The sequence below is a fragment of the Limnospira fusiformis SAG 85.79 genome (genome assembly GCF_012516315.1).
GTDB lineage: Bacteria > Cyanobacteriota > Cyanobacteriia > Cyanobacteriales > Microcoleaceae > Limnospira > Limnospira fusiformis.
On the sequence record NZ_CP051185.1, the window covers coordinates 3,686,830 to 4,148,202 of the forward strand.

Annotated in this window: 380 protein-coding genes, 2 tRNA genes, 38 pseudogenes, 2 CRISPR repeat arrays and 1 riboswitch (2 of these 423 cut by a window edge); of the genes and pseudogenes, 213 read left to right on the plus strand and 207 right to left on the minus strand. The window is 45.0% G+C overall.

Annotated elements, in window-relative coordinates:
• From HFV01_RS17370 to HFV01_RS17380, 3 genes and pseudogenes are all read right to left on the minus strand, one after another.
• The gene (locus tag HFV01_RS17370; protein WP_235720235.1) for an IS630 family transposase occupies positions 1–413 on the minus strand; it reaches 464 nt to the left of the window's first position. Within the gene, positions 1–413 belong to an annotated coding region that runs on past the window's edge; the region does not span the whole gene.
• A gap of 62 nt (positions 414–475) precedes the next feature.
• A pseudogene (locus HFV01_RS17375) lies at positions 476–1,216 on the minus strand (IS630 family transposase); the annotation flags it as partial.
• A 37-nt stretch (positions 1,217–1,253) separates the two neighbouring features.
• Positions 1,254–1,373 (minus strand): reverse transcriptase N-terminal domain-containing protein, encoded by a 120-nt coding sequence (locus tag HFV01_RS17380; protein WP_228116515.1) that lies wholly within the window; start codon positions 1,371–1,373, stop codon positions 1,254–1,256.
• Between the two features lie 312 nt (positions 1,374–1,685).
• Between HFV01_RS17380 and HFV01_RS17385 the strand changes: the two genes are divergently transcribed.
• The gene (locus HFV01_RS17385) at positions 1,686–1,943 is read left to right on the plus strand and encodes a hypothetical protein (RefSeq protein ID WP_196797691.1); all 258 of its coding nucleotides are present in this window, start codon (positions 1,686–1,688) and stop codon (positions 1,941–1,943) included.
• A gap of 413 nt (positions 1,944–2,356) precedes the next feature.
• Here HFV01_RS17385 and HFV01_RS17390 read toward each other — a convergent pair.
• The 9 genes and pseudogenes from HFV01_RS17390 to HFV01_RS32345 all read right to left on the minus strand — a co-directional run.
• Positions 2,357–2,545, minus strand: a pseudogene (locus tag HFV01_RS17390) (phenylpyruvate tautomerase MIF-related protein); the annotation flags it as partial.
• 98 nt (positions 2,546–2,643) lie between these two features.
• A complete protein-coding gene (locus HFV01_RS17395) occupies positions 2,644–2,997 on the minus strand; it encodes a phenylpyruvate tautomerase MIF-related protein (RefSeq protein ID WP_006620442.1) in 354 nt (117 codons plus the stop codon).
• Between the two features lie 10 nt (positions 2,998–3,007).
• Complete coding sequence (locus HFV01_RS17400) at positions 3,008–3,487, minus strand: flavin reductase family protein (RefSeq protein WP_006620443.1); 480 nt, start codon at positions 3,485–3,487, stop codon at positions 3,008–3,010.
• A gap of 160 nt (positions 3,488–3,647) precedes the next feature.
• A complete protein-coding gene (locus tag HFV01_RS17405; RefSeq protein ID WP_193520243.1) occupies positions 3,648–9,929 on the minus strand; it encodes a glycosyltransferase in 6,282 nt (2,093 codons plus the stop codon).
• A 51-nt stretch (positions 9,930–9,980) separates the two neighbouring features.
• Positions 9,981–11,417, minus strand: a complete 1,437-nt coding sequence (locus HFV01_RS17410; RefSeq protein WP_193520244.1) for a class I SAM-dependent methyltransferase — start codon at positions 11,415–11,417, stop codon at positions 9,981–9,983.
• A gap of 12 nt (positions 11,418–11,429) precedes the next feature.
• On the minus strand, positions 11,430–12,848 hold the full coding sequence (locus tag HFV01_RS17415; protein WP_006620446.1) for an ABC transporter ATP-binding protein: 1,419 nt from the start codon (positions 12,846–12,848) through the stop codon (positions 11,430–11,432).
• Between the two features lie 77 nt (positions 12,849–12,925).
• Positions 12,926–13,771, minus strand: a complete 846-nt coding sequence (locus tag HFV01_RS17420) for an ABC transporter permease (protein ID WP_006620447.1) — start codon at positions 13,769–13,771, stop codon at positions 12,926–12,928.
• A gap of 202 nt (positions 13,772–13,973) precedes the next feature.
• Positions 13,974–14,330: a DUF4278 domain-containing protein gene (locus HFV01_RS17425; RefSeq protein WP_006669644.1), complete on the minus strand. Its 357-nt coding sequence runs from the start codon at positions 14,328–14,330 to the stop codon at positions 13,974–13,976.
• A 40-nt stretch (positions 14,331–14,370) separates the two neighbouring features.
• Positions 14,371–14,462, minus strand: a riboswitch (Glutamine riboswitch).
• 157 nt (positions 14,463–14,619) lie between these two features.
• The gene (locus HFV01_RS32345; protein WP_035759729.1) at positions 14,620–14,742 is read right to left on the minus strand and encodes a DUF8629 family protein; all 123 of its coding nucleotides are present in this window, start codon (positions 14,740–14,742) and stop codon (positions 14,620–14,622) included.
• Between the two features lie 86 nt (positions 14,743–14,828).
• Here HFV01_RS32345 and HFV01_RS17430 point away from each other — a divergent pair, with 86 nt between their 5' ends.
• The 10 genes from HFV01_RS17430 (at position 14,829) to cheB (ending at position 35,361) form a co-directional block, all read left to right on the plus strand.
• Positions 14,829–17,957 carry a UPF0182 family protein gene (locus HFV01_RS17430; protein ID WP_006620450.1) on the plus strand — a complete coding sequence of 1,043 codons (3,129 nt, stop codon included), beginning with the start codon at positions 14,829–14,831 and terminating at the stop codon, positions 17,955–17,957.
• A gap of 4,095 nt (positions 17,958–22,052) precedes the next feature.
• Entirely contained in the window at positions 22,053–22,529 is a 477-nt protein-coding gene (locus tag HFV01_RS17435; RefSeq protein WP_006669642.1) for an NAD(P)H-quinone oxidoreductase subunit N, read from the plus strand.
• A gap of 39 nt (positions 22,530–22,568) precedes the next feature.
• Positions 22,569–23,678: a circadian clock protein LdpA gene (gene ldpA, locus HFV01_RS17440; protein ID WP_006620452.1), complete on the plus strand. Its 1,110-nt coding sequence runs from the start codon at positions 22,569–22,571 to the stop codon at positions 23,676–23,678.
• A gap of 67 nt (positions 23,679–23,745) precedes the next feature.
• Complete coding sequence (locus HFV01_RS17445; RefSeq protein WP_006620453.1) at positions 23,746–25,524, plus strand: R3H domain-containing nucleic acid-binding protein; 1,779 nt, start codon at positions 23,746–23,748, stop codon at positions 25,522–25,524.
• Positions 25,525–25,704: 180 nt separating this feature from the next.
• A complete protein-coding gene (locus tag HFV01_RS17450; protein ID WP_006620454.1) occupies positions 25,705–27,261 on the plus strand; it encodes a CheR family methyltransferase in 1,557 nt (518 codons plus the stop codon).
• Positions 27,262–27,281: 20 nt separating this feature from the next.
• Positions 27,282–28,421: a chemotaxis protein CheW gene (locus HFV01_RS17455; protein ID WP_006669641.1), complete on the plus strand. Its 1,140-nt coding sequence runs from the start codon at positions 27,282–27,284 to the stop codon at positions 28,419–28,421.
• A gap of 167 nt (positions 28,422–28,588) precedes the next feature.
• Entirely contained in the window at positions 28,589–30,043 is a 1,455-nt protein-coding gene (locus tag HFV01_RS17460; protein WP_193520245.1) for a HAMP domain-containing methyl-accepting chemotaxis protein, read from the plus strand.
• Positions 30,044–30,132: 89 nt separating this feature from the next.
• Positions 30,133–31,539 (plus strand): methyl-accepting chemotaxis protein, encoded by a 1,407-nt coding sequence (locus HFV01_RS17465; protein ID WP_008049645.1) that lies wholly within the window; start codon positions 30,133–30,135, stop codon positions 31,537–31,539.
• A 28-nt stretch (positions 31,540–31,567) separates the two neighbouring features.
• Entirely contained in the window at positions 31,568–34,129 is a 2,562-nt protein-coding gene (locus HFV01_RS17470) for a hybrid sensor histidine kinase/response regulator (protein ID WP_006669638.1), read from the plus strand.
• 95 nt (positions 34,130–34,224) lie between these two features.
• Positions 34,225–35,361, plus strand: a complete 1,137-nt coding sequence (gene cheB / locus HFV01_RS17475) for a chemotaxis-specific protein-glutamate methyltransferase CheB (RefSeq protein WP_006620459.1) — start codon at positions 34,225–34,227, stop codon at positions 35,359–35,361.
• Here cheB and HFV01_RS17480 read toward each other — a convergent pair.
• From HFV01_RS17480 to HFV01_RS17500, 5 genes are all read right to left on the minus strand, one after another.
• Positions 35,351–35,743: a response regulator gene (locus HFV01_RS17480; RefSeq protein ID WP_006620460.1), complete on the minus strand. Its 393-nt coding sequence runs from the start codon at positions 35,741–35,743 to the stop codon at positions 35,351–35,353. The two genes, cheB and HFV01_RS17480, sit on opposite strands and share 11 nt — an antisense overlap.
• A gap of 316 nt (positions 35,744–36,059) precedes the next feature.
• Complete coding sequence (locus tag HFV01_RS17485) at positions 36,060–36,713, minus strand: HAD family hydrolase (protein ID WP_193520246.1); 654 nt, start codon at positions 36,711–36,713, stop codon at positions 36,060–36,062.
• A gap of 24 nt (positions 36,714–36,737) precedes the next feature.
• Positions 36,738–38,192: a dihydrolipoyl dehydrogenase family protein gene (locus HFV01_RS17490; protein ID WP_062945786.1), complete on the minus strand. Its 1,455-nt coding sequence runs from the start codon at positions 38,190–38,192 to the stop codon at positions 36,738–36,740.
• 66 nt (positions 38,193–38,258) lie between these two features.
• Positions 38,259–38,924 carry a Uma2 family endonuclease gene (locus HFV01_RS17495; RefSeq protein ID WP_006620464.1) on the minus strand — a complete coding sequence of 222 codons (666 nt, stop codon included), beginning with the start codon at positions 38,922–38,924 and terminating at the stop codon, positions 38,259–38,261.
• A 122-nt stretch (positions 38,925–39,046) separates the two neighbouring features.
• Complete coding sequence (locus tag HFV01_RS17500; protein ID WP_193520247.1) at positions 39,047–40,603, minus strand: ferredoxin--nitrite reductase; 1,557 nt, start codon at positions 40,601–40,603, stop codon at positions 39,047–39,049.
• A gap of 268 nt (positions 40,604–40,871) precedes the next feature.
• Here HFV01_RS17500 and cobA point away from each other — a divergent pair, with 268 nt between their 5' ends.
• Both cobA and HFV01_RS17510 read left to right on the plus strand, forming a co-directional pair.
• The gene (gene cobA / locus HFV01_RS17505; protein WP_006620466.1) at positions 40,872–41,657 is read left to right on the plus strand and encodes a uroporphyrinogen-III C-methyltransferase; all 786 of its coding nucleotides are present in this window, start codon (positions 40,872–40,874) and stop codon (positions 41,655–41,657) included.
• 14 nt (positions 41,658–41,671) lie between these two features.
• Positions 41,672–42,901 (plus strand): HEAT repeat domain-containing protein, encoded by a 1,230-nt coding sequence (locus HFV01_RS17510; protein ID WP_235720248.1) that lies wholly within the window; start codon positions 41,672–41,674, stop codon positions 42,899–42,901.
• On the opposite strand, the gene HFV01_RS17515 is transcribed toward HFV01_RS17510, so the two are convergent.
• The 4 genes from HFV01_RS17515 to HFV01_RS17530 form a co-directional block, all read right to left on the minus strand.
• Entirely contained in the window at positions 42,843–43,595 is a 753-nt protein-coding gene (locus HFV01_RS17515; protein WP_006669903.1) for a DUF4079 domain-containing protein, read from the minus strand. The two genes, HFV01_RS17510 and HFV01_RS17515, sit on opposite strands and share 59 nt — an antisense overlap.
• Positions 43,596–43,632: 37 nt before the next feature.
• The gene (locus HFV01_RS17520; RefSeq protein WP_006669904.1) at positions 43,633–44,436 is read right to left on the minus strand and encodes a TIGR03943 family putative permease subunit; all 804 of its coding nucleotides are present in this window, start codon (positions 44,434–44,436) and stop codon (positions 43,633–43,635) included.
• Positions 44,437–44,447: 11 nt separating this feature from the next.
• Positions 44,448–45,536: a permease gene (locus tag HFV01_RS17525; RefSeq protein WP_006620470.1), complete on the minus strand. Its 1,089-nt coding sequence runs from the start codon at positions 45,534–45,536 to the stop codon at positions 44,448–44,450.
• Between the two features lie 206 nt (positions 45,537–45,742).
• A complete protein-coding gene (locus HFV01_RS17530) occupies positions 45,743–47,566 on the minus strand; it encodes an aspartate kinase (RefSeq protein ID WP_006620471.1) in 1,824 nt (607 codons plus the stop codon).
• A gap of 201 nt (positions 47,567–47,767) precedes the next feature.
• On the opposite strand from HFV01_RS17530, the gene HFV01_RS17535 reads away from it, so the two are divergent.
• The 4 genes from HFV01_RS17535 (at position 47,768) to HFV01_RS17545 (ending at position 51,708) form a co-directional block, all read left to right on the plus strand.
• Entirely contained in the window at positions 47,768–49,534 is a 1,767-nt protein-coding gene (locus tag HFV01_RS17535; RefSeq protein ID WP_006620472.1) for a purple acid phosphatase family protein, read from the plus strand.
• A gap of 104 nt (positions 49,535–49,638) precedes the next feature.
• A tRNA-Phe gene (locus HFV01_RS17540) sits at positions 49,639–49,711 on the plus strand.
• A gap of 315 nt (positions 49,712–50,026) precedes the next feature.
• The gene (locus tag HFV01_RS30885; RefSeq protein WP_006620473.1) at positions 50,027–50,152 is read left to right on the plus strand and encodes a hypothetical protein; all 126 of its coding nucleotides are present in this window, start codon (positions 50,027–50,029) and stop codon (positions 50,150–50,152) included.
• Between the two features lie 488 nt (positions 50,153–50,640).
• The gene (locus tag HFV01_RS17545) at positions 50,641–51,708 is read left to right on the plus strand and encodes an IS630-like element ISAtsp4 family transposase (protein ID WP_006668373.1); all 1,068 of its coding nucleotides are present in this window, start codon (positions 50,641–50,643) and stop codon (positions 51,706–51,708) included.
• Between the two features lie 34 nt (positions 51,709–51,742).
• Here the strand turns inward: HFV01_RS17545 and HFV01_RS17550 are convergent, their stop codons facing one another.
• From HFV01_RS17550 to HFV01_RS17580, 7 genes and pseudogenes are all read right to left on the minus strand, one after another.
• Positions 51,743–52,072, minus strand: a complete 330-nt coding sequence (locus tag HFV01_RS17550; RefSeq protein ID WP_006669906.1) for a hypothetical protein — start codon at positions 52,070–52,072, stop codon at positions 51,743–51,745.
• Entirely contained in the window at positions 52,065–52,337 is a 273-nt protein-coding gene (locus tag HFV01_RS17555) for a hypothetical protein (RefSeq protein WP_006669907.1), read from the minus strand. The genes HFV01_RS17550 and HFV01_RS17555 overlap by 8 nt, the downstream gene beginning before the upstream one ends.
• Before the next feature lie 184 nt (positions 52,338–52,521).
• Positions 52,522–53,464: pseudogene (locus HFV01_RS17560) on the minus strand (IS630-like element ISAtsp7 family transposase).
• A gap of 578 nt (positions 53,465–54,042) precedes the next feature.
• Positions 54,043–54,919 (minus strand): IS630-like element ISAtsp1 family transposase gene (locus HFV01_RS17565; RefSeq protein WP_150105351.1). Its coding sequence is split into 2 segments (ribosomal slippage): positions 54,043–54,588 and positions 54,590–54,919, totalling 876 coding nucleotides; the frame shifts between segments, so codons are not numbered across the junction.
• A gap of 162 nt (positions 54,920–55,081) precedes the next feature.
• A protein-coding gene (locus HFV01_RS17570; protein ID WP_193520248.1) for an IS630 family transposase occupies positions 55,082–55,959 on the minus strand; the annotation gives its coding sequence in 2 pieces (ribosomal slippage) (positions 55,082–55,174 and positions 55,177–55,959; 876 coding nt in all).
• Positions 55,960–56,164: 205 nt separating this feature from the next.
• A pseudogene (locus HFV01_RS17575) lies at positions 56,165–57,040 on the minus strand (IS630 family transposase).
• A complete protein-coding gene (locus HFV01_RS17580; protein WP_318285785.1) occupies positions 57,024–57,449 on the minus strand; it encodes a relaxase/mobilization nuclease domain-containing protein in 426 nt (141 codons plus the stop codon). Before HFV01_RS17580 ends, HFV01_RS17575 begins: the two are co-directional and overlap by 17 nt.
• 1 nt (position 57,450) lies before the next feature.
• Here HFV01_RS17580 and HFV01_RS17585 point away from each other — a divergent pair.
• A protein-coding gene (locus HFV01_RS17585) for an IS1-like element ISAtsp6 family transposase (RefSeq protein ID WP_108614977.1) occupies positions 57,451–58,132 on the plus strand; the annotation gives its coding sequence in 2 pieces (ribosomal slippage) (positions 57,451–57,768 and positions 57,770–58,132; 681 coding nt in all).
• Positions 58,107–58,376, plus strand: a complete 270-nt coding sequence (locus HFV01_RS17590; RefSeq protein ID WP_193520249.1) for a hypothetical protein — start codon at positions 58,107–58,109, stop codon at positions 58,374–58,376. The genes HFV01_RS17585 and HFV01_RS17590 overlap by 26 nt, the downstream gene beginning before the upstream one ends.
• 143 nt (positions 58,377–58,519) lie before the next feature.
• Here the strand turns inward: HFV01_RS17590 and HFV01_RS17595 are convergent, their stop codons facing one another.
• A complete protein-coding gene (locus HFV01_RS17595) occupies positions 58,520–58,699 on the minus strand; it encodes a hypothetical protein (RefSeq protein ID WP_193521333.1) in 180 nt (59 codons plus the stop codon).
• Positions 58,700–59,054: 355 nt separating this feature from the next.
• On the opposite strand from HFV01_RS17595, the gene ltrA reads away from it, so the two are divergent.
• From ltrA to HFV01_RS17640, 10 genes are all read left to right on the plus strand, one after another.
• On the plus strand, positions 59,055–60,812 hold the full coding sequence (gene ltrA / locus HFV01_RS17600; protein WP_108614978.1) for a group II intron reverse transcriptase/maturase: 1,758 nt from the start codon (positions 59,055–59,057) through the stop codon (positions 60,810–60,812).
• 201 nt (positions 60,813–61,013) lie between these two features.
• Complete coding sequence (locus HFV01_RS17605) at positions 61,014–63,971, plus strand: type III-B CRISPR-associated protein Cas10/Cmr2 (protein WP_235677588.1); 2,958 nt, start codon at positions 61,014–61,016, stop codon at positions 63,969–63,971.
• Entirely contained in the window at positions 63,972–65,135 is a 1,164-nt protein-coding gene (locus HFV01_RS17610) for a type III-B CRISPR module-associated Cmr3 family protein (protein WP_008049613.1), read from the plus strand.
• On the plus strand, positions 65,132–65,356 hold the full coding sequence (locus HFV01_RS17615) for an RAMP superfamily CRISPR-associated protein (protein WP_006669913.1): 225 nt from the start codon (positions 65,132–65,134) through the stop codon (positions 65,354–65,356). Before HFV01_RS17610 ends, HFV01_RS17615 begins: the two co-directional genes overlap by 4 nt.
• Positions 65,357–65,465: 109 nt before the next feature.
• Entirely contained in the window at positions 65,466–66,254 is a 789-nt protein-coding gene (cmr4, locus tag HFV01_RS17620; RefSeq protein ID WP_046320553.1) for a type III-B CRISPR module RAMP protein Cmr4, read from the plus strand.
• Positions 66,255–66,269: 15 nt separating this feature from the next.
• On the plus strand, positions 66,270–66,665 hold the full coding sequence (locus HFV01_RS17625; RefSeq protein ID WP_193520250.1) for a hypothetical protein: 396 nt from the start codon (positions 66,270–66,272) through the stop codon (positions 66,663–66,665).
• Positions 66,666–66,669: 4 nt separating this feature from the next.
• The gene (locus HFV01_RS17630) at positions 66,670–68,634 is read left to right on the plus strand and encodes an RAMP superfamily CRISPR-associated protein (RefSeq protein WP_046320550.1); all 1,965 of its coding nucleotides are present in this window, start codon (positions 66,670–66,672) and stop codon (positions 68,632–68,634) included.
• Positions 68,635–68,695: 61 nt separating this feature from the next.
• On the plus strand, positions 68,696–69,340 hold the full coding sequence (locus tag HFV01_RS17635; protein WP_006620492.1) for a hypothetical protein: 645 nt from the start codon (positions 68,696–68,698) through the stop codon (positions 69,338–69,340).
• A gap of 35 nt (positions 69,341–69,375) precedes the next feature.
• Positions 69,376–69,510 (plus strand): hypothetical protein, encoded by a 135-nt coding sequence (locus tag HFV01_RS30890; protein WP_006620493.1) that lies wholly within the window; start codon positions 69,376–69,378, stop codon positions 69,508–69,510.
• A gap of 79 nt (positions 69,511–69,589) precedes the next feature.
• On the plus strand, positions 69,590–71,419 hold the full coding sequence (locus tag HFV01_RS17640; protein ID WP_318285788.1) for a hypothetical protein: 1,830 nt from the start codon (positions 69,590–69,592) through the stop codon (positions 71,417–71,419).
• Positions 71,420–71,612: 193 nt separating this feature from the next.
• A CRISPR array of direct repeats spans positions 71,613–72,612; the repeat unit is 35 nt; unit sequence CTTTAAACTTCTCTGAAAGTTAAACGTATGGAAAC.
• 141 nt (positions 72,613–72,753) lie between these two features.
• On the opposite strand, the gene HFV01_RS17645 is transcribed toward HFV01_RS17640, so the two are convergent.
• From HFV01_RS17645 to cas1 (HFV01_RS17655), 3 genes are all read right to left on the minus strand, one after another.
• Positions 72,754–72,981, minus strand: a complete 228-nt coding sequence (locus tag HFV01_RS17645) for a hypothetical protein (protein WP_006669917.1) — start codon at positions 72,979–72,981, stop codon at positions 72,754–72,756.
• A gap of 656 nt (positions 72,982–73,637) precedes the next feature.
• Positions 73,638–73,952, minus strand: a complete 315-nt coding sequence (cas2, locus tag HFV01_RS17650) for a CRISPR-associated endonuclease Cas2 (RefSeq protein WP_008049587.1) — start codon at positions 73,950–73,952, stop codon at positions 73,638–73,640.
• Positions 73,949–74,845 carry a CRISPR-associated endonuclease Cas1 gene (gene cas1 / locus HFV01_RS17655; RefSeq protein ID WP_193520252.1) on the minus strand — a complete coding sequence of 299 codons (897 nt, stop codon included), beginning with the start codon at positions 74,843–74,845 and terminating at the stop codon, positions 73,949–73,951. Before cas1 (HFV01_RS17655) ends, cas2 begins: the two co-directional genes overlap by 4 nt.
• A gap of 197 nt (positions 74,846–75,042) precedes the next feature.
• Here cas1 (HFV01_RS17655) and cas1 (HFV01_RS17660) point away from each other — a divergent pair, with 197 nt between their 5' ends.
• Positions 75,043–77,034 (plus strand): CRISPR-associated endonuclease Cas1, encoded by a 1,992-nt coding sequence (gene cas1, locus HFV01_RS17660; protein WP_273249047.1) that lies wholly within the window; start codon positions 75,043–75,045, stop codon positions 77,032–77,034.
• A gap of 202 nt (positions 77,035–77,236) precedes the next feature.
• Positions 77,237–78,079: a CRISPR direct-repeat array (repeat unit 35 nt; unit sequence CTTTAAACTTCTTTGAAAGTTAAACGTATGGAAAC).
• Between the two features lie 267 nt (positions 78,080–78,346).
• On the opposite strand, the gene HFV01_RS17665 is transcribed toward cas1 (HFV01_RS17660), so the two are convergent.
• The 3 genes from HFV01_RS17665 to HFV01_RS17675 all read right to left on the minus strand — a co-directional run bounded on the left by HFV01_RS17665 (position 78,347) and on the right by HFV01_RS17675 (position 81,141).
• Entirely contained in the window at positions 78,347–78,973 is a 627-nt protein-coding gene (locus HFV01_RS17665) for a pentapeptide repeat-containing protein (RefSeq protein ID WP_006620499.1), read from the minus strand.
• A gap of 60 nt (positions 78,974–79,033) precedes the next feature.
• The gene (locus tag HFV01_RS17670; RefSeq protein ID WP_193520253.1) at positions 79,034–79,810 is read right to left on the minus strand and encodes a hypothetical protein; all 777 of its coding nucleotides are present in this window, start codon (positions 79,808–79,810) and stop codon (positions 79,034–79,036) included.
• An 80-nt stretch (positions 79,811–79,890) separates the two neighbouring features.
• Positions 79,891–81,141: a hypothetical protein gene (locus HFV01_RS17675; RefSeq protein WP_193520254.1), complete on the minus strand. Its 1,251-nt coding sequence runs from the start codon at positions 81,139–81,141 to the stop codon at positions 79,891–79,893.
• 610 nt (positions 81,142–81,751) lie between these two features.
• On the opposite strand from HFV01_RS17675, the pseudogene HFV01_RS17680 reads away from it, so the two are divergent.
• The 5 genes and pseudogenes from HFV01_RS17680 to HFV01_RS17700 all read left to right on the plus strand — a co-directional run.
• A pseudogene (locus HFV01_RS17680) lies at positions 81,752–82,300 on the plus strand (HNH endonuclease); the annotation flags it as partial.
• A gap of 255 nt (positions 82,301–82,555) precedes the next feature.
• Positions 82,556–82,975: a DUF4359 domain-containing protein gene (locus tag HFV01_RS17685; protein WP_006620503.1), complete on the plus strand. Its 420-nt coding sequence runs from the start codon at positions 82,556–82,558 to the stop codon at positions 82,973–82,975.
• A gap of 273 nt (positions 82,976–83,248) precedes the next feature.
• The gene (gltX, locus tag HFV01_RS17690) at positions 83,249–84,691 is read left to right on the plus strand and encodes a glutamate--tRNA ligase (protein WP_006669925.1); all 1,443 of its coding nucleotides are present in this window, start codon (positions 83,249–83,251) and stop codon (positions 84,689–84,691) included.
• 21 nt (positions 84,692–84,712) lie between these two features.
• Complete coding sequence (locus HFV01_RS17695; protein WP_193520255.1) at positions 84,713–85,570, plus strand: CAAD domain-containing protein; 858 nt, start codon at positions 84,713–84,715, stop codon at positions 85,568–85,570.
• A 396-nt stretch (positions 85,571–85,966) separates the two neighbouring features.
• Positions 85,967–86,477: pseudogene (locus HFV01_RS17700) on the plus strand (hypothetical protein).
• Between the two features lie 50 nt (positions 86,478–86,527).
• On the opposite strand, the gene msrA reads toward HFV01_RS17700, so the two are convergent.
• Positions 86,528–86,959, minus strand: coding sequence for a peptide-methionine (S)-S-oxide reductase MsrA (msrA, locus tag HFV01_RS17705; RefSeq protein ID WP_006620508.1), 432 nt, complete (start codon positions 86,957–86,959; stop codon positions 86,528–86,530).
• 169 nt (positions 86,960–87,128) lie between these two features.
• On the opposite strand from msrA, the gene HFV01_RS17710 reads away from it, so the two are divergent.
• A complete protein-coding gene (locus HFV01_RS17710; RefSeq protein ID WP_006620510.1) occupies positions 87,129–87,788 on the plus strand; it encodes an SDR family oxidoreductase in 660 nt (219 codons plus the stop codon).
• Between the two features lie 34 nt (positions 87,789–87,822).
• Here HFV01_RS17710 and HFV01_RS17715 read toward each other — a convergent pair whose 3' ends face one another.
• A complete protein-coding gene (locus tag HFV01_RS17715; RefSeq protein ID WP_006669928.1) occupies positions 87,823–88,863 on the minus strand; it encodes a sensor histidine kinase in 1,041 nt (346 codons plus the stop codon).
• 209 nt (positions 88,864–89,072) lie between these two features.
• Here HFV01_RS17715 and HFV01_RS17720 point away from each other — a divergent pair, with 209 nt between their 5' ends.
• Positions 89,073–90,032: an MDR/zinc-dependent alcohol dehydrogenase-like family protein gene (locus HFV01_RS17720; protein WP_006620512.1), complete on the plus strand. Its 960-nt coding sequence runs from the start codon at positions 89,073–89,075 to the stop codon at positions 90,030–90,032.
• 9 nt (positions 90,033–90,041) lie between these two features.
• Here the strand turns inward: HFV01_RS17720 and HFV01_RS17725 are convergent, their stop codons facing one another.
• The 4 genes from HFV01_RS17725 to thyD form a co-directional block, all read right to left on the minus strand.
• Positions 90,042–90,311, minus strand: a complete 270-nt coding sequence (locus HFV01_RS17725; protein ID WP_006620513.1) for a hypothetical protein — start codon at positions 90,309–90,311, stop codon at positions 90,042–90,044.
• Between the two features lie 219 nt (positions 90,312–90,530).
• Positions 90,531–90,851: a hypothetical protein gene (locus HFV01_RS17730; RefSeq protein ID WP_006669929.1), complete on the minus strand. Its 321-nt coding sequence runs from the start codon at positions 90,849–90,851 to the stop codon at positions 90,531–90,533.
• Entirely contained in the window at positions 90,835–92,190 is a 1,356-nt protein-coding gene (locus HFV01_RS17735) for a GTP-binding protein (RefSeq protein ID WP_006620515.1), read from the minus strand. The genes HFV01_RS17730 and HFV01_RS17735 overlap by 17 nt, the downstream gene beginning before the upstream one ends.
• Positions 92,190–93,110 carry a thylakoid membrane protein ThyD gene (gene thyD, locus HFV01_RS17740; protein WP_008049569.1) on the minus strand — a complete coding sequence of 307 codons (921 nt, stop codon included), beginning with the start codon at positions 93,108–93,110 and terminating at the stop codon, positions 92,190–92,192. The genes HFV01_RS17735 and thyD overlap by 1 nt, the downstream gene beginning before the upstream one ends.
• A 79-nt stretch (positions 93,111–93,189) precedes the next feature.
• Here thyD and HFV01_RS17745 point away from each other — a divergent pair, with 79 nt between their 5' ends.
• From HFV01_RS17745 to HFV01_RS17775, 8 genes and pseudogenes are all read left to right on the plus strand, one after another.
• Entirely contained in the window at positions 93,190–94,881 is a 1,692-nt protein-coding gene (locus HFV01_RS17745; RefSeq protein WP_193520256.1) for a DUF3352 domain-containing protein, read from the plus strand.
• A 44-nt stretch (positions 94,882–94,925) separates the two neighbouring features.
• Positions 94,926–96,164, plus strand: coding sequence for a glycosyltransferase family 4 protein (locus tag HFV01_RS17750; RefSeq protein WP_006669932.1), 1,239 nt, complete (start codon positions 94,926–94,928; stop codon positions 96,162–96,164).
• Between the two features lie 77 nt (positions 96,165–96,241).
• On the plus strand, positions 96,242–96,682 hold the full coding sequence (gene rsfS / locus HFV01_RS17755) for a ribosome silencing factor (protein ID WP_006620519.1): 441 nt from the start codon (positions 96,242–96,244) through the stop codon (positions 96,680–96,682).
• 22 nt (positions 96,683–96,704) lie between these two features.
• Positions 96,705–97,205, plus strand: a complete 501-nt coding sequence (locus HFV01_RS17760) for a CGLD27 family protein (protein WP_006620520.1) — start codon at positions 96,705–96,707, stop codon at positions 97,203–97,205.
• Between the two features lie 22 nt (positions 97,206–97,227).
• Positions 97,228–98,181 (plus strand): asparaginase, encoded by a 954-nt coding sequence (locus HFV01_RS17765; protein WP_006669933.1) that lies wholly within the window; start codon positions 97,228–97,230, stop codon positions 98,179–98,181.
• Between the two features lie 44 nt (positions 98,182–98,225).
• Positions 98,226–98,299: transfer RNA gene (locus HFV01_RS17770), tRNA-Met, on the plus strand.
• A gap of 1,110 nt (positions 98,300–99,409) precedes the next feature.
• Positions 99,410–99,616 (plus strand): annotated as a pseudogene (locus HFV01_RS30895) (IS1 family transposase); the annotation flags it as partial.
• 213 nt (positions 99,617–99,829) lie between these two features.
• Positions 99,830–100,892, plus strand: a pseudogene (locus HFV01_RS17775) (ISKra4 family transposase).
• Between the two features lie 78 nt (positions 100,893–100,970).
• On the opposite strand, the gene cynS reads toward HFV01_RS17775, so the two are convergent.
• From cynS to HFV01_RS17800, 5 genes are all read right to left on the minus strand, one after another.
• Entirely contained in the window at positions 100,971–101,411 is a 441-nt protein-coding gene (cynS, locus tag HFV01_RS17780) for a cyanase (RefSeq protein WP_006620526.1), read from the minus strand.
• 331 nt (positions 101,412–101,742) lie between these two features.
• The gene (locus tag HFV01_RS17785) at positions 101,743–102,174 is read right to left on the minus strand and encodes a nuclear transport factor 2 family protein (RefSeq protein WP_006620528.1); all 432 of its coding nucleotides are present in this window, start codon (positions 102,172–102,174) and stop codon (positions 101,743–101,745) included.
• A gap of 10 nt (positions 102,175–102,184) precedes the next feature.
• Positions 102,185–103,054, minus strand: coding sequence for an ABC transporter ATP-binding protein (locus tag HFV01_RS17790; protein ID WP_006616530.1), 870 nt, complete (start codon positions 103,052–103,054; stop codon positions 102,185–102,187).
• On the minus strand, positions 103,054–103,869 hold the full coding sequence (gene ntrB, locus HFV01_RS17795) for a nitrate ABC transporter permease (protein ID WP_006620530.1): 816 nt from the start codon (positions 103,867–103,869) through the stop codon (positions 103,054–103,056). Before ntrB ends, HFV01_RS17790 begins: the two co-directional genes overlap by 1 nt.
• Positions 103,870–104,013: 144 nt before the next feature.
• Positions 104,014–105,618, minus strand: a complete 1,605-nt coding sequence (locus HFV01_RS17800) for a CmpA/NrtA family ABC transporter substrate-binding protein (protein WP_006620531.1) — start codon at positions 105,616–105,618, stop codon at positions 104,014–104,016.
• A gap of 997 nt (positions 105,619–106,615) precedes the next feature.
• Between HFV01_RS17800 and HFV01_RS17805 the strand changes: the two are divergent.
• Positions 106,616–108,263, plus strand: a pseudogene (locus tag HFV01_RS17805) (IS1634-like element ISAtsp2 family transposase).
• Between the two features lie 828 nt (positions 108,264–109,091).
• Here HFV01_RS17805 and HFV01_RS17810 read toward each other — a convergent pair.
• Positions 109,092–109,271, minus strand: coding sequence for a hypothetical protein (locus HFV01_RS17810; RefSeq protein WP_008050473.1), 180 nt, complete (start codon positions 109,269–109,271; stop codon positions 109,092–109,094).
• Between the two features lie 1,047 nt (positions 109,272–110,318).
• Between HFV01_RS17810 and HFV01_RS17815 the strand changes: the two genes are divergently transcribed.
• The gene (locus HFV01_RS17815; RefSeq protein ID WP_008053270.1) at positions 110,319–110,702 is read left to right on the plus strand and encodes a hypothetical protein; all 384 of its coding nucleotides are present in this window, start codon (positions 110,319–110,321) and stop codon (positions 110,700–110,702) included.
• A 962-nt stretch (positions 110,703–111,664) separates the two neighbouring features.
• Here HFV01_RS17815 and HFV01_RS17820 read toward each other — a convergent pair.
• The gene (locus HFV01_RS17820; protein ID WP_006625930.1) at positions 111,665–111,844 is read right to left on the minus strand and encodes a hypothetical protein; all 180 of its coding nucleotides are present in this window, start codon (positions 111,842–111,844) and stop codon (positions 111,665–111,667) included.
• A gap of 206 nt (positions 111,845–112,050) precedes the next feature.
• Between HFV01_RS17820 and HFV01_RS17825 the strand changes: the two are divergent.
• Positions 112,051–112,584 (plus strand): annotated as a pseudogene (locus HFV01_RS17825) (IS630 transposase-related protein); the annotation flags it as partial.
• Between the two features lie 65 nt (positions 112,585–112,649).
• Positions 112,650–113,524, plus strand: a protein-coding gene (locus HFV01_RS17830) for an IS630-like element ISAtsp1 family transposase (protein ID WP_108614981.1) whose coding sequence is annotated in 2 segments (ribosomal slippage) — positions 112,650–112,977 and positions 112,977–113,524 — 876 coding nt in all. Because the reading frame shifts where the segments join, the coding sequence is not laid out codon by codon here.
• 698 nt (positions 113,525–114,222) lie between these two features.
• On the opposite strand, the pseudogene HFV01_RS17835 reads toward HFV01_RS17830, so the two are convergent.
• A pseudogene (locus HFV01_RS17835) lies at positions 114,223–114,893 on the minus strand (IS1 family transposase); the annotation flags it as partial.
• A gap of 1,133 nt (positions 114,894–116,026) precedes the next feature.
• On the opposite strand from HFV01_RS17835, the gene HFV01_RS17840 reads away from it, so the two are divergent.
• A complete protein-coding gene (locus HFV01_RS17840; RefSeq protein ID WP_006625930.1) occupies positions 116,027–116,206 on the plus strand; it encodes a hypothetical protein in 180 nt (59 codons plus the stop codon).
• A gap of 393 nt (positions 116,207–116,599) precedes the next feature.
• Positions 116,600–116,722, plus strand: a complete 123-nt coding sequence (locus tag HFV01_RS30900; protein ID WP_006620893.1) for a hypothetical protein — start codon at positions 116,600–116,602, stop codon at positions 116,720–116,722.
• 318 nt (positions 116,723–117,040) lie between these two features.
• Here the strand turns inward: HFV01_RS30900 and HFV01_RS17855 are convergent.
• Positions 117,041–117,569, minus strand: a pseudogene (locus tag HFV01_RS17855) (SWIM zinc finger family protein); the annotation flags it as partial.
• 357 nt (positions 117,570–117,926) lie between these two features.
• Here HFV01_RS17855 and HFV01_RS17860 point away from each other — a divergent pair.
• On the plus strand, positions 117,927–119,639 hold the full coding sequence (locus HFV01_RS17860; protein WP_193520257.1) for a type II toxin-antitoxin system HicA family toxin: 1,713 nt from the start codon (positions 117,927–117,929) through the stop codon (positions 119,637–119,639).
• 73 nt (positions 119,640–119,712) lie between these two features.
• Here HFV01_RS17860 and lipA read toward each other — a convergent pair whose 3' ends face one another.
• Positions 119,713–120,627, minus strand: coding sequence for a lipoyl synthase (gene lipA, locus HFV01_RS17865; RefSeq protein ID WP_035758563.1), 915 nt, complete (start codon positions 120,625–120,627; stop codon positions 119,713–119,715).
• Positions 120,628–120,681: 54 nt separating this feature from the next.
• On the opposite strand from lipA, the gene HFV01_RS17870 reads away from it, so the two are divergent.
• From HFV01_RS17870 to pabB, 4 genes are read left to right on the plus strand one after another with little or no spacing between them, the layout of a single operon-like run.
• Positions 120,682–120,861, plus strand: a complete 180-nt coding sequence (locus HFV01_RS17870; protein ID WP_006669441.1) for a hypothetical protein — start codon at positions 120,682–120,684, stop codon at positions 120,859–120,861.
• Positions 120,862–120,919: 58 nt separating this feature from the next.
• Positions 120,920–121,501, plus strand: a complete 582-nt coding sequence (locus tag HFV01_RS17875) for a response regulator (RefSeq protein WP_006620539.1) — start codon at positions 120,920–120,922, stop codon at positions 121,499–121,501.
• A gap of 19 nt (positions 121,502–121,520) precedes the next feature.
• On the plus strand, positions 121,521–122,567 hold the full coding sequence (locus HFV01_RS17880) for a bifunctional heptose 7-phosphate kinase/heptose 1-phosphate adenyltransferase (protein ID WP_008049546.1): 1,047 nt from the start codon (positions 121,521–121,523) through the stop codon (positions 122,565–122,567).
• 7 nt (positions 122,568–122,574) lie between these two features.
• A complete protein-coding gene (gene pabB / locus HFV01_RS17885) occupies positions 122,575–124,335 on the plus strand; it encodes an aminodeoxychorismate synthase component I (protein WP_006620541.1) in 1,761 nt (586 codons plus the stop codon).
• Between the two features lie 1,190 nt (positions 124,336–125,525).
• Here the strand turns inward: pabB and HFV01_RS17890 are convergent.
• The gene (locus HFV01_RS17890) at positions 125,526–126,218 is read right to left on the minus strand and encodes a Mo-dependent nitrogenase C-terminal domain-containing protein (protein WP_006620542.1); all 693 of its coding nucleotides are present in this window, start codon (positions 126,216–126,218) and stop codon (positions 125,526–125,528) included.
• A gap of 145 nt (positions 126,219–126,363) precedes the next feature.
• A complete protein-coding gene (locus HFV01_RS17895; protein WP_006619075.1) occupies positions 126,364–126,663 on the minus strand; it encodes a 30S ribosomal protein PSRP-3 in 300 nt (99 codons plus the stop codon).
• Between the two features lie 96 nt (positions 126,664–126,759).
• Between HFV01_RS17895 and HFV01_RS17900 the strand changes: the two genes are divergently transcribed.
• The 7 genes and pseudogenes from HFV01_RS17900 to HFV01_RS31730 all read left to right on the plus strand — a co-directional run bounded on the left by HFV01_RS17900 (position 126,760) and on the right by HFV01_RS31730 (position 137,003).
• Positions 126,760–127,533: a TIGR01548 family HAD-type hydrolase gene (locus HFV01_RS17900; protein WP_006620543.1), complete on the plus strand. Its 774-nt coding sequence runs from the start codon at positions 126,760–126,762 to the stop codon at positions 127,531–127,533.
• 166 nt (positions 127,534–127,699) lie between these two features.
• On the plus strand, positions 127,700–132,163 hold the full coding sequence (locus tag HFV01_RS17905; protein ID WP_193520258.1) for a PAS domain S-box protein: 4,464 nt from the start codon (positions 127,700–127,702) through the stop codon (positions 132,161–132,163).
• Positions 132,163–133,668: an endonuclease/exonuclease/phosphatase family protein gene (locus HFV01_RS17910; RefSeq protein ID WP_006669447.1), complete on the plus strand. Its 1,506-nt coding sequence runs from the start codon at positions 132,163–132,165 to the stop codon at positions 133,666–133,668. The genes HFV01_RS17905 and HFV01_RS17910 overlap by 1 nt, the downstream gene beginning before the upstream one ends.
• A 164-nt stretch (positions 133,669–133,832) precedes the next feature.
• Complete coding sequence (locus tag HFV01_RS17915) at positions 133,833–135,629, plus strand: two-component system response regulator (protein ID WP_187758350.1); 1,797 nt, start codon at positions 133,833–133,835, stop codon at positions 135,627–135,629.
• A 62-nt stretch (positions 135,630–135,691) separates the two neighbouring features.
• Positions 135,692–136,159 (plus strand): response regulator, encoded by a 468-nt coding sequence (locus HFV01_RS17920; protein WP_318285790.1) that lies wholly within the window; start codon positions 135,692–135,694, stop codon positions 136,157–136,159.
• A gap of 136 nt (positions 136,160–136,295) precedes the next feature.
• Positions 136,296–136,508, plus strand: a complete 213-nt coding sequence (locus HFV01_RS17925; protein ID WP_006669451.1) for a hypothetical protein — start codon at positions 136,296–136,298, stop codon at positions 136,506–136,508.
• A gap of 138 nt (positions 136,509–136,646) precedes the next feature.
• Positions 136,647–137,003, plus strand: a pseudogene (locus HFV01_RS31730) (sensor histidine kinase).
• Here HFV01_RS31730 and HFV01_RS17940 read toward each other — a convergent pair.
• The gene (locus HFV01_RS17940; RefSeq protein ID WP_006620551.1) at positions 137,000–137,467 is read right to left on the minus strand and encodes an acyl-CoA thioesterase; all 468 of its coding nucleotides are present in this window, start codon (positions 137,465–137,467) and stop codon (positions 137,000–137,002) included. The pseudogene HFV01_RS31730 and the gene HFV01_RS17940 overlap by 4 nt on opposite strands.
• A 120-nt stretch (positions 137,468–137,587) precedes the next feature.
• Between HFV01_RS17940 and HFV01_RS17945 the strand changes: the two genes are divergently transcribed.
• Positions 137,588–138,439: a universal stress protein gene (locus tag HFV01_RS17945; RefSeq protein WP_006620552.1), complete on the plus strand. Its 852-nt coding sequence runs from the start codon at positions 137,588–137,590 to the stop codon at positions 138,437–138,439.
• Between the two features lie 47 nt (positions 138,440–138,486).
• Here HFV01_RS17945 and argC read toward each other — a convergent pair whose 3' ends face one another.
• The 6 genes and pseudogenes from argC to HFV01_RS31735 form a co-directional block, all read right to left on the minus strand.
• On the minus strand, positions 138,487–139,518 hold the full coding sequence (gene argC / locus HFV01_RS17950) for an N-acetyl-gamma-glutamyl-phosphate reductase (protein ID WP_006620553.1): 1,032 nt from the start codon (positions 139,516–139,518) through the stop codon (positions 138,487–138,489).
• Between the two features lie 124 nt (positions 139,519–139,642).
• Positions 139,643–140,815, minus strand: a complete 1,173-nt coding sequence (locus HFV01_RS17955) for a group II intron maturase-specific domain-containing protein (RefSeq protein ID WP_318285791.1) — start codon at positions 140,813–140,815, stop codon at positions 139,643–139,645.
• Positions 140,816–141,624: 809 nt separating this feature from the next.
• Complete coding sequence (locus tag HFV01_RS17960) at positions 141,625–142,818, minus strand: glycosyltransferase (protein WP_006669453.1); 1,194 nt, start codon at positions 142,816–142,818, stop codon at positions 141,625–141,627.
• A 266-nt stretch (positions 142,819–143,084) separates the two neighbouring features.
• A protein-coding gene (locus tag HFV01_RS17965; protein WP_235720227.1) for an IS630 family transposase occupies positions 143,085–143,947 on the minus strand; the annotation gives its coding sequence in 2 pieces (ribosomal slippage) (positions 143,085–143,620 and positions 143,620–143,947; 864 coding nt in all).
• A 127-nt stretch (positions 143,948–144,074) separates the two neighbouring features.
• Positions 144,075–145,478: pseudogene (locus tag HFV01_RS30910) on the minus strand (site-specific integrase).
• 73 nt (positions 145,479–145,551) lie between these two features.
• On the minus strand, positions 145,552–145,698 hold the full coding sequence (locus tag HFV01_RS31735) for an AI-2E family transporter (protein ID WP_126277581.1): 147 nt from the start codon (positions 145,696–145,698) through the stop codon (positions 145,552–145,554).
• 416 nt (positions 145,699–146,114) lie between these two features.
• Between HFV01_RS31735 and HFV01_RS30915 the strand changes: the two are divergent.
• The 3 genes and pseudogenes from HFV01_RS30915 to HFV01_RS17990 all read left to right on the plus strand — a co-directional run.
• Positions 146,115–146,279 (plus strand): annotated as a pseudogene (locus HFV01_RS30915) (IS630 transposase-related protein); the annotation flags it as partial.
• A gap of 64 nt (positions 146,280–146,343) precedes the next feature.
• A protein-coding gene (locus tag HFV01_RS17985; RefSeq protein ID WP_228116516.1) for an IS630 family transposase occupies positions 146,344–147,220 on the plus strand; the annotation gives its coding sequence in 2 pieces (ribosomal slippage) (positions 146,344–147,156 and positions 147,158–147,220; 876 coding nt in all).
• 19 nt (positions 147,221–147,239) lie between these two features.
• Positions 147,240–147,950 (plus strand): annotated as a pseudogene (locus tag HFV01_RS17990) (IS630 family transposase); the annotation flags it as partial.
• Between the two features lie 15 nt (positions 147,951–147,965).
• Here the strand turns inward: HFV01_RS17990 and HFV01_RS17995 are convergent.
• On the minus strand, positions 147,966–148,202 hold the full coding sequence (locus HFV01_RS17995) for an AI-2E family transporter (RefSeq protein ID WP_071533510.1): 237 nt from the start codon (positions 148,200–148,202) through the stop codon (positions 147,966–147,968).
• Positions 148,203–148,447: 245 nt separating this feature from the next.
• Positions 148,448–149,299: an Npun_R2479 family HD domain-containing metalloprotein gene (locus tag HFV01_RS18000; RefSeq protein ID WP_006620565.1), complete on the minus strand. Its 852-nt coding sequence runs from the start codon at positions 149,297–149,299 to the stop codon at positions 148,448–148,450.
• A 367-nt stretch (positions 149,300–149,666) separates the two neighbouring features.
• Between HFV01_RS18000 and HFV01_RS18005 the strand changes: the two genes are divergently transcribed.
• Positions 149,667–151,211: an efflux RND transporter periplasmic adaptor subunit gene (locus HFV01_RS18005; protein ID WP_006620566.1), complete on the plus strand. Its 1,545-nt coding sequence runs from the start codon at positions 149,667–149,669 to the stop codon at positions 151,209–151,211.
• A 172-nt stretch (positions 151,212–151,383) separates the two neighbouring features.
• Here the strand turns inward: HFV01_RS18005 and HFV01_RS30920 are convergent.
• From HFV01_RS30920 to HFV01_RS18035, 7 genes and pseudogenes are all read right to left on the minus strand, one after another.
• Positions 151,384–152,400 (minus strand): annotated as a pseudogene (locus HFV01_RS30920) (adenylate/guanylate cyclase domain-containing protein).
• A gap of 56 nt (positions 152,401–152,456) precedes the next feature.
• Positions 152,457–152,780 (minus strand): CHASE2 domain-containing protein, encoded by a 324-nt coding sequence (locus HFV01_RS18020; protein ID WP_315641071.1) that lies wholly within the window; start codon positions 152,778–152,780, stop codon positions 152,457–152,459.
• A complete protein-coding gene (locus HFV01_RS18025; RefSeq protein WP_006620570.1) occupies positions 152,701–152,928 on the minus strand; it encodes a CHASE2 domain-containing protein in 228 nt (75 codons plus the stop codon). The genes HFV01_RS18020 and HFV01_RS18025 overlap by 80 nt, the downstream gene beginning before the upstream one ends.
• Before the next feature lie 6 nt (positions 152,929–152,934).
• Positions 152,935–153,294 (minus strand): zinc ribbon domain-containing protein, encoded by a 360-nt coding sequence (locus HFV01_RS30925; RefSeq protein WP_006669478.1) that lies wholly within the window; start codon positions 153,292–153,294, stop codon positions 152,935–152,937.
• Between the two features lie 84 nt (positions 153,295–153,378).
• A complete protein-coding gene (locus tag HFV01_RS30930; RefSeq protein WP_006669477.1) occupies positions 153,379–153,912 on the minus strand; it encodes a DUF4005 domain-containing protein in 534 nt (177 codons plus the stop codon).
• 93 nt (positions 153,913–154,005) lie between these two features.
• Positions 154,006–154,053, minus strand: a pseudogene (locus tag HFV01_RS31740) (hypothetical protein); the annotation flags it as partial.
• On the minus strand, positions 154,031–154,618 hold the full coding sequence (locus tag HFV01_RS18035; RefSeq protein WP_006669476.1) for an IS607 family transposase: 588 nt from the start codon (positions 154,616–154,618) through the stop codon (positions 154,031–154,033). The pseudogene HFV01_RS31740 and the gene HFV01_RS18035, both read right to left, overlap by 23 nt.
• Before the next feature lie 82 nt (positions 154,619–154,700).
• On the opposite strand from HFV01_RS18035, the pseudogene HFV01_RS18040 reads away from it, so the two are divergent.
• Positions 154,701–155,234, plus strand: a pseudogene (locus tag HFV01_RS18040) (IS630 transposase-related protein); the annotation flags it as partial.
• A gap of 65 nt (positions 155,235–155,299) precedes the next feature.
• Positions 155,300–155,834 (plus strand): annotated as a pseudogene (locus tag HFV01_RS18045) (IS630 transposase-related protein); the annotation flags it as partial.
• Positions 155,835–155,854: 20 nt separating this feature from the next.
• Here HFV01_RS18045 and HFV01_RS18050 read toward each other — a convergent pair.
• A protein-coding gene (locus HFV01_RS18050) for an IS630 family transposase (protein ID WP_260378316.1) occupies positions 155,855–156,731 on the minus strand; the annotation gives its coding sequence in 2 pieces (ribosomal slippage) (positions 155,855–155,917 and positions 155,919–156,731; 876 coding nt in all).
• 325 nt (positions 156,732–157,056) lie between these two features.
• Positions 157,057–158,538 carry a BCD family MFS transporter gene (locus HFV01_RS18055; RefSeq protein ID WP_006620576.1) on the minus strand — a complete coding sequence of 494 codons (1,482 nt, stop codon included), beginning with the start codon at positions 158,536–158,538 and terminating at the stop codon, positions 157,057–157,059.
• 197 nt (positions 158,539–158,735) lie between these two features.
• Here HFV01_RS18055 and HFV01_RS18060 point away from each other — a divergent pair, with 197 nt between their 5' ends.
• Both HFV01_RS18060 and HFV01_RS18065 read left to right on the plus strand, forming a co-directional pair.
• A complete protein-coding gene (locus HFV01_RS18060; protein WP_006620577.1) occupies positions 158,736–159,335 on the plus strand; it encodes an alpha/beta fold hydrolase in 600 nt (199 codons plus the stop codon).
• A gap of 110 nt (positions 159,336–159,445) precedes the next feature.
• Positions 159,446–160,006 (plus strand): cyclic nucleotide-binding domain-containing protein, encoded by a 561-nt coding sequence (locus tag HFV01_RS18065; protein ID WP_006617983.1) that lies wholly within the window; start codon positions 159,446–159,448, stop codon positions 160,004–160,006.
• A gap of 117 nt (positions 160,007–160,123) precedes the next feature.
• Here HFV01_RS18065 and gloB read toward each other — a convergent pair whose 3' ends face one another.
• Together gloB and mutS are read right to left on the minus strand one after the other, a co-directional pair.
• The gene (gene gloB, locus HFV01_RS18070) at positions 160,124–160,894 is read right to left on the minus strand and encodes a hydroxyacylglutathione hydrolase (RefSeq protein WP_006620578.1); all 771 of its coding nucleotides are present in this window, start codon (positions 160,892–160,894) and stop codon (positions 160,124–160,126) included.
• A 398-nt stretch (positions 160,895–161,292) separates the two neighbouring features.
• Entirely contained in the window at positions 161,293–163,944 is a 2,652-nt protein-coding gene (mutS, locus tag HFV01_RS18075) for a DNA mismatch repair protein MutS (RefSeq protein ID WP_006620579.1), read from the minus strand.
• A 450-nt stretch (positions 163,945–164,394) separates the two neighbouring features.
• Here mutS and HFV01_RS18080 point away from each other — a divergent pair.
• From HFV01_RS18080 to HFV01_RS18085, 3 genes and pseudogenes are all read left to right on the plus strand, one after another.
• Positions 164,395–165,003 (plus strand): annotated as a pseudogene (locus HFV01_RS18080) (IS607 family transposase).
• Positions 164,966–165,109: a helix-turn-helix domain-containing protein gene (locus HFV01_RS30935; protein WP_230428137.1), complete on the plus strand. Its 144-nt coding sequence runs from the start codon at positions 164,966–164,968 to the stop codon at positions 165,107–165,109. The pseudogene HFV01_RS18080 and the gene HFV01_RS30935 overlap by 38 nt, the downstream one beginning before the upstream one ends.
• Positions 165,099–166,076 (plus strand): RNA-guided endonuclease InsQ/TnpB family protein, encoded by a 978-nt coding sequence (locus tag HFV01_RS18085; RefSeq protein ID WP_006669472.1) that lies wholly within the window; start codon positions 165,099–165,101, stop codon positions 166,074–166,076. The genes HFV01_RS30935 and HFV01_RS18085 overlap by 11 nt, the downstream gene beginning before the upstream one ends.
• 23 nt (positions 166,077–166,099) lie before the next feature.
• On the opposite strand, the pseudogene HFV01_RS18090 reads toward HFV01_RS18085, so the two are convergent.
• Both HFV01_RS18090 and HFV01_RS18095 read right to left on the minus strand, forming a co-directional pair.
• A pseudogene (locus HFV01_RS18090) lies at positions 166,100–166,475 on the minus strand (IS630 family transposase); the annotation flags it as partial.
• A gap of 104 nt (positions 166,476–166,579) precedes the next feature.
• Positions 166,580–167,455 (minus strand): annotated as a pseudogene (locus HFV01_RS18095) (IS630-like element ISAtsp1 family transposase).
• 62 nt (positions 167,456–167,517) lie between these two features.
• On the opposite strand from HFV01_RS18095, the pseudogene HFV01_RS18100 reads away from it, so the two are divergent.
• Positions 167,518–167,754: pseudogene (locus HFV01_RS18100) on the plus strand (zinc ribbon domain-containing protein); the annotation flags it as partial.
• 48 nt (positions 167,755–167,802) lie between these two features.
• A complete protein-coding gene (locus HFV01_RS18105) occupies positions 167,803–168,195 on the plus strand; it encodes a zinc ribbon domain-containing protein (protein ID WP_318286293.1) in 393 nt (130 codons plus the stop codon).
• Here HFV01_RS18105 and HFV01_RS18110 read toward each other — a convergent pair.
• From HFV01_RS18110 to HFV01_RS18135, 6 genes and pseudogenes are all read right to left on the minus strand, one after another.
• The gene (locus tag HFV01_RS18110) at positions 168,147–169,088 is read right to left on the minus strand and encodes an alpha/beta fold hydrolase (RefSeq protein ID WP_006620584.1); all 942 of its coding nucleotides are present in this window, start codon (positions 169,086–169,088) and stop codon (positions 168,147–168,149) included. The genes HFV01_RS18105 and HFV01_RS18110 overlap by 49 nt on opposite strands.
• A 59-nt stretch (positions 169,089–169,147) precedes the next feature.
• Positions 169,148–169,771, minus strand: a complete 624-nt coding sequence (locus tag HFV01_RS18115; protein WP_006620585.1) for a hypothetical protein — start codon at positions 169,769–169,771, stop codon at positions 169,148–169,150.
• Positions 169,772–169,845: 74 nt separating this feature from the next.
• Positions 169,846–170,979 carry a type II secretion system F family protein gene (locus HFV01_RS18120; protein WP_006669468.1) on the minus strand — a complete coding sequence of 378 codons (1,134 nt, stop codon included), beginning with the start codon at positions 170,977–170,979 and terminating at the stop codon, positions 169,846–169,848.
• A 176-nt stretch (positions 170,980–171,155) separates the two neighbouring features.
• On the minus strand, positions 171,156–172,259 hold the full coding sequence (locus tag HFV01_RS18125; RefSeq protein ID WP_006620587.1) for a type IV pilus twitching motility protein PilT: 1,104 nt from the start codon (positions 172,257–172,259) through the stop codon (positions 171,156–171,158).
• Between the two features lie 117 nt (positions 172,260–172,376).
• A pseudogene (locus tag HFV01_RS18130) lies at positions 172,377–172,757 on the minus strand (zinc ribbon domain-containing protein); the annotation flags it as partial.
• A gap of 261 nt (positions 172,758–173,018) precedes the next feature.
• On the minus strand, positions 173,019–175,031 hold the full coding sequence (locus HFV01_RS18135; RefSeq protein WP_187758012.1) for a GspE/PulE family protein: 2,013 nt from the start codon (positions 175,029–175,031) through the stop codon (positions 173,019–173,021).
• 588 nt (positions 175,032–175,619) lie between these two features.
• Here HFV01_RS18135 and grpE (HFV01_RS18140) point away from each other — a divergent pair.
• From grpE (HFV01_RS18140) to HFV01_RS18165, 6 genes are all read left to right on the plus strand, one after another.
• Positions 175,620–176,381, plus strand: coding sequence for a nucleotide exchange factor GrpE (gene grpE, locus HFV01_RS18140; protein WP_006620592.1), 762 nt, complete (start codon positions 175,620–175,622; stop codon positions 176,379–176,381).
• A 163-nt stretch (positions 176,382–176,544) separates the two neighbouring features.
• Positions 176,545–178,521 (plus strand): molecular chaperone DnaK, encoded by a 1,977-nt coding sequence (gene dnaK / locus HFV01_RS18145; protein WP_006620593.1) that lies wholly within the window; start codon positions 176,545–176,547, stop codon positions 178,519–178,521.
• Positions 178,522–178,705: 184 nt separating this feature from the next.
• On the plus strand, positions 178,706–179,836 hold the full coding sequence (dnaJ, locus tag HFV01_RS18150) for a molecular chaperone DnaJ (RefSeq protein WP_006620594.1): 1,131 nt from the start codon (positions 178,706–178,708) through the stop codon (positions 179,834–179,836).
• Between the two features lie 50 nt (positions 179,837–179,886).
• Positions 179,887–180,147 (plus strand): sulfurtransferase TusA family protein, encoded by a 261-nt coding sequence (locus HFV01_RS18155; protein WP_006620077.1) that lies wholly within the window; start codon positions 179,887–179,889, stop codon positions 180,145–180,147.
• Complete coding sequence (gene rsgA, locus HFV01_RS18160; protein WP_006669466.1) at positions 180,144–181,364, plus strand: ribosome small subunit-dependent GTPase A; 1,221 nt, start codon at positions 180,144–180,146, stop codon at positions 181,362–181,364. Before HFV01_RS18155 ends, rsgA begins: the two co-directional genes overlap by 4 nt.
• A gap of 33 nt (positions 181,365–181,397) precedes the next feature.
• On the plus strand, positions 181,398–181,763 hold the full coding sequence (locus tag HFV01_RS18165; RefSeq protein ID WP_006620596.1) for a hypothetical protein: 366 nt from the start codon (positions 181,398–181,400) through the stop codon (positions 181,761–181,763).
• Between the two features lie 87 nt (positions 181,764–181,850).
• Here HFV01_RS18165 and HFV01_RS18170 read toward each other — a convergent pair whose 3' ends face one another.
• The 3 genes from HFV01_RS18170 to HFV01_RS18180 all read right to left on the minus strand — a co-directional run bounded on the left by HFV01_RS18170 (position 181,851) and on the right by HFV01_RS18180 (position 186,439).
• Complete coding sequence (locus HFV01_RS18170) at positions 181,851–184,061, minus strand: molybdopterin oxidoreductase family protein (RefSeq protein WP_006620597.1); 2,211 nt, start codon at positions 184,059–184,061, stop codon at positions 181,851–181,853.
• Between the two features lie 253 nt (positions 184,062–184,314).
• Entirely contained in the window at positions 184,315–185,817 is a 1,503-nt protein-coding gene (locus tag HFV01_RS18175; protein ID WP_006620598.1) for an MFS transporter, read from the minus strand.
• A gap of 100 nt (positions 185,818–185,917) precedes the next feature.
• Positions 185,918–186,439, minus strand: coding sequence for a hypothetical protein (locus tag HFV01_RS18180; RefSeq protein WP_006620600.1), 522 nt, complete (start codon positions 186,437–186,439; stop codon positions 185,918–185,920).
• Positions 186,440–186,812: 373 nt separating this feature from the next.
• Here HFV01_RS18180 and HFV01_RS18185 point away from each other — a divergent pair, with 373 nt between their 5' ends.
• The 11 genes from HFV01_RS18185 (at position 186,813) to HFV01_RS18235 (ending at position 201,328) form a co-directional block, all read left to right on the plus strand.
• Positions 186,813–188,159 carry a cytosine deaminase gene (locus tag HFV01_RS18185; protein ID WP_006620601.1) on the plus strand — a complete coding sequence of 449 codons (1,347 nt, stop codon included), beginning with the start codon at positions 186,813–186,815 and terminating at the stop codon, positions 188,157–188,159.
• Positions 188,160–188,248: 89 nt separating this feature from the next.
• Positions 188,249–189,736 carry a polysaccharide biosynthesis/export family protein gene (locus HFV01_RS18190; RefSeq protein WP_193520259.1) on the plus strand — a complete coding sequence of 496 codons (1,488 nt, stop codon included), beginning with the start codon at positions 188,249–188,251 and terminating at the stop codon, positions 189,734–189,736.
• A 40-nt stretch (positions 189,737–189,776) separates the two neighbouring features.
• Positions 189,777–191,996 (plus strand): GumC family protein, encoded by a 2,220-nt coding sequence (locus HFV01_RS18195; protein WP_006669464.1) that lies wholly within the window; start codon positions 189,777–189,779, stop codon positions 191,994–191,996.
• Between the two features lie 183 nt (positions 191,997–192,179).
• Positions 192,180–193,454 carry an O-antigen ligase family protein gene (locus HFV01_RS18200; protein WP_006620605.1) on the plus strand — a complete coding sequence of 425 codons (1,275 nt, stop codon included), beginning with the start codon at positions 192,180–192,182 and terminating at the stop codon, positions 193,452–193,454.
• Between the two features lie 47 nt (positions 193,455–193,501).
• Positions 193,502–194,392, plus strand: a complete 891-nt coding sequence (locus tag HFV01_RS18205) for a DUF6492 family protein (RefSeq protein WP_006620606.1) — start codon at positions 193,502–193,504, stop codon at positions 194,390–194,392.
• 69 nt (positions 194,393–194,461) lie between these two features.
• Positions 194,462–195,550, plus strand: coding sequence for a Gfo/Idh/MocA family protein (locus tag HFV01_RS18210; protein ID WP_006620607.1), 1,089 nt, complete (start codon positions 194,462–194,464; stop codon positions 195,548–195,550).
• Positions 195,547–196,572, plus strand: coding sequence for an NAD-dependent epimerase/dehydratase family protein (locus tag HFV01_RS18215; RefSeq protein WP_006620608.1), 1,026 nt, complete (start codon positions 195,547–195,549; stop codon positions 196,570–196,572). The genes HFV01_RS18210 and HFV01_RS18215 overlap by 4 nt, the downstream gene beginning before the upstream one ends.
• Before the next feature lie 55 nt (positions 196,573–196,627).
• The gene (locus HFV01_RS18220) at positions 196,628–197,914 is read left to right on the plus strand and encodes a flippase (RefSeq protein WP_008049492.1); all 1,287 of its coding nucleotides are present in this window, start codon (positions 196,628–196,630) and stop codon (positions 197,912–197,914) included.
• 175 nt (positions 197,915–198,089) lie between these two features.
• On the plus strand, positions 198,090–198,923 hold the full coding sequence (locus HFV01_RS18225; protein WP_228116509.1) for a glycosyltransferase family 25 protein: 834 nt from the start codon (positions 198,090–198,092) through the stop codon (positions 198,921–198,923).
• 112 nt (positions 198,924–199,035) lie between these two features.
• Positions 199,036–200,241, plus strand: coding sequence for a glycosyltransferase family 4 protein (locus HFV01_RS18230; protein WP_006620611.1), 1,206 nt, complete (start codon positions 199,036–199,038; stop codon positions 200,239–200,241).
• A 160-nt stretch (positions 200,242–200,401) separates the two neighbouring features.
• Positions 200,402–201,328, plus strand: coding sequence for a glycosyltransferase family 2 protein (locus HFV01_RS18235; RefSeq protein ID WP_006620612.1), 927 nt, complete (start codon positions 200,402–200,404; stop codon positions 201,326–201,328).
• Between the two features lie 34 nt (positions 201,329–201,362).
• Here the strand turns inward: HFV01_RS18235 and HFV01_RS18240 are convergent, their stop codons facing one another.
• Positions 201,363–202,940, minus strand: coding sequence for an SDR family NAD(P)-dependent oxidoreductase (locus HFV01_RS18240; RefSeq protein WP_006669460.1), 1,578 nt, complete (start codon positions 202,938–202,940; stop codon positions 201,363–201,365).
• An 88-nt stretch (positions 202,941–203,028) separates the two neighbouring features.
• Positions 203,029–204,570 carry a carotenoid isomerase gene (gene crtH / locus HFV01_RS18245; RefSeq protein WP_006620615.1) on the minus strand — a complete coding sequence of 514 codons (1,542 nt, stop codon included), beginning with the start codon at positions 204,568–204,570 and terminating at the stop codon, positions 203,029–203,031.
• A gap of 336 nt (positions 204,571–204,906) precedes the next feature.
• Here crtH and upp point away from each other — a divergent pair, with 336 nt between their 5' ends.
• The 3 genes from upp (at position 204,907) to HFV01_RS18260 (ending at position 206,380) form a co-directional block, all read left to right on the plus strand.
• Positions 204,907–205,557, plus strand: a complete 651-nt coding sequence (upp, locus tag HFV01_RS18250; protein ID WP_035759746.1) for a uracil phosphoribosyltransferase — start codon at positions 204,907–204,909, stop codon at positions 205,555–205,557.
• Positions 205,558–205,586: 29 nt separating this feature from the next.
• Positions 205,587–205,910 carry a ssl2009 family thylakoid membrane protein gene (locus tag HFV01_RS18255; protein WP_006620618.1) on the plus strand — a complete coding sequence of 108 codons (324 nt, stop codon included), beginning with the start codon at positions 205,587–205,589 and terminating at the stop codon, positions 205,908–205,910.
• Between the two features lie 191 nt (positions 205,911–206,101).
• Positions 206,102–206,380, plus strand: a complete 279-nt coding sequence (locus HFV01_RS18260; protein WP_006669458.1) for a YggT family protein — start codon at positions 206,102–206,104, stop codon at positions 206,378–206,380.
• A 114-nt stretch (positions 206,381–206,494) separates the two neighbouring features.
• On the opposite strand, the gene HFV01_RS18265 is transcribed toward HFV01_RS18260, so the two are convergent.
• Entirely contained in the window at positions 206,495–206,899 is a 405-nt protein-coding gene (locus tag HFV01_RS18265; RefSeq protein WP_193520260.1) for a YidH family protein, read from the minus strand.
• A gap of 455 nt (positions 206,900–207,354) precedes the next feature.
• On the opposite strand from HFV01_RS18265, the gene HFV01_RS18270 reads away from it, so the two are divergent.
• Entirely contained in the window at positions 207,355–210,273 is a 2,919-nt protein-coding gene (locus HFV01_RS18270) for a calcium-translocating P-type ATPase, PMCA-type (protein ID WP_006620622.1), read from the plus strand.
• A 49-nt stretch (positions 210,274–210,322) separates the two neighbouring features.
• Here HFV01_RS18270 and HFV01_RS18275 read toward each other — a convergent pair whose 3' ends face one another.
• The 3 genes from HFV01_RS18275 to HFV01_RS18285 are packed head-to-tail and all read right to left on the minus strand — an operon-like array spanning position 210,323 to position 211,609.
• On the minus strand, positions 210,323–210,919 hold the full coding sequence (locus HFV01_RS18275) for a hypothetical protein (protein WP_193520261.1): 597 nt from the start codon (positions 210,917–210,919) through the stop codon (positions 210,323–210,325).
• Entirely contained in the window at positions 210,906–211,349 is a 444-nt protein-coding gene (locus tag HFV01_RS18280; RefSeq protein WP_006620624.1) for a type II toxin-antitoxin system VapC family toxin, read from the minus strand. The genes HFV01_RS18275 and HFV01_RS18280 overlap by 14 nt, the downstream gene beginning before the upstream one ends.
• Positions 211,349–211,609 (minus strand): hypothetical protein, encoded by a 261-nt coding sequence (locus HFV01_RS18285; protein WP_006620625.1) that lies wholly within the window; start codon positions 211,607–211,609, stop codon positions 211,349–211,351. The genes HFV01_RS18280 and HFV01_RS18285 overlap by 1 nt, the downstream gene beginning before the upstream one ends.
• Positions 211,610–215,214: 3,605 nt before the next feature.
• Here HFV01_RS18285 and HFV01_RS18290 point away from each other — a divergent pair.
• Entirely contained in the window at positions 215,215–215,988 is a 774-nt protein-coding gene (locus HFV01_RS18290) for an RNA polymerase sigma factor (protein WP_006670500.1), read from the plus strand.
• 87 nt (positions 215,989–216,075) lie between these two features.
• On the opposite strand, the gene HFV01_RS18295 is transcribed toward HFV01_RS18290, so the two are convergent.
• Positions 216,076–216,249, minus strand: coding sequence for a hypothetical protein (locus HFV01_RS18295; protein WP_193520262.1), 174 nt, complete (start codon positions 216,247–216,249; stop codon positions 216,076–216,078).
• Between the two features lie 20 nt (positions 216,250–216,269).
• Between HFV01_RS18295 and HFV01_RS18300 the strand changes: the two genes are divergently transcribed.
• The 10 genes from HFV01_RS18300 (at position 216,270) to HFV01_RS18345 (ending at position 227,930) form a co-directional block, all read left to right on the plus strand.
• Entirely contained in the window at positions 216,270–217,385 is a 1,116-nt protein-coding gene (locus tag HFV01_RS18300; protein ID WP_193521334.1) for a hypothetical protein, read from the plus strand.
• 39 nt (positions 217,386–217,424) lie between these two features.
• Positions 217,425–219,539: a TonB-dependent receptor gene (locus tag HFV01_RS18305; protein ID WP_006620636.1), complete on the plus strand. Its 2,115-nt coding sequence runs from the start codon at positions 217,425–217,427 to the stop codon at positions 219,537–219,539.
• A 267-nt stretch (positions 219,540–219,806) separates the two neighbouring features.
• Complete coding sequence (locus HFV01_RS18310) at positions 219,807–220,655, plus strand: RNA polymerase sigma factor (RefSeq protein WP_111894755.1); 849 nt, start codon at positions 219,807–219,809, stop codon at positions 220,653–220,655.
• Positions 220,656–220,796: 141 nt separating this feature from the next.
• Positions 220,797–221,843, plus strand: a complete 1,047-nt coding sequence (locus HFV01_RS18315; RefSeq protein ID WP_318285797.1) for a tetratricopeptide repeat protein — start codon at positions 220,797–220,799, stop codon at positions 221,841–221,843.
• A 272-nt stretch (positions 221,844–222,115) separates the two neighbouring features.
• Positions 222,116–222,526: a hypothetical protein gene (locus tag HFV01_RS18320; protein WP_006670504.1), complete on the plus strand. Its 411-nt coding sequence runs from the start codon at positions 222,116–222,118 to the stop codon at positions 222,524–222,526.
• Positions 222,527–222,793: 267 nt separating this feature from the next.
• Positions 222,794–224,221, plus strand: a complete 1,428-nt coding sequence (locus HFV01_RS18325; RefSeq protein WP_008049465.1) for a DUF6765 family protein — start codon at positions 222,794–222,796, stop codon at positions 224,219–224,221.
• Between the two features lie 574 nt (positions 224,222–224,795).
• Entirely contained in the window at positions 224,796–225,422 is a 627-nt protein-coding gene (locus tag HFV01_RS18330; protein ID WP_006620643.1) for a hypothetical protein, read from the plus strand.
• Between the two features lie 106 nt (positions 225,423–225,528).
• A complete protein-coding gene (locus HFV01_RS18335) occupies positions 225,529–225,813 on the plus strand; it encodes a hypothetical protein (protein ID WP_006670505.1) in 285 nt (94 codons plus the stop codon).
• Positions 225,814–226,567: 754 nt separating this feature from the next.
• Entirely contained in the window at positions 226,568–226,873 is a 306-nt protein-coding gene (locus HFV01_RS18340) for a hypothetical protein (RefSeq protein ID WP_006620647.1), read from the plus strand.
• Positions 226,818–227,930 (plus strand): C39 family peptidase, encoded by a 1,113-nt coding sequence (locus HFV01_RS18345; protein ID WP_235720281.1) that lies wholly within the window; start codon positions 226,818–226,820, stop codon positions 227,928–227,930. The genes HFV01_RS18340 and HFV01_RS18345 overlap by 56 nt, the downstream gene beginning before the upstream one ends.
• 96 nt (positions 227,931–228,026) lie before the next feature.
• Here the strand turns inward: HFV01_RS18345 and HFV01_RS18350 are convergent, their stop codons facing one another.
• From HFV01_RS18350 to sufB, 4 genes are all read right to left on the minus strand, one after another.
• Positions 228,027–229,286, minus strand: a complete 1,260-nt coding sequence (locus tag HFV01_RS18350; RefSeq protein WP_006620649.1) for a SufS family cysteine desulfurase — start codon at positions 229,284–229,286, stop codon at positions 228,027–228,029.
• 245 nt (positions 229,287–229,531) lie between these two features.
• Positions 229,532–230,908: a Fe-S cluster assembly protein SufD gene (gene sufD, locus HFV01_RS18355; RefSeq protein ID WP_006620650.1), complete on the minus strand. Its 1,377-nt coding sequence runs from the start codon at positions 230,906–230,908 to the stop codon at positions 229,532–229,534.
• Between the two features lie 3 nt (positions 230,909–230,911).
• On the minus strand, positions 230,912–231,694 hold the full coding sequence (gene sufC, locus HFV01_RS18360; protein ID WP_006620651.1) for a Fe-S cluster assembly ATPase SufC: 783 nt from the start codon (positions 231,692–231,694) through the stop codon (positions 230,912–230,914).
• A 105-nt stretch (positions 231,695–231,799) separates the two neighbouring features.
• Positions 231,800–233,236: a Fe-S cluster assembly protein SufB gene (gene sufB / locus HFV01_RS18365; RefSeq protein WP_006620652.1), complete on the minus strand. Its 1,437-nt coding sequence runs from the start codon at positions 233,234–233,236 to the stop codon at positions 231,800–231,802.
• Positions 233,237–233,434: 198 nt separating this feature from the next.
• Here sufB and sufR point away from each other — a divergent pair, with 198 nt between their 5' ends.
• Together sufR and HFV01_RS18375 are read left to right on the plus strand one after the other, a co-directional pair.
• On the plus strand, positions 233,435–234,094 hold the full coding sequence (sufR, locus tag HFV01_RS18370; protein ID WP_006620653.1) for an iron-sulfur cluster biosynthesis transcriptional regulator SufR: 660 nt from the start codon (positions 233,435–233,437) through the stop codon (positions 234,092–234,094).
• Positions 234,095–234,139: 45 nt separating this feature from the next.
• Positions 234,140–234,520 carry an NDH complex assembly factor CRR9 gene (locus tag HFV01_RS18375; RefSeq protein ID WP_006620654.1) on the plus strand — a complete coding sequence of 127 codons (381 nt, stop codon included), beginning with the start codon at positions 234,140–234,142 and terminating at the stop codon, positions 234,518–234,520.
• A gap of 27 nt (positions 234,521–234,547) precedes the next feature.
• Here the strand turns inward: HFV01_RS18375 and ruvB are convergent, their stop codons facing one another.
• Positions 234,548–235,657, minus strand: a complete 1,110-nt coding sequence (gene ruvB, locus HFV01_RS18380) for a Holliday junction branch migration DNA helicase RuvB (RefSeq protein WP_006620655.1) — start codon at positions 235,655–235,657, stop codon at positions 234,548–234,550.
• Between the two features lie 40 nt (positions 235,658–235,697).
• Between ruvB and HFV01_RS18385 the strand changes: the two genes are divergently transcribed.
• Complete coding sequence (locus HFV01_RS18385) at positions 235,698–236,231, plus strand: sll1618 family protein (RefSeq protein ID WP_006620656.1); 534 nt, start codon at positions 235,698–235,700, stop codon at positions 236,229–236,231.
• A gap of 92 nt (positions 236,232–236,323) precedes the next feature.
• Here HFV01_RS18385 and HFV01_RS18390 read toward each other — a convergent pair whose 3' ends face one another.
• The 3 genes from HFV01_RS18390 to HFV01_RS18400 form a co-directional block, all read right to left on the minus strand.
• Positions 236,324–237,328 (minus strand): ROK family protein, encoded by a 1,005-nt coding sequence (locus HFV01_RS18390; protein ID WP_008049451.1) that lies wholly within the window; start codon positions 237,326–237,328, stop codon positions 236,324–236,326.
• Between the two features lie 138 nt (positions 237,329–237,466).
• Positions 237,467–238,816 carry a hypothetical protein gene (locus HFV01_RS18395; RefSeq protein WP_193520263.1) on the minus strand — a complete coding sequence of 450 codons (1,350 nt, stop codon included), beginning with the start codon at positions 238,814–238,816 and terminating at the stop codon, positions 237,467–237,469.
• Positions 238,797–242,777 carry a CHAT domain-containing protein gene (locus HFV01_RS18400; RefSeq protein WP_193520264.1) on the minus strand — a complete coding sequence of 1,327 codons (3,981 nt, stop codon included), beginning with the start codon at positions 242,775–242,777 and terminating at the stop codon, positions 238,797–238,799. The genes HFV01_RS18395 and HFV01_RS18400 overlap by 20 nt, the downstream gene beginning before the upstream one ends.
• 116 nt (positions 242,778–242,893) lie before the next feature.
• Here HFV01_RS18400 and HFV01_RS18405 point away from each other — a divergent pair, with 116 nt between their 5' ends.
• The gene (locus HFV01_RS18405) at positions 242,894–243,085 is read left to right on the plus strand and encodes a hypothetical protein (RefSeq protein ID WP_187758384.1); all 192 of its coding nucleotides are present in this window, start codon (positions 242,894–242,896) and stop codon (positions 243,083–243,085) included.
• Positions 243,086–243,442: 357 nt separating this feature from the next.
• On the opposite strand, the gene HFV01_RS18410 is transcribed toward HFV01_RS18405, so the two are convergent.
• Both HFV01_RS18410 and HFV01_RS18415 read right to left on the minus strand, forming a co-directional pair.
• Entirely contained in the window at positions 243,443–243,946 is a 504-nt protein-coding gene (locus tag HFV01_RS18410) for a hypothetical protein (protein WP_193520265.1), read from the minus strand.
• A 42-nt stretch (positions 243,947–243,988) separates the two neighbouring features.
• Positions 243,989–244,192, minus strand: a complete 204-nt coding sequence (locus tag HFV01_RS18415) for a hypothetical protein (RefSeq protein WP_193520266.1) — start codon at positions 244,190–244,192, stop codon at positions 243,989–243,991.
• A gap of 124 nt (positions 244,193–244,316) precedes the next feature.
• Between HFV01_RS18415 and HFV01_RS18420 the strand changes: the two genes are divergently transcribed.
• The 3 genes from HFV01_RS18420 to HFV01_RS18425 are packed head-to-tail and all read left to right on the plus strand — an operon-like array spanning position 244,317 to position 244,905.
• A complete protein-coding gene (locus HFV01_RS18420) occupies positions 244,317–244,586 on the plus strand; it encodes a hypothetical protein (protein WP_233498007.1) in 270 nt (89 codons plus the stop codon).
• Positions 244,579–244,704: a hypothetical protein gene (locus HFV01_RS30940; RefSeq protein ID WP_315642572.1), complete on the plus strand. Its 126-nt coding sequence runs from the start codon at positions 244,579–244,581 to the stop codon at positions 244,702–244,704. The genes HFV01_RS18420 and HFV01_RS30940 overlap by 8 nt, the downstream gene beginning before the upstream one ends.
• Before the next feature lie 9 nt (positions 244,705–244,713).
• On the plus strand, positions 244,714–244,905 hold the full coding sequence (locus tag HFV01_RS18425; protein WP_187758383.1) for a hypothetical protein: 192 nt from the start codon (positions 244,714–244,716) through the stop codon (positions 244,903–244,905).
• 50 nt (positions 244,906–244,955) lie between these two features.
• Here the strand turns inward: HFV01_RS18425 and HFV01_RS18430 are convergent, their stop codons facing one another.
• The 3 genes from HFV01_RS18430 to HFV01_RS18440 are packed head-to-tail and all read right to left on the minus strand — an operon-like array spanning position 244,956 to position 245,810.
• Entirely contained in the window at positions 244,956–245,234 is a 279-nt protein-coding gene (locus tag HFV01_RS18430) for a hypothetical protein (RefSeq protein WP_193520267.1), read from the minus strand.
• Positions 245,224–245,448 carry a hypothetical protein gene (locus tag HFV01_RS18435; protein ID WP_108614985.1) on the minus strand — a complete coding sequence of 75 codons (225 nt, stop codon included), beginning with the start codon at positions 245,446–245,448 and terminating at the stop codon, positions 245,224–245,226. The genes HFV01_RS18430 and HFV01_RS18435 overlap by 11 nt, the downstream gene beginning before the upstream one ends.
• A 59-nt stretch (positions 245,449–245,507) precedes the next feature.
• Positions 245,508–245,810, minus strand: a complete 303-nt coding sequence (locus tag HFV01_RS18440) for a hypothetical protein (protein ID WP_193520268.1) — start codon at positions 245,808–245,810, stop codon at positions 245,508–245,510.
• A 115-nt stretch (positions 245,811–245,925) separates the two neighbouring features.
• Here HFV01_RS18440 and HFV01_RS18445 point away from each other — a divergent pair, with 115 nt between their 5' ends.
• Both HFV01_RS18445 and HFV01_RS30945 read left to right on the plus strand, forming a co-directional pair.
• Complete coding sequence (locus HFV01_RS18445; RefSeq protein WP_187758383.1) at positions 245,926–246,117, plus strand: hypothetical protein; 192 nt, start codon at positions 245,926–245,928, stop codon at positions 246,115–246,117.
• Between the two features lie 85 nt (positions 246,118–246,202).
• Complete coding sequence (locus HFV01_RS30945) at positions 246,203–246,346, plus strand: hypothetical protein (RefSeq protein ID WP_187758056.1); 144 nt, start codon at positions 246,203–246,205, stop codon at positions 246,344–246,346.
• 253 nt (positions 246,347–246,599) lie between these two features.
• Here HFV01_RS30945 and HFV01_RS18455 read toward each other — a convergent pair whose 3' ends face one another.
• Positions 246,600–246,737 carry a hypothetical protein gene (locus HFV01_RS18455; protein WP_193520269.1) on the minus strand — a complete coding sequence of 46 codons (138 nt, stop codon included), beginning with the start codon at positions 246,735–246,737 and terminating at the stop codon, positions 246,600–246,602.
• Between HFV01_RS18455 and HFV01_RS18460 the strand changes: the two genes are divergently transcribed.
• Complete coding sequence (locus tag HFV01_RS18460; protein ID WP_193520270.1) at positions 246,727–248,037, plus strand: homoserine dehydrogenase; 1,311 nt, start codon at positions 246,727–246,729, stop codon at positions 248,035–248,037. The two genes, HFV01_RS18455 and HFV01_RS18460, sit on opposite strands and share 11 nt — an antisense overlap.
• 25 nt (positions 248,038–248,062) lie before the next feature.
• Here HFV01_RS18460 and HFV01_RS18465 read toward each other — a convergent pair whose 3' ends face one another.
• From HFV01_RS18465 to HFV01_RS18480, 4 genes are all read right to left on the minus strand, one after another.
• Positions 248,063–249,805: a trypsin-like peptidase domain-containing protein gene (locus HFV01_RS18465; RefSeq protein WP_008049426.1), complete on the minus strand. Its 1,743-nt coding sequence runs from the start codon at positions 249,803–249,805 to the stop codon at positions 248,063–248,065.
• 61 nt (positions 249,806–249,866) lie between these two features.
• Positions 249,867–250,178 (minus strand): DUF3181 family protein, encoded by a 312-nt coding sequence (locus HFV01_RS18470; protein ID WP_006620674.1) that lies wholly within the window; start codon positions 250,176–250,178, stop codon positions 249,867–249,869.
• 242 nt (positions 250,179–250,420) lie between these two features.
• Positions 250,421–250,675 carry a 2TM domain-containing protein gene (locus HFV01_RS18475; RefSeq protein WP_006620676.1) on the minus strand — a complete coding sequence of 85 codons (255 nt, stop codon included), beginning with the start codon at positions 250,673–250,675 and terminating at the stop codon, positions 250,421–250,423.
• Between the two features lie 148 nt (positions 250,676–250,823).
• A complete protein-coding gene (locus HFV01_RS18480; RefSeq protein ID WP_006620677.1) occupies positions 250,824–251,711 on the minus strand; it encodes a YihY/virulence factor BrkB family protein in 888 nt (295 codons plus the stop codon).
• Positions 251,712–251,819: 108 nt separating this feature from the next.
• Here HFV01_RS18480 and HFV01_RS18485 point away from each other — a divergent pair, with 108 nt between their 5' ends.
• Positions 251,820–252,968, plus strand: coding sequence for a HetZ-related protein 2 (locus tag HFV01_RS18485; protein ID WP_006620678.1), 1,149 nt, complete (start codon positions 251,820–251,822; stop codon positions 252,966–252,968).
• Positions 252,969–252,970: 2 nt separating this feature from the next.
• On the opposite strand, the gene HFV01_RS18490 is transcribed toward HFV01_RS18485, so the two are convergent.
• Together HFV01_RS18490 and HFV01_RS18495 are read right to left on the minus strand one after the other, a co-directional pair.
• Positions 252,971–253,996 carry a DUF2891 domain-containing protein gene (locus HFV01_RS18490; RefSeq protein WP_193520271.1) on the minus strand — a complete coding sequence of 342 codons (1,026 nt, stop codon included), beginning with the start codon at positions 253,994–253,996 and terminating at the stop codon, positions 252,971–252,973.
• Between the two features lie 39 nt (positions 253,997–254,035).
• Positions 254,036–254,629 carry a T9SS type A sorting domain-containing protein gene (locus HFV01_RS18495; protein ID WP_193520272.1) on the minus strand — a complete coding sequence of 198 codons (594 nt, stop codon included), beginning with the start codon at positions 254,627–254,629 and terminating at the stop codon, positions 254,036–254,038.
• 663 nt (positions 254,630–255,292) lie between these two features.
• On the opposite strand from HFV01_RS18495, the gene HFV01_RS18500 reads away from it, so the two are divergent.
• The 3 genes from HFV01_RS18500 (at position 255,293) to HFV01_RS18510 (ending at position 258,209) form a co-directional block, all read left to right on the plus strand.
• Positions 255,293–256,456, plus strand: coding sequence for a metal ABC transporter solute-binding protein, Zn/Mn family (locus HFV01_RS18500; protein ID WP_193520273.1), 1,164 nt, complete (start codon positions 255,293–255,295; stop codon positions 256,454–256,456).
• Positions 256,457–256,527: 71 nt separating this feature from the next.
• A complete protein-coding gene (locus HFV01_RS18505; RefSeq protein ID WP_193520274.1) occupies positions 256,528–257,319 on the plus strand; it encodes a metal ABC transporter ATP-binding protein in 792 nt (263 codons plus the stop codon).
• A 50-nt stretch (positions 257,320–257,369) separates the two neighbouring features.
• Positions 257,370–258,209: a metal ABC transporter permease gene (locus tag HFV01_RS18510; RefSeq protein WP_193520275.1), complete on the plus strand. Its 840-nt coding sequence runs from the start codon at positions 257,370–257,372 to the stop codon at positions 258,207–258,209.
• Between the two features lie 29 nt (positions 258,210–258,238).
• On the opposite strand, the gene HFV01_RS18515 is transcribed toward HFV01_RS18510, so the two are convergent.
• The 4 genes from HFV01_RS18515 to HFV01_RS18530 form a co-directional block, all read right to left on the minus strand.
• Positions 258,239–259,663: a dihydrolipoyl dehydrogenase family protein gene (locus tag HFV01_RS18515; protein ID WP_046320450.1), complete on the minus strand. Its 1,425-nt coding sequence runs from the start codon at positions 259,661–259,663 to the stop codon at positions 258,239–258,241.
• Between the two features lie 118 nt (positions 259,664–259,781).
• Positions 259,782–260,252, minus strand: coding sequence for an ABA4-like family protein (locus tag HFV01_RS18520; RefSeq protein WP_006670130.1), 471 nt, complete (start codon positions 260,250–260,252; stop codon positions 259,782–259,784).
• Positions 260,253–260,354: 102 nt separating this feature from the next.
• Positions 260,355–261,647: a bifunctional cobalt-precorrin-7 (C(5))-methyltransferase/cobalt-precorrin-6B (C(15))-methyltransferase gene (locus HFV01_RS18525; protein ID WP_006670131.1), complete on the minus strand. Its 1,293-nt coding sequence runs from the start codon at positions 261,645–261,647 to the stop codon at positions 260,355–260,357.
• Positions 261,648–261,856: 209 nt separating this feature from the next.
• The gene (locus HFV01_RS18530) at positions 261,857–262,639 is read right to left on the minus strand and encodes a DUF1868 domain-containing protein (RefSeq protein ID WP_006620689.1); all 783 of its coding nucleotides are present in this window, start codon (positions 262,637–262,639) and stop codon (positions 261,857–261,859) included.
• 34 nt (positions 262,640–262,673) lie between these two features.
• On the opposite strand from HFV01_RS18530, the gene holA reads away from it, so the two are divergent.
• From holA to HFV01_RS18550, 4 genes are all read left to right on the plus strand, one after another.
• A complete protein-coding gene (holA, locus tag HFV01_RS18535; protein WP_008049405.1) occupies positions 262,674–263,657 on the plus strand; it encodes a DNA polymerase III subunit delta in 984 nt (327 codons plus the stop codon).
• A 187-nt stretch (positions 263,658–263,844) separates the two neighbouring features.
• A complete protein-coding gene (locus HFV01_RS18540) occupies positions 263,845–264,897 on the plus strand; it encodes a hypothetical protein (protein ID WP_006670134.1) in 1,053 nt (350 codons plus the stop codon).
• A gap of 25 nt (positions 264,898–264,922) precedes the next feature.
• The gene (locus HFV01_RS18545; RefSeq protein ID WP_006620692.1) at positions 264,923–265,399 is read left to right on the plus strand and encodes a J domain-containing protein; all 477 of its coding nucleotides are present in this window, start codon (positions 264,923–264,925) and stop codon (positions 265,397–265,399) included.
• A 29-nt stretch (positions 265,400–265,428) separates the two neighbouring features.
• The gene (locus HFV01_RS18550) at positions 265,429–265,701 is read left to right on the plus strand and encodes a DUF3143 domain-containing protein (RefSeq protein WP_006670136.1); all 273 of its coding nucleotides are present in this window, start codon (positions 265,429–265,431) and stop codon (positions 265,699–265,701) included.
• Position 265,702: 1 nt separating this feature from the next.
• Here the strand turns inward: HFV01_RS18550 and uppS are convergent, their stop codons facing one another.
• From uppS to lysA, 3 genes are all read right to left on the minus strand, one after another.
• Entirely contained in the window at positions 265,703–266,464 is a 762-nt protein-coding gene (gene uppS / locus HFV01_RS18555) for an undecaprenyl pyrophosphate synthase (protein ID WP_008049404.1), read from the minus strand.
• A complete protein-coding gene (gene cdaA / locus HFV01_RS18560) occupies positions 266,461–267,378 on the minus strand; it encodes a diadenylate cyclase CdaA (RefSeq protein WP_008049403.1) in 918 nt (305 codons plus the stop codon). The genes uppS and cdaA overlap by 4 nt, the downstream gene beginning before the upstream one ends.
• 166 nt (positions 267,379–267,544) lie before the next feature.
• Positions 267,545–268,936 carry a diaminopimelate decarboxylase gene (gene lysA / locus HFV01_RS18565; RefSeq protein WP_006620696.1) on the minus strand — a complete coding sequence of 464 codons (1,392 nt, stop codon included), beginning with the start codon at positions 268,934–268,936 and terminating at the stop codon, positions 267,545–267,547.
• 112 nt (positions 268,937–269,048) lie between these two features.
• Between lysA and rimI the strand changes: the two genes are divergently transcribed.
• The 3 genes from rimI (at position 269,049) to HFV01_RS18580 (ending at position 272,741) form a co-directional block, all read left to right on the plus strand.
• Positions 269,049–269,570 carry a ribosomal protein S18-alanine N-acetyltransferase gene (gene rimI, locus HFV01_RS18570; protein WP_006620697.1) on the plus strand — a complete coding sequence of 174 codons (522 nt, stop codon included), beginning with the start codon at positions 269,049–269,051 and terminating at the stop codon, positions 269,568–269,570.
• A gap of 289 nt (positions 269,571–269,859) precedes the next feature.
• A complete protein-coding gene (locus HFV01_RS18575; RefSeq protein WP_006620698.1) occupies positions 269,860–272,331 on the plus strand; it encodes an ATP-dependent Clp protease ATP-binding subunit in 2,472 nt (823 codons plus the stop codon).
• Positions 272,332–272,447: 116 nt separating this feature from the next.
• Positions 272,448–272,741, plus strand: a complete 294-nt coding sequence (locus HFV01_RS18580) for a DUF2103 domain-containing protein (RefSeq protein WP_006618429.1) — start codon at positions 272,448–272,450, stop codon at positions 272,739–272,741.
• A gap of 107 nt (positions 272,742–272,848) precedes the next feature.
• Here the strand turns inward: HFV01_RS18580 and HFV01_RS18585 are convergent, their stop codons facing one another.
• Together HFV01_RS18585 and thrC are read right to left on the minus strand one after the other, a co-directional pair.
• Positions 272,849–273,124, minus strand: coding sequence for a MoaD/ThiS family protein (locus tag HFV01_RS18585; RefSeq protein WP_006618430.1), 276 nt, complete (start codon positions 273,122–273,124; stop codon positions 272,849–272,851).
• A 90-nt stretch (positions 273,125–273,214) separates the two neighbouring features.
• Positions 273,215–274,525, minus strand: a complete 1,311-nt coding sequence (thrC, locus tag HFV01_RS18590; RefSeq protein ID WP_006618431.1) for a threonine synthase — start codon at positions 274,523–274,525, stop codon at positions 273,215–273,217.
• 246 nt (positions 274,526–274,771) lie between these two features.
• Between thrC and HFV01_RS18595 the strand changes: the two genes are divergently transcribed.
• Positions 274,772–276,244 carry a leucyl aminopeptidase gene (locus tag HFV01_RS18595; protein ID WP_193520276.1) on the plus strand — a complete coding sequence of 491 codons (1,473 nt, stop codon included), beginning with the start codon at positions 274,772–274,774 and terminating at the stop codon, positions 276,242–276,244.
• On the opposite strand, the gene HFV01_RS18600 is transcribed toward HFV01_RS18595, so the two are convergent.
• A complete protein-coding gene (locus HFV01_RS18600) occupies positions 276,234–276,425 on the minus strand; it encodes a hypothetical protein (RefSeq protein ID WP_193520277.1) in 192 nt (63 codons plus the stop codon). The genes HFV01_RS18595 and HFV01_RS18600 overlap by 11 nt on opposite strands.
• A 235-nt stretch (positions 276,426–276,660) precedes the next feature.
• On the opposite strand from HFV01_RS18600, the gene HFV01_RS18605 reads away from it, so the two are divergent.
• Positions 276,661–279,306, plus strand: coding sequence for a PAS domain-containing protein (locus HFV01_RS18605; protein ID WP_318285799.1), 2,646 nt, complete (start codon positions 276,661–276,663; stop codon positions 279,304–279,306).
• Here the strand turns inward: HFV01_RS18605 and HFV01_RS18610 are convergent.
• Both HFV01_RS18610 and HFV01_RS18615 read right to left on the minus strand, forming a co-directional pair.
• Positions 279,269–280,240: a succinylglutamate desuccinylase/aspartoacylase family protein gene (locus tag HFV01_RS18610; RefSeq protein WP_006670142.1), complete on the minus strand. Its 972-nt coding sequence runs from the start codon at positions 280,238–280,240 to the stop codon at positions 279,269–279,271. The genes HFV01_RS18605 and HFV01_RS18610 overlap by 38 nt on opposite strands.
• A 79-nt stretch (positions 280,241–280,319) precedes the next feature.
• Positions 280,320–280,874, minus strand: a complete 555-nt coding sequence (locus HFV01_RS18615) for an NUDIX hydrolase (RefSeq protein WP_006670143.1) — start codon at positions 280,872–280,874, stop codon at positions 280,320–280,322.
• A 113-nt stretch (positions 280,875–280,987) separates the two neighbouring features.
• Here HFV01_RS18615 and HFV01_RS18620 point away from each other — a divergent pair, with 113 nt between their 5' ends.
• Entirely contained in the window at positions 280,988–282,364 is a 1,377-nt protein-coding gene (locus tag HFV01_RS18620) for an AMIN domain-containing protein (RefSeq protein WP_318285801.1), read from the plus strand.
• Between the two features lie 6 nt (positions 282,365–282,370).
• Here the strand turns inward: HFV01_RS18620 and HFV01_RS18625 are convergent, their stop codons facing one another.
• From HFV01_RS18625 to HFV01_RS18640, 4 genes and pseudogenes are all read right to left on the minus strand, one after another.
• Positions 282,371–282,889: a DUF3172 domain-containing protein gene (locus HFV01_RS18625; protein ID WP_006620705.1), complete on the minus strand. Its 519-nt coding sequence runs from the start codon at positions 282,887–282,889 to the stop codon at positions 282,371–282,373.
• 96 nt (positions 282,890–282,985) lie between these two features.
• Positions 282,986–284,101: an RNA-guided endonuclease InsQ/TnpB family protein gene (locus HFV01_RS18630; protein WP_231296496.1), complete on the minus strand. Its 1,116-nt coding sequence runs from the start codon at positions 284,099–284,101 to the stop codon at positions 282,986–282,988.
• A pseudogene (locus HFV01_RS18635) lies at positions 284,058–284,663 on the minus strand (IS607 family transposase). The gene HFV01_RS18630 and the pseudogene HFV01_RS18635 overlap by 44 nt, the downstream one beginning before the upstream one ends.
• A gap of 94 nt (positions 284,664–284,757) precedes the next feature.
• Positions 284,758–285,978 (minus strand): M20 metallopeptidase family protein, encoded by a 1,221-nt coding sequence (locus HFV01_RS18640; RefSeq protein WP_008049391.1) that lies wholly within the window; start codon positions 285,976–285,978, stop codon positions 284,758–284,760.
• Positions 285,979–286,173: 195 nt separating this feature from the next.
• Between HFV01_RS18640 and HFV01_RS18645 the strand changes: the two genes are divergently transcribed.
• Positions 286,174–286,686: an FxLYD domain-containing protein gene (locus tag HFV01_RS18645; RefSeq protein ID WP_006620708.1), complete on the plus strand. Its 513-nt coding sequence runs from the start codon at positions 286,174–286,176 to the stop codon at positions 286,684–286,686.
• A 25-nt stretch (positions 286,687–286,711) separates the two neighbouring features.
• On the plus strand, positions 286,712–287,659 hold the full coding sequence (pip, locus tag HFV01_RS18650; RefSeq protein WP_193520279.1) for a prolyl aminopeptidase: 948 nt from the start codon (positions 286,712–286,714) through the stop codon (positions 287,657–287,659).
• 79 nt (positions 287,660–287,738) lie between these two features.
• Here the strand turns inward: pip and HFV01_RS18655 are convergent, their stop codons facing one another.
• Positions 287,739–288,737: an ABC transporter permease gene (locus tag HFV01_RS18655; RefSeq protein ID WP_006620710.1), complete on the minus strand. Its 999-nt coding sequence runs from the start codon at positions 288,735–288,737 to the stop codon at positions 287,739–287,741.
• Between the two features lie 9 nt (positions 288,738–288,746).
• Positions 288,747–289,262 carry an adenine phosphoribosyltransferase gene (locus HFV01_RS18660; RefSeq protein WP_193520280.1) on the minus strand — a complete coding sequence of 172 codons (516 nt, stop codon included), beginning with the start codon at positions 289,260–289,262 and terminating at the stop codon, positions 288,747–288,749.
• 189 nt (positions 289,263–289,451) lie between these two features.
• Between HFV01_RS18660 and HFV01_RS30950 the strand changes: the two are divergent.
• The 8 genes and pseudogenes from HFV01_RS30950 to clpS form a co-directional block, all read left to right on the plus strand.
• A pseudogene (locus HFV01_RS30950) lies at positions 289,452–289,844 on the plus strand (zinc ribbon domain-containing protein); the annotation flags it as partial.
• A 67-nt stretch (positions 289,845–289,911) separates the two neighbouring features.
• A complete protein-coding gene (locus HFV01_RS18675; protein ID WP_006620713.1) occupies positions 289,912–290,517 on the plus strand; it encodes a DUF3038 domain-containing protein in 606 nt (201 codons plus the stop codon).
• Positions 290,514–291,605 (plus strand): DUF4335 domain-containing protein, encoded by a 1,092-nt coding sequence (locus HFV01_RS18680; RefSeq protein WP_008049380.1) that lies wholly within the window; start codon positions 290,514–290,516, stop codon positions 291,603–291,605. Before HFV01_RS18675 ends, HFV01_RS18680 begins: the two co-directional genes overlap by 4 nt.
• Positions 291,606–291,633: 28 nt before the next feature.
• On the plus strand, positions 291,634–292,491 hold the full coding sequence (locus HFV01_RS18685) for an OmpA family protein (protein WP_006670150.1): 858 nt from the start codon (positions 291,634–291,636) through the stop codon (positions 292,489–292,491).
• A gap of 36 nt (positions 292,492–292,527) precedes the next feature.
• A complete protein-coding gene (gene fmt, locus HFV01_RS18690) occupies positions 292,528–293,511 on the plus strand; it encodes a methionyl-tRNA formyltransferase (protein ID WP_006670151.1) in 984 nt (327 codons plus the stop codon).
• Positions 293,512–293,579: 68 nt separating this feature from the next.
• The gene (locus HFV01_RS18695; RefSeq protein ID WP_006670152.1) at positions 293,580–294,563 is read left to right on the plus strand and encodes a sugar transferase; all 984 of its coding nucleotides are present in this window, start codon (positions 293,580–293,582) and stop codon (positions 294,561–294,563) included.
• A gap of 5 nt (positions 294,564–294,568) precedes the next feature.
• On the plus strand, positions 294,569–295,006 hold the full coding sequence (locus tag HFV01_RS18700; protein WP_006670153.1) for an ATP-binding protein: 438 nt from the start codon (positions 294,569–294,571) through the stop codon (positions 295,004–295,006).
• A 146-nt stretch (positions 295,007–295,152) separates the two neighbouring features.
• The gene (gene clpS / locus HFV01_RS18705) at positions 295,153–295,446 is read left to right on the plus strand and encodes an ATP-dependent Clp protease adapter ClpS (RefSeq protein ID WP_006620719.1); all 294 of its coding nucleotides are present in this window, start codon (positions 295,153–295,155) and stop codon (positions 295,444–295,446) included.
• Here the strand turns inward: clpS and HFV01_RS18710 are convergent.
• The 5 genes from HFV01_RS18710 to HFV01_RS18730 all read right to left on the minus strand — a co-directional run bounded on the left by HFV01_RS18710 (position 295,443) and on the right by HFV01_RS18730 (position 299,733).
• Positions 295,443–295,682 carry a DUF6737 family protein gene (locus HFV01_RS18710; protein ID WP_006620720.1) on the minus strand — a complete coding sequence of 80 codons (240 nt, stop codon included), beginning with the start codon at positions 295,680–295,682 and terminating at the stop codon, positions 295,443–295,445. The two genes, clpS and HFV01_RS18710, sit on opposite strands and share 4 nt — an antisense overlap.
• Entirely contained in the window at positions 295,682–296,194 is a 513-nt protein-coding gene (locus tag HFV01_RS18715; RefSeq protein WP_006620721.1) for a MogA/MoaB family molybdenum cofactor biosynthesis protein, read from the minus strand. Before HFV01_RS18715 ends, HFV01_RS18710 begins: the two co-directional genes overlap by 1 nt.
• Before the next feature lie 26 nt (positions 296,195–296,220).
• On the minus strand, positions 296,221–297,858 hold the full coding sequence (locus HFV01_RS18720) for an HD domain-containing phosphohydrolase (RefSeq protein ID WP_193520281.1): 1,638 nt from the start codon (positions 297,856–297,858) through the stop codon (positions 296,221–296,223).
• Between the two features lie 82 nt (positions 297,859–297,940).
• Positions 297,941–298,222 (minus strand): 4a-hydroxytetrahydrobiopterin dehydratase, encoded by a 282-nt coding sequence (locus tag HFV01_RS18725; RefSeq protein ID WP_193520282.1) that lies wholly within the window; start codon positions 298,220–298,222, stop codon positions 297,941–297,943.
• Between the two features lie 419 nt (positions 298,223–298,641).
• The gene (locus HFV01_RS18730; protein WP_318285802.1) at positions 298,642–299,733 is read right to left on the minus strand and encodes a CAP domain-containing protein; all 1,092 of its coding nucleotides are present in this window, start codon (positions 299,731–299,733) and stop codon (positions 298,642–298,644) included.
• Positions 299,734–300,194: 461 nt separating this feature from the next.
• Here HFV01_RS18730 and HFV01_RS18735 point away from each other — a divergent pair, with 461 nt between their 5' ends.
• From HFV01_RS18735 to HFV01_RS18770, 8 genes are all read left to right on the plus strand, one after another.
• The gene (locus HFV01_RS18735) at positions 300,195–301,025 is read left to right on the plus strand and encodes a Tic22 family protein (protein WP_006620726.1); all 831 of its coding nucleotides are present in this window, start codon (positions 300,195–300,197) and stop codon (positions 301,023–301,025) included.
• Between the two features lie 189 nt (positions 301,026–301,214).
• Entirely contained in the window at positions 301,215–302,114 is a 900-nt protein-coding gene (prmC, locus tag HFV01_RS18740; RefSeq protein ID WP_006620727.1) for a peptide chain release factor N(5)-glutamine methyltransferase, read from the plus strand.
• Between the two features lie 31 nt (positions 302,115–302,145).
• Positions 302,146–302,502: a metal-sensing transcriptional repressor gene (locus tag HFV01_RS18745; protein WP_006620728.1), complete on the plus strand. Its 357-nt coding sequence runs from the start codon at positions 302,146–302,148 to the stop codon at positions 302,500–302,502.
• Positions 302,499–303,170 (plus strand): hypothetical protein, encoded by a 672-nt coding sequence (locus HFV01_RS18750; protein ID WP_006620729.1) that lies wholly within the window; start codon positions 302,499–302,501, stop codon positions 303,168–303,170. The genes HFV01_RS18745 and HFV01_RS18750 overlap by 4 nt, the downstream gene beginning before the upstream one ends.
• A gap of 185 nt (positions 303,171–303,355) precedes the next feature.
• Entirely contained in the window at positions 303,356–304,903 is a 1,548-nt protein-coding gene (locus tag HFV01_RS18755) for an efflux RND transporter periplasmic adaptor subunit (protein ID WP_006668019.1), read from the plus strand.
• 166 nt (positions 304,904–305,069) lie between these two features.
• Entirely contained in the window at positions 305,070–308,393 is a 3,324-nt protein-coding gene (locus tag HFV01_RS18760; RefSeq protein ID WP_046320431.1) for an efflux RND transporter permease subunit, read from the plus strand.
• Positions 308,394–308,419: 26 nt separating this feature from the next.
• Positions 308,420–309,058, plus strand: coding sequence for a GUN4 domain-containing protein (locus tag HFV01_RS18765; protein ID WP_193520284.1), 639 nt, complete (start codon positions 308,420–308,422; stop codon positions 309,056–309,058).
• Positions 309,059–309,477: 419 nt separating this feature from the next.
• Positions 309,478–309,729 carry a hypothetical protein gene (locus HFV01_RS18770; RefSeq protein WP_006668022.1) on the plus strand — a complete coding sequence of 84 codons (252 nt, stop codon included), beginning with the start codon at positions 309,478–309,480 and terminating at the stop codon, positions 309,727–309,729.
• 60 nt (positions 309,730–309,789) lie between these two features.
• Here HFV01_RS18770 and HFV01_RS18775 read toward each other — a convergent pair whose 3' ends face one another.
• The 3 genes from HFV01_RS18775 to HFV01_RS18785 all read right to left on the minus strand — a co-directional run bounded on the left by HFV01_RS18775 (position 309,790) and on the right by HFV01_RS18785 (position 312,309).
• Positions 309,790–310,887: an inositol-3-phosphate synthase gene (locus tag HFV01_RS18775; protein ID WP_006620736.1), complete on the minus strand. Its 1,098-nt coding sequence runs from the start codon at positions 310,885–310,887 to the stop codon at positions 309,790–309,792.
• A gap of 302 nt (positions 310,888–311,189) precedes the next feature.
• Positions 311,190–311,771: an FKBP-type peptidyl-prolyl cis-trans isomerase gene (locus HFV01_RS18780; protein WP_006620737.1), complete on the minus strand. Its 582-nt coding sequence runs from the start codon at positions 311,769–311,771 to the stop codon at positions 311,190–311,192.
• Between the two features lie 214 nt (positions 311,772–311,985).
• Positions 311,986–312,309, minus strand: a complete 324-nt coding sequence (locus HFV01_RS18785; RefSeq protein WP_006620739.1) for a phasin family protein — start codon at positions 312,307–312,309, stop codon at positions 311,986–311,988.
• A gap of 112 nt (positions 312,310–312,421) precedes the next feature.
• Here HFV01_RS18785 and HFV01_RS18790 point away from each other — a divergent pair, with 112 nt between their 5' ends.
• Complete coding sequence (locus HFV01_RS18790; protein WP_006620740.1) at positions 312,422–312,778, plus strand: zinc ribbon domain-containing protein; 357 nt, start codon at positions 312,422–312,424, stop codon at positions 312,776–312,778.
• Between the two features lie 12 nt (positions 312,779–312,790).
• Here the strand turns inward: HFV01_RS18790 and HFV01_RS18795 are convergent, their stop codons facing one another.
• Positions 312,791–313,906, minus strand: a complete 1,116-nt coding sequence (locus HFV01_RS18795) for an extracellular solute-binding protein (RefSeq protein ID WP_193520285.1) — start codon at positions 313,904–313,906, stop codon at positions 312,791–312,793.
• A 436-nt stretch (positions 313,907–314,342) separates the two neighbouring features.
• Between HFV01_RS18795 and HFV01_RS18800 the strand changes: the two are divergent.
• From HFV01_RS18800 to HFV01_RS18810, 3 genes and pseudogenes are all read left to right on the plus strand, one after another.
• Positions 314,343–314,999: pseudogene (locus HFV01_RS18800) on the plus strand (IS607 family transposase).
• Positions 314,911–316,020, plus strand: a complete 1,110-nt coding sequence (locus HFV01_RS18805; RefSeq protein ID WP_235720134.1) for an RNA-guided endonuclease InsQ/TnpB family protein — start codon at positions 314,911–314,913, stop codon at positions 316,018–316,020. The pseudogene HFV01_RS18800 and the gene HFV01_RS18805 overlap by 89 nt, the downstream one beginning before the upstream one ends.
• A 148-nt stretch (positions 316,021–316,168) precedes the next feature.
• Positions 316,169–316,603, plus strand: a complete 435-nt coding sequence (locus tag HFV01_RS18810; RefSeq protein WP_235677559.1) for a hypothetical protein — start codon at positions 316,169–316,171, stop codon at positions 316,601–316,603.
• 11 nt (positions 316,604–316,614) lie between these two features.
• Here HFV01_RS18810 and cobT read toward each other — a convergent pair whose 3' ends face one another.
• The 3 genes from cobT to HFV01_RS18825 form a co-directional block, all read right to left on the minus strand.
• Complete coding sequence (cobT, locus tag HFV01_RS18815; RefSeq protein WP_006620744.1) at positions 316,615–317,706, minus strand: nicotinate mononucleotide-dependent phosphoribosyltransferase CobT; 1,092 nt, start codon at positions 317,704–317,706, stop codon at positions 316,615–316,617.
• Positions 317,706–318,386, minus strand: coding sequence for a DUF2232 domain-containing protein (locus HFV01_RS18820; protein WP_006668027.1), 681 nt, complete (start codon positions 318,384–318,386; stop codon positions 317,706–317,708). The genes cobT and HFV01_RS18820 overlap by 1 nt, the downstream gene beginning before the upstream one ends.
• Positions 318,387–318,449: 63 nt before the next feature.
• Entirely contained in the window at positions 318,450–319,157 is a 708-nt protein-coding gene (locus HFV01_RS18825; RefSeq protein WP_006620746.1) for a Crp/Fnr family transcriptional regulator, read from the minus strand.
• A gap of 501 nt (positions 319,158–319,658) precedes the next feature.
• Between HFV01_RS18825 and HFV01_RS18830 the strand changes: the two genes are divergently transcribed.
• Positions 319,659–321,959 carry a hypothetical protein gene (locus HFV01_RS18830; RefSeq protein ID WP_193520286.1) on the plus strand — a complete coding sequence of 767 codons (2,301 nt, stop codon included), beginning with the start codon at positions 319,659–319,661 and terminating at the stop codon, positions 321,957–321,959.
• 145 nt (positions 321,960–322,104) lie between these two features.
• Here HFV01_RS18830 and HFV01_RS18835 read toward each other — a convergent pair whose 3' ends face one another.
• A complete protein-coding gene (locus HFV01_RS18835; protein WP_193520287.1) occupies positions 322,105–322,248 on the minus strand; it encodes a hypothetical protein in 144 nt (47 codons plus the stop codon).
• A gap of 227 nt (positions 322,249–322,475) precedes the next feature.
• Between HFV01_RS18835 and HFV01_RS18840 the strand changes: the two genes are divergently transcribed.
• The 13 genes from HFV01_RS18840 (at position 322,476) to HFV01_RS18900 (ending at position 338,177) form a co-directional block, all read left to right on the plus strand.
• Positions 322,476–322,979 carry a hypothetical protein gene (locus HFV01_RS18840; protein WP_006620750.1) on the plus strand — a complete coding sequence of 168 codons (504 nt, stop codon included), beginning with the start codon at positions 322,476–322,478 and terminating at the stop codon, positions 322,977–322,979.
• Positions 322,980–323,335: 356 nt separating this feature from the next.
• The gene (locus HFV01_RS18845) at positions 323,336–325,996 is read left to right on the plus strand and encodes a site-specific DNA-methyltransferase (protein ID WP_193520288.1); all 2,661 of its coding nucleotides are present in this window, start codon (positions 323,336–323,338) and stop codon (positions 325,994–325,996) included.
• An 87-nt stretch (positions 325,997–326,083) separates the two neighbouring features.
• Positions 326,084–327,178, plus strand: coding sequence for an AAA family ATPase (locus HFV01_RS18850; RefSeq protein WP_046320417.1), 1,095 nt, complete (start codon positions 326,084–326,086; stop codon positions 327,176–327,178).
• A 135-nt stretch (positions 327,179–327,313) separates the two neighbouring features.
• Positions 327,314–330,442, plus strand: coding sequence for a BPTD_3080 family restriction endonuclease (locus HFV01_RS18855; protein ID WP_108614991.1), 3,129 nt, complete (start codon positions 327,314–327,316; stop codon positions 330,440–330,442).
• 274 nt (positions 330,443–330,716) lie between these two features.
• Entirely contained in the window at positions 330,717–331,865 is a 1,149-nt protein-coding gene (locus HFV01_RS18860) for a glycosyltransferase (RefSeq protein WP_006620757.1), read from the plus strand.
• 191 nt (positions 331,866–332,056) lie between these two features.
• Complete coding sequence (locus tag HFV01_RS18865) at positions 332,057–332,794, plus strand: undecaprenyl-phosphate galactose phosphotransferase family protein (RefSeq protein ID WP_006668032.1); 738 nt, start codon at positions 332,057–332,059, stop codon at positions 332,792–332,794.
• Between the two features lie 204 nt (positions 332,795–332,998).
• Positions 332,999–334,027: a GDP-mannose 4,6-dehydratase gene (gene gmd, locus HFV01_RS18870; protein ID WP_006668033.1), complete on the plus strand. Its 1,029-nt coding sequence runs from the start codon at positions 332,999–333,001 to the stop codon at positions 334,025–334,027.
• Between the two features lie 28 nt (positions 334,028–334,055).
• Positions 334,056–335,003, plus strand: coding sequence for a GDP-L-fucose synthase family protein (locus HFV01_RS18875; RefSeq protein ID WP_193520289.1), 948 nt, complete (start codon positions 334,056–334,058; stop codon positions 335,001–335,003).
• A complete protein-coding gene (locus tag HFV01_RS18880) occupies positions 335,000–335,560 on the plus strand; it encodes a 5-formyltetrahydrofolate cyclo-ligase (RefSeq protein WP_006620761.1) in 561 nt (186 codons plus the stop codon). Before HFV01_RS18875 ends, HFV01_RS18880 begins: the two co-directional genes overlap by 4 nt.
• Complete coding sequence (locus tag HFV01_RS18885) at positions 335,542–336,393, plus strand: carbohydrate ABC transporter permease (protein WP_006668034.1); 852 nt, start codon at positions 335,542–335,544, stop codon at positions 336,391–336,393. Before HFV01_RS18880 ends, HFV01_RS18885 begins: the two co-directional genes overlap by 19 nt.
• A 2-nt stretch (positions 336,394–336,395) precedes the next feature.
• A complete protein-coding gene (locus HFV01_RS18890; protein WP_006620763.1) occupies positions 336,396–336,971 on the plus strand; it encodes a GNAT family N-acetyltransferase in 576 nt (191 codons plus the stop codon).
• A 6-nt stretch (positions 336,972–336,977) separates the two neighbouring features.
• Positions 336,978–337,418, plus strand: a complete 441-nt coding sequence (locus HFV01_RS18895; protein ID WP_006620764.1) for a DUF4332 domain-containing protein — start codon at positions 336,978–336,980, stop codon at positions 337,416–337,418.
• 114 nt (positions 337,419–337,532) lie between these two features.
• On the plus strand, positions 337,533–338,177 hold the full coding sequence (locus HFV01_RS18900; protein ID WP_006620765.1) for a DUF938 domain-containing protein: 645 nt from the start codon (positions 337,533–337,535) through the stop codon (positions 338,175–338,177).
• A 61-nt stretch (positions 338,178–338,238) separates the two neighbouring features.
• On the opposite strand, the gene HFV01_RS18905 is transcribed toward HFV01_RS18900, so the two are convergent.
• The 3 genes from HFV01_RS18905 to HFV01_RS18915 form a co-directional block, all read right to left on the minus strand.
• Positions 338,239–339,975, minus strand: coding sequence for a glycosyl hydrolase family 28-related protein (locus tag HFV01_RS18905; RefSeq protein ID WP_006620767.1), 1,737 nt, complete (start codon positions 339,973–339,975; stop codon positions 338,239–338,241).
• 316 nt (positions 339,976–340,291) lie between these two features.
• A complete protein-coding gene (locus HFV01_RS18910) occupies positions 340,292–340,486 on the minus strand; it encodes an NAD(P)H dehydrogenase subunit NdhS (protein ID WP_006620769.1) in 195 nt (64 codons plus the stop codon).
• 122 nt (positions 340,487–340,608) lie between these two features.
• Positions 340,609–341,679, minus strand: coding sequence for an Mrp/NBP35 family ATP-binding protein (locus HFV01_RS18915; RefSeq protein WP_006620770.1), 1,071 nt, complete (start codon positions 341,677–341,679; stop codon positions 340,609–340,611).
• 251 nt (positions 341,680–341,930) lie between these two features.
• Between HFV01_RS18915 and hemF the strand changes: the two genes are divergently transcribed.
• Entirely contained in the window at positions 341,931–342,974 is a 1,044-nt protein-coding gene (gene hemF, locus HFV01_RS18920; RefSeq protein WP_008049333.1) for an oxygen-dependent coproporphyrinogen oxidase, read from the plus strand.
• Positions 342,975–343,261: 287 nt separating this feature from the next.
• On the opposite strand, the gene HFV01_RS18925 is transcribed toward hemF, so the two are convergent.
• Positions 343,262–343,408 carry a hypothetical protein gene (locus HFV01_RS18925; protein ID WP_006620772.1) on the minus strand — a complete coding sequence of 49 codons (147 nt, stop codon included), beginning with the start codon at positions 343,406–343,408 and terminating at the stop codon, positions 343,262–343,264.
• 32 nt (positions 343,409–343,440) lie between these two features.
• Between HFV01_RS18925 and HFV01_RS18930 the strand changes: the two genes are divergently transcribed.
• The 3 genes from HFV01_RS18930 to psb29 all read left to right on the plus strand — a co-directional run bounded on the left by HFV01_RS18930 (position 343,441) and on the right by psb29 (position 346,250).
• Complete coding sequence (locus HFV01_RS18930) at positions 343,441–343,803, plus strand: STAS domain-containing protein (RefSeq protein ID WP_006618416.1); 363 nt, start codon at positions 343,441–343,443, stop codon at positions 343,801–343,803.
• A 107-nt stretch (positions 343,804–343,910) separates the two neighbouring features.
• Entirely contained in the window at positions 343,911–345,122 is a 1,212-nt protein-coding gene (locus tag HFV01_RS18935) for an IS200/IS605 family accessory protein TnpB-related protein (RefSeq protein ID WP_318286294.1), read from the plus strand.
• 396 nt (positions 345,123–345,518) lie between these two features.
• A complete protein-coding gene (gene psb29 / locus HFV01_RS18940; protein ID WP_008049328.1) occupies positions 345,519–346,250 on the plus strand; it encodes a photosystem II biogenesis protein Psp29 in 732 nt (243 codons plus the stop codon).
• A gap of 67 nt (positions 346,251–346,317) precedes the next feature.
• On the opposite strand, the gene HFV01_RS18945 is transcribed toward psb29, so the two are convergent.
• Positions 346,318–346,869 carry a late competence development ComFB family protein gene (locus HFV01_RS18945; protein WP_006620775.1) on the minus strand — a complete coding sequence of 184 codons (552 nt, stop codon included), beginning with the start codon at positions 346,867–346,869 and terminating at the stop codon, positions 346,318–346,320.
• A 403-nt stretch (positions 346,870–347,272) separates the two neighbouring features.
• A complete protein-coding gene (locus tag HFV01_RS18950; protein ID WP_006620776.1) occupies positions 347,273–348,187 on the minus strand; it encodes a M23 family metallopeptidase in 915 nt (304 codons plus the stop codon).
• Between the two features lie 97 nt (positions 348,188–348,284).
• On the opposite strand from HFV01_RS18950, the gene hypF reads away from it, so the two are divergent.
• The gene (gene hypF / locus HFV01_RS18955; protein ID WP_006620777.1) at positions 348,285–350,675 is read left to right on the plus strand and encodes a carbamoyltransferase HypF; all 2,391 of its coding nucleotides are present in this window, start codon (positions 348,285–348,287) and stop codon (positions 350,673–350,675) included.
• A gap of 63 nt (positions 350,676–350,738) precedes the next feature.
• Here hypF and HFV01_RS18960 read toward each other — a convergent pair whose 3' ends face one another.
• The 12 genes from HFV01_RS18960 to HFV01_RS19015 all read right to left on the minus strand — a co-directional run bounded on the left by HFV01_RS18960 (position 350,739) and on the right by HFV01_RS19015 (position 359,105).
• Positions 350,739–350,846 carry a hypothetical protein gene (locus HFV01_RS18960; RefSeq protein ID WP_008049317.1) on the minus strand — a complete coding sequence of 36 codons (108 nt, stop codon included), beginning with the start codon at positions 350,844–350,846 and terminating at the stop codon, positions 350,739–350,741.
• Positions 350,847–350,919: 73 nt separating this feature from the next.
• On the minus strand, positions 350,920–351,027 hold the full coding sequence (locus HFV01_RS18965) for a hypothetical protein (RefSeq protein ID WP_008049317.1): 108 nt from the start codon (positions 351,025–351,027) through the stop codon (positions 350,920–350,922).
• A gap of 88 nt (positions 351,028–351,115) precedes the next feature.
• Positions 351,116–351,223, minus strand: a complete 108-nt coding sequence (locus HFV01_RS18970) for a hypothetical protein (RefSeq protein WP_006620779.1) — start codon at positions 351,221–351,223, stop codon at positions 351,116–351,118.
• An 81-nt stretch (positions 351,224–351,304) separates the two neighbouring features.
• The gene (locus tag HFV01_RS18975) at positions 351,305–351,412 is read right to left on the minus strand and encodes a hypothetical protein (RefSeq protein ID WP_006620779.1); all 108 of its coding nucleotides are present in this window, start codon (positions 351,410–351,412) and stop codon (positions 351,305–351,307) included.
• A gap of 87 nt (positions 351,413–351,499) precedes the next feature.
• Positions 351,500–351,607 carry a hypothetical protein gene (locus HFV01_RS18980; RefSeq protein ID WP_006620779.1) on the minus strand — a complete coding sequence of 36 codons (108 nt, stop codon included), beginning with the start codon at positions 351,605–351,607 and terminating at the stop codon, positions 351,500–351,502.
• Between the two features lie 80 nt (positions 351,608–351,687).
• Positions 351,688–351,795: a hypothetical protein gene (locus HFV01_RS18985; protein ID WP_006620779.1), complete on the minus strand. Its 108-nt coding sequence runs from the start codon at positions 351,793–351,795 to the stop codon at positions 351,688–351,690.
• Between the two features lie 123 nt (positions 351,796–351,918).
• Entirely contained in the window at positions 351,919–355,578 is a 3,660-nt protein-coding gene (locus HFV01_RS18990) for a DNA polymerase III subunit alpha (protein WP_187758271.1), read from the minus strand.
• A gap of 51 nt (positions 355,579–355,629) precedes the next feature.
• Positions 355,630–355,944: a glutaredoxin 3 gene (gene grxC / locus HFV01_RS18995; protein WP_006620781.1), complete on the minus strand. Its 315-nt coding sequence runs from the start codon at positions 355,942–355,944 to the stop codon at positions 355,630–355,632.
• Between the two features lie 34 nt (positions 355,945–355,978).
• Complete coding sequence (locus tag HFV01_RS19000; protein ID WP_006620782.1) at positions 355,979–356,236, minus strand: hypothetical protein; 258 nt, start codon at positions 356,234–356,236, stop codon at positions 355,979–355,981.
• Positions 356,237–356,501: 265 nt separating this feature from the next.
• Complete coding sequence (locus tag HFV01_RS19005) at positions 356,502–357,269, minus strand: PspA/IM30 family protein (RefSeq protein ID WP_193520290.1); 768 nt, start codon at positions 357,267–357,269, stop codon at positions 356,502–356,504.
• Between the two features lie 443 nt (positions 357,270–357,712).
• Positions 357,713–358,480 carry a PspA/IM30 family protein gene (locus HFV01_RS19010; RefSeq protein ID WP_193520291.1) on the minus strand — a complete coding sequence of 256 codons (768 nt, stop codon included), beginning with the start codon at positions 358,478–358,480 and terminating at the stop codon, positions 357,713–357,715.
• 139 nt (positions 358,481–358,619) lie between these two features.
• Positions 358,620–359,105 (minus strand): CRR6 family NdhI maturation factor, encoded by a 486-nt coding sequence (locus tag HFV01_RS19015; protein WP_046320393.1) that lies wholly within the window; start codon positions 359,103–359,105, stop codon positions 358,620–358,622.
• A 302-nt stretch (positions 359,106–359,407) separates the two neighbouring features.
• Here HFV01_RS19015 and HFV01_RS19020 point away from each other — a divergent pair, with 302 nt between their 5' ends.
• The 4 genes from HFV01_RS19020 (at position 359,408) to HFV01_RS19035 (ending at position 365,256) form a co-directional block, all read left to right on the plus strand.
• Positions 359,408–361,594, plus strand: coding sequence for a hypothetical protein (locus tag HFV01_RS19020; RefSeq protein ID WP_193520292.1), 2,187 nt, complete (start codon positions 359,408–359,410; stop codon positions 361,592–361,594).
• Between the two features lie 168 nt (positions 361,595–361,762).
• Positions 361,763–363,592 carry a DUF3685 domain-containing protein gene (locus HFV01_RS19025; RefSeq protein ID WP_006668046.1) on the plus strand — a complete coding sequence of 610 codons (1,830 nt, stop codon included), beginning with the start codon at positions 361,763–361,765 and terminating at the stop codon, positions 363,590–363,592.
• 107 nt (positions 363,593–363,699) lie between these two features.
• Positions 363,700–364,449 (plus strand): DUF1995 family protein, encoded by a 750-nt coding sequence (locus HFV01_RS19030; RefSeq protein ID WP_006668047.1) that lies wholly within the window; start codon positions 363,700–363,702, stop codon positions 364,447–364,449.
• A gap of 45 nt (positions 364,450–364,494) precedes the next feature.
• A complete protein-coding gene (locus tag HFV01_RS19035; RefSeq protein WP_006668048.1) occupies positions 364,495–365,256 on the plus strand; it encodes a metallophosphoesterase family protein in 762 nt (253 codons plus the stop codon).
• 1 nt (position 365,257) lies between these two features.
• Here HFV01_RS19035 and HFV01_RS19040 read toward each other — a convergent pair whose 3' ends face one another.
• Both HFV01_RS19040 and HFV01_RS19045 read right to left on the minus strand, forming a co-directional pair.
• The gene (locus HFV01_RS19040) at positions 365,258–365,842 is read right to left on the minus strand and encodes a hypothetical protein (protein ID WP_006620791.1); all 585 of its coding nucleotides are present in this window, start codon (positions 365,840–365,842) and stop codon (positions 365,258–365,260) included.
• Between the two features lie 1,119 nt (positions 365,843–366,961).
• Positions 366,962–368,224, minus strand: coding sequence for an aspartate aminotransferase family protein (locus tag HFV01_RS19045; protein ID WP_046320389.1), 1,263 nt, complete (start codon positions 368,222–368,224; stop codon positions 366,962–366,964).
• Positions 368,225–368,413: 189 nt separating this feature from the next.
• On the opposite strand from HFV01_RS19045, the gene HFV01_RS19050 reads away from it, so the two are divergent.
• Together HFV01_RS19050 and HFV01_RS19055 are read left to right on the plus strand one after the other, a co-directional pair.
• Entirely contained in the window at positions 368,414–368,845 is a 432-nt protein-coding gene (locus HFV01_RS19050; RefSeq protein ID WP_006668050.1) for a hypothetical protein, read from the plus strand.
• A gap of 64 nt (positions 368,846–368,909) precedes the next feature.
• Positions 368,910–370,238, plus strand: coding sequence for an adenylate/guanylate cyclase domain-containing protein (locus HFV01_RS19055; RefSeq protein ID WP_006668051.1), 1,329 nt, complete (start codon positions 368,910–368,912; stop codon positions 370,236–370,238).
• Positions 370,239–370,296: 58 nt separating this feature from the next.
• Here HFV01_RS19055 and HFV01_RS19060 read toward each other — a convergent pair whose 3' ends face one another.
• From HFV01_RS19060 to HFV01_RS19085, 6 genes and pseudogenes are all read right to left on the minus strand, one after another.
• Complete coding sequence (locus HFV01_RS19060; RefSeq protein ID WP_046320387.1) at positions 370,297–370,593, minus strand: SH3 domain-containing protein; 297 nt, start codon at positions 370,591–370,593, stop codon at positions 370,297–370,299.
• A 122-nt stretch (positions 370,594–370,715) separates the two neighbouring features.
• Positions 370,716–370,949: a hypothetical protein gene (locus tag HFV01_RS19065; protein WP_152344043.1), complete on the minus strand. Its 234-nt coding sequence runs from the start codon at positions 370,947–370,949 to the stop codon at positions 370,716–370,718.
• A 79-nt stretch (positions 370,950–371,028) separates the two neighbouring features.
• Positions 371,029–373,788 (minus strand): FHA domain-containing protein, encoded by a 2,760-nt coding sequence (locus HFV01_RS19070; protein WP_193520293.1) that lies wholly within the window; start codon positions 373,786–373,788, stop codon positions 371,029–371,031.
• Between the two features lie 141 nt (positions 373,789–373,929).
• Entirely contained in the window at positions 373,930–375,045 is a 1,116-nt protein-coding gene (locus tag HFV01_RS19075; protein ID WP_318286295.1) for an RNA-guided endonuclease InsQ/TnpB family protein, read from the minus strand.
• Positions 375,002–375,607, minus strand: a pseudogene (locus tag HFV01_RS19080) (IS607 family transposase). Before HFV01_RS19080 ends, HFV01_RS19075 begins: the two are co-directional and overlap by 44 nt.
• 150 nt (positions 375,608–375,757) lie before the next feature.
• The gene (locus HFV01_RS19085) at positions 375,758–376,828 is read right to left on the minus strand and encodes an RNA-guided endonuclease InsQ/TnpB family protein (protein ID WP_318286296.1); all 1,071 of its coding nucleotides are present in this window, start codon (positions 376,826–376,828) and stop codon (positions 375,758–375,760) included.
• 539 nt (positions 376,829–377,367) lie between these two features.
• Between HFV01_RS19085 and HFV01_RS19090 the strand changes: the two genes are divergently transcribed.
• From HFV01_RS19090 to hpsU, 4 genes are all read left to right on the plus strand, one after another.
• Positions 377,368–377,589: a hypothetical protein gene (locus HFV01_RS19090; protein ID WP_193520191.1), complete on the plus strand. Its 222-nt coding sequence runs from the start codon at positions 377,368–377,370 to the stop codon at positions 377,587–377,589.
• A gap of 830 nt (positions 377,590–378,419) precedes the next feature.
• Positions 378,420–379,364, plus strand: a complete 945-nt coding sequence (locus HFV01_RS19095; RefSeq protein WP_174447157.1) for a glycosyltransferase family 2 protein — start codon at positions 378,420–378,422, stop codon at positions 379,362–379,364.
• 41 nt (positions 379,365–379,405) lie between these two features.
• The gene (locus tag HFV01_RS19100; protein ID WP_006620802.1) at positions 379,406–380,356 is read left to right on the plus strand and encodes a glycosyltransferase family 2 protein; all 951 of its coding nucleotides are present in this window, start codon (positions 379,406–379,408) and stop codon (positions 380,354–380,356) included.
• Positions 380,353–380,937, plus strand: coding sequence for a hormogonium polysaccharide biosynthesis acetyltransferase HpsU (gene hpsU, locus HFV01_RS19105; RefSeq protein WP_006620803.1), 585 nt, complete (start codon positions 380,353–380,355; stop codon positions 380,935–380,937). The genes HFV01_RS19100 and hpsU overlap by 4 nt, the downstream gene beginning before the upstream one ends.
• Positions 380,938–381,039: 102 nt before the next feature.
• On the opposite strand, the pseudogene HFV01_RS19110 reads toward hpsU, so the two are convergent.
• From HFV01_RS19110 to HFV01_RS19155, 10 genes and pseudogenes are all read right to left on the minus strand, one after another.
• Positions 381,040–381,222, minus strand: a pseudogene (locus HFV01_RS19110) (proton extrusion protein PcxA); the annotation flags it as partial.
• Between the two features lie 98 nt (positions 381,223–381,320).
• A pseudogene (locus tag HFV01_RS19115) lies at positions 381,321–381,503 on the minus strand (proton extrusion protein PcxA); the annotation flags it as partial.
• Between the two features lie 98 nt (positions 381,504–381,601).
• Positions 381,602–381,784: pseudogene (locus HFV01_RS19120) on the minus strand (proton extrusion protein PcxA); the annotation flags it as partial.
• 98 nt (positions 381,785–381,882) lie between these two features.
• Positions 381,883–382,065: pseudogene (locus tag HFV01_RS19125) on the minus strand (proton extrusion protein PcxA); the annotation flags it as partial.
• A gap of 98 nt (positions 382,066–382,163) precedes the next feature.
• Positions 382,164–382,346: pseudogene (locus HFV01_RS19130) on the minus strand (proton extrusion protein PcxA); the annotation flags it as partial.
• A gap of 98 nt (positions 382,347–382,444) precedes the next feature.
• Positions 382,445–382,627, minus strand: a pseudogene (locus HFV01_RS19135) (proton extrusion protein PcxA); the annotation flags it as partial.
• Positions 382,628–382,725: 98 nt separating this feature from the next.
• Positions 382,726–382,908: pseudogene (locus tag HFV01_RS19140) on the minus strand (proton extrusion protein PcxA); the annotation flags it as partial.
• 98 nt (positions 382,909–383,006) lie between these two features.
• Positions 383,007–383,189 (minus strand): annotated as a pseudogene (locus HFV01_RS19145) (proton extrusion protein PcxA); the annotation flags it as partial.
• A gap of 98 nt (positions 383,190–383,287) precedes the next feature.
• Positions 383,288–383,470, minus strand: a pseudogene (locus tag HFV01_RS19150) (proton extrusion protein PcxA); the annotation flags it as partial.
• 98 nt (positions 383,471–383,568) lie between these two features.
• Complete coding sequence (locus HFV01_RS19155) at positions 383,569–384,990, minus strand: proton extrusion protein PcxA (protein WP_006620804.1); 1,422 nt, start codon at positions 384,988–384,990, stop codon at positions 383,569–383,571.
• 80 nt (positions 384,991–385,070) lie between these two features.
• On the opposite strand from HFV01_RS19155, the gene HFV01_RS19160 reads away from it, so the two are divergent.
• From HFV01_RS19160 to HFV01_RS19170, 3 genes are all read left to right on the plus strand, one after another.
• A complete protein-coding gene (locus tag HFV01_RS19160) occupies positions 385,071–387,296 on the plus strand; it encodes a hypothetical protein (protein WP_006668059.1) in 2,226 nt (741 codons plus the stop codon).
• Positions 387,297–387,852: 556 nt separating this feature from the next.
• Positions 387,853–391,611 carry an Ig-like domain-containing protein gene (locus HFV01_RS19165; protein WP_193520295.1) on the plus strand — a complete coding sequence of 1,253 codons (3,759 nt, stop codon included), beginning with the start codon at positions 387,853–387,855 and terminating at the stop codon, positions 391,609–391,611.
• A 103-nt stretch (positions 391,612–391,714) separates the two neighbouring features.
• Positions 391,715–398,551 carry a cadherin-like domain-containing protein gene (locus HFV01_RS19170; RefSeq protein WP_193520296.1) on the plus strand — a complete coding sequence of 2,279 codons (6,837 nt, stop codon included), beginning with the start codon at positions 391,715–391,717 and terminating at the stop codon, positions 398,549–398,551.
• A gap of 98 nt (positions 398,552–398,649) precedes the next feature.
• On the opposite strand, the gene HFV01_RS19175 is transcribed toward HFV01_RS19170, so the two are convergent.
• Positions 398,650–399,207, minus strand: a complete 558-nt coding sequence (locus tag HFV01_RS19175; protein ID WP_231296414.1) for a CDP-archaeol synthase — start codon at positions 399,205–399,207, stop codon at positions 398,650–398,652.
• 690 nt (positions 399,208–399,897) lie between these two features.
• Here HFV01_RS19175 and HFV01_RS19180 point away from each other — a divergent pair.
• Together HFV01_RS19180 and HFV01_RS19185 are read left to right on the plus strand one after the other, a co-directional pair.
• On the plus strand, positions 399,898–400,074 hold the full coding sequence (locus HFV01_RS19180) for a hypothetical protein (RefSeq protein ID WP_193520297.1): 177 nt from the start codon (positions 399,898–399,900) through the stop codon (positions 400,072–400,074).
• Between the two features lie 203 nt (positions 400,075–400,277).
• Positions 400,278–401,141, plus strand: a complete 864-nt coding sequence (locus HFV01_RS19185; protein ID WP_193520298.1) for a sulfotransferase family protein — start codon at positions 400,278–400,280, stop codon at positions 401,139–401,141.
• A 388-nt stretch (positions 401,142–401,529) separates the two neighbouring features.
• Here the strand turns inward: HFV01_RS19185 and HFV01_RS30955 are convergent, their stop codons facing one another.
• A complete protein-coding gene (locus HFV01_RS30955; RefSeq protein WP_318285807.1) occupies positions 401,530–402,285 on the minus strand; it encodes a hypothetical protein in 756 nt (251 codons plus the stop codon).
• On the opposite strand from HFV01_RS30955, the gene HFV01_RS19195 reads away from it, so the two are divergent.
• The 3 genes from HFV01_RS19195 to HFV01_RS19205 all read left to right on the plus strand — a co-directional run bounded on the left by HFV01_RS19195 (position 402,250) and on the right by HFV01_RS19205 (position 407,395).
• The gene (locus tag HFV01_RS19195; protein WP_193520299.1) at positions 402,250–404,817 is read left to right on the plus strand and encodes an FG-GAP-like repeat-containing protein; all 2,568 of its coding nucleotides are present in this window, start codon (positions 402,250–402,252) and stop codon (positions 404,815–404,817) included. The genes HFV01_RS30955 and HFV01_RS19195 overlap by 36 nt on opposite strands.
• Positions 404,818–405,022: 205 nt before the next feature.
• Positions 405,023–405,850 carry a calcium-binding protein gene (locus tag HFV01_RS19200; RefSeq protein WP_318285808.1) on the plus strand — a complete coding sequence of 276 codons (828 nt, stop codon included), beginning with the start codon at positions 405,023–405,025 and terminating at the stop codon, positions 405,848–405,850.
• A 33-nt stretch (positions 405,851–405,883) separates the two neighbouring features.
• Positions 405,884–407,395, plus strand: a complete 1,512-nt coding sequence (locus HFV01_RS19205; protein ID WP_193520300.1) for a sensor histidine kinase — start codon at positions 405,884–405,886, stop codon at positions 407,393–407,395.
• A 78-nt stretch (positions 407,396–407,473) separates the two neighbouring features.
• On the opposite strand, the gene HFV01_RS19210 is transcribed toward HFV01_RS19205, so the two are convergent.
• A complete protein-coding gene (locus tag HFV01_RS19210) occupies positions 407,474–408,970 on the minus strand; it encodes a hypothetical protein (RefSeq protein ID WP_193520301.1) in 1,497 nt (498 codons plus the stop codon).
• A gap of 154 nt (positions 408,971–409,124) precedes the next feature.
• Entirely contained in the window at positions 409,125–410,108 is a 984-nt protein-coding gene (locus HFV01_RS19215; protein ID WP_193520302.1) for a GntR family transcriptional regulator, read from the minus strand.
• Between the two features lie 177 nt (positions 410,109–410,285).
• Between HFV01_RS19215 and HFV01_RS19220 the strand changes: the two genes are divergently transcribed.
• The 5 genes from HFV01_RS19220 (at position 410,286) to HFV01_RS19240 (ending at position 415,397) form a co-directional block, all read left to right on the plus strand.
• Positions 410,286–411,032 carry a dienelactone hydrolase family protein gene (locus tag HFV01_RS19220; protein ID WP_006620820.1) on the plus strand — a complete coding sequence of 249 codons (747 nt, stop codon included), beginning with the start codon at positions 410,286–410,288 and terminating at the stop codon, positions 411,030–411,032.
• A gap of 186 nt (positions 411,033–411,218) precedes the next feature.
• Complete coding sequence (locus tag HFV01_RS19225) at positions 411,219–412,103, plus strand: S1 RNA-binding domain-containing protein (protein WP_006620821.1); 885 nt, start codon at positions 411,219–411,221, stop codon at positions 412,101–412,103.
• 75 nt (positions 412,104–412,178) lie between these two features.
• Positions 412,179–413,126, plus strand: a complete 948-nt coding sequence (locus HFV01_RS19230; RefSeq protein ID WP_008049260.1) for an N-acetylglucosamine kinase — start codon at positions 412,179–412,181, stop codon at positions 413,124–413,126.
• A gap of 287 nt (positions 413,127–413,413) precedes the next feature.
• Positions 413,414–414,772 carry an MFS transporter gene (locus tag HFV01_RS19235; protein ID WP_193520303.1) on the plus strand — a complete coding sequence of 453 codons (1,359 nt, stop codon included), beginning with the start codon at positions 413,414–413,416 and terminating at the stop codon, positions 414,770–414,772.
• 136 nt (positions 414,773–414,908) lie between these two features.
• On the plus strand, positions 414,909–415,397 hold the full coding sequence (locus HFV01_RS19240; RefSeq protein WP_006668065.1) for a rhodanese-like domain-containing protein: 489 nt from the start codon (positions 414,909–414,911) through the stop codon (positions 415,395–415,397).
• Positions 415,398–415,458: 61 nt separating this feature from the next.
• On the opposite strand, the gene HFV01_RS19245 is transcribed toward HFV01_RS19240, so the two are convergent.
• Both HFV01_RS19245 and patD read right to left on the minus strand, forming a co-directional pair.
• Positions 415,459–417,093 carry an energy transducer TonB gene (locus HFV01_RS19245; RefSeq protein WP_193520304.1) on the minus strand — a complete coding sequence of 545 codons (1,635 nt, stop codon included), beginning with the start codon at positions 417,091–417,093 and terminating at the stop codon, positions 415,459–415,461.
• Positions 417,094–417,141: 48 nt separating this feature from the next.
• Entirely contained in the window at positions 417,142–417,501 is a 360-nt protein-coding gene (gene patD / locus HFV01_RS19250; protein WP_008049254.1) for a heterocyst frequency control protein PatD, read from the minus strand.
• 487 nt (positions 417,502–417,988) lie between these two features.
• Between patD and HFV01_RS19255 the strand changes: the two genes are divergently transcribed.
• Together HFV01_RS19255 and HFV01_RS19260 are read left to right on the plus strand one after the other, a co-directional pair.
• Positions 417,989–420,283, plus strand: coding sequence for a RelA/SpoT family protein (locus tag HFV01_RS19255; protein WP_006668067.1), 2,295 nt, complete (start codon positions 417,989–417,991; stop codon positions 420,281–420,283).
• Between the two features lie 113 nt (positions 420,284–420,396).
• Positions 420,397–420,918 (plus strand): hypothetical protein, encoded by a 522-nt coding sequence (locus HFV01_RS19260; protein WP_193520305.1) that lies wholly within the window; start codon positions 420,397–420,399, stop codon positions 420,916–420,918.
• 478 nt (positions 420,919–421,396) lie between these two features.
• Here HFV01_RS19260 and HFV01_RS19265 read toward each other — a convergent pair whose 3' ends face one another.
• Complete coding sequence (locus HFV01_RS19265) at positions 421,397–422,047, minus strand: DUF3386 domain-containing protein (RefSeq protein ID WP_006668069.1); 651 nt, start codon at positions 422,045–422,047, stop codon at positions 421,397–421,399.
• A gap of 218 nt (positions 422,048–422,265) precedes the next feature.
• A complete protein-coding gene (locus tag HFV01_RS19270) occupies positions 422,266–424,743 on the minus strand; it encodes a CHAT domain-containing protein (RefSeq protein WP_193520306.1) in 2,478 nt (825 codons plus the stop codon).
• A 9-nt stretch (positions 424,744–424,752) separates the two neighbouring features.
• On the opposite strand from HFV01_RS19270, the gene HFV01_RS19275 reads away from it, so the two are divergent.
• From HFV01_RS19275 to HFV01_RS19290, 4 genes are read left to right on the plus strand one after another with little or no spacing between them, the layout of a single operon-like run.
• Complete coding sequence (locus tag HFV01_RS19275; protein WP_006620844.1) at positions 424,753–425,394, plus strand: hypothetical protein; 642 nt, start codon at positions 424,753–424,755, stop codon at positions 425,392–425,394.
• Between the two features lie 25 nt (positions 425,395–425,419).
• Positions 425,420–426,352, plus strand: coding sequence for a DUF1822 family protein (locus HFV01_RS19280; RefSeq protein ID WP_006668071.1), 933 nt, complete (start codon positions 425,420–425,422; stop codon positions 426,350–426,352).
• Positions 426,352–428,658 (plus strand): CHASE2 domain-containing protein, encoded by a 2,307-nt coding sequence (locus HFV01_RS19285; RefSeq protein ID WP_006668072.1) that lies wholly within the window; start codon positions 426,352–426,354, stop codon positions 428,656–428,658. Before HFV01_RS19280 ends, HFV01_RS19285 begins: the two co-directional genes overlap by 1 nt.
• 43 nt (positions 428,659–428,701) lie before the next feature.
• The gene (locus HFV01_RS19290; RefSeq protein WP_006620847.1) at positions 428,702–429,487 is read left to right on the plus strand and encodes a DUF928 domain-containing protein; all 786 of its coding nucleotides are present in this window, start codon (positions 428,702–428,704) and stop codon (positions 429,485–429,487) included.
• A 39-nt stretch (positions 429,488–429,526) separates the two neighbouring features.
• Here HFV01_RS19290 and HFV01_RS30960 read toward each other — a convergent pair whose 3' ends face one another.
• Positions 429,527–429,661, minus strand: a complete 135-nt coding sequence (locus tag HFV01_RS30960; RefSeq protein WP_006620848.1) for a hypothetical protein — start codon at positions 429,659–429,661, stop codon at positions 429,527–429,529.
• Between the two features lie 149 nt (positions 429,662–429,810).
• On the opposite strand from HFV01_RS30960, the gene HFV01_RS19295 reads away from it, so the two are divergent.
• From HFV01_RS19295 to HFV01_RS19310, 4 genes are read left to right on the plus strand one after another with little or no spacing between them, the layout of a single operon-like run.
• Positions 429,811–429,954, plus strand: coding sequence for a hypothetical protein (locus tag HFV01_RS19295; RefSeq protein WP_193521335.1), 144 nt, complete (start codon positions 429,811–429,813; stop codon positions 429,952–429,954).
• 46 nt (positions 429,955–430,000) lie between these two features.
• Positions 430,001–433,231 carry an Hsp70 family protein gene (locus HFV01_RS19300; protein WP_193520307.1) on the plus strand — a complete coding sequence of 1,077 codons (3,231 nt, stop codon included), beginning with the start codon at positions 430,001–430,003 and terminating at the stop codon, positions 433,229–433,231.
• A 24-nt stretch (positions 433,232–433,255) separates the two neighbouring features.
• Positions 433,256–435,025 (plus strand): nucleotide exchange factor GrpE, encoded by a 1,770-nt coding sequence (gene grpE, locus HFV01_RS19305; RefSeq protein ID WP_193520308.1) that lies wholly within the window; start codon positions 433,256–433,258, stop codon positions 435,023–435,025.
• A gap of 15 nt (positions 435,026–435,040) precedes the next feature.
• Positions 435,041–436,942: an Hsp70 family protein gene (locus HFV01_RS19310; RefSeq protein ID WP_193520309.1), complete on the plus strand. Its 1,902-nt coding sequence runs from the start codon at positions 435,041–435,043 to the stop codon at positions 436,940–436,942.
• Positions 436,943–437,046: 104 nt separating this feature from the next.
• Here the strand turns inward: HFV01_RS19310 and HFV01_RS19315 are convergent, their stop codons facing one another.
• Positions 437,047–437,199, minus strand: coding sequence for a hypothetical protein (locus tag HFV01_RS19315; protein WP_193520310.1), 153 nt, complete (start codon positions 437,197–437,199; stop codon positions 437,047–437,049).
• 130 nt (positions 437,200–437,329) lie between these two features.
• On the opposite strand from HFV01_RS19315, the gene HFV01_RS30965 reads away from it, so the two are divergent.
• Both HFV01_RS30965 and HFV01_RS30970 read left to right on the plus strand, forming a co-directional pair.
• Positions 437,330–437,464: a hypothetical protein gene (locus tag HFV01_RS30965; RefSeq protein WP_008049246.1), complete on the plus strand. Its 135-nt coding sequence runs from the start codon at positions 437,330–437,332 to the stop codon at positions 437,462–437,464.
• Complete coding sequence (locus HFV01_RS30970) at positions 437,451–437,660, plus strand: hypothetical protein (protein WP_315664114.1); 210 nt, start codon at positions 437,451–437,453, stop codon at positions 437,658–437,660. The genes HFV01_RS30965 and HFV01_RS30970 overlap by 14 nt, the downstream gene beginning before the upstream one ends.
• A gap of 39 nt (positions 437,661–437,699) precedes the next feature.
• On the opposite strand, the gene HFV01_RS30975 is transcribed toward HFV01_RS30970, so the two are convergent.
• Positions 437,700–437,834: a hypothetical protein gene (locus HFV01_RS30975; protein ID WP_315646672.1), complete on the minus strand. Its 135-nt coding sequence runs from the start codon at positions 437,832–437,834 to the stop codon at positions 437,700–437,702.
• Between the two features lie 149 nt (positions 437,835–437,983).
• On the opposite strand from HFV01_RS30975, the gene HFV01_RS19325 reads away from it, so the two are divergent.
• The gene (locus HFV01_RS19325; protein ID WP_193520311.1) at positions 437,984–440,068 is read left to right on the plus strand and encodes a protein kinase domain-containing protein; all 2,085 of its coding nucleotides are present in this window, start codon (positions 437,984–437,986) and stop codon (positions 440,066–440,068) included.
• A 232-nt stretch (positions 440,069–440,300) separates the two neighbouring features.
• On the opposite strand, the gene HFV01_RS19330 is transcribed toward HFV01_RS19325, so the two are convergent.
• From HFV01_RS19330 to HFV01_RS19405, 16 genes are all read right to left on the minus strand, one after another.
• Positions 440,301–441,017, minus strand: coding sequence for a Uma2 family endonuclease (locus tag HFV01_RS19330; RefSeq protein ID WP_006620851.1), 717 nt, complete (start codon positions 441,015–441,017; stop codon positions 440,301–440,303).
• A gap of 47 nt (positions 441,018–441,064) precedes the next feature.
• On the minus strand, positions 441,065–441,865 hold the full coding sequence (locus HFV01_RS19335; protein WP_108614996.1) for a Uma2 family endonuclease: 801 nt from the start codon (positions 441,863–441,865) through the stop codon (positions 441,065–441,067).
• A 47-nt stretch (positions 441,866–441,912) separates the two neighbouring features.
• Positions 441,913–442,734: a Uma2 family endonuclease gene (locus HFV01_RS32145; protein ID WP_193520312.1), complete on the minus strand. Its 822-nt coding sequence runs from the start codon at positions 442,732–442,734 to the stop codon at positions 441,913–441,915.
• A gap of 47 nt (positions 442,735–442,781) precedes the next feature.
• Complete coding sequence (locus HFV01_RS32150; protein ID WP_193520313.1) at positions 442,782–443,645, minus strand: Uma2 family endonuclease; 864 nt, start codon at positions 443,643–443,645, stop codon at positions 442,782–442,784.
• A gap of 50 nt (positions 443,646–443,695) precedes the next feature.
• On the minus strand, positions 443,696–444,580 hold the full coding sequence (locus HFV01_RS32155; RefSeq protein WP_193520314.1) for a Uma2 family endonuclease: 885 nt from the start codon (positions 444,578–444,580) through the stop codon (positions 443,696–443,698).
• A gap of 50 nt (positions 444,581–444,630) precedes the next feature.
• Positions 444,631–445,473, minus strand: a complete 843-nt coding sequence (locus HFV01_RS19355; protein ID WP_193520315.1) for a Uma2 family endonuclease — start codon at positions 445,471–445,473, stop codon at positions 444,631–444,633.
• A gap of 47 nt (positions 445,474–445,520) precedes the next feature.
• Entirely contained in the window at positions 445,521–446,195 is a 675-nt protein-coding gene (locus HFV01_RS19360; RefSeq protein ID WP_048894980.1) for a Uma2 family endonuclease, read from the minus strand.
• Positions 446,196–446,242: 47 nt separating this feature from the next.
• A complete protein-coding gene (locus tag HFV01_RS19365) occupies positions 446,243–447,022 on the minus strand; it encodes a Uma2 family endonuclease (protein ID WP_193520316.1) in 780 nt (259 codons plus the stop codon).
• Positions 447,023–447,072: 50 nt separating this feature from the next.
• Positions 447,073–447,810, minus strand: coding sequence for a Uma2 family endonuclease (locus HFV01_RS19370; protein ID WP_108615006.1), 738 nt, complete (start codon positions 447,808–447,810; stop codon positions 447,073–447,075).
• A 50-nt stretch (positions 447,811–447,860) separates the two neighbouring features.
• A complete protein-coding gene (locus HFV01_RS19375) occupies positions 447,861–448,619 on the minus strand; it encodes a Uma2 family endonuclease (RefSeq protein ID WP_108615007.1) in 759 nt (252 codons plus the stop codon).
• Positions 448,620–448,669: 50 nt separating this feature from the next.
• Entirely contained in the window at positions 448,670–449,365 is a 696-nt protein-coding gene (locus HFV01_RS19380; RefSeq protein ID WP_048894976.1) for a Uma2 family endonuclease, read from the minus strand.
• A gap of 47 nt (positions 449,366–449,412) precedes the next feature.
• A complete protein-coding gene (locus tag HFV01_RS19385; protein WP_048895381.1) occupies positions 449,413–450,066 on the minus strand; it encodes a Uma2 family endonuclease in 654 nt (217 codons plus the stop codon).
• 115 nt (positions 450,067–450,181) lie between these two features.
• The gene (locus tag HFV01_RS19390; protein WP_146743423.1) at positions 450,182–450,370 is read right to left on the minus strand and encodes a hypothetical protein; all 189 of its coding nucleotides are present in this window, start codon (positions 450,368–450,370) and stop codon (positions 450,182–450,184) included.
• A 72-nt stretch (positions 450,371–450,442) separates the two neighbouring features.
• On the minus strand, positions 450,443–452,917 hold the full coding sequence (locus tag HFV01_RS19395; RefSeq protein ID WP_006620854.1) for an ATP-dependent Clp protease ATP-binding subunit: 2,475 nt from the start codon (positions 452,915–452,917) through the stop codon (positions 450,443–450,445).
• 334 nt (positions 452,918–453,251) lie between these two features.
• Positions 453,252–454,106 (minus strand): META domain-containing protein, encoded by an 855-nt coding sequence (locus HFV01_RS19400; RefSeq protein WP_006620855.1) that lies wholly within the window; start codon positions 454,104–454,106, stop codon positions 453,252–453,254.
• Between the two features lie 301 nt (positions 454,107–454,407).
• Complete coding sequence (locus tag HFV01_RS19405; protein WP_006620856.1) at positions 454,408–455,931, minus strand: site-2 protease family protein; 1,524 nt, start codon at positions 455,929–455,931, stop codon at positions 454,408–454,410.
• An 80-nt stretch (positions 455,932–456,011) separates the two neighbouring features.
• Here HFV01_RS19405 and HFV01_RS19410 point away from each other — a divergent pair, with 80 nt between their 5' ends.
• Together HFV01_RS19410 and HFV01_RS19415 are read left to right on the plus strand one after the other, a co-directional pair.
• On the plus strand, positions 456,012–456,659 hold the full coding sequence (locus HFV01_RS19410) for an MBL fold metallo-hydrolase (RefSeq protein ID WP_006620857.1): 648 nt from the start codon (positions 456,012–456,014) through the stop codon (positions 456,657–456,659).
• A gap of 75 nt (positions 456,660–456,734) precedes the next feature.
• Entirely contained in the window at positions 456,735–457,199 is a 465-nt protein-coding gene (locus HFV01_RS19415; protein WP_006620858.1) for a hypothetical protein, read from the plus strand.
• On the opposite strand, the gene HFV01_RS19420 is transcribed toward HFV01_RS19415, so the two are convergent.
• Complete coding sequence (locus tag HFV01_RS19420) at positions 457,196–459,391, minus strand: PAS domain S-box protein (RefSeq protein WP_006668085.1); 2,196 nt, start codon at positions 459,389–459,391, stop codon at positions 457,196–457,198. The two genes, HFV01_RS19415 and HFV01_RS19420, sit on opposite strands and share 4 nt — an antisense overlap.
• Positions 459,392–459,740: 349 nt before the next feature.
• Positions 459,741–460,235, minus strand: a complete 495-nt coding sequence (locus HFV01_RS19425) for a response regulator (protein WP_273248853.1) — start codon at positions 460,233–460,235, stop codon at positions 459,741–459,743.
• Between the two features lie 278 nt (positions 460,236–460,513).
• Here HFV01_RS19425 and HFV01_RS19430 point away from each other — a divergent pair, with 278 nt between their 5' ends.
• On the plus strand, positions 460,514–461,373 hold the 5' end (the start) of the coding sequence (locus HFV01_RS19430) for an FAD-dependent oxidoreductase (protein ID WP_006620862.1). Its footprint extends 1,174 nt past the window's final position; 860 of the gene's 2,034 nt are visible here — the first part of the coding sequence; its start codon is at positions 460,514–460,516; its stop codon lies beyond the right edge, outside the window.

Sequence of the window (461,373 nt, forward strand, 5' to 3'; positions counted from 1 at the left end):
CCTTCCGGCTCCATCTGTTCAATCTGAGCCATAAACTCCTCTCGCTGTTGCTCATCACGTTCTTGGTAGCCGTAAGTTTTTTTTCTGGTGAAGCCAATTTTCTTCAAGGCTCTGGATATGGTGCGAGGAGAGATGTCGTCATCCCAAAGTTCAGCCATTTGAGCGGAGGTTTGATCGCCATGCTCTTGGGCAAAAGCTTTGAATTTATGCCAGTCGGTAATTTTGTGGTTATTGCCAGGTGGGTGATTAGGTTTAGGGAGGAAGTCTCCGGTCTGTGCTTTTCTTTGCAGCCAGAGATTAATGGTGTTCCGGCTGACATGGAAAACTTGACTGGCTTCTGTTTTGGGCATACCGTCTAGTTCAATTGCATCAATAACTTTTTGTCTGAGGTCGTAACTATAGGGGGCTGGCATTTTGGGTCTTCTTAGTCATCTCGTCCTCTCCATTATACGTCCTAACTTTCCTGTCTGGTGCTATAGAGTAAACGGCATTGAGCTGCCTCCACCAGTTCAGCAATCCGTCCCCCTTTATGAAACGTTGCATTGTCCAATACTAGAGTCTGACCTGGCTTCAATGTTGGAATTAAGATGAACTCCAACCACAACTCAAACACTGTCCGATTACAACAACCCTCAAAGCTAAAGGGAGCTAAGAGTTGTTGATGACACCATGCGGCTATCATACTTACCCTGCCCTGCCTCTTCCCGGATTTGAGGACATGGAAGCGTTGTCCTTGCTCACAGTAACCATAAGGATAATCCGAGTCTTGACTATTGATGCCAGCTTCATCGAGGTAAACCAACCCTTCCGGCTCCATCTGTTCAATCTGAGCCATAAACTCCTCTCGCTGTTGCTCATCACGTTCTTGGTAGCCGTAAGTTTTTTTTCTGGTGAAGCCAATTTTCTTCAAGGCTCTGGATATGGTGCGAGGAGAGATGTCGTCATCCCAAAGTTCAGCCATTTGAGCGGAGGTTTGATCGCCATGCTCTTGGGCAAAAGCTTTGAATTTATGCCAGTCGGTAATTTTGTGGTTATTGCCAGGTGGGTGATTAGGTTTAGGGAGGAAGTCTCCGGTCTGTGCTTTTCTTGGCAGCCAGAGATTAATGGTGTTCCGGCTGAGATGGAAAAATTGACTGGCTTTGGTTTTGGACATACCGTATAGTTCAATTGCATTGATAACTTTTTGTCTAAGGTCGTAACTGTAGGGGGCTGGCATTTTGGGTCTTCTGTAGATATCCTTGCCATTATACGTCCTAACTTTTCTGTCTTGTGCTATATATCCTCTTTTGGAGCTTAAAGACGTATCGTTGGACTTTCGCCCAATTGATACTTCTCCATACAAACGCACGTCTTGGTAGGTCTTTGTCTTCCAAAGTCTTGTCCTACTCTCGATTTCGTCATATTGACCCCTACTAAACTCTTTACCTTACAATCAAACCGTGACCTGTTAGCATATCCCTTCCATTACAGAAGGGCATTAGCTTCTGGTCACATCTCACCCCCTCAAAGGCTTGCGCTTACACTTCTCACTACTGATTACTTCGACCAAATAATCAGAGCCTAAGAGGGATTAAAACATTCCGTTTATATGGGCATTCCATCCTTAGATTTGTCCTATCCACCGGGGTACTTTTAAAGGTCTGTGTAGATGGTATAATCAATCCTCCACTTTTCCCCTTGCTCTTTTGAGCGCAGCGTATCAATCTATTTCGCTGCTAGATTGTGACGGTGGTTCAAGCCGGACATTCGGTTTCCCTAATCATAGACGGTTAGCAGTGGTCTCGATTCCGGTGTTAGATTACACCTCGGAGCCTTCCGTTCCCCGCTTCAACCCCAGGTTTGTGATTCCTGGAACCGGGGGCGGCTATCGCCGTTACCCTCACCTTTGCCGTAACTATTCCGTTATGTTAAGAATTATTACGTTTTTTTGCAAAGTGTGTTGACCTTGGGTTCCCTACCTGGTTTTGGTATCGTCTGATACTAAACGTCGGGACATATAAACAGTTATGGGGATGGTCAGAAGCGAGCTTCTTATATTCTACCAAGGGGCTGAAGTCCCCACCAGGTAATTATTTCAGGCATCTCAGCCTTATTTCATACCTGAACGTCTCGCACGATTTACACAATCCTAAATCAATATAGGCATTACCCAACAGGATTAAGCGATCGCGCTAGCCGGATTAACCATCCCAGAGGAAAAGCCAAGGAGTAATTAATCATACTGGCCAAATCGAGGACAACCTACTGGGAAAATGGACAAGATAAGTACAAATTCCCAGCTAGGACAAAAAAGCGATCGCGTTAAGTCCCTTGACACCAATCTGGACTTCTACAATTCCAAGACAACGGTAAACGCTTCCATATAGCAGACCGGGTCCGTGGTACCGCCAAAGGTCATAGGAACATCAGGTTCAAAAGCAGTCATCACATAGGATTCGGGTTTACTTAGATGTTTAGCCAGGGATGCTGACAAATCCTTGAGTAAACTTTCAACTTGGGATTTTTCCGGTTGAGAAATCGATGTTTTGACTTTAATCAGTGGCATAATTAAAACTGATTCCCCCTCCCGGTGGGAGAGGGTTGCCAATTGCCGTTAATTTCACAGCAGGTCTGATGTCAACTGTTAAGGATCTGTTAAGTCACCTAGTCGAATGTGCCACCATTCCAGCCCCACATAGTCCGGGGTGCATCAGCAAACTCAATATATATGCGATCGCTGGGGACACCTAAAGCCTGATTAATTTTTTGGCAGAAATCCTGACTCATAGCTTTAGTAGTGGTTGGGGTGATGTTACCAATACTTTTGATTTCCATATAGCAAACCGGGTCTGTGGTACCGCCAAAGGTCATAGGAACATCAGGTTCAAAAGCAGTCATCACATAGGATTCGGGTTTACTTAGATGTTTAGCCAGGGATGCTGACAAATCCTTGAGTAAACTTTCGACTTGGGATTTTTCCGGTTGAGAAACCGATGTTTTGACTTTAATCAGTGGCATAAATCCTGTTTTAACCTCCGTAATTCCATCCTGTACTCGCTAAGGAGAGAATTTCCCCCTCTCGGTGAACTCCAGCCGCGATTACTTCCCCGACGAAAACGGAGTGGTCACCTTTTTCGACGCTACCAACTACATTACACTCGATGTAGCCTAGAGAATCTGAGAGAATGGGGCAGCCTGTTTCTCCTAGGTAAAATTCCAGGTCCTCGAATTTGCTACCGACTAAACGCTGCGGCTTAAAGAATTTTTGGGCAATGTCTTTTTGTCCCAATTCTAAAAAGGTAAGGGCGAACACACCGCTGGCTTTAATCATGGCGTGGGACCGGGAGTCATTGCGAACGCAGTTTACCACTAGGGGTGGTTTAAAGGATGACTGCATCACCCAACTGGCGGTAAAACCATTGATTTCGTCTCCTTCTTTGACTCCACAAATATATAGGGCGTGGGGCATTTTTCGGAGAATGGTTGTTTTTGCTTGTTCGTCTAGCATGGGTTTTTCAGTCTAGGTCTTGTAGTTTTTAGTTTACCGTTATTTTGGTTATGAGAAACGGAATGAGGGCGAAAAATTTAGCGGGGATGTTGAACAAGGAGCAGATATCTGGTTTTGGGGTTTCCGGGAGAGGGAAGTTCCCACACGGAGTCGGATGATTTTAGAACTGTTTGGGGCGTAAAACACATAAACAGAAATCTGACGCTAAACCTCCGGGTATTTCCATCAGGATTTCTTCAAATTCTAATAATAGCCTAACTAATGCTTCTGATTTGGGGTCGCCGGGTAACAGTTGCGTATGTTCTAACAGGGGATACAGAGGATGCAGAATAGCACCGCCAAAGGGATTGTATACCTCGATATTAAAGTAGTATTCGATGAATGGTAAAATTAGCTTAGAACGCACGGCTTCGGATGGGTCGGTGGCGAAGACTTGATGAATGGTGGGATTGATAAAGTTTTCTTGAATTCCAGAACGCAAGATTTCCCCAAAGCATTTATACAGGCGGTTAATTATTTTCACCTGATGGGGGCTATAAATGCAGTAATTATCCCCTACATATTCATTGATGATAAAGTAGCCATCGGGGTGAAGGCAGCCGTGAACTATGCCTAAAAATCTCTCGATTTCTTTGACGTGATGTAAGGATCCCGAACAGAAGGCAATATCGTATTTTTTGCCTTTATCAAGAGTAAAGGTATTGAAATCGTCCTGATAAAAGTTGATATTAACTCCCACATTAGCCGCAGTTTGGCGGGCAATATTTAGGGATGCTTCGGAGAAATCAAAGGCATCAATATGGTTGGCAAACCGTTGTTGTGCCATGACGATTTCATGGTTGCCGATACCACAACCGAGGGAGATTAATTGGTCGAAATTTCGCTGGCAAAAATAGTCTTCAATTAGCCATCGTAGCCAATATTTTTCACTCTGACCACCAGACATTCGCTTATAAATGGTATCAGCTACAATGGGGTTAGATACCCACTGACTGGCTATGGCTGCAGTGGGGTTGGTTTCCCAGTAGTTTTTATCCTGGGGTGCTTCTATGGTAAGGGTTTCTGGTAGCACTGGAGTTTCTGGGGCTGTTTCTGTTGCTACAAGTTCTAATTCTGCGGCTTCTAATTCGGGCGCTTCCTGGGATAACTGATGAGGATTCATTAAATAGGCTTCTTGGAAAATCTCACCATAGGCTGCTGTCATCTCCTCAAAGCGATTGAGGGAGTCTAGGACATATTTGGCATTTTGGGCGAATTGCTGCCTTTTAGGCTCATTTTCGAGCAGTTCGGTGAGACATTTGGCTAACTCATCGGGTTGATTGGGTGTATAAAATAGGGCATTAATTTCACGGCGCACTTGTTCAGGAATGCCAAATACAGGGGTGGTGATAATTGGTAAATCAAAACCCATGGCTTCTAAAATTACGCGGGGATAACTTTCGATGCGGGAGGTGCAAATGAAGATATCCGCCGCGCGATAATAAAGGGCTGTTTCGGGGGTTTCTGGGACTACGGAAACGCGACTGCGTAAGGACTCTGGTAGTTGATTAACTAGGTTGGCTAATTGACTACTGTAAAGGCTGGGTCGATCGCCTATAATTAAACAACGGATGCGAGAATGCCATTGGGGGGGTAGTAAGGGGAGGGCTTTAACTAGGTCCTGTTGACCTTTGCGATCGCAAACTGTTCCTAATAGTAAAATCGCGATTTCTCCGGGGTCTATATCCAGGGTTTCGCGGGCGGATTTACGATTCCATTTTTCGGCTTGGGTTAAGAGGCGATCGACATCCAAACCATTATGAATCGTGATAAAATTATGGTGGCTATTCAATGGCAAATATTGGTTACGGGTAGCATCAGCCACAAAAATCACCCGATAGGGGAAGCGGAAACATTCCAAAGCCTGGGCGGCAATTTCACCCCCAAAGCGATTAAAATAGGTCTGCCATGGTTCACTCTCATGGACATTCCACACACAGGGGACCCCCACATTTTCGGCGGCGGCTACCATAAAGAAATTCTCTAAGGTATTAGCATAAACCAGGTCATAGCTATCAAGGCTTAACTCTTCAGCTAAAGCCGAAATAGCCTGATGATAACCCTGTCTATCGTAAACACCAGTTAAGGGATGTTCTCGGACTATCACTTTAATTCCCTGCTGTTCATATACTTGTCGCAGGGGTCCATCTGTGACACTAAAGATGACAGGTTCTATATCCCCATCTCCCGCTAATTTTAGGGCGATTTCCAACTGATGTAAAGGGGCTCCTGTGTATTCCAAAGCATTACTACACATCAAAACTTTGGGCTGAATTTTTACAGTTAAGTTATGCCAAAAATAGCGTCTGGGTTGTATCTGGAACCACTCATTAGCTAGGGATAAATGGGGGCTATAAAAGGGGTCAATTTTATCAGCATAGCGACGGCGGAAGGTAGCCACTTCTTTGGGGTTATCCCCAAAACCGCGACTGGTTCCTTCTCGGTGAATTAATTCAGCATCAGGACAATAAACACAACGATATCCCGCCTCAGATAGTCGATAGCCATAGTCTGCGTCGTTATAGGCTACAGCAAAATCCGTTTGATTAAAACCCCCCATTTCTAAAAATAGTGCTTTAGGAGTTAGTAAACAAGCGGCGGTGACGGCTGAGTAATTTTTGACTACTTTAGAATAGGCTAAATAACCAAAATCATCTCGATGAGTCAGTTTAAAAGCATGACCGGCTAACCCATGATGTAACCCATGAATAATTCCGGCGTGTTGAATAGTATCATTGGGGAAAATCAACCGCGCACCCACAGCACCCACGCCCTCAAATTGACCATAACCAATCATTTGAGATAACCAGTCTGGGTTAAGTATTTCTGTGTCATTATTGAGGAATAGCAAATAATCAGCTTCTACCTGTTCGGCGGCGCGATTATTAATGTAGGCAAAACTAAACCCAGTTGCCGGATTAGGAATTTTCATAACCCTACATTTATCTAACTCTGACAAACTGGCTAAATATGCCAAAGTTTGGGGGTCATCACTTTGGTTGTCAATGACTACAATTTGATAGTTTTGATATGTGGTTTTTGCCAGGGAATTAATACAGGCTTGCAGTAGCTTTAATTGATTTTTGGTGGGAATTATAATAGCTACGGAAGGTCCGGTATGGGGGAAAGTATGGCTAAATATACCTAGATTTAATTTAACCGCCCATTGGGGTTGATGAACAGTAGCGGCGCTTTGACGGCGGGTGATAGCATCAGTTATGGCATTCTGACCCGCCTGGAAACTAGCAGGTTTGGCGGCACCGGAAACAGCAGTAGAACCGGGCGCAGTACGCCAATGATATAATACTAAGGGAATGTGACCAATTTGGCGAGCTTTTTCGGTGGCTCTGAGGGCAAAATCATAGTCTTGGGAACCTTCATAACCAATGCGAAACCCTCCTAATTCTTGGAAGAGGGAATGACGCACTACTAGGGCGTGACCCATATACATATAAGATAGTAGTAATTCGGGCGACCAGTCGGGTTTAAATTGGGGCGCAAACCGTTTACCTTGGGTATCTATTTTGTCATCATCACTATAAAGAATATCAGTTTCTGGGTGTTGGACTAGATAAAGGGCAATTTCGGCTAAAGCGTCGGGAGTGAGTTCGTCATCATTATCGAGAAATAGGATAAAGTCTCCGGTAGCGAGTGAGGCGGCGCTATTGGTGGCGGCGCTAATATTGCCATTTTCTGACCGGAAATGTAGCCTGATACGGGGTTCGGTTTCGGCTAGTTGATTGAGGGTTTTAGCAACTTCGGGGTCGCTGCTACAATCATCAGCTATACAGAGTTCCCAATGGCTGTATATTTGACTACAAACACTGGCGATCGCTTGTTGTAAAAACCCTATAGGAGGGTTATAAACTGGCATCACCACCGAAATTTTGGGCAGGGCTGTCGCCGGAACCGCCGCCAAACGCTTACCCAAAATATCAGCCGCTTTTTCTGTCCAGGTGTTAGCTTTTAACCAAGCATCATAAGGGTCAATAGTCGCCGGAACTTCAAAGCCTGCTGGTAACAAAACTTCCCCAGGAATTTGACTGGTTTGGTCGTACATTTCCGACATTCGCCGTATAATGGTAGGAATTTCCCAAGGCATGGGAATTAAACGACCAAGGCGCTGTTTACGTTCCGCCGCGCGTTGTCGAATAGCCGCGCTAAGTTTAATTAACTGTTTAGTCTTACCAGAAACTTTATTGATAGGGCTAATTCGCTTAACAGTGAGGGGCTGTTTTTTGTCTACGGCTACTGTTTCCCCATTTTCTAGTTGCGCCTCAAGGGAAATATTCCAAGTTCCCGGAGGTAAATTAATTAAGACTTCCCAACCACTATTGGAACTACCTACCCAGTCGGAGAAAATTTCCCCCACGTCACCCCGGGGAAGTCCATAAGCACATTCTACAGTTTCCTGTCCATAACGCAGGAATAGTTTAGTAATTTGGTATTGAGGGTGACAACACCAACCCGCAAATAGAGTTTCTCCTACGGGGACGATATTTGTATTAGGTACATCAAATGCAGCTTGTAGGGGTGAAACTCGCAGGGGATATTCTCCAAACTGATGCCATTTTCCCCTAGTGTCTTTAACTTCTAATTGCACTCTATGATTACCTGGAATTAGAGGAATTTGCACCCGAAACCCACAGTGATAACTACCGGGGATGTAATCATATATATTCCCCACGTCCAGACGTTCTATATTATAGGTTCCCTCGAATATTTGCTCATTAATACGGGCGCGAACTTCCTCTAAATTAAGTTTCCCGGTATGTAAACACCAGCCCTGAATTTGCATATAAGTATCGAGACATCCCAGCAATTCCCAATTAGTCGGGTTATCAATAGAAGACACAAACCGAGGTTTGAGGGTGCGTCTGGCTTGCCTTTTCGCCGTAGCATATTTAGTGCGAATTTTCCACAATTTAGAGGATTTAATAGCGGCTAATTCCCCTTCCGCCAAGTTCCGCGCCATTTGGGTCTGTCCGAGTTCCTCTTCTAGTTCTCGGAGTTTAGCAAAGGCTTGTTTAAATTGGACTTGGCTAGTTTGTAGTCTAAATTGAGTCTGTCCTAATTCGGTTTCTAAACTGCTAATTTTCAAATGGGCGTTATGTAGTTTAAAGTCGGTAATTCCCAGTTCGGTTTCGGTATTAATTAATTTACTCAAGACATCTTGATATTTGATATCAAAATCCTGATATTTTTCTGGGATATTTTGCAGTTCACCCTGGGTTCTTCCGAGTTCTTTTTCTGTGGCTACCAGTTTAGTTGTGGCTTCTTGCAAACCCACTTCTAGGTTGTGCGCGTGGGCTGTCATTCCCCGCAATTCTAGGGTCGTGGCTTCCAGTTCCCCCTGGGTTTTTCCTAATTGTTCTTCGGTAGTGACTAATTTGGCGATCGCATCTTGTTGTTTAATCTCTAAACCATTCAGTTTTAGTTGAGTTCTACCTAGTTCAGTTTCCTTACTAACCAACCTATCTACAGCATCATGGAAATGGTCTTGCCACAATTTAACATCAGCTTCTAAAATACCGCATTCTTTTTCCAGTTTGCGAATAGTTGACCAATCTTTAAACGCCCAACTAGGACTAGGCTGTTGTTGCACAGCTTCTCGTTCAAAATGATTTAAACCACTGCCTAAGTTTTTCGCTGCTTCTTCTAGTTCTTGATATAGGGTCAGTGCTTCCGGAAAATAAGCTCCAATTAGTCCCGGCTTTTTACTTTTAATAATATTATTGGTTAAAAGTTTATCATCGAAGTTATGGCTTTTATCGTCAATTCTTAACCATAAATCAAACTTGTGATTAAGTGCCTTAACGAAATCCATCGAATATTTCCCTACTTTATAAACATTAGCAATTAAGCACCTTTGGGGATTGTTTTGATAAAACTTCAGGATTTTTTGATTATAAAAAATCCACATTTTAACCGCCATTTCTGGGGAGGTAATCAAGGCTTCATCTGTAGACCTACGATAAAGAGAGTCTACCACTTCCCAGGGAGTTCTATAAACAAAAATAAACTTGGCTTCTGGTATCAGTTCCGCCCAAAAATCCAACAGCAGAGTCGTCCTAGGATCTTTCCATCCCCAGGGAGATAATGGGTCCTGATTTTGGGCGATTAGTTGTTGTGCCTGTTGTCTTTGAGTCGGTGTTACTGATATCTTATCTTCCGCGACGCAGCCCAATTCATCAATACCATTATCACGCAAAATCTCTTTATGAAATTCCACAAAATCAACATTTTCAAAATGTCCCTTGATATTTCCATAATTGGAACCCACCAAATTTTGACCAATATTGACACCATACTGCTGGAGTAAAGAAGCCGTTAAAGAAGTGCCAGAACGGTGCATTCCTGTGATAATTAAAGTTGGTGATTGACCCTCTGATGCTGTATCCATAGATTTTACTTCACTAATTCAGTATGTATAATTTTTTGACATCCATGCAGCCTATTCATTTACAGGCAAGCCGAGAACACGCTTTAGTTTAAACCATTTTGTCCGCAGTTTCCAAAACTTGCTACTCTCCATTGCCTGAATACGATTTTCCAGGGTATCAAGCTGATGACCCATTATCTGCATTTGGGATTTTAGATGTTCCCATTCGCTTTTCTGGGATTCATATTGGTCTATTTGGGATTGATATTGGGCTATTTGCTGGTTATATTGGTCTACGGTGGCTGTCAACTGTGCCTGAGTTTGGCTAAGTTGCTGGCGTGCCGCAGATAGTTTAATTTCCCAATTTCTGCGACTGGAGATGGCCACTAAGCGATCGCCTTCTATAATCGCCTGTAAGCCCTTACTAGAGACAATTTTGATGATTAATATATCCTGGGGGGAAATCTGGTCACTAGAGAGGACACAGGACCAACCTGAGAGTAAAAAATCTGGCTGTTGGTAGTGGGCAACAATATCGGGGCGTTCCTCAGAACAGGGATAGACACCAATAAGGCGAGAGTCTGACCATAATTGAACTTCTACAGTTACCCCAGGGTTCAAATCAATGGCCCATCCACTCAGGCGGACTTCTCCGTTAGGTTGAATATAGCAATAGTCAATTTTGCCTTCTGGATGATGATAGAATGTCAGGGGATGAGGGGATGCTACAGAGCGATCGCTTACCGCATAAAGGTCTTGATAGTGGTTTAAGCCTTTAGGAATGCGGGTAATTTCAGCATTACCATCACTAATGCTATCAAGTATTCGCCGCACATATTCTTCTGTCACCCAAGTAGTGCCATACTCTTGTTTATCGAGAGATTGACTTTCACTGTCTGGACTAAATAGTAACCCCGTTTCTGGCCTAGGAATATGGGGGGGCAATAATTCCATATCCAAGACACTAAATAATAGTAAACCCCGTTTTGATTTTAAATCATAAAGTTTTTGCATCCAGCGTTCAAAAGTAGTGGCTGGCATATGGCTAAAAAAGGAAGTCGCCATAATCAAATCAAAGTCGCGATCAACTTGGTAATCTTCAGGGACCGACGCAGACACAATTCCCTGTACTCCCAAGTATTCGCTTTGAAATTGAACCGCCTTTTTATAGATATCAGAAACCCAGATTCTTTCCGGTGGTATTTCTTCGATTAAAAAGCGAGTGAACCTACCATATCCACAGGCAAAATCTAAGAAGGACTCCACCGCATCAAAACCGCCAAAATGCCAATCTACAAACTGTTTTACAGTGTCCAAAATCGCGCGACCCATAGTATAGTAATAGGTTAAAGCACGATGGGAGTTTTTATCATCGAGTTGATTAAATACATAAGAGTACATTTCATCGATCGCCATAATTTCCCGTCGAAAAGTTTGAGGCGATCGGGCTAAGGTCTGAATCAAAGCATCCACCAGGGGATTATCATTAACAAAAATATTAGTTTTCATGGCAGATGTTATTTATCCCACGGATACACCATCTAAATTTTCCCAATGAACCTTACCAGAGGTAATAGTTAGTTGTGGTTCAACCAACAGGTCAACAACACCCGTACCACAGGACTCTTCGCAGGGCTGAACCCTAAACATAGCCACATCAACGCACCTATCTAAATAAGTAAATTCTCCCTCGACGATACCGGATACACCAGCATTCAAGAAATACACATCAGGAGCCAGGAGGCACTTAAACTGAAATTCTAACATGATTTTAGTTCCGGCATCAACATATTTAATTAACTGAGAGGTTGCCAAAAAAGAAGCCCCCGCCAATTCATAGCCACTAACAGTTTTAACCAACATCCCAAAGCGGACATGGGAGGCGGACTTCATAAACTCAACTTCGTAGTTATAAGTATAGGTTTGACGGGCGACCAAATGATTAACTCGCTTACCTTTTAAAGTTCTAATATGGGGGTCTTGGATAGTTGCACCCCGGCTAGGATAACGAATCAATTGGTCAGGGACTAAATTTGGATCGTAATAGTCTCGATAATCAGGATTATGTTTAATCATTCCCTGACTCTGACCCTGACTATGATTACCATTTTGTTGAGAGATACTAACTACTTTATGGACTTGATGTTGAGGAGGCAATGAGGCTTTAATCTGCTGAATTTCGGCGCGCACTTGGGCGGCTGCATCAGCATCAGCATAGATCATTTTTTGATATTTAGAAACAATCATCTTCGGGGTATGTTCTAATAACATTTCCCCCTTATCCATAAGTACCGCCGAATCGCATAACTGGATAATAGAGGGGGCAGAATGGGATACAAAGAGAATAGTACCGCCCCGGTCTTGGATTTCGTGAATGCGGCTAAAACACTTACGTTGAAAAGCCTCATCTCCCACAGATAGGGCTTCATCAACAATCAAGATATCAGGGTCAACGCTAGTAGCCACAGCAAAACCTAGGCGAATATACATCCCACTAGAATAGGTTTTGACAGGCTGATCGATAAAATCCCCGATATCAGCGAAGGCGGCAATATCATCAAACTTGGTCGCAATTTCTTCGGGTTTTAATCCCAACAACTGACCATTAAAGAACACATTTTGTCGTCCAGTAAATTCAGGATTAAATCCACTACCTAACTCTAGCAAAGCGGACACACGGCCATTAACTTTAACTTCGCCATGAGTAGGGGTTAAGGTTCCGGCAATAATTTGTAGGAGGGTGCTTTTACCTGATCCATTTCGTCCGACAATTCCCAGAGTTTGACCCCGAAAAACTTGTAGGTTGATATCTTGTAGGGCCCAAAAATTTTCAGCCAGACTGGTTTTTGGCCAAAATATTTCTTTGAGACGGTCTACGGGATGTTTATATCGCTTAAAACATTTGGAAACTTGATTGACGGAAATTGCAATATCAGTCATGGATTCTGATTGAGGATTAGGCTATCAATGGTAAGGTGGCGAACAGCGATAATTGTCAATTGTCTATATGTTGTGGTCTAAAGTACATCAGCAAAGGCAGGACGTAAGCGCCGATAGACTCCTAAGCCTATAGAGAAAATCACAATGGATACGGCTGTAGCCACGGCTAATTCTCCCCCATGTTGGATAGTTCCAACTAGGACTAGATCTCGATAACTTTCAGCGATCGCCGTAACCGGGTTCAGCCAAAACACCCAAACTCGCCACCCTTCAGGAATTTTGCTGGCTGGGTAGACAATTGGTGTGACATAAAACCACAAATTGAGAATTACCCCCAAAGTTTGGGGGATGTCTCGCAGAAAGACTGTCAGCGCCGCCGTCAAATATCCTAAGCCAGCAGTTAACAACAGTTGTGGAACCCAAATCATCGGTAGTAGCCAGAGGGTTTGGTGAAGACCTTGATAGGAGAAGCCCACAAAGATAATCAACACCGCTAAACCAAAGGTACTCTCAATAAAAGCCGACAAAATTGGCACCATTGGTAACAGCCCCAGGGGAAAGACTACTTTTTTGACCAGATTAGTTTGTCCAATCACAGAAGTAGCCGCCTGGGTCAAGCCATTGATAAATGCAAACCAAGGAATTAGACCAGCAAACAGCCAAAGTCCAAAAGTCAGTTTACTGTCTTCTGGCATTCCTGTAATGCTTAGTTTAACCTGCAAAACAATAGAGAAAACATAGGTATAGATCAGCAGTTGCGCCAACTGATTGAGTAAAGGCCAGAGGTTTCCCAGAATAGACCCTTTGTATCGCGCCTCTAGGTCCCGTTGTACAAGGGTAGCGAGTAAGTTGAGTTTTGTGCGCCATTGACTATAGACAACTGGAGATCTCCCCCCCCAAACTCTGTGTACAACACCTTTCATTGACCTAAGCAATTTTTTGTCCCTCGTCCACTACACACACCACAGCCAAATATCTTATTAGAGACAATGGTTTGAGGACAAGTGTGCCACATTCGGTGTCTTGATTGCTAGTCCCAGGGCGTTAATAGGGTAGTCGATCGCCAAAAAAAACACCCCAACAGGGGTGCATTAAGGTATTTATTGACAGCTAATCAGATGTTATCTACCAAGCTGGGTTATAGATTTCGGCACTGTTGGCATCTAACCCAACCTGATCAGCCAGACGATTAAACATTGATTTTTCCCGTTTCCAGGCTGACCGTTGCTGCTTCAGGATTAATTCCCGAGAGCGATCGGCTACCGACAGCGGAGTTTGAGAAGGTGTAGCCACTGCTTCGGGGTTATTGCAATATTTCACCCCACGATAAGTCAGGTTATGGCTAGGTTGCAGAACAGGTGCTTTTTTCAAGTTACGGAAGCGCCAGTCTTGACCACGATACTTGCCACCTACTTGACCAACGGTGGTTTCAACGGATTCGGTATTTTGGCTGTAGCTAACGCCGCGATATGTAAGTCCCATGATTTTCGCCTCTCTTGTTCAAATTGGTTAACTTTAGTGAGGCGCGTTCCTTCGGGATTACTCCCTACTTCCGTCTCCCCTCCTCTGAACATTAGGGCTAGAAAACCCTTAGAGCGAAAAGAGATGAACGATTTGTTTTTGTTTCTGTATCTATTGTTACCGTTTACCAAATAAATGTCAAGGGTCTATGGGATTTCTTTAGAAAATTTTAACAATTTTGCTAAATACCCCAAAAGGGGTAGAGACAAGGCTGGCCTTGTCTCGGAGGGGTTTGAGAGGTGGTGGGTTCCTAATGAGCGGAACCGTTACCATGATAGTCGTCGCTGTCGTAGAAGCCGTTTTGTGTCCCGAAGAATATGCAGGCGATGCTAAATACCACGGTTAACCCGACTAAAATTAACTTGATATCCATATTTGGGGTATCCCTCCCGATAAATTGACTAACCATTGGGATTGTAAACGCTTCTGAGTGAGAGCGTCCATACATTAGGGCCAATTATGGCTGGGGCCGAAACTTCTACCCATGGTCAATACCATCAAAAGCGATCGCCTGACACGCGATCGACTCCAGACGCTAAAATGGTCAAAGGGCGTAAATCTAACCTACTCAATGCCATGATATCCAAAAACTGGGTCCTAAAAGCGCTTCTGTTTCTGTTCGGCGCATGGTTGATATTTGATATGATCACCTGGGTGATCGCCGAATACCTATGGTTTGATGAAGTTGGCTATTTATCCGTATTCAGGCGACGACTGCTAACCCAAGTAGGATTATGGGTCCTAGGGGTGGGTTTGAGTGCAGCCTTTCTGTTCTTCAATTTGGCTATTGCTGACAAATTTCGCTATCAATCCGCCATTAAATCTTACCACCGATTTGAGGATGCCCTATTTTCACCGCCTCCCCCTAGCCGACCCCCAGCCTTAAATTTGCCATGGCTATCTTTTCTGGTAATTGGGCCAACTATGTTCATGGTGGTGATGACACTCCACTATGGCTATGAGTTTATTACAGATTTCAACATCAGCCTAGAGCAGGATTTGGTTGTTCCCTTGCTACCCCGTCGGTTTGATTTTGCCGTCATTTGGGAAATGATGACTCAGCAACCTATCCAATGGTGGCAAATTGCCATTAGTGTGGTTATGACTATGGTAGTTATCATTAAACCACAGCTTTCTCTAAGTGCGATCGCTGTATTTTTTAGCCTCGGTTTTGGTTGGGTTCTCTCTAGTCACTGGATTAATGTACTGGGATTTTTCTACCCCACCGATTTTCAGATTACAGAAGGTCTCTTTAACAAAGATATTAGTTTTTATATTTTTATCATCTCCGCCATTGACTTGGTAGAATTTTGGCTATTCGGTTTATTTCTCTTGGCTTTAATTTCCTGCTCCCTGATTTATCTACTTTCCGGTGATAGCTTTAATCAAGGCAAATTTCCCGGATTTTCTCGTTTTCAGCAGCGCCACTTACATGGGTTGGCTGGTGTGTTCATGCTATGTATGGCTCTGCGATATTGGTTAAATCGATATGAGTTATTATATTCCGAGCGAGGGGTCGTATTTGGGGCTGGCTATACTGATGCCAATGTGGCTGAACCCGCCTATTACTTGATGTTTTTCATTAGTATATTATTCGCGCTGTTCTTGTTCTGGCAGGCTTTCTTTTCCGTAGAAGTAATTAAACCTTATGTCGAGTTTTGCTTAAAAAAAATGGGTTTGCGTCGTCCGCGATCGCAACCAAAACGCTATGCCAAATTATTCGCGGATAGCTATTCTTTGAGGGCGATTTTATCTGTATATATTTTGATGGGATTTTCGGCTAATGTGGCGTTGCCAGAAATGGTGCAAAGGGTCATAGTCCAGCCTAACGAATTAGAGCGAGAATTGCCATATATTGAACGCAATATTCAATTTACCCAACAGGGTTTTCATCTTGATAATATTGATATTCAAACCTTTGACCCAGACGCTCAACTAACCCTCGCTGACCTAGAAAGCAATTCTCTCACCATTGATAATATTCGGCTGTGGGACCAGCGACCCCTATTACAAACTAATCGTCAACTCCAGCAAATTCGACCTTATTATGAATTTCTTGATGCTGCTATTGACCGCTATACTTTGCTGAAACCAGAAGAGGAACAAACACCAGATAATCGTACTCAAAAACAACAGGTGATTATTGCAGGACGGGAATTAGACTATCAGTTAGTTCCCGAAAAAGCGCAAACTTGGATTAATGAACACCTTGTCTATACCCACGGTTATGGATTTACCCTATCTCCAGTTAACAAAGTAGCGGAAGGAGGACTACCTAAATATTTTATCAAAAATATCGGCCCTGCGCCTCGGTTTAACCCAGATACTACCCTAGAAGTCGATCCTCGCGTTGAAGATAGTATCCCTATCGGAAAGCCTCGCATTTATTACGGTCAACTCACTAATACCAATGTGATGACTGGTACTAGAGTTTTGGAATTTGACTTTCCCTCCGGTGATGAAAATGTCTATAATACCTATAGCGGTGATGGGGGTATTCCGATTAATTCCCTATGGCGGCGGTTACTTTTTGCTAAGTATTTAAAAAACTGGCAAATGATTTTTACCCGGAATTTTTTGCCGGAAACTAAAGTGCTATTTCGTCGTCAAATTCAACAGCGAGTTAAAGCGATCGCTCCCTTTTTACGGTATGATAAAAATCCCTATTTGGTAGCCGCAGATAGCAGTTTAGGGCAAGATGTGGTTCCCGAAAATGCACAGGAGGGTAAATATCTCTATTGGATTTTAGATGCTTACACCACCAGCAGTCGCTACCCCTATTCTGACCCGGAAGATGGCGAATTTAACTATATTCGCAACTCAGTTAAAGTCGTAATTGATGCCTATAATGGCTCCATTAAATTCTACTATCTCAGTGAACCCAGAGACCCGCTTTTAATCACTTTACGCAATATTTTCCCCGATTTATTTGAACCTATCGAAAATATGCCCAAATCTTTGTATGAGCATATTCGATACCCCCAAGATTTATTTACAGTCCAATCAGAACGCCTATTAACTTACCACATGCAGGATGCTAGGGTGTTCTATAACCGGGAAGATGTCTGGCGCATTCCCACCGAAATTTATGGCGGTCAAACTCAACGGGTCGCGCCTTATTATTTGATTATGAAACTACCCACCGAAGCCATGGCGGAGTTTATTCTATTGCAGCCATTTACTCCCGCCAGTCGCCTCAATTTAATTGCTTGGTTAGCGGCGCGATCGGACTCCCCCCAATATGGTAAACTATTATTATATCAGTTTCCTAAGCAGCGATTAGTATTTGGACCCGAACAGGTGGAGGCACTAATCAACCAAGAACCCCGAATATCTGAGCAAATCTCACTGTGGAATCGTCAAGGTTCACGGGTACTTCAGGGTAATTTATTAGTAATTCCCATTGAACAGTCTTTGTTGTATGTAGAACCAATTTATCTCGAGGCGACTGATAACAGTTTACCTACTCTAGTCAGGGTTATTGTGGCTTATGAAAACCGCATTGTCATGCGTCCTACTTTAGATGAATCTCTGCAAGCTGTCTTTGATGCTGACCCCATCGAACCCGCCATTATAGTTCCCAATTAACAATGAATAATTAACAATGAATAATTAACAATGAATACAGCTTCAGAAATCGTGCTATTACCCTCACCCTAAATCCCTCTCCCAGGGGGGAGAGGGACTTTGACAGCCTATGGCATGATTACTCAAAAGGCTGTAATGAATAATCAATTTCTAGGTGGGGAGGCGAGGTTGATAATTAGCAGTTATTAATTATTAATTAATAATTAACAATTAATAATTAACAATGAATACAGCTTCAGAAATCGTGCTATTACCCTCACCCTAAATCCCTCTCCCAGGGGGGAGAGGGACTTTGACAGCCTATGGCATGATTACTCAAAAGGCTGTAATGAATCATCAATTTGTAGGTGGGGAGACGAGGTTGATAATTAGCAGTTAATAATTAATAATTAATAATTAATAATTAATAGTTAACAATGAATACAGCTTCAGAAATCGTGCTATTACCCTCACCCTAAATCCCTCTCCCAGGGGGGAGAGGGACTTTGACAGCCTATGGCATGATTACTCAAAAGGCTGTAATGAATCATCAATTTGTAGGTGGGGAGACGAGGTTGATAATTAGCAGTTAATAATTAATAATTAACAATTAACAATTAATAATTAACAATGAATACAGCTTCAGAAATCGTGCTATTACCCTCACCCTAAATCCCTCTCCCAGGGGGGAGAGGGACTTTGACAGCCTATGGCATGATTACTCAAAAGGCTGTAATGAATAATCAATTTCTAGGTGGGGATGCGAGGTTGATAATTAGCAGTTATTAATTAATAATTAACAATTAACAATTAATAATTAACAATGAATACAGCTTCAGAAATCGTGCTATTACCCTCACCCTAAATCCCTCTCCCAGGGGGGAGAGGGACTTTGACAGCCTATGGCATGATTACTCAAAAGGCTGTAATGAATAATCAATTTCTAGGTGGGGAGACGAGGTTGATAATTAGCAGTTATTAATTAATAATTAACAATTAACAATGAATAATTAACAATGAATACAGCTTCAGAAATCGTGCTATTACCCTCACCCTAAATCCCTCTCCCAGGGGGGAGAGGGACTTTGACAGCCTATGGCATGATTACTCAAAAGGCTGTAATGAATCATCAATTTCTAGGTGGGGAGACGAGGTTGATAATTAGCAGTTAATAATTAATAATTAGCAATGAATAATTAACAATGAATAATTAACAATGAATACAGCTTCAGAAATCGTGCTATTACCCTCACCCTAAATCCCTCTCCCAGGGGGGAGAGGGACTTTGACAGCCTATGGCATGATTACTCAAAAGGCTGTAATGAATCATCAATTTCTAGGTGGGGATGCGAGGTAGATAATTAGCAGTTATTAATTAATAATTAACAATTAACAATGAATAATTAACAATGAATACAGCTTCAGAAATCGTGCTATTACCCTCACCCTAAATCCCTCTCCCAGGGGGGAGAGGGACTTTGACAGCCTATGGCATGATTACTCAAAAGGCTGTAATGAATAATCAATTTCTAGGTGGGGATGCGAGGTAGATAATTAGCAGTTAATAATTAATAATTAACAATTAACAATTAATAATTAACAATGAATACAGCTTCAGAAATCGTGCTATTACCCTCACCCTAAATCCCTCTCCCAGGGGGGAGAGGGACTTTGACAGCCTATGGCATGATTACTCAAAAGGCTGTAATGAATAATCAATTTCTAGGTGGGGATGCGAGGTAGATAATTAGCAGTTATTAATTAATAATTAGCAATGAATAATTAACAATGAATAATTAACAATGAATACAGCTTCAGAAATCGTGCTATTACCCTCACCCTAAATCCCTCTCCCAGGGGGGAGAGGGACTTTGACAGCCTATGGCATGATTACTCAAAAGGCTGTAATGAATAATCAATTTCTAGGTGGGGAGACGAGGTTGATAATTAGCAGTTATTAATTAATAATTAACAATTAACAATTAATAATTAACAATGAATACAGCTTCAGAAATCGTGCTATTACCCTCACCCTAAATCCCTCTCCCAGGGGGGAGAGGGACTTTGACAGCCTATGGCATGATTACTCAAAAGGCTGTAATGAATCATCAATTTCTAGGTGGGGATGCGAGGTTGATAATTAGCAGTTAATAATTAATAATTAACAATTAACAATGAATAATTAACAATGAATACAGCTTCAGAAATCGTGCTATTACCCTCACCCTAAATCCCTCTCCCAGGGGGGAGAGGGACTTTGACAGCCTATGGCATGATTACTCAAAAGGCTGTAATGAATCATCAATTTCTAGGTGGGGATGCGAGGTTGATCATTAGCAGTTATTAATTAATAATTAACAATTAACAATTAATAATTAACAATGAATACAGCTTCAGAAATCGTGCTATTACCCTCACCCTAAATCCCTCTCCCAGGGGGGAGAGGGACTTTGACAGCCTATGGCATGATTACTCAAAAGGCTGTAATGAATAATCAATTTCTAGGTGGGGATGCGAGGTTGATAATTAGCAGTTATTAATTAATAATTAACAATTAACAATTAATAATTAACAATGAATACAGCTTCAGAAATCGTGCTATTACCCTCACCCTAAATCCCTCTCCCAGGGGGGAGAGGGACTTTGACAGCCTATGGCATGATTACTCAAAAGGCTGTAATGAATAATCAATTTCTAGGTGGGGAGACGAGGTTGATAATTAGCAGTTATTAATTAATAATTAACAATTAACAATTAATAATTAACAATGAATACAGCTTCAGAAATCGTGCTATTACCCTCACCCTAAATCCCTCTCCCAGGGGGGAGAGGGACTTTGACAGCCTATGGCATGATTACTCAAAAGGCTGTAATGAATAATCAATTTCTAGGTGGGGAGACGAGGTTGATAATTAGCAGTTATTAATTAATAATTAACAATTAACAATTAATAATTAACAATGAATACAGCTTCAGAAATCGTGCTATTACCCTCACCCTAAATCCCTCTCCCAGGGGGGAGAGGGACTTTGACAGCCTATGGCATGATTACTCAAAAGGCTGTAATGAATAATCAATTTCTAGGTGGGGAGACGAGGTTGATAATTAGCAGTTATTAATTAATAATTAACAATTAACAATTAATAATTAACAATGAATACAGCTTCAGAAATCGTGCTATTACCCTCACCCTAAATCCCTCTCCCAGGGGGGAGAGGGACTTTGACAGCCTATGGCATGATTACTCAAAAGGCTGTAATGAATAATCAATTTCTAGGTGGGGATGCGAGGTAGATAATTAGCAGTTATTAATTAATAATTAACAATTAACAATTAATAATTAACAATGAATACAGCTTCAGAAATCGTGCTATTACCCTCACCCTAAATCCCTCTCCCAGGGGGGAGAGGGACTTTGACAGCCTATGGCATGATTACTCAAAAGGCTGTAATGAATAATCAATTTCTAGGTGGGGATGCGAGGTAGATAATTAGCAGTTATTAATTAATAATTAACAATTAACAATTAATAATTAACAATGAATACAGCTTCAGAAATCGTGCTATTACCCTCACCCTAAATCCCTCTCCCAGGGGGGAGAGGGACTTTGACAGCCTATGGCATGATTACTCAAAAGGCTGTAATGAATAATCAATTTCTAGGTGGGGATGCGAGGTAGATAATTAGCAGTTATTAATTAATAATTAACAATTAACAATTAATAATTAACAATGAATACAGCTTCAGAAATCGTGCTATTACCCTCACCCTAAATCCCTCTCCCAGGGGGGAGAGGGACTTTGACAGCCTATGGCATGATTACTCAAAAGGCTGTAATGAATAATCAATTTCTAGGTGGGGATGCGAGGTAGATAATTAGCAGTTATTAATTATTAATTATTAATTTCCGGGGCGAGGTTGATAATTAGCAGTTATTAATTATTAATTATTAATTATTAATTATTAATTATTAATTATTAATTATTAATTTCCGGGGCGAGGTTATAGAAGAACCCGCCCCTAGAATTATCAATTGTCCTGCCGGAAGGTTGCCCGATCGCCTAAATCTGGTAAATTTAAGGTAACAGTTGAGCAAACAGACGGTAATTGAACCTATGGCACTGATTACAACCGGTGGGAAACTAATTCGAGATTTGGAGTCGGAAGGAGCTTTAGCGCTCTATGTTCCGTTGGAGGGAGGATTTGAGGGACGTTACCGCCGCCGTCTCAGGATAGCTGGTTATACTACCTATAGCCTATCAGCCAGGGGATTGGGTGACTTGGCGGCGTACTTGTTGGGGGTTCATGGTGTCCGACCGCCTCACCTAGGTAAAAAAAGCAGTGGTAATGATGCGGCGGTGGGAGATATTTATTATCTTCCTCCGGTGGTCAACTATCAGTTAGAGAATCTGCCCCCTAACTCCAAGGGATTAGTATTATGGATCATAGAAGGGCATATTTTGTCAAGCCAAGAGGTCGATTTTCTCAGTCGCCTACCGAGTATTGAACCTCGGGTTAAAATTGCCATAGAGATGGGAGGCGATCGCCAATTTAGCTGGAAACCTTTAAAAAATGCGATCGCCGTTGCCTAAGCGCCAACCATTTCCCGCATCCATGTAAACATAGAAAATGTGATCACTACTGATTCCCCTCTAACATCACTGAAAACAGGTCGCTGGTTCAAACTCATTTGTGGAGCCAGTTACCAGCACCTGCCATCAGTGCGCCATTTGGCCCTAGCTTATACCCTAGCGGGGGCGGACTGCATTGATGTGGCGGCGGACCCAGCCGTGATCAAGGCTACCCTGGAAGCGATCGCATTATGTGCTGATTTAGGAAATCAGGCTCGCCGCCGAGGTTTTGGCTATCGAGGGAGACCGTGGTTAATGGTCAGCCTCAACGACGGAGAAGATCCCCATTTTCGGAAAGCTGAATTTGAAGCCACAGCCTGTCCCAGCCATTGTCCCCGTCCCTGTGAAAGCATTTGTCCGGCGGGGGCGATCGCTTTTAGCGACCTACAAGCTGGGGTTATAGATGAACTATGCTATGGCTGTGGTCGGTGTATTCCCGTTTGTCCATCAAATTTGATCCGCGCTCGGTCCTATGTATTTACCCCAGAAGCCGTCGCGCCGCTGATATTTCAAACCGGAGTTGATGCCATCGAAATCCACACCCAAAGCGATCGCGAAGCCGACTTCCGTCGCCTGTGGAATCATATTCAGCCTTGGATACACCAACTCAAAGCGATCGCCATTAGCTGTCCCAACAGCCCCGACCTAATCGATTATTTGTGGAGTCTGCACCAGCTAATCACTCCCCTACCGTCAACAACCGCCTTAATTTGGCAAACCGACGGTAGACCCATGAGTGGCGACATAGGTAGTGGCACCACCAGAGCCAGCATTCAACTGAGCCAAAAGGTGTTATCCGCCCAACTACCAGGATATGTGCAACTAGCAGGAGGCACAAATGATTATACTGTAGCCAAGCTGCGATCGCTAAAACTTCTCCCCGATGAGGGAACCGAGAAAAACTCCACTTCCCCAAAAGTCGCCGGAGTCGCCTATGGTAGCTATGCTCGCACCTTACTTTCCCCCATTTGGGAATCCCTAGAATCTCCTAATCAGGAATCTGACCCCCTAGAAATGTCAAAAATCACTCAATTAGAAACCCAAGCAGACCTACTATGGAAAGCCGTTAACCTAGCAAGTTCCCTAGTTGCCCAAATCAAAGGATTTTGAGGTTTCCTGCCTCCAAATCCCTCAACCAGTTCTCACCCTATTGATTGAACACTTCAACCTGAGAAGTATGCAGATCACAGACGACCTTAACAGATTGCTTGATATTGTTCCCCCAACAGTCCGAAAAAACCTGATCAACCACCCAGAACGCGAATGTTTGATTGAAATAGTTATGGATTTGGGTCGTCTCCCAGAGGCTCGTTTTCCCAGCAATGCCGAATACCTATCCCAACAGCCTGTTACCTGGGATGACTTGGGCCATTGCATATCCCGCATTGGTGAGTTTAGCGGTGACAACCGAGCCGGTATTGAAAAAACCCTACACCGGATTAGTGCCATTCGCAACCGCACCGGGAAAATTATCGGCTTAACCTGTCGAGTTGGTCGCGCCGTATTTGGCAAAATCGGCATGATCCGAGACTTGGTAGAAACCGGAGGCTCAATTTTGATGCTAGGTCGTCCTGGTGTCGGCAAAACTACTGCCCTGCGAGAAATTGCCCGCGTCCTAGCTGATGAACTCCATAAACGGGTCGTAATTATCGATACATCTAACGAAATTGCCGGGGATGGAGATATTCCGCACCCCGCCATTGGACGAGCCAGACGTATGCAGGTAGCCAGTCCAGAACTGCAACATCAGGTCATGATCGAGGCGGTGGAAAACCATATGCCCGAAGTGATTGTCATTGACGAAATAGGCACAGAATTGGAAGCCCTCGCCGCCCGCACAATTTCCGAGCGGGGTGTGCAATTAATCGGAACCGCCCACGGTAACCGCATTGAAAACCTGATGAAGAACCCCACTTTAGCAGATCTGATTGGCGGAATTCAAGCCGTCACTCTGGGAGATGATGAAGCACGGCGGCGGGGTTCTCAAAAAACCGTTTTGGAACGTAAGGCTCCCCCAACTTTTGATATTGCCATAGAAATGTTGGAACGGGAACGTTGGGTTGTCCATGAGTCGGTATCAACTACTGTTGATGGTTTGCTGCGGGGAATGCAGCCGACTTTACAGGTCAGACAAATGAACGATCGCGGTGAAGTCACTGTTACCCAAGAACGTTATAGCACCCCCGCCGCTCGGAATGCGGTGCCAGCAGGAGCATCTACTGGTTCATCCCGACCCTTACCCCCTTTGTCTGCACCGGGTTTGGGGGGTCTGCGGGCTTCCGGGAAAATGATGCCACTTCCCACTAGCACTACTGTTCGCGAAGGGTCTGCGCCGGAAAATAAACCCGCCACCCAGGAATTTGAACAGTTGCTGAATGCCTCCTTTGATAGTCAAGGATTGGGGGATGACAATGGTTTGGATCTGGGGGATAATGGATTTAATGAGGATGATTTGCCTCTGCATATCTATCCCTATGCGATCGCTCGCTATCAGATAGATCAGGTGATTCGCACTCTGATGTTGCCTGTGGTGGTGACTAAGGATATTGACAGTGCTGATGTCGTCTTGGCTTTGCGATCGCATATTCGCAATCAGTCCAAGCTGCGACAAATGGCAAAAAATCGCCATATACCCATTCACACCGTTAAATCTGGCAGTCCCCCTCAGATTGCTAAGGCTCTGCATCGGTTACTACACAGGTCAGATCCTAGCACTCCAGAAGTTCCTGATCTGACTCTGTTTGCTTCCGGGAATTCCTCTGATGAACTCGAAGCCTTAGAGGAAGCCAGACTAGCAGTAGAGGAAATTGTCATTCCCAAGGGTCAACCTGTGGAACTTTTACCTCGTTCCCCAAAAGTGCGAAAAATGCAGCATGAACTGGTCGAACACTATCGCCTGAAATCTAACAGTTTCGGCGAGGAACCCAACCGCCGGATCAGGATTTATCCAGCATAGCAAACACATCACAACTATAGAGGCAGCCTGTTCGGGTTGCCTCCGTTTACAATAGATAATTAAAATATAACTATTTTCCCTTTCAACTTTAGCAAGTTTAAGGAAAAATTAATTCACTCTCTACTGTTCCCTCTTGCCTTTGATAGTGTTGTTTGGGCAAATAACTTAACTTAATGGTCAATGATTCAACAGCTTATTCAACTAATTGCTACCATGACTGGGCTACATATTCGACCCCAGGATTATGGGACTTTCTCCCAAAAAATTTGGCGACGGGTTCAGCAACTACATCTTTCTAGTTTGAATGAATACTATAATTTGCTCACCGCCGCCAATACCGAGAGTCAAACCGAATGGTCGGAATTGATGCCTTTGTTGACCACCACGGAAACCTACTTTTTTCGCGATCGCGGTCAGTTTAAGTTATTGCGTGAGGTCATACTACCCGAGTTGATCGCCGCCCGAAAATCCTCTAAAACTCTGCGTTTGTGGAGTGCTGGATGTTCTACCGGGGAAGAAGCCTACTCTTTAGCTATTTTAGTGCAACAGTTGCTCCCAGACTGGTCAAATTGGTTAATTGAGATTACCGGAACTGATGTTAATGAAGTCGCCCTACAACGCGCTAGAGATGGCGTATATAGCCATTGGTCTTTTCGCATGGTTGACCCCGAGGTGCAACGTCAATATTTCTATCCCCAAGGACAGAATTGGTTAGTTAATCCCGCCGCTAAAAGTTTGGTTAGGTTCCTGAAACTTAACTTGGTGAGTGATAATTGTACCAATGCGATCGCCAGTCTTGGTAAAATCGATTTAATTTTATGTAGAAATGTTTTTGTTTATTTCGAGAAACCCTATATTGTACAGGTTCTGAGAAAATTCTATCAGGTACTTAGGCCCGGTGGGTATCTGATGACAGCCCATGCAGAAATTCAGGGATTATTACTTGATGAGTTTAAAGCCTGCATTTTTCCAGAGTCCGTGATTTATCAACGGGAAAAACCTCCCCAAAATCTCTCTGTATCCTCCCCCAATGTCTCCCTAAACCATCGCCAGCCTTTATCCCCGTTGCTAAATCGAGCCTATTATCACCCCAATGGTAGCCGTTTACCATCCCCTTCTCAACCTCCCGCCAATCACGGTCAACAGAAACAAGGTAATCTCTCGACTTTATCGATTGTACCGCCACCCATTTCCGCGATACCCACTGCATCAGAACAGGCGATCGCCATTAGTCAAAGCCTCGAAGAAGCCAAAAAGCTCATCAACCAAAAAGCCTATAATGAAGCCCTCAAAAAAGTTCAAGAATTTGTCGCTAACCATCCCCAAAATTTTGATGCTCATTATTTAATGGCGAAAATTTATGCCAATAGCGGACAGCATGATCAGGCAATTTTACATTGTCAAAAAGCCTTGGAAATTCAGTCATTGTCCATTGAACCTTATTATATTTTGTTGCACATTGCCCAGGAGCAAGGGGACTTACAAAACGCTAAAATTTTCTCCAAAAGAATCATCTATTTATCCGATGTTTCTGCTTCGTCAATTTGCGCTCATCTCGAATTAGCAACTGTCCACGAAAGGGAAGGAAATTTACCCCAAGCCAAAAAACTGTACTTAACTGCATTATCCCTGTTAAATACAGTTCCTGCTCATCTTCCTGTACCCTATTTAGGGGAAATTTTAGGAGGAGACTTAAAGGCTTATCTCCAACAAAAATTAAATCTGATTTTGTATTAATAAATAAGGCACTGAAAATTATGGAAACTAAACCTTATCTGATGTTTAAGTTGGGAGGATTGAATTATGGCGTAGATGGCTTCTTAGTTCAAGAGATTTTCTCCTTACCTGAACTCACCCCCATTGTCGAAGCAGCCCCCGAATTAGTAGGTATTCTGAATTTACGCAGTGAACTATTATCAATCATTGACTTAAATATTCATTTTGGACTTGCATATAGTCAAAATCCTTATGCAATTGATGATATTATTATTGTCCTACAGTTAGGTGATGAAAAGTTGGGAATTTTGGTGAATGAAGTGTGCGAAGTGCAGATGATTTCCTCCGAGGATATAACCAGTAAGATTCCCTATAGTATGATGGTAGAAATACCAAGTTACCATAGTTCCGGCTCTCATCATCATGCGATCGCTGGATATGCCGAAATTGAAGACCAGATTATTATGATCATAAATCCCGAATCTTTACGGGATCATATTATATCTGATAGTCCCGAAATTATCTCCGATCGCAGTAATTCTCATCGAGATAGTTTAGGGAGTGAAACTCATCGAGATGACCATGATTATCCAGTCCCCAAAAACCGTAAAATTCCCGCTTTCTGTCCTGACGCAACACCAGAAGAAAGGCAGATTTTTCGGGAACGTGCCGAGAATTTGAGGCGCAAGACCGAGAAAGATGAATTGTCCGGGTTAATGTCCTTGGCTGTCATTGGTTTAAACGGTGAATACTTTGGCGTAAATCTCTCGATTATTCGGGAATTTACCGATATTCATAATGTTACCCCTATTCCTTGCACGCCCCCTCATATCGTCGGTAATATGAACCTGCGGGGTGAAATTGTCACCTTGGTTGATATTAGGGGAATTTTGGGTCTACCAATGGATATTAACGGTAATTCTCAAAAAGCCGCGATCGTCCAAGTTGGTGAAGTAGTCGCCGGAATTATTGTTAATGATATTTTTGATGTCACCTATCTAAACCCCTCCGCTATTAAGCTAGTTCCCGCCGCTGTTCATTCTACCCAAGATGAATATTTACGAGGGACAGCAATTTATCGCGATCGCCAAAATCCCCAAGCACAAAACCGGATGATGAGTTTATTAGACCTCGAAAAAATCCTAGTCCAAGAAACCCTGGTAGTTAATGAAGAAATATAAACCAATTGTTAACTAATTATAAAAACTCTATCGTTTGGCATATTCCCGCGTAAAATAGTAGTGATAATCAGAGTTTAGCTATTTTTTCAGATTAGCCACAGTTGCCGACCCTCCGACCCTCGACCATTTATAGACAGCAATGCCAATGATAGCCTATTTTTACTAACATGATGCAAAGATTAACCACCAAACTTTACTGCGGTTTCTTCCTGATACCCGCCACAGTCATCCTAGCTATAAGTAGCTATTCGGTTTTTTCATTCTGGCGCATCGATTCGCGCATTGGCACTATCTATGATGATCGGGTTATACCCCTTCAGCAAATCAAAAATATCTCCGATGCCTATGCTATTGAGATAATTGATGCCGTCAATAAAGCCAATAGTGGCTTAATCAGCACCGATGCCGCCTTCAACATTGTTAATCAAGCCATAGAAACAATTAGCCTCAACTGGGAAAGTTATAAAAACACCGAATTAACACCCGAAGAAAAAGCGATCGCTAACGACATAGAGCGATTATTTCTTCCTGCCCAGAATCGCATTAGCGAACTGCAACAAGTTCTAGAAAGAGGCAATATAGAGGAATTAGCCGCCTTTGATGGACAATTGTATGATCTCATAGACCCCCTCACCGCCAAACTTAAGGGGTTAATTAATTTACAACTGCAGGTAGCCTCAATCGAAAGGGAGAAGGCTCGCGCCGTATTAAATGAAACCCTGTTATTATTTGGATTATTAATCTTAGTTGCCATAGTAATCGCCTCTCCCCTAGGCTACTTTTTAAGCCAGTCTATTGCTAATACCTTTAAACAAACCATTAAAGCTATTTCCGAGAGTTCCACAGAAATTGCTGTCGCCACAGAACAACATGAACGCATTGCTACAGAACAAGCAGCAGCCGTTAGCGAAACCACCTCCACCATGGATGAATTAGGAGCCTCCTCCGAAGCCGCTACCCAACAAGCAGAAGCCGCCGTCACCGGAGCGAAAAAGGCTTTATCCCTGTCCGAAAGTGGTCAAACTGCAGTTAATAGCACCTTAGAAGGGATGGCAACCCTCCAAGATAAAGTCGAGGGAATAGCCCAACAAATTCTCCGCCTCAGTGAACAGACCAATCAAATTGGTAACATCTCCCAATTAGTGGCTGATTTGGCTAATCAAACTAATATGTTAGCCCTAAATGCCGCTGTTGAAGCAGTACGAGCCGGAGAACATGGTCGCGGTTTTGGGGTAGTTGCCACCGAAATCCGCAAACTGGCTGATGAGAGTCAGAAATCCGCCCAAAAAATCGGTACTTTAGTTTCCGATATTCAGACCGCGATTAATTCCACCGTGATGGTCACAGAAGAGGGAACTAAAACAGTTCGCTCCAATGTTGATGTCGCCCAAAAAACTGCCGAAGCCTTTTTAGGTGTCAAAGAAGCAGTAAATGATGTAGTTGTGAATAATCAACAAATATCTCTGAATATTAAGCAACAAACCCTCGCCATTAATCAGGTTTTGGAAGCCATGAATTCCCTAAAGCAGGGAGCCAACGAAACCGCCAATGGTATCGGACAAACCAAAAAAGGCATGGAACAGCTAAAACATATAGCTGATGAGCTGGAGTCCATTATTTAGGGATAATTTGAATATTCATAAACCGGGGATATTCAGACAGTAAATTTAGCGGATTGACGATTATTTAACATTTTTAGGAGTTACGAAAAATGCTGATGTTTAAAAAGTTAAGATACTGGATTGTGGGAGGATATACTATTCCCATATTCCTGATGATTGCTAGTGCCACGGTGGTTTCTGTTAACGTCGGTCGGGTGCAAAGCGAAGCCCAGCAACTAAATGTATCTCGTCAAATAGCTGAAGATATTGCTGAGATATCCTGGAATCTTCAGGCTATGTCCAGAACCCTGAGAGGCTATTTGATTGCCAACAATCCTACATCTATAAATAGCTGGAATCAAGCCAAAAATGATGCTAATCAAATCATAGGTTCGTTAACAGAAACTATGACTGATGAAAATCAACTTAAAACCATGGAGGAAATTCGGAAACAGTATGATGATTTAGTCGAATTTCACGAGGGTCTAATCCAAATAGTAGGGGCTGGTGACATAGAAGCAGCTCGTCAAACCTGGATAGCAAATGGCATAGGGATCAGAGTTGCTGAGGATACTGCTAAGTTAATTGATCAGATGAAGAGTCGGGAAGCGGAACTGGTAAATATGCGAGTAGCCAGCCAAAGCCAAGCTCTGAATAATCTGTTATCATCTGTGTGGGTTAGTATTGGTCTAGCGGTGATAGTTTCGATTATTTTAGGAAGTTGGATTATCACTACTATTGTTCAGAAAATTACCCAAGAAGCCAATAACATCGCCCTAGCAGCTACGGAGATTGCTACTACTATTGAAGAACAGGAAAGGGTGGCTGTTCAACAGGCTGCTTCTGTGAATGAAACTAGCACGAGTATGGATGAGTTGGGGGCTTCCTCCCGTCAGTGTTCTGAACAGGCTTCTGCTGCGTCTTCGGGAGCGCGTCAGGTGCTGGCTTTGGCGGGAAGTAATCGCCAAGAAGATACATTAGATGGTAGTCCGAGTTTGCGGGAAAAAATGTCACAGGTTCAGGCTCAAATCCTGCGTTTGAGTGAAAACCTCAGCCAGATATATAATATTACTAATTTGGTTAGTGATTTAGCTAATCAAACTAATATGCTGGCTTTGAATGCTTCGGTGGAAGCGGTCAGAGCAGGGGAACATGGTAAAGGTTTCGGGGTGGTGGCTAGTGAAATCCGCAAATTAGCTGATCAAAGTCGCAAGTCGGCGGAAAAAATTGGCTCTCTAATTGCTGATATTCAAAATTCGGCTAATTCTACTGTGATAGTAACGGAAGAGGGGACGAAGGCTGTGGAAAAAATTATCGTTTCTATCAATGATGTGGCGGTGAATATTCAACAAATTTCTCTGAATACTAAACAACAGGCGATGGCGGTAGAGCAGGTGATTGATGCGATGAATAGCCTAAATACTGCGGCGCAAGAAACAGCGAACGGTTTGGCTCAAAGTCGAGCAGGTACTGAGCAACTTAATAATACCGCCCAGGGCTTAAAAAATCTGGTTTAGCAAGAGTTTATGGCTAGGAGAAATTACCATGATTGAAGATGACGAATTGCGGGAAGTCTTTAAAATTGCCAGTGAGGAACATTTACAAAAACTTGATGATGGTTTTCTGTACCTAGAACAAAACCCTCACGATAAGGGGAAAATAGATGAACTGCTGCGGGAAGCTCACAGTTTGAAGGGAGATGCGGGAATGTTGGGGGTTAAGGATGTTTCTACCCTGGCTCACCAACTAGAACACCTGTTAGGGGCTATAAATAGGGGAGAGGATACGTTTTCCCATGAAATGAGCGATCGCATGGGTCAAGGACTTGATGCAATTCGGAAACTGGTGACAGAAGCTGTTACTGGGGAACCTTGCGGGGTTAACGCCTTTTATGTGTTAGCGAATTTAATGGGGGCGAAGCCAGAAGGGGAAACTACGCCACCCACAGAGACTCAGACGGCTGCTGTAGCTGATTCTGATGAGTCTGGGGATGAGAACCTGACAGCGCCAACAACCACGGAAGACGAGGAGGAAGAGGCGGAAACTATCCCAGAGACCGAAGAAACACCAGCCCCGCTAGATGGTTTCAGGAAGGATGAGCAAACCCCAGAGAACCCGGAACAAGGGGCTAGTCCAATTATTGAAGTAGAAAATCCAGCCCCTGCTAGTCGAGCAGTTGTCCCTAGTTCGACCTATAAAATTGAGACAATTCGGGTAGCGACACGAAACCTGGATGCTCTGATGACTCAAACGGGAGAGTTGACGGTAACTAAAATTCGCATTGCCCATAGGTTAGCAGAAATTGAGGAAATTACCAACCTATTGGAAGAATGGAGTCGGGATGCTTTTATCAATAGATTTGCTCTCCATGACCTGGAAGCTAAGGAGGGTTTATCTAATGGTAAGGGTACGATGGGACAATTACAAAGTTACCACCAAAGAACAGGCGATCGCTTAGAGGTTCTTAGCACATTAGTCAATCAGCTAAGAACTTCCATCTATGAAGATATGGCTCGTCTGGATTTAATTTCTGACGAACTAGAAGAGGGAGTGCGTACCCTGCGACTGTTACCCCTATCGACGATATTTAACCTATTTCCGCGCATGGTGCGGGATTTAGCTAGGGAACAGAATAAACAGATAGAATTGGTAATTGAGGGCGGCGAAACTAGGGCGGATAAACGCATCCTAGAGGAGATGAAAGACCCCCTAATGCACATTTTGCGTAATGCTGTTGATCATGGCATAGAAACTCCCACGGAACGTCAAAAAAGGGCAAAACCACCCAAGGCGACTATCCGCCTACGGGGATATCAAACGGCTACCAGTGTGGTGATTGAGGTGAGCGATGATGGCCGAGGTTTAGATATTGAGCAAATTAAACAAACCGCCATTAAACGGGGAATTTGTCAGCCAGAAGAATTGGTGGGAATGACTATCCCACAAATTCAAGCGTTGATTTTTACTCCCGGTTTTTCTACCCGTAAATCGGTGACAGAGGTTTCGGGGCGGGGTGTGGGTATGGATGTGGTTAGGACTAATGTTGAACACCTCAAAGGGACGATTAACGTTGATTCGACCTCTGGAAGGGGATCTACTTTCCGCATTCAATTGGGAACTACCCTGGCTACAGCCCATGTGTTGATTGTGGCGGTTGATAGCATTTCCTATGCGATTCCTGTAGAGTATGTGCAAACTACCCTATTGGTGGATGATGCGGATATTTTTGCCATTGAGGGTCGAGATACGATTCTTTTTGATGACCAACCTGTGTCGGTGATGTGTTTAGTGGACTTGCTAGAATTGCAATCTAACCGTAATGCTATCAGGGGTTGGAATCACCAACGGAAGTCTCAGCGAGATGAGTCGGAACGAGAAACAACAGGGGATATGCTATCGGTAAGGCTGAGGGAAAATGTCAGACCCTGGGAAGCTAATCTGAGCCATGACCGAAATCAATCTCAACCATCGAAGGCTAGATCTTGTATAATTCTAAGGATGGGGGAAAATCGACTAGGCCTATTCGTTGACACGCTTATTGATGAACAAGATGTTGTCCTCAAGCCCCAAAGCCAACTACTGCGACGAGTAAGGAACGTTGCTGGGGCGACTATTTTGGGCACGGGGGAAGTGTGTATGGTGCTTAATCCCCAAGATATGATTCGCTCGGTGCGGAAAAATTGGAAATCCTCGGCTTCTATTAGTCTTTCTGATTCAGATGAGTTGGATTTAGAAAGCGATCGCCCATCTGTTATTCTATTAGTGGAGGACTCCATTGCTACTCGCACTCAAGAAAAGCGTATTTTGGAAGCAGCAGGTTATGAGGTGGTTACAGCAGTCGATGGACTAGACGGATTAAATAAACTCAAAACTCGCTCCTTTGATGCGGTAATCTCCGACATCCAAATGCCTAATTTAGATGGTTTGGGATTCACTGCCAAAATCCGCGAACATCAAGAATATAGCGAGTTACCAATTATCTTGGTGACATCTCTTGCTTCTGATGACGATAAACGCCGGGGTGCTGAAGCGGGAGCTAATGCCTACATCACTAAAGGCTCATTTAACCAGGATATCCTCCTGCAAACTCTCAGCCGATTAGTTTGACTGCATCCAACGGGGGATGAGCTCATTGGTCTGGCTGGCGGTCATATACTGTAACCGCTAGACCCACCCGGTATTTTAACACACGCAAAATCAACATGGCGATTCGAGTTTTGCTGGTGGAAGATTCCCCAGTTGCTCTGATTATTCTCAAACGCATTTTGGCTGAATGCAACGATATTCTGGTTGTGGGTACTGCTCGCAGCGGTTTGGAGGCTTTGTCTTTAATTCCTCAATTGCAGCCAGATGTGATTTGCACAGATTTACATATGCCTCACATGGATGGCCTGGAATTTACTGGAGAGGTGATGGCTAATTTCCCTAAGCCGATTCTGGTAATTAGTGCATCTGTCCAGGCTGAGGATACTTACAATGTGTTTCAACTTCTCAATGCGGGGGCGGTTGATGTTTTTCCTAAGCCGAAAACTGGGCTGGCTTCTGACTATCAGCAAGCGGGTAGGGAACTGATCCATAAAATTAGAGTTCTGGCTGGGGTTAAGGTGTTTACTAAGCATCGACGGGGGGCTACTGTTAAGGCGACTTCCCCGGCGGCGAGTCCATCCTATTCGGGGAGCAGAGTTAATAGTCCGGTGGCGGTTCCTACTCCTCAGAAAACTTCTTTTTCCCCTCAGAAAAAGACTTCACCCCATCGCTCTCAATCTGTTCGGGTGGTGGTGATTGGTGCCTCTACGGGAGGACCCCAGGCTCTCCATACCCTTCTGACTCAGTTTTCCCCTCAGCTCCCGGTTCCGATTATCTGTGTTCAACATATTAGTGAGGGGTTTTTGCAGGGATTGGTCAATTGGTTGAATTGTCAGTGTTCTATATCGGTTAAAATTGCTCAGGCAGGAGATTTGCCTCAACGGGGAAATGTCTATTTCGCCCCGGAGGGGAAACACCTGGAAATCGATCGCAATGGTCGGTTTTTGTATTCTTCTAGTCCGGCTTTGGGGGGACATCGACCTTCGGTGACCGCAACTATGAAGTCTGTGGCTAATTTCTACGGTAGTCACACTCTGGGAGTATTATTAACGGGTATGGGCCGCGATGGGGCTGAGGGAATGATGGAAATTACACAATGGGGCGGTATCACTATCGCTCAAAATGAGGAAAGCTGTGTGGTTTTTGGAATGCCCCGAGAAGCGATCGCTCTGGGGGCGGCGAGCCACATTCTCCCGGTAGAGGCGATCGCTCCCTTGATTTTAAATATGATTAATTTGGGCATCAAGTCTTAACGTTCAATACCGAATCAATTACCTCGCACAATTTCTGGGCATCAAAAGGCTTGGTTAGGTATTCTGTGGCCCCGGCTAGTCGCCCCTGCACTTTATCAAAGGCCCCGTCTCGGGCTGTTAGCATAATAATTGGCAATGCCTGAAATTGCGGGATACTCCGAATTGTCCGACATAGTTCTAATCCATCTATTCCTGGCATCGATACATCTAGCAGTAGCACGGAAACTTTGTTATGATATATAACTGATAAGGCATCGACGGCATTATCAGCCAGCAAAACGTTATAAGTATTAGATAGGGCTTGTTTGACTAGGCCCTGCATAACTGTACTGTCATCTACTGCTAGGACGGTTGCTTGTTGACTACTTTGATTAACAGACATTGATTATCTTTCCCTCCGTGACGCGGCTGGCCCCGACTCACGATTGAGCTATACTATTAGTTTATATCGTTGTGCTGTGTTTAAACTACCCCCCCCAGGCGATCGCTTACCTGGCAACTGTTAACTGTAATATTAAAAAAAAGTTAAATCTGAAAATTCCCCCCCCAAAAAAGGTTGACTATTGCTCACGATTTTGGTAACATCAAACTATAATATATTAAAAAATTAGATGTGTGCCTGATTTGGAATTTCGCCAATATCCCATTATGATAAAAGCATAAGTAAAGTCAAGCACAAAGTCAAGCATTATTTACAACTATTTACAATTGCCCAAATCCTGCCATAACTGGGGATTATTAAAATCCTCAATGACATAAGTTGCGCCGAAATTTTTTAAGATCTGGGGGTCATGGGTAGAGGCGACACCAATAGTAGCTATTCCAGCAGCAACGGCTGATCTAATTCCGGAGGTAGAATCCTCAAAAACGATAGCATCTTGAGGGGATATATTCAACTGTTGTAAACAGACCTGGTAAGGTTTCGGGTCAGGCTTACCCACCCCGACATCTTCAGAGACAATAACGGTCTGGAAATAATCAACCAAGTTTAAAACCTTCAGCATAAAGGCGGCATTTTCCCTAGGCGCATTAGTAACAATAGCAGTTTGCAGTTGCTGTTTTTGTATCCAAGCCAACAACTTGGTTAAACCGGGTAAAGGTTTTAAATTCCCGGCAATTTCACGAAATATAGCTTCTTTTTGGTCAGCCAAAATCTGCCCTTTTGCGGGGGAAAGTTGCGGGAGAATATCCCGGACAATATCAGGGTTTAAACGTCCGCTAATGTTAGCTCGATAAAAATCCGGGTTAATTTCCAGATCATAATTTTTGAGGACATCAACCCAAGTCTGATAATGAATAGGGTCGGTATTAGCCAGAGTCCCATCTAAGTCAAAAATAATCGCTTTCAGCATGATGTAAATCCACTATCTGAGTAATTAATTATTAGACCTGCGCCAGTGAAAGATATTTTCTAGGGTATTATACCAAAATTTTTGGTTTCGATGTCGTTGATGAACCCAAGCGGCGGCGGTTGGGGAAATTATCCCGGTAAGAGTTGGCCAGGGAGGGGTAAAATTAGCGATCGCATTGATGGTAATACGTTTTTGAATAGCGATCGCCAAAAAATTAATGATCTCATCAGCGCCAACCCCGAAAATAGTAGCCCCCAAAAGCCGACCATCAGAATGTCCGACCAACTCACACAAACCCATAATTTCCCCCAAAATTTGAGTTTTAGGAACCTGTTTAAACATCTGGCGGCTAACTTGTACCCGGTCTCCATAGCGCCGTCGTGCCTGAGTTTCAGTCAAACCAACCCTAGCTAAAGGTGGGTCAGTAAAAATCACCCAAGGAACATGATCATAACTGACCGAAAATATGGGCAAATATAGGGCATTTTTGATGGCGATTTGGGCTTCATATTCAGCTAGATGAGGCATAGCATAACCTCCCGCCAATTCTCCACAAGCATAAACTCGATGATTAGTGGTTTGCATTCGGGAGTTTAGCTGCAAATAACCCCCAATAAATTGAACTCCGATATCATCCAAATTTAAGCCACACAAATTAGGCTGACGACCGATACCTAGGATAATTTCATCAACTTCGATCGCCTTATTTCCGGCTTGTATCCATTTGGTATCATCAATTTGTTTAGCCTGAATCACAGGGGTTTTAGTCAGCACCCGCACCCCTTCAGCTTCTAACAAAGATTGCAGCAAAAAAGCGGTGTGGGGTTCTGCTCTCGGTAGTATGTGGTTACTGCGAACTATGATGGTAACATCACTTCCCAAACGCCTAAATATTTGGGCTAATTCCACAGCGCTAGGGTCGCCGCCAATGAGGGCAACATGATTAGGAATTTTGGTAATTTTATGAAGAGTATCGGCGGTGAAATATCCGGTAAGAGTCAATCCTTCTATGTCGGGAATTTGGGGTTGGGAACCCATAGCCAGTAAAAAAGTACGCGATCGCAAAATTCGATTATTGACTTTCAAAGCCAGCCGAGGTTCTCTAATAAATTCCCCTACCCCAAAAATCATATCTACCCCCAAAGAAGCGATCGCCGCCGGAGAATAAATACTTTCTAGGTTAGTGGTGATATATTCACTCCATTGACAACTAGAGTCCCACTGTATCAAAATATTTTCTGGTAGGGTGCGATCGGCGGTTTCCCAACCGATGCCGAATTGTGACACCTGGCGCATTTGTTTAGCTACCTTAGCTATCTGTAAAAGGGGGTGGTGTCTGTTAGCCCCAAGAATTTGACCAGGAACAGGGGGTGGGTCAGGTTCCAATAGTGCTACCCGACCCTGCATTTTAGAGGCGTTTATAGCGGCTTTACGTCCGGCTAAAGTGCCACCAATGATAACTACATCATAATCGAGCATTTTGGGTAAGACGGAATTATTATCATATCTTCAGATTTTACCCAATTTTACCCCAAAAAATATAGATTAATTATGGCGATCGCCTTCTAGCTGTCGCAAACGTTCTTCTAATTCACGCACCCTGTCCTCGGCGGCTTCAGCCCTTTGGCGTTCAGTTTGCACCTGTTTAGCCAATTCGGTGGGTGTAAGGAATCGTTCACCGTCTGGGCGATAAATCGTAAAGTTTCCGTCTTTCAATTCAAACCGGATACCTAAGCGGGGACTCGTCCAATTTTCCGGTTCGTCGATCACTTCGAGAGTCCCATCACTACTACGCAGCCAACCGTTGAAATCTAGGCGATCGGGGTCTAAAATATAGTATTCTTCAACCCCATATTGTTCATAAAACTTAAATTTTCTCGCCATTTCTTTCAAGCGATTTCCCGGTGAAAGAATTTCCAAAACCACTTGTGGTGGTATGTTACCTTCTTCCCATTGTTGATAGGAACCGCGATCGCCTTTAGGTCGCCCAAATACTACCATCGTATCAGGGGCTTGACGTATTTTATTATCACCCTGCTGAGGATACCAGAGTAAGTCTCCAGCCACAAACACATTAGGATCATCATCAAACAAGATTTCTAGGTTTTCTTTAATAACAACAATCCAGCGAAATTGTTTAGTATTATCTGACATAGGATTGCCATCGGATTCGGGATAAATGACCGTGATTTTGTCTTGAGTGCTTGTCATAGACTTGTCATCATGGCTATGATGATATTTCTTTGATTCATTATATCATAGCTGTGGCTGTTGGCTATAGGGTGAGATAGACAGCACCATGGGCTATAGGGCTAGACATGGTGCTGAGATCATTAGGGATTTTGCTTAGGACGTGCGCCAAACTTTTGAATTAACAAATCCCGGATAATTGGCTTGAGGTCATCGCAAGCTACACCCTTTTCTAAACGACTTCCCAACTCAGCCTCATGACCTACTTTTCCGCCGGTATAGATATCAACACCTTCCACTGTTTTACCATCTTTACGGGCTTTAGTACCGATGAAACCGATATCAGCCACTTGCGGCTGTCCGCAAGAGTTAGGGCAACCAGTCCAGTGAATACGAACGCGATCGCTTATTTCCAACTCCTCATCAAGTTCTCGAGCTAATTTTAAAGCCCGTTGTTTAGTTTCAATCAAAGCAAAATTGCAATAATTATTTCCCGTACAAGAGACAAGCGATCGAGTCAAAGGGGCAGGATTAATCGAGAAAATCTCTAACAAAGGTTCTGCCAAAAACGCCTCTAATTTATCCTCCGAAATATAAGGAATAATCAAATTTTGCTCAACCGTCAGGCGAATTTCTCCCTGGCCATAAACCTCCGCCAAACGGGCTACTTCAAACATTCGGTCTGCGGATAAACGCCCTACCGGAACGTGCAACCCAACAAACTTATATCCCTGTTGTTTCTGGGGGTGAACACCCAAATAATCTTTCTTATCCTGGGTTATTTCATCCTTTAAGGCGGCTGGTGCGAGAGTTTGACCAAATTCTTCCTCCACCTTAGCCCGGAAGCCTTCTACGCCCCATTTATCCACCAACCACATCAAACGTGCGCGTTGGCGATTTTCCCGCAATCCTTCAGAGAGACCATTTTGGGTGTAAACTGTTAGGATAGCGATGGAAAGTTTAATCACATCATCGTTAGCAGGAACCCAAACATTAATCGGCACAGCTTCCACCTGACGTTGTGCGGATAAATACCCACCTACGAGGACATTAAATCCTAATATGCGATCGCGATAAGCAGGCACAAAAGCCAAATCATTAATTTCAGCATGAATGGAATTATCTCGTCCCCCTTCAATAGCAATATTGAATTTACGGGGAAGGTTAGAAAAAGCATAATTACCCTCACCTTGATTGGTGATTACACTCTCCAATTTTTGCAACAATTCTCGGGTGTCGAACAATTCATCCGGGTCAATACCAGCAATGGGAGAACCCGTCAGGTTGCGAACATTATCCATACCCGATTGAATGCTGGTCATTCCTATAGCTTTCATTTGGGCAAAAATATCCGGGAGGTCTTCCAAACGAATACCGCGTAATTGGATATTTTGGCGGGTAGTAATATCGGCGCTACCATCATCTCCATAGCGTTGGACAATTTCGGCTAATACCCTCATTTGTGCGCTGTTGAGAGTACCATTAGCAATCCGTAATCTCAACATAAATTTACCGGGAGTAACAGGTCGGAAGAACACCCCCAGCCATTTAAGACGCATTTCTAAGTCGGTTTTATCCATGGCTTCCCAACCGATTTTGGCAAAATATTCTAACTCGTCTTTAACAGCTAATCCATCTTTATCAGCTTTAGCTTTTTCGATTTTATTGAGTTTGACTTTGGGTTCAGAGGCGACAACCATGAGTTTATCTATAACTGAGGTTAACAATGATTTGTAGATTAAATTCAGAATCAGTGATAATTTGTAGTTTAAGATACATAAAATCCAAGAGTTTGCAGTTATTGCATATATAATATGTAAAAAACGCATATTAATCAGATTTTAGTATTTTTGAATACCAAATTACGGGGAAATTCACCATAATTTGGGTTCATCAACCTGATGACCGAAAGTTTAAACTTATCTAATGTCTGGGTATTATTTAGTAATTAATTAACGAGGTGCAATTATGGAAAAAAATCAAGCTATTGGCAAGGTGTATTTAGTGGGTGCAGGGCCTGGTGATCCGGGTTTGCTGACATTAAAAGGCAAGGTTTTGATTGAATCAGCGGATGTGGTTATTTATGATGCTTTGGTGAGTGAAGAAATTTTAGCAATGATTAACCCCAAGGCTGAAAAAATCCATGCCGGAAAGCGTCGGGGTCGCCATTCTTTACCTCAAGAGGAAACGACACAATTAATGATTGAGCAAGCCCAAACTCATGGGGTAGTTGTACGTTTAAAAGGCGGCGATCCATTTGTTTTTGGTCGTGGTGGGGAGGAAATGGAGGCTTTAATCGCGGCGGGAGTTCCGGTAGAGGTGGTTCCGGGTGTGACTTCTGGTATTGCCGCGCCAGCTTATGCGGGGATTCCTTTAACTCACCGTGATTATAGTTCTTCTGTGACTTTTGTAACAGGTCATGAAGCGGCGGGAAAGTATCGCCCAGAGGTTAATTGGGGGGCTATTGCTAAGGGTTCTGAAACTATTGTTATTTATATGGGGGTTCAGAATTTGGGTAATATTATTGAGGCTTTGGTGGCTGGTGGTTTAAGCCTCCAAACTCCCATAGCTTTAATTCGTTGGGGAACTTGTCCGCACCAGGAGGAATTACAAGGTACTTTAGCCACTATTATTGAACAGGTTGAAAATACGGGTTTTGAAGCGCCAGCTATTGCTGTTATTGGTGAGGTGGTTGGCTTAAATAATGTTCTGTCTGGATGTCGTCCTGTACCTCTGAAAATCATCACTAAATAATGGAATTTGATGATATGAATGAATTGGTTAATTTGGCTAAGGTTGCTAGTGATAATCAAGATTGGTCTCAGGTTGTTTATTGCCTACAACAGTTTGGTGTGAGTGGGGAAAATGATGGCTGGGAAGAGGCGATCGCTTTAGCTTTAACCACTTTACAATATGGAGATTTTCACACCCGTTGGGATGTAGCTAAACTATTGCCGAAATTGGGTAAATCAGCCTGTGTCCCGTTGATAGAAATTTTCGAGGATGAAGCAGCAGATCTAGAATATAGATGGTTTGCAGGGCGAATTTTAGGCGATTTTCATACCCCAGAAGCGATCGCCTGTTTGGTGAATTTCCTCAGTAGCGATGCTGATGATGAATTGATAGCGATCGCTGCTAGTGCTTTAGCGAATTTAGGACCGGAGACGGTAGCAAGTTTAACTACTCTTTTAGAAGACCCCAAAACCCGTCTTATGGGTGTGCGCGCCTTATCTCAAATTCGGATTTCCGAGGTGATTTCTCCCCTGTTAACTGTTGTTGAAGACCCCGACCCCCAGGTGAGGGCGATCGCCATTGAAACCTTGGGAAGTTTTCGGGATGATCGGGTAATTCCGGCTTTAATTAATGCCCTAGAAGACCATGCAGCCATAGTGCGATCGGAAGCGGTGATTAGTTTAGGATTTCGGTCAGATATAGCCACACAATGGCACTTGGTAGAGTCTATAGACCCATTACTGTATGATATTAACCTCACTGTTTGTCAGCAAGCCGCAATGGCTCTGGGGCGCTTAAAAACGGATGCAGCTATTGAAAGTCTATCAACAATTTTACAATCTTCGCTGACCCCAATTCCTTTACAAATTGCCTGTATTAAAGCGTTAATTTGGATGGAAAGTTCAGCAGGTTTAGACTGCATTGCTCAATGTATATCAGGTTTTCACGAAACAGTTATCCTGGAAACTATCCAGTTGTTAGGTCGCTTAAAAACTGCTAATCTCAAAAATCAGGCGGGTCAAATGTTGCTAGATTTATTCAGAACCGAACATCCTAGCCTCAGCGAAACACGGATTAAACAGGCTTTAGCTTACGCTTTAGGTCAGTTAAGAGATGCGAAAACTATGGAGGTTCTGCAAGTCCTCCAAACGGATGTTAATGATAGTGTCAAATTTCATGCGATCGCTGCTATCCGACAATTAGAGACTATTTCGACACAGCCTGAATTATCAACTCTTCCGGTGTGCGAGACTGGGAATTATTAGGGCAAGTTTGCGCGCCCCAATCGCACTTTCTCAGATGGTCTAGTTGCCAACTCAGGGGTATTTCCAACAAATCGCGAGACCCGGTAAATCCCTGTCCTATAAATAACAATAAGGCTATACAATTAAGTATGGTATGAGCCATGCGCCATTTGTAGGATTTGTAAATATCGGGAACAATTGCCAAGGCAAAAATCATCAATAAAGCGGAAGTAATGCCATAATAGTAATGGGAGAAGTGCCATTCATAACCTCGGCGAAATACCCCATCTTGCGCCCCCAAAATTACTAATCCCGCCCCGGTTAAGGTGGCAAAAACACCCCGCCACAGGGGTTGATTAGCATTAGCGCGGTACAGAAAAACTAAGGAGGCGATCGTTCCGATAAAGATTAAAACTATAAAAATAGCCTCAAACATATTCTCATCAGAAAGTTCCTTAAATACCCCCTTAAATCCAATGGAATACGCTAAAGCAATCAGGGTCACTCCTACGACGGTTCCGGTCAGCCAACGCCCCATTTTTAAGTGTTCCCGACCTACCATTGGGGGAATGCGACTTGTGCTTCCTTTTTCTAGGGTTTGTAGGCGACGCTGACGAGTTTGCCAAGCCATGTGGGTAGAAATTCCAATTATGGGAAATACGACAACTATGGCTAGAAATGGATGAATCAAACTCATGAAATCGATTAGCTGCATTTCCAAGTCTCCGAAAACAATTTGCAATTATCAAACATCAATACTCATAGGGATTTCGAGGTTCTGGAATAGGGGTTAATCTGTCGGCTTTGATAGTTAACCTCCGTTGATTATTGAGAACTTCGGTAGTCATTTCACCCTCAACCTGTAGCCAACTGTCTTGGGGATATGCCCCCCGGTTATTGTCAGGAAGCATGACAGGAAGCGCAATGGGGTAAGCATCAGCGGCACAGCAGGTGATTACAAACCGGGTAATAAAGATAAAATTTTGGGGAAGGTTAGGGGGATAAACGACAAACCCGGTGACATTGACTCTTTGACCTCTATATGTCTCCGGTTCGGGATTGACATTAAGTAGCCTAATCCATTCTATCAGCGATCGCTCTTCTGGTCGAGAAGCGGTACGAAATTCTTGGGGCTGAATTTGTGTAGCGGGTAAAGACTCCATGATACCCCGTTGTAAGGCGACATAACTACCAAGATTTCGGGGGGTAATGAAAAGACCTAACAGGACAGAAATTAAGAGTAGGGCGGTACTCCAACCTTTGGGAAATAAACTAATATGTTGTAGGGATTGTTGGTCTATCTGAGCTTCAGTTTTTTGGTAATTATGGGACAGTTCCCAAATCCGAAATCCTCCAAAAATTAATAACAGAAAACCGCCACCGATAGCGAGGGGGAAATAGTTAGGATGAATGAGGATATAAAGTCGTCCAGCCAGCCAATATCTGAGGAGGAGGAATCCCCAAGCTAATATAGCTATAGCGTCCACCCAAGGAGACTGCAACCACAGTTGTAAACGAGATGGTAATCCATTTAATGGAGGTCTAACACGGTTCATAGGCGCTGAGATTAATAGTTCAGATTGAGATTGACAGCCAAGGTTAGCAAAAAGGTAAGCTGGGCAGCGAGAATCATCAGATAAATGATGGCGCGAGTTTGGAAAATCGACATCATCAAGCCGACGGTTTTAATATCAATCATGGGTCCGAATACTAAAAATGCTAGTAAAGAACCAGTGGTAAAAGTGGCGGCAAAAGAGAGGGCAAAAAATGCGTCAACTGTGGAACAAATAGAAACTACTCCGGCTAGTAATAACATAGCCAGAATGGAGGAAATGGGACCGTAACCTAGGCTGAGGATAATTTCGCGGGGTATTACTGTTTGAATAATAGCAGCGATCGCACTTCCGACTACCAACATTCCCCCCAATTCTCGAAACTCCTGCACCCCACTTTCAATCATTAAACCAACCCGGTCGCGGGTGGGGCGGATAAAAATAGAGGAGAAACTGACACTTGTTTGAGGCATAGTAGCCACGGCTTGAACGCCTTTTCCCTCAGCTTTCCACATAGGCATGGACTGCAAACGCACGGGTGTGGCTGACTGACCCATAATATAAGTTCCCGATGTTAGTAGGGAAGATTTGGGCATCTCATCGACGGCTTTTTCGGTGAAGTCAGGTTGAGGAACTAAACGGGCGAGGGCTTTTTGTAGAAACGGCCGCAGGTCTTTTTGGGCGCTAAAAACCAAGCCTAATGTTATGGCAATTATCAGGGAAAATAAAATCCGTAAAACGACGACTTCTGGTTGTCCCCGGAAGGCTACCCAAGTTGACCAAATCACAATAGGATTAATGGTGGGGGCAGCAAATAAAAAGCCGATCGCTGCTGAGGCAGGTACTCCTTGACTCAAGAGGCGACGGGCAACGGGAACATTTCCACACTCACACACGGGAAACATAAACCCGAACAGACTGCCAAAAATCGCCCCCAGGAAAGGGTTAGTTGGAACGTAGTATAGAAGTTTGCGTTCATCCACTAACCACAGCAGTAGACTGGACAACATGACACCCAGTAACAGGAAGGGCATAGCCTCCACTAACAGGCTGAGAAACAGGGTGAAAACAGCGTTCAGTTTGCTAACTATTATTGATGGCATCCTGTCTCAATTTGAATGGTTGACACTACTTTCGCACTACACACTCTCTGGTTAACGGCTACATTGTACACCTTCCGATGGTAGTTATTATTGATCAGTTGGCGATTGTCCACGAGTAATGGTCTGGAGGGGGCGGGTTCCCTGATTAATCATCACCTGGTATAGATGAGCAGATTAATCAACCCGCCCTAGGGGGTTTATTGACTCTACAAGGCAGCGGCGGGGGTGGGAATAGTCACGACCTCATCGCCGGACAAACCAAAGGCATCATGAATCGCCTGGACGGCTTTGATGCCATCTTTTTCATCGACTACACAACTGATTTTAATTTCGGAAGTGGCAATCATGGAGATGTTGATATTTTCGGCGGCGAGGGCTTCAAACATACGGGCGGCGACTCCGGGGTGATCGACCATTCCAGCCCCTACGGCGCTAACTTTAGCGATCGCTGAATTCAGGGTAACTTCTCCATAACCCCATTTAGCGATCGCCTTTTTAATCACGAGTTTAGCCTCTTCTGCATCACCTTGAGCGACAGTAAAAGCAATATCACGGGTGAGAATATCATTAACCTGGTGACAGCGCTGCGATTGGATAATCATATCAACGCTAATATTGTGATGTGCCAGCAGAGTAAACAACTCGGCAGCCATTCCGGGGCGATCGGGAACATGGCGGATCGCCAAACGGGCTTGGTTACGGTCTAGGGCGACCCCTCGCACTGGCGGAAGATGAGGTCGATCAACAGTTGGAATATTTTTGGTGTTACGGGTTAGCACATCAAAGGTTTGACAGAGGGCAGCCACCGCCCGATCGCACTCATTGGCATCAATCACACAACTAACCTTAACCTCGGAGGTGGAAATCATCTGAATATTAATTCCGGCTTCCGCCAAAGTGCGGAACATTTGGGAAGCGACTTTGGGGCGACCAATCATCCCGGCCCCAACAATGCTAACTTTAGCAATAGGGCTATCATAGCCTCGCACTTCCGGTTCTCCAATTTCGGGGTCATTGTTGCGTCCCAAAGTTGGTAAAATTGCGTCAGCTACAGCGATCGCCCGTTTATAGCAGTTATGAGTGACGGTAAAGGTAATATCATTAATATTCGCCTCATGGATCGACTGAATAATCAAATCCACATTCAGCTTCTGGAGGGCAATTCCCCCGAATAAACGGGCTGCAATTCCGGGGCGATCGGGAATACGCAATAAGGAAACCGCCGCCTGATCGCGATCGAATTCTACCCCATCCACAGGTCGCACCAGTTCCAACCCTTCCACAGGTCGCACCTCTGGTGGTGGGGAAGTCACCCGTGTACCAGGATCATCAGTCCAACTCGATCGCACTACTAAAGGAATCCCATAATTTCGGGCAATTTCCACGGCCCGGGGATGGAGAACTTTTGCCCCCAAACTAGCAAGTTCCAGCATTTCATCACAGGTTATTTCATCCATCAACTGTGCTTTAGGAACAATGCGGGGGTCTGTAGTTAAAATTCCAGGTACATCGGTATAAATTTCGCATCGATCGGCTTGTAATGCTGCGGCTAAAGCGACTGCAGAAGTATCCGACCCTCCTCGTCCTAGGGTGGTAATTTCCAATTCTTCGCGATCGCTAATTCCCTGGAAACCGGCCACTACTACCACCTTGCCTTCTTTTAGGTGACGAGTTAGACGTTCAGTTTGGATATTTAAAATCCGGGCGCGGCTATGTTCAGCCTCTGTGACAATTCCCACCTGCGCCCCGGTCATGGAAATGGCTGGTTGTCCCATTTCCTGTAGTGCCATACTCATTAAAGCGATCGTCACCTGTTCGCCAGTAGATAACAACATATCCATTTCCCGGCGAGAGGGATGGCTAGAAATTTCCTGGGCTAGTTTCACCAAACCATCAGTAGTTTTTCCCATAGCCGAAACCACCACCACCACTGAATGGTCTTGGGCTGTTTGCGCCACCCGACGGGCTACCGTTTGAATGCGATCTACTGACCCAACAGAAGTACCACCATATTTTTGAACAATCAGCATAGTAATTCCACCATAAGGAAACTCAACAATAGGTTACACCCAGGATTGTACGCGGTTGCCCATGTTCACCAGACCGAGGGCGCGACATCCCCCATATTGTATCGGAAAGATTCGGGAAAAATTGCCGGCTTTTCTGATACCGTTTAACTTAATAGGTTTCTTATGATCGGTTTGTAGTCGGGTGCGATCGCCCCTCCACCCATGATTCCTGCTACCCGCTATTTTGGGATTTTTGGTCTGTTACTGTCTAGTGTGATCTCGATTTTGATTATGGTTTCAATAGCCTTACAACCTCATCTCCTTAGCGATCCTTTTTTACAGCTACCCACAGAAAACTCAGTCCGGGTCGTGTGGTTTACCGAGTTTTCTGGTTCTGATCATCAGGTGAGTTATGGGGTAGACCTCCAACAAAATGCGATCGCCACCACCTCCCAACTAACTCGCACTCGGGAAGACCAAAATTCCTGGGTAGGGGTCCAAACCCCAAACAACCGCATCTACACCCAACCTATTTCCAGACCCATTTGGCGACACGAAGCCACTATTACAGACCTAACCCCAGGCCAACGGGTTCCCTATCAAGTTCACAGTACCACAGACAACGGCATCCCCATCAGTAGCCAAGTGTTCAGCCTAGCTGGCTTACCCCAACCCGGGACACCTTTAAAAATCCTCCTCACCTCCGACCACCAACTTAAACCCATGACCGCCGCCAATCTCAATATAGGTGCAAGAACAGTCGATATTGATGCTGTTTTTATGGCTGGTGATTTAGTCAATATTCCCGATCGCGCTTCCGAATGGTTCGACGATAATCGCGGCGGGGCCTTTTTCCCCTGTCTGCAAGGTCGCGCCCATTATCAACTCGAAAAAAATGGTGTTACCACTACTTATAAAGGCGGCGCTTTAATTCAAAATGTACCCTTATTCCCCGCTATTGGAAATCATGAAATCATGGGGGCTTTTTCCGAAACCGACAGCTTAAACAACCAGTTTAATAATAGTTACCCTCAATTTGCCGCCCAACAGCTTTATCAACAAAATTCTGCCACCATCAACCCCAATAATGACCCCGACATAGCACAACAATGGATCCAAGACCATAGCTTCAACTTAGATACCTATAAACAAATATTTACTCTCCCCAATTCTCCTCAAAATTATTATGCTACTACCTTTGGAGATGTCCGGTTAGTAGTTTTATTGGCGACTAATGTTTGGCGAGTTGATAGGTTAGACTCCCACGCTAGAGGACGTTATCGAGAAAGAGACGCAGACTTTGACCGTCCGGAAAATTGGGGCTATGGACAACATTTGTTTGAACCTATTTCCGCCGGAAGCGAACAATATATATGGTTACAACAGGAACTCAATAGCCCGGAATTTCAACAGGCTAAATATAAAATCGTTATGTTCCATCACCCTCCCCACACTTTAGGGGATAATATAGTTCCCGCCTATACAGACCCTGTGCAAATTAAGACTGTTGATAATAACGGCAAGATTATTATGATTCGCTATGAATATCCCAAACCATCTGATTATTTAATTAGGGATGTTATGCCATTATTAGAAGCCGCCGGAGTGCAACTGGTGTATTACGGACATTCCCACCTGTGGAACCGATTTATAGGACCCACCGGAATTAACTTTTTAGAATCTTCCAATGTCGGAAATAGTTATGGTGCGGCTTGGGGAAATAATCGCCGATTTGTTCCCCCAGCATTTACCGAAGAATATACCCCCCTAGGAGACCCCAACGGACTCCAACCTATCATTCCTAACCTTAGTCCCGTTTCTGATAGAGATGGCGCACCTCAACCCTATATCGCTAGTAATGATATTACAGTTTTTAGTATTTTGGACACGGGGACGGCTACTGTTAGCAGCTATCTCTTTAACACAGAACAGCCTAATAGTCAAGTGATCAAATTTGATGAGTTTTCCCTATTGACCCCCAATAGCTGATCAACCCATATACATCGGCTTTTGAGTTCACTATCAAAAAAATTCCGCCTAGGGGGTTGACAAAATCGATTTACTGCTGATACGATAGTTAATCGTGGGAATAAGCCGGGATAGCTCAGTCGGTAGAGCAGAGGACTGAAAATCCTCGTGTCGGCGGTTCAAGTCCGCCTCCTGGCATTTTTGGAAAAACCTGATCCTGACTGCGATAGCCGGGGAACACTTAACCCGGTAGTCGTACCTAATTACTCAGATATTACTCACAATCTAGTCCTAGCACAGGAAAATAATTCTGTCAATAGGATGATTACTCAGTCAACAAGCACAACTTAGTCAATCTGTCAAATATCCATATCACCCCCCAACCAAACACGCGATAGGTTAACTCCCTTGTGATACCCGTCAAGGGTATCCCTATCGGTTCGTGCCTCACCCTTGACTGCTATCACGTCGGTCGTTTCCCCAAAGAGTGTTTGTTCCGGTTGGGGGGAGGATATGTTTCAAAATCAACCACGACAACAGCAGAAGATAATTCCCCAAGCTATCAATGTACAAAGATATCAGACCGCCTTTCCGTGGACTATACCTATAGGTAAACCTATGTGCGATCGCCTAATCTAAACTATCTCCTACCGGAACCAACCCGATACCCCTAAACAACTTTTCAACTGGTGACAATTACCGAGATGGGAATCGATACCCACATAATCCTCAGCAAGTCTCCAATCTTTGATGGTAATCATCCCGTGTGGAAACCGATACCAACATAATCAGTTCACCCCCAAAATCTTAGCCGTAAGTTGTAGGTAAAGCTATCTGTTAGGGGTAAAGTAGTTCTGGGTATTATGTGGACATTATAGGGTGAGCATTCATATAAACCGTTCTCAGGCCTGTGTTCTCAGGCCTGTGTTGGGAAAATATGCAGACACCCCCATTCATATAAACCGTTCTCAGGCCTGTGTTCTCAGGCCTGTGTTGGGAAAATATGCAGACACCCCCTACAGTCAGAAACCATAGGGGGCAATTTAAGTTATTGGGGTAGCTGTTAGGTGTTATATCAAGTTCGCTTAATCGGTTATAATATCAGTGACCAATGCCAAACTTGCGTTATGCCCAGACGAATTAGTATAGCTCCCCACTTAAGTACCGAAGAACTTGGCCGGGCTGATCACCAAGCCCAAGAGGGCTTGGAAAGTCGCCAATATCAAATTATTTGGTTGTTGGCTAAGGGGAAGACCACGGAGGAAGTCCAAGAAATTACGGGCTACAGTCGCATCTGGATTTATGAATTGGTAAAGAGATACAACCAATTGGGATTAAAAGGGCTGGGTGCGCGCCGAAAAGGAAATCCCGGACATCCACCGTTAATTGATGATGTGACTCAAGCTCAGTTATGGCAAGCCCTGCAAGGAACAGCGCCGGATGGGGGACTGTGGAACGGTCGCCAGGTGGCAGACTGGTTGACAGGAGTAACTGGACGAAAAATTAGCCGACAAAGGGGATGGGAGATTCTGCGACAAATGACATTTCGGCTTCGTGTACCGAGACCGGCTCACATCGAAAGTGACGAAGACGAGCAGCAAGCCTGGAAAAAAAAACTGGTAACGGAGTTAGAGGGACTTCGCCGGAGATACCCTGATGCACAGGTGCAATTGTGGAGCGAAGATGAACACCGTCTGGGACTCAAACCGGTGATGCGACGTATTTATGTAGCGGAAGATTGTCAACCACTCGCCCATATTAATTGGAAATTCGAGTGGTTATGGCTATATGGTTTTGTGAGACCGGAAACGGGAGAGACTTATTGGTGGATTATACCTTACGTCAATACAACTCTATTTAGTCGAGTGTTACAGGAGTTTGCTGCCGAATTTAAATTAGGTCCAAATCAACACATTATGTTAGTGGTTGATCAAGCCGGATGGCATATCAGTAAGAATCTGAAAGTACCCGAAGGACTGCATTTAATGTTTCTACCGTCCCATTCCCCGGAACTACAACCAGCAGAAAGACTGTGGCCTCTGGTAGATGAACCCATTGCCAATCGTTCATTTGAGAATCTTGATCAGCTAGAGGAACTCTTGTGTGCTCGCTGCCGAAGTTTGTGGAAACAGCGCGAATTAATTCGAGGCTTGACCAGTTTTCATTGGTGGCCTCAAACCGAGACTTTACTATAATTGATTATCCGGACTTGATATTAGGTGTTAGGGTTTACGCCAGTTTGGGGTTGCACCGATAAAACATAGCTATAGCAGCCTGTTGAATCTTTTCATTGGTAGTCTGGTCAGATTTTCCGATATAGATATGGTGGTTGATTTTACCGTCCCAGCCCTTTAGGTTCCAGTACGCGAAACCGTTGATAGATGTTTTTTTGCAAGCTGTAAACCTTTTGCCGTTTAACTCAACCGAAAATGACTTGTTTTTTCTCAGGTAGTCAAACCACTCGGGCGTATCTAGTTCTACACAAGTTCCACCGGGGCCCTGTAGGAAATTGCTGAAATTTCCAGTATGTAGGCTGATTACTGGCAATAACTTAGGCATTGAAGTCACCCCCCATAAAGATATCGCTACTGTAACCATTGCCACTAAAGTCGGGCATAAATGATGCTGGCTGAATAACTGTCTCTTGAGACGATACCCACTTTTCTTGTACCGCCATAAAATCAACAGCGGCGTTATGGGCGATTTCGGCTAATTTCACCCTGATATCTTGGTTAGAGTAGGGGATATCTCGTGACATCATTTGGGTGTAAATATCACGTGCTAATTCCGCGATAACCATCAACCTTGCTTGTTCTTCGTTCATGATATGGTTTTATCCTCTTAGTGTGTTGTTTGCCGTAGTTTACCGTCATGGCGGACGGATATTTATTGGACTTTATCCATTAAGTGTTTTGTGTAATTCAGTTCTTTAATCAGCAATTGTCTTTTGAGTTCAGTAATGGTTAATTCTTTTTCGCAATCATCTAGTACAGCCTTTATTTCAATCATTAAGCACAGTAACAACACTTGGTAAACCAGTTATTAAAACACTGTAAATCCACAAGGCTTACCGCCACTTCTACCAATCTCACTAATAATTCCATGGTCTCCGTCCTGAACTTGCACACTAAACTTTTGAGCTGTGACCACATCATCTCTATCGGGTTAAACTCAGGGGAATACACCGGCAGATATTCTACCCTGGCTCCTACTGACTCTATCATTTCTTTGACTTCTTCTCGATGATGAGAATTTCAGTTATCCATTACCACTACATCTCCTTTTTTTAATTTTGGCAATAAATCTAACTTGATGAATTGGAGAAAATCCTCTTTTTTCATTGACCCTTCTAATGTTTGAGTCGCTACCACTCCGGAGAGCTTAATTGCACCAATTATTGTCATTTTTTGACCTCGATAGGATTTCCGCAGTTCATAGACTTTTTTCCCTTTCGTCGCTCTGGCTAACGGTCTGCTCATCCCTACCCATAACCCACTTTCATCAATAAACACAAGCTTTTCAGGAGCCACATCTCTAATTCTTTACCAATAATCTACTCGCGCTTTCTGTACTTCTTCTGTTACTACTTTTTCGCTCCTGTATGTTTTTTTTGAGACTTATATCGTGCTGCTTTAAAAATCTATCTATCATGGTCGTACTGACATTTATGCCCAGCTTGTCTCTGAGCTTATCACTATATTGCCATAAGGTCAGGTCGGGGTGGGCTTCTACAATATCTATCACGGCTTCCTCATGCTTAGATCAAATGCTTTTCTTTTTAGTGCCACACTTACGAGGAGATAAGTCTCCCGTTAATCGATACTGTTTGACCAGTCGCCTTACCGTGTCTGGACTCACCAAAAAGCGTTTCGCTACTTTTCGGATAGAAGTGTCTCCTTTTTCATAGGCTTCTACTATCTTTTTCCGAAAATCTAAAGAGTAACGGCTCATGGTAGTTGGTTGTGATAACTTATACAATAGCCATACATTATACTGTACTTTGTGTTTTGTGTTTTGTGTAAAGGCTGTAACTTAAATTGCCCCCTATGGTTTCTGACTGTAGGGGGTGTCTGCATATTTTTTTACTCTCATTATGAGAACTCATTATGAGAATTAGATTATATGAATGCTCACCCTATAATGTCCACATAATACCCAGAACTACTTTACCCCTAACAGATAGCTTTACCTACAACTTACGGCTAAGGTTTTGGGGGTGAACTGATTATGTTGGTATCGGTTTCCGCACGGGATGATTACCATCAAAGATTGGAGACTTGCTGAGGATTATGTGGGTATCGATTCCCATCTCGGTAATTGTCACCAGTTGAAAAGTTGTTTAGGGGTATCGGGTTGGAGTCGGTAGATGATAGCCCATAGTTTCCCCTCACCGAGGATTATGAATCAGACCCATAGATAACCGGATAGGCGATCGCACATAGGCTTACCTATAGGTCTAGTCCACGGAAAGGCGGTCTGATATCTTTGTACATTGATAGCTTGGGGAATTATAGCATTAGTCAAGGTGGTTAGGACGCAGCTTTGAGAACGGAATCCATGGCATCATGGAGAGAATCAAACTGCTCAATGCAGTGGCGAATGCGGGCTTTCAGCCACGACCAACATTTCTCTATCTTGTTGAGGTCTGGCGAATAAGGTGGTAGATAGAGTAAACGGCATTGAGCTGCCTCCACCAGTTCAGCAATCCGCCCCCCTTTATGAAACGTTGCATTGTCCAATACTAGAGTCTGACCTGGCTTCAATGTTGGAATTAAGATGAACTCCAACCACAACTCAAACACTGTCCGATTACAACAACCCTCAAAGCTAAAGGGAGCTAAGAGTTGTTGATGACACCATGCGGCTATCATACTTACCCTGCCCTGCCTCTTCCCTGATTTGAGTGCATGGAAGCGTTTTCCTTCCTCGCAGTAACCATAAGGGTAATCCGAGTCCTGACTATTCATGCCGGCTTCATCGAGGTAGACCACTTCTTCCGGCTCCATCTGTTCAATCTGAGCCATAAACTCCTCTCGCTGTTGCTTCCAACGTTCTTGGTAGCCGTAAGTTTTTTTTTCTGGTGAAGCCAATTTTCTTCAAGGCTCTGGATATGGTGCGAGGAGAGATGTCGTCATCCCAAAGTTCAGCCATTTGAGCGGAGGTTTTGTCGCCATGCTCTTGGGCAAAAGCCTTGAATTTTTGCCAGTCGGTAATTTTGTGGTTATTGCCAGGTCGGTGATGAGGTTTAGGGAGGAAGTCTCCGGTCTGTGCTTTTCTTTGCAGCCAGAGATTAATGGTGTTCCTGCTGACATGGAAAACTTGACTGGCTTCTGTTTTGGGCATACCGTCTAGTTCAATGGCATCAATAACTTTTTGTCTGAGGTCGTAACTATAGGAGGCTGGCATTTTTGGTCTTCTTAGTCATCTCGTCCTCTCCATTATACGTCCTAAGTTTTCTGTCTTGTGCTATAACTGGAGAGTCACTCCTTTGGGACATTCCCCTTTAAAGTCTTGATAGGCTTTCAAGAATCTAGCGTAACTCTCATCGTATAGCATTAGTCAAGGTGGTTAGGACGCAGCTTTGAGAACGGAATCCATGGCATCATGGAGAGAATCAAACTGCTCAATACAATGGCGAATGCGGGCTTTCAACCACGACCAACATTTTTCTCTATCTTGTTGAGGTCTGGCGAATAAGGTGGTAGATAGAGTAAACGGCATTGAGCCGCCTCCACTAGCTCAGGAATCCGTCCCCCTTTATGAAACGTTGCATTGTCTAGCACTAGAGTCTGACCTGGCTTCAGTGTTGGAATTAAGATGAACTCCAACCACAACTCAAACACTGTCCGATTACAACAACCCTCAAAGCTAAAGGGGGCTAAGAGTTGTTGATGACACCATGCCGCAATCATGCTCACCCTGCCCTGCCTCTTCCCGGATTTGAGGACATGGAAGCGTTGTCCTTGCTCACAGTAACCATAAGGATAATCCGAGTCTTGACTATTGATGCCAGCTTCATCGAGGTAAACCAACCCTTCCGGCTCCATCTGTTCAATCTGAGCAATAAACTCCTCTCGCTGTTGCTCATCACGTTCTTGGTAGCCGTAAGTTTTTTTTCTGGTGAAGCCAATTTTCTTCAAGGCTCTGGATATGGTGCGAGGAGAGATGTCGTCATCCCAAAGTTCAGCCATTTGAGCTGCTGTTTTGTCGCTATGCTCTTGGGCAAAAGCTTTGAATTTATGCCAGTCGGTAATTTTGTGGTTATTGCCAGGTGGGTGATTAGGTTTAGGGAGGAAGTCTCCGGTCTGTGCTTTTTTTGGCAGCCAGAGATTAATGGTGTTCCGGCTGACATGGAAAACTTGACTGGCTTCTGTTTTGGGCATACCGTCTAGTTCAATTGCATCAATAACTTTTTGTCTGAGGTCGTAACTATAGGGGGCTGGCATTTTTGGTCTTCTTAGTCATCTCGTCCTCTCCATTATACGTCCTAACTTTCCTGTCTGGTGCTATAGTTGCCCTTCCCCCCTACAGTAGGGGTATTAGTAGCGTTACTCATTTTTTACTCACTTGTTACTCTGCTACGGTTTTGAGTAACACCTAAGTAACGGTAGAATAGGGGTTATAAGCTATGTATAGCATTAGTCAAGGTGGTTAGGACGCAGCTTTGAGAACGGAATCCATGGCATCATGGAGAGAATCAAACTGCTCAATGCAGTGGCGAATACGGGCTTTCAGCCACGACCAACATTTCTCTATCTTGTTGAGGTCTGGCGAATAAGGTGGTAGATAGAGTAAACGGCATTGAGCTGCCTCCACCAGTTCAGCAATCCGCCCCCCTTTATGAAACGTTGCATTGTCCAATACTAGAGTCTGACCTGGCTTCAATGTTGGAATTAAGATGAACTCCAACCACAACTCAAACACTGTCCGATTACAACAACCCTCAAAGCTAAAGGGAGCTAAGAGTTATTGATGACACCATGCGGCTATCATACTTACCCTGCCCTGCCTCTTCCCTGATTTGAGTGCATGGAAGCGTTTTCCTTCCTCGCAGTAACCATAAGGGTAATCCGAGTCCTGACTATTCATGCCGGCTTCATCGAGGTAGACCACTTCTTCCGGCTCCATCTGTTCAATCTGAGCCATAAACTCCTCTCGCTGTTGCTTCCAACGTTCTTGGTAGCCGTAAGTTTTTTTTCTGGTGAAGCCAATTTTCTTCAAGGCTCTGGATATGGTGCGAGGAGAGATGTCGTCATCCCAAAGTTCAGCCATTTGAGCGGAGGTTTTGTGGCCATGCTCTTGGGCAAAAGCCTTGAATTTTTGCCAGTCGGTAATTTTGTGGTTATTGCCAGGTCGGTGATGAGGTTTAGGGAGGAAGTCTCCGGTCTGTGCTTTTCTTTGCAGCCAGAGATTAATGGTGTTCCTGCTGACATGGAAAACTTGACTGGCTTCTGTTTTGGGCATACCGTCTAGTTCAATGGCATCAATAACTTTTTGTCTGAGGTCGTAACTATAGGGGGCTGGCATTTTGGGTCTTCTTAGTCATCTCGTCCTCTCCATTATACGTCCTAAGTGTTCTGTCTTGTGCTATATCAGGTTCAAGTCCCACCGCCCCCACTATCATCAAACCCTTATCCGCACTGCGATCGCAATGCAACACAGGATAAGGGGTTTCCATATATGGACACAACTTGATAATATGGAGACAACTGGACTCGAAGCACTTCCCCGCATCGTTAACCAAGTTAATCAGCAGATGGGCGTGGGTGCGAGTTTTGTCTGAACCGGGATATTTGACATCGTGGTGCAGCCCCACCAACGCCTGATGGTCGCCCAAACCCAACTCGTCAAGAACCCGATTGCACAGGAGCGACCATTGACTTCGACTCAAGTTATGGTGTTGCATAATAGAAAATGATATTCTCAAATAAATCAAGATGGATTGTCCTTATTGCCAAAGCCATAAAGTAGTCAAAAATGGTCATCGTCAGGGAAAACAGAGTTACCTGTGCCGTGAATGTGGTCGCCAATTTCGAGAAAATCCCTGTCCTGGAGGTTACAGTTCTGATGTCAAAGAGCTTTGTGTGAAAATGTCCCTCAATGGCATGGGATTTCGAGCCATTGAGAGAGTCACTGGTATTTCTCACAACACAATACTTAACTGGGTTAGAGTTGCAGAAACCCACATTGATGAGGAAAACTATGAAATTCCTGAAATAGCTCAAATTGATGAGCCTCAGACTTTTGTGGGTTCAAAAAAAAACCATCTGGGTCTGGACAGTTGTGAATACCAAACTGCCTGGAATTCTGAAGTTTGTCATAGGCGACCGCTCATTGCTGACTTTTACCACATTATGGCAAATGATTCAGGGCTGGGCTGGTTTTCCATATATTACGGACGGATACAAAGTTTATCCTTGCTTAATTGAGGATTGCAATCATCTAGTCAGCAAAACGGCTATGACAAGAGTAGAAGGAGAAAACTGCCGTCTGAGGCACTATTTAGCCAGGCTACATCGCAAAACTTTGTGTGATTCCAAGTCCACTGAGATGTTGTACAAATCAATTCGCTTACTTATCTATTATTTGAAGCATGGACAACTTTCTCGGTTCTCTTAATCATTCCTCACTGTGCAATATCGTCTTCCTTCGCAAACTTTGTGCTTTAGTTGGTGATCGCCATCTCTGTAACAGCCTGGATTGTTTGAAAACCTCGGAGGGACAAGCGGCGCTGTTTTGGTGGGAACAAAATCAACATCAGCTTGAAGCGATCGCCAGTTCCTCAGATCGGGTCAATTTGGAACCAGGAAGCTCAACAGAACGACAAACTAAAGAACGGATGTGCGAGACGTTTAGGAGTTAAATAAGGTTGCAATGCCCGAAATAGCCTCCTAGTGGGACTTCCACCCCTTGGTGGAATATAAGGGATTCACATCCCTGACCATCCCATAACTGTTTATATGTCCCGACGCTTGGAGAAATCTGAGCAAGGCAGGGGACTCAAGGTCATAAACAAACTGAGAAATCAGGGAGTAGAGAGTAAAGGCGATAGCCACCCCCAGTTTCAGGAATCACAACCCTGGGATTGAAGCGGGGAACGGAAGGCGTGAAGTAGAACCTACTACCAAATGCGACCACTGCCAACCATCCATGATTAGGGAAAACCGAATGTCCGGCTTGAACCATCGTAATTAGTTAGTAGCAAAATAGGTTGATATGCTGCACTCAAAAGAGTAAGGGGAAAAGTAGGAGGTTATCTTTACTACCTACACAGACCTTTAAAAGTACCCCGGTGGAGAGGACAAATCTAAAGATGGAATGCCCATATAAACGGAACGTTGTAACCCCTTTTAGGCTCTGATTATCTGGTCGAGATAGTTAGTAGTGATAAGTGTAAGCGTAAGCCTATTAGGGGGTGAGATGTGACCAGAAGCCAACGCCCAACTGTAATGGTAGGGATATGCTAACGGGTCACGGTTTGATTGTAAAGAATAGAGTCTAGTAGGAGTTACTATGGCGAATGCGAGTTTAAAGAAAGGTTTTGAGAAATCAAAGCCAATCAAGACGTGCGTTTGTATGGAAACAAATTCCTTGGGCGAAAGTTCAGAGAAAAGTTTTCAAGCTCCAAAAGAGAATATATCAAGCAGCTAAATCGGGACACGACGCAAAGGCACGAAGGTTGCAACGTCTATTGGTGAAATCATATTATGCCCGACTCTTAGCAGTGCGGCGAGTGACTCAAGATAATCGAGGCAGGAAAACAGCCGGTGTCGATGGAATGAGAGCAAGCTCACCAAGGCAAAGGTTTGAAATTGTTGAGAACATCAAAGGAAATCTCAAAGCAAAACCACTGCGACGGGTGTGGATTCCAAAACCTGGAAGGGATGAAAAACGCCCTCTGGGAATACCCACCATCCAAGATAGAGCAAGGCAAGCCTTGGTTAAATCGGCTCTCGAACCTGAATGGGAATCGAGATTTGAAGACACTAGCTATGGATTCAGACCTGGAAGGTCTGCCCATGATGCAATATCCAGAATCTTTCAAAGTATAAACAAAGGAGGTTATTATATACTGGATGCAGATATAGCGAAATGTTTTGACCGAATAAACCATGAATACATACTGTCCAAAATTCATTGTCCAAACAGCCTGAAGAGAGACCTGAAATCATGGCTCAAAGCGGGTGTCTTGGATAACGGTATATTTGAGGATACAGAAGCAGGGACACCCCAAGGAGGGGTTATAAGTCCACTCCTAGCCAACATCGCACTGGATGGGATGGCTAGGTTAATTGAAACAATGTATCCAAAAGTAAAAGGGGTTAAAATTAAAGCCACCGGAATAAGATATGCCGATGATTTTGTAGTGATATCACCATCACTAGAGATTATTGAACAGTGCAAGACTGCTATTTCTGAATGGTTAAAACCTATTGGGTTAGAGATTAAACCGGAAAAAACTCGAATTTGTCATACACTCAATCCCATTGAATATGATGGAAAACTTGAAGAACCCGGATTTGATTTTCTAGGATTCAATATTAGGCAATATCCTGCTGGAAAATATAAGACTGGAAAAACTGGTGGAGCAGCAAGCCGACCAATCGGTCACAAAACTCACATCAAACCCAGCAACAAAGCAGTAAAAGCCCACACAGAAGTGATTAAGGATGCAATAAAACATCTTAAAACTGCACCCCAATCAGCCCTGATTAGCGAACTAAATCCAATCATAAGGGGATGGTCAAACTACTACTCAGGGGTCGTCTCAACAAAGACCTTCAAAAAGCAAGACTATATAGTCTGGCAAATGTTACGGGCATGGACAGTTTCAAGATGCGGAAAGGCAAACTACGAAAAGCTAAATAACTACTTCCGCAAAGGAACGGTTAAACTTAGCAACGGGAAAGAAAGACATGAATCTTGGTTATTCAAGACTAAGGATGGATTACATCTATGGAAACATAATTGGACTCCAATTGTCAGACATACCATAATACGCCCTGACGCAACACCATACGACGGAAATTGGACTTACTGGGCAACCAGGAAAGGACAAGCAATTGATACGCCGACAAGAGTAGCTAAACTACTTAAAAAGCAAAAAGGCAAATGCGCCTGGTGTAGGCAATACTTTACCCCATCAGACTTAGTTGAAGTAGACCACATTATACCTAGAAACCACGGTGGAAAGGATGAATATAAGAATCTTCAACTACTGCACCGCCACTGTCACGATGATAAGACGGCACTAGACAACGCCAACGCTGTATCCTTAACAATGGAACAATCAGACTAGGAGCCGTGTGAGGTGAAAGTCTCAAGCACGGTTTTGCATGGGAGGGGGTAGAGGCGACTCTACTCTCGACCCCTACTCATTAAACATCCCATCAGCGCTCAACAGCAAACCATTCAAACTCCAGACAACAGAGAAATCGCCTTTCCCCAATGGGTTCAACAGGAACAAAACCCCCAAAACGTATTTAATTGGTTGTGGCGTATGATGCCGGAACTAAGACGACAACAGGATTCGGACGCTCTACTCGACCCTCAACACTACATTTTACCCGACTGTCCGATTCATAGCTATCGTGCCACAGTCTCAGCGATCGCCGGAGCGGTAGACTTTGATGAACGGGGGATTGTCACTCAATACCCTTACTTGCTGCTGTTTACCTTTTCCCCGATTCAGGACTTTATCAAAGCTTCCCGCAAATTTCTAGACTTTTGGGCAGGGTCATACTTGCTACACTATCTAAGCGCTCAACTCTGTTGGTTCGTGGCTGAAACCTACGGTGTAGATGCGGTGATTACCCCCTCGCTTTGGGGACAAGAAATCATCGACGCACTCTTACTCAAAACCTATCCAATTTTTAGAGAAAGCTTTCAAGAACTCAGCCCCGATGGAACAGACCCCCTGACTCGTTTTAATGAGCGTTTGAGTACCACCCTAGCAACCGCAGGCTTTCCCAATACGATAACCATCTTAGTTGGAAGCTCCGAAACCGCACAACAACTCGGAGAAACTTTGTGTGAAAAATTGCGGTCTGAATGGAGTGCGATCGCCCAAAATATTAGAGAAGGAATCCCCGATCATCCCATACCCGAACTTAGACAAGGAATTCGCGATCGCACCATCGCATTTCTGCAAAACCCCCAAAATCATAAGCGGATTGAGAAGATCTTAGAAGAATTTTCCCAGTCGGGAGGTCACGACGAACAAAACCGACATGATCTCGAAAACTGGAAGCGGAAAAGCTGCTGGGAATGGCGGGGATTATGGAATGCTCAAATTGACCAAACTTGGCAACCCTACTGGACGGCTGTTCCGTTGGGTGATCCGAATACTTCTCTAATGATTGAGAAAAATGATGACGATCAATTGAGCGAAGACTGGATCAAAAAACAAGAAAAAGTGGCTCAAACTCGCGTGATCAATCCCCCTCCCACAACGGCGGAAAAAATGCTCTACACAACCCTCAATAATGGGACTTGGTGGGGGTCAATTCAATCTCGATGCGGTCAAGCCATTCAAGCCATTAAAAATACTAGAACTTGGGCAATTCCCATTTCTCCGGGTGTTCGTTCTACATTATCGGGACAACTGAGCGCCCTACATCCTCAATTTCGATATTCTGGAAACTTCCGGGAAGGATACGGTTTACCTATTGAATCAATGCGATTATTTTGGCGATTAATAGCAGAAGTTTATCCAGGATTATTTGACGGCTCGGAAATGCTGAACGCTCTAGAATTAACGAAGCGCATGGCTTGGGTTTATGGTGGTGTGGGTGAGTCTTTAGGAATTGATTTTAGCAATTTAGAAAATGAAAAAATAGACTATAGCCAATTAATTCGCTTTCCCAATCTCAGTTCTATTGCTTCAGCCCGATTTGCTTACCAAGATTTGCAACAAGATCAAAATCACGGTAAACTCAGTCAATATTGGCAGAAATTACAAATTAATATCAAACAACAATTTGGGAAAACCAGTCAAGAATATCAGGATTTTCTGGCTCAAACTCGGGGTCGTCCTTTCCACATCCCTAAAACCGATATTTGTATTAATCGCCAAAATTTACCGGGGCGATACTATAACGGCGTGATGTTTTCTAGCAAATGGCTTGCCGAAGATATGGGATTAGAAAAAGAACAGAGACCCGAGTTGCGAAAGATTGTAGACCTAACTCACTCCGAATGTGGCTTTGGCGACAGTAGCCCGGCGGATTGGTGGGTAATCGTCTTGGGGGATGGGGACGGTATGGGACAATATGTTTCCGGTAAAAAACTCCATTCTTACCAACAATATTTAACAGAAACTCACCCCGAAATCTTCATCGATCGCGATCGCTATCCCGACCTAGATGAAAACCAGTATGAGCAGAAAAAACGGCAGTTCATTAAAGCCTTTAGAGATGATAAACATTCCCTGCTGAAAACCCGTAAGCGCATGGGACCCGCCACTCATGTTGGTCTAAACCGCGCCCTGCTAGACTTCTCTAACCGTTTAGTTCCCTTTATTACCGAAAAGCGGTTTTGTGGTCGCGTGGTCTACAGTGGCGGAGATGATGTGATGACGGTACTCCCTTTAGAAGATTTACCCGATTATCTGCTCTCTCTGAGAGCCGCTTGGTGTGGGGGCGACGACCCCTATCAACCCCAAGCGGGCGATCCAGACTTGAAATTTCAATCCCAAGGCGGCTACTGGCGACCCACTTCGGATACAAATGATTTTCAAGGCTTACCAGACCGATCGCTGTTTACGATGGGATTCGGGGCAACGATGAGTCTGGGTATCGTGATCGTCGATAAAAGTGTTCCCCTCCCAGTCGCCCTGGAAGCCCTTTGGGAAGCAGAATCCGACCGGGCTAAAGAATTATCCGGTGGTCTACTGATGTCCATCGATCTGTTGCGGGGACTGACGGAATGGCGATCGCTATCTTTGATGCGATTTGTCCTGTCTGAAATTTTCCGTTTATCGAGTGTTCCCAACAAAAACGGCCTATGTTTTCGAGTTCTCTACAGTTCAGGAAACACCCTAGAAGCTCTGATCAAAGGAGAATTATACGCCGGTTGGCGAGATTGGATCACCACTGAACATCATCAAGCCTTGAGTTCTCTACTCTATCGCCTCGCCGAAGAACTCCCCCGCCATGCGGATTTGACCCCATCTTCTTACTTAATTGCTCAAGCCGCCAGAGCGATCGCCTTACGCCGAGACGACAAAGACTTGGTTCAAGAAAATATCGACAAACTGTTGCTCTGGCTCAGATATTGGGAAGATTGGGCGCGATCAGTCCATGTTCAATGGTTAATCGACCGGGAGAAAAACCCCGATACTCCCAAACCAATTGGAATTGACCTTAAGGACTTAAGTAATATTCTGCGTTTTTCGGCGTTTTGGCTCGATAAAATGCAGCAACGCCAACAATGGCACAGACAGGATCAGGAGGCTTAGATGGATTGGTATAAGATTGACCCCCTAGATGTTCTACTATTTCGGGAAGCCAAGCCCTTCAGTCCAGGGGAAGGCGCACGGGCTAAAGGACAGTTTCCGCCTATGCCCAGTGTAGTCTTTCAGGCTTTGCGAACGGCAACCCCTACCGCCCAACCCCATCCCGAATTTTTGGGGGTATTTTTATTAGATGGAGACAATACCCTTTGGTTGCCAACTCCCAAAGATTTGATCGGGGTGAAGCGGCGAACAAAAGATGATTTGCCCAACGAAAGAACAGAAAGTTGGCGGCGACTCACGCGGTTGGTGCCTTGTGAAACTCTGGAGTCGTGGGAGTCAGTCTGTTATTCCCAAGAGAGTTTACCGCCAATGGTTCCGCCTGAACTCAACGGTGAGGAATATGTTTCGGGTTCACCCAAACCCTGGATGAAAGCTTCTGCTTTATCTGCCTACTTGTGTGGAAATTCGCATTTTGCTGCTGATAATTTTACCGATAACCCCTGGGATATTCAGGTTCTCCCCCATACTCACATCGAAGACGGCACCCGACAGGTTCAGGATGAGGAGGGCTTTTTTACTGAAGTCGCAACACGCCTCAAACCGGGGTGGAGTTTGGTTGCGAGGGTGCAGTTGCTAGGGTTGCCGGATGAACCTTTTGTGGTACGCTTGGGTGGGGAAGGACATCGCGCTATTGTTTCCAAGCTGAAAGCTACTAAAAATGATACTGACGGGTTAGACTGCCTGAATTTACTGTGGAAGCAAGCATTACCGGATGTTCTCGAACCGGGACTGTTTGCCTACCTCCTCACCCCTGGACTTGCAGAAACGGCAGAACAGGTCTATGGTCTTTATCCCCAGGCTTGGCGGGACTGCTTATTGGGGTGTGTGGGCGATCGCCAATTGTGGTGGGGCGGAGTTGCCAAAAAAAATCGCCGCAAGGTTCGCACAAAAAACGGGTTAGAAGAATTAGAAGAAAAATCCTTTGCCTTGCAACCCCAATATGCTTTTGCTCCGCCTGGAACAGTGTATTTATTCAATTCTAAATCTATTCAATTGACCCGTTTACAATCAACTTTCCGTCATTTGCTCCCAATCACTCAAGATAAACCTTGGTGGGAAACCTTTCGCAAACTCAATTATGGAAAATTACTTTGGGGACGACGATGAATAACAGCTATCTTGTTTATTTGTACCTTTTATCACCTTTGCATACTGGAGGAACTTCCCAGGAAGGAAATGTTGTCGGTATTGCTCGGGAAACTCATACAGATTTGCCCTATTTGCCTTCTAGTACCATACGCGGAGGGTGGCGAGCCAGTGTCGGGCTGAAAGATTATATTGGTTGGCAGACGTTAAACGAGGAAAAACCGGAAGTTTGTATTACTTGAACCAACCGCAAACCCTGTTTAAAGACCAAGAAACTAGCGGCAAAGTTCATCATTGGCGACAATTTGGCTATTCAGAATTATTGTGGATTTCTTATCAAGATAAAAACTAATGACTTACAATTACGCTTACCTTTATTTACTGTCTCCCTTGCATACGGGCGGCACTACTCAAGAGGGAAACTTACTCGGAATTGCTCGTGAGTCTCATACCAATTTACCCTATCTTCCATCCAGTAGCATTCGGGGTCGGATACGCGCTAGTGAGGGAGACACAACCAAAAGAAATCGACTTTTTGGGACAACTTTGGAAGAATCTTCTACACTCGAACAGGGGGATATTTGGATCGGCGATGGTTCGCTTCTTTGGCTACCCGTCCCATCTCTGAGTCACGGTATTGTTTGGATTAGTTCTCCGATGTTATTGCGGCGTTGGGGACGTTTTCAGGAAAGTTTACCAGAGATTCCCGAAGCTTACAGCACCAATTTAGACACTGATAAACCTGCTTACTTAAAAGATGCCATTATCAAACCGAATCATTTGCGGGCTTGGAGTGATTGGGAGCATTTTATGCCCGAACATACACAAACTCAAATGATTGAAAGGGTTTTGATTTTGCCCGACCAACACTGTTCAACTTTGATTCAAATGAGTCTGTGGCGACAGGTTAAAATTAAACTCGATCAACATAAATCTGTTGATGGTGGTTTCCGCTATGAAGAAGCTATTCCTCCCGATACACTGATGTATTTCCCTTGGGGTTTGACGGCAAAAGCCAACGGAACAGCAGAACAGTCTGAATCCGATTTTAAACAGTTAATTGAGAGTCACGAACTCTTGCAAATTGGAGGTCAGGAAAGTTTAGGTCGTGGTTTTGTTCAACAGTGGTTAGATTCATAATCAGGAGTAATAATTATGATAGTTTTCGACCCCCGCACAATTGCAACACCCGTTTATGATGCTTTGTCTGGATTGCGATCGCAATATAATGGAAATGATACTCGTCTCAAAGAACAAAAAAGTCAAGCTGTAGAACTTTATACCTATCTTTCCACTTGGGGTATGATGCGGTTAAAAGCTGAAGAAAAAGCTTTGAGTCAAGATGGAAAAAAGGATGTTGTTCGTCAGTATTTCCAATGCTTGCAAACTATGTCTGATGTTCAAAATTTAATCGGTGATCAGGGTTTAGAAACCCTAAAAAATCTCGGAACAGAAGAATATCTGGGCTTGACTGGTTTAGGTTTGGCATTATCTCAAGAATTTGCATTCTGGGCTAACGCAATTTATCACGATATTAAAGGAGAGGAATAATCTAATGGTATTTGAACGTCCTAAACCTCCCAATAAAGCAAATTCAAGACCGAATCCGACCCCAAGACCGAATCCTCAACAAAACCGACCCAATAGAGGCGGAAACGCCCCTCGCAGACCTGGAAATGGTGGCGGAAACCGGGGGAGAAATGGTGGCGGTAATGGGGATAATCGCCCTCCGCAGCCCTCTCCCTGGCTAGACTCAGAGAATGAACCCGAACCTGATGATAATGCTAGTTTTGTTGAATATCTGCGGTGGATGCGATCGCCGGATCATCCTCAAAAAGATGGAACCAAAACTCAAATTTTGCATAAGGCTGAAGACTCAGCTAACTACAATAAACGTCTCGGTCTACTTACAGAAAGAACTAAATTAATAGCAGGAAAAGATAATTGTTTTCAGGTTAGGTGTTCCTGGCGAATTCGGGTTGGTGGACATCGAGGGCCAGAAAGTATTTTGTTACCCGCTTTTGATGCTTTGGGAATGCCCTATATTCCATCTTCAACCCTGCGAGGTGTTGCGAGAACTCAAGCCATTCGAGAAATAATGAAGCGGGATAAGATTGAGTGGCAAGAAGCCGAGAAGAAAATAGCACCTTACTTTGGTTCTTTGGAAGCTGAGAAACCCCATCGCAGTGGAAAAGTTATCTTTCTAGATGCTTATCCATTACCCAATCAAATGGGTTTACAGATGGATATGGCAAACAATATTTGGAAATGGGACAACAATAACGAACTCGAATATAATCCCAATCCCAACCCGTTTTTATCTCTGAGAGAACCCACCTTTTTAATCGGGTTAAAGTTGGCAAGCCACTGTGACGACCGGACGATTTTGCAGAAAGTAAAAGGGTGGTTAACAGCAGGGCTACAAGCGGGAATAGGTTCTCAGGTTAATTCGGGTTATGGGGAATTAATTCGGGCGGGTTCTAGTCGTTCCTCCAATGAATTTTTGCGAGTCGAGTTTTCTTTGGAAGGTCAACTCATTCACGGACGACAAAAATTTACTCAGTGGAATTGGAATGAACGCCGAAACGATTGGCAAATGAGAGGGCAAGCCGATGCAGAAGTGCGCCCAATTGCGTTTAAATCAATGTTGCGTTATTGGTTTCGAGCTTTTTCATTAGGTGTTTTGGATGTTGATACCGTTCAAATATGGGAAGCCCAATTATTCGGAGGGATTAATCCTAAAACATTTGGTTGGGTTAGAGTTGATATTCAAGATGGCAAGGTTACTCAACGGGAACCCCGACCAAACTTTAACGGAAAAGATGATGATTGCGGCGAACAAGTCGGAACGTTAATATTATCTTATTCTCCCGAAGCGCCCACAAACCAAAATATACCAATTCACAAACTCTTTGAATCTCTCACTTGGATGATGTTTCATTTAGGAGGAATTGGTCAGGGTGCCAGACGTCCGTGTTATTCCAGGCACAATCGCGATCGCGCTCCCTGGTATCGAGGTTCAACATTTTATATTGATAGTGATGAACAACTTTGGGAACTTCCTGATAATATTCGGGATTTTCAACGAAAATTTCAGCAAAAGCTAGAGCAATTTTATCAGACTTTATCTCAGCTTACCAGAAATCAAATGAATTACCGTCAACCTCGAAATATTGGTCAAGTACGCCGGGAACAGTGGACGGAAGCAGTTGATAGCAATTGTAGAATTATCGTCTGTTCAGGGAAAGAAGATTTTGAAAAACCTTATGTTTTGGCTGTTTTGCATAGCCAAGATTTAAAAGTAGAAGATAGACGCGGAAATATTAACTATGACGGGAATCTCTGCGGTCAAGTTTCGGGTCATGTTAAGCCCTCTCCCGTTTGGATTGCCGATTTAGGAGATTATCAAGTTGTAACGGTTTTTGGAGCAACAGAAAACCCCCGCCGTGAATATTTAAACCGCCTCCGAAGCAATACAAACAGAAATAGCTATTGGCAAATATGGCCTCTCCAAGAATAGTTTAATCTTCTGCAGTATCTACCAAAGATAGAATTAGTATAAATAATTGGGAGAACATCTTATGGTTCAAGTTTTAGCGCCGAAGGATATTACTTTAGAACAGTTGGAAACTCATTTTCAGCTTGAATGTATTGAGGATGATAACTTCTTTTGGGAGTGGAGAATTGATTTACCTGAACTCAATGACTGGGAAGTTCAACTCCTAGAAGAAATTAAAGCAGGTTATTCAAATTTAATCAAACAACCGCCATTACTAGAAAAACCGATTAACTTAACTGTGGTTTCTCCCTTACTATTTATTGGTCGTTTCTATCAATCTCCATTTAACATTAGAGCCGAAAAAAGTGTTGAAATATCCGCAATATCAGAGGATTCTGAATTAATTGTCAAGGGAAATATAGATACTTTAGTCTTAAAAAATCAAGTTTGGGTGATGGTTATTGAATCTAAACAAGCTAAACTCTCAGTCGAAGCCGGACTTGCTCAAATCTTAGCATATATGCTGGCTAATCCCAATTCTCATCAACCCAGTTTTGGATTAATCACAAATGGGGGAAGTTTTCTATTTCTGAAATTAATTCAAACTGAACACCCGCAATACGCAACGTCTGATTTGTTTGGCATCAACAATCGTCAGAATAATTTGTCAGATGTTCTCAAAGTCTTAAAGAAATTGATTCAAATTTCTCTAGTTTCTGACACTTAACTTTTTTATCTTGATATTCTCAATTTTTGTCATTTATGAAAACAACTTTAGTTGAATTTAATCGCCTCGATACCCTTATTATTACCCTGGGAACCCGTCAGGTTGGGTGGAAGTGTGAGGATGGAATGGTTCCCTGTTTGGGTGCTGATGGCGATCGCGGACTGGTTTAATTTTTCGTCAATCCCATGAAATGCTTGTGCAAATTGGTATCGGTGGTTAAACTGTTAATAATAACGGAGGATGGAAAGGATGACGATTCTGATTGCTAATATTGGTACTTCTGACCTGGCTTTGAAGTTCTATCAACCCCTGAAAAAGATTCAACGAGAAACCTCTGTAAGTGATGAAGATTTAGAACAAAATTATTTCCTTCCCGTCGGTTTTGATCGCAATGAACCTAATCTGAAGGAAGCTGAAAGCCAATTGAGTACAGGAGAATTATTGATTTGGCAAAACCGCTATCAATTGCTTAAAGAACAGTATTACCAGACGTGGAAAGTTAACACTTTTCGAGAGTTGACACAGTGCTTACTGGGAAAATATATAGAGACTCCCCAGGAGTTGCACGACTGCATTCGTCCGGGTCGTCTTTGGGGCGTGGTTAAAGAGGCTGTTGAAGCTTCTGTTCGAGATATTTATATTTTTGTGACCGACCAATTTTTAGAGGAGAACGGTGAGAAAAATAAAGGGGCTGATTCCGATACGGTTTATCTTTTTGAGATTTTACAGCTTTGGTTTGACCGTGAATTGAACAATCAAATTAATCTGCATAAAGTGGTAATTCCTAAAATGATTTCTCCGATTGACCAAGATGGTTTATTAGGAGAATATTACAACTTTTTTAAAGGTTTAGATCCGAGTGAGGGGATCTTGATTAGTGTTAAGGGGGGTACGCCCCAAATGCAAACAGCCCTGCGGGTTCAAGCGATTTCTTCTGATATTGCCAATCAAATTTACCTCGAACCTCAACTTTCGATTCAAAAGCTTTTGCAGGGAGAAGCATCGAGTTGTCGTCGGGTATCTTACTGGCGCTATCAACGGGTTCAAAAATATCAAACAGTTAAGAAACTATTGGCGCGTTGGGATTTTGACGGGGCGCGAGAAATTTTAACTAAATGGTTAGAAACGTTAGAAACTTTGGAGCGGTCTGGGATTACAGAAATCTCTGAGAGTCGTCATCGTTTGACGGTGGCGGTAAAAGCTTTAAAAATGTCTATTGCTTATCTGAATTTAGATAGTTACGAGGCTGATAATCAAGCTGATAGCGGATTAGAACTATTGGAGGTTTTGTGTAAAAATGAGCAAGGGTTCATTTTGAATGGTGAACAAAATCCCTTTCGATTGTGTAAAAATTATGAACCTGTTCTGAATCTTTATACTCAATGTTGTCTCTTTTGGAAACTGGAGCGCATTGCTGATTTTTTAGGAAGTATGAGTGCTTTTTATGAGGAGATTTTACATCAAACTTTTGAAAAATTAGAGGCTATCTCTTATTTTGATAAGACTAGAAATGAAAATGATTGGGTTTTAAAGTTGGATGAAATTCGAGGAACTCAACTAGGGGAAACTTTTCTGAAGATTGAGAAGAAAACGAACACTTCCTTTCCCAAAATTTATCAAAATCAAAAGCAAAGCAATTATAAACTACAAGGACGCTTGAGCAAACGCAATTTTGTTAAGGCATTAATTCTAATTAAAAAGGGGAGTTCGGAGACTTTGGAGGGGCTGATCGCATCTCTAAAAAGTCTTGACTATTGGGCAGAACAGCGCAATTTCTTGATTCATGGAGCAAAGGGAATCTCTAAACAACGGATGGAAGATGTGCGCTCAGAAGATTTAAAAAATCCCAAGAATCAGAAGATTAAAAATACGGTTCGTGTTTCCTGTTTACCCACAGAGATTATAGCACAAATGAGTCAAATTTATTGCTGTTTCGTTGAGTTGGTTTCACTTTCTGGCTTTCCAAATGTACAAGATTATCTAGAGGTGAATCAGGAAACGCGCGATCCGATTGAACCCTATTATCTTTACTCGGAAATTAAGGAATGGGTTGGGCAAATTTTGGATCACGATCAATAATCTTGTGGGGGTTGAAGAATCGCTGAAACCCTGATTCTTTCGTTGACCCCCCCGGAAAGCTTTCTCTGTCGGAGTTTGAGCGATTATTTATACCCTATTATTGCAAATATGTCTCAATAATTTGGGTGCTTGCTTGACCCCCACAAATTTGAGCGCTAGAGTACAGTCAGGGCAAGGGTTTAAACTCGGTAGCCTTTAAACTTCTCTGAAAGTTAAACGTATGGAAACATCTGTGATAATCAGGAGGGTAATGGCTATCTACTTACGACTTTAAACTTCTCTGAAAGTTAAACGTATGGAAACTTCACGCTCTATCTGGTTGATAATTAAACGACCTTGTGGAGTCTTTAAACTTCTCTGAAAGTTAAACGTATGGAAACTGTTACATTTCCTCCGGAAACCTGAAAGTCATTTCGCTTTAAACTTCTCTGAAAGTTAAACGTATGGAAACCGTACCAGTTGCAAGAAGTAACCCACATGCAATTCCAAGCTTTAAACTTCTCTGAAAGTTAAACGTATGGAAACTGGAGGGGTTTGTGTCAAAGGAGTGTGGTAGAACAATTGTCAACTTTAAACTTCTCTGAAAGTTAAACGTATGGAAACCTTCTACGAAGCCGCTAGCCTCGAACTCTACTGAGACTTTAAACTTCTCTGAAAGTTAAACGTATGGAAACCTGCACTGTCATTTGGACAGGTGTTGACTTCGTCTATCTTTAAACTTCTCTGAAAGTTAAACGTATGGAAACCTCCTGTAACAAGTGCTACTAGAATGTTTATCTTTAAAAACTTTAAACTTCTCTGAAAGTTAAACGTATGGAAACCCGAGACTCTTTTCCCCCGTTGCCGATTCGATTCTCTCTTTAAACTTCTCTGAAAGTTAAACGTATGGAAACCTAGAGAGGGTTGTCTAGGTTACAACCTATTCTTCTGGCTTTAAACTTCTCTGAAAGTTAAACGTATGGAAACACTTATTTCATTTGGACCTAACTGTGACTCACTACCACCCTTTAAACTTCTCTGAAAGTTAAACGTATGGAAACAGTAGAGTCCCATCTAACATAGTAAAGGGGCGATCTTTAAACTTCTCTGAAAGTTAAACGTATGGAAACATTAACCTTCTGCCGTCTCCTGGTTGGGGGTAATTTGGGGGGTTACTTTCTTTAAACTTCTTTGAAAGTTCAACCTATGGAACCCCCACCAACCTCCCCCTAAAAGGAGGAAGCCTAATTTTTTTGCTAATTTGAAAGTTCAACCTATAGAGCAAATAACTTTAAAAAAATACCCCCAAATTTGAGGGTATATTGTTAGAACTAAATTCAGTTTCTTTCCATACGTTAGACTTGCTTAGAAGTCAAAGCGTTGCTGTTCTCAAATGGGTGGTAAACCACTTGATATTCAGCTTGAGGAACAAGCTTTTGTAAAATGCGCTGATGATTAACTGCATCATTTTGTGAACGAAAACGACCCACAACCAAACACTGATTATTAGTAACAGATTCTCGTTCTGAGGCGTTTGGCGATCGCACCAAACACCAGGGATGCAATCTCTCAAAAGCTGTCATTGCTCGTTCTCCTTACGCTTTGACCCCACGATAAGCCCAAGAATTTGCACAAAACAGGGCAGGCTACCCTTGACAAAGTTAACTGTTTGTGCAGTTGAACCGCTCCTTGAATTCGGTCGGTAGCTCGTCCCATCGTTCCCAAAGCAAATCCATCAGCGCCAAATGTCGCAGGTCAGTGGGAGTTGGACGACGGTAACGTTTACCCCGTGCAAACCATCGCTTAACATTGACACTCTCACCACTAAAGGCTTTGCGTTGTAGTGGGAGATTCTTGCTTCATCGGGTTTGTCTAGTTCTAGGTCATATAAGTCCTAAAACCCCGTCCAGATTCCCCTCCACAAGCATCTGTTTTACACCCACTGACTGCCCGGCAGCAGGCTACAAAATACTCATTTATATTTATCGTCATCTCATTCACCCTTACGGGTTCGCCAGTCGCTTCAAGTCGGGAAACCCTCCCAACGCGCTGGCTCACAACATTCGACCCCCCTGCTATCAGGTATTTTTTTTTGGTGATACGAGTTATCTGGCGAGAAGAACCAATCCTGGCTCACTAGGCGCATCTGGGCGCATTGCCACCATGATTTTACCACCTTGAGGCTCTCTTTAATGTCTCCTTTTGGTCGGTTTTGTCTTGGTCGTGATTCATCTCTCCGTCAAATCTTTGATTGTGACGGGAGTCGGATCACGACATTAAAGATAGCTGCATCGTCAACAGCAAAGTTAGGTTGAATACCCAGAATAATCACCTGAGTCCGACACTTGGCCGAAAGAGGATAAAAGCGCAATTGATCGCAGTCAGAGTTGATGAGTTTTTTTAACCGTTGCTCCAACTTTTTGAATTGTGGAGGGGTAAGAACAGCCTCAAAAACTGATTTTTGAACCCTGATGCCGTAAGCCTCCAACAGAGACGAGACTTTAGTCCGGCGGCGATCCTCAACGATGTCGTAGCAAATGAGGTAAAAAGTCACGATTTTAACAAGAAAGGACGGTATTCAAGAGTTTCAGTAATAGCGCGAACATATTCCTCGACTTGCCACGCTAACGCACTCCGCAAACTCACTTGACCTGCATAAGCATGAAAAATCTGGGTTGCCATCAAAGATTCCCAGTTTTGAACAAAGGTGGCACGATGGGACTGACTCAACCCTCCGCGATCGCTAAACTTGGGCGCTTTTTTAAAAACCCACGCTTCCACAACCGGGCGAAACGGTTCCATCAAGTCACAGGGTAAAGGCAAATGGTTCTGACAGTGAAGGTGCAGTGTTCCAACTTCCGCACAACAGCCCGACGATAGCAGTAAAACATACAGTTCACGGGACAGCAAAGCATAAGCCAGTTCTAAAGTTGGCTCAAAATCTTTGACAGAAACTAGAACAGAGCGAAGGGCTTTTTGATAACGCTGGAACACTTGAACTTGCCAGGTTTGTAAGGCAAGCCAACTATTCAAACCCGGCAGAACCTCAAGTTGCTGTTCGAGACATTCTCGAATGCCAGAGTATCCTAAGCTTTGTAGAACTTTAGTGGCGTTGTACCACCGTCCCCGTAAAAGTGAATGAATGAAAGCGATGCGGAAGTTGCGATCGCTATTGCGCTCTTGTTGTAGGACTGTATAGAACGGTGTTTCCTGGGGGGTAATTTGAGCGGTGATATGACCGTTATCGCGGATAAAACTGAGCCGGATGCGGTAACGATAGATCGCCGCGATCGCACTCCGCCCCAGCGTACAGCCTTCAAAAGCGATGATCTGTTGGGTGGTGTCGATGGAGTGGCGAGATTGAATCCGATCATTGTAAACGATCGCAAAGTCTCGCAGATCCGCTTCCAAATAGGATTGCGGTTCGGTGAGGTAAATCGCAGTCATGTTGGCTTTCTCCGAAGTTCCATGACTGTATTGAACCGAAACCGATTTGGCGATCGAACCTGAGATTCAACAAAAATTCAGAAGATTTTTCTGTGTTGGGATAGGCGTTCCGATAGAAGTTGTAAAAAAACAACTCAAGTGCGAACACAAAAATCCGTTTGATTAACTGGATACTGTTGTTGTTCAACTCAAAGAATGTGGTTTTTTTCGATTCTCAACTTCCAATGGGAGATGCTTTGTTGGCTGCATGGTATCAAGTCCGCACTCGCAGCAAAACAGCCGGGATTGATGGGATCTCTGTCGAATTATTTGCTCATTTTCTAGACGAAGAACTCAAACGACTCGCCCACCAGCTTCAGCAAGATATCTATCATCCTTTACCCGCTTTGGGGTTTTATCGGGCGAAAAAAAGTGGTGGTCATCGGCTTATTGGAATTCCAACTGTACGCGATCGCATTGTCCAACGCTTGCTGTTGCGATCGCTTTATCCAGCCTTAGAAGAAACGTTTCAAGACTGCTCTTTTGCTTACCGTCCAGGAGTCGGAGTGAAACACGCGATCGAACGGGTTGCCGAGGTGTATTCCTCCCAAACATGGACAGTCAAAGCGGATATTTCACAGTTTTTTGATAGCCTTTGTCGAACATTGCTGCTGTCTCAGTTGGAGGAACTGTCAGTCGATCAAACGGTGGTGCGTTATATCAAAGGGCAGTTGGAGGCGGGTATTGTTGTCGGGGGAATGCCTATCCTGTCAGGTCGTGGGGTTTTACAAGGTGGCATTTTGTCGGGCGCTTTGGCGAATTTGTATTTGAGTGAATTTGACCGACGCTGTTTAAATGCGGGTGCCTCTCTTACCCGTTATGGAGATGATTTTGTCATGGTCGCGAGAAGCCTATTAGAAGCAACACGCTTTTTGAATTTAATCGAAGATTGGCTATCAGATATTTATCTAACCCTGCAACCAGAGAAAACTCACATTTTTGCCCCGGGTGAGGAGTTTGTCTTTCTTGGTTATGGCTTTCAAGCTGGAGAAATTATTACCCCAGAGTACAAGCAACCCCGACGAAATCACAACAAGAAAGCGGTTTCTGTAGCGTCTCGTCCTCCCATTGCTTGCTCGATTGTTACCCCAACCCGAAAGTCTTTATCAACTCGAAATTTTCTGGATTCTTGGAGGGAAGGTATGACAACACTTTATGTCACGGATCAGGGTGCTTATGTCAAGGTGAAACATCAGCAATTTCAGGTCTTGCTCGGCAATGATCTGAAAGTGTCTATTCCCGTCAATGTCGTAGACTATATTATCCTCTTTGGCTGTTGTAATTTGTCGCACGGTGCGATTGGTTTGGCTTTGCGTCGTCGCATTCCCATTTTGTTCTTGTCTTATCAGGGTCGTTACTTTGGTCGCTTGCAAACCGATGGGATGACACGGGTAGACTACCTCAGCCGACAAGTCCATTGTGCTGAAGATGAAACCTTTGTGCTGCGTCAGGCTAAAGTGATTGTTGCCGGAAAACTGCACAACTGTCGGATTTTACTGCGTCGTCTCAACCGCGATCGCCAAATTTCTCAAGTGATTGAGGCGATTGAAGAATTGGGAGTCTGGCAAGAGAAAATTGCTGAGGTGGAGTTGCTCGAATCTCTATTGGGTTACGAAGGCTTCGGAACTCGCATCTATTTTCAGGCTTTGGGGGCATTGGTACAACCTCCGTTCACCTTTGAACACCGTACTCGTCGCCCTCCAACTGATCCAGTGAATAGTTTGTTGAGTCTGGGTTATACTTTACTCCATCAAAATATTCACTCGTTAATTCTGGCGGTGGGTTTACATCCCCATTACGGCAATCTTCATGTTCCTCGTAGCAACCATCCGGCGTTGGTGTCAGATTTGATTGAGGAGTTTCGCGCCCCGGTGGTGGATTCGCTCGTTATCTATCTGGTAAATTCGGGAATTTTTACCCCGGAAGATTTTACCCCAAGTGACGAACGAGGTGGGGTTTATCTTTATTCCGATGCTCTCAAAAAATATCTGAAGCATTGGCAGGATAAGCTTTCTTTGAAAACGACTCATCCTCATACGGGTTACAAGGTTAGCTACTATCGGTGTTTGGAGTTGCAGGTTTGGGAGTATATTTCTTGCTTGATGGGAGAGCGGGAAGTTTATCGGCCTATGAAACTGGAAAAGTGGTAAACTAGAGTTTCCGGAGGGGTTCGACAACTGCTCAAACCTGCATTGTTTCGTTAACCCCCCCGGAAAGCCTTCTCTCTCTGAGTTTGAGGGATTCTGGAGAGTATTTTATTGCAAATATGTCTCAATTATTTTGGTGCTTGCTTGACCCCCCCGGAAATGGAATGTTACACTCCAGTAATAGCAAGGGTTTCAACTCGGCACTCTTTAAACTTCTTTGAAAGTTAAACGTATGGAAACATGAAATCTACGCTAAGAAGGAAATCGACACTATGCTTTAAACTTCTTTGAAAGTTAAACGTATGGAAACGACGAGTTTTGCCAGCGGCGGTGCCGGCAAATCCTACTTTAAACTTCTTTGAAAGTTAAACGTATGGAAACCATTAAACACAACCGGTTTTATGATACTCTACAACTAGCTTTAAACTTCTTTGAAAGTTAAACGTATGGAAACAGCCACTCCAACGTTAAGACCGATAGCAATGCTAAACACTTTAAACTTCTTTGAAAGTTAAACGTATGGAAACTTACTATGTGGAAGGTGGATATTCTCTCCATTCCTAATCCTCTTTAAACTTCTTTGAAAGTTAAACGTATGGAAACAAGATGCGATAATATCAGTAATATCGCTACCTTCATGAACATCTTTAAACTTCTTTGAAAGTTAAACGTATGGAAACGTTGAGGATAAGACGGTTCTTCTCCTCCTTCTCCTCCCTTTAAACTTCTTTGAAAGTTAAACGTATGGAAACCAGACCTGACAGACCGGCTCTTTGCCTTTGTCAGCACTTTAAACTTCTTTGAAAGTTAAACGTATGGAAACAGTTGTTCCATCCGAATTAGGATGGAATTGATTGTCTTTAAACTTCTTTGAAAGTTAAACGTATGGAAACAGGGATTTCTCCATGTTATTGTTGGCTTCTTGCCGGATACTTTAAACTTCTTTGAAAGTTAAACGTATGGAAACTTAAATTAGCTGCCCCCCTAGCCCCCCAACTTTGGGGAGAAATATATTTTCAACTTCTTTGAAAGTTCAACCTATGGAACCCCCACCAACCTCCCCCTAAAAGGATGAGGCCTAATTTTTTTGCTGATTTGAAAATTCAACCTATAGAGCAAATAACTAAAAAAAATACCCCCCAAGTAGAGGGTATATTATTAAAATAAATTCAGTTTCTTTCCATACTTGATACCGGCTTAGAAGTCAAAGTGCTGCTATTTTAAAATGGGTTGTAAACCACTTAATATTCAGCTTGAGGAACCAGCTTTTGTAAAAAGTCATGTTTTTCAATTTGAGCTTTTACCGATTGAAAAGTTAATAATGTTCTTCCTTTCTCGCCTTTTTATGACTAACAATATAGACTCCCCAGGGCAGACGAACTCCTGTTAGAGTCGTGAACTTGAACTGAGCGTGTTCCGGGTTAGCAATATCCAAATCTGCCCAACTCAAATTGGTATTTTGTAAGTTCGTCTGTGCTAAATTTGTACCACTGAGATTCGCCCAACTCAAATCCGCATCCCTGAGATTAGCATAACTTAAATTCGCCCGTTCTAAATCAGCTTGACTCAAGTTCGCGCCCAGCAAATCTGCCTTGTAGAAATTGCATCCCAAAGCGCTGGCTCCGTGCAAATCTGCCTGAGACAGCCGCCCCCCCGCAAAGTTCGCATTTTCAAGACAGGTTAAACTTAAATTGGCGCAACTCAAGTTAGCATTCGCACAATTCGCTCCCGTCAAATTAGCTTTAAAAAGGTTAACTCCCTCTAAGTTAGCTTTGTAAAGTACAGCACAATGCAAGTCTATTTCACACAAACTCATCCCCTGCAAGTTAATTTGGGTCAAGTTGGTATAACTGAAATCTCGCCGCCCTTCCGCATATTCTGCTTTAAACTTTTGAGTGGAAATGGCTTCACCGTTATTTACGAATTTTGGCGATTGAGTCATGGTTTTATCCTCCTTTTTGAGTCTGTTTAGAATTGATTTTTACTGAAATTGTCTGATTATTTACGAGTCTTTGTGAAAGGGCTTAGGCATTTGAAACCGAGTTCCCCCGGCGATTTTATGCTGCAAAGCCTGTTGAACAAAGTTCCCTAACAAATCCCCTAAACCTGGTGCATTTTCCAAGTATTTGTGGAGTCTTCGGAGATTTGGGCTGTTGAGATGATGGTCTGGAAATTCCAGTCGTCCGATTTGGAGTTGTTGAGCGATGTACTGGCGGATATAATTAAGATCATTTATCCATTTGCGAAGGGTTTCTGCTTGACTATCTTCTGTGCGGCGTATCCATTTCAGCCAAAACGATGAAGGTTCATAGACATAGTATTGAGTAATATCGATTAGGTATTCTACTCCTTGTAGAAATTGCTGGGTTTTTTCCCGAATCTGCCCTCTTAATTCTTGTTGTTTGTCTGGGGTTAAACTCTCATGATTCATCCCATCAGTCAACTGATTGAGCGTTAACTGAATGATTTGAGCCGATTGGCGAATATCAGCTTGTGCTGCTTTTAAATTCTCGACTAAACCCTCACACTGTTGGGTCATTAATAACTGTCCATCTTGTGTATTTTCGACCTCGTAGACTTGATTGAGGTATTGAACTAATTCTGGGTAATCAATTCTTCCGGTTTTTTTCATTTCATCTATCCATAAGCTGAGTAGCCGCATTTTATAGGAGGAATTTTGAGGATTTTCGGCCAGAACTGAAACGGAATGTAAGGGGGATACTTTATTCGTGTTGAACTGCGAGGAACCGTTCGAGGAAATGGAGTCTTGTCTGTTCATGGTTAAATCTCCAGCTATTTTTTGAAGTGAGGTGAATTGAGGGACAGAGGTTAGGGAAAAACGCCTTGAATGCCAGGGGTTTAATCGTTGAATTCTGCTTCTGAGTTCATCAGTTCTCGTAGTTCTTGGCGTCGGCTTTCTAGCCAGATGTTTCGTTGCAGTTCAACCGTTTCACTAAAGGATTGGCGAGTATCTTTGCGAAGACTGAGGGCGATAGTCATCCCGCAAGCGGGCCCACTGGTGATGATGGAGACTAACAGGGAGAACAGGTGAAAGCCTAAGCTAGACCAATCTCCCTGAATTAATTTGCTGCGAAAGTTGATGATAGCCAGCCGAGTGGCTTCGATACCGGAGCGGAGTTCACCGTCGGGGGTAAAATGTTCCTGGTAGACTTGGGGCTTGTGTTGTTGGAGGAATGCCAAGTCGTTCCCCATCTTCACCCGGAGAGCGAGGCTTTCTTCCAGTTCCTGTTTGGCGGTTTCATAGTTTTGGTGAGCTTGTTGACCGAGTCGAGAAGCTTTCGGACAGAGGGGTAATTCTTCCAGGGGTACTGTTGCCCAGTTGGTGTTCTGTTGTTCCCAGGTTCCGTGCAGTTGCACGAATAGGGATTGTCTGCGGGGGTGGTCTTTAAGCATTTGGTTGAGTTCTTTGTCCCCTTGTTCGCATCGGGTTAAAGCGTCTTTGTATTGAGGGCTGTCTAGTTGTTTGAGGCTTTCTACCTGGTTGATTTTCTGGTTGATTGTTTCTGCGGATAATTCTTGGGCTTTGAGTTGAGTTAAACCGGATGGGTTGAGTAAGAGTTCGGTTCCCACTGCGGCGATTAGTGATAGAATTGTATTAATGGATATCATGCCTACGATCGCCCAATTTGACCAAGAACGACCATAGGGTTTTCGAGCAGAAACGGCGGTAGCTGCACCGTTCGTGTATTTGAGAAGCAAACCATTGACCAGTAGCGTGACCGGAACTCCTAGAACACCTAAGTCTCTGAAAGCATAGTACAGCATTGGAAAGCTAGTTGCCACATTAATCCCACCGCTAATGGTCACTAAACAAGCCGTGCGTTCGCTATCTTTTTCTAAGTTATTGGAGACAATAGCCCGACCCCGAAAGTCTTTGGGGTTAGCAATGACTAATCCCTGGAGTTGCTTAATCAGGTTTCGGAGTTTTTTAGGCTTCTTCTGGCTTGGGCTAGGGTTTTTCGCTTTCTCTACTAACTCAGCATACTTGCCGCTTTCCTGAATGTACAGGATCAAGTCTTCTACTGTTGGTTTTTTGGGGCTGGAAGTCTGTTGATTTGCTTTCGGAAGGTCAGAATTGCGGTAGTTCATTGGTTTTTCCTGTTGGCTTTTGCAGCCCTGGGCTGAGTTCGGTTTGAACTCAAGTCCGGGCCAAAAAGAAAGTGCCAAAACTTACAGGTTTAACCAGTTATTCGGTTGTCCTTATGAACTTATCTTCACTTTAACACAATTTGGGGCTTTGTCAACAGGTCTATTCTATTTTTTTCTCAAGGTTATATACAAAGCAGGGGGGCGTAACCCTGTTCCCATGACAAAGGGGTGTCCACATCAGGAGCCGTATGAGGTGAAAGTCTCAAGTACGGTTTTGAATGGGAGTTGGGGAGGGTGACTTCCCTTTCGACCCCTACCCCTTGGAGGGAGTAGGATATGACTGAAAGCCAATGCCTAACTGTAATGGTTAGGATATGCCCACTAGTCACGGTATGGACATAGATACTGCGGCGATTAAGAGTATTATGACGAGAGCGAGTTTAAAGACTACGTGGTTGTATACAGCTCCAAAAGTCGAAGTACGAAAGCAGGGGGTAGTAACTCTGTTCCTACGAAAAAGGGTGTCCATATCAGGAGCCGTGTGCTGGGAAACTCGCAAGCACGGTTTTGAAGTGGAGTTCGGGAAGGTGACTTCCTGTTCGACCATAACTCAAATTACTATTCAGGGGTCGTCTCATCTGAGACCTTCAATAAGTTAGACCATATAATCTGGCAAATGTTACGGGCATGGACAGTCTCAAGATGCGGAAAGGCAAATCGTAAAGAACTGAGTAACTATTGTAGACCGGAAACGGTTAAACTCAGCGATGGTAGAGAAAGGCATGAAACTTGGTTATTCTGTACCAAGGATGGACATAGACTATGGAAGCATAGCTACACTCCGATTGTCAGACATACCCTGATACGCCCTGAAGCAACACTTTATGACGGAAACTGGACTTACTGGGCAACCAGAAAAAGTCAAGCAATTGATACGCCAAACAGGGTAGCAAAACTACTCAAAAAGCAAAAATGCCTATGCGCCTGGTGTGGGCAATACTTTACCCCATCAGATTTAGTTGAAGTAGACCACATTGTACCTCGAAGCCACGGCGGAAAGGATGAATACAAGAATCTTCAACTATTGCACCGCCACACCCGCGATGATAAGACGGCACTTGACAACGTCAACGCTGCATTCTTAACAATGGAGCAGTCTGCGCGTGCGTCACATCAGGAAGTTTTTCGTGTCTATGCCAATTATCTGGATGTGGAAGCACCACTAGAGCCGTATGAGGTGAAAGTCTCAAGTACGGTTTTGAATGGGAGGGGGAGATGGTAACATCTCTCTCGATCCCTACTTGTTTGTCTAACAATTTTAACTCTGATCAGCCCTAGTCCGGGTTAATGAAACTTAACCTAGTATGATGATCTATTTTTCTCGATAAAATGCTGTTAGAGGTGATTATTTAAAATGATGAAAGTTAATCGGATGGAATCAAGCCATGCTGGTGGGCATATCAGTAAAATGGCTATCTTTCTGGCCATTTTGGCGGGAACAATGGCTTTAACTAACCCCAGTCGCCAAGACTATCTCGAATATGCCTCGGTGAAGTTATCCCAAGAAGCGAAAAACAACCTATGTAATGAGGCGGAAGTTCCGGCTATTCTCCGAGGTTTTTCTAATATTATTGTAGACACCTGCAATACTTTGGTAACTTCTCAACGTGGTACAATTAGGGCTTTTATTGACAATTCTACTCACCGAAAAAATGCGATGATTTTTAGCATTTATACCTCGGAATTGTTGAATAATCGCTATAGAACTCTGGCTCTGTTTGGTAATTTTATCACATTTTCAGCGGAAAAACTGCCGGAAAATTCCGTAGAATAATCGGAAGCAGCCCAATTGTATTCTGAGCGAAAAAGCGCCCTCCCATAAGGCCGGGTGCTAGGTCAGCCCCCGGAAACAGGACAAGACTGCTGGACCCTCAGCCAATGTTGGTTGAGGGTAGAATGGGTTTGCGATCGCTTTCGGTGGTATGGACAGTTACAAAAAAAGATACAATGTTGAGATGGCGATTGTGGTTTGTTGAGTGGACAAAAGCCAACATTGACAATTAGCCAGCCGTTGGCGCGATCAAGATACAAAGGCAACCCAGAAATTATGACTGTCAGAGTTCGTTTGGCTCCTAGCCCTACAGGTAATCTACACATTGGTACAGCCAGAACCGCTGTATTTAACTGGCTTTTCGCCCGAAATCAGGGCGGTGAGTTTATACTACGCATTGAAGATACAGATCAAGAGCGATCGCGTCCTGAATTTACCCAAAATATTTTAGATGGACTAACCTGGTTGGGTCTAAATTGGGATAAAGGGCCGTTTTTTCAGTCCGAGCGCCTGGACTTGTACCGGAAAGCTATCTGTAAACTCCTAGATGCGGGTTTGGCTTACCGTTGCTATTGTACTCCGGAAGAACTTGAGGAAATGCGATCGGCTCAAAAAGCTAAAAATCAAGCTCCTCGCTATGATAACCGCCACCGCGACCTAACCGCAGCACAAAGGGCGGCTTTGGAAGCTGAAGGCCGCAGTGCCGTGATTCGCTTTAAAATAGACGACAACCGAGAAATTAGATGGAATGATTTGGTCAGGGGTTCGGTAGTCTGGAAAGGCTCCGACTTGGGGGGAGATATGGTCATTGCTAGGGCTTCCAGTAGCAATGCGATCGGTCAGCCTCTCTATAATTTGGCGGTGGTGGTCGATGATATTGATATGCAGATCACCCATGTAATTCGCGGTGAAGACCATATCGCTAATACTGCCAAACAGATACTACTCTACGAAGCCTTGGGGGGAACGGTTCCAGAATTCGCCCACACTCCTTTGATTTTGAATCCTGATGGCCGTAAACTATCTAAGCGGGACGGGGTGACTTCTATCTCAGATTTCCAAAATTTGGGTTACACAGCCCCCGCTTTGGCTAATTATATGACACTATTGGGTTGGACTCCCACTGATTCTACTCAGGAAATCTTTACCCTAGAACAGGCGGCGAAAAACTTTGGTTTTGATAGGGTCAATAAGGCGGGGGCAAAATTTGACTGGGATAAGCTCGATTGGTTGAATGGTCAGTATATCCATAATCTGCCAGTGTCGGAATTAACAGATATGTTGATTCCCTATTGGAAAGAGGCGGGTTATGACTTCGACCCACAGAGCGATCGCCTTTGGTTGGAACAGTTAACAACCCTCATTGGTCCTAGTCTTACCCGTCTCAAAGATGCAGTAGATATGGCCGCGATGTTCTTTCCCTCCAGTGTCAGTTTAGATGAAGAAGCCCAGCAGCAGTTGCAACAAGAGGGAGCCCAAACCGTCTTGGCAGCTATCAAGGATAAACTCGAATCTGAGCCTACACTGACAGCAGATACCGTCAAGGATATGATCAAAGCTGTTACCAAAGAGACGAAACTTAAAAAAGGGCTGATCATGCGATCGCTCAGAGCAGCTCTCACTGGGGCTGTTCATGGCCCGGATTTAGTTGAGTCCTGGCTGCTTCTTCATCAGCGAGGAACTGATCTAACTCGCTTGCAAAACATATTAGATCGTTAATTGTTATTGAGGCTGAATGCTATGGCGGATAGCTCTAAATCCAAACCACAAGACGATAAAACTCCCATTGAGGATAAAAAGTCTGCTACTAAAGCAGATACTACTCCAGCTAAATCCTCTACTCCCAAAGATCACGAACCTGTGGTTGAGGCTAAACCTGCTGCTAAAACCCCAGAACCCAAACCAGAACCAAAACCAGAACCCAAAGCCGAACCGAAACCAGAACCTGTGGCTGCTAAACCCCCAGAACCAAAACCAGAACCAAAACCAGAACCCAAAGCCGAACCGAAACCAGAACCTGTGGCTGCTAAACCCCCAGAACCAAAACCAGAACCCAAAGCCGAACCGAAACCAGAACCTGTGGCTGCTAAACCCCCAGAACCAAAACCAGAACCCAAAGCCGAACCGAAACCAGAACCTGTGGCTGCTAAACCCCCAGAACCGAAACCGGAACCAAAACCGGAACCAAAACCGGAACCAAAACCGGAACCTGTAGCCGCTGCTCAACCTGCTGCTATAACTACCGAACCCACACTTGAGGGGGGTGTAGATATGCCGGAAGTAGATGTAACAGCGATTAAAGAAAAAGTCCTGGACTTTTTCTCGAATTTACCAGAAAACTTTAGTAAGTTTTTCAGTGAATACTACCGTCCGCTAACAACTGTAATTCTGATTATTGTGTTGTTTGTAACGCTGCGGGTGTTAGTTGGGGTGATTGATATTATTAATCAAATCCCCCTAGTTAAACCCAGTTTAGAAATGGTGGGAATTGGATTCTCTGGATGGTTTGTCTATCGCTATTTACTGCGGAGCGAAACTCGGGAAGAACTGGTTAATAAGTGGCGCGAGTTTAAGAAAGATGTGTTTGGGGAAAATTAATACTGTTTAGAGTGACTATTTATCAGGATAATTATTGCTAAAAAATATTGGCATTTATTTACTGGTAAAAATGTTAATTGCCGCTCTAATTACACCACGTCAAACATGGTAAATATCAAGTCCGTTTAATCAGTCAATAACACCTAGCTAAAACGGACTTGATACAACTAGAAGTTAGGTAACTTCCGTATATTATGATTCCCCTGTCTTCAACATAAGACAGGGGATTGTTGTAATCGGGATAGCTATTAATCAGCTATTATTCATGATTCTGTAAGTCTCAAATAGCGCTACCAGACCTTCCCCAGGGCCATGGGGATGATAGCCGGATAATTAAAAGCTAATTATAACTATAATATAGTTATCTCAAATTGTGTGATATAAGGAGACAGACTGATGGAAATTGAGCCAACCAAAAGCATAATATTTAGCTCAATCGTGGCAGTTGTTGGGTTATTTGTCAATAGTTCAGGGGTGGCTTATTCTCAGGGTTCTAACCCAACCGTAATGTTTGAAAACGTGACGCTATCACCGAATTTTGAACCAGATCCAATGATTCTTAGGGGACTGAGTGGGGGTCCGGTGAGGAGTCAAGATATTGCGGGTAGAGAGGAAACGCCAACAGGGTCCCTGTATCGGTTATGTGGATCAAAAGCCAGACCATACCCTGGTTTTAACTGAGTTTTTTAACCATCTGAGTCTGACGGTTCAAAGCAATGAAGACACGGTAATTGTGGTTAGGGGACCGGGGGGGAGTTGGTGTAATGATGACTTAATTGGTATGAACCCAGGAATTATCGGTCAGTGGTTATCTGGTAGGTATGAAATTTGGGTGGGTTCCTATGAACCTAATAGCTATCACCCATATATAATTGAAATTACTGCTAGGAGGTCTTCTGAGAATTGATCATGATGACCATTGACGCAGTGGATTGATTGGCGATATAGTATCTAATTTTAGGGACCACCGGAACCGGGGTAAAATTCGGATGCGGGTTTAATTTCGGTAACAATAGGTCGCGGATAGGTTCCTGATATTTGCAGTTGATGTTTGGATTTTCTGGCGATTTGTTCCTGTTGGGAATTATGATAAAAAATTGCTGATCGGTATTGTTCACCTCGGTCAGGACCTTGGCGGTTTAGGGAGGTGGGGTCATGAATTTGCCAAAAGACTTCTAATAGTTGTTCGTAGGAAACTACATCAGGATTATATTGAAGCTGTACGACTTCTGCATGACCCGTAATTCTAGCGGCTACGTCTAAATAAGATGGGTGGGGAAAATGTCCCCCCATATATCCGGTGACGGTTTCTATCACGCCGTTGATCTGACTAAATTTGTCGGCGACTCCCCAAAAGCATCCGGCTGCAAAGGTTGCGGTTTCTATCATATTGATGATCAGGGTTTATGGGAATTATGTATTTTGATTATATATCTGATTATATATCTGATTATATAAGTGTTCAGGTAGCTAAATTTGAAAAATTTTGGCGATCGCCTACTCAAAACATCGCCAAACCCGCTACAACAAGATAAGAGAGTTTGATAATTGAATCCTAATGGCAACTTATTTAGTTACGGGTGCTACCGGAGGAATTGGCTTAGAATTTTGTCGTCAATTATGCGATCGCCAAGAAACTGTGATTGCAGTCTGTCGCCATTCTAGCGCCGAATTAGAACAATTAGGGGTGCGAGTCGAGTCTGGGTGTGATATCACCTCCCCAGAAGCCGTCAGTAAGTTAGCCTCCAATTTAAAAGGTAGCACTATTGATGTACTGATTAACAACGCGGGTATTTTAAAGCGTAACACCCTGGAAAACCTGGATTTTGATAGTATCCGCCAACAGTTTGAAGTCAACGCCTTGGGACCCTTGAGAGTCACTCAGGCTTTACTCCCTCACCTCCAGTCTGGCTCAAAAATTGCTATAATCACCAGTCGCATGGGTTCTATTGGTGACAATACCTCTGGGAGTTCCTATGGTTATCGAATGTCTAAAGTAGCCGTAAGTATGGCGGGAAAATCTCTCTCCCATGACTTAAAACCCCGAGGAATTTCTGTAGGTATTTTACACCCAGGCTTAGTCAGAACCCGCATGACTAACTTTACAGGGATTACTCCCACCGAGTCAGTACAGGGACTATTAGCCAGAATTGCTCAACTCAACTTAGATAATACTGGCACATTTTGGCACGCTAATGGTGAGGTACTTCCCTGGTAATCTGTAGGGTAGTTTAATCAGGTAATATTAATGGCTAATCATACTTAATATTACTATCATCAATTTCCGATTCTTGATCAGCTAGGGGTAGCAGAATTTCTACGGTAGTTCCTTGGTTTCTTCCGGGACTGTTTAAATAAATGCTACCCCCCATCATTTCCACCAAATTTTTAGATATCATTAAACCGAGTCCCGTACTTCCTTGAGGATTAGTGTTAGACTCATTTTCTACTTGAAATGCCTCAAAAAGTCGGTGTTGATTTTTCGGCTCAATACCAATTCCGGTATCTTGAACAGTGATAACTGCCATAGTGATTGGGGAGTCGCTGGGATTAGATTTCACCTGTCGCAGTTGAGTAATAATCGTAATATTACCACGGTCTGTAAATTTAATGGCATTACCAATCACATTAATCAAAACTTGTTTTAATTTGTTGGGGTCGGCTTTAATTTTAATGCCTTGAAAAAAATCTTGTCGGTAAAGCTGTAGATTTTTCTTGCGAAAATTGCCGAACTGTAAATAAATAGCAGCGGTTAGAGATGCGTGCAAATCAATAGGCTTTAACTCAATTGAGACTTTCCCCGCTTCAATTTTTGCTAAATCCAAAACCTGATTAATGAGGTTAATTAAATGCAGAGAAGACTGATAGGCTTGTTGCAGCAGTTCGGTTTCTTCGTCACTGTTATCATATAACTCATCAAGTAACAGTTGCAGAGAACAGATAATGCCATTGAGGGGTGTTCGCAGTTCATGGGATGTTTGCCTCAGAAATTCATCTTTGCGGAGATTACTATTGTTAAGGCGGATATTTTCCAGTTCAATATTATTGAATTTTTCGGTTAAATTCTGCAAACTTTTTTCTAGCTGAGTTTGTTTTAAATGCCCCGAATCGCGCAGGTCTTGAATATGATTCTCTAAATCCTGTTTCTCTTGATGCCACTTTTGTTGTTTTTGGTAACTATGCCAAGCTATTCCAGCAGCTCCTAACACGGAAATCAAGCTAATCACAAAAGGCAGCAGATTATGACTCGATAAAAAATAAACAGAGCCATATAATAAAGAAATAACTGTCATCAGACCAAGAGTAGTAATTGTCAGACCAGACCTTGATAATATATTTTGTGTGAGCTTTTTCGGCATCAGTGCTACCCACCAACTCACCACCTGAGTGGTGCCCTTTAGTAAAAATTTACTGTGCTTCTATTCTAGGTGACAAATTCCCGGTTGTCGGTAAATTTAAAGATTGACTAAAATATAGCAAACGTTACTGATTAGGTAGAACCATGAAAGCAGTTTGGCTGGAACATCAGCAACTGGAACTCCGCACCGACATACCCACGCCTACACCGAGTCCAGGAGAGGCATTAGTGCGAGTCCTGCGAGCCGGGATTTGCAACACTGACCTAGAATTGCTTAGGGGATATTATCCCTACCAAGGCATTCCGGGCCATGAATTTGTCGGTGTGGTGGAACAAGGTCCCCCTAATCTTCTGGGACGGCGGGTGGTGGGAGAAATTAACGCCGCCTGTGGGAAATGTAGATTTTGCCTGACTCAACAACCCACCCACTGCGAAAATCGCACTGTTCTGGGTATAGTTAACCGTAATGGTGCATTCGCTGATTATCTCACGCTTCCAGTGCAAAATTTACATTTAGTTCCCCATAGTGTTTCTACGGACGCGGCGACTTTCACGGAACCCATTGCGGCGGCGCTGGAAATTCAGCAACAGCTATCTATTCACCCGGAATGGCGGGTTTTAGTGGTCGGAGATGGCAAACTAGGACAACTAATCGCTCAAACTTTGGCTTTAACGGGTTGTGATTTGTTGGCTGTAGGTCGTCATCGCGACAAGTTACAATTATTAGAAAATAGGGGTATTAAAACGGGATTTGCTGATGCTGTAGTTGACAGGAGTTTTGATTTGGCGGTAGAATGTACTGGCAATCCTGAAGGATTTACGATCGCCCGTCGGAGTTTGCGATCGCGTGGTATTCTGGTCTTAAAAAGCACATATACGGGAAATTTGACTATTGATGTATCTTCTCTGGTGGTAGATGAGATTACTTTGCTAGGTTCCCGCTGCGGTCCTTTCGTTCCGGCTTTGCAACTGCTGGCAGAATTTCGGGTTGATGTGGAACCTTTGATTCAGGCTAAATATTCCTTAGATGATGCGATCGCTGCCTTTAACCATGCTCAAAAGCGGGGAACTTTAAAAGTTTTGGTTGATGTAGCAGGGTCTTGATCTTCTACGTTATTTGGATTCGTAGTCGGGACAGTCGATCGCTTTTTCGGAAAGGGCTATAGTTGGTTGGACGGGACATTTAAGGCGATAATCTCCGGTAAAAAAGCTACAGTTAGCACAGGGGATTTGATGCATGATTTTAGCTCTTTTGATGGTCTGGGCGATCGCTGCTCCGACATTCCAAATCGTGAGGAACATCAACCCCCAAGCGACGACAAAGCATATAGGAACTAAAAAAGGTTCAATAGCCTGAATGAGAAACTGTAAAAATCTCAACACGGTCAATACCTTCTGCTATAAGAATCTGTGAATGAATTAGGGTGAGTTTACCAGTGCTGAGAGTTTCGCGCTTTGAGTAGTTATTAGCTCAACTCAAATCAACCACTGGTACTCCCTTATAGGCGAAGCTGACTAAGCCTATCATGGGAGTATGATGGGACGTTTATATGATAGCATATCATGGAATTATATCATAGCCCGCAGTGATTGTCTAGGTTTCTAGGGAGAATTCAAGCGATGGTGTAGTGTTCGCAGTTGACTGAGACGTTCTTGGGTGATCATTTCTAAAGCCTTATGCCAATTTTCTTGAGTGAGAGTAGGGGGAGATTCTGAAGCTAAGGTAATATTCCCCGGAACCGAAGGCACTAAGGCGCTATATTCAGGGGGGGAAGAGGGTTCTGTTGATTCTCGGCATTTTTTCCAGGCGAGGAATTGCACAAACGCCTCAAGTTCTTTAATTTCCGGTTCAGACATTTGTTGAATGGTGGCAATAGTTTCGGGCTGTAAGTGTAGAATATTCATGCTATCCAATAAAATCATCAAATTCTTGTCGTAAACGATAAATTACCGTCTCGCGATCGCACTGATTAATAATCTCTTGAATGACGGTATCAATACCATATTCCCCCCAAGTGCAACCCTGTTCTAAGTAAACCTGGGCGGCGCGACCGACAACATAAGTACCATAACCAGCGATCGCAGCTTGAGTAATAGCGGCTCCTGCATAGCCGGGAAAATTAGCCACTCCTACCGCGCCAGTTTTGCCGATTCCTAGGAGTAAACCACTACCGATTTCACCCAATAAAATCGCCCCAGAGCTGGCCAAAATTTGCCGCCATAATTTCCCCGCCTCATAACTGGTAATAGGCAACCCATACAACTTAGCCAAGGCGCGAATTAACAGCAAATCGGCGAAAAAAGCGCCCGCGACATCTAAAAAGGCGACGGGATTGATAGCGACGGCTATGGCTTTATATTGGGTAAACTTCCAGATTAAATCTTCGGCTTCGGCACGGTGTAAACGAACAGTCTGGCGTGCGATCGCTCGGTCAGCTTCCCGCGCTTGAACCAAAGCATTTAAAGCCAAAAGCGATCGCCCTTCCCGATAAACAATAGTAGCGATCGCCCGCTGTAACTCTTGAATTTGAGGCGGTGGCGACTCCCATTCCTGAGTAGTGCGGCCATTTGGCCATTCTACCCGCACCTGTAGGGGGGTAGGTTCAGCAGCGACCCGGACAATTTCTATAGAGGAGGGAACCATAGCCGAACCCCTCACCGCCAACTTTTCCAAATTCCGATAAATCGCCTCCTGTTCAGATTCGGGGTAAAGGTCAATCTTGTTAAATACGATAATCAAAGGTTTTTGGGTACGTTTTAACTCTGCGATCGCCTCATACTCCGTGCGGGTCAAATCCCCGGACACCACAAACAGAATCAAATCCGCCTGACGGCTAACCTCCCGCGCCATTTCACCCCGAATCTGGCCCGCGACTTCATCAAGTCCAGGGGTATCGATTAACTCCACATCAATGGGTTCTACTTCCCGTATTTCTTCCGGTCTCACCGTCCAGCGCACAGACCGCGGCCATTGCGTGACCCCGTGAGTTGGTCCAGTTTGTAGGACTCGCTGACCCAACAAAGCATTCAAAACCGCCGACTTTCCACGACTAACCAAACCAAAAGCGGCGATCCGAATTAACCCCTGGTCTAGTTTTTCCAAATTAGCAGCCAGAGTATCAAGCTGTTCCTGTACTGTAGCTTGTAGTTGGCTACCCCGTGGGTCTGGTTGGCGGCGCATTTGACCATAACGCTTTAACGCCTGCTGTAAACTGCTGCGCGCACGTTGGAAATGGGCGGTGGATGGGTCAGATCGAGACATTAGGCGAGAATCTCCTCTAGGGCTGGTTTCACCGTAGAATATTGATATGGAAAATTGTAGGATTGGGGGCGTAATGGTAACACCTGTTGGCCTTCTAATACTACGATAGCAGCATCTCCTAATAGCATTTCCAGAGCAAAACTAGGCACAGGCAACCAGGAAGGACGATTCATAATTTGACCCATTTGTTGGCATAGTTCGTTCATGCGGATCGGGTTAGGGGCGGTAGCATTAAGAACCCCCTCAACTTGGGGATTTTCTAAGCTGAAGCGAATTAGATTAACTAAATCGCTAATATGAATCCAGGAAAACCACTGTTTACCGCTGCCCAGGGGTCCCCCGGCAAATAGTTTAAAGGGGGTGAGCATTTTGCCCAAAGCACCTCCCATACCGAGTACAATACCAAATCGTAGGATCACTAAACGGATATCACTGTTTTTCACCGGGGCGGCGGCTGCTTCCCACTGCTGACAGAGGTTGGCTAGGAAATCGTTTCCTGGGGGGCTGCTTTCGTCAAAGGTGGCTGTTTCACTGGTTCCGTAGTAGCCTATGGCGGAGGTACTGACTAAAACTTGAGGTTTAGGGGTGGCTTTGGTGCAAGCCAAGACAAGTTTTTCGGTTTGGATAACTCGACTTTGGTATAGTTCCTGTTTCCGGGCTTCTGTCCAACGTTCATCGGCTATGGGGGCTCCGGCTAGGTTGACTACACCATCACAGCCTGCGATCGCATCTTCCCATGAACCTGACTCGGTGGGAGTATAGCCCACAATCTCTAGTTGGGGGTAGTTGGCTACGGGAAACACCCGCCGCCCTCTGTCCGGGTTACGGGTAAGCACGATAATTTGATAACCTAGGGAGTGGAGTTGTTGGACCAGATGTGAACCCACAAATCCGGTGGCTCCTGTAATTGCTACTTTCATGAACTCAACTAATAATTAATAATTAATAATTTTTAACTGCCAAGTGTCAACTGTCAACTGTCAACTATCAACTTTGAACATGACCTTAAAAAAGTCTAAACTGATTATGGCTACTGTGGCGATCGCTTTTACGGGGACAGTGGCTGGACTGCTTTATATGCGAACTCTGCGAGTACAGGTTTATAGCCCAGAAGACAGCGTTCGATTGGTTCCTGAAAATGCACTCATGGCGGTTTTTGTTACCCCTAATCCATCGGCACTCTATTATTTAAGACAATTTGGTAATCAGCAGAGTAGGTATCATATAAATCAGTTTTTGTCAAGTATTAAACAACAGAGTTTAGCCGGAACTTCCCTAAATTTTGACCGAGATATTAAACCTTGGCTAGGGGGAATTTTAGTGAGTGTGTTGCCCTCAGAAAAGTCGGAAGATGCTGATCTACTCATGATATTAGCTATTAAAAATAATTGGCGGGCTAACCAGTTTATGAGTCGGCTAAATGCGGAAGTCAGTGTGTCAGGAAAACCGCCACAATACCGGGGTATTACTATTTATGAATATGGGGAGGATAGTGGTAAAATATACCATATAGCTAGAGTGGGCGATCGCCTGTTAGTAGCAGCTAGTCCCGAACCCATCCAAAAAGCGATCGACACGAGTTTTGGAGAACCTAACTTAGCCGAATTGTGGAAAGGTATAAACGCAGCCGAAACCGCCAATCAAGCCACAACTGATATTAGTTATCCCTTGTCCGCAGCACCATTTCCTACCGAATCCCACATGGTTCCCATGCCCTTAATCACTATTTTTGTGGCAGACTATAACCTATTTTTAGACAAATTATCCGAGTTTTCCGACTCGTCTTGGGAATCTTGGAGTCGGGTATCTAAATTAGCCCCAATTAAATCTGCCATGGTGAGTTTAGGGGTAGAACCAACAGGATTTAGGATGAGAGGGATAATGCAGCAGAGGCGATCGCCAACCCCCGTTAACTCCTCCCCCCAAGTAGGTCAAATTCTTTCCAGATTTCCCTCAGAAACTGTTGCTATGGTGAATAGTCAGGGAATTAATGCACTGTGGTTAAAATTGGTTGACCAAAGCCAAATTGATCCCAGTATTCAAGACATGGTAAAACAGATAAGGTATGGATTGGCCGCTATTGAACTTGATGCAGATGAGGAAGTATTTGGTTGGATGGATGGAGAATTCGCCCTGGCGGCGATCGCCTCCGAAAAAGGGATTCTCGCCCCCCTGGGATTAGGCGGCGCATTGGTCTTAGAAACCAGTAATCAGGCGATCGCCCAAAACACCTTAGACCAACTTGATGAGATTATCGCCCAAAGTAATCCCCCCGTTAACGTCGAACAGCGAACCATTGAAGGGATCGAAGTAACCGAATGGAATGACCCCCAACAAGGAACTCTGTTCGGACATGGATGGCTAACCCCTAATCTCCTATTTGTCGCCTTTGGTGGTCCTGTCGTTGAAGCCATGACTCAGGTTCCTAATCCATCCCTAACAGAAACAACCCGATTTCAGAAAATTACCAAATCTTTACCAGAACCATTACACAGTTATGTTTACTTAGATATGGAAAACCTACTGTCCTGGGCGACAAGCTACCTTCTAGCTGCGCCTGCTGTCGCCCTACCAAGGAGAACCATTAGCCTACTTAACTCAGTCCAAGGAGTTGGTATCAGTACCACTCAACCAACCGATGATCATATCGCTATTGAGGTACTTCTGACCCTAAAACCTAGAAGATACTGAGATGAAGATAGTTGAATTTATTTCCTCAAAATGAGCTGAAAATTATGCGGATCCTAATTTATTCCTACAACTACTATCCTGAACCCATTGGTATTGCTCCCTTAATGACTGAACTGGCTGAAGGTTTAGTTAAACGGGGTCATCAAGTGCGGGTAGTTACCGGAATGCCTAATTATCCAGAACGTCGCGTTTATCCAGAATATCAGGGTAAATTTTATCTGACTGAACAGAGAAATGGCGTAGAAATTCAGCGGAGTTTTATTTGGATTAAAGGACCTAAACCAGGCTTAAAAGCTAGGTTGATGTTAGATGGGAGTTTTATTACTACCAGTATTGTACAAGCATTTAAAGGCTGGAAACCTGACGTGATTTTTGCCACAATTCCCCCGTTACTTGTATCTTTGCCTGTGGCTGTATATGCGAACATTAGACGCTGCCCGGTCGTGTTAAATCTTCAGGATATGGTCTCGGAAGCAGCCATGCGGGTTAAGTTGGTTGAGGGGGATAGCTTCGTGTTGAAGACCGCCCGCAAAGTCGAAGAATTAAGTTATAAAAATGTGAGTCGAGTTAGTGTAATCGCTGAGGGATTTAGGGATAATTTATTACGGCAAGGTGTCCCCGCCGATAAAATTGCCTATATTCCTAATTGGGTGGATACCAAGTTTATTCATCCTTTGCCTAAAGAAAACAACCCCTTTAGGCAAGCCCACGGATTAACCGATAAATTCGTGGTGCTTTATTCTGGCAATATTGCCCTAACTCAAGGGATGGATACTGTGATTAAAGCAGCCGCTAAACTTCAGCATATTAGTGACATTGCTTTTGTGATTGTAGGGGAGTCTAAGGCTTTGGCAAATCTCCAAGAGTTATGTAAGGTTCATCAGGCAGATAATGTGTTATTACGACCCTTTGAACCCCGGGAAAAATTGCCGGAAATGTTGGCGGCGGCTGATGTGGGTTTGGTGGTGCAAAAACGAGATGTCACGGCGTTTAATCTACCTTCAAAAATTCCCGTGATTTTGGCTAGTGGTAGGGCGATCGTGGCATCGGTTCCAGATACTGGGACGGCTAAGGTGGCTGTCATCAAAAGCGGCGGCGGGGTGGTGGTTCCCCCGGAAGATCCCCAGGCTATGGCTGATGCGGTCTTGAAATTATATGGCGATCGCCACTTAGTCGAGGCCTTGGGTAAGCAGGGCCGTAAGTTCGCCGAGGAAGAATTTAGCTTTGATTTAGCTTTGAGTAAATATGAAGCCCTATTTACCGAGGTCAGCAACTCTCGTTAACAGCTAACACCGGATACCTGCACACCGGATCTTCATTCGAGTTGTTAGAATGATCGCATCCGTCCAACCTGTCACTAATGGGGGAATTTTATCGCTTAATGTTTAATAATAGCCATAGTCAATATGCACCAGATGGGTCTACTACCCTTACGGGTCGGGTTGATGACCCCACCCTAGCTACAGCGATCGCGGCGGCGATCGCTGCTGATGATCGCAAAGCCGACAACATTACACTGCTGAAAGTTACTGAAGTTTCCTACTTAGCAGACTACTTTCTGATTGTCACCGGGTTCTCAAATACTCAGGTTAGGGCCATTCATCAAGCCATTATCCAGAAAGTAGAAGAGGAAAACCAGCGACAACCGCTGCGAATTGATGGTCAAAGCGAAGGTTCTTGGATAGTGGTAGACTATGGTGATGTCATGATCCATATTTTGCTACCAGAGGAACGAGAGTTCTATAATTTAGAAGCCTTCTGGGGTCATGCTGAAAAAATTAGCTGGTCTGCACTGACTTAAACCCTAAGCCCTAAAAATACTTATGAGAAAGGTTTCTGTTTCAGTCTGCCCCGTCCCCCCAGAACAACTTCCCATCAATGAATATCAGGAACTCCAAGAATCTTGGTTTTTTAGTTGGGTAACATTACCATGGCCGAAATATCTGGGCAAGTTAGCAACTGTGTGGCTATGGTCCAGTGTAATTTTTGCCCCCGTCGCGGCTGCTAGTTTTGCCCCCCAACGGAGTCCTGTCCATTTTATTTTGAGTGCGGGCGCAGGTTCCACTCTGTTTCTGGCCTTGGTTTTGCTGCGGTTGTATTTGGGATGGTGGTATATCCGATCGCGTTTAATTAGTCCAACGGTTTTTTATGAGGAGTCGGGATGGTATGACGGTCAAACTTGGGTAAAAACTCCTGAATTTATCACCCAAGACCGGTTAATTATTACCCATCAGGTGCAACCCCTCCTATACCGACTTCAACAAACCTGCTATGGTTTAGGGTTGGTTGTGGCTATGGGAGGGATGATTTGGATCGGCATTTAAAATTATTATTGATTCGGAAAATATGACAAGGGGAAAACGTACACACACAGCGGAATTGGAAGTTAAATTGTTGCGCGAGGGGATTACAGAAGCCGTCCATCGCATTCAAGCCGCCGTTTGTGATAACCGGGGTAAACTTCTGTTTCTGGCTGGTAGTCCAGACACTTCTACTTTTGTTCGGTCGGCTTTGAAGCCCTTTCAGGCTTTGGCAATTACTACCACTGGCACTTTAGAACGTTATGATTTGACTGACCGTGATTTGGCGATCGTTTGTAGTTCCCATCACGGACAGATTGAACAGGCTAGACAAGCCTTTAATATTCTGTGGCGCTGTGATATTGACCCTTCTCATCTACAATGCCCTATTCCTCAAGGTAAACGTAGCCCCCTTGAACATGGTTGTTCTGGGAAACACGCCGGAATGCTGGCCGTCTGTCGTCAACGTCACTGGCCTTTGGAGACCTATCTACAGCGTAAACACCCCGTGCAACAATTGATTATCTCCAAGCTGGGAGAACTTTTGGGTATTCCCGGAGATGAGTTTGTCGGCGCTAGGGATGATTGCGGAGCCCCAACTTATCAGATGGAATTGTCTCAGATCGCGACTTTATATGCTCAGTTGGCTTCCGGTGATAATTTGGACATGGAACGCATTGTCCGATCTATGACCCATCACCCCGAGTTTGTCGCCTGTGAGGGACATTTTGATACCGAATTGATGCGATTAACACAAGGGGAACTCATCAGTAAGTCTGGGGCTGAGGGAGTCCAGTGCGTGGGTCGGGTCGGTGAAGGTATGGGATTGGCGATTAAGGTTATGGATGGGGCGAATCGTGCTAAATATGCGATCGCTATTCATCTACTCACTCAGATGGGTTGGATTACTCCCACAATGGCTGAAAACCTCGCTGATAAGTTCATGAGTCTCAATAATTTTAAGCGCTTAGAGGTTAGCGGAGAATTAATTATGATTTAGGGGTTGCAATTTCTCCGCTGTTGGTTTATACTGTATTCATACAGCGCGGGGTAGAGCAGTCTGGTAGCTCGTCGGGCTCATAACCCGAAGGTCAGTGGTTCAAATCCGCTCCCCGCTATTAAACCGAAAACGTTGATATATCTACTGTGGCGGGAGTTGCCTATAATGGTTATCCTACCTAATTACTCAGATATTACTCATAAGCTAGTCCTAACACAGGAAAATAATTCTCTCAATAGGATGATTACTCAGTCAACAAGCACAACTTAATCAATCTGTCAAATACCCATATCACTCCCATAACCGGACGCTGATAGGGTGGTTCCCTTGTGATACCCGTCAAGGGCAAGCCTATCGGTTCGTTCGTCACCATTGACTGCTATCACGGCGGTCACTTCCCCAATAGTGCTTGTTCCGGTTATGGGGGGAGGGTATGTTTCAAAGCCAACACGATAGCCGTAGGTAGCCGTAGGGGGGAACCCGCTAGGGAATCAACGTACAAAGATATCAGACCGCCTTTCAGTATCAGATTATGAAAGTATGGTGGCGATCGCCTATCCGGTTATCTATGGGTCTGATTCATAATCTCCGGTGAGGGGAAACTATGGGCTATCATCTACCGGCTCCAACCCGATACCCCCAAACAACTTTTCAACTGGTGACAATTACCGGGATGGGACTCGATACCCACATAATTATCAGCAAGTCTCCAATCTTTGTTGGCAATCACCCCGTGCGGAAACCGATACCAACATAATCACCTTACCCAAAAATCTTAGTCGTAGGTTGTAGGTAAAGCTATCTGTTAGGGGTAAAGTAGTTCTGGGTATTATCTGGACATGATAGGGTAAGCATTCATATAAACCCGTAATTAGACTGTTGCAGTTAGACTGTTGGCACTTGACCTAATGAAAAAATTGACATTTAATGAGACTGTTGCAGTTAGACTGTTAGCAAAAAATACATAGACACCCCCTACAGTCAGAAACCATAGGGGGTGATTAAGTTATTGGGGTATGTGGTTAGCTGTTAGGCTGTTAGGCTGTTAGGTGTTAGGGCTTACGCCAACCATCATCATCAATATCATCTCTGTTGATTGGGAGATGGGGTGATTGCTTTTTATCTTCTATAGCACTAGTCAATACGGTTAGGACGCAGCCTTGAGAACAGAATCCATGGCATCATGGAGAGAATCAAACTGCGTCCTAACCACCTTGACTAATGCTATAGTGCCTTTCGACGCCGACAAAATCTCTACGCCAAAACGCCATCAGGACTCGAGCGAGCACTCTCGGTACAGCGTTTAATCCATAATTGGGTTAGACCGCGATGGTCGAGTTGGGAGACTCCTGCCATGGCGCTCGGTTTCGCCTCACGAGCGGTGAGTGTTGGCCCAAGGCTTTCTCTGAGGAGCTTTCGAGACTTGCCACCTTAAGTGACCAGTACCGTCAAATTAGGAGCCGTGTGCTGGGAAACTCGCAAGCACGGTTTTGTATGGGAGGGGGAGATGGCGACATCTCTCTCGACCCCTACTCAAATAGTCTCACGTTGGGTGCATCTCAGTTAAGAAATGAGTAATTGTACTTAGTGCAACCTTCACCCACAGCCCTACATAATGAGCGAAGCACCACTCACCCTCCCTCTACTCATGGATTCTCAGAAACCAGCTCAACTCCAGCAACACCTTGACGCGATTGCGGCCATTCTCTACAGCGAAGCTAACCCTGCTGAACTCACCGCCCTTGAAGCCATTGAGAAGAGTGTTCGTGCTCTTACTCAAGAACACGTCTTGCCTCAACTAGGAGTTTTTTTATCGACCAGGCAACAGACCGCCACAGCGGAAAACAACTCACCCTGACCAGTATCCTCGGTAAACTCACCCTCACTACCGCTCAAGGTCAACAACTGCAAGTGAAGCCAGGGACTCGTTGGAGTCCATACTTTGAGAAGTGTTGCTTGCTCGTTAGTGCTAATAACGCTTACCAACGAGCCGAAGAGGATATCACGATACTGACCGGGATGAGCATCTCCCACAGTACGCTCCAACGCCTTGTACAGCGAGAGGACTGGTGTGAGGTGGAGATAACTGACCCCCCACACGGAACTGAGCCTAGATGGAGGAATGGTTCGCCTGCCCACTGAGGAGAGTCAACCCTGTGAGTGGAGAGAATACAAAGGGTTAAATGTTCATGAGCAAGGGGGTGTAGCGTTCTTTAAAGATAATCAAGGACTACTGGAGTGGGGTGAATGCCCAACCCCTAGGGGAGCAGTTTACCTGTCTTGGAGATGGTCATGAGGGGGTGTGGAACATTGTCAGTGAGATGGGGACATCACAGCAACGGATGGAAGTGCTCGATTGGTATCTAATAATGGAAAATGCCAACAAGGTGCAAGGAACACCGGCTCAACAGTCGCAGATGCGAGCACTGCTATGGCGAGGAGAGACCCAGAAGGCAATTGAGTATCTACGCCCAGAGCCATGTCGGGGAGCGACGGGGTTTATCAATTACTTAAAGCATCACCAGACTAGGATTATAGACTACCAGGCTGGGCAGGAAGCGGGGCAATCGATTGGTTGGGGTCGGGTGGAGTCGTTGGTGAAACAAATTGGGATGAGGGTGAAGTTGCCGGGGGCACAATGGCGAAGGGAGAATGTGCCGAAGGTGTTGAGGCATCCCTGTGCCTACCTAAATGGCGCGTTAGCTGCTTAATCAGGGTAAGAGTAGATTTTTGCCCTGAGTAATTATACTCATCTCCTAATTGAGATGCACCCATCTATTTAATTAGTGCTACCACTTCTTATAAGGTAAGAACTTACCACACATAATCACCTGGACACGATCGCCCTTAGGATCTTCAACCTTTTCCACATCGAGGGTAAAATCGATCGCACTCATGATACCATCCCCAAACTTTTCATGGATTACCTCTTTTATAGGCATCCCATACACCTGCATGATTTCATAAAAACGATAAATCAGAGGATCAGAAGGAATAACAGGATCTAAAGAACCCTTGAGAGGAGGCACAGTCAACTCATCCGCTAACTCCGCAGGTAAACCCAAAGCCTCCACCAACTTTTTGGCTTCAGCCTCATCCGCACTCGCCTGACGATAAATCACTGACGCAATCCAAACCTCATCCCGTCCTAAAAGTTGCTCCAACTCAGTAAAACTAACGCCTCTTGCTTTCTTAGCAGCCAATAATTTTTCAGTAATAGGTGCAGTCATTTAAAATTCTCCTTATTTGTTGATTTTTTGATTGGTAAACATGGTAGTCCTAAATAACTTGTAATATTGAGTCCAGATAAATAGCAATAGTGGAAACCCCCAGAATTAGGAGATTTAGGGGGCAAAAACCCCGACTTTTGATATAACTGATTATCCAAACTTGTAAACCATTAGCCTTCATTGCCCCCTTGTTAAGGGAGGTAAGGGGAGATCTGATCTTACAATTCAAAAGGACTACCATAAATAAATTAATTGTTTTGTTGAGACTCCCCCCTTATTAAGAGGGTTGGGGGGGGATCTAGCCCCAAATTTGCGGGGAACAGACAAGGATCTAATCCCTTTCCCAAAGGAACTTACGATCCGATTCAGCAATAGCCAGATCATTGATACTCGCAAATCGATATTGCATCAAACCATTTTCCGCAAATTCCCACATCTCATTACCATAGGCACGATACCACTGGTTAGATGAATCATGCCACTCATACTCAAACCGCACCGCAATGCGATCGCCCGTAAAAGCCCATAGCTCCTTACGCAAACGATAATCCAACTCCGTTGCCCATTTACGATACAAAAAAGCCTTAATCTCCTTCCTACCAGACAAAAACTCATCACGATTGCGCCATTGAGAATCAACCGTATAAGCTAAAACAACCTTTTCAGGATCTCTGATATTCCAAGCATCCTCAGCCATCTTGACCTTTTGAGTCGCCGTCTCTAGGGTAAAAGGAGGAAAAGGGGGTTTAGATTCAGTTACCATAATCACCTTCCTAAGCCACCCTCGCTTCTTCCACGGCGCGAGTTTCTCGGTATAAATGTTCCTCCATCGCCACCTTCAAATCATGATAGGCGGGATGTTCTTCCACCTCAAGACGATTGCGAGGACGAGGAAAAGGCACATCCAACACCTGAGCAATACCGGCCGCCGGACCTTTGGTCATCATAATAATCTTATCAGACAGTAACAAAGCCTCATCAATACTGTGAGTAATCATGATTACAGTTTTGCGATGTTCTTCCCAAATTCGCTCGATTTCTTCCTGCAAAAAACCACGAGTTAGAGCATCTAGCGCCCCAAAAGGCTCATCCATCAGCAAAATATCAGGATTAATAGCCAAAGCTCTGGCTATCCCTACCCTTTGCCTCATACCCCCTGATAACTCATGGGGATGTTTTTTTGCCGCCCCTTCCAGGTTCACCATTTGTAAATGCTCTTTTACAATTCTTTTTAAATTGGTAGGAGACATTTTCGGGTAAACCGTCTCCAGGGCAAAGCGGATATTTTCCTCCACCGTCATCCAAGGCATGAGGGCATAATTTTGGAACACCATACCACGATCAGGCCCCGGCCCTGTGATGGGTTCTTTGTTCATCATTACCGAGCCTGTGGTTGCCGAGGTTAAACCAGCGATAATACTCAATAAAGTAGATTTACCACAACCCGAAGGGCCAATGATACTGACAAAATTATTGTATTCAATATTGAGATTGATATTTTCAAGGGCGACAAAAGTTTTTTTCTTACTGCCAAATAAGCCATGCTTAGTAGAAAATACCTTTGATACTCCCCTTAAACATACCTGAACAGTATCTGGGGCTTCAAGATAAGTTAAATATTCTGGTTGATTAGATACAGTCATTATTTTTTACCGAAAGAAACAAGATTTTCAAGGAAGATAAAAATTTGGTCAAGTATTAAACCCACCAAACCGATGATGATAATGGCAACGATAATATTAGGTAAATATAGGTTATTCCATTCATTCCAGATGAAGTAACCTAACCCTGTGCCCAAAAGCATTTCTGCCGCCACGATTACCAACCAAGAAATACCCATACTGATTCTTAATCCCGAAATAATATTAGGTAGTGCCGCCGGAATAATTACCTTAAAAATAGTGCGCCAACGGGAAGCACCCAAAGTTCTCGCCACATCAAGATAATCGGAGTTAACATTACTAACCCCAAAAGCTGTATTGACAAGGGTAGGCCAAATACTACTGATTAAGATAATAAAAATACCTGTTTTTTCGGAATCTCGGAATAAATATAAACCCAAAGGCAACCAAGCCAAAGGAGAAACTGGTTTGAGTAACTGTACATAGGGGTTAAACGCTTTCGCAGCAATTTTAGAAATACCGATTAAAATGCCCAAGGGTACGGCAATCACCGAAGCCATAATATAACCGATTGCCACCCGTCGCAAACTAATCAATAAATTCCAACCAATACCCATATCATTAGGGCCATTATTGAAAAAAGGATTAGTCAACCACCACCACAACTCCTTAATAGTCAGAGAAGCGGTAGGTACTCCTTGGGAAAATAGTTCCAGATTTGCCCCTATTTCCCACGATGAGAGAAAAATGCCGAGGGAAATAAGGAATATCCCCAGCGCTTTTATGTTTTCATTTTCTAAGAATTGTTTAAATTTATTGTCTTGAGTAATATTCATCTTGACTGCAATTAGTGTTCTCTTTCTTGCCAAAACAACAAGGCAAACTCTGCATTAGTTTTACCCCCCTATCCACAAAAAATTGTGGAATTGATAAGTAACTATTCATTACCCCCTTATTAAGGGGCTAGGGAGGATAAACTCCTAGAAGCCAAACTCATCAATTTGAGCCTGTATATAGCCTTCTGGATCTTGAGGGTTAAATTCATCCAAAGCCAGGGTTTCCGTGCGATAAATATCATCAGGGGGAGTCTGTCCTAATTCCTGAGCCAATTCCCTCGCTAAATCCGTTAAAAACACATCCTGCCCGATTTCGTCATAACTACCATCAGCGATCAATTGGGCTGCCCTACCATTTCCTGAAATATCCCAACGGACTAACTGAGACGTAATCCAGTTAGCAAAACTCTGCCAAGGATAGGGGTCAAAATCGATGCGATCGGGTACATTAAAACTATTACCCAAACCATCTTCAAAATTACCCGTTAATACGGCTTTAACCACCTCCACAGGTTGATTAAGGAAAGATCTACCAGAAATAGCCTCGGCAATTTCCTCCCTATTTCCTGACTCACTAGCGTAATCCGTTGCCTGAATAATTGCTTTATTCAAAGCTCGGAAAGTATTAGGATTATCGTTTATCCAAGTATCACTGGCTGCAAAAGCACAACAGGGATGACCATCCCAAAGATCTTTGGTAAGTTTATAAATAAACCCTGCCCCTTCAAAAACGGCTCTTTGGTTAAAAGGATCAGGCATCAAGAAACCATCAATATCTCCAGCAATTAGCTGGGCAATACTATCTGGGGGAGGTACAGAGCGAATGGTAACATCAGTATCGGGATTAATACCACCAGTGGCGAGATAATATCTGAGCAGTAAATTGTGCATTGAATAAGGGAAAGGTACACCCAAAACAAAGCCTCTAAAATCTTCTGGCTTATTGACATTACCCCGATGCTTGTCGGCTATGGTAATGGCTTGACCATTAATATTTTCAATACTAGCCAGTTTCACTCCAAAGGTAGCCGAGCCTAATCCTAAAGTCATGGCAATGGGCATGGGGGCTAACATATGATAAGCATCCAATTCCCCCGCAATGGCGGAATCTCTTATCGCTCCCCAGCTTGGCATTCTGACGTTCTGAGTATTTAGACCATGTTTTTGATAAAAGCCCAAAGGCTGAGACATAATAATGGGAGTTGCACAGGTAATGGGAATAAAGCCCACTCGTAAATCTGTTTTTTCCAAATCCGATACATCTGGGGGAGGATCATCAGGATCAATTACCGTATCCCCACAAGCATTTACCAGGGTAACAAGGGCTGCACCGATGGCAATATTTTGTAAAAACTTACGGCGACTTACTTCCCCATTACGGATGGCATCCCCAAAAAACTGCCCAGATTTTGCTCCAAAGGCGGCAGAAAAGGCATTATCCAAACCTCCCGCTTGTTTTGCTAATTCCAAGACCAATTTTTCACGCTTGGGATTACCTTTACCCGCCATTTTCAAAAATAACTCTTTTCTTAGTTCGGCGGTACTCAGAGCATCGGCAATACCAAATGTTTGGGGTTTATATACTCCCATCTTGGTCAAGTCATTGATCATGTGCAAAGGATCACTGGGCATGGTTTCCATGAATTCCCAATGAGATTGACTTGGATGAAATTTACCACATTTAATACAAAGGTTTTCTACTCCTTTCCATTCATCTCGCTGAGATAAGACCGTCTTTGCGAATTTCATGATTATACATGTGAGTAGATAAACTGACCATGTGCATTAAACTGTTTTCTCCGACATGAACTGTATCAATAGATACTTTTACCTGAAGTTTTTTCCCTTTTTTGCGCTCAACCATTTTATTTAACCAATATAAAATTGGCGCTGGTGCGTTGGCTGTTCGGCGGTGCGGGTGCTGGTTTGTTGTTAGTTGTCCAGTGTTTGTTGGCTCGTTGCCGGCTGGCCAGTTCGGGCGGGGCTGGCCGCTCTCTGTTTGGGCGCTGTAGTGGCTTGCGGGCGGGCGTTTGTTAGCTCGCTCGCTTTTTTTTTGCGGATAACAGGTTAGGCAATCCCCTTATTTAGGATAACCGCGGCCATTCTGTTTCCATAAAGTGCAACCTCTTGGTGCGAGACGTTTAGGAGTCAAATAAGGCTGCAATGCATGAAATAACCTCCTAGTAGGACTTTCACCCCTTGGTGAAATATAAGGGACTCGTACCCTGACCATCCCATAACTGTTTATATGTCCCAACGTTTGGTATAGAAATATACAAAACAAGGCAGGGAACTCAAGGTCAAAACGCCAAACTGGAAATATTAATGATTCCTTAACAATTGCGTTGAGAGTAACGGCGATAGCCACCCCCAGTTTTGGGAATCACAAACCCGGGATTGAAGCGGGGAACGGAAGGCTCTGAGGTTTAACCTAACACCAAAAACGAGACCACTGCCAACCATCCAGGAGATTAGGGAAACCGAATGTCTGGCTTGAACCATCGTCATAAGTAGGCAGCGAAATAGGTTGTCACGCTGCGCTCAAAAGAGCAAGGGGAAAAGCAGGAAGTTTTTAGTATTACCTGCACAGACCTTTATAAGTAACCCCGGTGGATAGGACAAATCTAAAGATGGAATGCCCATATAAATGGAACGTTTAAACCTACATTCCGCAGGTTGACAGGGAATAAAAGATATGGTGCTAGTCTAGGCTAGAAAGGGTTCCTTCGAGCGGTAGGCTCTGGCGATGCAGATTAAAAATTTAGACCATCTGGGTTTAGTGGCTGGAGTGATTGACGAACTTGGCCTGGTCGAGTTGACGGATAAGCGGATTGAACCTCATAGCTTGGAGCATGTGAGTGCCGGACAAGTGGTTAAAGCCATGATTTTGAACGCCCTAGGCTTTCTCAGTGCACCGTTGTATTTATTCAGCGAGTTTTTTGAGAGTAAAGCGGTGTCTCATCTGCTCGGGGAAGGGGTAGAGGCTCGTCACTTGAATGACGACCGCTTAGGTCGAGTGTTGGATGAACTCTACGCAGAAGGGACGACATCATTTTTTCTCCAGGTGGCGCTCCAGGCTGTGGAACGATTTGGAATTGATATTCAACAGCGTCATCTCGATGCCACCTCGATCTCAGTAGAAGGGAAGTATCAGCGGTGCTCGAAGGGGAAATCCGAGGTAGGACTTGAGTCAGCTCCCCCCGGTGAGACATCAGCAGAACCCAGCCCAATTCGGCTGTGTCGAGGCTATTCCCGAGACCATCGTCCAGATTTGAAACAGTTTTTGATGACTCTAGTCTGTGCCGCCGACGGTGGCGTGCCGCTATGGTTGCAGTTGGCCAGTGGCAATGAACAGGACACTCAGCAGTTTGCAGAGGTGCTCAAGGCGTTTGGTGACCAATGGACTAGCGACGGTATCGTTGTGATGGATGCCGCCTTTTACACAGCAGCCAATCAGCGCAGATGGAGACCACGGGGTGGCTATCACGGCGTCGCTGACCCTAAAAGCGGCTCAAGAGCTGGTGCACAGCGATGTCACCCGACTGACTGAAGTCCCCTGCAACTCCAAGGATTACCGGATGTGGGAGATTGAGCAGACCTATGCCGGAGTGCGCCAGCGCTGGCGCCTCGTCGAAAGCCAAACCCGCAAAGCCAATGCCGACCTCTGGCAACCCGAATTAGAGAAGCTCGAACACCGCCTCAACCGCCAATTGAAAAAGCTGACCCAGCGGGTCTTTGCTTGCAAACCCGATGCCCTCGAGGCCTTGATGCAGTTTCAAGATGGACTCGAGGTGCATCAGCTCACTCAGGTCTCCCTGGAGACGGTGCGGGCCAAGCGACCCCCCGGTCGTCCCGCCAAATCCGCCGAACCCACCCCAGTTCAGGGCTATCGGCTCCAGGCCACGTTACAGCAGACCGCCACGGCGGAAGACCGCTTTAGCCGTCAGCGTAGTCGCTTTATTCTAGCCACCAATCAACTGGAGCAATCCCTCTGGCCGGCTCAGACCTGCTTGAGCGAATATAAAGGGCAACAGACCGTCGAGAGAGGCTTTCGCTTCCTCAAAGACCCCCTCTTCTTTGCCAGTAGCGTCTTTGTCAAAAAGCCGCAGCGGGTCGAGGCCTTAGCTCTCATCATGGCCCTAACCCTTATGGTGTATACCCTCGCCGAACGCCAACTGCGACAGGCGCTAGATGCTCAGAAGCAAACGGTGCGCGACCAACGCCAACAACCCACCGCTAAACCGACCTTTCGCTGGATTATGCAGAAGTTTCAAGGAATCCACTGGGTTAATCTCGATGGGCAAAGGCAGATTAGCAATCTCAATGATGAACGGCGATTGATTATTCACCTCTTCGGTCCACCCGTTGAGCGCTATTACTACGCATCCGGTTAATTACCTATCAACCTGCGGAATGTAGGTTTAAACTCCTATTAGGCTCTCTGCGAGTACATCTCGTAGAGTAGTGAAAAGTGTAAGCGCATGGTGCGAGACGTTCGGGTATGAAATAGGGCTGAAATGCCCGAAATAACTACCCGGTGAGGATTCCAGCTCCGAATCTGGATATAAGGAGACCTCTCCTGACCATCCTCATAACTGGTTATATGTCCCGACGCTTAGGGAACTAAGCAAGGCAGGGAACTCAAGGTCATAAACGAACTGAGAAATCAGGGAGTAGAGAGTAACGGCGATAGCCACCCCCAGTTTTGGAAATCATAACTCCAGGATTGAAGCGGGGAACGGAAGGCGTGAGGTAGAACCTACTACCAAGACGCGACCACTGCCAACCATCTATGATTAGGAAGACCGAATGTCCGACTTGAACTATCGTAATACACTAGCAGCGAAATAGGTTGACACGCTGCGCTCAAAAGGGCAAGGGGAAAAGTAGGGGGTTCGTGCGACTACCTACACAGACCTTTAAAAGTACCCCGGCGGAGAGGACAAATCTAACGATGGAATGCCCATATAATCGGAACGTTGTAACCCCTCTAATGCTCTGCCTATAAACCAGTGAGTAATGCTATTCACAAGGCAGTAGTGAAAAATGTAAGCGCATGGTGCGAGACGTTCGGGTATGAAATAGGGCTGAAATGCCCGAAATAACTACCCGGTGAGGATTCCAGCTCCGAATCTGGATATAAGGAGACCTCTCCTGACCATCCTCATAACTGGTTATATGTCCCGACGCTTAGGGAACTAAGCAAGGCAGGGAACTCAAGGTCATAAACGAACTGAGAAATCAGGGAGTAGAGAGTAACGGCGATAGCCACCCCCAGTTTTGGAAATCATAACTCCAGGATTGAAGCGGGGAACGGAAGGCGTGAGGTAGAACCTACTACCAAGACGCGACCACTGCCAACCATCTATGATTAGGAAGACCGAATGTCCGACTTGAACCATCGTAATACACTAGCAGCGAAATAGGTTGACACGCTGCGCTCAAAAGGGCAAGGGGAAAAGTAGGGGGTTCGTGCGACTACCTATACAGACCTTTAAAAGTACCCCGGCGGAGAGGACAAATCTAACGATGGAATGCCCATATAATCGGAACGTTGTAACCCCTCTAATGCTCTGCCTATAAACCAGTGAGTAATGCTATTCACAAGGCAGTAGTGAAAAATGTAAGCGCATGCTTAGAGGGTGAAGGATGTGACCAGAAGCTAAAGCCCAATTGTCATGGTTGGGATATGCCCACAGGTCACGGTGGGGATATAGATACTGCGGTCAGTAAGAGTATAATGGCGAGGACGAGTTTAAAGACTACGTGGTGCATATAGCTCTGAACATCGAAGTAGAAAGCAGGTCTCTTGATTCTGCTCCTTTGACAAATAGGGTATCCACACCAGGAGCCGTGTGATGGGAAACTATCAAGCACGGTTCTGAATGGGAGAGGGTGAAGGTGACTTCACTCTCGACCCCTAACCCTATAAGGGGAAAGGATGTGACTGAAAGCCAATGCCTAACTGTAATGGTTGGGATATGCCCACTAGTCACGGTGTGGATATAGAGACTGCGATGATGTAAGAGTGCTTATGACGTGAGCGAGTTTAAAGACTACGTGTTGTATATAGCTCCCAAAGTTGAAGTCACAAAGCAGGGGGTTGTAGCCCTGTTCCTACTGACAATAGGGTGTCCACATCAGGAGCCGTGTGATGTGAAAGTATCAAGCACGGTTTGGAATTGGAGTTGGGGAAGGTGACTTCTCTTTCGACCATAACCAGTTTAGAGACACCGGGGAGATTTTCCTAAAGTGAAAGTATTTGCAGTTTAGAGATTACCGGGGAGGTTAGGCGATCGCTTTTCCGGACGGTTGACTGTTTTTCTAATCTGGTAGGGAGGTAGGGCGATCGCTTTTCGGGTGGCGGGGGGTTTGGCGGCGCTGGGGGAGGGATTAAGGGCGCAGCGGTAAAATCCATGAGTGGAGCGTAGCGGAACGAATTTAACTTTGTGACCAAGCCCTTAATACCGTGGGTGGGTGGGTTCCGCCGCCGCCAATGGGGGGAGCTTGAGGCGATCGCTTTTCGGGTGGCGGGTTTTGGAATGCTCCTTAGTCGGGGTGAGTTGAGAGGTAGGGCGATCGCCGGCGCGGACAGTTGGCTGGTTTGGGCTAACTTGTGGGGAGGTGCGGTTGGCTGGTTTTTAGAGGCGGTTGATTTGTGGGGAGGCAAGGTTTTCTGTTTTTTAGATTCTCGTGCGATCGCCGGCGCGGATAGTCCTTGGCGTGCCTTGGTTGGGATGCCTAGTTACTGGGTGCTTCGCACAAGAGGGGTTGACTTATGGGGATGCCAGGTTATTGGGCGCAGTGGCTTACTAGTGTTCAGTGAAGTTTAGTGGTGGCGCTCCTCTCGTAATCGCCGCGCGCCAAAACGAAAGTTACTAGTGTTCAGGAAAGGTGATCGCGGGCGCGGGCTCCAAATACCGCTCGGTCCTAGGCGGCAGTGGCTTACTAGTGTTCAGTGAAAGCAACTGGTGGGGGAGCCGCTCCGGGGTGGGTAGTGCTAAAGAGGTAATGATGCGTTGTAGTGATGGATAAAGTGCGAGACGTTTAGGAGTGAAATAAGGCTGCAATGCCTGAAATAACCTCCTAGAGGGAGATAGACTGAATCAACCCAGTTTACCCCTTAACTGTCTATATGTTCCGACACTCGGGCTTAAAACGAGCAAGGCAGGAAACTCAAGGTCAATCCCATTTTAAGAAATCGCCAAATTTACCGTCCAGGTGAACTTAGGAGGAGTAAAATCCACTTGGGGCGATTATGGGAAAGAGTAAAGGCGATAGCCACCCCCAGTTTTGGGAATCACAAACCCAGGATTGAAGCGGGGAACGGAAGGCGTGATGTAGAACATACTACTAGACGCGACCACTGCCAACCATCCAGGAGATTAGGGAAACCGAATGTCTGGCTTGAACCATCGTTATCACTAGGCAGCGAAATATGTTGATACGCTGCGCTCAAAAGGGCATGGGGAACAACAGGGATATTTTACAGTTACCTGTACAGACCTTTATAAGTACCCCGGTGGATAGGACAAATCTAAAGATGGAATGCCCATATAGACGGAACGTTTAAACCCCTATTAGGCTCTCTGCGAGCACATCTCGTAGAGTAGTGAAAAGTGTAAGCGCATGGTGCGAGACGTTCGGGTATGAAATAGGGCTGAAATGCCCGAAATAACTACCCGGTGAGGATTCCAGCTCCGAATCTGGATATAAGGAGACCTCTCCTGACCATCCTCATAACTGGTTATATGTCCCGACGCTTAGGGAACTAAGCAAGGCAGGGAACTCAAGGTCATAAACGAACTGAGAAATCAGGGAGTAGAGAGTAACGGCGATAGCCACCCCCAGTTTTGGAAATCATAACTCCAGGATTGAAGCGGGGAACGGAAGGCGTGAGGTAGAACCTACTACCAAGACGCGACCACTGCCAACCATCTATGATTAGCAAGACCGAATGTCCGACTTGAACCATCGTAATACACTAGCAGCGAAATAGGTTGACACGCTGCGCTCAAAAGGGCAAGGGGAAAAGTAGGGGGTTCGTGCGACTACCTACACAGACCTTTAAAAGTACCCCGGCGGAGAGGACAAATCTAACGATGGAATGCCCATATATAGCACAAGACAGGAAAGTTAGGACGTATAATGGAGAGGACGAGATGACTAAGAAGACCAAAAATGCCAGCCCCCTATAGTTACGACCTCAGACAAAAAGTTATTGATGCAATTGAACTAGACGGTATGCCCAAAACAGAAGCCAGTCCAGTTTTCCATGTCAGCCGGAACACCATTAATCTCTGGCTGCAAAGAAAAGCACAGACCGGAGACTTCCTCCCTAAACCTAATCACCCACCTGGCAATAACCACAAAATTACCGACTGGCAAAAATTCAAGGCTTTTGCCCAAGAGCATGGCCACAAAACCTCCGCTCAAATGGCTGAACTTTGGGATGACGACATCTCTCCTCGCACCATATCCAGAGCCTTGAAGAAAATTGGCTTCACCAGAAAAAAAACTTACGGCTACCAAGAACGTTGGAAGCAACAGCGAGAGGAGTTTATGGCTCAGATTGAACAGATGGAGCCACAAGAAGTGGTCTACCTCGATGAAGCCGGCATGAATAGTCAGGACTCGGATTACCCTTATGGTTACTGCGAGGAAGGAAAACGCTTCCATGCCCTCAAATCAGGGAAGAGGCAGGACAGGGTGAGCTATAGCACAAGACAGAACACTTAGGACGTATAATGGAGAGGACGAGATGACTAAGAAGACCAAAAATGCCAGCCCCCTATAGTTACGACCTCAGACAAAAAGTTATTGATGCCATTGAACTAGACGGTATGCCCAAAACAGAAGCCAGTCAAGTTTTCCATGTCAGCAGGAACACCATTAATCTCTGGCTGCAAAGAAAAGCACAGACCGGAGACTTCCTCCCTAAACCTCATCACCGACCTGGCAATAACCACAAAATTACCGACTGGCAAAAATTCAAGGCTTTTGCCCAAGAGCATGGCGACAAAACAGCAGCTCAAATGGCTGAACTTTGGGATGACGACATCTCTCCTCGCACCATATCCAGAGCCTTGAAGAAAATTGGCTTCACCAGAAAAAAACTTACGGCTACCAAGAACGTGATGAGCAACAGCGAGAGGAGTTTATGGCTCAGATTGAACAGATGGAGCCGGAAGAAGTGGTCTACCTCGATGAAGCCGGCATGAATAGTCAGGACTCGGATTACCCTTATGGTTACTGCGAGGAAGGAAAACGCTTCCATGCACTCAAATCAGGGAAGAGGCAGGGCAGGGTAAGTATGATAGCCGCATGGTGTCATCAACAACTCTTAGCTCCCTTTAGCTTTGAGGGTTGTTGTAATCGGACAGTGTTTGAGTTGTGGTTGGAGTTCATCTTAATTCCAACATTGAAGCCAGGTCAGACTCTAGTATTGGACAATGCAACGTTTCATAAAGGGGGACGGATTGCTGAACTGGTGGAGGCAGCTCAATGCCGTTTACTCTATCTACCACCTTATTCGCCAGACCTCAAGAAGATAGAGAAATGTTGGTCGTGGCTGAAAGCCCGTATTCGCCACTGCATTGAGCAGTTTGATTCTCTCCATGATGCCATGGATTCCGTTCTCAAAGCTGCGTCCTAACCACCTTGACTAATGCTATAATCGGAACGTTGTAACCCCTCTAATGCTCTGCCTATAAACCAGTGAGTAATGCTATTCACAAGGCAGTAGTGAAAAATGTAAGCGCATGCTTAGAGGGTGAAGGATGTGACCAGAAGCTAAAGCCCAATTGTCATGGTTGGGATATGCCCACAGGTCACGGTGGGGATATAGATACTGCGGTCAGTAAGAGTATAATGGCGAGGACGAGTTTAAAGACTACGTGGTGCATATAGCTCTGAACATCGAAGTAGAAAGCAGGTCTCTTGATTCTGCTCCTTTGACAAATAGGGTATCCACACCAGGAGCCGTGTGATGGGAAACTATCAAGCACGGTTCTGAATGGGAGAGGGTGAAGGTGACTTCACTCTCGACCCCTAACCCTATAAGGGGAAAGGATGTGACTGAAAGCCAATGCCTAACTGTAATGGTTGGGATATGCCCACTAGTCACGGTGTGGATATAGAGACTGCGATGATGTAAGAGTGCTTATGACGTGAGCGAGTTTAAAGACTACGTGTTGTATATAGCTCCCAAAGTTGAAGTCACAAAGCAGGGGGTTGTAGCCCTGTTCCTACTGACAATAGGGTGTCCACATCAGGAGCCGTGTGATGTGAAAGTATCAAGCACGGTTTGGAATTGGAGTTGGGGGAGGCGACTTCCCTTTCGACCATAACATACCAAATGCCACCAATGTGATTCTGCAAACACTTGGAAAAGGACAAGGTCTTGGGTACTAAGCGAGACACTGGTTGTCTCAAGGTATTGTTAAACCTTTCGATGTAGCTGGTCAAACCTGTATCCTTCCCAACCCCTTGATGACGTTTACTCGGTAGAACAGCCTCATAGGCTCCCCAGAAATCTGTATAAGCCACCGCACATTGGCGATACACTGGGGGCAATGACTCCCACAATTGGCGGGCTGCGGCTTCATCCCGTGCACCAATGTCAACACCGACAATCTCACGGGTTTTTACGTCGAGAGCTAACCAAATCCACTGTTTGTTTCCTTTATGGTTGACAAATGACCACAATTCATCACATTGAATCGTTAACCTCCCGTTTTTTGCGCCTCACCTGGACTTGGCGGGGCACAGAGGCATATTTCTGATTGACGTAGTTTGGCAGCCAGGGCTCAGACACTTGGACGGCCCGTGCTATTCCGGCAAGGGGAATTCTCTCCATCCGCAAACGGTCAATCAGAGACCGTGTTTCTTGGTCAATCACCTTTTTGGTGGGGGTGTTCAACAAACTGTCGTCCATAATCACGACACTTGAACCGTTGTTTGCCGTTGTGAATCCGTCCATTTTTGACGGTGTGGGTAGATGTACAAGTTGGGCAGGCAGGTATGGAAATTGAACCCGAGTCGGTTTTGTTATGGTCGAAAGGGAAGTCGCCTTCCCCAACTCCAATTCCAAACCGTACTTGAGACTTTCATCTCATACGGCTCCTGATGTGGATACCCCTTTTGTCATTGGGAACAGGGCTACAACCCCCTGCTTTATGACCTCAACTTTCGGAGCTATATACAACCACGTAGTCATTAACTCGCTCTCGTCATAAACACTCTTAGTTGTCGCAGTCTCTATATCCACACCGTGACTAGTGGGCATATCCTAACTATTACAGTTAGGCATTAGCTTTCAATCACATCCTTTCCCCTTAAAGGGTTAGGGGTCGAGAGTGAAGTCACCTTCACCCTCTCCCATTCAGAACCGTGCTTGATAGTTTCCCATCACACGGCTCCTGGTGTGGATACCCTATTTGTCAAAGGAGCAGAATCAAGAGACCTGCTTTCTACTTCGATGTTCAGAGCTATATGCACCACGTAGTCTTTAAACTCGTCCTCGCCATTATACTCTTACTGACCGCAGTATCTATATCCCCACCGTGACCTGTGGGCATATCCCAACCATGACAATTGGGCTTTAGCTTCTGGTCACATCCTTCACCCTCTAAGGTTAGGGGTCGAGAGTGAAGTCACCTTCACCCTCTCCCATTCAGAACCGTGCTTGATAGTTTCCCATCACACGGCTCCTGGTGTGGATACCCTATTTGTCAAAGGAGCAGAATCAAGAGACCTGCTTTCTACTTCGATGTTCAGAGCTATATGCACCACGTAGTCTTTAAACTCGTCCTCGCCATTATACTCTTACTGACCGCAGTATCTATATCCCCACCGTGACCTGTAGGCATATCCCAACCATGACAATTGGGCTTTAGCTTCTGGTCACATCCTTCACCCTCTAAGCATGCGCTTACATTTTTCACTACTGCCTTGTGAATAGCATTACTCACTGGTTTATAGGCAGAGCATTAGAGGGGTTACAACGTTCCGATTATATGGGCATTCCATCGTTAGATTTGTCCTCTCCGCCGGGGTACTTTTAAAGGTCTGTATAGGTAGTCGCACGAACCCCCTACTTTTCCCCTTGCCCTTTTGAGCGCAGCGTGTCAACCTATTTCGCTGCTAGTGTATTACGATGGTTCAAGTCGGACATTCGGTCTTGCTAATCATAGATGGTTGGCAGTGGTCGCGTCTTGGTAGTAGGTTCTACCTCACGCCTTCCGTTCCCCGCTTCAATCCTGGAGTTATGATTTCTAAAACTGGGGGTGGCTATCGCCGTTACTCTCTACTCCCTGATTTCTCAGTTCGTTTATGACCTTGAGTTCCCTGCCTTGCTTAGTTCCCTAAGCGTCGGGACATATAACCAGTTATGAGGATGGTCAGGAGAGGTCTCCTTATATCCAGATTCGGAGCTGGAATCCTCACCGGGTAGTTATTTCGGGCATTTCAGCCCTATTTCATACCCGAACGTCTCGCACCATACGCTTACACTTTTCACGCTCTGCTTGCGAGAATATTGCTCACTTGTTTATTAGCAGAGCCTAAGAGGGGTTTAAACGTTCCGTTTATATGGGCATTCCATCTTTAGATTGGTCTTATCCACCGGGGTATTTTCAAGGTCTGTGTAGGTAGTGTAAGTAAACTCCTACTTTTCCCCTTGCTCTTTTGAGCGCAGCGTTTCAACCTGTTTCGCTACTATAAATTGACGATGGTTCAAGCCGGACATTCGGTTTCCCTAATCATAGATGATTGGCAGTGGTCGGGTTATTGGGAACAGGTTTCCCTCACGCCTTCCGTTCCCCGCTTCAATCTGACGGGTTGTGAGTCCTGAAACTGGGGGTGGCTATCGCCTTTACTCTCAACTTCCTGCTGTACATAAAACCAGCGTTCAGTCTTGACCTTGAGTTCCCTGCCTTGTTTGGATTCCTCCCAACGTCGGGACATATAAACAGTTATGAGGATGGTCACGAGTGCGCTCCTTATATTCAACCAAGGGGTTGAAGTCCCCACCAGGCGGTTATTTCTGGCATTGCAGCCTTATTTCATGCCTGAACGTCTCGCACTACACCTCTATCATTACATATTAGGCACTACCCAATTTTTTTAGATCAAACAAACCTCCTTGTATGCTCGGAAACCCTATAGGTTTCCGTATATTTCGCAATTTAGCGATAATCTCTTCTTTCAAGCGTCCCCGCAGTTGAAATAAGACACATGGATCTTCACTAAAGCGATCGCCTAACATATAATAAACTGCACCAATATGCTTACAGGGGTTAGCCGGATCTGGACAACAGAGCGCGAGAATGTACTTCATCCAAATTCAAAGGAAATAGCCGCCAGCCATTTTTAGCAAATACATCCTCAATATTGTAAGGCATTTCCCCCGCTAACAACTTCGCCGAAAAAATCGCCTGCTGGGATAATGTTTCAATCACATATCCCCATTCTTCCTCCGTAAAAGCATCTAACCACAATTCCACCTGATAAGGTTCCGCTTGCGTCCCCTGGACTTGCGCCAGAACCCGCTGACCAGTAAATTCAATATTGAGAACATTACCCGGTCTCGCATAATTTCTCGCCCTTTCCAATCGTTTCTTAAACCGATAGCGATTCCGAATATCTAACCATTGCTGGGTCCACCATTCCTGATTATTTTCTATATGGTAATCTGCCATAATTGGGAACCCCAAAAAATATCGTTTTATTCATTATAGACAACCAGTGAGGGTTGACAACAGCCGGGAACTCATGATAAGATATTGACATATCGTTTCATAATAAGAATATATGCAGCAGCCAAAAAAATGCAACTATTCCCATTATCTAAAGTATAGCGCAGACCCCCCAAAAAGGCAACCCCACCCCCCCCAAAAAAATTTTTTCGCAACATTTCTTAATTTTTTGTTACAAAAGTTAACATAATGACCTAGTGATGGCGATAATGCGATCGCAGTAGGGGGAATATTTGGGCTGAGAATTTGCGTAAATTGTTTGACGGAAATTGATAAATAATTATAGGGATAGGTTAATTTATGAGATTCAGAAGACCGAAAGAACTGCTGGGCAAGGTGAATGTCAAAATCGCGCTGCAAATGTTGGGTCGATTAAGCATAATCAGCGTCATATCTTTGGTTCTGGCAACGATTAACAACTTAGGAAATCATAAAAACTACTGGGAGCGGACAATTTTTGCGACGCAGACAGTAGATTTTAACATTTTATCTCACACTTTGCCGACGAAACTTTCCCTGGCGCTGCTAGAGGGAGAAACGGAGGAGTTGCAGCGGACTCTGGACAGTAACTACGGACTGTTCGGGTTAGTAGTCACGAACTGCGAAAGTGCGATCGCCGATTGTCCAGAGCAGGAAATCCTCTACTATTCCAATTCCCGTCGCCTTTGGAAAGAGGGTTTGAAGGTGGAAAACCTAACTAATGAGCCTTACGATCTCCTACGGGACCCGCCGCCATTGTTTGCGGAACGCAAATATACACGGCGTTATCAACCGGAAGCTGACCCGACGGGGATGGTCAACAGAGGGGAAATCATCGGGCGGGTATATTACGTCCGGCGGGTGCCGCCAACCTTCGCGGAGAGTTACGGGAAATGGGCGAGGGGGTTGCTGAGGTTCCAGCACAGTCCTAGTATTTTCTCGCTGACTACGGGTATATTTTTGACGGGGGGTGCAGTGGTTTGGTTGCTGATCGAATTTATGTTGTACCGAAAGCGCCGAGAGAAGAAACAGTTACTGGAAGAGGCGCGGAATATTCGGGAAGAGTTGGAGCAGAAAGTTAAACAAAATGAAGCCCTGATCGCTGTTAGGGAAAAGGGGCGGGAGGAGTTGGAGGACTACCGAAGGGAACAGCAATCGATCGCAACGGAACTGAAAATAGCGATCGCCGACTACGAACAGAAAATCGTGGATTTCCAACATCAACAGGATGATAGCCAGACCTCTCTGCAAGAACTGCGGAATCAATTAGCCTGGGCGGTGGAATATCAGGTAGAGGCGCAAGAGGAAATTGACAGACGGTCTGAGGCGATCGCCAACCTGGAAAATTGCCTGAATAGCCAGAAAAGGGAACAGCAGGAAATGACGCGCACCCTGGAAAAGTTGCAGCGCCAGTTGCAGGAAACCGAAAATCGGGAAAAGAGGACCAATGAGGAGATAGTGAGCCTGAATCAAAAGATTGCGGAACTGACCCGCGAGTATGATCAGGCGATACAGCAATCGGCAGACCTGCAAAGCCAACTGAGGGAACAAGCTGATGTTGAGCAGTTGAGAAGAGCCTTGGAATCGGCTAGGGAAGAATCAGAGTGTATCAAAGAACAGTCCCGAGATTTTGAAGTCTATATCACCGAAGAAAATGAGCGTTTGGCAGCCAAAATCAGACAGTTAGAAAATGAACTGGGGGAACATAGATCGAGAATTTTGTACCTGGAAAGTCGCCTTGAGGATAGGGAGGTAGGTGATCACCATGTCAGTGACTGGATCAAACCTGAAGATTGCTTTACCCCAGCCAACCTCAGTAGATCCAACATATCCTCTCTGTCCAGTTCTGAGGTAATCAGAGGTCTACATCGCTTGGAATTTGTGACTGACCACCAAACAGGGAGCCATGTTCACCTCAAAAAAACCCTTGTTTGTAGGGTTCCCCATCATGGCAGAGATGTGCCTTACGGTACCCTCAAAAAGATTTTACAATCGGGGAAGATAAGCGAACAAGAGTTGAGGGATAATTTCTGATTTGAGCAACTCGGTTCCCTATTTAATCATAAATGATTGGGGAAATTGGGATGATGGGTGGGAGGGTAGGAGACTAAAATTCCCCAGCATGATAGGAACTCCGAACCAGGGGACCGGAGCGAACGTGAGAAAAACCCATATCTTTGGCGATCGCCCCTAGACGGTCAAACTCTTGGGGGGTCCAATATTTATGGACGGGGAGATGATCGAGGGAAGGGCGCATATATTGACCGATAGTGAGGCGCGCGCATTGAACTTGTCTTAAATCAGCGAAAGTCTGTAAAATCTCTTCTTCGGTTTCCCCATGTCCCAACATGAGACCGGACTTAGTAGGAATAGTCGGGTCAACTTCTCGGACGTGGCGCAACAGGTCGAGAGAGCGATCGTACTTCGCCCCCCGTCGCACCGGAAGCGTCAGCCGTCGCACGGTTTCAATATTATGGTTATAACAAGCAGGTTTCGCCCTCACCACGAAATCAATACGCTGATATTGTTGCTGTTGAGTATCTTCAGCCTTTCCCCCCCAAAAATCGGGAGTAAGCACCTCTATTTGAGTTTGGGGACAAAGCGATCGAATTTGCTCCATAGTAGCCACAAACCAGCCCGCGCCGCCATCAGCCAAATCATCCCGCGCCACAGAAGTTAACACCACATAACGCAACCCCAAAATTTGGACTGCTTCTGCTACCTTGCGGGGTTCATCGTGATCAAGTGGCATAGGAGCATGGCCCTTATCAACTTGACAAAAAGCACAGGAGCGGGTACAAGTAGGCCCCATAAGTAAAAAAGTAGCCGTCCCCTGAGCATAACATTCCCCCCGGTTGGGACAGCGCCCCTCCTCACAAATAGTATGAATTTGTCGCTGTTTGATAATCCGTTGCACCTGCGAGAGTTCACTAGCCGCACCAATAGGACGACGCAACCACTCAGGCATAGATTTAATTGCGTCTCGGTGACGTGATGAGATAGAATCAGGAGTGGTTGACATAATGTATTGATATCTAGGATAGCTATTTTTTATAACACAAAGCAGTTTTCTGCGATGCTGATTATATGGGAACTCACTATAGCAGCTTCTCAAGCCATCAAGTACATTCGGAAGCCCCTCGCCCCGTTTGGGAGAGGGGTTTGGGGTGAGGGTAATGGTTTGATGGCGGTATCCTTGACCATTGTTGGTGATGCCATACTATTCTCGACTTTGTTAAGCTATCAACAGATTTGAGAAGGTTAAGTGCTGCACCAATATTCAGATTATGTATTCATCACCGGGGGAGTAAGCCGTGGCAGGTCGGAAAATTATAGTTATTGATGATAGTAAGGTGATTCGGGTAAAAGTTCGGGAGATGTTACCCCAGGGTAACTTTGATGTGCTAGAAGCGAAAGACGGGAAAGAAGGCATAGACCTAGTGCGCCAAGAACGCCCCAACCTGATTATGCTGGATTTCCTGTTACCTAAACTCAGCGGATGGGATGTTTTTCAGCAAATCCAAGCTAGTGAAGAACTTAGGAAAATTCCCCTGGTGTTGATGTCTGGTCGAAAAGAGGAAGTGACGGAGAAAATTGCTGAACCTTTCGAGTATTTTGAGTTTATCGAAAAACCTTTTGAGAGAGGACAATTGATAGATGCGATCAAGTCGGCTTTTGAAAAGGCTAAGAAACCTCGCCCACCTCTGAAAGTGGCTCCCCCCGCACCTGCACCAACTCAAGAGACAGCACCTCCTCCTGTGGCGGCGACAACGGCGGCGGATGCAGCTAAGATTAAGGCTTTAGAACAGAAAATTGTTGCTATGCAGAGGGAAATGGTAGCCCTGAAAAAACAGGTGGCGCAAATCAAGGCTTTTGTACTCAAAAAAGTCAAGTAGGGGTGAGTAACTGTTAATTATGACCTTAGAATCTTCGTTTCTCAATCAGCTTGAGGGGGCTGCGGATACCCTTATGGAACACTTGGATAATTTTGCTAAGGCGCGAATTCTGGTGGTGGGGGATCTGACTCTGGATGAGTTTATGACTGGTCAGGTGGAGAGGTTGTCGCGGGAAGCACCAGTGCTAATTCTGCGCCATGAAGTTACTCAACAAATCCCAGGAGGGGGAGCTAATGCGGTTTACAATTTGGCTAAGTTGGGGGCTGCAGTGTCGGTGGCGGGGTTGGTGGGAAAGGATGACCAAGGGGAGACTCTCAAGAGGATTTTTCGGGAGGCGGGAATTGATACGGAGGGTATTCTCACAGACGCAGACCGCCCTACGGTGACTAAAACTCGGATTTCTGGACACGCGCGCCAGTCGGTGACTCAGCAAATTGTCCGGGTCGATCGCAAATCGGATGATTTACCCAGCTTGGAACTTCAATGGCGGTTGGCTGAATATATCGAACAACACAGAGATAATGTTGATGGGGTGGTTTGTTCGGACTATGGGGATGGGGTGTTAACTTCCCCGGTTATTGGCGCGGCTTTGGGTCATGGGTTTTCGGTGGTGGATGCTCAAGTTGATTTACAACGCTATCAGGGGGCGATGTTGTTTACTCCTAATGTTCCTGAAGCGGAAAAGGCGGTAGGATATTCGATCGCTAATGAAGAGAGTCTCAGACGTGCGGGGACTGATTTACTGAATTTGACTCGGGCGAAACGGGTGCTAATTACTAGGGGTGAGGAGGGGATGAGTCTTTTTGAATGGGGGGAAAATCAGACGCTACAAGTTAGCCATATTCCTCCGTTTAATGTTTTGGATGTTTTTGATGTGACGGGGGCGGGAGATACTGTGGTGGCGGCTTTAACTTTGGCTTTATCTGTGGGGGCGAGTTTTTGGGAGGCGGCGGTTTTGGGTAATTTGGCGGCTAGTTTGGTGGTGCGTCAGTTTGGGACGGCTACGACTTCTATAGCGGAAATGAAGGAGGCTTTGCGATCGCTTTTGGAAGGTGAAGTTAGTTGAGTTGACTATGAACAGAGTAATCATCCATGATGCCCAAAATCAGCAGTGGTTACTATTTGAACATCCCTGCTATATTGTTAATTGCGATCGTCTCGATCAGGTAATTCCTGCCTTACAACAGATTGATGAAAGTCTCCGGGAAGGGCATTTATGGGCGGCGGGTTTTATCAGTTATGAAGCCTCTAGCGCTTTCGATTCCGCTTTGAATACCTATCCCCCAGATGAGTTTCCTTTGCTCTGGTTTGGGCTATATCAACAACCACAAATTATCACCCCACCCCGCCTCTGTTCGCCATCAGATTATACTGTGGGTGAGTGGTTATCTTCTGTCACCCCCACTGAATATCAGGAGGCTATTAACCAAATTCGAGGTTATATTGCTAGGGGGGAAACCTATCAGGTCAATTATACTTTTCGCCTACGGACGGAGTTTTCTGGGGATGCTTTGGCTTGGTTTTGGCAATTAGTGCGATCGCAACAAGCCGACTATGCAGCATATATCGAATGTGGCGATCGCTTTAGCATTTGTTCTGCTTCCCCGGAACTATTTTTCCAACTCTCTGACCGTCAACTGGTCGCTCGTCCCATGAAAGGAACCGCCGCCCGTGGTTGCACTTTAACCGAAGATAATGCGATCGCCCAATGGCTGCAAAATTCCCCCAAAAACCGCGCCGAGAACGTCATGATTGTGGATATGATCCGCAATGATATTAGTCGCATTGGGGATATTAAAACCGTCCAAGTTCCCGAATTATTTACCGTCGAAAAATACCCAACCCTGTGGCAAATGACCTCCACAGTCACCGCCAAAACCCAGGCTTTACCATCAGAAATCATCGCCGCCTTATTCCCCTGTGCTTCCATTACAGGCGCACCCAAACCCAGAACCATGCAGTTAATTCACCAGTTAGAAACTACTCCCCGCCACCTTTATACTGGAACCATTGGCTTTATCCAACCACAACAGACCCCGAATAATTATAGAACCCAGTTTAACGTAGCCATTCGTACAGTTATCATTGACCACGAAAATAATCAAGCCGAGTATGGCGTTGGTGGTGGTATTCTGTGGGATTCTGACAGCCAGGATGAATACCAAGAATGTGAAACCAAAGCCAAGTTTCTGAGCATCAATAATAGCTGTGATTTTTCCCTATTAGAAACCATGCTATGGACCCCAGAGGCAGGATTTTTTCTCCGGGAAGAACACCTAAACAGGTTATCAGAGTCAGCCATATATTTTGGGATTCCCTTATCCCTAGAACACATCAATCAACAATTAATCGATTTAAGTAAATCCTGGTCAATTCCCTATCGAGTTAGGTTATTAGTTGACCGCCAGGGTGTTCTCAATTACGAAATTTCTGCCTTTGAGAAATCCCCACCTAACCGACAGATTTATTTAGGTTTATCTCCCACGCCCATTAATTCCCAAAACCCTTTTTTATATCATAAAACCACGAACCGCAGCATCTATGAAACCGCCCGGAATTCCCGTCCCGACTGTGATGATGTGATTTTATGGAATGAACGGGGAGAGGTCACAGAAACTACGATTGCTAATCTGATTATTAAAATCAATGATGATTGGCTTACCCCCCCAGTCACCAGCGGTTTACTTCCCGGAACTTTTCGGGGTAGCTTACTCAAGCAGGGTAAGCTCAAAGAGGCTATTATTGATATAGAGACCCTCCAAAAATCGGAGGATATTTATATCATTAATTCTGTCCGCCAATGGCAAAAAGCCACTCTTAAAACCACTAAATAACCTCCTCTCGCCGTCTCTCCATAGGGGGGGTTTATTCATCCTCAGCGCGTGGGGAGATATAATTCACAGCAGAACCCCAGAGGGCGGGTTTATTCATCTTCGGGTGGGGAGATATAATTCACAGCAGAACCCCAGAGGGCGGGTTTATAGGGCGGGTTTATTCATCCTCAGCGCGTGGGGAGATATAATTCACAGCAGAACCCCAGAGGGCGGGTTTATAGGGCGGGTTTATTTATCTTCGGGTGGGGAGATATAATTCACCGCAGAACCCGCCCCTACATTGTACACAGAGGCAATCATCAACAACTGAAAGCGGAAGATAGAGGGCGGGTTTATTTATCTTCGGGTGGGGAGATATAATTCACCGCAGAACCCCAGAGGGCGGGTTTATAGGGCGGGTTTATTTATCTTCGGGTGGGGAGATATAATTCACAGCAGAACCCCAGAGGGCGGATTTATTTATCTTCGGGTGGGGAGATATAATTCACAGCAGAACCCCAGAGGGCGGGTTTATAGGGCGGGTTTATTCATCTTCGGGTGGGGAGATATAATTCACAGCAGAACCCGCCCCTACGTTGTACACAGAGGCAATCATCAACAACTGAAAGCCGAAGATAGAGGGCGGGTTTATTCATCTTCGGGTGGGGAGATATAATTCACAGCAGAACCCGCCCCTACGTTGTACACAGAGGCAATCATCAACAACTGAAAGCCGAAGATAGAGGGCGGGTTTATTCATCTTCGGGTGGGGAGATATAATTCACAGCAGAACCCGCCCCTACGTTGTACACAGAGGCAATCATCAACAACTGAAAGCGGAAGATAGAGGGCGGGTTTATTTATCTTCGGGTGGGGAGATATAATTCACAGCAGAACCCCAGAGGGCGGGTTTATAGGGCGGGTTTATTCATCTTCGGGTGGGGAGATATAATTCACAGCAGAACCCGCCCCTACATTGTACACAGAGGCAATCATCAACAACTGAAAGCGGAAGATAGAGGGCGGGTTTATTCATCCTCAGCGCGTGGGGAGATATAATTCACAGCAGAACCCCAGAGGGCGGGTTTATAGGGCGGGTTTATTCATCTTCGGGTGGGGAGATATAATTCACAGCAGAACCCGCCCCTACATTGTACACAGAGGCAATCATCAACAACTGAAAGCGGAAGATAATTGCCTCTGGTGATTAGCTAACAATACTTGGAGATATCCTCGTGACACTCATCAGCCAGATAAGATAAAGCCCGAAAGCGTAACCCTACTAATTGCTCATAGAGGGGGTTAATCTTGCACATGGGGGGGATATGAACAATTTTGTGACCAAAGAGCTTAATATCCCTTTCAAAAGGACACTGAGGAGGAACCATTTTACAAATGAATTTGGCTACTTTGGGGTCATGTAGTTGCCAGTCATCTAGCCAATGCTTGACGGGAGCTAAAACATCTATATGATGGTGATGATGTGCTGGGCGCTTGGGTTCCTTGGGTTCTTTGCAGTAACCTTCTGATAGATCTTCTAAGGTGTGTCTGAGGGAGTCTAAGACTTTGACTTGTAAACCCAAGGCTTCACAAAACTGGTGGAGAAGGTCATCTTCACAGACTGAATAAATGCCGTCAGCCAGCGCGACCATGACGGCGGTTCGCATGAAGTTCTCGGCGAGAATTGGGTTGGGTCCTAAGACTTCTGCTAATTCCTGGGGAGAAATGGGTTCGAGGGTGTTAACATCGATATCTGTTGCGAGGATGTCATGGGTGATGCTGGCAATTAATTCCTGTTCCTCCTCTTGAAACTGACCGTCAGCCCAAGCTAAGGCTAGTAGGCCTCTCATCCAGGCGAGAGTCTGTTGGCTGCTGTATTGGGTGGATTCAGCGATGCTATTCATTGGTTATCCTAGCGCTCGATGTTTCCAGTTTAGCTTAGGCGATCGCTCAAAAAAAAGTATATACAATGTTACAAACAGAGCAAAAGCCTACAACCGAATGCTGTAGGCTCAAACTCGCTATAATGTTAAGAACTGTCGCGCGCTATCAACTGCTTCCGGTGAAAATGACTTCGGGGAATTTGGATTGAGCCTCACCAAGGGGCCGCCGCCTGCCTTCCTCTTGCCAGTAGTTGATGACTTCGGTAGCTTTATTGAGTAACTCAATGCGCTCGACATCATTGATCCAGCGCTTGGACTCTAGTTCATTTTTGAGTTCTTCCCAAGCATCTTTGCGTGGCCAGAAAAAGTAGGAGGTCAGTGGACTACTCCCTTTCCCTACTACTTGGTCAACAGCCAGCGCGACGTTATCATCGAGCCAGAGAACTTTTAGAATGAATCTTGACAATTACACCTCCGGGCTAATTTGAGTTAATTGCAAAAAATACACAACACTCGATTATATCGCAGTATCTCTCGTTTGTAACATTTTTGATGGGTTGACATGAAAGCTATTGTAATTTTTGATATTGATGGGGTAATTCGAGACGTGGGAGGGTCCTATCGTCGGGCGATCGCAGATACGGTAGAACTTTTTACTAAATCCTATCGCCCTACGGTGTCAGATATCGATCGCCTCAAGTCTGAAGGGGTTTGGAATAATGACTGGGAAGCCTCCAGGGAGTTGATTTATCGCTATTTTGAGAGTCAGGGTCAAAATCGCGATGCCATTAACCTGGACTATCGGCAAATTGTAGCCTTTTTCCAATCCCGCTATCAGGGACCAGACCCAGATAATTGGACGGGTTACATTTGTTCTGAACCCCTGTTGTGTACCCCGGAATATTTCCAGCAGTTAACCGATAATGCGATCGCCTGGGGGTTTTTTAGCGGAGCCATGCGAGATGAGGCATTATATGTATTACAGGGGAAACTAAATCTGCCTAATATTGCCCTAATTGCTATGGAAGACGCACCGGGAAAACCAGACCCCACGGGGTTGCTGGCTGTCGTGGGTCAATTGGAACCCCCAGAGTCCCCAAAACCTGTGATTTATGTGGGTGACACGGTGGCGGATATGTACACAGTCGCTAAAGCACAGCAACAGGACAGCACGCGGACTTGGGTGGGTGTGGGTGTATTACCTCCCCATGCTCAAGAAACTACGGAGAGTATAGCATCCTACACCCAGACGCTGAAAAAAGCCGGAGCGACTCAAGTGGTCAATGGCGTACAACAACTAACACCAGAGGTGATTTTCCGGTTAATTGCTGAGTAGTTTCGTCCCACAGCGGCTAGTTTCTGTCCGATTCATCGCTAATCAGGCTACACTAGATGATAATACCAAATTTTAATATCAAACTCTGTTAAAGCCTGCATCTACAATATAAGTCCAGCATCTTGATTTGAATCGGCCGAGTTGGTTAAACTTCTATTAAACTGTGATGGTTACTCAGACAATTTATCCATCGAGTCCAGAATTTCAGCAAGCTATTATTCATTGTGCTGATATTGCTATCATTGCGACCGATCGCAATGGTATGGTTTGCACATTTAATCGCGCGGCGGAAAACCTCCTAGGATATACAGCCTCCGAGGCGATCAACCATATTCACTGGACGGAATTTCATCACCAAGACCACAGAAATACTCGCCACACTGACCAAAAAGAACAGCTACATCAAACCCTCATAGAGCGCGTAATTTTAGGGGAAACTGACGAACAGCAACACACCTATATTCGCCGTGATGGTACTACTGTGGTTGTGTCTCTGTTGATCAGCGGCGTGAGAGACGCAAATGGGGAATTGATCGGATTTTTGGCAATGGTTCGACCACTAGCACCAGAAGCGATCGACACCCAAAAACAGCGACAGCAGTTTCTGCATAATCAACAACAGGCACAAATGGAACTGGCTCGGTCTTGGGAATTTTATCACGGAGATATTGACCAAGCCTTTGAGACCCTGACTCGTATTGCTGCCCGCACTTTGCAAGTAAGTAGAGCGAGTATATGGTTTTATACACCATACCATAATGCCATTGAGTGTGTCAAGTTATATGAGCAGGAAAAAGACTGCTATTCTCAGGGGAGCAAGCTGGAAGCTACCGACTATCCGAGCTATTTTTCCGCCCTAGAAACTACAGAGAGAATTGTGGCAGTAGATGCCCAAAATCACCCCAGCACTAGGGAATTTACCGCCGCCTATCTTCAGCCTCTGGATATTAGGTCTATGTTAGATATTCCCATTCATTTGGGAGGGGAAACTATCGGGGTTCTGTGTTTAGAAAATCAGGGAGAGGTGATTAATTGGGATCTGCAACAACAGAACTTTGCCACCTACCTAGCAGACTGGGTAACTCTAGCTTTGGAGGCTCATGAAAGGGCGATCGCTCAAAGGTCTCTACACCAAAGCCAAAAGCGACTACAAAATATCCTTGATCACGCTCCCGCCATAATTTACATGAAAGACGATGGCGGACGCTATCTCCTAGTGAACCGAGAGTATGAAAAGCGATTTAATTTGCACCGTGATCAGGTGCTGGGTAAAACTGATTATGATTTGTTTCCCCCAGAAATCGCCCTAGCTTTTCAATCGGCTGATACAGCTTTATTAGAGACTCAAGAACCTATCCAATGGGAAGAAGAAATCCGGTTTAATGACAGCTTAAAAACCTACCTATCTAATCGTTTTCTGTTAGAAGATGATACCGGAAAAACAGCAGCTATTTGCTGTCTGGCTACAGATATCACCAACCAAAAACTTTCCGAGGTGGCTTTGCTGGAAAGCGAAGCGACTAACCGAGCCTTATTAAATGCCATTCCTGATTTAATTCTTCAATGTCAGAGGGATGGCACAATCGTTGATGTGAAACCACCCCATAACAGTTCTGACTGGATGTTACCAGAATTATTATTAGGTAGAAATATCCTAGATATTTTGCCTGATGAAGTTGGTAATAATCTCCAAGATGCTCATAATCGCGCTTTATTTTTCTCGGAAATTCAAGCCATTGAATATCAATTACCTGTCAAGAATGGAGAGGAATGGAGGCAATATGAAACCCGCATTATCCGTGGCAACTCCCAAACAGTCATTTGCATAATTAGGGATATTACCGAACACAAACGAGCCACGGCTGAGTTAGCACTTCGCGTACAATTAACGGCTCTCAAATCTGAGGTAGGGTTTGCGATAACTCGTGGGGGTAGTTTATCGGAAGTTATGACTAATTGTGCTAAGACTTTGGGGAATTATTTTGATGATACGATTACTTGTATTTGGGCGATAAATCATGCCAATACTTTACTAGAATTACAAGGTATTGATGGTTTGGATAATCCCCCAGCAAATTTGGCTTTTATTACAGTTGGTTCTCAGCCAATAGGGGTAATAGTGAGTAAACAACAATCGATTTTGAGCTTCGATTTATGCCATGATGCTTGGGGTGAGGATTTTGCCACTATTACCCAGCAAGGTTTAACTAATTTTGTCGGGTATCCGTTAATTGTTGACGGTGCTTGTGTGGGGGTAATGGGTTTATTTAGTCGGGAATTATTGACTAAGCAAGTTTTGGAAACTTTGGCGGTAATTGCTAATCAAATGGCGGTGGTTATTGAATTTAAAAAAGCGGTGGAAGCGTTACAAAGTCGTGAGGAACAATTAAAATTGGCTCTGGAAGGTAGTTCTTTGGGTTTATGGGATTGGAATATCTCGACCGGAGAAGTATATTTTGACCCACAATGGCAACGAATGTTAGGATATGAACCACAGGAAATTGATAATACTTTCCAATCTTGGAAACAATTAATTCACCCCCATGATCAAAAACGAGTTGTGGAGGCTTTAAATGATTCTATGAAGGGTCGCCGCCATGTTTATGAGGTGGAAATGCGAATGCTAAATAGTTCCCAAAAATGGCAATGGATGCTGTCTCGTGGTAAGATATTTAAATGGGATGAACAAGGACGACCCCTGCGAATGACGGGGACTTATAAAGATGTTAGCGATCGCAAACAAGCCGAAATTGAACTATTGCGGGTTAAGGCGGCGGTAGATAGCAGCAGTGATGCTATTGTGATTACAGACCTGGAAGGAAAAGCACTATATTTGAATCGCGCCTTGATTGAAAGTTACGGCTATACTGTGGAAGAATTAAATGCGATCGGTGGACCGATTAAACTTTATATTTCTACCCGGGTTGGTAATAGTATTTTGTCTTCTCTGCAAAATTTGCGATCGTGGAGTGGGGAAGTTGGGATTAAAACTCGCTATGGGGTGATTATTCCTAATTTAGTCCGTGCTGATTGTATTTTTGACACAGCAGAAAATCCCATTGGATTAATTATTGTACATACCGATATTACCGAGCGACGACGAGCCGAGGAAACTCTCCAACAAAAGTTACTACAGGAAAGATTTGTCGGTATTATGTTGGAGCGGATACGCTCATCTTTGAATTTACAAGAGGTCCTGCAAACTGCGGTGGAGGAAGTCCGCTATTTCTTGCAGGTCGATCGCACAGTGATTTATCAGTTTAATGCCGATTGGACTGGCTTTATTGCGGTGGAGTCGGTGGGTTCAGAATGGATGGCTTTGCAGGGTTTAGATATTCGTGATGAGTGTTTTGAGTCTTCCCATGCGCGGTTGTATGAAGATGGCAGAACTAGAGCGATCGCTGATATTTATAATGCTAATTTAACTCGTTGTCATGTGGGACTTTTGGAAGGTTTACAGGTGAAAGCTAATCTGGTAATTCCCATTTTGCAACCGAAAAATGTGGCAAAAGACAATAGTAAACTTTGGGGATTATTAATTGCTCATCAATGTCGGGATACTCGCAAGTGGCAAGCCTTTGAGATTTCTAGCCTTAAACAAATTGGCGTGCAATTGGCGATCGCTCTCCAACAATGCAGCCTCTTTGAACAGGTACAAATGGAACTGGCTGAACGGAAACAGGCGGAAGAGGCTCTCCAAAGATCCGAGGCGAGAGAACGACGCAAGGCTAAACAGCTTGCTACTACTTTGCAAGAGCTGAAGAGTACCCAGGCGCAAATTATCCAAAGTGAAAAAATGGCATCTTTAGGACAGTTAGTGGCTGGGGTGGCTCATGAAATTAACAATCCGATTAGTTTTATTTACGGTAATGTTAATCCGGCTCGACAATATTTAGCCGATTTATTAGATTTGTGTGAATTATATCAGCAGGTTTATCCCGAAACTCATCCCGATATTCAAGATAAGATTGAGGAAATCGATCTGGAGTTTATTAAGGAAGATTTTGGTAATATTTTAGAGTCCATGCAACGGGGAGCCGAGCGGGTCACTAAAATTGTTTTATCTTTGCGAAATTTTGCTAGACTTGATGAGGCTAAAATCAAAAAAGCCGATATTAATGAAGGCTTGGAAAGTACGATCATGATGCTACAAGGTCGCTTTAATATGGTTGCCAAAAAATGCCAAATTGAACTTATTAACCATTGGGGGGATTTGCCGAGAATTGAATGCTTTGCTAGTGAAATCAATCAGGTATTTCTGAATTTATTAAATAATGCGATCGATGCTTTGGAAGACCGGATAAAAGTGGATAGAGACTTTATTCCTACCCTCACCGTCAGCACTTTACCTGTTCATCATCCTAAGTCTGGTAATGTGGGGGTAAAAATCGAAATTGCTGATAATGGTCTGGGAATACCCCAGGAAATACAGTCGAAAATTTTTGATCCATTTTTTACGACTAAATCTGTGGGACGCGGCACAGGTTTGGGTTTATCTATTGCTCATAAAACTATTGTTGAGCAACATGGTGGTTATCTCGAATGTGACTCCCAAGAAAATGTCGGCACTACCATGATAATTAGACTGTTTAATAATTATCTTGATCAGCGAATGTCTAAGGTGGAATAATGATGACAATTGATATAGTGCTTTTAATCAATGCTATTGATGATTTGGAACCTCCCTTTGCCAATTTTTTAGAAACTGCTGAAGTGATGATTACAGTAGCTTCAAGTTCATCGGAAAATTGGCGCGTTGAATGGTTACAGGTTGAAGACGGTATCCCCCCAAATACCATGGCGGCTATTGATACTATTGGGGATATTTGTAGTGACTTTCAATGGCGACCACAAGCCATGAGAGTGATTTATTACTGGGAGGGTAGACCCACAGAATGTCAGCCAAACTCCACCAGTTTGACAACGGCGATTAATCAAGCGATCGCATCATGTAAACTCCATGATGTGACTATTTATATTAACCGCCAAAGTTCCCTAAGTCAAGACTTAATAGACACAGCATATAATCGTCTAGCCGAGGCAACTGGGGGACAGACCTGGGGGGAGGAAAATGCGATCGCTAGTTGGGCAATATTTCTGGAATATTTAACCTTTCACAAACCCGTAAAATCCCCAGCAATTCTCAGATCCAAAACCTTAAAAATAGGCACATTTAACCTATATAACTTAGTTTTACCCAATCGAACTTATTACGAAACTCGACAATATACCCCAGAACTTTACCACCAAAAAAAGACCTGGATTTCTCATCAGTTAGCAACCATGCAAGCCGACATCATCGGATTTCAAGAAATCTTTGACCCCGAAGCACTACAAGAAATTCTCGCCGCCACCGAATCCTATCATAACGCTCATTTAATTACCACGAATCCCACTCGTGATAAACCCGTAGTAGGTCTCTGTTCCAAATTACCAATTATCTCCTGGCAAATTTATGATAAATTCCCCCCAGAGTCTCAAATAGATATAGAAGGAACTATGATTCCCATTAACCATTTTTCGCGACCTGTGTTAGCAGTTAATATTCAACTACAAGACAGCCTACAGTGTACGGTTTTTGTTGTGCATCTAAAATCCCAGCGTCCCCAAATTCCCGAAGGAGTAGATAGCCAAGATCCCGTAGAAAAAGCCAAAGGAAAAGTCAGGTCTTTACTGCGTCGATCCGCCGAAGCTACTGCTTTACGATGTATTATGCTCAAGACTTGGAGCCATAGCCAAAATCCGATTATTATTTTAGGAGATTTTAATGATAGTGATTTAGCCATTACCACCAAAATTATGGCGGGGGATATTTCTTGGAAAAAAACCCGATTTAAACCAAACCACAACCATGATGAGTTACAGCTTTATAGTGTCAAAGATATTCAGGCTAGGCAAAGTTACCGAGACTGCTACTACACTTATATGTATAATGGTTATTATGAAACTCTCGATCATATTTTGGTTAGTCAAGAATTAGTTTTAGAAAACTCCCGCCAAGTTGGGAAGGTTAGTTATGTTGCCTTATTCAACGATCACCTTGTAGACCAAAGCCTAAGTGATGAATCAATAGAACCCTGGAAGTCAGATCATGGACAGGTGGTGGCGACAATTCAATTAAATGGCTATTCTTGATAACACTGTGGTATCTTGGTGTCTGTTTGGCGTATCGCTACCCAAATAAGCAACATATACCCAAAAAACAACTGGGTTGAGTACAATGTTAATATTTCCTATTTATCAATCCCTTGACCATGGGGGTTCAATAGCTTACCCCACAACCTAGACTAAAATACATTATGAGTTATAAACAGTCAAATAACCACCAAGAATCAGATATTTTGATTGTTGATGATACGCCAGGAAATTTGCATCTACTGTCGCGCATTCTTAGAAAAAAAGGGTATCAAGTTCGTGAGGCGATCGACGGCAAAACGGCACTAGAGGAGGTCAATAATAAGTTACCCGATTTAATCCTGCTGGATATTATGATGCCTGATATAGATGGTTATACAGTTTGTAATCAGCTTAAATCCGATCCTAATACAGCAGAAGTACCCATAATTTTTCTGAGTGCTTTGGACGATATTTTTGACAAGGTGAAAGCCTTTGAAAGTGGTGGAGTAGACTATATCAGTAAACCCTTTCAGTTTCAGGAAGTCTTAATCAGGGTAAAAAATCAACTAACTCTCCGGCGAACTCAACAGCAATTACAAATTTTAAATACCCAACTAGAAGCAAGAGTTGAACAGCGAACTAAAGAATTAGAAATTGCTAACAGTAAACTCCGGGATATGGCTTTTCGTGATGAGTTAACTAATTTACCAAATCGAGCCTTATTTTTGGAACGTCTGGCTGATGGTATTGACATCAAACAGCAATATCCTAACTATCAGTTTGTGGTGTTGTTGCTAGACTGCGATCGCTTTAAAATGATTAACGAATCCCTCGGACATTCCGTAGGTGATCAACTATTAGTCGCTATTTCCAAACGTCTAAAATCCCTGCTAAAACCGGAAGACACCCTGGCTCGTTTAGGAGGCGACGAATTTGCGATTATGGTTAATAAAATCGAGGATATGGCGGAAGCCAAAACCATTGCTCAAAAAGTTCTTGATAGTTTTTCCCATCCTTTTGTCTTGCCAAATCAAGAAGTATTTATCAATGTAAGTATTGGCATATCTTTGTCACATTTAGATTATCAAAAACCGGAACATATACTACGAGATGCAGATACAGCCATGTATCGAGCCAAAGACTTAGGCAAAGGTCAATATCATATATTTGACCCGAGTATGCACCACCATGTTTCGGAAAAGCTGCAACTTGAAAACGATTTAAGGCGAGCCATTACTAATAATGAATTTCTAGTTTATTATCAACCCATAATCCATCTAAAAACCGGAAAAATCGCAGGTTTTGAAGCCTTAATTAGGTGGCAACATCCCACCAAAAAATTAATTCCCCCCGTCTTATTTATTCCCATAGCCGAAGAAACAGGTTTAATTAACGCCATTGGTTATTTAGTGTTAAAAAGTGCTTGTGAGCAATTCAGAAGCTGGCAAGAAAATAAACTTATTAATGATTCGATGTTTATCAGTGTGAATGTATCCGCGAGACAGTTTGCTAATATGGAGCTAAGTCAGCAAATACAACAAATTTTAGAAGCCACCAAACTAGATCCCCATTGCTTAAAATTAGAAATAACAGAAAGCGCAATTATGGATAACCCGAAAACAGCAGTAGCTATTCTGGAAGGTTTTAAAAGCCAAAATGTCCGACTAAGTATTGATGATTTTGGCACGGGATACTCTTCTTTAAGTTATCTGCATAATTTCCAAGTTGACACTCTTAAAATCGACAAATCTTTTGTGCAAAGAATGGATAATAATGGTTCAAGTTGCGGCTTAGTTCCCGTGATTGTTAACATTGCAAAAACCATGAAAATGGGGGTAATTGCTGAGGGTGTAGAAACCCCCGAACAACTGTCATTATTGAGAAGTTTAGAATGTGAGTTTGCACAAGGTTATTTATTTTCTCCACCGCTACCCGAAAGTTCATTGCTCGATTTAATCTCCGGAAATCTAACATGGTAAATAATTTCGCTAGTTTTAACTCCTAAATAATCAATACTTAAAACTATTAAAAGCCATGAATTATGAATAATCATAATTTTGCATCAGCCGATATCTTAATAGTTGATGATGTCCCAGAAAATATTAGGTTATTATCAACTATGTTAATGGAGTTTGGATTTCGGGTGCGGAAATCTATTAACGGTAAGATGGCACTCATGGCAGTTAATGCCTTAAAACCGGACTTAATTTTACTTTATATCAATATGCAGGGTCTCAATGGTTATCAAGTTTGTCAAGCCTTAAAAAACAATCCAGAAACTTCGGAAATTCCGATTATTTTGGTGAGTGCTATTAATCAAATTGAAGATCAAGTTAGGGCTTTTCAAGTGGGAGGAGTGGATTATATCACGAAACCTTTTCAAGTAGAAGAGGTGATGGCGAGGATTAACAATCAACTAAAAATCCCAAATCTGCCAAAAGATAGATTTACAGCTTCAAAATCAGCAACTAAAAGCGACCCAAAAGCAGTTAGCAGCCACCCAAGTTGAACTAATCCAAAAGCAGACAATGGTAGCCTTAAATCAATTATTAGCAGGGATTTTTCATGAACTTAATAATCCGATTAATTTCATTGCTGGCAACCTTGAACCTGCCTATCAATATTGTTAAGATATCATTGAGTTAATGAATTTATATCGACAAGAATATCCCCATCCTTCCCCCAGGATTTTAGACCTAGCAGAAAAACTGGAACTAGATTTTGTTTTAGAGGATCTTCGGAACTTAATTAGATCCATGAAAACAGGGATAAAACGGATTTATCAAATCATGTTAGCTTGGCGAATTTTCTGCCGCACCACCAATGAAGCAGATATGAAATCGATTGATTGGCATTAATCTATCAACAGCATTTTGCATTTAATAAAGCATAGATTGCAGGGAAACGATGATACTGTTGATATTCAAGTTATTAATAAACAGGCGAAAAATTTGCCGAAAATTAACGGTTATCACGGCTTAATTAATCAAGTATTTATGCACCTAATTAATAATGCTATTGATAGCTTAATATCTGCTCAAAATCAAGGGGATGATTCCGACTGGGTTCCGACTATTTGGATAACCACAGAACAAGTTAATCCTAACCGGGTAGCGATTCGGATTCGTGATAATGGTGTGGGAATTGCGCCGGAGTGACAATCCCGTTTATTTGACCCATTTTTCACTACTAAAACTGTGGGCAAAGGGATGGGATTAGGACTAGCTACCAGCTATCAAATTGTGGTAGAAAAACATCACGGACAGTTGATTTTATCTTCTCTTCCTGGAGAGGGGGCAGAATTTCGAGTAGAATTACCGATCGCCCCAATTTCCCAAGATAGCGTAACTTAACCATTATCGATGAGTTTAGCGATCGCCTCATTTAAAATAGGCGGCCATTGTCGTCTAATTTTACCAGTTTGGCGATCGATAACCACCAGAGTAGTAGTGGCGCTAACATAGCGTTGACTACCGTCTAGGGACTCAATCTCAAATTCCCAGGGAATGCGAACTTTTGTCAAGCCAGCAATACGATTTTTAACCTTAATGCGATCGCCCATGTGTACAAATTGATGATAGCGGATTTCCAACTCAACCACAGGCAACTCAAACCCCAAAGCCACCAACTGATCATAACCAACCCCCACAGACCGCAACGCCCCAATACGGGCCTCTTCCATCCAACCCACATAAGTCCCATGCCAAACCGCCCCCGCATAGTCAGTTTGATGTGGGAACACTTCCACCAGATACTCAAACCAATTTGAGGTCTTAGTGGGCTGATCTTGTGAACTAGGATATTCTAATCGAGACACTTTACAATTCGTTCCAAAACGCTACATTTCTACAAATTATCAGTTAATCAGCCGCTTTGTCCTAAGTTATATAATAGTGCGTTTGATAATGAGCGTTGTTTTGAATTTTGGGCAAAACCTATGATCAATAAAATTTTAGTTGCTGTTGCTGGTCGTGGACTGTGCGAAGAGATGCTAAATATGCTGATGGATTTACCATCTCTGCAACAGGCATCTATCACCCTTCTCCATGTAGTCCCCAGCCAAGTCACGGCTGAGGGAATGTCCGCCAAACTAGAAGAGGGAGGCAAAATCCTCGCCCAAGCCGTCCAATCCGTGAAAGTTGATCCTCAGCGAGTTAATCCTAGACTCAAACAAGGTGATCCCAAAGATATCGTTTGTCAGGTAGCAGACGAAGAAAACGCCGATCTAATTATTATCGGTTCACGGGGGTTAGGACGACTGCAAGCCATTTTAGAAAACTCAGTCAGTCAATACGTTTTCCAACTCACATCTCGGCCTATGCTGTTGGTCAAAGACGATACCTATATCAAGAAGCTACGGCGGGTCATGGTAGCTTACAATTCATCCCCAGAAGCCCAGGAATGCCTAAAAACGGCGATCGACTTTGTGAAAGACATCCAAGGCGGACAACTAATTATCGCCCATGTTAATAAAGATCTCAGTGGCCAATCAGCAGAAGACTACACCGCCAATGCGGAAAACGACCCAGTTTTAGCCCCGGCGGTAGCCCAAGCCAAACAAATGGGACTTAGTTATCGTTGTGTTACCGGAACCGGAAAACCCGGCCCGGAAATTTGCCGGATCGCAGAAGATATCAACGCGGATCTGCTGTTGCTGGGTTCTCCCGATCGCCGTCCCACGGTAGCCAAGAGTTTCATTGATATTGATCGCCTACTGGGGAATTCCCTATCCGACTATGTGCGAGTTTACGCCAACTGTCCAGTGTTATTAACCCGTCACGGCGGGTAAAAGTTTAGGGCGGGTGAGAGACTGATTAACCCGCCCCAGACTTAATTTTAGGGATAAAAACTCAACTGAGGTAGTCCGAGAGTTTCCGACCATCCCTTCATAATATTAAGGCATTGAACCGCCTGTCCAGCTTGACCTTTAATCAGGTTATCAATAGTAGAAATCACGATCGCCCTATCGGTGCGTTGGTCTACCTCAATACCGATATAACAAAGATTTGTGCCACAGGCCCATTTACTTTGGGGGAAAGTTCCCCCAGGTAAAACCTTAACCCAGGGAGAATTTCGGTAAAATGCCTTATAAATGGTCAGCAAATCTTCCCGCACCAAACCCGGGTCGCGCAAGTTAGCGTAAACTGTGGCCAAAATACCCCGCACCATAGGCATTAAATGGGGAGTAAACTGCACCTTCACATTATGTCCAGCCAAATCACTACAAACTTGCTCAATTTCCGGGGTGTGGCGATGGTGTCCACCAATGCCATAGGCTGAAACCGAGGCATCTGCTTCGGCCAATAACATATTAGTTTTGGCTTGTCGTCCCCCACCAGAAGCACCCGATTTAGCATCAATAATGGCACTATCAGGGACAATTAACCCCTGTTTTAATAGGGGGGATAAAGCCAACAAACTAGCGGTCACATAGCAGCCAGGACAGCCCACTAATCGCGCTGAGGCGATCGCATCTCGGTATAGTTCCGGCAAACCATAAACCGCCGTCCTAGCCACATCCAGATCAGCGCTTCTTTCTTTGTTATACCACTTGGTATAGGTATTTAAATTAGTAAACCGATAATCAGCAGACAGATCCAGAACATAACAGCCTTTTTCTAGCAGTTGCGGAGCCATTTCGCAGGCCAAACCATTCGGCAAAGATAGAAACACCACCTCACACCGACTAGCAATTTTATCCAAATCAATTGGTTCAATCATCAACTCCACCTGATGACCCAGGTGGGGATATAAACTACAAAAAGGTTTTCCGGCGCTACTTTCTCCTCCTAAATAAACAATTTCAACCAGGGGGTGATCCTGTAATAAGCGCACCAGTTGCACCCCACCATAACCTGATGCACCCACAATTCCGATAGGTGTACGTTGATTACTCAGTTAAACTAAGCAAGCCAGTCACCCAGCCTACTCGTCTCCAAAACCGTGCATGAGACTTTCACCTCACACGGCTCCTCAGAATCAAGCTATGCTGTTATACTGTATGTTTAAGAAGGCTCACCCATTTTCCCTTATGGAAACAGCCAAACCTACAGCCACCTGTTTCTGTACCTTGCCAGTATTTTCGCCGCCAATAGTTAATAGGTTTATCCGGGTGACGACGTTTCGCCCAACTCCGCAATTTTTGGTTAATTAACCTATCTAAATTTCGGTGAATTTTGCGGTTATTAGCCCATTGATATTGACCAGACCAATCCTCAATTTTCCGATTCAGTAGGTTAATTAAATCACCTTGACGACTGGCTTTATGGCTACTAACTATCGCCGCCAATTCTCGATAGTGTTGATGGGCAGATTCTCGACTAGGGCTGATAGTCGTATGATAGTTTAATCCCCGGCGATGATGATTTTTAAACTGGCGAATATGAAACCCCAACAGGTCAACACCCGGAGAGTTGTCGTCAACACAATTAGCCGTGTTCGTGACAGCATAGAAATCAGAAACTGGGGGAATTTCCAATTTATCTAGCCACTCACTGACGGCTTTTTGATAGGTGTTGATATTCCTCATATCACCATCTAAAATCACCATAATTTCGCCGAATCGAATCAGAGTAGTTTCCGGGTGGGTCTGTTCCCTAATTAAGCGACTCAATTGGTGGTTGAACTCGACCAGTGCGATCGCATCCAAGAAACACCCCAAAGCCCCATCAATCCGAGCCTTATTCAAAGCCATAAAGCGCGGTAAATCCGGCAACCTTTGAGCCAAGATTCTCGGTTGACCCAGCCTGGCTAAATCAACAACCCAGACAAACTTAGGGCCATTTTCCAGACTTTGAGCGATCGCTTGCAACAGTTCCCCAACCGATGAAACCCCGAAACTACTATCATCATCCAACTCCCAACGAGCCCGCCATTCCGGTTCCAAAGCCCATTGCATCAAACACTCTTGAACAGCTATAGAACCCCCATCACAAATATCACTAGCAAGATACCTCACAGAAGCCGAACGACAGAGCATTTTTTGGAGTTTACGGACCACCTTAATCTCACCCCGTTTCGAGGCGCGGTAAATCCGTTGTTGCAGCTTCCATAGACCACGTTGCCAACAGTTTCGGCGGCCTTTCATCTCCCCCTTCACCGTCAACAACGACTCATCTACGCATACCATCCTCGTCCCTATCAGACTGGCTTTAGTCTTCTTCACAGCAACTCACTCATTCAGCACAACAACTCAATTCCGTGTGTCCGTCTGCATATCCCCGATTTATAGTCGGGGCCTTCGCTTCTGACACCATCCCTCCCCTAAGCCGCCTGGAATACCCAGTTATCCGCCTTGGTTGACTACTCAGTAATAGGCTAAAAACCCACCGAGAGCAACTTAGGGGTTATCCCGTTCCGAAAATCGCTTTGGTTCCTGGCCTTAGAGTCTTCCTTTCTACCGGGGGCCCTTTGAGTGCCTAGTTATTCCCTACAGAAATAACCTGTTAACGTTGGCAACAACAACGTTTTCTCGCCCCATACATATAAGGCAGGGTATACCCGCCTAATTTGGAGTCTAACGGTAGTTCTCCCAGAAGTTCGCTTCCCTACTCATAGCCAGCTACAGGGCGCTTAAATCCCCATTTAACAGGGTTTACGCCCAATTCCCGCTTCACGGATTGATGACCAGTCGCTACCGTGGGGAACTGTTTTCACTCCCGCACTTGGAGGGTTGGACTTGGAGATTTTTTGATTCTGATACTTCCCATATTGGGACTTTTCAGATTTCCGCACCAACAAGCGATATTCAGTTGTCAAGGGTTTATATCCCCTTGCAGCCTTTCCCCCAGGGGATTTTCCCCAGTTTCAGGCTAACGGGTCGCACTATTGCATGACTCCTAACATGATTAGCTTTTGAGATAAGTCTTGTGACTTACCCAGACCTTTTAGAACCTTTGATAGAGACTTTCACATCATACCCATCCTAGTTCTGTTGCTGCATTGTAGTATCAAATTTCCCCATAGTGCAGAAGTCTATATTCGCCATCCCATTTCTGACAAGGTTTTTTTGAGCAGTTTGGCCTGGTGGGGGTTGGTTTGTTCATATAGGCTTATGGCTGTTTGAAAGGCTTTCAGACTATCGGGAATGTTGCCAATACCTAACAAAGCCGCCCCTAAATTTTGGTAGGCTTCCCCATGGTGAGGGTTAAGAGAAATCGCTTTTTGATAAGATGCGATCGCTTTTTGGGAATTTCCCATCGCCCGTAGAGTCATACCCAGATTATAGTAACCTAAGCTAAATAATGGATCAATTTCTATCGTCGTTTCATAGGCACTTTGGGCCCCTTTTAGGTGGCCCCTCTCTTTCAGCAGATTTCCCAGATTATTATAAGCCCCTATTTTTAATTGAGGGAATACATTAACTGCGATCGCCTTTTTATATTGTGCTTCCGCCGCCTCTAGTTGTCCCCTTTTGCTATAGGCAATTCCTAGGTGATAATGCAATTCATACATAGTCCCCCCCTCAATTCCAGATGCCTGCTTTAGCCCTTTTTCTAACAGGTCAATACCTGCTGAGAGTTTACCTAATTGCACATACAGAGCCCCTAATTTACTCGCTAAGTAGGGATCATCGGGATGCTGTTTTAAATAGCTTTCCATAGCTTGACAAGCCCTTTGTTGTTTATTCCTGGCGGCGATCGCATCCGTGCTATATCCATAATGAGCGATCGCTATTTCCGGAATAGAACCTATCCGCCAGTCAGGTTCCCGCCGCAAAATCTCCATCACACTATCATCAACCAAAGCATGATAAGGGCGAGAAAAATACAGATCCGGATGATTTCTAAACAGTCGCGACACCAAAGAATAAGGAGACTGCACCGCCCCTATTTCCTGTCGCACCAAGTTAATCAGCAAATAATCTTCCTGGTTAATCAAGCTCCGAATTTTCGGAATAATCCCCTCCCTTAATCGCTCATCTGCATCTAATACCAAAACCCAGTCACCTGTCACATATTTTAAACCCGCATTTCTCGCCGCCGCAAAGTCATCACACCAGCTAAACTCATACACTCTCGCCCCCATATTTTTAGCTACTTCCGGCGTTCCATCTCTAGAACCTGTATCCACCACTATCATTTCATCTACTAACTTTCCCACCGTCTGTAAACATTCCCCTAACTGATGGGCTTCATTTTTGGCAATTATACAAAAGCTAAGTTTCATCTCTATCAACTTTATCCAAAACTTTGAGTATTATTATACCCAATCTATTCCTATCTCCAAGTCCCTCTCCCAGGGGGGGAGAGGGATTGAGGGTGAGGGCAATGTATTAAGCGACTGGTGAACCAGCTGTAATTTACCCAAGTCTGGGATAATTACTACAACTTAATTAACCATTAATTGCCTACTTATTAACCCTAGATTCATCCATTTTATACTACCCAAATTCCCAGGATTTATAGCATTAGTAAAGGTGGTTAGGACGCAGCTTAGAGAAAGGAATCCATGGCATCATGGAGAGAATCAAACTGCTCAATGCAGTGGCGAATGCGGGCTTTCAACCACGACCAACATTTCTCTATCTTGTTGAGGTCTGGCGAATAAGGTGGTAGATAGAGCAAACGGCATTGAGCCGCCTCCACTAGCTCAGGAATCCGTCCCCCTTTATGAAACGTTGCATTGTCTAGCACTAGAGTCTGACCTGGCTTCAGTGTTGGAATTAAGATGAACTCCAACCACAACTCAAACACTGTCCGATTACAACAACCCTCAAAGGTAAAGGGGGCTAAGAGTTGTTGATGACACCATGCCACAATCATGCTCACCCTGCCCTGCCTCTTCCCGGATTTGAGGGCATGGAAGCGTTGTCCTTCCTCACAGTAACCATAAGGATAATCCGAGTCTTGACTATTGATGCCAGCTTCATCGAGGTAAACCAACTCTTCCGGCTCCATATGTTGAATCTGAGCAATAAACGCCTCTCGCTGTTGCTTCCAACGTTCTTGGTAGCCGTAAGTTTTTTTCTGGTGAAGCCAATTTTCTTCAAGGCTCTGGATATGGTGCGAGGAGAGATGTCGTCATCCCAAAGTTCAGCCATTTGAGCGGAGGTTTTGTGGCCATGCTCTTGGGCAAAAGCCTTGAATTTTTGCCAGTCGGTAATTTTGTGGTTATTGCCAGGTGGGTGATTAGGTTTAGGGAGGAAGTCTCCGGTCTGTGCTTTTCTTTGCAGCCAGAGATTGATAGTGTTCCGGCTGACATGGAAAACTTGACTGGCTTCTGTTTTGGGCATACCGTCTAGTTCAATTGCATCAATAACTTTTTGTCTGAGGTCGTAACTATAGGGGGCTGGCATTTTGGGTCTTCTTAGTCATCTCGTCCTCTCCATTATACGTCCTAACTTTCCTGTCTGGTGCTATAGTGTAAAAGAAACCCCCTAGGTATTTAGCCTAGAGGGTATTGTGTTGTGGGTTTATTGGGGGTTAATCGTCTAACTGATAGATTAATCTAAGTCCTGCTTTCATTTCTGGTGATTCTGGGTCAATACCATGATTGAGTAGTGTTTGCTTTGCCATATCTAGTGGCAATGGTTGTCGGTGGTGGCGTGTTAAGATACCTAACTCTGTGGCAAGGTTGCGACGTTTTTTGTATTTGCTGTCATTAATCGCTACCGAATGTCCAAAGCAGCGTGCCCTGATTTCTTGTGGTATCCCGTTCATTTCTCCCAGTTGATTAGCTAGATGTCGGAAAGCTAATGCTTGAGTAAATCCCCACTTATGGTGTTTAAGCCATTTACGATGATTATCATTAAAACCGCTAGGGTCCTTGGCGTTTGTAATAGGTAAACAGACGTTATGAATTCCTAGGCGGTTAATCAAAGCCTTGTCTTTTGACATTGGTATTGCTAACCTTTGACCTGTTTTGGTGCTACTGCCAAAGTAAGTAAACTCACCAATAACCAGCACTAACTCAAGGTTATTAGGGTCAGATATGGCCGGGAAAGTAATGCCGTCAATCTTGACTGTCTTATCTAGGTTCTGACTTGCTGCAATCTCTGATGGTCTCAATCCATATAAAGCACACATTGCCGACACCCAACATCAACCATCACGTGCTTGACGTTCCCTTGAATTCTCATAATCAGTGTTACGCTCCTTGTCTAGCAAGCCTAGCAAGGTATCCAAGTCTACACTCTGGGATTCAGTAAACACTGTTTGGGTAGGGTTAATCTTTTCTAGTTTCTCTAGTGCTTTTTTGCAGTCAGCGTGTTCTGCTACCTGTTTTAATCGGTAGTATCTGTCTTTAAAGGTTTTGCTACCTACCGGGTTGCTACCGTCCTGTAATGGGCTATACAGTGCTTTCTTGATACCCTCCCAGCTAACATAATCATCCCAGTCTGTGACTTTGTTAAATACATCAAGGAAACAGGTTTTAAATGACTTAACGTCACTAGCCATATCGCGAGAGCGCTTCCGTTTAGTGTTCTTGTGTACCCCATTAAAGTAATCATCTTCCATCTCTTTAAACACTTGGCGATAGGTGATTAAGTCGTTTTCTAGGGGAGTTTTGTTTTCGTCAAGAATAGTGGCATTGTACCAGTCCAGCCATTCAGACACCGACTGAAATTGTCCGTCAAGGGATTTATGAACTAACCAAGCCTTATCAACAGCCTTGCGGATACCCTCTGGGGTAAACTGACAATTACAGCCCCGTTGTTTACGCTCTCCCGTCTCCGGGTCAGTAGTGATGTCTAGCTGAATTGTCCCCCGGTTACGCTTAATCCTGACACCTTTGGGGCATTGCTTACGGGACAGATTGAAAAACTCAAGAATATCCTGAAAGCCTTGATATGTACCACTATGTGTACTGTTTGTACTTGCACTCATTTTACACTAACTCCTAAATGTGCGATCGGCTTTGAGTGCACTAGAGTGACGGTAGAATAAGGGTTTTAGGGTTTCAACTAGGACTTAATCCTGTGAGATTTCCCATAATTCTCGGAGCAATTATATTATCTTTTACCTGTTGAACAGCTACGGCAATTATTAACAATTGCCAGGCTAACCACCAGTCCAGAAAGGCGACAATAATAGCGACGGTGCCAATTCCTCAAGTCGCTCCAATAAAGGGGATCATCTCCATGAAACCAATAAACACGGCAAATCATAGGAAATATGGAACCCCTAAAAAAAAGAACATTGGAGCCAAAGTGAAGGCTATAAATAGCCCTAAGATTAACTGTCCAGATCAAAACTTCTGGAGATTTCTCGGCAATGATTCAGTTAAGACTAACCGGATTTTTGGCGAAATAATTATAGTTAAAGCAGGCCATAATCTATCGCCATCAAGCAGCATATAAAAGGAGAAAAATAAAATTAAAATTAGGTCAATCAACCAGTTAAAATTCCCAAAAACTAACCCCAGAATTTTGCTGGCGATCGCCTGTGCTTTTCCTTGTATAGCACCAGACAGGAAAGTTAGGACGTATAATGGAGAGGACGAGATGACTAAGAAGACCCAAAATGCCAGCCCCCTATAGTTACGACCTCAGACAAAAAGTTATTAATGCAATTGAACTAGACGGTATGCCCAAAACATAAGCCAGTCAACTTTTCCATGTCAGCCGGAACACCATTAATCTCTGGCTGCCAAGAAAAGCACAGACCGGAGACTTCCTCCCTCAACCTATAGCACCAGACAGGAAAGTTAGGACGTATAATGGAGAGGACGAGATGACTAAGAAGACCAAAAATGCCAGCCCCCTATAGTTACGACCTCAGACAAAAAGTTATTGATGCAATTGAACTAGACGGTATGCCCAAAACAGAAGCCAGTCAAGTTTTCCATGTCAGCCGGAACACCATTAATCTCTGGCTGCAAAGAAAAGCACAGACCGGAGACTTCCTCCCTAAACCTAATCACCCACCTGGCAATAACCACAAAATTACCGACTGGCATAAATTCAAAGCTTTTGCCCAAGAGCATGGCGATCAAACCTCCGCTCAAATGGCTGAACTTTGGGATGACGACATCTCTCCTCGCACCATATCCAGAGCCTTGAAGAAAATTGGCTTCACCAGAAAAAAAACTTACGGCTACCAAGAACGTGATGAGCAACAGCGAGAGGAGTTTATGGCTCAGATTGAACAGATGGAGCCGGAAGGGTTGGTTTACCTCGATGAAGCTGGCATCAATAGTCAAGACTCGGATTATCCTTATGGTTACTGTGAGCAAGGACAACGCTTCCATGTCCTCAAATCAGGGAAGAGGCAGGGCAGGGTAAGTATGATAGCCGCATGGTGTCATCAACAACTCTTAGCTCCCTTTAGCTTTGAGGGTTGTTGTAATCGGACAGTGTTTGAGTTGTGGTTGGAGTTCATCTTAATTCCAACATTGAAGCCAGGTCAGACTCTAGTATTGGACAATGCAACGTTTCATAAAGGGGGACGGATTGCTGAACTGGTGGAGGCAGCTCAATGCCGTTTACTCTATCTTCCGCCTTATTCGCCAGACCTCAACAAGATAGAGAAATGTTGGTCGTGGCTGAAAGCCCGTATTCGCCACTGCACGTGAGCAGTTTGATTCTCTCCATGATGCCATGGATTCCGTTCTCAAAGCTGCGTCCTAACCACCTTGACTAATGCTATAATCACCCACCTGGCAATAACCACAAAATTACCGACTGGCAAAAATTCAAGGCTTTTGCCCAAGAGCATGGCCACAAAACCTCCGCTCAGATGGCTGAACTTTGGGATGACGACATCTCTCCTCGCACCATATCCAGAGCCTTGAAGAAAATTGGCTTCACCAGAAAAAAAACTTACGGCTACCAAGAACGTTGGAAGCAACAGCGAGAGGAGTTTATTGCTCAGATTGAACAGATGGAGCCGGAAGGGTTGGTTTACCTCGATGAAGCTGGCATGAATAGTCAAGACTCCGATTATCCTTATGGTTACTGCCAGGAAGGACAACGCTTCCATGCCCTCAAATCAGGGAAGAGGCAGGGCAGGGTGAGCTATATGGCCCCATGGTGTGATCAACAACTCTTAGCTCCCTTTACCTTTGAGGGTTGTTGTAATCGGACAGTGTTTGAGTTGTGGTTGGAGTTCATCTTAATTCCAACATTGAAGCCAGGTCAGACTCTAGTATTGGACAATGCAACGTTTCATAAAGGGGGGCGGATTGCTGAACCGGTGGAGGCGGCTCAATGCCGTTTACTCTATCTTCCGCCTTATTCGCCAGGCCTCAACAAGATAGAGAAATGTTGGTCGTGGTTGAAAGCCCGCATTCGCCATTGTATTGAGCAGTTTGATTCTCTCCATGATGCCATGGATTCTGTTCTCAAGGCTGCGTCCTAACCGTATTGACTAGTGCTATATTTGATTGAGTAGTTGTTGCTGTAAAATCCCCACATAAAAGGGTAAATTATGTTCATAACTCCAGGATTGAAATAGGGCTAACTGCTGCTGTGCAGACTCAGCCAATTCGGGTAATTTGGTAATAAATTGTCTAGTCTGATTTAACACAGGAGGAAGCACGGTTAAACCCACAATGACAACGACGGTCGCCGCCACCAAATAAACCAGTGCCGCCGCGACTCCCCTAGGGATAAATCGTTTTCACTTAGCCACAGGTGCATTGAGAATAAATGCAACTAATGCAGCGACTATTAAAATAGTAACCAACTCCCCCACATAATTAATAGTTTGTAGGGTAAGACCTCCAGCAATCAGAATTAATATCCAAGAGATTAAGAACTGCTGTATAGGTGAAAATATGGAATTCATTAGGGCTTGATTTTTAACTATAGACTTTCAGATTGTACGGAGGCAAATTAGATGGTCAACCCCAGTAATTAGACTTCTACTGTACCCTGAGACACCTGATCATGTTCAACCATAAACACATTAGAGTAAAGGTTGGCAACAATTTGTTTACCTTGTTGGGTAAGAGACAAGTAATTTAAGGCATCTTTGACATAAGGATAAACACCATTCCAGTAGAATTTAGGATAGTTCTTGCGTAGGTCTTCTGGGCTTTTGTAGCCAACTCTTTGATTAAAGCCAGTTTCCTCAAATTCGTAAAATAAAGCACTGATTTTTTTCAGGTAACGAGGATCTGAGAGTTGACCAATGAGATCAGCCGCCCGAACCAAACCGGGATAGTTCATGGTATTCTGATGATCGGATTCTTTGGGGACTGGAAACCGGGTCAGTTCGATATTATGCTTAATGACTTCAGCATCAATCAGTTTATGGCCGCCAAAGCGTTCTTCAATAAATAATTTAGCGCGATCGACATGGAAAGGGGTGAGACTAGCATCAGTACATCCGTCTGGTAGTTCTACCATGGTTCCGCGTCCGGTAGCAAAGGTATTTTCTCGATCGCGACGACAAACGCCTTTGACATAACCAATATCGTGACAAACTAGGGAGATGATGTAGTGTAGCCAGTCTTCACAGGATACGCCACCCTCGCGGATATGTTTTCCCCGCAGGATTTCCTGTCCCACTAATGTGACCATAATTGTATGTTCGACATCGTGATAAAGGGCATCACTATTGGCAATGTTTTCTAGAGCCATGTTTCCAGCCCAGCCAATAATCTCCTCATAGTTGGATTTATAACCTCCGTGGGTGCGGCGGTAACCTTCCCGAATTAGTTCAACAAAGGCATCAATTAGACATTCCGTGGCATTAAAAACCATATAGGCCCGTCCTGGCTATGTTTTGATTATAGATAAACTACTGACGAGGTATGTACTATAGCACTCAGCCTATATCCTAATCTACGAAACAGAATTATCAAAAGCGATCGCCCCCAGACTGGTAGCGGGGACAAATCAGAATTGGTAAAGCTGAGTTAATCTATGTAAATAGATGTGAACTAGTGGAGACCTCGCGCCACAGACTCTCAAGGAGCCAAACCCCTTAAAAAATAAGGCTTTTTCGGCGGTATCCCTCAGATATTTTTCTCCTCGGTTCCCAGGGACACCTGGAAATTGTGAATTTTAAGAGGAATTTACGCAACTTTTCTTTACAATATATTTAAGGAGTGCCGGGGGAGGATTACTCGTGGTTCATAAAGATACATTACCAGATATTGATGACGATCAATACCCTGAATTGTCACTAAATGGCGATCGCGTTAAATTTGAAGACCTAGAGGAAGAACCCGAGGAAGCTGTACCTCCCCAGGGGGGCAGTTTGCGGAATATGGTGATCGGGGTGGTCATAGGAATTGTGGCGACTCTGGGAGTTCTGCACTTTTCCTCTAACAACAGTTCCGAACCAGTAACCGAGGAAAGCCCAGGGGTAGAAGTAGCGCCAGCGGTTAGTCCCAGCGCCACCCAAACGGTGACAGTAGCGCCAGTGGAAATGACGACTGTAACCCGCACCCTTGATGTGACCGGGACTGTGGAAGCCTACGACCTACTCCCAGTTTTACCCCAAGCCAGCGCAGTGCAAATTCAACAGGTTTTAGTAAATCAGGGGGAAATGGTAACAGAGGGACAGGTGATGGCGGTGTTAGATGATTCGGTTTTGCGATCGCAAATTGACCAAGCCAACGCCCAGGTAGAGTCCGCCAATTCCCTCGTCCGTCAGCGGGAAGCTAACCTCGGACAAGCCCAAGCAGGTCTCGCGCAAGCGCAAGCGAGTCTATTGGAGGCTGAGTCATTACTGACTCAAAATCAAGCTAGGTTAGCGGAAGCCAAGGCTAATTTAGATCAAGCCCGCCGAGAAGTAGAACGCTATGAAGATTTAAGCAGCCAAGGGGTGGTGAGTCGCCAGGAACTAGAAACCCGCATTACCACGGCAAAAACGGCCGAAGAAGGGGTGAGAGTCGCAGAGGCTAATATTTCTAGCGCTAGGGCTACCATTAGCAGTGCTAGGGCTAATATAGGCAGTGCTGAGGCTAACGTGGAAAGCGCCGAGTCTAATATCCGTAGTGCTGAGGCGGAAGTGCGTAGCGCCCAGGCGCGGGTTCGTCAGTTGGAAACTCAACGGGAACAAACTATAGTGCGTGCGCCTATGAGTGGCATTGTCGCCCAACGGACAGCGCGAGTGGGGGATGTTACTGGTAATCAACAACTGTTTTCGATTATTGCGGAAAATCAGTTAGAACTACACGCGAAGGTTCCAGAAACTCAGTTATCACAGGTGAGAATTGGTGCTGCTGTTACTGTGACTTCTGATGCTGATCAAAATTTGCAGGTGCGAGGGGTGGTGCGAGAAATTGCGCCTCTGATTGATCCTCAAAGCCGACAAGCTACTGTGAAAATTGACCTGCCTCCCTTGGGGGCTATTCGTGATTCTTTCTTGCGTCCGGGAATGTTTCTGCGGGCGGCGATAACTACTACTACTGTACAAGGAATGAAGGTTCCCGCTAGGGCCATCGTTCCCCAGGCTGACGGTAGTTCTATTGTTTATCGTCTATTACCTGATGATACGGTGGAAGCGCGAACTGTGGAAGTGGGCAACGTAATAGCCGTTATACCAGGCGATTTATCCCAGGCGAGTATAGAAATTATACAGGGTTTAAATGTAGGCGATCGCATTGCGATCGCTGGGGCAAGTTATCTTAAAGATGGCGATAAAGTTAATGTGGTGTCGCGGTGAATCATGAAACTCCCTATCTTGTCCCCTGTGGGAGGGGGGGATAATGTGGGTGGGGGTGCGGGGCTGTCTCCGCCGTGAATTACATCTGGGGGCGAGGAGATTCATCAAAAGCTGTGGCTATTCATAACTACTTAGGACAGTTGACAGAATAGATGGAAAGATTTAATACAGACTAAGGATTGTTAATTTGATAAACATTAATAGGTTGAGTGCGACCTTTGAGGTGAATGCTACCGATATATTCAGTTATAAATTGATGGCTAACTTCCTCATGGGTGTGTTGATTAATTAAAATCCGGCACACACCACCGCCAAAAGACTTATCATAACTTTCTAGTCGGGCAGCAATATTCACACTATGGGTGTGTTGATTAATTAAAATCCGGCACACACCACCGCCAAAAGACTTATCATAACTTTCTAGTCGGGCAGCAATATTCACACTATCTCCGAGAGTTGTATAGTACATTCTTTGGGAACTACCCAGACTCCCTGTAACTACCTCTCCGGTGGCAATTCCTACGCGCATAGAAACCGTAGGCTTACCTTCTAATTGCTATTGACTGTTTAATAATTTCAGTTTTTCTCCCATAGCTACGGCACAGGAAACGGCAGCGATCGCATCTTGGGAAATTTCTTCGGAAGTAGTGCGGGGAATAGGAACCCCAAACACAGCCATCACCGCATCCCCAATCAACTTATCGACAATTCCCTTATGGTCTAAAACCAGATCAGCCATGCCATTCATGTACTCATTTAACCAACACATCAAAGCATCAGCCGCCATAGTTTCGGCGATGGTACTAAACCCTTTTAAATCAGCAAATAATACCGTAGCAATCATTTTTTTTCCAGTCAGTTGACCCCGGGCAATTAATTCATCTCGACTTTGCCAAATCATCTCGGCAATTTGAGGGGTAACATGGCGACCAAACAGAGTCATAACCATCTGACGTTCTTGGTGTTCCCAATTGGCAATATAACCAGCGATCGCAATTCCCGAAGTAGTAAAAGCGATAATTGGTGGAACCAGGGGTATCCACCAGCCTTCCAGAAAAGCAATATAGGCGATCAGCGTCAAACTCCCGCCGCCAACCACTAAACTAAGTAAAGCGCCCCAACCTAATCGGTAAGTCCAACCCAGTGCCGTACCGATACCAGACCAAATCAGAATCCAAAACCACTCCATACCATAAGACCAGACCCGAAATTGAAGGCGACCGTCCAGGGCTTATGGGGACAAAATTAAGAATCACTACTCCCGTTGCGTTTGCTCATACTCATGAGAGTGCCGCTGTAGGGGGTGAAAAATAGGTCATTCAGGCTGTGGGCAATAGGGCCAATTAACACAATGCGATCGCTAAACAGATTAGGGTTTGATCGTCCTTCCAGTACATCTGTCATAGAAATCGTCTGAAAATTCTCTTGGGGGCCACGATAATTCAACAATACCTGATACCCCCCTGCATCAGCACTAAGAGAGTGCCCATCAGTGCCAGAAAAGCGGATCAAATTGCCCTGGGTCCAATTGAACATTTCCGCTGTCTGTAACCGTCGGGGTAATCCCATGTTGGTACAAATACATTAAGGCTAGTTTCGCGCCTAAACCTAAAACCGTTTGATTGTCTTCTGGTTGTACCGATAACAAACCCCGTCTAACGCGACCATCAGCATCAAGCACTAAATCAATCGAACCGACCTGACCTTTCTGATTCATTTAAGCTTAATATTCCTGAACATTGATTGACAATGCTCGGACTGTAACTATAGCAATACCATCATTGCTGACAGTAAAGGAGGAATCCCTCAAAGCACGTAACATTATATTACGTGCGCCATTCGCATCTCTAGGTGTTTGACTACCACAGTGGGGACACTTATGTATCTTCGCACCACCTAGTTGGGCGTGGCGATGTCCACACGCTCCACAGGTTTTAGATGTGTGACTTTCGCCCACATCAAGCACCACGCAACCACGCTTTGCTGCTTGATGTTTCAGAATTAACTTAAATCGATAATGAGCCCAAGTCAGCATACTTCTGACTGTTTTAGATCTAATTTTTCTTCTTGACTTGGCTACCATTTGGGAGGACTCGAAGCGAGGAAGAAAAATTCATCCATAGTTATTAGTCAGATAATGAGCTGTTTTTTTGTGTACTTCATCAATTCAGTTCCGAATCTTTTCTCGAATTCGATTGGCCGCTTTTCTCAGGGAACGGCGTTGTTTAGCACTTACCTTAGTTGAACGGCTAATTAAATTATATTCGTGTTGACATAATCTCACGATTCGTCCCATGTCACCATTGCCAATTTCAATGACTTTATCGCCGTCATATCCGGTCAAAAAAGTTCTGACACCAGGATCTAAGGCAATTATTCTTGGGGAAGATGTATGCGTTGCGATTACGGGTTCAGGGAAAATAGCAAACCATAGGCCGCGCCGATAAACTAATTGAGTGCCGTACTCACATCTGACTGGTACTGGTTCACTTGCCTTAAACGATAGTGTTTTTGTTAACTGGCTGTACCATGTTCCTTTGGTGAAGTTAGAATCATTGAATTTGATTGTTTGTCGTGGGTTACGAATACTTCTGAACTTGGCATCACGGCTCGCCGTATATGCTTGATATGCGTCAAATATCGCGTTTTGTCTGATCTGGCAAGGCGTTTCTTTTACCCACTGAGGTAAATCTGATTGCATTACCAGATTTCTTAACTTCAGCTTACCAATCCTCCGCGTCGAGCTTCGCTGCATAGCTATGGCTTGGTTAAAACAATAACGGCAAGCCGCCAGCCATTTTTTCCAGGTTTTTTCTAGTTCAAGGCTTGGATAAATCCGGATCTTCTTTGATTGCAGACTTATACTTTCTGAGTCCGTAGAGTCGGCAACCGAAGACATGGACAATGGCAAGGATGTCTTCAACCAATTCTCGCTCTGGGGATAAACCGTCTTGCTTGAGAACCACGATTTTTGTACCATCTTGTTCACACAACCAAGAGATGAGGTCAAACCCGAAACGGGCGAGTCTGTCTTTGTGGGCAACCACAATAAATCCGACATCGCCTTGACGGACTCGCTCCCAAATGGCTCTAAGTCCTTTTCTTTGGAAATTAAGACCACTGGCGATATCAGTGACGAGCTCGGCGTTGGGGTAGACCTCGAGTAACTTTGCAACTTGGCGCGCAAGGTCTGCTTTTTGTCCGCGACTTGAAACGCGGGCATAAGCGATAATTGCCCGTTGCGTTCTCTCGTTTGATGAGACCGTGTAGGAGGCAATATCATATCGTCTCTGCCCTGATGGTGTCCTGAGCGCTTGAATTTTGCCGTTTTTTTCCCATCTTCTTAAAGTATGTAAGCATACACCAAAGTATTGAGCCGTTTCACTCGGTGATGTATATTTCGGCATTTAGCTCGCTTGTTGTGTACTTATAGCACAAGACAGAACATTTAGGACGTATAATGGCAAGGATATCTACAGAAGACCCAAAATGCCAGCCCCCTACAGTTACGACCTTAGACAAAAAGTTATTAATGCAATTGAACTAGACGGTATACCCAAAACCGAAGCCAGTCAAGTTTTCCATGTCAGCAGGAACACTATCAATCTCTGGCTGCAAAGAAAAGAACACACCGGCGACTTCCTCCCTAAACCTAATCGCCCACCTGGTCATAGCCACCAAATTACCGACTGGCACAAATTCCAGGCTTTTGCCCAAGAGCATGGCCACAAAACCTCCGCTCAAATGGCTGAACTTTGGGATGACGACATCTCTCCTCGCACCATATCCAGAGCCTTGAAGAAAATTGGCTTCACCAGAAAAAAAACTTACGGCTACCAAGAACGTGATGAGCAACAGCGAGAGGAGTTTATTGCTCAGATTGAACATATGGAGCCGGAAGGGTTGGTTTACCTCGATGAAGCTGGCATGAATAGTCAAGACTCGGATTATCCTTATGGTTACTGCGAGGAAGGACAACGCTTCCATGCCCTCAAATCAGGGAAGAGGCAGGGCAGGGTGAGCTATAGCACCAGACAGGAAAGTTAGGACGTATAATGGAGAGGACGAGATTACTAAGAAGACCCAAAATGCCAGCCCCCTATAGTTACGACCTCAGACAAAAAGTTATTGATGCAATTGAACTAGACGGTATGTCCAAAACAGAAGCCAGTCAAGTTTTCCATGTCAGCCGGAACACCATTAATCTCTGGCTGCAAAGAAAAGCACAGACCGGAGACTTCCTCCCTAAACCTCATCACCGACCTGGCAATAACCACAAAATTACCGACTGGCATAAATTCAAGGCTTTTGCCCAAGAGCATGGCGATCAAACCTCCGCTCAAATGGCTGAACTTTGGGATGACGACATCTCTCCTCGCACCATATCCAGAGCCTTGAAGAAAATTGGCTTCACCAGAAAAAAAAACTTACGGCTACCAAGAACGTGATCAGCAACAGCGAGAGGAGTTTATTGCTCAGATTGAACAGATGGAGCCACAAGAAGTGGTCTACCTCAATGAAGCCGGCATGAATAGTCAGGACTCGGATTACCCTTATGGTTACTGCGAGGAAGGACAACGCTTCCATGCCCTCAAATCCGGGAAGAGGCAGGGCAGGGTGAGCTCTAGCATTAGTCAAGGTGGTTAGGACGCAGCTTTGAGAACGGAATCCATGGCATCATGGAGAGAATCAAACTGCTCACGTGCAGTGGCGAATACGGGCTTTCAGCCACGACCAACATTTCTCTATCTTGTTGAGGTCTGGCGAATAAGGCGGAAGATAGAGTAAACGGCATTGAGCTGCCTCCACCAGTTCAGCAATCCGTCCCCCTTTATGAAACGTTGCATTGTCTAGCACTAGAGTTTGACCTGGCTTCAATGTTGGAATTAAGATGAACTCCAACCACAACTCAAACACTATCCAATTACAACAACCCTCAAAGCTAAAGGGGGCTAAGAGTTGTTGATGACACCATGCGGCCATATAGCTCACCCTGCCCTGCCTCTTCCCGGATTTGAGGGCATGGAAGCGTTGTCCTTCCTCGCAGTAACCATAAGGATAATCCGAGTCCTGACTATTCATGCCAGCTTCATCGAGGTCAACCAACTCTTCCGGCTCCATATGTTGAATCTGAGCAATAAACGCCTCTCGCTGTTGCTCATCACGTTCTTGGTAGCCGTAAGTTTTTTTTCTGGTGAAGCCAATTTTCTTCAAGGCTCTGGATATGGTGCGAGGAGAGATGTCGTCATCCCAAAGTTGAGCCATCTGAGCGGAGGTTTGATCGCCATGCTCTTGGGCAAAAGCCTTGAATTTGTGCCAGTCGGTAATTTGGTGGTTATTGCCAGGTGGGCGATTAGGTTTAGGGAGGAAGTCTCCGGTGTGTTCTTTTCTTTGGAGCCAGAGATTGATAGTGTTCCTGCTGGCATGGAAAACTTGACTGGCTTCGGTTTTGGGTATACCGTCTAGTTCAATTGCATTAATAACTTTTTGTCTAAGGTCGTAACTGTAGGGGGCTGGCATTTTGGGTCTTCTGTAGATATCCTTGCCATTATACGTCCTAACTGTTCTGTTTTGTGCTATAGAAGAAGGACTAAGCGGTGAAGTCAACACTGTACCACTGACCAATTGGGCATCCACATCAGGAGCCGTATGAGGCGAAAGTCTCAAGTACGGTTTTGAATGGGAGGGAATGGGGGCGACCCCATTCTCGACCCCTTCCGACTTTAGTTTGGGTTCGAGTCCCATCGTCCGCTTATTTTTGAGCAACGATTCGCCGTTGATGAGTAGAGACGATTAAGGCATATTTACCCGCCTCAACTCTCTACCAACATCAAAAACTGACTGATTAATCTAATTCGCTTTCGAGAATTTTAGAAATCGCTTTTTTAGTGCTATCCTGAAACTCTCGAACATTGACACGGCTTAATAAACTAATGGCGCAAATCATCCCTACAGCCTGAGTTGCAAATACAGTCCCATAAGCCAAAACGGGAACCTCAAATATGAACCGACCTAAGTCTAGGAATGCTCCCCCCAATACGGTGGCTAAACCCCGCGCCATAGCCTGAGCCAGTCCCCAAGCGCCGATAAAAGTTCCAGCAGTTTCTGCGGCCGTCAGGTCTAGCATTAAACTAATAGCGCCAGCAGTTAAGATACCAGAAAACAAGCCAAAAAACAACAGTGAACCCTTGAGCATTTCGGGGTTAGTGGTAAATCCCGCCATAATAAACAATACTAAGGCGATCGCTACCCCCACACAACCTAAACGGACGGTATTTTTCTTACCAATACGCGGGACAACTAAAAATCCGGTAGAGCCAATTCCCACCAAAGTTCCGACCCCAAAAAAAGCATTTAATCGCGCGGTTTCAGAAATTGACATCCCAAAGACTTCACCCCCATAAGGTTCTAGTACAGCATCCTGCATAAATAGGCTAATGCTCATAATTAACAGGAAAGTAAAAAACCAACCTGTTTGGCGGTTAGCGGTGAGGATATGTAAAGCACGACCTAGGGTAATTTGGTCTTCTCTGTCTGCTAAAGTAGAGCGATCACTATATCGAGAAAAGCGCTTTTCTACCCCCCAGGTCGCCACCATACACAGAAGAAATACCATCGTCGGAACCATGATAAATAGGGGGTTAATGGCTGCTTGTAGGGTGGATATATCAACCATACTCCCAGGGGTGGGTAGGTTAGCAGAAACCGGGTCAATCTCGCCAACTTCCTGCTGATTGAGAATTTTAGAACTAATAATAGCTCCGACTACAATTCCCACCATCAACATAGACCAGACAATGCTGATCAGTTTAGATCGGTCATCTTCATCAGATACATCAAATAACAAAGCAGCGAAGGGGGTAGAACTGGCGCTGAGAGCTAAACCATAGAAAGCAAACACTACCGCTAATAATGCCGCCCAAACATAGCTTATCCCTGTCATACCATAATTTTGAATACTGGTTCCCAATTGCCATGTCACCTGCATAGCCAGGAAAGAAGTAGTGGTAAACAGAGCCGCACCCATCCACACATAAACGCTGCGATGTAGACCCCAGATCGGTTTTCCGTCGGAGAGTTGACCAAACCACACTCGGCTAGGAGAGACGAACTGGTGCATAGCGATCGCACCCGTCGCCATGAGAGCTGGAACCCTTAGTTCATCAATCATTACTCGATTAATGACTCCCAGGGTCAGCAAGGACATAATCCCCAGTCCCATTTGAAATAGACCCAATCGGAACATCGTCACCATACCCACTTTCGGTTTTGGTGGCTTATTTGTTGCTGTCGAGGGTGTTGACTCAGGTAAACTGTCGATTGCCATAGCACCTATAGGAAATTGATACCAAATTAACTCTTCATTCCTAGCCTAGCAAAATGTTGTGATTTAGACTGAATAGTTTTCTACCCTTACTTGGGGACTAACTAGATTCACCTAGGGGAGACTGTTCAGGAGTCTATGGGATATGATAAGACTATGATCAGACTGGAGAAACTGTCAAGAGTAAATTCTGTGAAATTATGAAATCCCCTATTATATCTCAATCAATTCAGATTAAAAATAAAAATATTCACTATTTAGAAGCAGGTCAGCCTGATGCTCCTTCGGTCTTATTATTACATGGGGCTAGTTTTCGCGCTAAAACCTGGGAAGAAATCGGCACCATCAAACAATTGACTAATCAAAATTATCGAGTGGTGGCTGTGGATCTTCCCGGCTATGGAACCTCGGAAACTATCTCTGATGAACCTGTACAATTTTTGGTGAAGCTAACTGACAATTTACAATTACATAACACGGTCATTGTTTCTCCTTCTATGAGTGGTCGATATAGTTTACCCTTTCTAATTCAACATCATGAGTCAGTACGAGGCTTTGTGGCTGTGGCTCCGGTGGGTATTTTAAAAATGGCTGAAAAACTTGAGGGTATTCAAATACCGACTTTGGCTATTTGGGGAAGTAATGACCAAATTGTGCCGCCTAGTCAGGCTGATATCTTAATTCAAACTATGCCGAATTGTCAAAAAGCGATCCTTAAAAATGCTGGTCATGCTTGTTATCTGAAAGCGCCGAATAAGTTTCATGAAAATTTAATTCAATTTCTGAAGTCTCTCAAATAGCTGTCCAATCTAGCTGTTCAATATCTGATGCTTGATAATTTTTGCCATCAATCATTATCCTTTGATTATATTGTTGTCACAACCTCTAATCCACCAGTTGTTAAAGTAAGATGGATGAAAAATCTAAAAAGGCGCTATTTATCCTGGGTGGACTAGATGAAGATGACCTGCGGTGGGTAGCTTACCAAGGTAGGTTACAGACTTTGGAACAAGGAGAAATACTGATTCATGAAGGAACACCTATCAACGCGCTTTATATTATTTTAAGCGGAACACTTAGGGTATATATTCATTCTAATAATAACCATGATCGTGACCTGGCTTATCTATCACAAGGGGAATTAGTAGGCGAAATTTCTTTTTTGGATAACCGCGCTCCTGTCGCTACTGTTGAAGCTGTGGAAACTACGGAATTGTTGGCAATTCCTCGCTATCAACTAACTAGCAAACTCCGCAGTAGTTCTAAATTCTCAGCTAGATTTTATCAGGGGATTTGTTGGTGTTTAGCTAACCGTATGCGCGGGACGGTTCGACAATTGGGTTATCAGTCTTCTGAACCTGAACAAGATATACTATTTGGTTGCGAATTTACCCAAAATATGCAAGATTTTATGATAGTAGCAGAGGCTAAACTAAACTGGTTAATTCACAAGATACACCAGATGCGTTGATAGCTCAATCTTCCCGGAAAATTGGCGGTTATTTGATATCTGTAGATGGTGGAAGATCACCCCATCTACAGATGATATGCTGATTGACTTAGTGCTACTCACGCCACTAGACCACCCCTAAAACTGGTCTTTCATTCCCCTGATCCGAGCAAAGGTCTGGATATCATCTTTACCTTGAACGGCTAACTGTAATGCGGGTTCATCCCAACGTAGAAAGGGATTAGTTGCCTTTTCTACGCCTATTAATGAGGGGATAGTGGGTTGGTTTTGACTGCGAGCTATGGTGACTTTTTCCAAGCGATCGCGTAAGTTGATATTATCACCATCTACTGTTAGCGCAAATTTCAGGTTGTTTAAGGTGTATTCATGAGCGCACCAGATCCGTGTATCATCGGGTAGCGATCGCAATTTAGACAGAGAACTAACCATCTGGCTAGGGGTTCCTTCAAATAAGCGACCACACCCCCCCGCAAATAAAGTATCACCGCAGAATAATTCCCCCCCTTCCTTATCGGTAGCCGGAAAATAGTACGCAATATGACCGCGAGTATGACCGGGAACAAAGAATACATCGGCTTTACGACCGCCAAATTCTACGCGATCGCCTTCTTTTAAAAATACTTCCTGTCCGGGAATGCGATCGCGATCTTCTGCGCCTCCATATACTGTTAAATTGGGAAAATGCTTCCTCAATTCACGATTTCCTCCCACATGATCCGCGTGGTGATGGGTATTAAAAATCGCTATCAGTTCCGCACCCAGTTCCGACAATTTTGCTAGTACCGGGTCCGCTTCTGCTGGATCAACTACCGCCGCCTGATTCTGTTCGGGGTCATGCAGCAGAAATATGTAGTTATCTGATAAAGCTGGTAGTCTATAAACGTCCATTCATTTTGCTCTCACAACTCAGGGAACACTTTGATCTCAAATATATTCTGACACTATCAAAACCCTTAGAACAACACCAACTATAATTAAGCTATCCTAATCGTTTCGCCAAAATAGTTTTGTTTTTTAAAAGTATTTTAAGATTTAATACAATTTTATGGCTAATTACTCTCAAATACTTGACGAGAGCATGGGGGTTTTGCTATCCTCAAAGAAATCGCATCCAAGGGCTTGCTGTGTCTACACGCCAAAAAATAGACTACAACCCCCATGATATCGCGAAATATAATATTATCCGGCAACAATTTAAAATTCACGATGCACGAGTTTTTGAGGAATTGGGGACGGCCCCCAATCCACTTATTGACAAAATCGCGGTTATATGTATATAGCCATAATTACTCCTGGTCATCCTCAAAAATATTTAACTGTTGAATATTGGTAGTATTAGCAGGAGGTTTTTGAATACCCTTTCGCAAACCCATAGCAATTTTGCTGTGTTTTTCAATTTGTCGCATGACCTGTTTAGCGCGTTTAATGACGACATCAGGCAACCCCGCCAAGCGTCCGGCTTCGATACCGTAGGACTTATCAGCGCCGCCGGGTTGAACTTGATGCAAAAAGATAATTTTATCTGGCAATTCTTTGACAGTGACCTGATAATTGGCGACATTATCAAGAATGGAAGCCAGTTCATTTAACTCATGGTAATGAGTGGCAAAAATAGTCCTAGCCTTAATAGTAGTAGCGAGATATTCGGCGACTGACCAGGCTATAGACAACCCATCAAAAGTGGCAGTTCCCCTACCAATTTCATCTAACAAAACCAATGATTTGGGAGTAGCATGGTTAAGGATATTAGCAGTTTCATTCATTTCTACCATAAAGGTAGATTGACCTGTAGCCAAGTCATCCACCGCGCCTACTCGCGTAAAAATGCGATCGCAAATGCTAAGTTTAGCAGAAGTAGCCGGAACAAAGCTGCCGATTTGTGCCATTAATTGAATCAAGCCAATTTGTCGGAGATAACAGCTTTTTCCACTAGCATTAGGACCTGTTAAAATAATCAAATCTGGATGAGAAGGCGGCGAAATGTCCGCCGTCGGTAGGGTCACCTCTGGGCTCCCCAACTGGGCGGTATTTGGCACAAAAAAGCCAGCAGGTAGAGATTTTTCGACTACAGGATGCCTACCTTCTATAATTCTAAGTTCCCGTCCGCCGACTATTTCCGGGCGACAATAACCCTGATAAACAGCAATTTCAGCTAATCCACATAATACATCAATAGCGGCGATCGCCCGCGAAATTTCCCTAATTAAATCCGTGTGTTCTCCCACTTCGTCTCGCAGGCGAGCAAAGATTTCATATTCAAGCTGATTAAGGTCTTCCTTAGCGGTTAAAATTCGCGCCTCTCTTTCTTTCAACTCTGGGGTGATGTAACGTTCCTCATTGGTGAGAGTTTGTTTACGGATATAATCATCAGGAGCCTGATCAGACTTAGAGCGAGTAATGCTAATATAGTAGCCAAAAGTCTTGTTAAAACCCACTTTGAGGGTAGGAATTCCGGTGCGTTCCCGTTCCTGAATTTCCAAATTAGCAATCCATTGTTGGTCTTCAGCCGCCCCAGCCTGCATTTGATCCAATTGCGGATCAACCCCCGGTTTAATTAATCCCCCTTCCTTTAAATAAAGAGGAGGGGACTCGACTAGATAACTATTAATTTTTCGTGCCAGTTCTTCTAACAAGGGAGGCACATTTTGTAAAGCCTTCAAATAGGGAGATTTTGCGGACTTAGCCAAGGCTGCGAGTTGTGGTAATTTCGATAAAGAATCAGCCAAACTGACCAAATCTTTAGCGTTAGCGGTACCATTAGCAGCCCTCCCTGTCAACCTTTCCAAGTCATAAATTTTCCGTAAGAGTTGCTGAAGGTCTTGTCGCAATTCGGCATTATTAATTAATTCTTGAATCGTATCATAACGGGAACATATCCCCTTAATACTCAGCAAAGGTTGCAGCAACCAACGACGTAAAGCACGAGCCCCCATAGCGGTAGAAGTTTGATCTATTGCCCATAATAGAGACCCCTGCAAAGTGCCATCACGAATAGTTTGGGTAATTTCCAAATTTCGGCGAGTTTGATAATCTAAAATCAGATAATCACTAAGAGTATAACTATGTAACTGTTGTAAAGGCACGGCATTTTGTTTCTGGGTTTCCTCCAGATATTCCAAAAGTCCCCCAGCGGCTCTGACTCCTAGGGGCAAATTGTGGCAACCAATACCTTCAAGTGATCGCAATTTAAACTCTTCTAAAATTCGCGACCTAGCTTCCCCCAAAGTAAAAGGGATTTGGGAGCGCAAAGAATAGCAAAAGTCCGCAGGCAAACAATCAGGCAAACTCTCACTTTTCTGTCCTGGTCGTAACATTTTACCTAAATCAGGCGCATGAGTAGGGAACAATATTTCCGAAGGTTGTAACCGCATCAATTCCTGAGTCAAATGTTCCAAATTCTGAGATTGAGTAGCCAAAAACTCTCCCGTTGACACATCAGCATAAGCCAGACCCCAGTGGTCTCCAGCTATGACCACCGCCGCCAAAAAATTATTCTGGCGACCTGGCAGCATTTGGTCATCAGTCAAAGTTCCGGGAGTCAAAATGCGGGTAATTTCTCGCTTAACCTGTCGTCGTTCTTTAGCAGCGATCGCCGCATCTTCCACCTGATCACAAATCACCACCGGATAGCCCTTTTCCAGCAACATATTGCTATAGCGGTAAACGTGCTCAAAAGGCACGCCAGTCATGGGGACCCGACCAATTTCCTTTCCTGCTGATTTAGTAGTTTGAACCAACTCTAATTCGCGGGCAATTGTAACGGCATCCTGAAAAAAACACTCAAAGAAATCCCCCACCCGAAAAAACAGTAAAGCATGGGGATATTGGTCTTTCACCTCAATGTATCGCTGCATCATCTCCGACAGTTGAGAGCGATCCAATTGTCGGTAGTCCGCATTATTAGGTAAAGATTCCGATCCACTAGGGGAAAAATTCATAAGCGATTTAAGGAGCTTTTAACATCGGAACTGCCAACACACATATTATCATCATTGACAACGTAGTAGGGGAGGCATCTAGCAATCAGGAAGTCCAGACTCTTTATAGCCACCGGGTGCTGAAAGTATCTATATCAAGGTGAACCACCTAGACTATAGCCCTAACCAGAGCTCAGGCTACCATCCAGGTAAATATTACCATTGATGATGTTGACGACACCCAACTACCCCCAAATGCAAGCCGTAAGCAACAAATTTTAACCTAACTCCCAGGCTAATTACTGTTCATGGGGCTTGACTAATGCTACCATTGGACTAAAGGCTATCAACTCAGGGGCTACCAATCGAATTAAAACCCTTTCGTCTCATAGGAGCATGATTTAATCTCAAATTAGGTTAATATTTTAGGGCAATATGGTATAAGAAGCGAGAAGAGTTGAGGATAAACCTATTGCCAGATATGTCAAACCCAAGGAAGCGGCCCAAATCCTTGGAGTCCATGAAAGAATACTCCGCAGATGGGACGACAATGGCTCAATCGAGACCATCAGAACCCCCGCTGGGCAACGACGATACAACGTTGAGTCATATTCTGATTCCATATCAGGCAGTGACAAACGCAAAGTCGTTATCTATGCCAGAGTTAGTAGCCGCGCCCAGCAGTCCGACCTCAACCGACAGGTAACCGCACTGTCCAACCTCTACCCCGAAGCAGAAGTCGTCTCAGAAATCGGAGGCGGGCTCAACTTCAAGCGAAAGAAAATGCTGGCCTTACTGGGACATCATTTGTCAGGAGATGTCCGCATGGTTGTCGTTGCCCACAAAGACCGATTGGCAATATGGGGATTTGACTGGTTTCGATGGCTCTGTGAGTAAAACAGGTGCTCACTCATGGTTCTCAACCAGACAAGTCTCAGTCCAGAACCAGAAATGGTTGAGGACATCCTCGCCCTCCTCCACTGCTTTAGCTCCAGATTATACGGACGGAGTAAATACAAAACTCAGGTCAAAGAAGATCCGGATTTACCCCAGCCCCGAGCTAAATCAAGTCTGGCGTAAATGGCTGGCCGCTTGTCGGTATTGCTACAACCAAGCAATTGCATTATCCCGGAGTGGTAAACGACTAAGCAAGTTAAAGTTACGCTGCGGAAGTGATGCAGAGTGACTTACCCGAATGGGTCAAAGAAACACCCTGCCACATTCGGCAAAATGCCATCTTTGATGCCTATCTCGCCTTTTCAGCCAGTCCTGGCGCAAGGTTTAGGAGCTGTCGGGATAGTTCTCAAGCCATCAAGTTTAACGATGCTAATTTCTCTTCAGGGAGTTGGTATCCAAGACTAACGAAAGGATTAACTTTCATGGTTTCCGAACCCATCCCTAAAACTTGCGGGCAAGGGACTCAGTTGGTGTTTACCAAAGGTCGATGGTTGGCGATTTTCCCTGAGCCAGTTGCCGTTACCCCAACTGAAGCTACTGGCGTAATTGCATTAGACCCGGGTGTGCGAACTTTCATAACTGGGTTTGATGGTTCACGATTTCTGGAATTGGGCTCCGGGGATATTGGAGGCATTACTAGGCTATGTCAACATTTGGATGATTTGATGAGCCGAATCGCCAAGGAACCCTGTCGTTCAAGAAGGCGACGGATGAGGCAAGCGGCTCAACGAATGAGAACCAAAATCCGCAATCTAGTTGATGAAGCCCACAAACAAATTGCTCATTACTTGACTAATGACTACAGCATAATTTTTCTGCCCACCTTCGAGACTTCCAACATGGTTGCCAAGGTGAAGCGGAAAATCAAATCCAAGACTGCCCGCGCCATGCTGACATGGGCGCATTATCGATTCAAACTAACCCTGAGACATCAAGGGGAAATAACTGGAACCACAGTTGTAGATGTGACCGAAGAATACACCAGCAAAACCTGTACTCACTGTGGTCATGTGCATTCCCAGCTAGGTGGCTCAAAAGTGTTCCGATGTCCGGAGTGTGGGTTCACTCTACCCAGGGACTGGAACGGTGCTTTTGGAATCTTTCTAAAAGCTTTGCGGGATACCGCCTCTGTTACCTTAACGGGTAATAGTGCTATCGTCGCATTGTCAGGCAATAGCCGGATAAATGTCGCGTAAATGTATAGCATTAGTCAAGGTGGTTAGGACGCAGCTTTGAGAACGGAATCCATGGCATCATGGAGAGAATCAAACTGCTCACGTGCAGTGGCGAATACGGGCTTTCAGCCACGACCAACATTTCTCTATCTTGTTGAGGTCTGGCGAATAAGGCGGAAGATAGAGTAAACGGCATTGAGCTGCCTCCACCAGTTCAGCAATCCGTCCCCCTTTATGAAACGTTGCATTGTCCAATACTAGAGTCTGACCTGGCTTCAATGTTGGAATTAAGATGAACTCCAACCACAACTCAAACACTGTCCGATTACAACAACCCTCAAAGCTAAAGGGAGCTAAGAGTTGTTGATGACACCATGCGGCTATCATACTTACCCTGCCCTGCCTCTTCCCTGATTTGATATCAAGTTCGCTTAATCGGTTATAATATCAGTGACCAATGCCAAACTTGCGTTATGCCCAGACGAATTAGTATAGCTCCCCACTTATAGCATTAGTCAAGGTGGTTAGGACGCAGCTTTGAGAACGGAATCCATGGCATCATGGAGAGAATCAAACTGCTCACGTGCAGTGGCGAATACGGGCTTTCAGCCACGACCAACATTTCTCTATCTTGTTGAGGTCTGGCGAATAAGGCGGAAGATAGAGTAAACGGCATTGAGCTGCCTCCACCAGTTCAGCAATCCGTCCCCCTTTATGAAACGTTGCATTGTCCAATACTAGAGTCTGACCTGGCTTCAATGTTGGAATTAAGATGAACTCCAACCACAACTCAAACACTGTCCGATTACAACAACCCTCAAAGCTAAAGGGAGCTAAGAGTTGTTGATGACACCATGCGGCTATCATACTTACCCTGCCCTGCCTCTTCCCTGATTTGAGTGCATGGAAGCGTTTTCCTTCCTCGCAGTAACCATAAGGGTAATCCGAGTCCTGACTATTCATGCCGGCTTCATCGAGGTAGACCACTTCTTCCGGCTCCATCTGTTCAATCTGAGCCATAAACTCCTCTCGCTGTTGCTCATCACGTTCTTGGTAGCCGTAAGTTTTTTTCTGGTGAAGCCAATTTTCTTCAAGGCTCTGGATATGGTGCGAGGAGAGATGTCGTCATCCCAAAGTTCAGCCATTTGAGCTGCTGTTTTGTCGCCATGCTCTTGGGCAAAAGCCTTGAATTTTTGCCAGTCGGTAATTTTGTGGTTATTGCCAGGTCGGTGATGAGGTTTAGGGAGGAAGTCTCCGGTCTGTGCTTTTCTTTGCAGCCAGAGATTAATGGTGTTCCGGCTGACATGGAAAACTTGACTGGCTTCTGTTTTGGGCATACCGTCTAGTTCAATGGCATCAATAACTTTTTGTCTGAGGTCGTAACTATAGGGGGCTGGCATTTTTGGTCTTCTTAGTCATCTCGTCCTCTCCATTATACGTCCTAAGTATTCTGTCTTGTGCTATAGATGTGACGGAAGAATACACCAGCAAAATCTGTACTCACTGTGGTCATGTGCATTCCCAGCTAGGTGGCTCAAAAGTGTTCCGATGTCCGGAGTGTGGGTTTACTCTACCCAGGGACTGGAACGGTGCTTTTGGAATCTTTCTAAAAGCTTTGCGGGATACCGCCTCTGTTACCTTAACGGGTAATAGTGCTATCGTCGCATTGTCAGGCAATAGCCGGATAAATGTCGCGTAAATGTATCAGAATCAATCCATCGTTTGGGAAGATCTCAATGTGTCTGGGATGCTGAAAAACCGAAAGCTCAGTAGAGCTATTAGCTGGCAGGGTTGGCGGGAATTCAGGGTTTTGGTTAAGGCTAAATCTGAAAAGTTTGGTCGTCAGTTTAACGTCATCAATCGCTGGGAACCCACAAGTCAAATTGGTTCTGGCTGTGGGTTCCGATGGGGCCAGCTTGATCTCTCTGTCCGTTCAGTGCTTTGCATCAATTGCGGGGCCCAACAGGATAGAGATGAAAATGCAGCCCGAAATATAGAAATGGTCGGCATGGGGCATCGGCACGACCTTAAATGGACACAGAGGGAAGATAAGACTGGCTTGCAAGCACATCGAGCGCGAAGTGTCAAGAATCACCGTAGCTTCAGCCCGGTGAGTATGTCAACTAAAACCCAATTTTGAATTAGGTTGTTGACCTGTTCGGGTATTTCATCATGGGGACAGTGACCAGCATTTAAAAAATATTCCGTCAGTTGGGGGTAATATTCACGAAAGCGATCGCTTCTCGCGCGACAGTTCATCCAAGGATCTCCTTCTCCCCATAACATCAACAGTGGACAGCGAAGACGCGATAATAAAACATCTACCGGATCTCCCTGACGACTCTTAAACACCGATGCAAATACCTTAGCCGCGCCGGGAGTGCAGGAAGGACGATATATTTCCTCCACCAGGCGATCGGTAACAGCACTTTGATCCAAATAAACTTTTTGCAGAGTTTTCCGAATTACTGAACGTCGCCTAGTCCATTGGAAAACCAAAAAAGTCGTCCAGTCCTGAATTAGGAGTGATCGCATCATTCTCGAGGTCTTTTGTTTCCAGGTAGGCGGTTCTATCTTAGTCTGAGTATCCGAAAACGGACCCGCACTATTCAATAAAATCAACCCCGCCACCCCATCAGGATAATCCGCCGCCACGCACAGACTAGCATAACCCCCCAACGAATTACCCGCCAAAACCGTTGGCCGTCCGATCACCTCGGTCATAAAATCATGAAGCTGATCGCGCCACAACTGTCCAGTATATTCCCAATCAGGTTTAGCCGATCGCCCAAACCCTAACAAATCAATAGCCCACACATCAAACTCAGAACTTAATCCCTCAATATTCTTGCGCCAGTGGTCTGTCGATGCACCGAACCCATGCACCAACAATAAAGAGGGGCGTTGGTCAACCTTTGTCGTTGCCACATCCTCACCCGCTGAACCTTCTCTGACATAATAAATCAATTGATCGCGCCACTTCCAATAAGTCCCCTCATAGGAGTTCGAGTCAGTTACTAAAGTAGTTTGCATTTTACTTAAATTCGTTAATTTTATTGGATGTTATACAGCAAAGATTGATTAATAACCACTTATTGATTCTCTCCAGGTAATCCACGCCAAGGCTGGTATTCTTCCAAATCAATCTCATCAAGAGTTGGTCCCTCTGAAGGCTCAACCGTCATATTTGGATGTTGCACCACACAAGCCAGATGAGCCCCTTGTAAACCCCGTTTAATCCGTTCTGGAGTTTCTGCAAACAGCACAAATAGGGGGTAAATATTTTCAGCCTCTTGGGAATACAAATAACTATAATGATGAGGCATCACCCATTCATAGCCACTATCCAAGTAAACCTGAGTTAATCTCCACCGCCTCAGTAAATCCGAAAGATCTTCGTGGGGTTTATGAATAAAAATCAATATTTCCGAGCCGACTTTAACCTTCCATTCTGGATCGCACATCAACACCGCAATATCACAGGGAAGACAAACAGCTTGATTTGGGCTAATAGTAATATGATTATGCCCCGCATAGGAAACACCATTGCGTAACCTGACAATGGGTAGCGGCAGAGTGATCAAACTTTCTTCCGGGCGGCGCAGACTGGGAATCATTTCCCAATAAGGTCGATGCTGTTGCAAAAGATTAATCATTGTATTTGCATAGCTGTATTCAGACAGCAAAGTTTCATAATGGGATTGTTGAACTGGCATTTTTTAAAAACCTGGTAACATCTTTTCCGACCACAGGAGAAATTAATTTCCCCGGCGATTTGGTGTCGTAGCACTTATAAACTCTCAAACACCTTAAACATTGGCAGATACATCGACAGCAGTACAGAAGCCACAATACCCCCTACTACTACAATCATTAAAGGTTCTAGCGCACTGGTTAGAGATTTTACCGCCTCCTCAACTTCCGTTTCATAGAAAGCGCCTACTTTCATTAACATTTTATCAAGTTCCCCAGATTCTTCTCCGATCGCAATCATCTGAATCGCCAAACCTGGGAACACATTTTCTTCCTGTAAAGCCAGACTGATCAATCCCCCCTGTTGAATCTCATTTCTGGCGTACTCAATGGCATTAGCGATCGCCTGATTACCAGCTACATCTCGGACAATTTCCATAGAGTTCATAATCGGCACACCAGAACGAGTCAGACTACCAAAAATAATACAGAAACGCGCCACCGCCGACTTTTCCAGAATCGCACCAAATAGGGGCAGTTTCAAGTAAATCTTATCAAAAAATAACCGCCCAGAGTCAGTTTTATAAGCCACAGTATAGGCAAAATAAATACCAATCAATGAGCCAATTACTATAGCTTGGGGAATAGGCGGCCAAGTCGTACAAAAATCACTGATTTTCAGCATCATCACCGTAAACAGAGGTAACTCCACCCCAATTTGCTCAAAAATACCCGAAAAGGTAGGTAGCAAAAACGTAGCCATACCAAAAAACACAGCGATCGCAATAAACAATACTGTTTTTGGATAAGAAGTTGCCGACTTAATCTCACTCTGAGTTTTATGGTTTTTTTCCATCATCACCGCCAGACGTTCTAGGGTTTCATCCAAAACCCCCCCAGTTTCTCCTGCCGACACCATACTCACAAAAAGCTGGTCAAACACATCAGGAAACTTTCTCATTGACGATGATAATTCCTCCCCTTCTTCCACATCAGCACGCAGAGTATTAATAGCCCTTTTTAGCTTCGCATTTTCACACTGTTCTCCCAGCACACTTAAACAGCGAGCCATCGAGATACCTGCATTAAACATAGCCGCAAACTGACGGGCAAAGATCGCGAGATCTTTCACCGTAATCGATGCCATCGCTACATTCAGATCTTCCTCGAATTTCTTGAAGTCAAAGCCTTGTTTTCGAGAGTGGCTCTTGACCATCCTATTAGTTGTCATATCTCACCTCTATTTATATAGATATAATTGTCAGTCTCCCATAGCACACCAAGTTCGCAACTATAGCAACCCTAAAAAAGGTAGTGACCAACCCCACTTATATGAGAGACTACAAGCAGGGGGGGGTCTGAAAAACTCTCCTTTTTAAGGATGCTTACCTACCTAACTTGGTGGTATTATGCTTTCACCTTCTGACCCTTACCAGCCTTAGGCTGAGGACCAATGAGCCGTTCAAGTTCATCAGGCTTAGAGCTCTTACTCATAGCAGCCTCCCAAGTAGCCTTACCTTCTTGATAAAGTTTGGCCAAAGACATTTCCATCGTCTGCATTCCCAATTTAGCCCCCATTTGGATCTGGGAGTAAATTTGAGAAGTTTTTCCTTCCCGAATCAAGTTACCCATAGCCGGAGTATTAAGCATAATCTCCATAGCCGCACAACGACCGCCACCAATTCGCGGTACCAGGTTTTGACTACAAACCCCCACCAGAGAACCGGACATTTGCGCCCGCACCTGCGGTTGTTGAATAGGGGGGAATACATCCAGCATCCGGTCTACTGTTGCTGAAGCCGAGTTAGTGTGCAGAGTTCCAAAGACCAAGTGACCCGTTTCTGCGGCCGATATCGCCAGACCGATAGTTTCCAAGTCCCGCATTTCCCCCACCAGAATAATATCTGGGTCTTCACGCAAAGCCGCTTTGAGCGCATTAGCAAAACTCTTGGTATCCTCACCCTTTTGGCGTTGGTGAAACAGACTCTTGATATTAGGGAAAACATACTCAATGGGGTCTTCCACAGTCAGGATATGTTCTGAGCGTGTGCGGTTGATCAAGTCAAGTAAAGCGGCCATTGTGGTAGTTTTACCGGATCCTGTCTGTCCCGTCACCAGAACCATACCACGAGGTCTTTCGGTCAAATCCCGCAGGATTTGGGGAACCCCCAACTTATCAGCATTGGGAATTTGAGAAGCCAAAGCTCGCAGACAAGCAGCCCAGCAACCCCGTTCCCGGTAGACATTCACCCGGAACCGAGCCAGTCCCTTAACCCCATAGGCGCAGTCTAGTTCCCAGTTTTGCTCCAACTGCTTACGCTGCATATTATTGAGCATCTGGAAAATCAAAACCTGCACCTCTTCAGCAGAGAGAGTTTCTCCAAATTGGGGTTGTGGAGTCAGTTTCCCGCTGACGCGGTAAAAGATAGGCGCTCCTGCTTGAATGTGAATATCTGAGCCTCCTTGTTCAACCAAAGACTCGAGAACATCCTCAATCATCAAACCACGCATAGATAAACCTCCAATGGAATTTGAGTTTGTACCTTATCGATCGCTTGCGCGCGTCCCAACACACGGAAGGGGGAACATAGCCAGAATTTTTCTAAACTTTCATCCCACCTGATACATTTACGCGACATTTATCCGGCTATTCCCGGACAATGCAACGATAGCACTATTACCCGTTAAGGTAACAGAGGCGGTATCCCGCAAAGCTTTTAGAAAGATTCCAAAAGCACCGTTCCAGTCCCGTGGTAGAGTGAACCCGCACTCCGGACATCGGAACACTTTTGAGCCACCTAGCTGGGAATGGACATGACCACAGTGAGTACAGGTTTTGCTGGTGTATTCTTCGGTCACATCTACAACTGTTCAGTTATTTCCGCGCTTATGTCTCAGGGTTAGTTTGAATCGATAATGCGCCCATGTCAGCATGGCGCGGGCAGTCTTAGACCTGATTAGACGCTTCACCTTGGCAACCATATTGGAAGTCTCGAAGGGGGGCAAAAAATCAGGCTGTGTTATGGGATGGCCAGGGATGCGACCCAATCAACCAAGGGGTTGAAGTCCTCACCGGGTAGTCCCCACGCCCATTTCAGCTCGATTTCATACCCGAAGGTCTCGCACCATACTTGGTATTATACCGTATTGCCGTAAAATGTTAACCTAATTTGAGATTAAATCATGCTCCTTCTATTGTGAATGATTTTTTGTCCGGGTGGGTTCATAACGTGATCTCAAGTTCCCAGCCCAAGACTACTCAAAGGCTGTTTACATAGTAAACCGAGGAGTCAAACAATAGGGACAGTCCAACCATTCCGGCTTTAATTCCGCCGCACATCCTTTACAGGTCAAACCCTGCTTCCGTTTAGCCTTCAACTCCGATTCCAGAGCCGAATCTGTAAAGGTTACCCGTTCCACCTCCTCAAAAGTTGTATGGCCTTCACGCACCAACTGCAAACTGTAGGCTAAGAGAGTTTTCATCCCTTCCTCAACAGCAGCCTCCTTAATTTGTTCAGTGGGCGCTCCCTTAGTAATCAGAATTTGCATCCGCTCGGTTACTTTAAGGAATTCATAAACCCCAACCCGGCCCTTATAGCCTAGACCACCACATTTTTTACATAACTCGTCGCGATCGGCTAGTCCCCGGCGTTGATCTGCCGGAACAGTATTTGCCTTATAGAAAGTAATATCCACCTCCCCAGAAGCAGAAAGACCATAACGACCAAATTCTTGGGGAGTTGGGGTATAGGGTATACGACATTCAGTACATACCCGCCGCATCAAACGTTGAGCCAGGATACCCAACAGAGCGGCAGAGACCATGAAAGGTTCAACTCCCATCTCATCCAAACGAGCGATCGCCCCCGCCGCATCATTAGTGTGAAGAGTAGTTAAAACCAAGTGTCCCGTCAGAGCCGCTTCAATAGCAGTTTTCGCCGTTTCCAAGTCCCGCGTTTCCCCCACTAGCAAAACATCAGGGTCTTGTCGTAAGAATGCCCGCAGGATATTAGCAAAAGTCAAATCTTTTTCCCGAATCACCTGACATTGGGTAATACCAGGTAGAGCATACTCAATCGGGTCTTCCGCCGTACTAATATTAATACCCGGATCATTGCGCTCTGCCAAAACCGAATACAAGGATGTAGATTTACCAGAACCCGTAGGTCCTGTTACCAAAATCAACCCAAAAGGACGACTAGCAGTTTCTCGGACCATTTCCAAAGTTTCCTGGTCAGAGATCAACTTATCCAAACCCAATTGAGTCGAAGAACTATCAAGAATCCGCAGAACAATCTTTTCCCCATAGCGACTCGGCAGGCTATTGACCCGAAAATCCACCGTCCGGCCCTGATAAATCCGACGAATCCGGCCATCCTGAGCTTGGCGACGTTCAGCGATATCAAGATCGGCAATAATTTTAAAGCGGGAGGTAATAGCAGAAATCACCTTTTTCGGGAAACTAAAATATTCCTGCAAAACCCCATCTTTACGCATCCGAATCCGCATATCATGCTCTTGGGGTTCCACATGGATATCAGAAACACCCTCGGACAGAGCTCTCGCCAGAATCACATTCACAGCCTTAATAACTGGTGCAGTTTCCGCCTCTTGGAGCTGTGCATCGAGGTTCATGTCTCCCATGTCCTCAGAGGCTTCTACCAGTTCTACATCCTCAAACTCACCCTCGCCAAACTGGAGTTTTCTCTCTTCCTCCCGAGCCGCTTCTACTTGCTTGCGCTTAACTTCCTCCTCACCGTAGGCTGTAATCAGTTTGTCATAATCTTCTTGAGTAATAACCCGCCGCTGTAGTTTCCATCCTACCGGACGCAGGATTTGGTTTCTCAACTCATCCAAAGCACTCAGGTTATCTGGGTCAACCATTGCCATCATCACGCTAGGAGTTGGCTCCGACTCGATGATTTTCCAAGGCACAAAACGATGTCGTTTGCAGGTCTCAATAGAAGTTTCCAGCTTTTTGATGATTTCTTCTAGTTCAGCCACCGAAATCTGATCTATTTCTAGGTCAAAGGCCTCAACCCCATAGACAATTTTTAACTCAAATAGCTGTTGTTTTTTATAGTGACGGGCTAATTCCGGGGGTAGAGGCTGACCGGTAATGGATTCGAGAACTTCGGTGAGAGGTTTTCCGCCACGAGAGTCCTGAATAGCCTGCTGTAGTCGCTCAGGGTCAATATATCCTGACTGAATAAGTTTATTACCAAAGGGAGTTGCACTTTGAGCAACAAGAGCAGTTCGCCGGGGGGATGATGTATTGGTCATAGCTGGAGTCAGGTCCTTATGTCTAGGCTTCCCCAAAAAGTTGGGAAAGTTTCTTGGGTGAGTATGGAAGTCTCACTGTTAATTTACAGTTTAACCGCTGGTGCTATATCCACAACTAGGGACTGAGGACATTAGCCCTATTTACCTGGTGCTAAAGCTCAACTTGCCAACGGGTGAATATGTTTTCCTGTCGCCGTGGGTGATAGGTTTATTTTGACACTTCTCGCCCTAAAGGGTCGAGGATTCTTCGTTCATAGACTTAACTTGCTCTAGCAGGATTACTCAAACCAGAGTAGAGGTCAAATCTCCCCAAGGGTTTGGATTTATTATCCAAGTTCCCACCTGCCCCGTGGTACTCAAGACAATTTCTTTGGTAAGGTAACCGATCGCCGGGTAATTGTGATTATATGCAGCCGAGGGCATGAAAGTGTTACTATGGGATGATTTTAGGTATTTGAAGCCTATTGGATGCCTGAACGAATCGCGCCTGTAGTATTAAAATGGATCAAGATCACGAAAGCACGTTAACGGAGAGCGGAGTTTTCCCTAGGCTGTAGGCTCAGGGATGCCGTCGCTCAATTTTCTATTATGGACGATAACAAGCAGGAAGACATGGTTCCTAATTCGACAAGTGACAAAATAGATGAGACTACAGAACCTGTAGCATCAGATCCTGGGTCTGTTGATCCTGAACAGATTGACCAACAAACGGATACTGAATCTGATTTAACATTGGAGCAAGCAACGATCGCTGATGATGGTGAGGAAGCGAAGGACGCGGAAATGAGTTCCGATCCGATTTATATTGCCAATGAACAGCTTAATGAGCAGTTGCAGACCATAGCTCAAGCGCGAGAGTCCCTTCAGACTCAACTGATGGATATGACCAGTCAATATCAGCGACTGGCTGCTGATTTTGAGAACTTCCGTAAGCGCACACAGAAGGAAAAAGAAGACCTCGAACTCAATATCAAGTGTTCCACGATCGCGCAGCTTTTGCCAGTGATCGATAACTTTGAGCGAGCCAGAGCCCATATTAAACCCCAAAATGATGGTGAAATGAACATTCACAAAAGCTATCAGGGGGTTTATAAACAGATGGTGGAGTGTCTCAAACAAATTGGAGTATCCCCCATGCGCCCAGAGGGTGAACAGTTTGATCCTAATCTCCATGAGGCGGTGATGCGCCAACCGACGAGTGAGTATCCAGAGGGAACAGTGATTGAAGAACTGATGCGGGGGTATATACTAGGCGATCGCGTCTTACGTCATGCCATGGTGAAAGTAGCTACAGAACCAGAACTCTCAGATACCACAGAGGAGCCACCAGCAGAAGGTTCTGAGGATTAATCGCCTAAATAGGACTCAATGGGCGCAACTACTGCGCCCTAAGTGTTATACAGCCAGGGAAAGGGGGGTAGACTTATGTAGTAAGTGGGTCTAGCTTCTAGGCTCTTATGTTAGAACGGGGATGGCTCTACCATTCATTGCACAAATTTATCGATGAGGAGCTATGGGAAAGGTCATTGGCATCGACTTAGGTACGACTAATAGTTGTGTGGCGGTTCTGGAGGGGGGTAAACCTGTAGTTATTTCCAGTTCAGAAGGGGGACGGACTACACCCAGTATTGTGGGTTTTGGTAAATATGGCGATCGCTTAATTGGTCAGCTTGGTAAACGACAAGCGGTGACTAATGCTGAGAATACCATATTTAGTATTAAGCGATTTATTGGCAGACGCTGGGAAGATACGGAAGTGGAGCGATCGCGAGTTCCCTATAAGTGCGTCTCTGGTAAAGATAATACAGTAGATGTCAAAATTCGTGATCAGGTCTACACGCCGCAAGAAATATCGGCGATGGTGTTGCAAAAACTCAAAGAAGATGCCGAAGCCTATTTAGGGGAAACTGTTGATCAAGCGGTGATTACGGTTCCGGCTTACTTCACAGATGCTCAACGCCAGGCCACCAAGGATGCGGGGACTATTGCGGGTTTAAATGTGTTGCGTATCATCAACGAACCCACAGCAGCAGCCCTATCTTATGGTTTGGATAAACAAGACCAAGACCAAACCATTCTGGTTTTTGACCTAGGGGGAGGCACTTTTGATGTATCTATCCTCCAGTTGGGAGATGGAATTTACGAGGTAAGATCCACATCTGGGAATAACCACCTGGGAGGGGATGACTTTGATAACTGTCTGGTGATGTGGATGGTAGAAACCTTTAAAAAACAAGAAGGGATTGATCTAACATCGGACAAAATGGCTCTGCAACGGATGCGCGAAGCAGCGGAAAAAGCGAAGATCGAACTTTCTAATCGCACCAAAACCTCGATTAACTTGCCATTCATCAGTGCTGATGACTCAGGACCAAAGCACCTAGAACTAGAACTGAGTCGCTCGGAATTTGAAACTTTAGTGGGAGACCTGGTAAAAAGTACCCTCGAACCAGTAACCCAAGCCCTCAAAGATGCCAGTTTAGAACCCCAGGATATTGATAAAATCATTTTGGTGGGAGGTTCAACCAGAATTCCCGCAGTACAGCAAGCAATTAGTAAACATTTTGGCGATCGCAGTCCCGATCGCTCTGTTAACCCCGATGAAGCGGTAGCCCTAGGAGCAGCAATCCAAGCCGGGATTTTGGGAGGAGAAGTCAAAGACCTACTGCTTTTGGATGTCACCCCTTTGTCCCTGGGTTTAGAAACCCTAGGGGAAGTGTTCACCAAAATCATCGAACGCAATACTACCATTCCCACCAGTCGTTCCCAAATGTTCTCCACCGCCACCGACGGACAAACCTCTGTGGAAATTCATGTGCTGCAAGGGGAACGAGCCATGGTTAAAGATAACAAAAGCCTGGGTAAGTTCCTACTGACTGGCATTCCTCCCGCTAAACGGGGTGTGCCACAAATTGAGGTATCTTTTGATATTGATGCTAATGGGATATTGAAAGTATCTGCTATAGATCGTGGCACAGGCCGAGAGCAAAGTATTCAAATCACCAATACCGGAGGACTGAGCGAGACGGAAATTGAGCGAATGCGACAGGAGGCAGAGCTTTACGCCGAGGAAGACGAAGCCCACAGACTGATTGCCGAGTTGAAAAATCAATCCCAGACCCTGTTCTATAATTGTAAGGTGACATTAAAGAACAATGCCAAAGCAATTAGTAATGAACTTAAAGAGCGAACCCGAACCGAAGCAGCCGCTTTAAAGAAAGCAGTTAACGACCCCAAAATCTCTTTAGGGGATATGCAACGACAAGTTGAGAGTTTCCAAAATTTGCTCTATGAGCTAGGTTCTGCGGTTTATGCAGCACATGAGCAGGGAGATAGGGGGAATGGGTCAGCGACTGAAGAACCCCAGATGCTAGACTCAGAAGAAGATGAAAGCACAGACTCTGACATGGACTCTGAAATCGGCAATAGTGACGAGACAGAATCTAAAGAATTAGAGGGCTCTGAGAGCCAAAGTCTGGGTGGTTCATAGAGATAAGTTGACCGCTAACGGTTAAATGGTCCCATTAAAGGTTGGGATGTGGGATGATGTAAAATAGGGGTTTCCCTAAACGGTGGGGTTGGTAGTTTATGCTTAATCCAACCCCTAGTTAAGGAAAGACCTAACTCTAGGTTTGTTCTGTAGTTTTAGTAATTAATTTTTAGAAAAAAGCTTTATGGCAGGCGATTACTATGATGTCCTCGGTGTCTCCCGCGACGCAGACAAGGAAGAAATTAAACGAGCTTACCGTCGTCTGGCTCGTAAATATCACCCGGATGTAAATAAGGAGCCGGGGGCTGAAGAAAGGTTTAAGGAAATCAACCGCGCCTATGAGGTGCTTTCGGAACCGGAAATCCGCGCCCGTTATGATCGCTTTGGGGAAGCTGGGGTATCTGGTGCTGGTGCAGGGGGCTATGGTCAGGACTTTGGCGATAGTTTTGCTGATATCTTTGAAAGTTTTTTCAGTGGTTTTGGTGGGGGTATGGGCGGCCCTACGGCAGCCAGACGACGCACGGGACCTACGCGAGGGGATGACCTGCGCTTAGATTTGCGCTTGGAGTTTAAAGAGGCTATTTTTGGCGGGGAAAAGGAAATCCGTATCCGTCACTTAGAAACCTGTGAGACTTGTAATGGGACGGGGGCGAAGCCGGGAACTTCTCCTAAAACTTGTTCTACCTGTGGGGGTAGTGGTCAAGTGCGGCGGGCGACTCGTACTCCCTTTGGTAGCTTTACTCAGGTTTCGGTTTGTCCTACCTGTAATGGTACTGGACAGATGATTGAGGAAAAATGCGTCAGTTGTGGTGGAGAAGGCCTGAAAGAGGTAACTAAAAAGCTGAAAATTACAATTCCGGCTGGGGTAGATAATGGCACGCGGTTGCGGGTATCTAATGAGGGAGATTCGGGAAAACGAGGTGGCCCGGCGGGGGATTTGTATGTATTTCTGTCGGTGGACTCGACACCGAATTTTAAACGTGATGGTATTAATATCCTGTCGGAGGTGAAAATCTCTTACCTGCAAGCGATTTTAGGCTGTACTTTGGAGGTGGAAACGGTTCAGGGTACGACTTCTTTAACTATTCCGGCGGGGACACAACCGAATACGGTGCTAACTCTGGAAAATCAGGGTGTCCCTCGTTTGGGAAATCCGGTGAGTCGGGGAGATCACTTGATTACAATTTTGATTGATATTCCTACCCGGATTACTAATGAGGAGCGAGAACTTTTGGAACAGTTGGCCCAAATTAAGGGAGAACGTACCGGAAAAGGAGGCCTGGAAGGGTTCCTTGGTAATTTGTTCCAAAAGTAAAACATTCGATTGATGGCTTGGATTGATTGTTCCTTTTGTGTGAAGAGTCTATGACTGGTTCAGATACTTATTCGGCTGATGCTAAACTTGATTTGCGCGGCACCCCCTGTCCGATTAATTTTGTGCGGACTAAGTTGCGTCTGCAACAAATGACACCGGGGACTTTGCTGGAGGTGTGGTTAGATGGCGGCGAACCTATTGAACAGGTTCCTGATAGCTTGGTGATGGAAGGATATGCTATTGAGGAGGTTTGCGATCGCGGAGAGTTTTTTGCGATTATGGTTCGTTGTCCGCCTGTGAAGAGTTTATGACGGCTGATCGCATAATGGGAACGGTAGTTGCTGGTCAGGCTAATTTTTATCAGGTTTGTCTGAGTCCTGACCAGTCTCCGTCTGGGAATGGGGCCGGGGGGGAAGCTAAACGGATGACTTTGCTTTGTACCTGTCGCGCTCGTTTAAAGAAAATTGGTCAGAAGGTGATGGTGGGCGATCGCGTGGTGGTCTCCTGTCCAGACTGGCAGGGGGGTAGAGGGGTGATTTCTGAGATTTTACCCCGTAAAACTGAGCTGGCGCGCCCTAGTATTGCTAATGCAGACCATTTATTATTGGTGTTTGCAGTGGCTGAACCCGACCCAGATCCGGTGACTCTCAGCCGCTTTCTACTCAAGGCGGAGTCTACTGGGTTGGAGGTGAGTTTGTGCTTTAATAAGTGCGATTTACTGCCCCCTGATAGCCTCCGACAATGGTACGATCGCATGAGAGGCTGGGGATATGACCCTTTGATGATTAGTGTCTATCATGGGGTTGAATATCGCTTTGAGGGCGATCGCATGGAAACTTCGCCGACTCTGAATTTATCATCAAATTCGGCTGGGTTGGACAAACCCGGTTTCGGGGAAAGTTCGCCTTCCCTCACTAGAGATGGTGATAGAAACCAGGTTTCTGGCACTGCTAATTCTCTGCTGGATCGCTTGCGCCTGAAAACTACGGCTATCTCTGGTCCGTCTGGTGTGGGGAAGTCTAGTTTGATTAATAAACTGATTCCTAATAGTCATTTGCGGGTGGGGGAAGTGTCGGGAAAATTGGGGCGAGGACGGCATACTACCCGCCATGTGGAATTGTTTGAATTACATAACGGGGGTTTCCTGGCTGATACTCCGGGGTTTAATCAACCGGAATTGCAATGCGACCCTCACCAGTTGGGTAATTATTTCCCGGAAATTCGCGATCGCTTAACTAAGGGTAAGTGTCAATTTGATGATTGTTTGCACCGCGAAGAACCATCATGTGTGGTGCGTGGAGACTGGGAAAGATACCCCCAATATCTCCATTTTCTTGAGGAGGCGATCGAGGCTTGGGAAACGTCTCAACATCAACCACTAGAGGAGGATCGCCTCAAATCTAAAAGTAAATCTGGAGGGGGAAAACAATATGAACCTAAATTGCAGTCTAAAAAATATCGCCGATCTTCCCGTCGCTTAGAACACCAAAATTTACAACAACTTTGTGAAGATTTGGATGAGGTCTAAAACAACTTATCTATTAAATGGAGTAGCCGAGCCATGTCAGATTCTCCAACTACTACAGGCGCAATAACCACCGGATTAGTGATTGGTTTATTGTTTATGGGGGGCTTTTTTTGGGTAGGCTATTCGCTGCCATTTAGTCTGCTGTGTAGCTTTTTGGGTGGTGTATCTGCTTATCAATTAATAACTTGGTGGCATATAGACTCTCTGCCAAAGATTGAGGAGTCTAATTCCTCGAACCCAGAAGTTGGCAAGGTGTACAAGTCGATTCATAAATTTTTGTTTAAATCTCAGTATAATAAACAATCAAAAAAACTTGCCCATGAGCCAGTTTCTAAAGGTCCTGTGTCTCTGATGGGATGGGTTTTAAAAGAACATTCCAAACGCAATACAGATAATTAATCATCAGGAGAAACCGGGTTTTGGGGTTGCTATGGCAGGAAAAACCCGGTTTTAATAATTCATCATGTACCCTCCCAGCGGAGGTATTTAGACGGGAATAGTTGGATTGATTTTTTGTTGGTTAGGTTGGGTTTGTGAAGTTGGTAATAATTCGGGGTTAACTATTGATAATTGTACGGCACAGGCTTTTAATTCTGGTTGTTTAGACTCAGGACAACATTCAGGGTGAGTCATGGCGTTGGCTTCGGTATTATCTCCCCATAAAGCGCCCCAGTGCATGGGTACAAATACAGTTCCCGGTGCGATCGCTTTAGTAATTTGAGCGGGAAAATAAGCCTTTCCACGGCGCGATCGCACTTGCACTAAATTGCCGGATTCAATGCCTAATTTCTGGGCATCTTTGGGGTGAATTTCCATAAAAGGAGTGGGGTGCATTTTGCGGATTTTCTCAATTCTCCCGGTTCGTGTTTGAGTGTGCCAATGGCCGTATAATCTCCCCGTTGTCAACACTAAAGGATAATCTGGATCTGGGGGTTCAGCTAATCCTTTGGAGTAATAAGCCGCAAATTGTGCGCGACCGTCAGGGGTATTAAATCGTAAATCAGTATATAAACGTTTAGGGGTGCGATTAATTTCGGTTTCCGTCTCAGGACAAGGCCATTGAATAGGACCAGAAACCATTAAACGATGATGACTCAACCCAGATAAATCGCAGGGACGGTTACGAGTTAAGCGGACAAATTCTTGGTAAACTTGAGCGGAATTAGCGAAATTAAATGGTTTTGGAAAACCTAACCTCCGCCCTACTTCGGCGAAAATTTCCCAGTCGGCTTTAGCTTCTCCTAGGGGTTGACGAAAAGCCTGACATAAAGTGACGACCCGTTCAGAATTAGTCATAGTCCCGGTTTTTTCTCCCCACTGGGCGGCGGGTAGTAAAATATGGGCATATTCAGCGGTTTCTGTAGGATAATAAGCGTCCTGATAAATGGTAAAAGGCGATCGCATTAAAGCCGCTTTAGTCCTTTCTAAATCCGGCATACTGACTGCTGGATTAGTCGCCGCCACCCATAATAACCCCACTTTACCAGTTTCTAATCCGGTAATCATTTCCCAAGCATTCAAACCCACTTGGTCAGAAATCTGACCGGGTTCTAGTTCCCAAAATTGCTCAACCTCTCTCCGGTGTTGGGGATTTGTGACAACTCGATAACCGGGTAAAATATGGGCAAGTCCTCCCGCTTCTCTACCTCCCATAGCATTAGGTTGACCTGTTAAAGAAAAAGGACCCGCCCCAGGTTTACCAATATTTCCAGTCATCAAATGAAGGTTAATCAGAGTCCGCACTTTCGCAGTCCCTTCGGAAGACTGATTTATCCCCATTGACCACATAGATAAAACTCGTTGAGACTCACCCCACCACCTAGCAGCTTGTTCAATATCATCCAGACGAATACCACAGGTTCTGGCTACTAATTCCGGGGGATAAGATTGGATTACCTGCATATAATCAGGGAATCCTTTGGTACATTCATCAATAAATAAAGAATCTATAAAACCCCAACGCATTAAGAGGTTTGCTATACCATTAAGTAGGTCAATATCGGTTCCGGGACGGATGGCTAAATGTAGGTCTGCGGCTTCAGCGGTTTGGGTGCGGCGAGGGTCCACCACAATCATTTTGACTTGGCGATTTTTCTTATGGTGAACCCGCAAACGATTAAAAACTATGGGGTGACATTCAGCGGTATTAGTGCCAATTAAAAAGGCACAGTCGGTTTTTTCTAGGTCGTCATAACAACAGGGGGGACCGTCTGAACCGAAACTTTTGATATAACCGGAGACGGCTGAAGACATACACAGGCGGGAATTGGCATCAAAATTATTGGTTCCCAAACAGCCTTTAATTAGCTTTTGGGCGATGTAATAGTCTTCGGTTTGGAATTGACCTGAACCATACATACAGATAGCATCAGCCCCCATGGTGTGGCGGACGGTTTGAATGCGGTTGACAATAAGGTTATAGGCTTCATCCCAGGTGGCGCGACGAAAAGGTTGATCGAGGGTCTCTCGGATCATGGGATATTTCAGGCGGTTTTTGTCTATGGCTTCGGCAATTGTTGCGCCTTTGACGCAAACTTTACCGAGGCTGGAGGGGTGAGTGCGATCGCCTCTAACTTGCCAAATTGGATTTCCTTGGGAGTCTCTATTTGTCGCTTTTCCGGGTTGTGCGGGGGGTAAAACTTCTAAGCCGCAACCAACACCGCAGTAAGGACAAAGAGTTTTTGTTAATTCAGTCATTTTAGATTAATGGGTGGTAATTGTGGCAGTTTTGATTATAGTATATCAGTCACCTATTTGCTGGCAATTGGGGGGAGTTGACTGTGATTAATTATCTGCTAAAATCAGCCAATTAATTAATCAATCCACCCCAACCGGAAGTTAATCACCGTAACCACGGAGGATAGTCATCTAGGAAGGATAGGGAATTATTGTCGGTTCAGGGGCGAGTAGCTAATTTGATGCTAGTTAATAACCCGCCCCTATTTAGGAGTTATTTGGCGACAGGGATAATGTCTTCGTTGGCTTGTAATTCTTCTTGATGATGGTCAGCAAAAGACCCTTGAGGTTCCTTGAGGAAAAACCAACAGAGGAAAGCGACAATCATGCTAGTTACTCCTAACATCTCGAAGAAAATTCGGTTGCCGATATCACCTTCTGGAAATAGGCTAAATAGTGTTAGATAAACGACTGCACCCACATTTCCATAAGCCCCAACATTTCCGGCAATTTGTCCAGTAACACGGCGTTTAATGAGGGGAACGATCGCAAAAGATGAACCTTCCCCAGCTTGTACAAAGAATGAACAAGTCATGGTTAAAAGTACCGCCAAAGGTAGCCACCAACCACCATTAACTCGACCCATAATTAAATAAGCAAATGCCATTCCCGCAGTCAGAACCGCCATGGTATTTTTACGGCTACCTAATTTATCAGAAATTAGACCTCCACCGGGGCGAGACATTAGGTTCATGAAAGCATAACTAGCAGCTATCATTCCAGCGGCTGGTTTACTGAGTCCAAAAGTATTCTCAAAGAAAGCGGGAAGCATTGACACCACAGCTAATTCTGAGCCGAAGTTGACAAAATAGGTCAATTCCAAAATAGCAACTTGGGAAAAATTGTAACGGTCTGCGGGGGGATAGTGTTTGTGACCAAGGATTAGTTCTTTATTCGCTTCCCAGCAGTTATAACCTTGGAAAAGGTATAAACCGAATAAGGCTACCCAAACGATATAAAGTTGCGGTAAGGTCAAGAAACCTACTTTACTTAAACGCCAAGCTAGGATAGCCAAAACACCAACTAGGGGAATATTCATGAGCATCAAAAACCAGAAGTCTTTGGGGGTGGTCACTTCTAAACCTCTGGCGCGTTTGGGTTTTTGATAGACTTTTCCTGGGGGGGTATCTTGGACGTTAAAGAAGTAGAAAGCACCATAAGCAGCGGCGATAATTCCTGTTAATGCTACGGCTACTCGCCAGTTAATTACCCCCCCAGAACCGAAGGTTAAAATTGCTGCTAGAGTGGGTAAGCTAAAGGCAGCGGCGGCGGAACCAAAATTACCCCAACCGCCATAAATTCCCTCGGCTAAACCGATTTCTTTGGGGGGGAACCATTCGGCTACCATGCGGATACCAATTACAAATCCTGCACCCACTATGCTGAGGGCTAAACGGGAAATTACTAATTGATTAAAGTTTTGGGCTAAGGCAAATGCTGTACAGGGAATTGCTGCATAAATTAGCAGTAATGAGTAGGTGATTCTAGGACCGTATTTGTCTAGCAGCATCCCAATAATAATCCGGGCGGGAACTGTGAGGGCAACATTACAAATAGCGAGGGTACGAATTTGACTTATTTCTAAGCCCATATCGTCTTGAATAGCTGTGGCTAAAGGTGCAAAGTTGAACCAGACGACAAAGGAAAGAAAGAAGGCAAACCAGGTTAGGTGTAGGATTTTGTATCGGCCTTTTAAAGACCATAATTCGGTTAGCATTTTGATTAAATGGTGGGGTAAAACAACGGTGGAAATTGGCGGGGGTCAGGACTTGATGAATTGGTATAATTACTCAATCATCAAGGCAGGTAAGGGAATACTATTGGGCAACCCAAGGGTTGACTTGTAAAGTGCCACTGGGAGTCATGACTACGAGAAATTCAGCCTGGGGTTGGTTTTCGGTGGTGGCTTGACTTAATTGGAGAATGGGAGTCTGATTAAGATATTTGGCGGCGGCGAGGTTGATGGTTTTGTATTGGGCGATCGCACCTGTTTGATTGACTGAGACCTGATACACTAGGTTCTCGGTAAAGGTAGGGTACTGTTGCCAGTTTTGGTCAATTTGGGTGTATAATTGGGTGGTTAAATCAGCGATCGCATTCGGATCGGTGATGGGGGTTACGGTGGCCTCTAGTGTTGGGGTTTCTACGGTTTCTGGGACAATTTCGACAGCAGTTACAATGGTTTCGGCTTGGGGTTGCTGTTGTGCGTAGTGGTTGGATAGTAGTTGCTGCCAACTGTTAAGATAAAATCCTGAAAAGGCAATTAAGCCAATGACTGACACGATTTTCAGACCGACGGAAGAGGTTAACGAGTTGGGGGTAGTTTGAATGGATGTCATGGAGATTTTCTGATAGTAAAGTTGACTAGCACCGGACTACATTTCCCTAGCTTTATGAGCGATCGCCTCTTTATTTAATCATAACTTTTATGGATTGGGCTATATCAAAAATGAGGATAAGTACATCAAAACTAGCCCTAAGTTTATGATAATTGCATAAACAACAACCTAAATATGGGTGATTAGGGAATGATAACCGGAAATTAAACTACTCCTAAAGCTGCCGAAAATTTGAGCGATGACTTTAAGAATTAATCAGTAGGTTAAAGCTGAAAAATCAGTTAAAGTGTAGCTAATATTACAAAATCCTAAGTTTGATGAACTTTTTGCATATTAACAATGTTATTTTTGCATGATGGGGTAAATTGTAGTCATGATTAGTATTCCCAAAAGCGATCGCTACTGGCTAAAAAATGCCCATATTCCCTACTGTTTACTGGAAGTAAGCCAACCGGACTGGTTAAGCCAACAGACGCGGGAGGGGCTAATATTAATCGATGTGGAAATTACATCGGGGAAAATTAGCCAACTGCGACCCGCTGGAAATACAGACACGGCTGATATCCCCTGGGTAGACCTGCGGGGGGGACAGGTTTGGCCCTGTTTTGTGGACTTACACACCCATTTAGATAAGGGCCATATTTGGCAGCGATCGCCTAATCCCGACGGGACTTTTACCGGGGCGCTAAATACTGCTATTTCCGATAGTGAAAAATACTGGACCCCTGAAGATATCTATCAGCGGATGGAATTTGGTTTAAAATGTAGTTATGCCCATGGGACTCAGGCTATCCGCACCCATTTAGACTCAGCCGGAAAACTCACAGAAATTAGCTGGGAAGTATTGAACAGTCTGCGGGAAAAATGGTGCGATCGACTATTTTTGCAAGCTGTATCCCTGGTATCTCTGGATTATTACTTAACCCCCCAAGGAGAAAAACTAGCCGATAGAGTAGCAGAAATGGGCGGCATTTTAGGGGGTGTCGCTTATATTAACCGTGACCTTGATCAACAAATGGAGCGAGTATTTGACCTAGCCAAAGACCGGAATTTATCCTTAGATTTCCATGTCGATGAAAATGGCGATCCTGATTCTAATACCCTATATAAAATCGCCGAATATGCGGTTAAATCTCAATTTGAGAATCCCATAATTTGCGGACATTGTTGCAGTTTATCCGTCCAGAGTCCCGAAGTGATTAACCAGACCATTAATCTGCTTAAATCATCTAATATAGGGATTGTCAGCTTGCCCATGTGCAATTTATATCTGCAAGATAGACAATATTCTAACCATTCAAATACACCCAAAACCCCAAAATGGCGAGGGGTCACACTTCTGCATGAATTAAAACAAGCCGGAATCCCCGTAACAGTCGCGAGTGATAACTGTCGTGATCCCTTTTATGCTTTTGGAGATCATGACGTTTTAGAAGTCTTCAAAATGTCAGTCAGAATCGGCCATTTAGATCATCCATCAGGTGACTGGCCCCAAATCGTCACCAAAACCGCCGCCGATCTAATGGGATTATCAAATCTAGGAAGGCTGAAGGTAGGCATTTCCGCCAATCTCATCGCTTTTAAAGGCAGAAATTTCAGTGAATTACTATCGCGATCGCAGCATGATCGGGTTATCATCAGAAACGGTGCATCAGTATCAGCTTCTATCCCCGACTATTCTGAGTTAGACGACTTAATAACTAGCCACTTCACAGAATAGCCGTTACCATGAGGAAGAAACCCTCAGCCTTCAAGTCATTGTCAACTGTATATTCCATGTTTCATCTGTCAGTGTCTTGACTCTCACCTATGACTCAGCCATCATTTCCAGCTAATATAACTAATGCTGTCAAATCTCCCCAGGCGACAACCCTGATGAGTTGGGGGTTAATGTCCCTATTGATATGGCATAGCAGCACACCTATCAGCCTAGCGCAAACTCAACCTTCTATCCCCATCCCCACTATTACCCCCGCCTCAATTCGTGTTCCTGATGCCTATACCCTCGGTCCAGGAGATTTGCTAAGGGTAGATATTCTCGATGTTCCTGAGTACAGTGGCGAATACCTGATTTTGACTGATGGGACACTCAATCTGCCTCTAATCGGTCAAATTACCGTAGCTGGTTTATCAGTTTCTCAACTGACCGAGAAAATTTCCGCCGCCTATACTCCCTTTGTACAACAACCATTCCCCAGCGTGAGAATTATTACACCCCGTCCCATTAGCATTGCCGTTGGGGGGGAAGTACAAAGACCGGGAACATACATTCTCCCCCTTTCCACATCTAACACCGTTGAGCGACAATTTCAGTTCTATACAGTAACTCAGCTTCTCCAGCAGGCGGGTGGGATTACTCAATCAGCAGATATTACTCAGGTTAAGGTGCAGCGACAAGAACCCACCAGGCTAAATATTGTCGTCAACCTCAAGGAATTGTTGGAAAATGGAGATTTAAGTCAAGATCTGGTTTTGCGCGATCGCGATACAATTGTAGTACCCACCGCCGAAAGTCTTGATCCTGTCGCTATTCGACAGATTAATTCCGCTAATTTTGCCCCCGAGGAAGTCCCCCCTTTTCAAGTAGTTATCGTCGGGGAGGTATTTAATCCGGGAACCCATATTATGGGGGAAGGAATGGCGAATTTGCCGGAATTACCGACTATTACTCAAGCTATTCAAAGGGCGGGAGGTATTAAGCCTCAAGCTAACCTGCGTCGCATTCAATTACAAAGACTGACTCAGGCGGGTGAATTAAAGACTATAACTGTTGATTTGTGGCAATTACTGACCACTGGTGATGCTACTCAGGATATTAGTTTACAGCCGGGAGATTCTATTATAATTCCTACCGCTAGTGCCGTGCCTCCCGATGAGATTATTTCCCTCGCCAGTGCTAGTTTTTCACCCAGAACTATGATGGTTAATGTGGTGGGAGAAGTGACACAACCAGGGGCGCTGCAAGTACCGATTAATACAACCCTTAATCAAGCCATCTTAGTGGCGGGGGGGTTTAATCAGCGGCGGGCGAATACTGGCTCCGTGCAACTGCTGCGTTTGCATCCTGATGGTACCGTTTCCCGTCGTCAAATTTATATTGATTTTCAAGCCGGACTAAATGCACCAAATAATCCCGTTTTACAACGAGATGATGTGGTCGTCGTGAACCGTTCAACTTTAACTGAGGCTGCTGATACTTTTGAAGAGGTTTTAAGACCTGTGGGTGGTCTGATTGGTGTATCGGCTTTACTCAATATAATTCATGTTTTAACAGAGGATAGAGATAATAATAATTAAATTTATCAGATGGTGGTTTTGTATATAATAGGGAATGGTTATGGATTTTAGTAATATTGAACACCGAGAATCGATTGATTTGGATTTGGGTAGATATTTACAAACATTGAAACGCCGATGGTTTTGGCTGCTGGGGGTTTTTGTGCTGAGTGTATCTGGGGCTGTATATGCTACCCAATTTTTGACCCCAACTTATGAAAACTCTGGCAAAATTTTATTTAAGGTAGACCGTACTTCTTCTTTAGCTGGTATTGGTGAAGGGTTAGGGGAACTGAAAGCACTATTGGCGGATCAGACTCCTTTGAGTACCCAGATAGAATTAATGTATTCTAATCCTCTGTTAGAAACAGTGATTGAGCGCTTGAATTTAACTAATGAGGATGGTGAACCCGTGGCTCCAGAGGATATTAGACGCAATTTAGATATGAGAATTATCGGCGGCACGGATATTGTTCTGTTAACCTATCAAAGCCGAAATCCCCAAGAAGTTGCTGATGTTATTAATACCGTGATGGAGGTTTATATTGAGGCTAATGTGTCTAGCATTCGACAAGACGCTTCCGGCGCGAAAGAGTTTATTCAGGAACAGCTACCTAGGGTACAAAAGGAGTTGTTTCTGGCGGAAAAATCTATTCAAGATTTTAAGGAAAGAAATGAGATAGTAGACCTGGGAACGGAGTTTGCTATATCCGTACAAGAAATGGCGCAGTTAAATCGCAATATTACTACTTTAGAAGCTGAATTAAATGCGGTGCAATCTTTGGTTAATTCCTTGGGAAATCAAGTGGGTTTGAACTTGGAAGAAGCTATAGCCGTAAATACTTTAAGTCAGTCTCCGGTGGTGCGAGCAGCTTTACAAGAATTGGAGAATGTGGAGGGGGAATTAGCCCAGGAACAAAGACGTTTTCGAGATGAAAATCCCCGGATTATTTCTTTAAAGGGAAAGCGAGATAATCTGGAGAATTTGTTACAAAGAGAAATTCAAGTGTATTTGGGTAGTAGCAGACCCTTTTCTCGCGGGTTGCTCAGGGTTATGGATGTCAAAAATAACAAGATTGAAGAGTTTGTTAATGCGGAAATTCGGCGGCTGGATTTGACTAAGCAGCTTGACTCTCTCTATGAGGCGCGTGATGGTTTGGAAAGGAGAGCTAGGATCTTGCCACAATTAGAACAACAACAGCAGGAACTTGAGCGCAAAGCTGAGGTGGCTCGTCTGACTTATCGGACTTTACTACAAAATCTTGAGGAAGCACAAGTGGCAGCCAATAAGATTACCAATAATGCCAGAATTATCGAAACGGCTAACGTTCCAGATGAGGGAAAAACGGCAAAAGTACCGTTGTTGGCTTTGGGAGTAATGGGGGGATTAGTCGCCTCAACTACTTTATTGCTGTTGATGGAAATGGGAGATAAATCTCTGAGGACTGTGGCGGAAACTAGGGATTTATTTGGATATACTTTGTTGGGTATTATTCCTTCTTTTGCAGCGCCGCCTTTTTACCGCTATTTGACGGGAGGCGATCGCTCTTCTGTACAGGTTCCGGTGGTGGATACACCCGGTTCCTTAATTAGCGAAATTTATCGGATGATTCAGGCTAATTTGAAGTTTTTGGGTTCCGATCGCAAAGTGCGGGTAATTGTGGTAAGCAGTTCCGTACCACAGGAGGGAAAATCAACGGTTTCCGCTAATTTGGCGGCGGCGATCGCCCAGCTTGGACATCGGGTGATACTCATTGATGGGGATATGCGACAACCGATTCAACATCATATCTGGGGTTTAACTAATGCGGTGGGATTAAGTGATGTACTCGTGGAAGAGGCGACTCTTTCCGAAGCCGTGAAGCCGGGAATTGACCAACTCGATATTTTGACCGCTGGGGTGACACCACCCAATCCGTTAGCACTTTTGGATTCTCGACGCATGACTTCCTTAATTCGGAATTTTTCGGAGGAGTATGATTTTGTAATTATTGATACACCACCATTGTTATTAGCCGCCGATGCTTTAACTTTAGCTAATATGGCTAGTGGGGTGTTAATGGTCGCTAGACCCCGAATTCTTGACCGCGATAGCGCTAAAGCCGCTAAGGAAATATTAGGGCGATCGGGTCAGCGGATCTTGGGGACGGTGATCAATGGGATTAGCAAGAATGAGTCCACTAAGTATTTCTATCATGCTCAACGCTATTTCCCTCTCCAAAAATCCCATCGGCGCGATCGCTCCGCACCCCCGAAAATATCTTCTAGGAGTTCTTCTTAGATATCAAACTATCCCTATACCAGGTTAATTAAGCCTGGAGACTCCCTGACAGCAACAACTTTACCAAAACTTTACATAATCTACATTAATTTTTACATTTCTCTCTTGGTTTCACTGATAAAAATGCTATGATGCACAACAGGTTAACGGGTGTAGATTTAGACCAAAAACATCAATATTTTAATGGACAAATACTTAAAATATTTGGAATCTAGTTTTACGGTTTTTGCGATTATTCATTATAGCGCTAACTGGTTGCCTCTGATTTTATCTGGCGGCGCAAGCGAGGGTGATGGTACAGATATCAATTCCTTTGATTTTCGATTAAATGTGCTGGTGTTTCTGCTGACTTATTTGGTTTCGGTAGCTTTACTATTGCTACGGTGGAAAAAGTGCTTAATTTCTGTTAAAAGAGGTCCGGTTATCTGGGTGATGATTTTGATTGCGATCGCCTCCTATTTTTGGTCAGATTTTCCGGCTCGTACCCTCAGAAGTTGTATTGGCTTAATAGGGACTACACTGTTTGGTGTTTACTTAGGTAGTCGTTATACCATCAGAGAACAACTTAAACTTTTGGCTATTTCCTATGGAATTATTGCCGTCCTTAGCGTGGTTTTGGCGATCGCTTTACCTCGTTATGGCATCGAACAAGCCGTTCACTATGGGGCTTGGCGAGGCATATATAACCATAAAAATCTTTTAGGAAGAGCCATGACATTAGGTGGTATAGTATTAATATTATCACCCGGTCTTTTTGACCAGGCAAAGCGCTGGATGGCTTACATGGCGATCGCTATTGCTTGTTTGCTATTAGTCATGGCAAAATCATCAAGTTCCCTAATTAACTTTACAATTTTATTGACCAGTGTCATAGCCTATCGGGTGCTGCGATTTCGGTATATTTTACTGATTCCTTCATTTCTAGCCCTTGTCACTTTGGGCGCTACTATATTTTATATCTATACAGAGATGGCCGATGAATTATTAGGATTAATTGGCAAAGATCCAACCCTTACTGGTCGCACAGAACTGTGGGTGTGGGCTAGAGAGATGATTGACAAGCGCCCCTATTTAGGATATGGTTATACGGCATTTTGGCAGGGATTAGATAGTGCCTCAGCTTATATTATTAGAGCTGCAAGGTGGCCGGTTCCTTATTCCCATAATGGAATACTCGATATGTGGTTAGACATAGGCTTATTAGGCGTTGTTACTTACTTTTCGGGGTTTGGAATTAACTTGTTAAGGTCGGTTTTTATCGCAAGATTTAGTGTCGGAATAGAATATTTATGGCCCTTAATATTTCTGACTTATTTAGTCTTAACTAATGCAACTGAAGGAGGTATAATTTCTCAAAACAGTATATTTTGGGTATTATATACAGCCCTATCCATTTCAATTATGGAACCTATGGAAAAACCCAAACCATCTCATCCTGAATTTGATGGCTCAAGATGATCAAAACTACTCCCCAATTTGAATTAATTTAAATACCAATTAAAATTATGAACATCACGTCTCAACCCTCTGGATCAGAATACAGCTTTTGTTTGGTTACACCGAGTTATGCACCGGACTTTGAGAGATGCCAATTTTTGTGTTCTACAGTTGATAAGTTCATACCTTCGTCAACAAAGCATTATATTATTGTTGATCGAAAAGATTTATCAATATTTAAGTCACTCCCAAATAATCGCACAGAAATTTTAGTTGTTGAAGAGGTGATTCCTGGATGGATCAAAAGGATACCTTTTGTCAAAAATGGTTGGTTTAGCTTTAAAAGTCTTCCCATTCGTAACTGGCTGCTTCAGCAAATTATTAAGCTGTCAGCGGCACAATTTGTGTCTGAAGATATTTTGATGTTTGTGGATTCAGATGTTGCCTTTGTGCGTCCTTTAAATCCACAAGAACGATTTGTTAAAGATGGAAAAATTCGCTTTTATCGAGAGCCTAATTCAATTCCTCGCTCTTGGGAGTCTCATTATAGTTGGTATGAAACTGCTAGTAAATTACTGATTACCCCTATGGTTGATTTTCCGGCTCCTAATTATATTGGTGACTTGATTACCTGGAAAAAGGATAATGTTTTAAAATTATATGAACACCTAGAAAAAGTGTCTAGACGTTCTTGGGTGGAAACCATATCTAATACTTGGAATTTATCTGAGTATATCCTCTATGGAATGTTTTGTGATTATATTATAGACCATGAAGCCAATCATTATATTGATGAAACATACCCCGGTTTACGCTATTTTGGTACAGAAAATTTATCAGAACAACAAATCAAGGATTTTTTATCTGAAATTGAGCCTGATTATGTAACGGTTATGATTTCAGCCAAAGCTGGTATTCCGATTAAACGCTATCAAAAATTACTGGAAAACATGAATTAGTGTAACAATCAAGCCAACGTTTTTTGAGGCTTTTTATAGCACAATTTCAAGGCTTTCAACTATTTTTATATGATGAAACTAATTGTAATGGATAAAGACAATCAACAACCCAAGTTAAAAGCAGCCGTTATTGGTACCGGGTTGATTTCTAAAGAACATCTCAGTTTTTTGTCTAACTCGGAAAGGGCTCATTTGGTGGGAGTTTGTGATATTTCCCAGGCTGCTGCTAACTATGCCGTTCAAAGATTCGGTGCTGAAGCTGCTTATACAGATTATCATCAAATGCTGGAGCAAGCCAAGCCGGATGTTGTGCATATTTTGACACCGCCTCAAATCCATAAAAAAATGTCTATGGATTGTCTGAGTGCCGGGGCTCATGTGATTTGTGAAAAGCCAATCACTCCCACTTATGATGAGTTTAAAGAACTATGGGATTTTGCTCAAAAATGCGATCGCCATTTAATCGAAAATCAAAATTATCGCTTCAATCAGCCAATTCTAGCACTGCAAAAGCTAGTGGAAGATGGAACCCTAGGAACCATCGGCGAAGTAGAAGTCCGCATGGCATTAGATATCCGTAGTGGTGGACGATACGCAGACGAAAATCTACCCAGTCCAGTCCATAAACTTCCGGGGGGTGTGATTCATGACTTTATTACCCACTTGTGTTATCTTGCCTTATTATTTATGCCAACTTTTGATTACGTCAAAGCCGGATGGAATAATCATGGTGGTGGTAATTTATTTAAGTATGATGATTTAGATGCACTGATTTTTTCCGGTCATCAACATACTCGCATACGGTTTAGTGCTTACACTCAACCCGACTGTTTTTCCGTCACAGTTCGCGGTTCCTTGGGTTATGCAGAAGTTGATTTATTTCAACCATTTGTTCGCTGTGTAGTCCCTCGTGCTGTTGGTAAGCAGTTTTCTCCTTTGGCTAATCAGTTTGCTAATGGTTGGACTTTCATGAATGCCAGCTTTACTAACTTTCGTCGGAAACTCTTACAAAAGACTCCATATGAAGGTTTACATAGTTTATTAGAGCAGACTTATCAAGCCTTACAAGAAGATAAACCGCTACCAATTAGCTTTGAAGATATGGATAAAACCAGTCGTTTAGTTAACGCATTAATTGCGGAGGAGAATCATCTATGAAATTGTTTATCACTGGCGCATCTGGATTTTTAGGACAGTATATTGTGGCGGAAGCCTTGGGACGGGGACACCAAGTAAAAGCCGTACTTCGTCCCCAAACTGATGAGACTAAATTCTCTTGGTTTAATCATCCTAATTTGGCAATTGTCCGCCTAGATTTAAGGCAATCATCAGGCTTGGTAGAAAGTCTGCAATCTGTGGATGCTGTCATTCATTTAGCCGCCTCTAAGTCTGGGGATTTTTACACCCAATTTGCTGGCACAGTCATAGCCACCGAAAATATGTTAATTGCTATGAAAAAAACCGGGATTTCTAAGCTCATAGCCATTAGTAGCTTTTCAGTTTATGATTATGTCAAAATGCGATCGCATCAAATTTTAGACGAAGATTCTCCCATCGAAGCTGACCCCTTAAATCGTGACGAATACGCTCAAACCAAGCTAATTCAAGAACAACTTTATCGAGATTTTGAGCGATATGGTGGACAAGTTTCTATTATTCGTCCGGGGATGATTTACGGTCGAGATTATCTTTGGAATGCTTGCTTAGGCGCTGAAATAGGGGATAGTGCCTGGTTAAGAATAGGGGGTAATGCAATTATGCCTTTAACCTATGTAGAAAACTGTGCAGAAGCCATTGTTATTGCCGCCGAGACAGAAGCAGCCTGTGGACAAACCTTAAATATTGTCGATGACAATTTACCTACTCAAAATGTCTATGCCAAAAAACTCATAGAAACCATGGATAAAGTCCCGAAAATATATTTTATCAACTGGTTTTTTATGGGATTAATTGCCAATATGGCTTGGCTGTTTAACCGTCTATTTATTGAGAGTAAAGCTCGTTTACCAGGTATTTTAGTACCCGCCAAACTTCAGGCTCGTTTTAAGCCACTGCGGTATACTAATCAGAAGGCTAAACAGATTTTGAACTGGCAGCCTACCTATTCTCTAGATCAAGCCTTTCAACGTTCCTCTGGTACTGAAGATTTATTAGCAGTTTATGCACCAAAATCAAGTTAGTATAGAGTTCAAATAATTTGAGTAGCTGTTCCAGACATAAATCAGGTAAAAATGTATGTCATATTTTACTAATTTGCAAGAACGAATTAAGAAAATCACACAAAAGTCATTAGTCCAAAATACTTTATGGATGTTTTTGGGTAAAGTTATAAGTATTTTTATGCAAGCTACATACTTTATATTGATTGCTAGATATCTGGGTTCTGAAAATTTTGGTATGTTCATGGGAGTAACAGCACTAGCCTCGATCGCTGTTCCATTTGGAACATTAGGTAGTGCAGATATTTTAATCAGAAATGTTTCAAGAAATAAAATTTTATTTAAAAAATACTGGGGTGATGCTATTTTAACAACTTTTTTTTGTAGTTTAGTCGTCATTTGTTTATCATTTTTAATAGGCAAATCCATTTTGCCAAAATTTATTCCTAACGTCCTGATTGTATCTATACTTGTTTCTGATATTTTAGGATTGTCTATTTGGAATCTATGTTGTGGAGCTTTTTTGGGGGTTAATCGGCATAAAAACACTGCTCAATTACATATTTTTTATAACTTTTTCAAAGTTTTATCTGCTATAGCTTTGGTTATATTGTTTGATAAACCTAATGCTATAAATTGGTCTTTTTTATATGTTTTGGGGACGATGATAACGGCAGTTTTTTCGTTCTTTTTTGTTTGTTTAAATCTGGGTTTTCCTCAATTAGAATTATCCCAGATAAAGCACAATATTTTCCAAGGTATATACTTTTCTCTAGACAGATCTGCTGCTAATATAAATTCCAGTATTGATAGAACAATGTTAAGCAGTCTTTCAACTCTAAGTGTAACTGGTATCTATTCTGCTGCTTATCGATTGATAGAAGTTGGCTATATACCAATTTTAGTAATATTTAGTTCCACATACACCAGATTTTTTGAAGAAGGTGCTTTGGGTATTAGTAATGCTTTTAAATTTGCCAAACGTTTGATTCCGGTTATCTCCACATATGGTATTTTTTTTGTTATTGGTTGTATATTTTTTGCGCCATTTATACCTTATATTTTGGGAGAAAGCTATATAGATTCAGTGCCAGTATTATACTGGTTAGCTCCCATGCCACTAATTATTGGTATGCAATTAATTGCAGCAGATACTCTTACCGGCTCTGGATATCAAAAGTTACGGGGATTGGTTCAAATTATGGCAGCTTTAATTAATATTAGTTTAAATTATTTTTTAATTCCCATATTTTCATGGAGGGGTGCAGCTTGGGCTACCTTAACTACAGATTCTTTGATTCTCCTGTGCTACTGGGGTTTACTCTGGCGACTGAATTATAAAAATTTAAAAAATTCTAGTTAACTTATTGTTTGATAATAAGCTGGTGCGTATTGATAAGTATCATAATGTGGCAACAATGGTAGCGCTTGCAACTTAATTGATTAACTACCTTAGTTAGCTGTTATTGAGCAAAATTTGATTGACATTAACATGAAAATGATGTAGTATGTTGATGAAATTCAAAAGAGAACGAAATATGAACATATCAGATTTTTTTGACAAAATTTATGTGATCAACTTACCTGAAAGGGTTGATAGAAGACGTGAAATGGAGAAAGAAATCAAGAGTATAGGATTAAATTTTAATTCTGAAAAAGTCAAAATTTTTCCAGCCATCAAGCCCACCGAAAAATTAGCTTTTCCGAGCATTGGTGTGTTAGGATGTTACCTTAGTCATTTAGAAATTATTAAAATTGCTAAAACAGACAAACTTAGTCATATATTAGTCATGGAAGATGATCTAGCAATTTCTAGTAGATTTTGTTCTGTACAAACACAATTACTTGATGAACTTAGTCAAGTAAATTGGGATCTATTATTTCTAGGATATTTGGCTTATAATAAATTAAAGCTATCAGACTATTATAATTTTTACGACCCCGATATATCAACAACTTGGACTCACTTAAAAAAAGCTAATTATCCAACATTAGGTACACATTTTTATGCTGTTAATCATACAGCTTATGATTCTTTGATATTATTTTTAGAAGAACTGTTGAAAAAACGTTTTCAAACTTGTTTTTTTGAAAAAGATCCTAATTTTGATGACCTGGATGGAGCCTATATTGATACGGCATATTATCTATTCCGAAAGCAAAATCCTGAAATTGTATCTTTAATTGTATGTCCGTCTCTTGGGTGGCAACGGAGTAGCCCCAGTGATATTAGTCCTAGGATGATCAGCAGTTCTTTAGATAAAGTTGTATTGATCAAGCCATTGGTAAGTTTTCTAAGGTTAATCAAATTAAAATTAAAGAAGACTTTAGATTATCTAAAGCCCGAGTTATTTGATTGGTGGGATATTTAATTGGTGCGAAATAATGGTGACTCAGACTAAAAGTAAATTCATCGTTTATATTCAGTCAATTTTTTCCAATAAACTGTATTAGTTAACTACCACATATTTGGTATATCAAAAAATGACTTTAAAATCATCATCTATGCACTTAATTGCTTTAGAAAATGAACCCTCATCAACTCTTGGCGGTCAAGAGTTAAATCTACTGGAAATTTGTCAAAGCCTGGCTAATCGTGGACATCAGGTTAGTTTGGTTTACACCAAAGAAGGAGACCTCCTACAAACCTATGGCCAATTCTGCCAAGATTTAATTCCGGTCAAACGCTACCAAGCTAACCGCAAAAATCCCCTTGATATGGTCAAATTTGCTGTGGATTTTTTTAATGATATTTCTCCAATCAAAACAACTTTAGATTCCATGATTTTGTCTAATGAGTTTAGTTCTGTATTTTGGGGCTATGGCTTATCAACTATCAAAAAAATTCCTTTACTCTCTTATTTGCAACTACCAGGAAACTCTTTGAGATTCAAGTGGCGACCCGGATTGTCAGGGGTGGATAAATTTATAGCTGTTTCTCAAGCAACTAAAGACAGATGGGTTGATTTTTGTGGTATTGATCATCAGAAAATTGATGTGGTTTATAATGGTATTGACCCGCCAAAATTTAGTCCCCACTCCGTTGATAATCATCAGCAATTATCCCTCCGTCGTGATTTCAAGATCTTAGGAAACAGGCGAGTTTTTTCGTGTCTGGGGAGACTCAACCCTAATAAAGGAATAGAAGTCCTGATTAAAGCCTTTGCATTACTGGCCAATCATCAACCAGATATTTGTTTATTAATTGCTGGAAATGTTATTTTGGAACCTAAAAAAGATTCACCAGAAGCGCGTATTAACTATCTTAAATTTTTAAAAGATATGGTGGATGAACTAGGGATTAAAGAATTAGTCCAGTTTATGGGTCATGTTCCCAATACACCGGATCTTGATCGGGTTAGTGATGTTACGATTGTTCCTAGTATTTGGCCTGATCCTTGTCCGAGGGTGGTTTTAGAATCTTTATCAACTGGTACGCCTGTTGTCGGTAGTAGAGTCGCGGGAATACCTGAAATGATGACAGGTGAATTAAGCCGTTATCTGGTTGAACCTGGTTCTCCTGAACAATTAGCAGAAGTTCTTAACCAGGTTGCTAATTGGCGAGATGATGACCCGGAACTTGACCAGCGTTGTCGTGATCATGTACTGGATAATTTTAGTCCTAAAGTTATGATTGATCAAATGGAGATGGTCTTATTGAGAACGATTAATCAATACTATCAACATTAATGATTTTGATTTTTGTTTGATGGTTAAAATTATCAATAAAAAACCAAGAATCAATCATTAATTAAATAAGATTTCATCTCATTTAATTGATTCCCTCCCAATTTAATGTTAAACTTTGATGGTTCAAGTAATTAGACTCGAGTTTTAATGAGGTAAAAATATGTTTATATCAATTTGCGTAGCCACCTATAAGCGATCGGATGATTTAAAGAGATTGCTAAACAGTTTAGAAAAGCTCACTTTTCATCAAATTAATGAACCCGAAATAGAGATTGTCATTGTTGATAATGATGCTTCGGGTTCTGCCCAAATTATTATTGATGAAGTCGCTCCTAGTTTTAAGTACCCTTTACGCTATGATATCGAAACTCAAACGGGAGTTTCTTATGCTCGTAACCGAACGATTATCAACTCATCTGATCTGGCAGATTTTATTGCTATTATTGATGATGATGAGATGGCTGATGAAAACTGGTTAGAAAATCTTTTAATTGTTCAGGAAAAATATGAAGCAGATGTGGTAACAGGACCAGTTATCCCTTACTTTGAGAATAGTGTTGACGTACCTGATTGGATTGAAAAAGGTCAATTTTTAGAGCCGAGGCGCTATCCAACTGGATCGGTTATGGATGTTGCTTATACAGGTAATGTTTTGGTTCGCAGCCAACTTGTAAAGCAACTAGAAACAGTTTTTGATGAACGTTTGGCCATGCAAGGTTCAGAGGACACACATTTATTTATGCGACTTTATAAGCAAGGGGCAAAAATAGTGTGGGCTGATGAAGCCATTGTGCGTGAGCGGATTCCTGAATCTCGAATGAGTTTGATGTGGTTGTTAGAGCGAAGTTACTGGGGATGGAGCTCGAGAAGCTTATTTGAAAGAGAGTTGTATCCTTCTCTTTATCTTCAAGGTATCCGTTTTCTCAAAGGATGTGTTTTAATTATGATTGGCTTAGTATCTATTCCGATCGCTTTGTTACAGGGTCAATATGCCGTGAACAGGGCTTTACTGTCCATCTGGCGTGGGGCTGGAACTATCTCTGGCTTGCTCGGAATTATGGGAAGTGGGTGGAAAAAAGCCAATTAATATAGGATTCGTAACCAGACCCAGAGCGATCGCCTTAATTAGACAAAGATAGTGGCTGATCATAAATTGGGCTATATCCCGGCAAAATTTTGACAGTATCTTGGGCAACTCTTAAAGTCAAAGACAGACGCACCTTCCCACTGCTATTGTAAACCGAACGATGGATAACTTGGTCAGTAAATAAAACAAATTCTCCCGCCTGCAAAACCACCGGAATCACTTGGTTTTTCACGGAATTAGGAACCTTGTAGAAATGATTACCGCTGAAAGGGTCAGTAATTTGCCGGGGACAATTTTCTGCCTCAGTTTTGGGGATATATTCAAAGCCATTTCTGGCGGTCACTTCTGTTAAAGCAATATAGATATTAATAGTTTTGCCTTCCCCAGACAATAATTTTGGGTAAATATCTCTATGCCAAAATGGGATTAATTGACGGGAGGGATAATTAACCCATAATTCCGAACGCCATAGCCGCAGATTATCCCCTAAATGTTTTCTGATAATCGCCAACAAGTTTTCATCTTTACACAACTGCAATAATTGCGGGGAATCTAAATGTCTTTCCATGTAAAACTGTCGTTTATAACATTGCACGAACAGCAACATAATTGAGCCAAATTGTAGTTTAAATAAGGCAGTTAGTGCCGATATCAATAAAACTTTAATCGGTGGCTTAGGTAAGACTTCCTTAAAAATATGTTGGCGAATTGTAGCGATTTCCTCCGGGGTTAAATTTAAGCTATAGGGTCCCCAAACTTCATCAGTACCATCATAATTAATTATCTGGGTTCCCACAGGTTTATTACCACCAGTCCAGTCTAAACTTTGTTCCCACAATTGTTGACATAACTGATTATTTAAAGCCAAGGGAGGCAAAGGAATTTCCTTCCCTTTAGGGTCAAAAAACTTACCTGTGATTAATTCACAGTCGGGAGAAGTAGCACAGAATAAGCTACTATAACAGCCTTTTTTGGGGCTAATTCCGATACCAAAAAACTTACTCAAACGATGACCGATGGTAATATTAGATTGGACAAAACCGGGATGCACAGCATTAACAGTGACATGGCTTGATTGTTGATAAAGTTGTCTGGTTAACAGTAATAAACAGAGTTTAGATTGATTATATAATTCGATAAAGTTGAAGGGGGTAGATTTTACAAATAGATCCCATTTAATTGTCGTGGGTTTTAAGGCGAGATCTGAAGATACCATAACCACTCGACTAGGGGCAGATTCTTGTAATTTATCCCAGAGTAAGTAAGTCAGCAAAAAATGTCCCAAATAGTTAGTTCCCCAAATCAACTCAAATCCTTCTGGGGTGACACCGTGACCGTTGAATATTCCGGCGTTATTGATTAAAATATTTAGGGGTAAGTTTTTGGCTAAAAACAGTTCAACACATTGACGAACTGACTCCAGAGAAGCCAGATTTAAGGGCAAATATTCGATGTTAGGGTTGCCAGTTTTTTGAGAGATATAAGCAATGGCTTTGGTGGCTTTGCTGTGGGAACGACAAGCAATAAAGACATGATAGCCTAATTTAGCCAAACCCACGGATGTCATTAACCCGACACCGGAGTTGCCACCCGTAACAATACAGACTTGCATAAATTTGGAATTTTTAGTAATATCAGCAGGTGAAAATAGGGGAGGGGAGCGATTTCCTCCCACTAAATTATCGAATTAAATTGGGGTTTTAGCCTAACTTTAAATCTACGGCAATGCGGTGGGCACAGGCGAACCCAGAAAAGGCGACAGCATTTAATCCCTGACCAGGAAAGGTGCTATCTCCGACACAATACAGACCGGGAATAGCAGTGCGGTTAAAAGGCATTCCTAGGAGTCCCCGCAGTTGGCGGCTAGGAATAGGTCCATAGGTTCCGTCATCCCGGTTAAGAAAACGACGGTGCGATCGCGCTGTTCCCACTTCCATATAATCCAAACCCGCATCTAAACCGGGAAAAATCTTTTCGAGACGGTCTACAATTCCCCAGGCTGCCTCCTCTTTTTTTTGTTCATATTCTGTGGGTGGTAAATCTTCCCAATTATCAATCCAACTCGGGGTAAAAGCATGGATGATATGATAGCCTTGCGGGGCCAAATCCTGGTCAAGGAGGGTCGGAATCGAGACAAAAATCGTCCCTTCTGGCTCCTCCATTTTTTGCCAATCTTGAACTATGATGTGGTGACAGTCGGTTTCTGGTGTTAAAACCGAGGCTTCTACCCCCAAATGTAAGCTGAGAAAACTCGGCGATTTCTGATAGCGTTTGCGCCATTTTCGCTCAGAAGGCGGCATCATTGTTTCAGGGATTAGTTTCCCAAAGGTATCCCAGCGGGTAGCATTGGAAACTATACGGCGAGCGCGGTAAACTGTACCGTTAGTGAGTTCGACCCCCACAGCTTGCCCATTTTCAATTAAAATCTGTTTCACCCTGGCTTTGTATTTAATCGTTCCTCCGGCTTTCTGTAAGCCTTCAGCCAGTTTTTGGGCGATTTGACCTACTCCCCCCTTGGGGTAGTTGATCCCACCGTAGTGGCGGTCAGAAAAGACCATCCCAGCGTTAATCATGGGAGTTAAGTCAGCGGGAACCACAGACCAGCAGTAACACTCAATATCAATAAATTTGAGTAATTCCGGGTTGCTGATGTGTCGTTTAGCGACTTCGCCCACATTTTTGGGTAGGTATTGGACCAGTCCCAGACAAGCGCCTGGGTTTTGGAAGAAAACCCGCATCAGATAACGGGGTTCCTCCAGGGACAGGAGTTCCATGGCGTTCAAGCAGTTAAACACCTGCCAACATTCGTCATAAAACTTACGAATTCCGTCTCGTTCGTCGGGGAACTTTTCCCCTAGTTCTTGCAAAAATTTCTCATAATCTCGGTGAACCCTAACTTGGAGTTCCCCAGGTAGGTGGTAGTGAATTTGAACTGGGTCGGGGATAGTTTCTAATTTGACGTTAACAGCTTCTAGAGCCCGGGTGAGCAGGTTAGTTGTGCCTTGGTCACCAAATCCAAAAATCATTGATGCTCCGACATCAAATCGATATCCCTCTCGCTCAAAGTAACCAGAACTACCACCGGGGATGATGTAACTTTCTAGGACAAGTACATTCGCGCCTTTGGCTGCCAGTTGGGTGGCAGTGACTAAGCCTCCAATACCGGAACCGATGACAATTACATCAAAGTTTTGAGTCGGTCGGGGTTCATCAGCAAAGGACTGGTGGGTAATAACAGGCATCGGATCAACTCTCTTCCAGAATTTCCTGACTCTACAGTGTAACGCCTCACCATGCTTGTATAACGTTCACAAGCGACATTTCTGGGGGCAAAATCATGATAATGCCTCTCCCACAGCCATTTTCACAAGAAATGCGGGAACGGTTTTTTCATCAACCGCCCCCGTCTGCCGATCCTTTGATTTGAGAGGAGAACACTGAGAATCTACTTTAGACTTGTTAAAAATAATTGTCAATAAGTTTGTAACATTTCTTAAAACTATGCGGGGGTAGTCTGACTGGGTAGCTGGGGGAGTATGATGGAAGGGAAAAGCCGAATTTGGTTGACTATCCCCCTAATGACTCTGCAACTGCGCGTTTACGTCCCCCCCCATCCCCTAATTAAGCATTGGTTGGCGATCGCCCGTGATGTCTCAACTCCGCCGGCCCTATTCCGCAGCGCTATGACGGAACTGGGACGGTGGCTAACCTACGAAGCGACTCGCGATTGGTTCACCACGGTGGAAACTACGGTACAAACTCCCCTGTGTGAATGTCCAGCTACTTATATCAACCCAGAAGCGCCGATGGTGGTTATACCCATTCTGCGGGCGGGATTAGCCCTTATGGAAGGTATCCAAAGCGTGGTGCCGTTAACGTCGGTGTATCACCTGGGAATGGTCCGCGATGAGGAAACCCTACAGGTGAGTTGCTATCTCAATAAACTTCCTGATAGCTTTGACCCTCAAACCCGGTTAATCGTTAGTGAACCGATGCTGGCTACTGGGGGAACCATTATGGCGACTATGGCTGAACTGACCAAGCGCGGTATTGATCCGGGGTTGATGCGAATTATCTCCGTGATAGCCGCCCCCCAAGCCTTACAGTCCCTTAGCCAAGAGTATCCTAGTCTACAAGTTTATACGGCTATTATTGATCAGGGTCTCGATGAGCGAGGTTTTATTGTTCCGGGGTTGGGAGATGCGGGCGATCGCACTTTTGGAACTTGAATTTTTGATGATGAGGTGAATCTAAAACTATGGCTAATCGAGAAGGCTTTACCAGCGGACTGATATTAGGGGCTACTTTAGGGGGTATCGTGGGTGGTGTGTTGGGGGTTGTCCTCTCCTCGCGACTATCTGCGGATAACTCCGAAAGCTCTAATTCCCTAGGAGACAATAAGCGCAACCGCAATAAAGGCGATCGCCTAACCCCCGAAAATGTGGAAACAGCGCGTTTGAACCTAGAAGACAAAATTTCTCAACTCAATCAGGCGATCGATGATGTACGCCATCAACTTGGGGGAGTGAATGGGACTATCTCTGCTGAGGTTCACGACTCACCCTCAGCCGAAGATATTTAGCATCAACTAGCGCCCAAAGTATGATATAATTAGCTGCTAGAGTTTACTCTTTCATAAACCCCAGTTAAAAGTCAATCATACTAAATCACTCTCAGGGAAACCGTCGAACCCGCCCAGACTTTAGGTAGTTGACTATTCCCAGACCCTTGAGGTCTCACCATAAGCCATTTCCCAGTTATCGGAGATATTGCATGAGTTCACCATTGTTTCTACTTGCTAATACAGTTGCACAATTCCTGAACATTTACATGGTTCTAATTTTTATTAGAATCCTGCTGAGTTGGTTCCCCAATGTGAATTTATACGATGGTCCTTTATCGGTTATTAGCCAACTAACTGACCCTTATCTTAATATTTTCCGTTCATTTATTCCCCCCTTGGGTGGCATTGACTTGTCCCCCATTATTGCCATTTTCCTGCTTCAGTTTGTGGCTCAAATTGTGCCGCGTTTACTGTACAGCCTAGCCTAAAGTTCCACACATCTGTAATCTGCCGGCATTTGTAGTGTTGTGGTTAACCAACTAACTACAAATGCACAGGCTTCGCCCTTAGTTATATCAGCACAAATTCAGGGTAAAGAGTGGTTATGAACCCAGCATAATTCCCAAGAATGCCACCACCCCTAAAATCGCCAAAATCACAGCCACAGTCAGCGCTTGAGATATTCTAGGAGTGTATAAATAATCATCTCTACAGATGCGTTTTAGTTCTTGGCGATGGTCAATCGAAGCCGCTATTAGTGCTAGAGTTCCCAAGGCGATAAACGAAAGACCGAGGAAGCGAGACAGACGCAGAGGGTTGACGTAATTATCCCCCGTTTCTTCGTAGATAACCGTCACAATTTGGTCAATACCAAAGCCAAAGCCTATCAGTGATAAACAGGTACGAATCCACGCCATTAAAGTCCGTTCCGAAGCGGCGCGGTTGCGTTCTTTCGCCAACTCATTATTCAGATTTTTAGGCTGCGGGTTAGGGTCAATTGAGGTCATACTTCCGAGAAAATCAAAGTAGATAATATACCATACATGATGGGAACCCCCAACGGCATTGTTGAGGAGATATTTACACAGTAATATGCTTTATTTTGAATACATTTAATGATAGGGAGGCGGCTAGTTGCGAAGTCTCACTAATTTATGTTAAAATGAGTGGATTTTGTCGCGGTGGGTCAGGCTGGTTGAGACTAAAAATCCGGGAAAATGGTTCCCCAATCTGAGGGGAAAGTGGTATAGTTAAAATTGAAGCCGGAGTCAATATATGTAATCAGTTAAGTATTTTAGCTGATGAAGTTCACAGACGATCGCAATTTAATCGGGTTCCCATTTGTGCCAAGCGGAAGACATAAGCCGATATTTGACTAGGCTGATGCCAATATAACACGCTTATTTTAGAATAACACAATCTGATTTTTATCAGTATAGATGCTAATATAGGAGCCTCGCCGATGACCATAACCCAGGACCAGCGCCAAGACATCCATCACTTAAAAGGATTAACTCCCCCAGAGGTAGAGACAAGTCGCCAAACTCACGGAAGTAATATCATGACTCCCCCACCAAGGGAAGCAGCTTGGCGGCAATTTTTGGGAAAGTTTGATGATCCGGTGATTCGGATTTTGATTATGGCGGCGGCGATCGCCATTAGTTTAGGAATAGTTAATGGCAATTATGTAGAAGGAATTGGTATTATTGTAGCGATCGCCTTAGCCACTACCCTAGCTTTCTTAAACGAGTATAAAGCCAATCAAGAATTTGATATTCTCAACCGGATGAATGATGAAGTCCCCATCAAAGTAATCCGAGATCATAGTTTTACCACCATTCCCAAAAAAGATATAGTAGTCGGTGATATTGTGATCATCGAATTGGGGGACGAAATCCCCGCCGATGGTCAATTAATTGAATCGGTTTCGCTGCGGGTAAATGAAGCCAGCTTAACCGGAGAATCGGAAGCCGTCAAAAAGTTAGGAACATCACAATTAGAAGCCAGTGGCGAACTTCCAGATAGCGCCTATCCTCCCGATCGCTTATTACGAGGAACAGTAGTTACAGACGGTCATGGCACCTTTGAAGTGACCGCTGTTGGCGATAGTACAGAAATCGGTCAAACCGCGCAATTAGTGTGCGAAATCACCAATATAGACACCCCCCTAAAACAGCAATTAGACCGCCTCAGTCGCTTAATTGGAGTCCTAGGGTTAGCCATTGCCGTTTTAATTGATATAGCCTTAGTGGTGCGCGGTATCCTCACCGGAAACCTTAACCTGAGTCTAGGACAGTGGTATATAGTCGCCCTAGCTGCTACCAGTTTAATCATTACCCTAGTTAGGGTATGGTTACCCATTGTTTATGATGGTTTAGAAATCTCAGGTTATGAGGCGACTGTGCCAGAATGGTTAGAAGATGATCACGCCATTGGCTGGGTGAAATCAACTTTAATAGGTTTGTTAGTTTTTGGGGTGGGAATTGCGATCGGTTATGGAGGCAATTTTATTCCCGATAATGTTAGTGATTGGATTCCCGCATCAGCCGCCACTGAGTTTGTCACCTACTTTATGATTGCGGTGGCGGTGATTGTGGTCGCTGTCCCGGAAGGTCTGGCGCTAAGTGTCACCCTCAGCCTCGCCTATAGCATGAGGAAAATGACCAAACAAAATAACCTCGTGCGAAGGATGCACGCCTGCGAAACCATTGGCGCGGCTACGGTTATTTGTTCTGATAAAACCGGAACTTTAACCATGAATAAAATGCAGGTACAAGAGATAAATTTCCCCAGTTTCAGCCACGATATTCCCAGTGATTTATTAACCGAAGCCATAGCCGCCAACAGTACCGCCAACTTAGAACAACATGAGAACCAAAAATCTAAGGCGATCGGGAATCCCACGGAGGCGGCGCTGTTGTTATGGTTAGAACAAAATCAGATTGATTATCTCTCCGAACGCAATAGGTTTGAGATTAAACAACAACTAGCTTTTACCCCCGATCGCAAATATATGGCGACCCTGGGAATATCAGCTATCAATAATCAGGAGATAATGCACATCAAAGGCGCTCCCGATATTGTCCTAGGTCATTGTTCCTCCTATTTGTCGGAAAAGGGCGTAATTACCCTCACCCCAGAAACCAGAAGATTGATTTCTCAGGAGTTAAAAAACTGCGATGCGGGAGGAATGCGAACCCTGGGATTTGCTTATATCCCTCAACCCCAACTCGAAGGGGATGATTTGAATGTAGACGATCGCCAAGATGTAGTATGGTTAGGATTTGTGGCGATCGCCGATCCGGTACGTCCAGAAGTTACCGAAGCCGTCCGCCAATGTCGCCAAGCCGGAATTGATATTAAAATGATTACCGGCGATAGTCTGCTAACCGCCGCCCAAATTGGTAGTCAAATTGGGATTATCGATGAAAACGACACCAGCGAGGCTTATATTACCGGAAGCCAACTCCGAGACATGGATGATGAACTCGCCAGCAAAACCCTCAAAAAAGTGCGGGTAATAGGTCGCGCTCGTCCTCAAGATAAACAGCGCATCGTCCAGCTATTACAGGCTCAAGGAGAGGTGGTAGCCGTTACCGGAGACGGAACCAATGATGCGGCGGCTCTCAATCAAGCCCAAGTCGGTTTAGCCATGGGTAGCGGCACTTTTGTGGCCAAAGAAGCCAGCGATATTATCCTGTTAGATGACTCTTTTCGGAGTGTCAAACAGGCAGTTTTATGGGGGCGATCGCTCTATCAAAACATCCAAAAATTCATCTTGTTTCAACTCACAATTAATGTGGTCGCCTGCATTATTGCGCTGTTAGGACCTTTTATCGGCATTAACCTACCCTTTACCGTAATTCAGCTTTTGTGGGTAAACCTAATTATGGATACCTTCGCCGCCCTCGCCTTAGCCACAGAACCCCCGACCGAAAGGGTGATGGAAGTACCACCCAGAAACCCGGAAGACTTTATTATCTCCCCAGCCATGTCGTCGTCAATCTTTACTGTGGGGGCAGTATTTTTAGTGATTCTGGTCGGTTTTCTACTGTATATCCAATCTGATCATCAGGTAACAGCCTATGAACTCTCACTATTTTTCACCAGTTTTGTGATGCTGCAATTCTGGAATTTATTTAATGCCAAATGCTTCGGTTCCAAGGATTCGGTCTTATCCCAACTCTGGCAAAATCCTAGTTTTTTGGCGATCGCCGGAGTCATTTTCATCGGACAAATTCTGATTGTTCAATTTGGCGGCAGCATTTTCCGAACTGTTCCCCTGTGTCTGACAGACTGGTTATGGATTATAGGCGGAACCTCCCTCGTCCTGTGGATTGGTGAATCAAATCGGGCGATCGTCCGCTGGAGAAAAGGTTAATCAACTCTGAGAAACCGGGTATCTTATCTACATCTTAGGTACAGCTTGTTTACCAGTCGCTTAATACATTGCCCCTCACCCTAAATCCCTCTCCCACAAAGGGAGAGGGACTTGGAGAGGTGATAATATGATTTCTGAACAGGCTGTAAGATACCAAAGCGATCGCCCTAAATCTGGCTCCCACAAAGGGAGAGGGACTTGGAGAGGTGATAATATGATTTCTGAACAGGCTGTAAGATACCAAAGCGATCGCCCTAAATCTGGCTCCCACAAAGGGAGAGGGACTTGGAGAGGTGATAATATGATTTCTGAACAGGCTGTAAGATACCAAAGCGATCGCCCTAAATCTGGCTCCCACAAAGGGAGAGGGACTTGGAGAGGTGATAATATGATTTCTGAACAGGCTGTAAGATACCAAAGCGATCGCCCTAAATCTGGCTCCCACAAAGGGAGAGGGACTTGGAGAGGTGATAATATGATTTCTGAACAGGCTGTAAGATACCAAAGCGATCGCCCTAAATCCCTCTCCCACAAAGGGAGAGGGACTTGGAGAGGTGATAATATGATTTCTGAACAGGCTGTAAGATACCAAAGCGATCGCCCTAAACCCCCTTTCTTTTGCTGCCCAAAATTTACGATCGCACATCCATCGGATGCACTGCCATCACTTCCCCATAGCGGGCAAAATCCCTGATATTAAAAGTCAGAATATGAGTCAATCCATGTATCAGCATTGCTGCCACCAACCGCGCATCATGGACATTAACTCCCCTCACCCCATAAGTCAGCACCAACCTTTCCCACTCCGAATAAATGGCTAACCTATCCGGTAATAGCAAAAAAAGCCCTTTTAATCGATTGACTTCAGCAGCCGCTTCCGTTGGGGTATGTCCTAAACCATTCTTATCTACAGGGCGGGTGTAAACATTCCAAAACTCGATTAAATTTTGGGGAATGATACAAACATCTCCCCCTTGTGCAAGCAGAATATTTGTCGCTGTTACTGCATCGGCGTACATGGAATGATTAGCGTCTGCACTCCGCAACAGAATATTAGTATCAATCAAAAATGACATTAACCCCTTTCTCCATAAATGCTTTCTCGGCTAATCGCTTCATCGGATAAAGAGGGCTGGTTGCGCGGGTGACTCGCTGCCCATTCCCGAAACGCTTTCGCCCTTTCTTCTGGAGTCGCCGTTTCATAAAAAGGACGATCTTTCCCCGCCGCTGAGGTTTCCTGCTGGCGTGCTTTCAGCTTCTCCTCTAAAAGCGATCGCTCTTCTGGGGAAAGCGATTGAACCACTAGGGCTAAAGATTCCACTAATTTAATATTCATAAACTCTCCTATCCCTGAGAAACCCGGTTTTTTATCTACATCTTAGCCAAAGTAGGTTGGTGTAGGTTGGTGTAGGTTGGGTGCAGCATAGCGAAACCCAACACCCCCTGGGTTGGTGTAGTTGGTGTAGGTTGGGTGCAGCATAGCGAAACCCAACACCCCCTGGGTCAACATATACCCCTTTCCAAGGCCAAGAAACCCGGTTTTTTGAAAAAACCGGGTTTCTGAGAACCTCCTTGGGGGAACCCAACACCCTGTGGGAAACATATACCCGCTGTTGGGTTCCGTTGCACTCCACCCAACCTACCCAGAGCTAATTTAATATTCATAAACTTTCCTATCCCTGAGAAACCCGGTTTTTTATCTACATCTTAGCCAAAGTAGGTTGGTGTAGTTGGTGTAGGTTGGGTGCAGCATAGCGAAACCCAACACCCCCTGGGTCAACATATACCCCTTTCCAAGGCCAAGAAACCCGGTTTTTTGAAAAAACCGGGTTTCTGAGAACCTCCTTGGGGGAACCCAACACCCTGTGGGAAACATATACCCGCTGTTGGGTTCCGTTGCACTCCACCCAACCTACCCAGAGCTAATTTAATATTCATAAACTTTCCTATCCCTGAGAAACCCGGTTTTTTATCTACATCTTAGCCAAAGTAGGTTGGTGTAGTTGGTGTAGGTTGGGCGCAGCATAGCGAAACCCAACACCCCCTGGGTCAACATATACCCCTTTCCAAGGCCAAGAAACCCGGTTTTTTGAAAAAACCGGGTTTCTGAGAACCTCCTTGGGGGAACCCAACACCCTGTGGGAAACATATACCCGCTGTTGGGTTCCGTTGCACTCCACCCAACCTACCCAGAGCTAATTTAATATTCATAAACTTTCCTATCCCTGAGAAACCCGGTTTTTTATCTACATCTTAGCCAAAGTAGGTTGGTGTAGGTTGGTGTAGGTTGGGTGAAGCATAGCGAAACCCAACACCCCGTGGGTCAACATATACCCCTTTCCAAGGCCAAGAAACCCGGTTTTTTGAAAAAACCGGGTTTCTGAGAACCTCCTTGGGGGAACCCAACACCCTGTGGGAAACATATACCTAAAGATTCCACTAATTTAATATTCATAAACTCTCCTATCCCTGAGAAACCCAGTTTTTTATCTACATCTTAGCCAAAGTAGGTTGGTGTAGGTTGGTGTAGGTTGGGTGAAGCATAGCGAAACCCAACACCCCCTGGGTTGGTGTAGTTGGTGTAGGTTGGGTGCAGCATAGCGAAACCCAACACCCCGTGGGTCAACATATACCCCTTTCCAAGGCCAAGAAACCCGGTTTTTTGAAAAAACCGGGTTTCTGAGAACCTCCTTGGGGGAACCCAACACCCTGTGGGAAACATATACCCGCTGTTGGGTTCCGTTGCACTCCACCCAACCTACCCAGAGCTAATTTAATATTCATAAACTTTCCTATCCCTGAGAAACCCGGTTTTTTATCTACATCTTAGCCAAAGTAGGTTGGTGTAGGTTGGTGTAGGTTGGGTGCAGCATAGCGAAACCCAACACCCCCTGGGTCAACATATACCCCTTTCCAAGGCCAAGAAACCCGGTTTTTTGAAAAAACCGGGTTTCTGAGAACCTCCTTGGGGGAACCCAACACCCTGTGGGAAACATATACCCGCTGTTGGGTTCCGTTGCACTCCACCCAACCTACCCAGAGCTAATTTAATATTCATAAACTTTCCTATCCCTGAGAAACCCGGTTTTTTATCTACATCTTAGCCAAAGTAGGTTGGTGTAGGTTGGTGTAGGTTGGGTGCAGCATAGCGAAACCCAACACCCCGTGGGTCAACATATACCCCTTTCCAAGGCCAAGAAACCCGGTTTTTTGAAAAACCGGGTTTCTGAGAACCTCCTTGGGGGAACCCAACACCCTGTGGGAAACATATACCCGCTGTTGGGTTCCGTTGCACTCCACCCAACCTACCCAGAGCTAATTTAATATTCATAAACTTTCCTATCCCTGAGAAACCCGGTTTTTTATCTACATCTTAGCCAAAGTAGGTTGGTGTAGTTGGTGTAGGTTGGGTGCAGCATAGCGAAACCCAACACCCCGTGGGTCAACATATACCCCTTTCCAAGGCCAAGAAACCCGGTTTTTTGAAAAAACCGGGTTTCTGAGAACCTCCTTGGGGGAACCCAACACCCTGTGGGAAACATATACCCGCTGTTGGGTTCCGTTGCACTCCACCCAACCTACCCAGAGCTAATTTAATATTCATAAACTTTCCTATCCCTGAGAAACCCGGTTTTTTATCTACATCTTAGCCAAAGTAGGTTGGTGTAGTTGGTGTAGGTTGGGTGCAGCATAGCGAAACCCAACACCCCCTGGGTCAACATATACCCCTTTCCAAGGCCAAGAAACCCGGTTTTTTCAAAAAACCGGGTTTCTGAGAACCTCCTTGGGGGAACCCAACACCCTGTGGGAAACATATACCCGCTGTTGGGTTCCGTTGCACTCCACCCAACCTACCCAGAGCTAATTTAATATTCATAAACTTTCCTATCCCTGAGAAACCCGGTTTTTTATCTACATCTTAGCCAAAGTAGGTTGGTGTAGTTGGTGTAGGTTGGGTGCAGCATAGCGAAACCCAACACTCCGTGGGTCAACATATACCCCTTTCCAAGGCCAAGAAACCCGGTTTTTTCAAAAAACCGGGTTTCTGAGAACCTCCTTGGGGGAACCCAACACCCTGTGGGAAACATATACCCGCTGTTGGGTTCCGTTGCACTCCACCCAACCTACCCAGAGCGATCGCACCTACCTGGGGGAATCCAAAATTCACTGTAACACTTGCGCTAATAACCGACTCATAAGTTGCGTCCTAAGCGATCGCTAAAACCCCGTTTCTTTGAATGCCAAAAAAGCGATCGCTCCCCCAGGCTTGTTACCATGGGGCCGGGCATTTTGGTATTGTTACGGAGTCAATCCCCTCCCAGGAGATTTAGGTGGAATTTTGGCCGGCTAGTTAAACAAGTTTCATAAATCGGATATAAACTTTTTGGGAAAGTAGGTTATGATACTTTTAGAGCCAGAACAATAAGGGTAGAATTATCGTCCCAGCCAGTTCAAGATATATGCTCTAAGATTGCAATTTTTGCCAATCATTATCATCATTAACCACATTACCAAGTAGTTAATCTGCGGCTAATGTGAGGCGGTGTTCTGTTGGCAAAATATATTCAAGAGGGTGCGGGTTTTGAGCGATCGTGACACATCACGGATCGCGAGACGAATTACATATATATAGGTATCTTCAATGACATATCAACCCTTGAGTTGCCTTTTGCCCATAAGGCAGGTCCAATGTGCTGAGTGCGAACCTGATTGGGCGTAAGTGCCAGCAGATATGCTTTTGGAACAGCTTTTAGCACTGCTGGTGGAAGTCCTTGTAGAATAAATATCCTGTGGAAGTGATTCCTGAAATGAATTAGTTGATTATGTGTAAGCACACCGAACCCTTATGGCTCATTCATGGATTTATTTAGGATGGCTAAATAAGGGTGTATATCTAACTGCTTTTCTTTTGACTCAACCCTAATAGAGAACTCTCAGAAAATGGATCTATCTAATAGTAGTTATCAGCTAACTGTCGAGTTTTGGCAACAATGGCTAGAGCATGAAGACTATCTCTGGCGTTGTTGTCTCAGACAAATGGGCAACCCCATTGAAGCCGAAGATGCCCTCAGTGAAGCCCTTTTGAAAGCCCAAAAACAACTGCAAAAACGGACGGAACGGATTAGGAATTGGAGGCAGTGGTTAGTTAAAGTAACCTGGAATCATTGTACAGATATCCTCAGACAGCGCGATCGCCAACATTTGAAAGTTGAGAATGTCGATCCGATCGCCTTAGCTGATGAATGGGTAAGTCCCGAACCCACGCCGGAACAGATTTGTATCGGCTGGGAACTGGAAGAATTTTTAGATCGCGCCATGGAGGCATTACCGCCGAAGAAGCGGGAAACCTTGATTCTCTACATGAAACAACAGCAGTCTTACCCAGAAGTTGCTGGGCGACTTCTCGTGTCCCCGGTCAACGTCCGTAAGCGCATTTCCGACGCCAGGCGGGTTTTGCGCCATCGCCTGGAAAGCTACGACCGCGACAGCCACGGTCTGCTGAAGCCATCTAAGAAGAAGGTCACAGGGCAATCGGTCCAGTTGACACCGGAAACAGTCGCCCCCCCTGAATCCAAAAAAAAGCGGACCAAAGCAACTCCCCTCCCGACCCAGAAACCCCAAACAAAAGTTAAAAAAGTTAAAGCGGTTTCCCGTCGGGCAAAATCCCAGGCTGGTGTTGCGGAACCCACCCAAAGAGCAAAAGTCAGGGTTTGACCCAATCGCCTCGATAGCATATCTGGAAGGCGATCGCACCTACCTGGGGGAACCCAACACCTCGTGGGTCAACATATACCCCTTTCCTCAGCCAAGAAACCCCGTTTTCCCAAAAATCGGGTTTCTCAGAACCCCCTTGGGGGAACCCAACACGCTGTGGGAAACATATACCCGTTGTTGGGTTCCGTTGCACTCCACCCAACCTACTACTGGAGAGCGATCGCACCTACCTGGGGGAACCCAACACGCTGTGGGAAACATATACCCGTTGTTGGGTTCCGTTGCACTCCACCCAACCTACTACTGGAGAGCGATCGCACCTACCTGGGGGAACCCAACACGCTGTGGGAAACATATACCCGTTGTTGGGTTCCGTTGCACTCCACCCAACCTACTACTACTACTGGAGAGCGATCGCGCCTACCTGGGGGAACCCAACACGCTGTGGGAAACATATACCCGTTGTTGGGTTCCGTTGCACTCCACCCAACCTACTACTGGAGAGCGATCGCACCTACCTGGGGGAACCCAACACGCTGTGGGAAACATATACCCGTTGTTGGGTTCCGTTGCACTCCACCCAACCTACTACTGGAGAGCGATCGCACCTACCTGGGGGAACCCAACACCCCCTGGGGAAACATATACCCGTTGTTGGGTTCCGTTGCACTCCACCCAACCTACTACTGGAGAGCGATCGCACCTACCTGGGGGAACCCAACACGCTGTGGGAAACATATACCCGTTGTTGGGTTCCGTTGCACTCCACCCAACCTACTACTGGAGAGCGATCGCACCTACCTGGGGGAACCCAACACGCTGTGGGAAACATATACCCGTTGTTGGGTTCCGTTGCACTCCACCCAACCTACTACTGGAGAGCGATCGCACCTACCTGGGGGAACCCAACACCCCCTGGGGAAACATATACCCGTTGTTGGGTTCCGTTGCACTCCACCCAACCTACTACTGGAGAGCGATCGCACCTACCTGGGGGAACCCAACACCCCCTGGGGAAACATATACCCGTTGTTGGGTTCCGTTGCACTCCACCCAACCTACTACTGGAGAGCGATCGCACCTACCTGGGGGAACCCAACACCCCCTGGGGAAACATATACCCGTTGTTGGGTTCCGTTGCACTCCACCCAACCTACTACTGGAGAGCGATCGCACCTACCTGGGGGAACCCAACACCCCCTGGGGAAACATATACCCGTTGTTGGGTTCCGTTGCACTCCACCCAACCTACTACTGGAGAGCGATCGCACCTACCTGGGGGAACCCAACACCCCCTGGGGAAACATATACCCCTTTCCTCAGCCAAGAAACCCGGTTTTTCCCAAAAATCGGGTTTCTCAGAACCCCCTTGGGGGAACCCAACACGCTGTGGGTAAACATATACCCCTACTGTCCCTCAACTAACTCGGAAATCTGTGAAGATACACAACTGTAGCTTTGTCGTTGCCTTAGCTGTCCTCCACCTCACTGCCATTCCCGCAGCCTTGGCACAAACTCCCCTCCCATGGGCGATACCTGACCCCGGATTGAATAAAACCCCCAAACCTTCTCCGCCACCGTCAGACCCGGACTATATCATCCCCCCTCGCGTGGCTCCTAACGACCAAATTAGCGCCTTTACCACTACTTTAACCCTTAATGATATCCCCATCAGCCACCTGACCGAATGGCAGGTGAGCGGCGTGCAAGCCTTCGCTAATACCACAAATAGCGACATGGTTTTAGATGGTACGTTCAAACTCCACGCGGAGATTATCGAAAGCCTTAGCCGAACTAATATTTACAGGGTAGACCAGCGGGGGAGTTACTTGCAACTGCGGACGGTGCCGCTGGAAAGGCGAGTAACCACCACCACCACGGAACCCCAAACCATGAACGGTTTGGAAATTCAAATGAGTTTGACGGGGGCTTGTTTTTTACCTGATGCTCCCAGTGACCAACAATGTACTTATATGCCGGGGTTGGTCATCGATCGCAACAGCATCGACCCCGACTTTTTTGTGCCAACCCGGGTTCTGCAAACTTCACAGGTGGGGGATGTCTTGGCACCGGAAACCTTAGCTTTTATGCAGCTTCCCGGTTTTCAAGGGGGAAGCGCCAGCCAACCGATTGGGCTAGATTTGTACTTTCCTAATTCTGGCACTTTTCCGGGAAATAGTCAATCCCAAAGAAGCACAATTAAACGCCAAGAAGAAATCGACCTGACCATCGCCGGCACATTTTCCCGGGTGCGACAGGTGGTGAAAGCCAACGATCCCCAAGCGGTTTTGGGGCGCACGATTTACGGATTTACCCTATTTGGGGATGATGAAAATCGCTGTCTCAATACGGTTATCCAAGCGGGGGCACAATTTTTACCAGACCTCATTCCTGACCTGGAAGGGAGCGAAAATCCCCCGAATACCAGCATTAACCGTAACTTATTTTTTGCTGCTAATAATACCCGTTTACCTAGCAGTAGTTTTACGATTTATTCCGCTGGTCTGGGGCGGGCGGAAAGTTTGACTCCCAATATCAGAAGTTTGAGGGAAATTCCTGGGGCGAGTTATCACAGCCTCTGGTTGGGGCTGTCTCCGGTTCTCGATCGCAGCTTCGGACGCGATCGCCTTTTTTTCCGGGCGACCGGTCCCCAAATTGCTATGAGGGCGGGGGCGGAAGGGGGAGAAGATGTCGATAATCTACAGTTAATGTCTGTGGTCAATCAAGACATCTTTTCCACCGAGAATATACAGAACTTTTACACCCAAGTTTATCTGAGTTTTTTGCGGCAAGATGTCAACTTGAACCGCCAAAGTGTTTACCTAGAACAACGGCGATATTATCCTCACCTTAGTTTAACCGGAAACTGGACGCGAAGTCAAGACATTTTCCGCTACTATACGGGGGTTATTGCTTCGGAAATGGTGAAACTTTACCTAGGGGCAGACTATACATTTAACACGACGGACGGCTGGAGTTTTCGAGGGGGTGCGATCGGCTATGTCAACCCCGATCGCGACTATTACAGCCAGGTGTTTGGGAATGCTTCCAAAAGGTTTCGCCTGGGGAATAATAGGAATTTAATCCTGTCGAGTTTTTTCAATTATGCGATCGACCGAGAAACCCGCATTGGGGATGTTGTCAGCATTTCTCCCGCCAGCGAATTAGGGTTATCGGGACGTTTAAACTGGCAAAGATTTTCCCTGGGTTTAACCAACTATTTCGGGGATATCCTCCCCAATTCCTACGACGATCGCCTACTGATAGAATTAGCAGTCCGCCCAGTTAATAACGTCACCTTATCAGGTTATATCGCACCCATCGACAAAACCTCCAGCCGGTCGGTTTACGGTAGCACCATCAGTTGGAGACTGAAAAATCAGCCCAACAGTCCCACGCTATCAGCATCGTGGCAACATCAAGAGTATGATTATGGTAACGATGCCTTTGGGAATCGTATGTTGGTGACAGACAACATTTTTACCATCATTTTCCGGGTAGGAAGTTCCCCCAATCCATTCCCCCGTGAAAACCCAGATCAACCAGATTGAGAGTATATCGAGTGAACTTCCTGTTGGGATGTGGGATTTTTTCAGCAAAAAAATTTACATAAGTGGTATAGACTTTAATCAAGCGATCGAGTATCATATTACAGACGAGCCAAAAACCTGATCAAAATTCGGACTGATCTACCAAGGTCTAAACGAGCATATACTGTCGTTGTCCTCCCGGTATAAAAGGGTGGAGGCAAATTAGATGGAAGCCAACCAGGCTCCGATCGCCAAAACCATTGACGTTTTGAATCCCTCGTACCTCTTATGGAAATTAAAGACCCCATCAGGCGATATCGTTCCCCGAAAGCAAACGATGTCCAACCCTTGAAACAGGCAGAAGAACAAGAACTATTAAATCGTCTTTCAGAAGGGGAAATGAATGCCTTCTGGCCCCTCTGGTATTACCATCAAAACTACCTTTATAATCGCTGTATTAGTTGGATGGAAAATAACCGGACGGAAGCGGAAGAAGCCCTCAGTCTAGCCATGTTAAAAGCCAGGGATAAATTACCAAAATACGCCCCAAAAATCACGAATCTCCGAGCTTGGCTAACCCGCTTAACCCATAATCTATGCCTAGATATTCACCGAGAACGTCGCCGAAAATCAATCAGTATTGACAACATAGAAGATTCATATATTCAAGCACAAGATGTTATTTTATGTAGTTGTGAATCCCCAGAATCGCAAATTTTGAGGCATGAGTTAAGGCAGTTTATTCAGAGTGTTGTCAACCAACTACCTGAACGGCTTCGCATCCCTTTCATTCTCCGTTATGACCGAGAACTGTCTTATCCAGATATCGCCGAAAAACTCGGAATTTCCAGAGACAATGCTTACAAACGCATTCAACAGGCACGAGATATTCTCGCCCAGAAGGTGAGAAGTTATCTTTCAGGGGTAGATCCTTTTGAATCAACTTTATCTGAGAGTTTTTACATCACCAATAATTTGTTAATAGAAGACTCAAAAATCGACGATTTATCTGGTGTCGAGTGTAAATCGGTGGTAGTCAGTTATCACTTAACCGCGACCTGCCTAGACCAAATGTCTCATACATGGCATTTTTTGCCTGGTTTTGCGGCTTATAAAAACCGGCATCAGTCCACTTAATTGGAAAATTCAAACACCCAAAATAATTCGGTGATAGACAGTTATCGATTGGACTTGTGAACACCGAAGGATAACCAGGTGCATATCTGCAATAATCAAACACCACCAAATAGCGAGATGTCTAAAAAAACCTTTTCATGTATGGTATCTGTCACCCTACTTTCCGGGAGTGAGAGAAATGTGTATTTGGTTTTAGACCAAAAACCAACCCGAATCAACCAGAAGCTAAAAACCTTAGATCAGTACATACAAAAATATCCATCGGGATGGAAAAAGCGGCTAGAATTGGCGAATCTGTTGTATGCGACGGGTGATTGGCAACGGGCAATCGAAGAGTATCACCAAGTTATTGAGCGACAACCCCAATTGGTTGAGGTGTATTTAAACTTAGGGAAAATGTTGCAGCTAATGGGGCAAGAAGCCGACGCAGTGGCAGTTTATGAAAAAGCCTTATCCCAAGTTCGCCACGAAGCAACTCAACAGCATCTCGGCGGATTAATTGCCGTCTGTCGGCATGACCTGGAAGCAGCCATTGTCGCCTTTGAGTCAGCCACAGCCCTAGAACCGGACAACATGACGCACTGGCTGGCATTGGGGCGGCTACAGATGCAGAAAGAAGATATATCTGGGGCTTTGGGAACATTTGATCACATTTTGTCAGTTCATCCCAATGATATTGTGGCGCTAATTGACAGCTACGATGCTTTGATGATTCTGGGGGATGTCGGGGAAGCGGAGGTGCGGTTGCTGCGGATGCTGGAATTAGCCCCGGACGATTGTCACGTTCTCAAGCGACAGATAGAGACTCGTTGCCGGATGGGTTTGGTATGGGAAAAGGAGGGGAAGCAGACTAAAAAAATGATTGACACGGCACGGCAACGGATGACTACGGTGGAGGGTTTGGCGTTACTGGCTTATTATCACATCGCCCGAGAGGAGTTTGCGGAAGGAGTCAAAATTTTGGCTCGGTTAACGGAGGAACACCCCATTAACCCCAAGAGTTGGCATTCCTACGGTTGGGGTTTGTTCCATGCCGGACAATATCAGAAGGCGGCATCAGCAATGGAGACGGCTTACAAGCTGTCTGGCGAGGATGCCCAAATTTATCGGGATTGGTGCAAGATTTTACAAGCGGCGAGGCAGTCACAACAACGGGCAAAACTGCAAGGAAGAGTGACGGGTGTATGAATGGCGATCGCGGTTCGGAAAACCACCCCTGATAATTCGCAAAATTCACAGATCACCCCCCTCAAACGTCTAATATAGTAGCAGCCAGAACATTTAGGACATCCACGGTCCTGAAACCTGGGAGGTGGACTCTTTTGAACCCCTATTCCCTGTTCCCTATTTCCTGTTGGCTGCTATAACTAAGTCAACACCACTATTAAAGGTTAAATACCATGGCAGTCACCGGCTCAATTTCAATTGATGTCAATTAAACTTTCGATCAGATCAAAGGATTGGTCACATACGACAAAAAATATGTCATTGAAGTCATTAACAAGACCCAATATGTCCTGGAGCGCGTGGGATCCCATAATGACTCGCAAAATTGGCCCCTTGGCGATATCCAACCCGAGCAGTTAGGGGTCGGTAAATTTGACTGTAATTACTTTTCCTTTGGGGTAAATTATAAGCTCAAAGGGGGATCGGGTTTCATACAATTTGCTGCTTCTTGGCCGCTCATTGGTAAGCGAAAAATTGCAGTCGGCAATATACATCAAGATGGTAACGGTCCGGCTCGGAAGGTGTGGGATGAGATGGACGACCCGTCGGATAAATTATGTTCCAATGATTTGGTCAGAGTTCGGGCTTTTATGCAAGAAGAAGGAGAATCAATCATCTGGGTATATGAAGTGGTTACTAAATAGTTTTCACTGAAATTTACCAAACGGCGATCGGCTACAATTGTAGCCGATATTGACTTAACTACGCGGGTGAGATTGGTACAAACCAGAGATTTAATCTAGCCTGAATGTATATTAACCATCAAAAGTATAAAAACTCGATAGCTCGCGAAAAATCCTAGCCATGTTCAAAGCCACACCTGATAATTGGCAAAATTCATAAATTGAAGATAGCAATCGTCTTGAGAATGTAAATACACAAGTATCACCCACTCTCAAGAGGTAAATATTGTGGATCAAGATTTTCATTATTATGGAACTTACTACGCGGCTAGAATCGGCGGCAATTATAGTCAAAAGGATGCAACTGTTATTGCTACAGCCTCTAATTTCATCGATTTTTTGAGCAATGAAAAATATGCCGGATACTGGCATATTGTCAGCAATACCGAAAAATCTTTAGAGCGAGATTATAATGTGATCGCCAAAGTCGATTATCCTCGTTACACATTTCAAGGCACCTTGAGTACCGGAGCCAGTGGAAGTAGTGGGTTATGGGCATCATTTCACTTTCCTCCTGGAAACTATAATGACCCTGTTGGTACACCAACTAAGATCGATGTCCATGGAAAAGATGTTGCTGCCTTATTACCTGACTATCACCTACGGGAAATAGATCCTGATTCGAGCCTTAAGAGCAAAATTACTCCGGACATTGGTAAGTTGCTCAATCGGCCACAAAGTGCTTTGTCTAGAGCGATGATCAAAGACACAATTCGCTGTCTCACTGATTCAAGCCGTTTGGAAAACATTCTGATCAAATCTGCTGGTGGTAAGACCTTATTAAGTTCTGCAAATAAGGAGTCTATTCTCAAACGCTTTGGATTGCTTTTGTTGGGGGTTAGGGCTCATGTTATTGGAGATACTTGGGCCCACCAAGATTGGTGCGCCCTTGATCATGTAATCAATACTTACTGGGATATTGACAATTCCTGGCTCAAAAATGATGTTTGGCAAAATATTGAGTATCAAGATATGGGTCAGAGTTGGAAAAAAGTCAAGCTGTCTTGTACATCTCATGAAAATTTGCAAGCTGCTCCCAATGTACCTCCCTGCTATGTAGGACATGGATGGATGGGACATTTTCCCGATTACAGCTTCGTTAAATATCGCTATAAACCCTGCTGGAGTCCCAAAAGTGCATGGTCATTAGAGCGTGATAATCCTACGGAATACAACCATGCTTTTCTTGAGTTATGTAGCTTATTTTCTCAGGCAAGTGGCAGTCAGTTTCGCCCCCAAGATAAAAAGAGTCAACTAGTCGCAGCACAAAAGGCGATTTCCTCACCAATTGAAATTGACAATCAAAACAATTGTCCCCGATACCACTCGGCTGAGAAATGGAAAGAGGAAATGAACAAGGTAGCTCTTGAAAAACCCAAAATTGCCATTGATACCCGCAAAGAACCTGACGAAGAAACGGTGCTTAAAGGTAAATTTGACCATCCAATTGTTCTGGAAGCGATAAATCGCTACGGTTCCTTATACATTCAAGCTGCCAGCGATCTCCATCTGTTTCAAATTGCGGCTGACTACCAATTTTGGTTTGTCAAAGATTGGACTCAAAAACATGAGATAGGAGTTGGTAAATTGTTTGATGATACCTGGGCGAAAGCAATTGGTATTCTCTCACCTGATATCGTGAATATTTGGGGTTAACAGCACTATTTTACTAAGCGATCGCCCTGATCATACTTAGTCAAAAGGGGGGCGATCGCTCCCTTTTTTGATGGGGCTTCATTTGGGAAAATACCATAACTCAAAATTTTCCGAAATTGAATTCAATCCGCGTTTTAGGGGTGTAGATAAAGCCAGAGGTCTAATCGATCAGTCAGATGGGTAGGAAGTCGCGGTAATAGCCGAACCCTAGCCCCTTTGGGGGAATATGTATGCACCAATCCTAATGTGCAAGGTTTTAAAGGTTCGCAAGGTGATCGAAAAGCTCGGAAAAAGCTGGGTGGTGTCCATCCAGTGACTGTGCTGAAAGAGGAAGCGGGAGTAGCCACAGGTTCCCTCGCCAAACTGGTGAATTGATTTTACTAAACGCCCACCGTTTTGCATGAGTGCGATCGCCTGGTAATTTCTGGAAAATGTTCCGGTCCGATCGCACCTTTTTTGGGGACATAGAATCGATTAATTAATTTGAGAAATTACGAAAGATATTAACAGAAAATCCAAAACATCAAAAAATCACCGCCTCAACCGTATCGCTCCGGGTTGTCGCGGTCTAATTTTGCCAGTATTTTCCGATCGCCGCCCAGATTCTCTTTCCCAGCTAGACCTGGCACGCCAAATCAATCAAGCCCTTGAACAAGGTGCCCATGTGATTAACATTAGCGGCGGTCAACTGGCTCAAGCAAATGAGGCATACCCCGCTTTATTGCTGGAAAAAAATAACGGATTAACTTTAAAAGATATTGCCGTACTCTCCATCGGAACTGGCAACACCACTTGTCCCTACAGCTATGAAGAAATCAAGGGATGGAGTTCTCTGGGTTGGGTTCAGCATCTACCGGACATCTTCTTAAATCCTGCTTCCCAAAATTCCGAAGATATTGGCAATCAAATTCTGGATAGTGTTGGGAGTGATATATTACGTTTGGATTTCGATCTCAACGATCGCTTGCAAGTGGAAAAGCAGCCAGGTCGTTTGCGATCGCTCCTCGAAAAGCCCCACAATCGATATATTTTTAAAAAATATCAAAAGTATCAAAAGATTGGCGAAGAAATTGACAATCCCGAAAATTGCCAAGAGTTGATCGAGGCGGCGAAATGCTTTCTCGATTGTGGCGAAGTCTATGATCAGAAGCCAGGGGTGCCAGTGCGAGATGCAATCCCACAATTTATCAAATTACATTGAGCATTCGTCGAGGTAAATCTTGGCGATCGCCCACCGTTAATTGGCGATCGCCCACCGTTCATATTGACAATATTACCAACCATTCACCCCAAATCAAACAACACAAATGAGTAAAACTTGGTACGCCATCCTCACCACTTACATGATTTTGTTTTTTGCGACTGGTTATATCAACTTTTTTAGCAATAATTATTTTGCGAAAACTCCAGAAAATGTTGCCCAAATAACTCGCGATTATGACTCCCCAAAAAAAATGAATTGGGTGGCAGAACTTCTGCTAGAGGATGCCCAAACTTATCAAGACGAAAATAATATTGCTTCCCAGTCTTTCAATATTGTCTTGGGTTCTATTGTTTCTTTTTTGTCCGCCACTGTCAAACAAAAACAATAAATTTACAATTATTTGAGATGAAGCCATGAAGAATCTTGATCCAGAAGACAAATTTTTACTTCCTCCTGAATATGATGATTTTAATGCAGATTTTTAATTGTGGAATTATCAGCAACAATTAAGGCGCAAAGTGAGTAAAACTTGGTATATAATTTTCTGCGTATATGCCCTATTATTGAGTTTAACAGGTGGCGTAACATTTTTCTATAATCATGGATTTTATGCGAGAGAGGAAAATATCAAAAAAATGGAAATTATGACAACATAGGAGCAATTCAATACCTACCAATTATGACTAAAAAAGGAGAGAGAAAATATGAGACATATCAACCAAATAGCCAATCAATCTTTTAATGTTGCTCTGGTTGGGTTTTTTATCTGCGATCTTGACAAAATCCCAGGCTGATCACAATGAATATTTAGACAATATAAATGTTTTCATCCTATCGATAATAATTGCAAAATGCCCAAATTCAGAATCCTTTGTTTCAATTCGTTATTTCCATGAAATCAAATCTGAAACCTGCAAATAACCATGAAAACAATTGTCGCCAAAGCCCATACCAAATTCCAAAAACTGCCTATCCAGTCCTCGGAACTGAAACCTGATCAAATGGTCGCGGTTACGGCGGGAAAAACCTACGAAGTTTAAGCATTTGAACCTGCTGAAAATGGACATATTAAGGTCACTTTAGCCGCCAATAGTGGAACCTTTTATGCCTTTAGTAAAGATGGGGATGGACTGCCATCGGTAATGCCAGAAGGGGCGGAAGAGCCATTGATTACTCAGCCAGAAGGCAAGGCGATTTTTGGTAATTTTATCCGTGAAGATGAACTAGCAGATCTGAATCGTTGTCTGCATTTTTATCAAATCAATACCCCCCCTAGAATCTGTCATTTTATCAGTAAAATTGCCCACGAATCCGGGGGATTGAAGTGGTTAAAAGAACTCAGTGATGGGTCTTATTTGGAAGGGCGCAGCGATTGGGGAAATACTTGTTCTGGTGACGGCCCAAAATACAAAGGTTCGGGGGCGCTTCACCGGACGAAACAATTATAAAGCCTTCTGCGATGCGCTGGGCGATGCCAAAATTATGGAAGGTTGCGATTATATGGCGGAGCATTATCCGTTTACCAGTGCCGGATTTTGGTGGCACAATAACCGCATGAATGAATTGTGCGATCGCGGCGCAACCGTGGAAGAAATTACCCTAAGAGTCAACGGGGGTTACAATGGCTTAGAAGATCGTCACCAATATTATAACAAAGCCTGTAAAGTGACAGAGTCGCGCCCAATAGCCTCCTCTCCTGCCAATTCAGAACCTGCCAATTCAGAAGTGGCTGTGAAGATTAAATTTATCCACACCACAACCCTCCGCACCGTCATCGAAGACCTTTCCGAACTCTCAAGCGATCAACAAGTCGAAATTAAAGAACAAAGTGTTTATCCGGTTCACTCCTATGCGTACCAAACCGGAGATTACCTGAAAGTTGCATTTTGGGGTCAATCATTTAAGGTAAAAAATACTTGGTTTGTTCACAGCAGAGATGTAGAGATATACAATCAGAATCTCCAGATTAAACCCGATAAAATTTTACTACCTGTTCCTTGGTTTCCGCAAACTGACAACTATCGAGATCCAGAAAGAACTTGTAATTCATCGTCTTGTGCCATGTGTTTAGAATATTTCAAGCCGGGAACTTTACTCGGAACCACTGGAGATGATATCTACTTAGAAGTGGTTTTTAAATATGGAGATACCACCGATCATACAGTGCAAACCCAAGCCTTATCAGATTTTGGTTTGAAAAGCACTTGGCACACCGATCTGGATTTTGATGATGTTTATCGAGAACTAGAAGCGAAGCGTCCTGTTGTGATTGGTATTTATCATCGGGGGACGACGGAACATCCTTGTGGCGGTCACATGATTGTTGTCCGGGGGCGCACTGAAAACGGGGATTTTGTTGTTAATGATCCTTATGGTTCTCTTAATGATTGCTACACCGGAGCGGTTGAAAATGGTAAGGGTGCAATTTACAGCAAATATGAAATGACCTATCGTTGGACGGCAGAAGGACCCGGAACTGGTTGGGGCAGACTTTTTCAAGCCTAGGAATTAATGGATTAAGATGGAATCGGCGATTTGATCACCAAGGAGAATCAAATCGCCTGAATTCCAAGGCTTCCATTATGAAGCCCTTAGCTAAGATTAAGACATCTGCTTAAAAAAAGCGATCGCCTCTTTCAACGCCACCACAAAGGCATCAATATCCTCATGGGTATTGTAAAAATAACAACTCGCCCGCGCCGTAGAATTAACCTTTAGATACTTATGTAAAGGTTGGGTGCAGTGGTGTCCTGAACGCACCGCCACCCCCGAATCATTCAACAGCATTGATAAGTCATTAGGGTGAATTTCTCCCGCTGAAAATGATGCTAATGCCGCCCGTCCTTTACCCTCAGCCGTTGGGGGGGGTCCATAAATAGTAATTTCGGGAACATCACTTAATTTCTTGAATAAATAAGCCGTTAATTCCTGTTCGTAGGCGTGGATTTTATCCAAGCCAATCTTCATTAAATAATCCAGGGCTGCACCTAAAGCGATCGCCTCTCCAATCGCCGGAGTTCCCGCCTCAAATTTATGGGGTAATTCCCCACAGGTAAAACCCTCTAACGACACCTCCCCAATCATCTCGCCACCCCCCAAAAATGGCGACATCGACTCCAGTATTTCCCGCTTACCATACAGAAAACCAATCCCCGTCGGACCACACATTTTATGACCCGAACCCACTAACCAATCACAATCAATTTCCTTGACATTTATCGGTAAATGTGGTAAACTTTGGCAGGCATCAATCAACACCTTCGCCCCATATTGATGGGCAATTTCCGTAATTTCCTTCACCGGATTAATGCAGCCCAAAACATTAGACATTTGCAGGACAGCCACCAACTTAGTCTGAGGGGAAATGAGGGTTTTAAACTCCTCAAAATCGAACTCCTGGTTAGCCGTTAATCCCACATACTTAATCACCGCCCCAGTTTTCTTAGCCAGCATTTGCCAAGGGACTAAGTTACTGTGATGTTCCATTACCGACAAAATAATCTCATCCCCAGCCCGTAGATTTTCCCACCCCCAAGAATAGGCAACCACATTCACGGCTTCGCTGGCGTTACGAGTATAAATAATCTCCTGGTAGGAATCAGCATTAATAAACTCAACCACCTTTTGGCGGGCTTTTTCATATTCATCAGTCGCCTTAGCGCTAAGGGTATGAATACCCCGATGAACATTAGAATTATATGTTTGATAATAGTTTTGGATAGCATCTAAAACCACCTGGGGTTTTTGAGAAGTAGCCGCATTATCCAAATAAACCAGAGGATGTCCGTTCACCTCCTGATGTAGAATGGGGAAATCTCCCCGCACCTTTTGTCCTAGTGTTTTTTCTTTAATAAGTGTCATTTTGTCTAATCCCTAAATCTAGCAATTGGCAACCAGTAACCATTAAAGCATCTCTGGTAATTCCCCCATCATCAAGATAGCAGAGGTGAGGGGAGATAGTTGATTAATCATCAAGAATTAATCCCCCCCTTACAGCCTGTTCATAAATCATCTTATCACCTCTCAAAGTCCCTCTCTCTTTCTGGGATCCAGATTTAGGGTGAGGGCAATGTATTAAGCGACTGGTGAACAAGCTGTAACCCCCTTTACATTTCCCCTTCGTCAGTGCGACAAGCCACACAGCGGGATAAAATTTGCTTGAGAGAAACCAAAGGCAATTTCTCTAAAATTTCCGCCGCAAAAGCATCAATTAACAGGTTACGGCTGGTTTTTTCATCCAGTCCCCGACTCCGCAGATAGAAAATCTCATCCGCTTCTAATTGGCTAACAGTTGCGCCGTGGGCACATTTGACATTATCAGCTACAATTTCTAATTGAGGCTTGGTATTAACCCGCCCTTTAGCCGATAACAACAGATTACGATTCAGTTGAGTCGCATCAGTCATTTGTGCCGCTTGGGGAACCACAATCCGACCATTAAATATAGCATGAGCGCGGTCATCCACAATAGCTTTATGTAATTGATTGATAACACCATGGGGATGGTTCAAAAATACGGCGCTATGGGTATCAGCGACCTGTTGACCATTGACCAGAGTTAAACCATTAAGCTGAGTTTCGGTTCCCACAGCGGTTTGGTGAATATCGAAGTTATGGCGAGACAATTTCGCCCCCAAACTAATGGCGTTACCAGTATAACGGCTAGAACGCCCTTGGGAAACTACAGTGCGACCAATATGGAAAGATGAAGCCAATTCTCGTTGAAGGCGAGTATGTTGTAATTCGGCATTGTCACCAACCCATAACTCTGTCACTGTGTTAGTGAAATAAGGAGTTTTTTGGGTGCGGTCTGAACAACCCAAAATATTCGCGGTGGCGTAGTGTTCAATTACTGTGGCTTTGCTTCCGGGTTCAGCGACAATTAAAGTCCGAGGTTGACTGGTTACAGGTTGGCTGCTACTGAGGGAAATAAATAGCAGATGAATGGGGGTATCAATGACTTGATTTTGGTGAACCCAGACCACCGCAGCATCAGCCAAAGAGGAAGTATTGAGGGCGGTAAAAACTTCCTGGCTGTCGGGTTGTTGAGTTAGGTAGTTCCCCAACTTATCGGATAATGGTTTATCGAGTTGTCCTAAATTGCCGACAAATACTCCATCAGGAAGATTATCTAAACAGGACAGTTGGGGGGAGTAAAAACCATTCACAAAAACCAACCTAGTCCCTTTAACTTCCGGTAAGATTAAAGGCGAAATCTCGTCTCGGGAAAGTTCTACCGCTGTGGCTGGTTGAAAAGGCAATTCCAACAAAGCGGAAAGGTCGGTAAATCGCCAATCTTCATGGCGACGGGTAGGAATAGCTAATTCCTTAACCCAACTGGCGGCATTATCACGAATATTTTGTAATTGTTCGGCAATGTTTCTTTCCAAAGGGAAACTCGCCGGAATTGGAAGAGAACCCCTTACCCGATTAAGTAACTGATTCAAATAGGAAAGTTCTGGTTTTTCTTGAATATGAATCATTAACTACACCCCCACTGTGGCTGCTTCAATTATATCATCATAGCCCTGTTTTTCCAACTCGATCGCCAATTCCTTAGCACCAGTTTTAATAATTCTGCCATCAGCCATGACATGAACATAATCAGGGACAATGTAATCCAATAACCGCTGATAGTGAGTAATCACCAGCATGGCATTTTCAGCATTAGCCAATTGATTCACACCATTAGCGACAATTTTCAGCGCATCAATATCCAAGCCGGAATCAGTTTCGTCCAAAATGGCTAATTTCGGTTCTAATAAAGCCATCTGCAAGATTTCATTACGCTTCTTTTCACCCCCAGAAAAGCCTTGATTAACGCTACGTTCCAGAAACTCTGGACGCATTTTCACCACCTCTAATTTTTCGTGGATTAAATCCTCAAAATCAAACACATCTAACTCATCTAAGCCCCGATATTTCCGTTGGGAATTGTAAGCCACCCGCAGAAAATCGAGATTACTAACCCCAGGGATTTCGATGGGATATTGGAAAGCCAAAAACAGACCGATTAAGGCGCGTTCTTCTGATTCTAATTCCAGGAGATTTTGTCCTAAAAATGTGACTTCACCCCCAGTTACTTCATAGGCTGGATGTCCGGCCAAGATTTTAGAAAAGGTACTTTTTCCCGACCCATTTTGACCCATGATGGCGTGAATTTCTCCGGCTTTAATTTCCAGGTTTAAGCCTTTTAAAATCGCCTTACCATCAACGGTAGCGGTTAAATTCTTAACGGACAAAATCACGGGACTGTTTTCTTGAATCATTCTCAACCTCTAAATGTGTGTGATTGGTGTTAGTGATTAACTGACGTAATTAGGTTAGGGGGTTTTCAACAGGAAACCCCACCATCTCCCAGGGAAATAGATAGTTTAACCGACAGCGCCTTCTAGTTTCAGACTCAGCAGTTTATCGGCTTCGGCTGCAAACTCCATGGGTAATTTATTAAACACATCTTTACAGAAGCCGCTGATAATCATAGACACAGCATCTTCCTCAGAAATTCCCCGTTGAGTAAAGTAAAACAATTGGTCTTCCCCAATTTTAGAAGTCGAGGCTTCATGTTCTACCTTGGCGGTACTATTTTCGACTTGAATATAAGGGAAAGTATTAGCCTGTCCACAGTCGCCAATTAACATAGAGTCGCACTGGGAATAATTCCGCGCTCCCACAGCTTTCGGACCCATTTTCACTAAGCCACGATAGCTATTCGCAGACCGACCCGCCGAAATACCTTTAGAAATAATAGTGCTGCGGGTATTTTTGCCAATATGAACCATTTTGGTTCCGGTATCAGCCTGTTGACAGTTATTGGTGAGGGCGACGGAGTAAAATTCTCCGACGGAATTATCACCGACCAACACACAACTAGGATATTTCCAAGTAATGGCTGACCCGGTTTCTACCTGAGTCCAGGAAATCTTAGAATTTACGCCTTTACAGAGTCCCCGCTTGGTGACAAAGTTATAAATTCCGCCTTTCCCGTTTTCGTCCCCAGCAAACCAATTTTGCACGGTAGAATATTCGATGGTGGCATTATCCAAAGCGACCAATTCGACTACAGCGGCGTGTAATTGGTTGGTATCGAACATGGGGGCGGTACAGCCTTCTAAATAGGTGACAGAACTGCCAGATTCTGCTACAATTAAGGTGCGCTCGAACTGCCCAGATTCACCGTTATTAATGCGGAAATAAGTAGACAGATCCATGGGACATTTAACCCCTTTGGGAATGTACACGAAGGAACCATCACTAAACACGGCTGAGTTGAGGGCGGCGAAGTAGTTATCACCGACGGGAACTACACTCCCCAAATATTTCTCAATCAGTTCTGGGTGGCTTTCTACGGCTTCGGAAATTGAGCAGAAAATTACCCCTTCTTCGGCGAGTTTTTCTTTAAAAGTGGTGGCAATGGACACACTATCAAAGACGGCATCCACTGCTACATTAGCCAGCCGTTTCTGTTCGGATAGGGGAATCCCTAATTTCTCAAAGGTTTCTATTAGGGTCGGGTCTACTTCTTCTAAACTGCCTTTTTTCTTCTCTACTTTGGGGGCGGAATAGTAGATAATGTCTTGATAGTCAATGGGGGGATAGTGAACATGGGGCCAGGTGGGTTCAGCCATTTTCTGCCACTGCTGATAAGCCCTGAGACGGAAATTTAACATAAATTCCGGCTCATTTTTTTTCGCTGATATCAGCCGCACCACATCTTCACTCAACCCCTTGGGGATGGTGTCGGACTCAATATCAGTAACAAAGCCGTATTTATAGGGCTGGTTAACTAGGGTTTTGACTGAAGCACTCATATATCTTGTGTTCTCTTGTGTTGGTTTGGTTTACGGTCTGGTGTCCCGGCTCATCACCTGGACAAACTCCCACGGGATGGCAGATCCCAAGTCCCACTGTCTGGGACTTAAACAACCTATTTGTTATTTAAGTCTATTTTAGGTTACATTAGCAACAACTGTATTGTCAAAGCCAAAATTTTTTGAATTTTTGTGAACATGATGACCACGACCCAACAGCATTCGACTAAGCAGGACATCCTCCAATATCTTCTGAAACGTCATCAGGCTACGGCTCAGGAACTCGCGGAGGCTCTCGATATCAGTCCCCAAGCCACCCGTCGGCATCTCAAGGATCTCCAGGGGTCGGGGTTGATCAATTATGAGTCTGTACAGATAGGGATGGGACGGCCCCAACATATCTATCGCCTAACCAGTCAGGGACGCGATCGCTTTCCGAATAGTTATGATCAATTTGCAATTTCTTTCCTGGATACTTTGGCTGAAACCGTGGGACCCGAACAGGTTAGCCAGATTTTACACAAACAGTGGCAAAGAAAAGCCATGGAGTATCGCCAACGGGTGGGGACTGGTCCAGTAGGCGATCGCGTAGCTAAATTGGCGGAAATTCGCCAAGGGGAAGGTTATATGGCTGAGTGGTATGCCGTAGAGACTCAAGAGGAAGTCGCCACGGGTGAGCAACGCTATATTTTCACAGAACATAACTGCGCGATTTCTAGTGTGGCTGAGTCTTTTCCGAGTGTCTGCGGCCATGAGTTAGAGATGTTTGCGGCTGTACTATATGATTGTACCGTAGAACGGACTCATTGGCTAGTTAATGGTGAGCATCGTTGTGGTTATCTGATTATTAGTCATTAACTGGCGGCCTCCCCAATCTTGTGGAAATAGTGTAATTATCTAATTATGATGCAGACAGATAGAGAATTTTTAACGCCAGAAGAAGCGGTTAAGGTAGATGCAGCTTTGTTGTCATCTAAGGAGAAGTTTGCCACCCGTCTGGCTATTTATGCGCTGCGCTGTTTACGGGAAATTTCCCAGCAACAAGAATGTGCGATCGCCTCAGTAACTCTAGACCAAATTACCCAGTGGATTGAGCAGGATACCCGCCTCCATGATAAACTAGAAATAGATAGCAGTTTTACCAGCTTTTTTAGTCGGTTGGTTATGTCCTCAATGAAACCACTAGATCGCATTTCGCAGGAGTTGCAAATCCCGATGGCTAACTTAACAGTTGATCAGGTGGTTGCGGGGTTCGAGAAGGAGAGTCAGGTTAAGCGAGAGTAGCGGTAATATAGAGATTGTGGGGGTTATTTAACCAAACAAAGAAAGCTGTTTTTGTGGTGGTTCATAACCCAAATGTTGCCAAGCCTTAGCGGTGGCGATTCTACCGCGATGAGTCCGCTGTATAAAGCCAATTTGCATAAGATAGGGTTCCTGGACTTCCTCCAAGGTTTGGGCATCTTCGCCGCTGGCTGCTGCTAGGGTTTCCAAGCCGACGGGTCCCCCATTGAAATTTTCGATAATGATGCGGAGTAAATGCTGATCCGTCCAATCCAAACCGAGGGGATCTACATTAAATAATTCTAAGGCGATCGCGGCAATTTCTCCGGTAATATCCCCGGATGCTTTGACTTCCAAATAATCCCGTACCCGTCTTAATAAACGATTAGCAATTCGGGGAGTTCCTCGGGAACGTCGGGCAATTTCTAAGGCACCTTCGGGAGTAATGGGAGTTTTTAATAGTTTAGCGGTACGGTTGACAATTTGGGCGAGTTCATCAACTTCATAAAAACGCAAACGTTGAATTAACCCAAAGCGATCGCGCAGGGGAGAAGTCAAAGCACCGATTCTGGTAGTTGCGCCGACAATAGTAAACTTATTTAAGGGAATGCTGCGCGTCCTCGCACTACGTCCCTGACCAATAGTGATATCTAAACGAGAGTCTTCCATAGCAGGATAAAGGATTTCTTCGGCCATTTTAGAGAGGCGGTGAATCTCATCAATAAACAAAATCTCTCCGGGTTTTTGATTAACCAAAAGTCCGGCAATATCCCTCGGTTTTTCCAGGGAAGGCGCAGTAGTAATTTGGCATTTGACGCCCATTTCTGTTGCCAAAATTAGCGCCATGGTAGTTTTACCGAGTCCGGGAGGTCCATAAAGTAACAAATGGTCGAGGGGTTCCCGGCGAGACTTAGCAGCGGCGATCGCAATTTCCAATACCTGTTTGAGATCCCGTTGACCAATATAGTCGGCTAGTTGTTGGGGTCTAATTTTTTCTTCGGGTTTGGGATTGTTTTTTTCCTCAGAGGTGGGTGATGGTATCAGTAGGGACTCCTCCGCTGGTGGCTTCACCTGATAGGTAGATGAAGGTTCGCGGGCTGGCTTATGTGGGCGGGAATTGTGAGAAGATATAATTGCCATAACTTATGCAATACCCCAAAACATTTCAATTAGTTCGATCATGATCTATTCTGTCTCAATCCCGGAAAATATTACCTTTGAAGATGCGATCGCCATTACCCAATCTCTGATTGATCAATCCCAAGCGGGAAGTATCTCGGACTCAGACTTGGCGGCGGCTATATCCAAACTGGTTCATTCGGAAAATGGGGCGAGGGGATTTTTTGTGACCTACCTCACGGATACTCGCCCTATTCCTGAACAAATGACACCAGAGATCCAAAAAGCGTTAGAATCTTCTCCTGAGATAGTCTCGGAGTTATTGGTGAAAAATTTGGCGATGTCCGCCGCCATGGTAGTCTATCATCATCGCCACCAAAATGAGGATATGGCTGCCAGTTCGGACTTAGTGCGATCGCGCTGTATTGAGTTAATTCAAGGCCTCAATTTACCACCAGTCAAATCTTTACTACAGCAGCTTCTGGAAACTTCCCAAACGGGAGAGGGACCCTATCAAGACTTTTTGGAGAGATGGGGATATGATACCCAACAACGAGAAGCGATCGCCACTTCTGTACATTTAGCGATCGCATAATTTGTAGGTGGGGTGAAATCACGACTAGAAACCCGGTTTCTTTGAGAAACCGGGTTTCTTCACCCCCCCCAATACCTGAATTTGTTGGGTGTCTACGAGTTCGCGGTTACACTCGCATATTGAGCCGCACCGTAAGCAGCACTATCTGGGAGCGTATCAATAGACCATTCCACCCTGGTCTGGGTGAGATGGGGGAAACTATGGTCAATTTCCTGACGAACCCAGGCGATCGCATTTTGTTTGAATCGTTGATATGCTCCCTCCGATGCCGTTTTTTCCTTTTCTTGCGCTCCCCCAGAAATCACAATCAGGTCACAGCCTATGGTATTGACCACATTACGAGCCGCTATACCGAGGCTGGTAAAATACTCTTGCCAAATAGCCACAACATCCGACAGAGGCTCATCCATTTGACCCAAGCGACGCAGGTTTTTCGCCACCTCCATGGGATCTCCTTGTAACGCTTCCGGTACATTCCCCTTAGCCTGTCGGTGTTTAACCATATTTCTCAGACCCAATAAAGAGGCTCTGGTTTCTGCACATCCCCTCGCACCACATCCGCACAGGTCCGCATTTTCCGAGCTATCAATACAAATATGACCGAATTCTGCCGAAACTGCCGGAGCCGACCAGATTTTCCCGTTGACAATCAAAGCGCCGCCTAATCCTGTTCCGGTAATAAACTGAGCCATGACAGAAGAAGCCTGATTTTGAGCCTCGCGGATGCTGTATTCCCGGTAAGCGCCCGCGTCTCCATCATTGAGGAGGAGAGCGGGTAACTGGAGAGTCTCGGAGAGTTTTTGGGCAATATTCACCCCTTGCCAAGAGCGATCAATATTGGTAGGATAAACACACATTCCCGAGGCATCAATGGGAGCCGGACAACAAGCACCGATCGCCTTTAAATCCTGGAATTGTAGATCATTGGCTGCGAGTAGCTCATGGGTGGCGGTTTGAATCACATTTACGGTAGCGTCGGGACCCTCAGAGGCGCTGCTGGGACGATCTAACCTTTCTCCGATGACCCCTTTTTCTGGCTCAAATAATCCCAGTTTAACGGTACTAGCACCAATGTCAATCCCCAAGTAAATGCTCATAATTCTTTCCTAACATCCAACTCCTTCGGATTATAAACTTTGTGGGTTGGCTGGTGCTTCCCTTTACCCAACCTACGACTAGAAACCCGGTTTCTCAAAGAAACCGGGTTTCTTCACCCCCCCACGGAGAAACCCCGTTCACTTATCCTTTGGTCGTCCCTTTTTAATCCATCTCTCTGCCACCGACCACATACCCCATGAAAACAATATGCTCCCAAAAAATGCTATAATAAACGGATGCGGCCAAAGCCAAAAGCGATCGCGACTAGGCAACCGCCAAGGTTGGGTGATTAACCCGGAAGTTGAAGCGACGATCGCACCCGCCGCAATTCCCACACCCACGGCTTGGATATGGTCTTGTAAGTCCTGGTTAGCGTCTTGTTGTTGTTTGTAGTAGGCTGCTTCCGCTTGTTGACGTTGGCGATCGCTTTTCGCTTGTTCCAGTTCAGTCGTCGCGCGAATGCTGTTAATCAAATCGCTAAATAGCACTTGACCCGGTTCGAGATAGTCGATATAGGTTTTGATTTGCTGGAGACGCAGGGGAGCCTTTGTTGTGGCAAAATCTGACCAGTAGGAAAGGCGATCGTCTGATTTTTCAGCCAGGATATGGGACAGAGACCTCTGGAAGTTTTGCAAATTCGCCTCAGTTGTGGTATAATGTGCTTTGAGGTCGCGCAATTTACAGTTATAGTCCAGTAGCTTTTGGGGAATGCTTTGTAACAGTGCATCCAGCCTTTCTAGGCGTTCCTCCGGTGTCTCCAACCGGAAAACCTGGTTAAACTCCTTTACCTTGCCTTCCAGCTCACTGTAGAGGTGTCTAGCGCCTTGATAACCCTCTTTCGCCAGTCCCGCCACCACCACAATTTTCTGATAATTCCAGAATAAATTCCGCAGATTACGGTAATTATCTTGGGCGCGTTTTAAGTCTACCGCACCCGGTTTAGCCAGGGAAATTAAAATCGTCACCGACTCAGCCGCGAAGATAAACAACGGGCAATTAAACAGCCTATCTTCCGTCATATATGCAGCCTGTGGACACAAGTTTTTTGCCCACTCTTTGGCGCTGCTCAATTCCAGTTGATTTAAATCCTCACTTTCACCACTCAACCATAGCACCTTGCCCAGATTTGCCCTCACATCGATTAACGCTTGGGGTTGAAATATCGCGACATTTTCTGGGGAAAAATCAGCCTTTTCATCCGCGAAATACAGGGTTAAATCCGCCGAATAGGTGTCGTTCATCTTAAACGTGCTGATGCTTCCCCCTAGGGAGATATCCGCGATTTGAATCCCTGCAAAATCGATGTTATGTTCTGGGTTTGCGTCCGTCGGTTCCGTGAACTTTTTGAGTTCCGGAAAGTCGAGTTTTGCCGCAAATCCTCGCAAATCATCCCACAAAAAACCCGCATCGGGGCTGTGGGTATCCGGTGCATCATCTAAGGATTGGCACAGGTGGAAAGCAAAGAGACTAAGACTGAGGTTTTTCACGGTTTGGGTCTGGAGAAGGTTCGGAATTGCCTAGGTTAGTGGGGTTTTTAACCGCTTGTTCAATTTGGTCAGCTAAAGAGTTATCCTTTCCAGTGGGTTTAGTTTTAAAAACGCCCTTTTCACCACTGAGGCTTAAACTGCGTTTACGGGGGGCGAGTTTAGCCGTGTATTGTTCGTATAAGTTCTGATGCTGTTGCAGCCACCCTTCAATAGCGGCGGCATTTTTTTCCTCATCATCACCCAGTTGCTGCCGTAATTCCAGTAAACTTTCCCCGTGTTTAGCAATCCAATTATCGGGATTTTCTTCCAGGAGGGCGGTAAACACGGCGATTTTTTTGGCATCACTAGCCATAACTTGTTCTCCTTCTCCAACGATACAGAATGCAGCCCAGTGGTAGGGGGATTGATAGGGGCGATGATTGACCCCCTCCTCTTTATTCTGCCCCATCTGTGCAAAAATGGGTTGTAAGATTTTGCGCCACTCGTCAGAAAATAGGGGGCATTCTTGCCGCCATTGTTCAAAGCCGCTGACGGTGGTTTCTCGCAGCCACTTTTGAGCCTTTTGCAGGGATTGGGCGAGTTGACCCGGTTGTTGTTGCAGCAATTCGTAGGTTCTAATCAGCAGCAGGGCGGTAGAAACCTGATTGACCGACCAGAGGCTAACCAGGACGCTAGGGCTACCCGCCAGGATAAAGCCACTGGAGAGGCTGATATATTCGTCGGTTCGGTCAACGGCGACCTGTCCCGTTTCGCAGGCGGAGAGGGTGACCAGGCTGCAATTGCTCAGGTTCAGCTTGGCGATGATGTTTTCTAAGGTGAGGACTCCATCCGCCAGGAGTAAGCCGGAGTCCAGGGGGGAGTTAGGGTTAAAGGCAGCGTGACAGGAGAAGTACAGGTGATGGGTTTGGCGGAGGAGTTCCTGGCGTTGGTTGTCCAGGAGTTTGGCGGTAGTGGCTTTTTCTGTCTCCAGGATGTCCGGGTTGGGGAAGAGGGTGCGGATGGTTTCGACTTCTACATCAGCCCAACCCAGGTCTTCGGTGGGGTTTTGGATAGCAAAGAGGCGCTTAAAGTTAAAGCGGGGGCGGTTTTGGGCTTGTTGCAGCAGTTGGCAGTTGGGGGCATAGGTGACACCTTTGGGGAAGAGGTCTTGGAGGAATTTGCCCTCACTGCCCTCACCCCCAGCCCCTCTCCCAACTTGGTAGAGGGGAGAAGAGGGGAAATTAGCACCCTTCTCCCCATCTAGGAGAAGAGGGTTGGGGAATGAGGGAAGATGAACGGGTAAGGCATGGAGGGGGAACAGGTGCAGGAAGCGGTGGGGGATAAGGATTAGTTTTTGGCAGTTGGGGAAGTTTTGTCGCAGGTTTTGCAGGATTTCATCCAGATGCAGGATTTGGGCGAGTTCTTCCAGGCGTTGGGCTATGGTTTCGCGCCATTGGTCTTTGTTGGTGTAGTAATCTCGACGATAGGCATTTGTCCAGTCGATGAGTTGCTGTAGGTCTTCCTCGGAAGATGTCCAGAGGTTGAGACTTTGGGCGGTGAGGGTGAAGGTGAGGAATTTATCGGGCAAAATGTACCATTCCAAAATGGCCGTTTCTTCATCCAGTAACTCTTGCATCGCCTCAAAATGCAGGGGTTTGTAGGGTTCGAGTTGCTGCTTTTGTTGCCGCAGTTGGTTGAGGTGGGTCGTGTCCGGGTTGTCCTCCTCTTGCAGGCGGCGTTCTTCTTGGTAAATGGCGAGTTTGAGGGATTGCAACTGTTGGCGGATGTTTTCGGGAATCACGCCCCCCGGATAAGCGTCACGGGTAGCGATGAGTTCCACCAAGTTCCGGGCTTTACTGCGGTCTGCGTATTCAATGGCATCCTGGTATCTGCCCAATTCTAGGCACACTTCCACCATGCCGCGATAAACTTTGTTCCATTGTTCATTAAAGTTGCGTTTATAGCCCTCACTATCGGCTCCAATTTCACCCCGGAGATATTCCACCTGGTCTAGGGCTTCCTGGAAGCTACGGTAGGCATTTTCTAGGGCTTGTTGTGTCTGGGTGGGATTGTTCCCAGCTAGGCGAGATTTCGCTTGGTAGGCAAAACCAAAGTTATTCAGGGTTGTTGCTAAGTCGCGGGCTAACCCCAACCGGCGCATAATCCCGGCGGCTTCATCGTAGGCAGTCATTGCCCTTTCCAGATTGGCGGTGGGGTCGATGCCCATATTAGCTTGGGTGAGGCGGGCAGAACCGAGGTTATTCAGGGTAGAGGAGAGGTCTTTGTCTAACCCCAACCGGCGCATAATCCCTGCCGCTTCATCTATGGCAGTAATTGCCCTTTCCAGATTCGCCGTGGGGTCGATGCCCATATTAGCTTGGGTGCTGCGGGCAGCTCCGAGGTTAGTCAGGGTAGAGGAGAGGTCTTTGTCTAACCCCAACCGGCGCCGAATCCCGGCGGCTTCATCGTAGGCAGTCATTGCCCTTTCCAGATTCGCCGTGGGGTCGATGCCCATCTCCGCTTGGGTGCGGCGGGCAACTCCGAGGTTATTCAGGGTAGAGGAGAGGTCTTTGTCTAACCCCAACCGGCGCATAATCCCGGCCGCTTCATCGTAGGCAGTAATTGCCCTTTCCAGATTCGCCGTGGGGTCGATGCCCATCTCCGCTTGGGTGCGGCGGGCAACTCCGAGGTTAGTCAGGGTAGAGGAGAGGTCTTTGTCTAACCCCAACCGGCGCCGAATCCCTGCCGCTTCATCTATGGCAGTAATTGCCCTTTCCAGATTCGCCGTGGGGTCGATGCCCATATTAGCTTGGGTGCGGCGGGCAATTCCGAGGTTAGTCAGGGTTCCGGAGAGGTCTTTGTCTAACCCCAACCGGCGCATAATCCCTGCCGCTTCATCGTAGGCAGTAATTGCCCTTTCCAGATTCGCCGTGGGGTCGATGCCCATCTCAGCTTGGGTGAGGCGGGCAACTCCGAGGTTATTCAGGGTATCGGAGAGGTCTTTGTCTAACCCCAACCGGCGCAGAATCCCGGCGGCTTCATCTATGGCAGTAATTGCCCTTTCCAGATTGGCGGTGGGGTCGATGCCCATATTAGCTTGGGTGCGGCGGGCATTTCCGAGGTTATTCAGGGTTGCGGAGAGGTCTTTGTCTAACCCCAACCGGCGCCGAATCCCTGCCGCTTCATCGTAGGCAGTCATTGCCCTTTCCAGATTCGCCGTGGGGTCGATGCCCATCTCAGCTTGGGTGCGGCGGGCATTTCCGAGGTTAGTCAGGGTAGAGGAAAGGTCTTTGTCTAACCCCAACTCCTGCCGAATCCCGGAGGCTTCATCGTAGGCAGTAATTGCCCTTTCCAGATTGGCGGTGGGGTCGATGCCCATCTCGGCTTGGGTGCTGCGGGCAACTCCGAGGTTAGTCAGGATTCCCGCCCGTCCTTCGGGGGTATAGACTCCCAGTTCCAGCACCACCCCATAGCCGCGAATGGCAATCTCTTGCACTTCTGCATATCTGCCATGGGGAAAATCGCTGATACTGATGCAGGTATTTTCGACTAAGCCTGCTACTCCTTCGGCTTGGTCGGGGTACTGCGCGAGAAGTCCCGGCATTGACTGGGCAATAACATCCCCCAAGGCGGGAACAATCAACTCCATATTTTGCCGCATCACCTGATGTACGGCGACTGTATCGCCCTGTATTTCTGCTTGCAGCAGTTGTCCCCAAAATTGCTGTAACGCCGCTTGCTGATTTCCACCAGTCCCCCGCTGCGCCAAAAACGCCCCCACCTGTTGCGCCACATTCCGCAGAAACCCCGCCTCGTCCTCTTGTCCCGCTTCCTGCAACTGTGCCGCCACCTGCTCACACACCTGCACAAACCCCTCATCCACCAACTCCAGATGACGGTTGAGGATATCATTTGCCTCACTGGGACAGGTGAGGAGTTCTTGAATTAGGGAGAGATAGGCTTGCACTCGTTGTTCATCCATAGCCGCGCACCGGGAGAAGTCACCCCCATTTTACCCCCTGACCAACCCTGAGAAACCGGGTTGATTTCTTAAATCTTTGTGAAGGAATCGCTATCCTGCCAGAAACTGGGTTTTTTTTGCCCCGACCTGCTGCGATTTTAGGGATTTTACCTGCACAATTGGGCTACATTTCGGTTAAAATAGATGGCATCCCACCCATGGAATTACCCCCTGATGGCACTGACGGGAATCACCCCAGAGGGAAGGGCAACTATTCCCCCATAAATTATGGAATGGCTGCCATGAAAACCAGGCGATCGCATTATTAATATCGCCATTTCCCCCCTCTGGCAAAGTCTATTTATAACCCGCCCCCAAAGCGGCTAAAATTGATGTCGTCACCGGCTCGGGCTGCCTCTCTTACCCAGACAGAAAACCGGTTTATTTAGCATCAATGAAAGAAGCGATCGCTCAAGGTGCGATCGTCTAATTTGTATACCCGGATTTGTTGGGTGTCGCTTCGCTTTACCCAACCTACGACTAGGTTTCTTTACCCCCCCAGGGAGAAACCGAACTTGAGAAACGGGGAGCGATCGCCTAATTTGTATACCCGGATTTGTTGGGTGTCGCTTCGCTTTACCCAACCTACGACTAGAAACCCGGTTTCTTTGAGAAACCGGGTTTCTTTACCCCCCAGGGAGAAACCGACCTTGACAAACGGGGAGCGATCGCCTAATTTGTATACCCGGATTTGTTGGGTGTCGCTTCGCTTTACCCAACCTACGACTAGGTTTCTTTACCCCCCCAGGGAGAAACCGACCTTGACAAACGGGGAGCGATCGCCTAATTTGTATACCCGGATTTGTTGGGTGTCGCTTCGCTTTACCCAACCTACGACTAGGTTTCTTTACCCCCCTAGGGAGAAACCGACCTTGAGAAACGGGGAGCGATCGCCTAATTTGTATACCCGGATTTGTTGGGTGTCGCTTCGCTTTACCCAACCTACGACTAGGTTTCTTTACCCCCCCAGGGAGAAACCGACCTTGAGAAACGGGGAGCGATCGCCTAATTTGTATACCCGGATTTGTTGGGTGTCGCTTCGCTTTACCCAACCTACGACCTTGAGAAATGGGGAGCGATCGCCTAATTTGTATACCCGAATTTGTTGGGTGTCGCTTCGCTTTACCCAACCTACGACTAGAAACCCGGTTTCTTTGAGAAACCGGGTTTCTTTACCCCCCAGGGAGAAACCGACCTTGACAAACGGGGAGCGATCGCCTAATTTGTATACCCGGATTTGTTGGGTGTCGCTTCGCTTTACCCAACCTACGACTAGGTTTCTTTACCCCCCCAGGGAGAAACCGACCTTGACAAACGGGGAGCGATCGCCTAATTTGTATACCCGGATTTGTTGGGTGTCGCTTCGCTTTACCCAACCTACGACTAGAAACCCGGTTTCTCAAAGAAACCGGGTTTCTTTACCCCCCAATATTCCCCTGTATTGAGTTATCCTAAAATAGAGACTGAACCTTAAAAAGCCAGAAGTCGGCAATGGGTACTATGGATAATTCCCCAATCCAGGATACAGAATCAGCGGAGCCAATGTCTGTAACGGATTTACAGAGTCAACTTAATGATTTACTCAAGCAACTGTCCCCGGAGCGTTTACGGGTGCTGACTGATTTTGCGGCTTATTTGGCTAATGCTGAAAGCGAGAGTGCAACCCAAGAACTCTTAGAAATTCCTGGATTGCTAGAGCGAGTTAAGCAAAATCAAGCAACCCCTAAGAACCAGTACAAGGATTGGAGAAACCTTCGTTCTGATGTATGAAGTTCTGCTCCATCCTGATGCCCAAAAAGTTTACATTAATGCCGACAAAGCTAAAATCCCCTCTGATTTCGCTTTTGTAGGTTGGGTGAAATGCAATGTAACCCAACATCTTACCTGAATTTGTTGGGTGTCGCTTCGCTTTACCCAACCTACGACCTTGAGAAATGGGGAGCGATCGCCTAATTTGTATACCCGAATTTGTTGGGTGTCGCTTCGCTTTACCCAACCTACGACTAGAAACCCGGTTTCTTTGAGAAACCGGGTTTCTTTACCCCCCCAGGGAGAAACCGACCCTGAGAAATGGGGAGCGATCGCCTAATTTGTATACCCGAATTTGTTGGGTGTCGCTTCGCTTTACCCAACCTACGACTAGAAACCCGGTTTCTTTGAGAAACCGGGTTTCTTTACCCCCCCCAGGGAGAAACCGACCCTGAGAAATGGGGAGCGATCGCCTAATTTGTATACCCGAATTTGTTGGGTGTCGCTTCGCTTTACCCAACCTACGACTAGAAACCCGGTTTCTTTGAGAAACCGGGTTTCTTTACCCCCCCCAGGGAGAAACCGACCCTGAGAAATGGGGAGCGATCGCCTAATTTGTATACCCGGATTTGTTGGGTGTCGCTTCGCTTTACCCAACCTACGATTCATCTGCTTCTCTGCGGGTGCGTGAAACCCAATCTTGAGCATCTTCTCCCATCATTGGATAAGGAGCCATCCCTTTTAAATCAGCCCATCGAGGCTTTGCTGTGACGACCTCCTCGGACTTTTTAAGCCCCTGTGCAATCTGCCTAATCAACTCTAACCGCTCTTCCGGGCTTAGTTGATCGACTTGCTGCAATAGTTGTTGTAGTAAAGGACTCATAAACCCAACCCCCGCCAATTTTCCTGCATCGCTGGCTCTAGTCTACCACTTTCGACTCCTCACTCCTTAGCTATAAGTTGGTTGGACCGAATGCAATGTAACCCAACATTTGACTGAATTTGTTGGGTGTCGCTTCGCTTTACCCAACCTACGACCTTGAGAAACGGGGAGCGATCGCCTAATTTGTATACCCGGATTTGTTGGGTGTCGCTTCGCTTTACCCAACCTACGACTAGAAACCCGGTTTCTTTGAGAAACCGGGTTTCTTTACCCCCCCCAGGGAGAAACCGACCCTGAGAAATGGGGAGCGATCGCCTAATTTGTATACCCGGATTTGTTGGGTGTCGCTTCGCTTTACCCAACCTACGACTAGAAACCCGGTTTCTTTGAGAAACCGGGTTTCTTTACCCCCCCAGGGAGAAACCGACCCTGAGAAATGGGGAGCGATCGCCTAATTTGTATACCCGGATTTGTTGGGTGTCGCTTCGCTTTACCCAACCTACGACCTTGAGAAATGGGGAGCGATCGCCTAATTTGTATACCCGAATTTGTTGGGTGTCGCTTCGCTTTACCCAACCTACGACTAGAAACCCGGTTTCTTTGAGAAACCGGGTTTCTTTACCCCCCCAGGGAGAAACCGACCCTGAGAAATGGGGAGCGATCGCCTAATTTGTATACCCGGATTTGTTGGGTGTCGCTTCGCTTTACCCAACCTACGACTAGGTTTCTTTACCCCCCCAGGGAGAAACCGAACTTGAGAAACGGGGAGCGATCGCCTAATTTGTATACCCGGATTTGTTGGGTGTCGCTTCGCTTTACCCAACCTACGACTAGAAACCGGGTTTCTTTACCCCCCCAGGGAGAAACCGACCCTGAGAAATGGGGAGCGATCGCCTAATTTGTATACCCGGATTTGTTGGGTGTCGCTTCGCTTTACCCAACCTACGACTAGAAACCGGGTTTCTTTACCTCCCACAATACCTGAATTTGTTGGGTGTCGCTTCGCTTTACCCAACCTACGACTAGGTTTCTTGACCCCCCCAGGGAGAAACTGGGTTTCTTTACCCCCAGGTATTTCCCATTAGGTAGCCAATATGTGAAAGGTTGTTGATGTGGATTATTATAGTTTAAAATGGTGGCGATCGCCCTCACTAGATCGGACTGCGGCGTAGCCGGCGCGTGGCTTTGGGACTGCCATCTAAAGAACCCGGCGGAAAGGCTCCGGTGTTATTTTGTGTCAAAATGGTTGATAGAAGTGTTGATGGATAGGTTGAAATCGTGGCTTTCAAAATTGGTTTATTGGGATTGGGAACCGTTGGTCAGGGAACTGCTGCAATTTTATTAGATCGTGAGGGTCGCCATCCCCTGCTCAAAGAAATCGAACTGGTGAGGGTAGGGGTGCGATCGCTTTCCAAGTCCCGGACGATCGCATTACCAGAAAACCTATTAACCACAGATTTAGAAGCGATCGTCACCGATCCAGAAATAGATATTGTGGTAGAGTTGATTGGGGGAGTTGAACCAGCGCGATCGCTAATCCTCAAGGCGATCGACCATGGGAAACATATTGTCACCGCCAATAAAGCCCTCATCTCCCGTCATGGGGCGGAAATCTTCTCAGCCGCCACCCAAAAAGGCGTTTATGTTCTCCTAGAAGCGGCTGTAGGTGGGGGGATACCAGTTATTCAACCCATGAAGGAATGCCTGGGGGCTAACCGGATTAATACAGTTATGGGTATTGTTAACGGTACAACTAACTATATCCTAACTCGGATGCAGGCAGAGGCGGCGAACTTTGATGAAGTTCTGCAACAGGCGCAAGAATTGGGTTATGCGGAAGCAGACCCCACGGCTGATGTGGATGGTTTGGATGCAGCAGATAAAATCGCGATTTTGGCATCCCTAGCTTTTGGGGAAAGGATTAAACTTGAGCAAGTCTATTGTGAGGGAATTCGGGGAATTAGTGCCACGGATATTGACTATGCCGATCGCCTAGGTTTTACCATTAAACTATTAGCGATCGCCTCCCGTAGCCTTGAATCTGATACCGATAATATATCCGTGCGGGTGCATCCTACCCTAGTGCCGAAACTCCACCCCCTAGCCAGTATTAACGGCGTTAATAATGCCATTTTCATCGAAGGGGAACCTATCGGACAAGTGATGTTTTTCGGTCCGGGAGCGGGAGCGGGACCTACCGCCAGCGCCGTAGTTTCGGACATTCTCAATATTGCCGGAATTATCACCACCACTAACACCCCCCATGGTGTAGCCGAGTCCGCCCATCCCCTGAAGACTTGTATCCACCAACATTATTGTGAACTCGCCCCCATAGAAGAATTAATCACCCGATTCTACGCCCGATTTATTACCCGCGACCTACCAGGAGTGATTGGTAAATTGGGAACCTGTTTTGGCAACCATGAAGTCAGCATAGAATCAATTGTGCAAATTGACACCCACGGGAAACAAGCTGAGATTGTCGTGGTCACCCATGATGTGCGAGAGGGGAATTTCCGTGCCGCCCTAGAGGAGTTAAAACACATGGATATCGTCGATCGCTTTCCTAGTTTGTTGAGGGTTTTATAACAACAAGTCCCCCCAAGGTGGGGGATTAGGGACGCTTCCAGACTTTCACTTCTCCATCCCAGTCCCCACTGAGAATCATGGTTTGATCAGAGCTGATAGCAATAGCGGTCACATAACCGGTATGACCTCCTAGGTTGGCTTCTATGGTGCCACTGGTGAGATTCCAGACTTTCACGGTTTTATCCCAACTCCCACTCACCAGAGTTTGGTTATTAGAAGCGATCGCCACTGACCAAACCCCGTCTCTATGTCCGCTGAGACGGCGGATCGGTTGTCCGTTGTCTAGTTTCCAGATGGTAATAGTCCCATCAGCACTACCAGAGGCGAGGATTTCTCCATTGGGACTGATCGCTAAAGATAAAACTGAGAGTTCGTGACCTTCTAGGGTCCGCTTTAGCGCTCCTGTTTCTAAGTTCCACAGCCGGATAGTACGATCGCGGCTACCTGTCGCTAAGGTTTTACCATCGGGACTAATGGCGATCGCTCCCACCAGTTGGGAATGTCCCTCTAGGGTCTGTTGTAGGGAACCAGTTGCCAGATCCCATAATTTAACGCTACCGTCCCAGCCTCCACTGGCTAGGGTTTTGCCGTCGGAACTAATGGCGATCGCTAATATGGCGCTATTATGTCCGGTTATGGTTTGTACAGGAGAAAAGCTACCTGTTTGTAAACCCGCCGCCAGATCCCAAATTCTAATTATCCCATCTTCTCCGGCGGTGATTAGTTGCTGACCATTAGGAGTGACTAACACCCTGGTAGCTTCCCTATTATGGGCGGAAAAGGACTGTCTTAATCCCCCGGTGGCTAAATTCCAGATGTCAACTGTGCCATTGCTATTGCCACTAATTCCCAGGGAGTCTGTAGTGGCGATCGCCATTATTTGTCCTGATGTTTGTTTAAACCGGGATGCCATGGCAAATCCTCCCTCAGCGGCTCCTGGTGCGCCATTCGCACCCCCTGTAACCGGCAAAGTGGGGGGACTAACTACTGTGGGTATATCCTCTCTAGCGACCGGCTGAGGCGGTGTGGGGATAGATGGCAATGTTGCTGTTTTCCGCCACTGCCAAAATCGATTAATTTCAATAGCTGCGGCTGCAATGGTATCCGGGTTTAGCCCAAATTGAACAATACCATTAATGCCAATCAGATTACCGCGAGAGTCTAAAACCGGACCGCCACTCATACCACTGCGGACTAGATTGGTATATACTAGGCTGTAACCCTGTTGGCGATTTTGGCGGTGGGTAACTTGTCCTTGGCTACTGAAAAAAAGCCTTTGTCCTAAACTACTACCGGATCTCGGCCATCCTGCTACATGGACGGTATCTCCTACATTGACGCTCTCAGGGTTCGCCATGGTTGCTATCTGATAGCGTTGGGAACTACTGAAGGGGACGATCGCTAAGTCTAGTCCGGGTATCCGTTGAATTAGGCTATAGTAGACTGAGTGGCGACGACCGTCTGCGGTGATGATTTCATAGTCCCCAATTCGGTTGACGACGTGCCAGTTGGTTAGCACATAGTAGGTGTGATCCTGTTTTTCGACAATTACCCCAGAACCACCTTTGGGACCTTCAATGCGGACGGTGATTTCGGCGGCGATCGCATTAACTTCTGTGGCTGTTAGTTCATCAGTATTAGCACTAATTAGGGTAATTCCCTCTGTGGCGATCGCTACCCCTAACCAGGGAACAACTACCCCAATCATACCTAAACTTGAGGCAGTCAGACCAATTAATAATAATTGCCAATTTCTAGTCTTAGTCATCTGACAAACCTATATATAGCAGACCAGGCGCGTTTGACCTACTGACGCACCTAGTCGCAATTTACATATCTTTTTTGAACTCTTCCAACAGCTTCATTAAATCGGTAATTACCCGGCTGGGAATTAGATCCGCTAGGGAAAGGGTTGTTTTACCACCCCCCAACTTCACGGGGGTATCTTTCAGAATGTTAATGACTGTTTCTTCCTCTAAGTCGGCGGCTTCTTCTAATATGGGATAGAGTTTTTCCGCAACTGGGGTGTGTAAATTGGCATCACCTAGGTATAAATTCCATTTGGTAATATCCATATAAACGTTTTCGCCAATTTCGGCGGCGAGTTTTTCGATCGCTTGGGTATTGCCAGAATTAGACATTTAGAAAACTCCGGTGATTTGCAAAAAAAGCTGATTTGCCTAGTGTTGGGTTTCACCCAACCTACTCTGTTGGGTTTCACCCAACCTACTCTGTTGGGTTTCACCCAACCTACTCTGTTGGGTTTCACCCAACCTACTCCTACACCCAACCTACTCTGTTGGGTTTCACCCAACCTACTCCTACACCCAACCTACTCCTACACCCAACCTACAATTAATTATTAATTATTAATTATTAATTATTAATTGTTAATGCGGGCGGAAGTATAGTCGGCAATGGCAAAAATATAGACCATGTGCGCTAATAATATTAATGCCCAAATGCCTGTTACCCAAACCGCCCAAGACCATGAGGCTTGAGATAGGTTGTGAAAAAACCACAGTCCTGAGTTGCAGGCGGCGAAAATGGCTACATGGACGGCGAAATTCATGCGATCGTCTAAACGACGGTAGTCGGGATCTTGGCGATCGGGTTCACGGGGCCAACGGGGAGGCATGGAGTTTACATCCTTAGCATTTGCATTTACCTATTGTAGAGGAAAATGGCTGTTTTGACATTTAATTATGGTACATTCCCCCCCTCTGACTCTGGGAGAGTGCTGGGGAAAGGGGAAAACACGGCGGTTTGATGGCTTTTGGGGACTGCTAGGGACGGTAATTTTTAGTCATAACGGCGTTGGAACTAGGGCGAATTTGGGAACCATATCGCCTTGACCATATTTTAGTGAGTTCTGCCCCTAATAGAAAGATTTGACAAGAATAGAAGATCCACAGCAGAAGGACGACGAAGGAACTGGCGGCACCGTAAGCAGAAGCTACAGTAGCACGTCCTAAATAGAAACTAATTAAGGTGCGACCGATAATAAATAAAATCGCGGTAATACCTGAACCAACGGCTACGTCTGACCAGGCAATTTTGACATCTGGTAAAATTCGATATATTTGACCAAATAAGATGGTGATTAAAATAAAAGAAACGCCATTATCTATGAGCGATCGCAATAGGCTGGGAATGGATACTACCTTATCTAACCAGTCACTCATTCCCGCCAAAAATGAGCTAATTCCTAGGGACATTAGCAGCAATAACCCGACAATTAACACCATGATGACTGAGAGGATTCGGCTGCGGATAAATTCCCAGATTCCTTGCCCGGGTCTGACTTCAACGTGCCAAATTATATTGAGGGATTCTTTTAATTGAGCAAATATTGTGGTAGCCGCAAATAGGAGAGTCACTACACCAATGATGGTGGTGATTATGCTAGAACTAGGCTGAAATTGAGATTGGATAGCATTGGCAATGACTGAGGCTCCTTGTTCACCCATCAAAGTTTCTAGTTGCTCAATAACTTCTTTTTGGGCTACGGCTTCCCCGACAATGGAACCAGCTACAGCAATGACAATCATTAACAAAGGGGCTAGGGAAAATACCATATAATAGGCTAAGGCGGCGGCGAGAATGGGAACTTTGTCTTTTTGCCATTCGGTGATGGTTTCTTTTAACAAACTTTTGACAGTAGCTAGATTCACGGCTAATACCCTATTTGATGAATCAACAAAAACTCCACTAACCTGGAATCAGATGGTATTCATTATCTGTTAATGGTAGCATAGGTGTTTGGTTGGCTTTGGTGAAAGTTGTTGAGATACTGTCAAACTTTGGAAAAGCATTGGCTTTCCCGCTTACAGAATGATTATCCTCAAGCTAGTCCTGATACTTGGTCTAGTGTGGTGGTTTGGCTGTTGGGAGAAAATCCCGATCGCTGGGATAGTTTAGAACCCGATCGCCGTCCTGCCTTGGAAGCTGGGTTAAATTTTCGTTATCGGATTCTGAAAGAACGTTATTGGGGGGTTTCCTCAGATCAAGCCTATCGGAATTTGATGCAACGTTTGGGGGGTTTGGTGATCCTGCGTCAGAAAATTCAAACTTGGGTCGCTACCAGTCGCGATCGCCAACGTCAGGTGGTGGATGTCCTACAAGAGATCATCCAAAATATGTTGGATCGCGATCGCTATCTTAAACAGCAAATTCAGTGGATCGCTGAATGTACAGACGATCCGCGACTGCGTAATAGTTTGTTATTGACCACAGTTGAGGAATATTGTCTGCGTCCCATTCGCAATCAACCCCTACTGGTTTATCGGTTTGTTAACTATCTTTATCGGTCTCACCGGGGGGGACTGACTCAGGTTCCGACAGGAGAGTGGGTTAAACAAGTCTCTGAGGAAATTGTGTTGGGAGATCACGATGAACCGATCAGCCTATTGGATGATTCGGCGATCGCTCAATATCAGGAGTCTCAGTATTTGGAGGAACAAAAAGCCCAGCGGGTATTCATCCAAAAAGAGTTTCAAACCTATCTCCGGGAAAATGTCGATCCGATCGCCGCTCAATGGCTAGAATTATACCTGCGGGGCTACACTCAAGAGGCGATCGCCGAAAAGTTGCAGCTACCCATCAAACAGGTATATCGAATGCGGGAAAAGGTCGGTTATCATGCGATCCGCAACTTTGCTGTCAAAATCGCCCCAGAATTGGTTATGGACTGGCTGGGAATTTCCCTGGCTAACCATCGCCTCGGTCTGACTCCCTCTCAGTGGGAAAAGTTTTATCAGGATTTGACCCCTACTCAACGTCGCCTTATTGATCTCCTCAAAGCTAATAATTCTATTGATGCGATCGCCAAAACCCTCAAAACCAAAGTTTCCCGGATATACAGTGAATGGTCAAAAATTTACCTCGCCGCCCAGGTTATTCGCAATAGCGACAACCCCCCCACAGCCTAAATTTATCTTAACCCCCTTTGGGTTAATAAATAAACCGCAAAACTCCCCAACCAATGACTTCCGGCGTAATCACACAGAGAAACCGGTTTTAACCCTACTCGACGATGTACCGCCGCCACCGCTTGTAAACTGTTAATGCGTCGATCATCGGGGGGAAGTCCCGCGATAATTCCCTCTAACATCCAAGCGCGACTTAGGTTGAGACCATCAAAATGGGATTGTTGATAGTCGGTGGGGTTGCTGGGAATTACTGGAGATAACCAGTCTATTTCCGGGGTTTCTGGGATGTTTGGGAGAAATTCCCCCAGCCAATTGGCGAAGTTTTCAGCATCTAAAAAACGCCTCATTAAATCGGCTTCCGCTAGGGTCGGAGACAGGAAATCACAGCCGAGAGGTTCAATGTCTAAGGGATAGTTGCGATCGCCATGATAAAACATCTTAGCTCGTTCTTTCAGTAAACCAGCCAGATCCTGATTATCCGTAATTTTAGCCCAATCCCAGATTAAACCCATAGCAAAGGCGGTTTGAATATGGGTCCCACTGCGGTTAGGAAAGGCTAAATCTAACAGCCATTGTCGCAGGTTATTAACTGCTACTTCTTCTAAGGGTTGCAGTATTTCCCCCCACTGTTTTCCCTGGCTATCATTCCATCCTCGCAATTCGGCGGTTAATTGTAATAACCACGCCAAACCATAGGGACACTCAAACTCTGGTCTATCTTTCAGATAGTCGGCTTCTTGAGCGATCGCTTCTGGGGTCAAGTTTTCGCTGACTTTTTCCCTGGCTTCTTCCCTAAATTCCACTCTCGGAAAACAACGCATCACCCGCACCAACAGCCAATGATTATGAACTGCAGAATGCCAGTCCAAACAACCATAAAAGGCTGGGTTGAGTTGACGATGAGGAACTAAATCAGTCTCCTCTGATAAACCATAGAAATGCACATGGGGATATTCCCTATTGATACACCCTAAAGCACATCTCACAAAAGGAGCGATCGCTGTGGGATTAACCTGGTCAGTTTTCACGAATATTTATCAAGTCTTAGCAGTGAACATTCCGGGGATTTAACCAGTCGGTATATATTCCCGACACTTGATAGGTAAATTGGGATGACCTCTGGCTAAAGCCAATAAGCGATCGCTCCTAAATATACATCTTCTAAAATTCCCCAAGTTGGTCATATTTTGGGCATTGAATAACTGCCAAATTCTCCCTTTTATCCTCATCCCTAAACTCGCCAAAATAGCCGTTTTGGGGGATTGGCGACTTGGTTTTAGCGGTCTATCGCCGGGTCGCAGCCTTGAAGGGTTAATAATAATTGTTTCCGTCGCTGCCAGGTCGCGTTCCTGTTGTAGAGTTAATTGATAGGTAGTATTTCCATCGGCGGCGGCTATTTCTAGCACATAAACACCAGCCGGTAAATTAAAGGCGATCGCCGACCCTTCATTCGGCTGCACTAATTGGCGACTTACCAGGCGACCCCTAGCCGTTTTTAGTCGCAATTCCACCCCAGCACTAAAGCCCTCCACAGAACAATTTAACCGTCCCTTCACCGGATGATTAAAGGTATAGATGTCTATGGCATCTTTCCCCATAAACCCCACATAAACGGCATGATCAGCTAAATTTCCCAGTGCAAAAGTGATGGCAGCAGCCATAATTATAGCCCCAAGTTTTCGGTTAAACTTCTTATGGCATTATACCACAGTTTACACATTATATAGCATTCCACACCAAATTAATTATTTCTGTTGATCTACCGCAGCTTAATCGTCCCCCAGACCCCAGCCTGAGATTTTTAATCATTTTTTAAGTCTTGTCGCCGTCACTTGGTGCTAAAATTGTCTACAATGATAATCATTCTCACCCAGGGCAGCCAACTCACCCATATCAGAAGCGATTATTCCCGTGGAGTCAGCACCCCCGACTGAAGCACGGGGGCTTCGTGCCCCCCTTTCAGGTAGCTGACCAGCTTAAGCCTTAACTGGCTCCGTTCAGAGCAAGAGTTAAAGTTCCTACCCTGGAATGCGTGCTAGTTCCAGGCCCTAGAACCGAATCGTTAAACATCTCTAAGGGGTTAAGGACGTGCGATTTGGATAGTACCGACTCTGAACATTGGCGAAGCAAACATTACCCCGCAAGGGAGTCGGAGCCAACCATAGCTCCATGGAGGGGCAACCATACCCCTCCACCCCGCAAGGGGGTGCTGGCGGCGGTCAGCCGCTTGAGTAGGTTTTCCTCTCCGTGATCAATCACGGAGCTTCCAACCCTCCCAGGAGTTTTACGTGAAAAGCATGATCACCAGTTAGCAGGAGGTTTTGATGATTTCCAGATCTCGATTATTCGGACGTTTAACAGTATTGGTGGCTTCAACAGTCGCCCTAGGTTTAGGAGGTTGTGGTCCGACAGATACCACTGGCGAGACAGAAACACCAGAGACTCAAGCTACAACTGTAGCCACAGAAGCACAGTTGCAGGTGGTGACCACATTCTTACCCATGACACAGTTTACCAGAGCTGTGGTAGGCGATCGCGCCACAGTAGTGCAATTAATGCCGACCAATGTGGGACCCCATGATTTTCAGTCTAGACCAGGAGATATACAGGCGATCGTCAACGCTGATGTCTTGGTGAAAAACGGCTTGGAAATGGAGTTTTTCCTAGATAGTTTGATTGAGAATGCCCGCAATGATAACCTAGTAATTATTGACTCTAGTCAAGGCATCCCTACCGTTGCTAATGAAGATCATGATCATGATCACGGTCATGGTCACGGTCACGGACATGATCACGGTCACGGTCACGGTCACGGTCACGGTCACGGTCATGATCACGGTCACGGTCACGGTCATGATCACGGTCACGGACATCATCACCACCATCATGGAGAATTTAACCCCCATATTTGGCTAGATCCTAAACGCGCAATTCAGCAAGTCGAAAATATTCGAGATGGGTTAATAGCCACTGATCCAGAAGGGGCCGAAAAATACACAGCCAATGCGGCTGCATTCATCGAAAAACTGCGAGAACTTGATGCTGAGATTACCCAAAAACTAGCGCCTTTTGCTGGACAAACTTTTGTAGTCTTCCATGATTTTGCCCCCTACTTTGCCGAAAGGTATAACCTCATATCTCAATCTTTTGTGGGTATCCCGGAACAAAATCCATCCCCCCAAGATGTACAAAGAGTTATGAATACAGTTGCCGAATCAGGACTACAAACTATCCTGACTGAACCCCAAGTAGATCAGGATATGTTTTCTACGATCGCCCGAGATATGGGAATTCGTGTCGGTGTCTTTAACCCTATCGAAACTGGCGAACCTGAAGCGATCGAACCTGAATATTATCTGCGTGTCATGCGGGAAAATGTTCAAAATTTATTAGAGGCTTTTGGCGGCGGACAAACACAGTCATGGCTACCTTTATCAACCCCTAAATCTGTGGCGGTTATTCCCCAACCAGTTGGCTTACGCTTCTAGGTTAAACCTTCGGAATTGCCGGGTTATTTAGCCCGGTAATTCATCTGCTGCTAACTTCAAGGAGATGAAAATTGAAAAATCCCGTGTTAATAGTAGATAAACTAACTGTTTATCATGAGACATATTTGGCTGTTGACCAGGTTTCTTTTAGCTTAGAAGAAGGAACCGACATGGCAATTATTGGACCCAATGGGGCTGGGAAAAGTACATTAATTCAGTCGATTTTAGGCATTTTACCCCGCCAAAATGGTGATGTATTTATCCTAGGACAGCCTTTGAGTCGCTCAGGATATTTGCCTAATTATGTCCGCCGGGAAATTGCCTATTTACCTCAAAATTTTATGTTCGATCGCCGCATTCCTATCACTGTTCAGGAATTAGTCGGTTTGGGATGGGATAAATTAGGTTTACAACTGCCTTGGGTGGGTTCCAGAAGCCGTTATCATGCTATTAGACAAGCATTAATCAAGGTGGAGGCTTGGAACCTACGTCATCACTTGATTGGTGGTCTTTCCGGTGGTGAAATGAAGCGAGTTTTATTAGCTTATTGTGTGGTGCGTCCCCGTCGCTTATTGATACTTGATGAGGCTTTGGCTGGCTTAGATGTTCAGGGAGAGTTGGATTTTTACCAATTATTATATCAACTCAAAAAAGAAGAAGGTTGGGCAATTTTGCAGATTTCCCACGACCTAGATCAGGTGAAAAAACACTGCGATCGCGTACTGTGTTTAAATCGCATGGTATTGTCAGAAGGACCCCCGGAAACTATCCTTTCTCCCGAAAATATAGCGATCGCTTATGGTTCTCAATTACGATTAATCCATACCAATAATCATCATATAAACAATCAAATCACGGGTTAATTATTACCCGGTAACATGGAAATCTGATCTAATTATAAGGAGATTAACCCTTGAATATTCCAGCCGACTTAATGCGTATGATTGAGCTTTTTCAACTGCCTTTTATGCAGCGAGCCATCATGGGTGGGATTCTGACTGGGTTGATGGGGGGAATGTTAGGCAGTTTCACCATTTTAAGGCAACTGTCTTTTTTTAGTGATGCCCTCGGACATTCCGCATTATTAGGCATTAGTATTAGCCTGTTATTAAGGATTGATCCGTCTTGGGTGATTCTACCTTTTGCCGTATTATTTGCCCTCGGTGTTACCTATTTTATGGAACGTACCCAACTCTGGACTGATGCTTTATTAAATATAATTTACTCTTCATCTCTGGCTATTGGTATTATTATCCTGAGTTTTAGAGACGATTACCGAGGGGGAATTAGTAATATTTTATTTGGCGATATTTTGGGGATTCGCGAATCGGATTTAATCTTGTCTGGTTTGTTACTATTAATCTGCATTGCATTTATTGCCCTCACTTTGCGATCGCAGATGTTACTAACCTTAAATGAACCCTTAGCCATTGCACGCGGCGTGGCTGTCACACCCCATCGCACTGTCTTTATAGTCTTATTATCCCTACTGGTGGGAATATCTATCAGGGCGATCGGTGTATTGCTAATTAGTGCTTTTGTGGTAATTCCCGCCTGTGCGGCTAGGTTACTAACCCGCAATTTTATCGGTTACATTATCGTATCATCGGCTTTAGGTGGATTTAGTGCGGTTTTAGGTATGATATTATCAGCCTTATTAAACTTGCCCTCCGGTCCCAGTATTGTCACCATGCAGTTAGCCATTTTTCTGCTGGCTATTCTCATTCCCAATCTGAAACTGTTAGTATCCTAATATCTGCCAGAAATCCCAGAGAAGGTCTGTTAATGTAGCGATCGCCGCCAGTCAAAAAACCTGTTTAATAAACTTTGCTGCCATTTACTTTCAGCAAATTTCCGCTTTTTCAATAATAAAGCAGCCTTGCTATTTACCTCCGAAAGAGTCGGGTAAACGTGAATACCTGTTAACGCCGAAACCTTCAAATTATTAGCCATTGCCAAAACTACCTCATGGATTAATTCCCCCGCCACTGGTCCAACAATATGAGCCCCAAGAATATCCCCATTTCCGCGCACAATAATTTTCCCAAAACCCCCCGTTTCTCCCTCAGCTTGGGCGCGATCCACATCAGAAAACTGTTGTTTAAGAATATAAACATCATCCCCATAAGCAGCCTTCGCCTGTGCTTCTGTCAACCCCACCCGCGCCAATTCTGGGTCAGTAAATGTCGCCCAAGGAATTACGCGATAATTTACCTTACTTACTGGGAAAAACAGGGCATTAGTCAACACCACAACGGCTTCATAACCCGCCACATGGGTAAACTGATAACCCCCAATTACATCCCCACAGGCATAAATTCGGGAATTGGTAGTTTGTAGCTTTTCATTGACCTTAATTCCCCCAGGTTCTACGGCTACTCCCGCCGCCTCTAAATTGAGGGATTCCACATTAGGCGATCGCCCTGAAGCCAGCAAAATTTCATCAACAATAACCGTATTATTCCCGGCTTTAATCAGTTTTTTACCCTGGGCAATTTCCACAGTTTCCGCCCGTGATTTCGGCAAAATGCGGATTCCTTCAGCCTGAAATTGCTGTTCAACTACCCTAGCCGCTTCCGGTTCTTCTTTCGGTAAAATATGATCGCGACTGGAAATAATTGTCACCTCCGAACCCAACCGAGAAACAGCCTGTCCTAACTCACAACCAATAGGACCCGCCCCAATGATAGCGAGAGATTTCGGGCATTTTTCCAAGGAAAATACCTGTTCATTAGTGAGAAAACCAGCCTCTGTTAAACCTGGTATATTGGGAATAGCGGCACGGGAACCGGTAGCAATAACAAACGCTCTAGCTGTTAATTTTTTCCCATTGACTGCAAAAGTTTTGGCATCAATAAATTGACCATCCCCAAAAATTACCTCAACCCCTAATCCTTGAAAACGTTGTGGGGAGTCATGGGGTTCTATATTTTTAATTACTTGTTGAACATGAGCGATCGCTTCGGCAAAATTAATGGTTGGCGAGGTTGTATGTATGCCAAATTTAGCGGCATTTTTGACTTGATAAGCCCGGCGAGAAGCATGAATCAAAGACTTGCTAGGAACACAACCAAACCAGAGACAATCACCCCCTAAGCGATCGCGTTCCACTAGGGCGACCTTAGCCTTTAATTGTGCGGCAGCACTAGCCACAACCAAACCCCCGGAACCCCCACCAATGACGATAATATCATAATCCACAGCCATAATTTTTCCCCTAATTAAATCACATGAATTTGCTACCTCCAGAATATGATAAACTCATTAATCTGAAGGTAGCCGGAAACTTAACTGAGTAATAACTGAAAATTACCCCAACTTCTGATTAACTCACAGATGGATCGGTGGTAGTTTCTGACCCGCCACCCGCGAAAAATTGGCGAGTTACAGCAGCAGTAATAATGTGGGAAAGTAAACCCATTGGACCCGCAAATAAACATAAAATCAGAGAATGAATTGTCCAAACTCCGGTTTTTTGTCCTTCCCAATATATCCAACGTCCCACAAACAGATCTAAGATTAAAAAGTGAACCCACCCGGCGGCTGCGATCGTTTCATCTCCGAAAAACTTAGCGATATCTGCTAATTGGGGGTTGGATAAAGCCGCCGCACTTTCCGGGTTTATGCTACCCGCAAACAGATACAAATATGTTAACGCCAACAGGATAAAGGGAATATATGATTCCATCACTTTTCTGGTAACTCCCCAATTGGGAACAAACACCATTAGACCCCAAAAAGGCAGTACAAATATGTTGGCGACATTAAAAATTTGGTCAACTGGTAAATTTAACATGGCTGACTTGTGAACAGTATTAATTAACTATAACAAATTTTGGGCAGTTTGTTAATCATGGGGCTAAACTTCGATGATTTGTCTAAGCTGAATTGGTCGAGTTTAACTAAATAAGCTGTGATTATAAATGGTTAAAATGGTCACAGGATTTACAGAAACAAATCTGGTTAAACTCCCCAGAGAAAATGAACGGGAAAGCTGTACTTGTAACAGATGATAATTCCAGTGTTTTTCCCTGGTAATTTTGTCTTTAACCCACTGTAATGCTAAATTGATATGTTCTAAAGTTCTCAAAACTACTACTATCCTACCTCCCGGAGAAAGTCGAATGCTACAGATTCCTAAAATCTCCGGTAAATTGTTGTCGGGAATGCCCATAAAAATGCGATCGGGCGTTCTCAAATGATGTAATATAGCGGGAAATTCCCCATTAATTGATATCACATTGTTTATCTGAAATCTGCGGCAATTTTGTTCAATTAAACAGGTTCCCGATGCCGTTTTTTCGATGGCGTAAATGGTGGACTGGGGAAATAATCTCGCTATTTCTACTGAGAGACAACCCGGACTGGCTTGCATATCCCAAACTACTTGATTTGGCTGTAACCCTAGTTCCCCTAATGCTAAGATACGCAGTTCCCGTGGCGTGATTAATTCGGGTTGATTGCTATTGCCGAAAAATAAGTGATCTGGTATTCCTAAACTGGGAAGATTGGCTAAATCAACCTGGTCGATAATCGCTGGTAAATCGGGTAATAATATCACCAAGTTTAAGGGTGAAAATTGATAGTTATTTATCCGGTCTACCGGGTAGGGTTGTACTCGCTCATTTTCGCCCCCCAAATTTTCGGCAACCCAGAATTGATAAACTTTCGCTAAATCTAGGGATAAGATTAATTGAGCGATCGCTTGAGGGGGATAATCTACACTTGTCAAAATGCCTATCTTTTTAACCCCCTCTTTTAAAGCCTGAGTTAAGCTATCCATTGACCGACTATCAACCCTAATGATTCTCGCATCTTCCCAAGGAATTTGCAGACGGTTAAAAGCTAACTGCATTGAACTAATATGGGGATAAAAAATTAACTGTTCTGGTGGAAAGTTGGCGGCTAATAATCCCCCCACATCAAAAAATAACGGATCGCCAGATACTAAAAATATCACCTCCGGGTTAGTCTGATAATTCCTCTCCCAATTGGTTAGCCATTGTTTCAGTTCGGACAGTGTTTCGACCATATCGGTTAACAGCAATTTTGGAATAGTCTCATAGCTGCTTAAAAAACCCAAATTGCGAGAGTTCCCCACTAACAGATTACCCCGTTTAACCACCCGGCGAACGGAGTCGGAAAGTCCCGCCAATCCATCTAAATTAATGCCAATAATATGTATCGTCAACTATCTACTTTAGGTAAATTGTCAATATTCACAATTAATCAATTAACAGCCATTTTTGGTCAATAATTAGCCAGATTTTACTACTTTAAACAATATCCTGATATTGTCGCGTTCAATTATGATTGGATATGTTCAGTGCGTCAGCAGCACAATTAACTCTAATTGAGAGCATCTTAAAAAACTGCATCTGACGCACCCAAAAAAAAGCCTTAAAAAACAAATCGCGGCCAGTGAGCTTCTCGGCGATAAGCCATCATGTCTTCAAATTTCCTAAAATCGGCTTTTTTTATCAGTATTTCTTGGGGATTATCGAGCCATTGATGGTTTAACTCAAAAATTTGTTGGCTCAAAGTTTCTCGGTCTAAATCATTAGGGATAGAGCCAAAATATCCCAAAGTAACATGAGCCACCAAATGATATTGCTGCTCAATTCCCAAAGCCATTAAACTACGATTCTGATAAATAGACCTTCGGAATTGAATCAACAAATTATAAGCCTCCTCATCCCTAGGAACCAAACAAACAACGATCGCCCTAGTCATTACCATCAAACCCAAAACCTGCCATTGAAAAGGCTGGGAGATTTTCTGAGATTCAAAAATAGTAAAAGATTCGGCGATCGCCTCTTGAACTTTACTTTCAAAATCGGGTATTTGCTGAGAAGCATCTCGATACAAATCATCCCAAATCAAATCAGCCAAAGTAAAATGGAGGCTATCTGGGGGAATCTTCACAAAAAAATCAGGGTCTAAAATTCGTGCCAGTTGCTGTTGACAATCGGTCAAATTTTGATAAAAATCGGCATTATCAACATCTTCCCCAGCCGGAGGCGTAATCACACTGTAACCAGGAAAAGGAACCGGCTTCCTCTGACCTTGAGCATCAAGGGTAAATTTAGGGGATTCCTGGATATGTTCCAGTTGTGATAGGTAAGCCGGCCCTAAAGTCATCCTGGCGACCCGATTGACATAGGTTTGATAGTTATCGTCCAAGTCTGTTTTCCTCGTTATTCAAAGACAATTTGTTATGCCAATTTACCTGTACTGGGGGGACGACGACTTCTCCCTGAGCAAAGCAGTGGACACCTTGCGGGAATCTGTCGTTGATCCCAATTGGTCTAGTTTCAATTTTGACAAAATTCTGCCCGATACACCAGATTCAGTCATTTCTGGACTAAATCAAGCTATGACTCCACCATTCGGGTTGGGACATCGTTTAGTATGGCTAGTTAACACACCCCTGACTCAGCATTGTTCTCCAGAAATTCTACAGGAGTTAGAGCGAACCTTACCGGCTATTCCCGAAACCACCACCCTATTATTTAGCAGTCCCAATAAACCTGATGGCCGCCTCAAATCCACGAAACTCCTACAAAAATATGCCAAAGTTCAGGAATTTTCGGCAATACCCCCCTGGAAAACTGACCAATTGGAACAGCGAGTCCGAGAAGTAGCCCAACAACTGGGGGTTAAACTCAAAGCAGAATCAGTGGCTTTTGTAGCCGAAGCGGTGGGAAATGATACCCGCCAACTTTATGGCGAAATGGAAAAACTTAAACTATATGCTGAGACGACAGACGGTTCCCTAGACATCAAAACTATTACTCCCCTAATTCACAGCAATACCCAGAATAGTCTAAAACTGGCGATCGCCATTAGAGAAGGCAAAACTAGCCAAGCCCTAGGGTTAGTTGCCGATTTAATCGCCCACAACGAACCCGCCCTCAAAATCCTAGCTACCCTAGTAGGACAATTCCGCACCTGGCTATGGGTCAAATTGATGATCGAAACCGGAACCAGAGATGATAAAGAAATCGCCCGCCTCGCGGAAGTGGGGAACCCCAAGCGGATATACTTTCTGAAAAAAGAAGTGCAGCCCCTTTCGTTACAGCAACTTCAACAAACCTTACCGAAACTGCTGCAATTGGAAATTAGCCTTAAACGTGGCGCAGATGAACAGTCAACGCTACAAACACAGATCATCGAACTTTGTCGCTTATTTCACCGCTGATGTATGATAGATTATCATTTGAGTGGCACAGTTCGCCGTTTCAGTCTGGGTCTGGTATCTTTACGCCCCTGTAATATCGGGTGTAAGGGCAGCTTAAAAGCCCTGGAGCCTGGCTCCCCCGTTTCTGAATCTGTGTCACGTCCGAGGTATCACTGAAAATTCCCCAAGGTTCTCGTGAGGGTTAGCCATGCCAAACCAAAGCCAACTGGAACTAGCCAAGCAGGGCGATCCCCAGGCGATTGCCAATGTGATTAACAATTCCCTAAAAGCTAAAAACATTAATGCCGATGTCTGTCGGGAAGATAACTCCCTACACATCATGCTAGAAGGGGATGCGGTTCCTAACAATCAACAATCATTGGTGACATTTGTTCGCAATGGGATGACTAAGTTAGATGTCCCCTCTATCTATACTGTGAAAATCTATGGACGACAATTGGGGGATGATCCCGCTTGGGAAGAAGAGATCGTTTTGAAGGAGCCACCACCGAAGGCGATCGACCCGGAAGATGATATGATTCCCCCTGATGTAGGTGATATTGAGGACGATTTCAGCGAACAAGATACCCTCCTCGATCAGGATGATCATATTGATGATTATGTTGTCGATGATGATGACATTGACCCCGACTACATAGATGATGACCAAGATATTGATGATGATGACCAGGGTGGCTACATTCCAGAAGAAGATGATGATCCTGATGATGATGATGATGATGATGATGAGGACAAAACCCAAGAAGTACAACCTTCTCATCCGAAAAGTAATAAAGTCCTGTTACTGATTCCGATCGTATTATTGGTGGCGATCGCTGCTTTAGCTGGATTGCATTTTGCTGGTATCTTCTCTCTACCTTTCCTCCCTGGTGGTAGTTCAGAAATGACCACCGACCCGGACCCCGCCGACACTGCGGAACCGACGGACCCAGAAACTCCCCAAACGGCGGAACCGACAGACCCAGAAACTCCCCAAACGGCAGAACCCGCCGCCCCCCCCACGGTCCCGACGGACCCTTGGCGTGACGGCATTAATGCGGCAATGAATGCGGCGACCCTAGCCCAGACCGCCCAATCTCAAGCTGAATGGAATGCGGTAGCCAGTGAGTGGCAAAAAGCCAGTGAACTCATGAGCCAGGTTCCACAGGACAGCGAAAACTATCAGGCTGCTCAAGAGAGGGTTGGCCAGTATGCTGAGAATCAGCGTATAGCGCAACAACGTGCGACCACTGCGCCCTAGGGAAGATATGATATGAGGTATAGCCGTGACTAATAAACAAGCCAGATCACAGAAACCATGGCCGGGCAGTATCAAACCCACCTATTATACGCTGTTGGGCTTGCATCCCTCGGCATCATCCATGGAAATTCGGCGGGCTTACCGAGAGCTGAGTAAACGTTATCATCCAGATACAACAGATTTATCAGAAGATTGTGCTAAGGCTAAATTCCAAGAGTTGAATGAGGCGTATAGCATTCTGAGTAATCCCGATCGCCGTCAAATCTATGATCAAACTATTAGTACAACGCGGGTGATCACTCCCCCCACTGAGATTAATTATCGGCACCATTCGAGACCATCAAAATCGAGGCATTCCAGCGCGACGGAAGCGATCGCCGCCGAAAATCGGCCTTTATCTCCCGGAGAACTATTTGCTCTGTTAATGATGGCAGTCAGTTTGATAAGCTGTTTAGGATTAGCAATAGCGATCGCCATGTTTCGTTCAGATATAACCCTTTAAGCGAGAAAAATTTTCAACAGCAATCAATTATGACCTTACCCAGTCCCAATACCCCCCTATATAATCATCCCCTACCAGAAATCGAAGACTGGTTACGTTCCCTTGGTGGGGAACAGGACTCCCAGGAACTCCATTCTTGGCAAGTAGAAAAGCCCACCTGGAAAGCGGAGCTATGGTTAGATATTGACCAAATAACAGTCCGTTACATTGGCGCAGGTACAGACGGCCAAGACATTCAACGGTCTTTTAAATACTCCCTGAGTCGTCAAGATATCGAACAAGCGGTTTTTTCCGGTCCCTAATTCATTCACGAGTACCCACCTTACCAAATCGACGCTCTCGCTGCTGATAAGAACACAGGGCCAGGTGAAACTCATGGCTGTTAAAATCCGGCCAGAGAGTGTCAGTCACATAAATCTCAGCATAAGCGATTTGCCACAGCAAAAAATTACTAATCCGTAATTCCCCACTGGTGCGAATCAATAAATCCGGGTCAGAAGTTCCGGCTGTATACAAATACTTTTCAAATAAAGCCCCATCAATGGCTTCCGGTTCGAGAGTACCCTGTTTAACCTGGTTGGCGATCGCCTGACAAGCCCTAACAATCTCCTCCCGTCCCCCGTAATTAGTAGCCACAGTCAACAAAATCCCCTCATTATTGCGGGTAGTCTCCATTGACTTCTCAATGCACTCTCTCAGAGAACCGGGAAGCCGATGCAAATTACCCACAAACCTAATCCTAACCTCCTCCTCCATCATCTCCTCAAGTTCCCGCATGAGAACCCGCTCAAACAAAGCCATCAAAAAATCTACTTCTTCTAGGGGTCGCCCCCAATTTTCCGTGGAAAAGGCATAAACCGTTAAAGCATTAATTCCCCAATCACGACAGTAACGGAGTAAATTCTTGAGAGCATCAATCCCTCGCCGATGTCCCATAGTGCGTGGTAGTCCCCGACGTTTCGCCCAGCGACCATTACCATCCATGATCACCGCGACATGGTTTGGGAGGCGATTTCGGTCAAGGTCAGCAGGTAACTCATGTATAACCCTTGGCTTTCGACTCATTTTTTCTCCCGAGAAGCTGACGAACGAAAACGGAACACCTGGGAAATGAACGACCACCTCTTTAATCCTATTCGCCGTTTAAGGGTATCTATGGAAATAGGAGGCTTAGTTCTATCATCCCCCGCCACAAAAGACCGAGCTTCTAATAACTCCTTGAGTTTACTACTGGTTAGGGGTCGATTCAGTACACCTTTATCAGCCAGAGAAATTGACCCGGTTTCTTCAGAAACCACAATACATACACACTTAGCAACCTTTTCTGTAATGCCCATAGCTGCTCGATGGCGGGTTCCCAACTGTCGCGAGGCTATCCTTTCAGACAGGGGCAAAATCACCCCGGCAGCAGCCACCCTAGAGGCTCTAATCAGCACCGCACCATCATGGAGTAGAGTTTTAGGCTGAAAAATCGTCTGTAGCAGTTCCCTGGAAACTTCGGCATTTAAACGCACACCCGGAACGGAAAAATCACGCTCATCAATGGGACTGCCTATTTCAATTATAATCAAAGCCCCAGTACGGTTTTGAGAAAGTTCTTTGACCGCCTCGACAATTTGATCAATGACTCCATCGGTTTCAGGGATACCTTTTCGGCTGGCAGCAAACAGTTGCAGCACCTCCCCTCGCCCTAATTTTTCCAGAAATTGTCTAAACTCTGACTGCAAAATCACAGCCATAGCCACTGCGGAACCAGTTACCAAACTATTTAGGGCAATATAAAGCAGTCTCAGATTAGCCCAATTACTGATCGCCGTTGCCAACATTAACACAATGAAACCTCGAACCATCCACAAGGTTCGACGCTCTCCAATAATCACAAGGACGATATAGGCGACGGCAAAAACCAGTCCAATATCGATGCTGTTAACCAACCAGGACTCAAGCCAGGCAGGGTCTTGACTTTGACCCGAACTCATTGAACGCGATATGAGGTTAAAACTATTGACATCTTCCCGAACTCCCAACTTATCGATAATGAATTAATTATCTATATTGCTGGGGACTCGATTCCTCATCCTTAAATGGGGACAGGCATGATGCGGGGCGATGTCTAACCCCGCGTTAGTTACTTAAATTAAGGCATCAAGGGCGATCGCCAAGCCTCTCGGGTAAACGATCCTGACGAATCAGATCCGAATAGGTCTCCCGTTGAATAATTATCGAACTTAGGGAATCATTCACCAGAACGGCTGCCGGACGAGGCAGACGATTATAGTTAGAAGCCATACTATAATTGTAGGCTCCTGTTGCCATTACCACCAAGATATCACCAGTTTGACAATCTCCGGGGAGATGGGCTTGTTGAATGAGGATGTCCCCAGATTCACAATGTTTGCCAGCTACTGTTATGGTTTCGGTTAATGGTGCGGACATCCGATTAGCAATTACCACTCTATACACAGATTGATAAGTAATCGGACGGGGATTATCTGACATTCCCCCATCAACGGCTATATAAGTCCGCAGATCTGGAATCTCTTTGCGAGAACCAATCGTGTAAGCAGTGATCGCAGCCGGACCAATAATCGATCGCCCTGGTTCACACAACAGCTTAGGTAAAGGGATTTGGCGCTGTTCACAGGCGGCGACGACGGATGAGGCGATCGCACTTACCCAACTTTCAATACTGGGGGGGTCATCATCTTCTGTATACCGAATCCCTAGACCTCCCCCCACATTAACTTCGGTAATATTTAAACCATACTGACTGCCTTTAGTGACCGCATCCATTAGCACCCCAGCTAAGTCTTGATGGGGTTGCAGTTCAAAAATCTGAGAGCCAATATGAGCGTGAATTCCCTCGCAGCATAGAGATGGGTTACTGCTGACAAATTTAAACACCTCATCAAGTTGATTAGGATCAAATCCGAATTTACTATCAAGATGTCCGGTGCGAATATACTCATGGGTGTGACACTCGATTCCTGGGGTAAATCTGATCATCACCCGCACGGGGGATTGTACAGACATTTCATCTGCCAATTCCACCAGGTTGGTCAGGTCTAGCCAGTTGTCAGCCACTACAGTACAGCCAGTGCTAATGGCTAACTCCAGTTCCGATCGCGATTTATTATTACCATGTAGGTAAATCTTATCGGGACTCACCCCCGCCGTTTTCGCGGTGTATAGTTCCCCACCAGAAACCACATCAGTTCCCAAACCTTCCGAGGCAACTATTGCACAAATCGCTAAACAATTCCATGCCTTAGAAGCATAGAGAATCAGCGATTCTCCCGGATAGTATTTCGCCCAAGCCTCCCGGTATTGACGGCAAGCAGTACGCAGGGTCACTTCATCTAATATATATAGAGGGGAACCAAACTGACTGACCATTTCCGCGACATCACAACCCCCAATTTCTAGGTGGTCTTGGTGGTTGACCTTAGCGGTGAGGGGTAACAGTTGTTGGTTAGGCGATCGCTCGGTTGTGCTTTCTTCCGAGTTGAGTAGGTACTGAAGTCCTGAATTTTCCACGGTTTTAGTATCAATAGTTAGTTTTTTTATCGGCGCGTGTATCTGCGATCGTACCAAATTTCTGTCACCATGGTTAATCTTAATCTATCTATTAGCTTTCAGCCCAGCCTCTGTGACCATCCTACAACTCAAACTTCTCACCCCCGACTTATTACCCGCAGTAGTAGAACTCGATCGCCTTTGCTTAGGTGGACTATGGAATGAATCGGGATATCAACGGGAATTAGATAGCCCCAATAGCGATCTGGTCATCTGGACACACCCAACCCAGGGACAACCCTTATCAGGTTTACAGCCAATTTCCGTACAAGTCGCCCAAACGCCACCCCTACCAGTCATAGGCATCGGTTGTCTCTGGGCTATTGTAGACGAAGCCCATATCACTTTACTAGCCATTCATCCCGATTATCGCGGCTTAGGTCTAGGGGCCGATTTACTGCGGGCTTTACTGCAACTCGCCCAACAGCGAGGATTATCCCACGCTACCCTAGAAGTTAAGCCCTCCAATCATATCGCCCTATCTCTATATCAAAAATTCGGCTTCCAAATTGCCGGAAGGCGCAAAAAATACTATGCCGACACCGGAGAAGATGCCCTAATACTTTGGCTTTCTGGTCTGCCAAGTCTTATTTGAGATTGTGCTAAAATCCGGGTCAGAGACAGACAACCACGATACAGAATCACTGATTCCATTTCGGGTACTTTGTCCCTATTCGGCAGATCCCGTAGTCATTGGGGATTACTCAATGGCCAAAGACGAGCCGATCGCCAACCTAAATACCTCATCCCGTAGATACAATTAAAAATGAGTCAATCCCATAAGTAAAACTTGTTGAGCAACTTTCGGCATAGTTTTACCCGATCATTGAAAATATCACGCTAAAATTAGCATACGAGCCAGCAGCAGGTGATAAAAATTAGCCATGTTTGAACGCTTCACAGAAAAAGCCATTAAGGTGATCATGTTAGCCCAGGAGGAAGCACGCCGCCTGGGACATAACTTCGTAGGAACAGAACAGATCCTCCTGGGTCTGATTGGCGAAGGGACTGGCGTAGCAGCCAAAGTCCTGAAGTCCATGGGGGTCAACCTCAAAGATGCTCGGATCGAGGTCGAAAAAATCATCGGCCGTGGCTCCGGGTTTGTAGCCGTTGAAATTCCGTTCACTCCGCGCGCCAAGAGGGTTTTAGAACTTTCCTTGGAAGAGGCTCGTCAACTCGGGCATAATTATATCGGCACAGAACATTTGCTTCTGGGTCTGATCCGAGAAGGAGAAGGAGTAGCCGCTCGCGTCCTGGAAAATTTGGGCGTTGACCTGTCGAAGGTTCGCACCCAGGTAATTAGGATGTTGGGTGAAACGGCGGAAGTCACCGCCGGGGGAAGTAGCGGTCGCACTAAGACCCCAACCCTCGATGAGTTTGGCTCTAATTTGACCCAAATGGCCGCTGAGGGCAAACTTGACCCGGTAGTGGGACGACAAAAGGAAATTGAGCGGGTGATCCAGATTTTGGGTCGGCGTACCAAAAATAATCCGGTCCTAATTGGAGAACCGGGTGTCGGTAAAACAGCGATCGCCGAAGGTCTCGCCCAGCGCATTGCTCAAAATGATATTCCCGACATTCTGGAAGATAAACGAGTTGTTACCCTCGATATCGGTCTATTGGTGGCGGGTACTAAGTATCGGGGTGAGTTTGAGGAACGACTCAAAAAGATTATGGATGAAATCCGCTCTTGCGGTAATGTCATCCTGGTAATTGATGAGGTTCACACCCTCATTGGTGCAGGTGCTGCGGAAGGAGCTATCGATGCGGCTAATATCCTCAAGCCAGCTTTGGCGCGGGGTGAGTTGCAGTGTATCGGTGCTACTACCCTCGATGAGTACCGCAAGCATATTGAACGGGATGCGGCCCTAGAACGTCGGTTCCAACCCGTGATGGTCGGTGAGCCTTCGGTACCGGAAACCATTGAGATTCTCTATGGACTGCGGGAACGCTATGAGCAGCACCACAAACTTAAAATTATCGATGAGGCTCTCGAAGCAGCAGCGAAATTGTCCGATCGCTATATTAGCGATCGCTATCTCCCCGATAAGGCGATCGATTTGATTGATGAAGCCGGATCGCGGGTGCGCCTGATTAACTCCCAACTTCCCCCAGCCGCTAAGGAACTCGACAAGGAATTGCGACAAGTCCTCAAGGAAAAAGACGACGCGGTGCGCTCCCAAGACTTTGACCGAGCCGGAGAATTGCGCGATCGCGAAATGGAAATTAAATCCCAAATTCGGGCGATCGCTCAAAACAAAAAATCCGAAACTCGCACCGACGACGATGATTCCCCCATGGTAACAGAAGAGGATATCGCCCAAATCGTGGCCAGTTGGACCGGGATTCCCGTTAACAAACTCACCGAGTCCGAGTCCGAGAAACTCCTGCACATGGAAGACACCCTCCACCAGCGTCTTATCGGTCAGGAAGAAGCTGTCAAAGCCGTTTCTCGCGCCATCCGTCGTGCGCGTGTCGGACTCAAGAACCCCAACCGACCCATCGCTAGTTTCATCTTCTCTGGACCCACAGGCGTAGGTAAAACCGAGTTGACTAAATCCCTCGCCGCCTACTTCTTCGGCTCAGAAGAAGCTATGATCCGCCTGGATATGTCCGAATTTATGGAGCGGCACACCGTTTCTAAACTCATCGGTTCTCCTCCCGGCTATGTGGGTTACAACGAAGGTGGACAACTCACCGAAGCCGTGCGCCGTCGTCCTTATACCGTGGTGCTGTTCGACGAAATCGAAAAAGCTCACCCCGATGTCTTCAATATGTTATTGCAGATTTTGGAAGATGGGCGCTTGACCGATGCTAAAGGTCGCACCGTAGACTTTAAAAACACCCTGATCATCATGACGAGCAACATTGGCTCTAAGGTGATCGAAAAAGGTGGCGGCGGTCTTGGGTTCGAGTTTGAAGAAAATCAAGCTGATGCTCAATATAACCGCATCCGCAACCTGGTTAATGAAGAACTTAAACAATACTTCCGTCCTGAGTTCCTTAACCGTCTTGATGAAATTATCGTCTTCCGTCAACTCAATAAAGATGAGGTCAAGGAAATTGCGGTAATTATGCTTAACGAGGTGTTCGGTCGCCTCACTGAAAAAGGCATTCGCCTGGAAATTACCGATCGCTTTAAAGAAAGACTGGTAGAAGAAGGTTATAATCCCAGCTACGGTGCGCGTCCCCTGCGTCGCGCCATTATGCGTTTGCTGGAAGATAGCCTCGCCGAGGAAATCCTCTCTGGTCGCGTCAAAGAAGGCGATACGGCGATCGTTGATGTTAATGAGGACGGTCAAGTTCAAGTCTTACAAGGCGAAAAACGGGAACTGCTCCCCCAAGCCGCTGACTAATTGCTAGGCGTAGGTTTTTAAGCCTATTGTTATTGCATCGATAATATATGTAGGGATAATTCGTGAATTGTCCCTACTTTTTTTTAGAATGATGTAGTAGCGTTTTCACAAAAATCATGAATAATAAAAACTCGGGGCGCTTGGTTTGGAATCACTCTACCCACCTTCAGGGCTTGATCCCTGTCTTAGATAGATTAACCAAGTATCAGGGAATTCATACGATTACCCCGGGAGTAATTACTAGGGCTAAGGCTCATTGTCCGCACATGAAGTTAAGAGTATCTGTTCCTATTCGCGGCGGCTTTAAGGTCTTGGCTAGGGCGGGAAAAACCGTTCAGGAAGTCTTTTTTGTGACTAGCCTCTCCCAAAGCGAATTAGAAGGAGCGATCGCTAATGCTCTGAGAAAATGACTTAATATCCTAGACTTTCCGGGTAACCGGGTTCCTATCCGAAAAGGAGTCACGGAACCCGTTACACCCGGTCAAAGTATCAGAAACCAGGTTTCTCAGTCCTCTCTCTAGCCTCCAGCCACAGCCGGAACAATACTCACTTCATCACCATCAGCTAAGGCGGTATTCGTACCATCTAAGAAGCGAATATCCTCACTGTTGACGTAGAAATTCAAAAAGCGCCTCGGTTTTCCTTCATCATCACAGAGACTTTTCTTGATACCCGGACAACTAGCTTCCAGGGAATCAATTAGTTCCATAATGTTCGTCCCCTCGCACTCAAGGGTAGCTTGGTTGTTAGTGAACTTTTGCAGGGGAGTGGGAATTAAAACTTTAACAGCCATTGTTGATTAATTGGATAGAAAATTGCCGTCAAAAGGAGAAGGCTTGCACCTTCCCCCAAGATTTCACATCTTACCCGATTTTGGCTAATCTTAAACCAAAACCTGTTGCCATTCTAAGCGATCGAGAGTCCGTGCGCGTTCGATCGCCACTTCAAAGCTATCTAGTTTCGGGTCAATGGTCAGAGGTTCGCCAATGTAGCCGTGAACCGCCTCCTGAGTTTTTAAGCCATTTCCAGTAATGTAAACAACAGTAGTTTCATCGGGGTCAATTTTACCCGCTTCCACCAGTTTTTTCAACACGGCAATGGTAGTTCCGCCAGCCGTCTCTGTAAAGATACCTTCAGTTTCCGCCAGTAATTTGATACCCTCGATAATTTCAGCATCATTAACTGACTCCACACTACCGCCAGACTTTTTGGCTAATTCTACTGCATACACACCATCAGCCGGATTACCAATAGCGATAGATTTAGCGATCGTATTAGGTTTAACTGGCGTAATAAAGTCGCGATTTTCCTTGAAAGCATGGGCTACAGGAGAGCAACCTTCCGCTTGTGCGCCACTAAAACGCACGGGTTTATCTTCCACTAAACCCACCTTAACAAACTCTTGGAAACCTTTATGAATCTTGGTATATAACGAACCAGAAGCGATCGGCGCTACTACATGATCTGGCAGTCGCCAACCTAACTGCTCTGCTACTTCAAAACCCAGAGTTTTAGAACCTTCCGAATAATAGGGGCGCAGGTTGATATTAACAAAACCCCAACCGTAGGTATTAGCTACTTCTGAACAGAGGCGATTAACTTGGTCATAATTGCCCCTAACTGCCATCAGAATCGGATTATAAATTAATGTTCCTAACACCTTCCCAGCTTCTAAATCGGAGGGAATAAATACACAACAATCTAATCCCGCTTTAGCTGCGATCGCCGCCGTAGAATTCGCTAAATTTCCCGTACTCGCACAGGAAACCGTCGAAAAACCTAACTCTCTAGCGCGGCTGAGAGCCACAGATACCACCCTATCCTTAAAGCTAAGGGTAGGCATATTAACAGCATCATTTTTAATATAAAGATTTTTGAGACCGAGGCGGCGGGCTAACCGTTCTGACTTCACCAACGGAGTCATCCCAGTTCCCACATCAATAACATTATCTGTAGCTACCGGTAAAAAGTGACGATAACGCCAGATCGAATTTGGGCCAGCTTCAATAGTTTCGCGAGTTACCAGTTGGCGAAGGTTGTCATAGTTATAGTGAACTTCCAGGGGACCAAAACACACCTCGCAAACGTGCTTGGCTTCCAGAGCATATTCCGCGCCGCACTCTTTACATTTGAGTTTATCAAAAGTAGCTCCGGCGGTGGGGGTGGTGGTGTGGTTATGGGTTGCCTGGGTCATGACACTTACCTCTGCTTTTTCTGCTGTTCTAACTGTTGGATGAAGACTATCACAGTTGTCAAATTCCCGTCAACCATACCCGACTTTTTTTGTCGGGATTAACAAAAATTCCCTTAAATGGGGAGTTTTAGCGGGTACAGTCCGGGGAGCAGGGTAATCCAAATTTGGGGTAAATAATTTCCGCCCTCACGATAGGATTAAGAAAGATGACCCAAGTCGTACTTTAAAAGGCATTGAGATTAAGACATGGAATTTAGAGCCACAGATACTAACCGCCTAGACTGGAGTGGAGATGTATTAGCGATAGGTCTGTTTGAAGGACAAGTCCAACTGAGTGGGGATTTAGCAGAACTCAATCAAAAACTCGGTGGGACCCTACAAGAACTTATCGAAGAATCAGACTTTCAGGGAAAAGCTGATAGTAGTGCTTCTGGTCGTGTGGGTGGCAATAGTCCCATTCGTAAGGTGGTTTTAGTGGGGTTGGGGTCTGCTGAGGACTACACCCTAGAAGCTATCCGACGTGGTGCGGCTGCGTCAGGACAGGCGGCGAAAGCACTCAAAGGTAAAACCCTGGGTATCAGTTTCCCGGTGGGTAATGCGTCGGAGACGGTGGGGGCTATTGTAGAAGGATTAGAGTTAGTTCTGTATCAGGATAATCGCTTTAAGTCGGAAACTAAGGACAAAGAAATTAAAGTCGAGTCTGTAGATCTGCTAGGGTTTCCGGGTACAGAAGCAGCCATTACCCTGGCTCAACAGGTCTGTTCTGGGGTGTTCTTGGCGCGGGAGTTGGTGGCGGCTCCGGCTAATGAGGTTAACCCCATAACTATGGCAGAATTGGCTAAATCTCTGGCTGCTGAGTATGGGTTGGAACTGGAAATTTTGGAACGGGAAGATTGCGAAAAATTGGGAATGGGAGCATTTTTAGGGGTGGCTCAAGCCTCGGATTTGCCTCCTAAGTTTATCCATCTCACCTATAAACCCCAGGGAACACCGACCCGGAAACTAGCTATTGTGGGTAAGGGTTTGACTTTTGATTCGGGTGGTTTGAACCTGAAACCCACGGGTAGCGGCATCGAAATGATGAAAATGGATATGGCTGGGGCGGCGGCGACTTTTGGCGCGGCTAAGGCGATCGCCACCTTAAAGCCCACAGTTGAGGTGCATTTTATCAGTGCCGTAACTGAAAACATGATTAGCGGCCGTGCTATGCGCCCTGGAGACTTCCTACGCGCTTCTAATGGCAAAACTATTGAAGTCAATAATACGGACGCTGAAGGGCGTTTAACTTTGGCTGATGCTTTGGTGTTTGCTGACCGCCTAGGGGTTGATGCTATAGTGGATTTAGCAACTCTCACCGGAGCCTGTATCATTGCCTTGGGAGATGATATCGCTGGGTTATGGAGTCCTGATGATCAACTGGCGCAACAGTTACAATCTGCTTCCCAAAAAGCTGGGGAAAAATTCTGGCGGATGCCAATTGAGGAAAGATATTTTGAAGGACTCAAGGCTATTCATGCTGACATGAAAAACACGGGACCTCGGGCGGCGGGTTCGATTACGGCTACTCTGTTCCTGAAACAGTTTGTTAAGGATACCCCTTGGGCTCATTTGGATATTGCTGGCCCAGTTTGGACAGATAAGGATAAGGGCTATAATAAAACTGGTGCGACCGGATTCCCTGTCCGAACCCTGGTGAATTGGGTTCTGGCTAATTCCTAACCAGGATGGCAATTCCCCTATGCAGTTCGGAGGCGATCGCCTGGGGGATTGCTCCCATTTTGCACCTTTTCTGGTTATGGCAATCAATGCTCCATTTCCCCGCCAACCGCCAACCCCTTGGTTGGTGACTAAATGCCTCCCATTCCGGTATCTTCTGGAATCCGGTTGTATTAACTTTCACCTATTATCACCATTACTATAGACATCTCAATATTTGGCAACTAATTTGCTAGGTTAATTATGCTTTTCAATGGGGATAACCACCGAATTATGGGTGCTTATAGATAGGTTTTCCCCTAGTGGACAAATATCTGCTCTCTCTGTTGACGGGAAGCGAACCCCAAAAAATAATTTAACAAATGCTAGAATTGTTGGTATATGTTTTTACCCAATTATTAACCTTTGAGCCTCATATAATGCTCAGGGGGTATAGCTTTTCGCCAGAATCACTATCAAACTGGCTACATTTGTGGTTAACTGCTGCGATCGCATTGGTTAGTTACTTGTCAGCAGGTATGCTCAACAATAGCTTATCAATCTATGGCGATCGCTGTAAATTCTCAACCCCAAATCAACCCTTTTGGCGCGGCGGTGGTAATTTCATCGGTAACTCGGGGTTACTCAGCTTGGGGTTAGTCATGGCGGGGAATTTTCAAATACTTGACACAGAAATTGTCTGGTATCCCGTCGGGGGAATATTTGTGATAACTATCTTAGCCATTTTAGGATTACTCGCTACCAACTTAATATTCTTTTGGCTGTGGTGGTTTCAGATACCTATGTTGGGGTTTATCCGCCGCCAGAATTTGACATCTAGCCTAGATAATTCAGCCGCCAATAACTCCCCCAACTCAGGAAATCCCAATCCATTAACTATCAAAGTAAACGCCAAGATCAATAACTGGTCTGCGGAAGATACCATATCCCTGACACAATTTTCTATTGATAAAGCCGCCGATGCGATTTTTTGGATTGGAATAGAAGGAGAAATTATTTATGTGAATGAGTCAGCTTCTCGCCTGTTGGGTTACTCCCCTAGCGAATTATTGTTATTGACGATTCATGATATTAACCCGGATTTTCCGCGAGATTCTTGGCATTTACATTGGCAAATCCTGCGCCGCTGTGGGTCTTTAAAAATTGAGGCTCGCTATCGGACTAAACATAATCGCCTCATTCCCGTGGAAATGATGATTAATCATCTGAACTTTAAAGGTCAGGAATATCAATGTGTGTTTATCCGAGATATTAGCGATCGCAAACAAGTTGAGAGAATGCTGCGGGAACGTCAGGGAGAATTTCGCACCCTGGTTTCTAATATTCCCGGTGCAGTTTATCGCTCTAATTTAGACATTGATCGCACCATGACCTTTATGAGTCCGGGGGTGGAATCTATTACTGGTTATAGCCCTAATGATTTGATTTTAAACCGAACTATCAGCTTTGCAAGTCTGATTCATCCTGATGACCAACAAACAGTTATAGACGCGATTCAAATATCCGTAGAAAAACGCCATCCCTATATTTTAGAGTATCGGTTACGGCGAGCCAATGGTTCCGAACGATGGGTTTATGATAAGGGTCAAGGTATCTTTGATGATGACCAACAAGTTTTATGTTTGGCGGGGGCAATTTTTGATATTACTAAACAAAAACAAGCCTCGGAAGCTCTGCGGATTAATGAGGAGAGGTTACAATTAGCATTAACTGGAACTAATCAGGGTTTATGGGATTGGAATTTAGGCACTGATGAGGTCTATTTTAGCCCTCAATGCCGACAAATGCTGGGTTATGATATGAAGCACATCAACAACCATCCTCGGTCTTGGTTGAAGCTGGTGCATCCTGAAGACCGCCATCAGGTGATTTATTGCTTAAAACAACACTGGCAAAATCACACGCATTTTTGTGAGGTTGAACACCGGATGTTTACCAATAATGGGGGTTGGAAATGGGTGCTTAATCATGGTCAAGTGGTGAGTCGAGATGAGCAAGGTAAACCCCTACGCATGACCGGGACAGTTAGGGATATTAGCGATCGCAAACAGGCTGAAGATGCTTTGCGACAGTCGGAAGCTAGGGAACGCGCCAGAGCATTACAGTTGGAACTAACCCTTAAACAACTCCGACAGGCTCAAGCACAATTAATTCAAAATGAAAAACTTTCCAGTCTGGGTCAAATGGTCGCAGGAATTGCCCATGAAATTAATAACCCAGTTACTTTTATTTATGGTAATATTAGCTATGCGGGTCAATATGTACAAGACTTGTTGGCACTGATTGAATTATATCAGCGATATTATCCACAGCCAGTGGCGGAAATTCGCGATCGCATTGAGGAAGTCGAACTAGGTTTTATTGTATACGATTTACCCCGCATTTTAGATTCAATGGAAGTCGGCGCAAATCGGATTCGACAGATTGTTTTGTCTCTGCGGAATTTTGCGAGACTTGATGAGTCGGAAATGAAACCCGTCAATATTCATGATGGGATTGAGAGTACATTATTAATCCTGCAACATCGACTCAAAGGACGACTTCCCACCTTAGAAAAACATGAGTTTCCCGAAATTAAAGTCATTCGTAATTATGGATACTTACCCAAAGTAGAATGTTATGCGGGTCAACTGAATCAGGTATTTTTGAGTATTTTAAGTAATGCAATTGATGCGATTTTGGAAGTAGAAAAACTCGAAAATGGCTTGGTTGACTTCGAGCCAACTATTCAGATTACCACTGAATTAATTAACTCGGATTGGGTGTCAATTAAAATTTCTGATAATGGTTTGGGTATGGAAGAAGATGTGCGAAAACGATTATTTGAGCCATTTTTTACCACTAAACCTGTGGGTCATGGTACCGGCTTAGGATTAGCCATGAGTTATCAAATTGTGGCTAAACATGGGGGAAATTTAACCTGTAAGTCGGTACTAACTAAGGGGTCAGAATTTGCGATCGAAATTCCCCGGCGACCTTCTGTATTAAGCAAAACCGGACGATATTATCTCCCAAGTGAACAGTATTCTAAGATGGAAAATGAACGAGATTCTCTTCAGAGTTGAGGAGAGCCAAATTAACTATAGCATCCCCTTGATTAACTAAGGGATTTTGCTGATTTCCGATAACTAACCCATCAGCAGGAGCCCTGACTTTGACGCTGGTATCACCAAAAGCATCAGATATAACACCTAGGAGTTGGCGCTTATATACCCGTTCCCCCAACTCAATAGATAGTTGTAATATCCCACTACGAGAAGCACGCACCCATTGAGTATTTTGCACTTCTATAGGTTCCAGGGGAAAGTTATCAAATTGGAAGTCATACATATCTAAGGTTTCCATCACCCGTAGGATACCTTGAACGCCAATATAAATAGCATGGGAATTAAATCGTAGCGCCTCCCCTCCTTCATATAGAAGAACCGGAATCCCTTTTTGAGTGGCGGCTTGGCGGAGGGAACCATCCCTAAGTTGGGAGTGAATAATCACAGAAGTTCCAAAAGCGCGCGCACATTGGTAGGTAACAGGATCATCTAAGTTGGCTCTAATTTGTGGTAAATTTTTACGGTGACCTGATGCTGTATGTAGGTCAATTCCATGGGTGGAGTGATTGACAATTTCTTGGACGAATAAATGAGCTATACGGGAGGCGAGGCTTCCTCTTTTGGAACCCGGAAATGAGCGGTTTAAGTCTCGGCGATCTGGTAAATATCGAGATTGTTCGATAAATCCAAAGACATTGACAATGGGAACAGCAATTACGGTCCCCCGCAAACGCTTGGGGGAAATTTTTTGCAAGACTTGATGAATGATTTCAACGCCATTAATTTCGTCGCCGTGAATAGCGGCACTCACCCAGAGTATGGGTCCCTCTGTATAGCCATTGATGACGATAACGGGTAGGGATAGCATAGTTTGAGTGGGAAGGCGAGCCACGGGGATTTCGATGCGCTTAGTGCGTGCGGGGGGAATTGGGGTGCGGCAAATTTCAAGCATTAATGGACGATCGCTGCTCAGAAAGCGGAAGTATAAGAATAGAGTTATGACATGATTATAGCAGATAATAGCTCATCGATTACTGAGTTTTTTTACTCTGGAGATATTCCCAGGCTAAAAAGATAGCAGCAATGGTTCCGGCTACTTGAATCTTTTGGGTGGCGATCGCATCTATAACTTCAGCCAATGGTATCAGAACCACTTGGATATCTTCGGTGGGGTCCAGTTGGGTCTGGTGCTGCAGTTGCACATTTTCCGCCAAAAATAGGTGAATAGAATTAGTGTCCTTGACGGGATTATCGTATAGGGTAGCTAGGGGAATTAAAGAGCAGGCGACATAACCTGTTTCTTCCCTAAGTTCCCGTAAGGCGGCGACGGTGGGGGTTTCGGTAGCCGGGTCAAAACCGCCAGCGGGGAGTTCTAATAAAATCTGCTCGACTCCATGTCGGTATTGGCGAACAAAAATCACCTGCTGGTCTTCGGTGACAGCAAAAACTAAGGCGACATCAGGCCGAATATTGATAAAAAAATCATCTATAATATTCCCATCGGGAAGGGCGATCGCATCTTGGCGCACCCGACACCAAGGATGATCTATGATCATTTGCGATCGCAATCTTTGCCACTTTTGCATGAGTTTCCAAATCTAGGAGTTTAGGGTTGCATTCTAACTAAAAACATGATACGAACTCCAGAGATGAGCTATAGTAGCAATCATCTCAGAAAACTTTTTTTGATGTGGCGATCATGCAAAACAAGTATAGACCGTTTCCAGTGTCACTTGGTTTTTCCAGTGCCGCGCCAACCCAACCACTCCCAACCGGGAAATTGACACGGCGGCGGTTCCCTAGTCTTTTCAAATTAGGTCTAACTACAGCGATCGCCACTTTGATAGTAGGTACAGAGGCGATCGTCAACACAGTTTTAGCCGTTACCGTTCCCCAGTGGACCCTCAACCCCAATAACGGAACCGTTCAAGTCCAACTACCAGAAGGAGTTAGACCCCGACTAGCCGTAGTCCAACAACCCAGCCGCATTATTATCGACCTACCAGATACAGATTTAGGTGTTAATGTCACCGAACTCTACGAGTCCGGCTTAGTGCGTCGGGTCAGCGTTAGCCAACTTGAACCCACCCTAGCGCGAATGACAGTTGATTTCGCTCCTGGCTTCATTCTTGATGACAAAGAAATTCAACTCAGACGAGTTGGCGTAGAAAATCAGTGGGTATTGCGTCCCGTTTTGTTAGCCCGTCGTCAACCCCCCGCAGAAAATAACTTAACCACAACCCCCATAACTCAGTCTCCCACATCCGCCAATATTTCCCCCCAATTAACCCCCCAACCACGCCCCATCAGCGCCTTACCCAATCCTCAACCCCAACCTTTCCCAGATGTTGAATTTCTGCGAGTCCCCCTAAATCGCCCCACCCAAACCAGCTTGGTGAGACCAGAGCCACTTGCTCAACAAGTCGGAACTCAAATTCTCCCCATGTCTAACACAACTGCAGCTATCCCCTTTGGTCAACCTCTACCCACAGAATTACCACCACCTAGCCAAGGTTTTCGACCCGTACCAGAACCCCAACGCCCCGACCGTCGTATTTTATTACCCGTCGGTACAACTGTGACTCTCCAATATCCTGGAATTGACGATGTGCGCCTAAAATCCCAATTCAACCGCCAAGATGTTTTACTTTTGCAAGGGGGAATTGTAGACGCAGCAGGTAATTTTGTCGTACCTCCAGATACCCCTGTCGTCGGAAGGTTTGAAACCACTAATCAGGGAACCCGTTTTGTCGCCCAAGCCATTAACCTGGAAGGTCGTAGCATTCCCTTTGTGGCTGAATCAACTTGGATTCCAGGTGCGAGACCAATTAAGCCGGAAAATGTGGCTATTGGGTCAGGAGTTGGCGGTTTGGGAGGATTACTCGTTAGTGGTTTTGATGGATTGGGATTCCTAGCTGGGGCTGTGGGAGGGGCTGTTGTTGGCGCTATTAGTTCCCCTCAACAGCATATTCTTGAACCGGGTCAGGTTGTCCAAGTCCGATTGGTTCAGGAATTAGCCCAAAATGACTTTTTGCTAGGAATCACCCCAGCTTTACCAACTAGCCCACGATTTTAAAGGGTTTTAAAAGCGATCGGACTCCGGTCTAGGACGGTTCGGGATGAGACCTGATTGATTCAGAAAATCGTTCTGGGCGCTATTGTTTTGGTAAATACAGCTTACCTCTGCATCATCGTTCAGGTCTCCCGTATAGCCAAAGGTGTTCATCCGGTGTTTACAGTCTCTTTCCTCTTCCACGGTGATCAGGTTCCGCTGTCTCAGTAGAGCCCAGTTACTGGTCCGCAAAACGCATCCCGGTTGCATCCGAGGTTGAGCGACGAAAACACTAAACGGGTTCAGGGTCACAAATACCCGTAAATCTGTCACCATGGCACTGGCTCCGAATTTAACACAGATTTCTGGGTTGGGAGCGCTGCGATCAATGAATTCGCTGGATGCTACATTCTGGGGGGTTAGGGTGGCGGTGGAACTTATCGCCATACCTATACCAATTCCCAACACCAGAACGCCTGCTATCACTGCCATCGCGGTATAGTTAAAGGCGGAAGCTATGGGAGATGTGGGCTTAGTTCTACGTTTCATGAGCTTTTGGAATACCGTGATCAATTTTTATTCTCTACCGAGAGCTGCATTTTAAGGCTCTGCACCCTATTGTAGACATGACGATCACTGATACATTTACGCGACATTTATCCGGCTATTGCCGGACAATGCGACGATAGCACTATTACCCGTTAAGGTAACAGAGGCGGTATCCCGCAAAGCTTTTAGAAAGATTCCAAAAGCACCGTTCCAGTCCCTGGGTAGAGTGAACCCGCACTCCGGACATCGGAACACTTTTGAGCCACCTAGCTGGGAATGCACATGACCACAGTGAGTACAGGTTTTGCTGGTGTATTCTTCCGTCACATCTACAACTGTGGTTCCAGTTATTTCCCCTTGATGTCTCAGGGTTAGTTTGAATCGATAATGCGCCCATGTCAGCATGGCGCGGGCAGTCTTAGACCTGATTTTCCGCTTTGCTTTGGCAACCATATCGGAAGTCTCGAAGGTGGGCAAAAAAATTAGGCTGTAGTTGTGAGTCAAGTAGTGAGCAATTTGTTTGTGGGCTTCATCAACTAGATTGCGGATTTTGGTTCTCATTCGTTGAGCCGCTTGCCTCATCCGTCGCCTTCTTGAACGACAGGGTTCCTTGGCGATTCGGCTCATCAAATCATCCAAATGTTGACATAGCCTAGTAATGCGTCCAATATCCCCGGAGCCCAATTCCAGAAATCGAGAGCCATCAAACCCAGTTATGAAAGTTCGGACACCCGGGTCTAATGCAATTACGCCATTCGCTTCAGTTGGGGTAACGGCAACTGGTTCAGGGAAAATCGCAAACCATCGACCTTTGGTAAACACCAACTGAGTCCCTTGCCCGCAAGTTTTAGGGATGGGTTCGGAAACCATGAAAGTTAATCCTTTCGTTAGTCTTGGATACCAACTCCCTGAAGAGAAATTAGTATTATTGAACTTAATCCCTTGAGAGCTGTCACGACAACTTCTAAACCTTGCATCAGGACTGGCTGAAAAGGCGAGATAGGCATCAAAGATAGCATTCTGCCGAATATGGCAGGGTGTTTCTTTGACCCATGCAGGCAAGTCGCTCTGCATCACTTTATTGCGTAACTTTAACTTGCTTAGTCGTTTACCACTCCGGGATAATGCAATTGCTTGGTTGTAGCAATACCGACAAGCAGCCAGCCATTTACGCCAGACTTGATTTAGCTCGGGGCTGGGGTAAATCCGGATCTTCTTTGACCTGAGTTTTGTATTTACTCCGTCCGTATAATCTGGAGCTAAAGCAGTGGAGGATGGCGAGGATGTCCTCAACCATTTGTCGTTCTGGACTGAGACTTGTCTGGTTGAGAACCATGAGTTGGCACCTGTTTTGCTCACAGAGCCATCAAAACCAGTCAAATCCAAATCTGGCCAATCGGTCTTTGTGGGCAACGACAACCATGCGGACATCTCCTGACAAGACTTGTCCCAGTAAGGCCAGCATTTTCTTTCCCTTGAAGTTGAGCCCGCCTCCGATTTCTGAGACGACTTCTGCTTCGGGGTAGAGGTTGGACAGTGCGGCCACCTGTCGGTTGAGGTCTGACTGCTGGGCGCGGCTACTAACTCTGGCATAGATAACGACTTTGCGTTTGTCACTGCCTGATTTGGCAGTATATCACTCAACGTTGTATCGTCGTTGCCCAGCGGGGGTTCTGATGGTCTCGATTGAGCCATTGTCGTCCCATCTGCGGAGTGTTCTTTCATGGACTCCAGGGATTTGGGCGGCTTCCTTGGGTTTGACATATCTGGCAATAGGTTTATCCTCAACCCTTCTCGCTTATTATACTGTATTGCCGTAAAATGTTAACCTAATTTGAGATTAAATCATGCTCTTTTGGGTTCAGCAGTTAGGATTTTTCACCGCTAAACTTTTCTACACACCGCACAAACATTTCTACCCCCATACTTAGGGCGGTTTCGTCAAAGTCAAACCGAGGATGATGGTGCGGATAAGCTAAATTGCGATCGCTATTAGCAGACCCCATGAAAAAATAACACCCCGGTACTTCTTGCAGGAAAAATGACATATCCTCACCTCCCATAGTCTGACATTTTGGCACTATCCCCGCTGGCGTTTCTACCACACATTCCGCCACGCTTCTCACCAAATTGGCTAGGGATGGATCGTTAATTACTGGCGGATAATTGTGTTGATAATTTAACTCATATCTCGCCCCATGACTTTGACAAATTCCCGCCACAATTGACTCGATTCGGTTGCTAAAATATTCATTAAATTGAGGATTGAAATAGCGGACTGTCCCCTTGATTGTCGCTTGGTCTGCAATCACATTATGAGCATCTCCAGCATGGAAAGAACCCACAGTAACCACGGCAGACTCTAAGGGGTCAACATTCCTTGCTACAATGGTTTGCAGGTTATTAACAATTTGGGAACCTAACAAGATTGCATCTATGGTTTGATGCGGCATCCCTCCATGTCCCCCTTTCCCAAATATGCGACATTCAAAGATATCTACCGCCGCCATTAACGCACCAGCACGCACCCCCACCGTTCCCAATGGCAAATTATTCCACAAATGCAACCCCAAAATTGCCTCAACATCAGGATTTTTTAATACCCCAGCTTCAATCATGGGCAATGCGCCGCCTGGCCCCTCTTCAGCAGGTTGAAAGATTACTTTTATTGTACCACACAAATCCTGTCTGTGTTGCGATAAATAATAGGCAGTTCCTAGGGCGATCGCTGTATGTCCGTCATGACCGCAAGCGTGCATAATGCCATCATGACAAGATTTATAACTCACCTCATTTTGTTCTTGAATAGGTAAGGCATCAAAATCCGCCCGAATTGCTAAAACTGGCCCCGGTTGATGACCTTCAATAATGGCTACAATTCCGGTTTCGGCAATTTGTGTTTGATGATTAATTCCCCATTCCTCTAGTTTTTCGGCAATAAACTTAGCGGTTAGTTTTTCTTGAAATGCTAACTCTGGGTATTGGTGAATATGCCGCCGCCACTTAACTAACTGTGGCTGTAGTGCTTGAATTGCCGGGCGAATTTTCTCGGTGCTGACCCGGTGGGGAGTGGAGACAGTTGCAGTCATAGATGATTTATAATGGCTGTGGGTGTACTAATTTTATCATGATTTTAGCAGATAATCAGCCCTAGGGGAATTCTGCCTTTTTCTTCCTCTAGGTGATGAAAATTGACAGCGATCGCGATAAAATTGGAGTGGTGCAGTCCTTAGCAATTCCTGCCTAGGCTAACCACCATCATCAGTATATATCAGATTTGACCTATGTTAAGTTATTCGCGGATTTTCTTAATTTCAGCATTAGGACTGGGAACCTTACTCCCTAACCCGGCTATATCAGTTCCCCATATAGTGGTTTCATCTCCATTGTTATTAGCCCAAAATCAACCCTTCCAAATTAGTGAAATGCAAATGGTGACTAATGAAACCCTCACCGCCGGACGTTATACGGTAGAAGGTAAACTGACTAATCAGAGTTCAGAGGTAGTGCGATCGCTACAAGTAGTTTATCGTTTATACCGTCAGGAAGGTAATATTTTAGTGGAAGTAGAAAGCCACCAAGCCACCGTTAGCCCAGGGGAGTTACAACCTGGAGAAACTGGTAAATTTGGCTGGGCTTTTGCGGAGGTTCCCCAGGTGTTTTTCATAGAAGCGATCGCCTCAGAAGACGGAACCACAGAAATTAATCAGTGCTATGCTGATGGTTTAGCTAGGCGAGAAATGTGTCGCCTACAGCTTAATCCTCAAGCCGTTTATCCCCTCATTATCAACAACTAATTACCAACCATAGAATAACTCAAACATGAGCCAACTTTACCCTCCCATAGAACCCTACGCCGAAGGCAAACTACAAGTTAGTTCCTTACATACCATTTATTTTGAACAGTCCGGGAACCCAGAAGGTAAACCAGTGGTGATACTTCATGGGGGACCCGGCGGCGGATGCTTACCAGAATATCGTCGATATTTTGACCCCGAAAAGTGGCGAATTATCATGTTTGACCAACGGGGATGCGGTCAAAGTATCCCCCATGCAGAATTAGAAGAAAATACGACTTGGCATTTAGTAGAAGATATCGATCGCCTGCGAAATCACCTAAATATTAACAGTTGGGTGGTGTTTGGTGGTAGTTGGGGAAGTACCCTATCCCTAGCCTATAGTCAGACTTACCCCCAGCATTGTCAAGGGTTGATTTTGCGGGGTATTTTTATGTTAAGAAAAGCCGAACTACAATGGTTTTATCAGGAGGGAGCCAGCTACATTTTCCCTGATGCTTGGCAGGAATATATCAAACCTATTCCCCCAGAAGAACGTGACGATTTAATCTCAGCCTATTATCGTCGTTTAACCAGTGATGACCCCCAAATACAATTGGCGGCGGCTAAGGCTTGGTCAATTTGGGAAGCCAGCACCAGTAAATTATTGCCAGATCAGCATTTAATCCAAAGATTTGGTGATGGCAATTTTGCCACGGCTTTCGCTAGAATTGAATGCCACTATTTTGTCAATCAAGGTTTTTTTGAATCCGAAGACCAACTATTAGTTAATGTTCAGCGTATCCGTCATATTCCAGCGGCGATCGTTCAGGGTCGTTATGATGTAGTTTGTCCCATGAAAACCGCCTGGGAATTGCATCAGGCTTGGCCGGAAGCCGAGTTAATTATTATTCCTGATGCTGGACATTCCATGAGTGAACCAGGCATTCAAAAAGCGCTAATTGACATATCAGATAAATTTGCCACCTTATAGGTTAGATACCCTCTCCCAGTGTAGGAGAGGAGAGGGGTGAGGATGAATATAACCGGGGTATGACGCACCGGAGGGGGGATTAATTCAGGTTTTCGAGTTTGATGCGAGGGTCTACTGATTTTAAAAGTAAATCCGCCAAAAGATTACCCAGAATCAGCATAACAGCACCCATCATTAAACTAGCCATAACTAGATAAAGGTCCTGTTGTCTAACTGCTTCTAAAGTTAACCTTCCTAGTCCCGGCCAGTTAAAAAAGGTTTCGGCAATAAAAGCGCCGCCTAATAAACTAGCGAATTCAAATCCTAATAAGGTAATTAAAGGATTGATGGCATTTCGGAGAGCGTGAACATAAATCACTCGGTTTTCTGGGAGACCTTTAGCGCGCGCCGTTTGGATATAGTCTTGACGTAAGACATCGAGTAATTGACCGCGCATGAGTCGCTGTAAACCCGCGAAACTGGTTATACTTAAAGCCAGGGTTGGTAAAATCATGTGCCAAGCAATATCACCGATTTTCCCCAAGAGAGACAAATCAGGATAGTCTATGCTGGTCATACCTCCAACGGGAAAAAGAGGGGAAGTTTTTTGGGCTAAAAATAGTAACAGTAAGGCGGTGATGAAACTGGGGAACCCTTGACCAGTGTAGCTGATTACTTGTAGGGTGCGATCGACTCGGCGGTTTTGATTAACGGCGGCCAAAATTCCTAGGGGAAGTGCGATCGCCCAAGTTAGAATGAGGGAAGAAATAGCTAACAGTAGGGTAGCGGGGACTCTTTCCCAGAGTAAATCCGTGACCGATCGCTGATTTTCAAAACTATAGCCAAAGTTCCCCCTAGTGACAATTTGGGTTAGCCAATTCCAATATTGGATAATAGGAGGTTGGTCTAATCCGAATTGTTCTCTAAACTGATTGAGAGTGTCCTCAGAAATTTGGGGATTATTGATATATTTATCAAGATAATCACCCGGAGCCAGTTGGACGATCGCAAAACAGAGTACAGAAGCCAATAGCAGAGTAATCAGCGCCTGAAAAAGTCGTTTCGCCACATACAACAAGTTATCAGAGTCAATGCTCATATTTTTTTTTCAGTCATAATCAATTAAAGTGACAATGGGGACATCAGGTAATTGATTTCGTCCCCCCAAGGCCTTTAACTCGATGATAAAAGCAAAACCCACCAAATGACACTGAGCCTCTTGTACCAATTGAGCCGTCGCCGTCGCCGTTCCCCCGGTAGCTATCAGATCATCAACAATCAGAACCTTGCTACCTGGTGCCATGGCATCAATGTGCATTTCCAGGCGATCGCTCCCATATTCTAACTGGTATTGTGCAGTGATGACCTGTCCTGGTAGCTTCCCAGGTTTTCGCACGGGGATAAACCCACAACCCAACTGATAAGCCAGGGGAACCCCAAACAGAAACCCACGGGACTCCATACCCACGACATAATCTGGGGAGAGGCGATCGCACTTATCCTTCAAAGTGTCAATCGTATAGCGTAAGCCCTGAGAATCCCTTAACAGGGTAGTAATATCTCTAAAGACAATACCGGGCTTAGGAAAATCTGGGATATCGCGAATAAAAGATTTAAGATCCATCAGGGTAATGTAAATATTAGGAGCATGATTTCATCTCAAATTAGGTTAACATTTTACGGCAATACGGTATAATACCAAGTATGGTGCGAGACCTTCGGGTATGAAATCGAGCTGAAATGGGCGTGGGGACTACCCGGTGAGGACTTCAACCCCCTGGTTGATTGGGTCGCATCCCTGGCCATCCCATAACACAGCCTGATTTTTTTGCCCCCCTTCGAGACTTCCAATATGGTTGCCAAGGTGAAGCGTCTAATCAGGTCTAAGACTGCCCGCGCCATGCTGAAATGGGCGCATTATCGATTCAAACTAACCCTGAGACATAAGCGCGGAAATAACTGAACAGTTGTAGATGTGACCGAAGAATACACCAGCAAAACCTGTACTCACTGTGGTCATGTCCATTCCCAGCTAGGTGGCTCAAAAGTGTTCCGATGTCCGGAGTGGGGGTTCACTCTACCACGGGACTGGAACGGTGCTTTTGGAATCTTTCTAAAAGCTTTGCGGGATACCGCCTCTGTTACCTTAACGGGTAATAGTGCTATCGTTGCATTGTCCGGGAACAATCGGAAAAATGTCGCGTAAATGTATCAGATTTGCTAACCAATCTTTAACTATATATTGTGTTGGAATCGATGTTGCCGTGAGCATAATGCAAGTAGAACCCTATCAAACTAATTTAAACCCAGTCATATTAGACAGTTTGCCGGATATACCCATCTCCGACAAAGGATGTCCCCGTCGGGCGCGATTACAAATCGACCTGATGTTACTAGCCATTGAAGCCCTCGCCCTGGGGAGTTCCGAACGAATGCTGGTCAAGATATCGGAGTTAGAACTGCAAGGAATTATCCCGAATCGAGTGGTATTATGGCGACTGCGTAGCACTAACCCCCTGCGACGCTACAGCCAACGACAACCCCTCACTCTGAAGGAAGCTAAAGCCCTAGTGGTGATTATTGCCATGATAAGTCGAGAGTTAACAGTGAGAATTCGCCAGTTGCTGATTGACTTTGAGCAAATGCAGCGCAAGCAAATCCCCATAGAACAGCATTTGCAATTATATAGCTATCTGGAAAGGTTCCAGGCTCACTTCCGTAGTCGGATGAATCCTCGGCGCGCGGGTGTAATTGCTTACAACTCCCCAGAGAAACTCAATGATTTAGCGATCGCTTTGCTGGGAAAATTGCTATTCTGTACAGGCACGGCAGGGATGCAACGGTTTTGGATGAGTCTGTTTGATGGAGAGATAGCATGACGATTATACGTCAGTACAGTTTGCCTAACTGCAAGCTGATTTTGCATGGGTTGAGTAGTCCCACAGATAATACCTCAGAAACTCGGCCCCGTTTATCGCGATTGATGAATGCGGAGTGCCATTTTGTCGGTTATCCTCAGCCTATTGTGGGAGGGAAAGAGTTTTTCGAGTGTTTACTGCAACGGGTGAGTCAATACGCCCAAGAATTTCTCAGCGGCGTATCACATCCCCCCTCTGCTAACACTGCTGCTGAGGTTCCTATGGTGGAGTTACGCAGACTAGACGGCAATTTACACCGCCTGATTGTCCGTAATACCCCGTTAGATGGGGATTCCCAGATGAAAACCGATCCGACATCCCCAGTGGAATTAGATTTAACCACGGTGCAGTTATTTGATCTGGTGGAAGCAGTGGATCAGTTTTTCGCTGATTCTGGGACTTTACCTGAGCTTTCCTTGCAGTTAAAAGCTATTCCCAAGCGTTATACTAAGGCAGAGCAATCTGTTACCCAAAGGGCGATACCTGTAGCGGTAGGGGTGTCTGGATTGGCTATTGCAGCGATCGCATTATTTGCTCTGCCAGTTCCAGAGGTTCGGCGACCCCTAGAACCTAATCCTCAAGAGTCCACAGAAACCCAATCACTATCAGAAACTGAAAGACCACCATCAGCCGGACAATCTCCACCACAGGGAGTTAATACAGACACAGAGGGGGAAAATACCACTATTGGCGAACCCGGTGCTACCATTGGCCAGTCTAATTTACAACCTAATTTAGTCTCACCGCCATCTATTGATGACCCCCAGGAAATTGAGAGATTACAGCGAGAATTGTTTGCTCAGATAAACCAAGCATGGGTTGCTCGCATTAACCGAACCCTAGTTTATCGGGTTACAGTAGCCAGTGATGGCAAAATTATAGATTATGAAGCAGTTGAGGATGTTACCCCAGAGGAAGAGGCTCCCATTCCCCTATCAGAGTTACGCTTTCAGCAGGTAGGACCTGACCCAGCAGAACCCCAAGCGGATATGATGGTGATATTTAATCATCCCGCAGGTCCGTTAGAAGTGCGTCCTTGGGAAAACTGATAACCTAATGGCAATTGAGGGTAAATTTATGGCAGATCCAAAACCAAGTAAATCTTCCCCTAAATCCAATTCCGGGGTTTTGGTGGGGCTGTTGTCCTTCATTTTTCGTCTGTTATTGTTGGGGGTAGGTAGTGCTGTGGCTTGGGTAGTGGGAATGGCTGTAGCTCAAGTTTACCCGAACACCAGTTCGGAAATGCCCCTAACTGAACAGTTATTAAGGCGCGAGCCAGCATATCAACCCTCTTTCCCAGACCGAGAAACTCCTAGACTCACTCCCCCCAAAGCGTCGCCTACTTCCCTAACTCCGGAAGTCCAACAAACCTTACAACCCCAACTCCAACAATTACAACAAGATCTCAATGCCTTGATCGGTCGCACCGCCGCCCTAGAAATTCAAATCGGTAATAGTCGGCCAGCAGAAACGTTGGAGAGACGCTTACAAATTATAGAACAGCAATTAACAGCCCCTAGCTCCCCGGAGGCGGAAAATATACCCCCACCAACTCCCCGCACTGCTAGGTCTAGATCTGGAAGTGGCTTGATCATGACTTTACCCAGTGATATTTTATTTAACCCAGGTAGTAGCACTTTGCGCCCTGGGGCTAATGTGATCCTGGATAACTTGATTCCAGATCTGCAAAACTATCGGGGGGCAGTAGTGCGGGTGGCAGGTCATACTGATGATAGCGCTCGCCGTCAGCAAAATCTGGTTTTGTCCTCTGCACAGGCGGAAGCAGTGGTGCAATACCTCTCTAATGCTGTGGACTACCAGGCTTATCATTGGGTGGCGATCGGTTATGGTATGACTCGCCCAGCGTTGGAAAATACCTCGGACATCAATAGACAACTTAACCGCCGCATTGAAGTTGCCATTACCCCCCCCTGAAAAACCTAAATCTAAACACAAAGGGAAAATTTATACATGAGACTGGTTTTTTTTGGTACGCCTGAGTTTGCTGTGCCTAGTTTGCAACGATTATTGACTGATGAGCAATTTCAGGTGGTTGGGGTGGTTACTCAACCAGATAAACGACGGGGACGTGGTAGTAAAACTAGCCCTTCCCCGGTAAAGGCGATCGCATTATGTGCAGGTCTACCAGTTTGGCAACCCCGTCGCCTTAAAAAGGATCCACAAACTTTGGCTAATTTGCGGGAAGTTGAGGCTGATGTTTTTGTGGTAGTCGCTTATGGACAAATCCTCTCCCCGGAACTTTTGCAGATCCCTAAATTAGGATGTGTCAACGCTCACGGCTCGATTTTACCAAAATATCGCGGAGCGGCACCTATTCAGTGGTGTTTATATCATGGCGAGACTGAAACCGGAATTACTACCATGTTGATGAATGAAGGCATGGACACAGGACCCATGCTATTGAAGAGTTACACCCCCATTAGTTGGGAGGACCAAGCAGCTAATTTGGCTGAACGTCTCGCTAATATGGCGGCGGAACTTTTAACGGAGACTTTGCTACAAATGCGATCGCAAACGATACAACCTATTCCCCAGGATGATACTCAAGCTACATTAGCGCCTCTCATTCAGCCAGAAGATTATCAACTTGATTGGTCGAAGTCAGCAGTTGCCCTCCATAATCAAATTAGAGCCTTTTATCCCCATTGTGTCACTACCTTTAGGGGACAAAGTTTGAAAATTAGCGGCTCGGTTCCCTTGGGTTCTGTTCCCCAAATAGAACTTCCTCCACCATTGGCTCGTTTGTCTACCGCCGATCTTAACCCCGGTAACATTGGGGAAATTGTGGCGATCGCCAAACGCTTCGGCCCAATTGTTCAGACCGGGTCAGGATACCTATTGGTTTCCGAAGTCAAGTTACCCGGAAAACGGGTTCAGTCCGGTTGGGATTTTGTCAATGGCACTCGTGTAGCGATCGGAGAAATTCTTGATTAAAATTAGAACTATGCAACCCCAATAATTTGTGTAAGTTTAAATACACCTACTAGCATTAAGAGACTAATATGGTCAGTCCTAGCCCAGAAGTTAATTTTCCTGTCCATTTTCAAAATCATATAGCCTGGGTCAAAATTCCCGATCGCCTCAGTGTATTGGAGGCTGTGGATTTTAAGTCAACTTGTCATAATCTCGTTTTGGGAGATCAGGTTCCACAGGCTATTATTCTCGATTTTAGCGAGACTACATTTATCGATAGCAGCGGAGTCGGTGCCTTAGTCAGTAACCTCAAAGCCGCCAAAAACAAAAATGTGGAACTTTTGCTAAAAAATGTCAGTCCCCAGGTAATGGCGGTTTTTTCTTTAACATCCCTTGATCAGGTTTTAACCTTTCAACAGGATGAACCCGCACCTCATGGGGATAATAGCCAATTACCCGTTACTCATCCTTCCGTTCGCTCTGTGGTTAAACGCTCTATTGATATTGTCGGCGCTCTAGTCGGATTAGTAATTACTGCAGTTTTATCTATTCCAATTGTCATTGCTATTCGCTTTGATAGTCCTGGTCCGATTTTGTTTGGTCAAATTCGTTGCGGTTGGATGGGTAAGCGTTTCCGTATGTGGAAGTTTCGCTCTATGGTGATTAATGCTGAAGAACTCAAAAACACAATTCCTAATCAGGCGAAAGGTCAAATCTTTAAAAATGATCAAGACCCCAGGATTACTAAAGTAGGTCGGTTTTTGCGGCGCACTAGCCTGGATGAATTACCTCAATTTTGGAATGTTTTAATGGGGGAAATGAGCCTAGTCGGCACTCGACCACCTACTCCCGATGAAGTCGAACGTTATGAGGTTCCCCAATGGCAACGCCTAGATGTTAAACCCGGTATGACTGGAGAATGGCAAGTCGGCGGGCGATCGCAGATTAAGGATTTTGAAGATATTATTCGCCTTGATCTCAAATATCAGGAAAACTGGAGCTTGATGTATGATCTCAAAATGATTGTCCGCACGATCGCCATTTTGTTCAAAAAAAATAGTGGTGCAATGTAAGATTAATGGAAGATGAAAGTCTACTAATGCGATCGCATCTTAAAGTAGGTACAGATCTACTGTTTTTAGAGGAAGTATTACAATGGTTTGATCAGATAACTACTCCCTTTTTGCATCCCGATCTGAACTACGAATGCAAGATTGCTATTACCGAAGGGTTCACTAATGCGGTTCGTCATGCACATCATGGATTATCTAAGACCACTCCCATTGATATTCAGGTGGAGATTTTATCTAATTCTATCGAAATCAAACTCTGGGATTTTGGTCAACCTTTTGACTTCCCCAAAACCCTGCATTTGATTCTTAACGAAAAGATTGCACCTTTGGAAAAGGAACAAGGTAGGGGTTTGATTTTGATGTCTAAACTCACCGATGAAGTCACTTATTGTCGCCTGGATGACCATCGTAACTGCCTAACTATGCGACGACATTTCTCTTAACTTTCAGTCATTATATAGAGTGCATCTACTAACTATACCCACCCTAAACTAATTCTCTGAGATCATCTCAGACTGTGACGTTATATAATATAATGGATTTATGATCAGTACAAAATCTTGATTTAGTCAAACACTAAACTAGAGCTATGATAGCCTCACCTACCACTACACCCAGTCGTTCTAGTCAAACCGTCCGTAAGCCTTACCCTAACTATAAGGTAATTGTCCTTAATGACGATTTTAATACCTTTCAGCACGTCGCTAACTGTCTGATGAAATATCTTCCGGGAATGACTAGCGATCAAGCCTGGGAGTTGACCAACCGCGTCCATTATGAAGGTCAGGCGACCGTGTGGGTTGGCCCCCTAGAACAAGCCGAATTGTACCATACCCAACTCAGTCGCGAAGGTTTGACAATGGCTCCCCTAGAAAAAGCCTAATCGTCACCTTCAGCATCTGACATCATAGCCGATCGCATTAATCCCGGCCAGATCAGCAGGAAAAATCCCATCCAGGTCAGGACGGGAACCCCTACAATTACCGATAGCCAAACCTGATGAAAGATTAGCCAACTTCCGCTAATTAAGCTAACTCCCGTCAGCATAATTGACCACGGTTGACACCACCAGGGTTTATAGTCCCAAGGATTATCACTTGAGGGTTGATTTTGATTCATTAACTGCCTTTTTGTAATTGCTTAACTAGATGAACTAACTCAGGTAAAATCAGCTTTTCCATAGCTAGTTTAACTGCTCCTTGGGAACCGGGAACCGAAAATAATAGAGTTTCCCGATATACCCCGGCGGTGGCGCGAGAGGCGATCGCACGGGAACCAATATCATCGTAACTCAAAAACCGGAACAGTTCCCCAAAGCCAGGTAAAGTTTTTTCTAGTAACCCCTCAATAGCATCATAAGTCGTGTCTCGTGGTGCTATTCCCGTTCCCCCATTCACAATCACCGCCTGAATTTTAGCATCACCACAGCATTGATTAAGCGCCTGAGTAATCAAGTCCGGTTCATCTTTAATTATCACATAATTTCCTAGATGATGACCATTATCTCTCAGCATTTGCTTAATCAAATCACCGCTTTTATCCGTGGACTCAGTGCGAGTATCACTCACAGTTAAAACGGCACAATTGACGCTAAAACTACCGCTATCTGGGTGAGGAATTGAGCTACTCATAACCATCCTTAACTCTCATGCTAACATTAAGCCAGTTCCATCACCACATCTAAAGTATGTCCTAAAGACTCATAGACTTGGCGCTGTTCAAATACAGTTAAAATATCCCCATTAATCTTATTCGCCGCCGCTTCACTGCGCAGAATTTTCAGAGCTGTAACCGTAAGAAGTCCATGCTTATAAGGTCGATCGCCTGCTGTTAGTGCGTCATAAATATCAGCGATCGCCATCATTTGTGATTGGAGCGGAATTTTCTCCTTTTTCAATCCCAAAGGATAGCCACTACCATCTACCTTTTCATGATGTCCATAGCTAATCTGTGGCACATTTTCCAGTCCCTTAGTCCAGGGAATTTGCTTTAAGAAATTATAGGTATGGGTGACATGACCTTCAATAATTTCGCGTTCGGAAGCCGTCAAATTACCCTGAGTTATTAACAATTGTTCAATCTCTTCTGGTGTCACCAGCGGCTTAATCTTGCCATCTATATCCCGATAGGTAATCTTTGATAAATCATGGAGTTTTTCCAGGGGTTGAGAAGGTAAAATCTCCGGTTCGTTGGCTTCCAGCACCATCTCCCAAAACCCTTGCAACTGCTCAATCTCCTGATTCATTTCCAAATCCATACTTTCAAGAGTTTGACAGTGGGGGCATTCTGTGCTATTCTGGGAGTGGTTGCTGCTGTAGTCTAAAAGCAGTTGATATTTCCTTTGTAGACAGTCTATCTGTAAACTCTGTCGAGCGATCGCAAACCGTTTTTTCATGATTTCCAATTCCCAAGGATAAAGTTTCTTAGCCTTGTTTAAAACAGCTTCAGGAACTCCCACTTTGCCAAAATCATGAAGTAGTGCCGCATAACGTAACTCTTGGAGTTGGCGATCGCTAAATTGTACCGCCGCCAGGGGACCCTCAGATATCTGATTAATTTCCTCCCCCAAACGCACCGTCAAAACTGCCACCCTTTCCGAATGTCCGAAAGTGCAGGGGTCTCGCGCCTCAATGACCTGCACGGAGGTTTTCACAAACCCCTCAAATAGTAACTCAATACTCTCTTGTAAATCACTGCGTTCAATGGAAATCGCCGCCTGAGAAGCGAGACTCCGCAAAATCCGTTCTTCCCAATCAGAATAAGGTTGGGTGTACTCCATGGTATTTTCAGGAGTCAGCACCAGATCAGATTGTCGCTTGCGGTTAATCAGTTGTAGAACCCCCAGGGTTTCCCCTTCCCGGTTTTGCATGGGGAGAACTAAAACCGAGCGAGTCCGATAACAGATATTCTCATCAAAACTGCGATCGAGACGATAAGGCTGTCCCTGTGGTAAGTCGTAAGCATCATCAATGTTGAGACTTTTCCCAGTCAAAGCCACATGACCAGCCAGGCTCCTATCAGTCAGAGCGATCGCAAATTCTCGGAACGACAAATTTGGCAAAGACTGATTTTGAGCCACCTTAAACAGCAGTTTAGGGCGATCATCACTGTAATCTACCAGATAAACACTTCCCGCATCGCTACAGGTAATTTCCCGACTCTTACTGAGGATCAGCTTTAACAGCTTTCCCAAATCATGAATTCCCGATAGTGCCGTACCGATATCCAACAGCTTTTCAATCAGCAGCAACTCTTCACTAACCCCTACAGACACATTAAGATTATCAAAGACCATAATCCCACATCAGAACCTAGAACCAGCTTACAGCTACCCTACTGTGTGGAATTCTAGCGGATTGTGGGGCCGTTGATAGAATCTAACTCAAACTAGAAATTTTCTCAGCCATAGAAAAATCATTCTTAGTCAACCCCCCAGCATCATGGGTAGTCAGGGTAATTGTCACCTTATTATAGGAAATTTCCAAATCCGGGTGATGACCTGCCGCCTCTGCGGGTTCCACCAGTTGATTAACAAAAGCCACCGCTTCCACAAACCCCTTAAAGGTTTTCAGACACTTAATAGTTTTACCCTCAACAGACCATTCGGGAACCTGAGTAGCCATTTGTTGAATTTCAGTTGCACTCAGTAGTTCAGCCATATCAAAAATACACCAATTCTATTACATCTAAAAAAAACTATCCGCTCCCACGGATAACTCAAGCCTTGGATACTACCAGGACATCAGTCAGCGATATGAGAGCGGTCTAGCGGGTCTCTGTTGTTGGAACCTGACTGCCGGAAGGATCTCTCCAATCCAGCCAGACCATTTAGTAGGCTTTTCGGCTCCTAGCAATAGGAACCTAGGCCGAATTTTAGAGGTCAGCCCCGGCGCACAGCCGGCGTTCTCCAACACAGTGACCCATGCGTTTACTACTGTCACTCATGGGCATCACCTCCTGGATATCCGAAACTTACGAACCAGGATAACACAAAATTCTGAAAGTGCAAGCTCACCGCTGAGAGTTGGCTATTTTGTGATTAATAGGCGATCGCACTAGCTGGACCGAGATGCTGAAATCAGCCACCAGAGAAAACTTTAGTCCAATAATGGTTATAGTCCATCAGATCCCCCGTATCATTTTCCAGGAAATAGTGACCCACCCCAATCTGAGTAAAATCTGGATTAAGAATATTATCACGATGTCCCGGACTATCCATCCATCCCTCAACCACTAACTCCGGTGTAGTATGACCCGCAGCAATATTTTCGGCCAATGGCACTATCAATGTAAACCCTGTGGCCCTAATCCGGTCAGTTAAATTAGATCCATCAATTCCGGTGTGACTAAAAAAGTCTTGCCGTGCCATATTAGTGCTATGGGTACGCGCCGCCTGGGTGAGTAGGGGGTTCAGCCTTAGTGGTTGCAAATCTTCCCTAACTCGTTCTTGATTGACCAATTCCAGCACTTGCTGTTCAAAACGCAAGTTAGAACCAGTTTCACCTAAGTCTAGTTGAATATCAGCATGATTTGCTGCTCCTAGTTCCCCAATAAAGTCGCGAGTAGTGATTGATTCAACATCGACATTTTCCAGGGTTGCCACCGTCTGACCATCCAGTAAAATCAAGGTAGACGTATCGGATTGTTTAATCCGTAAATCAGCAATCGTGACCCCATCAGGAACCCGTAATTTATCGATACCAGGCTTAAAGTCGGTAATCAGATCTTGATTGACAGTCGATGATGGCAACAGAAACTGATTAGCACCACTCCCTCCGGTGAGAGTGTCTAAACCTCGATCGCCTGATAAAACGTTATTACCAGACCCGCCGACAATCCAATCATTGCCTACACCCCCATAGATAGTATCATTGCCAGACCCGCCATAAATGGTATCATTGCCCCGATTCCCAAATAACAGGTCATCACCAGAACCACCATTCAAGTAATCATCGTTTTGACCGCCATAAATCGTATCATTGCCGGAATTACCGATAATCGTATCATTCCCCTGATTTCCTAAGAGGATGCGTCCTTGTGCATCATTGACCAAATAATCATCACCCTGCAAAAGGGCGATCGCTTGTGGTAATCCCGGACTTGACAAGCGCGCAATTTGCTCATCTGGCAGTTCCGAGACGATCATGAAATCGTTAGCTGGACTAGCCATAGCAAAAGTCAACCCGTTTTGAGTGATGATATCGCAAAACATAATAACAGACCCTTTTTCTGACTATGATAAATCTTGGTTTTACCATCTTCTATGTTTATTCATTAAGAATTATGGATATCCGAATGTTATCCCAGGAGAATAATGATTCTGTAGTGTTGGGGATTGAATAATGCGATCGCGTTCGTCCCCAAATTTGACCATTCGGGGCAAGTTTGTGTTAGGATCTGGAAAATGTGCGGGTAAAACTCCCGTGGCATATCCTCCGGGGGTGAGAATATATAAAATTATTGGGGAGTTCGGGAGAAAAAATTGTTTTTGGTCGTCAGTCTAACTATTATCGTGCCAGGGTAAGAATTGCGCTATACAGGAATACTCTAGCCTCCATCAACAGACTTGATGGGTGGTATGGATCAACCCTCGCTGTCATATTTGTATGAGCCTACAGGTATAACGCCAATATGGAAGCGTGGGGGAAATGTCAAAATGAACTATTACGATCGCAACTTGAGAACATGATTAAATCATTTTTCCATTTGAGCCTGTTACTGGGAGTTATCAGTAGCCATTTGTTAATGAGTCCCATCCTCCCACCGAGGACCGTGGGAGCATCTCTGCTGGGAACCCAGGCGGCTGAAGCATTAACATTAGAGGAAATTCAGGAAAAATTACGGCCAGTCCCAGTATTTACCATTACCGACCCTACCGGTTCCCCCCTAGTGGCCACAGTTCCCGCTGGAGAAAATGGCAGCGGTACCGCTGCGGTAGCAGGGATATTTATTAGCCGTCAGGATGCTCTAAGATTTGTGGAAAATCTGAGAAACAATAACCCTGAATTGGCTAACTCCGTGGAGGTAACAGCAGTTTCTCTGGGGGAAGTCTATAAAATGAGCCAACAGAGTCGCAACCGTCCTGATGATATCCAATTTGCTTATGTTCCGGTGCAGCGAGAGGTAGAATCAGCCCGGGCGGTAATGCAGCAAAGTGGTCGATCGCCTAATGAGTTTAATGGCGTGCCTCTGTTTATGGCAAGAGGAGGCCCAGACAATGGTTATTTAACCATCCAGCGTGGCAATGACCAAGTGATTCCTATGTTCTTCTCTAAACAAGACTTAGAGGGGATGTTATCCCAATTTCAAGAACAGCAACCGGACTTAATATCTTCGGTTACTGTCCAGGTGGTTCCTCTGGAAGCGTTATTAGAAGCCTTCCGAACTGATGATAACCAATTTTTAGATCGGATCATCTTAGTTCCACCCCGGGAAACCTTGGAATTTTTGAGAAATAATTAGGGTTAGGGCAACTTGTGGGGGGGGATTGCTTGTCAACTTCCCCCCATATCATCAGCCTACAGCCTGTTCAGAAATCATCTGATCACCTCTTAAAGTCCCTCTCCCCCTATGGGAGCCAGGATTTAGGGTGAGGGCAATGTATTAAGCGGCTGGTGAACAAGCTGTAAGCAGGTTTTCAGGTGGTGCTAAATGGTGGAAACAGGGGAAAGTGACTATATATCTGGTGAGGAACTGCGACAGTGGCAAAAACAGGCTCAAAATGATGCGATCGCTGCCGAAGTTTCCGCCATAGAATTAGATATGTTTTTGGAAGCACTCACCGATCTGACTCGCCTAGACCTGAGATTAGACGACTTTGGCGATCGCCCATACATTAAACTAAATCAGCCCTGGTCAGCAATTGTCAAACTCTGGGAACGTCGCATCACGGAACGAGTCCCCCTACAGTATCTATTAGGTGTAGTTCACTGGCGAAATTTTACCCTCAAGGTGTCTCCTGCGGTTCTCATCCCCCGTCCAGAGACAGAGTTAATCATTGATATAGCCTATCATGCCGCGCCATCAGCCGGGTCAGGAAATTGGGTAGATATGGGAACAGGTAGTGGTGCGATCGCTTTGGGGTTAGCATCGGTATTCCCCGAAGCCATGATTCATGCTGTAGATTGCAGTTGGTCAGCTTTAGCGATCGCCCTGGAAAATGCCCAAAGTCTAGGTTATCAAAATCGGGTAAAATTTTACCAGGGGTCTTGGTGGGGTCCCCTCCATAGCCTGAAAGGGAAGGTCAGCGGCATGGTGGCAAATCCGCCCTATATTCCTAGCCAGGAGCTACCAAACCTACAACCAGAAGTAATCCTATATGAACCCCCTCTAGCACTCGATGGCGGCGAATCTGGCTTAGACTCCATTCATCATCTAGTACAAACAGCACCCCAATTTTTACAACCTGGGGGTATTTGGATCATAGAAATGATGGCAGGACAGGGAGAAGCGGTTACATCCATGTTAGAATCAGCAGGGTGTTATCGGGATCTTAAAATCCTCCCGGACCTGGCTGGTATTGATAGATTTGCGATCGCTTATCTACAATAAGATTTTATGTAGTTGCTTGGCACAGGGTTAAATGATCGGATCAGATTCAGACCGGGTTCCTAGCGTATCTGTGAGCGATCGCCATCATGGGGACGCTCTGAGTCATACTCATCCCCATGTCCATAGCGAGGAATCACTCAAACGTATTATCAATCGACTCTCGCGCATTGAAGGACATATTCGCGGTGTCAAAACTATGGTCCAAGAAAGTCGCCCCTGTCCCGATGTACTCGTGCAAATTGCCGCCGTTAGGGGGGCTCTCGATCGCGTCGCTAGAATTATCCTAGATGAACATTTAACCGAATGTATAGCCAGAGCAGCTAAAGAAGGTAATATAGACGTGGAAATTGAGGAACTAAAAGCCGCCTTAGACAGATTTCTCCCATGATTGTATCTAGCCAAAACCCTGTCAAAACTTCTCAAATTGCCTTAGCGATGGTCTGGTTGACCTTCGTGATTTATGCCTTTTTCTTAGCGCCGCCAGACCAGCCAGAAATTACTTTTAACTTGATTAAAAACCTGAGTGTAGGGAATTGGGAGGGGATTAATCCCCTGATTATATCCCTATTTAATATCATGGGAATTTGGCCGTTAATTTACTGCTGTGTAATTTTTGCCGATGGTCAAGGTCAAAAAATCCCGGCGTGGCTTTTTGCGATCGCATCTTTTGCCGTGGGTGCCTTCGCCATTTTACCCTATTTGGTGTGGCGCAAACCTAACCCCGAATTTTCTGGAGTTCCCAATCTCTTCATCCGCATTTGGGACAGCAAATTCACAGCCATAGTGCTAATGGTAGGAGCGATCGTTCTAGTCTTTTATGGTATCACTCAGGGAGATTGGCGTGACTTTATCTATCAATGGCAAAATAGCCGTTTTATTCACGTGATGAGCCTGGATTTCTGTTTATTATCAGTATTATTTCCCGCCTTATTAGGAGATGATATCGCGCGGCGCGGCAACCAGGCTCCGACTTGGTTATGGTTGGTGACACTCATTCCCCTATTCGGACCTCTGTTATATCTCTGTGTGCGTTCCCCCCTGTGCGATCGGGCTTGAGTCAGCTATCCATAATTTTCATCAAAGCCTCCTGTCAACCCCTGGGAAAAACCGCAATAATCCCCAGCCGGGAGTGTTAATGACCCTAAAATATCAGTAATTTATCTCATCCTCAACCCAAGGGTCAGGCGAAAATTTACCTCTAAACCTGGTAAAATCTCCTCATCGAATTGCCCGGTAGTACCATGAACAAAATATTATTGAAAACTAGCGCATCTCTACCCCTGCTATTATTATTTGTACTTATCAATGGTTGTTCAGCAGAACCTCAAGCCATTGGTCGCCCACCTGTCCCCGTCAAGATAGAAAACGTAGATACCACCGATGTTCAATCCAGCAGCGAATATAATGCCAGAGTTGAAGGTATCGAAAACTCTATCATCAGACCGCGAGTTAGTGGATTAGTAAAAGAAGTATATGTGCGCTTAGGTGATCAGGTAACTGTAGGAGATCCGATAATTCAAATTGATGGTTCCCAACAGTTAGCCAACTTTGAAGGTACGATCGCCACAGTACAAGCCAGACAGGCTCAATTAAGTGGTGCCGAAGCCGAATTAGAAGCCCTCCGAGCCAACTTAACCAGAACCAGAGCCGAACTATCATTTCAATCTCAAGGAGCCAATTTACAGCGTTCCGAGCGGGAGTTAGAGGCTCAGATTGAAGAACAGGAAAGACTAGAATTTGAACTACAAAACGCCCAAGACAACCTAGAAGGATCCCGTCGCGAATTAGATAGACGCGAAGCAGTGCGACAACAGCGACAGGCTACCTACGAGCGCTACGAGAGATTATGGCAGGAAGGCGTAGTTTCCAGCGAGCTATATGATGAAAAACTGCGGGACAGACAAACCAGCGAGGCTGAGGTAGCTAACCAAGAACAACAAGTTCTCGCCGCCACCGCTAGAGTCCAATCTGCTCGGATGAATTTATCTCGTCAAGGGCGCACCATTGAAGCAGCTAGGGCGAGTGTGGAAAGTTCCCGCCGAGATCTAGAACGCCAAATTGCTACCCTAGAGGCTCAAATAGCCAGCCAGGAGAAAGCTATTGAAGCCCAGCAAGCACAGATAGCCCTCATAGGTAGAGAAATCCAAGGGGCTAGGTCTGGGGCTGTCGCTCAACAAGTACAGTTAGATTACTATAGTGTCGTCGCTCCTATTTCCGGCATTGTCAGTAATGTGCCGATTAAAGCGGGAGATTTGGTCGATAGCCAAACCACCGTTACCACTATCCGACAAAACCAGAACCTAGAGGTTAATATCAATATCCCCATTTCCCTATTACCTCAGTTGAGGGTGGGGATACCTGTACAACTGATAAGCCAAGAAACTGGGGAAGTCATTGGCACCACCAGCATATCCTATATTGCTCCTGACGCCGGAAGTGGGACTCAGACTATTTTGGCTAAAGCCATTTACCCTAACACTAATAATGAACTCCGCACCGATCAAGTAGTCCGAGCTAGGGTAATTTGGCAACAGGAAACTGGGGTGACAGTTCCCACTAATGCCGTCACCCGCATTGGCGCACAGAGTTTTGTGTTTTTAGCACAACAACAAGCTACCCCCTCCGGGGAAACCATTTTAGTCGCTAGACAAGCTCCGGTAACACTGGGAAGCATTCAAGGACAGAGTTTTGAGGTGCTTTCTGGGGTGCAAGCAGGCGATCGCGTTATTACCGAAGGCATACTACAATTGCGAGATGGAACCCCGATACTAGATACCACCCGCCAATAACTAAGCCCTAAAATTGCCATAATCGGGTATTATCAACTTTCATATAGGGGAGAGTTGCTTTGGTTTCTGGCTGATAACATTGATAATCAGGCTACTTTCCCCCCCTCGCTCTAAATTAAGTTCCTTATCTCGATCGCTATGCTTAACCACCTATATTTGATTGTCTATGCTGTTATTTGTTAGCACCTTCATCAAGCGCCCCGTTCTCACTACAGTTTGCTCCATTCTCATTGTATTGGTAGGGGTGATATCTATTCCCCTGCTACCTATTTCTCAACTACCACAACTGGCTAACACTCAAATCAACGTAACTGCAGTCAATATTGGTGCTGATGCCGAAACCACAGAAACCACTGTGACTAGCATCTTAGAGCGGGAAATCAACGGCGTTGATAACATGAGATATATCTCATCAAACACCGCTAATAATGGGGTTTCTAATGTCTCTGTAGCCTTCCCTGTCAACGTTGATCGAGATATTGCCCAGGTTAACGTTAACAATAGAGTATCTCAGGCAGCATCAAGTTTACCTGATGTCGTTCAACAGGTCGGTATCACCGTAGAAGCATCTTCACCCAGTATCCTGTTGGTACTGGGATTTTATTCAGATACTGATCAAAATAACCAGCCTATTTATGACGATGTTTTTATCAGTAACTTCCTAGATTTAAATGTTCTTGATGAAATTACCCGCGCTCCTGGCGTGGGGAGTGTAACCATTTTGGGGGAACGTAGATATGCCATGCGTATTTGGCTAAATCCCCAAAAAATCGCAGCTAGGGGATTAGTTGCTCAAGATGTAGTCGCCGCCTTACGACAGCAAAATATTCAGGTCGGCGCTGGTAAAATTGGTCAGGCTCCCACCCCCCCGGAGCAAAGATTTGAGATCCCCTTGCGCGCTCAGGGTCGCCTTCGAGATGTCTCCGAATTTGAGCAATTGGTGGTTGGTGTCGGAAACGATGGCACTCTGATTAAAATTACAGATGTGGGTCGGGTAGAGTTAGGCGCACAGGACTATAACCTTGACGCAACCTATAACAATCAAGCCGCCGTGGGGATGGCTGTTTACCAAAGACCCGGTAGTAATGCCTTGGAAACAGCCGAGGCGGTCAAGTCAAAGATGCAAGAGTTGAGTGCATCTTTCCCTCCAGGGGTTAGATATGCCATTCCCTATGATACAACTCTATTTGTGCAAGCCTCCCTACAGGAAGTGGTGATCACCCTCCTGCAAACTATTACCCTGGTAATTTTGGTAATTTTTGTGTTTTTGCAGGATTGGCGCACAACCCTGATTCCTACTATTGCTATCCCAGTGGCACTCATTGGCTCAATGGCAGGTCTAAAGGCGATGGGGTTTGAACTCAATACCCTCACACTGTTTGGTTGTACATTGGCGGCGGGTTTGGTCGTTGATGATGCGATCGTCATTGTGGAAGCAGTTTCTAGTAAAATTGCTCAGGGGATGAAGCCACGACAAGCCGCCTTAGACGCAATGGAAGAACTCACTGGCGCTACCATATCCACTTCCTTAGTATTGCTGGCTGTATTTATTCCCGTTGCCTTTTTCCCCGGAACTACTGGAATCATCTTTCAGCAGTTCTCCCTCACCATTACTTTTGCGATTATCTGTTCCACATTTAACGCCCTCAGCTTCTCTCCGACTATGGCTGGGGTGCTATTGCGTCCGGCTAAGAAAACTAAGGGACCTTTAGGATGGTTTTTTGAGAAATTTAACCAAGGTTTTGGCTTCATACAAAATCAATATGCCAAGTTGATTCGGTTTCTGGTGCGGATTAATACCCTGGTGATGGGGATTTTTGTCGGTGGTTTGGTGCTGACTGTCCTTATGTATGGCTGGGTACCTACTGGATTTGTTCCCCAAGAAGACCAAGGCTTCTTTTTGGTAATTCTACAGGGTCCTGATGGCGTATCCCTTAACTACACCGCTAATGCTGCTGAGGAAATTACTGATCTGATCTTAGAAGAACCAGAAGTTGAATCAGTATTCGCGGCGGCGGGGTTTGGTTTTGATGGTCTTAATCCATCCCAGGGGGTGATGTTTGTTCAGCTAAAGCCTTGGAGTGAAAGACCCACCCCGGAACAGTCCGTTTATGGGGTTCTCGGTCGCATTAATCGAGCTTTGAGAGGGGTTACAGCAGTACAGGCTTTTGCGGTTAATGCCGCTCCGGTTCCTGGTATGGGTAGCACTGGGGGGGTGGAAATCCAAATTCAAGACCGCAGTGGTAATTTGCCGATTTCTGCTTTGGTAGACAATGGTAATCGCTTACTGGCTCAGTTGAACTCTGATAAATATCCGGCTGTGGGTAGGGCTTTTAGCCAGTTTTCTGCATCTAAGGGTCAGAAAAATATCCAGGTATTACGCGATCGCGCTCTGGCTCTCAATGTCAATATCAGTGATGTTTTTAGCACCCTACAGATTTATTTTGGCTCCCTATATGTCAATGATTTTGTCCTCGGACAACGACAATACCGGGTTGTGGCTCAAGCAGAATCCGAGTTTAGGGCTGATCCTTCTGATATCGGCCGCCTATCAGTGCGATCGCTTGATGGGAACTTAATTCCTTTGGAAAACTTGGTTAAGTTTGAAGAAATAGTCGGGCCGGAAATTATCACCCGCTTTAATCTTTATCGATCTATGAGAATTCAGGCTGACCCCGCTCCGGGTTTCAGTTCTGGACAGGTCATTGCAGCTATTGAACAAGCCGCCGCCGAGACCCTTGACCCATCTTTCGGCTATGCTTGGCAAGGAAGCGCTTTAGAGGAAAAAGCTGCTGGCGGTGCGGCGATCGTCATCTTCGGACTCGGATTTGTCATTGCCTTTTTAGTCCTTTCCGCACAATATGAAAGCTACATCGACCCCCTCATTATTATGTTAGCCGTCCCTCTCGCTGTTTTGGGCGCTTTGGCTGCTATTTGGTTCCGTTCTAATGTCTTGATGGCTGGCGGCATTTGGCCTGTAGTTAACAATGATGTTTATGCTCAGGTCGCTCTCGTCATGTTGATTGGTTTGGCTTCTAAAAACTCCATTCTCATTGTCGAGTTTGCTAACCAACTACGAGACAAGGGACTTAATATTCAGAAAGCAGCAGCACTAGCCGCAGAGCAACGCTTCCGACCTATTCAGATGACCGCGATCTCTTCTTTGGTCGGATTCTGGCCTCTGGTAATTGCTTCCGGTGCCGGTGCGTCTAGTCGTTGGTCTTTGGGAACTGCTATCTTTGGCGGAATGTTAGTCGGAACTCTATTGAGTCTCTTGATTACTCCTAACCTCTATATTGCTATTAAAACCCTTGAGGCTCGTTTCCTCAAAGGTGAAAAGCCTCAACCTTCTGATAGTTCTGGCTCTAATGGTTCTGGACCTAATGGGTCTGGCTCTAATGGTTCTGGCTCTAATGGTTCTCAGACCAATGGACATCAACAACACCAACCACAAAGTCAACCCTTAGATCATACCCTTACCGAAAATTAGCACCTGCATTACCTATAAAACTGATTATGTCTGAAGATACACAGCAATTTGAATCTACCGATCTACCTTCTGAAGATCCTACCCCTTCCCCAAATTTACCTCTGGAAACCTCGGAAACTTCCCATGCTCCGGTTAGTTCCTCCTCCCTTGAGGAAAGAGTTACTAAATTGGAGGATACTTTAGCCCAGATTTTGTCTTTGCTTAGTGATAAGTACCGTTACGGACGGTTACAGAATTTGCTGGCTGAGGGAAATTGGCGAGAAGCAGATTTAGAAACTACTAAGGTGATGTTGGAAATTGCTACTCAGGCTTATCATGATGATTTGAAGCCTGATGATGTCATGATTTTTCCCTGTAGCGCTCTACATCTTATCGATAGCCTCTGGGTTAAGTATAGCAATAATCGCTTTGGCTTTAGCGTTCAACGACAAATTTATACCGACTTAGGGGGAGATGATGATATCTCTAAGATTGACATAGATTTGCTTACTCAAGTAAGCGATCGCTTGGGGTGGCGCGAAGAACATAAATGGTTAGATTATCCAGACCTTAACTTTACTCTATCTGCCCCCCCTGGATGTCATCCTTCTAACTGGTGGCGATCGGCTTATGGTGCTAAAATGGCAGTCTATTTCCTCGCCAGATTGATTCGATGTGGCGTTTAATCCACCCTGCGCGTGTTTCTGGTGCGTCAGTTATCAATCTTCCCCTTAATATTAGATTTCATCCTTATGACGCACCCCACCTATGGACAAACCCAGGATTAAGGGTTACAATAAATCACATTTTTTCGCAAAATTCACCCTTAATTAATTCAAGAATAAGCTAATGTTTAAAGATTGGTCATCCGATGATTGGATTAATCATATACTCTTCTTTGGTACACTTTTCATGCTGATTGCTTCCTTTATCTTTCTCTAGGCAATTTGATCGATAGGTAACCCTAACTAGCCTGCCACAATTGGGGAAGTATCGTTAATTTTCGTTAATTTTTCGCCTATATAGGATGATTCTCTGTTAGCCTGAAGATAGCCGGTTTGTAAAGCCGTCCTGGAAGGACGGGGTTTCCGACCCAGGAGTTTCCATGAATATAAGGCTAGTGATTTTTTCGGGAATTGTCATGGCTGGTATAGGGTCTGTGTTTGGTTTGGCTATGTCTCATATAGCAGCAAAACCCTATCAATGCTGTGGCGTGGTTTCTGTTCATAATGATGTTGGCTACAGCCAGTCCCGGCATCCCCAAGCATATACTGTAGGGGGAGCCATGATGGGATTTGTCGCCGGGTCTGTTTTGGAAGCCTTGCGCCAAGCTGAACTAGAACATAAGCATAACTAGAAGCCCTAGGAACCCGCAGGTTAACGGGTGTCCCAGAGTTGAGTTACGCGATCGCCATTTTTAGGATGGGTTGGCGATAAATCGTTCCGTCATTTCGTATGCCTCATCATCAACGAACTGTTTTGGCGGATGCTTCATAAAAAAGGCTGAGGGAGAGTCCAACACGCCGCCAAGTCCCCTGTCTAGTCCTAATTTACAGCAGCGGATAGCATCGATAACTACTCCGGCTGAGTTAGGAGAATCTTCCACAGACAGGCGCAATTCGATGTTCATGGGAACATCTCCAAATAGTCGTCCTTCCATGCGGATAAAGCAGACTTTATTATCCTTTTGCCAAGGAACATAATCGCTAGGTCCGACGTGGATATTTTCGTGGGCTAGACGTTCTCGCACCACGCTCTGAACTGCCTCAGTTTTGGACTCTTTTTTCGAGTCGAGGCGGCGACGGTCTAACATATTCAGAAAGTCCGTATTTCCGCCCGTGTTAATTTGGTAAGTGCGATCGATTTTGACTCCTCGCTTTTGAAATTGATTAGCTAAGGCGCGGTGAGTAATAGTTGCGCCTAATTGGGATTTAATATCATCGCCGATAATAGGAACCTTATTAAGTCTAAATTTCTCCTCCCAGAGGGGATTACTGGCGATAAATACGGGGATACAGTTGACGAAACCGACCCCAGCATCTAAGGCACATTCGGCATAAAATTCGGTAGCTTCCTGGGAACCAACAGGCAGATAATTAACTAGAATTTCTGCGCGGGAGTCTTGTAAAATTTTGACTACTTCTGCTTTCGAGGGTTCAGGTCGCGCGCTGGGTTGAAAGCTGTAGCGTTCATCTACATCAACCATGTGTTCTGCTACACCATCGAGAATGCGACCCATTGACACATTAACCCCAGTTGAGGGAACATGAGAACAGAAAACTGTGGTGCAGTTAGGAGGGGCAAAAATTGCCTCTGCTACATCTAAGCCAACTTTTCTGCGATCGATATCAAAGGCGGCGACCACCTCCATATCAGAGGGTTTGTAGCCGCCGATTTCCCAGTGCATAAGCCCAATGGCATCCTGGGGATTTTTGTCGCGATAATATTCAATCCCTTGGATTAAAGAACTCGCACAGTTACCAATACCAACAATTGCGATCCGAATTTTTTCCACAAGCAATCTGTTCCTCGACTCCTAAGTTAAAATAAGTCCTGCCTAGATGCCAAGTTTAGGATATTGACAGCAGCGACAGATCTGTTAATTAATCAAACAGCGATTGTACCTTGGAAGCACCAGGGTTATACCAAGCCTAGGGTTGGGAAAGGGGATTGATCACAAATTTTTAAATCCCTACCATTAATAAATGGTTTTGTCAAGTGCTGGGCTAGGGAAAACCAGGGCAAATCTAACCACCGTTAACCGGATGAGATCTGGGTGTTGAGTCAATTTTGCCCTAGTTTAGCTGTGAGTTGCTATCAGGAAATTTTCAATAATTCCACATCAAAAATTAAGGTAGCATTCGGAGGAATCACGCCACCCGCACCGCGAGCGCCATATCCCAAGTCAGCAGGAATAATCAGTTTTCTGCGTCCCCCTACTTGCATAGAGGCGACTCCCTCATCCCAGCCTTTAATGACTTGACCAACCCCAATTGTAAAGGAAAAAGGCCGATTGCGATCGCGGGAACTGTCGAACTTAGTGCCATCTTCCAGAGTTCCGGTATAGTGAACCGTAACTGTCTGACCCGCTTGGGGACTAGCACCAGTTCCCTCCTGTAAATCCACATACTGGAGACCGGAATCTGTTGTAACTAGGTTTTCTTCTGTATTTGTCATATTTTGAGCAATGGTGAAATTAGCTGTCGGTGCTGCTATACCTCCTGACAGCAAGGAATTGGTAGAAACCTTCCTTTCCTGAACCTTGATTTCGGTTTCAGGTCTGACCTGGGTTCCCATATTGGAAGCATTAGCTTCTTTTCCAGAATAGGTAATTTGAGCAACAATGAGAACCAGGGAACAGGCCACAATTACCCCAAAGCTGATCAAAATTTCTCGCACCTTTTATCGTCCTCCTCAGTTAAGTTAGGGAAAATCATTTTACCAAGAACCGGCTAACTGTTGATTCAGATACATCAAGGGGAGTCATTCCGCCATGGGGACATAGCCAAGGGTTCTGGCTTCCTAGGTTTTGATGAACATGACCCCATTGAGTACACCTGAAATTTGACAGAAAAACTGGTGGTAACTATTCCAGTTTGACAGGTTATGGTCCTTAGCGCCAGTGGCGATTTTCCAAATCTCGGATCTGACGTTCTAAACGGTCTAAGCGTCCCCGCAACTCATCAAGTTCTGCCTGGCGGGGAACACCGATATCCTGCATCATATTTTTAATCTGGCGCTGCATCAACTCTTCCAGGCTTTGTTGATCCATTTTCAGGCGCTGGGTCATCTCATCAATAAAGCGTTTAGCATCATCTGGGTTAAGGGTTCCCTCTTTGACCCACTGATCTGTAACCTCCTGCAATTTCTCGGCTACCAGGGAGGTGGTACCAATGCCGATCATCAAAAGCTGTTTGAGTAAATTGTTGTCATCCATAGGTTTTTAAGTATCTAGTACAATTTAAGCTAGATTTACGGTCAAACAAACTGTATCACTTTTCACTTTTTTTGTTGGAAGCCCCCTACTGTCGATCGCTATTGATTTTCCTATGCCAGAATGTCCCCGTTGTCGTCAACCCGTTGATTCTCAGGCGATCGCCTGTCCCTACTGCAAATATGAACTCAAGGCTTTTGGTCATCCGGGTATTCCGTTACACCGCGCTGATCAAGGGGAGTTTCTGTGCCAGAGTTGTCTTTATCATGAAGACGACACCTGCAACTTTCCCAAACGTCCTTATGCCAGGGAATGCACTCTCTATCAAGACCGGAGTAAACCAATTGTGCCTCAGCCGTTTGTCAACCACCAGGGGAGATTTCCACACTCTGTGGGTGAATGGGTACGAAGAAACCCCCTAGGGCTGGCTATTGTGATTATTATCATCATCAGTGTCTTACTAGCTTTGTAGCCGGGGAAGGCGCTACGATCGCACTACGGAACGGATCTGCTGCCAGAGGCGCTGATATTGTTGCATACTGGCAACAGTTAGGGGCAGCAAAAATTCACTGCGTTCTAAAATATCGGTATCCGGTAACAGTTGCGGATTTTCCCGTAAATCCTTGGGTAAATCGGCTCGCGACATTCCCCAAACTATGGGAGAGGTTGCGCCAGTCAATAATGACATTTGGGTAGCTATTTCAGGTTGCCAACAAAAATCAATCCAGGCTTGAACTAGGGGGTTATTCGTGGCACTGGTGGCGATCGGTTTGACCCACACATCAGACCATAAAGCAGTACCAGATTTAGGGATAGCGATCGCTATATTATGTTGTCGTTGCACTTGGGGAGAAATATCTCCCGACCAACCGACAGCCAGCCAAGTATCACCCAAAATTAGGGGTTTGAGATAGTTATTAGAATCATAGAGGCGGACATTTTGGTGTAGTTGTTCCAATTCCGCTTTCAAGTCGGGAACTAGATCCAGATCAGGGGTGTTGTAGGAGTAGCCCAATTTTTTCAGGGTTAAACCAATCACCTCTCGCGCTTGATCTAATAGGGAGATACGACCCTGGCACTCAGACCGCCATAGGTCTTGCCAGTCGGTTGGAGTCCAGCCTAATTTCTCAAATCTATCAACCCGATAAGCGATCGCTGTTGTCCCCCAGCGATAGGGAGCGCCCCAAATTTGACCTTCTGGGGAGTTGCTCAATTCTCCATTTGGGTTACGTCTAACTAGGTTTTGCCAGTTTTCGGGTAATTGCTGCCACTGGGATAAATCCTCTGGGTTGAGGGGTTCGATTAATTCCTCTCTAATGGCTGCTGATAGCCAATAGTCGCCAATCATGACTAAATCAGCGGGGTTGCTAGTGGCTTCCGCTTGTAATTGCTGGTAGAGGTCTTCGAGATTAAACTTGGGTACAAAACTTAACCCAGGCCGCTGCGGTTGTTGGCGGCGAAAGCGGTTTACCAGTTGAACGGGAACAGAACCATTTAGCAACTGGACCCGAAAATCTGTGGGGGTATCACATCCCCCGATTAATTCCGCCAGTGCTAATAGACTTGTTCCCCACAGGAAAGATCGTCGGTTCAGTGACATATTTATAAGGTGGGGTGGCGTTCCCCGATTCTTGACCCTCACCTGTACGGGGGTGATCGCGATGGGTTGCCACTTTGTTGTTTAGAACCATTGTACTGTCATTACTGGCTTAAATCTCATCAGAGAAAATTTGGTAACATCAGACACAACACTTGCTTTAATTATCGGATTTAATTCTGGTCAAATATTTAGTCAAGCCCTCTGGGCTGGGAATTGGTGGAGTGATGGCAGCCTTCAACCGTAAATATACTTATGCAAATTAGTGGGAAATAGTCTCGCCCATGATTATGAATATATATGGGATAATTCTTTAAGTTATATTAAGGTTTGAACTGCCAGAGATTGACTCTGGTATAGGAGCATGATTTAATCTCAAATTAGGTTAATATTTTAGGGCAATACGGTATAATAAGCGAGAAGAGTTGAGGATAAACCTATTGCCAAATATGTCAAACCCAAGGAAGCCGCCCAAATCCTTGGAGTCCATGAAAGAACACTCCGCAGATGGGACGACAATGGCTCAATCGAGACCATCAGAACCCCCGCTGGGCAACGACGATATAACGTTGAGTCATATACTGCCAAATCAGGCAGTGACAAACGCAAAGTCGTTATCTATGCCAGAGTTAGTAGCCGCGCCCAGCAGTCCGACCTCAACCGACAGGTGGCCGCATTGTCCAACCTCTACCCCGAAGCAGAAGTCGTCTCAGAAATCGGAGGCGGGCTCGACTTCAAGGGAAAGAAAATGCTGGCCTTACTGGGACATCATTTGTCAGGAGATGTCGGCATGGTTGTCGTTGCCCACAAAGACTGATTGGCAATATGGGGATTTGACTTGTTTCGATGGCTCTGTGAGCAAAACAGGTGTTCACTCATGGTTCTCAACCAGACAAGTCTCAGTCCAGAACCAGAAATGGTTGAGGACATCCTCGCCATCCTCCACTGCTTCAGTTCCCGATTATACGGACGGAGTAAATACAAAACTCAGGTCAAAGAAGATCCGGATTTACCCCAGCCCGGAGCTAAATCAAGTCTGGCGCCAATGGCTGGCTGCTTGTCGGTATTGCTACAACCAAGCAATTGCATTATCTAGGAGTGGTAAACGACTAAGCAAGTTAAAGTTACGCAATCAAGTGATGCAGAGTGACTTACCCGAATGGGTCAAAGAAACACCCTGCCACATTCGGCAAAATGCCATCTTTGATGCCTATCAGGCTTTGAGCGCCAGTCCTGATGCAAGGTTTAGAAGTTGTCGTGACAGCTCTCAAGGGATGAAGTTCAATAATACTAATTTCTCTTCAGGGAGTTGGTATCCAAGACTAACGAAAGGATTAACTTTCATGGTTTCCGAACCCATCCCTAAAACTTGCGGGCAAGGGACTCAGTTGGTGTTTACCAAAGGTCGATGGTTTGCGATTTTCCCTGAACCAGTTGCCGTTACCACAACTGACGCTACTGGCGTGATTGCATTAGACCCGGGTGTCCGAACTTTCATAACTGGGTTTGATGGCTCTCGGTTTCTGGAATTGGGCTCCGGGGATATTGGACGCATTACTAGGCTATGTCAACATTTGGATGATTTGATGAGCCGAATCGCCAAGGAACCCTGTCGTTCAAGAAGGCGACGGATGAGGCAAGCGGCTCAACGAATGAGAACTAAAATCCGGAATTTAGTGGATGAGGCCCACAAACAAATTGCTCACTACTTGACTCACAACTACAGCCTAATTTTTTTGCCCACCTTCGAGACTTCCGATATGGTTGCCAAGGTGAAGCGTCTAATCAGGTCTAAGACTGCCCGCGCCATGCTGACATGGGCGCATTATCGATTCAAACTAACCCTGAGACATCAAGCCGAGATAACTGGAACCACAGTTGTAGATGTGACGGAAGAATACACCAGCAAAACCTGTACTCACTGTGGTCATGTGCATTCCCAGCTAGGTGGCTCAAAAGTGTTCCGATGTCCGGAGTGTGGGTTCACTCTACCACGGGACTGGAACGGTGCTTTTGGAATCTTTCTAAAAGCTTTGCGGGATACCGCCTCTGTTACCTTAACGGGTAATAGTGCTATCGTCGCATTGTCCGGGAACAACCGGAAAAATGTCGCGTAAATGTATCAGTATATCGCCCCAGGAATTGGGTAAACTTCAATGGGAAGTTAAAAGGTTAAATAAATCGGAAGTAATCAGGGGTTAGCGGAATCTTGTTTTAGGATGGGGGCAAAGATTATTAATCACCTAGCATGGAGTGTCTATGGATATGTTGACAGAACAAGTCATGACCTTAACAAATAAAGTGGATGCGCTGTATGAGGTAGTCATGCAGCTACGCCGAAATATTCCTAGGGATGATCATGGTTTTTCGGAAATGTTTTCATTGACTCGGACTGCTGAGGAAGGACTGACAGATAGCAGTGGGGTGATGGAAGAATCGGAGCTGCACGATCGCAAATACAATAGTGGATTATACCCAGTTCCTTCTCCAGCAATGACTGTAAGATTTGAGGAACGCCAGGGTACACACAAAGATATTTTAAGTGATGATCACTATATAAATAGCAGCACTATGGTAAGCCAAGAAACCATGTTTAGTGCAGATGTTCAGATCCAGCGTTTGACAGCCCAGCTTACTGCTGCTTACAATCGTATTGCAGCCCTAGAAGAACAGTTATTGTCTAAGCGGGTGCGCGCTTGAAGGGAGAGGGGTCACAGATGGCCAGCAAGCTGTTCAATTTGTGTCAGTAACTGGCTTAATGTCCACTGACTGCACAGATAGGAAGCGATCGCACATCCTCCGGCTCCGACACCCTCTTTAACATATCCTTGCTCAAATGCTTGTAGTTGGGGGTAATGGGAATGGGTAAAATCAAGTTGGGTTGCCAATAGGGGAACCGGACCGATCGCCTTAGCGAGTCCGACAGTATCCCCTGTGGTATCTTCTGCAACCCAGCGAGTAGTACCAACAGCGACCCGTCCCGGACACCAGGAAAGATTTTTAGCAGAAGCGATCGCCTCAGCCAAAGCATAAACAGCCAGCATTTGGGTTCCCCCCGCCAAAAGAACCCCTACCCGGCGACTAGCAGCAATAGTCATAGCAGCAACCGCAATTTGCATAGGGTCGCCAACAGCAGCAACCAGTGTCAGGGGATCGACTTGACCTGGGGTAATTTGAGCCGCCCGGAGTCCGGCGGTAACTATGGCTAATTTTTGGTCATGGTTACACTGGGGGTGGCTACTGTTAACTTTTCCGGCGGCGGGAATTCCCAAACCCATCAACACAGCCAGGGCGGTGGTAGTTCCCCCGACGACACATTCTCCGATGATCACATAACTATCATGAGCCATAGCAGCAATGCGATCGCCCCAAGCCAACCCCGACTCAAATAGATGTTGAACTATGGTAGAGTTCAAAGCAGCGCCGGAACTGAGACACTTAGCCGGGACTCCTCCCAGGTCGATAGTTGGTACACAAGGAATTACCGGAACCCCAGCATTAAATAAGTTAATCGGGATATTCAGCGCCGCCACTACAGCCCGCGAAATCAGGACGGGGGAAGCACCAGCCACCAAAGGCGGTAAAGGATAACGGGGAGATGGCACAGGACCTGTGACCAGAAATTCAGCGTCTGCGAGATAAGTGCGGCGGCGATCGGCAGGTGTAGCGCCAGCGGCGGAAATTCCGGGAATTAAACCCGTTTCCGTAAATCCCAAAACACAGGCAAAAATGGGCTTTTGGTGTCGATATTGGCTTAACCAAGCCTGACCATTACGGGGCTGTGTATAAATTCGGACTGCCATTATTCCTCATAGTCGAGCAAAATCTGTACCCAACGGGGGGGGCGGGGAATAGGACTTTTAAGGCGATCGAGCATCAACAGAGACACCAAATGCACCAAAAACAGATAAACGATATTATTAGCCAAAACCATCAATACAGCCACAATCTGAATAAATAGTAAACTTGGGGGTGCAAGTATCCCCAAACGAATAAAGATAGACTCTAGCAGTTGTGCAATTTGGGTAGTCGCATAAACCCACAAATCCCGACCCAAGAGAATTGACAGCAGCCAGTAACGGAAAAAGAAGCCAATAGCGCCAATTAAGGAGGCGATCGCCACAGTAACCGGCCATTTGGCTCCTCGTTTCCACAAGCCGCCCAAAACCACAGCCATCCAACCATAGGGGATCACATAGAGAATGCTGCGTGTAGGACCCATTAAAACTGTCAAAAGTAACCCAGAGGTTACAGCACCCATAATCGCCGCCCGTCGATCCCAGCGCAAATACAGCAAAGCAATAGGTAGGGGAAAAAAGACTCGCAACAGAGGACCGAGAGGAAAGTAGTAGTTGATAAACCAAATCAAACTAGCCGTGGATGCCAGAAAGGCAGTTTCCACCATGACGAGGGGGGAGACAGAAGGGAAACTGTCCGATGGTTTAGGAGATGGTTGGGGGCTATGGTTAGAAAAATCACTCATGCTATCTTAGGTCAGGAACGAGGTTAGGCGAGGCCATGGTAGCACCAAGACCGCTAACCCATGTTAAACCAACATCCTCTCTAGGGCATGAACATCGGGAATGCTGAGAAGATCGCGATCGCGATGAATTAATCCCTTTTTCTCCAGTTTACTGAGTACCCTAGTCACAGTTTCGCGAGCTAGTCCGCTCAAACTGCTGAGTTCTCGGTGGGGTAAATTAGGAATTGTCGTTCCTGATTCTGTGGTTTTACCTTGTCCCTCTGCCAAAAACAACAAAATATCTGCCACTCGTGAAGCACTATCTGACTCACGCAACCGTAACCGCCGATTAACTTGACGCAGACGGCGGCCCATTAACTGAGCCAACCTAATACCTGCCAATGGTTCCGTGTTAATCAGTTGGACAAAATCCTGAGCTGGCATATTGCCAATCATGGTTGGGGCGAGGGTAATTACATCTGTGGATCGGGGGACCTCATCAAGGGCTGCCATTTCTCCAAATAATTCACCTTTCCCCAAAATATTGAGTGTAACTTCCTTACCATCAAGGTTGTAGGTCCTAATTTTGACCCAACCATCTAAGATAAAATATACTGAGCTACCCCAATCATTCTCCAGCAAAATCACTTGATTGGGGGGGTGGCTTCGACCCACCACATGAGAGGTGGCTCTTTCGGCTACCTCGTCGGGTAAACCCTCAAAAAAGGCAGTCGAGAGAATCATCCGGGTGATATCTGATTGTGACTCGCGGGAGAAGTACCGATCTTCCATTGGGCTATGATGTTTGAAATTAGCGCTTATCCGTGGCTAGTTAGCAGGAGTTGTCCAATAGACAATTGACTGTCACCATTCACAGAGCCAACTTTAGTCAAACGATACCACTATTATTGTGGAGTTTCGTTGTACTTAACTACAATAGCTAAGGTTTGACTACGGATCTCATCCGAGATTGGCTTTGATTATAATTGAGGGCATCAGTCTACACAGTAGACTAACCAGGGATGAGTTGAGAACTAGATTGGCACAGGCAGGTTATCATTTTAAAGGGATATAGAGTCAAAATCACTGTATCCTAGCAAAATTAACCTAAATTGGATGTTAACTCACAGATGCGAGCTGGGGGTAGTCACCCCAACTTTTGGCCAAGCATATAGCTACCCTTACTCCACTGAACACTATTTTAAAGGTTAAATCTGGACTATTGAAACTCAAACTATATTGATATCCCGGTTAAATTTTCTCGTCAAACGCTAGTAAATTGAGGTCCCTCCCTTGACTTCTCATCAGGATCAAATTCAGACTCTTATTGCTGAAATTGACGAGGTACTGAGTCAACCCAGCCCCAGGCTACCTTGGGTGGCTTTTGGGGAAACCGTGACCCGCGCCCGTCAAGTGTTGCAGCGTGTTCGGAATTATCTCGTATCTCTTCAACAAGATATTGATGACTCTTCATTGTCCCTGAGATCTACAGGTTCCGCTGACCCATCATCTCTTTCGGAGTCCCAACAGCAGAATTTTTGGCAAGCCTTGCGGGAAGAAATGGGTTATTTGCGATCGCGACTTTCGGCTTTGCTAAAGTCTGAGGTAGAAGAGTTACGCCATGAGCGACAACTGCTATTACAGGATATCAGAGCTTTAGAACTGCGGCGACAGGAAAATCTGCTCTCCGTTGACCAATCCCACGACCAGCAGCAAATTATTACAGAGTTTCTGCAAGAATTGATGAATCGTCTTCAGGAAAGTCTCACTGAGAGTGTTAGCGAAACCCTCAGTAACCTGGAGGAACAGGTTATTAACGCCCTGCTGTTGGGGGATACTGTTCAGACTACCCCCAGTGAGTCCACTACGGCTTTGGGTCGTCGGGGAGGTGAAGGCGCAAACAGTAGCCGCGATGTTCGGGTTTTTTCTGATGCTGGTGGGGACTATGCGGAGGAGTTGGAAACTTCTAAGATGTTACCCCGACTCACTCCAGCCCAACGACTGGAACAAATGCGGACTCTACAGGCTCAGTCTGATCAGATGCTGATGACCCTTGATTCTAGTTTAAGTGTCATTTTTGAAGCCCTACAAAGCAATTTACAAACTTATCAGGAATCTCTGTCCCAAAATATTGAGAAAATGCACGGTTTGGGACAACAGGGAGAGGTGATTCTTTCGGCTTGGATTAATTATCTCACCCAGCAGTTGAGTCAGGCTACAACCTCTGAACTTCAATCTTCTATACAACTGCTTGACCTACAACCTAGACAGGGTACTCCCCCGCTTAAACCTAATGCGATCGGTCAGCAGGGGGTGGTTATGACTCCCGAAACTCAACCGTCTCCAGAGATATCTTCTGTTCCCGATCACGATGATTTCTTTCCTTTTGCGGGGGTGGAACTTCCCTTACCCACTAGAGTTTCCGAAACTCCCATCGAATCAAAACCACGACCGGAACCAAAAGAGGATATAGTCGCGGAAACTGCTGCTGATATCCCCCCTGAACCCGTAGATGAGGGGAATTGGGGTGCTGATTTATTCGGTGATGATGAGGCTGATGATAGTGATGATATAGTGGCGGAAACTGCTGCTGATATCTCTCCTGAATCGGTAGATGATGGGGGTTGGGATGCTGAGGATTTATTTGGGGATACCTCAGAGACATCTACAGAGACATCTACAGATTTATCAGAATCAGAACCTGATGAGGAAGATCTGAGGTTGGATACTCAAGATTTGTTTAAGGATACCCCAGAGGAAGAGCTACCAGTGGCGAGAGAAACTCGGAGAAATGTATCTTCTGCGGGGGGTGGAAATGGTAGCCAGTCAGACCCGTTTGATGGCTTCTCTGTGTCGGAAGAATTAGATTTATACGGAAGTTTACAGCCAGATGATGCTCAGGAACTTCTCTGGGAGGATGACGATATTTTGAGCGAAAATATCAATCAAAATCAGCCAGTAGAGATGAATAGAGACACGCCCAATCAAAAGGCTTCTCCATCTGCTAGTCAGGATACTTTTGAAGATTTTAGTAATATCTTTGAAGAACCCAATTTAAAGGAGGATGAACAGTTTATCTATGCTTCTCCTGATGAGAATTTGCTTCCGGGTGTTGATGATGGTAGCGATGATGATGAATCGATGGATTCTCGGCTGTTAGTTGATAAGAGTACCCTGGAACAATTAGAGGCAGAATTGGCTAGGTTAGAGAGCCCGGAATCTAATGAGATTGAAGATATCTTAGCTGAAGATATCTTAGCTGAAGATTCCGGGGAGGATTATCAACCGATTTCTATGCCTTCTGAGGAGGAAATGATTACTTTTGATAACTTGTTTGGCGAGCTAAATTCGAGTGTTAAAACATCGCGTTCTGCTGCTTCTAATTCGGCGGGTAAACCCGAAAAATCGGCAACTGTATCAGATAATCCTTTGACGGAATGGGGTGATTCTGATGTAACTCTTGATGATATCTTGAGCAGTTTTGAACAGGCGGAAAATCAATCATCATCAAAAATCGATGATAATGATGAATTTTTGAGTTTAGAATCTTTGAGTCAAGAAATGAGTAAAAGTAACCCGAAAAAACGCGATTAATTGAGGTGGAATTGGAGATGACAGGTTGTTGAGAATTGGCTGAAAATATTACCCTAAGCCTCAATACCTCTCCCCAGGTGGGAGAGGGACTGCGTGGGATGTATTACATGATTAATCAAGTAGCATATAGGAGCGATCGCACCTTTTAAATAATCGCCAAGCTACCACTAACTAGAGGGTGAGAAACGGCTATGGGGAAGGAGAATAAAGGAGCGATCGCTTTGTGGTGGGGATTTCTTGGGGGTTGGGGATTGACAATTGACAGGCTGTGATTGGTCGGTTTCAGCAATTGTTAAATTAATCTTAAAATTCTGGGTTTTTGACCGGGAATAATGATGGGAAAATCTTTATATTTATGATGTCAGCCGAGAGTGTATACTGTCTGACAGAGGATTTGGTTCGCGTCTTGTACAGCCGTTCGGCGATTAGCTACCCTCTCCAATAGGGGGTATGCTGTCAGTGGCGGGTTGTGCTGGCAGAATGATAGTAACACTAACTATAAATCGGTGAAATTCCATGTATACACTGCATCAAATTAACCTTAAATATCGGCCGCCACTAGCCAAATTACTAGGAAATAAAGGGATTTATCAACCCTGGGATTTCCGTAATTTGTTCAGGAGTTATGTGTTATGTCTAGTCCTGCTAGTTTTAATTGTATTCGGCTTTCCTGAACCGTCTCATGCTGATATAATAACCGTTGATGTTGCAGTGGAACAGAGCAAATATAACAATGAGTCTTGGGATGTATTAAATGGAGCCCCGGATTTGGCAATTTGTTTGTCTAATCAAAGATTGGGAACTGTTTGTATTCCTGATGGTTCTACACCTGACAGTATTAAGAACCCTAACTGTTCCAATTCTTATCTATGCAGATTTAGCCTCAGTGCGCCCCCAAATGCGGAATTTAAAGTTTCTGTAGTTGATGTAGATGTGATGTTCAATGATATAATAGGGGCGGGTTGGTGTCGTCAAGGAATGACTTGTGAAATCGGACAAGCTAAAGTAGCTATTAAGTGACGGTTAAACTTGTCTAATTGTTAGCCATAATAGTTAATGACTTCTGTGGTTTTTGATCAGAGTTTAATTTCGGTTCATGGTCAAATCTCAGAAGCGATCGCATAATGATATGGCTGTCCCAATAGGTGCGATCGCTTTGTGGTGGGGATTTCTTGGGGGTTGGGGATTGACAATTGACAGGCTTTGATTGGTCGGTTTCAGCAATTGTTAAATTAATCTTAAAATTCCTGGTTTTTGACCGGGAATAATGATGGGAAAATCTTTATATTTATGATGTCAGCCGAGAGTGTATACTGTCTGAGAGAGGATTGGGTTCGCTCAACTGCTATCTACCAGACTAGACCCCTGGAGTAATTATGCCTAGAAAAAACACTCCCAAAAAGCTGAAAGAAGTTCAGGACTACACCCACAATAAACAACATCCCCAACGACCGGATATTGGCACAGAATCACAATTTCAGAAGCCTAAACCTCCGGTTACCTATCGCTATGATTCTTCCCTCGCACCGGAGTTAAATTGGGATGAAAACCCAGCCAGGGAAAAAGCGGAGGCTTTAATTACTAAAATTCTCAATGCTACCAGTTTGGAAGAAGCACAAGCCGCCGCGCTTGAGTTGAAGTCTATGGGGGAACCTTTCCTTAATTGGTCTGGAAAAGCAGAACGCAGCAGTTTGGAAGTGCCAACATTGCCACTATTTGTGCATGAAAGACTTTCGACTAGGGCGATTATTGAAACTCTCAAATCTCATCAAAAGGGGGATAATCAACTTAATCTTTTCGACCTATTTAATGACCCCCAATGGTCGATTACTGACCAAATTCTGAGGGCTTACGAATACCAAGGAAATTGGGTTAATCGCATGATTTTGGGGGATTCTTTAATCACTATGAATTCTCTGGTACAATATGAAGGCATGGCGGGGAAAGTACAGATGATTTATATGGACCCGCCTTATGGGGTGAAGTTTGGCTCGAATTTTCAGCCTTTTGTGAAAAAACGGGATGTTAAACACAACGAGGATGAACACTTCACCCGCGAACCGGAGATGGTTAAAGCCTACCGCGATACTTGGGAATTGGGGTTACATAGCTATTTATCTTATTTAAGAGATAGGTTATTATTGGCGCGGGAATTATTAACTGAGAGTGGCAGTGTTTTTGTCCAGATTTCTGATGAGAATGTTCATCATGTCCGGGAAATTATGGATGAGGTTTTTGGGGCGGAGAATTTTGTTTCAATTATTAGCATTACTAAAGCAGGAGGAGGTCTTGAATCAACATCAAGACTGAGTGCGCGATTAGATTATTTAATTTGGTATGGTAAACGTAAAGATGACCTCAAATATCATCGGTTATTTGAAGAACGTGATGATGCAATTTCTTCAGGATTTGACATGATTGAATTGCCAGATGGTACCAGAAAGCGTTTACCAAAATCTGCAAAGGATAATCTATTATCTTTGCCTGAAAATACAAAGCTATTTATGTCAGTTACCTTTACAAAGCCAGGACCAGGAAGTAAATATGATATTGAGGTAAATGGAAAAACATATAACTCAGGTAAAAGATGGTGGGGAATACCAAAAGACTCTTTAGATAAAGTCATCAAACTTAATCGAGTTGTTTTTACGGAGAATGAAATAAGGTTTATAAAATATTTATCAGATTTTCCTTATCGTTCAATGAGTAATCTGTGGGATAAATTAGGAGGCGCTGCAAACCCAATTTATATAGTTCAAACCAATCCTAAAATTGTTGAACGCTGTCTCCTAATGACCACAGACCCCGGCGATTTAGTCCTCGACATAACCTGCGGAAGTGGGACGACTGCTTATGTAGCGGAACAGTGGGGAAGAAGGTGGATAACTTGTGATGTGAGTAGAGTTCCCTTAGCCTTAGCGAGACAGAGACTATTAACCGCAACTTTCCCCTGGTATGAACTAAAAGACGGTAATTCCCCCAGTGGTGGGTTTGTGTATAAACGGAAGCAGAACAAGAAAGGGGAAGAAGTGGGGGGAATTGTGCCGCATATTACCCTCAAGAGTATCGCTAATGATGAGCCTTCCACCGAAGAAATTTTAGTAGACCGTCCCGAAGTAGATAACAGTATTGTGCGGGTGTGTAGTCCGTTTACCATTGAGGGAACCATCCCGCCTCCGGTGGATATGGAAAACCAAGAGGAACCGGAAACAGAAGCCGTGGTGATTGAAAATCATAGGTCTTATGAACAGCGAATGCTGGAAATTCTCAGAAAGTCTCCGATATTGCACCTTCCCCAAAATCGCACGATTAGGCTCTATCAAGTTCGGGAAACGGCGCGATCGCGAAATTTATCAGCAGAAGCGATGACTCAAGCAAGGGATTTAGAAATTGCGGAAACCAGTGAAACTGAGAAAGCGATCGCCTTCCTGTTTGGGCCAGAAAATGGAGCGATCGCGGAACGGACAGTATTTGAAGCGGCGCGGGAAGCACACTCGAAAAAGTATGCTCATTTATTTGTGATTGGCTTTGCTATTTCAGCGATCGCGCGTCAGTTTGTGGAACACTGCAAAGACACCATGAGTATTCCGGCTACTTATATTCAAGCCACCCCTGATTTATTGATGGGGGACTTACTCAAACACATGAAAAGTTCTCAAATCTTTAGTGTCTGTGGACTCCCTGAAATTAAAGTACACAGTACCGAGGATGGAAAATATCAAGTAGAGTTACTAGGCTTGGATGTTTTCGACCCGACGACAATGGAGGTGGAATCACAACCCGGAAAAAATGTCCCCGCATGGTTTCTCGACACGGACTATAATGGTCTATGTTTCCACGTTAATCAAGCCTTCTTCCCCCGCACCAGTGCTTGGGAGGGTATTAAAAAAGCACTAAAAGGAACCTATGATGATGAAGTTTGGGAACATTTGGCGGGAACCAAAAGCGCACCGTTTGAACCGGGGGAGTATAAAGAAATTGCGGTTAAGGTGATTGATGACCGAGGCAATGAATTGTTAGTTACTGAGAAGATTTAATTGTGAGAGTAGATGAGTTAACAATTAACGAATAATTCTCAGCATAAAAAATTGAAATTGTATCGAAGTAGATATGAGTTTTCCATTATGTTTAAAAGTATCACAGTCAAAAACTTTAGATGTTTTGAAGACTTGACTATTAGCCAAATAGAGCGAGTCAACTTAATTGGGGGAATGAACAATATTGGCAAAACTGCTTTATTGGAAGCCATTTATTTAATGACCAGCTTGGGTTCTATGGAAATTCCCTTGAAGCTAAACTTTGATAGGGGAGTTTTTAGTCCCAGGACTTTTGACGTAGAAGAAATATGTGAATGGTTATTCTACCAAAAAAAAGCCAATAAAGCAATTAAAATCCAAGTTATCGATGAACAAGACATTAAAAGCGAACTGAAATTAAGCCTAGAAAAAGCGGCGAGTCCCAGACTATTTCCCCTAACTTTGACTTCTCACCGACGCAAAACCCTTAAAGATTTGAAATTAGAGTTCAAAATTGGAGACCAAAAACCTTTACAATTTACCATGTTTTTAGCACCAGACAAGGAAGAACCTGATACGCCACGTTTAGGTATAGTCAACCAAGATGAATCACCGGAAGACTTAGAAATCCCCACTTTTCCCCCCAGCTATTTTATTAGTAGTCGCCTGGTAATTTCGCGGACTGAAGACGCGGAAAGATTTAGCTTTTTGGAGGCTCAAAATAAGCAGGATGAAATTGTCGAAATACTGAAGATATTAGAACCACGACTAAAACGCTTATCTGTGTTGGTGACAGGGGGAGTCCCTATGATTAATGGTGATATCGGAGGGAATTATTTAATTCCTGTTTCGTTAATGGGAGAGGGTATGAGTCGGTTATTATCGATGGTTTTATCTATCATGAATGCTTCAGGAGGGACGGTTTTAATCGACGAAATAGAAAATGGCATACACTATTCGGTAATGGCTAAAATCTGGGAATCAATAGCGGCAGCCAGCGAGAGATTTAACACCCAAATTTTTGCCACAACTCATAGCCAGGAATGTATTGATTATGCTCACGAAGCCTTTGAGAATTTAGCAAGCTATGACTTTCGATATTTTCGACTGGAAAGAAAACCGGAAACTAATTTTATTCAAGCTGCGATTTATGAACAAGAAAATATTGAAACTTCTATCGCTTTGAACTTGGAGATGAGATAATGAGGAAACCGATAAGGATTGATAAGCCAAAACTGATTATCGGTGAAGGGATTGAAGAAAAGATTGTTTTCTAGGCTCATAATCTGGGAGAATTTATCAAAAATATTTAGTTTAAATAAATGGAGAATTATAACGATGACCTACGAAGTAAACGAACCAATCCTTAATTCGCCGTTTGATGAACCGTCCCACTATTGGTTTATCCGAGATGGCTATGAACCGGAACTGATTAAGGGTCGTCGTCCAGCGATCGCTTATCCACCACTAGAAGGTAATGTAGATTGGGATTTGGGGGAGGTTCTGAAACCATCCCCGGTGGAAGAGTTTTATCCGGGGTATGAAATGACGCTGGTTAACCAACTGAGGGAAAGGGTCAAAGAATGGCGATCGCTCGGTTATCCCGGCGTAACCCGGACTACTTTAGACTTGCTGAATTACTGGCAGCGAGAAGGGAGAGAACACCGTCTATTTTTTACACAAATGGAAGCGACGGAAACAATTATTTTCCTAACGGAAGCCAGAGGAGATTTAAAGCAAGGAATTGATGTTCCCATTGACTCACCTGCTGATGTAACTCTCAAAACCTTCACCCGCTACGCTTGCAAAATGGCTACGGGTTCGGGAAAAACGACGGTAATGGGGATGTTGGCGGCGTGGTCAATTCTCAATAAAGTGAGCGATCGCCAAAATCCCAAATTCTCTGATGTGGTGTTGATTGTCTGTCCCAACGTGACTATCAAGAGACGCTTAGAAGAATTAAACCCCGCGAATGGGGAAGCCAGCTTGTACAGAATGCGAGACTTGGTTCCCCCTCACCTGATGGATAAACTGAGACGGGGGAAAGTGTTGGTGACTAATTGGCATATTTTTGAAAAGCGATCGCCTCCCACCCCAGGGAATGAGTCAGCCAAAGTGGTGAAAGTGGGAGTTCCGGTTACTACCACAGAAGCGATTAAGATTGGCGCAAAAAATGACACCATGCGAGGGACCCGCTACCTAACCCTGGAAAAGTTGGAACAACAGCAACACCTGGGACAGATTAAAGTTTTGGAGGAAGACCGCGATCGCCAAGGAAATCTCAAAACTGTGAAAGTTGAACAAACCCGCTACTTGGAAAGTGACGCGGCTTGGATTCGGCGCATACTGACCGCTGAAATTGGGAACAAAAAACGCATCCTAGTTCTCAATGATGAAGCACATCACGCCTACCGCATCGCACAAGCTGAATCAGACCAAGATGAGGATGAGGAACTAACCGACTACAGCCAAAAGGAAGCGACTATCTGGGTGGAAGGACTCGATCGCATCCACAAATACCGGACGGTGAATCTGTGCGTAGATTTATCGGCTACCCCGTACTATTTACAAGCCGCTGGAAAAGATAGTAATAAACCGTTTCCTTGGGTAGTCAGTGACTTTAGCTTGATGGATGCCATTGAATCGGGGTTAGTGAAAATCCCCCAGCTTCCCGCGCGAGATACCACCGGGGCTCAAATGGCAGAACTAGCCTATTTTAACATTTGGAAATGGATTACCAACCAAATGACCCCAACAGAACGGGGTAAAAAAGGCAGCGCACCGAAACCGGAAGCTGTACTAAAACATACTCAACACCCTATTATCATCTTAGGTGGGAATTGGGAAAACACCCGTAAACTGTGGGCAGAAAACCCCGATGACCCCAGACCGCCAGTTTTTATCATCGTCTGCAAAAATACCAAAATTGCCAAGGTCCTCTATGAATGGATTGCTGAGGATATTAAACCAGGTTACATCCCCTCATTAGGTTTGGCATCCCTTCGCAATAGTGAAACCGAAACCAATACCATTCGCGTAGACTCCAAAGTGGTGGAAGAGTTGGAGTCCGGGAACAGCAGATCCGATGACTCGAAATGGATGCGCTTTACCCTGGATACAGTGGGTCAGGTTAACTGGCCCTGTGATGACCAAGGAAGACCTATCTACCCGGAAGATTTCTATGACCTGGCTATGAAATTAGGGCGATCGCTTCATCCACCAGGTCGGGATATCCGCTGTATCATTTCAGTGGGAATGCTGACAGAAGGCTGGGATTCTCGGACTGTGACCCACATCATCGGTATCCGACCCTTTCAGTCTCAGTTACTCTGTGAGCAAGTGGTGGGGAGAGGTTTGCGGCGACGTAGCTATGAACTCACCGAGGATGGTAAATTTGCCGAGGAAACCGCTAATATCTTCGGGGTTCCTTTTGAGGTTGTCCCCTTTAAAGCCAATCCCCAAGGGGGAAAACTCAAGAAACCTGAAAAACGCCACCATATTTACTCGGTCGCGGGAAAGACACAATACCGCATCGAATTTCCCAGAGTGGAAGGCTTCTGTCAGGGTATCCAAAATCGCGTGACTGTGGATTGGGATGCGATCGCACCATTGACAATTGACCCGTTCAATATTGCACCAGAGGTGCAGATTAAAGCCACTCTCCCCAATAATCAAGGTCGCCCCAGTCTTTGTGGCCCAGGTAAGTTAAAAAGTTTGGATCTCAATCCTTACCGCCAAGGGAAAAGGCTGCAAGAGTTAGTATTTAAGTTAGCCGCAGATTTGACTAAAACCTATTGTCAAAATCCCAATTGTGAAGCGCCGCCTCATGTTCTCTTCCCTCAACTGCGAACTATTTGCGATCGCTACCTCACCGAAAAAATCAAGGTGGTCAAGCCGTGTCAGTTGGTTGATGTTTGGTTAGCCCCCTATTATGGTTGGGTGATCGAAAATCTCAACGGTGCGATTTACCCTGATACTGACGCAGGAGAAGCCCCAGAAATTCCCAAATATGAAGCTAATCGCGGTAATGGCTCAACCGATGATATCAATTTCTGGACCAGTAAGAAAGTCTACAGTGTCCAGCATTGCCATATCAACTGTGTGGTAGCAGATACGGATCAATGGGAACAAGCCAGCGCCTACATCATCGACACTCACCCAATTACTGAGGCTTTCGTGAAAAATGAACGGCTAGGGTTTACTATTCCCTATTATTATGATGGCAGCGATCGCGACTACCACCCGGATTTTATCATCCGTCTGAAAACTACCGCCACCCACTACGTTATCCTGGAAACCAAGGGTTATATCTACGAGGGAACCGAGGAGAAAAAGGCGGCGGCTTTGCGCTGGGTGAAAGCTGTTAACAGCGATGGTCGATTCGGACATTGGGATTATCGAATGTGCAAGCTGAACCAAGTTCGGGAGTTTTTAGATCAGTTAATGGCGGAAATTAATTCCCAGTGATATAATTCTGCCTTAATTGTAGTTAAATTATGAGTTAGATATGATACCATTAAAGAGGCGATCGCACTATGTTAAATAATCGCCAAGCTACCACTAAATAGACCGTAAGAAACGGCTATGGGGGACCCAGTGGAAAGTGATTTCTCCAACAGCCACGGGTGTGGGTCCAGGGTGTGGGTCGGGGGGTTGGTTAAAAAAAATTAACACAGTTCACAATTAATTTCCGCCCTGTGAGATAGTAAATTCTGAAGGCATTAGGGGTTAGATATCTGTTGTGTCGTTGAAGTATGCTCTGGTCCATGAATGGTTAACACCGAAAGCCACAGGGGGGTCAGAGTTAGTGGTGCGAGAAATTCTCAAGCATATTGATGCCCAAGTTTATGCGCTGATTGATTTTGAATCAAGTAATCCTGACAGTTATCTATATGGGCGAAAGATTGGGACCACATTTTTACAGGACTTTCCCTGGGCGAGAAATGGTGTACAGAAATATTTACCGCTATTACCGTTAGCGATCGAACAGTTGGACCTGCGGGAGTATGACGTAATATTATCTTCATCCCATGCTGTAGCCAAGGGAGTGATTACAACGCCTCAACAAAGGCATATTTGCTATTGTCACACTCCTATGCGCTATGCTTGGGATCTCACCTTTGACTATCTCAGAGGTAGCTCTGTCGGCTCAGGAGTCCCCGGTATGTTAACCCGTGTGTTGCTGCACCAACTACGGCAATGGGATGTGATTTCAGCCAACCGGGTTGATTATTTTATTGCTAACTCTCAACATACAGCCCGGAGGATATGGCGATGTTACCGTCGTGAGGCGAAGGTAATTTATCCCCCAGTGGCGATGGACAATATGAAATTTCAGGCCCAAAAAGAAGATTTTTATCTGACCGTTTGCCGTCTGGTGAGTTACAAGAAAATTTCCCTAATTGTCAAAGCCTTTAACGAATTGGGTTATCCGCTGGTAGTAATTGGCACAGGTCCCGAATGCGATCGCATCAAGAAAATTGCCAAAGATAATATCCAGCTTTTAGGTTGGCAAAGTGATCAGGCAGTAGGGGAATATATGTCCAAAGCCAAAGCATTTGTCTATGCCGCCTGCGAAGACTTTGGAATGGCGATCGTAGAAGCCATGGCTTGCGGAACACCTGCGATCGCATTAGGAGTAGGAGGCGCGACAGAAACCGTGCGAGATATTCGCAAATATCCCGACTCCGGGACAGGGTTATTATTTACGCCGCAAACAGAAACAGGTTTAATGGAGACAGTCCAAGTCTTTGAAAGTCTCAATGGGCAATTTCATCCTGAAATTATCCGAACTCATGCGAGTCAATTTGATCAAAGTCGGTTTCGGGAGGACTATCTTAATTTCGTAGATAAGTGTTTGAACACAATGGACTCCCAAAATTTCAGCTAAAATGCCAAAGTATTTAAGAGAGCCAGAAAAGCTGAAAAGCCCTAATTTAGGTGGATTGTCCAGACTGGTTCCCCGGTGACGACCTGCCATCTGGGATCTTAGTATATGAGTACAAGATACTCAATCATCCTTATTGAGTGTCTCAAGGCTTTATGATCATGACTGTGTGTGGTGTGAATTGAAGGAGTAAGATGACTGCCAATAGCCAACTTATCTTCGGTAGGGGACTTCGACGTGCATTTACAAGGCGTGGCTTTGTACCCTTAGTGCGTCCGCGTCAGCAACGAACCCTGTCTCTGGTACAGAGTCTGAACGGAGATTTTTTTAAGCGTTCATTTGACATTGTGTTTTCCCTATCGGTTCTGATTTTGTTTTCTCCGGTTTATTTGATACTGAGCTTGTTAATTGCCCTGAGTTCCCCTGGTAGCGTGTTTTACGTCCAGGAAAGAGTCGGCAAAAATCGCCAACGGTTTGGTTGTATCAAATTCAGGACCATGGTTAGTAATGCAGATGAGATGCTGATGGAGATCATGGAAACCTCTCCTAATCTCCGCCAAGAGTTTCAGGATACGTTTAAACTTAAACATGATCCTCGAATTACCTGGATAGGTAGATTCTTGCGTGTGACTAGCCTTGATGAGTTTCCCCAATTCTGGAATGTTCTCAAAGGTGATATGAGTGTAGTAGGCCCTAGACCCCTGGTAGCCGAGGAATTACATAAATATGGTCGTCACATGGATAAGGTTCTGACCATCAGACCGGGAATCACTGGACTCTGGCAAGTCTCAGGACGCAATGATATTCCCTATCCTCGTCGAGTTCAGATTGATTTGCACTATGTTAATTTCAAGAATTTCTGGATTGACTTATGGATCATTATCAAAACTATTGGTGTGGTAATTTTTCCCAAGGATAATGGTGCTTATTAACCTGGAGGGGTGAGTCATCAGAAATTATGTGTCCTACCCGGTTTCTGAGTTAAGATATTTATGGTTCTTGTCTAAGTAACCGGGTTTTTTATAATGAGTGCCAGTGGCAAACTTGCCCCACTAGGGAATAATCATGAGGGTGCATAATAGAGTATAGACAACCGCCATGGGCGGGCTGATTCGTATGGAAAGGAAAATAGTCAGATGTCAAACAGTAAACCAGCGTTAATCACAGGTATCACAGGTCAAGATGGTTCATATCTGAGTGAGTTACTATTAGAAAAAGGCTACGAAGTTCACGGAATTATTCGTCGTAGTTCTAGTTTTAATACAGACCGCATTGAACATATTTACAAAGACCCCCATAATCCTAATGCTCGGTTATTCTTACACTATGGGGATTTAACAGATGGTACTACTCTGCGTCGTATCTTAGAAGAGGTTAAGCCGGTAGAAATTTATAATTTGGGGGCTCAATCCCATGTGCGGGTCAGTTTTGACTGTCCAGAATATACTGTTGATACGGTGGGTTTAGGGGTATTAAGACTATTAGAAGCTATTCGAGATTATCAGCAGCGCACAGGGATTCAGGTGCGGTTTTATCAAGCAGGTTCTTCGGAAATGTTTGGGAAAGTTCAGGAAATCCCCCAGAAAGAAACTACACCTTTTTACCCTCGTAGTCCCTATGCTTGTGCGAAGGTTTACGGACACTGGCAAACGGTTAATTATCGGGAATCTTACGGTTTATTTGCCTGTAATGGTATCCTGTTTAATCATGAAAGTCCCCGCCGTGGTCCGACTTTTGTTACCCGCAAAATTACCCGCGCTGTAGCCAGGATTGTGAAGGGAATGCAGAAGGAACTTTATCTGGGTAATCTGGATGCAAAACGGGACTGGGGTTATGCTAAGGATTATGTGCGGGGAATGTGGATGATGTTGCAACATGATCAACCGGATGATTATGTGTTGGCAACTAATGAAACTCATTCAATTCGCGAGTTTTTGGATGTGGCTTTTAATTATGTCAATTTGGATTGGCATGATTATGTCAAATTTGATGAACGCTATTTACGCCCGGCTGAGGTAGAATTGCTGATTGGGGATTCGACTAAAGCCCAAAATGTCTTGGGTTGGAAGCCGTTAGTGTCTTTTGAGGAATTGGTAAAGCTGATGGTTGATAGTGACCTAACACTATTGGAAGAACCTCATGAAGAGGGAGACCATTTTGATTAATTTTTAGACTAAATGACGGGTAAATAACATGAATACTCTGGATTTACAAGACCAACGGATTTTGGTTACGGGAGGGGCTGGTTTTCTGGGAAAACAGGTGATTGACCAGCTTCTGAAGGCGGGGGCTAAATCTGAAAATATTTCCGTACCGCGATCGCATAATTGTGACCTGCGAAACTTAGAAGCCTGTCAACAAGTCGCTAAAGGTCAGGATATCATTATCCATTTGGCCGCCCATGTGGGGGGTATCGGCTTAAATCAGGTAAAACCCGCTGAGTTGTTCTACGATAACCTGATGATGGGGGCTCAGTTGATTCACTCAGCCTATCAAGTAGGGGTCAAGAAATTTGTCTGTGTGGGGACTATCTGCGCTTATCCTAAATTTACCCCGGTTCCCTTCCAGGAAGATGACTTATGGAATGGCTACCCAGAAGAAACTAATGCCCCCTATGGGATAGCCAAAAAGGCGCTATTGGTACAATTGGAAGCCTACCGACAGCAGTATGGGTTTAATGGGATTTACTTATTGCCGGTGAATCTCTATGGCCCAGAGGATAATTTTAACCCGAAAAGTTCCCATGTGATTCCGGCTTTGGTGCGTAAGGTCTATGAAGCACAACAACGGGGGGATAAACAGCTTCCGGTGTGGGGTGATGGTAGTCCTAGTCGGGAGTTTCTCTACTCGACTGATGCGGCGCGGGGAATTGTCATGGCTACCCAACATTATGACGAACCAGACCCGGTGAATTTGGGGACTAATTATGAAATTACTATTCGGGACCTGGTAGAGTTGATTTGTGAGTTGATGGAGTTTCAGGGAGAAATTGTCTGGGAAACTGATAAGCCTAATGGTCAACCGCGCCGCTGTTTAGACACAAATCGCGCTAAGGAAAAGTTTGGGTTTGTGGCTGAGGTGGAGTTTCGCCAGGGTCTGAAAAATACTATTGACTGGTATCGACAAAATCCTGATCTGTGAGTAAGTCTCAACTACGCCGCCGTTTGTTAAGCGATCGCCAATCTCTAGCCACGACTGTTTGGCGACAAAATAGCGATCGCATTACTGACCATCTACGCCGTTGGTGGCGATTTCAGCAAGCCAAGACTATCTTGGCTTATTTTAGTTTTCGCCAAGAACCCGATTTGAGTCCTCTCTGGTATGTCTCCCCAGAAAAGGTCTGGGGGTTTCCTCGCTGTGTGGATGGGTCTTTGATTTGGCATCACTGGCGGCCGGAAAATGCCCGCCAAAGGGGGTCTTTTGGTTTAATGGAACCGGACCCCAGCTTACCGGTTTTGCAGCCGTCTCAGGTCGATTTAATCCTGGTTCCGTCCGTTTCCTGTGATGGCTGTGGCTATCGGTTAGGATATGGGGGAGGATTTTATGACCGGATGTTGAGTCGGTCTGAGTGGTCTAAAATTCCTACCGTGGGAATTGTGTTTGCGGCCGCCAGGGTGGATACTCTCCCTAGGGATAGTTGGGACCAGCCTTTGGCCGCGGTTTGTACTGAGGAGGGTATATGGGAGTTGTCAAAATAACTTCTGGTGGCCGCGTAAATTATCGGGCGATCGCTACTTATATGGTACTCATTGCTATAGCGATCGCTATGCTATTTCCCCTATTTTGGTTGGTGGGAACTGCCTTTAAATCCCCTACCGAAAACATCTTTCAGGTTCCCCCCCAGTTTATTCCTCGGGAACCTACTTTCGGGAATTTTGTCAGAGTTTGGCAAACTAATCCCTTTGGTCGCTATTTATTTAATAGTACCCTCGTCGCCGTTTTAACCGTCGGATTAAATCTGCTATTTTGTTCCTTGGCTGCCTATCCTTTGGCGCGATTAAACTTTTGGGGTCGCGATTTTCTCCTAAGTGCGATCGTTTCCACCATCATGATACCCTTTCAGATTGTCATGATTCCCCTGTATATTCTAGCCGTACAGTTAGGATTAAGAAATACTTATTTAGGCATTATTTTTCCATCCTTAGCCTCAGCTTTTGGTATATTTCTATTGCGACAGGCATTTATGGGAGTTCCCAAAGAGTTAGAAGAAGCAGCCAGAATTGATGGCTGTTCAGAATTAGGCATTTGGTGGCATATTATGATACCCTCAGTCCGTCCCGCCTTAATGACTTTAGCCATTTTTGTCTTTATCGGGTCTTGGAGTGATTTTCTGTGGCCCTTAATTGTAGTCGATCGCCCAGAATATTATACCATGCCTTTAGGGGTAGCAAATCTAGCCGGAACTTTCTCTCTCGATTGGCGGATAGTCGCCGCCGGTTCCGTCATTTCTATTGCCCCTGTGTTACTACTATTTTTAATAGTACAACGGTATATTGTCCCTACAGATACAGCTACGGGGGTCAAAGGTTAAGGATGAGGATTATTAATCTCAGTCCTAATAATCAACATCATATCCACCAGGCGGCTACTTTATTAGTCGCAGAATTTCGGGAAAATTGGCCGAATGCTTGGCCGACTTATCAACGTGGTTTAGCCGAGGTTATGGAGTCTTTTGGCGACGGTAGAGTTAATCTGGTCGCCGTCGATGACCATGATAATATTCTAGGCTGGATTGGTGGGATTAGTCAATATCAAGGTCATGTTTGGGAATTACATCCTTTGGTAGTCAGAAGGGATTATCAAGGGTTGGGAATAGGGCGAAAATTGGTCGCTCATTTAGAGGATTATGTGCGGTTACAAGGAGGCTTAACTTTATGGTTGGGTACCGATGACGAAAATCATTTAACCTCCCTATCTGGTGTCGAATTATACCCCCACTGTTGGGAACATATTGCTAATATAAAAAATCATGGTCGCCATCCCTATGAGTTTTATCATAAATGCGGTTTTGTGATTATGGGAGTAGTCCCCGATGCTAATGGTATCGGAAAACCTGATATTTTGATGGCTAAATCTTTGAGACTGGACAACCATTCTGAATCCAAATAATTAATTATGAATCATCCCACAACTAAGCATCCAAAAATTACCTCCTGTTATTGGGAAATTTCTCAACTACCTGGGTTAGATGCAGATAATATTAAACTCCTGAATAAATGTGGTATTCAAAACACCCAGCAACTTCTCGCGCGCGGGAGTAATAATGCTCATAAAATCGCCTTATCCAACCAACTAGGTATCAACATCAGAAATATCAGTAAATGGGTAGCAATGTCCGACTTAGCCAGGGTTCCCAGTATTGGTTATCAATATTGTGGTGTCTTATTACATAGTGGCGTAAGTTCAGTCAATCAACTTTCTCAGATGTCTATTCAACAACTACATAAACAGATTTTACGGCTATATGTAGGAACCATTAAATCTCGCCAAATATGTCCATCTATTGATGTCATCCAAACCTGGATTAAACAATCTCAAAGATTGGGTAAAAATTAACATTCAAGCATCATCAAAAGATGTATAATATGGGTAGCGGAGATAATCACTTATTTCTCAATATTCGGGTTTATCAAAGCCGCCCAAATCTCAAATATATGACCAGATTAAATCATGAATTTTTCCGAAGATTTGCGACAAAATGCACCAGCCACGGAAAGAAACCGTCAACCGATTTTAGAGGTATTAAAAAGGGTGTTACCCCCCACGGGAACCGTCTTAGAAGTAGCCAGCGGCACAGGACAACACGCGGTTTTTTTTGCTCCCCGTCTCTCACCTAGGCGGTGGCTACCTTCCGACCCGCAACCTTTGTTACAACAGAGTATTAAAGCATGGCAAACTCATTACCCTTCAGATAATCTCTACCCTCCCCTAGGGTTAGACGTAGAAGCTAACCCCTGGTCAGTCGAAGGGAATAATTTACCTTTGGAATTATCGGAATTTCCCATCACTGCTATTGTAGCAATTAACCTGATTCATATCTCGCCTTGGTCGGCTTGTGAAGGGTTAATGGCGGGAAGCGATCGCATTTTGAAAACAGGGGGAATTTTATATCTCTATGGACCCTATAAAATCGGTGGAAAACACACCGCACCTAGTAACGCTTCCTTTGATGAATATTTGCGAACTTCTAACCCCAAGTGGGGTGTCAGAAACCTTGATGATGTGGTAGAATTAGCCAAGGGTTATCACCTAGAATTGGTGGAAACCGTCCCCATGCCTGCCAATAATTTTTCCGTAGTTTTCAGGCGTTGTTAATCCTGATTTACTGAGGTCAAGTCGTCTAATTTTACGGTAAACTGCCTACCCCAACTCGCCATTAAACCATAGCAAATAGTCGGAGTATAAACCGCCACCAACTGACTAGGAAATTTTCAGATTGACGGGAGGATGTTGGCTGCTGATAACCAGTGTAGTAGGGTGGTAGTTGGTCAGTCATGAGGGTGACACCATTACGGGTTTCTGCCACTCCAATAGGTATTGAACCGCCACTAAAAGTGAGAAACCCAACATTAGCATAACTCAGGGATGAATCAATGTTAATAAATCCGGGAATATCTGCAAATCTGCCATTTAAAATCAAGCCGCCTAATACTTCTGTTTTCCCGCCATTAATGGTTTTAACCAAAGTCCCCTCATCTTCGGTTTTATATCCAAGAATCCACAGAGACCCGCCATCATTGGTAATCCTAGGACTATGTGTAATTTCCGGGTTAATTTGACGCATCCACACATTTTGATTAGTAAACACCCAGGGACCGCCGCCAACGTCTTCAATATAGACATCTCCGCCGTTTCCTTGGGTACTACTATAGCTATTGACAAGAGAACTAGAAATAATCAAAGTGCGATCGCTTTCATGTACAATAGAAATAGAAGCTGCCTCTACTCTTTCGATAATCACCGTCGGGGATGTTCCTTGTCCAATTCTAATGACACCATCACCAACAATTCTAGCTTCCGTAGCAATTAACCGCTGTACATTACCCCTTAATTCCAAAGTGCCATTAACATCCCAAACCCCATTAGGAAGATAAACAGTTTTCCCTCCCGAATCAATAGCAGCTTGTATCGCTTGTGTGTCATCAATACCATCATTAGGATTCCCCCCATAAGCCAGGGGACTTACCCACTCTGATAAATCATGCCAAGGCAATTCTGGGGTTTCTTTAATCGGCAGATTTAGCATAGTTTGGGGACTGTCAAAAAGACTCTGAAACTCTCCCCTAGCTATCCACTCCTTCACATAACCATCAGGTTGAGAAGCATTACCACGACCTTTATCATTCTGCCAAATTGCCTGTTGATATCCCGAAGTTCTCAATTGGCGAACATACATTGCTTTTTGGTTATGAATCGCTGGCAATTCCGAAGCAGAACCGAATCCAGTTAACACAGAATCAATCAGCGTAAAAACACTACCACCATCAGGCATATTCCAAATGGCTGTCACTTGATTGGTACTCTGTAAGCCTCGGACAAAAACATTTTGATTAAAATTTTTCCAGCCGTACTGATTTTGGTTTTCTAGGGTAATATGTTCCAGGGTTTGACTGGCTGTAGGGTTCCAGGTTTGGATGCCGATATCAAATCCAACTACATGAATATCTTTAGCTAGTAGGGGCCCATTTTCATCGATGGAAAGGTTTAAGCCGATTCTCCCTTGACCATCTCTTGAGATGATTTTAACGTTGCGAATTGAACCCTGATTATTGGCAATAAAATCTATCCCATTAACGTTAGGATTACCGCGACCAATATCAACGGTCAGGTCTCGAATACTGTTCCGAAATCTTTGCGCTGGTGGGGAACCTGTCCAAATTACTGATGTATCTAAACCGGAGTTATCATCAAGTTTAATAATGGTTCCGTCACGGCTTTGACCTTGTAGAATGTTCCGTTTTTCGGTTCCCGCATATCTAATTTGACCGCTAACGTTATACACTCCATCAGGAAAGTAGAAAATATGATTTCCGGTTGGGTGGTCGTTTAATGCCTGTTGAATTGCCTCCGTGTCGTCCTTTCCATCGTTAGGAATAGCGCCATAGGTGGTCACGTCCACTACACCCGCATCTGTTGGAAAAACTATGGTCGCATAGACTAGAGGAATTAACATGATTTTGGTTTGGGGGAAAAGGGAAATCTTGGTATCAATTATAGATGGGTTGGGGGGTTGACAGGCGGCGGAAAATCATGGTAAGATATTGACATACTCTTATAGCATAATGGTAATCTGTTAACAAATTTTGAAATTGCGAATATCCCCATTATATAATATAGTAGCACGGGGGTCAGGAAAAAGCCACCCCACCCCACCCCACTGAGGCGGGGCCGTTACAAAACTTAACATAATTCTAGCGAGAGGATGTAAACTACTTACCTTTGCGTCCAGTGGTAGTGTCGATCGCCTCTAGTTCAGAGAGTTTAAAAGTGACTAATTTATCCCAATTTCCGCCTTCAAATAAAACGGCAGCTTTGCCGTCAGCGAGTCTTTGGACTTGTCCTTGAAACTCATAGTAGGTATCATCAGCATTAATAACGCGAACGGCGGAACCTGGTAGAATCATGTGTTTATTATCCTCAAAAAGAATGGTGTAATTTCTCAGATACTGAGTGAGGTATGAGCAAGCCAGGCAGCCAGAGGAATTGATGAAGGTCAATTATCCCTGGTGCCGGGAAGGGAAGAGAGTTAAGCCAGAGCCATAACCGAGACCCTAGCGGCGATTTTTTTTGCGATCGCAGTCAACTCCTGAGCGGAGGCGGAGTCGGGGTGAGAGACCACAATAGGAACCCCAGAATCCCCACCTTGTCGGACAGGCATTTCCAGGGGAATAGCGCCCAATAGTGGTACTCCCAAATCATCAGCAGTTTTCTGACCGCCGCCCGTGCCAAAGATATCATATTTGCGATCGGGGAGATCTGGGGGGACGAAATAGCTCATATTTTCGACAATGCCCAAAATAGACACACCCAACTGTTCAAACATTTTTAAGCCTTTGCGGGAGTCCAACAGAGAGACTTCTTGGGGAGTAGTAACAATGACCGCCCCAGACATAGGAACAGCTTGTGCGAGGGTTAACTGAGCGTCTCCGGTTCCGGGCGGCATATCGACAATGAGATAATCCAACTCACCCCAATACACCTGATAGAGAAACTGTCGGATAATGCCATTTAACATAGGACCGCGCCAAATGACAGGTTGATCGCGGTCAATCAGAAAAGCCATGGACACCAACTTAACGCCATAGTTAAAAGCGGGTTCCAAGCGATCGCCTTCGGGAGTTTGCTGAACCATGACCTGAGTATCAGCCAGACCCAACATAGTGGGGTCATTGGGGCCATAGATATCAGCATCAATCAAACCGACCTTAGCGCCGGTAGAGGCGAGAGCGACGGCCACATTAACCGCAACGGTACTTTTACCAACCCCACCCTTACCGCTAGAAATAGCGAAGATATTTTTCACCCCGCTAATTCCCTGACGGTCTGGGAGAGATTTTTGTTGTGGAGTTTCCGCCGTGACATCTACTTCGACGGTTTCGACTCCGGGAAGCTGTTTAACAGCCTTCTGACAATCTTCGACGATAAACTCGCGCAGAGGACAAGCGGGGGTGGTCAAAACCAGGGTAAAACGGACATCTCCGCCAGTGATTTTCACATTACGGATCATATTCAATTCCACCAAACTCTTTTGTAGTTCGGGGTCTTGAACGGGTCTTAAAACTTCCAGTACGGAACTGGCATCTAACTTATCTGGCATGATATATGGCTGTTGCTATCTGGTAATACTGCTAATAGCTTAACTGGGAAAGGGTGTTGTTACTGCTGGTAGTGGCAAATGGTAGTCCCACCGGGCAGATTTCCATAGTTAACTGTTAAGTTATATGGACTTATGGGTTAAACAACTTGACTGAGGAATCCATAAGCGGGGAAGATGAAATAATTTCGCTTTCTGTGAGTTGGTGGCTCATCAAGTGCGAAAATATTAACATACAAGAGCTTAATTAGATGATGACAGTTTCGACGGCTTCTGATACGGCTACAGTTCAATCACCCCCTCCGGCGGACTCGCGGGAGCGCGTGAGTCAGTGGATGAAACAAATTCAGGATGAAATCTGCGCCGGATTAGAGAAACTAGATGGGGCGAAAACCTTTGTAGAGGATGCTTGGGAGCGCCCGGAAGGGGGTGGCGGTCGGACTAGGGTGATCCGAGAAGGTAATGTGTTTGAACAAGGGGGAGTTAACTTTTCGGAGGTTTGGGGCCAGAATTTGCCACCGTCGATTTTAAGCCAGCGTCCAGAGGCGGCGGGTAATGGATTTTATGCGACGGGAACTTCGATGGTGTTACATCCCCGTAACCCCTATGTGCCAACTGTTCACCTGAATTATCGCTATTTCGAGGCGGGCCCGGTGTGGTGGTTTGGTGGGGGTGCGGATTTAACTCCCTACTACCCGTTTGCGGAAGATGCAGCTCACTTCCATAAGACGTTAAAGGAGGCTTGCGATCGCCATCATAGCGAATATTACCCGGTGTTTAAACGCTGGTGTGATGAATATTTTCATCTGACACACCGCAATGAAGCCAGGGGAATTGGTGGCATTTTCTTTGATTACCAAGGCGGTGAGGGTTTGCTGTATCGTGGGCAGGAGACTGAAAGCGAGGCGGCGACTTATAGCGATCGCATGGGCGCACCGGAATCACGGGACTGGGAGGGCTTGTTTAGTTTTATCCAAGATTGTGGTAAATCTTTCTTACCCTCATACGGTCCGATTGTAGAGCGCCGTAATTCTATAGAATATGGCGATCGTGAACGGAACTTCCAGCTTTATCGTCGAGGAAGATATGTAGAATTTAATTTAGTCTACGACCGAGGCACAATTTTCGGGTTGCAAACCAAGGGTCGCACTGAGTCGATTCTCATGTCTTTACCTCCTTTGGTAAGATGGGAATATGGTTATCAACCATTAGCGGGTACGCCGGAAGCTGAACTCTATGAGACGTTCTTGAAACCTCAAGATTGGTCTAACTGGACGGATCCTCAGTCACAGGTCTAGGTTCAACCGTAAGTCTCATGGGACTTGCTAGGGGGGACTGACTGCCAGATGGAGGGAAAAGGACAGAAATTGATCTTGATTCAGTCCCCGGACAACAGCGAATCTGATAACTGCAATGGTATTCTTGGTCAAGGGTCAATGCTGTTGCTAGACCCAAGTTTGGCTGGTATTGGCCTGATGCTGACTAGAACGCGCTTGGTGAACAAAGAGCTGTGGTTGGGAAGGTTTGCGCCTCTGTTGGGGTTATACTTTCTGAGGGATGGGGTCTTTGATAGCTCCAAGAACTTTCATTTTCTTTCGGCTTGAGGCTGCCTAGAAAAACCATTATGGTGACTGGGTGAATACTCAGCAGCCAGCAGGTTACTGTATAAATCACCAAGGAAAATCCCCGTCACAGTTTTGGCGGGGACTGTCACAGTCAAAGAAGCAACCATCGCAAAATCAAGAATTTCAGAGGGGACGGTCAGTGATTCATATCGATCAAAAGGAACATACGACCCAGGATGGCACTAAGGTCATAGTATTAGCACCAACAGGACGCTTAGATATCACCACCGCCTGGCAGTTTCGTCTCAAACTGCAAGAATGTATATCTAAGCTGAGTCGTCATGTGGTCGTGAATTTGGGTCAGGTGAACTTTATCGACAGTTCCGGGTTGACCTCCCTAGTGGCTGGTATGCGAGATGCTGATAAAGTTAAGGGTAGTTTCCGCATCTGTAATGTTCACCCAGAAGCCAAACTGGTATTTGAAGTGACGATGATGGATTCTGTGTTTGAGATTTTTGAGACGGAAAAGGAAGCCTTAGAGGGCGGTGTCAGAGCTAGTTAAGGCGGTGAGTTTGAACAAAAATAGCCACGCATTCCCCCACCTCGCCCAACGGCAGGTGGGGGTCAAGGAGCCGCCGATCTGACAAACCTTGGGATAACAAGCGCGTGATGGCACAAACCACATCAATCATCCGTACAGACCGATGGAATCTTAACCCGACAGCAGCAGCGCGAGTGCTTCTGAGCCAAACGGTTGAGGTCTCCCTAGGTGTCTGTCGGCATTTGATGGGAATTCTCTTAACCCATTGGCCGTCTATCGGAGGGTTATCGAGTCAAAAACGGGTTCTAGCCGTTGAGAAACTGATTCACCAAACCGCCAAGAACCCCAACCCCAAATACTGGCAATTTGACCAGACCTTTTACAAGTTCCCCAGCTACTACCGAAGGGCTGCCATCGTCTTCGCCGCTGGCCAAGTCAGTAGCTACATGACCCGATATCGGGAATGGCAATCGGGAACTCGTCAACGTCGGGATGCTAAACCTCCCGTACTCAATCCCAACAGTGGCTGTTATCCGACCCTGTATAAGGGTCAGTGCTATAAACTCCATGGCTATGACCGCATCGACATCAAGGTATTTAACGGAACTGATTGGGTCTGGACTACCATTGAGATAACCAGCCTACGAGAACGGCATACCGTAGATAGTAACAAGCTGCTGTCACCGTCCCTTATCTTCAATGAGCAGAAAAAAGCCTGTCATCTCTCAGTTCCATTTGAGTGTCATCCACCTCAACGGGAGGGAGAGGGTCGAGTTGTAAGTGTTGACCTGGGTATCAACACCACCGCTACCGTGGCAGTCGTGAATTTTGACGGCACTGTAACCTATCGGGAGTTTATTCATCCAGCCAGAGACATAGACGAAGTCGCCGCAGCCGCTCGAACCTGCGTCCAGCGGAACGGCGACCGTCGGGATAAGTGGCTGAAATCGGTATCTAAACGAGCCAGCCAAACGATGGGACATGGCGGAAGTCTCCAGAAAGGCTTCTGCTCTCATACCTACCGCAAATGTCGTAATATCAACCGTCAAATTGCGCAGATTGTCTCCAAGCGTATCGTGCAGATTGCCCAACAATTCAATGCCGATGCCATTGTCTTTGAGAACCTGAAAGGATGGAAGGCTAAGGGAGGGCGCAAACGCTCCTTACTGCGCCAACGCTTTCATGGATGGCTCAAAGGGATGATTCGAGATTTGACCGAGATGAAGTGGCAAGAAATAGGCGGTAAGGTCATTGATGTCGTAGCCGCCTATACCTCAAAACTGGCTTATGACGGCAGTGGAGTCGAAAGGGCGAGACTCCAACAACTATGCTCTGGCTAAATTTTCCTCGGGCAAGCGATACAATGCCGACCTCAATGGGGCGCTCAATATTGCTGCACGAGGTATTCTTCAGCTCACTCGCCGAAAGGACAGTGAGGAACCCTCGATCCAAAGTTCGAGGGCGATCGCCTAGAAGCTGGGCTTGTTTGTGTGACCTGTGGACTAGCACGGTTCCAGGTTAGCACCGACACCCCCACCTGCCTTGGGCGGGTGGGGTGAGCTTCATGTTAGGCAAGAATGGCCGGGGGTTCATCTACGAAGTCCCGGTTGTTGGTGCTAATCATCGCTGATTGCTCTAACTACTATTGACAGTCTTGGCAAATTTACCGTCTCAGGGGACAATTAGTTTAAGTCCCTCCCGGTCACATAGACGCGGGGCTTTTAGAAATTTTAACCGTGAACAATATCCGCACTGTTTCAGATACCAAGCGAGCTTTTTACAACATCCATACTCGGCCGATTAACTCTATCTATCGTCGCGTGGTTGAGGAGTTAATGGTGGAAATGCACCTGTTGTCCGTCAATGTCGATTTTAAATATGACCCCATTTATGCCCTGGGTGTGGTCACGGCCTTCGATCGCTTTATGCAAGGATACATCCCCGAAGCCGATAAATTGTCGATTTGGGCGGCTTTGATTATGGCCCAAGAAAGCGACCCTAATCAATATCGGGCTGATGCTACGGCTTTAGAGGCACAAGCGGCGACCCTTTCTGTGAAAGATTTGACCGAAAGGGCTAAGATAGCTCAGGAAAGTTCCGGGGATGACCCTTTGCAGTCCTGTTTTCATGCGATCGCCAATAACCCTAAATTCAAATACTCTCGGCTATTTGCCATTGGTTTATATACTCTCCTAGAAAAAAGCGATGTCACAGCGGCTCAGGACTCGGAAGGGTTAAAAAACATCATTATTGATTTTAGTGAGGCTTTAAGGCTACCTAAAGACAAGCTGGAGAAGGATTTAGACCTGTACCGCACCAACCTAGAAAAGGTCGCTCAGGCGCGGTTAATGGTAGAGGAGATGACCCAAGCTGAACGCAAGAAGCGGGAACAAAGGGCCGCCCAAAGCCAAACTGCCACCTCTGGTAGCAAGAACCCTAGCAAAGATGATCAGGTGTCTGATTCCTAAGCCAGTGGTTATCGGTGGCGATCGCAATAGGTGCATTAGTTAGCACCAACTGAGCGATCGCCTTAAATTAGTTTGGGGTATTAGTTTCGTGATCCGGTTCGTAGTCTTCCGCGTAGGCTTTCAGTAAACCGCTCATTTGTCCCAATAGAGAACTATCGGATATCTGGCCTAACACTTTTTGATTTTGGGCGGCGCGGTCTAAGTTTCGTGCAATAGCCTCTTTCACTTGGCTAGAAATGAGGGCTTGTAGTTCCTCCTTAGCGCGAGACCTCTGATATTGCGCCCCCTCCTCTGTAGTAGCATACAGTGGGGGTAAGCGGTTGAGAGCATAGGCGGCAATATCCCCCACATCCAAAGACTGCTCGCTTACTTCATCAATTTGGGCCACTTGAGCGATCGCCTCACTGAGAACTAACTCTTCCATCACATTAATAAACTGCTTGCGGGGTAAAACAACCACTTCCCCCGTCAACAAAGCACCCATGAGGCGATCGAGAGCCATATACTCCTCGATGGATAATTCTGAAGCTGTATTACATATCCGCCCTACCTCTGCTTCCATAGATGGTGTCAAATAACCATCCTGTAAAGCCTGATCAACAATTTTTTCAATACTCATCGAAACTCCTGGGTCTAAAACCCCGTCCTTCTAGGACGGCTTTACAAATTAATTAACTATACGCCACGAATTGTAGGATAGAAACCGACAATCTTTACGCAGTAGCTTGATAGCCCCGTCTATTTAGGGGCTTAACATCCCGTGAGGGCAGACTTGCATAATGCAGAAATGTTCGGTAGCAAAGTGGTTTCATCGGCGAGGGGCAAAATGGACATCGAAAAAAAGTAAAGCCTTCGAGCCACCTATAGGGGCGCTTTGACTAGGCCTGTGAGAACTTTTGGTTCATTCCCGAATCTCCGTTGCGTGATTCGCCCAGAGAATAAAATTAGTTCTACACCAATCAACCACTGATTAACTCAAACTCCACAAAACTAAATTTTCTAATCACCATCAAGAGAATCATTTATTCTATACCGTCAAACCGCCAAGGGACTGGATCTACACATTGGCCGTGAACATAAAGACCCCAATGAAGGTGTGGTCCCGTAGAGGCCCCCGTTGATCCGATCGCCCCAATGGTCTGGCCTGCTGTCACCATTTGTCCTTCCTGTACATCAATTCGACTCAAGTGAAGGAAAATACTGGTAACTCCCTGACCGTGATCAATACCAATAGTGTCACCGTGGATTTCAAATCCTTGGGACTCACGCCCCACCAGAGCCACCCGACCCGCTGCTGGTGCTATCACCGGAGAACCCGTCGGAGCGGCATAATCAACCCCTCGATGATAATAGTTTTCGGCGAACTTCCCGTTATAGTATCTTCGGACTCCATAAATTGTTGTCACCTCACCGGAACTTGGACGCAAAAACGGCCCATTCCAATGTCTTTCGGGGGTAACAATTCGTTTAAATTCATCAACCCGGTCAAACTCATGGTCTGTACCTCGCCGCCCAGCGCTATCTGGTGGGAGCCAAATTGACTGGGTGGGAAAACGGCGATCGCGCAATTGCACGCTCACATTACTCTGTTGGCTACCATTGCTAATCTGAATTGATTTCGCACCCGGTTGGTCTAGGGGAGTCGTCGGAATTAAAGCGCGATAGCGATCGCCACCCAGCGCAAACAGAGGATAGTTTTTCCCTCCCATTGTCACTGTTGGTTGTGACTCCTGGCTATTGACCCCACTTATCACCACCGAAATAGTATCTCCCAACTGAGGGGAGGTAGGGCTAACTTGAACTTGAAAGGCTACCGCTGGCTTAGTTACAATCAGCAACACAGCAGCAAGTGCTAAAAACAAGCTGCTGGTCAGTCGTTTGATTTGACGGCTTTTTCCGTGAACACCAGTCATCGCGTACTCTGGTAATTGTATCATTAATCTCTGTTTCTTCTGTTAACTCATCAATTCGGACTTATTTTAACCAATCAGATAAATTTTCGAGAGTTTGAGTTTAGTGTTTCTCCGATCTCCTATGTTGTCTACTTCTGATCAAAATCTGTCTCGCCTCAGTTTAACTATTCGCGGTGCTGTTCAAGGTGTCGGGTTTCGGCCCTTTGTCTATCGACTCGCTACCCAACTGAACCTCAAAGGTTGGGTAAATAATTCCGTGGGGGGGGTTTTTATTGAAGTCGAAGGCTGTTCAGAGAGTCTTGAGCGCTTCCAACAGCGCCTGCAAATAGAAAAACCACCAATATCGCATATTCACAGTTTAGAAGCCGTTTGGCTGCCTCTGGCTGGCTATTCTCACTTTGAGATTAGAGCTTCTCAGTCAACTATTCAGGGCGCTAAATCAGCGATCGTTTTGCCAGATCTTGCCACTTGTCCCCAATGCTTACAAGATATTTTTGACCCCCATAACCGCCGTTTCCGCTATCCCTTTACCAATTGTACTAATTGCGGGCCGCGCTACAGCATTATTAAAACTCTCCCCTATGACCGGGAGAATACTACTATGGCCGCCTTCCCAATGTGTCCTAATTGCGATCGCGAATATCACCACCCTGGCGATCGCCGTTTTCATGCTCAACCTAATGCTTGTCCCGTCTGTGGTCCCATTTTAGAATTATGGAATCATCAGGGACAGGTTTTGGCTAACCGCCATCATGCCTTATTACAAGCCGCCGCCGCCATGGGTCGCGGTCAAATTGTCGCCATGAAGGGTTTGGGAGGCTTCCAGTTACTTGTAGATGCTACTAATGCCGCCGCCGTTGAACAATTGCGAGTCCGTAAGCATCGACCCCATAAACCTTTTGCTGTAATGTATCGCAGTATACAGCAAATAGCCCAGGTTTGTGATATATCCGCCGCCGAGGAACAATGGTTGCGATCGCCTCAAGCCCCCATTGTGCTATTATCAAGGCTGCCCGGTGCATCCGCTTTGGCGGATAATGTCGCTCCCGGTAATCCTAATTTGGGGGTTATGTTACCTTATACCCCCCTCCATCATTTGTTGATGGCTGAGTTAGATTTTCCCATTGTTGCCACCAGCGGTAATTTTTCCAACGAGCCTATCTGTACTGACCAGACGGAAGCCCTCCACCGTTTGGGGAAAATTGCCGATATCTTTCTGGTTCACAACCGCCCTATCGCCCGACCAGTAGATGATTCCGTCGTGCGGAGTGTTTTGGGTGAACAGATGGTTATTCGCCGCGCTAGAGGTTATGCACCCCTACCTGTGACAATTTTAGACAGAGATAGCCACCATACAACACATGATTCTATTCTATCACAGAGCATTTCTAATTGTCAATACCCATATATTTTGGCAGTAGGTGGACACTTAAAAAATACCATTGCTATTGCCGTAGAAAAACAAGTTTTTATCAGTCAATATATTGGCAATTTGCAGAGTCCACAAGCGTTTCAGGCATTTAAAGAAGCAATTAACAGCCTCAGTAATATCTATGATTTTAAGCCTGATGTGATTGCTTGTGACGCACACCCAGACTATATTTCCACTCAGTTTGCGTATCAATTAGCTGCTGATATTTGGCAACAAGAAAAACGGCAAGTTCCCGTCATTCCAGTACAACATCATTATGCTCATGTTTTGGCGGTTATGGCAGAACATCAATTATCATTTCCCGTCTTAGGAGTAGCTTGGGACGGGACTGGTTATGGATTAGATGAAACCATCTGGGGGGGAGAGTTTCTACTAATTAATAAAATCGGCTTTCAGCGAGTCGGACATTGGCGAAATTTCCCACTTCCTGGAGGTGATAAAGCCGTCTTAGAACCCCGACGATTAGGCTTAGGATTATTATATGAATTGTGGGGGGAACAGTTATGGGATTATTTGAATAAGCAGAAAATTAGCTTAGGGAATTTCCCCCAGTTAAAGTTAATTTTGCAAATGCTGAACCGGAAAGTTAATACACCTAGAACATCTAGTGTCGGGAGGTTATTTGATGCGATCGCTTTTTTGGTCGGTCATGGCGACAATATCAGTTTTGAAGGACAAGCCGCCATGGACTTAGAATTTGCGATCGGCGATGTAATTACTGATGAGCATTACCCAATTAATTTGCACCAAAGTTCAGGTAAAATCATTTTAGATTGGGAACCCATGGTCAAGCAGGTACTTAAAGATTTTAACAATCATGTTCCTGTCAGCCTGATCTCTGCTAAATTTCACAATACCTTAATAGAGGGAATCATTATGGTATCTCAAAAGTTTCCAGAGGTTCCCCTTGTCTTGACTGGAGGATGTTTTCAAAACCGATATTTATTAGAAAAGACTATCCAGCGACTAACTTCAGAAGGCATTATTCACTATTGGTCTAAACAGGTTCCCACCAATGATGGCGGGTTAGCATTAGGACAGGTCATGGCTATTATCATCAACAATCTAATTAATAATTAATAATTAATAATTAATAATTAATAATTAATAATTAATAATTAATAATTAATAATTGCCGGTGGGTTATTCATTATCAATTGATAGTATATCAACGGTAAAACCAGAAGTTTTTAACTGTTGTACGATCGCCTCTTGATTTTCTACCCAGAATTGAGCGCCAAAGCGTACCAATGGTTTAGGCGAAACTTGACCATCAACAATCTAATTAATAATTAATAATTAATAATTAATAATTGCCGGTGGGTTATTCATTATCAATTGATAGTATATCAACGGTAAAACCAGAAGTTTTTAACTGTTGTACGATCGCCTCTTGATTTTCTACCCAGAATTGAGCGCCAAAGCGTACCAATCGTTTAGGCGAAACTTGACCATCAACAATCTAATTAATAATTAATAATTAATAATTAATAATTAATAATTAATAATTGCCGGGTGGGTTATTCATTATCAATTGATAGTATATCAACGGTAAAACCAGAAGTTTTTAACTGTTGTACGATCGCCTCTTGATTTTCTACCCAGAATTGAGAGCCAAAGCGTACCAATGGTTTAGGCGAAACTTGACCATCAACAATCTAATTAATAATTAATAATTAATAATTAATAATTAATAATTGCCGGGTGGGTTATTCATTATCAATTGATAGTATATCAACGGTAAAACCAGAAGTTTTTAACTGTTGTACGATCGCCTCTTGATTTTCTACCCAGAATTGAGAGCCAAAGCGTACCAATGGTTTAGGCGAAACTTGACCATCAACAATCTAATTAATAATTAATAATTAATAATTAATAATTAATAATTAATAATTGCCGGTGGGTTATTCATTATCAATTGATAGTATATCAACGGTAAAACCAGAAGTTTTTAACTGTTGTACGATCGCCTCTTGATTTTCTACCCAGAATTGAGAGCCAAAGCGTACCAATGGTTTAGGCGAAACTTGACCATCAACAATCTAATTAATAATTAATAATTAATAATTAATAATTAATAATTGCCGGTGGGTTATTCATTATCAATTGATAGTATATCAACGGTAAAACCAGAAGTTTTTAACTGTTGTACGATCGCCTCTTGATTTTCTACCCAGAATTGAGAGCCAAAGCGTACCAATGGTTTAGGCGAAACTTGACCATCAACAATCTAATTAATAATTAATAATTAATAATTAATAATTAATAATTAATAATTAATAATTAATAATTAATAATTAATAATTAATAATTGCCGGGTGGGTTATTCATTATCAATTGATAGTATATCAACGGTAAAACCAGAAGTTTTTAACTGTTGTACGATCGCCTCTTGATTTTCTACCCAGAATTGAGAGCCAAAGCGTACCAATGGTTTAGGCGAAACTTGACCATCAACAATGGCTTGAATAGGAACCCTTCCCAAGCCTTGATTACTTCGATATTCTTCCAAAATGCCTTTGAGAATTTGTAACCTTTCCAATTGGCAAATTTCTTCAGGAGTTAAACAGAGTTGAATCACTGAAGAAGCCGCCAAATTAGGCGGAAGTTGCGAGGGGGAACCTGGCTGATTATTCGGTTTAATTAACTCATCAGCAGACTTGATAGCGTCCACAATAATTTGAGTCTGATCATCCCGTTTTTCCACCTTACCCTCAACCACAACAACCGCATTTTCTTTTAACTCCTGTTGTACCGCCTCATAACTACTAGGAAACACCACAGCATCAATTTGTCCGGTCAAATCTTCTAGTAGTAGAAACGCCATGCGATCGCCTTTTTTAGTCAAATGGGGCTTAATATTAATTAAAATCACCGCCACCTTAACAGCAGCTTTTGACTTTTGTTCTGGCAGTTTATCCAAAGTCACATTATCCGGGAGTATCCCTGAGTCTAACAAAGACTTGAGAGGGTGATCCGAAACATAAAAGCCTAGTAATTCCTTCTCAAATTGCAACTTATCTTTAGGCGCATAATCATCACCTTTCGGAAAAGCAGGTTCTCCCGAAGGTGAATTACTCTCAGTAGTTGCATAATTGACCAAATCAAACAAATTCGTTTGACCAATTTCTCGATTTTTCGCCCTATCTTGCGCCCAAGGAATAACTATATTCAAATATTCAATTGATTGCTTGCGGTTAGCATGGAGACTATCAAAAGCACCCGATTTAATTAAAGATTCCAAAGCGCGACTATTAACCATTTGTAGATTAATGCGATCGCACAAATCCGCCAAACTGCGAAAAGGTCCCCCTTCCTCTCGTACAGATAGCAAATGTTCAATCGCGCCATCTCCCACATTTTTAATCGCCGACAACCCAAATACAATCCTATTTTCTATAGGCGTAAAATCCACATTAGAGCGATTAATATCAGGTGGAACTACATCAATACCCAAATGCTTACAGGATTCAATATAAGCCCTAACCTTGTCAGTATTGCCACTATTCTCCGTCAGCAAAGCCGCCATATACTCTGTCGGATAATTAGCCTTTAAGTAAGCCGTCTGATAAGTAATGTAACCGTAGGCGGTAGAATGGGATTTGTTAAAACAATATTCAGCGAACTTAACCATTTGGTCGAACAGATGTTCTGCGATATTTTGGGGGACTCCATTGCGCGTCGCACCATCAATAAAAGTTTCCCGATGCTTCTGCATTTCCGATGCTTTCTTTTTCCCCATAGCACGTCGCAGCAAGTCCGCCTGACCCAAAGAATACCCCGCCAAATCTTGAGCCATTTTCATAATTTGTTCTTGATAGACCAAAATTCCATAGGTCTCATTCAAAATAGGTTCCAAAAGTTTATGCTCATAGCGAATTGGTTCTCGTTTATGCTTACGATTAATAAACTGAGGAATTAAACCAGCGTCTAAAGGTCCGGGTCTATACAATGCCAAAATAGAAGAAATATCCTCAATACTGGAAGGCTTTAAGTCCTTCACAATCTGACGCATTCCCGAAGATTCTAGTTGAAATAAACCTTCCAAATCTCCTCTTTCCAAAATCTTATAGGTTTTCGCCACATCCTCCGGCATTTTTTTCACCGCACCTTTAGCCAGAATATCCATGGCTTTACGTTCGTCAGCGGCTAAATTATAGGGGTCAATATCTAGGTGATGATTTTGGGAAATATAGTTTAAAGTTCTTTGAATAATCGTCAAGTTTTTTAAGCCCAAAAAGTCCATTTTTAACAGACCCAGGGCTTCTATATCTTCCATAAAATATTGAGTAATGACCGACCCATCATTATTCCGTTGAAGAGGGACAATTTCATCTAAAGGCTGTTTAGAAATCACCACCCCCGCTGCGTGAACTCCAAAGGTTTTGTTAGTCCCTTCAATACGAATTGCCATGTCAACCCACTGGCGCACAGCAATAGTTCCCACTTCCTCACCAGCATCATTTTTAATGGGTACAAAGTCATTATCGTATGCTTGTTTAAATTCCGGGGATGGACTTTGGTCAGAAATCATCACCTTTAATTTAGTCGGTTTACCACGAGATACCGGAATCATTTTTGCCATTTGATCCGATTTGCTATAGGGTATTCCTAACACCCTAGCAACATCTTTGAGTACCGCCTTAGAAGTCATGCGGTTAAAGGTGATAATTTGAGCAACTTTCTCTTCCCCATATTTGGAGGTAACATATTTAATCATTTCATCACGGCGGTCTATGCAGAAATCTGTATCAATATCCGGCATAGATTTTCGTTCTGGGTTCAGAAAACGCTCAAATAGTAACCCGTGATGAACCGGATCAATATTAGTAATTTGTAAGGCGTAAGCGACCAAGGAACCCGCCGCCGAACCCCTACCAGGACCGACAGGGATATGATTATCTCTAGCGTGTTTTATGTAATCCCAAACTACTAAAAAATAGGTAGCAAAACCCATTTTTTGCATCATTTTTAATTCATATTCGAGCCTTTCTCGATAGACGGGCTTGATTTCCGATCGCCCTTGAGCATTTAATCGTTTTTTCAAGCCTTCCCAGGCGATTTCTTCTAAATAAGTATCAGCCGTATGATTCGGAGGTATCGGATAATCAGGAATACGAGGTTCCCCTAAAATTCCGGTATAGGGTTCCACTTTTTCCGCCACTTCTAAGGTATTAGCGATCGCTTCTTTAATCACCTCATCTGGGAGATGATCTCGAAACAGTTGCATCATCTCTTCCGCCGATTTTAGGTACTCTGTGCCACTATAACGTAATCGGTTATCCTCAGTAATTAACTTTTGTGTATTAATACATAATAAGGCATCATGTGCTTCCACATCATTACAGGAAATAAAGTGTGAATCATTAGTCGCCACAATTTTGACTTCAAATTCCCTCGCCAGTTGCACCAAAGCGACATTAACAATGCGGTCTTCTGGGGAACCATGATCTTGAATTTCTAAATAGTAATCATCCCCAAACACCCTTTTATACCACTCAACAGTTTGGCGTGCCATATCCATGCGCCTCTGAAGAATAGCTTGGGGAACCTCACCACCCAAACAAGCACTGGTAACAATTAAGCCTTCGTGATACTCTTCTAATAGTTCCTTATTAATACAAGGACGAGCAAAAATTCCCTTTCCTTGAAAACCTTTTAAGTGAGAAATAGTAGTTAATTTCACCAAGTTTTTATAGCCTTGGGTATTTTTAGCCAAGACGACTTGATGATATTTTTTAATTCCTCGCTGTTGAACTGTGACATCAGCATTGAGGACATACATTTCATTGCCAATAATAGGTTTAATACCCTTACTGCGGCAGATTTTAATAAGTTCGATCGCCCCATACATCACCCCATGATCCGTAAGAGCGATCGCTGGCATTCCTAATTCCACAGCGCGACTGACCAACTGTGGGAGTTGAGAAGCACCATCAAGGAGGCTGTAGTCACTGTGAATATGCAGTCCTACAAAAGACATAATTTAACTTCTCCAACCATTAATTTTAGATGTACAATCCCAGCCCAAATGTTAAGATAGTGGCGGAATTAATAAGGGTTCTAATTTCCCTTCACTGTCTAACTGATAGAGGTCGTCGCAGCCGCCGATATGCTGATTATTGATAAAAATTTGGGGAACCGTGCGCCGACCGTTAGCCCGTTGTGCCATGGCTTCTCTAGCATTATTATCGCCATCTATTTGATAATCAGTATATTCAACCCCTTTCCACCACAGCAGCAGTTTGGCGCGGATACAGTAAGGACAGGTTTGCCAACTGTACACCTCAACCTTAGCCTTGAATTTACCGGGATTTCTGCCGATAATATTATTCAGAAAATCTAGCATTTGATCAACTCCTATTATTTAGCAAAAACTCAGATTAATTATAATTAATATAGTTCATGTTTTTAACTTCGGCACGCAGTCGCGAAATTAATTTTTGCTCCTTATATATTGATGTATAATAGTGCAGCATAAAAACCATATTGATTCCAAAAAACAAAGAAGTTAAAATGGTTCTAATAGCCGCCGCTAAACTCAACTCAGCAACCACCGTAAATAGAGCAAATACAATAGAACATAGACCAAAACCAGCCGCAAATGCACTGATGGTTAAAAATCGAACTTTGAGCATCATAAGTTCAAAGAATGAGAAGTTAATTTATGCTTACCAATGGTTATAACCCCAAACAACATAAGTAGGTGCTTGATCTGGATTTACACAGATTATTGCTGATTTAGTCCCCAAAGTCAAAGAATTATCCACACTCAGACCTGGGGAAGATTTAGGGAGCAGGGAACAGTTGCCCAAAGCAGGGGGTTAAACCCCACGCGATCAAAAACCCTACACCCTATTACTTCCCGGTTTTCCGACCCCAGACTCAAGCCTCCGAGACAGCAACTTATTTATTAAGTTCTCTACGCAACTCTTCAAGTTCGTTGTCAATCTCCGGATTAGAAGTCGAACTATCAGTAGGCGCAGAAGGTGATAATTGAGGCTGATTAGCAGGAGCGCCAGCCAGTTGAGCCTTCATAGCCGCCAACTCATCATCAATATCACTTGCCGCTTTCAGCTCGTCGATTTTGTCTTCCAAGCCACTATTTATCAACTCAGCCGCCGCAGTAGACCGAGCTTCCATTTCCAGGACTTTTTCCTCCATGCGTTCAAAAACGGAGGTAGCACTACTGGTATTAATACCACCAAGGACATTATTGAGCTGTTCATTAGCCTTAGCCGCCTGAGCTCTAGCCTTGAACATATTTTTCTTAGTCTTGGCTTCGGAAATTTTACTCTCTAAGCTAACCAAGTTCCGCTTGAGAGTCTCTACCTGTTCAGTTTGCTGCCTGAGACTAATTTCCAGGGTATTAGCGGTTTCGAGATAGCCCTTTTTGCGCTGGAGGGCCTCCCGCGCCAAGTTTTCATCGCCCTTTTGTAGAGCTAGTTGCGCGCGAGACTGCCATTGGTTAGCTTGGGACTGGGCTTGATTATACTGTTGTTGAGAACGTTTTTGCTGGGCGATGGTCTGAGCGACGGCTTGGCGCAACTGGATCAGATCCTCTTGCATTTCAATAACAGCTTGTTCAAGTATCTTTTCCGGGTCTTCTGCCTTATTCACCAAGTCATTCAAGTTGGCCCTTACAACTCGGCCGATACGGTCAAATAATCCCATGACGCTGTTTTTCCTTAAATGGTGTATAATTGACTTAGAATAATCAGTCTGGTTAAAGTCAGCTAGTTTAAGGGTATAGGCTAAGACCTTCCCTGACTAGAACCGATAGCTATAGTTTAACTTGTTAATCGAAAGTGTTTTAGGATCGCTGTTCAATCACATCAAATAAACCCTCATCGAGATCGTAGAATGAGAAGTTAATTTATGCTTACCAATGGTTATAACCCCAAACAACATAAGTAGGTGCTTGATTCGGATTCAACAAGATTATTGCTGATTTAGTCCCCAAAGTCAAAGAATTATCCACACTCAGACCTGGGGAAGATTTAGGGAGCAGGGAACAGTTGCCCAAAGCAGGGCGCTACACCCCACGCCCCAAAAAACCCTACACCCTACTACTTCCCGGTTTTCCGACCCCAGACTGAAGCCTCCGAGACAGCAACTTATTTATTAAGTTCTCTACGCAACTCCTCAAGTTCGTTGTCAATCTCCGGATTAGAAGCCGAACTATCAGTAGGCTCAGAAGGTGATAATTGAGGCTGATTAGCAGGAGCGCCAGCCAGTTGAGCCTTCATAGCCGCCAACTCATCATCAATATCACTTCCCGCTTCCAGGGCGCAGAATTTTTCTTCCAAGCCACTACTAGTCAACTCAGCCGTCGCTTGAGACTTGGCTTCCATAATCATGACTTTTTCCTCCATGCGTTCAAAAACGGAGGTAGCACTACTGGTATTAAGACCACCAAGGAGATTATTGAGCTGTTCATTAGCCTTAGCCGCCTGAGCTCTAGCCTTGAGCATATTTTTCTTAGTCTTGGCTTCGGAAATTTTACTCTCTAAGCTAACCAAGTTCCGCTTGAGAGTCTCTACCTGTTCAGTTTGCTGCCTGAGACTCATTTCCAGGGTATTAGCGGTTTCGACATAGCCCTTTTTGCGCTGGAGGGCCTCCCGCGCCAAGTTTTCATCGCCCTTTTGTAGAGCTAGTTGCGCGCGAGACTGCCATTGGTTAGCTTGGGACTGGGCTTGATTATACTGTTGTTGAGAACGTTTTTGCTGGGCGATGGTCTGAGCGACGGCTTGGCGCAACTGGATCAGGTCTTCTTGCATTTCAATAATAGCTTGTTCAAGTATCTTTTCCGGGTCTTCTGCCTTATTCACCAAGTCATTCAAGTTGGCCCTTACAACTCGGCCGATACGGTCAAATAATCCCATGGCGCTGTTTTTCCTTAAATGGTGTATAATTGACTGAGAATAATCAGTCTGGTTAAAGTCAGCTAGTTTAAGGGTATAGGCTAAGACCTTCCCTCACTAGAACCGATAGCTATAGTTTAACTTGTTAATCCAAAGTGTTTTAGGATCGCTGTTCGATCACATCAAATAAACCCTCATCGAGATCGTAACCTAACATTTGAGCCATAGACTGAAGCCGGGAGCGACTTGGTAATCCCATCTCCTGAAGCCAACGGGTAATCACAAAAATTTTCTGCATCAGGAAAATCTCCAGAGCTTCTGGATTGTATTGTATGCCTTCGCGACCGTGAAACTGGTGGGGAACTAGCATAGCGACATAACGAGCCAACTCTCCCGATCGCCAGTCTAAAACATAAGGTAGCCAGGGATATTGGCTATCAAGACAAATAAACCACAGTCGAACTTCTGGCACCTCAGACAACTCGCGGGGGTCTTGGTCATCTAGGGGATAGTCAATCTCAAAGCTGATTTCTGGTTCGGCACTTCTGAGCTGTGATTCCTGAATCAGTTGCTCAACAACCTTGTCAACAGGTGAGATATCCAGATGATTGATGCAGTGGGAGTCTAGTGTGATTCTAATGGTCATTAAGTTTAACTTGGGCCAAGCTACAATTAGCGGGTTACTTTAATTTTATCATTGCTTGACAAAGGAATCGGTATAGCTGCGGTTAGCCAAAATTGCCTGAGTATTAAGGCTAACATACAGTGCCATTAGGTGGGAAGTTACCAAGGCAACTTAACAATGATGCTCAAAGGGAATTGATCTGTTAACATCAAGTTGCCCTACAATGGTGTTTTTAACTCACCTGGGGTAAAACCAGGGGACAACTCAAGGAACCCACCCACCATGCTTAGGCTGAACCATTAGCACCAAAGGAAGATGAAGTTATGGCAACTCCCCAATTTGAACACTCTAGCCAACCTGCATTAGAAGCAAGTGCATCCAGTGATGTGGTTGTCTCTAGTGATGCGGGAATGATTGCAGAAACAAGTCAACCTATAGTTTACCCGAAAAAGCGAGGCAAAAGGCCGGGTGTCCCCAAGGGTTTTTGGGGATGGCAACTGCTTTGGTTATTTTTCCTATTAGGTTTCGGAACGACGGCAACGGGTGCATTATTATGGCTACTGACTACGCCACCCCCTCCTAATTGTGAAGAAATCTCAGCAATTTCGGCAGCAGGCGATCGCCTACATTGTGCAGACCAAAGTACAAAATCGGGTAAACTAGAGGATATTCAAGCAGCATTTGCCCTAGTTAACGGTTGGCCAGAAGACCACCCCCTGAAAAACCAGGGAAGACACATGATGCGAGAATGGTCTCAGAGGCTGATATTCTTCGCCAATCAAAGACTAGAAGCGGGAGACTTGCAAGGAGCCTTAGATTTGGTGGCGGTGGTTCCGGCTGATAGCCCCGCCTATGAGGAAGTACAGCGAGCCATGGTGGGTTGGCAGAATTATTGGGATGAGGGTTTAAATTTAGCCAGACAAGCGGAAAACGCGATGAAATCCCAGGACTGGAATCAGGCTTTCCGCTATATTCAAGCTGTGGGTAAGCTCAATAATGTACACTGGAACACTAACCGCTTTAATGAACTACTCGATCGCCTTAGCTTAGAAAGGCAAGGAGAACAGCGCCTAAAAGAAGCTGCCAACATAGCCAAGCGTTCTACTCCCGAGAGTTTAGTTGAAGCGATAGAACTGGCTAACAAGGTTGATGAGCAACTGTTTATAGTTTCGTTAGCCAAAAAAGAAATTACCTCCTGGAGTCAGAAACTCTTAGAGTTGGCGGTATCCGCGACTGAGAAACAAGATTTTGATCAGGGGATTAAAATCGCCCGAATGGTTCCCTCGTATTCTCCGGTTCACAGGGAAGCGAAGGATATTATCTTACTAACTGAGCTGCAACAGGTGATTTCTAACCAATCCCTAGGACAGCCTCTGCTACAAATGGCCACGTTAATTGAGGGTCAAGCGGCGCTAGAAAGAATACCAAGCGATCGCCTTCTGTATCAAGAAACTAAGGCCATGGTGGATGATGCCTCCGCCAAAATTCAGGATTTAGTAGGCATACAATTAGCCAGTACCATAGCTAAAGTCAACCATCCCTGGGCTTTACAATTGGCGATAGATCAAGCCCAGATGATTGCCCCAGAGCGTCCCCGTCGCCTTCAGGCTCAAACCTTAGTAGCACATTGGCGCAATGAAGTACAACGGATACAGGATAGACCCTATATCCTCATAGCGAGAGAAGCAGCCAGAACGGAAACCGTCGATGGTTTTAGGACAGCGGTAGCCTATGCTGAAAATGTGGCACTTGGGCGACCTTTACGCATTGAAGCCCAAACTCTAATTGCCGAGTGGACAAAACGGATTCAGATTATTGAAGATCAACCCATTTTTAGCGAAGCATTAGCCCTGGCTCAAGATCATAAATTGAGTGAGGCGGTGAAAAAGGCTTCAGAAATTGGCCGAGGTCGCGCCCTATATAACGACGCTCAGGAGAAAATTGCTGCATGGGTGACAACCATTCAGACGGCGGAAGATCAGCCAATTTTGGATAGCGCCTACTCATTAGCAAGTCGGGGTAGGCTGACAGCAGCTATTAACGAAGCCTCTAAGATTGGTTCTGGTCGCGCTTTATATTTTGAGGCTCGAAATGCGATCGCTCGATGGTCAGCAGAACGCAACGCTATTTGGGCAAGTCAACGAGCAGCAGAGGAATCTTACCGCGCTCCGGCTCGTCAGTCTTACGATAACTCTAGGTCCTACGAGTCAAGTTATTCTGATAACTGGAGTTCAAACGAGCCAAGTTATTCAGATAACTGGAGTTCAAACGAGCCAAGTTACTCTAATAATTGGGATTCTTACTCGTCAGGTTACTCTGATAATTGGGGTTCAAACGAGTCAAGTTATTCTAATAATTGGGATTCTTACTCGTCAGGTTATTCTGATTATGTAGCACCCGCCCCCGCCCCCGCCTATGAACCCGCCCCAGCGCCCGCCTATGAACCAGCCCCAGCGCCGGCTATTTCTGGAGATTACAGCGCTCCCGATTCTAATTTTTTCTTGGAGTAACACAAATCACATTTTGAGAAGATTCCTCAGGTGATTTCTGGTTGTAGGTTGAGGCTCAAAAAAATGGTTCCCGATGGTGGTTGTGCTTGGGTACTGATGCCATCAGGTCAGGTATAAGTCCCTGAAACCAACGACAAAAATACTTTTATTATTTTGCTCGGACTGGATATGAGCCAATCGATTATTCAACTGCTGCTGATTGATGATGATCCTATATTTAGAATGGGAGTCAAATCAATTTGTGAGCCATTTTCTGACCTGGAAGTGATTGCAGAAGCGGTCACTCTGAGAGAGGCTTTAGCAGTGTTAGATAATTGGGTAAAGCCACCAGTCGCGCCTACATCGGGAGTGATTCCTGATACTGTGAAAGTGGCGATTTTGGAGTTGAGGATTAAAGATTTAACTGCCCAAAAAAATCAGGGTACTTTGAATCAGCAACGTTCAGCGATCGCATTTTGTCAGCAAATCCAAGCCTCTTATAAAAATATACCCCTGTTGCTATTTACCTCGGAATCAGATCCTAACTTACTAATCTCTCTCCGGGATTTAGGAGTCCAGGGTTATTGTCCCAAGGGAGTAGGATTAGAAGAACTTTTGATCGCACTGCGACAAGTAGCAGCCGGAGAACGCTATTGGGTCAGTCCTATTTCTGGGGCGGCGCTATCTTCCCAGAGAAACCCACAGCGCGCGCTCACCAGTTGGCAAAAATTTCGCTATGGTTTAGTTAAACCGGGGCTAAGGTCGATTGAACAAGCGCTACAAGAATTAACCAAAGAACTCCAGGAGGCTGAATCTATCCCTAGTGATAAGGTTATGATGCTAAACTTGCTGATTACTAGGGGTCGCTATCGGGAGTTACGCGCCGCCAGGTGGCTGGTGAGTCAGTTAATACCACCATTACCACCCCCTGTTAATAATCCTCCCTCACCCCCAGACCCCCTTAGTCAACCATCATCCCCAGGAACTAACCAACCCCCCAACCCTGGTCAATTAGCAACCACAAACGATTCTAGTTTAGTATTAGCTACTGAGACTTCTACGGTGGATGTACAGTCGCTATTATTTGATGTGACTGTGGCTAAACTGCAATCAGGTTTGGTTAATTATACTGGTATCCCCTTAGAAATAGATATACTTAAACTAACTAAAAAACAAGAGCTGATTTATACAATATTGCGTAAATCTGAGGATTTAATCAATGAATTAAGGCTGTCGGAGATACAGCCAGAACAGCTAGATAGAAAAAGTTATAGCCTGATTATAGATTTGTGGAAAGAAGCGATCGCCGATTTTTTTGGTAAGTATTATTCGCTCAATGTCAGAGATGCTCAAGTGGAAGTAGTACCGGTATTATTGAGGGATGCTCCCCTAGTGGAAAAGGAAATTCTTAATCATATTCCCCTGATTAGGGATTTACTGGCTCATTTGTTATTCGGAGAACCCCTAACCATTGATAATCAAGTTTATGCCCTAGGTAGTTGGGAAGCCACACGACGCGCCGAAGCCTTATTGCAACATTGGGTGATTCAAGTCGCTAATGGGGTAATGCAGCCTTTACTTAATCATTTTGCGGATCTGGAGGAAGTTAAACAAACATTCTATGATCGGCGGCTACTGTCAACTAGGGAAATTGAAAAATTTAGGAATAACTTGTCCTGGCGATATCGCGTGAGACGCTATATGAGTGAACCCCAGGCGATTTTTGAAAGTAGCTATACATTATTCATTTTAGGCGATCGCGGGATTGAAAAACTGACAATCTATGCCTCCCGTCGCCAAGAACTAGAACAACTTTCCGGCATTCAGTTGGCGGTGACATTGGTCTTAGAAGGTCGCGATGCGATCGCCCCTAGGGTGAGAACAGCTATATCCTTTATTGGTAGCACAGCAGTTTATCTATTAACTCAGGTGCTAGGTCGGGGTATAGGCTTGATTGGCCGCGGTATTATTCAAGGTATTGGTTCTTCCATTCAAGATAGCCAGTTTAGGAAAAAATAGTCCTCATAGTCCCGGATTCTTTGGTAGAATGAGTCTAAGGCGGTATTTATTTCCGCGCTTTAACCCGTGTGGGTATCATTCAAGGGTTCGACCTACAGAATTTTGAGATGACACAACTCCCAACTACCCTATCTGAAGCGATCGAACAAGCCAAACAAGCGGCAACTGCTGCTCTCGATGATGGCTACAAATTGATTCAAGTTGAACTGGTATTCCCAGAAATTGAACTTCAAGCTCAGTCGATCGCCTCCCAGTTTATCCCCGCCCTCGAAAAACCCGACACCCTGCTTAAAGTCTTTTTTCCCGATGCAGGGTCGGCAGCTTTGGCTCGTCGAGATTGGGGAGAAACTCCTTTCCGAGTCACCGATATAGGAACCAGTCGTTCCCCCGTAGAAACTCGCCTACAACCCGATGATGGGCAGTTTTTGGTCGTGTCTCCATCTCCTGTAGAAGTTAACCAAGTCGAAAATCTGCATAAATTGGCAGGCGATCGCTCGGTGGTTCTTCTTAATCCCCGTTTAGAAGATGTTGCTATCATAGGCATAGGATACGCGGCTCGCCAACTGCGGGAACGCTTCCTAAACATTATTGAGTCTTGCTACTATCTCAAGCCTCTCGATGGCGCGGCTTTATTTCGCTGCTATCCAGGAACTTGGGAAGTTTGGCTAGAAATTGAGGGGGAATACCAAAAAATTACCGAACAATCAACTAAACCTGTGGGTGATCAGCTAGAACAAATCTTGGCTCGTGCCACCCAGGGAGATGACCCGTCATCTGTTACACCCAACCTACCACCTGCTAAGAAAAAAGGTTTTCTGTCCGAACTGCAAAGTTTTATCAATGCTTTGAGTAGATAAGCCACCTTTCACTCAGGGCAATTCATTGAGACATAAAGAAAGAAAATGTCTAAGCGGCGGATTGTTATTGGTGATATACACGGCCACTATAAAGGAATGATGGCCCTTCTTGACAAGGTGGCTCCCAATAGTGATGATGAGGTCTACTTTCTTGGGGATCTCATTGATCGCGGCCCGAAAAGCGCTCAGGTGGTTGAATTTGTCAAAAATAGCCCCTATAAGTGCTTAATGGGTAACCATGAACAACTCATGTTGGAAGCCCTCCCGGAAGTAGGTAGAAATCAACAGGCTTGGCAGGCTTGGCTTTATAGTGGTGGTCAAACTACTGTGGCCTCCTATCAAGAGGCGGAAATTATCCCTCGCGACCATCTGCATTGGATGCGATCGCTGCCCCTATTTCTCGACCTCGGAGATACTTGGCTGGTTCATGCCGGAGTTAACCCCAGGCGACCAATTGAACAGCAAACTGCTTCCGATTTTTGCTGGATTCGTAAAGAGTTCCATTCTATCCCAAAACCCTATTTTGACAAAAAACAGATTATTATCGGTCACACGATCACTTTTACTTTTGATGGGGTGGAACCAGGAAATCTTGTCCAAGGACAAGGTTGGTTGGGTATAGATACAGGGGTTTATCATGCTAAGAGTGGTTGGCTAACAGCCCTGGAACTTGATACTAATACGGTGTATCAGGTGAATGCACTCTATTCTAAGTTTCGTGTCCTACCCCTAGAAGAAATTGTCACTACCCTCAAGCGACCCTCTATTTTTGATAGGTTGCGTTATGTAAGCCCTCAAGCACATTAATTTACTTCCCTGTTGACGGCGGCGGGATGATTTTTGTTAGCCAAGTCTCGATTCCTCTTTTAGTGGGTTTTCCTGATGCGGTAAATCCCCAAATATCCCGCTTATGTTGGGGACCATAACTAATATGAATGGGGCGATCGCATCCATAAAAATATAAAGAGTCGAAGGGTAAATGATGATCTATAATCCAATCAACCAGTTGGTTACTTTCCAGATTTATGATCATAAAATCACAGGAAGCCCCTAATCGAGAACAGTAATATTTGCCTTTTTGGTTAAGTTCATGGGCTAGATGTTGGTCTAGGTTAGGGGCAACCCTACCGTTTTTGATTCCGGTGTGGTCATCTTTTTTTTCTAGGTATCTTTTCAGGTCCTTAGAACAAAATCCATAGGTTAACTGAAAGCGATCGCGCCCAAATTCATCAATAATTGGGTCGAGAATTGCTTGATTTAAGTCCTTGATCGCCTCGATACTTTCTGGCTGTTGTGGGTAAGGATTAATGCGATCGCTATATTTAGCATAAGTTTTTGTACAAGTACAAAACTCTTCTAAAAACAGATATTTCCCCAGTTTAATATTATCCATAAATCATGCCCCTAAACCTATCCTCCCTTTCCCAGAGAGCAGCTATATTAACCTGAACGCCCCCTAATTATTAATTATTAATTATTAATTATTAATTAAATAGATCGCCTATTTCCCCAGTTTAATATTATCCATAAATCATGCCCCTAAACCTATCCTCCCTTTCCCAGAGAGCAGCTATATTAACCTGAACGCCCCCTAATTATTAATTATTAATTATTAATTATTAATTAAATAGATCGCCTATTTCCCCAGTTTAATATTATCCATAAATCATGCCCCTAAACCTATCCTCCCTTTCCCAGAGAGCAGCTATATTAACCTGAACGCCCCCTAATTATTAATTATTAATTATTAATTATTAATTAAACAGATCGCCTATTTCCCCAGTTTAATATTATCCATAAATCATGCCCCTAAACCTATCCTCCCTTTCCCAGAGAGCAGCTATATTAACCTGAACGCCCCCTAATTATTAATTATTAATTATTAATTATTAATTAAATAGATCGCCTATTTCCCCAGTTTAATATTATCCATAAATCATGCCCCTAAACCTATCCTCCCTTTCCCAGAGGGCAGCTATATTCACCTGAACGCCCCCTAATTATTAATTATTAATTATTAATTATTAATTAAACAGATCGCCTATTTTCCCAGTTTAATATTATCCATAAATTATGCCCCTAAACCTATCCTCCCTTTCCCAGAGAGCAGCTATATTAACCTGAACGCCCCCTAATTATTAATTATTAATTATTAATTATTAATTAAATAGATCGCCTATTTCCCCAGTTTAATATTATCCATAAATCATGCCCCTAAACCTATCCTCCCTTTCCCAGAGAGCAGCTATATTAACCTGAACGCCCCCTAATTATTAATTATTAATTATTAATTATTAATTAAATAGATCGCCTATTTCCCCAGTTTAATATTATCCATAAATCATGCCCCTAAACCTATCCTCCCTTTCCCAGAGGGCAGCTATATTAACCTGAACGCCCCCTAATTATTAATTATTAATTATTAATTATTAATTAAATAGGAGGCTGGTTGATTAATCTTCTGGTTAGCAGAGGTAATTAACAGCCCAACCCCCCTACATTATCTTCCCCATTATCGATTGTGTAAGGCGCGATCTACCGCCTGACAGGCTTGATTAACTTCCGCCTCCGTCACAATTAAAGGAGGTACAAATCGCACAACTTTCGGACCTGCTGGCACTAATAAAACCCCTTGTGCGATCGCCGCATTAACCAGATCAATAGAAGTCAATTCCACATCTGGTTTTAATTCCATCCCATTAATTAAACCCCAACCGCGAACCTCAGCAATTAAATCAGGATACTCAGAAGCGATCGCCTGTAGGCTGTTTCTGAGCTGTTCTCCCCGCTGTTGTACATTGCTAAGAATATTTTCCCTTTCCAGAGTTTGACACACCGCCAAAGCCACACCACAGGCGAACGGATTACCACCAAAGGTACTCGCATGGTTTCCCGGTTCAAACACATCACAGAAAGACTTACACATCAGCGCACCGATAGGAATACCCCCTCCGAGTCCCTTAGCGGAAGTAAAAATATCCGGTTCTATACCCAGATTTTCATATCCCCACCAGCGACCAGTGCGACCCATTCCCACCTGTACCTCATCGAGAATCAGCAAAATTCCCTTTTCATCGCAAATCTGGCGAATTTTTTGGAAGTAGGCCACATCTCCCGGACGCACTCCCCCTTCACCCTGTAGGGCTTCTAAAAGGATAGCCGCCACCCGGCGACCGTTTTGGTCAACTTCTGCGATCGCATTTTCCAAAGCCGGAAGGTCATTATAGGGAGTATAGACAAAACCTGGAACCAGGGGACTAAATCCCTTTTGATATTTAGGTTGTCCAGTCGCCGTAATTGTAGCCAGAGTGCGACCATGAAAACTAGCGTGGGCGGTAATAATTACCGGATCTTCAATATTAAGGCGATCGTGGGCATATTTACGCGCCAGTTTAATCGCCCCCTCGTTGGCTTCTGCGCCAGAGTTACAGAAAAAAACCCGGTCGGCTGCGGAATGCTCAGTTAACCAAGCTGCCAACTCTCCCTGTTCCGGGATATAGTAGAGATTCGAGACATGATGCAGCTTTTGGATTTGCTCGGTTACCGCTTCTATTAACTTGGGGTGCGCGTGTCCGAGGGTACAGGTAGCAATTCCCGCCACAAAATCCAGATATTCTTTCCCCTCTGTATCCCACACCTTACAGCCAGAACCTTTTTCCAGGGCGATAGGAAACCGCCCATAAGTGTTCATAACATTCGCGTTAAAGCGATCGATACTGAACTGTTCAGCCCCCGTTCCTAGACCGTCATCTCTGATTAAAGTTTCTGGACTCACAAATCGCTCCTTCAGTCTTTATAATGCTGATATTGTTAACCATCATATATCAGCCTTTATGGGGGCGCGTCACCGATTCCCCATATCCACTGAAACCCTTTGGGGTTTACCAACCCGCTGATTTTGCTGAACCCTAGCAATGGCTAAACTTGAGTTAAACTATCAAAATCAGTAGTAATGAGTGAGTTTATGCGATCGCGATTCTTTCCAGTTATCTTGGCTTCTGTGATTATCGGCTTCCTCAGTTGGCTGTGGACCCCCCCCGCGTGGGCGATGATTCAGATCGAATTATTTGATATCGGTTATCAAGACTGTCCGGCAGAGTTATCAGAAGGTATGGTTTCTAGTGGTTCTATCCAAGAGGCAGACTGTTTTATTGTTACCGGAAAAGCTAACAATACCTCTGGTAAAACCGTTGTCGATGCCGATATCTTCGGGCGGATCTATGATGCTAACGATAATCGGGTAATGCAAAACCGCACCCGCCTCGGTAGTATTGATGTTGTCCCTCCAGGTATTAGCGATTTTGAAATCCGAATTTCTATAGCCTCTAATCTGGAAAAGCCCTTTAAGTTTAAGCAATTTAAGGCTTCTGGCTTTACGGGTCGTATCGGCCGATAATTACCAGTTATCACGATATGGCAGTTAATTTCATTCTATCGGCTGCCTGAAACTCGGTCAAATTATGAGTAAATATACCCCAGGCGATCGCCAATTGGGTCCATGGTTAGATCGCACAATGAAACAGATATTTAAAGCCCCCGACATCATTAAAGCGGCTAACTATCAAACCTGGCAACATAGTTTTATGCGTCAGCGCCTGGGTTTGGGACTATGGCTGGCTTTGATAGTCTATTTGACCTTTTCCCTATCTCAAATCAAGAATTGGCTATTCTATCCCCAAGATTTTCGCCTAGATTGGTTAATTACTCAGGTATGTGTACAATTGGGGGTATTGGTAGGGTTAGTGTTATTACGAACGGCGATCGGTCGCCAATACCCAGGTTTGATTTTTCTGCTATTATCCTGGATGGTCACACTCAGCCCCCAAATTCGGGCAACATTTTTGGGCATATCTCAACCCGCGATTATTGAGTGGCCCCTCATGTTCTTTTCCCAAGCTACCCTGCTTCCTATCTGCTGGTGGTTACATCTCATTTCTCAATTGGGGGTATTACTTTATTATTTTGGCACTCAAATTATCCTAGATCTTCCAGTCCGGTTACCTGTGGATTGGATGACTCAGGATTTTCTGGTGTTATACTTTTTTTGGATCTGTGTTATTTGCAATTTGTCGGTTTATTTATATGACCGTCTCGCCCATTCTGAGTTTAACTCCCGTAAAGCCTTAGTTACTGCCTACGAACAGGTTAAACAAGAACAGGAAAATTCCGAAAAACTGCTACTTAATATTCTACCATATCCTATCGCCGAACGCCTTAAACAAGACCCTAAAACTATTGCTGATGATTTTACCGATGCGGGGGTGCTTTTTGCTGATATTGTCGGTTTTACCGAGATTTCAACCAGGTTTAGTCCCACGGATTTGGTGCAGTTGCTAAATGGTATTTTTTCCAGATTTGATGGGTTAGCAGAACAACACGGTTTGGAGAAAATTAAGACTATTGGGGATGCTTATATGGTGGTTTCTGGGTTGCCTTTACCTAGAGACAATTATGCGGAAGCGATCGCTGATATGGCTCTGGATATGCAGCGGACTCTCCGGGAGTTCAACCGACAACATCAACAAGGTTTTAAAATCCGTATTGGTATTGCTACCGGTCCCGTTATTGCGGGAGTAATTGGCTTGAAAAAGTTTATTTATGACCTGTGGGGAGATACCGTTAATATTGCTTCCCGAATGGAGTCCCATGGTATCGCTGATGAAATTCAGGTGACAGAAGAAACATATATGGCACTTTGCGATCGCTATATCTTTGAAAAGCGCGGCACAATTCCCATTAAAGGCAAGGGTGAAATGACCACTTATTTGCTCAAAGGAAAACGCGAGTAAACCAGGGGTAAAATTGGCTTTCTTCCCCACTTTGTCGCGATTAATTAAACTTTAATACCTAGTTCTTATAGGCAATAAAATCACCCCGAACCCAACCACGAGCCTTAGACGCTGGAAACTCCACATAATACCACCTATAGCCACCAACTACCCTTTCATTAATCACATCAACATAGTCTCCCGCATAACCATAATGAGCTATAGAATAGTTAGTTCCAGGTCCTGAACGAATGTTAATTTGAGACCCCGGATCCCTCGCAAATAAACGCGCCGGATAAGCCCAAGCCGGAACTACAGCGGCAGCTATCATAACCATAGATAGACCAGCAGACAGCAACAGTTTCTTGGCACTCATTGATTGACTCCAGAATTAATTAGGTCAAATATTCAGCCAGCAATGGTTTAACTAATTAAGCAATTGTTCTAGCTTAGTCCTATTATCATCCACCAATTAACCAGCGTCATCAGTGTAATTGCTTACCTTTGAACAATCCTGGCTTGGTGTTGGGTTTCACCCAACCTACTGTGTTGGGTTTCAACCAACCTACTTTTCTGGGTTTCACCTAACCTACTGTGTTGGGTTTCACCCAACCTACTTTTCTGCGTTTCAACCAAGTTACTCTGTTGGGTTTCACCCAACCTACTTTTCTGGGTTTCAACCAACCTACTCTGTTGGGTTTCACCCAACCTACTTTTCTGCGTTTCAACCAAGTTACTATGGGGGTGAGATTAATACTTGATGTTGCGTTGACATCTAGTTTCACCCCCACCCTCAATTGTATCAGGGTTGTTAAATTACGTCCTTGCGTTTTTGCACGACTAATAACAAGCCAAACATCACCGCAATTAAACCTATCAAAATCCCCCAATATTTGCCGACATTCACATTAAACATGGAACCATAGTCCTGGAAAAAACGCTTAATGGTTCCTTCCGCTTCGCCTAAAGCACCCTCATATTTACCTCGCCATTCTCCATACTCATCCTGCCATTGTTGAATAGCTCTCTGGTACTCATTAACTCGGTCTTGATAGGCTTCTAAATCGGCTTGATATTGATCCATCTCATCCTCATAGTCCAGTTGCGCCTGAAAAGATGGGTTATCAGGTCTAGTAGGTTGTTGGGGAGGGTCGCCAGGAGATTCAGGACGGACGGGTTCTGGCTGGTCAACAGCGGGATTATACTTAGCTAAAATACCGGGAAAACTGCATTGACTAAATAGGCTAGTTCCTAAACAAATACAGTCCTGTTTTTGGGCATCAGTTAAGGCATCGCGTTCATCCTCATCTAACTGCCAACAGGGGTCTTCAGCTACATCTCGACCTACTCCAGTGATAGTAACAAAGGATTCAAACGGCCATTTGGTGAGGGTGAGATGATTAATAATGAGTCCTGGTAATCCCAAGGTGTTAATAGGTAGCATTCCTCCGCCAAAAGTAATTTGAGGAACCAAAAATATAATGGTCAATAAAGGGGCGATATTCTGATTAGGAGAAATAGCGGAAACCAATAATCCCATTACCATTCCTGCCATGGTAGCCAAAACTAAGGTTATGTACAAGGAACCATAAACGGAAAAGTCACCGGGAATCTGAACAGCTATCAGTTTAAACAATAGGAAAATTGCAGCTTGATATAAGGCGAATACTGAAGCTATACAAACCTTGGAAAGAATATAGGGAAGAATTTGTAAACCAATAGTCCTTTCCCGGCGGTAGATATCGGCTTCTTTGACAATATCGCGCATGGTGGCGATACTACCGACCATGACGGCGACTAAGGCGGTAACAAATAGCATGGTAATGACCTGCCCAAAATCGCCTTTGGTATCGTCAAACATATAGCGATTCCACGTAAACCAGTCCAGTATACCGAGAATAGGCGCGATCGCTAACATTAAGATTAAACTAGCTCGATCGCGCCTTAAAATTGACCAATTCCGATTCGATAAAATCAGAAACTGTCGCCAAGCGGAAACCCGTTTAATTGTCGCGCCGGGAACCTGTTGCGATCGCCTATTACCATTAGTTTCAGCCTGAACATTGCTGAGAGTATTTTGGCGTTTAACCACAAACCTTTGGTATTGGGAAGAGTTGAGATAATCCTGCTGCCAATCTTCAGGCGATCGCTCCCTTTCCACCTTATGATAAATTTGATTAAAGCGCTCAACCCCAAAATATTCCTGGGCTTCTTGAGGAGGGCCGAAATAAGCAATCCGACCCCCCGCACCTAAAAAGACTACTAAATCACACAGCATCACATTATCGGTAGCATGGGTAATCAAAATCACCGTCCTACCTTGGTCTGCCAGATTTCGCAGCAGATTCATAATATCAGCTTCTGTACCCGGATCTAAGCCAGAGGTTGCCTCATCCAAAAAGAATAAACTAGGCTTAGTCAACAATTCCACCCCAATAGATACCCGCTTGAGTTGACCGCCACTGAGGGCTTTAATCGGAACATCTTGACGGTGAGATAATCCCAAATCCTGGAGAACCTCATCAACCCGTTTCTGTCTTTCTGCTACAGTGGTATCAGCAGGCATTCGTAATTGGGCTGCATAATCCAAAGCCTGAGTCACAGTTAACTCAGTATGGACAATATCCTTTTGGGGAACATAACCAATTTCGGTGCGGTAGGCGTTATAGTTTTTGTACAAGTCAACCCCATTGACTAATACATGACCCCCCGTAGCTGGACGAAAGCCGTTTAGGGCATCAAGAAGGGTAGATTTACCGCCGCCACTAACCCCAGCCACTACCACAAATTCCCGCGCCTGTATCGATAGGGAAATATCATTGAGTAGGTTAACTTCTTTGGAAACCTGTTTATTTAAGCCTACCGCATCGAGGCGCAGATTACCTTCTTCGTTGACCTGTACTAGGGTCTCATCAATGTTTAAGGTGAACCGACAAGGACCGATGCGAATATTATCTCCCACCGCCAGGGAGCGATCGCCTGTAATTACTTTACCATTGACAAAGGTTCCATTGGTAGAGTTTAGGTCTGTTAACACAAAAGACCCGTTTTTCCGGGCAATTTGGGCATGGTGGCGAGACACGGAGGGATGATTAATGACTGTATGATTACTCCCATCGCGACCAATAGTAATTAGATCTTTTCCCCGTAACTCTAGGGTAAAACTTAGTACCGTGCCACTGCTCTGCCCTATAGTGTTATCAATCACTGTTTTTTCTGATCTGGCTGGGGCGGCGGCTTGGGTTGGGGCTACAGCCAGGGAACTAAAGCAAAAGGTTAGTTTAGTATCGCCTATTTGGATGGTGTCATTATTGGCTAAGGGTTGTGGCGTTTTGGGGGGAATTGTATCTGCGTTTAGCAGTGTGCCAATGGTACTGCCTAAATCCACAATTACATAGCGATCGCCTTCTAGTTTAATCTCGGCGTGATGCCGCGAAACACTCATATCTGTTAATACTACGGTGTTATCGGGGGCGCGACCAATGGAAGCTACCCCATTATCAATGAGTATTTCCGAAACAGATGTGCTGCTGTGAATTTTGAGTTGGGCATTGGTTGATGGTAAACTCATGCAATATCTCCATTAGCTGGGAAACTGACTAGCTGTTGTTGACTACCAGCTAATCTAAACGCATACCTTCCCTCAAACCTTAGCACAATCACAGTTCTCCGGCTCAAGCGCCCGGTCTTCTGGATTAGTAGACTGATACATTTACGCGACATTTATCCGGCTATTGCCTGACAATGCGACGATAGCACTATTACCCGTTAAGGTAACAGAGGCGGTATCCCGCAAAGCTTTTAGAAAGATTCCAAAAGCACCGTTCCAGTCCCTGGGTAGAGTGAACCCGCACTCAGGACATCGGAACACTTTTGAGCCACCTAGCTGGGAATGGACATGACCACAGTGAGTACAGGTTTTGCTGGTGTATTCTTCCGTCACATCTACAACTGTGGTTCCAGTTATTTCCCCTTGATGTCTCAGGGTTAGTTTGAATCTATAATGCGCCCATGTCAGCATGGCGCGGGCAGTCTTAGACCTGATTAGACGCTTCACCTTGGCAACCATATCGGAAGTCTCGAAGGTGGGCAAAAAAATTAGGCTGTAGTTGTGAGTCAAGTAGTGAGCAATTTGTTTGTGGGCTTCATCCACTAAATTCCGGATTTTAGTTCTCATTCGTTGAGCCGCTTGCCTCATCCGTCGCCTTCTTGAACGACAGGGTTCCTTGGCGATTCGGCTCATCAAATCATCCAAATGTTGACATAGCCTAGTAATGCGTCCTATATCCCCGGAGCCAAATTCCAGAAACCGAGAGCCATCAAACCCAGTTATGAAAGTTCGCACACCCGGGTCTAATGCAATTACGCCATTCGCTTCAGTTGGGGTAACGGCAACTGGTTCAGGGAAAATCGCCAACCATCGACCTTTGGTAAACACCAACTGAGTCCCTTGCCCGCAAGTTTTAGGGATGGGTTCGGAAACCATGAAAGTTAATCCTTTCGTGAGTCTTGGATACCAACTCCCTGAAGAGAAATTAGTATTATTGAACTTAATCCCTTGAGAGCTGTCACGACAACTTCTAAACCTGGCATCAGGACTGGCTGAAAAGGCGAGATAGGCATCAAAGATGGCATTTTGCCGAATGTGGCAGGGTGTTTCTTTGACCCATTCGGGTAAGTCACTCTGCATCACTTTATTGCGTAACTTTAACTTGCTTAGTCGTTTACCACTCCGGGATAATGCAATTGCTTGGTTGTAGCAATACCGACAAGCAGCCAGCCATTTACGCCAGACTTGATTTAGCTCCGGGCTGGGGTAAATCCGGATCTTCTTTGACCTGAGTTTTGTATTTACTCCGTCCGTATAATCTGGAGCTAAAGCAGTGGAGGAGGGCGAGGATGTCCTCAACCATTTCTGGTTCTGGACTGAGACTTGTCTCGTTGAGAACCATGAGTGAGCAACTGTTTTGCTCACAGAGCCATCGAAACAAGTCAAATCCCCATATTGCCAATCAGTCTTTGTGGGCAACGACAACCATGCCGACATCTCCTGACAAATGATGTCCCAGTAAGGCCAGCATTTTCTTTCCCTTGAAGTTGAGCCCGCCTCCGATTTCTGAGACGACTTCTGCTTCGGGGTAGAGGTTGGACAGTGCGGCCACCTGTCGGTTGAGGTCTGACTGCTGGGCGCGGCTACTAACTCTGGCATAGATAACGACTTTGCGTTTGTCACTGCCTGATTTGGCAGTATATCACTCAACGTTGTATCGTCGTTGCCCAGCGGGGGTTCTGATGGTGTCGATTGAGCCATTGTCGTCCCATCTGCGGAGTGTTCTTTCATGGACTCCAAGGATTTGGGCGGCTTCCTTGGGTTTGACATATCTGGCAATAGGTTTATCCTCAACTCTTCTCGCTTATTAGACCCTATTGCCCTAAAATATTAACCTAATTTGAGATTAAATCATGCTCCAATGGCGATACCTTGGTCTAACCTGCTCTATAAAACTTAAACAAAACCCGACATAGCCGGATCTTGATGTTTATTTCTGGCTTCGTCCGGGACTGTCGGCAGCACCCCGTCCACAAGTGTAATCGTCGGAACCAGGCGATTTTTCTAAATTTATACTGGCGTTCAAATCTCTATCAATCTTCAGGCCACAGTTCTGACATTCAAAAGTCCGACGGACTAGGGGCATTTTTTGACGATAACCGCAATTAGAACACAGTTGACTGGATGGATAAAATCTATCGGCAATAATCAACTTTGAACCATAACGTTCTGCCTTGTAACCGAGTTGACGACGGAACTCATAAAATGAAGCATCAGCGATAGAACCCGCCAAACCATGATTTTTCAGCATACCTGACACATTCAAATCTTCAATGACTACTTGGCTGTGGTTCTTAGCCAAGAAAGTAGTTATTTTATGAATCGTGTCCCGCCGAATGTTTGCTACTCTTTGATGTAGCTTTTGAACTTTTAAGAGACATTTGGCCCAATTTTTCGAGCCTTTGACTTTGCGACTTAAATGACGTTGTAATCGAGCTAGTTTTTTGGTGGCTGCTTTATAAGCCTTGGGATTAGAGAATTGGGTCCCATCGGAGCAAGTCGCCAAATTGTTAATTCCTAGGTCTACCCCGATTCTCTCTCGGAATTTCGGTGTGATTTCTGGTGTGATTTCTACGAAAAAGCTCATATACCAGTCCCCTGCTTGGCGCGTTAGGGTGACTTTCTTAACCCAACTTTCGGGTAGACCCTCAAATGTAGAAACCCAGCCCACAAAAGGCAGCTTATGGCGAGTTCCTGACAACTTGAATGGTTTGCCGCCATTGTCAAGGGTAAAGCTATCATGGTGGCCTTTCTTCTTAAATTTAGGATAACTGCTTATTCCTTTGAAGAAGCGCTTAAAGGCGTCGCCTAAATTAATGAAGGCATATTGATAAACTCTAGAAGACAATTCGGACATCCAAGGATATTGAGGTTTCACATAATTCGTAAAAACCTTTTTGATGGAGTTGACGTTAGGCTTGAGTCCCTCTTCATAAGCTGACATCCATAAGTGTAATCCCCAATTGAACACAAATCGAGCATACCCCGCGTGTTTGGTCATCAAGGTAGCTTGACAGTCATTGAGTTTTAGTTTTGTCCGGAAAGCTTTGTAAGGGTTATGGTCGAAAGGGAAGTCGCCTTCCCCAACTCCACTTCCAAACCGTACTTGAGACTTTCACCTCATACGGCTCCTAATGTAGATACCCTTTTTGTCACTAGGAACAGGGTTACGAACCCCCGCTTTATGATTCCAACTTTGGGAGCTTGGCATACAACTCGTAGTCTTTAAACTCGCTCTCGTCATATTACTCCTACTTGTCGCAGTCTCCATATCTACACCGTGACTAGTGGGCATATCCTAATCATTACAATTAGGCATTGGCTTTCAGTCACATCCTTTCCCCTCAATGGTATACGCTTACACTTTTCACTACTCCTTGTGAGTAATATTGCTCACTTTTTTGATAAGGAGAACCAATGAGGAGTTTAAACGTTCCGTTTATATGGGCATTCCATCTTTAGACTTGTCCTCTCCACCGGGGTACTTAAAAAGGTCTGTGTAGGTGTTTTATGCAAAACCCTACTTTTCCCCTTGCTCTTTTGAGCGCAGCGTGGCAACCTATTACGCTGCTAAATCATTACGATGGTTCAAGCCAGACATTCGGTTTCCCTAGTCATGGATGGTTGGCAGTGGTCGCATTTGGTAGTAGGTTCTACCTCACGCCTTCCGTTCCCCGCTTCAATCCCAGAATCGTGTATCCTGAAATTGGGGGTGGCTATCGCCTTTACTCTCTACTCCCTGATTTCTCAGTTTGTTTATGACCTTGAGTCCCCTGCCTTGCTCAGATTTCTCCAAGCGTCGGGACATATAAACAGTTATGGGATGGTCAGGATACGAGTCCCTTATATTCCACCAAGGGGTGGAAGTCCCACTAGGAGGCTATTTCGGGCATTGCATCCCTATTTCACTCCTAAACGTCTCGCACGCATGATTGGATTTTACCATGAATCCGACTTGATGAGTATGTCGTCAGGGAAATTTGGCATGGTCTGGGGTTTGACCGTATATTCATTATTGAGTTGCGAATCTTTTGGGGTATTGTACCTTATTGTCCTAAGATGTAAAGCAAATCTTGGATTAAATTCTGGCTCTGTCTAACCTCCCTCAAGGCTAACATCACAAAAAAAGCGATCGCCCTTCGCTCAATTTTACAGCGATCGCTAGGTTTATGAAAAACAACCAGTTACTTCTATTATAATACCAACATCAACACAAGTCAACAATTCTTTCCCATTTAGCTGTAATTAAACTCGGTCTGATGCTCATTGAAACAAATGCCTTTACCAACTGGTTTATTAAATGCTGCTACTGTAAAAATTCAAGACTGAACAAGCTGTAATTAATGTTATAGGGAGGAACGCTATCAAAATTATTTAATCCCCGCGAGGATGATTAAACACCAAGGCTAGACCAATTTAACAGGGGGTTCTGTAAAAATAATGGGAATTTTGATAAAGATTGTGTAAAATGATAGCATCCTAATCTAGGCTCGTAACTGCGACCCGTGGGGACTAAGTTAACCCAGATTAGTGGTCAGGGAATTTGCATCAACGGTTGGGAAACCCATCAGCAACCTCTAGGAACTCTAGTTATGTCTGAACCGCTGATTTCTGCGATCATTTGTACCCATAATCGAGCCAACTACTTAGGGGCGGCGATCGATAGCTTGCTAGACCAGGAATTTGATGAGTTTGAGGTGATAGTGGTAGATAATGCTTCGAGCGATCGCACCCGTGAAATAGTCGAAAGCAAACTCGATCACCCTAAACTCGGTTATGTCTACGAGCCGATCACAGGTCTGTCCGTCGCCCGCAATACCGGAGCCAAAACCGCCCAGGCTCAAATTTTAGCTTACCTAGACGATGATGCCGTCGCTAGTCGCCAATGGCTAAGGGTACTCTACAGAGCGTATCAAGACAACCATAAACTAGCCGTAGCAGGAGGTCGCGTTACCTTAATTTGGCCAGAAGGCATCACCCCACCCCCATGGCTATCCCCCGGTTTAGCCGAAAACTTAGGAGCATATAACCTGGGAGATGATATCCTTTATATCACTAATCCCGGCTTAACCCCCAGAGGACTAAACTACTCTATCCGCCGCACCTTTCTTGACCAAATTGGAGGCTTTGACCCTAATCTAGGTAGAGTGGGAAAACGGCTGCTTTCTAACGAAGAACTGGTGATGACAGAAGAAGCTCTCAACCGAGGCTGGGAGGTGGCTTATATTCCCGATGCTTTGGTGGCTCATAATGTCGCTCCGGAAAGAGTTAAGCGCAGTTGGTTCATGGAGAGAGGCTGGTGGCAGGGAATTAGTGAGTGTTACCGTGAACAACTGTCAGGACGCGCCAACTGGGGACAATTAGGGCGGGGCGGCGAGAATATGGTCAGAGGACTTTACAAATCCCTAAAGTATTTTAACGATCCAGCTACCCGATTTGATAATTTGGTTTATGCTTATGGTCAAATTGGCTATTTAGGAGCGGCGATCGCTGGTTTGTTAAACATCAACAACACAGCCACCAAACCCAAAACATGAGAAATCACCTATCTTAATGGTCTACTTATCAACATTGTGTTATGAGCATTACTGCATCCAAAATTCCCGTTTCCGTGCTAATTCCTGCCAAAAATGAACAGGAAAACCTCCCCGCTTGTCTAGCTAGTGTGGCTGTGGCTGATGAAATTTTGGTGGTCGATTCTCAAAGTAGCGATCGCACTGTGGAAATTTCCGAGAGTCTGGGAGCTAAAGTTGTACAATTCCACTTCAATGGTCAATGGCCGAAAAAGAAAAACTGGTCCTTAGAAAACCTCCCCTTTCGTAATGAATGGGTGCTAATTGTGGACTGTGACGAACGCATCACCCCCGAATCTTGGCAAGAAATTGCCCAAAAAATCCAAGACCCGGAATATTCTGGCTATTACATTAATCGTCGGGTATTCTTCCTGGGGAAATGGATTCGCCACGGCGGTAAATATCCCGACTGGAACCTGCGTCTATTCAAGCATAAACTAGGTCGCTACGAAAATCTAAACACGGAGAATGTCCGCAATACCGGAGATAACGAAGTACACGAGCACGTAGTTATCTCGGAAGGAAAAGTCGGTTATCTTCAAGAAGATATGCTTCATGAGGATTTCCGGGATTTGTTCCACTGGATAGAACGCCATAACCGTTATTCTAACTGGGAAGCACGGGTTTACTACAATATCCTCACGGGTCAGGACGATAGTAAAACCATTGGGGCTGATTTATTTGGAGATGCAGTCCAGCGGAAACGCTTTTTAAAAACTATTTGGGTCCGACTGCCCTTTAAGCCTCTGTTGCGATTTATCCTATTCTATATTATCCAACTGGGTTTTTTGGATGGTCGCGCTGGCTATATTTATGGCCGACTATTGAGCCAATATGAATATCAAATTGGGGTGAAACTGTACGAATTGCGTCAATTTGGTGGTCAGTTGAATGTGGCTAAAACCACCACAAACACGGTCACGCCTCAGTCTGTACCTCAAACAGTGGAAAAATGACGAAAACCGACACATCGACAGAAGCCTGGGTTGATCTGCGAAAGTATGATCAATCTGGGTTTGACCGGGGGAAGCCAGGATGGTTTATTTTGCTGTGGTGGCTGGTTCAGGCGATCGCCTTTCCCCTCACTCCTCACCCGTTTAATAACATTCGCTGTGGGATTTTGCGACTGTTTGGGGCCAAAATTGGTCAAGGGGTAATTATTCGACCTACCGCTAGGTTTACTTACCCCTGGAAAGTGGCGATCGGTGATTATAGTTGGATTGGTGATGATGTGGTACTTTATAGCCTAGACCGTATCGAAATCGGTGAGCATTGCGTGATTTCTCAAAAGTCCTATTTGTGTACCGGAAGCCACGATATCCATGACCCCGCTTTTGGTCTACAAACCGCCTCAATCGCGATCGCCCCTGGGGTGTGGGTGGCTACAGATTGCTTTATCGGACCGGGTGTGGCGATCGGTGCTAATACAGTTGTCGGCGCTAGATCCAGCGTCTTCAGTGACCTACCAGCAGCCCAAATTTGCTTAGGAACCCCCTGTCGTCCCCATTCCCCCCGAAATCTCATAATTAACAATTAATAATTAATAATTAATAATTAATAATTATGGGGGCGGGTTCTGTTAGTTGATCGCCTTCCCACCCCACCATATTAATAAACCCGATCCAACTCGGGGCTGCTGTTATTCATTCATAGTCTTATAGGTCGATACTGCGGAAGGTGAACTGCGGTTGAGGTAGCGGAAAATCCAATACTTAAATACCGCATCTAATATAACCGGAAAAGTTGCAATAAAGAGAAAGTTAAAATCTCGACTTTCTGCTACTCCTAAATTTCTAGCCACACTTTCCATAATTACCTCCCATAATAATTAATAATTAATAATTATGGGGGCGGGTTCTGTTAGTTGATCGCCTTCCCACCCCACCATATTAATAAACCCGATCCAACTCGGGGCTGCTGTTATTCATTCATAGTCTTATAGGTCGATACTGCGGAAGGTGAACTGCGGTTGAGGTAGCGGAAAATCCAATACTTAAATACCGCATCTAATATAACCGGAAAAGTTGCAATAAAGAGAAAGTTAAAATCTCGACTTTCTGCTACTCCTAAATTTCTAGCCACACTTTCCATAATTACCTCCCATAATAATTAATAATTAATAATTATGGGGGCGGGTTCTGTTAGTTGATCGCCTTCCCACCCCACCATATTAATAAACCCGATCCAACTCGGGGCTGCTGTTATTCATTCATAGTCTTATAGGTCGATACTGCGGAAGGTGAACTGCGGTTGAGGTAGCGGAAAATCCAATACTTAAATACCGCATCTAATATAACCGGAAAAGTTGCAATAAAGAGAAAGTTAAAATCTCGACTTTCTGCTACTCCTAAATTTCTAGCCACACTTTCCATAATTACCTCCCATAATAATTAATAATTAATAATTATGGGGGCGGGTTCTGTTAGTTGATCGCCTTCCCACCCCACCATATTAATAAACCCGATCCAACTCGGGGCTGCTGTTATTCATTCATAGTCTTATAGGTCGATACTGCGGAAGGTGAACTGCGGTTGAGGTAGCGGAAAATCCAATACTTAAATACCGCATCTAATATAACCGGAAAAGTTGCAATAAAGAGAAAGTTAAAATCTCGACTTTCTGCTACTCCTAAATTTCTAGCCACACTTTCCATAATTACCTCCCATAATAATTAATAATTAATAATTATGGGGGCGGGTTCTGTTAGTTGATCGCCTTCCCACCCCACCATATTAATAAACCCGATCCAACTCGGGGCTGCTGTTATTCATTCATAGTCTTATAGGTCGATACTGCGGAAGGTGAACTGCGGTTGAGGTAGCGGAAAATCCAATACTTAAATACCGCATCTAATATAACCGGAAATGTTGCAATAAACAGAAAGTTAAAATCTCGACTTTCTGCTACTCCTAAATTTCTAGCCACACTTTCCATAATTACCTCCCATAATAATTAATAATTAATAATTATGGGGGCGGGTTCTGTTAGTTGATCGCCTTCCCACCCCACCATATTAATAAACCCGATCCAACTCGGGGCTGCTGTTATTCATTCATAGTCTTATAGGTCGATACTGTGGAAGGTGAACTGCGGTTGAGGTAGCGGAAAATCCAATACTTAAATACCGCATCTAATATAACCGGAAAAGTTGCAATAAAGAGAAAGTTAAAATCTCGACTTTCTGCTACTCCTAAATTTCTAGCCACACTTTCCATAATTACCTCCCATAATAATTAATAATTAATAATTATGGGGGCGGGTTCTGTTAGTTGATCGCCTTCCCACCCCACCATATTAATAAACCCGATCCAACTCGGGGCTGCTGTTATTCATTCATAGTCTTATAGGTCGATACTGCGGAAGGTGAACTGCGGTTGAGGTAGCGGAAAATCCAATACTTAAATACCGCATCTAATATAACCGGAAAAGTTGCAATAAAGAGAAAGTTAAAATCTCGACTTTCTGCTACTCCTAAATTTCTAGCCACACTTTCCATAATTACCTCCCATAATAATTAATAATTAATAATTATGGGGGCGGGTTCTGTTAGTTGATCGCCTTCCCACCCCACCATATTAATAAACCCGATCCAACTCGGGGCTGCTGTTATTCATTCATAGTCTTATAGGTCGATACTGCGGAAGGTGAACTGCGGTTGAGGTAGCGGAAAATCCAATACTTAAATACCGCATCTAATATAACCGGAAAAGTTGCAATAAAGAGAAAGTTAAAATCTCGACTTTCTGCTACTCCTAAATTTCTAGCCACACTTTCCATAATTACCTCCCATAATAATTAATAATTAATAATTATGGGGGCGGGTTCTGTTAGTTGATCGCCTTCCCACCCCACCATATTAATAAACCCGATCCAACTCGGGTCTGCTGTTATTCATTCATAGTCTTATAGGTCGATACTGCGGAAGGTGAACTGCGGTTGAGGTAGCGGAAAATCCAATACTTAAATACCGCATCTAATATAACCGGAAAAGTTGCAATAAAGAGAAAGTTAAAATCTCGACTTTCTGCTACTCCTAAATTTCTAGCCACACTTTCCATAATTACCTCCCATAATAATTAATAATTAATAATTATGGGGGCGGGTTCTGTTAGTTGATCGCCTTCCCACCCCACCATATTAATAAACCCGATCCAACTCGGGGCTGCTGTTATTCATTCATAGTCTTATAGGTCGATACTGCGGAAGGTGAACTGCGGTTGAGGTAGCGGAAAATCCAATACTTAAATACCGCATCTAATATAACCGGAAATGTTGCAATAAACAGAAAGTTAAAATCTCGACTTTCTGCTACTCCGAAATGTCTAGCCACACTTTCCAGAATTACCTCCCAACCGTGGGGGGAGTGGAAACCTACGAACATATCAGTTAACAAAATAATGATAAATGCCTTGGCGCTATCACTGAGACCATAAATTATATCCCCCATAAATGATTTCAAAACTTGCACTTCTTGCTTGTTGTTAGACAAAATTAACACAAACGTAAACACTGATATAATATCAGCAAAAATGTTTTTAATAGCATTAGAACTTAATGTGCGATATTCCTCGGCAATTTTGATGGCTTTGGCTTGGGTTCTTTCCTCCAACTCTTCCTCGGTTAATTCTGGTATGAAACCCACCATCATCTCAAACTTTAACCTGGCCTCATATCTCTCGATTTCCATCAATGCTTCTTCTTCCATGTCAACATTCATAAATATGGGCGTGTTTTCATTTACCCAAAATCTATCGACCAAGGGACCAACCACAAAGTTTTTCGACAATTGCTGAGTCAGAAGCGGCACTAAAATCAAAATGAGAATAAATCTAATTGCAATAATAGTTTTAACTTTCGATTTCCGATAATCTTTAATGACCTGTTCTTCTGACTCTGGGTTAAGTTCCCGTTTAATGCGAGTCACAGTTCTGAGCAAAGTTCGAGGTAGAAAGCTAGTGCCGGAGTTTTCAGATTGGAGGTTATCTTTAAGATTATTATCCGCTTTGGGGGGAGAAATAGGGATATCTGAACTGAGAATAGACTTAGACTTTTGGGGAAGCGAAACCAGTCCATTTTCTGGATCGTTAGGTATCAGAGAACGGCTTTCTAAGTCCTCAAGTTTTACCAGTGCTTTAGATGTTGATGGTACTTTGCTTGGGGATTTTTTTTGATGATAACGGCTAGTTACAGCATCAATAAATTCTAGTTTTTCACAGACGATCGCAATGGTATCGGCATCTTGATGGCGATCGTAAATATCATCCTGATTCCGCAACTTTCGATTAAGTTCGGCGGGGTCTATTTGTTCGGAAATGGCGAAAATAGAGCGGCTAGTGTTAAATTCTGCCAACCGCATTTGAATGACTTGTAAATACCTATTAACCTCCGATTTAAAATAAGACAAGACTCGATCGCTATACTCATCAGAAGACGACCCGATCGCCTCACCATGAAAATGCTCATTTTCCAGAGAGCGGATTTTGAGAGCCGCATCTAATGCCTGATCTAAAGCTCGATCAGGAGTATCACGAAACCACTGATTAGCGCGATTGAGAAACCGCTTAAACTGAGTCCAATTTGAGGATGTCATAGTGAGTTGCCATAAACACCTATTTGAGGTTAGGCGCGAAAAAATGGTAATGTACGGGGTATATTAGCACTTTTACTGAAATGGCTGTGGTTTGGCAATCACTGTGGATTACCGGAGGCTCACGAACAGGTAAAACTACCCGTTTGGTAGAGCAATTTTGTCTTTGGAGTCAAATGTATCTAGGCGCTATCAAAGCGCCCTATTCAGCCCCATTTAAGCCCAAGCACCCTCTACAAGGCTTGCGTCCCCTAGTTTTAGCTGCTAATGGAACCAATAAACGCCATTTAGTTGATAGGATAACCCAAGCATCTGCTGGACAATATCCATTTTCCGCCATCACCATTATGGGATTTTTTCAGCAGGAAGTGCTTTTGTTCTGGCCCCTGCTAATTGAAGCCCTAGACCTGAGAGCCCAATTTCCCCAGAGGTTGCGTCCTGAACTAGAACAGGAACTTGCCAGCCAACTTTGGAGTCCTGAAATCGATAGCGGAAAATTAACGGACCTTGGGAAAGGACGCGATCGCATTGTCCGTACAACCCTCGATCTATTACAACTAGCAGCACTCAGCGGCACGCCTGTTGAAGATCTGCCTAGTATTTTAGAACGCCATGAGGCTGTTGATGACATTCCTGAGACAACCTATACCTGTATGACCGAGATGCTCCTGCGTTGGCAAAATTGGTGTCAGCAAAAGGGATTACTGACTTATGGGATTATAGCAGATTTATATTGGCCACATTTGTTAAAGCATCCCACCTATCAAAAGCATCTGCTCAATCAGCATCGAGTTATCTTAGCCGATGATGTGGATGAATACCCAGCGATCGCCCGCCATGTATTCGAGTTTTTATTAGAGAATCAAGTGATGGGAGCATTTACTTACAATCCCCAAGGTGCAGTGAGACTAGGTTTAGGGGCAGATCCTAAATATCTAGCACAGTTGCAAGATCGCTGTCAGATAGAACAGCTTTCTCCTGTCGAGGGTTTAGCGAAAACTCTCGGTACTCAGGTGGTGTCATGGATAAATCAAGATTATGGTCACTTTCCCGACTTGAGCAACTCTCAGCAGTCAGTTTTTGCCATAGAAACCACCTCTAGGGCTGAACTATTGCGGCGGACTGCTACAACCATCATAGAAGCCATTAAAAATGATCAAGTACAGCCCCAGGATATTGCTATCATCGCTCCGGGGCTAGATGCGATCGCCCGCTATAGCATTCGGGAAATTTTAACCCATGAAGGTATTGCCCTAGAAGAAATTCAACCACAGCAACCGCTGATAACTTCTTCCGTAGTGCGATCGCTACTTACCCTACTAGCCTTAGTATATCCAGGCTTAGGACGGTTAGTAGATAAAGATGCGATCGCCGAAATGCTGACCATTATCAGTAGCCATATCCCAGAGAGTAAACACAGCAGCACATCAGACCCCGACTCACCCGCGGCCAATTTTCCCATCCAGAATGCGATCGATCCAGTGCGAGCCGGTTTATTAGCTGATCACTGTTTCGCCCTTGATGTGCAAAATCCGAAATTACTGCCAATTAATACCTTTCCACGCTGGGACTGCCTCGGCTACCGTGCAGCCAACACCTATAAATATATTTGTGAGTGGTTAGCCCTACAGCAACAGCAGTATCATCAGAACCTCCTCCCCAGTCCTGTCGCCTTATTAGAGCGAGCCATCCAGGAATTTTTCCTTCCTAGGGCTACAGGTTCATCTTACTTAATTATGGATATGAATCGCCCAGCCTTAAAGGTTTTTGCACAAATCGACCTGTTGCGGGAATTAATGGAAACCGCCATCCACTTTTGGAATATTTATACCAGAGACAAACCCCAGCCATCACCCTTAGAAACCGTCGAAATCACTCGCCAATTTATTGAACTGTTGCGCCGGGGAGTTGTGACCGCCAACCCCTATCCCATGGGAGAAATGGCTGTTAAACCTCATCGTGTCACCCTCGCCACCATTTTCCAATACCGTGTCAATCACCAATCCCATTCCTGGCACTTTTGGCTAGATGTGGCCTCACCCCTCTGGTTCCAAGAGGGAGCCAGTAGCCTTTGGGGTGCGCCTCTGTTTCTCAGAGATATTCAACAGCAGAGACAGCCTTGGACCAGTGAGGATATGATGGCAGCAAACCAACAAAGACTACAAAGGATAGTCTGGGATTTATTAAGTCGGGTTAGCGATCGCCTTTACCTGTGTCATAGTGAATTATCAGTTAACGGTCAAGAACAACTCGGACCTCTTCTACCCCTCGTTAATAGTGTACAATACGCCCCTAGACCTAATCTGTAGGGGCGAAAAATTTTGCGACCCTACATTCCCCAATAGTTGAAACCGTCGATAAACCTCAGATAAAACTGGGTAGTATATATATCAGTTCTGCCAAGAGAGAAGTTAGGAAAACCGCCATATGAATCAAATTAAATTTATGAAATCCCGCTCAATACCCCCCTAAACTCATCAGATAATCTCAATCATACCAAATATTTTTTAATGCTGATTAATTCCCAATTCAGCTATAATTCACCCTGAACCAGTAAATTCTCAGTGTTTGTGCATGACAAATATACTCAATAATACCTCTTGATTTTCCAGAATCAGTCACCGGAAAACCTCAATAATTTATGATTAAAAGTCACAGTTTCTGCGATATTAGTATACGGGCATTGACTGAGCCATCATTAATCTGTTTAAATTGATAGCCATTCATCTTATGGCGATGACTTCAAATCACCCATGTGGCTACCTTCCCCAAATCATGCCCCCAAAAACTTAAATAGCCTAACCGTTAAAATAACCCCTTGTCTATGCCAAAATTCCCAAGTCATCACCAATTAGGAGTCACCTCATGACCAGTTCAACCATTCCCACCGCCCCCGCTCAACTTGCGTTGCGAGTATCTCCTGGAGATCAAATTCTCAGCCTCAACCAAGTTGTCCTCATCTTTCCCGCCGAACCAATACCCAACAGATTTGAAACCTTCCCTGGGTCCATCACCAACATATTACCCGCCTCCAACGGCTTAGGGGATACCCTACTCGGAGAGGGAGGAGTCACACTATTTGTTCCCGATGAGCCAGGCTTTGAAGCTACAATTCAAGGTAGCAGTGAAACCGTAATAGTAGTTAGAGCCGGCGGACAAGACCAAGGATTCCTCACCGTTCTAAATCGAGAACCCGGTAGACTCCAAAGCCGTGCAGACGGCTCCTTTGTCTTTATCCCTGACGATGCAGGAGACCCAGAGCCAGACCCAGGGACTGACCCATCACCAGATCCAGGAACTGACCCAGGAACTGACCCAGAACCAGAACCCAGGGAAAATCAACCCCCCATAGCCAACGATGTTTTTGTCACCACCACCCAGGGACAAGACACCTTTTTTGATGTACTCTTCAACGACACAGACCCAGACGGAGATACCCTCAGCGTTCAAAACTTCAGCAGCACCGCCAACGGAGCCCTAATCTTTAACGGTGCGGGAATCTTCACCTATCGACCCAACCCAGACTTTTTTGGTACTGATGGCTTTAGTTACAATGTCACCGACGGGACAGACTCCGACCTAGCGCAAGTGGTGATCTCAGTTCAACCTACCGACCTTCCCCAAATTATCGAAGGAATAGGTCAAGGAACTACCGGAGATGACTCGATTATCGGCTCATCAGGAGATGATGTCATCAGTGGTTTAGCTGGAAACGATACCATCTTCGGTTTGGCAGGAAACGACCTCCTACAAGGTGGGGAAGGCGATGACCTACTATTCGGCAACCAAGGGAACGATACCCTAGACGGTGGACCGGGTAATGATACCGCCTATGGAGGTCAGGGAGATGACCTGATGATTGGTGGGGATGGTAATGACTTACTATTCGGCAACCTCGGCAACGATACCCTATTGGGGGGACCTGGGGCAGATTCTATGTATGGCGGGGACGGCAACGACTGCATTCGGGGTGGTATTGGGAATGACTTGATTTTTGGCGACAAGGGTAATGATATCCTCTGGGGAGATGACGGCAACGACACGATTTATGGTGGCGAGGGAGATGATTTAATCTTCGGTAATGATGGTGCTGATCTATTATTTGGAGGAGTTGGAAACGATACCATTTTTGGTGGACCAGGAAACGATACTATCATCGGCGGCGAAGGTGATGATCAAATTGCTGGAGAAGTGGGAGATGATTTATTATTTGGAGGTCCCGGAGCCGATACCCTAACAGGTGGTTCCGGTAGTGATACCTTTGCGATCGCCGAAGGTAGTGGAGGCGGTAGCGTAGAAGAAGCTAATGTCATTAATGACTTCACTGGTGGGACTGATAAAATTGGTTTGTTGGGGAACCTCACCTTTGAACAACTCAGCATTACCCAAAGCGAGGAAAACGCCGGGAATGCTATTATCCGTAATGGTAGTGATGGAGAGTTCCTAGCAGTTCTCATTGGGGTTAACAGCAATAACTTAACCGCCTCCGATTTTGTCCCCGTCGTCGGCTTGGACATCGGCATACCCACACCACCCACACCGACACCACCGACACCACCGACACCACCGACACCACCGACACCACCGACACCCACACCGACACCACCGACACCCACACCGACCCCTCCTGTACCTCCACTTCCGCCACCCCCACCCCCTATCAACTTGCCACCTAACGCAGTTGATGACCGGGTGAGACGAGCAGTGAACCAACCAGTGACCTTTGACGTACTCGCCAATGATAGCGACCCAGAAGGGGAACCTATTAGGGTGATTGAATTTACCATGACCACTGGGGGGGACTTAATCCAAAGTCCTGCTGACCCCAGAGGCGGAACATTTACTTATACTCCTAATCCTGGCTTTGTAGAGCCGGAAACCTTTACCTATACCATAACTGATGGTAGTGGTAACACTGCTCAAGCCACTGTATTTATACAGGTTAATCAACCGCCAGAATTAGTAGTTAATCGCGGGATTATCCTACTGCCAACTCAGCAACAAACCATCACAGTTAATAACCTATTTGCCGAAGACCCAGACAATCTTCCGACTGAGGTATTTTATGAGGTATTAAGAGAGCCTCAAGCTGGTATTATGCAGAGATTGGGGACTACTTCCACCGATCGCATCAGAACTGGCGATCGATTCAGCCAAGAAAGCATTAATACTGGTGCTATTATCTATACCTCTGGTAGAGAGTCTGGCGTAGATGATTTAGTATTCCGACTCACAGATAGTGTGGCCACCTTACCCCAGCAAATCTTTAGTATCTCAGTCGTGGATGACTTCATTCAGGGAACTGATGAAGATGACAACATAGAGGGTACCGCCTTGAGTGAGTACATTCAAGGATTTGGTGGTAATGATACCCTCGTGGGTGTTGGCGGTCGAAATATCCTCGATGGAGGTCCGGGAAATGACTCCATAGTGGGGGGAAGTGGTAATGATGTCATTGATGGTGGAGAAGGAAACGATACCCTATTGGGTAACGAAGGTAACGACTCCATCTTTGGTGGACCCGGTAACGATTCCATCATTGGCGGTAGCGGAATTAACAGTCTATTTGGAGAAGGTGGAGACGATACCATTATCGGCGGTGATGATGGTAATTTACTCAGTGGTGGTGTTGGTAATGACTCCCTCACTGGTGGCACAGGTAACGATACCATTTTTGGTGGTGATGGTAATGACACCATAATTACTGAGCGAGGCGATAACCAATTATTTGGAGATGACGGTAACGATTTAATCTTCGGTGGAATTGGTCGAGATCTCATTCAAGGCGGACCAGGCAATGATACCCTAATTGCTGGCTCTGGTAATAACACCATTTTTGGTGGACTGGGTAACGATTCTATCGTTGGCGGCGAGGGAGATGACACCCTGTTTGGTGGTGAAGGTAACGACACCATTGATGGAATTGGCGGTGATAACAGCATCTTTGGCGGCGCTGGGAATGATTCGATTATAGCCGGACCCGGTAATGATACCGTATTTGCTGGACCAGGTAATGATCAGGTCTTTGGTGGTGATGGTAACGACCTCATCTTCGGAGACAGTGGCAATGATACCATCTTTGGTGGCAGTGGAGATGATACCATATCTGGGGGAGCAGGTTCTGACCTACTCACAGGAAATTCCGGTAACAATGTCTTCTACTACCTCAACCCCGGCGAGGGAGTCGATATCATCACTGATTTTAAACAACCAGGAAACGATCGCTTCTTAATTGTATCTGGAGAAAACAATTTTGATGGCTTAGTTCCCACCGTTGGCACCGCCGCCGCACCCCTCCAAAGTGCTATCATTAGCGCTCTAGGCTCCGAAGGTACCGACATTAGCGGACGACAATTAATTATCTTCCAAGACACCTTTGATAATATTCAAGCCGTTAACGCCGCGCTCAAAAATCAAAGGGGTTCAGATGGCGGTTCCGCTTTGTTCCTCTACCGGAATAACCTCACCTATCCAGGTTTCCAAGGTAACTATATTCTCGGTTTTGACCCGGACTTATCTGATGATAGTTTACCCGCCTTTGACCTGGCTATTCTGCAATCAATTGATCCTTCGACCGATAACATTAGTACCATTCTCGGCTCTAATGATTTCATCATCATCTAGCCATAGTTCCTGATTTCCCAAAGCAGGGGAGAACAGTTAAACCCATATCCTCCCCTGTTTCAATATTCCCCCTAATACTTGATCACTATTAAGGAGTTCCATCATGACTGGTGTTAATATCCCTACCACCCTCGCTCTCATCTCTCGCCGAGTTATTCCTGGTAATAGTCTACTAAACACTAATAATATTGAATTAATTTTTCCGGCTGACCCCATTCCTGGTAAATTTCAAACCTTTGGGGGGACTATCGGGGATACCATGACCGGAGCCAATGGGGAACTCTTATTTATTCCTGAACAACCGGTTTTACAAGCTGTTTCGATCGCTACCAGTTCCATTGTTTATCTTGAACAAACTGACTCAGGCTTGCAAAGTCTCACAGGACAAGTCGGAGAAACTTTACCTGGTGGTGGCGGGGAAATTCTCTTTCGACCAGAGGGTTTTGAGTTTCCCGAACCGGAACCCGCACCAACTCCCGCACCAACTCCCGCACCAACTCCCGCACCAACTCCCGCACCCGACCCAGAACCCGCACCCGACCCAGAACCCGCACCCGACCCAGAACCCGCACCCGACCCAGAACCAGAAATCATCACCATACAAGGTTCAGGAGTTGGTACAGAGGGAAACGATACCATTCTGGGTAGTGATTTTAATGATGCGATCGATGGTGTAGGTGGTAATAACATCATTTTCGGTTTAGGGGGAGATGACTTTATCCGAGGGGGTGATGGTGCAGACTCCATTAATGGCAATGACGGTAATGATACCATCTATGGTGGCGACGGAGATGATTGTATCCGGGGTGGTCAGGGTAATGATTTAATTTTTGGTGAAGGTGGGAATGACCTGTTATTCGGTGATAAAGATGCTGATATCCTCTTCGGTGTCTCTGGTAATAACACCATGTATGGAGGTCAAGGTAATGACAGCCTCATAGGGGGTGAAAATGACGACCTGATGTTTGGCGATAAGGGTAGCGATACATTAGTAGCTGGTGGTGGCAATAATACCCTTTATGGTGGCGCTGATAATGATTTCCTGTTTGGTGGGACTGGTAACGATTTACTCTTTGGTGATGATGGTAATGATGAACTCGTTGGTGGTAAGGGGAATGATACTATCTTTGGCGGTCCCGGTGACGACATAATTTTTGGCGGTGATGGTAATGATATATTAAGAGGCGGAAAGGGTAACGATCGCCTCTTTGGAGATGAAGGTAATGATTTACTAGAAGGCGGTCGTGGTGTTGATACCCTCACTGGTGGTGGTGGTAGAAATATATTTGTTGTTGGCTTAGTTGTCAGTGCGTCTGAAGGTGGTGGTAGTGTAATTACAGGTACCACTGGCGGCGCTTCCCCAGAATTAGCAGATTTGATCACCGACTTTCAAGCTGGTGTTGACAAAATTGGATTAACCGGAGGACTCACCTTTGCGGATATTGAAATTCGTCGTGGTGAAGGTGCCAATATCAGAAATACATTGCTCATAGACCGCAATACCGGAGACTTTTTAGCAGTTTTATTAAATGTAGATCCAGCCATGCTGGACGAAACAGATTTTCTCATCGACCCAGACGGACCTTTAGTAGATCCTGAACCTGAACCTGAACCTGAACCCGGACCTGAACCTGAACCCGAACCTGAACCTGAACCTGAACCCGAACCCGAACCCGAACCCGAACCTGAACCCGGACCCGACCCAGAACCCGAACCCGACCCAGAGCCAGAACCTAGTCCGACTCCGACTCCGACTCCTAGTCCTGAACCGACTCCCACTCCTCCTGTTCCCACTCCTCCCCCGGTTCCCACGCCAACCCCGACCCCGACTCCGACTCCGACCCCGACTCCGACTCCGACTCCTTCTGATGGTATTGAAGCCGGAAATGATACCCTTAGTGTGGCACAGAACAGTTCATTAAACGTTAATAATTCCACTCTGTTAGAGAATGATAGTCCGTCAAGACCAGGGGATATTCTCACCATCACAGATCTACCATCAACCACCAGCGAAGGTGGCACAATCGAGCGGACTAATTCATCTTTTATCTATACACCACCCAGGGATTTTGTGGGGGTAGATAGTTTCGTTTATACGGTGCGAGATAGTGCTGGTCAAACTGCTACTGCTACAGTTTTCATTAATGTAGAGTTAGTTAATGAGCCTCCTGTTATTGACCTCAATTCTGCCGCACCTGGGAACGATTTTAGCACCGACTTTACCGAAGGAGATTCTCCTGTCCGTATTGGCGCACTGGGTAGTATTAGCATTAGCGACCCAGATGGTGATGATATAGTTTCAGCCACTGTTACTATTACCAACCCCGCCAATGGAGAGGAAGAAGGTTTATCAATTACCGGGCTTTTATCTCCCAATATTACCGCCGATGCTTATGACCCAAATACGGGGGTTTTACTACTCACTGGAACTGCGCCTCCCGTAGCTTATGAAGATGCCATTTCCCGAATATTTTATAATAACACATCCCTAGCACCAGGGACAAGCGATCGCCTAATTACCGTCATCCTTAGTGATGGCATTGAAGACAGTAATCCCGCCAATTCTATCATTAGGATTACCGCCATTAATAACCCCCCGGAAAATACAGTTCCCGAACCACAAGAAACCGATGGAGAAACCCCCTTAGTATTCAGTGAAGAGAACAACAATTCCATTAGTATTGCCGACCCTGATGCTGGTAGTAGCCCAGTAGAAGTTAGCCTAGTTGCCACCAACGGCATTTTAACAGTCGGCACCAATACAGAAGGGGTGCAAATTAACGGCAGCGACACCGACACCCTAACCCTTACAGGTGTAATAGATTCACTTAACCGCGTCCTAGATGGTTTAACCTTTACCCCCACCGAGGGATTTAATGCCCAAAACGGACAGTTAGAAATTACCACCAACGACCTCGGAAACACCGGAGAAGGCGGTCCTTTAACGGCTACAGATACCATCACCATTGAAACCCTAAACCGACCACCCGTCGCGGAAGATGATCAGGTTGATGCTTTACTAAATACTGCCATAAACATCCCTGGGGAAACTTTACTAGCTAATGATAGCGACCCTGATGGTGATGTTCTGACCATCATAGAAGTGGCTAATGCTAATAACGGTACAGTAGAACTAGACCCAGAAGCCGGTGATGTGTTATTTACCCCGGACTCGGACTTTCTCGGAGAAGCTAGTTTTGAGTACACCATTAGTGATGGACGTTCAGGTACTGACACAGCCACAGTGACGGTGCTGGTAAAATCTCTCCCTACGGCTGTTGATGACGAGAATAACACCCTTGCTAACCAAATTTTGAGTGTTGAGTCATCGGAGGGAGTTCTCGCCAATGACTTCGATTTAGACGGGGATCCGTTAACGGTTGTGGCTTTTGATGGCAGGAGCGCTCAGGGTGCTACAGTACAAGTTAATCCCGATGGTAGTTATACATTCGACCCCAGAAATGCTAATGCTTTATTGGCGTTGCGGGAAGAACAGGAGATAGTTGATACTTTCACGTACACTATCGAGGATATTGATGGTAATCAGGCTACGGCTACCGTCCGCATTACTGTAACTGGAGTTAATGAACCTCCTGTTGCTGTCGATGATAGCAATAGTATCCTGGCGAATACAGTCTTAACTGTAAATGCGGCTCAAGGAGTTTTGGTTAATGATACCGACCCGGAAGGGGGTCTGTTAGAGGTGGTTGGTTTTGACTCTAATAGTTCTCGGGGTGCTACAGTTACCGTTAATTCTAATGGTAGCTACACCTACAACCCAACCGCAGTAGAATCATTTATAGCATTGCGGTCTGGTGCCACCTTAGAAGATACCTTCACCTATACAGTAGCTGATGATATGGGTAGTACAGCCACCGCTACTGTCACCATTACTGTCACCGGGGTTAATGAACCACCCAGTAACAACGTACCAGAAACCCAAGCCACTAATACTGATACACCGCTGGTATTTAGCACAGAAACTGATAATGCTATTACCATTGCTGACCCAGACGCGGGGGATGACCCGTTAGTGGTGACTATAGTGGCGACCAATGGGACAGTTACCCCAGGGGAAAATACCGAAGCGGTGGAAGTTACTGGCGAAAACACGGAAACTCTCACCTTGACTGGTACTCTCTCAGCTATTAACCAAGCCTTAGAAGGGTTAACATTTACCCCATTACCAGAGTTTCTCAACGAAAATGGTAGCTTGGAAATTACGACTAATGACCAAGGTGGTGGAGATCCTGATAATCCTTTAACGGCTACAGATACCATCACCATTGAAACCCTAAACCGACCACCCGTCGCGGAAGATGATCAGGTTGATGCTTTACTAAATACTGCCATAAACATCCCTGGGGAAACTTTACTAGCTAATGATAGCGACCCTGATGGTGATGTTCTGACCATCATAGAAGTGGCTAATGCTAATAACGGTACAGTAGAACTAGACCCAGAAGCCGGTGATGTGTTATTTACCCCGGACTCGGACTTTCTCGGAGAAGCTAGTTTTGAGTACACCATTAGTGATGGACGTTCAGGTACTGACACAGCCACAGTGACGGTGCTGGTAAAATCTCTCCCTACGGCTGTTGATGACGAGAATAACACCCTTGCTAACCAAATTTTGAGTGTTGAGTCATCGGAGGGAGTTCTCGCCAATGACTTCGATTTAGACGGGGATCCGTTAACAGTTGTGGCTTTTGATGGCAGGAGCGCTCAGGGTGCTACAGTACAAGTTAATCCCGATGGTAGTTATACATTCGACCCCAGAAATGCTAATGCTTTATTGGCGTTGCGGGAAGAACAGGAGATAGTTGATACTTTCACGTACACTATCGAGGATATTGATGGTAATCAGGCTACGGCTACCGTCCGCATTACTGTAACTGGAGTTAATGAACCTCCTGTTGCTGTCGATGATAGCAATAGTATCCTGGCGAATACAGTCTTAACTGTAAATGCGCCTAGAGGTGTGCTGAGTAATGATACAGACCCGGAAGGGGGTCCGTTAGAGGTGGTTGATTTTGACTCTAATAGTTCTCGGGGTGCTACAGTTACGGTTAATCCTAATGGTAGCTACACCTTTGACCCAAGGGAGGTAGAATCATTTATAGCATTGCAGGAAGGGGAAACTTTAGAAGATACGTTTACTTACACAGTAGCTGATGATATGGGTCTTACAGCCACGGCTACCGTCACCATTACTGTCACCGGGGTTAATGAACTTCCTGTTGTGGATCTGAGTCCTGATGATTCGGGAACCCTTAATTTTGCCACTACTTTCACCGAAAAAGAGCCACCAGTTTTGATCGCTTCTGGTGATGGTGTTAGGATTACCGACCCTGATAATGATAGCCTAGTGGGCGCTACTGTCAGGATTACTAATCTGTTAGATGGGGATTTTGAGGAATTAGCAGTTAATACGGGTGATACCGATATTACGGCTAATTATAATCAAACTACGGGGGTGTTAACACTCTCTGGGGAAAATTCCCTGAGTGTTTACGAAGAGGTTTTGGCAACGGTAACATATATAAATCGTTCCCTCGATCCAAATACAAGCGATCGCATTATTGAAGTCGTGGTAAATGATGGCAGGGATGATAATAACCCCCTAGCTGTTAGCACTATTTCTGTCGTGGCGGTTAATGACCCCCCTGTAATTGATTTAGATACCACTAACAGTGTCGTCGGCGGTAACAACTTCGCTACTACCTTTGAAAGGGGAGGAGAGCCAGTGGCGATCGCTTCTAATAATGTCAGCATTACCGACCCAGATAATACTACCATCCAATCCGCAACTATTACTCTGACCAATCCCATCAATGGGGAAGATGAGGGTTTATCCGTCATTGGCGGACTTCCGGGGGGTATCACTGCCGAAACCTATAATCCCGAAACGGGGGTTCTTAGCCTCTCTGGTAGTGCCTCTTTAGCCAACTATCAAACAGCTATTTCCCGCGTGTTTTACAACAATACCTTAAATCGTCCTGACACTACAAACCGCATAGTAATAGTGGTTGTGAATGATGGCAGTGATGACAGTAATGAACCTCGGACAACTATTGATATCCTGCTTATAAATCGGCCTCCGGTGGCTGTGGATTATGGTCCAGTTTACACCAACGCTAGAACTCAATTCTCCTTTAACCCCGTTTCTAATGATACCGATCCAGATGAAGATCCGCTTACCTTAGAAAGTATCAGAGGCACGTCTGACTTCGCACTGGTAACTACTAGCGGGAATTTAATCAATTATACTCGACTTACTAATGACACACTAACTGATGAGTTCTCCTATTTCATTAATGATGGACAGGGTGGAACCGCCACCGCTATGATTAGCGTTGAATGGCTACCCCGACCTACTGATGATCCACAAACAGTTACAGGGGGTGAATTTAGCGACTTTTTGACTGGTGGCGCTGGTAATGATACCCTAATTGGTCTAGGGGGTAATGATACCTTATCGGGATTGGGTGGTAATGATAGCCTAGTTGGTGGTTTGGGGAGTGATTGCTTGGTCGGTGGTACTGGTAATAACATTTTTGCCTATGAAACCCCTGATGATGGTGGCGGCACCGCATTTAATGCTGATAGTACAGGTAGTATTGATGAACAAATTGGCACCGGGTTATATGATACGATCGCCGATTTCACAGGTCTGGGAGATGCCGAAGGAGATGCGATCGCTTTATCTAGTGATTTGATTCCCAATACTGACCGCATTCTCCTAACCGTTCAAACTGATATTTCATCTAATGTCTTGAATGGAAATAATCTGTTTGCTTATGATGATGGTAGCCATACTTACATCATTTATGATGGTGATGGTGATAATACTACCGGGGACGACTCCCAGATTTTAGCCAGACTCCAAAATATCACAGGGATAACCGAGTTATCACCCGATGATTTTCTGATTTTTTAGAGAGTCTCACCCGCCTATAACAGGCGGGTATGTCCTGCTTTTGGGGAGGAATATAGCCAACTCCAGAACCCGCCTCTACTCGTGAATATGGTATGATATTACTTCAACCCTAACCTTTTTCGTAGCCAAGTTGCACCCATAAATAATAAGGGAGTGGCGATTAAACCCACACTGATAAAATGTAGGGGAAAGTGGAAGTAAAAATACCATAAAATCAGAACTCCATAGGTCGAGTCTATATGGTCAAACAGATAAGTAATGATATTCGCTTCTTCTCCCGGGGCAATATTTAGCCGACGTTTGATATAAGAGTTGGGCAATTCTGACAGGTTAAATACCAACCCGGTTAGCAACCCAAATTCAACCGCCTTAAAGTCTTGGAAATGGATAGGAAAATCCGGGTTAATTCCCGCCAATGATTCTAGGAATTGAAACCCGAATACACTCACCATAAAAGTGAGGGGTAGACTAATGAGACCCCGCCATTTTTTGTTTTCGCCAAACCATTCTTTTTGCACCGGGAAGTTTAATAATTGAAACGGTGGAGTTTTCCATAAGAATGCTTCTAAAACTCCTGCCACAAATAACCCGCAGGCTATCCACATCAAATTCAGTAAGTCCCAGGTTAGCATTGATAATATATCAGTTCTTGTCATGGCATGAGATTAATAGAGTCAATTTATTATCCATTATAAATTATCCCGCCCCCATACTGTATTATTAATGGGATATCGTCGCTTAATAGGATTCCCTGTAGTAGAGCGATCGCTTTTTGGCTCCCGCATCAAAGGGCTATTTCACATCAACTATCCGGCATCATCAGACCCCAGTCCCAGCCTCAAAAAGTTGCACAAATCGGATATAAAAATTGATGGAGGTGTGATATACTCGTGTCATGGGTTTACTAAAGCCCTGCCTAATCATCTCGTTTTCCCAATCAGAAACCGAGACCAATGACTCCTCCCTGGTTTCGGGGTTATCCTCTGAACCTCCGGGGAATCGAGTCTACCTAATCCCATCTGGTCAGGAAACAATCCAATATATTCTCAATCAAGCTGTGTGTGCAGTTGTTAGCTGAACACAGACGGGCTGCGATTTATTGACTGAATAATCTGGATAATTACGACCAGTTTCCGAGATTCACGTCGTGTCTCTCTCCGAGGCTGTATTTGGCTCAAGTAGTTGAGTTTTTTCCCATGCAGATTGATGGGGGTTTTTTGTGCTGTCAAAAATCCCACACCAACCATTAAACCTGCCAACCTCTTGACTATTATCAGCCAATCCCCAACTTATTCCAGATGATTTTCCTGACTCATAAATAAAGGGGAAACACAGCCATAACTAAGATGATGTCAAATCCCAAAACTTTCACCATTCCGTATTCCCGCCATTTCCGAGAATGGCTAGACCCACAGCAACTCAGCCTAGGACTCACCACCTATCAAACCAACCGCCTCTGTCTCAGAGGACTCCAACCCGACCGCCAAATCTACACCCCATCTCGGAATTTGACCGTCCCATGACAATTCAGGCTACCTCAGACCGCCTCTATGTCCTGGCTGCCACTCACCCCACTGGGCCCGACCCCAGAGGGGAGGGAGTCAGGGTCATAGAACTTCAGACCCACCCCCTCATTCCCCAACAGGAGCAGGCTGGAAAAACAGTTTTTCCCTATACCACTGCATCTTGAGTCCATAGCTGCCCAAGTCTAAAATTCCGAGCCAAAATGTCTTTATCAACCCCAACCCTCCATAAAAATATCATCTATGTGACCGGATTACCCCGGTCTGGTTCAACTCTCACCTGTCAACTGCTGGGAGAACATCCAGCCATTTATAGTCCCGGTCACAGTTCCCCCTTACTCAGTGGGATTAAAACCCTGCAACGCCACCTGAGTGATAACGAGTTTTTGCTCTCCCAACTCGACCATCAATTTGAACCGGTGTATCAACGGCTGTTGAATGCCTATCGGGGATTTATCAACGGTTGGTTTGCCGAAACCGAGAAAAACTGGGTCGTTGATAAAAATCGAGGTTGGCTGAACTCCCTGGATTTAGCCCTACACCTAGACCCCAACTGTCGCCTGGTGGTTTGTGTCAGGGAACTGGGACAAATTTATGGTTCCATTGAACAGCAACACCAGAAGACTCTCCTGCTAGACTTTCCCGATGACTTAGCCAATCTCGCCCCTTACCAACGCTGTGAGCGGCTGTTTGCCCCTCAGGGAGTCGTTGGCGGTCCTCTGGAAGCCATTCAGGGGCTACAGGAGAGAACTCCAGAGCAGCAAGAACGGTTATTTTTCGTCGTTTTCGAGCATTTGATGAGCCAACCCCTGGAAGTCATGGGGGACTTATTCACCTGGTTGAACCTAGAACCCGTGAAGATTGACCCCCAAAACCTAACGGTGCGACCCTCAGAAGCGGACAGTTATTACCGCTTCAAATATCTCCATCAAACCTATCCCCAAATTCAGCCCCCAGGGAAACATCCGATTTCCTCTCGGATGCAAGTGGAACTGCAAACCTCTTATCGCTGGTTTTACGAGTTGTTCTATCCGGGACTCTTACCCACTGTAACAGGAGACTCCTGAGCGTGAAACCCAATTTAGCTCGTCCCCCTAGCCTTTAGCCTGCCTCACCCCACAGAGGGGAGAGGCATCCTAAGCTGGACTCTGTTTTCACCCATCAGTCATTTTTATTTATCTAAACGAGGTCAACATCATGGCAATTTTTCGAGTTACCCAAGCCACAGATAATGGTTTAGGCGATACAGAAGGAACCCTAAGCTGGGCAATCTTTGAGGCGAATAAAAACCCCGCAGCCGCCACAATTGTCCTAGAAACCGATGTGACCATTGAAGGTGTGATGAAGCGGCTGATTAACAGCAACATCACCATTACCGGGAATGACCCGGATACCACGGAAATAGAGACAGCCACCATTAGCGGTGGTGACGAGTTTCGCCCCCTGTTTGTCAAGTCAGGAACGGTCAACCTCAACAACTTGACTCTCACCGAGGGGAAAGCCTTGGGTGGCAGTAGTCGCTTCGGTGGCGGGGGTGCCGGGATGGGGGGTGCGCTGTTCATTTATGATGGAACGGTCACGATTGAGAATGCTCAGTTTACCAACAACACTGCCCAGGGTGGGTCGGCTAATGTCAATACATTGAGCTTTGGCGGTGGCGGGATGTTTGGTAATGCTGGCGGCGCTGGCGGCGGCGGGTTGTTTGGTGATTCTGACAGCAATGATGGCGGCTATGGCGGCGAGGGTGGCTATGGCCGCTTTAGCTTTGGCGGCCGCTTTGGCTTTGGCGGCGGCTTTGGCGGCGATGGCGGCGGCTTTGGCCGCGATGGCGGCGATGGCGGCTTTGGCGGCGGCGGCGGCGGCAGCTTGGGCGGCTATGGCGGCTTTGGCGGCGGCGGCGGCGGCGGCTTTGGCGGCGGCCGCGGCGGCTTTGGCGGCCGCGGCGGCTATGGCGGCGGCGGCGGCGGCGACCGCGGCGATGGCGGCTTTGGCGGCTTTGGCGGCGGCGACGGCTTTGGCGGCTTTGGCGCCGCCGGCGGCGGCGCGGGATTCGGTGGTGCCATTTTCATTCGCAGTGGCAGCCTGAGCATTTTCGATACCAGCTTCAGTGATAACAGCGCCACAGGTGGAAGAGGGGCTAACCGAGGTGAGGGACTCGGCGGTGCTATCTTTGCCATGAAGTCCACCACCAACACGAACGGTAACAACCAAGGAATGCCTAGGGATTTGCCTGTCGTACAACTCGGCAACGTTAGCTTCACCGATAACAGTGCAGCCAACGCCATTGGGACTGCACCCGCAGATGGTGTCGGACCCGACCAAAATAATAATGATATTTTTGGAACAACAACGGCCGGGACTGTCATCACCGAAGTCAGCGTACCACCGAACCAAACCTACGGCATCGGACAGGCACTCGAATTTACCGTCACCTTCTCAGAGGCGGTGACTATCACCGGTGCGGTCTCCTTGCCCATTACTCTAGACACAGGAGGTATGGTGAATGCCACCCTGGTGGGTGATGGGTCATCTTCTACCACCCACACTTTCCGTTACACGGTTAATGAGGGCGATGAGGATACCAATGGCATCGAGGTTGGCACGGCTTTAGTCTTATCCGACGGTGCCAGCATTCAAAATGACGATGGCTTCACGGCCAGCCGAACCTTAAATAATATCGGCGATACCACAGGCATCCTGGTTGATACCACCCCACCGGAGGCACCGACCATTACCACCACGGGTGTCACCAACGGCGTGATTGAAGGAACCGCCGAAGCCCGAAGCACAGTCGAAGTGTTCCTAGACGGTGACTCTATTGGTACAGCTACTGCTGATGGGGATGGGAACTGGACATTTACCCGTGAGAAACTCAGTGCCGGAATTTTGACAGCTACCGCCACCAATAAAGCGGGGAACATCTCTGAGAAATCAGCAGTTGTCAGTCTAACTAGAGAAAGAACCGCACCAATTCTCAGTCAAACCGAGTTTAGCCTAACAGCAATTTTCCAAGGCACTACCGACCACACTGGAGATAACCTAAAGACAATAATTGGTGATAGCATCACTGCAGAGCAACTGCCTAACACCTTAAACTTCAGCCACGCTACCGATATCAACCTGCCCGGTGTTTCCCAGGGTTCGGTAGCCACAGCAGACTTCAATGGCAACGGCCAGATCGACATCCTGCTCACGGGCCAAGATAGTAGCGATAACCGCATCAGCCGAGTCTATCTCAACGATGGCAGTGGCGGATTTACCCCGGCCACCGATATCAACCTGCCCGGTGTTTCCCAGGGTTCGGTAGCCACAGCAGACTTCAATGGCAACGGCCAGATCGACATCCTGCTCACGGGCCAAGATAGTAGCGATAACCGCATCAGCCGAGTCTATCTCAACGATGGCAGTGGCGGATTTACCCCGGCCACCGATATCAACCTGCCCGGTGTTTCCCAGAGTTCGGTAGCCACAGCGGACTTCAATGGCAACGGCCAGATCGACATCCTGCTCACGGGCATTGATAGTAGCGATAACCGCATCAGCCGAGTCTATCTCAACGATGGCAGTGGCGGATTTACCCAGGCCACCGATATCAACCTGACCGGTGTTCGCTTCAGTTCCGCAGCCACAGCGGACTTCAATGGCAACGGCCAGATCGACATCCTGCTCACGGGCCAAGATAGTAGCTTGAACACCATCAGCCGAGTCTATCTCAATGATGGCAGTGGCGGATTTACCCCGACCTTTACCGATATCAACCTGCCCGGTGTTTCCCAGGGTTCGGTAGCCACAGCGGACTTCAATGGCGACGGCCAGATCGACATCCTGCTCACGGGCACAATGAGTTTCTTTGACGGCATCAGCCGAGTCTACCTCAACGATGGCAGTGGCAGATTTACCCAGGCCAGCGATATCAACCTGCCCGGTGTTTTCCAGAGTTCGGTAGCCACAGCGGACTTCAATGGCGACGGCCAGATCGACATCCTGCTCACGGGCGCAATGAATCTCTTTGACGGCATCAGCCGAGTCTACCTCAACGATGGCAGGGGCGGGTTTACCCAGGCCACCGATATCAACCTGCCCGATGTTTCCCAGAGTTCGGTAGCCACAGCGGACTTCAATGGCAACGGCCAGATCGACATCCTGCTCACGGGCCAACATAGTGGCAGAAGCATCAGCCGAATCTATCTCAACGAGACAATAGAACCCTCACCAGGCAAAGCCATTATTGAAGCGGACACCAGCAACGGCACCTGGCAATACAGCACGGACAGTGGCACGACTTGGGTAGACTTCCCAGCAGTTCGTCAAACCAACGCCCTCCTCCTCGACGGTAGCAGCCAAGTCCGGTTTGTCCCCAACTCCGACTACTCCGGAGAAGCCACTTACAGCTTCCGCGCCTGGGACCCATCCGATGAACGCGCCGTCGGTAGCACTGCAAATGTTCGCGACCATGGTGGCACGACTCCCTTTAGTGCCGATACAGCCACGGCCACCATCACTGTAGAACCACTCCCAGAGATTACTGTAGAACCACTGCCGGAAACTGACGTTAAGGGTGTCAGTGGCTCGTTCGATGACCCCACACCGGAACCTGACCCCTCACCTGAGCCAGACCCCACACCGGAACCTGACCCCTCACCGGAACCTGACCCCTCACCGGAACCTGACCCCTCACCCGAGCCGGACCCCACACCGGAACCTGACCCCTCACCCGAGCCGGACCTCCACACCGGAACCTGACCCCTCACCCGAGCCGGACCCCACACCGGAACCTGACCCCTCACCGACTCCCACACCGACTCCCACACCGACTCCCACACCGACTCCCGAACCTATTGCTGAGGACACTGAAGAAACACCGATAACAGTACCCCGTGTTTCTACCTTATACAACCCGGCTAACTTCGTTGCTCCTATCTCCTTCCCTCTGTTGTTATCGCCGGAAATGATGTCTCCAACTCCCGGAATTTTCACCAGTGATGATGGCGTAATTCAGGGAACAGAAGGGGATGATGTGATTGTAGGTACTGAAGAAGATGATACTATCCTCGCCGGTCAAGGGGATGACATGGTTATTGCTAATGGCAATAGTTTGATTTTCGGCGAAATGGGTAACGATACCCTTGTTGGCGGTCCGGGAAATGATACCCTGTTTGGCAACCAAGGAAATGACCTGATTTTTGGTGGCTCTGGCAATGATGAAATCTATGGTGGTCAAGGAAATGACACCATTTCTGGTGGCGGTGGAAATGACCTGATTTTTGGTGATATTGGTGATGATTTCATCGAAGGAAATGAGGGTAATAATACCTTGTTTGGAAACCAGGGTAATGACACTATTTTCGGTGGTTCAGACAATGACCTTATCTATGGCGGTCAAGGAAATGACCTCATCCACGGAGGTTCGGGAAATGATACTCTATTCGGAGACAAAGGAAATGACACCATTTTCGGTGGAGAAGGTGATGACCTGATTTTTGGTGGAGAAGGTGATGATATCCTGATTGGTGCGGAAGGTAATGATACGCTGACAGGTGGAGGAGGTCGGAATGGCTTTGTGATTGCTGCTAACTATGGCACTAATACGATTACTGATTTCACCGTGGGTCAGGATACGATTCTCCTTGATGGTGGATTAACTTTTGAGGAACTGACGATCGCCTCTGTTGGCGGTCAAACTCAGATTCTGTTTGGGTCAGAAGTGTTGGCGGAACTTTTGGGTGTCGATGCTAATACCATTAGCCAAAATAACTTCGACACTTTTGTATACTAACTAGGTATTTGTCTCTGGTTATGGTCTCCCCCTATGTTCCAAGCTACTCGAAGACGTTTAGCGATTTGGTACACTGCTGTAACTGCGGTTTTGTTGTTGTTATTTGCTAGTGGGTTTTATCTGTATGTCCGCAATACGTTAATCGATCGCATTGATGACACTCTCAACCATGTCGTCGAGGTAGTAGAGCGATCGCTTGTCATTGAACCCGCCCTCAGCACCATTTCCCCATCTTCCCAGGGGGTGGGGCTTATCACTGTTAATGTCGAAGCCAGTTTTGGCAATAATGTTGATGCTGCTGCTGATGATGACCATATTGATTTAGAATGGTTCAGCCCCACCGGAGAGTTGTTATGGTCTACCCTCTCTCAACCCCTTGATATTCCCCTCCATACCCACCGCAATGGCGAAACTGTCAGGCTAACCGATCATCATTGGTCTTTGGCTAGTCAACTTTCTGGAAATTCTCACCTCACCTCTCAGGAAGTGGTATTGCGACAGGTCACAGACCGCGTAGAAAGAGGTCGCCAGGTGTTGGGATATTTACGGGTCAGTCATCCCTGGTTTGAGGTCACAAAGCCTATTCGTCAATTATTAACCGATTTGGCTATGGGGGGGGTGATGATTTTAATTTCCGTGGCGGCTATTGGTTGGTTTTTATCCGAATTAGCGATCGAACCTGTGCGAGAATCCTATCAACATCTTAAACAGTTTACGGCTGATGCTTCCCACGAACTCCGTAGCCCGATCGCCACTATTCAAACTAATGTCCAGGTGGCTTTAGCAGAAACTGATGTTAATGCAGATATTCATCAGCAATTACAGGTTATTGAAAGGTTGACCAGACGCTTAGGTCGCTTGGTGGATGATTTGCTATTTTTAGCCCGCACCGATGGTAGAATTGTGGAATCTCAGTTTACTTCTGTTCCCCTCGATGCTTTGCTGATGGAAGTCATGGAGGAACAGTCTGCTAACGCGGAGGCGGCTGATATTAATTTATCACTGAATTTGGTGGATCCTCCTTCCCTGTTGTCGGCGGGTGATACTTTACCCCCAGAAACGGAAACTGATTGGTTTACTATGGAGGGCGATCGCGATCAATTGGTTCGGTTGTTGATTAATTTAGTCAGTAATAGTCTCCGCTATACTCCCAGAGGGGGAGAGGTGTCTTTAACTCTGCAATATCTCCCCAAAAATAAGCGATCGCCGCATCATGGTAACTCCAAAGAATACTACCATTGGCAAGAACAGTTTGAGGGCTTACAGGTGATAGTCAAAGATAATGGTATTGGTATCCCCCCACAAGCTATTCCCCACATTTTCGATCGCTTTTATCGAGTAGATCCAGCCCGCCCCAATTTAGACGCGGAAAAATCTGGGGAAGTTACTCAGATTTCCGACACCCCCCAGACATCAGGTTCCGGGCTAGGTTTGGCGATCGTATCAGCGATCGTTGATCATCATCGAGGTAAAATTGAGGTGGAAAGTGCAATTAATCAGGGAACAACCGTTACTGTTACCTTTCCCCTGCAACAAAGTAATTGATAATTGGCGTGTTTGGTTGGGTGCTATGTTTGGGCGGGTTATGGTCGTCTTCGCCCGCCCAATATGCTAATAGGGGTATTACATTGAGGGAAAATGAGTGCCGATTTTCTGACCGTCTGGCATATAAACTTGTAGGGGAATCTTAGCATTATCGCTAATAGACTCCAAAGCTACAATCAGTGTATTAACATGGTTTCTCGCCTGCGATCGCGGCTGTGGATTTCCCGCCCTATCTCCAGCAATTGCCGAGTTTTTAATTTGCTGAACATACTCAGAAGTTAACCGGACTGTAATCAAATCACGACTAATGCCATAATTGCAGACTTTCGGATTTCCCGCACAAGTGCGACTGAGATCCCCCCGTGCTTTTTCTAACCGCGATTCAATTTGCACCTGAGCCTGTACCCGTTGCCATGCTTCATTATAACCTCGTATTAGGGACTGCATTTCCAGGTGATAGGAACTACTCTGAGGCACATTATTAGCAAAAGAAATCGCACGACCCCAGGAGCGAGATGCTTCATTCCAGGCTTCCCTTTCTTCAAAAATGCGGGCTTGATCAGCATTATTTACCGCTCGGTTATAGGCTTCCAAACCGACCTGTTCAATAGTTTTGCGATCGCGAGCATCTTCCAAGCTGGGCTGATAACGAACCCGTAATAATTGAGCCTCCTGGTAAGCCATAGTACCCGGCGGAATCGCTGCCAGAATATTCATTGCACTTTGCCAGGTATCATAGACTGATTGCCAACTTTGCGCGTGTCTAGCGACCCCCTGACGCGCCCTGGCGACCTGTGCGGTGTTTTTTGCCCTTTCCAGGGTTTGCTGGGCTTCTCGCTCCAATGAGAGCCGCCCACGGACTGTGGCTAAATTGGCACGATATTGAGTTGAGCGGGTTTCAGCAAAGGGATAAATAATGCTCTCTGGGGTGACTTTTTGTAGTTGAGCGATCGCATCTTCCCATAACTGCTGCATTTTCAGCCAATCATCTACAGGGTGGGGGGGATTTTGACTCATTTGCGCCGCCTGTCCAGCCATAGTCAAAGCCGTGACCACAGAACTTAAATTCTGTTGTTCAGACTGATAATCCCTCAATAGCATCCGCGCCTCCAAATGATGAGGAGACCACCAGGGGATATTTTGCAGTAATGCGATCGCTCCTACCAACTCCTGACGAGCCAATCCCGGCGCTCTCGCCGTCGGTACAGTTTCGATAGTATTTTGGGATTGTTGAGCCAAACTCCTCGCCTGGTCAATTTCCCGACATTCCCCAATCACACAGGGACGGGTGAGAGTATACAAACAAGCCAAAGCCACCACCACCCCAACCCCCATTTGAGGAGAGAGCAGAATTTTCCTGAGTAAACCCGGAGATTTCTCAGAGTCACCCTCCGAGCCATCAGTCAGAACCAAATCTTCCAAATCCTGCGGGTCAAAAGGATTTTCAGCATCATCGATCGCAGTATCATACTCCGACTCATGCTCAAAAGGATTGGGTAAATCCGGGGCGACAGATGTATCCGTTGTCGGATAGTTTCTAGTCAATGATGGTTTTTCTTGAAGGGTTGCCTTCATGCTTCACTCCTAACGTAATAATAGGAAAATTGTTAGATTACAGCCTGTTCAGAAATCATCTGATCACATCTCAAAGTCCCTCTCCCCCTCTGGGATCCAGATTTAGGGTGAGGGCAATCTATTAAGCGACTGGTGAACAAGCTGTAGCGAGCCATTAATTTAAGCCTAGTTCCCGCTTGAGCAAATTAATCGACTTGCTACCGATATAATTTTCACAGCAAACCAACTGAGGGGGGCGGATAATCTCCTCACGATTAGCCAGTATGGCATCCTTAACAGCTTTGACACTAGCCTGATCGCAAATCACGACCTTAGCACTGCGAACAATAGCATTAATTTTATAGTCATTTGGCAGTTGAGCAGTCATAACTAATACATCATCCCCCCGCAGACTGTGAATAATCACCTCCGTGGCTCGTAACAACCCCGAACTGAGGCTAATAATTCCCAAATAAGTTCCTTTGGGTAACTGTTGAACCAAAGCAATTTCCTTAGCAAAATCATAAATGTCTACCGGAATGACCCGCACCGACCTCGGACCTGCTACAGCTTCCGCTTGTCCGATAAAATAGCGACTGGTGACCACAGTTCCCGACGGAACCTGTTCTATGGTTTCTGCTAGTTTTTCAATGGGTATGAGTTGGACCGGAATTTTTAGGGCGACTTCTAACTCCTGAGCCATTAACTGACCAATACCAATATCCTGGGTGGGGGCTGTGACTAAGACGCGGGCGCTACAACGTAACCGCCAGTCAATTTCCGCTAAAAATAGTTCGCGGGCTTCATTGAGGCTACAGCCTTGGGATAATAAGTTATCTAAACTCTGTTGAATAATTTGGTTAGCTTGTGGGTAATGCTCCAAAATGGGAGAACTAGCCCGGGAACCGCCTTCATGACCCAAGGCTTTCACATAAATTCCTGACCCGGCTTGGGCTTCTACTAAACCATGGTCTTCCAATTGTCGATAAACTTTACTAATCGTATTGCGGTGTAGTCCTGTCTGCATCGCCAGTTGACGGGTGCTGGGTAAGCGGTGTCCTGGGGGAAACTGGCGAGAAGCTATGGCAAACCGAATTTGGTTAAAAAGTTGATTGGAAGCAGGAATGTCGCTATCGGGTTGAATGTAAAACTGAACCATAACCAATTTCCAGAGGGTCGGTATGAGCAGACTTTAGCCTGCGGTGGGGTTTGACGGTTAGGGGAACTGTCGGGTTTGAGAGATACTTTAAAGTGTAACCAGTAAAGCATGATCAGCCCATGGATGATTTTGGGGCTGGCTTTCCTGTGTTACCGAAAATAACTGAATCATGGAATTATGGCAGATTTAGAAATTCGTACCAATCATGTTACCGTTAAAAATGGCGATCTGAATATCGCGGCTTATCTGGCGCAACCTACCCAGGGGGGACCGTATCCCGGTGTGGTGGTGATCCAAGAAATTTTTGGGGTCAATTCCCATATCCGAGATGTTACCGATCGCATTGCTGGGCTAGGATATGTGGCGATCGCTCCTGCTATTTATCAACGCTTGGCTCCCGGTTTTGAGGTCGGTTACACCGACGCAGATCTGCAATTGGGACGCAAATACAAGGAACAAACTACAGCCCCGGAACTCCTGAGCGATATTCAAGCTACTATTGATTTCCTCAAACAGCAAGATCATGTCAAAAATGCGCCCTTTGGGGCTATTGGCTTCTGTTTTGGTGGTCATGTGACTTATTTGGCTGCTACCCTCCCTGACCTGGGGGCGATCGCTTCCTTCTATGGCGCGGGAATTGTTACCGGAACTCCCGGCGGCGGACCTGCTACCGTTACTCGCACTCCCGAAATTAAAGGGACTCTGTATGGCTTCTTTGGTACCGAAGATCCTTTAATCCCTAATTCTGAGGTTGACCAAATTGAGGCGGAACTGCAAAAATATAAGATTCCCCATCGTATTTTTCGTTATCAAGCCACCCACGGTTTTTTCTGTGATCAGCGAGATAGCTATAATAAAGATGCCGCTGAAGATGCCTGGAAACAAGTTAGGGAACTGTTCGCTCAGGAACTAACCGGATCTTAGGAACTTGGGAAGGCTGGAGGGGTTGGCGATCGCATATCGCTTAACCCTTTCAATTCGGTCTACTAAATGGCTTCTCATCTTAGGATATCTTAGACTTTTGTTCTCAGAGAGCAGCCAAAACTCCGAAATCCAGGGAAAGTGCGAGAACGGGTTAAAGTGTGAATTTGTTTTGGGTTGGTTTATTCTATGACTACAGGAAATCAGTCGTTTTCAATTGATGATTTTGCCAAAGCCCTAGAAGCTCATGATTATGATTTACAAAAAGGGCAAATCGTGACAGGTCGGGTATTTGAGTATGATTCTAATGGTGCATATATTGAAATCAAAGGTGGGAAATCACCCGGATTTTTACCGATGTCCGAAATCTCCTTCACCGCAGGGGATAATCTATCGGAGATTTTACCCCTAGGTGAAGAACAAGAGTTTTTGATTATCCGTGACCAAAACTCCGATGGTCAGGTATTACTGTCTCTGCGAAAATTGCAAGTTGAAAAGGCTTGGGATCATTTGTCGGAAATATCCGAAAATTCCGAAAGTTTACAGGTAGTAGTTACTGGCGTTAATCGCGGCGGCGTGACTGTAGATGCCGATTGTTTGCGCGGATTTATTCCTCGATCGCATCTCCTGGTTCGGGATAATTTAGAGGCTTTGGTCGGTGAAACTATCACCGTCACTGTTCTCGAATTTAATCGCGATCGTGAAAAGCTGGTACTGTCTCAACGTATGGCTTCTCAATCCGTTTCCTTTAGCCAGCTTCAAGTTGGTCAACTCGTAGAGGGAACTGTCGGAAGTATTAAACCTTTTGGTGTGTTTATCGAACTAGAAGGCGTAACTGGGTTGATTCATATTAAGGAAGTTAGCCAAAAATATGTCGGTTCTCTCCCTGATATATTTACCATAGGTCAAACCGTCAAAGCCTTAGTTATTAGCCTAGAAGAGGGTCGCCAGCGCGTGTCTCTTTCTACTCGACTTCTGGAAAATTACCCCGGGGAAATTGTCGATAAATTCCCCGAAGTGATGGATTCTGCCGAAGCACGCGCCGAAAGGGCTCGCAAGTTACTTACAGCTTAAATATCGCCGAAAATCGGGCAGCTTTTTAGTTGCCCGAACCCGTGAATTAACTGATAAAGTGATGGTGATTTATTGATGGTTTATGGACTAGGAATTGATGGGGGTGGCTCGAAAACTGTTTGTCTGTTAATTGACGATCGCTATCAGGTCTTAGGTAGGGGAGAAGCTGGACCCTCGAATTATCAAAGTATCGGTTTGTCCGCCGCCACAATGGCTATTAAAAACGCTATTTCTCAAGCCGTTAGCTATCACCAACCGGGGATTTGTATTGGTAGTTTGGGGTTGGGTTTGGCGGGGGTGGGTCGCCCCGAAGATATCGAAATTGTGCGGGAATTGGTGCGACAAATTCAGTCCAATGAACAACTACAAATTAATTGGAATATTGCACCGGAAAATTTTTTTATTGGCGGCGATAGTCTGATCGCACTCGTGGGAGGGTTGGGTCATGATGTCGGAATTGTCGCTATGGCTGGGACAGGTTCTCAGGTGTTTGGACGTAACCACCACGGGAAAATAAAAAGGGTTGGTGGTTGGGGTTATATTTTGGGTGATGAAGGCGGCGGTTATGATATCGCTGTCCGGGGGTTGCGCGCCGTTATGCGATCGTTTGATGGCCGTTTACCGCCAACTCGCTTGACTCAAGAGTTACTCAATGAACTCGGTTTAAAGTCTCCTGAAAGGCTCATAGAAGCCGTTTATAGGCGTGGTTTAGGGGTGCGAGATATGGCGGCATTATCTACTATTATTGACCGCGTGGCGGCTGAGGGAGACCCCGTAGCAGAAACTATCATAACTGATGTGGCTCAGGAATTGGTTTTGGCTACTCAAGTGGCGATCGCTGATTTATTTAATTCCGGTGATTTTTGCGAAATTGTAACAGTAGGTGGCATTTGGCGCGGCTGGTCAAATTTACGCTCCGAATTTATCACTGGAATTAATGCGATCGCTCCCCAAGCTGAAATAGTATGGCCCCGTCACGAACCTGCATTAGGCGCGGCATTATTGGCTATGAAATTCAAATAACTTAACCTGAACCTTAGATAGATATATAGCCTGTTCAGAAATCATCTGATCACCTCTCAAAGTCCCTCTCCCTGTCTGGGATCCAGGATTTAGGGTGAGGGCAATTTATTAAGCGACTGGTGAACAAGCTGTATATAGCGATCGACATTTGGTATAATAGGAGTAAGCCTATAGGCAAAAAACGCACATCTGCATCTAATCATAGTTACACATTCAACACCCCCCAACTAATTCAACCCATACTCTCTCAAAATATGACCTATAACTGCTGAATAACGATTAAATTAATGACATCCCAAAAACCACATTTAACATTCTTTCAACTCATCAATATGAGTGTCGGATTTTTCGGCATTCAGTTTGGCTGGGGGTTGCAAATGGCAAATATGAGCGCCATTTTTGAACACCTAGGCGCTCAAGCCCACCAAATCCCCATTTTATGGCTGGCTGCACCACTCACCGGGCTATTTGTTCAGCCAATTATCGGTCACATGAGTGACAACACTTGGAACTTTTTAGGACGCAGAAGACCTTACTTTTTAGTCGGTGCTATTCTCAGTGCGATCGCCTTAATTTTCATGCCCAGTTCCTCCAGTCTTTGGATGGCTGCTGGTCTCTTATGGATACTAGATACCTCCGTTAATATCAGCATGGAACCCTTTAGGGCTTTTGTTGGGGATTTACTACCCGAAAACCAGCGAACGCGAGGCTTTGCTATGCAGAGTCTATTCATTGGTTTAGGGGCTGTAGTTGCTTCCATATTCCCCTGGTTTCTCAACCATGTTTTTGACATCTCATCAGTCGGAATAGACGGACAAGCAATTCCCTTAACCGTCAAATTTTCCTTTTATATCGGCGCGGCCGTTTTTTTGGGGACTGTCCTCTGGACTGTCTTAACCACCCAAGAATATCCACCCCAAGATATCCAGAACTTCAACAATCAAAATAAAGGCGGTATTCTCCAAGGCATAAAAGACATTTGGGATGCTTTCCGAGATATGCCAGAAACCATGGTACAATTGTCCTGGGTACAGTGGTTTACCTGGATGGGAATGTATTGTATTTTCCTGTATTTCCCCCCAGCAGTTGCCCGCAATATTTTTGGCGCAGTTGATCAGGATTCCCTATTATATTCTGAGGGGATAGAATGGGCTGGACTTTGTATCGCCGCTTATAATGCCGTCTGTTTCGGGTTCTCCTTTATCTTACCCCAAATAGCAAAATCCACTAATCGCCAAATTGCCCATTCTTTCTGCTTAATATGTGGGGCGGTTGGATTATTCTCTCTGGCGACCATTGATAATCAATACTTCCTATTCCTACCAATGATTGGTATAGGTATTGCTTGGTCTAGTATTCTATCTATGCCTTATGCTATGTTGGTGGGATGTCTACCACCAGACCGGACAGGTATATATATGGGGATTTTCAATTTCTTTATCGTCTTACCACAAATCACCGTCTCTCTCGGGTTTGGTTGGGTGATGCGAAATCTCCTGAATAATGACCGCCTATCTGCTGTGATTATTGGTGGTGTATTTTTCCTAATGGCGGCTGCTTTGACTCAGCGGGTACAACCAGCATCAACTATGCTTGAAAGTCCTAAGCAACCTGTCACCCAAGCTGATATTACTACCTCTACTTAATTGGTGGCTGTTGGTCTCGCAGGTTAATCTCTCTGAGGCTGGGAATCTACTTTACAGATGCCGATATGGTTTAATAGGGTTGGGGGTAGTTTTGTGGCTACCCTACAACCATCGACCATTGATCTGGTTTGGAATTATGAAACTCAAAAAAGCGCTTTTAGTAATTAGTATCTGCTGCTGGGGATTACTTTTTCCGGTGTGGAATTGGGGGATAATTCCCCCCGCTGAGGCTGCCAAAACACCCGTCATTATTACCCCCAGCGAGGAAGTTTCCCAGGGTGTTGATCAGTTTATTCATAAGTTGCCCCGCGACTATTATAACATAAATAAAATCGCCAAGGTTAAAAAACTTTCCCAAAGCGATCGCGCCTTATTTATTGATGTCCGAGAACCCTCCGAATACAGGCAAGGTCATATCCAAGGAGCAATTAATATTCCCCTACGGACCCTCACCGAACGCCTAGACGATATTCCCCATGACCGCCAGGTGGTTATTTACTGCTCCAGTGGCTACCGGACAGGCATTGCCGTAGCTTCCTTACAACTATTAGGCTACAACAATATCAAAGGATTTGCCCCCAGTATTAATGGCTGGAAAGAAGCAGGAGAACCCTTAGAAAAATAGTCCTCAATCCTCTATTTTCTCATCGGAAAACTGCCCCTTCTCCAACTCTCATAACTCATCACTAATCAATAAATTCCTCCGAAAATTGCTCGGGATTTTCCAGAGAATCCTGTAGTTGTTGAAGTATTGAGCCAGAATGCACCTCTGGTTCCGGTTGTGGTTCCGGTTCGCGGACACTTTCCGGGGCTAATTCTGGGTTAAATTCCTGTTGTGGTTGCGGTTGTGGTTGCGGTTGTGGTTCCGGTTCGCGGACACTTTCCGGGGCTAATTCTGGGTTAAATTCCTGTTGTGGTTGCGGTTGTGGTTGCGGTTGTGGTTGCGGTTGTGGTTGCGGTTGTGGTTCCCGGACACTTTCCGGGGCTAATTCTGGGGAAGCAGCCGGAGCCGGAGCCGGAGCCGGAGCCGCAGCGGGAGCCGGAGCCATTGACCGACAATTCTCGCTATCGAAATTAAAAGCATACTGATAAGCAATAGGGCGACCCTGACCCTCAAAGGGAATATTGGCAATAGCTGCCACCGCCGCATCATCCAAAATCCGATAACCCGTTCCCCTTAATAAGCGGGGTCCGGCAATTACGCCACCATCAGAACCAATCATCACACCGACCAAGGCTTGACCGCTGAGATTTTGCTCACAGGCTTCTGCTGGATATAGTGCCGAGATAGTGCGAGGTTGGCTGGTGTCCAAGTCAGGATAATCTGGCAGCATCGACAGCACCCATTCTACATAGGCTCCTCCCCCTTCTAACATGGCATATTGACTATCGGAAACCTCCCCGGTAGGCGTAGGTGGTGCAACCGCATCATCAGAAGAAGGAGAACCAACAGCCTCGGCGCGGCGCTGGTTGTCTGCCTCTAGTCTAGCTAATATTGAACCCCGCCCATCAGGTTGTTGTACTTGGGTTTCCGGGGTGAACTCCTGGGTAGGTTCCCCAGAGCCCCCAGATTCCCTAGGTATTCGGGGAGGTTGATTATAGTTAGGGTCATGTTCAGGAAACCGAGGCCTAGGCGGAGGGGGTGGCAACATGGAAAACTGCTCCTCGAGTAATCGTTGTTCCTCCGGTGACAGATGACTAAATCGAGGATTATTTTGTAGGCGCGACAATTCCTCACTGTTTCGGTCCCATGGAAAACTGGGTTGAGCAGGTGGGGTTTGATAAAACTCAATAGGTGGCGGCGAACTAAATTGAGCAGGCGGCGGGGAGGAAGTCTGAACAGGGGGTAAAAATGTACTATTGCTGGGATTGTTGAATATTTGGGGGGGTCCACTGGGGACGACACCAAAAGGATAATCCCTCGGTTGTGGCAATGTGGAGGGAAAAACGGGAAGTTGTTGGGCTGAGGGAGGAAATGGGGATGGGGTGGGGGCGCTACCCCACATCGCTAAGGACGGAGGTTCAGGAAAGGGGGTAAAGGAAAATTGGGGCGGCGGTGCTGGAAAAACCTGGTCAATTTGACTAGGAGATAGTTCCACCAGTTCTACACTGGGGGGTAATTGCACAGTATTTGGATAAAGACGGATATTTTCCAGGTTGAGAGCAAATACGGCGTGTAAACCAAGGGATGCAAGCACAGCAACCGTGGTGGGTTGACGGACGAGTGAGGGAATGTAGGAAATGGCGGAAGTGGTAGCAGTCATGGTCAAACCTGTTAAATCCAAATCAATATCGGGAGCTGTTGCTGTACTCGATCGCATTTACTGTTTTAGCACGATTAGTTTTAATCGTGGGGACTTAATTAATCCTTAATTATCTGTGGTTTTGTCTAACACAACTGTGGAATATCCAATTAGAATGGAAATGCGATCGCGCATAGAAGCAAGTCGCTCCCGGGTGGTAGCACTATGGCGCGAGGCTTTCAGAAATCTTAGGTCTAATCCCAACAATCGCATCTGCTTATGGGTTTCTGTAATGTAGGACTGAAGTTGTAGCTGGCTGTCACTATCGCATAGCTGCATAATTCGACTCTCAAACACCGTCTGAACCTCGCCAAAGGCTTCAGTCATCTGATTTACATCGGATTGGTCAGAAACCATGGTTTTTTGGAGTTTTTCCAAAGATTGCCTGAATTGTGCGATCGCTTTATGGAACTCCTTTGTTAACATAATGTTAAGAAGTTTGTCTATTATTTAACCATCATAGACAAAAATTGTACCTAACAGCTACCCAGCCTACCCCAGGTTAATCTAGCTTAATCGTGATCCCTATGCAATTAGCATCCAATTGGGTTAATTGTTGTGGTTCGCGGCTATGGGCGATCGCCCTATAGGGGTATACAGGGATATGTGGGGAATATCTGGGGGATAAGTTAGGATATTTCCCAAAGCGTGAAAACATCCCCTATTCAGAGCGATCGCTCCCGGAACCACCAGCTAAAGGCCTGTGTGTGGGAGTATGAATCGCTAACCCAATAGTAGCATCGCCGCCGGGGTTGTGGAAACTCCCGCGGTCAAATCATCGATTATTTTTTCCATTACTGACTGCTGTTAGTCAGGAGAAAGCCCTATTTTACTCTGGGTCCCCAGTCCCACATATTTTGTATCCAAAACTACAAAGTCATCAAGTATCTGTAATTGAATAGGCATAAATACCATGAACATCAAAACTCTATCATCCTCAAACACCTACGAATGCTCAGTTCCCGACTGGCTACAACATTGTTTGGACAACTCCCACAGCCTGGAGTCATCAGATACGCCGTCATTTTCTCCAGACAATGATCTGATCTCGCGCGCTTTCCTATTCGCCTACCAACTACATAAGGGACAATATCGCAAATCAGGGGAACCTTATATTAACCATCCCATTGCTGTAGCAGGTATCCTGAGATTTTTAGGTAGTGATACGGCTATGGTGGCGGCGGGTTTTCTACACGACATCATCGAAGATACTGATGTCACTCCGGAAGAATTAGAAAGCCACTTCGGGCCAGAAGTCCGCCATTTAGTGGAAGGCGTGACCAAACTATCTAAGTTTAACTTTTCTAATACCACAGAACGCCAAGCTGAGAATTTCCGGCGAATGTTTCTGGCTATGGCTCAAGATATTCGAGTGATTGTGGTTAAACTAGCCGATCGCCTCCATAATATGCGAACTCTGGAATTTATGTCAGAATCGAAACAGCGAAGTATTGCTTTAGAAACTCGCGAAATTTTTGCCCCGTTAGCGAACCGTTTGGGGATTGGTCGTCTGAAGTGGGAATTGGAAGATTTAGCCTTTAAATATATAGAACCGGAAGCCTACCGCGAAATTCAAATCCGCGTAGCTGACCGCCGCGCTACTCGGGAAGAAAAACTAGCAGCCTTGGCGGATATTTTACGCGATCGCATGGAAAAATCGGGGATTCGATGTTATGAAGTAACCGGTCGTCCTAAGCACCTTTATGGCATCTATAAAAAGATGCAAGAACGTCACAAACAGTTTCATGAGATTTATGATATTGCCGCCCTGCGTTTAATCGTAGAAACTAATGAGGAATGTTATCGGGCTTTAGCCATAGTTCATGATTCTTATCGCCCCATTCCCGGACGTTTTAAAGATTATATCGGACTGCCAAAACCCAACCGTTATCAGTCTCTACACACGGGAGTTATCGGGAACACTGGTCGCCCGGTAGAAGTGCAAATTCGCACGGTAGAAATGCACCATATAGCGGAATATGGAATTGCTGCCCATTGGAAATATAAGGAAACTGGCGGCTCGGAATTTGGCAAATTAACAGAAACCGATGAGAAGTTTACCTGGTTACGGCAACTACTGGAATGGCAAAGCGATCTGAAAGATGCTCAGGAATATTTAGATACGGTTAAAAATAACCTCTTTGATGAGGATGTTTATGTGTTCACCCCTGATGGTGATGTGATGGCTTTGAGCAATGGTGCCACTACGGTAGATTTTGCCTATCGGGTGCATAGTGAAGTGGGCAATCATTGCAAGGGGGCGAAGGTTAATGAACGGATGGTTCCCCTAGATACGGTGTTAAAAAATGGGGATATTGTCGAGATTTTAACCAATAAAAATAGCCACCCTAGTTTAGACTGGTTGAATTTTGTCAGAACTAGCACGGCTAAAAATCGTATCCGTCAATGGTATAAGCGATCGCATCGTGATGAAAATATCGCCAGAGGTCGGGAACTTTTAGAGAAAGAAATGGGTCGGAATGGTTTGGAATCTCTACTGAAATCCGCCCCGATGCAAACAGTGGTTCATCGCTGCAATTATCACAGTGTTGATGATTTATTAGCTGCTTTGGGTTATGGGGAAATTACCCTGAAACAGGTGGTGCATCGACTCCAGGATGTCGTGAAAGCTAATAGTCCGGTTCCAGAAGTTTCGATGGAACAGGCGGCTAATAACCTACAAATGCAGAATTTAGCCCCTCGAAATACATTACATGGGTCTGTACCTACTTCTACATCTTCTAGCAAGTCTCCCATAGCCGGGGTAGAGGGGTTAATGTACCATATCGCGGGATGCTGTAATCCGATTCCTGGAGAGCCAATTATTGGGACTGTGACCCGGACTCGTGGCATTTCCATTCACCGCCAAGGCTGCCATAATGTTAGCAAGGTTAGTGGCGATCGCCTAGTTCCAGTTAGTTGGAATCCTACCCCCATTGACCAAGGACGACCCAAAACTTATCCGGTGAAAATTCAGATTGAGGTATTAGACCGGGTGGGGGTACTCAATGATATTTTATCTCGACTCAAAGACAACAATATCAACGTTTGTAGCGCTCAGGTTAAGACGTTTCGCGACGCTCCGGCTTTAATTGAGTTGGGTATCGAAATATGCGATCGCAATCAATTTGAGCAGACCTGTCTACAAATTAAAAATATCAGTGATGTTCTCAACTTGCGTCGCATGAACCGAGGCGATCAAAGCTAGGCTAAATTCGCCAATCCACAGAGAGGCGGCTTCCCACATTTGGGCGACTTCTGGGCGCCCAGCCGCCTCCTTGGGAAAAGGCTGTAGCTGCATCAACTAACCACAGCCCCTAGGTGATTAACTGGATCGGGATTATCGGGTGGGGCGGGTTTATTCACCAAATCGGGGTGGGGCGGGTTTATCAAAATCCGGGTTGTGAATTGGAATTCCCGGCGGAACCCGCCCCTACGTCGGTTGGGGCGGGTTTATTCACCAAATCGGGGTGGGGCGGGTTTATTCACCAAATCGGGGTGGGGCGGGTTTATCAAAATCCGGGTTGTGAATTGGAATTCCCGGCGGAACCCGCCCCTACGTTGGGTGGGGCGGGTTTATTCACCAAATCCTGGTGGGGCGGGTTTATTCACCAAATCGGGGTGGGGCGGGTTTATCAAAATCCGGGTTGTGAATTGGAATTCCCGGCGGAACCCGCCCCTACGTTGGGTGGGGCGGGTTTATTCACCAAATCCTGGTGGGGCGGGTTTATTCACCAAATCGGGGTGGGGCGGGTTTATCAAAATCCGGGTTGTGAATTGGAATTCCCGGCGGAACCCGCCCCTACGTTGGGTGGGGCGGGTTTATCAAAATCCGGGTTGTGAATTGGAATTCCCGGCGGAACCCGCCCCTACGTTGGGTGGGGCGGGTTTATTCACCAAATCCTGGTGGGGCGGGTTTATTCACCAAATCGGGGTGGGGCGGGTTTTCAAAATCCGGGTTGTGAAACCCCCAAACATAAATCAAAAATTCCCGGCGGGAACCCGCCCCTACGTTGGGTGGGGCGGGTTTATCAAAATCCGGGTTGTGAATTGGAATTCCCGGCGGAACCCGCCCCTACGTTGGGTGGGGCGGGTTTATTCACCAAATCGGGGTGGGGCGGGTTTATTCACCAAATCGGGGTGGGGCGGGTTTATCAAAATCCGGGTTGTGAATTGGAATTCCCGGCGGAACCCGCCCCTACGTTGGGTGGGGCGGGTTTATTCACCAAATCGGGGTGGGGCGGGTTTATTCACCAAATCGGGGTGGGGCGGGTTTATCAAAATCCGGGTTGTGAATTGGAATTCCCGGCGGAACCTGCCCCTACGTCGTGGCTTTGTTCAAAAGTTGGATGTTGGAGAAGGTAAAGCGATCGCTCCGATCGCTTTCTGGGTTGTGGATAATCCGCTGATTGAGGATTTGATACTTACCCACTTGGGTATAGGAATCTTCAAAATCGCTTTTTTCCCCCTTCTGTTCCCCCGTTTTGGGGTCATGATAAACCGAATCATAACGGTGGGAAAGATAACCCTCCGGCGTTTGGTGGCTGCTGTGGGTGTAGATGGTCACTACCACCCCGTGAATGTGACGATGCACCATGCAGACCTCATTATTGCGGAGTTGGTAGCGATCGCCTTCTCCTTTCCCGCCGATAATGATTTCCACCGCCCCGGTTTCGTCGGTTTCGCCATAGCTAAACGTATTTTCTCCATGTACCGATTCAAAATCCCGACGTACCCGGTGGATCGCCGTTTCCCAAAGTTGTCCATGGATAGCCTTTTGCGCCGCCTCGTCAGCAACATCTAACACTTCCGCCTTCATGTCCGCCCCTACCTTCGCGCGACCATGAATCACCTTGCCATCATGTTCGTAGGTGATATCAGCAGTATAGCCTGGGAAATCGGCATCCCAGGTGTAGCGATTTTCATAAGCCGCCCGGAAAAGTTCGCGTGCAGAAACTTGTGTAGCCGTCATAAATACTCCTAGTGTGAAGATGAACAATTGTTAATTAGTATAAACCATTACCAGCATATCCCCTTGGTGGGGTATTGCGCCCTGGCGATCGGGTTTTCCTCCCCCTAGCGGTTTCTCCCGGTCTGGTAACGGTCATTCATTCACCGGGAAATTTCCTCCCCCGCTACAGTTTCCCGTAGGGGGGTCACAAACCAGGAGTCAGAAACGGGGTTGTATTTCTATTTGAGAGATTCTCCAATGAGGGTAAAAGCTGCCCAATGTTTGGGTTGAGGATATTCTTCCATAGTGGTCAACATCGCTTGTCGTAAAGCCACAGCCCGATCGCCTTTTTCGGGTAGAAGTCGATAAAATTCCTGCATTAATTTTGCCGTGGGTTCATCGGTGGCTTGCCATAAAGAGACAATCACACTTTCCGCCCCCGCACCAATAAACGCACGAGATAATCCGATGATACCATCACCTGTAATTCTGCCGCCACCTGTGTTACAAGCACTTAAAACCACCAAGGAAGCTGTTAAATTCAATCCCATGATTTCCTCGGAACTCAGAAACCCTTGATCGCCATCACTGGGAGTTAGTGCGATCGCTCCTAAAACACCCCCAGACTCACTAAAATCATCCAATAAGCCGTGGGTTGCCAAATGCACGATCGCCGCCGCATTAATGCGTTCCAAAACCTCTGATTTCGTGGCTGCACTACCAATTAACGCTTCTGTATTCAACATAGAGGCGATGGCGATCGCTTCCGCTTCTGCACCCGGTAAATTAGCTAATCTCTCCGGTCCTTCTCCCGGTTGTATCGACAATTTTGGCATCACGGGATTGCCCACCACTAGAGCATTTATGGGGTTAGTGCTTCTGTTGGGCATCCGGTTTTCTGCCAGTTGGCGAGTCAATTTTAACACTTGAATTGCTGGGGCGGTCAGAATAGTATGCTGAGTAATTAAATAGCGATCGCTTTCATCCAGTAACGCCGGAAACGGCACAAACAATAACTCCTGGTGGGGGATGAATATCACCTTCTCTTCTGGATTTTGGGGGAGTAAATCGGCGATCGGTTTTATCAGCACATCATGCAGTTGTCGCAGGTGACTCTCGCGGAGATTTCGGGTAGAAATGGTCGGCAGATTTTCCGTGATCACCTGGTGAGTTCCCCGCACCAAAGCCGTTAGTAAACTTTCCGCTTCCGAGTCCGTCCCCTCCGCCAAAAAAGGCACTAAAGTATCCCTAAAGGTTTCTAATTGGCTTAAATTGACTTCCCGAAATGTGATGTTTCCCGTCGGTTGCACCACCCAGATAAACAAAGCCGAATTTTCCCCGAAATTATCACTAATAATCGAATATTGAACTAGGGTAGCATTTTGCTGTCCTGCCACTTTTTGAATGTCCGAAATTGTCATCGGCGGATTATTTACCCGCGCATATTCTGCGACCGCTTCAGGAGATAATTGCTGGGCGATTAATTCCAGGAAAGCACGGGCGCGTCCTCTCTCCGCAATTTCTAAGGCGATTTCCGGTTTATTGGCGCTAATTAATGCTTTTTGTAGTATACTATAACTAGACCGATATTTATCGAAAATCGAGACTTTATTAATATCGCTCAAGCCGGGTCGCAGAGATTCTAATGCGTCAATTGCGGCGTATAAGGTTTGGGTAGCTTCCGCGATTTTTCCAGCTTCAAATAAGGCGACACCTTTATTGTTGAGGGTGACAGCAATTCCGGCTGTATTCCGTAAATTTCGCCGAATTTCTAAGGCGCGATCGTAAAATTCTATGGCTTGGGAATAGTCCCCCATTAATCGATGAACTGAGCCGATATTATTCAAGGCTTGACCCTGGGAATCTTCTTCACCGATCGCCCTCATAATTTCTAATCCTTGATTGTACAATTCCAAGGCTTGGGAATAGTTGGCTAATTTCTCATAAGCAGCCCCCATATTCAACAGAGTTTGACCAACCCCGACAGTATCTCCTCTTTCCGAGGCGATCGCTAACCCTTTGGCATAGAATTCTAACGCTTGGGAATATTCCCCCAGAGCATGATAAACCGCCCCCATATTAGCGAGAGTAATTCCCACCGCAACATCATCATCTTCTTGTGCAAATAGCGCCCCGGCTTGTTGAAAATAAATCAGGGCTTTTTGAGGTTGTCCCAAAGCCCGATAAATGTTCCCAAGATTATTATAAATAACCGCCCAACCATAATAGTCTTCTGCTGGCAAAACTTCCATGGCTTGCTGATAAATATCCAGGGCGGCGGGATAGTTAGCTTGGGAGTAAGAAAGCGCCCCCAAATTCATCAGAGTTTGGCTAATTCCCTGTCTGTCGTTAATATTTTGGCTAATAGTTAAAGCCTCGTTTAAAAAATGCCCAGCCTGGGGATAATTGCCCAAATGGCGATAGACAATACCGATCTCATTTAAGATTACCGCCTCTAGTTGGCGATCGCCTTCAAAACGCACCTTTTGCAAAGCGCGATCGAAGGTTATCAACGCTTCTTTCAACTCACCGCGATCGACCTGTTTATATCCGTGTTCATACAATTCTATCGCTTCACTGACCCCACCTTCTCCCCTTTCTTGTGCCAAAACTGGCAGCCCTATTACCGGGAAGGAAAGAAATTTGATAAACTCAATTTTACCCAGAGTCAGAAACCCAATCAGGAACACACAGGACCAATTTTTTTTGAGAGGCATTTTAGTTAAATGATGAATGACCAGTTACAATTGCTAATTGCCGAGACTTGTCGGCACCCTCCCGGCAGCCTCAAACGGCAGCAAGGGTTAACTCAACTGTATCGAATCATTGTCAATTCAGGCAAGCTATGGCGAGAAAAAACCCCCTATTATGAGGAAGTCTGGCAACAAACTTGGCTGTATTTTTGCCTAAATCTCTGTGAAGCCACCACCGGGAAAGAGAAATATGATAGCGATCGCAGTAGCATCACCACCTGGCTAAATGTTTACCTAAAAATGCGCCTCAAAGATAGGGCTATCAAACAGCAAAAACAGAAACAGCAAATGGTTTCCGCTTCACAAGCGTTATGTGATGATGACACCCTCACCTTTTTGGATACCTTAGAAGCGCCGCCAGATATCCCGCCGATCCTACAAGCGACCCGCCAGTGGGCGGAAACTGACCCAGAGGGAGAATTGCAGCGTGTCCACCTCCGGGGTCGAAAAGATGTTACCTGTCAACTGTTGATTTTACGGCGTTTACCCCCAGAAACTACCTGGGAGGATCTTTCCGCACAGTTGGGTTTACCAGTTTCTACCCTCAGCAGCTTTTATCAGCGGAAATGTCTGCCACAATTGCGTAAATTTGGCAAATCAGCCGGATATCTATAAAAAGGTCATTACACCAATAACAATTATGGCTAATCATACCCAACAAATCGAAAATTCTGCCTTACCCATGTTGATCGGCATCAATTCGCGCCGCCTCGCCCAACAATTTGCGAGGGAACAACCCAATCGCCAAAAAGCTGAACAGGTTTATTTTAACACTCTGGCGATATGTGTGGTGCGTAATTATTTAGAGTGGATGGGAATTGCTACCCAAGTTAATGCTGGTGATAGTTGGAATCCGATCGCCCGCTTGGCTAGTGATGTGGCAGATCTACAGGTGACCGGATTGGGGATTCTCGAATGTCGTCCGATCCGCGAAAATCAGCAAATTTGCCGAATTCCCCCAGAAGTTTGGGGCGATCGCATTGGCTATGTAGTCGTGGAAATTGAAGATTCTTTAAAAGCCGCCAATATTCTGGGATTTATGAATAATATCGATCGCCCAGAAATTCCCCGGAGTCAGTTGCAACCCATAGAAGCACTGCTGATCACTTTATCTGGGTTGCGTCGGCAGAATTTGGTTAACCTTAGTCAATGGTGCCAAGGCATCTTTGAGGAAACGTGGCAGGATTTGGGGGCAATATTTAGCACTCAAAATATCGCCTACAATTTCCGCAATTCTCCACCAGATAGCCAAGCCGAGATAGAAAAAGCAAAATTGATTGATTTGCAAATGCAGTTGGGCAGTCAAATGGTAGTATTGTTGGTGGCGCTAACACCAGAATTTGACACCATGGCAGTCAGAGTGCGACTTTATCCCCCTGATGGAGAAATTTATTTACCCCATAATTTACGGTTAGCATTACTATCAGACCAGGCGGATACTTTAGAAGAAGTGCGATCGCGCCGTCATGATAATTATATCCAACTACCCCGCTTTAGCGGAGAAATAGGGGAACGCTTTTCTATTCAAGTCGCCCTAGAAAATGCCATGATTATAGAGAACTTTCAAATTTAATGACCAGCCCCCAAAAATCAACTCTTGTCGTCATTAATTTAGGATATGGGAATTTGCTATCCGGTTTTCCCCATGTCACCGCACTGCTTTGGGAATCAGAAAATCACCGTCCCTTCAAGTTTACTGGCGCGTTACCTCCCGCCCCGGAATTGGATGGGATTTATCGTCGCTGGAATTTGATTTATCAAGCACTGTATCGCCGTCCGGGATGGTATCCACGCATTCAAATAGATCAGGAAGATATCACCAATGTTTCTGAGGTAGAATTTGCGGACATTTGCCAGCAGTATATTGAGGTAATTAATCAGTGGTTGGGTGCAGAGACATTTAGAAATATCGATCGCCAATTGCGATCGCATCTCTACCATGATGACGAAATCCAATTAATTCTGGAAACCGATGACGAATTAGTGAGGCGTTTACCGTGGCATTTATGGGATTTTTTGTCTGATTATCCCCAAGCCGAAATTGCTTTAAGCGTCCCCGAATATCATCGAGTAAAGAAGAAGTTGCACCCCAGAAAAAAGATGAGAATTTTAGCTATTCTAGGCAATGATAACGGTCTCGACATAGAGGCGGATCGCCAGGTGTTGTCAGAAAACGATGATGCGGAAACTGTTTTTTTGTGGAAACCTTCCCGTCAAGAAGTTGACAAACAGTTATGGGATGATCGCGGTTGGGATATTTTATTTTTTGCTGGTCATAGTGAGAGTGAAGAAAATGGGAACGGGGGGTTATTGGCGATTAATTCCACCGAGAAAATCGGCATTTCTCATCTAAAATTATCTCTAAGAAAGGCTATCAGCAGAGGTTTACAACTGGCGATTTTTAATTCTTGCCAGGGGTTGGCGTTAGCTACAGAATTGGCGGATTTACATATTCCCCAAATCATTGTAATGCGAGAACCCGTGTCGGACAGGGTAGCCCATGCCTTTTTGGCGCAATTTATCCAGGCTTTTTCGAGGGGATATTCTTTTTATTTAGCAGTGCGAGAAGCCCGGGAACGTTTACAGGGTTTAGAAGATAAATTCCCCTGTGCGAGTTGGTTGCCAATTATCTGTCAAAATCCTGCCGAATCACCCATAGTCTGGCGACAGCAACCGCCACCGCCAAAACGGAATTTTTTACCAAGGGGCGATCGCACTTTTTGGTTAACCAGTTTGTCGATAACTTTAATGATTCTAATTATCCGGCAATTGGGAATTTTACAAGGGTGGGAATTGCGACTCTATGACCACTTAATGCGATCGCGTCCTACCGAACCACCAGACCCCCGAATTTTAGTCATTGAAGTGACCGAAAATGATTTACAATTGCGACAAGAATATTCTATCTCAGATGGCACTCTTAGTCAAGTATTGCAGCAATTAGAACCCCATGAACCCAGAGCGATCGGGTTAACCATTTATCGAGATTTTCCCGTTCCTCCTGGGGAGTCAGAATGGCGAACACAAATGCAGGAACAAGACAATTTATTTGCTATATGTAGTTTCCCAAGGTCTAATGAACCCGCAGTGCGATCGCCTGATGTCATCCCCAAAAATCGCTTAGGATTCGATGATGTCCTAGTCGATCCTGATGGAATTTTGCGCCGTCACCTATTCTTTATGAGAGCCAACCCCGACTGTAACACCGCTTTTTCCTTGAGCTTTCAATTAGCCCGCAAATATCTGGAGTCTGAGAATATTTTTCCCGACAATCAAGGCAATCAAAACAACCCATTAAAATTCGGTCAAGCCATTTTTCACCCTCTGCAAAGTCCCCATACAGGAGGATACCAAAATATAGCGATCGGGGGTTGGTCTGTGATGTTAAATTATCGTTCTTTTCCCATAGCCAGAACTCTGACCCTCACCCAAGTTTTGCAGGGAGATTTTGACCCCAACCTAGTCAAAGACAGAATTGTGCTGATTGGTTTTACCAGTAGAGTCAACGCCAAATTTTTTAGCACCCCCTACCGTGCCGGAAAATCTCCTTCTGAGCAAGTACCAGGAGTCATGGTCCAAGCACAGATGGTCAGCCATATTCTTAGTGCAGCCCTTGACGGTCGTCCGCTGATTAGGGTATGGCTTTGGTGGCAAGAAGTGATTTGGGTGGTATTGTGGTCAATAGCCGGAAGTGCGATCGCATTGTATATCAGCCATCGGGGATGGGCGATCGCCGCGATCGTGATAGCGATCGCGATCCTATATATCCTTTGCTATCTGCTATTCCTGCAAGGAACCTGGGTTCCCCTCCTCCCCCCACTATTAACATTGGCGATCGGTCCTTTTTTGACGAAATTTTTGCGTAAATTTCTGCCCTGACTGCGATAAGTAAATATAACCCCAACTACCCAGGAGTAGCAGCTTGTCCAGTCCTTCGAGAAAACCCCCAAAACCCCGCCAATTTAAGTTATCCATCGCCTTGATTCTCTTAATCGGGATAGTGCCAATACAGCGAGTTTACGGCACTTATAGCAGGGAATTACGCCCGGAAAATCATCAATTGCCATTATCCGATACCCTTGTCGCCACAGCCTTTGACGTACCAGACCCCCAACCCCCAGAAGATCGGGAAGGTTCTGGGAGTCGCACCTCTTGTCCCGCCGTCGATAAACCTCTGACCGCATTAATTCCCAGTCAAGTGAACTACACCCTATCGGGACATCCCACATTCTGGTTTTATGTACCTTATTCCTCCGAGCTAACCCGTGAGGTAGAATTTGTGGTATTGGACGAACAAGAAACCGAAGTTTACCAAACCGTCGTGAGGATTACCGATACACCGGGAATTGTGAGTTTCCGCCTACCGGACAGCCTCCCCCCCTTGGAAATTGGCAAAAAATATTTGTGGCAATTCTCCTATAGATGTCATCCCAGAATTAGGGCTGAGGATGACTATGTACAAGCAATGGTGGAAAGAGTTGCCGCCTCGAGAAGTCTAACCAGTCAGCTAGAAGCGGCAACAACACCCATGCAGCGGGTGGAAATCTATGCAGCGAATGGGTTATGGCACGATACCCTCACGACTCTCGCCGAATTACGTCGGGATAATGCAGGAAATGCAGATATCGCCGCCGGGTGGACGGAACTTCTGGAATCTATTGGTTTGGGTCATCTAGCTAATGAGGCGATCGGGGGTTGTTGTCGTTAGTCTCGACGGGAGAAACGGGGTTTCTCGGCTGTTTAACGATTAACCCCAAAAATTTTTCCCAATTTGCGTAAAAGTTATCCGCGAAGGCGATAGATAGGTATCACCTACAATTTCAGGAGTCATGCGGATTGTCAATTTACAAGCGATCGCTCCCCCGCCCTGCTTATGTGTCAAGGAAATTCCGTGAAAATACTGATGTCTGGAAACATCAGAACGGCTTTAATGGATAATTAGCAGAACTTATGATTGACGTTAAAAGGCGATCGTTCCGTCCGTCCAGTCCGTCCCACTCACCGAATCAGCCCTAGCCACGAGTACCGATCATGCAAACGCCCTTAAATAATCAGCATCAACTTATCAATGGTCGCTATCAAGTTATAAAATCCCTGGGAACCGGTAGTTTCGGCGAGGTATTCCTGGCACAAGACACCCAGATGCCCTTGCAGCAAAACGAAATATATGGTTGAATTTCGAGTTTTTGTCAAATGGTACAGTTGTTTCTAAAATTGAAAAATGACTAACTTCAAACCCTCTCAATATCAACAAGACATCTTCAAGTGGATCGAGTCAGGTTCAGGAGATGGTTTTGTCCAAGCCGTAGCAGGAAGCGGTAAAACTACAACTTTAGTAGAAGGTGCCAAAAAACTAAAAAACAGCAAGGCATTATTTTTGGCTTTTAATAAAAATATCGCCGATCACTTGAGTAAAAAACTGCCGCATAATATGGAGGCTAGCACTTTTCATCGCCTAGGGAATGGCTGCCTGTTTAAAATGTTGGGTGCAACTCAGCCAGTAGATGAATATAAATATCGAAATTTGGCAAATGAAGAAGCTCAAAAAATTTCAACAAAGATAAAATATAGTGACAAAAATAGTTGGAGTGAAGCTCCCATAAATCTAAACAAAAGTACAATTGCCAAGCAATTGGGTGATTTGGTTCATTTTGCAATGGTCACTCTTACCGACCCTAGCGATCGCAATGCGACCTTGAATATGATTCACCACTTCGGTATAGATATTGACTTTGAACAGCCTATAATATTCAATGAGTTATTGTCAGGAGCGACTCGGATTATCGCCAGTGGAGAAGAACTTGCACGGAATGCCAAAATCATTGGTTTTGATGATATGGTTTATCTGCCAGTACAATGGAATCTACGAGTTCCTAAATATGATTGGATATTTGTAGATGAAGCTCAAGATTTATCTAAGGCTCAATTAGAATTAGCATTACGCGCTCGTGAGCGAGGAGGAAGGATATTATTTGTTGGAGATAAACACCAGGCAATTTACGGATTTGCTGGTGCTAATTGTGATAGTGTTGATGAAATTATTAAGGAAACAGGGGCTAAAGAGCTACCTTTATCTATCTGCTATCGCTGTCCAACTTCCCATCTTAATCTTGCCAGAGAAATTGTTCCATATATTGAACCACGCCCAGATGCACCAGAAGGAGATATTAAGACAATTAAACTCGATAAACTTTCTGGTATAGTCCAAGAAGGAGATTTAATCTTATCTCGAACTACCGCACCATTGGTTGAACTATGTATTGAGTTAATTAGCAAGAATATCCCGGCGCGTGTACGCGGGCGAGATATTGGCACATCTATTACCAGCATTGCTCAAGAAATTTCTCGTATTTCGGGGTTTACTTATTCCAAGTTACCCATATATGTCAAAGATTGGGAGCAGCAAAAATTAGAAAAGCTACAATCTAATCCAGACAATGAAGGGAAAATTCAATCTTTACGCGATCGCTGTCAAAGTATCATTGCTTGCTACGAAGGATTTAACTGTTCTTCTATTGAAAAACTCTGTAATCGACTAGAGAGATTATTTGGTGACGATCGTCCTGGGGTAATACTATCCACAATTCATCGGGCTAAAGGGCTGCAAAATCGACGAGTGATGATTTTAGATTATGAAAAACTACCTCTAAAATGGTTAGGACAAAAATCTCACGAATTAGAACAAGAGTGGAATCTTAAATATGTAGCATTAACCCGTGCAGAGGAGGCATTATTCTTGGTTCAAACGGGCCAAAAATTGGAAGAAACTTCAAATCGTAATAACGCTTTACCAAATCAGAATAAGGACAAACCAAAAAATGTTTCTCAACCCAACTATGAGCGGAACAATGTTGTTTCTCCCAGTTTAAGAGAACGGCAAACTTCGCCAACCATTAAACCCAATATTAACCCAAAATTACAAGGAAATAATGCTGAAATGAATTACAAACTTGGTATCGATTTAGGAACCACCAACTCTGTTGTTTCTGTCTGGCGTAATGGAAAAGTAGAAACCCTGACAATCGAGGGAGATGAACTCATGCCTTCTGTGGTTTCTTTTCTCCCTGATGGCAGTTGTATGGTAGGAAAAAGCGCGAAAAGAAGATTCCTGCTTTATCCAGAACAAAGCGTTGCGTCTTCTAAGCGTTATATGGGAGATATCAACCAGCTTTATCAGCGACAAGGAAAATATTTCTCTCCTACTGATATCGCCAAGTTGATCCTAGAGAAAATTGCTAAAGTTGCTCAACAAGCTCTTGGAGAAGAGGTTAAGGATGCAGTGATTACGGTTCCAGCTTATTTTAACGAAGCACAGAGGGCAGAGACAAAGAAAGCCGCAGAAAAAGCGGGGCTAAATGTTCTTCATTTAATTGGAGAACCAACCGCAGCCGCGATCGCCTATGGGATTGATACTAGCCAAAATCAGACCCTAATGGTTTATGACTTAGGGGGTGGTACATTTGATGTATCCATCCTAGTTGTCAACAACAATAGCTTTGATGTTAAAGCCGTCGATGGAGACGGTCGGTTAGGTGGTGATGATTTTGACCAGGCGATCGTAGATTGGGCTTGCCAAAAATTCATGGCTCAGTCAGGGATTGACCTTAACAGCCACCCTAAAAAGGAGACAGAACTAGCAAAACTAAAAGAACTAGCAGAACAAGTCAAGATTGAACTATCAAGTGCTGATGATGCTTGTTTATACACGACTTGTCTCGGTCATTCATTGGAATTGAATATTTCCCGACAGGAATACAACACGCTGATCAATCCTCTGTTGGAACGCACCATCCAGATTATGAATCGGGTTTTGGCAAAGGCAAAATTGACGGCTCAAGACATTGATCGAGTGATTTTGGTAGGCGGATCGACTCATACTCCCGCAGTCCGAGAAATGCTGAAATGGGAAATTAAAGAACCCTATACAGCTTCCCGTGTTGCATTAGTAGTTTCTCATGGGGCAGCCTACTTAGCAGCAGGTAAGTGTCCAAACATCAGCGAAGTTACAGCCCACTCCCTAGGGATAGCTATGCGTAATTCTAATAAAAACCAGCTATTCTTTAAACCAATTATTCCCCAACAAACGACTTATCCCTGCCGATTGGGTGTATTGGGATATACCATTGATTCCTATCAAGAGCAAGTCCAAATGAAGGTTTATCGGGGCGAAAATAACGATCCGGAAGAAAATACTTATTTAGGTGAACTGTACTTACCAGTATCGCCACCACAGAAAGAAAAAGTTCCTGTCGGTGCCATTTTTGACTTGGATGCAGATGGAATCATTCATTTTACTGCGGTGCAACTGCCAGTTGGCGCGGCTAGTCAAGGGATTCGTCAATATGCTCTTGAGAATAATAGTTCTTTAGATTTATCAGCAGTGGATGTTTTGATAAAAGGAGGTCAGGCTAAAACCAAAATGGTAAAAATTGAAAAAGCAGTGGTCAAATAATAGCTTTAGGAGTTAAATTAACTAATGAATGATAATCAGTTGTCAGAACCTCAACAGACCACAATTGAGGAAAATACTACATCGCCGCCATCAGACGAAAAATCTGCAAATTTTAATTTGGCTGATGTAATCTTCCACTTTTTCCGAGGTATTTTAGAATTTTTGCGTTCATGTTTTTATAATTTTTGGGGGATTCAGGGAATGGGCAAAACGAAAGAAAAATCAATTGTGATCACAGAAAAACAGCAATCTATCCTAAATAAGATAGTTTCTCAGCAGTTTTCACCAGAATTAGTGCTGGGAGTTATAATTATCCGAGAACTAGCAAAAGGCAAACAGGAGCAACAGGTAGCTGACGATCTGGGAATCAAAATCAAGACGGTGCGTCAGTGGGCGGGAAAATGGTTAAAGGCAACGGAGGAACTCTCACTTGATGATCCCAGTGTGGATGACGATCGGCTAACTCAATTGATAGAGAAGGTGTTTGGAAGTTTTCAGTTACCTTCTGAAACTGAGTCGTCTCCGGTATTACCATCAGCCTGGGAAACTCAAATTCAAACATTGAATGATCGCCTAATCAACTTAGAAAGCCAACTGCAAACAACTAATCAGAGTGTCACGAGCGTAGAAAGTCAATTTCCGCAGGTACTCAATCAGTTACAGGGGCTAGAAAATCAGCTTTTTCCAGTTATTCCACAGCTAACCGAGCGGGTGATGGGCTTAGAAAGCCAATTGCAAGCAACTAATGAGAGTGTCACGGGCTTAGAAAGCCAATTGCAAGCAACTAATGAGAGTGTCACGGGCTTAGAAAGCCAATTGCAAGCAACTAATGAGAGTGTCAAGGGCTTAGAAAGTCAGTTGCCGGAGGTAATCAATCAGTTGCAACGGCTGGAGGATGAGATGTTCCCTCCACTGCCACCGGCTATCGCAAAACTGGTTGAGGACGTTTGCCAGAAGGATGAGGTTAGTCTCGCTCAAGATCAACAAGATATTGAGGACTACTACAAGCAGGCTCAACATTGGAGTAATTTGAATGCCACTTTAAATCATGAGTTAAAGTCTGCGATCGAGAATTGGGAGAGCAACCTACTACCCGATTGTCGTAAGTTAAAAGAACAATTGCCTGAAAACATCCAGGAAAGGTTAAAACCACGACATGAAGTTATAGAAATGATTAATCGTAGTTTGTTACGTTTGCGCGATGTAGTTGATGGGCTGATGGCGAATGAATTGCCAGCTAAACCTCAGCTACCGGCAATAACCCAACAACAGTTAAGGAATATTGTAGATGGCGATTTAGATCCAGATGCAGCGAGCCAAGCCATTGAAACCGAATTAAATCATGTGCAACGAGAGCGTTATCAGCAGATCCGCGCCATTCAGGATGTAGCCGAGACCAATCAAAAAAACTTTACCAATTTTGTCAAAAATAAAGTCCTGGCAATTCTCGATAATTTAGATGAGGGAGAACGCTATTCTAAGCCAATTGTCAAAGAATTAGTTGAGGAAACCCGCCAGCATCAGGAAATACTCGAACAGTGGCTAGGTTTTCATGGAATTTTGCGAGCAAATTTGCTAGATTTGCTGACTCCATTGGGCATCAGCACAATGAAAATAGAGATTGGCAGTCCAATAGACTGGAATCGTCACGAACCTTTGGACAAAGAAGCCGAGCCTCAATTACCCAATGAATCTATCAAGGAAGTGATTCGTAACGGTTATGAGTTCAGTATGGGGAATGGCAAACAACCTCAACTGCTGCGCGAAGCGATGGTAATTATCGTCAATAATTAAGGAAGGAGAAAAATTATGTCATACGATTCCGAACACAATCCGGTAATGGGAATAGATTTGGGTACAACCAATAGCGCGATCGCCTATTGGAAGGGTGAGGATAGGGGACCAGTTTCTTATGAGGTCGATGATGGAGAAAACACTCTCCAATCAGTTGTGTACTATGATTCTGATAATTCAACCGATGAACAATATCAATTTTTGGTAGGTAAATCTGCTTTAAGACGAGGCGAATTGAATCCGAGCTACATGAAGAGAGAGTTTAAACGAAGAATGAAAAATGCTTCACATTCTATCATTCTTGGGGGAAAAATATTTTCACCAATAGAACTATCTGCCGAAGTTCTCAAAAAGATTTACCGGGATGTAATTATAAAATATCCTGCAGGAAAATTTCAAGCTCGTAGTACGGTTGTAACTGTCCCCTATGACTTTGAAGAAATTGCTTGTGAAAATACTAAACAAGCCGCTAGAATGGCTAATATTAACTTCAAAGAACTTCTACAAGAACCAATTGCAGCTTCTCTATCCTATGCTTTGGATAGAGTCAATCACACTCAACAGGGTAGCGGAGAAGAAAAAATTTTGGTATTCGATTTGGGTGGTGGTACATTTGACTTAACTTTATTCCGCTTACAACAGCAACCTCATAAGCTGATTTTTGAAGTCTTAGCGACAGGGGGTCATTCTCAACTGGGTGGAATTGACTTTGATGAATGTTTAACTAAGTTTTTACTGGAAAGATCTAAGATTAGCTTGGAGAATGTCCGCGACGTAAGACAAAAGAGAGTTGCTGAACGTAAATTAAAAGATGCAGTCATCGAGACGAAGCATTCACTTACCTCTACAGATAGTGATTATTGTTCGATAGCAGACATTTTACCTGGTCAGAATTTAGAATTAAAGGTGAAAAGACAGGATTTTGAAAGCTCTATCGAACATTATCTTAAAGACATTCAATCCATTATGTCCCAGTTATGGAGACAAACCCAAATTCAGCCCAATCAAGTCGATCGCATTATTTTAGTGGGTGGTTCTAGCCGTATTCCCTGTATCCGACAACTTTTAATTGAAAACATCGGTGACAAAATATATCAGCATCCTACGCCAGACCTTTGTGTAGCAGAGGGTGCAGCAATTTATGCTGCTTATTTAGAGGATCTGCGTGTATTCGGAAATCGTGAAGTTGAAATTGTAACCAATGGGTTTGATGCCAATATTTCAATTTTAAATCAACAGATTGAAGAGTTACGTCAGCAAGTTTCTGACCTAGAAATTCAGTTAGAAGATAAGAAGGATAAAATTCAAGAATTGGAAGCAAATCTGAAAGATATCCAAGAATCTCAAAATATTGATGATATCCCAGAGACTATCGATCCGTGGAATATTTTGGAAGAAAAATATTCTAATAATGAGATTATTGATGTACAAGTAACAAGCATCAACAATGGTGGTGCGGTTGTCGAAGTATTCAATCTACAGGGATTTATACCGCGATCTCACCTTATAAAATCACACAATCAATCTCTTGTTGGTCAATTGCTAAAAGTGGTTGTTTTAGAATTAACACCTAATTTATTATTTTCTATGCTGCACATAGGTCAACTAGGTGAAGGAATAATTTCAGGAATTCAACCTTATGGGGTGTTTGTTGAATTTAATAGATTGTCAGGATTGCTACATAAGAGTCAAATCACTAATAAAGATTTCGATTCTATCGATAAATTATTTTATAAAAATCAAATAATCAAGGCGGTAATTATCAAACTGGAGAATCTGCCAGGGGAAAGAATAAGAATAGCTTTATCAACAAAGATTTTAGAAGAATATCCAGGAGAAATGCTGGAAAATATGGATAAGGTTATGAGTGAAGCTGAAGCAAGACTTGCTCAAGCTAGGCAAAAACTATCTCTGTAAGTTTCCCTAGGGTAACACACTCTCTGGATAAACGCGATCGCCTTTTGGTTTGGGAAACCGGTTTTCTTTTGGGAACCCCCAGAAACCCCCTTTCTTTGGGAAAATTAAGCGATCGCCTTTTGATTGGGGAAACCGGTTTTCTTTTGGGAACCCCCAGAAACCTCCTTTCTTTCGGTAAAATTAGGCGATCGCTCATCTGAGGCGAACATAACTAACGGGCGATCGCGCCTACCATCTCGCGGGGTTAGTGCTACCATTAACAGTCGCAATATCTGCATTCATTATAATGTAGAATATTGACAACAAGATATTCAAACATTGCCAGCGTTAGGAAAAATTTAATTGAACAACTAACTTAATTATTGTCAGCAATCCCTCATTCGAGCTGTGGCCAATTCGTGGAGCGATCGCATACTCCGAGCCAACGAATCCAGTGTTTTCTCTAATAGTAATTTGCACGCTATGCCATTCTCTCTACTCTGGCTGCCGATAGTTGAGTTGCCCATAGATGCGACAATCTGAGGCGAACGTACTGATAATGTGGTATAATCATCTGGCTCTATCTTGGCTAGGTCTCCACTGTGCTTTAAAGGTTAACTCTATATTACGTCGGGATAATGCAGGAAATGCAGATATCGCCGCCGGGTGGACGGAACTTCTGGAATCTATTGGTTTGGGTCATCTGGCTAATGAGGCGATCGGGGGTTGTTGTCGTTAGTCTCCACGGGAGAAACGGGGTTTCTGGGCTGTTTAACAATTAACCCCAAAAATTTTTCCCAATTTGCGTAAAAGTTATCCGCCAAGGCGATAGGTAGGTATCACCTACAATTTCAGGAGTCATGCGGATTGTCAATTTACAAGCGATCGCTCCCCCGCCCTGCTTATGTGTCAAGGAAATTCCGTGAAAATACTGATGTCTGGAAACATCAGAACGGCTTTAATGGATAATTAGCAGAACTTATGATTGACGTTAAAAGGCGATCGTTCCGTCCGTCCAGTCCGTCCCACTCACCGAATCAGCCCTAGCCACGAGTACCGATCATGCAAACGCCCTTAAATAATCAGCATCAACTTATCAATGGTCGCTATCAAGTTATAAAATCCCTGGGAACCGGTAGTTTCGGCGAGGTATTCCTGGCACAAGACACCCAGATGCCCTTGCAGCAACACTATGTGATCAAGCAACTCAAGCGCCAAGTTCAACGCCAGTTTAACAATATTGTTAAAGAACGATTCCGGCAGGAAGCGGCAACATTGCAAACTTTGGGGCAGCATAACCAGATTCCTCGGTTGTACGCTTACTTTGAGGAGCTGAACAAGTTTTACTTAGTGCAGGAGTATATCGAGGGTGAAACCCTAGAAGCGAAGGTGCAAAGGGAGGGTAAACTCAGCGAAAGTGCCGTGAGGGAAATTTTGACCAGTCTGTTGGGAGTGCTTCAATACATACACAGCAAGCAAATAGTCCATCGCGACATCAAACCGGACAATATTATTTTGCGCCAGGAAGATCCCAAGCCAGTGTTGATTGACTTTGGTGCGGTTAAGGAAGCCATGAGTACCCAGCTCAATACCCAAGGAAATGCGGTTAACTCCATTATAATTGGTACTCCTGGGTTTATGGCTTCTGAACAGGCAATCGGTAGACCTGTTTATTCTAGTGATTTATATAGTTTGGGACTGACCGCGATTTATATGCTAACAGGTAAGCTGCCGCAAGATTTGGCGATGGATCCTGGGACGGCAGAAATCCTTTGGCGACAAGATGCACCAGAAGTGAGTGTCGGTTTAGCCAATGTGTTAGATAAAGCAGTTCGCTCCCACGCTGGCGATCGCTACTCTAGCGCCCAAGAAATGCTCGATGCCTTGAAATCCCTTACGGATACATATATGCAGCCCGATAATAATATTCCCGCTTCTGCACCAAAACCCACATCGACATCAACAAAACGTGGGCTATTGGTTCTATCGACGATTGTTTCTCTGGTTGTTCTGGGGTTGGGGTGGCGATCGCTTCCCTACCTGTGGAAACCGAAAGTACAAGCCCAATCCTTAACAATTGGCAGTTTAAGCAATCCCAAGTACAACACCGACCTAGTAGATTATTTACGACAAGAGTTAATCCCCAGTAATTTTATTGATTTTTTTCTGGGTAAAAAAGTAGACTTGGCGATCGATGGTGACCATAATCTACCTTACCAAGAAGCCAAGGATAGAATAGCCAAGAAAGAGTGGGATGTCGTCTTTACCCTGTCTCCGATCATTTCTGTTGCTGCCAAAGATAACAGTTATACGTTTGCCGCTTTAATGTTTCCTGAAGGTCCGCCTTATTATTATTCTGCATTGTACGTCAGAGCGGACAGCCCAATTCAATCTATCAATGACATAACACCAAGCACCGTAATTGCCTTGGGCGGGTTCAACTCAGCATCGAGTTTTTATATGCCCGTTTACGATTTGTATGGCAAAACTCTAACCGTAGATATGGGACACCGAGGGCAGAATATTCGGGAAATGGTGAGGACTGGAAAAGCCGATTTGGGTGCGGGGGCTTTAGGTGATACAGTCAAAAACTATCCAGATCTCCGTATCATCCACCTGAGTCGAGCTATTCCGGGTGCAGGAGTATATCTCTCTCCCGAACTTTCAGAATCAGACAGAAAGGTAATCGAAAGAGTTTTGCTCAACGCCCCTCCAGACATTCAAAAACAAGCCAACTATGGCCTAGGCTCAGAACCAGATTATACCAATTTCAGAGGAATTATCCGGAGAACCGAAGAAATTTTAGTTTGTTCTAATTTTAGGCAGAATCCCGTTAATTTCTTTTGTGGAACTGGGGTGGGTACAGTTCCTACAACAGTTAATCATGGTGGGAATGAGATCAGGGGTCGAGTCAATGGCTGGAGGCGGCCGACTGTTGACACAGTTTGGTTAAATTTGATGGCAGAAGGTAATCAACTTTATCGGGTGGTAGTATCTTCGCAAATTCTCAATCAAGTTCCTGGTGCTACGAATTTGCTGGAACTTCAGAATAAAGAGATTAAAGTTATGGGAGTAGTCCCGAATCAAATAGGTGATGGAATACTGGAATTAAATATTCAGAATTCAATGGAATTGGAGGTTTTATAAAACCAAATATCTATACCGAAGCATAAATGGGGTATATTCCTCATCATCAGGTTAGTTATCGCGGAGGTTTCCGAAACCGGTTTTCTTTTGGGAACCCCCAGAAACCCCCTTTCTTTCGGGAAAATTAGGCGATCGCTCATCTGAGGCGAACATAACTAACGGGCGATAAACACACCCAGAACACAATCGGCAGATTCCTTTAACTTCTATGTGTATTCCTCCTCAAAGGGGATTACATAGCATCAGGGTCAATGCCTAATTCCCGCAGTTTTTCCGCCAGGCGGTTAGCGCGTTCTGCTTCCTGTTGTGCGCGTTCTGCTTCCTGTTGTGCGCGTTCTGCTTCCTGTTGTGCGCGTTTTTCGGCTTTTTGGCGATCGCTCTCTAACTCAATATAAGTCGAGAATTTACGACCATCGGGACGATACAATTCTAACCCCGACTCCGACATTTCAAATCTCACCCCTAGCCGGGGAGAAATCCAGCCTTTTATGGTGTCAATTAATGTCAGTTGATTCTCTGTGCGAATCCAACCACAGACATCGATTTTATCAGGGTCATATATATAGTATTCTTCCACTCCATAACGCTGATAAAAGTCCAGCTTTTTCGCCATTTCGGTTAAGGTATTACCGGGAGATAATACCTCAAAAACTACTTGGGGGGCGATATCATCTTCTTCCCATTGCAAATAAGACCCCCGTTTAACTTTGGGTCGTCCTATGGCTACCATCACATCTGGAGCTACTCGCAGTTTATTGTTGCCTTCTACGGGATACCAGAGTAAATCTCCGGCTACAAATACGTTAGGGTCATCTTTAAAGAGGGCATCAATCCCTCCTTGAATGGTGACAATCCAGCGGAATTGTTCGGTGTTTTCTGCCATAGGTTGACCGTCGCTTTCAGGGTAGATAATTGGGGTTTGGGCAGTGGTTTTAATCTCGGTTACCATGTTGCCTCCTTGGGGTGCTTTATGGGTGTATTCGTTGTCAAAGGGGATTACATAACATCAGGGTCAATGCCTAATTCCCGCAGTCTTTCCGCCAGGCGGTTAGCGCGTTCTGCTTCCTGTTGGGCGCGTTCTGCTTCCTGTTGGGCGCGTTCTGCCTCCTGTTGGGCGCGTTCTGCCTCCTGTTGGGCGCGTTCTGCCTCCTGTTGGGCGTGTTCTGCCTCCTGTTGGGCGCGTTCTTCGGCTTGTTGGGCGCGTTCTTCTGCTTTTTGGCGATCGCTCTCTAACTCAATATAAGTCGAGAATTTACGACCATCGGGACGATACAATTCTAACCCCGACTCCGACATTTCAAATCTCACCCCTAGCCGGGGAGAAATCCAGCCTTTTATGGTGTCAATTAATGTCAGTTGATTCTCTGTGCGAATCCAACCACAGACATCGATTTTATCGGGGTCATATATATAGTATTCTTCCACTCCATAACGCTGATAAAAGTCCAGCTTTTTCGCCATTTCGGTTAAGGTATTACCGGGAGATAATACCTCAAAAACTACTTGGGGGGCGATATCATCTTCTTCCCATTGCAAATAAGACCCCCGTTTAACTTTGGGTCTTCCTATGGCTACCATCACATCTGGAGCTACTCGCAGTTTATTGTTGCCTTCTACGGGATACCAGAGTAAATCTCCGGCTACAAATACGTTAGGGTCATCTTTAAAGAGGGCATCAATCCCTCCTTGAATGGTGACAATCCAGCGGAATTGTTCGGTGTTTTCTGCCATAGGTTGACCGTCGCTTTCAGGGTAGATAATTGGGGTTTGGGCAGTGGTTTTAATCTCGGTTACCATGTTGCCTCCTTGGGGTGCTTTATGGGTGTATTCGTTGTCAAAGGGGATTACATAGCATCAGGGTCAATGCCTAATTCCCGCAGTCTTTCCGCCAGGCGGTTAGCGCGTTCTGCTTCCTGTTGGGCGCGTTCTGCTTCCTGTTGGGCGCGTTCTGCCTCCTGTTGGGCGCGTTCTGCCTCCTGTTGGGCGCGTTCTGCCTCCTGTTGGGCGCGTTCTTCTGCTTTTTGGGCGCGTTGTGCCTGCTGTTGGGCGCGTTCTGCCTCTTGTTGGGCGCGTTCTTCTGCTTGTTGGCGATCGCTCTCTAACTCAATATAAGTCGAGAATTTACGACCATCGGGACGATACAATTCTAACCCCGACTCCGAGATTTCAAATCTCACCCCTAGCCGGGGAGAAATCCAGCCTTTTATGGTGTCAATTAATGTCAGTTTATTCTCTGTGCGAATCCAACCACAGACATCGATTTTATCGGGGTCATATATATAGTATTCTTCCACTCCATAACGCTGATAAAAGTCCAGCTTTTTCGCCATTTCCGTTAAGGTATTACCGGGAGATAATACCTCAAAAACTACTTGGGGGGCGATATCATCTTCTTCCCATTGTAAATAAGACCCCCGTTTAACTTTGGGTCGTCCTATGGCTACCATCACATCTGGAGCTACTCGCAGTTTATTGTTGCCTTCTACGGGATACCAGAGTAAATCTCCGGCTACAAATACGTTAGGGTCATCTTTAAAGAGGGCATCAATCCCTCCTTGAATGGTGACAATCCAGCGGAATTGTTCGGTGTTTTCTGCCATAGGTTGACCGTCGCTTTCAGGATAGATAATTGGGGTTTGGGCAGTGATTTTAATCTCGGTTACCATGTGGCCTCCTTGGGGTGCTTTATGGGTGTATTCGTCGTCAAAGGGGATTACATAGCATCAGGGTCAATGCCTAATTCCCGTAGTTTTTCCGCCAGGCGGTTAGCGCGTTCTGCTTCCTGTTGGGCGCGTTCTGCTTCCTGTTGGGCGCGTTCTGCTTCCTGTTGGGCGCGTTCTGCCTGCTGTTGGGCGCGTTCTGCCTGCTGTTGAGCGCGTTCTTCTGCTTTTTGGGCGCGTTGTGCCTCCTGTTGGGCGCGTTCTGCCTCCTGTTGGGCGCGTTGTGCCTGCTGTTGGGCGCGTTCTGCCTCTTGTTGGGCGCGTTCTTCTGCTTGTTGGCGATCGCTCTCTAACTCAATATAAGTCGAGAATTTACGACCATCGGGACGATACAATTCTAACCCCGACTCCGAGATTTCAAATCTCACCCCTAGCCGGGGAGAAATCCAGCCTTTTATGGTGTCAATTAATGTCAGTTGATTCTCTGTGCGAATCCAACCACAGACATCGATTTTATCGGGGTCATATATATAGTATTCTTCCACTCCATAACGCTGATAAAAGTCCAGCTTTTTCGCCATTTCCGTTAAGGTATTACCGGGAGATAATACCTCAAAAACTACTTGGGGGGCGATATCATCTTCTTCCCATTGCAAATAAGACCCCCGTTTAACTTTGGGTCGTCCTATGGCTACCATCACATCTGGAGCTACTCGCAGTTTATTGTTGCCTTCTACGGGATACCAGAGTAAATCTCCGGCTACAAATACGTTAGGGTCATCTTTAAAGAGGGCATCAATCCCTCCTTGAATGGTGACAATCCAGCGGAATTGTTCGGTGTTTTCTGCCATAGGTTGACCGTCGCTTTCGGGGTAGATAATTGGGGTTTTGGGAGTGGTTTTAATCTCTGTTACCATGTTGCCTCCTTGGGGTGGGTTCTGTGCCTAAACTGGTTCAACTTTTTCCCTTACATAGCATCAGGGTCAATGCCTAATTCCCGCAGTCTTTCCGCCAGGCGGTTAGCGCGTTCTGCTTCCTGTTGGGCGCGTTCTGCTTCCTGTTGGGCGCGTTCTGCTTCCTGTTGGGCGCGTTCTGCCTGCTGTTGGGCGCGTTCTGCCTGCTGTTGAGCGCGTTCTTCTGCTTTTTGGGCGCGTTGTGCCTCCTGTTGGGCGCGTTCTGCCTCCTGTTGGGCGTGTTCTGCCTCCTGTTGGGCGTGTTCTGCCTCCTGTTGGGCGCGTTCTTCGGCTTGTTGGGCGCGTTCTTCTGCTTTTTGGCGATCGCTCTCTAACTCAATATAAGTCGAGAATTTACGACCATCGGGACGATACAATTCTAACCCCGACTCCGAGATTTCAAATCTCACCCCTAGCCGGGGAGAAATCCAGCCTTTTATGGTGTCAATTAATGTCAGTTGATTCTCTGTGCGAATCCAACCACAGACATCGATTTTATCGGGGTCATATATATAGTATTCTTCCACTCCATAACGCTGATAAAAGTCCAGCTTTTTCGCCATTTCCGTTAAGGTATTACCGGGAGATAATACCTCAAAAACTACTTGGGGGGCGATATCATCTTCTTCCCATTGCAAATAAGACCCCCGTTTAACTTTGGGTCTTCCTATGGCTACCATCACATCTGGAGCTACTCGCAGTTTATTGTTGCCTTCTACGGGATACCAGAGTAAATCTCCGGCTACAAATACGTTAGGGTCATCTTTAAAGAGGGCATCAATCCCTCCTTGAATGGTGACAATCCAGCGGAATTGTTCGGTGTTTTCTGCCATAGGTTGACCGTCGCTTTCGGGGTAGATAATTGGGGTTTTGGGAGTGGTTTTAATCTCTGTTACCATGTGGCCTCCTTGGGGTGGGTTCTGTGCCTAAACTGGTTCAACTTTTTCCCTTACATAGCATCAGGGTCAATGCCTAATTCCCGCAGTCTTTCCGCCAGGCGGTTAGCGCGTTCTGCTTCCTGTTGGGCGCGTTCTGCTTCCTGTTGGGCGCGTTCTGCCTGCTGTTGGGCGCGTTCTGCCTGCTGTTGAGCGCGTTCTTCTGCTTTTTGGGCGCGTTGTGCCTCCTGTTGGGCGCGTTCTGCCTCCTGTTGGGCGTGTTCTGCCTCCTGTTGGGCGCGTTCTTCGGCTTGTTGGGCGCGTTCTTCTGCTTTTTGGCGATCGCTCTCTAACTCAATATAAGTCGAGAATTTACGACCATCGGGACGATACAATTCTAACCCCGACTCCGAGATTTCAAATTTCACCCCTAGCCGGGGAGAAATCCAGCCTTTTATGGTGTCAATTAATGTCAGTTGATTCTCTGTGCGAATCCAACCACAGACATCGATTTTATCGGGGTCATATATATAGTATTCTTCCACTCCATAACGCTGATAAAAGTCCAGCTTTTTCGCCATTTCCGTTAAGGTATTACCGGGAGATAATACCTCAAAAACTACTTGGGGGGCGATATCATCTTCTTCCCATTGTAAATAAGACCCCCGTTTAACTTTGGGTCGTCCTATGGCTACCATCACATCTGGAGCTACTCGCAGTTTATTGTTGCCTTCTACGGGATACCAGAGTAAATCTCCGGCTACAAATACGTTAGGGTCATCTTTAAAGAGGGCATCAATCCCTCCTTGAATGGTGACAATCCAGCGGAATTGTTCGGTGTTTTCTGCCATAGGTTGACCGTCGCTTTCAGGATAGATAATTGGGGTTTGGGCAGTGATTTTAATCTCGGTTACCATGTGGCCTCCTTGGGGTGCTTTATGGGTGTATTCGTCGTCAAAGGGGATTACATAGCATCAGGGTCAATGCCTAATTCCCGTAGTTTTTCCGCCAGGCGGTTAGCGCGTTCTTCCGCTTGTTGGGCGCGTTCTTCTGCTTGTTGGCGATCGCTCTCTAACTCAATATAAGTCGAGAATTTACGACCATCGGGACGATACAATTCTAACCCCGACTCCGAGATTTCAAATCTCACCCCTAGCCGGGGAGAAATCCAGCCTTTTATGGTGTCAATTAATGTCAGTTGATTCTCTGTGCGAATCCAACCACAGACATCGATTTTATCGGGGTCATATATATAGTATTCTTCCACTCCATAACGCTGATAAAAGTCCAGCTTTTTCGCCATTTCGGTTAAGGTATTACCGGGAGATAATACCTCAAAAACTACTTGGGGGGCGATATCATCTTCTTCCCATTGCAAATAAGACCCCCGTTTAACTTTGGGTCTTCCTATGGCTACCATCACATCTGGAGCTACTCGCAGTTTATTGTTGCCTTCTACGGGATACCAGAGTAAATCTCCGGCTACAAATACGTTAGGGTCATCTTTAAAGAGGGCATCAATCCCTCCTTGAATGGTGACAATCCAGCGGAATTGTTCGGTGTTTTCTGCCATAGGTTGACCGTCGCTTTCAGGATAGATAATTGGCGTTTGGGGAGTGGTTTTAATCTCGGTTACCATGTCGCCTCCTTGGGGTGCTTTATGGGTGTATTCGTCGTCAAAGGGGATTACATAGTATCAGGGTCAATACCTAATTCCCGCAGTCTTTCCGCCAGGCGGTTAGCGCGTTCTGCTTCCTGTTGGGCGCGTTCTGCTTCCTGTTGGGCGCGTTCTGCCTGCTGTTGGGCGCGTTCTTCGGCTTGTTGGGCGCGTTCTGCCTGCTGTTGGGCGCGTTCTGTTTCCTGTTGGGCGCGTTCTTCTGCTTTTTGGCGATCGCTCTCTAACTCAATATAAGTCGAGAATTTACGACCATCGGGACGATACAATTCTAACCCCGACTCCGAGATTTCAAATCTCACCCCTAACCGGGGAGAAATCCAGCCTTTTATGGTGTCAATTAATGTCAGTTGATTCTCTGTGCGAATCCAACCACAGACATCGATTTTATCGGGGTCATATATATAGTATTCTTCCACTCCATAACGCTGATAAAAGTCCAGCTTTTTCGCCATTTCGGTTAAGGTATTACCGGGAGATAATACCTCAAAAACTACTTGGGGGGCGATATCATCTTCTTCCCATTGCAAATAAGACCCCCGTTTAACTTTGGGTCGTCCTATGGCTACCATCACATCTGGAGCTACTCGCAGTTTATTGTTGCCTTCTACGGGATACCAGAGTAAATCTCCGGCTACAAATACGTTAGGGTCATCTTTAAAGAGGGCATCAATCCCTCCTTGAATGGTGACAATCCAGCGGAATTGTTCGGTATTTTCTGCCATAGGTTGACCGTCGTTTTCGGGGTAGATAATTGGGGTTTGGGCAGTGGTTTTAATCTCTGTTACCATGTGGCCTCCTTGGGGTGAGTTCTGTGCATAAAGTGGTTCAACTTTTTCCCTTACATAGTATCAGGGTCAATACCTAATTCCCGCAGTCTTTCCGCCAGGCGGTTAGCGCGTTCTGCTTCCTGTTGGGCGCGTTCTTCCGCTTGTTGGGCGCGTTCTGCCTGCTGTTGGGCGCGTTCTGTTTCCTGTTGGGCGCGTTCTTCGGCTTGTTGGCGATCGCTCTCTAACTCAATATAAGTCGAGAATTTACGACCATCGGGACGATACAATTCTAACCCCGACTCCGACATTTCAAATCTCACCCCTAACCGGGGAGAAATCCAGCCTTTTATGGTGTCAATTAATGTCAGTTGATTCTCTGTGCGAATCCAACCACAGATATCGATTTTATCAGGGTCATATATATAGTATTCTTCCACTCCATAACGCTGATAAAAGTCCAGCTTTTTCGCCATTTCGGTTAAGGTATTACCGGGAGATAATACCTCAAAAACTACTTGGGGGGCGATATCATCTTCTTCCCATTGCAAATAAGACCCCCGTTTAACTTTGGGTCGTCCTATGGCTACCATCACATCTGGAGCTACTCGCAGTTTATTGTTGCCTTCTACGGGATACCAGAGTAAATCTCCGGCTACAAATACGTTAGGGTCATCTTTAAAGAGGGCATCAATCCCTCCTTGAATGGTGACAATCCAGCGGAATTGTTCGGTGTTTTCTGCCATAGGTTGACCGTCGTTTTCGGGGTAGATAATTGGGGTTTGGGCAGTGGTTTTAATCTCTGTTACCATGTGGCCTCCTTGGGGTGAGTTCTGTGCATAAAGTGGTTCAACTTTTTCCCTTACATAGTATCAGGGTCAATACCTAATTCCCGCAGTCTTTCCGCCAGGCGGTTAGCGCGTTCTGCTTCCTGTTGGGCGCGTTCTGCTTCCTGTTGGGCGCGTTCTTCGGCTTGTTGGGCGCGTTCTGCCTGCTGTTGGGCGCGTTCTGTTTCCTGTTGGGCGCGTTCTTCTGCTTTTTGGCGATCGCTCTCTAACTCAATATAAGTCGAGAATTTACGACCATCGGGACGATACAATTCTAACCCCGACTCCGAGATTTCAAATTTCACCCCTAGCCGGGGAGAAATCCAGCCTTTTATGGTGTCAATTAATGTCAGTTGATTCTCTGTGCGAATCCAACCACAGACATCGATTTTATCAGGGTCATATATATAGTATTCTTCCACTCCATAACGCTGATAAAAGTCCAGCTTTTTCGCCATTTCGGTTAAGGTATTACCGGGAGATAATACCTCAAAAACTACTTGGGGGGCGATATCATCTTCTTCCCATTGCAAATAAGACCCCCGTTTAACTTTGGGTCGTCCTATGGCTACCATCACATCTGGAGCTACTCGCAGTTTATTGTTGCCTTCTACGGGATACCAGAGTAAATCTCCGGCTACAAATACGTTAGGGTCATCTTTAAAGAGGGCATCAATCCCTCCTTGAATGGTGACAATCCAGCGGAATTGTTCGGTATTTTCTGCCATAGGTTGACCGTCGTTTTCGGGGTAGATAATTGGGGTTTGGGCAGTGGTTTTAATCTCTGTTACCATGTGGCCTCCTTGGGGTGAGTTCTGTGCATAAAGTGGTTCAACTTTTTCCCTTACATAGTATCAGGGTCAATACCTAATTCCCGCAGTCTTTCCGCCAGGCGGTTAGCGCGTTCTGCTTCCTGTTGGGCGCGTTCTTCCGCTTGTTGGGCGCGTTCTTCTGCTTTTTGGCGATCGCTCTCTAACTCAATATAAGTCGAGAATTTACGACCATCGGGACGATACAATTCTAACCCCGACTCCGACATTTCAAATCTCACCCCTAACCGGGGAGAAATCCAGCCTTTTATGGTGTCAATTAAGGTCAGTTGATTCTCTGTGCGAATCCAGCCACAGACATCGATTTTATCAGGGTCATATATATAGTATTCTTCCACTCCATAACGCTGATAAAAGTCCAGCTTTTTCGCCATTTCCGTTAAGGTATTACCGGGAGATAATACCTCAAAAACTACTTGGGGGGCGATATCATCTTCTTCCCATTGTAAATAAGACCCCCGTTTAACTTTGGGTCGTCCTATGGCTACCATCACATCTGGAGCTACTCGCAGTTTATTGTTGCCTTCTACGGGATACCAGAGTAAATCTCCGGCTACAAATACGTTAGGGTCATCTTTAAAGAGGGCATCAATCCCTCCTTGAATGGTGACAATCCAGCGGAATTGTTCGGTATTTTCTGCCATAGGTTGACCGTCGCTTTCGGGGTAGATAATTGGGGTTTTGGGAGTGGTTTTAATCTCGGTTACCATGTGGCCTCCTTGGGGTGCTTTATGGGTGTATTCGTCGTCAAAGGGGATTACATAGCATCAGGGTCAATGCCTAATTCTCGCAGTCTTTCAGCCAGGCGGTTAGCGCGTTCTTCGGCTTGTTGGCGTTGGTTGTCCAATTCGATATAAGTCGAGAATTTACGACCATCGGGACGATACAATTCTAACCCCGACTCCGACATTTCAAATCTCACCCCTAGCCGGGGAGAAATCCAGCCTTTTATGGTGTCAATTAATGTCAGTTGATTCTCTGTGCGAATCCAACCACAGACATCGATTTTATCGGGGTCATATATATAGTATTCTTCCACTCCATAACGCTGATAAAAGTCCAGCTTTTTCGCCATTTCGGTTAAGGTATTACCGGGAGATAATACCTCAAAAACTACTTGGGGGGCGATATCATCTTCTTCCCATTGCAAATAAGACCCCCGTTTAACTTTGGGTCGTCCTATGGCTACCATCACATCTGGAGCTACTCGCAGTTTATTGTTGCCTTCTACGGGATACCAGAGTAAATCTCCGGCTACAAATACGTTAGGGTCATCTTTAAAGAGGGCATCAATCCCTCCTTGAATGGTGACAATCCAGCGGAATTGTTCGGTGTTTTCTGCCATAGGTTGACCGTCGCTTTCGGGGTAGATAATTGGGGTTTGGGGAGTGGTTTTAATCTCGGTTACCATGTCGCCTCCTTTGAGTGGGTTGGCTAAAATCAGATGTGGAAATTTAGGATTAATATGTTGACTATTTGGAGGTTGATATGCTAGTATCACTATGATGATGTCTGCCCTAATTAGATTATAGGGGTTGAGGTCTTGGACTGTACCGATGAGTATTAGGCGACGGTGAATCGGTAAAATTGTCTAGGGAAAGAATGGGAAACACCCAGATAAACCCAGATAAGAAGGGATATAGGGAAGTCGGAGGAAGCAACTGTAAGATTGTGTAGAAATGCGATCGCATTTGTAAATCTGATGACGATCGCATTATTGAAGTCCGGTAAAATCCATGGCTAAATTAGAGACAAGGGATAATTCCTTGTCTCCAAAAATCAACTACTTAGCCGTTAGTAGTGGCATATTCAGGAAGCCGACGCAGACGTTCTTCGCCAGTGAGAACTTTTACCTGTCCATCATCATCCAAGTCTACCAAAGCCTGATCACCCGGTTTAAGTGTACCGGATAGCATGGTTTCCGCTAGGACATCTTCTAACAGATTCATAATCGCACGACGGAGGGGACGAGCGCCATAATTAGGATCATATCCCACCTCAACAATATGATCTTTAAAGCGATCGCTAACTTCCAGGACAATCTCCTTATCCCGCAAGCGAGCAAACACTTCCTCCAACAGGATATCAGCAATCTGTTTAACCTCATCTTTGGTCAACTTACGGAAAACAATAATCTCATCGAGACGGTTAATAAACTCCGGTCGGAAATACTGTTTCAACTCCTCATTAACCAAATTGCGAATCCGAGTATATTGAGCCTCTTCCTGTGATTGCTCAAACTCAAAACCCAGACCGCCGCCACCCTTTTCTATCACCTTCGAGCCGATATTGGAAGTCATGATAATCAGAGTATTTTTGAAACTGACCGTGCGACCTTTAGCATCAGTCAACCGTCCATCCTCCAAAATCTGCAATAGCATATTAAAGACATCGGGGTGAGCCTTTTCGATTTCGTCAAACAGAATCACCGTATAGGGACGACGACGCACCGCCTCCGTCAGTTGTCCACCCTCATCATAGCCGACAAAACCGGGAGGGGAACCAATCAACTTAGAAACCGTGTGGCGTTCCATAAACTCGGACATATCCAAACGGATCATCGCTTCCATGGAACCAAAGAAGTAATAAGCCAAAGCCTTGGTTAGTTCGGTTTTTCCCACCCCGGTCGGACCGGAAAAGATAAAGCTGGCGATCGGTCGGTTGGGGTTTTTCAGTCCCACCCTGGCGCGACGAATAGCGCGGGAAACGGCGCTCACAGCCTCATGTTGACCTATCAGGCGCTGATGTAGGGTATCTTCCATGTGCATCAGTTTATAGGACTCAGATTCAGTCATTTTAGTGACGGGAATTCCTGTCCAGGCTGAGAGGACATCGGCGATATCTTCTTCGGTAACAATTAAGTTAGTTTTGATGCTGGTTTCCACTTGGGAAGCGGCTTCAATTTGGTCTTTGCATTTCAATTCACGATCGCGCAATTCTCCAGCCTTATCGAAATCCTGAACTTGAACAGCGACATCTTTTTGTTTAACAATGTCGGACAGTTCCACTTTCAGATCTCGCACTTCTGGGGGTAACTTAGAGTGCATCACCCTCACCCGCGAGCCAGCTTCATCAATTAAATCGATCGCCTTATCAGGAAGAAAGCGATCGCTAATATAGCGGTGAGATAGTTTCGCCGCCGCCAAAACCGCCTCATCAGAAATAGTCAAGCGGTGGTGTTGTTCATAAGCCGATCGCAACCCAAATAGAATCTCGATAGTTTCCTCAACGCTAGGTTCTCCCACCATTACCGGCTGAAATCGGCGTTCTAAGGCGGCATCACGCTCAATATACTTCCGGTATTCATCCAGAGTCGTTGCGCCGATACACTGCAATTCTCCCCTTGCTAAAGCCGGTTTGAGCATATTAGCCGCATCCATAGTTCCCTCAATGGCTCCCGCTCCCACCAGGGTATGGATTTCGTCAATTAATAGGATAATATTGCCATTAGCCTTAATTTCCTGAACAATTTTTTTGAGTCGTTCTTCAAACTCTCCCCGGAAACGGGTTCCCGCCACCAGAGTTCCCATTTCCAGGCTCACCACTTGGCGATTTTCCAGAAGTTCCGGCACATTTCCATTAATAATACGTTGAGCGAGTCCTTCTGCGATCGCTGTTTTACCAACCCCCGGTTCACCAATTAGCACCGGGTTGTTTTTGGTACGGCGACCGAGTATTTGAATCACCCGTTCTATTTCGCGATCGCGTCCTACAATAGGATCTAGCTTTCCTTGAGCTGCCAACTGAGTCAAGTTAGTAGAAAACTCATCAAGGGTCGCCGTTTTACGACTCTGACTGCGGGAGTTTCCCCCGGCTGAGGCGGGGACTTCCTCCCCTAAATTTTTAATCAATTCTGTCCGCAATTGTCGGCGCTCAATACCGAAGTTTTCCAGAACCTTGGCTGCTACGCCTTCTTCATCTTGCAACAGGCCTAGCAATATATGTTCTGGCGCAATATAATTATTGCCTAACTGCCTAGCCTCTTTCATCGCCGACTCAAAGACCCTCTTGGCGCGAGGCGTAAACGGAATTTCTGGTGGCATAAAACCAGAACCGCGCCCAATAATAGATTCTATCTCACGGCGGGTATTATCCAAGTTTAGGTTTTGGTCTGAGAGTACCTTGGCGGCGATACTGGTTCCTTCCCCAATAATACCCAGTAGCAGTTGTTCAGTCCCGACGAAGTTATGTCCCAAACGTCGCGCCTCTTCCTGAGACAGCATCACGGCCTTGATCGCTTTATCTGAAAAATATTCAAACATTTGTGCTTTTCCCGTCCAGCTATTGTACTTAGCTAACCCTGGGGTGTGCTTTTGATCCGTGCAGGAGGAACATCACACCACCAAGATTTGTAAACTTTTGTGTATTTTGCCTATCCCTACTCTATCGCTACTCTAGCAATAATGCAGTAAGGATAGCCGTAATTTTGCTGAAACGGGGACTAGGGGCTAGGGACAGGGTTTATCAACCCGTCCCCAATTTTTAGACCCTACTCAGCCAAGAACTTGACCGTGGCAAATAATTGCTAACAGATCAACCAGGTTTCTTGGTGGCGGTTGATGTCAAATTAACCGCCTAATTATCAATTATCCTTACTCAATTATCATGCTCAAATACCATGATACCTGAACCTGATGCGTTTTGGAAGGTCATCACCAAATTATTACCATTTACCCGAAACTCTTGCACGCCTTCTAAAGCCTGAATAAACTCTGATTCCTGAGTCATTAACTCTGGTTCACAAGCCATGGAAGTTGAGGCTAAGGTGTTAATTTCTAGTTGCTGTTCTTTGACCTCATAACCACCGATTAAACGATTACAGCCACCAGTTCCAGAAATGCTATTTTCGGCAAACTCTAGGGTGACTTTGCTATCAGCGACTAAATCAATCATGGAGTCAGATTTTGTCCAAAACAACAACCGCCACGGCTTATTTAACATGGAGTTAACACTAGGTTCATCATACTTGCTAAACACCATAAAACCCGACCCCGAATCATTTTGGTAATTCATGATTAAATTATCACCATTGACCCGAAATTCTTGCACACCTTCTAAGGCTTTAACAAATTGGAACTCTTGGCTCATTAAGGCTTCTTCGCAAGCCATTCTCGTGCTACCTACGGCACTTATTTCTAGGCGATTATCATGGACTTTATGGCCTGCCATTAAACGATTACATCCCGCCGAACCACTAATTCCATTTTGGTCAAAAGCTAGAGTGATTTCACTACCAGCAACCACATCAACTAACCTATCAGCTTGACTCCAAAATGAGAGTTTCCAGCTACTATCTGCAATGGGGTGATTCATAGCCATGTATTGTTCAGAAATATTTTGATAAACTACTGACCCAGACTGGGCTATCCCTTGACTAGCAAACCATACGGGAGAAGCGATCGCACAAGTAGCTACCACCAGCAAACCTTTCCATTGACTTAGTTTTAACATCTTTTTTCACTCCAAGCAACCATCTTAGTATAGCAACTATTGTGGGTTTATTACCCACTTTCTCAAATCACACCAACCGTAAATTAGGCATCATCGAACACCGGGAATTGTTCGGATGACATATCTGCCTGCTGTCAGTTTTCTTAATTTTTTCCATCCATCTTGATGATCAGACAAAACTTGACATCTGCCCTCACCATTTTAGGTAATGCGATCGGGTGAGCCAAATAGTGAACAGTATGACCAGGCCCCTCGACCTGTCTTAATGGGGTGTAACTTTAGGAATTGTGGTGAATGGTGGTTAATTCAAAAGTTGAGCCAATAGGCGAGGCATAGGTAAAATAATTGTTAGTAAAACGCCTAAAGTCATCAATCCGATGATATCTCGGACATCATCAACTTCACTAACATCATTAAGGGCTGGTTCATCATTAAGGGGTAAAAAGAATAGCAGGATGGCTAAAATCATAAATTCCGACTGAATTAAAGCCACGAATAACATCAAAAAGCGGGTAATTTGACCAATAATTAGACTGAGGCGCTGACCAAACATAGCATGGACCATGTGGCCTCCATCTAATTGACCAATAGGGAGTAAATTAAAAGCGGAAACTACCAAGCCTATATATCCAGCGATCGCCACCGGGTGCAAACTGATAGCCATATCCCGGCTTAAAGCATCTCCTAAAGCCAGTTTTGCCAAGATAGCCAAAAACATCGAAAACCTAGGATTGAGGGCATTGAAGGTCAAAATTCCCGACTGATCAGGCACAATATCGACGACTTCCGAATGAGCAAATCCCCAGAATAATAAAGGAATAGTCACCAGTAAACCAGCCCAGGGACCAGCCACACTGACATCAAATAAAGCGCGGCGGTGGGGATATGGCGATCGCGTTTGAATAAAAGCGCCAAAAGTTCCCAGAAAAAAGGGAACTGGAATAAAATAGGGAGGGGTTACCTGAATCTGATGGTGTCTAGCGGTCAAGTAGTGGCATAACTCATGAACCCCCAAAATCGCCATTAAAGCGACAGCATAGGGAAACCCCGTCAACAATAGGGAAGGATCATCCTGCCAATCCTGATTTGATATTCCCATAATTGTGCTTCCCGCGACAGTAGTTGTAAACAGGGTAATCACCATTAGCGCCAAGGCTAACAGAGGCTGACTCAGCAGGTCTTGATCAGATTTGGGAGGAGCGTCGGGGTGACGTTGGGGATTAGGGACAAGGGCGAATAGGGGTTTATCAGATAAGTCTCGTTGGAATATTACCAAAAAGCGATCGCCAAAATTTGCCTCAATTTTCTCTCTTACGGTTTGATAAGCTATATCAGGTTGCGATCGCAATTGACCCCGACAAATCACCGCCTGGGGTCGATATTCCACATCATGCAACGGAAACACCGACCAAGGGAAACAAGCCCTTAATTTAGTCTCCTCACTCTGGCTGATAGGTGACACAGGTTCTGGAGTTTTGGTAGTTTCTGAGACAGAAGAATCTGTTTCACTTCCGGCATCTTCTGGGGTAGGATACTGGCGGCCAATATGCACCAAAACCCAATATAGACAAGGACAGACAATAAATGGAATAATCACCAGTAAAGCCGGAATCGGGGTCTGTTTGCCATAAATTATCACCCAGCCAGTCCAGATGAAAGCAGGTGCCATCATCACCAACCACAAGATCCACACGGGAGTCCTGGTAATGCGGGTGACACTTTGACGCAAAACCAAATAAGTGACAAGTCCTAGAATTAGTAGCAATAAAAGCATAATGATATTTTGATCGCAGGGAACACCGTAACCGGGAATCAGGGAAACCACAAAAAAGGATCTGGTATAGTTTACCGATAACTCGTTGAGATTCAAAAATGGCCCATAGGAACACCAGTGGAAACAGCGTAATGGCCCAGCAGCAGTCTACAACCAAACCACCGAAACCTATTTTTGAAACAATTTATGGATTTTCACCAAACCGAGATACTCTGGGTGGGACAGCTTACTTCATTGTAGAAAACTCAGGTAATATCTTGATCGATTCTCCGCCTTGGACAGAAACTGAACAAGAGTTTATCCAGCAACAGGGGGGGCTAAAGTGGTTAGTGATCACCCATCGCGGCGGTATGGGTAAAGCTAGGGAAATTCAGAAAGCTACTGACTGTCAAATTTTGTGTCAGGAACAGGAAGCCTATCTGTTACCAGAAGCTGAGGTCATATCTTTTGAAAGGGAATTTTCCCTAACTCCAGAGATTATGGTGATTTGGACTCCTGGACATTCTCCCGGTTCCTCCTGTGTTTATACTTCCCAGTATGGCGGGATCTTGTTTTCCGGTCGCCATTTGTTACCTGATGCTAAGGGTAAGCCAGTCCCCCTACGAACTGCTAAAACTTTTCACTGGTCGAGACAAGTTCGCAGTGTGCAGGTCCTATTGGATAGATTTACACCGGAAACGTTACAATGGATTTGTCCTGGGGCTAGTATTGGCTTATTACGCGCCAAGTTGGCGATCGCTGACGGTTATCACCAAATCGCTGATAGCATGAGGCAATAGCTCACCTCAATTGTCCGTTGCCACTTGTGTGGCAAAATATTCTATAGCTGTTGCTAAATTTATCGCCAAATAACTATGACTTCTGCAACTACACTTTCCGATGCTCCTGATTTGACAGGTGATGATTACATTGTTATTGGTTTAGCCCACTGCTTTATTAAAGAAGATGGGGAAGTCCAACCGGTTACGATCGCCGAACCCATCCCCTCAGCCGCCTTAGAAGCGATTATCAAGGGTATTCCTACCTCCTATCAAATCGCCTCTGCTGTCACCCTGGGAACTTTACTCACCGATGAGTCTGTCACACTTCCTGAAGCCTTCAGCCCAGAAACTCAACTCTGTGACGACTTTAGAGAACGTACCATCGCCGCCGCGCGTACCTACAAACGCCGTGAGGTGGCTAAGTCTCATATTTCAGTCGGGACTACCTTCGAGAAATTGAACTTTTCCACCGAACGCAAACGCCTACTTAATTCTGAACGAATTGTTAGCGCGGAAGATAACGTTAAACAACACGCCTACACCCACCAAGTTCTCTAGTTAGACTTCAGCGGTATATATATTCTGAACTCCAAGCCGCCTTGGGGTTGGGAAACACAAGCCAGTTCACCACCATGCTTTTCAACTACTAGGTGATGGGCTATAGACAATCCTAGGGCGGTTGTTTGACCAAAAGTAGGCGCGGCTAATAATGGTTCAAATACCTGCTGAAATTCATCTGGGCTTAAACTTGGACCATTATCAGCTATGGAAATCATTACCCTTTTTCTGTCTTTCTCCTCCACTATGGTAGTGCTGACTGACAGGGTAGGATCAACCATGCGATCGCCTCCTACCATCGCCATTTCTAGCCGATCTATATGGTAGGTGATTAGATTCATAAATACCTGATTTAATTGTCCGGGATAACACTCGATTAACGGTAAATATCCATAGTCTTTGACTAATTTAATACTCCCTCGCCCTCCCTTAGCCTGTAGGCGATTTTGCAAAATCAGCAAGGTACTATCCAAGCCTTCATGAATATTCGCCTCCTTCATTTGGGATTCATCTAGACGGGTAAATACACGCAGCGATCGCACCACGTCCCTAATGCGTTCCGCCCCCACCTGCATAGATTCAAACATTTTGGGTAAATCTATCTTGATAAAATCAAGACCTATTTCCTCCATTTCTTCCTCAATTTCCTCCGGGGTTTCTGGATAATACTCGTTATATAAATCTACCAATCTCAGTAGATCCTCAATATACTTATATCCATGACCCAGATTACCAAAAATGAAATTAACCGGATTATTAATTTCGTGAGCAATTCCTGCTACTAATTGTCCCAGAGAAGACATCTTTTCAGTTTGCACTAATTGGGTTTGGGCGCGTTTTAACTGTACTAAAGCCGCTTCTAACTCGTTGCGGCGGCGAGTTTCCTGTTCCTCACTTAGTCGCAGCGCCATTTCCATATTACGGCGTTCGGTAATATCTAACCCGACAAATACCGCCGCCGCGCCCCGATGATATTTTTGAGCTACAATTAAATAGGTGCGTGGTTCACCCTTAACATTAGCAGTAATTTCCCGAGAACTTGTCCAGTTATTCCTATCAAAAAAAGCATAGACAAATTCATTAAATTCTGGGCTGGTTTGCAGAAAACCTACCTCTTTACCGATGAATTGATGGGTCGGTACACCATAAGCATTAGCTAGGTGTTGATTAACCCCTAAATATCTCAGGTCTGAACCTACCCAAGACACTAACCCTGGTACCGCATTTAAAACAGCTTCGAGTTGGTCGCGCGACTCGGTAATGACTGAGGAAGCCACTTGACGTTCGGAGATATCTCTGGCAAACCAACAGATTAACGGTAAGGTGGGAGAATGGCGATCGCCTGTTTGTATGGCAGTATTAACCTTAATATCAATATCTGAGGGTTTAACCTCTAAATAGTTAACATTGACTTCCACGGGACAAATTACGCCATGGCGACAACTATGGCGTGATTCAAAAGTCAGCGAACCTTTATGGCGAATATCCTCGCACTGGACAGACCAGATAGTTGGGGATAGGTCAGGATCAATATCGTAGATTTTCAGTTTTAGTAATTCCCCCCGGGAATAGCCTAATAACCTACAGGCAGTGTCATTAACATAGCATAACCTACCATCAAGGGTAATCCACAATACCGCATCCGCCGCCCTATCCATCGCCAATTGGGTCAGTTGTAGGGTATCCTTTAACTGTTTCGATGCGGTAATGGCTTCTAAGGACAGGATTAAACCAGCGATCGCCCCGGTTTCCGTTTTCCAAGGCCTGACAACCCATTTCACCCATTCTATGCTACCATCACTCAGGCTCAGACAGGTTTCTAATTCCCAACTGTCTAAGGTTCCTGCTAAAGATGCCTCCGCGTTCTCATGCCAACGATCTGGTAAGTTCGGAAATAGCTGATAATGGGATACACCCAGTAAATTGTCGGAAATTTGGCTATCACTATACTGGTCTTGCCAGTACTGGGATATAGCCACATAGCACATTTGGCGATCGACCATAGCGATCGCTGTCGGCATTGATGCCATCAGTTGATTAAATAGTATATCTCCTGATCTCCCTGGAACTGCTGCACTATACATAGAATTATAGCCACAATTATAGCCATTGCTAACTGATGCCGCCTCCTGGGATGAAAAAGATTGTGTGGGCTGGTTATTCACAATTCGCGATACTCCGGTTAATTGCATCTAGTCGGCACAGTTAGAAATTACAGGGGAACATTGGAGCGTTTCGGATCATTTATGTTCCATTTATTTATACGTTCCATGTCAATTATCATGGGGGGTCTCACCCTCCATTGTATTCTTGGTTACAGATTTTGTCTATATTCCTTATTGCTTGTAAACCCATGTCCCACAGTCCCATAGCCAGCGGACTGCGTAGCGTCAGAAGCCGACTCTCTCAATCCTAACCGGAAAATTTGGGCCTGACGCAGCACAGCGATCGCCATGGTGCGTCAGAAATCCATTTCCTCCCTTGATGATAATTATCCCTATCTGACGCTACGGGTTGACATCTATTTTCAATTATCATGAATTATCCCATATTTAATCTGTCTAACTGATGGTAATTAAACATGATTTTCTGGATTTTGGTGAATACATAACCTAATTCTATTTGGTCAATAGGTAGTAAATCCAGCACTTCTAAAACTCGTTGTAATCCTAAAATAATTTCTGCCCGTAAGTGTAGGGCGGGAAATCCGGGTAATAAATCCTGCGCCCCTTGTTTGATAGCCCAAAGACGTTCTGCTTGTGATACTTTTGGGGCGGTTTCATGAGTTAAAATAACTTCAACTTCGGGATAGTTTAAATCACACCAACGACAAAATTCATAGGGGCTTTCTTCTTGCCTGATAAAATACATGACATCAACTATACATAAATCTGGTAGCTGGTTTTCTCGAGCTTTTTTCTGCAAAAAGAACTTTAAATGTGATGATTTATGGTAGTTGTAAACTGATAGACCTTGAGAAGACAAGATTAAATTCCAAATCATTTGCTGTGGCTTCGAGATTTGAGCAACCAGCACAGTTTTCGGAGGGTTATTTATCATACAAAAACTCACTTTTTGTTAATCAAGCACAATCCTATCGGTCGAAATCAATCAACCTTCAGTAATAGCTTTTGATGGTTTTTGTAGAGACACCCTTAACTTAAACAACAAGAATCAGCAAATCTTGAAATCCGACTGACTAAAATTTAGACTGCGTGTTATGATCTATCAAATAGCCGTTTAAACTCCACCCCAACTGCTGATTATAGCACTGGGACTGGTAATCTTAATCTCAATCAACTAATTAGTTGCCAATGCCTGAATTTCATCAATTACTAAATTTGCCATCTATTTCTCGCAGACAAGCTATCAAGATTTTGGGAGTCAGTATAGCTGGTGGAATCCTAGGCTATTCCCGATTCAAAAAAACCCAACCTACGATCGCCCAAAAAGACTCAATTGCCCTTCCCTATACTTTAAACAACCCTAAAAAAGTTGTTGTAGTCGGTGCCGGATTAGCAGGTTTAGCCTGTGCCTACGAACTCAGCCAACGGGGGTTTGCAGTGACCTTATTGGAACGCGCGCCCCAACTCGGTGGCAAAATTGCCAGTTGGCCGATTCAGGTAGGAAACCAGACGTTTATGATGGAACATGGGTTCCACGGGTTTTTCCCCCAGTATTATAACCTCAACCGCATCATTGAGGAACTCCACATCAGAGATAATTTTTTATCTCTTAAATTCTACTCGGTAGTTCTGAGAAATAACACTTATGAGCCGGAAGTGTTTCGCCCCAATCATTCAGCCTTTCCCTGGAATATAGTAGATTTAGCGATCGCATCACCCAACCGACTCCGGTGGGGAATTAACCTCACCAAACGCCAACACTGGGAAGTTTTCCGAGAAATTGGTGGTTTCGCCATTCCCGACAGCTTTGAAAGACTCGATCAGATCTCCGTCAGCGACTGGGTAAAGGGAGAATTTCCCCAAGGTCTTTACGACCTGTACTTTCTCCCCTTCGCTAAGTCTAGCCTAAATGCGCCGGATTCTCTTAGCGCCGGAGAACTAATGCAGTTTTTCCATTTCTACTTTTTCGGGAACCCAGAAGGACTAGCCTTTAACGGGACCCGCGAAGATATGGGTAGCAGTCTCGTCCAACCCATAGCCGATGCAAT

What these genes read in the sequence shown, in the direction of transcription:
- HFV01_RS17880 (WP_008049546.1), top strand. Translation starts at nt 121,521, where the DNA reads ATGACCTTAGAATCTTCGTTTCTCAATCAGCTTGAGGGGGCTGCGGAT.
- HFV01_RS17610 (WP_008049613.1), top strand. Translation starts at nt 63,972, where the DNA reads ATGGATTGGTATAAGATTGACCCCCTAGATGTTCTACTATTTCGGGAA.
- HFV01_RS19195 (WP_193520299.1), top strand. Translation starts at nt 402,250, where the DNA reads ATGAAGTCCACCACCAACACGAACGGTAACAACCAAGGAATGCCTAGG.
- HFV01_RS18580 (WP_006618429.1), top strand. Translation starts at nt 272,448, where the DNA reads ATGAATAATAAAAACTCGGGGCGCTTGGTTTGGAATCACTCTACCCAC.
- HFV01_RS18255 (WP_006620618.1), top strand. Translation starts at nt 205,587, where the DNA reads ATGGCTAATCGAGAAGGCTTTACCAGCGGACTGATATTAGGGGCTACT.
- HFV01_RS17810 (WP_008050473.1), bottom strand. Translation starts at nt 109,271, where the DNA reads ATGGTTCAAGTCGGACATTCGGTCTTCCTAATCATAGATGGTTGGCAG.
- HFV01_RS17485 (WP_193520246.1), bottom strand. Translation starts at nt 36,713, where the DNA reads ATGCTGAAAGCGATTATTTTTGACTTAGATGGGACTCTGGCTAATACC.
- HFV01_RS19085 (WP_318286296.1), bottom strand. Translation starts at nt 376,828, where the DNA reads ATGACCAAACACGCGGGGTATGCTCGATTTGTGTTCAATTGGGGATTA.
- HFV01_RS18610 (WP_006670142.1), bottom strand. Translation starts at nt 280,240, where the DNA reads ATGCTTGAAATTTGCCGCACCCCAATTCCCCCCGCACGCACTAAGCGC.
- HFV01_RS30930 (WP_006669477.1), bottom strand. Translation starts at nt 153,912, where the DNA reads ATGCAATCAGATTTACCTCAGTGGGTAAAAGAAACGCCTTGCCAGATC.
- pabB (WP_006620541.1), top strand. Translation starts at nt 122,575, where the DNA reads ATGAACAGAGTAATCATCCATGATGCCCAAAATCAGCAGTGGTTACTA.
- thrC (WP_006618431.1), bottom strand. Translation starts at nt 274,525, where the DNA reads ATGACCCAGGCAACCCATAACCACACCACCACCCCCACCGCCGGAGCT.
- HFV01_RS18620 (WP_318285801.1), top strand. Translation starts at nt 280,988, where the DNA reads ATGCAAAACAAGTATAGACCGTTTCCAGTGTCACTTGGTTTTTCCAGT.
- HFV01_RS18855 (WP_108614991.1), top strand. Translation starts at nt 327,314, where the DNA reads ATGACCTACGAAGTAAACGAACCAATCCTTAATTCGCCGTTTGATGAA.
- HFV01_RS19020 (WP_193520292.1), top strand. Translation starts at nt 359,408, where the DNA reads ATGGCAACTCCCCAATTTGAACACTCTAGCCAACCTGCATTAGAAGCA.
- HFV01_RS18915 (WP_006620770.1), bottom strand. Translation starts at nt 341,679, where the DNA reads ATGCCAGATAAGTTAGATGCCAGTTCCGTACTGGAAGTTTTAAGACCC.
- HFV01_RS18745 (WP_006620728.1), top strand. Translation starts at nt 302,146, where the DNA reads ATGATCGGATCAGATTCAGACCGGGTTCCTAGCGTATCTGTGAGCGAT.
- HFV01_RS18900 (WP_006620765.1), top strand. Translation starts at nt 337,533, where the DNA reads ATGAATTTTTCCGAAGATTTGCGACAAAATGCACCAGCCACGGAAAGA.
- HFV01_RS19375 (WP_108615007.1), bottom strand. Translation starts at nt 448,619, where the DNA reads ATGGTAACAGAGATTAAAACCACTGCCCAAACCCCAATTATCTACCCC.
- HFV01_RS18260 (WP_006669458.1), top strand. Translation starts at nt 206,102, where the DNA reads ATGAGTTCACCATTGTTTCTACTTGCTAATACAGTTGCACAATTCCTG.
- HFV01_RS17605 (WP_235677588.1), top strand. Translation starts at nt 61,014, where the DNA reads ATGATGCCGGAACTAAGACGACAACAGGATTCGGACGCTCTACTCGAC.
- HFV01_RS18240 (WP_006669460.1), bottom strand. Translation starts at nt 202,940, where the DNA reads ATGCAAGTCTGTATTGTTACGGGTGGCAACTCCGGTGTCGGGTTAATG.
- HFV01_RS18790 (WP_006620740.1), top strand. Translation starts at nt 312,422, where the DNA reads ATGCCAGAATGTCCCCGTTGTCGTCAACCCGTTGATTCTCAGGCGATC.
- HFV01_RS17640 (WP_318285788.1), top strand. Translation starts at nt 69,590, where the DNA reads ATGACGATTCTGATTGCTAATATTGGTACTTCTGACCTGGCTTTGAAG.
- HFV01_RS18945 (WP_006620775.1), bottom strand. Translation starts at nt 346,869, where the DNA reads ATGAGTATTGAAAAAATTGTTGATCAGGCTTTACAGGATGGTTATTTG.
- gmd (WP_006668033.1), top strand. Translation starts at nt 332,999, where the DNA reads ATGTCAAACAGTAAACCAGCGTTAATCACAGGTATCACAGGTCAAGAT.
- dnaK (WP_006620593.1), top strand. Translation starts at nt 176,545, where the DNA reads ATGGGAAAGGTCATTGGCATCGACTTAGGTACGACTAATAGTTGTGTG.
- sufD (WP_006620650.1), bottom strand. Translation starts at nt 230,908, where the DNA reads ATGATTCATATTCAAGAAAAACCAGAACTTTCCTATTTGAATCAGTTA.
- HFV01_RS17800 (WP_006620531.1), bottom strand. Translation starts at nt 105,618, where the DNA reads ATGAAATTCGCAAAGACGGTCTTATCTCAGCGAGATGAATGGAAAGGA.
- HFV01_RS30940 (WP_315642572.1), top strand. Translation starts at nt 244,579, where the DNA reads ATGTATGAAGTTCTGCTCCATCCTGATGCCCAAAAAGTTTACATTAAT.
- HFV01_RS17920 (WP_318285790.1), top strand. Translation starts at nt 135,692, where the DNA reads ATGAATAATCATAATTTTGCATCAGCCGATATCTTAATAGTTGATGAT.
- HFV01_RS17510 (WP_235720248.1), top strand. Translation starts at nt 41,672, where the DNA reads ATGAATGAATTGGTTAATTTGGCTAAGGTTGCTAGTGATAATCAAGAT.
- HFV01_RS19265 (WP_006668069.1), bottom strand. Translation starts at nt 422,047, where the DNA reads ATGACGGCTACACAAGTTTCTGCACGCGAACTTTTCCGGGCGGCTTAT.
- HFV01_RS18645 (WP_006620708.1), top strand. Translation starts at nt 286,174, where the DNA reads ATGTTAAGTTATTCGCGGATTTTCTTAATTTCAGCATTAGGACTGGGA.
- HFV01_RS17395 (WP_006620442.1), bottom strand. Translation starts at nt 2,997, where the DNA reads ATGCCACTGATTAAAGTCAAAACATCGGTTTCTCAACCGGAAAAATCC.
- HFV01_RS19365 (WP_193520316.1), bottom strand. Translation starts at nt 447,022, where the DNA reads ATGGTAACAGAGATTAAAACCACTGCCCAAACCCCAATTATCTACCCC.
- HFV01_RS19255 (WP_006668067.1), top strand. Translation starts at nt 417,989, where the DNA reads ATGAACATCAAAACTCTATCATCCTCAAACACCTACGAATGCTCAGTT.
- cobT (WP_006620744.1), bottom strand. Translation starts at nt 317,706, where the DNA reads ATGGCAGTCCGAATTTATACACAGCCCCGTAATGGTCAGGCTTGGTTA.
- HFV01_RS18295 (WP_193520262.1), bottom strand. Translation starts at nt 216,249, where the DNA reads ATGTTTCCCACAGCGTGTTGGGTTCCCCCAGGTAGGTGCGATCGCTCT.
- HFV01_RS18475 (WP_006620676.1), bottom strand. Translation starts at nt 250,675, where the DNA reads ATGCCTCCCCGTTGGCCCCGTGAACCCGATCGCCAAGATCCCGACTAC.
- HFV01_RS18200 (WP_006620605.1), top strand. Translation starts at nt 192,180, where the DNA reads ATGGACAAATACTTAAAATATTTGGAATCTAGTTTTACGGTTTTTGCG.
- sufR (WP_006620653.1), top strand. Translation starts at nt 233,435, where the DNA reads ATGATGACCACGACCCAACAGCATTCGACTAAGCAGGACATCCTCCAA.
- HFV01_RS17470 (WP_006669638.1), top strand. Translation starts at nt 31,568, where the DNA reads ATGATTGAAGATGACGAATTGCGGGAAGTCTTTAAAATTGCCAGTGAG.
- HFV01_RS19330 (WP_006620851.1), bottom strand. Translation starts at nt 441,017, where the DNA reads ATGGTAACCGAGATTAAAACCACTGCCCAAACCCCAATTATCTACCCT.
- HFV01_RS17760 (WP_006620520.1), top strand. Translation starts at nt 96,705, where the DNA reads ATGAGAAAGGTTTCTGTTTCAGTCTGCCCCGTCCCCCCAGAACAACTT.
- HFV01_RS18885 (WP_006668034.1), top strand. Translation starts at nt 335,542, where the DNA reads ATGGGAGTTGTCAAAATAACTTCTGGTGGCCGCGTAAATTATCGGGCG.
- HFV01_RS18470 (WP_006620674.1), bottom strand. Translation starts at nt 250,178, where the DNA reads ATGTCTAATTCTGGCAATACCCAAGCGATCGAAAAACTCGCCGCCGAA.
- HFV01_RS18595 (WP_193520276.1), top strand. Translation starts at nt 274,772, where the DNA reads ATGGAATTTAGAGCCACAGATACTAACCGCCTAGACTGGAGTGGAGAT.
- HFV01_RS18720 (WP_193520281.1), bottom strand. Translation starts at nt 297,858, where the DNA reads ATGGTCTTTGATAATCTTAATGTGTCTGTAGGGGTTAGTGAAGAGTTG.
- HFV01_RS19200 (WP_318285808.1), top strand. Translation starts at nt 405,023, where the DNA reads ATGATGTCTCCAACTCCCGGAATTTTCACCAGTGATGATGGCGTAATT.
- rsgA (WP_006669466.1), top strand. Translation starts at nt 180,144, where the DNA reads ATGACGGCTGATCGCATAATGGGAACGGTAGTTGCTGGTCAGGCTAAT.
- HFV01_RS30890 (WP_006620493.1), top strand. Translation starts at nt 69,376, where the DNA reads ATGAAAACAACTTTAGTTGAATTTAATCGCCTCGATACCCTTATTATT.
- HFV01_RS19315 (WP_193520310.1), bottom strand. Translation starts at nt 437,199, where the DNA reads ATGGTAGCACTAACCCCGCGAGATGGTAGGCGCGATCGCCCGTTAGTT.
- HFV01_RS18290 (WP_006670500.1), top strand. Translation starts at nt 215,215, where the DNA reads ATGGATCTATCTAATAGTAGTTATCAGCTAACTGTCGAGTTTTGGCAA.
- HFV01_RS18990 (WP_187758271.1), bottom strand. Translation starts at nt 355,578, where the DNA reads ATGTCTTTTGTAGGACTGCATATTCACAGTGACTACAGCCTCCTTGAT.
- hpsU (WP_006620803.1), top strand. Translation starts at nt 380,353, where the DNA reads ATGACGAAAACCGACACATCGACAGAAGCCTGGGTTGATCTGCGAAAG.
- HFV01_RS18400 (WP_193520264.1), bottom strand. Translation starts at nt 242,777, where the DNA reads ATGGATGAACAACGAGTGCAAGCCTATCTCTCCCTAATTCAAGAACTC.
- HFV01_RS19355 (WP_193520315.1), bottom strand. Translation starts at nt 445,473, where the DNA reads ATGGTAACCGAGATTAAAATCACTGCCCAAACCCCAATTATCTATCCT.
- HFV01_RS19295 (WP_193521335.1), top strand. Translation starts at nt 429,811, where the DNA reads ATGCAAACGCCCTTAAATAATCAGCATCAACTTATCAATGGTCGCTAT.
- fmt (WP_006670151.1), top strand. Translation starts at nt 292,528, where the DNA reads ATGAGACTGGTTTTTTTTGGTACGCCTGAGTTTGCTGTGCCTAGTTTG.
- HFV01_RS19275 (WP_006620844.1), top strand. Translation starts at nt 424,753, where the DNA reads ATGATGAATGACCAGTTACAATTGCTAATTGCCGAGACTTGTCGGCAC.
- HFV01_RS18825 (WP_006620746.1), bottom strand. Translation starts at nt 319,157, where the DNA reads ATGGAAGATCGGTACTTCTCCCGCGAGTCACAATCAGATATCACCCGG.
- HFV01_RS18865 (WP_006668032.1), top strand. Translation starts at nt 332,057, where the DNA reads ATGACTGCCAATAGCCAACTTATCTTCGGTAGGGGACTTCGACGTGCA.
- HFV01_RS17415 (WP_006620446.1), bottom strand. Translation starts at nt 12,848, where the DNA reads ATGACTGATATTGCAATTTCCGTCAATCAAGTTTCCAAATGTTTTAAG.
- HFV01_RS19310 (WP_193520309.1), top strand. Translation starts at nt 435,041, where the DNA reads ATGTCATACGATTCCGAACACAATCCGGTAATGGGAATAGATTTGGGT.
- HFV01_RS17515 (WP_006669903.1), bottom strand. Translation starts at nt 43,595, where the DNA reads ATGCAGCTAATCGATTTCATGAGTTTGATTCATCCATTTCTAGCCATA.
- cheB (WP_006620459.1), top strand. Translation starts at nt 34,225, where the DNA reads ATGGCGATTCGAGTTTTGCTGGTGGAAGATTCCCCAGTTGCTCTGATT.
- HFV01_RS18390 (WP_008049451.1), bottom strand. Translation starts at nt 237,328, where the DNA reads ATGAGCATTTACTTGGGGATTGACATTGGTGCTAGTACCGTTAAACTG.
- HFV01_RS17480 (WP_006620460.1), bottom strand. Translation starts at nt 35,743, where the DNA reads ATGTCTGTTAATCAAAGTAGTCAACAAGCAACCGTCCTAGCAGTAGAT.
- HFV01_RS17925 (WP_006669451.1), top strand. Translation starts at nt 136,296, where the DNA reads ATGAATTTATATCGACAAGAATATCCCCATCCTTCCCCCAGGATTTTA.
- HFV01_RS17715 (WP_006669928.1), bottom strand. Translation starts at nt 88,863, where the DNA reads ATGACAGTTATTTCTTTATTATATGGCTCTGTTTATTTTTTATCGAGT.
- HFV01_RS19005 (WP_193520290.1), bottom strand. Translation starts at nt 357,269, where the DNA reads ATGGGATTATTTGACCGTATCGGCCGAGTTGTAAGGGCCAACTTGAAT.
- HFV01_RS17550 (WP_006669906.1), bottom strand. Translation starts at nt 52,072, where the DNA reads ATGCCTAAGTTATTGCCAGTAATCAGCCTACATACTGGAAATTTCAGC.
- HFV01_RS17460 (WP_193520245.1), top strand. Translation starts at nt 28,589, where the DNA reads ATGATGCAAAGATTAACCACCAAACTTTACTGCGGTTTCTTCCTGATA.
- HFV01_RS18710 (WP_006620720.1), bottom strand. Translation starts at nt 295,682, where the DNA reads ATGAATCAAAATCAACCCTCAAGTGATAATCCTTGGGACTATAAACCC.
- HFV01_RS18465 (WP_008049426.1), bottom strand. Translation starts at nt 249,805, where the DNA reads ATGACTAAGACTAGAAATTGGCAATTATTATTAATTGGTCTGACTGCC.
- HFV01_RS17495 (WP_006620464.1), bottom strand. Translation starts at nt 38,924, where the DNA reads ATGACAAGCACTCAAGACAAAATCACGGTCATTTATCCCGAATCCGAT.
- HFV01_RS32150 (WP_193520313.1), bottom strand. Translation starts at nt 443,645, where the DNA reads ATGGTAACAGAGATTAAAACCACTCCCAAAACCCCAATTATCTACCCC.
- HFV01_RS17675 (WP_193520254.1), bottom strand. Translation starts at nt 81,141, where the DNA reads ATGAACTACCGCAATTCTGACCTTCCGAAAGCAAATCAACAGACTTCC.
- HFV01_RS17520 (WP_006669904.1), bottom strand. Translation starts at nt 44,436, where the DNA reads ATGAACCGTGTTAGACCTCCATTAAATGGATTACCATCTCGTTTACAA.
- HFV01_RS19285 (WP_006668072.1), top strand. Translation starts at nt 426,352, where the DNA reads ATGACCAGCCCCCAAAAATCAACTCTTGTCGTCATTAATTTAGGATAT.
- HFV01_RS19380 (WP_048894976.1), bottom strand. Translation starts at nt 449,365, where the DNA reads ATGGTAACCGAGATTAAAACCACTCCCAAAACCCCAATTATCTACCCC.
- holA (WP_008049405.1), top strand. Translation starts at nt 262,674, where the DNA reads ATGCCAATTTACCTGTACTGGGGGGACGACGACTTCTCCCTGAGCAAA.
- cdaA (WP_008049403.1), bottom strand. Translation starts at nt 267,378, where the DNA reads ATGAGTTCGGGTCAAAGTCAAGACCCTGCCTGGCTTGAGTCCTGGTTG.
- HFV01_RS17435 (WP_006669642.1), top strand. Translation starts at nt 22,053, where the DNA reads ATGGCACTGATTACAACCGGTGGGAAACTAATTCGAGATTTGGAGTCG.
- lipA (WP_035758563.1), bottom strand. Translation starts at nt 120,627, where the DNA reads ATGTCAACCACTCCTGATTCTATCTCATCACGTCACCGAGACGCAATT.
- cobA (WP_006620466.1), top strand. Translation starts at nt 40,872, where the DNA reads ATGGAAAAAAATCAAGCTATTGGCAAGGTGTATTTAGTGGGTGCAGGG.
- HFV01_RS32155 (WP_193520314.1), bottom strand. Translation starts at nt 444,580, where the DNA reads ATGGTAACAGAGATTAAAACCACTCCCAAAACCCCAATTATCTACCCC.
- HFV01_RS18215 (WP_006620608.1), top strand. Translation starts at nt 195,547, where the DNA reads ATGAAATTGTTTATCACTGGCGCATCTGGATTTTTAGGACAGTATATT.
- HFV01_RS19220 (WP_006620820.1), top strand. Translation starts at nt 410,286, where the DNA reads ATGGCAGATTTAGAAATTCGTACCAATCATGTTACCGTTAAAAATGGC.
- HFV01_RS18625 (WP_006620705.1), bottom strand. Translation starts at nt 282,889, where the DNA reads ATGAAACGTAGAACTAAGCCCACATCTCCCATAGCTTCCGCCTTTAAC.
- HFV01_RS17910 (WP_006669447.1), top strand. Translation starts at nt 132,163, where the DNA reads ATGATGACAATTGATATAGTGCTTTTAATCAATGCTATTGATGATTTG.
- HFV01_RS18875 (WP_193520289.1), top strand. Translation starts at nt 334,056, where the DNA reads ATGAATACTCTGGATTTACAAGACCAACGGATTTTGGTTACGGGAGGG.
- ruvB (WP_006620655.1), bottom strand. Translation starts at nt 235,657, where the DNA reads ATGGCAATTATATCTTCTCACAATTCCCGCCCACATAAGCCAGCCCGC.
- HFV01_RS18550 (WP_006670136.1), top strand. Translation starts at nt 265,429, where the DNA reads ATGACCTTACCCAGTCCCAATACCCCCCTATATAATCATCCCCTACCA.
- HFV01_RS19185 (WP_193520298.1), top strand. Translation starts at nt 400,278, where the DNA reads ATGTCTTTATCAACCCCAACCCTCCATAAAAATATCATCTATGTGACC.
- HFV01_RS18000 (WP_006620565.1), bottom strand. Translation starts at nt 149,299, where the DNA reads ATGGTTTTTAATGCCACGGAATGTCTAATTGATGCCTTTGTTGAACTA.
- HFV01_RS17555 (WP_006669907.1), bottom strand. Translation starts at nt 52,337, where the DNA reads ATGAACGAAGAACAAGCAAGGTTGATGGTTATCGCGGAATTAGCACGT.
- HFV01_RS17915 (WP_187758350.1), top strand. Translation starts at nt 133,833, where the DNA reads ATGAGTTATAAACAGTCAAATAACCACCAAGAATCAGATATTTTGATT.
- crtH (WP_006620615.1), bottom strand. Translation starts at nt 204,570, where the DNA reads ATGCCTGTTATTACCCACCAGTCCTTTGCTGATGAACCCCGACCGACT.
- HFV01_RS19205 (WP_193520300.1), top strand. Translation starts at nt 405,884, where the DNA reads ATGTTCCAAGCTACTCGAAGACGTTTAGCGATTTGGTACACTGCTGTA.
- HFV01_RS18715 (WP_006620721.1), bottom strand. Translation starts at nt 296,194, where the DNA reads ATGAGTAGCTCAATTCCTCACCCAGATAGCGGTAGTTTTAGCGTCAAT.
- HFV01_RS17405 (WP_193520243.1), bottom strand. Translation starts at nt 9,929, where the DNA reads ATGGATACAGCATCAGAGGGTCAATCACCAACTTTAATTATCACAGGA.
- HFV01_RS18850 (WP_046320417.1), top strand. Translation starts at nt 326,084, where the DNA reads ATGTTTAAAAGTATCACAGTCAAAAACTTTAGATGTTTTGAAGACTTG.
- HFV01_RS18785 (WP_006620739.1), bottom strand. Translation starts at nt 312,309, where the DNA reads ATGGATGACAACAATTTACTCAAACAGCTTTTGATGATCGGCATTGGT.
- HFV01_RS18810 (WP_235677559.1), top strand. Translation starts at nt 316,169, where the DNA reads ATGTTGACAGAACAAGTCATGACCTTAACAAATAAAGTGGATGCGCTG.
- HFV01_RS17735 (WP_006620515.1), bottom strand. Translation starts at nt 92,190, where the DNA reads ATGTCTCGATCTGACCCATCCACCGCCCATTTCCAACGTGCGCGCAGC.
- HFV01_RS19360 (WP_048894980.1), bottom strand. Translation starts at nt 446,195, where the DNA reads ATGGTAACCGAGATTAAAACCACTCCCCAAACGCCAATTATCTATCCT.
- HFV01_RS17685 (WP_006620503.1), top strand. Translation starts at nt 82,556, where the DNA reads ATGATGAAAGTTAATCGGATGGAATCAAGCCATGCTGGTGGGCATATC.
- HFV01_RS19095 (WP_174447157.1), top strand. Translation starts at nt 378,420, where the DNA reads ATGTCTGAACCGCTGATTTCTGCGATCATTTGTACCCATAATCGAGCC.
- prmC (WP_006620727.1), top strand. Translation starts at nt 301,215, where the DNA reads ATGGTGGAAACAGGGGAAAGTGACTATATATCTGGTGAGGAACTGCGA.
- mutS (WP_006620579.1), bottom strand. Translation starts at nt 163,944, where the DNA reads ATGAATTTTTCCCCTAGTGGATCGGAATCTTTACCTAATAATGCGGAC.
- HFV01_RS19385 (WP_048895381.1), bottom strand. Translation starts at nt 450,066, where the DNA reads ATGGTAACCGAGATTAAAACCACTCCCCAAACCCCAATTATCTACCCC.
- HFV01_RS18210 (WP_006620607.1), top strand. Translation starts at nt 194,462, where the DNA reads ATGATGAAACTAATTGTAATGGATAAAGACAATCAACAACCCAAGTTA.
- HFV01_RS17710 (WP_006620510.1), top strand. Translation starts at nt 87,129, where the DNA reads ATGGCAACTTATTTAGTTACGGGTGCTACCGGAGGAATTGGCTTAGAA.
- HFV01_RS19335 (WP_108614996.1), bottom strand. Translation starts at nt 441,865, where the DNA reads ATGGTAACCGAGATTAAAACCACTGCCCAAACCCCAATTATCTACCCT.
- HFV01_RS17960 (WP_006669453.1), bottom strand. Translation starts at nt 142,818, where the DNA reads ATGAAACTTAGCTTTTGTATAATTGCCAAAAATGAAGCCCATCAGTTA.
- HFV01_RS17790 (WP_006616530.1), bottom strand. Translation starts at nt 103,054, where the DNA reads ATGACTGTATCTAATCAACCAGAATATTTAACTTATCTTGAAGCCCCA.
- HFV01_RS18820 (WP_006668027.1), bottom strand. Translation starts at nt 318,386, where the DNA reads ATGAGTGATTTTTCTAACCATAGCCCCCAACCATCTCCTAAACCATCG.
- HFV01_RS19280 (WP_006668071.1), top strand. Translation starts at nt 425,420, where the DNA reads ATGGCTAATCATACCCAACAAATCGAAAATTCTGCCTTACCCATGTTG.
- HFV01_RS17455 (WP_006669641.1), top strand. Translation starts at nt 27,282, where the DNA reads ATGGAAACTAAACCTTATCTGATGTTTAAGTTGGGAGGATTGAATTAT.
- HFV01_RS17445 (WP_006620453.1), top strand. Translation starts at nt 23,746, where the DNA reads ATGCAGATCACAGACGACCTTAACAGATTGCTTGATATTGTTCCCCCA.
- HFV01_RS17645 (WP_006669917.1), bottom strand. Translation starts at nt 72,981, where the DNA reads ATGACAGCTTTTGAGAGATTGCATCCCTGGTGTTTGGTGCGATCGCCA.
- HFV01_RS19225 (WP_006620821.1), top strand. Translation starts at nt 411,219, where the DNA reads ATGACTACAGGAAATCAGTCGTTTTCAATTGATGATTTTGCCAAAGCC.
- HFV01_RS17410 (WP_193520244.1), bottom strand. Translation starts at nt 11,417, where the DNA reads ATGAAAACTAATATTTTTGTTAATGATAATCCCCTGGTGGATGCTTTG.
- HFV01_RS19395 (WP_006620854.1), bottom strand. Translation starts at nt 452,917, where the DNA reads ATGTTTGAATATTTTTCAGATAAAGCGATCAAGGCCGTGATGCTGTCT.
- HFV01_RS17890 (WP_006620542.1), bottom strand. Translation starts at nt 126,218, where the DNA reads ATGAATAGCATCGCTGAATCCACCCAATACAGCAGCCAACAGACTCTC.
- HFV01_RS18935 (WP_318286294.1), top strand. Translation starts at nt 343,911, where the DNA reads ATGGCACAAACCACATCAATCATCCGTACAGACCGATGGAATCTTAAC.
- HFV01_RS18640 (WP_008049391.1), bottom strand. Translation starts at nt 285,978, where the DNA reads ATGACTGCAACTGTCTCCACTCCCCACCGGGTCAGCACCGAGAAAATT.
- HFV01_RS18520 (WP_006670130.1), bottom strand. Translation starts at nt 260,252, where the DNA reads ATGTTAAATTTACCAGTTGACCAAATTTTTAATGTCGCCAACATATTT.
- HFV01_RS19415 (WP_006620858.1), top strand. Translation starts at nt 456,735, where the DNA reads ATGACTTCTGCAACTACACTTTCCGATGCTCCTGATTTGACAGGTGAT.
- HFV01_RS18105 (WP_318286293.1), top strand. Translation starts at nt 167,803, where the DNA reads ATGCTGAAAAACCGAAAGCTCAGTAGAGCTATTAGCTGGCAGGGTTGG.
- HFV01_RS19055 (WP_006668051.1), top strand. Translation starts at nt 368,910, where the DNA reads ATGAGTAAATATACCCCAGGCGATCGCCAATTGGGTCCATGGTTAGAT.
- HFV01_RS17630 (WP_046320550.1), top strand. Translation starts at nt 66,670, where the DNA reads ATGGTATTTGAACGTCCTAAACCTCCCAATAAAGCAAATTCAAGACCG.
- HFV01_RS18950 (WP_006620776.1), bottom strand. Translation starts at nt 348,187, where the DNA reads ATGATACAATTACCAGAGTACGCGATGACTGGTGTTCACGGAAAAAGC.
- HFV01_RS17500 (WP_193520247.1), bottom strand. Translation starts at nt 40,603, where the DNA reads ATGGTTGTCGCCTCTGAACCCAAAGTCAAACTCAATAAAATCGAAAAA.
- HFV01_RS19370 (WP_108615006.1), bottom strand. Translation starts at nt 447,810, where the DNA reads ATGGTAACAGAGATTAAAACCACTGCCCAAACCCCAATTATCTACCCC.
- HFV01_RS17535 (WP_006620472.1), top strand. Translation starts at nt 47,768, where the DNA reads ATGATTCCTGCTACCCGCTATTTTGGGATTTTTGGTCTGTTACTGTCT.
- HFV01_RS19050 (WP_006668050.1), top strand. Translation starts at nt 368,414, where the DNA reads ATGCGATCGCGATTCTTTCCAGTTATCTTGGCTTCTGTGATTATCGGC.
- HFV01_RS18375 (WP_006620654.1), top strand. Translation starts at nt 234,140, where the DNA reads ATGATGCAGACAGATAGAGAATTTTTAACGCCAGAAGAAGCGGTTAAG.
- HFV01_RS17530 (WP_006620471.1), bottom strand. Translation starts at nt 47,566, where the DNA reads ATGCTGATTGTTCAAAAATATGGTGGTACTTCTGTTGGGTCAGTAGAT.
- HFV01_RS19155 (WP_006620804.1), bottom strand. Translation starts at nt 384,990, where the DNA reads ATGACATCCTCAAATTGGACTCAGTTTAAGCGGTTTCTCAATCGCGCT.
- HFV01_RS17840 (WP_006625930.1), top strand. Translation starts at nt 116,027, where the DNA reads ATGGTTCAAGTCGGACATTCGGTCTTGCTAATCATAGATGGTTGGCAG.
- HFV01_RS18025 (WP_006620570.1), bottom strand. Translation starts at nt 152,928, where the DNA reads ATGAATCAGAAAGGTCAGGTCGGTTCGATTGATTTAGTGCTTGATGCT.
- HFV01_RS18175 (WP_006620598.1), bottom strand. Translation starts at nt 185,817, where the DNA reads ATGCTAACCGAATTATGGTCTTTAAAAGGCCGATACAAAATCCTACAC.
- HFV01_RS18335 (WP_006670505.1), top strand. Translation starts at nt 225,529, where the DNA reads ATGAGTAAAACTTGGTACGCCATCCTCACCACTTACATGATTTTGTTT.
- HFV01_RS17945 (WP_006620552.1), top strand. Translation starts at nt 137,588, where the DNA reads ATGATCAATAAAATTTTAGTTGCTGTTGCTGGTCGTGGACTGTGCGAA.
- HFV01_RS17765 (WP_006669933.1), top strand. Translation starts at nt 97,228, where the DNA reads ATGACAAGGGGAAAACGTACACACACAGCGGAATTGGAAGTTAAATTG.
- HFV01_RS32345 (WP_035759729.1), bottom strand. Translation starts at nt 14,742, where the DNA reads ATGGATATCAAGTTAATTTTAGTCGGGTTAACCGTGGTATTTAGCATC.
- HFV01_RS18750 (WP_006620729.1), top strand. Translation starts at nt 302,499, where the DNA reads ATGATTGTATCTAGCCAAAACCCTGTCAAAACTTCTCAAATTGCCTTA.
- gloB (WP_006620578.1), bottom strand. Translation starts at nt 160,894, where the DNA reads ATGGACGTTTATAGACTACCAGCTTTATCAGATAACTACATATTTCTG.
- HFV01_RS18655 (WP_006620710.1), bottom strand. Translation starts at nt 288,737, where the DNA reads ATGAGCATTGACTCTGATAACTTGTTGTATGTGGCGAAACGACTTTTT.
- HFV01_RS30970 (WP_315664114.1), top strand. Translation starts at nt 437,451, where the DNA reads ATGCGACAATCTGAGGCGAACGTACTGATAATGTGGTATAATCATCTG.
- HFV01_RS18155 (WP_006620077.1), top strand. Translation starts at nt 179,887, where the DNA reads ATGACTGGTTCAGATACTTATTCGGCTGATGCTAAACTTGATTTGCGC.
- HFV01_RS18680 (WP_008049380.1), top strand. Translation starts at nt 290,514, where the DNA reads ATGACGATTATACGTCAGTACAGTTTGCCTAACTGCAAGCTGATTTTG.
- HFV01_RS17905 (WP_193520258.1), top strand. Translation starts at nt 127,700, where the DNA reads ATGGTTACTCAGACAATTTATCCATCGAGTCCAGAATTTCAGCAAGCT.
- HFV01_RS17820 (WP_006625930.1), bottom strand. Translation starts at nt 111,844, where the DNA reads ATGGTTCAAGTCGGACATTCGGTCTTGCTAATCATAGATGGTTGGCAG.
- HFV01_RS17860 (WP_193520257.1), top strand. Translation starts at nt 117,927, where the DNA reads ATGAGATTCAGAAGACCGAAAGAACTGCTGGGCAAGGTGAATGTCAAA.
- HFV01_RS18285 (WP_006620625.1), bottom strand. Translation starts at nt 211,609, where the DNA reads ATGAATATTAAATTAGTGGAATCTTTAGCCCTAGTGGTTCAATCGCTT.
- HFV01_RS19230 (WP_008049260.1), top strand. Translation starts at nt 412,179, where the DNA reads ATGGTTTATGGACTAGGAATTGATGGGGGTGGCTCGAAAACTGTTTGT.
- HFV01_RS17720 (WP_006620512.1), top strand. Translation starts at nt 89,073, where the DNA reads ATGAAAGCAGTTTGGCTGGAACATCAGCAACTGGAACTCCGCACCGAC.
- HFV01_RS18265 (WP_193520260.1), bottom strand. Translation starts at nt 206,899, where the DNA reads ATGACCTCAATTGACCCTAACCCGCAGCCTAAAAATCTGAATAATGAG.
- HFV01_RS18500 (WP_193520273.1), top strand. Translation starts at nt 255,293, where the DNA reads ATGATTTCCAGATCTCGATTATTCGGACGTTTAACAGTATTGGTGGCT.
- HFV01_RS18165 (WP_006620596.1), top strand. Translation starts at nt 181,398, where the DNA reads ATGTCAGATTCTCCAACTACTACAGGCGCAATAACCACCGGATTAGTG.
- HFV01_RS17450 (WP_006620454.1), top strand. Translation starts at nt 25,705, where the DNA reads ATGATTCAACAGCTTATTCAACTAATTGCTACCATGACTGGGCTACAT.
- HFV01_RS18270 (WP_006620622.1), top strand. Translation starts at nt 207,355, where the DNA reads ATGACCATAACCCAGGACCAGCGCCAAGACATCCATCACTTAAAAGGA.
- upp (WP_035759746.1), top strand. Translation starts at nt 204,907, where the DNA reads ATGACTCTGCAACTGCGCGTTTACGTCCCCCCCCATCCCCTAATTAAG.
- sufC (WP_006620651.1), bottom strand. Translation starts at nt 231,694, where the DNA reads ATGATTCAAGAAAACAGTCCCGTGATTTTGTCCGTTAAGAATTTAACC.
- HFV01_RS32145 (WP_193520312.1), bottom strand. Translation starts at nt 442,734, where the DNA reads ATGGTAACCGAGATTAAAATCACTGCCCAAACCCCAATTATCTATCCT.
- HFV01_RS18730 (WP_318285802.1), bottom strand. Translation starts at nt 299,733, where the DNA reads ATGGCTAGTCCAGCTAACGATTTCATGATCGTCTCGGAACTGCCAGAT.
- pip (WP_193520279.1), top strand. Translation starts at nt 286,712, where the DNA reads ATGAGCCAACTTTACCCTCCCATAGAACCCTACGCCGAAGGCAAACTA.
- HFV01_RS19390 (WP_146743423.1), bottom strand. Translation starts at nt 450,370, where the DNA reads ATGCGATCGTCATCAGATTTACAAATGCGATCGCATTTCTACACAATC.
- HFV01_RS18755 (WP_006668019.1), top strand. Translation starts at nt 303,356, where the DNA reads ATGAACAAAATATTATTGAAAACTAGCGCATCTCTACCCCTGCTATTA.
- HFV01_RS19070 (WP_193520293.1), bottom strand. Translation starts at nt 373,788, where the DNA reads ATGAGTTTACCATCAACCAATGCCCAACTCAAAATTCACAGCAGCACA.
- HFV01_RS18430 (WP_193520267.1), bottom strand. Translation starts at nt 245,234, where the DNA reads ATGAATCGTAGGTTGGGTAAAGCGAAGCGACACCCAACAAATCCGGGT.
- HFV01_RS19270 (WP_193520306.1), bottom strand. Translation starts at nt 424,743, where the DNA reads ATGCCTCTCAAAAAAAATTGGTCCTGTGTGTTCCTGATTGGGTTTCTG.
- HFV01_RS18615 (WP_006670143.1), bottom strand. Translation starts at nt 280,874, where the DNA reads ATGCAAAAGTGGCAAAGATTGCGATCGCAAATGATCATAGATCATCCT.
- HFV01_RS18695 (WP_006670152.1), top strand. Translation starts at nt 293,580, where the DNA reads ATGGTCAGTCCTAGCCCAGAAGTTAATTTTCCTGTCCATTTTCAAAAT.
- HFV01_RS18340 (WP_006620647.1), top strand. Translation starts at nt 226,568, where the DNA reads ATGCCAGAAGGGGCGGAAGAGCCATTGATTACTCAGCCAGAAGGCAAG.
- HFV01_RS17635 (WP_006620492.1), top strand. Translation starts at nt 68,696, where the DNA reads ATGGTTCAAGTTTTAGCGCCGAAGGATATTACTTTAGAACAGTTGGAA.
- HFV01_RS18925 (WP_006620772.1), bottom strand. Translation starts at nt 343,408, where the DNA reads ATGGTTGCTTCTTTGACTGTGACAGTCCCCGCCAAAACTGTGACGGGG.
- HFV01_RS18275 (WP_193520261.1), bottom strand. Translation starts at nt 210,919, where the DNA reads ATGTGCGATCGTAAATTTTGGGCAGCAAAAGAAAGGGGGTTTAGGGCG.
- HFV01_RS18420 (WP_233498007.1), top strand. Translation starts at nt 244,317, where the DNA reads ATGGATAATTCCCCAATCCAGGATACAGAATCAGCGGAGCCAATGTCT.
- HFV01_RS30900 (WP_006620893.1), top strand. Translation starts at nt 116,600, where the DNA reads ATGGTTCAAGCCGGACATTCGGTTTCCCTAATCATAGATGATTGGCAG.
- HFV01_RS19040 (WP_006620791.1), bottom strand. Translation starts at nt 365,842, where the DNA reads ATGGATAATATTAAACTGGGGAAATATCTGTTTTTAGAAGAGTTTTGT.
- HFV01_RS18675 (WP_006620713.1), top strand. Translation starts at nt 289,912, where the DNA reads ATGCAAGTAGAACCCTATCAAACTAATTTAAACCCAGTCATATTAGAC.
- HFV01_RS17745 (WP_193520256.1), top strand. Translation starts at nt 93,190, where the DNA reads ATGACCTTAAAAAAGTCTAAACTGATTATGGCTACTGTGGCGATCGCT.
- HFV01_RS17665 (WP_006620499.1), bottom strand. Translation starts at nt 78,973, where the DNA reads ATGACTCAATCGCCAAAATTCGTAAATAACGGTGAAGCCATTTCCACT.
- HFV01_RS17750 (WP_006669932.1), top strand. Translation starts at nt 94,926, where the DNA reads ATGCGGATCCTAATTTATTCCTACAACTACTATCCTGAACCCATTGGT.
- HFV01_RS18495 (WP_193520272.1), bottom strand. Translation starts at nt 254,629, where the DNA reads ATGGCTGCTGCCATCACTTTTGCACTGGGAAATTTAGCTGATCATGCC.
- msrA (WP_006620508.1), bottom strand. Translation starts at nt 86,959, where the DNA reads ATGATAGAAACCGCAACCTTTGCAGCCGGATGCTTTTGGGGAGTCGCC.
- HFV01_RS18235 (WP_006620612.1), top strand. Translation starts at nt 200,402, where the DNA reads ATGTTTATATCAATTTGCGTAGCCACCTATAAGCGATCGGATGATTTA.
- hypF (WP_006620777.1), top strand. Translation starts at nt 348,285, where the DNA reads ATGTTGTCTACTTCTGATCAAAATCTGTCTCGCCTCAGTTTAACTATT.
- HFV01_RS19160 (WP_006668059.1), top strand. Translation starts at nt 385,071, where the DNA reads ATGGCTGTGGTTTGGCAATCACTGTGGATTACCGGAGGCTCACGAACA.
- HFV01_RS18700 (WP_006670153.1), top strand. Translation starts at nt 294,569, where the DNA reads ATGGAAGATGAAAGTCTACTAATGCGATCGCATCTTAAAGTAGGTACA.
- HFV01_RS18310 (WP_111894755.1), top strand. Translation starts at nt 219,807, where the DNA reads ATGGAAATTAAAGACCCCATCAGGCGATATCGTTCCCCGAAAGCAAAC.
- thyD (WP_008049569.1), bottom strand. Translation starts at nt 93,110, where the DNA reads ATGAAAGTAGCAATTACAGGAGCCACCGGATTTGTGGGTTCACATCTG.
- HFV01_RS19215 (WP_193520302.1), bottom strand. Translation starts at nt 410,108, where the DNA reads ATGGTTCAGTTTTACATTCAACCCGATAGCGACATTCCTGCTTCCAAT.
- HFV01_RS19025 (WP_006668046.1), top strand. Translation starts at nt 361,763, where the DNA reads ATGAGCCAATCGATTATTCAACTGCTGCTGATTGATGATGATCCTATA.
- cynS (WP_006620526.1), bottom strand. Translation starts at nt 101,411, where the DNA reads ATGACTGCACCTATTACTGAAAAATTATTGGCTGCTAAGAAAGCAAGA.
- gltX (WP_006669925.1), top strand. Translation starts at nt 83,249, where the DNA reads ATGACTGTCAGAGTTCGTTTGGCTCCTAGCCCTACAGGTAATCTACAC.
- clpS (WP_006620719.1), top strand. Translation starts at nt 295,153, where the DNA reads ATGATAGCCTCACCTACCACTACACCCAGTCGTTCTAGTCAAACCGTC.
- HFV01_RS18840 (WP_006620750.1), top strand. Translation starts at nt 322,476, where the DNA reads ATGTATACACTGCATCAAATTAACCTTAAATATCGGCCGCCACTAGCC.
- HFV01_RS18055 (WP_006620576.1), bottom strand. Translation starts at nt 158,538, where the DNA reads ATGGCAATCGACAGTTTACCTGAGTCAACACCCTCGACAGCAACAAAT.
- HFV01_RS17615 (WP_006669913.1), top strand. Translation starts at nt 65,132, where the DNA reads ATGAATAACAGCTATCTTGTTTATTTGTACCTTTTATCACCTTTGCAT.
- patD (WP_008049254.1), bottom strand. Translation starts at nt 417,501, where the DNA reads ATGTTAACAAAGGAGTTCCATAAAGCGATCGCACAATTCAGGCAATCT.
- HFV01_RS18385 (WP_006620656.1), top strand. Translation starts at nt 235,698, where the DNA reads ATGATCTATTCTGTCTCAATCCCGGAAAATATTACCTTTGAAGATGCG.
- HFV01_RS18220 (WP_008049492.1), top strand. Translation starts at nt 196,628, where the DNA reads ATGTCATATTTTACTAATTTGCAAGAACGAATTAAGAAAATCACACAA.
- ntrB (WP_006620530.1), bottom strand. Translation starts at nt 103,869, where the DNA reads ATGAATATTACTCAAGACAATAAATTTAAACAATTCTTAGAAAATGAA.
- HFV01_RS18760 (WP_046320431.1), top strand. Translation starts at nt 305,070, where the DNA reads ATGCTGTTATTTGTTAGCACCTTCATCAAGCGCCCCGTTCTCACTACA.
- HFV01_RS17670 (WP_193520253.1), bottom strand. Translation starts at nt 79,810, where the DNA reads ATGAACAGACAAGACTCCATTTCCTCGAACGGTTCCTCGCAGTTCAAC.
- rsfS (WP_006620519.1), top strand. Translation starts at nt 96,242, where the DNA reads ATGGGGGAATTTTATCGCTTAATGTTTAATAATAGCCATAGTCAATAT.
- HFV01_RS18605 (WP_318285799.1), top strand. Translation starts at nt 276,661, where the DNA reads ATGCTCAGGGGGTATAGCTTTTCGCCAGAATCACTATCAAACTGGCTA.
- HFV01_RS18135 (WP_187758012.1), bottom strand. Translation starts at nt 175,031, where the DNA reads ATGACCAATACATCATCCCCCCGGCGAACTGCTCTTGTTGCTCAAAGT.
- HFV01_RS19240 (WP_006668065.1), top strand. Translation starts at nt 414,909, where the DNA reads ATGAAACTCAAAAAAGCGCTTTTAGTAATTAGTATCTGCTGCTGGGGA.
- HFV01_RS19000 (WP_006620782.1), bottom strand. Translation starts at nt 356,236, where the DNA reads ATGATGCTCAAAGTTCGATTTTTAACCATCAGTGCATTTGCGGCTGGT.
- HFV01_RS18035 (WP_006669476.1), bottom strand. Translation starts at nt 154,618, where the DNA reads ATGCCGAAATATACATCACCGAGTGAAACGGCTCAATACTTTGGTGTA.
- HFV01_RS19325 (WP_193520311.1), top strand. Translation starts at nt 437,984, where the DNA reads ATGCAAACGCCCTTAAATAATCAGCATCAACTTATCAATGGTCGCTAT.
- HFV01_RS17525 (WP_006620470.1), bottom strand. Translation starts at nt 45,536, where the DNA reads ATGCCATCAATAATAGTTAGCAAACTGAACGCTGTTTTCACCCTGTTT.
- HFV01_RS18515 (WP_046320450.1), bottom strand. Translation starts at nt 259,663, where the DNA reads ATGGCTGTGGATTATGATATTATCGTCATTGGTGGGGGTTCCGGGGGT.
- HFV01_RS17785 (WP_006620528.1), bottom strand. Translation starts at nt 102,174, where the DNA reads ATGGTAACTGAATCTAAACCCCCTTTTCCTCCTTTTACCCTAGAGACG.
- HFV01_RS19235 (WP_193520303.1), top strand. Translation starts at nt 413,414, where the DNA reads ATGACATCCCAAAAACCACATTTAACATTCTTTCAACTCATCAATATG.
- HFV01_RS18685 (WP_006670150.1), top strand. Translation starts at nt 291,634, where the DNA reads ATGGCAGATCCAAAACCAAGTAAATCTTCCCCTAAATCCAATTCCGGG.
- HFV01_RS18725 (WP_193520282.1), bottom strand. Translation starts at nt 298,222, where the DNA reads ATGGCTGAACTACTGAGTGCAACTGAAATTCAACAAATGGCTACTCAG.
- HFV01_RS19420 (WP_006668085.1), bottom strand. Translation starts at nt 459,391, where the DNA reads ATGCAATTAACCGGAGTATCGCGAATTGTGAATAACCAGCCCACACAA.
- HFV01_RS19410 (WP_006620857.1), top strand. Translation starts at nt 456,012, where the DNA reads ATGGCCCAGCAGCAGTCTACAACCAAACCACCGAAACCTATTTTTGAA.
- HFV01_RS17625 (WP_193520250.1), top strand. Translation starts at nt 66,270, where the DNA reads ATGATAGTTTTCGACCCCCGCACAATTGCAACACCCGTTTATGATGCT.
- HFV01_RS17425 (WP_006669644.1), bottom strand. Translation starts at nt 14,330, where the DNA reads ATGGGACTTACATATCGCGGCGTTAGCTACAGCCAAAATACCGAATCC.
- HFV01_RS17595 (WP_193521333.1), bottom strand. Translation starts at nt 58,699, where the DNA reads ATGGTTCAAGCCGGACATTCGGTTTTCCCTAATCATGGATGGTTGGCA.
- HFV01_RS19015 (WP_046320393.1), bottom strand. Translation starts at nt 359,105, where the DNA reads ATGACCATTAGAATCACACTAGACTCCCACTGCATCAATCATCTGGAT.
- HFV01_RS18280 (WP_006620624.1), bottom strand. Translation starts at nt 211,349, where the DNA reads ATGTCATTTTTGATTGATACTAATATTCTGTTGCGGAGTGCAGACGCT.
- HFV01_RS19060 (WP_046320387.1), bottom strand. Translation starts at nt 370,593, where the DNA reads ATGAGTGCCAAGAAACTGTTGCTGTCTGCTGGTCTATCTATGGTTATG.
- HFV01_RS17465 (WP_008049645.1), top strand. Translation starts at nt 30,133, where the DNA reads ATGCTGATGTTTAAAAAGTTAAGATACTGGATTGTGGGAGGATATACT.
- HFV01_RS18765 (WP_193520284.1), top strand. Translation starts at nt 308,420, where the DNA reads ATGTCTGAAGATACACAGCAATTTGAATCTACCGATCTACCTTCTGAA.
- HFV01_RS19100 (WP_006620802.1), top strand. Translation starts at nt 379,406, where the DNA reads ATGAGCATTACTGCATCCAAAATTCCCGTTTCCGTGCTAATTCCTGCC.
- HFV01_RS19400 (WP_006620855.1), bottom strand. Translation starts at nt 454,106, where the DNA reads ATGTTAAAACTAAGTCAATGGAAAGGTTTGCTGGTGGTAGCTACTTGT.
- HFV01_RS18230 (WP_006620611.1), top strand. Translation starts at nt 199,036, where the DNA reads ATGACTTTAAAATCATCATCTATGCACTTAATTGCTTTAGAAAATGAA.
- HFV01_RS18125 (WP_006620587.1), bottom strand. Translation starts at nt 172,259, where the DNA reads ATGCGTGGTTTGATGATTGAGGATGTTCTCGAGTCTTTGGTTGAACAA.
- HFV01_RS18195 (WP_006669464.1), top strand. Translation starts at nt 189,777, where the DNA reads ATGGATTTTAGTAATATTGAACACCGAGAATCGATTGATTTGGATTTG.
- HFV01_RS18170 (WP_006620597.1), bottom strand. Translation starts at nt 184,061, where the DNA reads ATGACTGAATTAACAAAAACTCTTTGTCCTTACTGCGGTGTTGGTTGC.
- HFV01_RS19035 (WP_006668048.1), top strand. Translation starts at nt 364,495, where the DNA reads ATGTCTAAGCGGCGGATTGTTATTGGTGATATACACGGCCACTATAAA.
- HFV01_RS19300 (WP_193520307.1), top strand. Translation starts at nt 430,001, where the DNA reads ATGACTAACTTCAAACCCTCTCAATATCAACAAGACATCTTCAAGTGG.
- HFV01_RS18770 (WP_006668022.1), top strand. Translation starts at nt 309,478, where the DNA reads ATGAATATAAGGCTAGTGATTTTTTCGGGAATTGTCATGGCTGGTATA.
- grpE (WP_006620592.1), top strand. Translation starts at nt 175,620, where the DNA reads ATGGACGATAACAAGCAGGAAGACATGGTTCCTAATTCGACAAGTGAC.
- HFV01_RS18660 (WP_193520280.1), bottom strand. Translation starts at nt 289,262, where the DNA reads ATGGATCTTAAATCTTTTATTCGCGATATCCCAGATTTTCCTAAGCCC.
- HFV01_RS17400 (WP_006620443.1), bottom strand. Translation starts at nt 3,487, where the DNA reads ATGCTAGACGAACAAGCAAAAACAACCATTCTCCGAAAAATGCCCCAC.
- HFV01_RS17730 (WP_006669929.1), bottom strand. Translation starts at nt 90,851, where the DNA reads ATGATTTTATTGGATAGCATGAATATTCTACACTTACAGCCCGAAACT.
- cas1 (WP_193520252.1), bottom strand. Translation starts at nt 74,845, where the DNA reads ATGACTGCGATTTACCTCACCGAACCGCAATCCTATTTGGAAGCGGAT.
- HFV01_RS18115 (WP_006620585.1), bottom strand. Translation starts at nt 169,771, where the DNA reads ATGCCAGTTCAACAATCCCATTATGAAACTTTGCTGTCTGAATACAGC.
- HFV01_RS18065 (WP_006617983.1), top strand. Translation starts at nt 159,446, where the DNA reads ATGGATGAAAAATCTAAAAAGGCGCTATTTATCCTGGGTGGACTAGAT.
- HFV01_RS18575 (WP_006620698.1), top strand. Translation starts at nt 269,860, where the DNA reads ATGTTTGAACGCTTCACAGAAAAAGCCATTAAGGTGATCATGTTAGCC.
- HFV01_RS19010 (WP_193520291.1), bottom strand. Translation starts at nt 358,480, where the DNA reads ATGGGATTATTTGACCGTATCGGCCGAGTTGTAAGGGCCAACTTGAAT.
- HFV01_RS18185 (WP_006620601.1), top strand. Translation starts at nt 186,813, where the DNA reads ATGATTAGTATTCCCAAAAGCGATCGCTACTGGCTAAAAAATGCCCAT.
- HFV01_RS18085 (WP_006669472.1), top strand. Translation starts at nt 165,099, where the DNA reads ATGCAGAGTGACTTACCCGAATGGGTCAAAGAAACACCCTGCCACATT.
- HFV01_RS17870 (WP_006669441.1), top strand. Translation starts at nt 120,682, where the DNA reads ATGCTGATTATATGGGAACTCACTATAGCAGCTTCTCAAGCCATCAAG.
- HFV01_RS17430 (WP_006620450.1), top strand. Translation starts at nt 14,829, where the DNA reads ATGGCTGGGGCCGAAACTTCTACCCATGGTCAATACCATCAAAAGCGA.
- HFV01_RS17545 (WP_006668373.1), top strand. Translation starts at nt 50,641, where the DNA reads ATGCCCAGACGAATTAGTATAGCTCCCCACTTAAGTACCGAAGAACTT.
- HFV01_RS17590 (WP_193520249.1), top strand. Translation starts at nt 58,107, where the DNA reads ATGGACAACTTTCTCGGTTCTCTTAATCATTCCTCACTGTGCAATATC.
- HFV01_RS18910 (WP_006620769.1), bottom strand. Translation starts at nt 340,486, where the DNA reads ATGATTCTACCAGGTTCCGCCGTTCGCGTTATTAATGCTGATGATACC.
- HFV01_RS18350 (WP_006620649.1), bottom strand. Translation starts at nt 229,286, where the DNA reads ATGACACTTATTAAAGAAAAAACACTAGGACAAAAGGTGCGGGGAGAT.
- HFV01_RS19170 (WP_193520296.1), top strand. Translation starts at nt 391,715, where the DNA reads ATGACTGGTGTTAATATCCCTACCACCCTCGCTCTCATCTCTCGCCGA.
- grxC (WP_006620781.1), bottom strand. Translation starts at nt 355,944, where the DNA reads ATGCTAGATTTTCTGAATAATATTATCGGCAGAAATCCCGGTAAATTC.
- grpE (WP_193520308.1), top strand. Translation starts at nt 433,256, where the DNA reads ATGAATGATAATCAGTTGTCAGAACCTCAACAGACCACAATTGAGGAA.
- HFV01_RS18315 (WP_318285797.1), top strand. Translation starts at nt 220,797, where the DNA reads ATGGTATCTGTCACCCTACTTTCCGGGAGTGAGAGAAATGTGTATTTG.
- cmr4 (WP_046320553.1), top strand. Translation starts at nt 65,466, where the DNA reads ATGACTTACAATTACGCTTACCTTTATTTACTGTCTCCCTTGCATACG.
- HFV01_RS18110 (WP_006620584.1), bottom strand. Translation starts at nt 169,088, where the DNA reads ATGCAAACTACTTTAGTAACTGACTCGAACTCCTATGAGGGGACTTAT.
- dnaJ (WP_006620594.1), top strand. Translation starts at nt 178,706, where the DNA reads ATGGCAGGCGATTACTATGATGTCCTCGGTGTCTCCCGCGACGCAGAC.
- HFV01_RS18190 (WP_193520259.1), top strand. Translation starts at nt 188,249, where the DNA reads ATGACTCAGCCATCATTTCCAGCTAATATAACTAATGCTGTCAAATCT.
- HFV01_RS18540 (WP_006670134.1), top strand. Translation starts at nt 263,845, where the DNA reads ATGCCAAACCAAAGCCAACTGGAACTAGCCAAGCAGGGCGATCCCCAG.
- HFV01_RS18225 (WP_228116509.1), top strand. Translation starts at nt 198,090, where the DNA reads ATGAACATATCAGATTTTTTTGACAAAATTTATGTGATCAACTTACCT.
- hemF (WP_008049333.1), top strand. Translation starts at nt 341,931, where the DNA reads ATGACAGTTTCGACGGCTTCTGATACGGCTACAGTTCAATCACCCCCT.
- uppS (WP_008049404.1), bottom strand. Translation starts at nt 266,464, where the DNA reads ATGAGTCGAAAGCCAAGGGTTATACATGAGTTACCTGCTGACCTTGAC.
- HFV01_RS17695 (WP_193520255.1), top strand. Translation starts at nt 84,713, where the DNA reads ATGGCGGATAGCTCTAAATCCAAACCACAAGACGATAAAACTCCCATT.
- HFV01_RS18795 (WP_193520285.1), bottom strand. Translation starts at nt 313,906, where the DNA reads ATGTCACTGAACCGACGATCTTTCCTGTGGGGAACAAGTCTATTAGCA.
- HFV01_RS18435 (WP_108614985.1), bottom strand. Translation starts at nt 245,448, where the DNA reads ATGAGTCCTTTACTACAACAACTATTGCAGCAAGTCGATCAACTAAGC.
- HFV01_RS19165 (WP_193520295.1), top strand. Translation starts at nt 387,853, where the DNA reads ATGACCAGTTCAACCATTCCCACCGCCCCCGCTCAACTTGCGTTGCGA.
- HFV01_RS18890 (WP_006620763.1), top strand. Translation starts at nt 336,396, where the DNA reads ATGAGGATTATTAATCTCAGTCCTAATAATCAACATCATATCCACCAG.
- HFV01_RS18895 (WP_006620764.1), top strand. Translation starts at nt 336,978, where the DNA reads ATGAATCATCCCACAACTAAGCATCCAAAAATTACCTCCTGTTATTGG.
- HFV01_RS17490 (WP_062945786.1), bottom strand. Translation starts at nt 38,192, where the DNA reads ATGCTCGATTATGATGTAGTTATCATTGGTGGCACTTTAGCCGGACGT.
- HFV01_RS30925 (WP_006669478.1), bottom strand. Translation starts at nt 153,294, where the DNA reads ATGGTAGCCAAGTCAAGAAGAAAAATTAGATCTAAAACAGTCAGAAGT.
- HFV01_RS18585 (WP_006618430.1), bottom strand. Translation starts at nt 273,124, where the DNA reads ATGGCTGTTAAAGTTTTAATTCCCACTCCCCTGCAAAAGTTCACTAAC.
- HFV01_RS17420 (WP_006620447.1), bottom strand. Translation starts at nt 13,771, where the DNA reads ATGAAAGGTGTTGTACACAGAGTTTGGGGGGGGAGATCTCCAGTTGTC.
- HFV01_RS18060 (WP_006620577.1), top strand. Translation starts at nt 158,736, where the DNA reads ATGAAATCCCCTATTATATCTCAATCAATTCAGATTAAAAATAAAAAT.
- HFV01_RS18735 (WP_006620726.1), top strand. Translation starts at nt 300,195, where the DNA reads ATGGAAGCGTGGGGGAAATGTCAAAATGAACTATTACGATCGCAACTT.
- HFV01_RS19245 (WP_193520304.1), bottom strand. Translation starts at nt 417,093, where the DNA reads ATGCGATCGAGTACAGCAACAGCTCCCGATATTGATTTGGATTTAACA.
- HFV01_RS19175 (WP_231296414.1), bottom strand. Translation starts at nt 399,207, where the DNA reads ATGACAAGAACTGATATATTATCAATGCTAACCTGGGACTTACTGAAT.
- HFV01_RS18120 (WP_006669468.1), bottom strand. Translation starts at nt 170,979, where the DNA reads ATGACAACTAATAGGATGGTCAAGAGCCACTCTCGAAAACAAGGCTTT.
- HFV01_RS18205 (WP_006620606.1), top strand. Translation starts at nt 193,502, where the DNA reads ATGAACATCACGTCTCAACCCTCTGGATCAGAATACAGCTTTTGTTTG.
- HFV01_RS18845 (WP_193520288.1), top strand. Translation starts at nt 323,336, where the DNA reads ATGCCTAGAAAAAACACTCCCAAAAAGCTGAAAGAAGTTCAGGACTAC.
- HFV01_RS19030 (WP_006668047.1), top strand. Translation starts at nt 363,700, where the DNA reads ATGACACAACTCCCAACTACCCTATCTGAAGCGATCGAACAAGCCAAA.
- HFV01_RS18020 (WP_315641071.1), bottom strand. Translation starts at nt 152,780, where the DNA reads ATGGGATTACCCCGACGGTTACAGACAGCGGAAATGTTCAATTGGACC.
- HFV01_RS30885 (WP_006620473.1), top strand. Translation starts at nt 50,027, where the DNA reads ATGTTTCAAAATCAACCACGACAACAGCAGAAGATAATTCCCCAAGCT.
- sufB (WP_006620652.1), bottom strand. Translation starts at nt 233,236, where the DNA reads ATGAGTGCTTCAGTCAAAACCCTAGTTAACCAGCCCTATAAATACGGC.
- HFV01_RS18180 (WP_006620600.1), bottom strand. Translation starts at nt 186,439, where the DNA reads ATGACATCCATTCAAACTACCCCCAACTCGTTAACCTCTTCCGTCGGT.
- HFV01_RS17900 (WP_006620543.1), top strand. Translation starts at nt 126,760, where the DNA reads ATGAAAGCTATTGTAATTTTTGATATTGATGGGGTAATTCGAGACGTG.
- HFV01_RS19180 (WP_193520297.1), top strand. Translation starts at nt 399,898, where the DNA reads ATGATGTCAAATCCCAAAACTTTCACCATTCCGTATTCCCGCCATTTC.
- HFV01_RS19210 (WP_193520301.1), bottom strand. Translation starts at nt 408,970, where the DNA reads ATGAAGGCAACCCTTCAAGAAAAACCATCATTGACTAGAAACTATCCG.